Genomic DNA, 461373 nt, shown 5'->3' on the forward strand with positions numbered 1-461373 from the left:
CCTCAATTTCCCGAAAAGAACCCGCCGATTTAAACGCCCACTCAAATTCACATCAAAAACCGAAAACAGACGAAAATAAAATCGATGAATTTATGGCAAATTGTCCGGGTGCTTGGCTACCCGTACCCTTATATTCTCACGCCGAGATTTGGGGAAGTCTGAGTTTAGTCATGCAAAATCCGGGACACAGTTGGCAAGAATCGGATTTAAATTTAATTTACAGTTTTGCCAATCAACTCTCAGTCGCCATCAATCAAGCCTCACTCTATCAGCAACTCGAAGAAGCCAAAAAGAAACTCAAATACTTATCAGGAATTGATAGCTTAACTCAACTGCTCAATCGCCAAAGTTTCAACGAATATCTGTACAAAAAATGGGAACATCTCACCCAAGAATGCTCGCCGCTATCAATGGTATTGTGCGATCTAAACTACTATCCCTTCTATAGAGAAACCTATGGAGAATACGCAGCCGGACAATTCCTAAAACAAGTGGCTCAAGCCATTAACGCTGCGGTCAAAAATCCTCATCATCTGGTCACTCGCTATGATGAAACGGAGTTCGCCGTGTTGTTACCCAAAGCCAACTCCGCCCAAGCTATCCAACTGGTTGAAACGATTCAAACCAAAGTTGAGAAAATTAAATTAACGCCCGAATCTAGATGCGAGGGACAATACTTGTCGATGAGTTTTGGCATCGCCAGCACCATTCCCAAAGCGGATCGTTCACCCGAACAACTCCCGCAAGCCGCCGAACAAGCACTCGATCGCGGCGCCTCTCAACTGTGTAAGTGTTTGCTCTCCAAAAAACTGGGGTAAATAAAATAAAGGAGCAGTTTCTCAGAAAAAGCCAGACATCAAGATTGAACCTTTAAGAACATCTGTGAGTCTCTAATGAGTAGACCAGAAAGGGTACTGCAAAAAAGGAGAATTCGCAGGTGTTCGTTCAGGATACCACCAATATGCTAACTGATGACTGCTCTGATGCCTTTTTGGTACAACAGTGTCAGAAGGGCGATCGCCAATGCTTTCGCTACCTCTACCAACGTTATCACCGAAAAGTGAGGTCAACCCTCTATCAACTCTGCGGCTCTGAGTCCCTTGATGATTTGGTGCAGGATGTGTTCTTGCGGGTGTGGAAAGGCTTACCCTTACTCAAGCAACCGGCAACCTTTTCGACTTGGCTCTATCGGATCACCTGGAATGTGGCCACCGATCGCCGCCGAACCCTGGCGAGAAATAATACCTTTCAGTCCAAACTCAAAACCATCGATCCCACCGGTGATGGTGAGATGGTTTCATCTGGGGCTAATTCTCCTGATTTGATGCACCTGCATTATCAAGATTTGGTACAACGGGGATTAGAGCATCTAACCTTTCAACATCGCACCGTGATTGTACTGCACGATCTAGAGGAAATCCCTCAAAAAGAAATCGCCGAAATCTTAGATATCCCTTTAGGAACCGTGAAGTCCCGTTTATTTCATGCTAGAGCCGCTCTGCGGAAATTTTTGCAACGTGAAGGAGTCAACCTATGAGTGAGTTGCCAACTAACGATCGAGCGTTGATTAATTTTCTCAAGCAACATCGTCCCCCAGTTCCCGAGGCGACACCCGATTTAGAAGAAAAAATTCTCGCGGCTCTCGATAGCCAGGAGGATTCATTACAACCGTCAATGTCTACCCCGACCCCCGTCTCAACCGGAACTTTGCGATCGCTGCGATCGATTTTCTCATGGATTGCCGCCGGTTTGACTTTGGTGTCGATGGGTTATCGGCTCGTCAATACTTCCTCCCTGACTCCGAGCGAACAAGCTCAGTTAGAAGGTTTCATTGAAAGTAATTGGTATGGAGCAATGGAAGAAACTCAAGAAACCAATTGGTTAACGATATCAGACGGCTCCCCAGATTAAAATTTTTAACAAATAGGTGACATTATTAAAGGTATGTTGAGATCTTGGGTTTTTGGGTTAACGCTGTTATTATTGGCGAACACAGGAGCGATCGCCAATGCTGTCACTTGGCAACTGAGCAACCCGCAAATACTGGCTCAAGGGAAAATGTATGCTGGAGAACCAGACGATACAGAACATTTGCTGGAACGGTTAAATGCCACACCCGAGCAGAAACAGAAAATGCAAAAGATTCACGCTCAGTATAAAGATCGCATCTCCCAACACAAACAACTTGTCCGTCAAGCTCAACAACAACTGCAACAACTCCTATCGAGCAGCGCCAGCCAAAGTGAAATACGTCAGCAGTACGATGAATTGCTCCGCCTCAAGCAGGAGATGAGCAAATTACAGTTTGAGATTATTCTCGAAGTTCGGGAGGTGCTGAGTCCCGAACAACGCCGTCAGTTTGCCGACATCATGGAACAAAGACGGCGAAACCGCCCTCGCTAAAGCCCCCAGTCCCGCTCGATTCTCAGAAATTTATGAAGTTTTGTTAAAAAATGAGAGATCTTCTGATACGATCTTAAGTTAAGTTTAAGTTTAATATCGATCTATTCATGACTATATTAATCGTGGGTGCTACTGGCACTCTAGGTAGACAGATAGCTCGTCGGGCGTTGGATGAAGGCTATCAGGTTCGTTGCTTGGTCCGCAGTTACGGCCGTTCGGCGTTTCTCAAAGAATGGGGAGCCGAACTGGTCCCCGGAGATCTCTGCAAACCGGAAACCCTCAAACCCGCCCTGGAAGGGGTAACTGCGGTCATTGACGCCGCCACCTCCCGACCGACAGATTCTTTAAGCATAAAAGATGTCGATTGGAAGGGTAAACTGTCGCTGATCCAAGCAACCCAAGCCGCAGGGATCGAACGTTATATCTTTATCTCCTTCCTCGATGCGGAAAAATACAAACAAGTCCCGCTCCTTGATATCAAACACTGCACGGAGCTATTTTTAGCCGAGTCCGGTTTAAAATACACCATTTTAAAACCCTGTGGATTTTTACAAGGCTTGATCGGTCAGTATGCCATCCCCATTCTAGAAGGTCAATCGGCTTGGGTTCCGGGGGTGAGTTCTCCGATCGCCTATATGGATACCCAAGATATCGCCAAATTTGCCATTCGCGCCCTCTCGGTTGCGGAAACCGAAAACAAAAGCTTCCCCGTCGTCGGTTCCCGGGCTTGGTCGGCCGACGAAATTATCCGCCTGTGCGAGCGACTCTCCGGCAAAGATGCCAAAATTACCCGCACCCCCACCAGCGTGTTAAGATTTGTCCGCAGTCTGACCCGTTGGTTCCAGTGGACGTTAAACATCTCCGATCGCCTCGCCTTTGCCGAAGTCACCGCCACCGGTCAACCCCTGAAAGCCTCTATGGAAGAAACCTACGGCGTCTTCGGTTTCGATCCGGCCGAGATGACCACTCTCGAAGACTACCTCCAAGATTACTACGGCCGGATTATGAAGAAAATTAAAGAAGTCGAATACGAACGGGAAAAACAGAAAAAACGGAAACAAAAAAGAACGCCCTTTAAGAAAACTTAATCCCGACCGCACCGACCGCGATCGTCCCAACCGTTTAATCTTGTCGTCGAGGTGGGGTTAAATGTTGGTTTGGGGGAACTCAAATTATGGTAGAATTCAGTTTAAGTTATGGGGGAAGCAGCACAGAAGACAGCCCCGCGATGTTCAATCCGGGGTACAAAAGCGATCGCGTGTGAACTTTAACCCGATCGCCATGCGGCTCAAACCCTGAGCGACTTACTGTTAATTTCGATTAATTTCGATCGAAAACCCTGAATTAACTCGGGGGAATCAAAATTTAAAAGCTGATTTCAAGCTTTTTGTTGAATTACATTTTTTTTAAACCTAAGTTAAGTTAATTGGCGTGCCCAAAGCTGGGATTATTTATAACGATGCTAAATCAGCAGCTTGTCGAATTGCTGCCGAGTTGAAAGACAAGCTGACTTCTAATGGCTGGCAAGTCCAGATGGCAACCGGGGTGGGAGGTTTACTCGGCTATTCTAATCCGGATCGCCCCCTCTGTCGTACCCCCGTCGATCAACTTGCACCGACCGGGTTCGATGAGGAGATGACGTTTGCCATTGTTCTCGGTGGAGATGGCACGGTATTATCGGCCTCTCGCCAAGTTGCCCCCAAAGGCATTCCCATGCTGACCATCAATACAGGTCACATGGGATTTTTGACCGAAACTTACATCAACCAGTTGCCAACCGTTGTCGAACAGGTGATGGCCGGAGATTACACCCTCGAAGAACGGGCGATGCTTTCTGTGGAGATTTATCAAGACGATAAGTTACTCTGGGAAGCCCTCTGTCTCAATGAAATGGTCTTGCATCGCGAACCGATGACCTGTATGTGCCATTTTGAGGTGGAAATTGGCCGGCACGCTCCGGTTGATATAGCCGCCGATGGGGTGATCATCTCTACCCCAACCGGTTCGACGGCCTATTCTCTGTCGGCAGGCGGTGCCGTTGTTACACCCGATGTGGGGGTTTTGCAACTGCTGCCCATTTGTCCCCATTCTCTGGCCTCGAGAGCCTTAATTTATGCCGAAAAAGAACCCGTGACCATTTATGCGGCCAGTCCGAACCGTTTGGTGATGGTCGTTGATGGCAATGGCGGCTGTTATGTTTTACCCGATTATCGGGTCAGAGTAACGCGATCGCCCCATTCGGCCCATTTTATTCGGCTGAAGTCGCCGGAATTTTTCCAAGTCTTGCGAGAAAAGTTGGGTTGGGGACTGCCCCATATTGCCAAACCGACTTCTGTTGAACTGCCTTGATCGCAAAGACCAAATTCCCATTGTTTTATTAACCCCGATAACGTGGTAAAACGGGTAATATTACGGTGGGGATTTGTCAATGAGTTTAATTGCTGGTGAGCATCATCCTTCAATTTTAGTGATCGAATCCGACGAACTCTTAGCCCAACACGTCAGCTTAGATTTACAAGAATCGGGCTATTATCCCGTTGTGGCTTCTAATGTGGCTCTGGGGTTGCACCGAGCCACTGAAATCCAACCGGCTTTGATCGTCGTCGATCGAATGTTGGGGGGAGAGTCGGGATTAACCCTGTGTCGTCATCTGAGAAATCAGGGAAACCGCACCCCGATGTTGGTGTTTATGGCGCGAGATACCGTAGAAGATCGGGTGGCTTGTTTAGAATCCGGTGCCGATGATTACTTCCTCAAACCCTATCGCACGGAATCCTTTTTACAGTTGGTGCGTCTCTACCTGCAACCGACCGATCGCAATACCGATCAACTGCGCTTTGGCGAATTAGTATTAGATTTGGGGAGTCGATGCGCTTTTCGCAACGGTCGAACGATTGAATTAACCATGAAAGAATTTGACCTGCTGCGATATTTAATGGAACATCCGCGAGAAGTTTTAACCCGCGAACAAATCCTCGAAAATGTTTGGGGTTATGATTTTCTCGGGGAATCGAATGTGATTGAAGTTTATATTCGTTATCTTCGTCTTAAAATAGAAGTCGAAGGGGAAAAACGTCTGATTCAAACCGTTCGAGGTGTGGGCTATGTTTTGCGAGAGTCTTAATGAAATCGGGAACAAATTCACCCGGCTTTACAACTAAATGAATGACTTTGTATTTGCCGGATTTTTTCTCCGGTTTCTCCGGTTTCTCCAAAATATTTTATGAGCAAATTGCTTTTCTATTTACTCCCCATCGGACTGGGAGCGGTATTAAGCGGCGTCATCTTTCCCGCACAAACCGCTTCCACCCTGGAGTTTTTTTTCTCTGGTGATTTTCTCGCTCAAGTTTCATCCCCATCCCAACAAAATTTAGGTCAAATGTTACCTGTAACCGCCCAAACAACCATAGGAGGCGAGGTGATTGAACTCGAAGTCGCCCGCACTCCCACTCAACAACAACTGGGGTTGATGTATCGGACTTCTTTACCCGATAACCGGGGAATGTTGTTTTCTTTTTCTCCCCCTCGGGTTGTCGGCTTTTGGATGAAAAATTGTAAAATTTCTTTAGATATGATCTTTATTCGCGATGGGGTTGTCCAAGCGATTCAAGTGAGTGCGCCGCCCTGCACTTCAGAACCCTGTCCGACCTACGGCCCATCGGTTCCGGTAGACCAAGTAATTGAACTGCGGGGAGGACGCGCCCAAGAGTTGGGCCTCAAACCCGGCGATCGCATTGAGATCGAGTTTCTCAACTCCCTGCGTCCTGAGAATCAACCGTAAATCAGAGGGAATATTTTTTTCACAGAATCTTTACAAAGTTTCACGCTATTTGATAAAAATTTAATAATAAAGTCTACCCAGGAGTCAAAAAATTTGCTACGCTATCATTTCTAACGTCTAAAATTTACCTGGCTTGAAGTGAGCGATTGGCATTGAATTGATTAAGGTGTGAGAGACGAGTGAAAGCCTGAGCGCAACAGGCATCCGAGGAAGTTCAGCATTCGCTTTTTCAAGCGATGTTCGCTTCATTATGGGGATTGAAGTCCAGTCAAAGTTGGCTCAAGACCCATAACTTAACGGAGCTAGTATTGAGGTTCTGTCAACAGACAGATTCAAACCTTTTGAGAAACTGCTGTAGTAGTTAATAGCGAAATTTTTCTGGATTCAGCCTATAACTACGCATGGCTCAATGACTAACTTAAATGGGTGACTCTTGAGTTGCTGATCATCGGCAACCGTGAGGAGTGCATAAGTAGAAAAGAGTTCGGAATTTGATCAACAGAGAATGTAGATCGAAAAGCAGTGAAAGCGTACAACTCAAACCAGTCAGACTTTTTAATTCTGACCTTGCGGGTAGACAGAAAACAAACTGGCTCAGTGTTGTTTTGAAAAAAAACTATCTAGATACACAATGGTGTTAATAAAAGGGGAGGTGAAAACAAAAATGACGCCAAACACCTACTCTCGGTTTGTCCGATTTTTACAAGAAGAGTTATGTGTTTCTCCAGCTTCTATCGCTTTTGCGGAGAAAGCTCAAGCCACGTCTAACGATAAACAAAGATATCGCGATCCGAATCCGTTGTCCATGACTCTTTTGCAGTATGGACTGGTGACTTTAGAACAACTCGATAAAATCTTTGATTGGTTAGAAACTGCCTATTAATGAAGTCAGTGGTCTGCTGGGGTTTGTTGTTAGAACCAAACCGATAAAGGTTTAGCACAAACACTCAACAATTCCCCCTCAACACTTGACCACTGACTGCCCATTTATACGCCCAATAACAGAGGATAAAGGGTTAGGATTCCGCTAAAACCCGAGTCGCCGCAGCCATGCCCGCACCCGGTGTAAAGCCTTCAAAACCCAACTCTCGCAGTGCCACTTCGATCGCAGAAACCGCAGTTAAAATATCGCGATCGCTGACAAATCCCAAGTGACCAATGCGGAAGATTTTCCCTTTGAGATGATCTTGTCCGCCGGCGAGGGCAATATCAAACTGTTTCTTGACCACCGAACGAACCTTTTCGGCATCGACCGCTTCGGGAGGCATAACCGCCGTTACCGCCGTACTCGTTGCATCATCCGGTGCCAACAGGGGCAAATTTAAGCCTTTCATCGCCGCCCGAGTGATTTTCGTCAAACGCTGGTGGCGGGCAAAAATCTGTTCCAAACCTTCGGCTTTCATCATCCTCAACGTCGCCTGCAACGCAAAGAACAAATTCACCGGAGGCGTGAACGGAGTCGTATCTTTGGCCGCCGACTTGCGGTAAGGCCCCAAATCTAAATAATAGCGGGGTAAATTACAGGTTTTATACGCTTCCCAGGCTTTCGCACTTACGGAAACAAATCCCAACCCGGGCGGTATCATGTAACCTTTTTGAGAACCGCTGGCTACCACATCCAAACCCCATTCGTCGATGGGAATATTCACCGCCCCCAAACTGGTCACGGCGTCAACAATAATCAACGCTTCCCCGTGAGCCTTAACATAACGGTTAATCGTTTCCAAATCATTAAGTACGCCGGTTGAGGTTTCGCTGTGGGTCATAATTACCGCCCGAATTTGTTTTTCGGTATCGGCTTCTAACTTTTCGCGGAACTGTTCAGTATCCAAGGGTTTACCCCATTCGGCGGAAATGACATCCACTTCCAAACCGTAGGCTTGGGCAACTTCCGCCCACCGTTCCCCAAATTTACCATTACTTCCGCACAAAACGCGATCGCCGCGACTTAAGAAGTTAATCATTCCGGCTTCCATCGCCCCGGTACCGCTGGCGGTCAAGACCAGCAGATCATTTTGGGTTTGGTGCAACCACTTGAGGTTTTCCGTCACTTCCGCCATGATCTTGCTAAAGTCCCCACTGCGGTGTCCGATGGGGTGTTTAGCCATCGCCAGAAGCGCCTGTTCGGGAACGGGGGTCGGCCCCGGAATCATCAGCATTAATTTGTCATCCATAGCGTTAATCTCTGTGTCTATGTCTATCAGTTGATTATCAGGGTATTAGCTCTTATTTGCCTCTGGGTTAATCTCATTTAAAGACCAACAGGACTCAACGGGCAAATTCGCGTGCAGACAGCTTTGCTCTAACTGCTTTTGTAGGGCGAGCGCTTTGCGAAGGGTGATAATTAGTTGATTGACCTGTTCATACTGTCGAGAATTGTGGTAAAGGGCGACTCGGGTTTTGCGTTCTAGCAGTTGCAGCAGAAGCTCGTAATGAATGTAAGAGGGTAAAGGAATCGGTTCCATGTAGTTAGATTAGAAGCTAATATTGTGGAACCTCAAAGCTAACATCTGATCAGCTTATTATACTACCGGATAGCATTAACTTTTGACTAGCCCTTAGCAATCAGTTGTTGTAATGCCTCTCCCGGATCGGGTTGTTTGACCAAAGACTCCCCGATCAAAACCGCATTCGCCCCCGCATTTTTCACGAAGTTCAGGTCATCTTGAGTATACAAACCCGACTCGCTCACAATCAAGATCTCTCGGGATTTAATTTCTTCGGCTTTGGCTTCTAACAGTTGGCGAGTTGTATCGAGATCGACAGAAAAATCTTCTAAATTACGATTATTAATCCCGATTAAACTCACGCCCTGCAAACTCAAAACCCGTTCGAGTTCATCAAAGGTATGAACTTCAATTAACGGAATCATTCCCAAAGACTTGACAATTTTCAAGAAATATTGTAAATCTTGGTCGGATAAAATCGCCGCAATCAACAAAACCGCATCCGCCCCATAAATTCGAGCCAGATAAATTTGATAAGGATAGATCACAAACTCCTTACACAACAGCGGTAAATCAACGGCAGAGCGAATTTTTCCCAAGTTTTCAAAGCTTCCTTGAAAGAACTTTTCATCCGTCAACACCGAAATACAACGGGCGCCATTTTCTTGATAAGCTTGGGCAATTTTAACCGGATCGAAATCTTCTCGAATTACCCCTTTACTCGGAGACGCCTTTTTCACCTCTGCAATAATAGCAGGTTGGGTCGGACTATTTTTTAACGCCCCTAAAAAATCTTTTGTCGGCGGTAAACCTTCAAGCTGACGCCGCAACTCCAAGAGCGGTAAACGTTCCCGTTTTCTATCAATTTCTCGTTCTTTTTCCCAGACAATTTCTTCTAGGATATTTTGCGGTTTATCATCCGGTACTGCAACTTTATAGCGTAAACTAGCAACATCAACAGCGGGGTTAGGAGGACGACGACGAATTTGCATTATTAGAAATTAGGGAATAGGGTTTACAGTCACCAGTGTTGTAGGGGCGGGTTCTGCGTCAAATTATCTGACTCAGAAATAAGTTAGATAAACCCGCCTTTTTTCACCTCACCACCTCAGCAGTTACCAGTGTTGTAGGGGCGGGTTCTGCGTCAAATTATCTAACTCAGAAATAAGTTAGATAAACCCGCCCCCAACCACCGAACCCGTCACTTTCGTTCTACTGGTATTCAATTATTAATCTGGGTAGATTGAGAAGATTGATTTATTCTCAACCCACCCGATATTTTACAGCCTAATGGTAACTTTTGCCTCGAATTAATGCGCCGCACTCAAAGCCCGTTTGTAAGCTTCATCCAACACCTCAGAAAGCGTCGGATGCGTATGAACAGAAAACGCCAACGTATGCACCGACTCGCGTTTCATAATTGCATTCGCCGCCTCTTGAATTAAATCAGCAGCGTGGAACCCAAAAATATGAACGCCCAAAATTTCTCCCGTATCTTTGCGGTAAATGACTTTAGCAATTCCGTCCGTTTCTCCCTCAGCAATTGCCTTAGAATTACCCTTAAAATAGCTCTTAACTGTCGCAACTTCAAAGCCTTCTTTTTCGCCCAATTCCTTCGCCGCAGGTTCAGTTAAACCCACATAACTAATTTCGGGATGGGTAAACGCCGCAGCCGGAATACTGCGATAATCTACCTGGCGGTGGCGATCGCAAATCGTTTCTACAACAGCAATTCCTTGGGCAGATGCCGTATGCGCCAACATCATTTTACCCGTTACATCGCCAATTGCCCACAAATTCGCAATCGGTTCGCCGTTAGAAGTTACCGCCAAATCATCATTAACCGGAATAAAACCGCGTCGGTCTGTTTCCACCCCAACCGATTCTAACCCCAAATTTTTACTAAAAGGAATGCGACCCGTTGCCACCAAACAAGCATCAACTTCTAACACTTCTTCTACTTCTTTGGTTTTGGCATCGGCTAACTCAATAACTACCGGAGAACCAGGAGTTACTTTCACCGCCAATTTCCCGACCCGAGTTTCAATATCTCGCGGCGAAATTAACACCCGTTGGGCTAATTTAGCAATATCCGGATCGAAAGTTGGCATCAATTGATCCAACGCTTCAATCATGGTAATTTCGCACCCCAAAGCCGTATAAATATCGGAAAATTCCAAACCGATATAACCGCTGCCAATAATCGCGATCCACTGGGGTAACGATAGTAATTTTAGCGCCTCATCGCTGGTAAAAACCGTTTTGTGATCCACTTCAATTCCGGGGGGAACAAACGGGATAGAACCCGGCGCCAAAATAATATCTTTCGCCGTAATTGTTTTGTCACCTTTGGAGGTTTCAACCGTTACCTTTTGCGGGGCGACCAATTTTCCCCAACCTTGAATGACATCAATTCCCAAACGTTTTAAGCTGTTGGTCATGTCGCCGCGAATTTTCGTAACAATATTTTCCGCGTGACCCGCAATGGTTCCCCGGTCAAAGCTAACCTGTCCCAGTTGAATTCCTAGCGTTTGTAGATGATGAGTATTGCGTAACTCTCGCACCCGTCCAGCAGCAGCTAACAAGGCTTTTGATGGGATACAGCCTCGGTTAACGCAGGTTCCGCCCATTTCTGCAACTTCCACGATAGCAGTTTTCAAGCCGCAGCTAACGGCGTGGAGGGCGGCACCGTGTCCACCGACCCCTGCGCCAATTATCACTAAATCGTAGTCAAAATCACTCACTCTACCTCTCCTGGTGCGATCCTTTATGTTCATTGTGAACCACAGAGGGGACAGTAGACAAGGGTTAATTCGTCTGAGGTTGAAATTCTACCCAATTCTGTAGGGGCTGATGGCATCAGGCGTAAACCCATTGTCATTAAAGTTGTAGTTAAAAAAGTTCGTAGTTGCGCTTGAGCGCACCAAACCTCGGGCGGTCGCAACAACGGCTAACTGAATAATAATAATTTTACAGCAATCAGTCAAGGTAAGGGAAGTCAATCGAGGATTCAAATCTTACAACAACCGATTACCTTTTCTATCAATTGGTGAATGAAGAATAGGAATTACAGCAATTTACAGCAATTTCAAGTTAGCGATCGCTTATTTTCCCCGACTTTCCCCAATCTATAGCGTTTTTAAATCCGTTCTAAAAAACGGTTAACTTGAAACAAAGATCTAGCAAGCGAGACGCTTGCACTGCCTAAAAAATTGTTAGAAATTCTGAAAAATACCGTTGAGGAATTACCCTGTTAATTTAGTTTTCCGAATAATTCTCAGAAATGAGATTTGATGTATAAATTCTTTTCGTACATTTTTATACAAAATTTAACTTGATTGCCCTAGACAAAGCAAGGGTTTACAAGTGAAACTTAAAAAGTATTAAACATCAAATTATATTAAACCCCAATTTCAATGATTTTCAATAGTCCTTTAATTGTATCTTCTATTTCTTTAAGTCTGATCACTATTACTCTCAGTCCGCATGAAATGATGGGAAAAACTTCTCAAACAATGGATTTGAGGTTTAATATCGCTCAAGTTCTCAATCCTATCACTCCATCTTTAAATCGCCCAGATTCTGATCTCGGGGTCGATCAATGGTTGGTGAGAGAAAGAATTGTAATCATCACAGGAGAAATAACACCTGAATCAGCACAAAGAATTGTATTTCAGTTAATGTATCTAGATAGGAAAGCACCGGGTACAGATATTTATTTATACATTAACTCCGAAGGTGGTCATATAACATCGGGTTTAGCAATATACGACACGATACGATCTCTTCAATCTGATGTGGTGACGGTTAGTTTGGGAGAATCGAGTTCAATGGCAAGTTTTTTATTAGCTAGCGGTACTAAAGGAAAACGCTTTGCTCTACCTAACTCCCGAATTATGATTCATCAACCTGTATGGGGTGTTTTCGGACAAGCAAGTGAAGTTGAAATTGCAGCTAAAGAAATCTTGTATTTAAAAAATTTACTTAACCGCTTGCTCGCCGAACTAACTGGTCAATCACTAAGACAAATTGAGATTGATACTGATCGAGATTTTTTCATGTCCGCTCAGGAAGCTAAAATATATGGAATAGTTGACAAGGTAGTTAATCAACTCCCCTCAGCTTCTCGTCCATTAAATGAGTAACTCAAATTAACATTGTAGATTGGGTTGACGCCAGGAAACCCAACATATGTTTTTAATTACAATCCAAAAATTGAACCGATAGCCCTAAAAAACAGTGATCCCTTTCTGAACGCTCATCAACTGAGTTTCATCGTAAAGATATGGTTTCTCTGTAGTGTGATGATGATTGGGTGAAATCGCCAATTTAAGGCTATAATAAATATGTTTTAACCTAACTATCAGTTATGCTGCGAGAACAATTGAAACAGCAAATAGACAGACTCAATGAAGACCAGCTTCAAAAAATAGCCGATTTCATCAACTTAATTCAATCTCAATCCGAGCAATTGACATCATATAAAATTCCATTTTGGCAAACAGCAACACCCGCAGAACGAGCCAGGGAGTTTCGCAATTGGGTTTCTCAACTTCCTAGAACCAGTGTGAGTTTATCTGATGAAGCATTTAGCCGCGATCGCATTTACGAAGAATGACAAAATATCTACTAGATACCAATGTTATTCTGCGTTTTTGTAATCCTTCTGACCAGCAAAATCATCTCGCTACAGAAGCAATATTTTGTTTGCTAAACCGAGGGGATGAATGTTTTCTTGCAACACAAGTATTGATTGAGCTTTGGGTAGTTGCAACCCGACCCGTTGAAGTGAATGGCTTGGGATGGACTACAGAAAAAACGCGAAACATAATAGACCAGCTTATTATTCGCTTCCCATTACTAGAAGAATCCTTACAGATTTTTCCCCATTGGTTAGACTTAGTTACAACTAATAAAATTATGGGTAAACGGACTCACGATGCCCGTCTGATTGCCGCTATGTTTGCCAATGGAGTTACACATCTTCTGACGTTCAATCCCACTGATTTTTCAATCACATCAAGTATTACAGTTGTACATCCGCAGCAATTAGTGACACCTGAAATTAATGATTGAACCGAGTGCGATCGCGTAGCTATGCGATCGCATTGTATTATTTTAACTGTTAATTATCGCCACATCTCAAATTGATCTTCAGAACATCCATTGATATAGCGATTATTTACCCAACCAAAAAACGGAGTAAACTTTTCATTGGGAGGAAATCCATCAACCAAAGCAACAATTTTTACCCAATCTCCCCGACGAGAAACCGCCCGCACGCCGTCACCCCGTTTGAGTTGTAAAACCACTTCACTTTTTAAGTCGGGATTTTGACGAATATTGACTTTACTATTAACTTGGTTGGTGACAATAAACGAACAAGAGGTATTATCAACTAACTCCTGATAATAATCGGGGTTAGACTGGGCGATAGGAGTCATTTTTTGAGACAGCAACACCTTCTTTTTCGGGTCAAAAACTTTTAAAGTATATTGGCTTGTATTGCCTTCGGGAATCATACTATAAGTATAACCCTTGCGTTCCCAGGCGTAACGTCCTTGAGTATAATTAGAAGTGCTAGGAATATGAACACAACGTTCTTTCGCGTCGCAACCCAGGTAAGAAGCAGAACTTCCTGAACCCTTAATAGTAACGGTAAAATTACCGCCTGTGAAGGTGTCAGCCAAAGCAGGAGTTGCTAAAAATGCACTGGCGATCGCAACGAATGTTAGAGTTTTTAGAATAGATGTAATTTTCAGTTTCATGGTGATGGTTCCCGGTTAAATCAATTGAACTGATTCTGTTTTCGCCCGAGATATCCGTTGATTTTAGGGTTGATAGACACAAACTCAATTGTCTACAAGCAAAATAGCCACGAGTGCCTAAATTCTCAATTTTGGATAGGATCGCAAAGGGACAGTTCGACTTCTGTCTATTTTTAAGCTTCAGCTTGTTTGTCTGGTGAGTTGAGAAGATTTGCAGAATTTAGCTAAAATGGCGTCGCACAAATACAGTATAATAGACTTGACATTAACACCTTCATTGATATAAATTTGATATTGTTATTCATCGTTTATTGTTGAGCTTGCTTCGGGAAAATACCAGGAACGTTATCAACAGCAATCTATCTAAAGTTCAGTTCAGTTTTACTTAAGTATCGTTGTTTTTATTGTTGAGTTTTGTTAACGGCAACTGGCGGCAAAGTTATTAACGGTAATCTATCAAAAGTTCAGCAAGCGTTAATTGAAAACTTACATCTAGAGATAGACTCTATACTGTTTCAGAGTTGATAACTTATAAAGAAGTAAATATGTTTTGAAAAAAGGAGAAAATCAAATGTCTACTGAAGATCGTGGATTTGCTTCAATGGATGAAGATAAACAACGTGAAATAGCCAGTAAAGGCGGTAAAGCCGCCCATGAAAAAGGAACCGCTCACGAGTTTACTTCTGAAGAAGCTCGCGAAGCGGGTAAAAAAGGCGGACAAACAACCAGTCAAGACCGCGAATTCATGTCGGAAATTGGTAAAAAAGGCGGCCAAAACAGCCACTAATTAACTGATTTTCGATTTGAATAATCAAGGATTAACGGATCATTTTCCCGCTCTAAACAAGGGAGTTTAGCATTGGTGAACGGGTAAAGTTTTGAACGAAATTTTCCGATCAATCAATAGACTAAAACTCCCTTGAAAACTTTACATTCGTGTGAGTACAGAAACCTTACTAATCTTCTCAGCATCTAAACCTTTCAGTTCATCAAGATGCAACCATCCCTCTTTTACTAACTGAGCAAAGGTAAAAATCAACAGAGAATCTCTACTATCATACTTACCATCAATATCATGTCTTCTGGCACTTAAAAAATCGTGTAGAAGCCAAATATCATCAAGCTTTGTAATCTCACCTGCTTGTTCTCGAACAACTTTGATTAAAGCCGTAATTTCTCGCTGATAAGCTTTTTCAAACGCCAGCCGAGCAATTTCTTTCTCGGCGGTAGACCACTCAATATCATTCACGGGTATTGTCAAACCTAAAATATCTGCAATCATCTATGTTAACCGATTCTACGGTTAGCCTCCAAATAAAAGAGCGCCCTTTGCACTCAGACGCTCATCCAAAATTAAACAGTATTTTTGCTTAATTTTTCTCTAACGAGCTAAGTTTAATAGCTCTTTGGGAGAGGCTAACAAATCAATTGCAACGAAGAAAATCTTGTTTTCAGCATTCAGTAAAAACCGCCAAGCAATATTCATACCCACACCGGCACCGAACCAGGGAGTTTGTACTTTACCCGTTACTTTTATTTGAGTATAACCATCGTCGGCCGGTTCAGAAACGCCTCGCTCTGGGATTAATTTAAGATTCTGACATTCTTCTTGGAAAAACCGCAGAACCGCTTCTTTCCCTACAATGGGTCTGCGAAAAGGAGGTTGCAACGCCCCATCGGGTGCAAATAACTCAATCAACGCATTGAAGTCATTGGCATTCAAATTATTCATGTATTCCAACACGGTGGAATTGGTAACGCCTTCAATTTTGACCTGAGTGCGCTTTGCCATGTCCGTCGGAGGCGCGACAGGTTCGGAAACACGGGTGTAACTCCCTAATTTGCTGGTGTCAAACCCCATATCCACAACCGAATTCCGCAAAACGGTAATTTGTTGACCCGACTCTAAATCACGAATAGCTTGTAATACCGCCGCCGCATTTGCAGAAAGCTGATAGCCCTCGGGAATTGGAGCCACAAGTCCCTGATCCATCCATTGGCCCAGTTGATACCAAAAACCGAGCTTAATATTCGGAGACCAAGTTGCATAGGTTCGGCAAAGGGGCGTATCTGAACGGTTTGCCAAGTCGCACATCACCTGGGACTGCTCTTGAGCCTTCATGGCTCGAATTTCGTTGAGTGTAATCTCAGCAAACTGCATATTCGCCGCTCCGGGCGCCGCAATGGTAATGGTTTTACCCATTTCAAGATAAGCAAACCAAATCAAAGCCAGTTGGTCTTCTGCACTAAGCTGAGTAAACCGAGCAATAGTAGCAGGAACGGCATCAGCCGCTAAGGTATTTGGGAAGATGTTGCGGGCTGAATCGATTGTAAATGGCATAAATTACCTTTTCAATGTCCAAGGAAGGTTTAACTCAATGCTTCTTATCGCAAGTGTTATCAAACCCACCTCTACAATAGGGGAATATGGTACACCCAAATATAAAGAATTCAAATTGGGGGTTAAGCATTTTTTATGGCAATCCGTCTTTATGCGTTGGCCCTTCTTTCTGACTGATTTTGATTTGTTAATAACGAAAAAGTAAGGGGTTTCAGTGTGGGGGCTTCCGGTCATTTTCAAAAATGTTTTAACCAATTATTATAACACATCTCTATGCGGGGATAAGATTACTTAGAAGAATTAATTTACAGTCGGCGACAAAAAGCGATCGCGATCGCCATAGATGCAGTGAGCGGGTTTTCGCACCTCAGAAGCAGTTAGCCGAAGCATTGGGAGTTACTGAAACGACAATTAGAAATTGGGAAGTGAGACGTTCAGTTCCGAAGTTAACCCCTGTTCAATATAACAAATCCTTAGAAGTTCTGGAAATTACCGTTGAGAAATTGCCTGATAATTTTGGCTTTCCCAATGACTAAAATCAGCAAATTCATAAATTCTCATTAAGAGGTTGTAATACTAATAAGACTCAGATACCCGTCACTAAGAAACTCAGTTTCTTAGGAAGATGGGGGCTGCGTCAGTTCCAACAAAACATAATCTCCAACATAATATCTAATATGAGACTCAAACTTAAGTGGCAGAGAGTCCTAATTTTCCTACTCTCATTTTTGCTGAGTTTCGCTCCGATGCTAATGGCTGTCGGACAAGAAAACTATCCATTTTATTGGGAATTTCTCAATGTGAACATTGACGTTCAAGAAAATGGAGATATGCTCGTCAGTGAAACCCACAAATATGTTTTCACCCAACCTCACACCCAAGAACGATCTCGATACATTCCTTTAGACAAGGTAGATAATATTAAGGATGTTGCCGTTTTTGAAAATAATCAAAAAATTCCTGCTAAAATTGAAGTTGAAAATCATCAACTTTGGATTAAATGGCAACATCAACTTAATCCTCCCGAAGCGCATACTTTTGTATTAAAATATCGTGTGATTGGAGGTTTACAAGTTAGTGAAGATGAAGCTCGGGTTTACTGGAAAGCCATATTTTCCGGTCGAAATGCTCCAATTCAAAATGCAAAAGTTGTAGTAAGATTTCCTGAAGTTTTATCGGGAAAAATTACCGAATATACCAGTTATGGTATTTTAACCCAAATTCGTCAAATCAATCCCTACACGTTTCAATTTATCGGTCAAAAGCCAGTGCTTCCGGGACAGGAAATAGAAGTTTTTGTTGCTTTTCCCCGTAATCTTCTCAATGTCTCTACACCCAATTTTCAGCCTGTATCTTTCTTAAACTCTCCGAAAACTGATTCATTTTCTGATGTTTTTGAAGATATTAAAGTGGTAATTTTTATCATTTTTGGCTTTATTTTTAGCTTGCTGGTGTTGATCATGTTTATCAAATGGTGTAAACAAGTTTCACGCCGTCCTAACCGAAGTCGTTCTACAAAAAGTACCCCAAACCGTAGCCGAAATACGGGTGGATACAGTGGCGGTAGTCAATCCACCAGTAGCACTGTGGATTCTAGTAGCAGTGCTAATTATAATAGCAGTGCCAATTCTAGTAGCAGTGCCAATTATAATAGCAGCAGTAGCGATTGTAGTAGCAGTTCTGGATACAGTAGCGGAGGAGACTGCGGAGGATCTATAAGTAACGTGGGTGACTGTGGTGGCGGTGGCGGTGGCGCTTACTAATATTACCGCTTTGAGAAAACCGCTTTCAAGACTTGCTACCTTGACCGCACAAATTAACCAATTTTTCCTTTGTTATATGATATCCGGTTGATTAATGCGTGTTATGGGGTGGGGCGGGTTTATGTCAATCTCGGAGTAGTCGTAAACATCACGGTCGAACCCGCCCCGACGTTTAGGATTATTATATGACTGCAAAACTCCCATAAATTAACCCTCGATCGCATCTTCCAAAAGATAACAATCGAGGGGATTTTAAATACAATTAAAAGGTTGTAGGCTGCATCAAATTCTCAAAGCTTTCGGTTCGGTAAGAATAGCAAGAAAATTGATACACCTTACCCTAAAAACTAAAGCTGTTTGATTTCAGAAACCAACTTAGCAACCGCATCTTTAGCACTGCCAAAGAGCATCATGGTTTTATCCTTGTAAAACAGATCATTGTCTACACCTGCAAAGCCAGTATTGAGACTGCGCTTAATTACGATGGTGTGTTTAGCCCGATCAACCTCTAGAATAGGCATTCCAAAGATGGGGCTTTTTTGGTCTTCCCGTGCTGCGGGGTTAACCACATCATTGGCGCCAATAACCAAAGCCACATCAGTCTGTTCAAACTGAGGGTTAATGTCATCCATGTCATATAACTGAGGATAAGGAACATTCGCCTCAGCCAACAACACGTTCATGTGTCCGGGCATCCGTCCGGCTACGGGGTGAATAGCATACTTGACATCAACACCCAAACCCTCTAACATATCGACTAATTCTTTAACCGAATGTTGGGCTTGAGCAACAGCCATCCCGTAACCGGGAACAATCACCACAGAGCGAGCATAACCCAACATCATCGCCCCTTCTTCGGGGTCAATAGTACGAACGGACTTATCGGTTGTACCACTGCCACTGGCAACCGCAGCACCCGTATCGCCCGTACCAAATCCGGCAAACAGAACGTTTGTTAGCGGACGGTTCATGGCCTTACACATGATGATGGTCAGGATAATACCGGACGCACCCACCAACGCACCCGCAATAATTAGCAGGTTGTTCATCACCACAAAACCAGCCGCACTCGCCGCCAAACCCGAGAACGAGTTCAACAGAGAGATGACAACGGGCATATCGCCGCCCCCAATGGGGATAACGAATAAAACCCCTAAAATCAGGGAAATGCCAACAATACCCAAAAATACGGGCAAATTGAACGGCGAGAAGCAGATATAAACGCTACCGGCAACAAACGCGATCAATAACGCCAAGTTAAAGGGCTGTTGCAAGGGGAAAATAATCGGAGAACCGCTCATAATCCCTTTGAGTTTGGCAAAGGCAATTAAAGAACCGGTAAAGGTTACACCCCCAATTAACACGCCCAATACTGCGGTAATGGTTGTAGGGAGAGGAGGCGTTTGGGCAGCCGATAAATAGCGCCAAAATTCACCGACGGCAATTAAGGCCGATGCAGCACCCCCCAAACCGTTGAATAGACCGACCATTTCCGGCATTGCGGTCATTTCAACCTTGTAGGCGGCGATCGCACCGATCACCGATCCGATCACAATCCCCACTAAAATCATTTCATAGTTGAGGACTTCTTCATTCAGTAGAGTGGCAACAATGGCGATAAACATCCCCACCGCCGCCCAGAGGTTTCCACTGCGGGCCGTTGCAGGTGAACCCAACTTCTTCAAACCAAAGAAAAATAGGGTAACAGCAACCAAGTAGCTTAACTGTATACCGGTTGGTAAAAACTCGCTCATGCTTTAGCCTCCTTTTTCTTGAACATTTCCAACATCCGATCTGTTACCAAGAAACCGCCAACGACGTTAATCGTCGCCAGCACAACGGCAATCAAACCTAAAATTACAGTTACGTTCCAATCCCGTTCTCCGGCGATAATTAATGCCCCCAAAACGGCAATACCGGAAATTGCATTAGCACCGGACATCAGCGGCGTGTGCAATGTCGGTGGGACTTTAGTAATCACCTCAAACCCGGCAAATGTTGCCAGGACAAACACAAATAATGCGGAAATTAGCGTTTCTGCTGTCATAATCTTTCTAGAAATTAGCGGTTAGTCATTGCGCGAAAAGCCCAATTGTTAGGAGTCAGAAGTTCAGAAATCAGAAGTCAGAAGTCAGAAGTCAGAAGTTCAGGAAAAACTGATCGCTGATAACTCTAAAAACTGGTGACTGGTGAGGCAGTGCTGACTTGGCGGTTTCCGTATCGGAGCGCTTGCCTTGCGGCCCGGCGCGGAATAGTCGCGAAGCGCTTGCCTTGCGGCGGGCGCGGAATAGTCGAGAGCGCGTTCCTTGCGACGGGCGCGGAATGGTCGCGAGCGAAGTAAGCCGCTTTGCGGCAGGCTACGCCAACGCGCATAGAGCAAAGTTCGCGCATAGAGCAAAGTTTGCGATCTTCCGCAACGGACGTTCCCGCATATGGTGACTGGTGACTGGTGACTGAAAAACTGGTGACTGGTGACTGGTGACTGGTGACTGATAATTCCCTTTTTACTGAGTCACAGCAACCCCGAGGGCATCTTTAACCCGTTGAGAGCGAATTTCGCCGTTGTGAGTCACACAGGCGCCGTCGATGATATCATCCTCAAAGTTGAGGGTGAGTTCACCTTCAGTGGTGGCCATCAGCTTTAATAGGGCTGAGAGGTTCTTGGCGTAGACTTCGCTAGCGTGAACCGGCATCGAAGACGGTAAATTGATCGGGCCAACGATGGTCACACCATGTTTCAGCACGTCTTTTCCGGCTTCGGTACATTCGCAGTTCCCGCCTTGAGAAGCAGCCAAATCAACCACCACTGCTCCCGGCTTCATTTGAGTGACCATTTCCTCAGTCACCAAAATTGGAGCTTTTCTACCCGGAACCTGAGCCGTAGTAATTACGACATCAGAAGCAGCAACGTGAGCCGTCAAAACTTCCCGGGTGTGTTGTTTGGCTTTTTCTGAGAGTTCTTTAGCGTAGCCGCCTTCGGCAACCGTATCTTCTTCGAGGGTGACATCAACGAACTTCGCGCCCAAACTTTGGACTTGTTCCTTAACTTCGGGGCGAATGTCAAAAGCTTCAACCACAGCACCCAAACGGCGGGCGGTAGCAATCGCCTGTAAACCCGCTACACCTGCCCCCATGACTAACACTTTCGCCGGACGAATGGTTCCGGCTGCGGTGGTTAACATCGGGAAATATTTTGGCAGGGTGGCGGCGGCAATTAATACCGACTTGTAACCGGCCAGGTTAGCCTGAGAAGACAAGGCATCCATGCTTTGGGCGCGACTGGTCCGAGGAATCATTTCCATGCTGAAAGCGGTCACTTTCCGCTCACTCAGCTTTTGGACCAAGCCCGGATCGCCCAAGGGGTTTAAGAAGGCAATTAAAATACTGCCTTCGCGCAGTTTGTCCACTTCGGACTCTTCAAAATTGCCCACTTTCAGGACAATATCGGCATCGCGCCAAAGAGTCGCCGTATCCCCGATGACTTTGACACCCACTTCCTCATAAGTGGCATCGGAGAAAAAGGCCCGTTCACCGGCGCCGGCCTCTACCCAAACTTCGATTCCTTGTTTAACGAGTTTGGCGGCAACCTCCGGCACCAGGGCAACCCGACGTTCATCGACTTGAATTTCTTTTGCGATCGCTATCTTCATGTCATAAACTCTCCTTATGCAGATGTGTTTTTCAGTTAACAGTTATCCAGGATCGCAGCTACCAGGGGTCTGAGTTAACAGTTACCGATTTCTTTACTGTTTACTGTTCACTGTTGACTGTTCACTGTGATAGCTGTTTACTGGCACTGATTTAACGGCAGTCGCCTGTTTGAGGGCGTTTTGTAGCTGATTTAGTTTCCATGCCCAATATTGTCGAACTTAACCTCCAATGGACACAACTCGACACCACCCTCTTAGTTGTGTCACAATTACTTTCTATCTTGCATCGTAAATCGGATATCGCCTGAGTATTTCGTATCTTTAACTTGTTTTTATCTAGTTCAGGGTTTTCCTATAAAATTTCACTTTAATTAGAGGAGTGTGTATGCGCCGTTTTTTTTCCAGTCTTGCTCTGACGGGTGTCTTGCTTGGGGGTCTTCCCGTTCTCAGTTTAGCCCAAGGGCTGCCGGGAATTACCCTGTTTGGGGGACCGGAACAGGCGAACCTGCTGAATTTCTATCTGCAAAGCGGTGAAGCCGGACGTTGGGATCGTTATAAACTCAGAATTCCGGCAAATAAGCTCAATTTGGCCGTCGCTTTGATCTCGATTACCTATCCCGAGTATTATGAAGGCAAGTTTGACCCCGATCGGATTGAAGTGCGGATCGAAGGAGAATCGATTCCTCTAGAGGAAGTGGTTTGGGATGCTGAAAATCATTTTATTGAAATTTATCCCACCGAACCCATCCCCGCCGGTAACAAGCTGGAAATTGTACTATCAAACGTGAAAAATCCCACTTTTGGCGGGATGTATCATTTTAATGCCAATATCCGCACCCCCGGAGATGTTCCCCTCCTGCGATATATCGGAACTTGGGTTTTGAGTATTGATTAATAAATAGGGAACAGGAGTCGGGAGTCGGGAGGATGGGGAGGTGGGGAGATAGGGAGATAGGGAGGTGGGGAGATAGGGAGGTGGGGAGATAGGGAGATGGGGAGATAGGGAGATGGGGAGATAGGGAGATGGGGAGATCTTGCCTCTTGCCTCTTGCCTCTTGCCTCTTGCCTCTTGCCTCTTGCCTTCTGCCTCTTGCCTTCTGCCTTTTGCCTGATCCGTCGTTCCCTGATCCGTCGTTCCCTGTTCACTGGTGACTTGATAACTGCCTATTGCCTCTTCACTGGTGACGGGTTCGCGACTCGCGGTCTTGGGGTCCCCCCAAGTGAAGCGACTGCCGTTCGCGCAGCGTCTCCGAAGGAGATACCCGAAGGGTGACTGGTGACTGGTGACTGATAACTGCCTGTTCCCTTATTCTACTTTTTGCGTGAAGGTAGATATGCTAAGATTAGCGATTGGGACTTTTTTGGAAAGCTAAAAATCAAGAACAATGGCTCAACAAACCTTAAAGGGAACGAACCGCAAGAAAAAAAGAGTATCGGGGTTTAGAGTTCGGATGCGAACAAAAAACGGTAAAGCGGTGATCAAGGCTCGTCGCAAAAAAGGACGCGCTCGTTTGTCGGTGTAGTCCTTGGCTTTAGCCGGACCGGGGTTAAGCACCGATTTTACTGTGGAAATTCTAGGGCGATGTTACCCAAAGTTCATAGACTCTGGCATCCGCATGATTTTAAAGCCGTTTATGCTCGTGGAGTGCATCGCAAGACTTCTCACTTAACCCTGAGAGCATTACGATGTTCTCCTGATCCCGATGATTTAACGGCAGACGGCGATCGAACCAAGCGTTCAACCCGGATTGGGATTTCGATCAGTCAAAAAGTCAGCAAACGGGCTGTGATTCGCAACCGAATTAAACGACAAATTCGAGCCGCATTTCGTCAACTGTTGCCGAAGCTGTCGGAGGGTTGGGATATCGTCGTTGTGGTCAAACCAACAGCGTTAGAGTGCAATTATGCCGAATTTCTGCAAGAATTAGAACAGTTGTTGGTACAAGCAGAGGTAATCCATGAGTATTCGGGAGGAAACATTGTATGAAGGTGGCCCTCATGTCGGAGACCTGATTCTCAATTTGTTAATCGGACTGACGATTATCGGACTGCCCTTGGCTGTTGGTGCTGTGGTCAGAGCTTTGTGGTTGCGCTACCGGATTACAAACCGTCGGGTTTCTGTGACCGGAGGCTGGATGGGACGCGATCGCACCGATATCGTTTACTCGGAAATTGTGAAAATCGCTAAAGTTCCCCGAGGATTGGGACTGTGGGGAGACATGGTACTCACCCTCAGAAATGGGAGTCGCTTAGAACTCCGCGCCCTGCCCCGCTTTCGAGAAATTTACGAATTTATTGAAGAAAAAATTGCTTTAAAAGCAAATGCGTCCCGTAAAAATTAGGGCAAGAATTGATTGGGGTTAAAATCAACAAAATTAAATCGCGAATTTCGTCCCCAATTTCAGGACGTTTTCAAAAATTAGGATCGGGAAACTGTCAATCCTTTCCAGGAGTGGAAAGAGATTGTGTAAATTAGTGATTAGAGACTGGTAAGCAGATAGATTATCTCATAATAAGACGAATGGACTTTGGTATTGGGTTTCTCTCAAATAACATCATGCTGCCGATCCTGGACTTTTTCTACGGGATCGTGCCGAGCTATGGTTTAGCGATCGTATCCTTAACGCTCGTCATCCGCTTTGCTCTTTATCCTCTAAATGCCGGCTCAATTCGCAATATGCGCCGCATGAGAGTGACTCAGCCATTGATGAAAGAGCGAGTCGAGAAGATTCAGCAACAGTACAAGGATGACCCGGTTAAACAACGCGAAGAAATGAGCCGAGTTTACAAAGAACTGGGAAACCCCCTGGCTGGATGCTTTCCGCTGTTGCTTCAGATGCCGATATTATTCGCGCTATTTGCCACGTTGCGAGGATCGCCCTTTTCGGATGTTAACTACACTGTAGACGTGGAAATTTTTCCTCGCGAACAGATGGAACTGATTCAACCCAAAGCCTACACGACAAAACCGCAAAACGTGTATGTCGCCGATGGGGTTCACTTTTCGACCGTCGCCCTGTTACCGGGGGGAAATCGAATGGTTGTTGGGGAAAAAACCGAGGTCGAACTTGAAACCGCCCAAGGTGAACCGTTAGAAGCTAAACTGGCTAATTATCCGGAGACCAAGCTGACTCCGACTTGGACGATCACCAAGGGAGAAGATAAAGTCAAGATAGACGACCAAGGAAACATTGTCGCCCTCGCTCCCGGACAAGCGACCATCCAAGGAACGCTCAAAGGAATTGCAGCCGATAAAGGCTTTTTGTTCATCGATGCTTTGGGACGAGTCGGCGCCTTCGATGAAGATGGCGTAATTCACTGGGACATCGTGGGCATGATTTTAACCTTTGGGATCAGCCTGTATGTAAACCAAGTTCTCTCGGGACAAAGTGGCAGTGCAAATAGTGGAAATCCTCAACAGGAAACCATTAACAAAATAACTCCGGTTCTGTTTACGGGAATGTTTTTCTTCTTTCCCCTTCCGGCTGGCGTGTTGTTATATATGCTAATTGCCAACATTTTCCAGACGGTACAATCGTTTATTTTGTCGCGGGAACCCTTACCGGAAAATCTTCAAAAAATCGTCGAAGAAGCCAACACAAAAACTGCAAAAACCGTCCCTGCATCGGGTGGGGGAACTGGAAAACGATCCGCACTTCCTTTTGAACCCGGAAGTTCTAAAAAGAAAACATGATGCAAGCAATGGACGAAGATCAAATGCAAGAGGGCAAAGAATGGCTGGAAGAACTCTTAAAAGTGGGAGCGCTTTCTTCGGCCGTTCAAATCTCTCCACAAGAGGACTCTTGCTGGTTAACCATTAACGAAATTAACCTCTCCCCTCATCAAATTTCCGCCCTCACAGGCACCGGTGGAGAGGTTTTGGATGCCCTCCAATACTTAATTAACACCGTCGTTAATTTGGGTCGAGAAGAAGAGGAAAAAGCCGCCTACACGGTGGAATTAAACGGATATCGAGAACGTCGTTATCAAGAACTGAGCGCTTTGGCCGAAAATGCAGCCAAACAAGTTCGTCAAACCGGAGTAGAACTAGAAATCAAGTCTCTCTCCTCGGTGGAACGTCGTTTGATCCATAACCTCTTGAAAGACAGCCAAGATATCGAAACCTACAGTCGAGGACAAGAACCCGATCGCCGGCTGGTGATCAAGGTCAAAAGTTAGAACGTCTGAGGATTCCAAAAACCGATAGGGACCAAAAAAACGGATTCACTCAATACAACAGACAAACATCTATGCTTCCGTAAGCGCCCACTTGATCCGTTCTTGCCGCCCACATAGTCTGTTTCTTATTTAACGTGTCAATCCCCAGTTTTGGGAGTAGCAGCCCTATGGATGCCATCTACATCCCTCATCTGTTAAAAGCACCTCAACGCAGTCAAGAGTTTCAGTTTGAGGAGTTTCTTCCCTCACTCGAAACTCTGACCCCCGTTCGAGGGACCTTGAAGGTGACTCATAAAAGCACTTACATCGAAGTCACCGCTCAAGCCGAAACCATCGTTACCCTCACCTGTCATCGCTGTCTCAAACAGTATAACCATCGCTTGAAAGTCGAGACATCCGAAATGATCTGGTTGGATGCTTCGGCTCATCAAGCTCATCTCAATTCCCTCGATGTGGAAATCAATGTCGAAGACTTGGTAGAAAGCCTTTCCCCTCAAGGTTATTTTGATCCGGCCGATTGGTTATATCAACAACTGTGCTTGCAAACCCCCTGGCGACAACTGTGTGATGGGCCTTGCGAACCGCCCCAAAGCACACAAACCGGACAAGACAGGGCGATCGATAGCCGATGGGCGGCTTTAGAAGCCCTCAAACACCAACTCGGCTAAGTTGACGCCCAAACCCCAAAATTGCTGAAGTTGAACAAGCCACCATCAAAACCTGATGAGCAAATTTAGCGAGGAGCTAGAATTACTCCTGCGAGCGCGATACTCCTTAATCTACATTCCCACTCTCGAAGAAGAGCGGATAGAACTGGCGATCAAACAATCAGCCAAACAGCAAGGAAATCGACCGGTTTACATTTGGGATTTTGTTGAAGGCTATCAAGAAGGAAATCCCAATGATCTAGGATTTGGTCGCCGCAATCCTCTACAAGCCCTAGAATTTGTGGAGAAAATCGGCGATTCTAGTCCGGCAGTTTTCATTTTACGGGATTTTCACCGCTTTCTTGATGATCTTGCCATTTCTCGGAAACTTCGCAATCTCGCCCGACGCCTGAAGTCTCAGCCGAAAAACATTATTCTCCTTTCACCCCAGATCGCCATTCCCCCCGATCTCAGCGAAGTTTTAACCGTTCTGGAGTTCCCCTTACCCGAACGAGCCGAAATTCAAGCGGAGGTGCAACGCTTACTCGCAGCGACGGGATACTCGGGAGATGTCAGTCAACTCGATGAAATGGTGCGGTCTTTTCAAGGCTTATCCATTGAACGCATTCGCCGGATTTTAGCCAAAGCGATCGCCACGCACGGAGAAGTCCGTTTCGATGATGTCGATCTGATTTTAGAAGAAAAACGACAAACCATCCGCCAAACCCAAATTCTCGACTTTTACCCCGCCCAAGAAAACATTTCCGATATTGGCGGCTTGGATAACCTCAAAGACTGGTTGCTGCGGCGAGGCGGCGCTTTTTCCGAACAGGCGCGACAATACGGTTTACCCTATCCGCGAGGACTCCTACTGGTCGGAATTCAAGGCACCGGAAAATCCTTAACCGCCAAAGCGATCGCCCACCACTGGCACCTTCCCCTGTTGCGCTTGGATGTGGGGCGTTTATTCGGCGGTTTGGTGGGAGAATCGGAATCGAGAACCCGCCAAATGATTCAACTTTCCGAAGCGCTCGCCCCCTGCGTGCTGTGGATCGATGAGATTGATAAAGCCTTTTCTGGAATTGGCAGCCAGGGGGACGCGGGAACCGCAAATCGGGTGTTTGGAACGTTTATCACCTGGCTGGCGGAAAAAACCTCGCCGGTGTTTGTGGTGGCGACGGCGAATAATATTCAATCCTTACCCCCGGAAATCTTGCGGAAAGGGCGGTTTGATGAAATCTTTTTTGTGGGTTTACCCTCCCAGGAGGAACGTCAAGCGATTTTTGAGGTGCATCTATCCAAATTGCGGCCTCACGGGATCAAAAATTATGATATGAACCGTTTAGCCTACGAAACCCCCGATTTCTCGGGGGCGGAAATTGAACAAATTCTGATTGAAGCGATGCACCTCGGGTTTAGTCAAAATCGCGACTTTACCACCGAAGATATTTTAGAAGCCGCCAGTCAAATTGTACCTCTGGCTCGTACCGCCAAAGAACAAATTCAATTTTTGCAACAGTGGGCGGCGGCGGGAAAAGCTCGTCTGGCTTCTCGCAACAGCAATTTGAGTCCTCGCTTTCAAGGGGAAGATTTTAAGGTATAGTTAACGTTTGAACTTCTCTTATGCCCCCAAATGTCTCACCGCTCATCCCTGACCATTTCTCATTCTCCTATGAGCTTGTATAATATTTTCAAGTTTTTAGTCGGGTTTGTTTTAGCCTTTGTCATTCTTGCAGGTGCTAGCGTTGCGGCGGCTCTCTATTTTGCGGCTCGGCTGACTGAACTTCCCGATCGCCCCACTTTTGCTAACGATAATCCCCCAACCGCAACGGCGAGCAACCCACCGAAACCGAATCCCAATCCAACCCCGACCCCGGCTCCGACTCCTGCGGCTCCGAAATTACCAGAGGGCGCTTATCGAGCGGTGGTGGTACAGCCGATTGGTTTAATTTTACGGGAGAGTCCGAATTATGAAGCGACTCGAATTGGCGGTGTGGGTTATGAGGAAAAGGTGATTGTTTTAGAAGAAAGTGAAGATAAAAATTGGCAGCGCGTACAGGCAGAAGAAGATAGTAATCGGGTCGGTTGGGTGAAAGGGGGTAACACTGAACCTTTGGAATAATTCAGGTTTTTTTTAAGGTTTGATTCAATTGAATCATATAAATTCCAGTTGAGGCACGACAAAATCGTGTCTTTTATCATATTAAAATGAAGAAGCGGCGAATTCTTTATTATATAGCGCTACTTGAATCGGGAACAGGGAACACCGGAACACCGGATCAGTAGACTGTGAAAGGGTTTTAGGATCTAGAAATGTCCTAACCAAATTTTGTACTGCTATATTTTAATAATATCAAGTCCGGTTGAATACCCATCATAAAAGTGTGGAGAGATCAAGAGATTTTTACTAACCGATGATCTGAACTTCATGTAGAGTTTCAATCCAAACCTTCGCACCACAACGGAGAGGTTTATCGGGACGATAGACAACACGACATCCTCCCGGTATTTCGACAATATGCCCATAAGTATTGGTGTTGCGCGTTTTGACCGTAATCACGGGAAGTTGTTCCTGGTGTTTTTGATTTTGGCGAATTCTGTGAGAATTAACGTGAATAATCGTTGTTGCAGGCTTTTTGAGATTACACCAACGGGGAGCAGGGCCTCTTGTACCTCGCTCAATTATGGGTTCGCCCTTAACGAGGGGAATGAGCCACATTTTCCCGGTCTTATAGGCACCTTGGACTCGGCCTGCGCTCAGGAGAACTCGCAGTCGAGCGGTGGAGATTTTTAAAATACGGGCTGCTTCTGTAGTACCGACAATCATTGGACTAATAGTGAATCGCAATAGTTTTGAAACTGTATATCTAGATTATAAATGATCGGCCGATCAATGGTCAAGGATCTGGCTATTCGGTGGCGCGGAGTAGCGCGGTTCGACCGAAGCCTGTTCAGGGTCGGTGGTACGGGTCAGATGTCTGTTATTCGTTGATTGTACAACCGGATTTGATAGAATTATTGAAATTTTTGTTGAGTAGAGGAGCAATTCTGTTAAGAAATTTAGACAAAAATAAATCTTAGTTGCAATAGTTACCGGAGCGCTTCCAGATACAGAGTCCTAGTGTTACCGTTATTAAACGCATGGCAAACCATTTCATAAAAAACTTAATTCTGGAAGAAACAAATGTACAAAAAAGATTCAAAAGGCGATCCGTTAGTTGCTGTTGTAACTGCCGCCTTGGGCGCCGGGGTCGCAACTTCCTTTGCGGTTAGTCAAGGTCAAAGTCCCTTCGTTGCTTTAGGAATAACAATATTCGCTGCAATTGCTGCTTTTGTGATTGATCGCTCGGGTTTGGTGTAAATTCAAACGACCTGAGAATAGACGGCTAATATAGAATAGAACCAACCATGAGTCAAAGGCTGATAGTCTTTGACTTGTTGTTTCCATAAATTTTTTAGCACCTGAATTATGATGGACTCTTATGCTTATCTACATTTAGCCGCAGTCTACGAAGACCCTTCTGAGTTTCAATTAACACCCTCTGCAAGTATTAACCGGAACACATTTTCATCTCGGACTTACCCCTATTTTTTATCTCTGGCCTTCCTCGCCACAGCCTTAACTTTACCCGAGTCCGCCTCTGCTCAGTTAATTACCCAAGGCGATCGCGGAGCGGAAGTGAGTGCGATACAAAGCGCCTTACAGTCTCTCGGTTATTTTAATGCAAATGTGACCGGATTTTACGGGCCAATTACTCGGGATGCGGTGATTCGCTTTCAGCAAGACTCCGGACTAAATGCCGATGGTGTTGTTGGCCCCAATACTTTAGCCGCTTTAGGACTGGCCGGCACTCCCAATCCCCCGACCCAACCCCTGAACCGGGGCGTTATCGGTTTGGGCGAAGGGGATAGCGGCCCTGGAGTCCGGGACCTACAAATTCGTTTGCGTCAGTTGGGTTACTTTAACACCGAACCCACAGGTACCTTTGGAACCATTACCCGTGATGCGGTCATTAGCTTCCAACAAGCCAACTTCATTCCCGCCACCGGTTTAGTTAGCGAAGAAACGCTAGTTTTTCTCAATAACAGAATTCCCACCCGTCCAGACGGGCCAAATCCTCTCCCCTCAGGCGTACTGAAACAGGGCGATACCGGGCCTGCTGTCGGCGTCCTCCAACAACGACTGTTCAGGTTAGGCTTTTATAACGGAGAAATCACCAACTACTTTGATGCTCCCACAGAACAGGCTGTAATTGCTTTTCAGCGAGCTTACGGCATTCAAACCACCGGACAAGTCGGGCCGACAACCGTCAGTTTTTTAATCCGGGCGACGGGAGAACCCATTCCCTCGTTTCCCACCGTTCCGGTTGCCAATCCCCCCCTTCCCCTCAGATTTGGCGATCGCGGAACATCGGTCAGTCAAGTGCAGCAACGATTGCGGGTATTGGGCTATTATAGCGGCCCGGTGAACGGGATTTTTGACTTAACCACTCGGCGGGCGGTAATTGCCTTTCAGCGAGATTATGGAATTACTCAAACCGGAGTTGTGGGGGCGACAACTCAATCTTATTTAATCAGTGCGGTTCCCCAGTTTCAACCTGTACTGTCGGATTTCCTTGTTCCCCAGGGACAGCCTTTCAATCCGGTTCCGGTTGCTCCGGTCTCCCAGGGACAGCCTTTCAATCCGGTTGCGGTTGCTCCGGTCTCTCAAGGACGGCCTTTAAATCCGGTTCCGGTGGCTCCGGTCTCTCAAGGACGGCCTTTAAATCCGGTTCCGGTGGCTCCGGTCTCTCAAGGACGGCCTTTAAATCCGGTTCCCGTCGCTCCTCTACCTCAAGGACGGCCTTTGAACCCTTCTCCCCTAACTCCTATTCAACCGGTCGCGACTTATCGCAGTTTTGTCAGCGTGGGAGATACCGGCTTTGAAGTCCGAAAAGTTCAACAACGCCTGCGGGAGTTAAACTACTATCGAGGGCCGATTAACGGGTTTTTTGACCGGACGACTCAAGATGCAGTGGTTCGCTTTCAACGGGCTTATGGAATTAGTACAACGGGTGTAGTGGGTCCTACAACCCGCATTTATATGTTTAATAGCGCTCAGTCTTCCGGGTCTACTTCGACGGCTGATGCTGGTACTGCTTCTAGTCCCGAGAGGATTGAAACGGCTCAAATTCCCCCCCAGACAGCAACAACCGTCGCGCCTGAAAATTCTCGCCTCGGTACTGCTAGCGTCCAAGCGTTACAAAAACGACTGCAAGTTCAAGGGCTTTATCAAGGGCCGATTGACGGGGTTTACAATACTCAAACTGAAGCGGCGGTCAATAAAGCACAGGAAGTCTACGGAAGCAGTGCTAATGATGTGTTATTCGGGGGTTTACAGTTGCAATCGGATTGATTTTTTCGAGTGAGTTCATAAAAATTATTGCGGGGAGAGGAACTTATTTTCCCCGCTTTCGTCTTTAGTCAATGCCATCGGATTCGTCGTCGGAGTCGGATTCGCTTAAGCAGTGTTCGGCTTGTTCGGCGATGGATTGGGAGCAAGACCATTCACTGGGAATTAACGAGGGCCATCCCATTCTCAGGGCTTCGTAGCAAACCGTATGGATTGTCAATTGACAGTCTAATAAATGCAGTCCCGATTTTTCGGCTTGCTTCATCCCGATTTTTGAAATAGAATCATTTTTGAACTCGATTGTTTTGTTGCACTGGACGCAGACTAAATGATGGTGATGGTGGGGATAGGGTTGGTTGATTTCGTAGTGTTTATGGCCTTCGGCGAGTTCGAGTTCTCGTAAAATCCCCAGTCGTGCCATTAGTTTCAGGGTGCGGTATATTGTTGATAAACTGATGGGTTCGCCTCGGCTTTTGAGAAGATTGTACAGATCTTCGGCGCTTAAATGGTTTCCTTTGGGAAGATTTTGAAAGACGTGCAGAATCGTTTCCCGTTGGGGAGTCAGACGCCAGCCCTTATTATTCAGTTCAGATTTGAACGAGGAAGATGTGTATAAAGGCATAATTTTGTTATCAATAAAGCTTTCATACTGAAAATGATACACAACAAATCTCTCTATTGTCAAAAAAGCTGCTTATTGAGAATAACTAGCTATAACAACGACTAGAGACTCCTATATCCCGTTATTCTCGGTTTGGCTTTTTCTCCCCTGGCTTTGTTGGGGGTTGGGTGCGGTGTTGGGGTGGGTTTGGGTTAATTTTTTATTGCCTACAAACAACTCTTGTTAACTCGCCCCGATGATGGAATTTAGAGATCTAACAGCTTGCTCATTTTATAGATTCTTTGACCTTGATTGTGTCCTGGCTAAAAACGGTTTGTAACTTCCAATTGATTGGGGGTTTGAATTGCTTTTCTTCAAGCTTCATCGCCCTTTTGATTTTTATATTCGTATTTCTAACCAGATTTTATCATAACACTTTTTTCGACGATTGACAAGATAATTTTGCCAAAAGTTTCGGGGTTCGGGACGGGTTTCGGCTTGATGTATTTTTTGGCTATATTTTTCTAGAAATCAGTTACAAAAACCCGCCCGGACTGGAGTTGATAGCGGCGAAACCTTGAAAGTTCAGATGACTGTTTTGGGAGGATTGTTTTACCGCTTTTAATGAATTTAGGGAGATTGAAGCAGTTTTAATTTAACCCGAATGGTATCGTTAATTTCGGCGGGAAATTGCCACATTTCTAGGGATTTACGAAGGCGATCAACCACAATCACTTCCTCGGTTTGACTGGGAACGGTTAACTGGGAATTAATATCATCCCAAATAATTCGTTCTACATTTCCCTGACTAACAACCAGTTCAAACACCAGTTCGCCCCGCAGATTTTCCGGTAAGTTTACCCCTTGTAAATATCGGTTGAGTTCGCCAATTTGAGCGGGATTTAATCCCTCAATTTCTATCACTTCAACCCGTGAACTAGAGCGCCGAGAAACCGGACTAGACACAGACGGAGGTGCGGGAGGAGGCGCTATCTCCGACAAACGAACCCCTCCACTTCTCCCGCTCATCTGGGGACGGGGAACCGGTGCGAAACTGCCAACCGCACTCGGAGAACCGCTGACCGGAGGCTCTGACCCATAAATTCCCTCATAACTTACCCCTTCTGGTAATTCTACTGGAATTTGGACTGTGCGGCGGGTTCCATCGGGATCGACTCGGACTTCTTCACTAACGGCGACAAATGCCGTATACTGAGATAACAATTGGTATTCTAGGGCGGTCTGTGTCACGGCGTCAACACCGGATCGGGTTTCACCGCCAAACATTTGATTCATTAAGTGTTTAATTTTTGCTCGTCCCCACAGTTGAGCGATCGCAGAATTCCCAAAATTACTGTTAATTTTGTCCGGCGAAGTTGATTCGTCAAGATTAACATTTGTCGTTCGGTTAAAGTTAATGGGAACGACTTGTTCATAGCGATCGCCATTGGCTGCCGTGCCTCTAATTTTAAGTTTACCACTTTGGCGATCGCTTTTTCGTCCAAAAATAACCAAAGGTTGATTATCAAATAAATCAGAAACTCTCACGGGGTAAATTTCAACCGCTTCTCCCCCTCCCTCCCAACTGACTTGAATATTAGTCAAAACTGGATTATTGATTTGACTTAAAAACAATTCTACCACATCTTCGGTCGGTTCATCGGGTCGAGTCACTTGGGAAGTTCCCCGTCCAATTTCCGCCAAACGGTTCAACAAAAAACGATTAACCGAACTTCCCACCCCAAAACTATAAAGACGATTTCCCGATTTTAGCTGAGTTTTGACCGCAGCGAGAACTTCATTTTCATTGCCAATATAACCATCGGTAATTAACACGATACTCCGCAACCGTCCGGGAGGAGGAGAGGGAAAATTCATCACGGTTTCTATTCCGTTTAATAACTCCGTTCCCCCGTTGGCTTCCAGTTGATTAATATAAGCAATTGCTTTTTGTTGGTTGGCGACGGTATTGGTTAAAGGCGTTGCAGAAAGGGCGGTTGTGGTATCAGAAAAATCGATAATTGTAAACGTATCCTCCGGGTTTAACGCTTGAATAAATCGACGCATCAGTTGTTTGGATTTTGCCAGAGGTTCGCCCCGCTGTGAACCGGAAGTATCGATTAAAAAAATAACGTCTTTGGCGACAATTTCATCTTGTTTGTACTGCAAAGCCGGAATCAAATAAGTGGCAAAATGTCCGCCCCGTTCGTCGGCTTGGGTCAGGGTGGTCACTTTTGTATTTTCTCCCGAAACCTGATAGCGGACAATTAAATCTTTATTGGGGATTGTATCGGATTCTGCCAAACTGACTTCTACTTTATCCCCCTGTTTTTGAGTTAAAATCATATGAGAAGGGGAAGTAATTTTTTCACCCAAAACATCCGCATCAATTTCTAACTTGACATTGATCTCATGTCCCGAACGAGTCGCCGGAGGAAGGACGGGCGGAGTAATTCGAGACGCATCGGGAACCCGATCTGTATTGGGTTCTTGTCCGTTATTGCGAGTACCCGGAATATAACGGGGACCAACAACCATCGGGAAAACAAATTCATAGTTTCCCCCTCGAAACTTTAAACTTTCTGTATAGCGAATTTTCACCTCAATTTGTTCGCCCGGTTTAATATTAGCCACAGATTGAGTAAAAATATTATCTCGTTCTTGTTCGAGTAAAGCCGCTGTATTTCCGTCCGCTTTAGCGCGTTCATAAATAGCTTGGGCTTCTTCTCGTTTTTTCAAGATAGACTTAATTGTGCGGTCGCCAATTTTGATTTCAAAAGCATCAACAGCCGCCTCATCCGGTAAGGGAAAAACATAAACCGCTTCTAACGGTTCATCAAAAGGATTTTCAAACCGTTGAATCACTTCTATTTGGGAAAGATTCCCCGATATTTTCCCCGAAACCTCCGTTTTCTTCAAAGGAAAAACAGAAGAAATATCCGTTTGTTCTGAAACATACAACCCCCCAACCTGACAATTTGAACCACAATCATAATTAGTCCGAGGGGAAGGACGAGTTTGAGCAAGTTCGCCCGGATGAGAAGCAGAAAAAAGCGGTTGAGAAGACGTCGCAGCGATAGCAGCATTAACCGAAAGCTGAGTTAAGAAAAAAAAGCCGAGGGAAACTCGCACCACTCGCACTAAAACTGTTAAACTAGAAGAAAATAGCATATTCACTCCTGAAGTAGACAATTAGCAAAGTTGTCGAACAATACCAGCAGCCGAGAAAAGTGAAAAAAGTTAAATAAATCCGGTAAACTAGAACTCAAATCAAGATCGGGATTTAGAATCAAGTTGGAATCAACATCAACTTTGTCAACTTGTGTAAATACAGTTATCAAGTCCGAAGCCGTTTGATTTGATTGAACAATCCAATGTTAAATAGTTTCTAGGTAAACGCCAAAAAACCCGGTAAATTTACTAAAATAGAGCGGTGAGACTCAACAAAAAATCAAAGAAAATTTTGAACAATTAAAGATCGTGAATGTAGGTCAATACCCCCTGTTCTAGAGAGGGAATTAAAAATGTCAAATCGAAAAGATTTTGTGGCACAATACAAACTAGGCCTCACGAATAGAGTTGAGATGGGTAAATTTTATGAGTAAGTTTGTTTTTATTACGGGTGGAGTCGTTTCGAGTATTGGTAAAGGAATAGTTGCCGCCAGTTTGGGACGTTTGCTAAAATCGCGAGACTATTCAGTATCAATTTTGAAGTTAGATCCCTATATCAACGTCGATCCCGGAACCATGAGTCCCTTTCAACACGGGGAAGTATTTGTCACCCAAGACGGTGCCGAAACCGACTTAGATCTGGGTCACTACGAACGATTTACAGACACCTCCATGTCCCGTCTCAACAGCGTTACAGCAGGATCGATCTACCAAGCGGTGATCAACAAAGAACGGCGAGGGGATTATCAAGGGGGAACCGTCCAAGTCATCCCCCACATCACCCACGAATGCAAAGAACGCATTCTCCGAGTCGCCCGAGATACCAATCCCGATGTCGTGATCACCGAAGTCGGGGGAACCGTCGGCGATATCGAATCCTTACCCTTTTTAGAAGCCATTCGTCAGTTTCGCAAAGACGTCGGACGTCAAAACGTCATCTATGTTCACGTCACCCTAGTTCCCTACATTTCATCGGCCGGGGAAATGAAAACCAAACCGACGCAGCATTCGGTCAAAGAATTGCGATCAATCGGAATTCAACCCGATATTTTAGTCTGTCGCTGCGATCGCCCGCTAGCCAAAGGAATGAAAGAAAAAGTCTCTGAATTCTGCGATGTCGAAGTCGAATCCGTCATTATGGCACAAGACGCCGACAGTATATATGAAGTTCCACTCATTTTAGAACGAGAAGGACTCGCCCAACAAACAATAGAATTATTACACCTCGAACCCCGCAAACCCGATCTTAGAGCGTGGCAAACCCTAGTAGATCGGCTGTATCATCGAGATAGCGATAAATTAGGCACCAAACCCCCCACCGTCGAAATTGCCATAGTCGGAAAATACATTCAACTCAGCGACGCCTATCTGTCCGTCGTCGAAGCCCTGCGCCATGCGGCGATTGAAATCGGGGTAGAATTAAATATTCGTTGGGTAAACTCCGAAGAAGTCGAAAAAAATAGCATCACCTCCTATTTAGAGAATATTAATGGCATAATCGTTCCCGGAGGGTTTGGAATTCGAGGAATCGATGGTAAAATCGCTGCGATTCAATATGCTCGCGAACAGAAAATCCCATTTTTGGGCCTGTGTTTGGGAATGCAATGTAGTGTGATTGAATGGGCGCGTCATATTGCTAAACTGGAAAGAGCCGACAGCGCAGAATTTGACCCCGAAACACCTAATCCAGTCATCAACCTCTTACCCGAACAGCAAGATGTCGTAGATTTGGGCGGTACCATGCGCTTGGGTTTATATCCCTGTCGCGTGCAACGAGATACCTTAGCGTATCAACTTTATCAGCAAGAGGTGGTATACGAACGCCATCGCCATCGTTATGAATTTAACAACGCCTACCGCAACCTGTTTATCGAATCCGGCTATCAAATTAGTGGGACGTCGCCCGATGGACGTTTGGTGGAAATGGTCGAACTCCCCAGTCATCCTTTCTTTATTGCAGCCCAATTTCACCCCGAGTTTCAATCTCGACCCAATACCCCCCATCCCCTGTTTCGAGGGTTAGTGAAAGCCGCAAGCTGCGAACGAGGACATTTAAACGTTTCCCCTTCTCGACAGCCAAACGCCATCCCGTCTTCGGAGAATCCTCAGGATTCCAACCGGAAGCAGTCCCCCGCTGAGGTGTCCTAATTTCAGCAAACGGGTTTTCTTGAATGTCGGGTAACTAAAATTATTGATCGCGCATTGATTCAGAGGTTTGAGGTACTCCTGTGGCTTACTGGATTAAAATTTCAGAGGATAGAAAACAGTATATTGTCAATCTAGAACGGATTGGTGCATTTTGTGCTGAAGCCAACCTGCGGATCAAGTTTTGGTTACCCGATAGCGGTCAACCTGTGGTCGTTAACGGACAAGCCAACCCCGATGTTTATCAGATGATTTGGAATTATATTGATAAAATTATTACTCAGGTCACTCCCAGTTATTGGATTCGGATTGAGTATGAGCGCAAGCAATATTTAATTAATCTCCATCGAATTAATGCTTTTACTTGCGATAGCGGAAATCGAATTACATTTTGGCTACCCGATAGCCTCGAACCCATTATTCTCAATCCCCAGAGTTATCCCGAGATTTATCATCAGGTTCAAGACTATATTCGCACCACAACGGGTTATTCCCTTCCTTGAGAGCAAACCCTAAAAAAATCTTAATAAATCTTAATTTTTCGTTGCAAGACTGTAACCTAGAAAAGTGGCTAAGTATGTATACTTAGAATCTTTCTCTCGTTTCAGAGAACTGATTTTAGGTCTAAGAAATAGTTAATATTTTCAAGATGCACAGAATAAGTGTAGCGGATTTACTGTCTCAATATGCACAAGGAAGGCGCGATTTTAGTGGCATCACCATAGAAAACGTTGACTTATTTGAGGCGAATTTAGAAGGAATCAATTTAGCAGATAGCCAACTCAATCAGGCTTATATGCCCTATGCTAACCTCAGTTATGCTAACTTACAAAATAGCGAAATTGTAGAAGCCGAACTGGGAGATATTCGACTCTATCAAGCCAACCTTTATCAGGCTAATTTAGAACGCACCAACCTGTCAAGAGCCAACTTACGTTATGCCAATTTGCAAGGCGCCAACCTATCCAACGTTAACCTACAAGGCGCCGATTTATATAATGCGAATTTAAGCGATGCCAATTTGCGCTATGCTGATTTAAGTGGGGCCAATTTAGAACAAGCAAAACTCAACAATAGCGAACTGTCTGGCTGTAACTTGTTTCGCTCTAAAATGGCCGATCTTTCTGAGGCAAAATGCGATCGCACAACTATAGGCCCCGAGGGATATTAACACATGATTGAACACCGATTATGAGAATTTTACTCGTTGAGGACGATCAACGCATTGCCAAAGCCTTATCGAGATCATTTCAAACCCAAAACTATGTGATCGATGTGGCTTTTGATGGCGAAGCCGGTTGGGAATTTGTCGAGGCTTTCGAGTACGATTTGATTATACTCGATGTGATGTTACCCAAACTCAATGGTATCAACTTGTGTCAACGTTTGCGTCAAGCAGGTTATACTATGCCCGTACTCATGCTGACCGCAAAAGATACCAGTAACGACAAAGTAATGGGTTTGGATGCCGGCGCCGATGACTACGTTGTAAAACCCTTTGATTTACCCGAATTAGCCGCAAGAATTCGAGCCTTACTCCGCCGGGGAAACTCTATTTTACCCCCGGTTTTAGAATGGGAAAAACTCAGGCTAAATCCCAATACCTGCGAAGTAACTTACAACCATATTCCCCTGCATCTTACCCCCAAAGAATACGGTTTGTTAGAATTATTTTTACACAATCCCCAACGGGTTTTTAGTCGCAGCAATATTTTAGAACATCTCTGGTCTTTTGAAGATCCGCCGAGCGAAGAAGCCGTTAAAGTTCATATCAAAGATATTCGCCGCAAACTCAAAAACTTAGGCGCCCCTCCCGATCTCATTGAAACCGTTTACGGAATAGGATATCGCCTCAAACGCAGTTAATAAAAAGATGCTTCTAGCAACAAGTAATAGGCAATAGGTAAAATTTTCAAAAACCCGGTTTCTTTAATAATACACATCGCCGATTTTTATCGCTCGCTAGAAGAAACCGGGTTTTTCAGTCTCTACTGTACTTCATTCAACTGAAAACCCCTAGAAATTATATAAACTCGCCCCAAATTTGGGTGTCGAAAAATGGTAATAGGTTGAAGGGCGGGTTGATAGAAGTTATTTAGAAAAAAACAGAGATTTATTCCGAACCCGCCCCTACAAAACTTTTTACAATTGTCTGACTATGAAACCAAAGCTTAAAACCAAAAACTCCGTTAGTCCTCAATTTCAAGCCCTACGCTGGCGGTTACTCGGATCGTACCTAATAATTATGGTTGCTATTCGGCTAATTTCCGATTTATTAGTTTATCATTTTTTTACCCACAGTCTCTATCAACAACTCGACAACCGACTCCTCAACCTCGCTCAAGCAGCCGCTCATAGTTTAGTTGCGATCAAAAAAGACTCCAACGCCGTTAATAATACCCCTTATCGTCCCCTCGATGGCGATGGAGATCTCGATATTCCCTGGCAAAATCTTCGTAAACCCAATCAAAGTGTAGAATGGTTTACAGCCCATCAAAAACGTCTGGCGTTTTCGGGAATATTATTTTCTGACTTACCTTTACAACCCGGTTTTAATACATTTTCAAGGGGAACAATTCGCAGTTTAATGATTCCGGCTTACAGTTATAATCAACAACAAACCCAACAACTTGAAGGTTATGTTCGTGTTAGCGAGTCTACCGAGTCTGTAGAAGGAGTTCTGTCAAAATTACGTTGGGGTTTAACCTTAGGCGGTTGCGTCGGGTTTGGATTAATTGGAGTGGGGGGAATGTGGCTGACTCAACAATCTATTCGACCCATAGAACAGAGTTTTAATCAATTAAAACAGTTTACCGCAGATGCTTCTCACGAATTGCGTTCGCCCCTAACTGTTATTAAAACTTCGGTTCAAGTTTTAGAAACTCATGTCAATTATATTTATGCTGAAGATCGGGAACAATTTCAGGCAATTATTAGCGCGACAAATCAAATGAGTCATTTGGTTGAAGATTTGCTTTTACTCGCCCGTAGCGATCAATTTAATCAGATATCAACTCAACCTTTTAGTTTAATCGATCTCAACGAATTGTTAGCAGAAGTTGTCGAACTTTTAGACTTAAGTGCAGAATCTAAAAATATAACGATTCAATTTAATATACAAACCGATATTAAAGTTAAAGGCGATGCTTCTCAGTTGTTTCGTCTGTTTCGCAATTTAATTGAAAATGCTCTACAATATACGTCTTCGGGGGGAACCGTTACCCTTTCAACCCACAAAGAAGATAAACTGGTGCGGGTAGATGTTAAAGATACGGGGATAGGTATTTCTCCCGAACATTTACCATTTATTTTTGATCGGCTTTGGCGAGGGGATACCGCACGAACTTATCGCGAAGACGGTTCCGGGTTGGGGTTGGCTATTGTTCAAGCCATTACTCGCCGTCACGGAGGAGAAATTACCGTTAAAAGTCAAGTTGGGGTGGGGAGTTGCTTTCAGGTGCGTCTCCCCGTAGCCTAGATAACGGTTGATGAAACTCTTGACCAAACTGATGTTTTAATTTTAGCTTGTGTGGTGTGTTTTTATGTGCAATTTTTCCGATAAAATTATCGAACAGACAATTGAATATATGATGGATTTTTTAGAACAGCCTCATCCGGTTTTTGGCGGTTTACCGGTTTGTCCGTATACTCGAAAAGCCCGTTTAAGCAATAAAATTCTCTATAAAGTTGATGATTTTTATATGAACTCTAGTCTCAATTTTGATTCTAACTTTATTCAAACGATTCAAGAGTTTAGTCAAAGTCAAAAGTATGAAGTTTTGCTTGTTCTTCATCCCGAACCGCAAGCCATGACACCGGAACAAACCCAAGAATTTGTTAAGGGTTTAAATTCGATTATTTCTGCTTGGGGTTTAATTGCGTTTGGCGGACATCCCGATGAATCTTTTAATATTCAAGGGGTTTATACTCGCAGATTGCCTTATATTAATTTGACGGTTCAAGCTGAAGACTTATTAACAAAAGCTTCTGACACTTTACTTCAAACCAAATATTATCACAATTGGACACCCGAAAACCTTAAAGATGTCGGGTTTCCCCGTCAGGGGGCGGGTTTATAATAGTTATTTGTGGGAATTAAAGCTTAAGTTAGAACCCGCCCATACAGGAAATTTTGGCGGGTTTATAATTGTTATTTGTGGGAATTAAAGCTTAAGTTAGAACCCACCCCTACAAGAAATTTTGGCGGGTTTGTAATAGTTATTTGTGGGAATTAAAGCTTAAGTTAGAACCCACCCCTACAGGAAACTTGGGCGGGTTTATACGTGTTATTTTTAGGAAAATAGAGGCAATTTCGGAGGCGCACCCTACTCAATTCCTGGTGCTTTCAGACAAATTTTTCCATCCTCCCGAGTTCTTTACTTTTTCGATCTACAGTAAAAACTGTCAACGCCAGACCGGACTTTGCAGGATTCAAACTCTGATGCAAACTCGTTGAAAGGGAGGAACCAACTCTGATGCGAATTTTCCGAAAATATCACCGCTTAATCGCAGTTACAGCGAGTTTACCCTTATTATTAACGGTGATTACCGGAGTTGGTTACACCATCTTTGATGAATGGTTGCATCTAGATAAAATTGGGGGATTTCTGATGCAATTACATACCCTAAAAATCTTGGGACTTGATGAAATTTATCCGGTTTTAAATGGAATCGCTCTCATTGGTTTACTCGTAACGGGTTTAAGTATGACCAGTTTATTTAAACAACGCCCTCAACCGAAATATGTTGGCGATCGCTAATTATTTTAACCCGGAATTCCGCTCAAAAATTATTTCTAAACACACTCACTCTACCTCAGGAGAATTGTACCATGATGTTTCGTTATTTGAATCAAAAAACCGTTGCTGTTCTGGTTGCCGTTAGCTTAGTCAGTTTATTCGGTTGTTCTCAACAGCAACCCTCGGCTAAAGTTGAACCGACTGCTGAAAGTCCGAAACCCGTTGTTAGCGATCCGAAAGCCGAAACCTTAAAAAATCTACAGGCGGCTTATAATGGTGAATCTAACGCCCATGTGATGTATTTAGAATTTGCGAACAAAGCCGATGAAGAAGGTTACGGAGAAGTTGGTCGTTTATTTCGTGCGGCCGCCCGTGCCGAAGAAATTCACCGAGATAACCATGCTAAAGTAATAGAATCGATGGGCGCAACTCCTGAAAATGATATTGCAACTCCTCAAGTCAGTTCAACCGCAGAAAACCTAGAAAAAGCAATTAAAGGGGAATCTTACGAACGGGATACCATGTATCCTAAGTTTATTTCCCAAGCGAAAACCGCAGGAAATGAAGCGGCTGTTCAAAGCTTTACTTACGCCACCGAAGCCGAAGCCCAACACGCCGAATTATACACTCAAGCGATGAACAATCTTGAGAATTGGAAAGAAGCAACTCAGCCGATTTATGTTTGTGAAGCTTCCGGACATACGACAATTAATGTCGATGAAACTGCAACTTGTCCTCCGAGTAATAGTTCACAACAATACGAAGAAATTCTCTAACTTGGCTTAAAGAATTCTTGAAGTTGGGGTGAAAAAGACAAACCCAGATTAAAACCCGGTTTCGCGGTTAGTTACCGGGTTTTTAAGGTTTGCTTTTCCGAAAGTGTAGATTGTCCTGTTTGAACGTGTAGAATTTTAGTTTATGAAACGTCGAGAGTTTATGACTTGGGTGGGAATTGGTGGATTAGCGAGTTATTTACCCGTCGCCTTAGCCGCTTGTTCTCCTCAAAAAACACAATCCCAATCAACAGCAAATTCAGTAGATTCCGAGGGATATCAATCGATAGGAACCCTCGAACAATTAACCGAAAAAGGTGAACTTTTGAGTAAAGAATTGGCGATGGGTTCGGTGTTAGTGATTCAAAAACCGGATAATCCTCAAGAAATTATCGCCGTTAACCCGACTTGTCCCCACGCCGGATGTTCGGTAAATTGGAAAGCCGATCAAAAAGCGTTTCTCTGTCCCTGCCATGATTCCAAATTTGCAGCCGATGGTCAACTGTTAGAAGGGCCAGCAGAAGAACCCCTAAAACGCTACCAAGCCAAGCTAGAAGGACAAACAATCCTTGTCAAAGCCGAATAATTCTCAACTCTTTACACCTCACACCCGAAACCCGCCCTGAGGGTTTATATAGGTTATCGGCGAGATACAAACAAAAGTATGGAACCCGCCCCTACACGGATAACGGGTGAGGGTTGACTGTCTTAGGGGGCGACATTGGCACAAAATCTCGGTAAATTGGGATAAGGAGATCGATCAGTTTAATTTATATACGATTAAATTGGCCGATCGCAGTTGAATCTGAGAAGATCGATGGAGAATGATCCACACGATCAGTCCAGGGTTCAGATATTAGATCGAATCACAATTTACTGAACAGACAAGGGTTGAGGAAGTCAATATGAAAGCCATGATTCTGGCCGCTGGCAAGGGGACACGTGTTCGTCCGATTACCTATACTATCCCCAAACCGATGATTCCCATCCTACAAAAACCCGTGATGGAGTTTTTGGTGGAATTGCTTCGCAAACATGGGTTTGACCAAATTATGGTGAATGTCAGCCACCTTGCTGATGAAATTGAAAACTATTTTCGCGATGGTCAAAGGTTCGGAGTTCAACTTTCCTACTCCTTTGAAGGAAGTATCGAAGACGGAAAATTGCTCGGAAAAGCCCTGGGTTCAGCAGGTGGAATGAAAAAAATTCAGGACTTCTACCCCTTCTTTGATGATACCTTTATCGTCTTGTGCGGGGATGCTCTGATTGATTTGGACCTGACGGCCGCCGTACAGCAACACAAACAAAAAGGAGCATTAGCCACTATTGTAACGAAATCCGTTCCTCGCGATCGCGTGTCTAGTTACGGAGTGGTGGTAACAGATGATAAGGGTCGCATTAAAGCATTTCAAGAAAAACCCGCCGTCGAAGAAGCCCTCAGTACCAATATCAACACGGGGATTTATATTTTTGAACCGGAAATTTTCCAGCATATTCCCTCGGGTTGCGAATTTGATCTCGGAGGCGACTTGTTCCCCAAACTGGTGGAAATGGGCGCTCCCTTTTACGGGATTACGATGGATTTTGAATGGGTCGATATTGGTAAAGTTCCCGACTACTGGCAAGCCGTCAGGGGTGTATTATCGGGAGAAGTCAAAAATATCTCCATTCCCGGTCAACAAGTTAAACCCGGAATTTATACCGGCTTGAATGTTGCCGTTAATTGGGATAAAGTCAAAGTTCGCGGTCCGGTTTATATTGGCGGTATGACTCGCATTGAAGACGGCGCCGAAATTGTTGGCCCGACGATGATCGGTCAAAACTGTTGGGTTTGCAGCGATGCCTACGTTAGCAATAGCGTTATCTTTGAATACTCTCGCTTAGGCCCGAGCGTGCGTTTGGTTGATAAACTGGTGTTTGGACGCTATTGTGTAGACAAAACCGGAGCATCCATTGACGTTCAAGCGGCCGCTTTGGATTGGTTGATTACCGACGCCCGTCAAATGTTATCCGATCCCCCCGCAGAACGCCATGCGATCGCCGATATTCTTAGCGGAAGCTAATTAACTGATGGTGGGGGCTTGGGGGAGGCGATAAGTCCCGCGCCATAATCTCTGATTTGGCCTCGGGATACATGGACATCCCCCAAGCTATTTTTAGGTACGTTGAGTACCATAAAAATAGCATTTACCATTAACTTATGTCTGTGGTAGAATAGCCTCATGATTCTAAATTATGTCTATAAAATCTATCCTGATGCCAAGCAAGTTGAGCTACTCAACGAGTGGCTTGAAACTTGCCGTGTCAGCTACAACTATGCACTTAGAGAACTCAAAGACTGGATTGCTTCTCGTAAGTGTCAGATAGATAGATGTAGTTTGGAATCAGAATATATCATGGCAGCCGATTATCCATTTCCAAGCTACCACCAACAGCAAAACAACCTTCCCAAAGCCAAAAAAGAATATCCCCGACTCAAAGCAGTACCTTCTCAGGTTCTTCAAACTAACATCAGAAGACTGCACGATGCCTGGGACTTTTTTCGGAATCGGGGCTATGGCTTCCCCAGATTCAAGAAGTTTGGACAGATGAAATCTTTATTGTTTCCTCAGTTCAAAACTAATCCGATAACTGGATGGCAAATCAAGTTGCCCAAACTGGGTCTGATTCCCATCAATTTGCACAGACCTATTCCTGATGGGTTTGTAGTCAAACAAGTACGAGTCCTCAAGAAAGCTGTAGGTTGGTTTGTAGTAATAGCTATTGAATCGGATATATCAATTCCTGAACCCGTACCTCACGGTCACTGTATCGGAGTTGATATCGGCTTGTTATTCTACTGCTCTACCAGTGATGGTTTTGTCGAGCCTAAACGTAAGTTCTTCAAGGGTCTGTATCGTCGGCTGAAAGTGCTACAACGTAGACTCTCGAAAAAGCAAAAACGTTTTTGTAACTATGAGAAAGCAAGGCTAAAGGTAGAGCGTCTACATAATCATATTGCCTTCAAACGTAAAGATTACCAGTTCAAGTTGGCGCACCAACTCTGCGACATGGCAGGAACTATCTTCATTGAAGATATTGATTTCCGGATCATGGCAAAGGGTTTCCTTGGTAAACAGACTGTCGATGCTGCATTTGGTCAGTTTAGAAGCATCTTGTTCTACGTTGGCAAACAGCGAGGTGTCTATGTCGCCGAAGTAGACCACAAAGGAACCTCTCAAACCTGCCCAAACTGCCGTATTGAGGTGAGGAAAGAGCTTTTTGATAGATGGCATAGTTGCCCAGAATGCAAATATGAGGTAGCTCGCGACATAGCCTCGGCACAGGAAATCTGTAACCGAGGCTATGAAATGCTTAGTACCCAGGGACTCTGGGGGAAAGAAATTGGCTGTCAAGTCGGGCTGTCGGGGGCAATGAGCCTAGATAAGTGGCGCAGGGCAGCAATGTCTAACAGCGATGTTGGAAGCCCGCGCTGTAATCTTTGATTCAGCGCCGGGAGGATGTCACATTATTCCCCAATCCGGCTAAACTCGCAAACGATCTGCTCTTTAACCGATAATCACAATGTTCACAATTACTTTTGATCAATCTCCTCTGAAAGTTGCTGAAGCAGGTGCATCCTACAATACCAATTCTTCTTCAGATAATTCTTTCAAGGAGATCCGTTTGATCGAAGTTTTGGTGGACATTCCAGCCGGACAGTTCAAGTCTCAAGATCGCGACGAACCCCAACTTTTTACCTACTCCATTCCAACTCATATCAATGTTGAACCTGGAGATATTTTGAGTGTACCTTTTGGAGCGATGTATCTGGGTGCTATCGCCATTCGCCCCACCACTCAAATACCTCCGGGTTTGACTTTAGAGCAAATTAAACCTGTTGATGAGGTTGTTTCTAAGGGTTTATTTCCGCCCTATTACTGGCAATTATTACAACAGATCGCGACTTATTACCAAACCCCTTTAATTCAAGTTATTCGTACCGCTTTACCTCCCGGATTATTGCGTCGAAGTCAACGGCGAGTGCGGTTGTGTGTCGATAAAATTCCCCCGTCGGGTGTTGAAAATTTTCTCCATCCTCCGGCTTTAAAAATCTTACAGCTATTACAAGCCAACAAGTCAAAAGATATGAGTTGGGCGGAACTGAAGAAAAAAGTCGGGGGAGATTATTGGACAAGAAAAGGATATCAAGATTTACTTGATCGCGGTTGGGCAGAAAGTTATTTAGATACGCCCAAAACCGTCCAAGCCAAGCAGCAACTCGCCGTCATTTTAATCGCCGATCCGCACTCAGCCGTTGATGTGACCAAACGTCAGCAGGAAGTTCTACAAATCCTTAAAAGTTGTGGCGGCGAGGCGTGGCTGAGTGAATTTTTGCGCCTCTGTAAAACAAGTTCTTCGACTGTAAAAACTTTAGCACAAAAGGGTTATGTTCTCCTCGAAGAACGGGAAATGCTTCGACTCGCCCAAGGCATCGAACAAACACCCGACCGACCCAAAACCCTAACTCCCCACCAAACTAACGCGCTCAATATTATTAATCAATTATCCGGTTTTGCCGAAATTTTACTACACGGCGTTACCGGTTCGGGGAAAACAGAAGTTTATTTACAAGCGATCGCCCCCATTTTAGAACAGGGAAAATCCGCTTTAGTATTAGTTCCCGAAATTGGTCTAACACCCCAACTCACCGATCGCTTTCGCGCCCGTTTTGGCGAAAAAGTTTGCGTTTATCACAGCGGACTATCCGAGGGCGAACGTTACGACACCTGGCGAAATATGACCCGCCAACAGCCTCAAATCATCATCGGTACCCGTTCGGCTATTTTTGCCCCGCTCTCGCCTCTAGGCTTAATTATCTTGGATGAAGAACACGATAGCAGCTTCAAACAAGATCGGCCCGCTCCCTGTTATCATGCTCGCAATGTGGCACTTTGGCGGGCGCAAATGGAAAACTGCCCCCTAATTTTAGGTTCAGCCACGCCCTCGCTAGAGAGTTGGGTCGCCGTTCGGGGGCAGCAAGGCAGAGGAACACCAAAGCATCAAAATATTGAACGTTTTGATCCTATAAGTCCAGAGCCTAATTCTAAATCGCTAATCAACGATTGCTATTATCTCTCGTTACCGGAAAGAATTCAATCTAGGCCCCTGCCCCCGGTCGAAGTTGTAGATATGCGTCAGGAGTTGCGCCAGAAAAATCGCTCTATTTTTAGTTCTCGCTTGCAACGGGCGCTACAACAGTTACAAGAACGGGGTCAGCAGGGGATATTATTTATTCACCGTCGCGGACACAGCACGTTTGTTTCTTGTCGCAGTTGCGGCTACGTGATGGAATGCCCCGATTGTGATGTTTCTTTGTCTTATCATCATATCGTCGAAGATGCGCTGCAAACTTCCCGTCAGGTTGTCCCGACGCTGCGCTGTCATTACTGCAACTACGGCGAACTTTATCCCCAACGCTGTCCCCAGTGCGATTCTCCCTATTTTAAACATTTTGGTAGCGGTACTCAGCGAGTTGTAGAAGAATTGGGGCGGTTGTTCCCGGAATTACGGTTAATTCGGTTTGATAGCGACACGACTCGCACCAAAGACGCTCACCGCATTTTGTTAACTCGGTTTGCTCAACGAGAAGCAGATTTATTGGTGGGAACTCAAATGTTAACCAAGGGTTTGGACCTGGCGGGGGTGAGTTTGGTGGGGGTGGTTTCCGCCGATGGTTTATTGCATTTATCCGATTATCGCGCCAGCGAACGGGCGTTTCAAACGTTATTACAAGTGGCGGGTCGAGCGGGTCGGGGTCAAGACCCGGGGCGGGTGATTATTCAAACTTACACCCCCGAACATCCGGTCATTCAAGCGGTACAACATTATCAATATCAGCCCTTTGTTGAGCGGGAGTTACAAGAGCGACAGGAGTTAAATTATCCGCCTTTTGGTCAATTAATTGCCTTGAAATTGAGCGGTTTAAATCAAGCAGAAGTTGAACAAACCGCCGAACAATTCGCAGAAGTTCTATTTTCAATTGCCGATGAAATCCCAGAACTGGAAGTTGTGGGACCTGCTCCGGCGCCTATTTTGCGAGTAGCAAATCGATATCGTTGGCAGATTTTATTGAAGTTATTACCGGGTACTTTTATTGATCCTACCCGTTTAGAACAGTTGCAGGAAGTCTGTCCCCGTTCAATCCGTCTAATGATTGATGTTGATCCTCTACACTTAGGTTAAAACAGAATTATACTCCTTTTGAGTTACGTTTTGGGTTTTGATTATCTTCCTATGGTTCAAGTTTCAAGCTTGATTTGGGGAGAGATTGAGCTTATTTTTATTTTTTCCTGGAAGCCAAGCCGTTGTTTTGAATAAGGGGTTAAAAGAGGGCTTTGGATACTTGGAAAAAATCAGGGAGTTGGGTCAGGAAAAAAACCGATCAATTCTTTATTTTTTCCCTAAGGTTTTCCTTTGGTTTCCTCAACCGCCGACCTTCGATGGCCAATCAATCAAAGCTCTTTGGTAGCGGAGAGGATGTCTCGGAAAGCAGGTATCCTGTGTTACAACATCGGCTATAGTATTTGCTATGTTAGTGATATAAGCCTTTTTTCGAGGAAATACTGGTCAATTTGTCAAACTTTTGTTACCTTTTGTAATAATAGGATAAACGAGATCCGATTTCGGGCATCGTCCTTCTGATACCAACAAAGACAAAGTGACAAATTCCTGTCAACTCCATCAGGAGTAAGCGTCTTCCAGTCCGATTAGAAGTAGGAGAATCCTTATGAACCAGCCCAGTGAACTCTCTTTGGAACAGCAGTTCAATTTATCTTCGTTCAAAATGCAGGTTAATCAAATGAGTCGAGAACAGGCCCAGGAGTTCCTGGTTAACCTGTACGAACAAATGATGATGCGGGAGAATATGTACCAGCAGTTTCTCAAGCATCAGTGGGGAATAGAACCCAGTCCAGGAGAACAGTAGAGTCTGATGTTTGCCGTAGGCAACCTCTATCTCTTACTTTTTTCTACTGTAGAAACGAGTTGGGGGTACTGGGGTGTCAACTGGCATATTATTTCAGATTCAGACCGGCTTGAGAATTGAGTTGAACTGAAACCCTGTAACGGCGAAATTAATATCAATATAGTATCTTTTTATTTAACAATATTTAATAGCTTCAATATCTTTAATTGATAATAGGCAATCTTGCAAAAATGTTGTAGGGGCGGGTTCTACGATATCTTTGATTACAACGCAGACAACATCACAGATGGGGGCGGGTTTACATGGGCTGTTTGTAGGAAATGATCAATTTAGACGGAATCGGCCCCTACAATAGACATGGGGCGGGTTTATATAGGCTGTCTGTGGGAATGATCAATTTAGACGGAATCGGCCCCTACAATAGACATGGGGCGGGTTTATATAGGCTGTCTGTGGGAAATGATCAATTTAGACGGAACCGGCCCCTACAGGAATATCTGATACCCGACACCCAACTAGGGTTTACGTTCTAAAACGGTTTCCATGACACTCATCAGGTTGAGGTGATGACCGCCCATGATTCCACTTGAGTAATAATATCGGTTTGAGTTGATCTGGCGCAAAGTATCAAAACCGCTGCGTCGTGTTGCGGCATCTCCCAACACCCAATAGCGCTGTACAATCGATTCGGGGCCGATCAAACCTTCACCCTCAACATTGCCCAATTCGCTATGTTGTAAAACAAAAGTATATTGGCGTTCATTAGCATCGAGTCGTCCCCGATACTGTAGGATGATATCATCGCGATCGCTACCGGGAAAAACCAGTTTTGTAACCATACTAAACCATTCGGTTTGATTCCAAGCGACCAAAGTTTTTCCTTTGACAGTGATGGGAAGTTGACCGCGATCGATCCAACTGCCTTCAAGCATCCACTGACCCGGTTGGAGGAGAAATGTGTGAACCACGATGCTATCCTCTACTGCTGGCAAGGGTTTTAGCATTCCAGCCGACCAAGAGCGATCGCGGGTGGATCTTTAATGTTCGGCTATCCTTGCGCCTCTATCGTATCATGGGAACTACCGTAAAAACTAAACTGTAGAAAAGCGTTGTTTAGTTTTTCTCACTGGATTAACCAGTAACGGCTGTACGGCACAGCACACTATTCCCTCGACGGTGAACGCCTCTGGAAAATACTTTCTAATGATCTGGAGGCTACCATTTACATCAGCATTGATAACTTGGCTACAAGACGATTTGAACAGACCACGATGAACTCGTCTACCTTTATAGGTTTCGTGCTTACAAGGTGTTTCTAAATCCAGTGCCGAAGTTTTACTGGTGTAACTTTCCTCAGTTTCAATCACTTCGATTCCTACCAATTGGCATTTATAAGTTAGCTGTTTAACTAACTTTGAATGTGGAATCTGGGTAAATTGTTGATTGTTTCTCTTACCTATATTGACCCTCTGCTTCCAATTCTCATTCTTGCCAATCACCAAAGTCTTAATATTGTGTTCAACCAAGTAGTCAACAACGATTCGACTGGTTTGGTGTAGATAATTGTCTACAAAACGGTTGCGATAATAGGTGAAAGATGCAATCTTTTTGGTCGTTCTACACAGGCCAGTTAAATAACTTTGAGACTTCGCTTTAAGTTTGTTGTAATGTTGATTGACACTTTTCAGTGGTTTCCCGTTAATCAGCAAAGGTCTAACACCTGGCTTATTTGTTGATAGAGCAACCAATCGGTCAATACCTAAATCAACACCGGCGATGTAGTTAGAGTTTACAGATTGCTGTTCAGGTTTTTCATAGACAATCTCAACGAAGTAACAAGCGGTTGCCGGAACAATTCTAACCTCGACGACTTTTTGAATTTTTGTTGGGATTTGAATGTTAGACATTGACAAATGACAAATCCCTCGTTTGAGAGCAGGTTTGTAAACTGACTCGTGAGAGTAGATTACAACGTTACGTCCTTTCTGCTTGTCCTTATATTTGGGGATTTTCGGTTCTGCAAAAAACTTTTCTGGGGACTTTCGCCATTCTTTATGACCTTGAAAATATCCTCTCCAAGTGGACGTAACTCGTTTGATGATTTGTTTAGAAACCTTTGTAGGCAGGGCTAAGTAAGCATCACTACTCTTGGTTACGTGGTAAAGGTCGGTGAGTGACAACGATGAACCTGTTTCAAAGAATCGTTGGCGACAATAATAGTTAGACAAGTTGTACAAGTTCTTAGACTTGAACGCTAACTCGTCTATTTCTTTCCAGTATTTATTACTGGATTTAATGAGATGACGCTCAACGACTCTCATTCCCTGTCCCCTCCCACTACACCCAAATGATGGTTTTTACGCCGTTGGCTGCTTCGTTTCCCATAAATCTTTGCCGAAAACGAAGCCATCAAAGAAACAATATCCTCAACTAATTCAGCTTCGTAAGATTTGGGCAAGACTTCTTCAATCAGTTCGATTTGAACACCATAGCTACTAAAGAAACAATCAAGAAAATTGTAGTTAAAGCGGGTAAGCCTATCCTTGTTTTCTACGATTACACGGTTGATTAAACCTAACCTTACCAGGTGAAATAACTGCTTTAATTTCGCTCGATTGTCATTCATCCCTGAACCCACTTCAGATAGTACGTGTTCTACTTTGTAATTTTGCTTTGCACAGTATTCAAGAGTTCTAGCTTTTTGTCTATCTAAGTCTCCTTTTTGCTTTTGCTCGTGTGAACTAACTCGACAATATACAGCAACAACATCAAGGTTTACAGGTGCATCAGAGGATTCAACTTTCATCAGTGCGTTTAGTTCAGATTTTTTAAATCGTCTATGCCCTCCAGTTGTCCGAATTGGGTTGAGAACACCTGATTTTTCCCACTTCTGTAATGTCCACCGAGTTACATTTAAGAGGTCACAAACCTCAGCCGTAGTTAGAAGCTTTTCCGCCATTTCCAAAACTCAGGATATTCTTCCAGTGATCATAGAATTCTTGAAATTCCGAAGCAGTGGGAATCTCATCAGGCTCTAACGGGAGTGGATGTTCATAAATCCTCCCGTCACTCAACTCGAACTCAGTTGCCGTCACCCTAATGACCTTTACTGTGTCCTCGTTCATTCGCCAATATTCCTAAAACTGTGACCACTTCAAATTATATCGCTTCTCTACGACTTTCAACAATTTTCTACAGTTTACGCTTAACTGTCGTCAACCCCAGTTGTGTGTGCATCTCACCCAACATAACGGCCCTGTTAGCGCCGGTGACTTCGGGTAAATTCCCCACTTGACCTTGCGATCGCCAATAAGCTAAAACTGCAAAAGCAATAGCTTCTTTAAAATCGGCATCCAAACCCACCTCGGAAGTCGTCATCACCGCAATGGGATCTAACCGGTTTTGCAGACTCTGTTTGAGGTACAAATTATGACTTCCTCCGCCACAGAGTAACACTTGATCCGGCATTTGGGGTAAAAACTGGCGATAACTGTGTTCTATCGATGCGCTGGTTAATTCTGTTAAAGTGGCTAACAGATCGGCTGAACTTAAATTGTAGGGTTGAGCGTCTGTTAAGCACTGTTGGAAATAAGTTTCACCAAACAGTTCTCGTCCGGTAGACTTCGGGGGCGGTTGCTGAAAAAAGTCTTGTTTGAGCCAATCTTCCACTAAACTCATGCAAGGGTTTCCCGAAGCCGCCCAAGCCCCGGAGCGATCGTAAGTCTGGGTGCCGTTAGAAAAATATTGTACCGCTAAATCGAGTAAGCTATTTGCGGGTCCTGTATCCCAACCGATGATTTTCTCAGGGGAATTTAACCCCCCTGGTGGGAGGTAGGTGACATTTGCGATACCGCCCAAATTTTGAACGCAGCGGCGATCGCTCGGATGGCTGAGGATGTAGGCATCCACCCGAGAAACCAGGGGCGCTCCTTGACCTCCTGCGGCCAGATCTGCGACTCGAAAATTGCTGACTGTGGTAATATTTGTTAGCTGGTTAATTACCGCTCCCCGACCCAACTGAAGGCTGTAGCCCAGTTTGACATCGGGATGTTGTGAAGTATCATTGAGTTCGGGAGGGCGATGATAAACCGTCTGACCGTGAGATCCGATTAATGTAGCCGGTTCAACTCCATTTTGAATCGCCAGTGCCGCAGTTGCAAATTCTAGGGCGATCGCATCATCGAGTTGGGCCAATTGAGCCATAGAGATCGACTCACCCCCACAAAGCCGGAGAATTTGCGATCGCAACTCGGAGGGATAGGGATAAGTTTGGGCGGCGATCAGTTCGACCTGCAAGCCGGTTGAAGACTCTTGAATGTCTACAAAAGCCGCATCTATTCCATCGACGGAGGTACCACTGATCAGACCAATTACACCAACCATAGCGATCGCGTCTCACTCACGAATTGTTAATCTCTGTTGAAGCGGGTTCTACAGAAATGACAATCACAGTAATGTTATCTCGTCCTTCCCGTTGTTTGGCTTCCTTGATCAAAATATTGGCTATCTGTTCGCAGGTTTGAGCCAATTTGAGTTGTTGGCCAATCAGATCGTCGGCGAGTTCTTCTGTTAACCCATCACTACACAACAATAAGCGATCGCCCGGTTTAATCTCAATCGTTTCGATCTCGACAAAAGATAAATCTTCTCGTCCGAGACACTGAGATAGGACGTGACGCCAGGGATGAATGCGAGCTTCATCATTGGTTAACACTTGACGCTTCACCGCTTGAGCGACCCAGGTTTGATCTTCTGTAACTTGTTTGAGATCTTCTCCCCGCAGGTGATAAATCCGAGAATCTCCCACATTAGCACACCAATGTTCACCCTCCTCGCGAAACAAAGCCACCACAGCGGTTGTTCCCATATCGGAGCGTTCTGGATGATCGTGCTGATCGCGTAAAATCGCCTCATTTGCAGCCAGATATGCTTTTTTCAACAAACCTGCGGCATCTGGATCATCCCAATGAGCAACGAGATAGTCTTTTATCGTTTGAGCGGCGATCTGACTGGCTTCTTGTCCTCCGGCGTGTCCGCCCATACCATCAGCCACGATAAAAAATCGTCCCTGAGGATCGATATAAAACGCATCCTGGTTAACGGCACGAACATTTCCTGTATCCGTCAGACCCGCAAAATCGAGTTTCATAAACGAACAGCTTAACTGCTTTAGCTCCCTTAATGTATTAATTTTAACCTAATTTCAGGATAATACAGATGCAGACTCCTGAGTAAAGAACACGTGAGCGGTTAGGCAAGCCAGAGAAAGCCCAACCGTCTTGACCGCAGATTTGCCATCAACTTTTTCTATTATGGTATCACTTTTCACCCAGATTTTTAGTTCTAGGTTCCCGATTTTAGACCGAACAACGGTTTTCAGCGTGGCGAGTGTTTCTCAGCACGTCTATAACATTCGGTCAAAGCGATCGATACGTCTTAACAAACGTAAGAAAGCAAAGCCCATAATCACAGCCAAGACAACCAAAACCAACGCCAGCCTAAACTGACCATCAATAAACAACAGAGTGGCCGATACGGTAAAAGCGCCCGTTAACAGAGCATAATTGGTTCCCATCTGAACATTGCTCACCCGTCGCAAAATCCGATCGGTTTCTGTGGCCCGAACCCGCATCCGCAGATCGCCCTGATCGAGTCGCTCGAGGGTATCTTCAATGCGTCGGGGTAAGCCCAAAGCCGTAGAACTGACTTGAGCGGCTTGACGTCCGAACTCATTAAAAATACTATTGGTGGTTTCCGAAAGATTGGTTTCTGACATAAGTTGCATCGCAAACGGTTGTGCGACCTCCATAAAATTAAACTCTGGGTCTAAGCCTTTACCCACCCCTTCGAGGGTCGAAAAGGCTCGCATCACAAAGGTAAAGGTCGCCGGAAAGCGAAAAGGCTGATCGTAAGCAATCTCATACAAGTCATCGCTGATCGCCGCCACCGACTGTTCTTCAAAGGGCTTATCCATGAAATTATCCAGCATATACTGGATCGAACGCCGTACCGGACCCATATCCCCGGTTGGCGTCAAAGCCCCCAGATCGATTAAAGACTTCACCAAGCGATCGGCATCTTTTTGAGCAATACTAAACAAAGTCTCCATCAGCTTTTCGCGCAGATTGGAGGTAATTTGTCCCATCATCCCGAAGTCATAAAAAATCAACTTCCCTTCAGGACTAACGGCAATATTACCCGGATGAGGATCGGCGTGAAAAAAGCCATCGTTGAGAAGCTGACGTAAATAAGCTTCAGCCCCCATATTTGCCAACTTCCGGCGATCCAACCCGGAAGCTTCGATCGCTTCATAATTGCTAATTTTGATCCCCGGAACATATTCTAAAGTCAAGACCCGGGGCGAGGAATATTGCCAGTGAACGCGCGGCACCTTCACCCAATCACAGGAGCGAAAATTGCGCCGAAAAGTATCGGCATTGCGACCTTCGTTGAGATAATCAATTTCTAGCCACAAAATCCGACAACATTCATCATAGATACCTAACCAATCTCGACCTCTACCCCATTTCGGATGATTTTGGAAGTAACGAGCAATACCTTTGAGAATCGCTAAATCAATTTCAAACAGCTTTTTGAGTCCGGGGCGCTGAACTTTCACCACCACCTCATCACCCGATCGCAGTTGGGCTTTGTGAACCTGACCCAAACTCGCCGCAGCCAGAGGAATGGGGTCAAAATTGCGAAACAGTTGGTCAACAGTTTTCCCAAAATCTTGTTCAATGATTTCTTGGCACTGTTCGTAACTGAACGCCGGCACTTTATCCTGTAGCTTTGAGAGTTCTTCAACGTATTCGACGGGAAATAAATCCGCCCGAGTTGAAAATAGTTGTCCCAACTTAATAAAGGTCGGTCCCAAATCTAAGAACGTTTCTCGGACCCAGATCGCTTGAGCGCGACGGCGAGCATTTTTCTTTTCATCGGATACTCCTCCCAAGTAGCTCCACTGTTGGTTATTGAGCCACAACCAAGTTAACCAAGTCAGGACAAAGGTCCAGATGTCAACAAAACGCCGTTGACGGGAGTAATTTTTGCGATTCCAACGATAGGCTTTACCTCCAGGTAACTTCCGACTGGTTGCTCCAACGGAAGACGCAGCAACACCTTCGGCGTGTCGCTTGGGGTAAGTCGAGTTATCAAGAGGAACAGACACTCGAGTTTCCAAGTTTTGTTTCCGGTAATTTTCGTGTTTGATCAGTCGTTTCAATTCAGTCAGTCTACAATAGACCTACTGATTGCGATTGCGATAACGTTGCAGTTCCGATCGCAGTTCGGCGATTTCTGCCCGCAATTCATCGATGGTAGCTTGCAAATCAATTGATTGAGAGTTCGCTCGGCTACTTCCGACAGAAGAAAATCCCTGATTGGTCGTTTGAGCTTCTAGATCGGCTCGCTCTAGGACTTGTTCTGTAAATTGTCGCAGACGTTCTCTTTGTTCTGCATCAAATTTACCGAGTTCGCTCAGAGCATTGGTAAAAAGGTTTTCTAATTGTTCGTAGAGGCCTTCTGCTACTGCTCGGCCTACGAAAAAGGCGTCAACGGCTGGCTTACTCATAAAAAAGTTTTACTAACTTCCGTAACAAATTATAACGTGCTTGCTCCCGGAAGGGGAGACAATCAACAACAGACCCATCGAGTTAATTTTTCAGGGGATCGATCGCCAGCCCAAAAGCTGACCGGACAATTCCTCAAGACCCATTACTTAATTATTGATCTGGGTCGGGCGACATCTATCGACCCCATAGAAATGCTGACAATTGCCGATCGCGAAACCTTACAAAAATTTAATTTTATATTGAACCGGATGCGGTCCACTGCGTTTGCGAGTCCGAGGGGGGAAGTTCCGATTGAGCGTCAAATTTGGGGATCGAACCGGAATCGCCCGGAAATTTATATTCTATCTCAGTTTCCAAATAAGGATCGGAACTCGATCTCGACGGAACCGACTCACTTTCCCATTGCGATCGATCCGAGGGGGAAAATTCTGGTCTAGAATCGGTTTCGAGGGATGGATCAACCTCAGGTACATCAGAGTAACTGGGAGAATAATATTCATTCGACTGATTCGACTCCAGCGAGGACGGATAAGAACTAGAGTCTGTCGTCGGGTTGGGAGAATACTCCGATGAATAACTCGGCGAGTCTAAAGTCGCGGGAGCGGGATAATCATTAGAAGTGCTTCTTGTCGGAGTCGAATTAGAGTAGGATGGATTGGAATAATCCGGCGTCGAATATTCCGACGAATTCGAGGGATAAGAACTCGAATAGTTATCCTCTGAGGAATACTCCGAATAATAGCGATCGTCAGAATAAGAATAATCCGACGAATAGGAATCAGTCGTTGAAATTTCTGACTCGGAATAATAACCATCAATAGAACCCGGATCAGATTCTACCATCTGATAATCGGATGATTCCATTTCCCAGTCGCTACTCACATAATTTGGATCTTCTATCCAGGCTTTTTCTGAAGCCATTTGAGATTCAGATTCCTTTCCGTTCAAGACATCTGAGTTTCGGTAATCAAAATCTCGATCATCCGATCCATACATCGAATTCGTCATCAATTTACTCTCAACCGAAGGATGTTGAAACACAGGCTTCGAGGGGTCATAATCGGGAAATTGCTGGTCGAAAGATTCCTCGGATTGGAAAACCGTTGTTTGGGAGTAAACCCCACCATAAACTCGGGTTAAATAAAATCCGATCGCCCCCGATAAAATTGCGGTGATCGCAAACACTAAAGGAACAAATCCCGGAATTGATGACAATCTCCCCATCTGTTCACTTTCAATGCGATCGCCAGACCACGACTCCGATAATATTTCTGAAGACTCTCGATCAAAACCCGACTCAGATTTTTTCCCCGAATTCGACGCAACTACCGCATAATCTTCTAATTCTGGGAGAAAACCCAACCACTGATCTAAATTTTGAGGTCGATGTTGTTGTTCTAACTCCAATCCCCACAAAATCACTCGCTCTAATGTCGGACTGAGATCGGGTCGTAATTCTCTTAAACTGGGTTTAGAAGGACTCAGCAACGTTTCCGTCACTTGAGACAAACACAACGGCGCTTCTAAGGGAGCCGTACCGGTTAATAGATAATGTAAAATTGCAGCCAAACTGTAGATATCGGTGGCTGTTGTTAACTGTTCGTGAGGTAAATATTGTTCTAAAGCCGCATATCCTCCCGAAAGGTTACGACTTCCCAAATAAGGTTGAGCGATCCGAGTGAGTCCATTCTCACCCCTCCCATCTGTAAACCGACTGGCAATTCCAAAATCGGTTAAAATCACCTGGTTCGTCTGGGGATGTCGGACAATCACTTTCGGAGTGAGATTACAGTGAATAATGCCCTGTTGATGAACCTCCGTTAAAGCTGCGGCGATTTGATTGATATATTCAATCGCTTGAGTAACCGGCAATTTTGAACCGGGTGCAAGGGATTCTATCAAAGGCTGACCCGGAATATAGTTCATCACCATAAACGGTAAGCCCCGATCTTCAAACACTTCCCACACCTTCACCAAGTTTGGATGCTGACATTGCGCCAGACGTCGGGCGACCGCCTTGAAATGATGCTGAAACTGTGCAAACTCTGGATGATGGCGCAAATTGGGGTTCACCGTTTTGATCGCGACCACTTGTTGACGACGAACATCAAAGGCTTGATAGGTGATCCCATACTCCCCTCGACCCAATACACGTTCAATCTTGTACTGGCCATTGTTCAGGATAGTTTCAGCTTTTGAACTCATTTGCTTAAATGCCAATTTTCCCCCTTATACTACCGTCTCGAGGTGATTTGAGTGTGTGAGTTGTGAGGTCGCCGTACATAGTCTACATCAGTTCCAAGGATTCTAACGCAACCCGATTGAAAAAAGGAGATGGGGAGATGGGGAGGTGGGGAGATGGGGAGATGGGGAGATGGCGAGGTTACTGAAAACTGACAACTGAAAACACTGTTGCCTGATCCGGTGTCCCCTGTAAAACTGGTGACTGGTGAGGCAGTGCGGACTTGGCGGAATAGTCGAACGCGCGTGCGTCTCCGCTACTGAGATGGAGCAACTGCCGTTCGCGCAGCGTCTCCGAAGGAGATACCCGCATATGGTGACTGGTGACTGTAAAGACTGGTGACTGTAAAGACTGTTCCCTAATCATGCGATCGCTTTTTTTTGTTCCTAAAATCGTCAATTTTCCTGAAAAAATTCCCCAAAATTTCCCCGATTTTCGATTGACAAATCCTCCGACTTGACCTATTCTAGAAGAATGGAAATCTGTGCCGACCTATAACCTACTTTTTCCACCCCGCTTCACGACAATTTAGGCTTAAATTTAGGCTTTTTAAAACTCCTCAATGAATTAACTTGCAACTCTCAACCTTGCACTCAACTGTCGCCTCAAAACCATAAGTTTTTCTAATCAAAATCACGAATTCGGTTTAATAAACAAAAGATTTTGCGGAAAATCGAAATTTTTACTGAGAAAAATTTTCAAAAAGTTGACGAAAATATAGGGGTTCTGGTAGGCTATAAAAAACACCACCCAAGGGGTTACTGTGTCCACACGTAAAAATCGAAGCTAAAACCCCTATTCTCTCGTTAAAAATCAGAAGATTCTGACAAAAAAATAGCAACCCCGACGCACGAATTTTCAAAGTCCAAAGCCAAACCCAAAATAGACATCTTGACAAAACAGAGAATTTATGAATGGAGTTGGGAGTCGGGAGTTGGGAGTTGGGAGTCGGGAGTTACGGAAAACTGACAACTGTAAAAACTCTATGCGCGAACTTCGCTCTATGCGCGTTGGCGTAGCCTGCCGCAAAGCGGCTTACTTTGCTCTCGACTATTGGGCGCCCGTCGCAAGGAGCGCGCTCTCGACTATTCCGCCTCTCTTGGTCGGCATTCGCGATTCGCCCGCAGGTGGCGCGGTGAACCAGTGCGTTGGGCGGGTTCCCCGACTTAAAGCAACTGGTGAACCCGAAGGGGGTCCGACCGCAAGTCGCGAGTTCGCGCTGGTGACTGGTGACAGGTGTTGCAGCGCGGTCTTGGGGGTTTCCCCCATGAGCGCGAACTCGCGGCCCGGCGGTTTCCGCCGAGAGCGAAGTTCGCTCATAGAGCGACTGCTGAACCCGAAGGGTGACTGGTGACTGTAAAGACTGGTGACTGTAAAGACCGGTGACTGTAAAGACCGGTGACTGTTATTGTTCCCCTGTATTTCGGACGTTAATTATTTTTTTGAGTAAATCAAACCAGAAAGATGCTCCCATAGAAATGGCGATCGCAGTGAGTATCCATCCGAGTATAGCTTGAGCAATTTCAAAACTAATTTCCCCGGCTTTAAGTTCTCCTGTCGTCGGAGTGAACTCCTGTTTTAAATCAAATTGTTCGTTTAAATTTTCCCGAGACCATCCCAGAGGTAAGGATGAAAAATTAACAATTAATCGACTTAAATCTTGAGTCGGACCCGAGGAAAATTGTTGTTCGGAGGGTTCTACAGATTCATCGGAAGATGGGGAAGTTTGACCTTGATAAAATTGATTGATTTCTTGAACCAACTGAACTTGTAAAAACGGTTCTTTGTATAAACGGGTGGCAATATTTAAAGTATCCGCATTTAAAACCACAGCAAAAAGAAACCCTAAAAATAATGTCTTCCGTTTCACCTGACGTTTATAAACCCCAGACGTTCTATCCATCGCTTGAGAAAACCAACTCATTATTTCGGCTTCCAACGCTTCTAAATAACTGCTAAACCCATTTTGTTTTAACTCCGCTCTCACCGATAAAACCTTAAACAATTTAATCACCTCTAACGGTAATATTTGTTGAATTGGAGATGAATTCAAGGCTTCAATAAACTGTTCCGACTGTAAATTCGCAATATTGGAGTTAACAGAAGATTGTTCGAGAATATTATCAATTAAAGCAATTGCAAAAATATTATTGGGAATATACGAAGGGCCGATAAAGTTCTTTCCCCGTTCGACTTTATAATCTTTCAAAGACTTAATCAAAGGATGAGTATATAAAAACTCCGCCATCTTTTCGCCTAAAATAGAACAAATCGAACCGTACAAACTTTTAGCCCGACTATCCCAAAACAAAGTGGATAACAGTTCTTGAATATCCGAAACAAACAAACTCAAAAGCAAATAAACAAAAAACAAACCGAGAGCAATATTTAAAACCGCAGGTAAACTCATATTTTGTCTAAAAATTAGAATGAGGAGGCATCTGAAAACAGCACCTCCACTTTATCATTCAACTTCAATTTTAAAAACCACGATAAATACTTAAAGTTTCTGACGAACCCGTTCAGTTAATTCCCCCAACGCCTCCGAAACTTCCACCTGAAAAGAAATCGGATTTTCTAAACGTCGAATTTCGGGAGAAAGACTCGCCACAGAAGCCGCAGTTCGTTTAGCAATAGTCTCCAACGGTTCAGGAGAAAGCATCCGTTCGCCCTGTTTAACCACAAGCTGCATTAATTCCACCTGAGAAACAGAGTGACCATTTCCCGACTCTATCTCCGGTCTTTCTTCATCCATCAAAACCAAACAGTCGCTTTGAACTTCCCCCTGTTTAAACGTGCGAATAATTTGTTTTCGACCCGGATAAGTTCCCTTACCGCTCGATTTTTTCATCACCGGATGACCGTCAACTTCCACCAACTTATAAACCCCATTAACCGGACTTCCGCTCACCAGTTTTGTTCCCAGTCCATAACCATCAATTTCCGCATTTTCAGCCTTCAGTCGGGCAATTTCATATTCATCAATATCTCCGCTGGCGAAAATAGAAACCCCCGGTAAAAGCGATCGCACTTCTTTAGATAATTTAGCTAAATCTCCCGAATCTAATCGTACACCTTTTACATTCATTTCTCCCTGTTGAATTTTCTCCGCCAACCGACGCGCCGCTTCTACGGTATTATAAGTATCAATTAACAGTGTAGAACCGGGAAAATGCCGATTAAACGCCGCAAACGCTTCATCTTCTCCCCCTTCTAAAGCGCCCAACGCCATCACCAACGAATGCGCCATTGTTCCCACCGGTTCGCGTCCCAATTTTAACGCCGCCAACACGTTGGAGGTCGAGTCGAGTCCCGCAGCCAGAGCCGCTCTCACCGCCCAGACTGACGCTTGAGGGCTAAAGGCTCGTCGGGTGCCAAATTCTAATAAATTCACGTTTGACCCGGCTACATCGCGCAGACGCGCCGCACGAGTGGCAATTAGAGTCTGATAGTTGAGAGTATTGAGGAGAAAGGTTTCTACGATTTGAGCTTGCCACAACGGGGCTTCTACCCGCAAGAAGGGTTCATTCGGGAAAATGGCGGTTCCTTCGGGGACAGCCCAAACGTTTCCGGTAAATTTGGCATTTTCTAACAGCGACCAAAACTTTTCGGGGGCGTTTGCGAAGATTTTCAGCGATCGCAATGCTTGTATTTGATCGCCCGTGAAATGGAAATTCTCTAAATAGTCTAAGGCTTGGGCGAGTCCCATTGCAATTAAATAGCCGTAGTTTTCGGGAAGTCTGCGGGTAAACAGTTCAAAACTGGCCCACTGTTGATCGAGTTGTTCCCCTGCATAACAGGCGGCCATTGTCAACTCGTACAGGTCGGTTAACAGGTTGTAGTCTTCGGAGGTGAGGGCGAGTTGTTGGTCTTCGTTGAGGGCTTCCGGGGAGGTTGAGGACGGACGTTCGGGCTTGGTTCTCATGGGATGACTCCTTGGTTCAATCTTGAGTTAATTATAGTAATATTTACCAAATATGTCTAGTTTTTCTCCCGGTAAATCAACAAAAATACGCGAACAAACGGGCTTATATCGAAAAAATACCCTGATTTCGGGTCTGAGCTTTGTTTTATTTATGGTGAGTTTAACTTAAATTTATCTCCCGTGAGGGACAGCAACCGGAGAATTTTTCTGTTGTCAGATAGAGGTCCATTTTAGAGATTTGCCTTAAACTTACCAGAAGCTTAGGGGCGAGTTCATTTCAGTCACCCGTGAAGGTAGGGGCGGGTTCCGCAAAAATCTATGTATCCCATTAACAACCTATATAAACCCGCCCCGGAGTCGGGGAAAAACTGTTCATAGGTTCGGGCGGGGGGTAAGTTCGGGGCTGGTTTATAAAAGTTATTTCTGAGAAAACAGACATCTGGGGGAACCCGCCCCTACGTGACACCTCACACCGCCAAGGTACTAAAGCACAACTACGAACTTGCGAGGTTAATTTTTGTGTTATATTAAACGTAGTCGGAATGAGTACGACTTAGTAACTGGGTTTTGGACAATATTATGGTAAAAATTGTAGGAATTGGCGGGAGTCTGCGTTCAGAGTCCTATAGTCAGCAAGCGTTAAGAAATGCAGCGCAACGGGTGGAAGCTTTGGGTGCGGAAGTGGAAATATTAGACTTGCGGCAGATGCGGCTTCCGTTTTGTGACGGGGGGAAAGAATATCCCGACTATCCCGACGTCGAGAAATTGCGGGAAACCGTTAAACAAGCCGATGGGTTAATCTTAGCAACACCAGAATATCACGGAAGCGTGAGCGGTGTGATTAAAAATGCGTTAGATTTAATGAGTTTTGAACATTTAGAAGATAAAGTAGCGGGTTTAATTAGCGTGTTGGGAGGTCAGGCGAATAGTAATGCTTTAAATGACCTGAGATTAATTATGCGATGGGTTCACGGTTGGGTTATTCCCGAACAAATTGCCATTGGTCAAGCTTGGAGTGCTTTTAACGAAGAAGGAAAGTTACTCGATGAAAAGTTATCCGAACGCTTCGATAAATTCGCCCAAAGTTTGGTGGAAAATACCGCAAAATTGCGGAAAAATTAGTTAAAAATTACCAAGTTCGTAGTTGGGCTTTAGCCCTCTTGGTTTGGCGATGAATCGCAACAACGAACGATTCAATAATTGATAATTAATAATGGATAATGGATAAGGAGAGGTCTTCAACCTGATTAATTAATTATCAATTGTCAATTGTTAATTATCCATTGATAATCATCTATTTTGTTCTGGGGCTTTAGCCCTCTTGGTTTGGCGCTGAACCGCAACAACAAACGAATAATAATCGATTTTTTTCTAGGGCTTTAGCCCTTTTTTTAGCGATAAATCGCAACTACAAACAAGCTGTTTTTACCGTGTCCCCCAAATGAGTGACACACAAAAAAGCGAATTGCTATTTAACGACAATTTATTAAAATGAGACATAAATCTTTTGTGTCCTAATTAAAAAATAGTCAATGCTAAAAAATATCAGTCACGCCGGGGGAGTCAACCCACAAGCAAAAGATAAAAGGGAAGAACCCGAAGAAATTCTATTCAGTACCCCGTTTGGTTATATGTTCCCCGACTTGGTAATTGGGGAAAATACAGAGGAAAATAAATTACCCGTAGCCGACAGTACAATTCCCGCTTTAAAAATGCTTGGGGATGCAATGGCTGATTTGGGAGAACCCGGTCAAGAAATCAATAAATTCAACTCTAATATTCCTTCTGTTTTTACCTATTTGGGTCAATTTATCGACCACGATATTACCGCTCGAACGGATCGGGAAACAGAGATTAGTATAATCAATAATGGCGATGATGTCAACAGTTCGCTCCTACCAACCGACCCGCAAGTTATTATTAATAAGCTCAAAAATGGGCGACGTCCTCAACTTGATCTCGATAGTGTTTATGGTGACGGGCCAGCATTAATACCGGGGGGAAAAGTTGGAGCAAATACAGAAGCTCAGTTTCTTTATGAGGACGAAAGCTTACTGTTAAAAGTTCAAGAAATTGATAATTTTGTAGATTTGCCTCGGGTTGGTCGCACGGCAAAAATTGCGGATATGCGTAATGATGAAAACGTCATTATTAGCCAACTCCACGCGGCATTTTTGAAATTTCATAATGTCATTGCTTCAAGTTTACCGAAACATTTGTCTCCTCAAAGTCGGTATATTTATACTCGTCAGCTTGTCCGTTGGTGTTATCAATATGTGGTGGTCAACGACTATCTCCGAGCCGTTTGTGAACCAAATATTGTCGATGATATTTTGTTGAACGGCCCGCGTTTTTATCGTCCTGGGTTTAGTGGAAATTCGGTATTTATGCCTTTAGAATTTTCCGTCGCGGGATTTCGATTTGGTCACTCGATGATTCGCCCATTTTATCAACTCAATCGTCAATCTCAAGTTAAAATTATGAACCTCTTGGGGGTTTCAAGGGAGAGACATCCAGAGTCAGATTTGTTGGAAAAGAACGGTGAGAATTACCAACTGAAAAAACAGTTTAGTATTGACTGGCAAAATTTTGTTCAATTTGCACCAAATGAACCGATTCCTAACTTTGCTCGTAAAATCGATCCTCAAATTTCTAAAGGGTTATTCGACCTTCAACTCGATGGAGCGAGGGCGAATACTTTCATGTCTCATTTAGCTCAACGAAACCTAGTTAGAGGTTATTCATTGAGTTTACCCACCGGACAAAAAGCCGCCAAAGCCTTTGGTTTTCAACCGCTAACAACAGAAGATTTAATCGATAAAGAACCCAATCAAAAATTGAAGCAAGCGCTCGAATATGGCGGGTTTGGAAACAGAACACCGTTATGGTATTATATTCTCAAAGAAGCGGCATTACAAACTGGGGGAAATACGTTGGGAGCTTTGGGGAGTAGTATTGTTGCGGAGACGATTATTGGTTTAGTTAAACAAGACCCCAACAGCTATTTAAACCATCTGCACAACCCCGCAATACAACCCAACGGAATTCGTATTCCTCGGCTCTACGGTCGCAGTTCAATTATTAACTCAATTGGAGATATTCTCGCCTGTGCGGGAATTCAATAAGAGCCAATTAAAATCGGTTAAAGTTAGAGTTTTAACTGATTGAATTTTAAGGGTTTTTCCGAGTCGTCTGGATGAGAAAATCAAAGGTTGTAACAATCTTTGTCTCATTCAGATGATCTGATCAAATAGGATTAATGCTTACTGTGGGAAACAATAAATGATAGAGATTAGTAAAGTTCAAGACAATCTAATATAGGATTATCTATAAACTATTGAATAGTTTCAGCCCCAGATCGAAGAATGGCTTCGACATTACTCGTTGATGTATTTCCACACCGTAACCAAATCACTTTCGGAGGAGAACCGTAAAGACGACTTCGTTCAGCAAAGTCAGCATCTTGAGTTAGAATACAAAAACCTTGAGTTGTAGCAAATTCCCAAATCTCGCTATCATTTGCTTCTGAAAGACTTTGAAACTGAACATGACTGGAGTCGGGAAAGATATCAGCCAGACGACTCACTAACTTTCGGCTTAAGTTTTGGTCAAACAGTAATTTCAAGGTTTACTCACCACAACCGTTAAACGACGTTCTCGATCCGCAGCAAACTCCAAACACGCTCTGATATCTTCTTCTGTTAATTCGGGAAAATCATCTAAAATTTCACCGTGAGACATTCCCGATGCTAGCCAACCCAAAACATCGTAAACAGTGATACGCATTCGTCTAATACAGGGTTTCCCGCCCCGCTTACCTGGCTCAATGGTAATGATGTCGCGATAGCTCATAAATAAAAGAGTATACTGTCTTTGTTCTCAGTTTAACCTAGTTTGGGGATTTAAACCCGTTAAGAATACAATAAAATTACAGTAGATCGCATTTGTCTGAAAACTCTGCGTATTTTTACTGAGACTGAACGGATTTTAAGCACTTCAAAAAATTATTAAATATCAGTAATTACACGCTGTTCAATCTTGGATTTTCCACTTAAGCTAGATGTAGAGATTTGAAAAATTTAACACGTTATACATTTAGGAGATAACATGGGTTTATTTGGTAAAGCACGTTCATCCGGCGCTATCAAAACAGATGTTACTATGAGTCCGGCGGAAGCATTTGCAGGTATTGCATTAGCAGTTGTTGCTGCTGACGGCTATCTTGCAGACTCGGAATTAGATGTATTAATAACTTTGCTGGGTCGGATGCAACTTTTCCGTAGCTATCCGTCTGAAGTAATGAGACGTATGTTTGATAAACTTTTCGGTATTATCAAGCGTCAGGGAGTTGAAGCACTGGTTAATCAAGCTATTCAAACCCTTCCCCATGAATTACAGGAGACAATGTTTGCTGTTGCCACCGACTTAATTTTAGCAGATGGTGAAGTTACTGAAGAAGAAGAAAGTCTATTAAATGATCTCTGCAATGCGTTTGAAATTTCTCAAGAAACGACCAATGAAATTATTCGGGTGATGTTGATTAAAAATAAAGGATAGAGTTTTCAAATTTTTCTAGATAAAATCCCCGGTTGTTTGAAGAAGCCGGGGATTTAAACCCGTTAGGATTTCAAAAAGCCGTTAAAAACATCGCTAAAACTATCGGATATATTTTTTAAGTGACTTACCGTAGGGGCGGGTTCAAATTGATTTATTCATCCCAGAAACAAGTTTAATAAACCCGCCCCGTTAATTTGAGTCGGAGTGGGGCGGGTTTAGAGAGGTTATCGGTGAAAAACATCAATCTTTGCCGAACCCGCCCCTACATAATGATGAATTTTTTGTAGGGGCGGGTTCAAATTGATTTATTCATCCCAGAAACAAGTTTAATAAACCCGCCCCGTTAATTTGAGTCGGAGTGGGGCGGGTTTAGAGAGGTTATCGGTGAAAAACATCAATCTTTGCCGAACCCGCCCCTACATAATGATGAATTTTTTGTAGGGGCGGGTTCAAATTGATTTATTCATCCCAGAAACAAGTTTAATAAACCCGCCCCGTTAATTTGAGTCGGAGTGGGGCGGGTTTAGAGAGGTTATCGGTGAAAAACATCAATCTTTGCCGAACCCGCCCCTACATAATGATGAATTTTTTGTAGGGGCGGGTTCAAATTGATTTGTTTATCCCAGAAACAAGTTTAATAAACCCGCCCCGTTAATTTGAATTGATTACCGAGGTAAGTTTCTAACAGATTATTTGTCGGAGTGGGGCGGGTTTAGAGAGGTTATCGGTGAAAAACATCAATCTTTGCCGAACCCGCCCCTACACAATGATGAATTTTTTGTAGGGGCGGCTTCAAATTAATTTGTTCATCTTTGGGCAACTCCGAACACCCTGATTTTTAGAGTTAGTGTGATGGATAATAAAAATATCTCAAATTTTAGGGATACTGTTGCTATGACTGAACTACTTGAACGGGCGATCGCCCAGTTAAAAGCTTTACCTGCGGATGAACAGGATGCGATCGCTTCTCGACTTCTTCGCGAGTTGGAAGATGAACGGACATGGAAAGCCAAGTTTGCGGCGACCACCGATGAACAATGGGATAACATAGCCGAGAGGGTAAGACAAGAAATTGCTGGCGGTGAGATTACTCCTCTCGATGAGGTTTTTCCTTCCGAACCATGAAGTCAAGTGTTACCAAAGCGTTTCGCAAAAAGCTGGCTGAACTTCCCCCGTCGGTTCAACAGCAAGCTGCTAAAGCCTATGCTCTTTGGCGTTCAGACCCTTATCATAACAGTCTTCAGTTCAAAAGGGTCAGCGAACGACAACCCATTTATTCGGCCCGTATCAGTTTAGACTATCGAGCGCTTGGCTTGCTGGAGAACGATCAAATATACTGGTTCTGGATCGGTACACATACCGAATACGATCAATTGCTTCAACGCTTGTAGGATGAATTCATAAGAAAATAAATTAAACCTAAGATCTGGCTCTGGGGTCTTGAAGCGGACGGGAGAATGCGCTATCTTAGGAAACTTAGCATCTCATCGAGGAGTCCCTATGCGTCAATCATCCTCTCCTAGCACGGCCAGTGATACCCAAACCTCAAGTATTCTCTCTCTCAACATCGCACCAGCCCAAGTGCTGCGGGGAACTCACGCCATCGCAGAAGCAGGAGAGGCGATCGCAAAGTTGGGAAAACGTCCTTTACTCGTCGGGGGCGATCGCAGTCTCAGCGTAGCCCAAACGACCCTAGAACCCGTTTTAAAACAGCATCACCTCAAATTAGCCTCGGCCAGCTACGCGCCCGACTGTAGCGAAGCCAGCCTGGGGAAATTGCAGGAAAAAGTAACCCACCATCAAGCCGACTTCATTATCGGAATCGGAGGTGGAAAAGCCCTCGATACCGCCAAACTCCTCGCCCATACCTGTGAACTTCCGATCGCAACAATTCCCACATCCGGGGCGACCTGTGCGGCTTGGACGGCGCTTTCCAACGTCTACTCAAACGAAGGCGCCTTCTTGTACGATGTTCCTCTGGCCAAATGCCCCGATCTGCTCATCCTCGACTACAGCTTAATCCAAACCGCCCCCCAACGCACCCTAGTCGCCGGAATTGGAGATGCGATCGCCAAATGGTACGAAGCCTCGGTTAGTAGCGGACACTCCGAACAAACGTTATTAATCGCCGCAGTTCAACAGGCGAGAGTCCTCCGCGATATTTTACTCCAAAAATCCGTCAGCGCCCTACAAGAACCCGGAGGCGAAACTTGGCGGGAAGTCGTAGACGCCACCGTATTGCTCGCCGGAGTGATTGGCGGAATCGGCGGCGCCCAATGTCGCACCGTCGCCGCCCACGCGGTTCACAACGGGTTAACTCATGTGAGCGCCAGTCATGGTACACTGCACGGAGAGAAAGTCGCTTTTGGTATTTTGGTACAACTGCGCCTGGAAGAAATGCTGCAAGGCAACCAACTCGCAGCCGCCGCCAGACAGCAATTGCTCAAGTTCTACGGCGACATCGGTTTACCGCAAACTTTAAACCATTTGGGCTTAGAAAATGTCACGTTAACTGAGTTAAAACGGGCGGCTGAAGTGGCTTGTAATGAACGTTCTGATATTCATAGACTACCCTTTCATGTCGTTGTTGAACAGTTAATGGCGGCGATGGTTTCCACAACCGCACCCATTGGGGAAGCTAAAATCAAAGCCTAAAAATTTATCGCCCCGTCTTCGCCACCTCCCTTATTAAGGGGGGATAAAGGGGGATAAAGGGGGATAGAAATTTCGTAATAATTCCTCACTTAAAACCTCACTCAATACCTGTAAAATTAACCGATGACTTTGGACTGGATAAACCCCGCAGATCGGGTCATGCAACTACCGCCTTATGTGTTTGCGCGATTGGATGAATTGAAACTTCGCGCCCGTGAACAAGGCTTAGATTTGATTGATTTGGGAATGGGAAATCCCGGCGGTCCCGCCCCGGAACCGGTGATCGAAGCCGCCAAACAAGCCTTACATATTTCTGATCATCACGGTTATCCGCCTTTTGAGGGAACGGCGAATTTTCGCAAAGCAATTACTCAGTGGTATTTGCGGCGCTACGATGTTAAACTCGACCCCAATAGTGAGGCTTTACCGCTGTTGGGTTCAAAGGAAGGATTGACCCATTTAGCCTTAGCTTATGTTAATCCCGGCGATGTCGTATTGGCACCAAATCCCGCTTATCCGGCACATTTTAGAGGGCCGTTAATTGCCGGGGGAAAAATTCATAGTATACTGTTAAAACCGGATAATAATTGGTTAATTGATTTATCAACCATTCCCGATTCGGTTGCGGAACAGGCGAAAGTTCTCTTTTTTAATTATCCGAGTAATCCAACCGGCGCAACCGCACCGAGAGAATTTTTTGAAGAAATTGTTGCGTTTGCTCACAAATATCAGATTCTTTTAGTTCACGATTTATGTTATGCTGAACTCGCCTTTGATGGCTATCAACCCACCAGTTTGTTAGAAATTCCAGGCGGAAAAGAAATCGGCGTCGAGTTTCATACCCTTTCAAAAACCTATAACATGGCGGGTTGGCGGGTTGGATTTGTAGTCGGAAATTCAACCATTATTCAGGGGTTGAGAACGTTAAAAACCAACCTGGATTATGGGTTATTTGCCGCTTTACAAACCGCAGCGGAAACCGCTTTAAATTTGCCCGATTCTTATATTACCGAAGTTCAAAATCGCTATCAAAAACGGCGAGATTTCCTGATAGATGGGTTGGCGGAATTGGGGTGGACGGTTCCCAAACCTTTGGCAACAATGTATCTTTGGGTTCCCTGTCCGCCCGGAATGAGTTCGACGGATTTCGCCCTAACCGTTTTACAACAAACCGGGGTGGTGGTCACGCCCGGAAATGCCTTTGGAAGCGGCGGAGAGGGCTATGTAAGGGTGAGTTTGATTGCAGATTGCGATCGCTTGGGCGAAGCGTTGCGTCGGTTAAAAGAGGCAAATATTCGTTATCAACCGGAAGCCGTTGCCGCACCAATCCGATAATTTTTGACTAAAAATAAGCTTGATTGGTTAATATCAACTCCGTCAAAAAAGCGCATATTTTCTAAGTCAAAAAAGCAATTTTCGTAATTTTGAGAAACTTGATCGCGATCGCCCGACTCTCAAAGCTTCTCGGAAAAGTGCCAAGGCGACTAATCGTTAAGAGCGCATTATTAATAGTGTACATCAAGCTGGTGTGGGATATGAAAGCGAAGCCGGCTATTGGGCTTGATTCGTATCCCGCTTTTATTTTAGCCGCAGAAGATCTACAATCTCAGGTATTCTCAATAATTAAGCTCAATTACCCGACTCAGGAGACAACGATATGGAAGGTTGTACAGTAACAGACTTAAAAGTTCATAGCAAGCAAAACTGCTTTGTCCTCGATGCGGCGACCATGCAACGCATCCAAGAAGAAACCTCGGTTTCGACAACACTCGAACCCGGAACCTATGTGGTGAGAATTCGCAGCGGTGCATTTAACTATCGCGGTGAGGTGGCCCATTCCGGCGAACCTCTGGTCATGTTGTGGATTTATGGTGGCCGATTTATTAATAAAAAAACCAACATCGAAATAGAAGCCACTTGGTCAACTTTGAACGGAGATGACGATACACTCACCCTAGAAGTTCTACAAACCTGTAATCTCTGCGCTTTCTTCTTCGATACCTACCTCGAAGACAACGAAGGAGAAGTGACCATTTCGGTGGTGAAAATTTAACCCCAAACCCACGCCAAGAGTATCATCAAAAGTTCCTTTGCTGAATAACTCCATCAAAATCAATAGAAACGAGAAAAACCAAAAGATGAAAAATCTTTCGGTCAATCAAAAGAAAATCCGGTTAACCTTGGTATTTTCTTTCTCGCTTCTTCAGCGCTAAATCTGGGGTAGGAGTGTTGCAACTGGGGCGGGCTTTAAAATAGAAGTTCTCCATAACGCTCCGCTGAAATCTCAAATATTTTATCTTTACATTGACAGTTGTTAATCTATAACTCGGAAAAACAATGTCTCGCACTCGCAAAACATTATTTCAAATACCAGTGGTGCTACTGGCTTTAGCATCCACTCCCGGACTGTTCACGGTTTCTCTAGCATCATTTCTCAATCAAGCCGCTTTTGCCCAAACCTCCCAGGCGGAACCGTCAGAATCAGAAACAGAGCGAACCCTCACTCTACCAGAAACCTTCGATAATGATAACCCAACCTTCACCGTTCCCAAATCCTTAGCTGAGGATACATCCGTGACGGTGAACGGTTCGAGTAGCATGAGCGAAATTAACAAAGCCCTTCAAAAACGCTTTGTTGAACGCTTCCCCGATGCCCAAGTCGAACTCGCCGCCAGCGGCACCAACGAAGCCTTAGAAGCTTTAAAAGAAGGAAAACTGGATTTAGCCGCAGTCGGACGTCCGCTAACCGAAGAAGAAAAAGCCGCAGGGTTGGTTGCGGTTCCCATCGGTCGGGAGAAATTGGCAATTATCACCGGACCAAATAATTCCTTTAACGGCGATCTCACCTTTGAACAATTTGCGCGAATGTTTCGGGGTGAAATCACCAACTGGTCGGAGGTTGGCGGTTCCGACGGTGAAATTCGCTTCATCGATAGGCCCGGTGACAGCGATACCCGTCGCGCCCTGAGTACCTACGACGTGTTTGAAACCGCTGCTTTTACTAGCGGACCGAATACTATTCAAGCCTCAGAAGACCAAACCGACGCCGTTGTTGCCGAATTGGGTGATAATGGCATCGGTTATGCGATCGCCGACCAAGTGTTAAACCGGGATGATGTGAAAATTATCCCCATGCACAAAACCTTACCGGACGATCCGCGTTATCCCTATTCTCAGTATCGCAGCTACGTTTACAACGAAAACAACAAATCCCCCAAAGTTCTGGCATTTCTAGCCTTTGCCACTACCGCACCCGGTCAAGAAATTCTCGCCGAAACCGAAACCGAACAACCCGTTGGAGGGACCGCACCGGCTGCTGTGGTTCCGGCGGCACCCCAACAAACCGCCCAAGTTCCCCCTGCCGTCGAAGAACAAGCAGAAGAAGAAGAAACGGCAGGTTTTCCCTGGTGGATACTCTTATTGCTGGCAATTCCCCTGTTAGGCGGGTTAATTTGGTTGTTGTTTAAGGGGGGTCAAGGAGAACCCGTTGACGACAGCAGCGCCGCACCACCGACCGCTACAGGCACCGGAACAACACCTACCCCAACGACTCCAACAACTCCTCCCGCGACCGCTACAGGCACCGCAACAACACCCACCCCAACGACTCCAACAACTCCTCCCGTGACCGGAACCGAAACCGGAGTTACACCGACCGCTACAGGTGCAACGCCAGTCGCTCCCGGCACCGATATCAACTTTGTCACTCCCGGAAGCCCTAGCGGAACCTCCGTCGCTTCTGGAAATGTGGGTGTAACGCCTCCAGGTCTGGGAATTGGAGTGGTTGCAGGTGGACTCGCCGCCGGTGCCGCATGGTGGGCGGGACGCACGCCAAGCAGTCGGATTACATTCGCACTCGGCGACGATCAAAACGCCTATGCTTATTGGGTTGTACCCGATGGCGACAAGGATTTTGCCAAAGAACACGGCGGACAAAACCTGCAACTGCGAGTTTACGATGTCACAGATATTGACGAGCCGGAGGAGCAAGCGCCTCACGGGGTTCAAGTCTATGATTGTGAGGAGTCCAGCCAGGAACAACCGGTTTTGAACCTCGAAGGCAACCGAGAGTATATCGCAGAAATGGGTTATGTCACCCCCGATCATCAGTGGTTGATGTTGGCTCGTTCTAACCGAGTACAGATTCCGCTCACCGAGACCCCAACCGATGAAGCGACACCTAATCTGGGGTTGGCGGCCAGCGGAATGGATGCGGGAAGCGTTACCAATCTGATTCCGGTGTTAACGGCTTTTGGAAGTCATATGACTTTGAGAGTTGCAGATCATCATAGCGCCGATGCCGATTGGGAAGTTCCCGAGGGCGGAAAAACCGCAGCCAAAGAATATGGGGGACGATATCCCCAACTGCGAATTTATGATGTCACCGATATTGACGATCTCGATGCCGAAGCGCCTCACGATATTCGGGTTTATGATTGGGATGAATCGACTCAAACCCAACAATTTGCCGACTTAGATAGCGATCGCATTTATTTAGCAGAAATTGGTTACGCCACTGAAGACGATCGGTGGTTGAGGTTGGCCCGTTCCAACCGAGTTCGCATTCCGGTAGCCCAGACGATAACCGATGGAGCGATACCCGGTGGGTTAGTGGTTCCGGGGTTGATCGGTTTGGGAGGTGCGGCGCTGATTCCGATGTTAACCGCTTTTGGGAGTCATATTACCCTGAGGTTAACAGATAATCGTACTCTAGAGGCCGATTGGGAAGTTCCCGAAAATGCGAAAAATGCGGCCAAAGAATATGGCGGACGATATCCCCAACTGCGAATTTGTGATGTCACCGATCTTGACGATCTCGATCGCCAATCCCCTCACGATATTCGGGTTTATGATTGGGATGAATGGACTCAAACCCAACAATTTGCAGAGTTAGAAAGCGATCGCGTTTATTTAGCAGAAATTGGTTACGCCAGCGAAGACGACGGGTGGTTGAGGTTGGCCCGTTCTAATCGAGTTCGCATCCCGGTAGCGCCGACTTCCCTAGAGGAAATTATCCCCAATGCGGGGTTAGTTGTGACCGGATTGGATACCGGAACGGTTAGCGATGTGATTGGGCGGTTAACGGCTTTTGGAAGTCATATGACCCTGAGGTTAACAGATAATCGTACCCTAGAGGCCGATTGGGAAGTTCCCGAAAATGCTAAAACTGGAGCGATTGAATATGGGGGACGATATCCCCAACTGCGAATTTGTGATGTCACCGATATTGACGATCTCGATCGCGTTGCGCCTCACGATATTCGGGTTTATGATTGGGATGAATCGACTCAAACCCAACAATTTGCAGAGTTAGAAAGCGATCGCGTTTATTTAGCAGAAATTGGTTACGCCAGCGAAGACGACGGGTGGTTGAGGTTGGCCCGTTCTAATCGAGTTCGCATCCCGGTAGCGCCGACTTCCCTAGAAGAAATTATCCCCAATGCGGGGTTAGTTGTGACCGGATTGGATACCGGAACAGTTACCGATGTGATGGGGCGGTTAACGGCTTTTGGAAGTCATATTACCCTGAGGTTAACAGATAATCGTACCCTAGAGGCCGATTGGGAAGTTCCCGAAAATGCTAAAACCGGAGCGATTGAATATGGCGGACGATATCCCCAACTGCGAATTTGTGATGTCACCGATATTGACGATCTCGATCGCGAAGTGCCTCATAATATTCAAGTCTATGATTGGGATGAATGGAGTCAATCTCAACAATTTGCAGAGTTAGAAAGCGATCGCCTGTATTTAATTGAAATTGGTTACGCCACCGAAGACGATCAGTGGTTGAGGTTGGCTCGTTCCAACCGAGTCCGGCTTCCGGTAACGCAGACAACAACCGAAGAAGTCAGACCCGATACGGATGCGATCAGCGAATTAATGAGTGTCGGAGGTGCGGCGGCGCTGATTCCATTTTTAACCGCTTTTGGCAGTCATATCACGCTGTGGCTCAGTGATAGTCAGACGGCAGATTCGGAGTGGGAAGTTCCCGAAAATGCGAAAAATGCGGCGATCGAATATGGCGGACGATATCCCCAATTGCGACTTTGTGATGTCACCGATCTTGACGATCTCGATCGCCAACCCCCTCACAGTATACAGGTTTACGAATGGGATGAGTCGAGTCAATCCCAACAATTCCCCAACCTGGAAAGCCAACACATTTATCTCGTAGAAATTGGTTATGGAACCGAAGATAATCAATGGTTGAGGTTGGCTCGTTCTAACCGAGTCGTCACCCCTGCGGTTGAGACGTCTAACGGTGAAACTGCAACCCCCAGTCTGGGGTCAGTTGTCCCGACGGGGGTTGTCACTGGGGCGGCGGCGGGTTTAATTCCCCTATTGACGGAGTTGGGAAGCCAGATTACCTTCAATTTGGACCCGGAAGACGAGCAAACCGCAAATGTCGCTTGGGAAGTCCCGGATACGGCGCTCAGGGCGGCTCAGGAACGGGGCGGACGGCAAATGCAACTGCGAATTTATGATGTGACCGATGTGGTTGATTTAGACCGTCAAAGCCCTAACCGGGTGCGAAGATATGACTGTGAAGCATCGACAACCGAACGACGGGTTCCGCTTTTAGACCGAAATTGTGAGTATCTCGCCGAAATTGGTTATCTCACCGATGATGGTCAATGGTTGATGTTGGCTCGTTCTAACCGGGTGCGAGTTCCCGAAGTTCAGCCGGATGTGAGTGTAGCGGATACATCCTCCTCGGAGGCGGTTAACGTTCCCCTCAGTTCGCGGTTTCCCAGTTCAATGACTTTAATCCCGACCGGTTCGGGAACAGCCGATGTTCGTTGGGATATTGGAGAGGACGCCAAACAAGCGGCTAAACGCCAGGGCGGACGGAAGTTGCAATTGCGAGTTTATGATGTGACCGACATCAACGACTCCGAACCGGGTACGACGGTTGTTGAAACTTGTGAGTGCGATGAATCTGTTTTTGAATGGGAACTCGAACAGATCGGCGAACGGGATTATTTGACCGAAATCGGTTATGTTACCGATGATGGGGAATGGTTGATGTTGGCTCGTTCCAACCGGGTCCGAGTTGCTGACGCCAGTTCAACAGAGCAAGGCGTGGGCGGGAATTTGGGGCTAACGGGTGCGGGTTTAATCGGCGCCGGAGTTCTCAAGGGTAGCACCCTGATTCGCCGTCGGGGTGAGGCGAGAACCAGTTCGGTGACTATCATCCCGAGCGATAATCAAGCGGCTAATGTCTATTGGGAAGTTCCCGATGCGGTAGCCGAAGATGTTCAACAGCGGGGCGGACGTCAGTTTCAACTGCATCTTTACGATGTGACCGATATTCCGCCCGACTCGCTGGCAACCAACAGCGTTCAACAGTACAATTTTGAGCCGGTGATTTCCGAGCCGGTGGTTCTGGAGTTGGAAGGCAACCACGATTATATTGCAGAAATTGGCTACTTGACCGCTGACGGGGAATGGTTAATGTTGGCTCGTTCTTATCGGGTTCGCATTCCGGCTTCTACAAGTGTCGCTCCCGTTGAACCGACTCCAACCCGTCCGGAAATTGCCCTCCCCCAACCGGAAGTGGTTCCGACTCTCGACTCTAACCGCTGTCGGGTGAGTTTGATTCCCTGTGATAATGAGGCGGTTAATGTTTATTGGGAAGTTCCCGATGCGGCAGCCGAAGACATTCAACAGCGGGGCGGACGTCAGTTTCAACTGCATCTTTACGATGTCACCGATATTCGGCCCGACTCGGTAGCTACCAATAGCGTTCAACAGTACGATTTTGATGTTTCTCTGCCTCATCCGGAACTGTTACATCTCGAAGGCAACCACGACTATATTGCAGAAATTGGTTACTTGACGGAGGGCGGTCAATGGTTGGTTTTGGCTCGTTCTTATCGGGTTCGGGTTCCGGCGTCTACCAGTTCGGGTTTACCCGATGTCGGATTAATTGCAGCCGGCGCTACCCCGTCGGATTTGGCTTCTATTCCTTGTCGGATTGTTCTGACTCCGGGCGTTGAAGGGGCTATTGATGCTGAGTGGGATGTGCCGAATGCGGCGAAACAACTGGCGAAACAGCGGGGCGGCTATCAGTTTCAACTGCGGGCTTATGATGTGACTAATAGCCCGGTTGATATTTCGGCCAGTTCTTTGGTCGAACAATGTTCGATTGCTGAATCGATTTCTAGTTGGCAGTTTGAATTGGCTTTCCAACGGGAATATGTGGTAGAAGTCGGTTATCTGACGGAGGAGGGACTGTGGTTGCTGTTGGCTCGGTCTAACCGTCTGTATGTTCCTGTTGAGGAGGTCTCCGACGAAGAAGCGGGTTCGACTGCTGTGGCTTTCATCGCCGGGGCGAATTCTTTCGAGAGTTATATTACTTTGAGTCTCGGTGATCATGAGTTGGTTGATGCTCGTTGGGAAGTACCAAATGGGGCGAAAGAATGGGCCAAACAGCAGGGCGGTCAGAAGTTTCAACTGCACGTTTATGAGGTGACGGGTATTGATGTGGAAACTCAGTCGCCTCGCACTGTTCAACGGTACAATTGCAATGAGTTAATTAAACAGTGGCAGGTTCCTAATCTCAATGTTGATTGTGAGTATATGGTTGAGATTGGTTATGCCACGGATGCGGGCGAGTGGTTGATGTTGGCTCGTTCTAACTGCCTGCGGGTTCCGGCGACTTCCGGGGCGGTGAGCGATGTGACGGGGGTTTCTCCCCAGGTGGCGATTTCTGCTCGGATTACGTTGACGCTGAGTGATAATTCTAGTGCGGATGCTCACTGGGAACTCCCTCGGGCGGCGGTTAAAGCATCGATTGCCCAAGGCGGACAGAAGTTTCAATTGCGGATTTATGATGTCACCGGGATTGATTTGCAAACCCAGTCGGCGGAGAATGTACGGCGATACAATTGCCACGAGTTGATTCAACAGTTGCAAATTCCGAATTTAGAGGCTAATCGCGAGTATTTTGCCGAAATTGGTTATGTGACATCGGATGAGCAGTGGTTGATGTTGGCTCGTTCTAATTCGGTGCGGGTGTCGGGGTCGGATTTGATTAATCAGACGACGTTGGGAACGACGGTTCCCAGTATTAGCACGGTTTCTCAGGTGGTTAGTCAGGGAATGATTCCCGCTGTCGCCACCACGCCCCAAGCTGTGACTCCGGGTAATTGTGCGATTGAACATTTGACGGTTCACAGTCGCCGCAATTGTCATTTGCTCGATGAAGAACGGATGAGACGGCTTCAGGAAACGGCGGTTTCTCAAACTTTAGAACCGGGTCTTTATGTGATTCGGATTAAAAGCGGTGGGTTTGGTTATGGTTCTGAGGTTTCTCCTGTCGGTGAACCGATGGTGATTTTCTGGATTTATGGCGGGACGGTCATTAATAAGAAAACTCGGGTTCCGGTGGCGGCTACTTGGTCCACGTTGAATGGTTTTCACGATTCGTTAACCTTGGAGGTTCGGGAAACGGCTACTTTATGTGCGTTTTTCTTTGATACTTATCCTGAGGATAATCAGGGTGAAGTGACGGTTTCTGTGGCTCGATTGTACGATTTTGACTAGATTTTAGCTGAAATTTAAACCTTTTTCTCCCGTTTTGAGAAACCTATCTAAGCGGGAGATTTTTTTCGTCTGGCCGACCGGTTTTGCGATCGCTTTTTCCGGTTTCTAAACTTGACTTATCAAATTTTATTGAAAAACAAAAGAAGGTTAAACTCGGAAAAAATTAAACCAAAATTTAATCTGATCTGCTCGAAAAATTAGAGAGAAAATCTCTCTCAACTAGAAAAACTGTGATAAAATTATGAATTAAAACAACGATCAGTTCAAACCGAGTCATTAGCATCTATTCTATATTAACAATCACAAGGCAAAAATCTCATGCGATTTTTAGTCGTAGAAAATGATGAAGCACAAGCTCATCAAATCAAAAAGGCATTGGTAGAACAGGGCTATGTCGTCGATGTGGTTATAGATGGCGAACAGGGGTGGGCTTATGTGGAAGCTTTCACCTACGATCTGTTGCTGATCGATTCTAGCTTACCCGAACTTGACGGAATCGATCTGTGTCGGCGTATTCGCCAACAAGCCTACACCGTTCCCATTCTGCTTTTAACCGTTCAAGACAGCAGTACCGATCAAGTGGCCTGTTTGGAAGCGGGGGTTGACGACAGGCTCGTTAAACCTTTTACGAAAGCGGAACTGTTTGCACGGATTCGGGCTTTGTTGCGTTCTCCTCGCAAAGCAAATACTCCGTTGCTCAAATGGCAGGATCTACGGCTCGATCCGGTGTCTCGGGAAGTCACCTACGAACAAGAACCTCTATCGCTTTCCCCGAAAGAATACAGCCTGTTAGAACTGTTTCTTCGCAACCCCAAACGAGTTTTAACCCAAAGTACCATTTTAGAACACCTGTGGTCTTTTGAAACTCAGCCCAATGAAGACACGGTGCGAGCGCATATCAAACGCTTACGACGCAAACTCAAAAAAGTGAATGCTGAAAAAATGATCGATACCGTTTATGGAGTCGGCTATCGTCTCAAACCCCTGGCGGAAAATCCTTCTCAACCCCAGAGCGCCCTCGCTAAACAGACCGACTCAAACCCTCCTCAAAAAGATTTATCTATCGATAGCGCTTTTGAAGGGACTTCTGTCTCTGCAAAAGTCGATCTGGCTGACTCTTGGGAACGATTTAAGACGCTGATTTTAAATCGGATTAATACTTTAGAACAAACCATCACCTCTGCACAAACCCCGACTTTAACGCCTCAATTGTGTCAAGATGCAGAACTGCAAGCCCATAAACTGGCGGGTTCGTTGGGAATGTTTGGGTTTAAATCCGGATATCGACTCGCCCAACAAATCGAACAGTGGTTCATTAACGCTCGCGAACATCCTGACATTCCGACTGAGATTGAAACGGTAAAAACCTTAATCGCTCAACTCCATCAAGAACTGCAACAACCTCTAGATTGGTTAGAAGAAAAAACTCCATCTCATCTGCATGAAAATTTAATTTCGACCTTGCAAAGTGCCACCAATTCGCCGACTCAATATCGAATTTTAGTGGTTGATGACGATCTGGAACTGAGCGAACAATTACAGCGGGCGGCGATCAATTGGAACATTCAACTGGATGTCACCTCAAAACTGGAAAAAGCCCGTCTAATTTTGCAGGAAAATTCCCCTCCCGATTTGGTTTTGTTGGATCTAGTTTTTCCCAATCATCGAGAGGGGGGATTTATATTACTCCAAGAATTGAAAGATCAATTTCCCGAGTTACCCGTATTAGTCTGGACTGTACGGGATGATATCACCGGCCGCGCCGCTGTCGCCCGTTTGGGGGGAAATGCTTTTTTATCGAAGTCGGTGCCTTGCGATCAAGTTTTAGAAACGATTAAAGATATTCTGCAATCGACGCCAACGGCTTCAACTCAAATTTTGGCTGTCGATGACGATCCGATTACCCTGAATCATTTGTTGCAATTGTTGCCGTCTTATGGTTTGGAAGTCACCCCTTTAGCCGATGCGCGTTTATTTTGGGAAACGCTGGAAAAAACGACGCCGGATCTGGTAATTTTGGATTTAGAAATGCCTCATTTTAATGGGGTTGAACTTTGTAAAACGGTTCGGACCGATCCGAGTTGGAATGCTTTGCCGATTTTGTTTCTTTCGGCCAGAAAAGATCCGAAAACCGTTCAAAATATTTATCAAGCTGGCGCCGATGATTATATTTCTAAACCTTTTGCTGAAGCGGAATTAATTACTCGTATTTTTAACCGTCTCGATCGCATTCATTTGTTGCGGAGTTTGGCGGAAACAGATCCGATTACGGGTTTGGTGAACCGTCGCCGTTCTACTCACGATTTGAATCGATATTTACATCTGTCTCAGCGTCATTGTCAGCCTTTTTCTTTGGCTTTAATTGCTCTCGATCGCTTTCAATCGATTAATAATCAGTACGGCTACGGCGTGGGAGAAAATGTGATGAGACAGTTTGGACAGGTTTTACTGCATCAGTTCCGAGATGAGGACATTATCGCTCACTGGGGAGGTGAAGAATTTTTAGTCGGGTTGTATGCCAGCCACAAAGCCGACGGTTACAAGCGAATTGCTCAATTGTTAGAGTTGATCGAAAGAACGGTGTTTCCGGTGGCCGATCACGTACAGATCCAGATGACGGCTAGTGCGGGAATTGCCACTTATCCCGAGGATGGAACTGATTTGTCGAGTCTCTATACCGCTTCTAATGCGGCGCTGTATCAAGCGAAGGCGGCGGGGGGAAACTGCTGTTCAACCATGTCTGGCTTTTCTCAGTCAGAGTTGGGCTAACACGGGTGGAAGTGGAAAAGCATTTTTTTTTGACATTACTCAAAAATCAAGTGTATATTTTCAACGATTTTTTCGGTACAACTTTACTGGGCCGATCGCGATTCAATTGTGACAAACCTGTGAAAGTTTGGGGATTCTGTAATTCTTGATTTAACTTGATGATAGAGAATGAAAATCGCAATTTTATTGGAAAATAGAACAGAAAATGATCACCAGTCAATTGATCGCAATGAAACGACGAATCTTAGTCATTGATGACGAGGAAGATATTCGGGAACTGCTGCAATTGAGTATAGAAATGAGTAGTAGTTGGGAAGTTTTTACGGCAGGTTCCGGTCAAGAGGGTATAGAAATGGCTCTGACTTATCAGCCAGATGCGATTATCTTAGATGTGATTATGCCCGATATGGATGGGCCAACTACTTTCCAATTGTTGCAAGAAAATCCTGAAACTCGAAATATTCCCGTGATTCTGCTGACGGCTAAAGTGCAAACGGATGAAGAAGCCCCCTATGGCGATCTCGGCGTTAAGGCGGTTCTGTCTAAATTGATTAATCCTTTGCATTTTGCTGAACAATTAGCGGCGGTTTTGGGGTGGTGAGCGGGATGGGAAAAGCAATTGCTACCGATGATAATTTCAGGTGATTGTTCTTCAGTTTCTCGACGATCGCGATCGCCAGACCATCCCCAAGCGATGGCGTCCAGATGGGGGATAGAATTAAGCGTTAACCGGGTATAATCAAGTCAAATCTCGACAAGTTCTCGGATTGAATTGGTATTGAATGGACTGGGTGTATCAATTAGAGGAAAACTGCTGGCTGAGTAATGAAGTGGCGGTTTGACTGTCTACGGGACGGGAAAATAAATAGCCTTGAGAATAGGGACAGCCCAACTGCTGGAGTTGAAGCCAATGTTGTTGTGTTTCCACTCCTTCTGCAATCACTTCAACGTTTAAGCTGTGAGCAAGCATTAGAATTGCTTCGATCATTTTCCATTTTCCGCTTCTGACAAAAGAATTATCAATTTTTAAGACATCAATCGGCCAGTCTTGCAGGCGGGCGAGACTGGAGTAGCCGGTGCCAAAATCATCAATGTGTAACCGTACCCCTTGCTGTTTTAAGTTCTCTAAGTTGGCGATCGCGGTGGGAGAATTGTCTAAAAAGGCGCTTTCGGTAATCTCCAGTTGTAAGAAATGGGGATTGAGGTGAGTGTCTTGGAGAATTTGCTGGACCCGTTGACTCAGTTGAGGATCGGATAGCTGTAGGGTTGACACATTGACGCTCATGTTTAATGATGAATCTAGGTCAAATTGATTTTGCCAGATTTCTAATTGCTGACAGGCTTCTTGGAGGACCCAATCTCCGATGACTTGAATCAGTCCGGTTTCTTCTGCTACAGGTATAAATTCTACGGGTGCAACCCAACCCCTGCGGGGATGTCGCCAGCGAATTAAGGCTTCAAATCCCGCGATCCGGGTGCTGGTGTTACAGATGATCGGTTGATAAAATAAGATAAATTCTTGTTGTTTTAAGCCTTTGTGGAGTTCTTTTTCCAAACGAAAGCGTTCGATCACTTCCACTGATGAGATTGGAGAGTTTAGGGGTTGATTTTCTAGCACTTGAGACAGGCGAAGCAGGCGATTGGTATTGTTGAGCGCAATTTCTAACAAACGCTGCCCTTTCCCGGATAAGGCGCCAAGCTGTCCGGTTTCTAGGAGTCGCAATGCGGCTTGAATTGAGGTGATTGGTGTCCGCAGTTCGTGACTAATTAATTGATTGATGTTCTCTAAGGAGTCTGTCGAGGTTTCTTCTAAGTTTGGATCTACTGTTGATTGTGTTGCCGGGGTAATTTTAATCAAGGTCATTGAGGTTCTCCAAATTTTAATCCGAGTTTTTTGAGCTTAAAACTCTTTTCTTATAGGTTGTTATAAAGCAGTTGATAGGGTATCGATCGCCTGGTTTTTAACGGCTACTCGTTTTAAGTATAACCTGGAAATAGGTGTCGGGTGAATTCTTCGTTTTTGGGGACAGAAAGAAATTTTTTATACATTTAATAGTTTTTTTAAGTGCAAAGGAATCTCTTTCAGTATAAAAGAGTTTTCTGGAATGGTTTTATTCTGAATCTAAATTTAATGTAAAATAAAATGTGGCTCCTTGCCCTTTCACCGATTCGGCCCAGATTGTCCCTTGATGGCGATGAATAATCCGTTGGACGGTTGCCAAACCAATTCCCGTCCCCGGAAACTCTCCCGAGGAATCTAACCTTTGAAAAGGTCTAAATAGTTTATCGGCTTGAGACATATCAAAACCGACGCCATTATCTTGAACGAAGTAAATGGGAGAAATCCGAGGGGGAGAAGAAAGATTTTCTGAGGTTGAACTTCCTTCTTTGCTGTGAGAGTTTACCGGCGTTCGATTGCCAAATAAAATCCCAAATTCGATTTGAGTCACTTTTTGTTTGGCGGTATATTTCCAAGCGTTAGACATTAAATTTCCCAAGGCAATCTTTAAAAGTTGCTTATCTCCTTTCACCCGGAGATTTGGCTTGATTTTAAACTCGACTTTCCGCCGTGAATCTTGCTGGCTTAACTCCTCAGCAATTCCTCTGATGAGATGGCTTAAATCGACCGGGGTAATACAAATCTCATTTTGTTGAACCCTCGATAATTCCAGCAAATTCTCTATTAATTTATCCATGCGTTTAACGGCTTTCCGAATCCGTTTAATATAAGAGATTCCTTGGGGACTCAGTTGTTCGCCGCATTCTTTTTCGAGAAAAAAACTAAAGCCATCAATGCTTAATAATGGGGAACGTAAATCGTGAGAAACGGTATAACTAAACGCTTCTAATTCGTGGTTCAAGCTTTCTAACTGTTTCGTGCGTTTTTCGAGTTCGGCGTTGGTGATTTCTAGCTGAATTTTTTGTTGTTCAAGTTCTTCTTGAGTGCGCTTGCGTTCTATGGCATAACAGAGCGAATAAATCAATAGTTCTCCAATTGCTAATTCTTTTTTAAGATAGTCTTGGGCGCCGAGTCGCACGGCTTGAATCGCCATTTTTTCATCGTTCAGTCCGGTTAAGACTACAATGGGTAAATGATTGGCTTTCGACAAAATATCTGTAAACGTGTCCAGTCCTTGACTATCCGGCAAAAATAAATCGAGTAAAATAATGTCAAACCTATTTTGTTCTAAACAAGAAAAAGCATCGGTTAATCGTTCCACAACCGTCACTTTAAAGTTCATTTTATGACGTTTTTTTAGGCTTTCTTGAATCAGAAAGGCATCGCCGGGATTGTCTTCTACTAATAGAACTTTAATTAATTCCTGATACATCAAGGGTTCTCCGATGAGGTCAATAGAGGGTTAATTATATGAGGGCGAGGCAGGGTAAAATAAAATGTTGAGCCTTGTTGACTATGGGAATCAACCCAGATGCTGCCCTGATCTAACTCAACTATTCTTTTGGCGATCGCGAGTCCCATTCCAATACCGGGATAATTTTGGCGGGGGTGAAGACGCTGGAAAATGTCAAAAATAGCCTGATGATATTTGCTGTCAATACCGATGCCATTATCCTGAACAGAAAAAACCCACATTTCGGTTTGAGGTTGAACAGCAATTTCAATTTGAGGAGGGCGATCGCTGCAATATTTGATGGCATTTTCAATTAAAATAGAAAACAACTGAGTCAGTTGTTGGGGATTTGCCATCACCTCGGGTAGAGGGGTTGTCTGAATTTGAGCTTGGGTTTGGACGATGAGCGATTCTAAGTCCATTATCGCCTGTTTGAGACAAATTTGAGCATCAGTGGCTTGAGGGGGTTGATAGTGGGTTTTCAAGCGACAATAGACGAGCAAGCTATCGATCATCTGTTGCATTCGGACCCCACCATCAACCGCAAAATGAATCATTTGATGGGCGCCCGAGTCGAGTTCTTTCGAGTACCGTTGGGCGAGTAATTGATTACAATTGACAACCATTCGCAAGGGTTCTTGTAGATCGTGAGCGATGCGATCGAGCAATTTTTGCAGTTCTATTTCTTTTTCGTTTATAACGGTTGGGGGAGGCTCAATATCGCTTTGAGGAGGGATGGAGTTTTTTAGGGTTAATAAGGCACAACATTCTTGACCGGCGATCGCAGAAACAGGAGTCAGAGACACTTGGACGAGGGGTGACTGTTTTTGTGGAGAGTCGGCGCTATTGGGCTGCCATTGGTGAGACAATAGTGTAAAGTGTACTTCCCTTTTTTGCTGAAAGACTTGATGCCAGCAAGATTGAAACGGCTCGGGGTTTAAGTGAGAAAAATGAGCAAATAATGAAGTTCCGACAATTTCCGGCTTGGAAATTTCGGTGTATTGTTCTAAGTAACGGTTCCAAAATAGAACAGTCCAGTCGGAGCGGAGCAAACACAAACCCACCGCAACACCATCCAAAATTTTATACTGTCGGGTAATGTGTTCGAGTTGATCATACATAGTCAATAAACAGATGTTTAAACATTAACTTGATCGGCTTGCAAGGATTAAATCACTTTTGAGGAGTTCGGCACTCCTCCCGGTAAATTTTTTACACTTGAGCCAGAGATTTTGCTAGATTTGCAGTTGGTTAGATCTATATTATATGTAACACCAGATTTTTAAAATCAACAAAAGGAAACTGCATATGAATTATAACTCTTGTCAGGCGACTCTCGAAATTCTTATTGTAGAGGATAATCCCGGTGATATCTTTCTGACTCAGGAAACCCTAAAAAATTTAAAAATTCCGAATCGCATACACGTTGTTCGCGATGGAGAAGAAGCCCTAGCATTTCTCCATCAGCAGGGTGAATATCAAACGGCTCCCCGCCCTGATATTATTTTACTAGATTTGAATCTTCCCAAACGAAATGGTCGGGAAGTTTTAGAAGTGATGCAGGGTAACCACACTCTCAAGGAAATTCCCGTGATTGTACTGACGACTTCCCTGGCTGATCGGGAGATTTTCAAAGGTCAAAATCTGCGGGCGAACTGTTACATTCCCAAGCCCTACGATCTGAGTCAATTCGATCAGATTGTTCGTGCAATAGAACACTTGGGTTAATTTACTCTAAAATCCTCTCTGGGTCTATATCTGTTAGGAAGGCAAATTTTCGATGTTTTTTTTCACCGTATTTTTAGCGAGTTTCTCACAATATTTTCTGTCCGCAAGTTCGGCTGCACCCTTAATTATTAGCTGGAAACTTGCTCCATTAACAGATGCTTTAATTGCGATCGCCTTTTATGCTTTACCGTTGGCGATCGCTTTGGGAATACAGCGGCGCAAAAACACACCCTTTCAAAAAGTCTTGTTCCTGTTAAGTTTACTAACCCTTTGCATGGCGACGACTCATGCTGCTGCTATGGCGATGTGGTGGTATCCGCTCAATCAATTCTTAATGCTAATCAAAACCATCACAGCCCTGATGTCTTTTCCCATTGCATTAAAAATTATTTCTCATATTCCCCAAGTTGTAGCCATACCCAGTCCCCGCCAATTAGAAGAAGCGAACCGGGCTTTACAACGAGAAATTATGGAACGTCAACAAGCAGAAGCGGCTTTACGAAACTCAGAAGAACTATTAAGAGCAACCTTTGAACAAGCCGCTATTGGTATTGCTCGTGTTGGACTCGAAGGGGAATGGTTACAAGTCAATCAAACTTTTTGTAATCTGGTTGGATATCATCGGGAAGAACTTCTAAAATTGAAATGTCAAGATCTCACTTGTCGAGAATGTTTAGAGAATAAGAGTGACTCTCTACAACCTCTCTTATCGCAGCAGGTTCCTAGCTATTGTTTAGAAAGATGTTTAGTCCGCAAAGATGGAACTCATGTTTGGGTTCATTTTTCGGTTTCATTGGTACGCGATCGCCACAAAAAACCCGTTTATTTTATTGCGGTGATCGAAGATATTACTCAGCGCAGACAAGCCGAAGCCGAAATCAAAAACTTGAATCAAGAACTTGAAAAACGGGTGGAAAAGCGCACGGCTGAATTACAGGAAATTAATAAAAACTTAGAATCGGAAATCATCAAGTGTAATCTGATTGAACAGCAATTAAATCTCACTCAAGAACGTCTTCAATTTTTACTGAGTTCGAGTCCGGGTGCTATTTATACTAGCACAGCCACAGGAGATTATGGTGCGACCTATATGAGTCAGACCATCGCAACAATTACGGGTTATCAAGCTTACGAATTTGTCGAAAATTCTCAGTTTTGGGCGGAGCGAGTTCATCCCGATGATGTGCGGGAAACTTTTGCTTTATTATCCCAAGTTTTAGACACGGGAACGGAGATTCTTGAATACCGATTTTTACATAAAAATGGTACCTATCGCTGGATACGAGATGAAATTAAATTGCTTTGCGATCAAACCAATCAATCGACTGAAATTATTGGCTATATGATTGATATTACCGAACGCAAACAAATGGAAGAAGCGCTGCGGGAAAGTGAGGAACGTTTTCGGTTAATGGCTAATAGCGCACCCGTGTTAATTTGGATGGCGAATGCTGAGAGAAAATGTACTTTTTTTAATCAAGTTTGGCTCGATTTTACCGGACGAACTTTGGAGGAAGAATTGGGCGAGGGTTGGATGGTAAATGTACACCCTGATGATCTCGATCATCTCCTCAGAAGTTGCCCCTCTCACTCGGGACGACAACCCGAACCTTTTATGGTTGAATATCGTCTCAAAAGTTGGGATGGAAAATATCGCTGGATTTTAAATAAAGCGGTTCCTCGCATGACTGCGGATGGCAATGTTTCGGGATATATTGGGTCTTGTATTGATATTACTGAACGCAAACAAGCCGAAGAACAATTGTTTACCCTAAACCGAGAGTTGCTTCAGTCAAACCGCGAACTTGAACAGTTTGCTTATGTCGCCTCTCACGACTTACAAGAACCCCTGCGAATGGTGAGTTTGTTCACTCAGTTGTTGGCTCAAAAATATGAAAATAATCTCGATGAAGATACTCAAACTTATATTAATTATATCCTGGATGCTGCCAGCAGAATGCAGCAGTTGATCAAAGATTTATTAGCCTATTCCCAAGTGGGAACGAGTAAGAGTACAGCCAATTTTAAACGGATTGATTGCAATCAAGTTTTACAAAAAGCTTTGCAAAATCTACAATTGGCGATCGCAGAAAGTAATGCAATTATTGATTCGTCACCCTTACCGACTATAATTGCTGATGAACAACAGCTAGTTATTTTACTGCAAAATCTCATCGGTAATGCGATTAAATATTGTCATCCTGACGTTTTACCCCATGTAGAAATTGCGGTAGAATCTTATTCCAGTGCGGAAAATAAACGGGAATGGTGTTTTAGTATTAAAGATAATGGTATTGGCATTAACCCCCAATATTTTGAGCGAATTTTTAAGATTTTTCAACGTTTACATCACGATCAAGAATATCCGGGGACGGGTATTGGTTTGGCAATTTGTCAAAAAATTGTTGAACGTCATGGCGGACGAATTTGGGTTGAGTCTGAAGCCGATCAAGGTTCTACGTTTTATTTTACCCTTCGCTATTAACAACTGAAGCGCAACGCGGGCGGGAATAGGGAACAGGCAACAGGCAACAGGGAACAGGAAATTAAAAACCTCTCTCAGTAAAGGTTTGAGAGTTTCTCAATTTCATCAATTTGTCCATATACCCGTGCGACCTGTTATCAAACATAAATACACTCCGTTGTTGCGCTTCAGCACTCTAAAAAAGTAAATGTTTTTCACTTCCCAAACTTTAACTTTATGCCAGTAAATTTTGAATTTTTTTTGCGCAAAAGCACAACAACGAGCGCTAATTTTAACGAATTTTATCAAATCAAACAGAAACTCTCTCCCACAGAAAAGCGATCGCCGTATTAAGATAGAATGTCTGGCCTATTAAAAAACTATCCCTTGCGATGAGTCGTCTATTTTTCCCCGTCTCCGTGTTGTCTGTCGCCCTATCTGTGACATTCGCCGCCTGTAGCCCCCAAACGACCCAAAACCAAACCTCAACAGGCGATACAGACACGTTACGCCTGTTATATTGGCAAGCGCCAACCATTTTAAACCCTCACTTGGCGACGGGGTTTAAAGACTTTGACGCCGCCCGTATTGTTTACGAACCTTTAGCCAGTTACGATCAAAATGATCAACTCATTCCGTTTTTAGCCGCAGAAATTCCAACTGTAGAAAATGGCGGAATTGCTAAAGATGGAAAATCGGTGACTTGGAAACTCAAACAAGATGTAAAATGGGCGGATGGTGAACCATTTACGGCCGAAGATGTTGTCTTTACCTATCAGTTTATTACCAACCCCGATGTGGCGTCAGCCAGTATTGAATATTACTCAACCATTGAAAAGGTAGAAGCCCTCGATAATCATACCGTAAAAATTACCTTTAAAGATGTTAATCCCGGTTGGGCGGTGCCGTTTACGGGTCAAAATGGGATGATTTTACCCGAACATATTTTTGCTGAATATAACGGTGCCAATATTAGAGAAGCGCCCGCCAACCAAAAACCCATCGGTACCGGCCCCTATCAAGTGGTTGAATTTAAACCGGGAGATATTATTATTTACGAACCCAATTCTAATTATTGGGATGAAGGAAAACCTTATTTTGAACGAATTGAACTCAAAGGCGGGGGCGATGCGGTTTCGGCGGCGAGGGCGGTGTTACAAACGGGGGATGCTGACTACGCTTATAATTTACAAGTGGAAGCGAATATTTTAAAACAGTTGGAAGGGGCGGGAAAAGGAAAAGTTGTGGCAAATTTTGGGCCGTATGTTGAACGAATTATGATTAATTTTACCGACCCCAACAAAGCCACCGCAGAGGGAGAACGTTCGAGTGTTGAATTTCCCCATCCTTTTTTTAGCGATAAAAAAGTGCGTCAGGCGTTTAATTTGGCGGTGGATCGCGATACCATTTCTAACCAACTCTACGGCCCGACCGGTCGGCCAACGCCTCAACTTTTGGTGGCGCCGCAAACGTATCAATCGGATAAAATTAGTTCAGAATTTAACTTAGAAAAAGCCGCTAGTTTGTTAGATGAAGCGGGATGGAAAGATAGCAATAATAACGGAATTCGCGATAAAAATGGCGTGGAAATGCAGGTAGTTTTTCAAACTTCTGTTAATCCGGTGCGACAAAAAACGCAAGAAATTGTCAAACAAGCGTTAGAATCTATCGGAGTCGGAGTCGAACTTAAAAGTATTGATGCCAGCGTATTCTTTTCGGGAGATCCGGCAAATACGGATACTTTAAATCATTTTTATGCCGATTTACAAATGTTTAATACCGGCAATGATAGCCCCGATCCCCAAGCGCATATGAAATGGTGGACTTGCGAAGAAATTGCTCAAAAATCTAACAATTGGCAAAAACCGAATTATGCTCGCTATTGTAACCCGGAATATGATCAACTATGGCAACAAGCGAGTACGGAACTCGACCCGCAAAAACGGGCGGAATTGTTTAGAAAAATGGATGAATTATTACAGGCAGATTTTGCAGTAATTCCCCTTGTCGATCGCGCAAATACCCAAGGCGTCAGCAACCGTTTAAGCGGGGTTCAACCCTCCCCTTGGGATGCGAACACTTGGGATATTAAAAATTGGCAACGTTCATCCAATTAAAGCAATAGACAATAGTAGAATTCAGATCGTCTCCGATGAATCAATTATGATTATGTTGGGGCGATCCTCATTACAGTTTACAGTTATCAATTCTCAGTATTTTCAACAATCACCTGTTCACTGTTCACTGTTCACTGTTCACTGTAAGGCGCCCCAATAATACGCACGGTTGATCGAGTTTTAAATAATAAAGATACACCCATTAAGGATAGAAACTCAACTTAGGCAGTCCTAAAGTTTCATCCCATCCCATCATTAAATTAAGACATTGTACACCTTGTCCGGCTTGACCTTTAATTAAATTATCAATTACCGACATCACAATGACTCGATTTGTGCGCTGATCGACTTCTACACCCAAATAACAAAGATTCGTTCCGCACGCCCATTTTGTTTGAGGATAAGTTCCACCCGGTAACACTTTTACCCAAGGAGAATTTCGATAAAAAGCGCTGTAGATGGTAATTAAATCTTCCCGCACCAATCCCGGATCTCGCAGCGTTGCATAAACCGTTGCTAAAATTCCCCGCACCATCGGAATTAAATGCGGTGTAAATTGAACTTTAACATCATGTCCGGCAAGATCGCTACAAATTTGTTCAATTTCGGGGGTATGGCGGTGATGTCCGGCGACTCCGTAGGCGGAAATTGCGCTATCGGCTTCTGCGTGTAAAAGATTGGTTTTCGCCTGACGTCCGCCCCCAGAGGTTCCCGATTTTGCATCAACAATGGCGCTATCGGTGGCAATTAATCCCTGTTTTAATAGCGGAGATAAAGCTAATAAACTCGCCGTCACATAACAACCCGGACACCCAATTAATTGAGATTGAGCAATCCGATCGCGGTACAATTCCGGTAAGCCATAAACTGCGGTTGAAGCGATCGCTTTATCATCTCGTTCTCCCCCGTACCATTTTTGATAGGTATCGAGATTAAAAAAGCGATAATCGGCCGAAAGATCGAGAACTTTACATCCCTTTTCTAACAGTTTGGGTGCCATTTTCCAGGCCAAACCATTGGGGAGAGATAAAAACACCACGTCACACTGATTGGCGATGTGATCCAAATCAATTGGCTCGACCATTAAATCAATGCAGTGACTCAAGTGAGGATATAAAGTATAAAAAGGTTTTCCCGCACTGCTATCTCCTCCGAGATAGACAATTTTCACGTTGGGATGATCTTGGAGTAAACGCACCAGTTGAACGCCACCATAACCGGACGCCCCAACTATCCCCACCCTTACTTGTTCTGCATCTCCCATATTTTTGAACTCCTGTGTGATGTGAGACAACAATAACCTAGTTGTTGACGCATTTTAGTATCAAACTGCTATATGATGCCGTATTTTGTTCCCATTTGGCGACTAGAATTGTAAATTACTAATTTACAATATCATCCCAGTTGCTCGACGGTGGCGCTCGTTACAGATGGAATCCGATCTCTTGTAGGGTTTGCCGGAGGCGTTGGGCTTCGATGGGATCGCTTTTTTGGTAGAAGGCGATCGCGGTTTTGAAGGCTTCTAAACCGCTGAGGACTTTACCCGCACTTAAAAGGGCGACACCCAAATTCTGATAGGCTTCTGGATAGTTGGGATCGAGTTGAATGGCTTTTTGATAGGCGGCGATCGCTTCGGGATAGTCTCCCATTGCTCTGAGGGTCATACCCAAGTTATAGTATCCTTGGACGAAATTCGGATCGGTTTTCAAGGTGGTTTCATAGGCGGCTTTTGCTTCGAGTAAATGTCCGGTATCTTTTAACAAATTGCCCAAATTGTTGTAAGCGCCGAGTTTGAGTTGCGGTAAAATATTCGCCTTGATCGCCATTTCATAATGGTGTTTGGCTTCGGCGAGATTTTGTTTTTTTCGATGGGCAATTCCGAGATGATAATGGAGTTCATACAACAGAGAATCATCCGCCTCTCCCGGCTGATATTTGGCATAAATATTCAGTTGGTTGAGTCCTTTGGTTAGCAACTCCAAGCCCTTAGAAAAATCTCCCATTTCTACATATAAGGCACCCAATTTACTGGCGACATAGGGATCGCTCGGTTGTTGGGCGAGATAGCGTTGCATCGCTTGTTTGGCGATTTGTTGTTTATTGCGTCGGGCGATGGTATCGGCTTGATATCCTTCGTGTAAAATAGCAACGTCGGGTAAAGAGCCGATTTTCCAGCGGCATTCTTGTTTTAAAATCTGGCTGACACTATCATCAACCAGAGCATGGTAGGGACGATTAAACTGGATTTGGGGATGGTTTCTAAACAACCTAGAAACTAAGGAATAAGGGGATTGAGAGGCCCTAATTTCTTGTCTGACCAAGTTAATCATCAAACAATTTTCTTGGGCGATCGCTTGTTTAATTTGAGGAACAATGCTAGGAACTAATCGTTCATCTGCATCCAACACTAAAATCCAATTCCCCGTGACATATTTTAAGGCGACATTGCGAGCGGCGGCAAAGTCATCGCACCAGTCAAAATAATAAACTTGCGCCCCCCATTCTTTAGCAATTTCGGCGGTTCTATCGGTTGAACCCGTATCAACGACCACCATCTCATCGACAACACCCTTGACGCTTTGGAGACATTGCGCTAAGTTCTCCTGTTCGTTTTTAACAATCATGCAAAAACTTAAACTCATAGACTCAATTGTTTTTTTACTTCAGTTTTGGACTCAATAGAGAATAGTCTAACCTTTTATCAATCTATCTTTTGACTGAAAACAGCTAGAATATTTTTCCATGAAAAACCCCCACTACTATTAATAACGTAATGGGGTAGCCTTTTATTGAATCATAGATGACAAATCAAAAAATAGAATTCGAGAACCCCAAAAAAACCCCGTTCGCGATCGCTCGCCTGACGGGGTTTTTTTACCTTTTTGATCTAAATCTCTGGCTGAAACTATTCCGGTAGAATCACCTGATCGATCACATGAATCACACCGTTACTCGCCGGAACATCTGCTTTAATGACGTTGGCTTCGTCAACCATCACGCCGGAATCAACTTTAACCGTAACGGCGCTTCCTTGAACGGTTTGCACTTCGCCTGACTGGAGTTCGCCAGAGGTGACGCGACCGGGAACCACATGATAGGTTAAAATCGCAACTAATTTATCTTTATTCTCGGGTTGGAGTAGTTCTTCTAAGGTGCCTTCGGGTAAAGCCTGAAATGCTTCATCTGTGGGAGCAAAGACGGTAAATGGTCCGTCTCCTTTGAGGACATCCACTAAACCTGCGGCTTCTAAAGCTTGGGCTAAAATGGTGAATTGGCCTGCACTGGTGGCGGTTTCAACAATATCTCCGGCTGCGGCTTGGGTTTGTCCGCTTTGAGAGGTTTCGGGACTGGGGCCGCCACCTGCTTTTACAGTTTCGGGTAAACCGATGAGGGTCGTTGCGGCGATCAGACCGACGAAAGCAGCAGATTTGAATCCCTGGAAACCATGAAAAAATGTCATAGGAACTCCCCGACTTTTGTTGTAAATATTTGTGAAAGCAATATTTAAGATTGTTCACAAAATATCAACAAATGTCAAGAGTATTCAGCGAAAATTTTTCCAACTCTTTCTTCGGAGAGAGTTATTGAAAAATCCAAATTTTGCTTTAGACTTTGTTGGGCGTTGTTTGGTTCAAATATGGGGTTTATTACAAGCCAAAAACCCGGTTTCTGTGAGAAACCGGGTTTTTTTAGTCCCTATAAACGCGATTTCTGTGAGAAACCGGGTTTTTTTATCTCAATTAAATTCCAATAGATTCTTTAAGAATTTCCGGGTTCTGTTGTAGAATTTACCGTTGAACCGTTCCCATACTGATAACTCAAAACTCCAATCACCGAACCTTCTGAGGGCAAACTTCCGGGTTGAAAAGTAACCGTATCGCTGGCAATTCTCTGCACGGGAGTTTCCCCCATGACTTGCAGAAAATTATCTAACGGGACCAGATCGCAAGTTGCGGGATCGGCCGCATCGGTTTTATAGTGCATGGGAATCACAACTCTCGGCTTGAGGGTTTGAATGGTTTGTTTGGCTTCTTCGGGGGTGTAAGACTTCGGTCCGCCACCGACGGGAACAAACATCACATCGGGACGGCCAATCAAAATTCGTTCCTCGATATCAATCGGTCCGGCGAGTCCTCCGAGATGTAGAATTTTAATTCCGCCTTGGTTCCACATCCAAGCCACATTTGTTCCGAACCGGCGTCCTTGTTGGCGATCTTTAATTGTGCGAATGCCTTGAATTTGAGTCCCGTTGAACTGATAAACTCCGGGTTCGTAGAGTAACGCCGGATTTCCTGAAAATCCATCAACTGAACCTTCATCGAGTAGGCGACTACTAATTAACACCAAGTCCGTATTTACTTTTGGGTTGCGATATCCGGCGGTACAACCAATTTGACGGAAGGGGTTAATTAAAACTCGTAAACCGCCCCCTGTAAATAAATAACAAGTATGACCGAGCCAGCGTACTGTTAAACCATTGGCGGAATTGGGAGTTTGAGCAATAGCAGACAGCGAGCGGGAAATCCCAATCGTGGTAAAACTTGCTAAGGCACCGGTTTGAACCAGACGGATAAATTTTCGCCGTTTCATAGAAAACGCGGATAAAAAATCAAGGGTAGATCAGATCACTAAGCGCTAAATTTCCTACAGCGATCGCAGAAAATTCTTTAAGAGCAGTTTACCACTGGTGGTTAAAATACTCTCTGGATGAAACTGGACGCCTTGCAGGTGAGGATAGTTCCGATGCTGCACGGCCATGATCGTTCCATCATCTACCCAAGCGGTAATTTCTAACACTTCCGGGCAAGTTTGACGGTCAATCACCAAACTATGATAGCGGGTTGCGGTCAAAGGAGTTTCTAAACCTTCAAAAACCCCCTGTCCGGTATGATGAACTTGAGAAATTTTACCGTGCATGAGTTCGGGTGCCGAGACAATGTTTCCGCCAAAGACTTGACCCAGACTTTGATGACCCAAACAGACGCCCAAAATCGGCATTTGTGGCCCCAAACGTTCGATCAACTCTAGAGAAATTCCCGCATCTTCGGGACGACCCGGCCCCGGAGAAATCACCACACCGTCGGGTTGCATCTCGTTGATTTGCTCAACGGTAATTTCATCGTTGCGATAGACGCGAACATCTTGAGCCACAGGGAATTCTGCACCCAGTTCACCTAAATATTGGACAATGTTGTAGGTGAAGCTGTCATAATTATCAATCACAATAATCAAGACGATACTCCTGCTGTGATTAACCCCAGTTGTACCAGTAGGGGAGGAAGCAACAACACCGTTGCCACCAATAAGGCGGCGAGGGCAAAGATTAACACCGCACCGGCGGCGCAGTCTTTGGCCACTTTTGCCAGTTCGTGGTAGGACTGACCGACGGTTAAATCAACAACGGATTCAATCGCGGTATTTAACAGTTCCATTGCCATCACTGCTCCAATGGTTAAACCGATCACCGCTAATTTTACCGAAGACAGGTGTAAAAAAAAGCCCAAGCCGATGGCGAGGGTGCCGATGACGGTATGAATGCGAAAATTGCGTTGGGTTTTGTAGGCGTAGGTGATGCCCGTCCAGGCATATCGGAAACTCACCAACAGGTTAGAAGCAACGGTCCAAGAAGAACTGGAGCGACTCTGAGTTGAACTTACCGGAGGTTCGGGAGCGCTTGTTACCTTGGCGGAACGATGGTGAGGTACGGAAACCAGTCTGGCTTGCAGGGGTGCTACAGAGCGTTCATTTAGATTCATTCGTAAAATATCCTTCAGTCTGTGCGTTTGAAATATTCAGATCAATAATTTTGCTATTGATGTTTGAAAAAATTTAACACGTTATTTCAAGAAACTTAACAGCTTGTGACAAATTTAACCGGGGTGAGATCGGTGTTTACGGATGGTGTGATATTTTTCTGAGTGCAGGTCTGAGAATTTAAGCTGAGTAATGAGTAAAGGTTTCATTGGGCGAGTTCACTCCTGTTTTACACTGTTTTTACAGGTCTTTTCCTTCCTCTACGGCCACAGTCGGCGAATATTCCGCTAAATTTACGTTTCCGATAATAGCCCCGTTCACCTCTAAACCGGCGGCTTGCAGCAGGATCACCTGTTGGTTTAACATCGCCAGTAGCGCCTTTGGGTCAGGATGATCCCAACCGAGCAGATGCAAAAGTCCGTGAGACGCCAGCCATGCTAACTCTATTTTTAATGAATGCCCTTGTTTTTTGGCTTGTTGGTTGGCTGTTTCGACAGATATGACAATATCACCCAGATAAAGAGATTCTGATGAGAATGCCTCATCCGTTGGCAGGGGAGGGCAATCTACATCCAATGTAGCAAAGGCTAAGACATCTGTCGGTGCATCTAGGGAACGATATTCGGCGTTGAGGCGTTGGATCTCCGTATCATCCGTAAGACGCAGGCTTAACTCGTAACTTGCCGCTTGCGGAATATTCGGATTAAGATTTTCTAACCACTGGGTGAACCATTGTTCCCATGTTTCGGGGGAAATGGGAGACGAACCGGTTTCTGGAGTCCGATGGGTCGGCGGTGACTCCTCGCTCAACCAAAAACAGTCTTGAATATTAACGTACAGTGAAACTTGACTCATGGATGACAAACCGATGCTCACTGATTCCCTCGCAATTATAAGCAATAAAGAGGGGAAAGTTTATAAAAAAATTCTCAAATTCACATTCTAAATTTTTTGCAAAATTTGTGACGTTTTAATCTTTCCCCTCCCTGCCTTCGCGAGAATTTCCCGCTATCGGGTAATATAAGATACGCCGATCAGGAAACCTAACAGGGCGATGGTTGTTAAGGAAAAGTGAAATAAAGATTTACTTCCTTTTCTGACCATATTTCGCATTGCCAGTTTCACATAACTCGGCTGCGGTTCGGCGGGTTTTTGACTCTCGGCAACTTCGGGCGTTTGGGTCGGTGTAGAAGATTGAGAAGATGTTGAACTCATATCAAAATTGATGATTATTTTACTAAAAGGTCTATGGAAAGATTGGATTGGGAGACTAGCAAATATATTAACGATTTTATCCTTTTTTTGCTAGTTCCGGTTTTTTAGTTCGTCGGTGTCGCGATCGCTAAAAATTACTTCTCGGTTTCTACCAACTCAATTGTAATCTCATTGATCGGTTTGCGTTTGAGTTCAACTGACTCCGATCGCGGAAGTAAATTAAAGACTTCCCGAAACTTATCGTCAACTTTTTCAAACGCCACCAAACCCACTTCATCTAATACCACTTCTCCAGATTGATCGATTAAAACGGTTTCCGGTACAAAACCTCTATAATAGTGGGCGGGATCGGTGGGATCTTCTGGAGTTTCGGCGGCGATCGCATCCACATTCACCGGAATAATATCGGCCGCCCTGCCGTAAAATTGTTGTAGGCGTGATACCGTTGTCGCAAATTGTTTGCAGTCGCGACTGTCATCGAGAAAAAAGACCAACAAAGCCGGTTTTGAACGGTTTATAGACTCCGCGAGGGTGACTCGGGGGGGAACCAGAGATCCATTTCCCCCATACAGGGCGAAAATATTGCCATCAAAGCGATCGTCATCGATATTCGCCGAAGCCGGGGAAATACCCATTATAAGCCCCAGACTCAGCGTTAGACAAAAGACAGCCAGACGAGTCCAAAAAATGCGCCCCAGACGGCTTAGAAGCGGTTTGAACATTGGAGAATCAGGGTTGAAAACAATCATCAATTCGTCGATAGCCAGTAGGCAATTGTGAGCTTATACTATTGTTAGGTTTTCTTTGATTCTTGTAAAGGCGCGATCGCATTTTATCCGCCCGGGTTCACTGGACTGTTCTTTTCTTGTCCGTTTTTGGTGAAATCCAGATTTTTACTGTATCTTTTCAACGGCTGTTTTTGTAGCCGTGACAACTTGTTTTTAGCCTTAACATTATTATTCCCCGATCTCTTATGAATGATGCAGAATTTCAACCGAAAAATGAACGGGTAAATCAATACCAAGAACAACTCGAACAACTTAAACTCGAACTTCAAAATCAATATCAAGAACAACTTAAACAGCGAGAAGCCGAACTTTCACGTCAACATCAAGAACAACTTGAAAAATATGAAAAACAGTTAAAAAACCAACATCAAAAACAGTTAAAACAGCGGGAAGCCGAACTACACAGTCAATATCAAGAACAAATTCAAAAAATAAAAAATAAACTAAGTCCCGAAGAACTCGAACGACTTCAAGAACAAATTGGCGAGTTAGAAAGTCCAATCAATCCAACCGAAATCAAACCGGATACAGATTTAAAAAATAATTCAGAGAAACAGACAACAAAAAATTCCGGCTCAAAATTAATAATTTCGTTAATCCTGCTAATTCCATTACTGATTACCATTGTTTTTGATATTATAAATCAACAACCCCGCAGCTTCAGAGAACGCGGCGAACTGACGAAAAAAGACAACATAAAATCGGCTCAAAAATTAGCAGAAGAAGCGGGTGAGATGATCGATAATCCCCCACATCCGCTCACAGTTTTGCAAACGGCACAAGAGAAATTGAAAACAGCAATTCAATTATTAGAAGAGGTTGATCACAAGCAAAAAAACTCGGAAGAAATCGAAGAAAAACTTAAAATATATCGAACCGACTACAACACAGTTTCTCAAAAAATTGCCCAAGAACAAAAAGCAGTTAACAACTTAGAAGCGGCTCAAAAATTAGCATTAGAAGCCTCGGCAATGGTAAAAAATCCTCCCTATCCCCTAACAGTTTGGCAAACCGCACAAGACAAATGGGAAACAGCAGTTAATCTTTTAGAAACCATACCAGAAGATTCTTTTATTGCATCAGAAGCACAAGAAAAATTGGAGATTTATAAAGCCAATTTGGAAATCATAAGCGAACGAGTTAAAACAGAATCCTCCCAATAAATTATCTGTAGGTTGACATGAACGAAGTCAAACCCAACAGTTAAAGAAAGTGAAACCAAACAATTATCTTTTAATGTTGGGTTTCGTACCTCAAGCCAACCTATAGAATTGATAACTTTTCAGGAGGGATTGCTGACACAAGAATTTCACATTTCAGTTGAACAGATAAAAAAAATTTTATCTTTAAGATGGCATTTAGCGATGAATTTATGATATTGTATAAGTAATCGTTCTTCCGAGCAATTTTTACCGTACTTTGTAGATAGAAAAGTACGACCGCATTTGATTCTCCTCGGTTCGTTGGGGTGTTCTCTGTGTCTCAGTTTTCAGTGTAGGTTGGGTTGAACGACGTGAAACCCAAAAGTTAGTTTTTGACCACACACTTTCAGTAAAAGTTTGTGAATTTCTAACCACTTTTTTGACAATTAACCCCTTCGGACTAAACTTTATGAACACTGCAACCATTCTGCACATCAAAGGTGAATTTCAAAGTTTGTTGGACTCGATGAAAACCTTCTGCGAACAACCCCATGCTGTTGAACCGCAGACTATCGAACAAATTAAAGCATTTTATAATAAGCTAATTTGTGTTAACAATCCCCTTGAAAATGAACGAAGAAATCATCAAGCTTGGGGTGAATTGGATAAACTGGAGTTGATGTTTGCTAATGAATCCGATCAAAATACTTGGTATCAGCGTCGAGAGAAGCTAGAGAAACTGATGGATGGAATGATCGAAAATAGTTCGCTGTTGATGCAGCTTTGGCAAATAATTCAGTCCAATCATTCTCAAAAAATCTTTGATTTAGTTCTGCAATTTATTCGCGAGATTATTTCGTTTATCCAGAAATAACTTGCAAGTTTTGAAAACGAAGATAGTCATTTAAACTACTCAATTAAAGATTTTCAGCGTTTAGAAGCATCTCTGAACAAATTTGTCAGTCAACTCGATCAAGTTCAAGGAGAACAAGCGGTAAAATTAATTGATGAACTCAAAACTAAGGTTGAGTCTTATCAGTTATTAACTCAAGAACAATCTCAAAAATTCGCGACTCAAGAAGCCGAGGTTAAACCCGAAAAAGAATTGGAAGTACAACGCCAGCAAGCCGAAGAAATTCAACAGCAAATCACCGAATTAAAACGTCAACATCAAGAAAAACTTCAAAACCGAGAAAATGAACTTCAACATCACATTAACGAACTACAAAAACAAATTACCGAACTAAAACGTCAACATCAAGAAAAACTTCAAAACCGAGAAGCCGAACTTAACACCCAAATTAATGAACTGCAAAAACAAATCACCGAATTAAAACGTCAACATCAAGAAAAACTTCAAAACCGAGAAAATGAACTTCAACATCACATTAACGAACTGCAAAAACAAATCACCGAACTCAAACGTCAACATCAAGAAAAACTCCAAAACCGAGAAAATGAACTTCAACATCACATTAACGAACTGCAAAAACAAATAACCCAATTAAAAAGCCAGCAAACCGAAAAAAATGAGGAACAAACAGCCCAACTTGTAACTCAAATTAACCAACTTCAACAGCAAATAGCTGAGGTACAGGGTCAACACCAAGAACAAACTCGTCAAAAACAAGAGGAATATACACTAAAAATTAACCAACTTCAACAACATATCACCAAATTAAAAACTCAGGAAGCCGAAAAAATCAAGCAAACCGAAGCCGAACTTTTACGTATACATCAAGAACAACTTCAGCAACGAGAAGCCGAACTTCACAGTCAATTTCAAGAACAACTTGAAAACCGAGAAGCCCAACTTTCAGTTAAATATCAAGAACAACTTGAAAAGTCGGAAAGTCAGTTCAAACTCCAACATCAAGAACAACTTGAAAACCGAGAAGCCGAACTTTTAGACCAAATTAACGAACTGCAAAAACAAATAACCCAATTAAAAAGCCAGCAAACCGAAAAAAATGAGGAACAAACAGCCCAACTTGTAACTGAAATTAACCAACTTCAACAGCAAATAGCTGAGGTACAGGGTCAACACCAAGAACAAACTCGTCAAAAACAAGAGGAATATACACTAAAAATTAACCAACTTCAACAACATATCGCCCAATTAAAAACTCAGGAAGCCGAAAAAATCAAGCAAACCGAAGCCGAACTTTCAGTTAAATATCAAGAACAACTTGAAAAGTCTGAAAGTCAGTTAAAACTCCAACATCAAGAACAACTTGAAAACCGAGAAGCCGAACTTTTAGACCAAATTAACCAACTGCAAAAACAAATTACCGAATTAAAAATTCAGGAAGCCGAAAAAAATGAGGAACAAACAGCCCAACTTGTAACTCAAATTAACCAACTTCAACAGCAAATAGCTGAGGTACAGGGTCAACACCAAGAACAAACTCGTCAAAAACAAGAGGAATATACACTAAAAATTAACCAACTTCAACAACATATCACCAAATTAAAAACTCAGGAAGCCGAAAAAATCAAGCAAACCGAAGCCGAACTTTCAGTTAAATATCAAGAACAACTTGAAAAGTCTGAAAGTCAGTTAAAACTCCAACATCAAGAACAACTTGAAAACCGAGAAGCCGAACTTCACAGTCAATTTCAAGAACAACTTGAAAACCGAGAAGCCCAACTTTCAGTTAAATATCAAGAACAACTTGAAAAGTCGGAAAGTCAGTTCAAACTCCAACATCAAGAACAACTTCAGCAACGAGAAGCCCAACTTTCAGACCAAATTAACCAACTGCAAAAACAAATCACCGAATTAAAACATCAACATCAAGAACAACTTGAAAACCGAGAAGCCGAACTTTCGGTTAAATATCAAGAACAACTTGAAAAGTCTGAAACTCAATTCAAACTTCAACATCAAGAACAACTTAAAAACCGAGAAACTGAACTTCACAGTCAATTTCAAGAACAACTTCAGCAACGAGAAGCCGAACTTCACAGTCAATTTCAAGAACAACTTAAACGGCGAGAAGCGGAACTAAGACAGGAAGAAAAAGAACGAATTAAAAAACAAATCGATGAGTTAGAAAGTCAAATCAAAGAACAAGAAGAAAAAACCAACAACAAGAAAAAACCGGACAGCATCAAACAGACTTTCACTTTACCCCTTGTGTTAATTTTGCTGGTTCCCCTATTCGGAATAGTTGGTTTTGCATCTCAAAATACGTTCAAAAGTAAACCCGAACAAAACACGGCGAATCGTGTTGAAAAAGTTATCGTAGCAGACAATATAAAATTGGCTGAAAAATTAGCTTTAGAAGCGGGAGAGATGATAAAAAATTCACCCCATCCGCTTACAGTTTGGCAAACTGCACAAGATAAATGGCGAAAAGCGATTCAATTATTAGAAGCTGTTTCTAACGATACAGCCAATTCTGAACAAATTGAAAAGCAACTGGAAACTTATCGAACCGACTACAACTCAGTTACTCAAAAAATTGCCCAAGAACAAAAAGCAGTTAACAACTTAGAAGCGGCTCAAAAATTAGCATTAGAAGCGTCTGTAATGGTAAAGAATCCTCCCTATGCCCTGAAGATTTGGCAAACCGCAGAAAACCAATGGCAAAAATCAGTTAACCTTTTAGAAAGTATACCCGAAGATGCTTTTATTGCACCGGAAGCACAAGAAAAATTAGACATTTATCGAACTAATTTGGAAATGATTCGTCAACGAGTCAAAACAGAATCTCTCAACTCATAAATCACCTGTAGGTTGGGTTGAACAAAGTGAAACTCAACAGTTAAAGAAAATGAAACCAAACAATTATCTTTTAATGTTGGGTTTCGTACCTCAACCCAACCTACAGAGATTTTTAAGGGATACAAAGGAGTTCAAGGAAGTCTAAGCCAACCGAAAGGATGAGTTGAAAATTTTTATAACATTTTGGCTAAACCGTTGATTCTATGGCAAACTAAAGTATTACCGTTCGCTTGATAGAGTTCAATGAGGTGCAGCGATGAATACAGAGGTACTGCTTCAGCTTAAACGAGAATTTCAGATTGTAGTTGAACAGATGAAAATTGTCTTCTGTCCTCAGGATGGTATTCAGCGACGCGCCTATGATATTCTACAATTCAAACTTCCCCTAAAAAATCTTCAGAGTCGTTTGGAAACCGAAAAAGAAAATCATGGTAAATTTGGAGATTTGGATAAATTAGAAATTCTCTGGGCGGATGAACAAACCAAACAAAAATGGTATCAAAAACGAGAACAACAAGAACAACTCTTAGAACGGTTACTCATCCATAATAATCTGCTTTTGTGCTTTGGTGACTTTATTCGATACAACTCCTACAAAGAGACTTTCAATTTTACATCGCTTTTACATCATTTACTCGAATTTATTGCTATTGATATTCGCCGTTATACACATTTTCCCTATTTAAGCATCGCCTACGAAGGAATAGAAACCTTAACCTTTGAAATTAGCAAGTTCATAAAAGCACTCAGAAAACAACTCCCGACAGAAAACCTCAAACGAAAACATAAACGATTTTATTCTATTCTTTTAGAGTTAGAAGAATATCAATCAATTGTTCAACCCCAAACCGAACTCTTTGCCAAAGAAAAAGCCGAGTTTGAACAACAAAAGCAACAGTGGTATCAACAACAAGAAGAACTCAAACGTCAACAAGAAGCTTGGTTAGAAGAACAAAAAGCAGAACTTCGCCAACAGCAAGCCCGCTTAGAAGAACAAAAAACAGCACTCCGCCGACAACAGCCAACCTTACTCCAGCCCAACATAGAATCTTTTTCTCCGGTAAAATCCGATGCAATAACTGACAGAAAAACCGCTAAAAATCGTCAGCGTTTCGGTTGGAGTCCCCTGCTGTTATTGGCGGTTGTGATTGGGATTTTAGGCGGCGTTCAGTTCATCCCCAAAGCCTCGGTCAACTCTCGAAAACAAATTAGTGCATTGGCAGAAAATCAACCGTTAGAACTGCGATTAAAGTCCGCTCAATCCCTAGCAATGGAAGCAAACGAAGCCGTAGATAATCAACCTTTATCCTTAACCGCTTGGAGAGAAGCGCAAGGAAAATGGCAAGATGCGATCGCCGAATTACAAGAATTACCCGCTTCTGAAAAGCAATCAGAACCCGTTCAAAAACAGTTGGCAATTTATCAAGAAGATTATAACAGAGCCAATCAAAAATTAATCCAAGAACAAACTGCGATCGCCAATTTTAACTCGGCGAAAAAACTCGCATTAGAAGCCTCAGTTCTTGTTAAAAATCCGCCCTATCCCTTAGAAGTTTGGCAACAGGCAGAAAACAAATGGCAAGCCGCAATTAGCTTACTTGAAACCATTCCCAGTGATACTTTAATTGCACCCCAAGTTCAAGAAAAATTAACCCTTTATCGCCTCAATTCTCAAGAAATAGAAAAAAGAATTATGATGAAAAAGCGAACAAAAACCCTTTCGTAGGGGCGGGTTCCGAGTTGATGTATATCTTCTCAAAAACAACCTCTGTAAACCCGCCCCGCCCCGGTTTGTGATCTAATATGCGGTTGATTAATTTTGTAATGGGGGAGGGGCGGGTTTATGTAAGTTATTTCCGCCGAAAACATAGATTTAGTCAGAACCCGCCCCTACAGAACCGACACCCGGCACCCGACACCCGACACCTACCCTTGAATGAGAGGGAATGTAAAAAAATATTACGAGACTACTAATATTGTGAACGTAATGCCTCAAAATACATCCGGTAGGAGGTAAAAAAGATCGGGCAATGTCCCGGCTGACTACCGACTGACCGTCAAGCAGAGAATGTAACTTTATGTTGCGGCCCGAGTAGAGTCGCAATCGGGTTAAAAAGCTGTAAGACGGGACAAATCAGCACTCGTTGAGTGTAAAACAGCTACGGCTAGTCCTCTTGACAGGACGGCACTTAACAAGGTTTGATTCGGGTTGACCCCAAAAAATGATCGACCCCGACAACAGATTCATAAAATTTCTGGCCAGTCGAGGGTAAAATCAGGAACACGTTAGCTAAAACTCTTTGGTAAAAAATGAGTATCGTCACTAGATCCATTGTGAATGCAGATGCTGAGGCTCGTTATCTCAGCCCGGGTGAGTTAGATCGAATCAAAGCATTTGTTGTTACAGGTGAGCGTCGTCTTCGCGTTGCTGAAACCATGACATCGGCTCGTGAGCGCATCATCAAAGAAGCAGGAAACCAACTGTTCCAGAAGCGTCCTGATGTGGTTTCTCCCGGTGGAAACGCTTATGGTGAAGAAATGACCGCAACTTGCTTGCGTGACCTAGACTACTACCTCCGTCTGATCACCTACGGAATTGTAGCAGGCGACGTTACTCCCATCGAAGAAATCGGCATCGTTGGCGTCCGTGAAATGTACAAGTCTCTCGGTACTCCCATCGAAGCAGTTGCAGAAGGTGTTCGCGCCATGAAGAGCGTTGCAACCTCCTTGCTGTCTGGTGAAGATGCTGCTGAAGCCTCAGCATACTTCGACTACGTTATCGGTAGAATGTCATAGGATCATCGTTGATCTTTGTGACCCAAAACTTAAGAATCTTAGATTCAGCAGCAACACTTTAAGGAATATTAGAGTCAATCATGCAAGACGCAATTACCGCCGTAATCAATTCCTCTGACGTTCAAGGAAAATACCTTGATTCCAGCGCTCTCGATAAGCTCAAAGCTTATTTCTCGACTGGTGAACTGCGCGTTCGGGCTGCAAGCACAATCAGCGCTAACGCCGCTTCTATCGTTAAAGAAGCAGTAGCCAAGTCTCTCTTGTATTCTGATGTTACCCGCCCGGGCGGAAATATGTACACGACTCGTCGTTATGCAGCTTGCATCCGCGACTTAGACTATTACCTCCGCTATGCTACCTACGCCATGTTAGCAGGCGATCCTTCTATCTTGGATGAGCGTGTACTCAACGGTTTAAAAGAAACTTACAACTCTCTGGGTGTACCCATCGGTTCGACTGTACAAGCCATTCAAGCCATGAAAGAAGTCACTGCTGGTTTAGTTGGTGCTGACGCCGGTAAAGAAATGGGCGTTTACTTCGACTACATCTGCTCTGGCTTAAGCTAGAACTTTTGCTCATACGAACCAATTCAACAAAGATTTAAGAATTAAAAAAGCAATTCTCTCCTTTGTTGTTTGTGGCTCAATCGTCTCAACCAAGGCTAGGGAAGTCGGTCGTGAGTGCTAGAACGCTAAAGGCTTGTCTGTTGTCAAATGATGAGTTTTCGTGAGCTAGTATTGACTTGGTGACTCCCTGCCTTCAATTTAAAAATAACTGGAAAAACTGGGAATTTGATTTCGGGAGAATCATTACCATGAGAATGTTTAAAGTGACGGCTTGTGTTCCGAGCCAAACTCGGATTCGGACTCAGCGGGAATTACAAAATACTTACTTTACCAAATTAGTTCCTTACGATAACTGGTTCCGCGAACAGCAACGGATTATGAAAATGGGCGGAAAAATCGTTAAGGTGGAGTTGGCGACCGGAAAGCCTGGAATGAATACAGGTTTGATGTAATGGTGTTCCCACGCCATAACCGCTCTGAAAAACCTACTCAAACCTATCCAAAATTACCCAAATCTAGGCAGAGTTGGATGGGTTTGATGTTTTCTTCCTACTTCATCTCGGAAGTGTCGGCACTGTCCGATCCATAGGCTGACACGGGCAAGCTGCCCGCCAATGCCGCTAAATTTCTAGCAGCATTTAGATCGCGATCGCATTGAAAACCGCATTTTTGGCAGTGATAAACCCGTGCTTGTAACGGCATCATCTCTTTGAGATGACCGCAGTTAGAGCATCTTTTTGTTGAAGGTTCCCAACGAGAAACAACAATCAACTCCGAGCCGTACAGTTCACATTTGTATTCGAGTTGGCGGCGAAATTCGTAAAAACCCATATCGCAAATTGCTTTGGCTAACTTTCGGTTTGCCATCAATCCCTTCACGTTTAAGTTTTCAATCACTATCCGGCTGTGGTTTTTGGCTAGATATGTAGTAAGTTTGTGCAACGTATCTTTGCGGATATTAGCGATCTTCTGGTGCAGTTTGGCTATCTTGAGTTGGGCTTTTTTCCAATTAGCAGAACCCATCAACTTGCGACGATTCAACCATTGCAAGCGCGACAGTTTTGATTCGAGTTTGCGGTAAGATTTGGCTCCCTCAAAGACTTCTGAAGTTGACAAGGTAGCCAGGGATTTTACACCCAGGTCTACGCCAACAACATCGACGGTTTTCGGCGTAAGATCGGGTGAGGTTTCAAAACTCAAACTGACAAACCACCTATCCGCCTTTCGAGAGACTGTGACCGACTTGGGTTTGATATTGTGGGGTAGTCGTTCAAAAGTTCTCACCCAACCGATGCGGGGAAGTTTAACCCTAAAAGGTTCTAGTTTGATTGAACCGTCGAGAGTGAAACTGTCATCTCTACCCTTCTTTTTAAACCGGGGCTGTTTTGAGATTTTTTTGAAGCACCGCCGCCATGCAAGTGCCAGATTTCTCAGCGCATTTTGAGGGGCGGATTTTGATGATTCGTAATACCACTGATTTTCCGGTTTGACCAACGCCACTAACCACTTGTGCAAGTCAATTCCGGTGGGGAATTTGATTTTGTTATCCGGATTGGTTTTGTTATGTTCTAGAATACCCAGGGTAATACCTAGCCCCCAATTCCACGCATGGCGAGCGATGCCTGCATGACGGGCGAATGAGGAACGCTGTCTATTGTTTGGATTGAGTTCGGTCTTAAATCCTATTCTCATTTGAGGGAACGTTCAACTTCTGATCCCAATACAAATCTATTCAGACGACAATAATATCATGCTTGATGAGTAGACTTGAAAAGGTTCAATTAGATTTTAACGCTCTGTAACATTCCCCCTGTGGGTTTGGCGAGGGATGGGAAATGGGAAACTCTCAATTCTAATTTCTTTTGTGATTTCTTTTTGAGTTCCTCTCGTCAGCTATTATAAATGGGTGTAGCAGAACTAGGGCGGGAGATGGAGATGAAAAATTGGGAATTTCTGCTTCAAAGAGAAGGAGATACAACTTGGCTACCTTTGGAAACTCCAGATGTGGAAATTCTAGAAGGACGTTATCGGGTTGTGGCTCGTTCCGGTTATCCGAACGCCAAAATCGAAGTTCGCATTACCCATCACGCTCTGGAGGAAACTCCCCCCGTTCGCCGCGTGCAAACTCGCACGACCAATACTTCGGGCGAAGGGTTAATGGTTGTCATTCCCTACACTCGCCTCAAGCCGGGAATTTGGGAACTGTCCTGTTCACCTCATCTTCAGGCGGCTCTCGTTAACAAGTCTTCTGAGAATTTGGTAAAGTTGCGGGTTCTCTCCAGTGACTCCGAACCGTTAGAAGAACCCTCAGATTTTAATCCGCCTCAGAGTTCCGACTCAGATGTGGAAACGGTTTCAGACTCCGACACCGAAGACGCGGTGACGATTTATGATGCTGACGATCGCGATTTGGATGAAAATCAACACCCCGAGACAGCGACAACAGAAAAATCCATTGTTGAAATTATAGACGAACGCAACAGCACTTCACAAACTCCACCCCCAGACGCTCAACCCGAACCCGAACCGGAATTAATCGTTATTGACTCGACTCAAACCGAGGAAACTGAACCCCCAGAGGAGTCACAGGAGTCATCATCTTCAGAAATTGCGATCGCGATTGATCAAAGTGAAACTCAACCCGAACCGGAATTAATCGATATAGACTCGACTCAAACCGAAGAAACTGAACCTTCAGAGTCATCATCTCCAGAAATTGCGATCGCCGACGAACAGATCAAAGAACCTTCAGTTGAGATAGAATCCCTCAATGGAGATTCACCCCAACCCGTTACATCCGAGTCCCCCTCAGATGATCTCAGTGTTAATGTAGATGATATTCAACTCAAACTGCAACAAGATTCCTACGTCGCCAAACTCGGACAAGCCTTATTAATATCCGGACAGATCGAACCGGCGGAATCTTTAGAAGAATTAGAAGGTCAATCTCTAAAATCGAGTTTAGATCAACCTCAATTAAAAGTATACCTGCGCGATCCGCATAACTTCAATACTTTATTACAAGTTCAGCAAAAAATTTCCCTCGATACTCTCCCGACGCCTTTTTCATGTATCATTTATATACCCTTTCAATGCCAAACCCGCCTAATTTTGGGAGAAATCGTTATTTCCAGCGGGGGAGAATCCATTACAAACCATTCCTTTACCATCGCCACTCAAGTTGAACATCTTCTCACCGCCATTGGAGGAGAATTCACCAGCTTTGAGGAAATCGACATCAGCATCGAAGACGATCAACCCGACGAGGAAATCGAACCGAAAAATCGCTTAAAATTAATCGATCCTAACGCCCCACCCTCGCCAGAACCCCCGCCATCGGAACCCTATACACGCCGTCCCACCGTTCCCGTTACTCAAGCTAACCCTCAAACTGCCAAAAAAGAAACAGCTTCGCCCCCATCATCCCTCGAACTCCCGAGTTTTGGTCATTTTATCTCAGACAATAGCACCCGACCCGTTGAGGAAGCAAAACCCACCCCAGAACAACCAACATCCGCTTCTGGAGAGGCGACAGATGCCGAAATTCTCACCCCAACCGATGAAACCTCACAAGAACCCGTAAACTCTCAAACGGACCCCGACGACAGCGGAGAAGCCCAGTTAGTCCCGGTTACGCCAGTCGATCCGGCTTTTCGAGCGTTGAACCTAGAAAATCGCTTTTGGTCCCGCTTAAACGCTTTAGCTCAAGATCAGGATTTGTCCCAATGGATGAAAAAAGCCAAACCCACACCTTTCCCCGACACCTCTTTTGTTCAAACTCGCCCCGATGACTCGCCCAAACCATCCGCTCCCCCCCCACAAACCGAAGCCGAACCCCTATTTCCCCCTCTCGAAGAAGATTGGGAGTCTCAAGAAATTGTCGTCGATGATGAACCGCAACCCGAGACAACCCCATCCTCTGCTAGTTCACAACCGAGCTTGCGATTATTAAGCTCTAATCCCAGATTATCTCCTTCTGAAGCCGCCAGCGCCCTATCAGAAGATGAACCGATCCCTCCTCCCATTTTAGAAGTGATCGATTCCGAAATAATTGCCGGTCGAACCGTAAAAGTTCGCGTGTGTATGAGCGACAATTTACCGCGAATTTATGTAAAAATATGGGTGTACGATCGCCAGTCTCGCAGTATTGTAGACGGGCCACGCTGGTTAACCGAGTTTTCACCAAACGGTTTAAACCAGATTGAAACCACAGTGAACTTAGAGATTGCTTACGGCAGTTTAGAGGTTCAATTTGAGGCGATCGCCGTTGAGATGCAGACTCAACGAGAAAGTCATAAAGTGATTGTCGAACGTTCTGTAGTTCCTCCTGCGGCTCCCACTTTGCCTTTAGATGAGGAATGAGTCGATCAAAAGACATTGACAATTCCTAATTGATATAGACAGAAATTCTTATGGGTTTAGCCAGAGATATTTCTGTCAAATCGTAAGAGAGTTTTAACTTGATAAACTCTCAGGGTTTTGTTATTGATCGGACTCAACCTCATGGGGATTTTCAAAAGGGGTTTCTAGTAGAGGTTTTCCGCGCATTTTGATGGGCGGAGGTCAGGGTTTTTTAGACAAAGTTACTTGAATGTCTTTCTCATCTGCTTGAGTCATTTCAAGGAGAGAACGGACTAAAATTGAACTGAAATTAATTTTAATCAATCTCACTTTTGCAGTTAACATTGAACTTTTTTGAGGAGTTTAAAAATCATGGTACTCACCCACTATCAATCCTTTCAAGACCTAGAAAATATTGATCGTCAGGTCGATCAAGTATTTAATGAAGCCGAACTTGGAGGAAATAGTAATTTTCAAAGTCCGGCGATTCAGTTGCAGGAAACAGAAGATGAGATTGTGATCAAAGCAATTTTACCGACTTTAGAAGAAAACAGTTTAGAAATGCAAGTTACCCGAGAATCCATTGTACTTTCGGGAAACTTATATTATCCTAAACAAACAATAGAATCGCCCCCTGAGACTGCAAAATTCCAAAAATTTCGGAAAGTGATCGCCCTTCCCCAAGCGATCGTTCGTCAAGGTATAACCTCCAACTACTTTAATGGAATTTTGACCTTGATTTTACCAAAAGCGGTTGAATCTGCCAACAATTCTCAATCCTATAGCGGTGTCAATTAAATTGCATCAACGTCTAGATATATAACCGTTAAAACCATCAAAAATTAGCTGTAATCCCGTTAAGTTCGTTAACGGGATTTTTTTTAATTATATGCGTTGGCGATCGCCTTCAAAAGTTCAATATTTGCAGAAGAAGCCGATCGGGGGAGCGGGGGAAACGGAAGAAGCAAAAGAAATCAGAAAAATGTCCAGATGATTATTTTTGGACTTTTATAAAAAAATACTCTATGAACAACCACTTGATCATTTTAACCGGATCTCGAACAGACTTTCTGTATTAGAGAGTGGACACACTCATACGGATACAGTTATGCGCTTCTACACTTTCATCTTATTATTCAGTTTCCTTTCATTTCTGGCGACTGATGCAATAAAAAGTATCAAAGCCGCATCATTTTTGCTCGTTCAAGAAACCGGTGAGGTTAGCTGCACGAACAATTGTAACGATCCTAATCGCGGGAGTGGACGCTAATCTTCAACTGTGTTAATAAAATTCAGCCAAGAGAGGTTTGTTGGAGCGGATCGAGGAACAAATTTTCAGATATTTCCTGATCAAACAACGAAGTAACTGAACTCAGAAGTGACCCCCTTAGCCCAGGTTAAACCATGCTAAAACCCCTGTTACTCTCTGTTTTTAGCTTGCTATATTCCGGCTTATTCACTTCTTCGTCACTGTTGGAAAACAATCTTTCTGCTCAGTTGAACTTCAGCAACCAACTTCAAACGCTTCAAGCTCAATCCGAGTTTTCGGGGTTGATATTCTTAAACGGCGACGAACAAAATACAGAAGATGGTGAATCTGATGCCAGTCGAGGTGATACTCGTCGAACTTCATCCTAGTTTTTATAGAAACGAGGCGTATTTGTTCAATCACCTGTACTTAACCTCTCAACCTACCAACACACAATACCAGTCAAATAAACATTACCCGGAATTCCTCGGTAGGAATTCCGATATTTTTTTCAGACGGATCAAATACCTATCAAAAAGCCATTAAGAAACTTCCCCCCCAACAACCACATTGCGAATTCTCAAACTCGGCCCCCCGCAACCCACAGGTAAACCATTTTGTCCGCCTTTTCCACAACCGCCCGACTCATCCCAATAAAAATCATTCCCAATCCCTTCAATATCGGCTAAAGTCGTAAACACATTCCCCGATAACGTCACATCTCGCACCGGTTCGGCCAGCTTTCCATTGCGAATCATCCAAGCCTCCCCCGCACTAAACGTAAACATTTCCCCGTTGGTCATTCCCCCCAACCAATTTCGCGCATAAACCCCTTCCTTAATTTCACTAAATAAATCCTCAACCGCAGTCTCTCCCCGTTCGATCCAGGTATTCGTCATCCGCACCAAAGGGGGATAATGATAATTCAAACAGCGAGCATTTCCGGTGGGAGTTTCTCCTAACTTCCCTGCGGTTTCCCGAGAGTGCAGACGCCCGACTAACGCCCCATCTTGAATTAACTGCGTTGTGGTTGCGGGTGTTCCTTCATCATCGTAGAAATAACTTCCCCGATGTCCAACCGGCGCCGCACCATCAAAAATTTGCAGGTTTTTCGGCCCAAACTGACGCCCGATGGTCATTACTTCCAATAAATCAGGATTTTCATAGGTCATATCCGCTTCCGAAAGATGACCAAAGGCTTCGTGAACAAACAAACCGGTTAAAATCGGATCGATCACCACCGTGTAGGTATTTCCCTTAACCGGAGGCAAATCGAGGGAATTAACCGCCCGTTGCGCCGCACTGCGAACTTGATCGTCGAGGTTCGTTAAATCTTCGTAGGCGCTGCGCGATCCGGTGGTTTCCCGTCCCGTTTGTACGGTTTCCCCGTTGCGGGCGGTGGCGGCGAAGCGCATTTCCATATCTACCCAACCTTGTTCGAGTAAAGTCCCTTCAGAAGTCGCTAAAAGAATGCGTTGGGTGCTGTCGCTGTAACGAACCGAAATTGTGGTAATTCGGGGGTCAACACTCCGCAAAATATGACCGTAGCGATCGCAAAGTTCTTTTTTGTCCGCCAGGGGAACTTGACGCGGATCGGTTCCGGTTAACGGTAAAATCCGAGTTTCCTGTACAATGGGAATCGGCGCGAGTAGGGTTTCTTCTTCTCCGATCAGTTTCGCCGCAGTGATCGCTTCACGAATGCGTTCTTCTAGCCCTGTGAGCCGGTTAAAACTGGCAAAACCCCAACCGCCTTTGTGACAGGCGCGAACTTGTCCGCCAATAGAAAGGCCTTCGCTGAGGGTTTCAATGCGATCGCCTCTGAGTAAAATATCGGTTTCTTCGGCTTCTTCGACTCGAATTGCTAAATAATCAACTTGTGAACGGTAGCGCTCGATTAAATCAGCCAGTAAGTTTTTCAGGTCCGTGAGCAAGGTTGGCATAAATATTATTTTGCTGCAACGTTAACAGTATCTCTCTACTATTTTGTATCAGACTATGAGGGATAGAAGTTCAGCAGACAGTGACCTGTGACCTGTGACCTGTGACCTGTGACCTGTGACCAGTATCATGCTACGGATAACTGATAACTGATAACTGCCTATTGCCTATTGCAAGAAGCGCCTATTGCCTCTTAACTGGTCACTGGTCACTGTTAACTGTTCACTGTAAAAGCGGTGATTGCGACTAATTGGTTCGGTTCTACGAATCTCAAAGCCGTCAAGATCTCGGTATCCTAAGAGTCAGAGAGGATGCTAAAAATATTGAAAAATAGCGTCAAAGGTTCAGTCTTCCAACTTCTATATTAAAAGTTTATATCGGGTAGGCTGGAACTGAGTTAAGTTAACGATGAAGTTTTTACAGTTTTGAGGTGAAAGGCGGAAAATGACCGTGAACCAGCTTCTACCAAAAATTAGTGAAATATTAGCCCGTCAGGGGTTAGAGAGTTCCCTAGATTTCTATGCCCATACCAGAGCGGCTTCGGAATCTAATCCTTACACGGTTTATTATGCCAGTAAACAACGACTTAAGGCCGAACGGGAGTGGTGGGGCGCGATCAAAGCGGTTAATCAACTCCTTAGAGATCTTATTATACAACAGGGTCGCCAGCGATCGCCGAGTTATTATTCGGGGTCTGAAGTTAGGAAAAAAGAGTTGACTCACGCCACCGGACGAGAGACGCTAACCGAGGATAGACCCCCACCTGAAGTTCAAAAATCTCAAGTTCAAAAATCTCAAGCCGCATACCCTTCGACTTGTCAGGGGTTAGTGCTTTCGGGTCCCACTCCGATTTTAATTCATCCGGCTTTGGCGTTGAATTTTGCGACTCAAGTTTTTCTTCCCCAGATACCGGGTTGGGAGGGGTTTTCTGTACCGACCCGACAAACTTTGCCTTTGCTTCCGGTGTCTGAGGCTTGTAACGCTTCTATTCCCCCAACTTTTGCCTTTCCTTTATTGCGGGAAGATCCCCAAGCGACCGAACCGTTTTGTATTGTATTAACTTCTCGGTTTAGTTTGGTGATGGTTTTGGGAGAAGATGCCAAGGGTTGTCCGGCGTTTCAATTTTCTTTTGATCCGGATGTTGTTGAAGAAGCGTTAGAATTATTGCGACAAAGAACTCAGCAAATTAACAATCAAAATGAGTTTAAATCTTCTGAGGCAATGATCGATCCGGTGGCGGTGGTTGAGAGTTGGATCGAACAATTTCCCGTTGTCGATCCTCACTACAAAACGGTGATGCAGTTTTCTCGTTTATTGTTGGAGAATTTACCTCTAGACTCCGAAAAACCCCGCGAAACGATGAGAATGCTTAACCCCGCTTCTCAAGAAGCTTCTCAGTCTCAGGAAGTGTTTGTTAATGTTTCTAACCCGACCCCTTGTAACGGTCATGTTCCCAATACTCACACATCTACTGAGGCAAGTTTTGACGCTTCTCAGGTTGAGTTAATTCAAGCGATCGCCCACGAAGTCAGAACGCCGCTCGCAACGATTCGCACGTTAACCCGATTATTATTAAAGCGGAAAACTTTCGATCCCGATATTGTTCGCAAGCGGTTAGAGATGATCGATCATGAGTGTAGCACACAAATCGATCGCTTTAACCTGATTTTTAGAGCGGTTGAGTTAGAACTTTCTCAAGCTAAACAAGCGTCTGAAAATAAAACTCAAAATCCCTCGGTTCAACTCACACCTATGTCGCTCGGAGATATCTTTCAAAGTAGTCTCCCCCGTTGGCAAAAACAAGCGACTCAGCGCAATCACACCTTAGAAGTTAGTTTACCTCAAAAGTTGCCCCATGTGGTCAGCGATCCGACGATGTTGGATCAAGTTTTGACGGGTGTTATCGAGAATTTTACTCGCAGTTTACCCTCGGGAAGTCATATTCAAGTTGAAGTTCGTCTGGCCGGACATCAGTTAAAATTACAATTAGAATCTCACTGTCAGTCTCAACATTCTTCTCCGTTTGAAGCCGCTGCTAAGTCTTCTCTGAAGTCTATCGGGCGGTTGTTAATGTTCCAACCGGAAACGGGGGCGTTGAGTTTAAATCTGACGGTAACGAAGAATCTTTTTGAAGCGCTTGGCGGTAAATTGGTTGTGCGACAACGCTCTCAACAGGGTAAAACCATGACGATTTTCTTGCCGTTAAAATGTTAAATATCAGAGGGTAATTCCAGAGAAACCCGGTTTCTTTGAGAAACCGGGTTTCTGAAAGTTATTAAGTTTACTGACCGTCTGATTTACTTGATTCAGTAATCAGATCTATACTGTTCTAAGTCCACATCGGAAATTTCTTGAGCAGTAACCAGTTTATAGTGCTTTTCTTCGACTATTCTAACCTCCGAATCATTTATAGTTAACTCAAACATTGAGATCAGATTATTATCAATAAACTGAGCGGATACCGGACGACAAACCAACTCGGGAAAATGATCTGTACAGTATGCAACATCTTGTTTGGTTTGAACAACGCTAATTTGATCGTTTCCACTTTTAGCTTGAACAGGTACAATAAACTGAGATCCCCTTTGATTCAAACCTACATAAACCTCATCTATTTCTATCTGACCAATCTCACGAACAGTTGTTCTCAAATGATTTTGCAAAGAATAAGCGGTAATCCCTAAAAAGATATCAATTAATCTATTGTATCTAATCTTTGCAAGGAGAGCCTGTTCATCACCAGATGAATATTTTTCAACGATTTCAGGAGTTGAATCGGGAATTTTGATTTCAACTAAACTCATATTGGGTACGATACGATTGACTCGTTCTAAGCTAAATCGGTAGACTCCTCGACCTGCTAATTCTATTATCCATTCCAAATCAGGAGGTTGAGTCTCTCTGATTTCTTGAGGTAAAGGTCTACGAAATCGGTAACTATAAATTACATCACCGCAGTTTTTCGCACTTAGACCCATATTTCTTCCGATATCTACAATTTCTTCCCGACTAAATTCAAATTGATTAAGTTCGGGTTGATAGTACCGAAAGAAAATTTATAGGATAATAGAACTATAGATTCTCGACTTTTCTGGTCTGCTCATATCCCAACTATAATTAAGATTTTTTTTTACGATTTCTGGGTGCAATCACATCAGAATTTACACCATAATATTTTGCTGCTTGCGACATATCAAACCGCAGAAATGCTTCATCTCCAAGTTCAATTTTACCCTCGGGTTTCTCGGGTTTAACGTTCAACAATTTAACAATTTCACCGGCGACAGCTTGGGCGAGTAAAGGCGGAACGGAGTTTCCAATTTGGCGAAAACCGTGCCATTTTGTGGCGTGAAATCTAAACCAATCCGGGTAAGAATGCAGTCTGGCGGCTTCTCTAACGGTAATACATCTGGGCGTAAATGGATGAATAGGACGGGGAGAAGTATAAGCGCCTCTACTACTCGGTGTTCCCGCCCTCAAGGTATTACATAAACCGTCGGGATTGAGTTTATGAAAGCGGCTAATGGGTTCTGTTTTTCCGGGGGGGGTTTGGGCGAATCTTTCGATAGATTCTTGGGTGTGTTCGGTTCTTAAACTGGAAGTGAGTAGTTGAGAATTGTATTGGCGAGGATAAGAATAGTTATCGGATTTTTTGACAATTCCCCTCAACATTTTACCATAAAAACTCGGCCGGTGGAAATCAACATCCGCCCAATCTTGTTGACATAATTCGGGATAATTTTCGATTTCGGGTAAATCTTGTAAGGCTTCTCGAACTGTGGGCGTTGAAGGAAGATGAGAATAACATTTGGTGACTTTTGAAAGGGGCGGTTTAAAGGTCGGTTCGGGATAATTTGGCAAGGGTAAATCTTCCCGACATCCCAATAAAAATAACCGCTCGCGATTTTGAGGAACGCCATAATAAGCGGCGTTTAACACTTGATAGGGTTGGCGAACTTTATACCCATAATAGCCAAATTTATGAATGAGTTCTTGAATAAAGGTTTGGTGTTGTCCTGAAACCATTCCTTTAACGTTTTCAAAGACAAAATATTTCGGTTGGAGTTCGGAAACAATTCGCACAAAATGAAACACCAACAAATTTCGCGGATCTTCTAACAACCGTTTGCCAATTAAAGAAAATCCCTGGCAGGGCGGGCCGCCAAAAACTAAGTCTATTTCCCGTTTTTTTATGCTAGAATGATATCGGATAAACTCGCCCGATATTGTAGTAATATCTTGGCAAAAAACCGACCAAAGCGGAAAGTTATAGTCGTGAACGATGCAATGAATCGGATCGATTTCTACAGCCGCGAGAACGTCAAAACCCGCCTGTTCAAAGCCGAGTGTCATTCCACCTGCACCCGCAAATAAATCTACAGCAATGGGTCTTTTGGATTGAATCGTGTTTGGCTGATCTGGCATTTTTGCAATTAATAATCTGGATTTTAGGATTCGGATTGATTATAACATCATAAAACGCTAAAATCTCAAAAATAGAAGGATTTCTGATTGAGAGATTAACCGATGAAAAAGCACAGCGAGAATCAAAAAGCCGGGGAATTTGTTCGTCAAATGAGTTTGGATCGTCGTCAAAAGGCGATGGGTTTTTATGGAATTGGGTTGTTGTTTTTAGTCGGGGTTGGGTTAATATTTTTCGTTTTTAAAACCTCCGGTATTGGGTTGTTATTGGCTGTAGCTGGAGGAGTTGCGGCTTATTATTATTGGAAAAAAGGCGAATATTGGATGAGACGTTCCGAACAAGCTTTAAAAGGTGCAGAAGCGGAACAGGAAGTCGCGGTTATTTTGCGGCTTTTAAATATTAAAAATTGGCAAATTGAATATAATCTTCCCTTGAAACGTGGGGGCGATGCGGATGTTGTTTTATGTTCTCCTCGGGGAAATTGGTATGTGATTGATGTCAAGTCTCACCGGGGGAGAATCCTTAGAGAAAATAATCGGTTAAAACGGGCTAAGGGTAATAAAGTTTATGATTTTTCTGAGGGTGATTTATTAAGCAAGGTGAGGGGCCAAGCGTCGGAGGTGGCGCGACTCAAACAAGTAAAATGGGTGGTTCCTCTGTTATGTTTTACTCGGGCGAAAGTTGTATTTTCTAAAAATAATATCAATGGGGTTTATGTGGTTGAGAAAACGGATTTGATTCGGATGTTGGAAAAATTAGAGGGTTAATTTTGGCGATATTCGCCTCAATCTTGACCCGGCAGCATTTCAGAACAGTCTAATTTAATCTGTCTCATTAGTAACAATCGTTAGAATGATCAGATGAAGTTCTGTAACTTTACCTGTATTTTACTTTCACAAGTTTAAAATAAATTGACTTAAACTGTCAGCGCTACTCTGAAATCAACGCTAAGATCAATTGTAGCATCGGTACATTGAAGAGATGAGTAAATTTGATTATAATGTCGGAATATGCCGCGAACTTAAATGCTAAAATACCACGTTCCAATAACGGGGTTACGCTACAAGGTTCAGCAAAGCCAACCTCAAAAGGGAGGATTTTCCAATGAACTTACAGACTGCAACTTATCCGACGGCAGAGAATTTAACGAAAATGGATGATGCGGTGGGCGCATTATTCAAAGGAATGGCTCGTTATCCTCTTTTGAAAGCAAATGAGGAAATCGAACTAGCTCGACAGATCAAAAGATTTGTACTGCTTGAGGAGTTACAACACCAATTACATCATCAACTGGGAAGATGTGCGAACCCGTCAGAATTAGCTGATGCGGCGGGATTGAGTGAAGCCGAAGTGAATCATCAGTTTCACCAAGGGAGAATCGCCAAACAAAAAATGATCAGTTCAAATTTGCGCTTGGTGGTTTCGATTGCCAAACGTTATATTAACAGAGGCGTTCCGTTTTTAGATTTGATTCAAGAAGGCGCACTGGGGTTAAACCGAGCCACCGAAAAATTTGATCCCGATAAAGGATATAAATTTTCCACCTACGCCTATTGGTGGATACGCCAGGGAATTACCCGGACTATAGCCAACCAAGGACGAACGGTTCGCCTTCCGGTTCATGTCGTCGAACAACTCAATAAATTACAAGGAATTCATCAAGATTTAAGACGGGAACTCCGTCGCAAACCCACAGAAGAGGAACTCGCCGAAGCCTTATCAATTTCCACTCAACAACTGCGTCTTCTCGAACAAGTCCGCCGCAAATCTCTGTCTTTAAATCATCGGATTGGTTCCGAGGAAAATTCAGAATTAATGGATTTGTTAGAAGATTATGAAACCCTCTCCCCCGAGTCGCAAATTAACGAATTGATGATGCGACAAGAATTGCTAGAAGTATTGCGTTCGGTTTTAAATGAACGAGAGCAAGATATTTTATCTCTGCGCTATGGTTTAACCACCGGAGTTCCCCATACTTTGGAGGAAGTGAGCGGAATTTGTAGCCTGTCTCGGGAACGGGTTCGTCAAATTCAAGCCAAAGCCATGCGAAAATTACGCCGTCCTCATGTAGCCGAACGCTTAAAAGGATGGATTAAGTAAGTAAAATTCAGGATAGGGGAGAGGGTTAGAAACAGACAAAAACCCGATTTTTCGATTCCACTGAGATCTTGCACTCCAGTCAAAAACCCGGTTTCTGGGAACTTGGCTGACCTAAAAACCTCTATTTTTCGTTATCGAACCGGGTCGATCAGATTGGGCGCAAAAAGGGTACAAGATTTCAGATTCAATCGACTCGCAGACCAATCCATTTCTATGTTTTCTCTGGGGGGAAATACCCGTTTTGGTGGCGTTCACGTGCAGATTCTTCAAAGTGAGTCGTTTTGAATTATGATCGGATAACTCGCGATTGGCAAGCAGAGATTTATCTGTTTGCTGGCATCTATCCTCCTCCTTTTGACTTTTATGGCTTTAGATTTTATTTTGCGTTTCGCCGTACCCGATGATCTTCCGGCTATCTTTGATCTGATTAAAGCTTTAGCCGAGTATGAAAAATTATCCCATCAGGTTACGGGTAGTGTGGAGGAATTAAAGGGTCATCTATTTGGCGAGCATCCCTATGCTGAAGTCGTTTTGGCTTCTGTTGAGGAAAAAATAGTTGGTTTTGCTTTATTTTTCCATAATTATTCTACCTTTTTAACTCAACCGGGCATTTACTTAGAGGATTTGTTTGTTTTACCGGAATATCGGGGTCAGGGAATTGGTAAGGCTTTAATTGTTTATGTCGCTCAGTTAGCCGTGTTGAGAGGGTGTGGACGCTTTGAATGGAGTGTTTTAGACTGGAATCAACCGGCTATTGATTTTTATAAGTATATGGGTGCATCTGTTTTAGAAGAATGGCGCATCTGTCGGGTTACGGGTGAAGCGCTCACTCGCATGGTTGAGAGTCATCGACCGAAAATTAATGAATTACGATAATTGATTTGATCAGCTTGTTCTATCGTTTCTCGGATTTCCGGCTGACCTTTTTACCCAAAACCGGATATCTCATTGACGGAGATTTTCGGTTTCTGCGCGATCGCCATTGACTTCAATTTGATAGTTTTTTCCATGAGATCTATTAAGAGTTAGAATCGGGAGAATTTCAAGTCATTTCTGAGATCTTCAGCCCATCCGGTTTTTCGGCTTCCGAGAGTCGATCCGTTGTCGGTAACGGCTATTATCGACCGGTTCAGGATGCCTACCGATTTGATTATACAATCTAATTGGCTTTCGGCGATCGCAAGCAGGGTGAATTGAATTTCTAGGGAAGCCTTGTCGGTTAAAATCAATTAAGTTTTTGATGAGAAAGACTTCACAAAAACATGAAAAGCGCTCAAACAGACAGATGATTCTATAAAATTTAAATTTTTGCATTGGCGGACTGCTCTTTTGAGATCTTGTTGAAATTAAGTTTAAATTTTTTAATAGATCTTCTAATAGGGCTAAAAATCTGGTAAATTGGAGTCAGGAGTTATGTGCTTTTCTCTTGCTGACTCGAGTCAGAGCGAGCGGAAATCCGCGAAAATCAGATGAGTGAACCCTTCCCTCATCCTTTATTCAAACTGAATCCCCGACCGTATTCCATTTAATTGGAATCATTTTTTATATTATAATAGTTTTTGAAACTTAGATTATTTTGAGAATGTAGAAAAAATTTAACAAGCGCTCGGATGGGAATAAGTTTAATAAAATTTTATAAATTATGAAAAAAAATAGCTGGTTTTTAAAATCTATAAAAAAAGAAAGAGTTCACCAAAATAAAATCCAAAAATTGACTTCAAAATTGATGTTGGAGTTGAGAGGAAAATCGCGATCGCCAGAATTGCGAGAAGTGAAAGCCAGACATCAACAGATTTTGACTAAGATGTTTGCGCCTCAAGAAAACCTCATCGCCCCGGAAAATCCCGTTCAAAAATCTCAACAAAAATATGATTCATTCGTTGAGAGTCTCAACGGTTTAGTTTGGGAATTTGACTTATCGAGTCAACAAGTCTGTTTTGTCAGTCAAAAAGCCGAACAAATCTTAGGATACCCGATAAAACGTTGGTTAACAGAAGCCAATTTTTGGGAAAACCACATTCATCCCGACGACCGCGAATGGGTACTGAAAAATCATCAGCAAATGATCGAATCTCAGCAGGATAGCCAAGTCGAATATCGGATGATCGCAGCCGATGGGCGGATCGTTTGGCTACAAGATTTAACCCGGGTAGTTTTAGACAGGGAAAAAGGGATTAAACTTGGCAAGTTGATGATAGATATTAGTCAGCGTCAAGCCGCTTTAGAAGAAATTGAAGAACGTTTTCAGGCGTTTATGAATCATAATCCTACCGCCACTTGGATCGCCGATTCGGAGGGAAAATTAATCTACGTTAATCCCACCTGTTTGCAGATTCTTCAATTACCCACAGAAGCCGTAATTGGCAAAAGCTTATCGGAAGTTTTCCCCGGGAAATTAACCTCAAAACCCGATAAAAATCCCCTCTGGATTACCGAAAATAATGAAATCATTGAGTTGGTCGAATCAAACTCACCGTCGAAAGATTCATCCAGGCATTTTTTAGTTTATAAATTCCCAATTTCTCAGCCCGAAAAACCCACAATTACCGGGGGAATTGCGGTGGATATTAGCGAATATATGAAAGTCGAAAAAGCGCTCAGAAAAAGTGAAGCCCGCTTGAAAGCCGCCATACAAGCCTTAGAAGATCAAGCCGAACAAGAACAATTAATTATGGCGATCACGAACCGCATTCGTCAATCCTTAGATCTTCAAGAAATTTTGGATACTACCGTCGTTGAAGTGCGGGAATTTATTAAGAGTAATCGGGTGATTATTTATCAGTTTAATCCCGACTCTCGGGTAACGGTAATCGCCGAATCCGTTGAAAAAAATTGGATGTCAATGCTCGGTCAAGTGATTGATGATGACCAGTTTAAAGAAATTTATATTCAACTGTATAAAACCGAAGGAGTGCAAGCGATTTCTGATATTTATATCTCCGAACTCACGGCTAAAGAAATAGACTTTTTCGCCGAATTTCAAGTGAGAGCAAATTTGGCGGTTCCTATCGTTCAAGATAACAAACTTTGGGGATTATTAGTCGCCCAACACTGTAAAATTCCCCGCCAGTGGCAATCTTTAGAAATTAATTTACTCAAGCAACTGGCTACCCAAGTCGCCATCGCCATTCAACAGTCCGAACTTTACCAACAAGCCCAACTGGAAATTAGCCAACGCAAACAAGTAGAAGCCACTTTACAACAGAAAATTCAACGAGAAAAACTATTAGCCGCAACCGCCCAACGAATTCGTCAATCCCTGGAATTAGATGAAATTCTCAATACAACCGTGATGGAAGTTCGACAGCTTTTGCAAGCGGATAGAACGGTTATTTTTCGCTTTGAACCCGACGGTCACGGTGTGGTTTCCGTCGAGTCTGTGGTGACGCCGGAACTGTCAATTTTAAATACAAATATCTACGATCCCTGTTTTTCAAAAACTTATATTGAGCAGTATAAACAGGGGAGAATTAGAGCCGTAGAAGATATTTATCAAGCGAATTTAACGCCCTGTTATGTCAATTTACTCTCTCAATTTAAAGTCCGATCAAATCTCGTGGTTCCGATTTTACAAGGGGAACATTTATGGGGATTATTAATCGCTCATCAATGCACGGAACCCCGACAGTGGCAACCCCACGAAACCGAATTGTTAGAACAAATCGCCACCCAAGTCGGAATTGCGATCGGACAAAGCCAACTTTATCAACAACTCGAACGATTGGCAACTTTAGATGGTTTAACTCAAATTGCCAACCGTCGATATTTTGATAATTATTTAGATCAGGAATGGAAGCGATCGCAGCGAGAACAATATCCTTTATCTTTACTGTTATTAGATGTGGATCATTTTAAACTGTATAACGATACTTACGGACATCAAGCCGGAGATGAATGTTTACAAAAAGTAGCCAAAGCCATTCAGCAAACCCTCAAACGAGGGGGTGATTTAGTCGCCCGTTACGGGGGTGAGGAATTTGTCATTTTGTTACCGAATACCAAAGCAGACGGGGCGATACAAATCGCTCAAGATATTCATCATGCGATCCAACAGCTAGCCATCGAACATTCTTGCTCATCTGTGAGTCAATTTGTCACCGTCAGTATTGGAATTTCTACCACAATTCCCACCCTCAACGGTCGTTTTGAAGGATTGGTCAGTCGGGCGGATAAAGCCCTCTATGAAGCCAAACAGCAGCGCAATACTCACCGCTTACATCGTTTAGCTTCTTAATCGATTTGTTTCCTCAATGAGGTTTAAGTCAAAAACCCGGTTTCTTGAACAACAGCGAGCGCGAAGAAGTCCCTGCGCTGCGCGAAGAAACCCGGTTTTTTAGTTTATACTGTACTGGGAAATATTCCGGTAAAACTGAACTTGATTTCCATTAAAAATTAAACTTATTTCGTTCTTGTTGAGTTTGAATGAGTTTCCCTTCTAAGGTTTGCCAATCTTCTTGTTCTATGATGTCAATAAATTCATCTAAACGACTGCGATAAGCCCGTAGCGATCGCAATAAAGCCGCCCGATTATATCGCGCCATCATCACCCCCAACTCCGGATTTCCACCCCCTACACGACTGGTATCGCGAAAACCGGAACTGGCTAATTTTTGGGCGAGTTCTCTAACGTTAACATCTTCTTCTGCGGTTAAAGCAGCAATTAAACTCGCACTAACGCTAACGGGTAAATGAGAAATCCAAGCCACAGCCCGGTCGTGATCTTCGGGCGAACATTGATAAACTTTTGCTTGCAACAACTCGGCAATTTGGGTAACAATTTGTATTTCTAGATTTGATGTTTTTTCCGTTGGAGTAATCACATAAGGTTTCCCCAAAAACAAATTTTTTTGAGCCGCTTCTATACCACTGTCAGCCGTTCCCGCCATCGGATGTCCACCGACAAAACGGGGCCAAACTTGAGAAAGCATTTCCACAATCGGTTGCTTCACCGAACCCACATCGGTTATAATTGCTGTAGGTTTGAGATCAGGAATTAACTGCTCAAGGGTAGAAGCGATCGCCGCAATTGGGGTACAAATAAACACAACATCTGCACTCGCCATCAAAGATAAATCAACACTCGCCTCATCGACAACGCCCATAGCAAGGGCTTTTTCACAAGTGCTTTGACGGCGACTCACGCCCAAAACGCGATAGGTTTCGCGACTTGAGGAAGAATTATCTGCGGGCAAATGTATCAATCTCGGTTGAATTGAACACAAATCCAACCCCATAGAACCGCCAATTAAACCCAAGCCAACCAGACCAATATTCATGGGAGACTGTTCAAATTTACTACGACTTTATATGTTTAAATTTAACTCATGTTTAAACAAAATAAACAGCAGAGAATTTAAAATTTTAGTTCCTCCGGAGGCGGGTCAAAAAATTTGATATAATAGCGAATTGAATACACCTGTTTTTTACTCGGAAAACTTTCAGGCATGAATGCCGAAGAACTCATTCAAAACTATCAATCCGGGGCGAGAGATTTTAGTGCGATCCTGCTTTGCGAAGCCAATCTCAGTCGTGCAGATCTCTGTGGAGCCAACTTTTCACAAGCTGTCCTCAGCATCACCAATTTTAGCGGCGCCCATTTGTGCGGGGCGAACCTCAGCGGTGCCAAACTGAATGTTGCCAAACTCAGCGGCGCCGACCTGAGCAAAGCCAACCTCAACGGCGCCATTCTCAATGTCGCCAACCTGATTCGCACCGATCTGAGCGAAGCCAGCTTGATCAACGCCTCTCTGATTCGTTCCGAGTTAATCCGCGCCGATCTCAGCCATGCCATTTTAACCGCCGCCAACCTCAGCGAAGCCGATCTGCGAGAAGCCACCCTGCGACAAGTCGATCTGCGACAGGCGAACCTCAAAAGCGCCAATCTCCGAGACGCGGTGTTGATCGCCAGCAACCTCGAAGGCACCAGCTTTCACGGGGCGGATCTGACCCGGGCCGATCTGCGAGGGGCCAATCTCGTCAACGCCGAACTCCGCCAAGTCAACCTCTCCCAGGCGAATTTGAGCGGTGCCAATCTCAAAGGGGCGAATTTGCGGTGGGCCGACTTAAACGGTGCCGATTTGCGGGGGGCCAACCTCGAACAAGCCCGATTGAGCGGGGCCAGTTTGTACGGTGCGGATCTGACTCACGCCAGCTTGCTGTATACCAACTTAATTCATGCCGATCTCACCCAAGCCAACCTGACCGGCGCCGACTGGACTGGGGCCGATCTCACCGGTGCCGCGTTGACGGGAGCCAAACTCTATGACGTCTCTCGATTTGAAGTCAAAGCCGACGAGATCACCTGCGATTGGGTCGATGTTAGCCCAAACGGGGATGGGAGTAAAGTGTTACGCTTTAGCGCCCAAGAAGCCTACCAATTTTTTAACGCTACTTCTCCCCTAGTTGAAATTACCATAGATAGGGCGATCGATGCGGACGCTCACTGCGCCTTAGCCGATGTTTACCGTGAGATCATCCGCCAGACCCCGATCATTAATCGTCCACCGAGTATCGAGGTGAGTTCTCGCCGAACAACTTTATCGTTTAGGATAGAAAGGGACGAACTCCTGTTTCCCACCGCTTATGTTGTAATTCTTCCGTTTAATGATGCAGTTCCTACTCAACAAACAATTTGTAATCTTGTGCAAATGCTCGGATCGGAGAATTTCATCGGCTTAAGCGTTCGGCACTCCAGTCAAATCGAAAAATTAGCCAAGGAAATTAAGCAAAACCTGCAAGAGATTACCGACTTAAAATTCAGCCAAAAATCCAAAACCAAACCCGAAAGCAGCCAAGCTTTCTTTGCATCTCCCACTCGGACAACGCTGAGAAATTTTCATAATCGAACCCTTAAAATTTATAGCCATCCTCAATTTGGAAGAAGCTTACTCAATGTGCCCTGAACTCATAAACTCCTCGGGATATTCCTCAGAGAAATACTTTGAGATGATGGCTCCCTCGTTAGAAAATCTCGCCGACTTTCTGATCGTTTAAAATAAAATAGAAATGTAACGATCGCCAGTCCGCAGAGAAACCCTAATGAGATTAACACTTCAATCTTTTTAGTAATTTAGTAATTGATGATGGGGTGGCTATGGCACAGGAACTCGTAAAAATCTACAATTTGGTCAAAAAATACAAGGAAGGGGAACGGAATTTTACGGGTATTAATCTCAATGAAGCCAATTTGAGTCGGATTAACCTCAGTCAAGCCAATTTAAGCGATGCGTCCCTGTGCGTGACCAATTTGAGCGGAGCCGATCTCAGCGGGATTAATTTAAGTCGTGCGAATCTCAATGTGGGTCGGTTGAGTCAAGCCAACCTCAGCGGGGCCAATCTCAGTCGGGCGACTTTGAATGTGGCCAATTTGGTTCGAGCCGATCTCAGCGATGCGATTTTGGTGGAAACTTTAGCGATTCGTTCGGAATTGATTCGATCGAGACTCAATAATGCCAATCTCACCAAAGCCAACCTCAACGGGGCGGATTTGCGAGAAGCCCGAGTCGGACAGGCGAACTTTTGTCAAGCCAATCTCAACGGGGCGAACCTCCGGGGCGTGTCGGGGGCGTCGGCCAATTTTGAAAGCGCCGACTTGCGACGGGCGAATTTGGTGAAAGCCAATTTACCCAAAGCCGATTTTAGTCACGCCGAGATGCGACAAACTAACCTGACTTACGCCGATTTGCGACAAGCTAACCTCAACGGCGCCAATTTACGATGGGCCGATCTGCGGGGGGCGAATTTGTCGGGGGCGGATTTATCGGGGGCCAATTTGTCCGGGGCCAATTTGTCCGGGGCGAATTTGCATCGGGCTACTTTAGCAAAAGCCAGTTTGGTTCATGTTGATTTAACTCAAGCCAATTTAATTAAAGCCGATTGGATGGGGGCCGATATTTCCGGGGCGACGTTAACCGGTGCAAAACTTTATGAAGTTCTGCGATTTAATTTAAAAGCCGAAGATGTCACCTGCGAATGGGTCGATCTCAGTCCCAACGGCGATCACAGCGAGGTTTATCAATTTACACCCGAAACCCTCAAGAAGTTTTTTAATCAAGTTCTTCCGACGGTACAAGTGATTGTGGATGCTCCCCTCGATCTCGAAGCGAATTTAGTTCTGGCTGAAACTTACCATCACATCGCCCAAGAATATCCCCTGCTGAAATATCCTCCCAGTATTGACACCGATATCCGGCGCACGGTTATTACTTTTCGCATCGATCGCGAAGAATATTTATTTTCGATGGGATGCTTGGCTATTTTTCCCTTTGATGATGCCAGTAAAACTCAAAAAAATATTGTCAATTTGGTTCGCAATTTGCAAGAACGCAGCGAAAAAAATAAAAACCAACTGCGCGTTTTAGCGGCGATGGGTGAAGTGATTTCTAAAGCTCAGGATCTAAAACAGGTGGTGCGATCGATTCGCTCCGAACAAATGCCCGAGTTTTTTCACCGTCCCACCCAAACCATCTTAACCAATACCAGTCAAAAAAAGTTAACCGTTCACACCCATTCGGATTTCGGCAAGCGCTTTAAACCTTCTCTTGTCGATCGAGAACGGGATAATCATTATAGCAAATTCGTTGAACCTTTGTTATTCGATCCCGAACAAGTGATTGATTTTGTCGATAGTTTTGATTATCTTAGTTAGAAGTCCGAGGCTCCTATCAGTTATCCTATATCTTGTTGTTAATTTCCTAAGGCTTTATTCTCTTGATCGAGGTAGAAGCTCATAACTTACTGCAAAGCTTTCTGCGATCGCGGCGTGTTTCCGTTGAAACCTCGCCCGGTAAAGCCTCATGGCCTCACTATTTAACAATGGCCCGGTTGGTAGCCCGAGCCTTGCGACTCGGACGGAGCGCTTTAATTCAAACGGGTGTGGCGCCGGTGAGTCACCATCATTCCTATCGCTTCAGTTATCTGATTCCGGTTTTAATTTGGTCCGAACCCGCTTTAATTGTTGCCCCCCAGTGGCTCTTAACGGAGCTACAACAGGAAGAAATTCCCCAATTGTTTGATTCCCAAGCGCTCGACTCTCACCTCGATAAATCGATTATTCGGGGGGAAGTCTGGCCGGCTGAATCGAACTTTGACGGGGTGTTACTGACGACTCCCGAAGAATGGTTGAGCGATCGCCTCGGAGGAGAAGGACGGTTTCCGGCTAATATTCCCACCATTATCGATGGAGTTGATGATTTAGAAGCCTGGACGCGCCAACAATTAACCGCCTGTATTCAACCCCAAGATTGGACACAACTCCTACAACAGCTTCCCCAACACACGGACATCATCCGGTCCGCGAAAATTCTCCTGACTCAAGCTATTTTTCAACGTCCGGCCAATCCCTACCACTGTCATTTACTCGATCAACACGAACAGGGGATTTTAGAGCAATTCTACCACGATTTATTTGAGGTTGAAGCCTCCGCGATCGCCGGGGTTAACGATTCCCTCACGCCCGAATATCGGGAACGTTGGAGTCAATTTTGGCATCAATGGCAAGCAGAGGAACAATTACGATGGGTTAAAGTCAATCGGCACCAAGGCACGTTTTCGCTCTATTGTAGTCCGGCAAACGTCAGTTCATCTTTGAGTGAGATTTGGCCCCATCAACCGGTGGTGTTAATTGGCGGCGCCTTGGACTTGGAGAAAACCGCCCCGACTTACCGTCAGTTGGTGGGACTTGAGGAAATTACTTGTGTGAAGTTTTCACCCGATCGCAATTCTCAACTGATTCAACTGTATCTCCCCTCTGGCCTGCCTTTACCGAATACCCCCAAATTTCAAGGGGCTTTAATTGAGGAAATTCGCGGTTTACTCTCGATCGGTGCAAGCATTGAGGGGTTGACGGTGTTATTAATTGAGGATACACCCTTAAGAACTCAGATCGGGGCTGTGTTTGCGGGGGAGTTGGGTTCGCGGGTTCAGGTGGAAACGACTAAAGTGGACGGACGGGGTATTTTAGTCGCGGGTTGGGAATTTTGGCGACAACATCAAGGTATACTTCCCCCGCCTCATTTGTTGGCGATCGCCACTTTGCCTTTACCGTCGTTAGAACATCCTCTGGTTGCGGGGCGAGTCGGCTATTATAAACAAAATCATCTTGACTGGTTTCGGCTTTATTTGTTACCTACGGCTTTGAATGAGTTACAGCGGGCGGTTGCACCTGTAAGAGACTCTCAAGGAATTGTCGCATTGTTTGATAGTCGGGTTTTGCATCGCAGTTATGGTGAACAGGTGTTGGCGGCGTTGAGTCCAATGGCGAGGATTGATTATTTAGATACTACTTGGTTGAGTCGCTAAAAAAAACAGTTTTGTAGGGGCGGGTTCTAGAATAATTTATCTAACCTAAAAATAACTTAAATAAACCCACGCTCTTTCTGTATTCATTTTTGTAGGGGCGGGTTCTAGAATAATTTATCTAGCCCAAAAGTAACTTCAATAAACCCGCCCCAACCTCCAGGGCGGGTTTAGATTAGTTATCTGTGGGAAATCAACAATTTATTCGGAACCCGCCCCTACAAATCAATTAACTGTGTTTAATGGGAATGATAATTCTGAACTCGGTTCCTTCTCCGGGTTGAGAGTTGCATTCTAAGATTCCGCGATGTTTTTCGACAACAATTTGATAACTAATAGACAATCCTAAACCGGTTCCTTTACCGACGGGTTTAGTCGTGAAAAATGGATCGAAAATCTTGGCTTGAACTTCCGAGGTCATTCCTCCCGCATTATCTTGAATGGAAATCATTACCCAATTTTTTGCTGAATTTTCTGTTTTTTGAATGAATGCAGTTTGAATGGTAATTGTGGGTGAAAATGAAACCTCTGATGAGTTTTGGGCGAATTCAAAGGCATCGATTGCATTGCTCAAAATATTCATAAAAACCTGATTCAGTTGAGCCGCATAACATTCAACTTTCGGAAGTTTACCATATTTTTTAATAATTTGAATTGCGGTGCGTTCGGGTTTGGCTTTTAAGCGGTGATGTAAAATTAATAAGGTACTTTCAATTCCTTCATGCAGATCGACTCCTTTGACTTCCGCTTCATCCAAACGGGAGAAATTCCGCAAGGATAAGACAAGCTGACGAATTCGTTCGGCACCCAAACGCATGGAAGATAAAATTTTGGGTAAATCGTCTATGAGATATTCTAAATCAATTTCTTCTATTTTTTCGGCAAGAATAGGCGTGGGTTGAGGATATTCTTGTTGATAAAGTTGAACCAAATCGAGTAAATCTTGAGTATAATCGGTGGCGGGGTCGAGATTTCCATAAATAAAGTTGACTGGGTTGTTGATTTCGTGAGCGATTCCGGCGACTAAATGACCCAGACTCGACATTTTTTCCGTTTGGACTAATTGTATTTGAGCTTGTTTTAAATGGTCTGCTAAAGCTTTAGTTTCGGCTAAAAGTTCGGCTTGTTTTAAAGCGACTCCCAGTTGAATAGAAATCTGGGATAATAATTGTAATTCTTCATCTTTCCAGCGACGGGTTGTAGCGTTTTGATAAGCGGCGAGTAATCCCCATAAATTGTTACCTTGAAGAATAGGAACGACGATATAAGCTCTTGCAGAAAACAGTTCTAACAGTTTAAGTTGACAGCTAGAATATCCGGCTTGATAAATATCTTCAACGGCTAAAATTTCTCCCCGTCGAAAGCGTCCCCCTTGGGTTGTTTGCATACAAGTATCTGCGATTGTGGGAATGATATCAATTAAAGGTTCCCAATCGGAAGAAACGGACTCGGCGACAAAATAACCCGACCAATCTGGGTTAAAGCGATAAACAACAGCGCGATCGCTTTTGAGAAACCGCCTAACTTCTTGAGTAGCCGTATCAAAAATGGTTTGTAAATCGAGAGATTGACGAATTCGATTCACAATTTCAAATAAAATTTTTTGTCGTTTAGCTTCTTTTTGGCGTTCGTCAAATAGGGTAAGTTTTTTGGCTTTTGATTGAACTTGATCCAGATATTCTACCTGTTGCAAAGCCACATCTAAATGGTGGGCAATTTGGGTAACAAATTCAATATCATCTTCTGACCAATTGCGCGGCGAACCGCATTGATGAATGCACAAACCTCCCCATAATTTCTCGTTTTTGAGAAGGGGAACAAACAAATTCGCCCGCACTTGAAATTGGCTGAGGAGTTGAATATGACAATCGCTTAAACCCGCCGTATAAATATCAGAAATGGCGTTAATTTTTCCCTGTTGATATTGGGGTGAAAAATGTTCGCCGAAGCAATGATCGTGGAGACGAGCGCTTAAAACCGACTCAAATTGTGGATTAACATCTTCGGAAATAAATTCACCATCATCATAATTGGAATTCGGATCAAAACGAAACACCGCAACTCGATCTGCGTTTAATAATTGTCTGACTTCTATTGCTGTGGCTTTAAATATTGTGTTAAGCTGTAACGATTCTCGAATGCGACTAATCACTCGAAATAATGCTTTATAGCGTTCTATGGGATTGACATCCGCTTCTACGTTAACAGAAGGAGAGAACCCATCGGGATTTGATTGAGTGGGTACGGGTTGAACACTCAAAATTTGTTGAAGTTGTTCAAAAGCAGCTTCATTTGTACAGCACTCTCGTAATTGTTTCCATTGATGAGCGTTAAGCATCATAAGTTCATAGTTAGATCAAGGACGACACACTCCAGTAGGCTTTAAAGAAAGACAAAATGATGAGGCAGCAACACAAGAGCTATTAATATCCTCTATATTGAGTATAGTCTAAAATGAACAAGGTTGGAGAGAAAATTTACTCTCAACTGAGAGAAACTTATGACTGGTAAATGGGAATAGAGATGATAAACTCTGTGGTCTTTTCGGGTTGAGAAATACATTGGAGAGTTCCGCGATGCTTCTCGACAATTATTTGATAGCTAATTGACAGCCCCAAACCCGTCCCTTGACCGATGGGTTTTGTGGTAAAAAAGGGATCAAAAATGTGAGGAAGATATTCGGCTTTAATTCCCAATCCATTATCAATAATAGAAATTTCCGCTCTTTTGTCGGCAGAAGAATTTTCTCCAATAACAGAAGTTTTAATCGAAATTTTAGGAGAATAAACTGTATTTTGTGAACGTTTTTTCTTGAATTGATTATAACTTTCTTCTACAGCATCAATTCCGTTAGCGATAATATTCATAAAAACTTGATTGAGTAAGCCTGCGTAGCATTCAACTAACGGTAAGTCTCCGTAGTTTTTAATCACTTGGATTTCGGGAGAAGATGAACTTCCTCTCAAGCGATGTTGCAAAATCATTAATGTATTGTCAATTCCTTCGTGGATATCAACCGCTTTAATCTCAGCTTCATCCAGTCGAGAAAAGTTCCGTAACGATAAGACTAACTGACGAATTCTGTCGGCTCCCATTCGCATCGAAGAAACAATTTTCGGCAAATCGGAAACCAGAAAATCCAACTCAATAGATTCAGCATACTCCTGAATTTCATCCGCAGGTTGAGGATAATATTTCTGATAAAGTTCGAGCAATTGCAGTAAATTGTCACTGTATTCGCGAGTATAAGCTAAATTCCCGTAAATAAAACTTACAGGATTATTAATTTCGTGAGCAATTCCCGCAACTAATCGCCCCAATCCCGACATTTTCTCAGTTTGAATCAGTTGGGTTTGTGTCTGACGCAATTCCTCTAAAGTTTGAGAAAGTTGTTCGGCTTTTGCCTTTTCATTCTCGGCTGCAATGCAAGCTTTTTCATAAAGTTCTGCTTGGGTAATTGCAATGGCTACTTGGTCAGCAAGCTGACTAATTAAATCGATTTCTTCCCGGTCCCAATATCGGGGTTTATTACATTCGTGAGCAATTAATAACCCCCAGAGTTCATCATTAGTTCCAATGGGAACCACGAGATTTGCTCGAACTTGAATACTTTCTAAAAACTCTTGATAACAAGCGGGTAAGTTGGCTTCATAAATATCGTTAATCAACCCAAAATTACCTTCTCGATATCGATTGGCGGAGCCATTGGGAAAACATCCGCTCGGCGTTTTAATACCCAAAACTGAGGAAATATCTTCGCCCACCGCTTCGACAATGACTTCTCCTTCTTCTTCATTAATTAACTTATAAATTAAGACGCGATCTGTTTTCATTAACGCTCTCACTTCTCGGACAATGGTGAGCATTGTTGTTCTCAAATCTAACGTGCTACGGATTTGATCTGTCACCCGTTCTAAAGCTTTGGAAAAGTCGAGAGTTCGTTGCAGTTGACTGGTGCGTTCTTGAACTTGTTGTTCTAAATTTGTATTGAGATCTTGAACTTCTTTATACAGCAAATATTGTTGAATTGCCATTCCCAACTGTATTCCTAAACCTTGAGCCAATGAAATTTCCGCTTCTGTCCAAGATTGAGCTTGACCTTTTTTTAATTCTCGCCAAGCTTCAAAAGATTGTCTCGGTAAAACTTGTTTGAGGTTGGACTCAAAACGTCCCGCCCATAAAATTTCGGTGTCAATTTCATTTCTAAAAATCGTCAAAGTCGCTAATATTCTCTGACGATACTGAACGGGTAAAATCAGTATACCTCGAATTTTAGTATTTTGAAATCCCGGCGTTAACACTCGAAACAAGGGTTCTTTATAGAAATCGGAAATCGCCCAAATTTCGGGATCGGTCGGAAAGTTTTCTCTCGATGTTTTCGGCCGATTAAATCCGCTTTTAATCCATTGCTGCCAGAGGGGATGTTCTTCTAAAATCGGACTGGATTCCCATTCGGGCATTGTGGGTTGTTCCCCATAAGTCGAGATTTCACAGGGGGATGCACTCCCACAAATATACAGTCTTCCTCCGACGCCCTCCAACGCCTCAACGGTGGCTTCTAAAGCGGCTTGGAGTTGAATTGTCGGTTGTTGATGTAATAAAGAGGCAACTTTGTTAATGGTGGCTTCTCGGCTTGCTTGTTGGCGGGTATAAGTGAGTAATGTAGACTGTTTAATCGCCACAGAAAGCTGATCGACTATCATCTGAACCCGTTGTAATTGAGATGAGGAAATCTCCCAAGGTTCGGCATGATGAGAAACTAATAATCCCCACAATTGACGATTTGATTCTGAATTGTCTTGAGAGAAAATTGGGATGACAAAAGAAGATTGCACCCCCATTGCTTTTAGATAGGCAATATGGCAGGGATCAACGGCACGATAGTTAATTTCTTCGGCAATAGAAAAGTCTTCGGTTTCCTCGGTTTTAACTGGACTCCAACCAATTTGTCCGGTGGCGACGTTAACAATACTGCGTTGGCTGAGGGTGCAGAACATTTCTCGGGCGTGGGATGGAATATCATCGGCCGGAAAATGTAATCCTTTCAGGGAAGGTAAATGATTTTCATAAATTGATTCTGCCATGACTTCTCCACTCCCATCGGCACCAAACTGATAAATCATCACGCGATCCGTTTCCAAAAAAGCTCGAACTTCAGCAACGGTTGCTGTTAAAATTTCTTCGAGTTCTAAAGATTGACTAATCCGCTTTGTAATTCGGTATAGTAAATGTTGTTCATCAATTTTTTTAATAGAACCGTGTGAATTTTCTCCGGGTTTCATATAATCTCCTGTATAACCTCGTAATCAGTGTATCGACGCAATTTTAACTCGATTGACTACAATTATATATTTCTGTAAAGCTCTCAGGTTTGAAGCTGAGAGTCAGGTTTTTTTAAAAAAACTTAATAATTGGCCGGGCGGATTTCAAGGAGATCTGTTTAAAGTTGGATCGGGTTCTAATTGAGTATTCCCCCCTGTGAAAATTAAATTTTAGGTGAAATTTCGGATTAAATTTTAGCAGTTTTCAATTTTTATCAGCACTGTTCGATGAAAAACCCGATTTATACTGAGAAACCGGGTTTTTGGGATGTATAGCACTACTTGAATCGGGAATAGGCAACAGCTGATCTGGCAACAGTAGACTGTGAAAGGGTTTTAGGACTTAGGAATGTCCTAATATCAAATCCGGTTGTATAATCAACCAATAACAGACACCTTCGCAGTACCACCGACCGTGAACAGGCTTCGGTCGAACCGTGACTCCCAACACCGAATAGCCAGATCATTGATTATTGATCCGCAGATCGTTTATAATTTGGCTATAAAGCTTTAAAACTATTACTATACCTTTCTAGTTCAATGATTGTCGGTACTACAGAAGCAGCCCGTATTTTAAAAATCTCTACCGCTCGACTGCGAGTTCTCCTAATCGCCGGCCGAGTCGAAGGTGCCTATAAGACCGGGAAGATGTGGCTAATTCCCCTGGTTGACGGCGAACCCACTATTAAGCGAGGTACAAGAGGCCCGGCTCCGCGTTGGCGTAATCTCAAAAAGCCTGCAAAAACGATTGTTCACGTTAATTCTCAAAGAATTCGGCAAAATCAAAAACACCAGGAACAACTTCCCGTGATTACCGTCAAAACGCGCAACACCAATACTTATGGGCATATTGTCGAAATACCGGGAGGATGTCGTGTTGTCTATAGTCCCGATAAACCTCTCCGTTGTGGTGCCAGGGTTTGGATTGAAACTCTACATGAAGTCAGGATTATCTGTTAGTCAAAATCTCTTGATCTCCCCACACTTTTATCATGGGTATTCAAGTGGACTTGATATAATGTATTCGCGTAGTGCTATATAGCGCTACCCATAAAGGTTAGAAGATGGTATAAAAGTCCAACAAAAAGGGTAAGCAAACGTTACTACTGGTGTTTACCTACCCTGAGATTGCCGATTAAGGTTAATTAAAAGGGTGACAGACTCTTTTTGGCTTTGTCGATCACATCGGCATAGCGGAGTTCACCGCAAAGAATCTTACTCATCAGTTGAGTGGCTACGGGAACTTTGACCCCGACTTTGTAGCCGATACCGGGGAAACGGTAAAATAGACCCGCCAAATTTCCCGCCCAAACCATATCGGCGCCCCACTGTTGTTGCATGACTTTAGTGTAGTTTTCCAGGGCATTACTCGCGCCGCCCAGGGCTTGATCGATGGCTTCTGCGGCTTTAACTCCGCTCAAAATTGAGGGACGGATGCCTTCTCCCGAGAGGGGATCGCTTAAACTGGCGGCATCGCCGGCTAAGAGGGCGTTTTGGGTATGCAGTGTTTTGTCCCCATCCCACAAACACAGGGGATGCTCGGCGATGGAACTGCTGGCCCCAAAGCCCATTTTATTGGCATACTGCATTAATTCTTTGCTGAGATCCTTGGGTTCGCCGCCTCGGAAAGTGGCAATACTCACCGAGTAGCTGTCGGCTTTGGGAAAGCCCCAAATACTGCCATTTTTGACCATGCCAAATTCAAAACTGGGGAGTTGACCCGCGACTGGAAATTCTGCGACCATACTCTGACGGAGTTTGGACTGTTTCAACCCCAACCATTGAGCCATCGGGCCTTTTGCCCCATCTGCGGCAATTAAATATTTGGCTTCTTGGGGGCCTTGGTTGGTATTGACTTGCCAGCGATCGCTGTTAAACTTAATCCCGGTGACTGAGGTTTGAGTTTGCAGTTGTGCGCCTTGGTCGATAGCTTGCTGCATCAAGTATTGATCGAAGATATCCCGACGCACCATCCACATGGGTTTAACGATCTCGGTTTCTACGGGATCGCCCATTTTAAAGGTGTAGCGTATTTTCTCTACGGTTGTGGAAATCGCCGGTGTAAAATCAAAGTCAAACCATTGAGCGATCGCGGGTGATACTCCTCCACCGCAGGGTTTTTGGCGAGGCCAAGCGTCTTTTTCGATCACCAATACGGAATGTCCCCGTTTGGCAAGATGATAAGCGGCGGCGCCGCCCGCCGGACCAGCACCAACAATAATGCAGTCAAACATGGTCGTCATAAGTTAATGATCTGTTCTTGTTGTTTAGTCGTATTCGTTAAAAAATTAATTCTCAACCCCGGCTGCAAATCATTGCCTTTTAAGGATTAAAACTGCACCCCTTTAAATCAGGTCAAATGCCTTGATTTCGAGCAATTTTTCCCTTTAGGCTCATAATAATTGCTCTGTTTATAGTTTAACACGCATTATCTGTCGGTTGCCAAGTCTAGTTTTTATCTTTTTCTAGATTTTGATGATTTCTCAAACAATACTGGCTGAATTTTCTAGAATAAATCTTAGATATTTGCTATCAAATACGAAAAAGAATACTGGACATTTCCCCACCTCCGAGGCGGGTTGATTTCACTAATTTTTGGGAAAACATATATCAAGGTCGAGGCGCGCCCCTACGCCAGTTCTGACCTCACGACCTCGCGCTTTTTGAGTTGTCAATCTCCATCTTTTGATCGATCATTTAAAATTTAGATCGCAAAAAGATGAGGCAGAAAACAGCAGCATTTTTTCACCAAACCCGGCTAATTTTTTGGTGGTGTACTGCTGCCCGCACTTCGGCTTTTCTGGGGAAAGATTGAGGGGTTTCACCTCTACCTTTTGCCCCAGTTTTGCAGAATTTAAACGGTTTGAATATCTTTTTCTTTCGCCTCTAGCAGGTCGTCAATTTTGGCGGTGTATTTATCCGTCAGCTTTTGAATTTGGTCTTGTAAATCTCGGGCTTCATCTTCGGATATGTCTTTATTTTTTTCTTGTTTGCGAACGGAATCGACCGCATCCCGACGAACATTTCGCACCGAAACTTTACCCTCTTCTGCGTACTTAGAGGCTAACTTGACAAATTCTTGACGACGTTCGCTGGTCAGAGGAGGAATATTCAACCGAATAATCGATCCATCGTTGTTGGGAGTCAGTCCCACATCCGATAAAGAAATGGCTTTTTCAATCAGATCGACGGTCTTCGGGTCAAAGGGTTGAATGGTAATTGTGGATGCGTCCGGGGTGTTGATAGTGGCGAGAGACTTCAAAGGAGTGGGACTGCCATAATATTCCACCATCACCCGATCGAGTAAAGAAGTATTGGCGCGTCCGGTGCGGATGGTATTAAATGAGCGTTGAGTAGACTCAACCGCCTTTTTCATTGAACTTTCGACTTCAGCTAACTTCACACAAACCTCCTACAAATGTTCCAACTGGGTCTCCACTGACAGCGCGAGCGATATTTCCATGTACGGTCAAATCAAAGACAATAATGGGAATATTATTTTCTTTGCACAGGGCGATCGCGGTACTGTCCATCACCCGTAGGTCTTGGGTTAGCACATGACCATAGGTGAGGGTTTTATAGCGGCGGGCGTTGGGGTTTTGGTGGGGATCGCTGTCATATATCCCATCGACTTTTGTTGCTTTAAAAATCACCTCAGCGTCGATTTCAGCGGCTCGCAATGCTGCTGTGGTATCGGTGGTAAAGAAGGGATTGCCAGAACCGGCTCCAAAAATCACCACGCGGTTGAGTTCGAGATGACGAATGGCTTTGCGACGGATATAAGGTTCGGCGACTTCCTGCATGGCGATCGCGGTTTGTACGCGAGTCGGGACTCCGATTTGTTCGAGGGCGTCTTGTAAGGTAATGGCATTCATCACCGTTGCAATCATCCCCACATAATCGGCGGTTGCCCGATCCATTCCCGCAGAGGCCGCTTTTACCCCTCGGAAGATGTTACCACCCCCCACGACAATTGCCACCTGAATTCCTTTGGCCACGACCTCGGCGACTTCTTGGGCGATCCCCTGTACGACAGCGGGATCGATACCGTAGCCCAAACTGCCCATTAACGCTTCACCGCTTAGTTTCAGTAAAATGCGCTTATATGCTGTTCCCATTTATAACCCCCAATAGTTTCCGCTCAATCGATTGACATGGGCAGCGATCGCCACTACTGATCCAGCGGGTCTGCGCCGACTGATGAATCGCACTGGTGTAGACATTGGGGTGATCATAAGTAATTGTGAGTTATAGTAACAAGCTGTGAGATGCTAAAACATCCCTAAAAAGGATGATGATTTCATTTGGGCGAGCATTGCCTTCACAATAAGATAGCAGAAAGCGGACTCTCTGCTTTCAGCTTTTTTTTGAGCGAGCGAAAAAGTCACTCAAACTTCGCACGCGCCCCTTTACATCTGTGCAGATTCGATTCACCCGTCGGGATTCTCATCGCCACTGAAGGGCGTCTCCAACGGCTTCGGTAGTTGAAGGTTGGATGACTTCTCCCTGAAGCAATTGAGCGATCGCAACTTTGAGATAGGGCCTACTGACGGACTCGGCTGAGTTGGGGTTGTCATCAATTTGGCCGCGATAACGGATTATTCCCTGTTGATCCAGTAAGAAAACTTCTGGAATCACTTTCGCCCCAAAGCAATGAGCAACATCTTGAGTTACGTCCCGAATATAGGGAAAATTCAGGTGATTGCTTTGTGCAAATTCCTTCATGTTCTCAAAGCTATCTTCTGGAGATCGGATCGCATCGTTAGCGTTTATCCCAATCAGGGTAACGCCGACATCGGCATACTCCTGTTGAAGCTGTTTGAGACGCTCTAGATACAGATGTACATTAGAGCATTGATTCGACATGAAAATCACAGCAACTGCCCTATACCGTTCTAAATATCGCGCTAAATGATGCACCTCGCCATCTATTCCGGGCAGTTCAAAATCGGGAGCATAACTATTAATTGCAGTACCCTTCATGTTTAGACGTATTGCCAAATCTCTATCACGAAATGTTGCCGGGAGCGCGGAAGCCGCCAAATTCTATTTGGTAGACCAAGCGCGACCCGTGCGGTTAAAACCGCCGCCCCTAAAAGGGGAGGGGGTATGGTTGCCCCCAGTCTCCATTTCTGGAGTAAAGTTAGCCTCGCCAAAGTTATCGGTCGGTACTATCGCTCATAGCACGGTCTTACCCCTCGTAGGACTGTTTAACTACTTGCTTCTAGAGCATGGGACTGGCTTACGCATCCCAAGGTAGGAACTTTTACTCTTACCGATAACGTAGTCCTCAAAGGACTTAGGCTGGTCAGCTACCGCACATAGAGAGGGATTCTTTGCCCCGTCTATGCGCGAGCGGGGTGCTGACAACAATAAACTAGCCGCATTCGCTTCAGTAGACCGATGCTCTCACCCCTAATTTAACTCACAATCTGAAAATTCCCTAATTCTTAGCGGGGGATGGGGGATTAAAAGTCTTTAGGACAGTAAACCTGTGGCCAGGGCATGATATCCGATTAATTTGTAAGTCAGTTTGGCGGCGGTAAACTCGGAAACCACACAATCAGCGACGGGGGCCAATTCCATCACGTCGCAACCGATAACCGTGTGAGTGGTAAATAAACGGCGCAAAAAGGCTAACAAACCGTACCAATTCAATCCTCCGGGTTCGGGCGTTCCGACTCCGGGCATGGAACTGGGGTCTATCCCGTCTAAATCGATCGTCAAAAAGACCCGTTTTGTGGGGATGGCGGCGATCGCTTTTTCGATCCAGTCGGGTTGAGTGGCTATCTCTCGCGCCCAAAATACGGGTAATTGTTTTTCTTTGATCAAATGGGCTTCTTCGATGCACAAACTGCGAATTCCCACCTGTACCGTTGGCAGTCCCATTTCTACCACTCGCCGCATGACGCAAGCATGATTGTGAATTGTCCCTTCATATTCGTAGCGCAAATCCCCGTGAGCGTCAATTTGAACGACGGTAAAGGGTTCATCGGATAGCTGTTGATAGCCGGCGACGACTCCTGCGGTAATGCTGTGTTCCCCGCCTAAGGCGATCACAAATTTACCGGACTTTGCCAAATCGTAAACGGTTTGTTGGGTAACTCGCAGCATTTCTTCGGAGGAGACGGCTTGGCTGCGGGTATCGGCGATGGGAGGATGGGTGTAAATTCCCACCGCAAAACAGACTTCTCGATCCAACTCGTCGTCGTAGCATTCTAGCTGATGAGAGGCATCTAACAGGGCTTCTGGGCCTTTTTGACAGCCTTTTCGATAGCTGGTTGTTGCTTCAAAGGGAATCGGTAAAATGGCGATCTGGGCGGTTTCGGCGTCGGGTACGATTTCTGAGCCTAAAAAATCAACAAGGGAAGTTGAGGTTAGGGTTGATGTCATTTGAGCGTTCTAAGGGATGAGTGATGGTTAAATAACACAATGCCATCCTAAATTTTGACACATTTATTCCCGGCTTGAAGACGAATTTAGAACTATCAATAAAATTAAATCCGTTTTCCGATAGAATGTTGTACAAATGTATTGCTAAAGGTTTTCTGCTTGTATTCTTGTTCGCAGGGATGAGGCTGTTCGATGAACCAATGTTCGCATCGCTCTGAAGATAGAGAAGAAATTTGACTTCCGGTGGTTTCAAATCCGCCGTGCATACAAATATTGCCTTTATGATCGCGTAAAATGGCTTGGGCGGTGTCGAGTGTAAATTCACCTTCGTTGAGTTGACACAAGAGTTTTACCCGTCCTTCTCGCGAGTCGTGGGAGGGAATCTGTAGCCCGCCTTCGGAAAATATCTCGGCAAAATCAAAATCTTTTTCGCTGTGACACCATCCCATTTCTATGGCGTAAGGAATCAGTTGGGGATGTCGTAAATCGCCTTGATTGCGAATACTTAAATCGTTAGAAATTGAACGTGTTCCGCTGGTAATCTGTTCGGCTATCCAATATTTTCCGGCGGTTTCTAAGACCCAAGCTTCTCTCGGATCGGCAATAATAAATGAGTTGTGATAATTAAAGGTAAAATGTTCGGCACAGTTTCCCCCTTGTCCGTATTGTTCTAGTAATTCTACAAGACAATCGAGGGCTAAACGGGCTGTATGTGAACGTTCTAGGGCGAGTCGCAATAAATCCATCCCCAACAAACCCGTACTTGAATAGGCTTCTGTTGTCCAAACGGCTTCGTTACCGATGACGACTCCGCACTCATTTGCACCCATTTCTGCGCCCCACATCCAACGAGGTTTTGATAAAATTACGCCCAATGTTCGCTGAACTTGGGGAATAGAAAGATAGGTACAATTTACTAATTCCCCTAGAGAATAATTCCGGGCTGGAATTGTCACCACATCTTGAATTTCTCCCTGAGGACGATCGCTATTTTTTCCAAAAATAACATCCCCATTCAGTGTAGCATCGGGTAAGGCAACGAAGGTATCGCACATTGCAACAAAATCCCCTGAATTTACTTGTTTCTATTTTGTCTTGCTGACTTGGCGATCTACAGTCCCAAATATTAATGTTTTCTTTAAATTTTTGGCCGGACTTCAAGACTGCTGATTTTTGATTCATTTCATAATGACTTTACTCCCGTTTTAATGAATTCAGAGAATCATCACAAATTGTCAAAATCTTGCCAATCCTGAAAACTTGTTTGAATCCGCTCGAGTGAATTTTGCAGTTCTTTTAACAAACTGTCTATTTTCTCAATAACTGCTTTTTCTTCGGAGTTTAACTGTCCGGTTTCAGCCTTATTTTCTAATTGGGACTTGGAAAGGATAAAGCCAATTAAGAACTCAAGATTATTGAGGTTTTCTCCCTGCAAACTCTGAATATTATTCCAAATATTTTCTTGGAGAGTTTCCCAGTTTAAATCGCCATATAAATCAGTATCATCGCTAGAATTATTGCTATTGTTAATGCGGCTTGAGTGGTTGTTTTTTTTTGTTTGGACAGAGCGGAGCTAGAAGTTGGAGAGGCTAACAATTGATTGTTAGGGGGAATAATTTCCCATTCTTCATTATCTATTCTATCGGATAAACCCCGCCAAACTCCGGACAAACTTAAAGCAGATTTGGCTTTTAAGGTGGTGATAATTATCAAAAAACCCTCTCTTGAGGGGAGAGAATAGTTTTGCAATTCTTCGGCTAAATTTTGTCGCAATTTTGGGCAGTTTTTACCCAGTTTACAAACAGTTTCTGCCGGATGAGATTCTAGATATTCGGGTGTGGCTAACTGTTCAATTGCGTCTTTGTCAACTTCAAAACCGTATTCTCCGCCGATGCTAATCGCCCGATCAATTTCTGATTCTAGTTCATTTTTTAATGCCCGAATAGCGAGAGAACGTAATTTTTTTTCGGCTTCTTCTGAGTGATAATCAACCCAAGCGATAGAATTTCTAACCGAACGCCCCATAAAATCTGCACGTTCTTCTCTGGCTTTTAATCCGGTTACAAGTAAGAGTATATTAGAACCTTTACGGGCGAGAATAATTGAAGGTTTTTGATGATCGATAACGGTTTCAACACGTATTTCTGTAAAAAGGGGTGGAGTTTCGCGGATTAGACTCTCTGTTTTGATTTTAAACCAAGAATAATCTTGATCTTCTTTTTGACCTCGACTCAAAATGTAAATAGTCATCGTTAGTTCCTCTAAATTTCAAAGTCTGTTTAAATCGATTTTAAATCTTTAACCATTGTTCACCTTTTAAGACCACAAAACCTTCGCTGGTTTTACAGCTATTGGCAAATTGTTTAACTGCGGTTCTCAGGTAAGCATCCAGACCAAACCAGTCCCGCAAAAAGTTAAAAATTCCCCAACTTTTTGAGCGGGAATCATAATGTAATTTTAGCAAAAATCGCAAAAGATATCTCAGGGGCTGTTCGCTATCTTTCGGACTATATTGAGCATCGTGTCTGGTTTTCCGAAAGTAGAAATGAGGATTTTTATATTGATCGTATTCAACCCGAGAAAAGATCACACTCCCCACCGTTTGAACCGGGGTAATAACACTCGCTATCCAAGGGCTAACTTTTTCAGAATCAAAAAATTGAATTAAATTTTCATAGCTTTTTTTAACCCGTTCTATTAACTCTTTTGACTGTTTTTCATCTTTTAAATATTTCTCGCATTTTACGGGAGCAAAAATCACCAATCGGGGCGAGTCAAGGTCTTGATAAGCCGCATTGAATAAGTCTTTAATTTGTTGAGGTCGATTCACTTTTTCGTTTAAAATCCCTTTTGGATCTTCCATCAACGCCGGAGCATCTATCGCAATTAAAACCGCTACAGATTCTCGCAACAGTGTTCTAACAAATTCTCTTTCTTCTTTGGAGGCTTTGCTTCCCAAATAGCCGCCCGGATAATCTCTAAACCGCAATTGTAAGGAAGGTTTCTCTCCTTTTCGACCCAAACCAAAGGTAAAAGAACGCAAAGAATCGGGGCCAGAAATGGCTTCTGTTCCTTGAATTCCCATTCTTCCTCTCGGTTCAAATATATCCAGTAAACTCTTGAGATCGACTAAGTTATCTTGCAAAATTGCCGAGCTTTCATCGTCGGGAGTTAGCTGTAAATCCGTCGAACCGATATTACTCTCAAACTGCTCATACATGGCGGTGAGAAGTGTTGTTTTGCCCACTCCACTGGGGCCGAGCATTGTAATTTGAAGTTCCTTCATTTTTATTTTAAATTACTCCAAAAACGTCATTAAATTTAATGGGTTGGCTGCCGTTGCCCGTTCAACAGAATCCATCCATTCTCGTCGAGTTCGCGTCCGTTCTCCCAACTGTTCAAATTCGTTAGGCCAGACATCGTGACGAATTTCTTCTAAGAAAATACGCCATTCGTTTTTTACTTCTTTTGCTCGCAAGACTCGATCCATAAATTCTTCTACGATAGCAAATCCGGCTTGGCTCGGTTCGGCCAATAAATCATCCAAGGCTCGTTCGCATTTATAAACGGCTTCAGCTTGCAAAGATTTGAGACAGTTTAAGACTTCTTGAGCGTTGGGAGAAGGAGAAAGTTGCAGGGAGGTTTCATCGGGGGTTAAATCATCCAGATGTTGGCGAATTCGGTGTTGAATTAAGCCCCGATAGGAGAGTTCAAATTCGGCTAATATTTTAAAGCCCCGCCACAATTCACTGGGTTTATTTTCGACGATTTCTTCGGGAATGAGTTCGGCAATTGTTTTCAGGAATTCTACCCCGGTACTCTCGGTTAAACCGCCCAAACGACCCCGCTCTATTAACACTTGAGCCACCTGAGATTTTACCCGATCTAATCCTCGTTTTAACCCTTCATCTAGGGATAAAAAATGTTGGGATAAATGGGAGCGAACTTCGTTGAGATATTCATAATAAGCGTTGGGATAGCCGCCCACACTATCACGCTTGCGATTAATTTCGGCTTCGGTGGGAAGACCCGCATCTTCCCGACAGGCTTTAATGGTGTTTTCGACTTGTTGCTTGAAGTCGGCATCTTGTACATCCCGCTGTTCTCTGAGTTCTCGTAAAAGGGCTTCTAAACCCGTTGTTAAATCTTCCCAAAGCCGATCAAATAAGGTCACAAATAAGGGAAACCAATTGTCACGTCCGCTGGCTCGTTCTAGGGCTTTTTCCGCTTTTTCGAGTTCGGAAGAAACGGTCTTTTGCAGTTGAATTAAACGGTCTTGAGTTGAGGAGGCGTATTCGGCATCTAAAGCCGACATTTTACTCGCCAAATAGTTGAGAATTCGCTCTAGAATTTGTTGGTTAACGGTTTCTACATCCGCACAGTTGGCAATAATATGATCGACCACATCTAAATGCTTTTCTTGGCGGGTATTTGCCAGGTCTTGACAGTAGAGGGAGTTGTCTCCAATTAAAGAGTTATTATCGGTACGATTGAGAACAAGAAATGACCAAAGTTTTAGGGGAAGTTCCGTGAGTGCAGAACTGGCAATATCATACAGTTTAACATCAACATCCGCCCAATATTCTCTCGGAGGTCGGGGCATTCTCACGAATAAAACAATATCCACATCTTGTCCGACGGTTTTGATTAATCGTTCTTCATCTCCGAGTCCGGTATCGCCCAATCCCGGCATATCAATTAGGGCAATTTGTCCGACATCGGAGTTGGGAAAAGTACAAACAATTTTGGCTTCTCGAACGGCTAAATAATTGACATGAATGCGGTTTCCACTGGGATCATCTTGAGCAATATATTCTCGAATTTGAGACTTTGGAATGCGACGGGGCGAAGGTTCGTGAAACAAATGACGGTATTTTTCGAGGTTTGTATGGTAGCGACGCAAATGTTCGTACATCGCCCCACATTCTGCCTGTTTGGAGAGGTTTATCGATAAATCTGGAAGCGGTTGGGTGGCAAATTCTTCTAAACTTAAAGGTTTGGCTCCCAAGTAAAGTTTATCGTAATAAGGGGCAATGATTTCTTGTAAAAAACTTCGCTCGGTATGAAACCAAACTTCTCCGTAAGTATCAACGCTAGGATTATGATAAATTGTACTGCGAACTCCGGTACAATGTTGGCGATCGCCTGTGGGAATTTCTGAGGTTGTTAGACCGGATAAACTTTGTAATAAACGGCTTTTTCCTTGTCCGGCCCGTCCGACTACACCAATATTAAGAGTCTGGCGAGAAAAACGGGATTTGAGTTTATTTAAAGCCAACAATTCGGATTCAATACTTCTGAGAATTAACGAGCAATCAATTTCCTTTAAATGTCCGCTTACATAGGAATCATCAACTGTTGTCAGAAGGTGATTTCGGTGTTCTTGAAGATGATTTAATTGACCGGAAAGTGACCTGAGATTTTTCTCAACTTTTTCGATTCTCAAGGCGAGAGGCTGACGTTGGTTAATAATGCTGGCAATCTGGGCAGATCTATTCATAGGGATAGCTTTCTGATTCCAGGATGATGCAATTGATCATAACTTAAATTTGGCAAACTTGTGTATGTTCTCGTAAAATTTATTGATCTTGCGCTTGATTTATATTCATGTTAATCAGCCAACCTGTATAATATCTATCCATTAAAGCAATAAACGAGGTGTCTCTCTTGAGTTCATTTAGCGAGTATAAACCCAGAGCTTCTCAGTATATCACATTCATGGATTCTGAGTTTTATCCTGACTATCTTGATGAAGCAAATACTATCTATGGCAGTGTTATAGAAGAGTTTGCAAACTTAGTTAACAAAGCTAGCAACTCTGCAAATTTACTGATAAGTATTACTGAAGTTCCCAATCCATCTAGAACACAATTACTGCGCGTCTTCCGTAAATATGTATCGCCAGATACTTCGGTTGAGATGTTAAAGGTCAAAAGAAGAATTTCCAGCATCATTGAAGACTATGGCCATCGATTTAGAGAGCTAGAAGAAGTCAGAGAAAAATTAGCAAGCCGTCCTAATCCTGATGAAGCATTAATGGCTATTTTAATGGAATATAAAAGCCGGGGACAGAAAGGATATGAATTAACAGAAGCATTTTTCCTGTGGTTTGAAAAAAACTTTGGAGCGGAGTATATAATTCAAGGCCCTCTAGGTGCAGGAAGAGATATAATGCTGAATGAAGTATTAGAAAATTGGGCAATAAAAACACCAGCAGACATTCTAATTTCTCGTACTGATAAAACTCCTTTGGTTATTGGATTTGCACGCTACGATTCAGATCGAGGGGGAGCGCAGGAAGATGATCGCATTGGTGGCAATAGAGATAAGGTAACAGATATTCTCCAGTACGCAAATACTCATGATCTTCCTCTAAAAGTGTTCTTTTTAAATGATGGCCCCGGATTAACTCTTGGATCAATGTGGAATGATTATGCCTCCCTAGAAGATTATGGACAAGGAAAAGTTCTGGTTTGTACTCTGAAAATGTTAGATGAAAGATTTACCAGAGATTGGCTTGATAGTTAAGTTGTTTATCCCAATCTTCAATCAGAGTTTCTGGAATTTCCTCAAGATCTGATGCGATCTCCAAATATAAATCAAGCCCCCGTCGCAAAATTCTATTCGTATTGAACAGAGACTCTTGTTTGGGTTGATTACCATTATTATTAACAAAGTCACCCATTGCTTTAGTTCCTTGAATCAACCGATTAATTGTTGTTTTTATTGCCAAAAGCGAATTATCTATCCCTACCCATTGTCTTTCTAATTCTTCCGCAACCGCCCCTGTTGTTCCACTTCCCAAGAAAGCATCTAATATCAGATCTCCTGGATTAGAAGAAGCCAAAAGAATTCGCTTAATTAAATCAGGATTCTTTTCGGTTGGATAACCTGTAATCTTAATATTTTGATTGTGAGCATCCTTGAATTCAAGCCATAGATCTTGAACGGCAATACCCTTACTCTTATCAAGATATATTTTCCTTCTAGGATTACCTGTTGGAGACCAATAAATTTCACCTCTTTTATCCATCTCATCTAAAACTTCAGGAGGATATTGCCAATGTTTACCCGGTGGCGGAAGCATTCCTTTCCAAGCTTGACCTGTTGCACCTTTTCTTTCACCTGGAGCATGAATAGGAACTTTTTTGTACCGTCTTCCTGTCTCTTCTTCTATATACTGATATTCTTTTTTCGCTTTGGCATCTGTCCAGGATTCAAAGGGTTGGTTCCAGACATAATCATCACTTTTTGTATAGAAAAGGATATAATCTGATATATTTCCATACTGTTTGCGGGTGAAGTTTTTTGGGTTACATTTTTTGCGAGTAATCCAATTTCTAAAATTATTGGCTCCAAAAATCTCGTCCATTAAGATTTTGACCGGAAAAGCCATCTTTTCATCGAGATGAACATATATAGACCCATGATTTGCTAAGATTTCTCGTAGTAAAATCAATCGTTGACGTATAAACTCTAAATAATCTGCTCCATCAATTAAATCGTTGTAAGCATGGGTTTGATTTCTAGACTCAAAGCCAAATCCAGTAGCATAGGGAGGATCGATATAAATTAATCCTACTTTCCCTACAATATTAGGATAATCTAATAAAGTTCTAAGCACTCTTAGATTTTCCCCATATACTAAGTAACTTTTCGGTTGTTTTTCCACGCTAGCAACACAACGTAACTGAGCGGGAGGCGTTTGAAATATATCTTCAGTAGAAACTTTTCCTTCATACTCCAAGCGGAAGGATAACTTACTGCTATTTTTTAAACCATGTTTAGATGGATTTGAATGAGGTATACCTGTTGCCATTGTAATTAAGAGTTGTACCCAAATTTTTGTTGTTTTTGTTTGCTTTAAAGTTGACCAACAAGAAAGCTATGACAAGGATCACTATATCATTAAATTTTATGTTTTGCAAATTTTAGCGGCGATAAAAAAGTGATAAAAAACCAATAAAGTGAAGTTAAATCGTAAAAAAGTAATGCTTTAAATTAAACTTGAATTCTGGCCATAAAGACTTGATAGTGTTGAAAAATTGTTTTTTAAGTTCCGGTTTAACTTTCCGATCTTCCCTAGATAGAATATTTAAAATGTGTAACAGTAGAATGAAAACAAAGATTCAACACGGGAGAATTGCAGATGACAACAACCACACCCTCACCGACTGCAAAAACCTTTCAACAGCTTCCGATGGTCAAAAGTCCCGACTGGTGGCAAACTTTACGAGCGCTTTTCAATCATTTAGACTATCTCGAAGAAAGTCGGGGGCGTTACGGAGATAATTTTGGCGGATCATCAACTGGTTTCCCCGATTATGCCATATTTAGCGATCCCAAAGCAATAGAACAGATTTTTACCGCCAACCCAAATTGTTTTGATTCGGGTGTTGGAAACAAAAGTCTTCGACCCTTATTAGGTGATTTTTCGGTCATTCTTTTGGATGGTCATTCTCATCAACAACAGCGCAAACTGTTGATGCCTCCTTTTCATGGGGAACGAATGAAAGCCTACGGTCAAACCATGTCTGAAGTGACTCAGCGGGTGATGCAAAGCTGGCTGAAAGATAAGCCGTTTGAGATGCGAAATAGTACCCAAGAAATCACGCTGCGAGTTATTTTAAATACGGTTTTTGGTTTGGATCGGGGCGAACGCTTTGAACAACTAAGAAAATTAATGGGCGAATGGTTGGATACTTTTAATTCTCCGTTTAAAGCCAGTTTTTTGTTTTTTCCGAAATTACAAAAAGATTTGGGGGCTTGGAGTCCTTGGGGGCGGTTTGTGCGAATCAGAAATCAAATAGATGAACTGCTTTATGCAGAAATTAACGAGCGCAAAAATAAGCCGTTGAGCGAAGATATTTTGAGTTTGATGATGGCGGCGCGAGATGAAAATGGCGAACCGATGAGCGATCAAGAACTGCGAGATGAGTTGATGGGGCTGCTATTTGCAGGACATGAAACAACGGCTTCTGCATTGGCTTGGGCGTTTTATTGGGTTCATTCTCAACCCGAAATTTTAGATAAATTGTTGGACGAACTCCAGCAATGTGACCTCGAAAATGATCCCAGTGCGGTGATTAAATTACCCTATTTGAATGCAGTTTGTTCGGAAACGTTGCGAATTTATCCGATTGCAATTTTTACGTTTGTTCGGAAGTTGAAAGTTCCGATGGAAATTTTAGACTATCAGTTTAAAGCCGGAACTCAACTGATTCCCTGTATTTATTTGGTGCATCATCGGGAGGATATTTATCCCAATTCTAAACAGTTTCGCCCGGAACGTTTCCTCGAACGTCAATTTTCGCCCTACGAATTTTTACCGTTTGGCGGTGGAAATCGTCGCTGTTTGGGTTATGCGTTTGCGCTGTTTGAAATGAAGTTAGTTTTAGCAACGGTATTGACTCAAACCAAACTGGAATTAACAGAAAATCGCCCTATTAAACCCGTGCGTCGGGGGTTAACGTTTACACCAGAAAAGGGGGTTCCGATGAGGGTTAAAGCTTAGAAAAGGGGCGAGAAAAATGGTTAATCTAGTTCGTCTAAATCCCGAACAAAAAATTGTGGTTTCTAGTGCGGTAGTGGCGTTAGTGTTTTCGACAACATTTGTGACTGTTGCTTATCACTTCTTTCCTCTTAATTTTCTGGGTTTAGAGACTCCTGTTGAACGGTTAATTTTTGCATTACGTTGGCAAATTATACCCGCATTGATGTTATTTGCTGGAGTCGCAACTGTGGGAAATTATCGATTTGTGAGTCCGGCGATTAATCCCTTAGCCAAGGCGGAATCTGAACAAATGCAGGTTCATCTTCGTTATCTGAGTAATACTTTAGAACAAGTGATTTTGTTTGCGATCGCGAGTTTGATTTGTGCTACATTTTTAGATGGGGAGACAATTAAACTGATTCCGATTTTATCGGTGTTATTTGGTGCGGGTCGAATTCTCTTTTGGTTGGGTTATTTGCAGCAACCGATGTATCGCGCTTTGGGAATGGGGATAACACTTTATCCAACGGCTTTGATGCTGTTTTGGGATGCTTATCAAGTGTTTACTCACTAAAGAGTTACCTATTGTTTTGAAGTGATGGGTTATCCTCGCGCTAACCCATCCTCAAGTCTGAAAAGTTAATTAATTAACCGCCAATTCCCAAACGACTGGCAAGAGCAGGAGTCAAAGGAAATAAGGTGGCAATCATCAAAAATAGGGCTAACAAACCCAAAGCGGCGCGAGTGTCATCCGGTTCAGTTAATTCGTTCAAACTGGGGCGTTCGAGATTGCGTTGTAAGATTAAAATAACCACCGCCCAATACAACGCCAGAGAATTCACTAACGAAGCAATTGCTAAAACAATAAACGTCGCCAAAGTCGCACGTCCGGCAATTTTTCGCCCATAAATCGCTTGCATAATTCGTCCCCCATCCAGTTGTCCAGCCGGCATCAAATTAATCGCCGTAATCACCAAACCCAACCAACCCATAATCGTCAGAGGATGAACATCAACAATGGATTCTTGCAGCGCCGAACCCAACACCGCTCTCGCTAAAGTTCCGACTAAAACTGACCCTTGAAAAAATTGGGTGGGAACTTGAAATAAACTGCCGGGATGAGATAAAACCAACCCAACTAACAGCATGGCTAAAGACAGCAATCCGCCGGCAGCAGGTCCGGCTAAAGCGACATCAAATAAAACAGTTCGGTTGGGAAGAATCGACTCAAAACGGTTAAACGCCCCAAAAGTACCCACTTGAATTGTTGGAATAAAAAACGGCCAGCTAAATCTAACTTGATGACGTTTTGCCATCACTTGATGAGCAATTTCATGGCTGGCAAGAATCGAAAATAAACCCAAGGCAATCGGGATAATTTCAGGATAACGATTCGGTTCGGTAAAAAAGTCAAACCCCAGTAATAAACTTCCCGCTTCAAAAGTAGTGAAGATACTAACAACCAGTAAAATAATTGCTAATATTTTTTGCGGAATGGTCATCGGTTGGGGATCATTTTTGCGGGGAAGTACAATCACCACAGGTTTTCCCTCGGGGTTTTCGACTAAAAATAATCGAAAGCGCTCGCCCATCTGTTGCTGCAAATTTTCCGATAAACGAGAATAGGCAATATCTGCATCCGTTCGCAGGTTTCCTTTAAAAATTACCCCTTCTTGATAGGGTAAAGTTTCGGTGGCAAAAAAGGTATCAATACCAAAAATATTTTGAATAATTTTGAGATCTTCTTGGGGAATGGGTGTCGGTTTGTCTTCAGTGTCGGTGGAAGGGGTTGCAGATGGCGAGGGAGTTTCTACAGACTCGACGGTGGTTTTTTCTTCAGTTTCGCTCGGTTTCTCGCCCGGTTGAACGGAAAAGTCAGCTTGAGACTGGGAGGGTTTTTGTTCATCTTCTGCGGCTATTTCTCGCAATTTTCGACCGAAAATAATGTACAATCCTGTTGAAGCGAGGAATAAAAACAGAATACTGGCGAGGTTGAGATAAATTCCAGCGGCCGCCAGTGCAAAAAAGAGCAACCAAGGAGCCATTAAAACGACGGACTGCAACCAGGATAAAATCCCCGGTTTACCGTAGGGTTGAGCGCGATAAAAGCCCCAACCTACGATTCCCAGAGCAATTAATAAGATGAAAATAGTTGTATTATCAAATGCAGTAAACATTCTAGACCTTAAACCTAAGAGCAGCAACGCCTGAAGCAATCAAGCATCCCTCTAGTTTAGAATAACGCCTCCCCGAAACGGTGAAAAGCTTTTACGCCTGACTGGATGAGGGATTAAAAACCCGGTAACTTCTAGGCGCACCGGGTTTTTCAGGTGTCGCCCGACACCCAACACCCAACACCCGACCCCTGTTGTGGTGACTAGGGAGTAACGATCGCCCGATTATGAGCGCTATGATTGGAGTCGGCTAGGGAGGCTTCAGCGTTTCCCTCAGCGGTCAAGGAGGCTTTGGCTTCGGCCATATCCCGTCGGGTGGCTTCTCGCAGTTGTTCCCGCAGGGCAGGCATGACGGCCAGCGCCCTTGTCCAGTCGGGAACTTGAACGTTAGCGGGGTTGTTCAGGTAGTCTTGGCCCGCTTCGGTGATCACTTGTTCAAACAGTTCGACGGTGATTTCTTCTTGATGGCGATCGTACTCTAAATTATTAAAACGAGCATCAACAAAGTATTGGCGAGTATAGTCTTGGGCTTCGCGACGAAACTTGACTCGCAAGGTGCGAATTTCATCCATTGTTAAGACCACTCGTTCCATTTCGGTTAACGTTCGGAGAATGGATCGGAGAATATCTCGACACATTTTTCGCAGTCCTTCGTGGGTGGAATTGCCAATGGGTTGATGTTTGTGATCGAAGATTCCGAGATCAATTTGAGCGATGCGTTTTTCGGCGACATTGCGATAAACTTCCGCCAGCAAACCAATTTCTAGACCCCAATTTCCGGGAATGCGAATGTTTAGGGCTAAGTCATTTGTCAGGGCGCATTCTCCCGACAGAGGATAACGATATGCTCCCAAGTAACGCAGATAGTTATGGTAGCCCAACATATCGGTTAAAGCGGTGAGCAAAGGCATCACAAATAAACGCACAACTCGCCCATGAAACCGGATCGGTTCACCCCCTATTCGGGCATAATAAGCCTTGTTAAAGCCGATCCCCAACTCTTTTTCGACCAGGGGAAAAAGTAATTTTAGGGGATAACTTTTGTCGTAGGTGATAATATCCGCATCGTGCAATGCGATCGCTTCGGCTTGTAAAGATGCCACACCCAGTCCCAACCAAACCGCCTGACCTTTGCCTTTAAAGCTTAATAAATCTAAGCCTTTATCTCGCAATTTTTCCAAAAGTTTAGTCACCCGAGGGCCGTTTTCCCAAATCACAAAGGTGGGTTGGGGAAGTATACTAAAAAAATCCACCGCTTTCGCATATTCTTCTGCGGTTTGAGCGCAAAGACAAATAACAACTGTATTGACGAATTTACACTCTTTTAATTGGTCTCGAATTAAGGTTAAAGCGGGTCTTTGAAGTTCATCATATAATGCCGGAATTAATACCGCAGTTGGACAGGTTTCACTCAGTTGAGTTAATCGTGCTTCTAGGAGTTCTAGATCGCATCCAAAATCATGTATCGTCGTAATTAATTCTTGTTTGTAGTCCATATAAATACCCAACTCCTAATAGTACACGTTATACTGTTTTGTCTATTTTACCCTTTTAGGTAAAACAAAGAGAATCAAAATATTTTGATCTCAAGATATTTCAACAAATTTTGTTTTGGGAGGAAGTTAAGCCGATTATTGAGACAAAGTAAACTCCAATCCGGGTCATTTTCTTAAAAAAATGCTAAATTCGCTTTCATCGATCGGTTTTTATCGGTCCTCCATCCTGAATTTTGAAATGGTCTTTTGTGAATTGTCGAGCGATTGCCCGACTTCTAAATGTTCATTATTTACTTAATTTCTGAGAAAAAAAGCTGTTCAATAAATTTTTGAATTCTATCATAAATAACGAAGAATTAAGAAGCCAATTTAATTCGTTCTATTCCCGAATAAACATTAAATCGCCGACCTCGTAAAAAACCAATTAACGTTACATTAAACGCCTGCGCCATCTCCACCGCCAAGCTACTGGGAGCAGACACCGCGCAAACAATGGGAACGCCTGCAACAATGCACTTTTGCAAAATCTCAAAACTAGAGCGTCCGCTCACCATCACGATATGATGCGCTAGAGGTAGCTCATCTGTCAAGACTGAAGTGCCAATTAACTTGTCTACAGCATTATGACGACCCACATCTTCTCGAAGTTTCAAGAGTTTTCCCCTTTCATCAAACAACGCTGCTGCGTGTAACCCACCCGTCGCCGAAAATAATCCTTGAGCTAATTTTAGTTGTTCACTTAAATTATAAATAATTTCCGGCTTAACGTTAAAATCCGAGGAAATTGGCGGAATTTCCCGCATTTTTAAAGACTCAATACTTGCTTTCCCACACACCCCGCAGGCGCTCGTCATATAAAAATGGCGTTCGAGTCGTTTGAAATCATAATTCAATCCCGCTTTCAGAGCCACATTAATAATATTTTGTCGCTGTTCGCCATCAACATCAGGATCGACACAATAACTCATTTTAGCAATATCTTCTCGGCTTTTAATCACCCCTTCGCCGTACAAAAAACCCGCCACTAAATCAAAATCCGCTCCCGGTGTTCGCATGGTAACGGCGAGAGTTTGTTCGGGAGAAACTAATCTAATTTCTAAAGGTTCCTCGCTGGTAATATAATCCAAACGGGAGCGGGTTTGACTTTCTTCTATTGTCCAGATTTTAGACTTGATTTTGCTTTTGGTAGCGCTCATGGGTTGATTTTTTAGTTGATTTAATTTAAGTTTCATCTCATGTTCGACTCATCAATAATCCCCTTCGTAGGGGCGGGTTCAGCCAAAATCTTTACTACTACTCCGAGATTGAGGTAAACCCGCCCCACCCCATCACAGAATTATTAATCAACCGGACATGATATCAGTAAGTTCGTTGTTGCGATGCACGCCCATTAATTTGAGGACTAAAGTCCAACAACTAGCCCAACAACTAGCCCAACTACAAATGTTATAACTCTCAACCAATTTTTTCCAAACAAACTAAAGCGTTATAGTCGGGAACCCCTTCGTCAGAACGCTTATTTTTATCCAATAAAACATTCCCCTCCGGCCAATGAACTTGAAGATTTCGAGGTGTCATCGGAGCCGTATAAATTCGCCCTTGATATTCGCCCCAATCATTTTTTAACAGGACTTTATCCCCATCTTTTAAGTTTAACTTTTCCGCATCAATCGGATTGATTAATACCGCTTCTCTCAATGCTCCGGTAATGGCATCTTTGCGTTCTTGAACCATGCTATTAAACTGTTTTCCCCGACGAGTTGCTACGAAGAAATAACCCGGAGGTAATTCATCAAAACTCGGCGATAAAACCGAGAAATGAGCCTTACCATCGGTTGTCGGAAACTTCCAACCAAAACAAAGATGTGAACCGCCATACTGAAACTGATCGCCCTGTTCTTTTAGATGTTGAATTCCGGCATATTGCGGGATGACTTTTGCAATTTCTTGACGCATTTCTGCGGTACTTTCAAAGTGCAATTTATCCGATAATTCGGGATGAACTCGCCGTGCTAATTCCATCAACACTTCCCACTCGGGGCGGGCTTCTCCGACTCTTGGTCCGGGAATTTCGGGGCTAAAGATTACCCGTCTTTCGGTGCTAGTTTCTGTCACGCCTCCGGGGACTTCATAGCGGGTGGTTGCGGGTAATATGATCACCGTTTCCGTCGGTTCTAACAACATTTGATTTGAACAAACAATATCCATGTGAACCCGCAAGGGAATATTTTTCAAAGCGGTTTCTACATAGTCGGGATCGGGCATGACTTCCAGAAAATTACCGCCAATTGAGAACAACACATCAAGTTGATTTTCCGCCGCAGCCTCAATCATTTCTGAGGTGATTAAACCCGTTTTGGGAGAAACGTTAAATCCCCAATATTCGCTCATTAATTGGGCATTTTCTTCGTTAATTTTTCGCCCTCCGGGAAATACCGTAGAATAACATCCCATTTCCGCCCCGCCCTGCACGCCAGAATGTCCGCGAATGGGCATTAAACCGCACCCCTCGCGCCCGACAAAACCTTTAGTTAGGGCGAGGTTTATAATGGCTTTAACGTTTTCTTCGCCGCATTCGTGTTGAGTAATTCCCATACTCCAAACAAACACCGCTTTTTGTGCTTTTCCAACCATCTCAGCAAAAGCATACATTTCCTCGCGACTCGCCCCGGAAATCTGTTCTAAATCTTCCCAGGTTTGGCGGTCTAATTCGACTTTAAGTTGTTCAAAGTTTGCGGTATAATTGTTAATAAAATTGGAGTCAATCCAGTTGTTAGCAATCAGGTGTTTAATGACGCCGTTGATAAAAGCTTGATCGCCGTTGAGATTGACTAAAAAGAAATCTTCGGCGAATTTAGTCCCAAATATTGCACTTTCAGGAATTGAAGGCACCCAGTAGCGTTCCATTCCGGGTTCTCGATAGGTATTCACGCAAACAATGCGAGTCCCGGCTTTTTTTGCCCAGTGCAAATATTTAACGGTAACGGGTTGATTGTTGGCAACATTTGAACCAAAAAACACTAATAAATCCGTTCCAATCCAATCTTTATAAGAACAAGTTGTTGCAGCCGCCCCAATGGTTGTTTTTAACGCGCCGGTACTGGGAGAGTGACAAATTCTCGCCGCATTATCAACATTATTACTCCCCATAGAACGCACGGCTTTTTGAACCGCATAATAGGTTTCGTTCACCGTTCCCCGACTGGTAACATAGAACCCCAAACGTTCGGGAGTTGAGGCTTTAATGCGTTCTGAAATGCAGTCTAAAGCTTCATCCCAACTGATGCGTCGAAATCCTTGATCGCCTTTATCCCGTCTCATCGGATAAGGAACTCGTCCCATTTCTCGCAATTCGGAACTTCTTTTTCCTTGCAATAAACTGACATCCGCTAATAGTTTGGGATCGAATTCGGACATGGTATTGAGTCGCAAAAGTCGCATCCGCACGTTACACAAATGAAAGCCTTCTAACGTCCAGTCTTTCATTCCCGTTGTTCCCAAAGAACAGCCATCACAAACACCATGATTGAGAATATCCCAAGCGTAGGATAGGCGATCGCGATTTTCCCAAACCGCCCTCACGCCTTCCCAATAGTTATTCGGATATTGTTCACCAATTCCAAAGGGCTTCCAACTCGCCCACAGGGAGGGATTCCAAATTTTCTTCGGTTTGTGCAACATGGGTCGATTTTAAATGATGTCTTTTATTAGTTTATTATAAAAAAAGACGTTTGGCGCATTGATCCCCCCTAGCCCCCCTTAAAAAGGCAGGGCCGTTTCATTCTAACAAAATCCAAAGCCTAGACCACCTGTTATTAAGCCATCTTTGACCCTCTGTAATTGACACAAAGCCTAAAAGTCTAAAAAGATTAATTGCAATAGTTTGAAGAATCGATAAATTCGTTCGTGCTTGAAAGTGAGCTATAGAAGAATCATCTTCTTTGAAGATCACATCCTTGACCCAATGCAAGCGATTTTCAATTTGCCAATGACCTTTTATTTTTTCAGAAAAATAATCGGCTTTTTCCCAAACGCTACTGATGTAGTAAGCGACTTGATGATAGTCCTTTTTACCTCTTTTACCCCATCTTTCAACTCGGATTAAGCTTTTAATTTCATACCAACTAGATTTCAGGGAATCTATACTCTTGAAGACAGCTACTTGGCGTTGAATTTGGCGACCATGACTTTTATCTTGCTCTATCTTGATACTCAAAGGCTCTTGATTGTGGGCGACAGACTCTAGAGCTTGATACAATTTTTTTTGATTCTTTTTGACGGTGATTAAGTAGTGATTTTTTGATTCAATAATTTTTTTAACGGTTTGCTTTTGGCAGTGCAAAGCATCCAGAGTAAATACTTGATTCTTCAGGGGAAAATCTTCGATGATTTCTTGGACTTGCTTAATTTCTGAACAGCGTTTGTTCTCAAAGCAATTTAATCCCAATACAACTTGATATTCTTGACTGTACAAGGAAACAAATGAAACAAAGTTTTGATGAGAGTTGCCAAAATTGTCTACAGTGCTGCCTAAGCTTTTGCCATCAATACAGACCCAATCCCTCAAATCATCAGATTCACATAGACTACTAGACCATTGATTAAAAATGTCCTGAAGATTTGACCAGTCTACTCCCATCAGAACTCGTCTTATGGTTGATGAAGATGGAACTTTTGGGGATGAAATCTTAAATTTTTTAACAATTAGCTGTTGATTGGCTTTGGCAAAATCTCCCATCGCTCTATACCCTAAGTATCCCTGCATCGCTGCCAAAATTACTATCAATAGCACCAACCATAATGGATGCCTTCTGCCCTGGCGGCGGCGAAAGTCCTTGACTTTTTTAAGTTCTTTAATTAGACTATCCATAGATAAAATTTAAGAAAAAACTGGCGATTGCTATCATTTTACATCCGGCGCGATCGCCAGTTTTATTGTTCAATTCCCGCCTTTAAGAATCAGAGTGGAACAAGCCGTTTGAGTCAGGCGATCGCTATGTTTTTCTAAGATTTTAGGTGTTCTGAAGAAAAAAGGGGTGAAACTGCTTCCAATTTTAGCTCCTCGCGATCGCAAAATTTTAGAATGAAACAGCCCTGCCCTTTTTAAGGGGGGCAGGGGGGATCTACAATGACGAAACTCAATACCAGTGACTTTCATTTGACAATTGCCTAAAATTGTTCTATCTTAAAAATTAAAAGTATTTTCGCAATAACAAACAGTAACCTCAAAAAATAACCCCCCTTTTTAAGGGGGCAGGGGGGATCTACAATGACGAAACTCAATACCAGTGACTTTCATTTGACAATTGCCTAAAATTGTTCTATCTTAAAAATTAAAAGTATTTTCGCAATAACAAACAGTAACCTCAAAAAATAACCCCCCTTTTTAAGGGGGCAGGGGGGATCTATAATGACTAAACTCAATACCAGTGACTTTCATTTGACAATTGCCTAAAATTGTTCTATCTTAAAAATTAAAAGTATTTTCGCAATAACAAACAGTAACCTCAAAAAATCACCCCCCTTTTTAAGGGCAGGGCTGTTTCATTCTAGCAAAATCCAAAGCTTGAACCAGCGATTATTAAGCCATCTTTGACCTTCTGTAATTGAGAGAAATCCTAACAGTCGAAACAGATTCATTGCCATAGTTTGGAGAATTGATAGATTCGTTCGAGCTTGAAAGTGATGTATAGGAGAATTATCCTCTTTAAAGATTACATCTTTTACCCAATGCAACTGATTTTCTATTAACCAATGTCCTTTTATTTTCGTGGCAAAAACTTCGGCTTTCTCTGATAAACTACTAATGTAGTAAGCCACTTGATGATAATCCTTGTTTCCTCTTTTACCCCATCTTTCAACTCGGATTAAGCTTTCAATTCCACACCAAGTCAATGGCAGAGAGTCTAAGCTCTTAAAAACCGAGACTTGGCGTTGAATTTGGCGACCATGACTTTCCTCTTTTTTCAGATTTACACTGAGTGGTACTTGATTACGTGTGATAGATTCGAGAGCTTGATACAACTTTTTTTGATTCTTTTTCACCGCAACTAGATAATGATTTCCAGAAGCTATAATTTCTCGAACTGTTTGTTTTTGGCAATGTAAGGCATCGAGAGTAAAAACTTTATTTTTTAAGGAGCAATGCCGGAGTAGGTCTTGAACTGACTTGATTTCTGAACACTTTTTGTTCTCCAAACGATTGCATCCGAAAACTAACCCATTATCTTGACTATATAAAGAAACGAAGGAGACAAAATTTTGATAAGACTTGTCATAATTATCAACAGTACTGTTCAAGCTTTTGCCATCTATACAGACCCAATCTCTCAAATTACTCAACTCACTTAGTTGACCAGACCATTGATTAAAAATATCCTGAAGATTTGACCAATCTACCCCGACTAGCACTCGTCTTATTGTTGATGAAGATGGAACTTTTTTGGAGAAAATATTAAATTTTTTCACGATTAATTGTTGATTGGCTTTCGCAAAGTCTCCCAATGCTCGATACCCTAAATATCCCTGCATCGTTCCTAGAATTACTATTAATAAAACCAACCATAAAGGATGTCTTCTCCCTTGGCTGCGGCGAAAGTCCTTGATTTTTTTAAGTGCTTCAATTAGACTATTCATATCTAGAATTTTTTCACAAAAAGCTGGCGATCGCTATCATCTTACATCAAGCGCGATCGCCAGTTTCATTATTAAAGGACCGATTGACCGATGAGAGTCAAAGGTGATGTTTTAGTTTGGCGATCGCTGTTTTTTTCTAAGATTAAAGATTTTCCGAAGAAAAAAGGGCTAAAATTACTGCCAATTTTGGGTCTCAGCGATCGCCAAATTTTAGAACGAAACGGCCCTGCCCTTTTTAAGGGGGGCAGGGGGGATCTACAATGACGAAACTCAATACCAGTGACTTTCATTTGACAATTGCCTAAAATTGTTCTATCTTAAAAATTAAAAGTATTTTCGCAATAACAAACAGTAACCTCAAAAAATCACCCCCCTTTTTAAGGGGGGCAGGGGGGATCTATAATGACGAAACTCAATACCAGTGACTTTCATTTGCCCTACGATCGCAACTTAGTAGCAAGAGCAAAAGAACTGCGAAAAAACATGACCGCAGCCGAAAAAAAGCTTTGGTATGGATACTTAAGAACGTTTAAATTTAGAGTATTACGACAACGACCAATCGCTCATTTTATTGTTGATTTTTATTGTCATTATCTCAAGCTGGTGATTGAAATTGATGGCGAAAGTCATTTTACTAAGGAGGGAAAAGATTATGACAGCGAAAGAACTTCTATATTAAAAGGCTATGGGTTGAGGGTTATTCGCTTTACAAATCAACAGGTTTTGTTTGAGTTTGAGGGTGTTTGTGAAGTGATTGACGGTTTGATCCCCCCTAGCCCCCCTTAAAAAGGGGGGAATGGAAAAAAAGGGAGAGATAATTCCCTGAAATTGTTCTATCTTACAAATTACAACCATTTTCACAATAACAAACAGTAATATGATATCCGACTAATCAATAACCCAAAGCGTAGGGGCGGGTTCTACAATATCTTTAACGACTACTCCAAGATTGAGATAAACCCGCCCCACCCCATAACACGCATTAATCAACCGGATATCATATAACTTCAAAAAATCACCCCCCTTTTTAAGGCAGGGCTGTTTCATTCTAAAATTTTGCGATCGCGAGGAGCTAAAATTGGAAGCAGTTTCACCCCTTTTTTCTTCAGAACACCTAAAATCTTAGAAAAACATAGCGATCGCCTGACTCAAACGGCTTGTTCCACTCTGATTCTTAAAGGCGGGAATTGAACAATAAAACTGGCGATCGCGCCGGATGTAAAATGATAGCAATCGCCAGTTTTTTCTTAAATTTTATCTATGGATAGTCTAATTAAAGAACTTAAAAAAGTCAAGGACTTTCGCCGCCGCCAGGGCAGAAGGCATCCATTATGGTTGGTGCTATTGATAGTAATTTTGGCAGCGATGCAGGGATACTTAGGGTATAGAGCGATGGGAGATTTTGCCAAAGCCAATCAACAGCTAATTGTTAAAAAATTTAAGATTTCATCCCCAAAAGTTCCATCTTCATCAACCATAAGACGAGTTCTGATGGGAGTAGACTGGTCAAATCTTCAGGACATTTTTAATCAATGGTCTAGTAGTCTATGTGAATCTGATGATTTGAGGGATTGGGTCTGTATTGATGGCAAAAGCTTAGGCAGCACTGTAGACAATTTTGGCAACTCTCATCAAAACTTTGTTTCATTTGTTTCCTTGTACAGTCAAGAATATCAAGTTGTATTGGGATTAAATTGCTTTGAGAACAAACGCTGTTCAGAAATTAAGCAAGTCCAAGAAATCATCGAAGATTTTCCCCTGAAGAATCAAGTATTTACTCTGGATGCTTTGCACTGCCAAAAGCAAACCGTTAAAAAAATTATTGAATCAAAAAATCACTACTTAATCACCGTCAAAAAGAATCAAAAAAAATTGTATCAAGCTCTAGAGTCTGTCGCCCACAATCAAGAGCCTTTGAGTATCAAGATAGAGCAAGATAAAAGTCATGGTCGCCAAATTCAACGCCAAGTAGCTGTCTTCAAGAGTATAGATTCCCTGAAATCTAGTTGGTATGAAATTAAAAGCTTAATCCGAGTTGAAAGATGGGGTAAAAGAGGTAAAAAGGACTATCATCAAGTCGCTTACTACATCAGTAGCGTTTGGGAAAAAGCCGATTATTTTTCTGAAAAAATAAAAGGTCATTGGCAAATTGAAAATCGCTTGCATTGGGTCAAGGATGTGATCTTCAAAGAAGATGATTCTTCTATAGCTCACTTTCAAGCACGAACGAATTTATCGATTCTTCAAACTATTGCAATTAATCTTTTTAGACTTTTAGGCTTTGTGTCAATTACAGAGGGTCAAAGATGGCTTAATAACAGGTGGTCTAGGCTTTGGATTTTGTTAGAATGAAACGGCCCTGCCCTTTTTAAGGGGGGCAGGGGGGATCTATAATGATGATCAATTGTTGTATTTTACAGGTTACAATTTCCGACGCGAGAAAATAATCGACCAAACCGATCAGCGTAAAATTTTCCCTCCCATAAACATTCCCGCAGGGGGAAATGTCCTCGGGGAACAAAAGAAGTATTGCTCAGATTATTATAAGATAACCACTGTTTATTTTGTCTCCATCCTACTTCGTCCCCAAAATGTTCAAAGGCTTTTTGGTTGTATTCTCCTAGCTTGTTTCCCGTATTCAAATAAATCTGTTTCTGAACAGTCAAGCCAAAACGTCCATCGCTATATTTAATCCAAAGGTTGTTAATAATGCCAAGGTCTTCGCAGGGTAAGTAGTCAAAATCTGAACGGTGCAAATTTCGATTTTTTCCAGCAGCATCCCGCAACCGTTTTGCTGTTTCTTCGTCGGCATATTCCCACTGTTTTTGACTCAACAAATATTCTAGGAAAGTATAATCTACCCCTCTGGCTGAAACTACTTTTATTAACGATTTTGGGGGTGGAGGTGGAGGCGCTGCAATTACTTTTGTTAACGATGTTGGGGGTGGTGGAGGCGGAGGTATAAGAACGGTTTTGGAAGGTGCAGCTTGAGATGAAATTGCATTCACAAGTTCCCCAACAGACTGATAGCGTTTTTTCATCGCCTGCTGCAACATCTTATCTAAAACTACGCCCAATTTTTGATTAATAGGAGCGGTTAAATAATCCCGCCAAACCCATTCACCCTCGCTCACATCGTACAGTTGAAAGGGTTCAATTTGGGTTAACAAATGAATACAAGTCACACCCAAACTATAAATATCGCTGCTAAAATTTGCTTTTCCCAAAGCTTGTTCTGGCGCCACATATCCAGCAGAACCGATGGTTGTTCCGGTGACGGCTAAGGCGGTACGGGTGGCAAATTTCGCCGCTCCGAAATCTACTAAAAACAGTTGGTTATCGGAAGCTCGACGAATCAGATTTTCTGGCTTTACATCCCGATGAATGACTTGATTTTTGTGAACAAAATATAAGACAGGAAGTAATTTTTTCAGGAGTTGTAAAATTTGAGTCTCGTTAAAGATTTCCGACTCCTCTAACTCTTGTTGCAGGTTTTTTCCTTGAATATATTCTTGAACTAAATACTGACGGTTATCTTGGGTAAAATAGGCGTAAAGTTCGGGAATTTGCGGATGTTTTCCCAACTCATCCAAACGAACCGCTTCCTGTTCAAAAAGTAGTTTGGCTTTCTCTACGGTTTCTGTTCCCTGTGCTTGCGGAAAAAACTGTTTGATCACACAAAAGGGTTTTGAGGGTTTGAACTCGTCTATCGCTTTGAAGGTGCGACCAAACCCGCCTTGACCGATAATTTCTAGCGCTCGATAACGTTCGGCTAACAGTAATTTTACACCACAACGTTGACAAAATAGAGTGTTTGGCAGGTTATTCAACAAACAGTCAGGATTCAAACATTGGCTCATCCATGTCGACTCCAAGCAGTTATATCTGTTTATTTTAGATCGGTTTTGGCTTGGAATTAAAATTTTTTTTGGGTATAAAAATTAAATAATTTTTGCTAATTTTACCGTAAATTTTCTGATGCGCCCAATTTTAATATGAAATATGTCGGGTGCATCAGATCGAAGGAATTACTATTAATTTTACCGTAAATTTTCTGATGCGCCCAATTTTAATATGAAATATGTAGGGTGCATCAGACCGAAGGAATTACTATTAATTTTACAGTTCATTTTCTGATGCACCCTACCCGGAGTTTTGGTGCATTTTTCTGGTGCATCAGACCGAAGGAATTACTATTAATTTTACAGTTCATTTTCTGATGCACCCTACTTTTAGGGTTTGGAGGTTGAAACCCCAACGGGAACTTTAGAAATCGTCTTTTTTTGAGTTTGAGAAGTTGACTGTAACAAAGCTGATTTGATTCGATCTGATAACTGTTGTAAAAACGTTAACGCTACGGGTTCGAGTTGACGCTTAGAAATCGGTTCGATAAACTTATCCCAAGGATTGAAATCGACAATATTTTTACCAATTTTAACGCCGACGGGTTCTAGGTGTTTTCCGGGTATTTCTTGATGAATTAAATTTTGGTCTTTGAGTTGCTGAATAAACCAGTAAACCCCTTTTTGTTTATTACTCTCATTTCCGGCAATATCATCGGATTTAAACGAAATTAAACCCGTAATATTAAACAGTTTACTCCGATGAATCATACATTCGGTTTGACTGCGACTCGGTAACACGCCCAACCCAATTTCATCAATAAAATCAGCCAGAAATTTAATCGGAATGGCGCTATCCGTATCGCTAATATCGGGCGCAATTAACAGCGAAGGTTGATTGAAAATTGTCTTTTTATCATCTAACCGACGGCGAATTTTATCAAGTTGTTCTTGGGAGATACAATCTTGAAGGTAGGTTAACCCATTTTTGTCGCTCAAAAGTTCTAGCAAAGCGATATATTTGCAGCCCAAACTGTGACCAACCCAGAAGTAATTAGAATTATCTAAATAGAATTCTCCGTCATAACCTGCGGCTTTTGCTTTTTCAACGAGTAAATTTTGTAACTCGTTTTGTTCTTCTAATAAACTCAGTGAAACAGACCAATGACGAAAGGTAAATCGAAAGGGAATTGCAACGAGAGTATAACCGGATTCAAATAATGTCTCTAAAAAATAGCGATAAGATAAGGTTGGGAATGAACCAAAAAAAGCGCCGCCAATAAATCGAATGATTCCTTTGGGTTGGGGATGGAAAGCAACCCAGCTAAAGCCTATCGGTTCAAAGCGAAGTTGAGTAGACATAATTAAATCCGAGTGTGATTAAAAGCAAATTGATTAACCTATCTCTAACTTAACGTTTGTTCTAGGGTGATGAACAGTCGCTTTTTTGCAGTAACTCAGATGAGTGACACTCATTTGTGCTTTCAATCTTTCCCAAAAACCCGGTTTTTATTCAAAACTTTTTCAATTCTGTAGGGGCGGGTTCTACAAGTTCTGTAATACCCCTCGACAATTGAACTAAACCCGCCCTACTAATAACTATAAAAAAAGGGCAAGTATTTTAATACTCACCCCCTATTTTAACAAATTCAACAACAGAAAAGAATCGAGTCAACTGCTATTAACTTTGAGTTACCGTTTCCTTTTCCTGGGAGGCTAAAAACTTCTCCAACTCGGTTAACGCATCCGCATCAACTTTGGTTTGCATCGGACAGAATTTCGGCCCGCACATCGAACAAAATTCGGCTGTTTTGTAGATATCCGCCGGTAAAGTTTCATCGTGATATTCACGGGCGCGATCCGGGTCGAGAGCGAGTTCAAATTGACGGTTCCAGTCGAAGTTATAACGGGCTTGAGACAGTTGATCATCGCGATCGCGGGCGCCCGGACGGTGACGGGCAATATCGGCGGCGTGAGCGGCAATTTTATAGGCAATTAAACCATTGCGAACGTCTTCCGCATCGGGCAAACCGAGGTGTTCTTTTGGCGTCACATAACATAACATTGCGGTACCGTACCAACCGGCCATCGCCGCCCCAATTGCTGAGGTAATATGGTCATATCCGGGCGCAATATCTGTTACTAACGGCCCCAAAACATAGAAGGGTGCTTCTGAACATTCCTCCATTTGTTTTTTAACATTAAATTCAATTTGATCCATCGGCACGTGACCCGGCCCTTCTACCATGACTTGTACATCATGTTCCCAGGCGCGACGGGTTAATTGTCCGAGGGTTTTCAATTCGGCTAACTGCGCTTCATCGGAGGCATCATGCTGACAACCCGGACGCAAAGAATCCCCTAAACTAAACGAAACATCGTATTTTTTGAAGATTTCGATAATCTCATCAAAGTGAGTATAAAGGGGATTTTGTTTGTGATGGTGCAGCATCCAACGGGCAATAATTCCGCCACCCCGAGATACAATTCCGGTAATTCGACTGCGAACTAACGGCAAATGTTCAATTAAAATTCCCGCATGAATCGTCATATAATCCACACCTTGTTGGGCGTGTTTTTCGATAATATGCAGGAAATCTTCGGCCGTTAATTTTTCAATGCTACCGTGAACACTTTCTAGGGCTTGATAAATGGGAACCGTACCAATTGGCACCGGAGAAGCCTTAATAATTGCCGTGCGAATTACATCTAAATCACCGCCACCGGTAGACAGATCCATCACGGTATCTGCCCCGTATTTTACGGCGAGATTGAGTTTTTCGACTTCTTTGTTAATATCAGAAGAATTCGGCGAAGCCCCAAGATTTGCATTAACCTTACATTTAGAGGCAATGCCTATACACATCGGCTCCAAATTGGTATGATTAATATTAGCCGGAATAATCATCCGACCTCGGGCAACTTCGTCGCGAATCAACTCAACCGGGAGATTTTCCCGCTTGGCGACATAGTGCATTTCTTCTGTGAAAACACCCTGACGGGCGTAGTGCATTTGTGAAACATTTGCTTGACCACGCCGGCGATTAACCCATTCTGTTCGCATTTTCAATTTCCCTCTTGTGATAGCTTCCCTACGCCGGTACTAACCGGACTCAGGTTCCAAGGGTGTCGTCTCAGCCTGGACTTCGCAGGCACCCCTAGCTTATTAGGTGTTGATGGTATCACAAATCGGGGGATTTTGCAGGGGGTTAAGCCGAACAAATGTAAAAAAGTATGGCTGGATGCAATCTGTATTAAAATCTGTTGTAATAATTGACAGATTTGACGATAAATTGCGTCAAAGTCTTTGCAGTGTTAGATAGACTTTATTGGTTAGAGTAGAAAGCATGGAATTTCGAGTTATAGACACACCTCGCATTGATTGGACGGGAGATACCCTGGCAATTGGTATATTTGAACATGAAGTAGAATTACCGGGTGATTTAGCCCAACTCGACGAAAAACTCGCAGGCACCTTGAAAGAGTTGATCGAAGAAACACAATTTGATGGTAAACCCAGCAGCAACGCTTCAACTCGTGTCGGTAGTAATAGCCCCATCCGCAAAGTTATTTTACTCGGTTTGGGTTCATCGGACAAGTTGACGTTAGATACTTTACGTTTAGCCGCAGCAACCGCCGGACGACTGGCAAAAAATATTAAATGCAAAACTCTCGGTTTGAGTTTACCCGTTTGTGAAACACCCGATGCAACCACTCAAGCCTTAGTAGAAGGGATTGAATTGGCATTGTATCAAGATAACCGTTTTAAGTCGGAACCGCAAGAAAAAGGTCCCGCAATTGAACGGGTTGAATTGTTGGGTTTGGCGGGAACAGAAGCGGCAATTACTCGCGCTCAAAATATTTGTTCTGGGGTGTTTTTAGCCCGAGAATTAGTTGCGGCACCCGCCAACGAAGTTAACCCGATTACGATGGCAGAAATGGCGGAAGCCTTGGCATCAGAATACGGGTTTGATATCGAAATCTTGGAAAAAGAAGACTGCGAAAAGTTGGGAATGGGTGCATTTTTAGGCGTTGCCCAAGCCTCCGATATGCCGCCAAAATTCATTCATTTAACTTACAAACCCGAAGGAACTCCGAAGCGCAAATTGGCGATTATTGGTAAAGGTTTAACCTTTGATTCGGGCGGACTCAACCTAAAAGTTGGGGCGAGTAGTATTGAAATGATGAAAACCGACATGGGCGGTGCCGCAGCAACCTTTGGGGCGGCGAAAGCAATTGGTTTGTTAAAACCCGATGTGGAAGTGCATTTTATTAGCGCCGTTACTGAGAATATGATTAGCGGTCACGCTATGCACCCCGGAGACTTTTTAAGGGCGTCAAATGGCAAAACAATAGAAGTCAATAATACCGATGCGGAAGGCCGTTTAACGCTGGCTGATGCGTTGGTTTTTGCGGATAAATTAGGTGTCGATGCGATGGTTGATTTGGCAACCTTAACGGGCGCCTGTGTGATTGCGTTGGGTAACGATATTGCCGGGTTGTGGAGTCCGAATGATGACTTGGCAAATCAGTTAGAAACCGCCTCAAAAGCAACCGGTGAAAAACTCTGGCGGATGCCGATTGAGGAGAAGTATTTTGAAGGGTTAAAAGCCGTTCATGCGGACATGAAAAATACCGGGCCAAGACCTGGCGGTTCAATTACTGCAACTCTGTTTTTAAAGCAGTTTGTTGAGAAAACAGCCTGGGCGCATTTGGATGTTGCTGGACCTGTTTGGACGGACAAAGATAACGGTTATAGCGGCGCTGGCGCGACCGGGTTCGGCGTCCGACTGTTGGTAAATTGGGTACTGCAATAGTTCCAGTTTTACCGCTGAAAATTTGGGCTGAACTTACTTAATTTTAGAAGTAAATTTGGCCCAAAAATAGCTCACACTTTCCAAAATATGAAAAAATTAATCAACCATAAACGATGAATTACACCTGGTAAAATGCGTATTCTATTAGTAGAAGATGAACCTGGAATCGCCCAGTTTATTACTCAAGGATTGCGAGAAGCAGGCTACGTGATTGATGTCGCTCACGATGGTCAAGAAGGGTGGGATTATGCTTCTACCTTGGAGTATGATATTATGATTCTTGATGTGTTGCTTCCGAGCATAGATGGTTTTCAACTGTTAGAAAAAATTCGCACTCGAAAAATACTTACACCCGTTTTACTTTTAACCGCTTGTGATACCGTAGAAAATCGGGTTCGAGGATTAGATTGCGGCGCCGATGACTACTTAGTTAAACCCTTCGCTTTTTCGGAATTATTAGCCCGTTTGCGAGCGTTACAACGCCGTCCACCCCTGCAAATTAATACGGTTTTACAAATTTCCGATTTGACAATGGATATCGCCAAACGAGAAGTCCGACGAGGGGGACGTTTAATTGATTTAACTCCCCTAGAATTTAAACTTTTAGAATACCTTATCCGCCATCCAAATAAAGTTCTTAGCCGCACTCAAATCTTAGAACAGGTTTGGGATTTAGATTTTTATAATGATTCTAATGTTGTTGATGTTTATGTCGGTTATTTGAGGCGAAAAATCGAGCGGGATTTTGACCAAACGCTGTTACATACCGTTCGAGGTGTGGGCTATTGCTTGCGAACAGAGGAAGAAAATGATTAAAAAACTCCCTTGGAAAATTAACTCTCTGCGAGTTCGTCTAACGGCTTGGTATATTTTTTTGTTAGCCCTAACCCTGACGTTATTTAGCAGCTATCTTTATATCCAACTCGAAAAAAGTTTACTCGCTCAACTCGATACGAATTTACAACTCACCAGCACCCAAACCGTCACGAATCTGATTAATAGTAATGGTCATTTAGCTTTTAGAAAAACCGTTGATTCTCAAGCCATGACCCAACACTTATTAGAGGCGGGTTTTGCCATTCGATTAATCGATGAAAAGGGTCAAATTTTGGATGGTTTGGGGCGTTATGAAGCCATACCGATAACATTACCCATTCAAACCAGTTTTTCTAATCTCAAAACCTCCACAACAACTTGGCGAGTTTACAGCCAAATTCTCCCCGACACCAACAACAAAGGGGAATGGTTACAAGTTGCAGAATCCCTAGAACCCATCTACGAAGCCTCAGAACACCTGTTAACCTTGATGGTGTTGGGATTTCCTTTGGTTCTGGTGATTGCGGAGTTTGGGGGGCTATTTTTGGCCGACCGCGCCCTGCGTCCCATCGAACGCATTATCCGCACCGCCGGGAGTATTGGCGTCAATGACTTTACCCAACGCATCGGCTACCAAGGTTCAACCGATGAAGTCAGGCGGTTGGCCAAAACTTTAGATCGAATGTTGGATCGTTTGCAATTGGGTTTTGAACACGAACGGCGATTTACCGCAGACGCCGCCCACGAATTACGCACACCGTTAACGGTAATTAAAGGACGAATTGGCGTCACCCTCAGCCGTCCCCGCACGGTGGAGGAATACGAACAAACTTTACAGAATTTGGAACAAGAAACTGATCGCTTAATTCGTTTAACTCACGGTTTATTATTTTTAGCAAGATTGGATTTGCGATCCATGCACCCGACGCTGTTACAGCCGGTAGATTTGAGCAATCTTTTAAGCACTTTAGTTGAACAGATGCAACCTTTAGCCTCAACCCAACACATTCAAATTATAGCACAAATTTCGCCACAATTATTCATTCGGGGAAATGCAGATTATTTAACAAATTTATTTTTAAATTTAATCGATAACGCCCTCAAATATACGCCCAGTGGCGGCACGGTGACGGTCAAAGCGACTCAAAAATATCAAGTTGTAGAAGTGCAAGTTCAAGATACGGGAGCGGGGATAGAAGCCAAACATCTTCCCTTTTTATTTGATCGCTTTTATCGAGTTGAAGAAGCCCGTACCCGTCGCACGGGAGGAGCGGGTTTGGGGTTGGCGATCGCGAATGAAATTACCCGTTTACATAATGGCAAATTAACCGTAGAAAGTCAAGTGAATCAAGGCACAACATTCAGCTTTACAGTCACCAGTCACCAGTCACCAGTCACCAGTGTTTTCAGTTAACAGTAATCCATAGGGGCGGGTTCAGAATCAATCTATCTTTGGCAGAAATAAGTTATATAAACCCGCCCTTTTTTGTAGGGGCGGGTTCAGAATCAATCTATCTTTGGCAGAAATAAGTTATATAAACCCGCCCTTTTTTGTAGGGGCGGGTTCAGAATCAATCTATCTTTGGCAGAAACAAGTTATATAAACCCGCCCTTTTTGGTAGGGGCAAATAAAAACCCGGTAACTTTCTCGCGCACTGGGTTTTTGGGGTGTTTAGTCTGGGGTTCCGGCGAAGTTAAGAAAATTCTTAGACATTTCTCACCATCCTCTTAACGTTTTTTATTTAAGCTGGACTGAGATTTTTACAAGCGGTAAACCCCTGTATGGATGGAAGCCTGATTCTGTTTAATATTCTCAACCCCCCGGTGCTGTTTTTTTTCTTAGGGATGTTGGCTGTTTTTCTAAAATCAGACTTAGAAATTCCTCAACCTCTCCCGAAGTTATTCTCACTTTATCTCCTCTTAGCCATTGGATTTAAAGGCGGATACGAATTAGAAGAAAGCGGAATTGACGCTCAAATTGCCATAACACTAATTGCAGCGATTGTTATGGCTTGTATTGTACCGGTTTACACCTTCTTTATTTTAAGATTAAAACTGGATGCTTACAACTCAGCCGCCATCGCCGCAACATACGGTTCCATCAGTGCAGTCACGTTTATCACCGCCAGTTCTTTTCTGGAAAAACTCAGTATTCCCTACGGCGGACACATGGTAGCAGCCTTAGCATTAATGGAATCACCCGCCATTATTGTGGGGATTATTTTGGTGCGGTTCTTCGCTCAAAAAGAGTCGGACGAAGGCGAGTTTTCTTGGGGTAAAATTCTGCACGAATCTTTTCTCAATGGTTCGGTATTTCTGCTAATCGGAAGCGTTGTAATTGGTGCGTTAACAGGTGAAAAAGGTTGGGAAAAATTGCAGCCTTTTACTCAGGGAATTTTCTACGGTGCTTTAACGTTCTTCCTCCTCGATATGGGATTAGTTGCAGCCAGACGCATCAAAGAACTGAGAAAAACAGGCTCTTTTCTGATTGGTTTTTCTGTGTTTATTCCGGTTGCTAATGCCTTAATTGGGATTGTTGTAGGTAAGGTTTTAGGGTTTGGCGAAGGAAACACGTTGTTATTCTCAATTTTGTGTGCCAGTGCATCCTATATTGCCGTACCTGCGGCGATGCGAATGACCGTACCCGAAGCCAATCCTAGCCTGTACGTTTCTATGGCTTTAGCGTTAACTTTTCCCTTCAATATTATTGTCGGAATTCCTCTGTACTTGGAAATTATTAAACATCTCGGAATTTAAACTATGCAAGCAGTTAAAAAGGTCGAAATAATCGTTAGTTCGTTGGAAATTCAGGAAGTTCTAGAGGTTTTAACCCAGGCTAATGTTTCCGGATACACCGTAATGAATAATACATCCGGAAAAGGAGATCGGGGTGTGGCAAATGATGATCTAGGAACGGTTTTAAGTAACAGTTATATTATGACCGTTTGCACCAATGAAAAGCAACTCAATCAAGTTGTAGATGAGGTCACACCTATCCTCAAAAGAGTGGGTGGAGTCTGTCTGGTTACGGATGCAAACTGGGTCTTACATTAACTGATTTTTCAGTTGCATAAAACGTTCTCCTTGTCCTCTTTTAGATTGAGATTGAACCCATGCCAATCAACCGAATTATCGCAGGTTTAAATGACTTTCAAGAAAACTACTTCAAAGCACATCAAGACCTGTTTGAGCGGCTTTCTCACGGTCAGACACCCGAGATATTATTTATTACTTGTTCTGACTCCCGTATCGATCCAAATCTTCTCACCCAAACCCTACCCGGAGAACTGTTTATTATTCGTAATTTGGGGAATATTATCCCTCCCTACGGTTCACTTAATAGCGAAGGAGCAGGAATTGAGTATGCTATTCAAGCCTTAGATATTAAGGAAATTATTGTCTGCGGTCACTCCCATTGTGGGAGCATGAAAGGTCTGCTAAAACTCAAGAGTTTATCCGATGAAATGCCGTTAGTTTATGACTGGCTCAAACATTTTGCAGAAGCAACCCGCCTCATTATTCGAGATAATTATCACGGATATTCTGACGAAGAATTGCTCAAAATTGCCGTTCAAACTAACGTTCTAACCCAGATTGAGAACCTAGAAACCTATCCCGCTATTCGGACTCGACTACACGCGGGTAAACTTCATCTTCATGCTTGGGTTTATGAAATAGAAAGCGGACAAATTACCGCCTATGACGCGAGTAAAGGTCAATTTGTTCCGTTGATACAAGAATCTTTTCCTGTTCCCGACCCCCTGGCGGTAATGAACCCAGTTTAGGGTATTTGGAGCCGTTTAAACTTGTGATTTTATCTTTTTAATACGGCTCCTATTTTTTGACATCATTGTGTATTTACAAAGCCATGAACAGTGCAATTATTAAATCAAATTATCATCAAAGCAATCGATTTCAACAATCCTTAGAAAGCGGTAAGTCTTGGTTTTTCCAAACCGCAGAAAGAGCCTTAGAACAAGCTTATCAAGCCGCACTGAGAATTAAAACTATAGAAGAAGATCATTTTGGAGGACAACAGGTTTCCGCGAAAACTTCAATTTATACTCAAAATGTATTAAATTACTTTGTTGATGATGTTAAGAAGAATCTGCGAGTGATTCGTTTGAGAGTTACGGAGTTTAAATGGAGTCGTTCTCTGGGGACATCATCCAATCTTGAAATCTTAGAAAAACTCCGATTTATTGATGAAATTTTAGAGCGATATAAAAAAGCCAATTTTTTTCAAAAAGACGAACTGACTATTGATGCAACTTTCAAACCCATTAAACCGGAAAATAAACCCAAAATGTCTTCTAAACATAAACTTTCACCCGCAGATTTTTACACCGTAGAACAGAAAGAAAACATCAACAAACCCGCAGGAGTTTTACCTCGTTCTATCGGACGAACCGTTGAAAAAATCAAAATGGGTCTGAATGAAGACTCTGAAGAAGAATTAATGAAAAATTTCAGAGCCAATAAAAAACAGACCAAAACGGCGATCAATTTTTTAATCTTATTAATCTGTCTTCCCTTATTAATGCAGCTTACGTCTAAACATTTTATTTTTTATCCCTTGGTTCAACAGTATCGCAACAGTCATGCTGTGGATATTTTTATTAACCCCGAAATGAAAGCCGAAGCCATTCACGAACTCGAAGAATTTGAAGAAAGCTTAAAATTTGAACATTTACTTTATAACTCTCCCGAAATTTCCCCAACAGTCTCCGAAGAAAAAATTCATCACAAAGCCGAGGAAGTCGCAGAAGAATTTAGCAATAAAAGCAGCGAAGCCATTAGTAATATTTTTGCGGATTTAATGGGACTCGCAACTTTTGCTTTAGTTATGATTTTTAACCAACGGGGGTTGAACGCTTTTAAAGCTTTTCTCGGAAATGTTATCTATGATTTGAGCGATAGTGCGAAAGCATTTATCCTAATTTTATTCACCGATATTTTTGTCGGCTTTCACTCGCCGCACGGTTGGGAAGTGCTATTAGAAGGAGCGGCGAATCACTTTGGTATTGCGGCGAACCATAACTTTATTTTTCTGTTTATTGCCACATTTCCCGTGATTTTAGACACTATTTTTAAATATTGGATTTTCCGCTATCTCAATCAAATTTCACCCTCGGCTGTGGCGACGCTCAAAAATATGAACGAATAAGTCAAACCGGCGATAGAATACTTGAAGTTTTATGAGGAAATCAAAAATACAAATGTCAGGCGATCGCAAAAATGCTATAGTGCATTAAACAGCAACAATCGGAGAAATTGTACCAATGGCAATTATTCATCCGAATGAACTCGGTATTACTTCACTTCCTGATCATACTCAATTACCGGAGTCTGATGGTACATTTGTGAAAAATTTCCAAGAACATCCCCAGAGTATTCTATTAACCGATTCTATCCGATCTACCCTAGATCAACTTCATCCTGACGGACGATATGCCATTGGTCAAGATTGTGGCATTTATTGGCGACTAACAGAACCGCCAGAGCGAGGCGCCGAAGCACCCGACTGGTTTTATGTTCCCAATGTTAAGCCGTTAGTTAATGGAGAAGTGCGACGTTCTTATGTATTGTGGCACGAATATGTTGCCCCTTTAATTGTATTAGAATTTGTTACCCCCCTCGTTCCCCCCTACAGGAGGGAAGATAAGGAAAAGTATTTGTTAAACAACGGTTCGGAAGAACGGGATAAAACCCCACCCGCCTCTTTAGTTAATGGGGATGGAAAAGCGGGGAAATTTTGGGTCTATGAACAAGCTATCCGAGTCCCTTTTTATGGCATTTACGAAGTCAAAAAAGCCTCGATAGAAATGTATCATTTAGTCGAAAACCATTATGAACAGTTAGAACCCAACGAACGCAATCATTATCCTATCTCTCAAATGGGTGTAGAATTAGGAATTTGGCAGGGACGTTATGCTAATATGGATTTACCCTGGTTGCGGTGGTGGGATAGCGAAGGGAATTTGTTATTAACCGGAGAAGAACGAGCCGAAGTTGAACGACAACGCGCCGAAAACGAACGACAACGCGCCGAAGTTGAACGACAACGCGCCGACAGACTAGCCGAAAAATTGCGAGAAATGGGAATTAATCCCGATGAATTATAGCCGCAGAGTAATCTTAAATGAGTAAAGGTTTGGGGGATAATTTAACCGATGGTAAACTTATTGCTAAAATCTCTAACAATTCTGCCCGTTTTGGGCATATTTTCATCCGCAGCAACGGCGCAGGTTATCCCGGACCAAACCTTACCGAATAATACTACAGTCACCCCAGAAGGTAATATTTTTAGAGTCGAAGGCGGAACCCAAGCCGGCGGAAATTTATTTCACAGTTTCCAAGACTTTTCTATCCAAACCGGGAGCGGTGTTTTCTTCAACAATGCCGTTGATATTCAAAACATTATCAGTCGGGTAACGGGAGGAAATCTATCATTAATCGACGGATTAATTCAAGCCAACGGCGCCGCCAACTTATTTTTAATCAACCCCAACGGAATAATTTTCGGCCCAAATGCCCAACTCAATATCGGCGGTTCATTTGTTAGCAGTACCGCCAACAGTTTAATCTTCAACGACGGACAAGTTTTCAGCGCCATTAATCCCCAAAACCCGCCTTTACTCAGCGTAAATGTTCCCATTGGTTTACAATTCGGTTCAACTCCGAGCGCCATTACCAACCGTTCCCAAGCCATCGGAATTGGTCTAGATAGAAATCCCGCCCCCACCGGTTTACAAGTTCAACCCGGACAAAATATTACATTAGTCGGGGGAAATATTAACTTAGAAGGCGGAAATCTGACCGCTTTTGGAGGTACAATAGAATTGGGAACCGTGAACAATGGCTTTTGGCAGTTGGGAAACGGAACTTCTTTCAATTCTGCCGCTTCCGGACAGATTTTATTATCAGAAAATAGCCAAGTCACAACCAACGGTTTAAGTGGCGGCGCCATCAACTTACAAAGTGGAAAGATTACCCTAACAAACGGTTCGGGACTCGCCGCAAACACCTTAGGAGATTTTGACGGTCAAGGCATTAATATTCAAGGTTTTGAGGTCAATATTCAAAATCAAGCCTTTGTCTCCGCTTCCGCTTTGCAAGGTCGGGGTGCGGGTGGGGGAATTAATATTAACGCAGACAAAGTAACCCTAACCGGAACCGTTCCCTTTCAACTGGTTTCTCAACTGTTAGCTTTCGCCGACCCCCAACAAGCCGAGTCCGTCACATTTGACCCGTTAAAACCCCCGGATGGTTTGTATAGCCTCAGCGGAGGAGAAGGGAAGGCGGGAAATGTTACAATAAACGCAAATCAGTTAATTGTCCGCAACGGCGCCGGAATTTTGACCACCGCTTTTGGTCCGGGGAGAGGCGGAAATATTACCCTCAACGTTCAGTCCGCCGAACTCAGCAACGGTTCTCTCATTGTTACCGGAACCGTCGGCGCCGGTGACGCGGGTGATTTAGAAATCAACGCCAACCAACTGCGAGTTATCGAAGGAACATCACTCAGTACAACCCCCAACAGTGCCACAGAAGAAGGTGCGGGCGGAGACGTTACTGTTAACGCCGATTTTGTCGAACTCAGCGGCACCCCCGCAGGCGCTTTAGTTCCCGCCGGCATTTTTACGGCGACATTGGGGTTGGGGAATGCGGGAAATTTAACCATCAACGCCCGACAACTGCGAGTGACAGACGGCGCCCAAGTTTCCAGTTCCGCATCCGGCGCCGGAGAAGGGGGAGACCTGACCGTCAACGCCACAGAGATTGAATTAAGCGGAATTGCGCCCGATGGTCAGTTTGTTACCGGTTTGTTAACGTCTTCGTCGCTGTTGACCGTTCAAGGACAGCAAGGAATGGCTTCTGCTGGCGATTTAACCGTTAATACGAGTCGGTTGGTGGTCCGTGATGGCGCTCAAATTTCGGCGGCTACAGGGGGCGAGGGAACCGCCGGAAATTTAACGATTAACGCTTCTGAATCGATAGAGGTGATTGGGATAGCCACGAATGCAGACCCCATTGTGGAATCGGTTTCTTTTGGGGTGGTTGGGGATGGGATTCTTCCCAGTGCGATTGATTCTAATACCAGCGGGGAGGGGAATGCAGGCAATTTAAACTTGGCCACAAATCGTTTAACGATACGGGATGGGGCGGAAGTCGGCGTGCGGGGAACCCGTCAGGGGTCGGCGGGGAACTTAAATATTACCGCAAATTCGATTATATTGGATAATCAAGGGGCGATTAGCGCTTCGACGGTTTCGGGGAGTCTGGGAAATATTACCCTGCAAACCGATACCTTAGAGTTGCGGGGAGAAAGTCGGATTACCACCAATTCGGGAACGGCCGACGGGGGTAATATTAATATTAATACTCGGACGTTAATTGCGGTTGAAAATAGCGATATTACCGCGAATGCTCAACAGGGACGGGGGGGCGCCGTTCGGATTAATGCTGAAGGCGTCTTCGGGACTGAGTTTCGCCAACAGACGACTCCGAAAAGTGATATTACCGCAACTAGCGAGTTGGGGGCGGAATTTAGCGGCGTGGTTGAGATTAATCGCCCGGAAACCGATGCAAATTCGGCTTTGGCAGAGTTGCCGACAACGATTATTGATCCTAGCACGTTGGTGGTCGCCGGTTGTGCGAGTTTTGCTGACAGCGAGTTTATTGTTACCGGACGGGGGGGTTTACCTCCGAGTCCGAGTGATTCTCTCAGCAGCGATGCGGTGATTGTCGATTGGATAGATGCGGTGATTCGCCCCGATTTGAATCCAAAATCCCCGAGAAATAACCGCCAACGCTCCTTAGAAGTTACTCCTGATTCAACGACTCGCCAAACAACCCTGGTTGAAGCCCAAGGTTGGGTTGTTCGTCCCAATGGCAGCGTTGAACTGGTCGCCGTTCCTCCTGATACTACACCCCATCGTTCCGGATTGCAACCCGTTCGGTGTCAGGGTTTCTTGAAATCTCCTCCATCCAACTCCCCAGAGGGATAGAATTTACAGCCATTTTTGTCTATGATAAAGCAGTCTAACTGCTGGGGATGTTTATCAATTATTGAATTCATCTTTTCAGCGTTATGCGTCTGATATTAGTTTTTTTTCTGGGGTTTTGCTTTTTTTGCTGTGGTTGGATTGGGAGACATCTTGAATAGTTTTTCTGAGACTAAAACGATTACAATTTTACAAACCAGCGACCTACACGGTTATCTCATGCCTTGGGATTATTATACCCATCAACCGGCCGAGTTGGGAGTCGCGAAAATTGCCACTTTGATTGAACAAGAACGGGCTGAACATCCCGATTTAATTTTAATTGATAATGGGGATACAATTCAAGGAACGCCCCTGGCTTATTATTACAATACCATCGAGACTCAATCTCCTCATCCGATAGCATTGGCGTTTAATACTTTGGGGTTTGATGCGGTCTCTCTGGGAAATCACGATTTTGATTTTGGAATGGAGGTGTTGTCTCGTTGGATTCATCAATTAGATGCGCCCGTTGTTTGTGCTAATCTGATTACACCCGATGGGATTCCCGCTTTTAAACCTTATCTTCTCAAAACAGTAGACGGGGTAAAAGTGGGCATTTTGGGCTTGACCACTCCCGCCGTTAAAAATTGGCTTCCTCCCGAAAATTTTGGCGAACTTTCGTTGATTGACCCGCTGAAAACCGCTCATAAATATGTGCCGGAAATGCGACAGCAAGGCGCTGATATTGTGATTGTTGCTCAACATACCGGTTGGACGAAAACCCCCCAAGATTATCGTTCAAATCCCGAGGCTTGGTTAAATCCTATTGAAACTTGGAAAAATACGGGCGCAACGGTTAATGAAAATATCACGATAGAATTGGCTGAAAAAGTGCCGGACATTGATATTATTCTCGCCGGACACTCTCATGTTAATGTGCCGAAAGCTGTTATTAATGATGTGGTCATTGCCGAACCCTATTACTGGGGAAAGGCTCTTAGTAAATATACGGTTAAACTGGGACTTCAAAACAAAAAATGGCGGGTTATTGATAAAGATGCAACCAATTTATCAGTGAAAGATATTCAGCCCTCGCCCTCTTTTGTTCGGCTTTTGCAGCCCTATCACCAGCAAGTTTTAAATTATCTCAATCAACCCATTGGCGAAGCAAAATCCGATTTTGTCGGCGGAATCGCAGCCCGTTTTCACGGGAGCGCTTTGGCTCATTTTATTAATACCATACAGCGGTCTGCGGCCGAGTCTATGGGCTATTCTGTGGATTTATCTTTGACTTCTATTTTTACCGATACCGGTCGGATAAACGCCGGAGAAATTACGCTCCGAGATGCTTACAGTATTTATGTTTATGATAATCGTTTATTTATTCTTGAAATAACCGGGGAGATTTTGCGGCGGGCGCTCGAAAAAAATGCGGCTTATTTTAAACAAGTGAATCCCGATGCTTTACCGGAGAATCCTGAAGAATTGATTGCCGAAAATAAAGCCGATTACAATTGGGATATTTATCACGGAATCGATTATACTATTGATATTACTAAACCTGTGGGTCAACGGATTACTCGCCTTCTCCTCCGGGGTAAACCGATTTCACCTGACCAAGTTTTGCTTCTGGCGCTTAACAATTATCGTGGACTTGGGGGCGGTGATTATCGAATGTTTCAAGAAGCAAAGGTTCTTGAAAAATCTACTTTCGAGATTCGAGATTTGATTGCTGAATATATAATCAGACAAGAAACAATTCATCCTCAAGACTTTGAAATGGATAATCTAGAAATTATCCCGAATCTCTACAATTACTACTTTGGATAGATGTCAATTTTAGAAGAAATGTCCAAGCTCGCACTGGGTTTGCTATTCACACCAATTATAGCCGAAATTATACAAAAGAAACATCGGGTTTTTTAGGGTTATCTATTGACAAAAAATAAAAAGGTCTATACAATAAGAATAAGCAGAGTAAATCCTGTTTTTAAAAACTGAGTTCAACCTGGACGAACGATGCTTAGATTTGCTTGCGTAGTCTCGCTGTCTTTAGGTTGGGCTTTTATGCTAGAACTAGCTTATGGAGGAACTTTGATGGAACAAAACCGGAAGTTTTTGTATCCTCGCTACAAATACAGAGGTGAAGCCACCCCAGAAAATATCGCATTTGATGGTCAACTGCAAGAATTTGCCGCTCAGGTCAATATGATCGCAGGTTTACACACAGGAGGAAAGTTATCTTCTCAAGAATCTTACCAGCGCCTCAAACAGTATTGGAAACAGGTAAAAACGGCTCGTCAACAGTGGGGAATTGGCAGTCACTAAAATTATCCCTACAGCCAGTAACAATAATAAACACGATAAGAGCGGTTCGCCGCTCTTATTTGCTTAAGGAGTTTTTCGGCCGAACAATAAAAGGGGAGAAGTTGAGGATAGATATTCATCCTCAAAAAACAGTTGACGGGAGGGATTGCAGAGAGTAAGCTGAAAGCGATTGATCTGTCAACTCCCACACTCAATCTTGAAAACAGCCCAAAGATAGCCTTTGTTATATAAAGCGCAAAAACAAATATGTAAAAATTTGATGAAGCTGGCCCTCAACAGTAGTTTTGCAGACAGAGGCTAGGTTAAACTAGGTGAGGCAAACCTTGTGAACTCCGAGTTTTCACCGAAGATTGCCAGATAGAGGAAGCGATCTACATCCTAAGTACACCAACTGGCTGAAGAAAGCATAGCCCATGCAAAACAAGGAAACAATGCAAAATAGATATCAATTCCATTCCTCATTGTTTTTAACTTTCAGTATTCGGTTTGGCGATTTTCAAGATGAAAACAGTATTGAAAACCGTAACCAAACACTGTCGATGCCAACTTCAGAATTGATATCCCCTTGGTAGATCTGATTTAGCCCTCTCTAACCCACTTGTTATGTCCTCAGTTAAAAAGCAGGCTGTTAAAGGCACAATCTGGACAGTAGTTGGTTACGGTGGAAGTCAAGCCCTGCGTTTGGGCAGTAACCTGATTCTCACCCGCCTCCTGGTTCCGGAATTGTTTGGTCTGATGGCTCTGGTGTATACATTCATTACGGGTGTAGCCTTGTTTTCAGACATTGGGATTCGTCCCAGTATTATCCGCAGTCCTCGTTGGACCGATCGCGTTTTTCTCAACACCGCCTGGACGCTACAAGTCATCCGAGCCTGTTGGATTTGGATCGGATGTGTGATTCTCGCATGGCCCGTCTCTCAATTCTACAACGATTCCCGGTTGCTGTGGTTGCTTCCCGTTGCGGCTTTCACCGTTTTTATTAATGGATTTAGTTCCACCTCAATGGCGACACTCAGTCGCAAACTCGAGATTGGAAAAATCACCCGGTTGGAGATGACTACCCAGATTATCTCCCTGGCGGTTACGATTATCTGGGCTTACATCAGTCCAACGGTTTGGGCGTTAGTCGGCGGAAATATTGTTTCTAGTCTCATTAAAACCCTGTGGAGTCATCGCTTAGAACCCGAGACATCTAACTGGTTTGCTTGGGATAAAGACTCGATTAAAGAAATCATGTCTTTTGGGACCTGGGTTTTTGTCTCGACCATGATGACTTTTTTGGCTTCCCAGGCGGACCGATTAATTTTAGGAAGACTGTTTACCCTTCAATTATTGGGAATTTATACCGTTGCTTTTACCTTTGCAGATTTGCCCAGACAGGTGGTTCACCGCATTAGCCAACAGGTAATGTTTCCGGTGATCTCCAAATATGCCGACCTAGAGCGATCGAGCTTGCGAGCTAAAATCTTACAAAAGCGCAAGTTTCTGTTAATAGGATTGGCTGTTTTAGTCACCATTCTTGCCAGTTTTGGAGATCTCATCATTGAAACGCTCTACGATGAGCGATATCAGCAAGCGGGATGGATGTTACCCATTCTCGCCGTTGGACTGTGGCCGTTATTATTATCCGCAACTATCGATCGCGCCCTGTATGCCATTGGAAACCCCAAACCCGTAGCATTCGGTCACTTTCTCAAATTCTTCTACATGATCACACTACTGCCGGCCGGATATAAAATTTTTGGGATTCCCGGTGCGATCACCGTTATTGCTTTTAACGACCTCCCCAGTTATTGTGCGGTCAATTATGGATTGTGGCGAGAAAAACTCACCTGTATTTCCCAAGATTTGCAAGCCACAATACTGTTGTTAGGTTTACTTTTTGCCGTGTGTTTTACTCGCTATTCCTTAGGGTTTGGCTTGCCGATCGATAGTCTGTTACAATCGCCGTGATCGAGCTAAAACGCTTGACACCCCCACTTCAACCCAACCAGTCCTTCTCATTTCTATCGATTCTTCAGCAATACCCATCGATCGCCCACTCCGATGAATTACACCCCCAAACACCCCATGATGATCGAGTCAATGCCTGAGATTTGATCCCGATTGAATCCATCAGCCTCCAACAGTCCAATTGAGAAAACTAAAATAAAGTTATCTGAAGTCGAATTATCGAGAGTAGCGAATGACTCCCCAAGCTCAACTTGTACTCCGAATCTGGTTGCCGATCGTCCTAGCTTTGTTTAAGTTTCTTCCGGCTCGCAAAGCAGTAGTCAGTAGCTTTATCGTTTCCTGGTTATTTTTGCCTCAAAGAGTTTTATTTATGTTCCCCGGTCTTCCGGACTATAACAGAACATCTGCCACTTGCTACAGTATCTTGCTCGCTACTTTTATTTTCGATTCTAAACGTTTGAATTCATTCAAATTTGGCTGGCTCGATATTCCCATGTTGGTTTGGTGTATCTGTCCGTTTATTTCATCGATGACCAATAGTTTAGGGGCTTACGATGGGATAGCAGGACTTTTGGATCGAACCATGCAGTATGGAGTTCCTTACTTTCTTGGCCGCATTTACCTCAATGACCTAGTGGGAATGCGCCAACTGGCGATGGGGATTTTTGTCAGCGGGTTGATCTACGCGCCCCTGTGTTTGATTGAAAGTGTGATCAGCCCCCAGTTGCACCGCATCGTTTACGGTTATCACGGGATTCACGAATTTGGTCAATCTGTTCGTTTAGGAGGCTACCGACCCAATGTTTTTATGATACACGGTTTGAGTGTCGGGGTGTGGATGATGGCGGCTTTGCTGGTGTCAATTTGGCTGTGGCAGTCGGGCGTCCTTCAAAGTTTTTGGAATGTTCCCATGAACTTGCTCGTTGGCTTTCTGTTTGTGACTCATCTTTTGGTTCGATCAACCGGCGCTTATCTTTATACAGTCTACGGCATTGTGATTTTGTTGGTCGCTAAGTTTTTGAGAATTTCACTTCCTTTATTGGCATTGGTTTCTGCTTTATCTTTTTACCTGTTTTTGGGAGCAACCGGAAACTTTACCGGTGATAAAGCCGATACAATTATTTCGGTGGCTACCGATATTGCCGGGGAAGAACGCGCCCAGTCCCTAGAATTTAGATTTGATAATGAAGAATTACTCGTCGAAAAAGGTCTAGAACGAATCGTTTTTGGATGGGGTGGCTGGGGAAGAAATCGCGTATTTGATTATAACTGGGCCGGGGAACTCGAAGATATTTCTGTTACCGATAGTTTATGGATTATTGCCTACGGTGTTAATGGAGTTGTCGGTTTGAGCGCCGTTTTTGGATCGATATTTTTGCCCGCTCTCGCCTTTGCATTCCGTTATCCGGCTACCACTTGGTTAACGCCCAAGGTGGGGCCTGCTGCTGTTATTGTTGTGATTACGGTTTTATATGCCCTTGATTGTACCTTAAATAATCAGTTTAATCCGGTTTTTACTTTGGCGACTGGCGGTATAGCCGGGTTGTGTTTGAGGAAGCCCGAACCTGCACGGCGACCTTTAAAATCAGCCAAACCAACCCCCCGAAAACTTCCAGAGTCCCGCTCTGAAAGTTTAAATTTAAGATAATGGTTTTAGTGATTGAGTTCAATAGATTTCAACGGCAATCTTTTAGATTTTTCCCATGAAAACCTCACCGTTCAAACTCAAAAATTATTTCATCTTTTTTAGCGTTGGAATTGTTTTGTTTTCGAGTCTATTGCCCGGATTATATAATCGGGTCAACGCTTGGTTATTTCCCCATTTACCGGAGATTACCCTGAGCCAAAACTCCAACTCAAATCCCAATAACGATGATTCTCCCCTCGGGATTAATTTAAGCGGAATTGCCCCTTGGTCTTCCCAATTGCCCTTTTTAAATTACTTTAAATCTTCTCAAGCCTGGATTACTCAGTGTACCAATTCCGATCCGGGTTGTCAAGGAGAATGGAATACCAAAGAACAAGATATTTTAGACTTAGATGAACAGGGTTGGGTCAAGTCTTTACCCGCTCCCGAAGATTCTCCCAAATATACTCGGGTGAGTTCGTTGTTGTTGCGAGGAATACCCAACCATTTTCCCTCGGGTCAATATCTTGTTTTGTACGACGGAGAGGGAACAATAGAATATAGTTTATCCGCCAAAAAGGATGAAGACGCATCAACTCCCGGTCGAGATGTGATTAATGTCGATGCTTCTCAATCCGGCGGGGTTTTGGTGACAATTACCGCAACCGACCCCAACAAAACCGGGAATTATCTCCGCAATATTAGGGTGATTTACGCCGAAGATGAACCTTTATATCGCAGCGGGGAACTTTTTAATACGGCTTTTCTGGAAAGAATTAAAAACTTTAGATCTTTGCGTTTTATGGATTGGATGGGAACCAATCATTCCAAACAAAAAGAATGGAAAAATCGACCGACGCCGGACATGGCTTCTTACGGGGTCAAAGGGGTTCCTCTCGAAGTCATGGTGGCTTTGACGAATAAGGTTCAAGCCGATCCTTGGTTTAATATGCCTCACATGGCGACCGATGAGTATATGAGGAATTTTGCTCGATCAGTTAAGGAAAGTCTCGACCGGGATCTGAAGATTTATGTTGAGTTTTCTAATGAAGTTTGGAATTGGCAGTTTAAACAAACTCATTATGCTCTCGAAGAAGGTCAGAAGCGTTGGGGAAAGGATAAAAAAGATGCTTTTCGACAATGGTATGGAATGCGAACCGCTCAAATGTGCGATATTTGGAAAGATGTTTTTGCCGATCAAAAAGATCGGGTGACTTGTGTGGTGGCGACTCAAGTCGGTTGGAAAGGCTCCGAAAAAGATATTTTAGATTGTCCCTATTGGGTGGCGGAAGGAAATAAGGCTTGTTATCAACATCAGATCGGGGCTTATGCGATCGCCGGATATTTTGGGGCTTCTTTAGGTCATCCCGAAAATGTTAGTAAAGTTGAGTCTTGGTTAAAAGAAGGTGATGGCGGTTTTCAAAAGGCTTTTCAACAGTTGAAAACTGGAAAATTATTGTCTGAGGGAAGACCGGATAGTTTACCTCAGGTGAAAGAATTGTTTTCTTATCATGCTGAGGTGGCTAAAGAAAAAGGCTTGAAGTTAATGGCTTATGAAGGGGGACAGCATATCGTTGGCCGCAAAGATGTGGTGAATAATGAACAGTTGACCGAGTTTTTTATCGAACTGAATCGTCGTCCCGAAATGTATGAACTTTACAGCCAGTTATTTCAAGATTGGAAAGCGGTGGGGGGAACAATGTTTATGCACTTTGTTGATGTTGCCAAACCCACCAAGTGGGGAAGTTGGGGAGCGTTGGAGTATGTGGATCAATCCGAGTCTCCGAAATATGATGCTTTGATGGACTTTATGACCGAAAACTCTTGCTGGTGGGAGGGATGCTAACTTTGTAAAAATTTAATAAAATCCAAAAAACAATGATAAACTAGAAAAAGAATTTTCAGAGAAAGAAATAGTGTTCAATTACACTATTTTAAAAGGGGTTTGTCTCCCGAAAACTTCCCATGCAGAGGCAATAGATTAATGCAGGACAATTCTCATTGGATTTCTGAACCTACCTTTCTTGTGGGCGCTGAACGCTCAGGTACAACTGTTTTAAGATTGATGTTAGGGCATCATCCCAAAATAGCCTGGTGTAATGAGTTTGAATATGCTGTAGATTTATTGTCAGATCAAGGGCAATGTCCCGACTTAAATCAATATTATGAGTGGTTAGAAACTCATCGCATCTTTCGAGCGACCGGGTTTGAAATTGACCGCAGCCTGAATTATCCCGAACTGATCAATAGTTTTCTGGTTCAACAACGGGATTTAGAAGGGAAAAGTATTGTTGGGGCTACGGTTCACCGCCACTTTGATCGCGTGTTGCACATTTGGCCCGATGCCCGTTACATTCACATTATTCGAGATGCTCGAGATGTGGCTCGTTCCTGTATCGGTATGGGTTGGGTGGGTAACGTTTGGTATGGTGTAGAACGTTGGCGCCAAGCCGAACAATTATGGAATCAAGTCAAACAAATTGTTCCCGAAAATAGACGGTGTGAACTCAGTTATGAAGAATTAATTGCCGAACCGGTTTTAACCTTGACCAGGGTTTGTGAGTTTCTGGGCGTGGGTTACGATGAGGAAATGTTCGATTATACTAAAAACAGTAGATATGAATTTCCTGACCCGAAATATATAGCCCAATGGAAACGGAAAATGTCGGAACGAGATGTACAGTTAGTTGAGAAAAAAATCGGCAATTTATTAGTCGAACGGGGCTATGAACTGAGCGGATATCCGCCGATTAACGTCACACCAATGATGGAGAAACAACTGAAAATCGAAAATTGGTGGGGAAGACTGCAAGGCCGGGTAGAACGCTTGGGATGGCCTTTGGTTATCGAATATTATATAGCCCGAAAGTTGGGTTCCAAGGAGTGGCAAAAGAAAGTTAAACTGCAAATTAATGCGGTTTATCAAAGCCGACTGAAGTAGGGAAGACCATTTTAAATATTCCCCAAAATTCAGACTTTTTTCTCAAATGCTGAAGCTTGTAAACCTTGTAATTGATAAAGCTAATGTCTCTGGCGATTATTATTCTGAATTACCGGACACCGAAGCTGGTTATTGATTGTTTAGCTTCTCTTGAAACGGAAGTTAAAATTGATCGCGATACCGTTATTGTTGTCGATAATGCCTCCGGCGATAACTCTGTCGAAATGATTGAAGCCGCGATCGCCGAAAAAAACTGGAGCAACTGGGCGCGAGTTTTAGCCTCTCCGGTGAATGGGGGATTTTCTGCGGGAAATAATGTCGGAATTAAATCAGTAGAAGCGGATGCTTATCTGCTATTAAATAGTGATACAATTGTAAGGAAGGGCGCGATTGATTCACTGTTAAAGGCAAGGTCAGCCTATCCGGAAGCGGGGTTAATTAGCCCCCGTTTGGAATGGCCAGATGCCAAACCTCAAATCAGTTGTTTTCGTTACCATTCTCCCTGGAGTGAACTCATTGCATCGGCCGCAACCGCACCCGTCACCCAACTTTTGAAAAAATACGATGTCCCCATCCCCGTCTCCAACGTTCCCTTTGAACCTCAGTGGACAAGTTTTGCTTGTGTATTAGTTCGTCGGGAAGTGATCGAGCAAGTGGGATTAATGGATGAAGGATATTTCATGTATTACGACGACGTAGACTATTGTCGTCGAGCCAGAAATGCGGGTTGGAAAATTCTTCACTGGCCCGAAGCGAGAGTCGTTCATCTGCGAGGGGGAAGTGGTTCTGTCAAATCAGAAGTTGCGGCGCGAAAACGACCCCGACCTTATTTGTATGCGTCGAGATCGCGATACTTTGCCAAATTCTACGGATTTTTAGGTTTAGGTTTAGCTAACTTTTGTTGGTTAGTCGGTCGAACGATTTCCCTCGCTCGCGAGTTAGCCCAACATAAACCCCCCCATATCTGCGAGTACCAAGCTCAAGATATTTGGATGAATTGGCAAAACCCAATGAAACCCCCACTATTACCCGAAAAACAACAATGAGCAAATATCCAGACTTCATCATCATTGGTGCAATGAAATGTGCAACTAGCACCTTGCATAAGCAACTCGCTTTGCAACCGGGTCTCTGTATGAGCGAACCAAAAGAACCCTATTTCTTCAGTAATGATGAAGTATATGCTAAGGGAATAGAATGGTATCTTTCTCTGTTTAAAGGTGCCGGGGAAAATGACCTTTGCGGCGAGTCCAGTACCCACTATACGAAGTTACCGACCTATCCTGAAACCATTAAACGTTTAAACCAACATTGTCCGAATGCCAAGTTTATTTATGTGATGCGTCATCCGATTGATCGGTTGATTTCTCAATACATCCACGAATGGACAATGCGAGTGATTTCGGTTGATATTAACTCGGCAGTCGATCAACATCAAGAACTGATTGATTATAGCCGATATACGATGCAATTAGAGCCATATTTTGAAACCTTTGGCTCCGATCGCGTTCTTCCCCTGTTCTTTGAAAGGATGTTAAGCTCTCCCCAAGAAGAATTAGAAAGAGTCTGTAAATTTATCGGTTATTCGGGTCAACCGCAATGGGATTTTGAACTCGATGCGAAAAATGTTTCGACCCAACGTTTGCGTAACAGTGTTTGGCGGGACTTTTTAACCGAAACTCCCGGTTTGCGAGAATTGCGCCGTTGGTTGGTACCTAAAGAAGTTCGGGACAAGGTGAAAGACTTCTGGACGATGAAGGAAAAACCCAAGTTAGCACCGGAAAAAATAGAACAATTGGAGGCAATTTTTGATCGGGATTTGGCCGAACTCGGCTCTTGGTTGGGAATAGAATTGAATTGCAAAAACTTTAAAGGAATGGTCAAAGAAACGGAAAGAAATTGGGTTGCTGTTCCCCAGAAATCCTTATCCAAGTCCGCTTAAGTGCCGGTAGATTTTTCCAAACTAAAACTGTTGCATCATCATTTAAAAAGAAGGACAAAAAAATGATTAAAGGTTTGATCAAAAATGTTGCCTATCCCCTGATAAAATCTTACCCCGATTTTTTAGTCATTGGAGCGCAAAAAGCCGGAACAACTTCCCTGTATAACTATTTAATTCAGCATCCTCAAGTGATCGGAAATGAATCTTGGAAAGAGATTCGTTATTTTGACTTACAGGAAAATTACAGTCAGGGGTTGGGTTGGTATTTGGGAAATTTTCCCTCGAAACGAGAAAAGGGAGACCGACTCACCTTTGATGCTTCGCCAAGCTATCTCTATTTTGATTATATTCCCGAATTAATTAAAAAGGATTTGGGCAATATTAAAATGATTGCCATCCTCAGAAACCCCGTAGATCGGGCCTATTCTGCTTGGCAAATGTATCATAGCTTTGCCGATAATTCTCACGATCATCTCCGCAATATTGCCGATGAAAGAAGCTTTAAACAAGCCGTAGACGACGAGTTAAACGGTTTATCGGCGAAATATCCTTTCGATTATATTAATCGAGGAAAATATGCTCACCAACTGCAAAACTACTACAAGCATTTTAACAAAGAAAACTTGCTGGTCTTGAACTTTAGTCAGTTTAAAGAAGATGTAGAAACCTTACTCAATAGCACCTGCGACTTTTTGGGGATAGCACGTTTTAGCCCTGAAAAACTGCAAGAATTCAAACAGACAAAATACAATGCAGGAAAATACAAAGTCGAGAAAAGCGAGTCCGATCGGGAGGTCATCGCGCAATTAAAAGAATATTTTGTTCCCTACAACGAAGAACTTTATACTTTGTTGGGACAGCGTTACACCTGGTCATAAATTTCGGATATTCGGCTAATTTTTGCGGCATCTTATCGAGTTGAAAAGCGATAATCATGGTTAAAAAACGTGTTAAGGAGGTGATTTATTCCACTTACCCGATCTGGAAGTCAAAACCCGATTTTATAATTATAGGCGCTCAAAGATCGGGAGTAACTTCACTGTATCGTTACCTGGCTCAACATCCTGAAAGTTTGATTACATGGACATGGAGAGAAACCTATTATTTCGATGTCCATGAAAACTATAACAAAGGTTTGGGCTGGTATCTCAAACATTTTCCCTCCAAACTTCGCAAAGGAAAAAAACTCACCTTTGAAGCCGCACCGAGTTATCTTTATCCTCAATATATTCCTCCAAGAATTCAACAGGATTTAGGTAATATTAAGATGATTGCCATTCTGAGAAACCCCGCCGATCGCGCTTATTCAGCATGGCAAATGTTTCAAGAATATTCTAAAAATCCCGATCCCTATCTAAGAGGAATTGCCGATCAGAGAACCTTTGCAGAAGCGATCGCCCAGGAATTAGACCCCAATTCGACTCCGCCGAAATATCCTTATCAATATATTGAGAAAGGAAAATACGCGAACTACCTAAAAAACTACTACCAATATTTTGACAAACAAAATATTTTAGTCGTCAACTTTGAACAATTTCGCGATCGGTTAAGTGAAGTGTTAGAGAACGTCTGTAATTTTTTAGAAATTCAACCCTTTTCTACCGAACAAATTAAACAGTTAAAAACTCAAAAATATGCGGCGGCTAACTATGTAATAAATCCTGGCGATCCGGAGATTATAGAGCAACTAAAAGCTTATTTTAGTCCTGAAAATCAAAAGTTGTATGAGCTTTTAAATGTTCATTTCGATTGGTGATTCTTAGCAATCAGGAAGTCGAACTATTGTCCGGAATAAAAAAGTTATTGAAATTAAAACTTTAGCCAACAAGAGGAAATTGATTATGCGTCCAATAAACATTGGTTACTATTCGGCCAAAAACTATTTAGATAAAAATACATTTTCGGGAACGCTTTATCATATGCACAGAGCGTTGAGTAATCAGAATGTCAACCTAATTAACTTAGGACATCCCAGCAAACCTTCTCCTTGGAAAAAACCATTAAACTATCTCAAAAAAGCCAAGAAGTTAGTCAACAAAAAAAATGTCGATCCGAATTTAGCCTACGAACAATTTTATCGCTCCGTTAAGAAAACGCTCAATAAAACCCCGTGCGATGTAATTTTTGCTCCAGTTTCATCGAAAGAATTAACTTATTTAGAAACGGATTTACCGATTATCTACTTATCAGACGCCACTCCGAAACTGATCAAACAAACCTACAAAATCTACTCAAATGAAGAAGAATTTTTACGAGCTTCTGAACAGGAAGTCATTGCTTTAAAAAAATCCACCAAACTGATTTACTCCTCACAATGGGCGGCTCATTCAGCAATTAACGATTATGAAGTCGATGCGAACAAAATTGAAATTGTACCTTTCGGCGCCAATGTAGACACAGTTCCCGAGGCGAGTGAAACGCTCAAAAAATGTGAAATCTCCAAATGTAATCTATTATTCATCGGTAAAGACTGGGAAAGAAAGGGAGGAAATATTGCTTATCAAACCCTTCTTTCTTTACTCGAGATGGGAGTAGATGCTGAACTTCTAATGATTGGCTGTGTTCCCCCCTCGGAATTTAAACACGAAAAGCTCAAAATCATTCCTTTTTTAAATAAAAATATTCCCGAAGAACAAGAACAATTCAGTCAATTACTACTCAACTCTCACTTTCTGGTTTTCCCCACCCGTGCGGACTGTTCACCCATTGTAATTTGTGAAGCAAACGCCTACGGTATTCCGGTAATTACCAGCGATGTTGGTGGAATTCCAACCATTCTTCAACAAGGGAAAAACGGTTATATGCTTCCTTTCTCAGCAGGTGGAGAGGAATATGCAAAACAAATTGCAGATCACTTCACCAACAAAGAAACATATAAACAGCTTGTACAATCTTCTCGACAACAATATGATGATCGCCTAAATTGGAACAAATGGGCTGAGTCTATGTACAACATTATGCTCAATATGATTCAGTAAACTCAATAGAATACATCAACTTAGAACCCCGGTTTCTTTGAGGAATTGGGGTTGGAATTGGGTTCAGCTAGCGCTCGCCAAAAACCCGGTTAATTTTAGAATAAACATCCTCTATTTTCTGAAATTGTAGAAGAAACCGGGTTTTTTCATCTAAACATAGATCGCAAAACCCCGATTTCTTTGAGAAACCGGGGTCTTTAATTTTATTCAGCTAGGAATCGCTTAATTATCTCCCACTCAAAAAGCTGAAGTCATCGCTATCTAAACTGAGGGAAGAACTGCTTTGAATAATAGCAATCAGTTCATCAGTACCCTCACCCGTGATGTGATAGAGAGCGGTTACACCTTCAGCAGGTTGAGTCTCAAGGCGATAATTTTGAGGTTGACCAAACAACTGAATCATGTCCTCATCAGGGTTGAAATCCTCAATCAGTGCATAATCATTCAAACCGGGAGTCGCATTATCAACATCATCATAGTAAACCTGACTTTGATCTCCCAAGACAAAAATATCCGCCTCTGTTCCACCGATAAGAGTATCAACTTCGCCGCGACCGACACCGGAAATATCAGGGTCAACACCGATAAGGATATCACGACCGATATCACCGGTGAGCAAGTCATTACCCGCATCACCAACGAGGGTATCATCATCTTGACCCCCGTAGAGAGTATCACTTCCCTCTCCACCTTCTAGGAAATCTTGACCCTGATTACCATTCATCCAGTCGTTACCATCTTCACCGAATAAGTAATCATTACCGATGTCACCAAACATGACATCCTCACCACTATTACCCCGGAGAGTATCTTCGCCTTTTCCACCAAAAAGGCTGTCATTATCCTCACGTCCGTCTAAGAAATCATTACCCTCATTACCAAACAGCCAATCATTACCTTGAACACCAAAAAGGTTATCGTCTCCTGAAAGACCATACAGGGTGTCATTACCCAATCCACCGTTAATGATGTTACTCTCAGCAGTACCCATCAGAGAATCATCTTGATTGGTTCCGCTCAAAATTGATCTTGAGTCTAGAGTAGAAGTCGGAGTCGGTTCAGAATTGGGTTCTTCTCTGGGAATGGGTTCAGAACTGGGTTCTGGTGTTCTCGGAGTCGGTGAGGGTGTCGGTGTAGAAATGGGTTCCGGTTCTCTGACTGTGGAAATGGGTTGACTAACAGGTTCAGGAGCAGCAACAGGTTCCGGTTCAGGAGCAGCAACAGGTTCCGGTTCAGGAGCAGGAGCAGGTTGGGGAGCAGGAGCAGGAGCGGGTTGGGGAGCAGGAGCGGGTTCAGGAACAGGTTCAGGAGTAGGAGTAGGAACAGGTTGCGGTTCCGGTTGGGGAGCCGGTTGGGGAGCAGGAACAGGTTGCGGTTCCGGTTCAGGAGCAGGAGCAGGTTGGGGAGCAGGAGCAGGAGCGGGTTGGGGAGCAGGAGCGGGTTCAGGAACAGGTTCAGGAGTAGGAGTAGGAACAGGTTGCGGTTCCGGTTCAGGAGCCGGTTGGGGAGTAGGAACAGGTTGCGGTTCCGGTTGGGGAGCCGGTTGGGGAGTAGGAACAGGTTGCGGTTCCGGTTCAGGAGTAGGAACAGGTTCAGGAGTAGGAACAGGTTTGGGTTCCGGTTGAGGTTCCGGTTGGGGAGCCGGTTGGGGTTCCGGTTGAGGTTGAGGTTCCGGTTGAGGTTGAGGAGCCGGTTGGGGTTCCGGTTGAGGTTGAGGTTCCGGTTGAGGTTGAGGAGCCGGTTGAGGTTCCGGTTGGGGAGCCGGTTGGGGTTCCGGTTGAGGTTGAGGTTCCGGTTGAGGTTGAGGAGCCGGTTGGGGTTCCGGTTGAGGTTGAGGTTCCGGTTGAGGTTGAGGAGCCGGTTGGGGTTCCGGTTGAGGTTGGGGTTCCGGTTGAGGTTGAGGTTCCGGTTGGGGTTCCGGTTGGGGTTCCGGTTGAGGTTGGGGTTCCGGTTGAGGTTCGGGTTGAGGTTCCGGTTGAGGTTCGGGTTGAGGTTCCGGTTGAGGTTCGGGTTGAGGTTCGGGTTGAGGTTCCGGTTGAGGTTCCGGTTGAGGTTCCGGTTGAGGTTGCGGTTCCGGTGTGGGAGGCGCTGCTACACTAATACTAACGGTGGCAACATTAGAACTATCTTTCCCATCGTTGGCGGTATAACTGAAGCTGTCGGTTCCGCTAAAACCCGCGTTGGGAGTGTAAGTAAATGAACCGTCCGCCAAAAGTTCCAGGGTGCCGTTTTGTGGTAGAGTGACCAAGCTGGCGGTTAAATTATTCCCATCGGTGTCGGTATCCCCGTTGAGAACACCCGAAGCCGCATTAACAAAGATGGACGATTCAAAATTGGTGGCGTAATTATCGTCATCGGCGACGGGAACAGTGTTGGGAGGCGCTTCTACATTAATGCTAACGGTGGCAACATTAGAACTATCTTTCCCATCGTTGGCGGTATAACTGAAGCTGTCGGTTCCGCTAAAACCCCCGTTGGGAGTGTAGGTAAACGAACCGTCCGCCAAAAATTCCAGGATACCGTTTTGCGGTTGAGTGACCAAGCTGGCGGTTAAATTATCTCCATCGGCGTCGCTATCCCCGTTGAGAACTCCCAAATCGGCATTAACAACCACACTAGATTGAAAACCTGTGTTGTAGCTGTCATTGTCGGCTACTGGGACTGTATTTGGAGGCGCTTCTACATTAATACTAACGGTGGCAACATTAGAACTATCTTCCCCATCGTTGGCGGTATAACTGAAGCTGTCGGTTCCGCTAAAACCCCCGTTGGGAGTGTAGGTAAACGAACCGTCCGCCAAAAATTCCAGAGTACCGTTTTGCGGTTGAGTGACCAAGCTGGCGGTTAAATTATCCCCGTCGGCGTCGGTATCCCCATCGAGAACCCCCAAATCGGCATTAACAACCACACTAGATTGAAAACCGGTATTGTAGCTGTCGTTGTCCGCGACGGGAGGCGTATTTTGAGGGGGAGGTTCTGGCGTTCCAGAATCGAGGGTAATCACCCGCAGAGGGTCAACAGCAGATTGACTGGTAAACGTAACCTCTAAGATGTTATTATTCTCTCCCAGGATTCTGACGGTATCTTGATCGTCTCCAAACTCTGGCCCTTCTAAAGTATTTCCATCTTGTATTACTCTAGCCCGATAACCAACGAGTTGATCATTACCGTTGACAGTTTGTTGGGTGCCGGCATTACCAAACAACTCATCATCAGCCATGAAGCCAATAATTGGGCCGTCAAACTCGAAGGTGGCGGTAAATGTTCTCCGTTGTGATGTTTCTGCATTTTTGAGATAGATGAAATGACTGTCAACAACAGTACCCGCCTCAATTGTTCCTAAATTATTAAGGTCTTCCCAATCTTGGGGATTACTAATTTTAATATCTTCGGAGAGGATGACATTTTGAGCTTCATTAAAAAATAGTAAGTTATTAGCTGACGAAGTAGCCCACCAGCTTGAATACTCAAAGGCTTCATTGCCTGTGGCATCGTCCAACCAAAATTCAGTAATATCAATTTCTTGTGCTTGCCCAGAAATACGAGTAATTGTCATGGTCTCTTAATTCCTCAAATTTAACAGATATGCTTCAAGACTTCAGCCCTAAAGTTTTTTGCCCGATTTAAATCAATTTTTTTGTGCTTTTTTTCGATAAAAACCCTCTATTAATTCTCTTAAGAAAAGATAGAAATAATGATTCTTTTCAATTAAAAACTCAAAAAAATAAGCAAAAAACATCCCCATAAAGTTGTTTTTTTCGGAATAAAACCACAGACTTTATTGATTTAAAACAGTTTTTTACCCCGATTTTATGAATGGCAAAGCATAGAAAATCAGAACGTCAACTTTAGTGACGCTTTACCCCAGCGCAAAATTAATAAAAAACGTTTGACCTGTTGGCCAGTTAATGGCTCTTTTAGACTAACATTTACTTTCCGTAAAAATACAGGTGATTATGTAAAATGTTTTGATAAACTTTGTAATTTTTCTGTAAAGATACTGAGATATGTTCCCCGGAGACATCAAAAAAGCGACAGAGTTAGTCACTTTGTCCGGGCTGGTATTGACCGGTGTACTAACATCTGTCGCTCGTGAAGTACCCAACGCCAACATTTCATTTATGGCGTGGGCTTCCTGCTTCACCCGCCATCGCCTTTTTGTACCAAGTACAAATTGATCTTACACAGCGTCCACAGGCAGACGCCCGTCTTCCACAGGCTAATTTTAGACGCTTTGTTTTCGCGTGTTGTTGGTGTTCCAACAGACTCGATTCATCTTACCACAAATCTTGACTGCGCTTTCATCCCAACACCAACACTTCGTTTTTTGGAGTGGGACTTCCCGCGCAGCGAGTTAACGGTAAAATCCCCTATGGGTCGCGATCGCTTAATTGCACACTCAACTAAGCCTTAACAACCGGTTGATTGGTTCGCAAAGCCAGGGGTTTGCCCTCCATATGTTCGGGAATCGGGGCGCCGATCAAATCTAAAATCGAAGGAGCCAAATCGAGAACATGACCCTCAGACAAAGTAGATCCGGGCGCAATATCGGGGCCTTTAGCGAGAATAAATCCTTCGGAGCGGTGGCTGGCGGCGCGATAGGGAGGCAACGGGCCAAAACGTCCGAATTCAGGACTTTCCACTACATCCGTCGCATATTCTTCCTGCCAAACCACAATCAAATCGGGATCGGGTAATTTCGGATCGCGATCTTCGGCATTTTTGCGGGTGCGAACAATATGACTGACCATCGGAATACCCTTGCGGGCATCTTTGAGGGCGTAAAGCTTCTCACAGAGGTCATCACAAACGGCATCGTACTCAGAAGGATCGACAATTCCGTTGGGTTCGCGACCTTTGAGGTTAATCCGCACGTAACCCTCGGCAAAACTGGGAACCGCAAAAGCTTTCATCTTCGGCCAAAGGGGTTTGTACCACTGAGCCGGGTTCCAAGGCACAACCGTTTCACCCTGGCGCTTGAGTTGGAACGGAGAAATTAAATCGTACTCGCCCCGAGCATCAATATAGCGTTCTATCAGTTTAAAAATCCGAGTGGGAGTTTCTCGTCTGAGGAACCGTCGAATCGGGTTCGGATCGTACTTTTCACCCCACAGATGGCGCTCCCAATAGTTCCACTTCATCTTGGTAATGGGGGGCGGTAACGGTTGGGTGGTTTTGCCATCGCCAATCCCAAATTTTCCGGGGAAACTGTAGCGATAGAGAAACTCCGGTAAGAAAATAAAGCTCGGTAAGTCAATGGTTGCGGCTCCGGTACCGTGATCGGAGAACAGAACCACATGAGCATTTTCTGGAGCTTTGCTTAAAATCTCACCAATGGCTTTATCCATCGCTTGGTAAACCGCGAGCAGGGGGTCGTGGTCTACTTGGGGTCGCAGTTTTTCGTAGAGGGGATGATCCGGTTGGCTGAGGTGCCAGAACACGTGGCCGCCGCCATGAGATTCGCTGAATACCGTTAAGAATAAATCCCAGGGCTGACGTTGCATCAAATCTTGACAAATCGCCGCACGACGCTGAATCCCGGTGACAAACCGCTCCTCAAGCTTCATGGTGGTTTTCACATCCAAGCAAACCGCATAATCGTTATGCAGACCCGGATGGGGGCCGTGTTTGTCAATGATTTCTTGGTATAAGGATTCCGGTATTGAACTGCTCGGAATTTGGGGGGAGTGGGCGCCCCAAGCCCCGATTTGCAGGCCGTTGGTTTGAGGGTTCAGTCGCAGTTGGGGAACGTCAAAGGTGATGACTCGATAATCTTCTCCCAAAGCGGTGAAGGGCTTGTATTCTTTGTAGTCGTAAGCCGCGCGAGTTTCGGTTTCGTAAGTGCCTTCACGGAACCCCATCGCCGCCCAATACCCGGTTTTTTGCGGCCGGCAACCGGTGGAAAAGGTTGTCCAGGCGGTTTCGACGTTGGAGTCTTTGAAGTTCTTTAAACGGCTATAAATGCCTTGTTCGCGTAAACGGCTTAAATTTTTTAAATATCCCTTAGACATCCACTCTTCGAGTAGGGGGGGTTGAGCGGCATCTAATCCAATTGCAATAACAGGATTTCTGGGGTTTTGCATAAAATCAGCCTCGGTTGATTCAATATCGCGCTTTTGTGTACAAGCTTAACCGTAATTTTTCAGCTAAGTCTTGAATTTTCGACAATTCAAGTCTAGTCTACCTGTTTTGTCTGTTTGACAGGATTAATTTTTCAAGACTTGGCTTCACTCTTTACAAAGTCTTGATTGAGTTAACCAGATGGAGAATTAAAACTTCTAAAAAACGTTTTCGGTCCAACCGGAATTCAACTCGCGATCGCTGACGTTTTACTTCGCGGTTTGGTTTGATTTCAAGACCTAATCACTGTTTTCGAGATCGATCAATCAACTCAATCTCTTTACGGGGTTAGCCAGTAAACGCTTCTGCATTTACATGACTTTAATGGTGAGTGTGTCTTTTGATAAGATGCACTCGCTTATTATACTCTACTTTTGTTGTCAACGTCCAGCAACGACTGACCCAACTTGACGGATCTTTAGATCGTCCCCGACCCGAAAGAATAGGCGTTGAAATGGATTACTAAAAATTTCTTGAACTTTTCAGAGAGTATGCTAACCTAATAATGAATAGTGCAACCTGTTAACTCCTCAAAGTCATTAATAATTAGTGAATAGACTGAATCAAGTTGGACTAATTGCGATCGGACGCAATGAAGGCGAACGCTTGCGTCGATGTCTACTTTCAGTGTTCGAGAAAGTAGAGTGTATTGTTTACGTTGATTCCGGCTCGACCGATGGTAGCGTAGAAATGGCGCGATCGCTAGGAGTTGAAGCCATCGAACTGGATCTATCCATTCCCTTTACCGCCGCCCGCGCCCGCAATGCAGGGTTTAAACACCTCCGACAAACTCACCCCCAAATCGAATTTGTGCAATTTGTCGATGGTGACTGCGAAGTGGTCGAGGGGTGGTTGGAAAAAGCGATCCAACAATTAACAGATCAACCGGACGTTGGGGTGGTTTGTGGACGGAGGCGAGAACGGTTTCCCGAATCGACCGTTTATAATAAACTGTGTGATATCGAGTGGAATACTCCCGTCGGGGAAGCCGACGCCTGCGGTGGGGACTCGATGATGCGAGTTGAAGCCTTTGAACAAGCGGGGGGATTCAACGATTTGATTATCGCCGGCGAAGAACCGGAACTCTGTGTGCGGTTACGTCAACAGGGATGGAAAATTCTCCGCCTCGATGCCGAAATGACCCTACACGACGCTCAGATGACCCGTTGGAACCAGTGGTGGAAACGGATGTTGAGATCGGGTCACGCTTACGCAGAAGGCGCTTGGTTGCACGGAAAATCTCCCCAGCGCCATTGGGTCAAAGAAACCAAAAGTATTTGGCTGTGGGGATTGTTTATTCCGTTGTTGGCCCTAACTCTGGCTTTTCCGACCCATGAATTAAGTTTGTTGCTGTTACTGGGTTATCCCTATTTGACTTATCGAATTTATGGTTATTATACCCAACAACGGGGTTATTCGACCGGGGACTCCGCACTGTATGCCTTCTCCTGCGTCCTGGGTAAATTTCCCCAACTTCAAGGTCAAATTCAATTTCATTTGAATCGGTTACTGGGTCGGCGACGAAGCTTGGTAGAATACAAAACATAGCTCAAACTCAAGGGTACATCTATCCCTGAAGACTTCCCCGATTTTTCAGCCAACCGATCCCATTCAACCCCCCTAAATTGATAAAATAGAGTATGGAAAACTCTTTAGAATCTCCGAAAACCCCCCAAAAAATTAAACCGAAAATTTCGGCAACAGAACCCGACTGGAATCGCGAAAAATTGGAGCGTTGGTGGTCTCCGGGCCGACAACTTCTCAAGTCAATTCGTCAATACCAAAAATGGCAAAAACGGGGCGGAATGTTGGGTAAATTGTTTCAAAAAATACACACCCTAGAGCATCGATTTTGGAGTGTGGCATCCGGCGCCGATATTCCCTTAAACTGTCAACTGGGGGGCGGGTTAGTGTTAACTCATCCCAATGGAATTGTCATTCATCCTCAAGCGGTAATCGGTCCCAACTGTCTGATTTTACAACAGGTCACGATTACCCGAGATGTGCAAATTGGCGGTCACGTTGACATCGGAGCGGGAGCTAAAATTCTTAAGAAAGCTAAGATTGGCGCTCATGCTAAAATAGGAGCAAACGCCGTTGTCATCTGCGATATTCCCCCCGGAGCCACAGCAGTGGGTATCCCGGCTCGGATTATTCAACCCAAACATCTTGACAGCCAAGAAGATTCCCGAGAAACAATAGAAGAATCTTCCGATTTCGATTGAGTAGAAGCACCCCTAAAATCATCAATCGAAAGTGAGAAATGGGTTAAATTCACAATCCAAATTTTCGCTTTCGGTTGGGTAAAATCGTCCGCCAGTTGGTTTTAGCCTGAGCAAGTTGCTGTTCAGAAACTAAAGCATGGGTTAAATTCGCCCCGCACAAATTGGCGCCCCGCAGGTTGGCATAACTGAGGTTCGCGTAGGTGAGATTGGCACCTCGCAAATCGGCATTTTCTAAATTAGCATAACTCAAGCGAGCATGGATTAAATTAGAATCCTTTAAAATAGCATGGGTCAAGGTCGCTTTACAAAAATCAACCCGAGACAAATCAGCGCCTTGAAAATTGGTTTGTTGTAAGCGAGATTCCGAAAAATAAGAACCTGACAACTTTTCATTTCGCAAGTCCAAACCCTGAAGATTGCAATCGGTAAAATAGCGATCGCCTCGCAGGTAAGCATCATGTAAACTGTCTTCATCCCAACGATCAGAATTCGATCTCAGTTGGGAATTACTGGCACTAAATACAGTGGTGACATTGGGAGCGCCTTGAGTGGCACTTAAACCGCCATCTAAAGAGGTCAAATTGTCTCCCAACGGGGTGTACTTTTTCTTCTGACGGCGTGCATTTCGCTCTCGAATTTGTTGAGCCTGAGCCGCAAAAGGTCGTAAAGCCGTTGTCTCCTCGTCATTATAAACGGTGACATCATTATTATGATTTTCCAGTGGAGCGTAATCCCTCTGAGGGCGGAGATTTTGTTGTCTAAACCCGGTCGTCTGTCGATCATCATAAACGGTGGTTTGATCGCTTTCAACCGCAGTGGGCGCATCTGAAACCCCAGACATCGGTTGAACCGAAAGTCCCGCAGAAAGATCGCCGTACAACTCGGTTTCGTGATCCAACGCCCCCAAAACTTCTTGGGCCGACTGAAAACGTTGATAAACCGACATTTCCAACATTTTCTGCAAAATCGCCGCAAAAGAATCGCTCACCGAAACCAGCGCGCGCCACAACACTTCCCCGGTCATGGGATTATGATCTAAAGAATTGGGAGATTTTCCGGTCATCAAATAAACACAAGTCATCCCCACCGCATAAATATCGCTGGCATAAACGGGCCGCAGCGCCATCTGTTCGGGGGGAGCAAAACCCGAAGTTCCGATGGCAAAATTGGTAAACGCCGTCTGTCCCGTTCCAAATTCTGTGACTTGTTTGACTTCATCTTTAACCGCTCCAAAATCAATCAAAACCAACCGTTGATCTTGAACACGTCTGAGAATATTAGCAGGTTTAATATCCCGGTGAATCACTTCCTGGGAATGAATATAATCCAGCAGGGGCAGAATTTCCCGTAAAAACTGTTTAATCTCTTGCTCTGTATATAAACCCGATTCCTGAACTTCTTCTTTTAAATTACAACCTTCGACGTATTCCTGAACTAAATAAAATTGCTGTTTTCCTGAAAAATAATCGAGCAGTCGGGGAATTTGAGGATGATCGCCAATTTTCCCCAATGTTTTCGCTTCCCGTTGAAAAAGCTGGCGAGCCATTTCCAAAACTCGGGATGATTTAGCCGCAGGACGAAGTTGCTTAACCACACATTTCGGACGACCCGGTAAAGACAGATCCTCTGCTAAGAACGTAGCACCAAACCCACCTTTACCCAGAGGCTTCATCACTCGATAGCGATTTCGCAACACCAACTTTGACCGACACGTTTGACATTGGGAGGCATCCTCTGGGTTTTCAGGATGGGAACAAGCTGGATTGATACAGTAACTCATAGTCTTCGAGAATGCTTCAACTTAAAGTTTAGCGGAGACAGACAATACAGCCCTTGAGCCGAAATCCTTCGGATGGTCGAGAAACCGATCGTAAGCGACATTAGGTTGAACTTAGCCTGCGGGTATTGTAACAGCCAGCAGATGCACAGATCTTGTGTCAGTAGATAGTTTCCCCTATTTCTATTATTCACCATAGAAATAAGAAATTCCGCAAAACTTAACACATTGGCCAAAACAATCAAGGGGTGCGTTCGGCTCCCTCTTTAGTTGATCTTGATCAAGCCAGAAGACCCACGCCATAAGGCAATTGGCTTCGGCGCGGGAATCGCGACCCCAATCAACAACTTACAAATTTTGTGGTAAGCTGTAAAACATGGTTGAAAAAGCTCTCAAATTTAGGTTCTACCCAACTCCAGAACAGGAAAACCTGTTGAGGAGAACATTGGGATGCGTCCGCCTGGTGTACAACAAAGCACTGGCGGCGCGAACCGAGGCGTGGTATGAACGTTTTGAACGAGTAGGGTATTCTCAAACGTCGTCAATGCTGACGAAGTGGAAAAAAGAGGAAGAATTAGACTTTTTAAATGAGGTCAGTAGTGTTCCACTTCAGCAGAGTTTAAGGCACTTGCAAACTGCATTTACTAACTTTTTTGCGGGTCGAGCCAAATATCCGAACTTTAAGAAAAAACGCAACGGTGGCAGTGCCGAATTCAGCAAATCAGCTTTTAAATGGAGAGATGGTCAAATCTATATTGCCAAATGCTTTGAACCTCTACCAATTCGATGGAGTCGTCAACTGCCAAAGGGGTGTAATCCTTCCACGATCACAGTCAAGCTAGACCCGAGCGGTAGATGGTTTGTATCTCTAAGGATTAACGACCCAACAGACCATAAACTTAAACCAATCGGCAGAAAGGTTGGAATAGATCTCGGCATCAGCAGTCTGTTCACCACGTCCGATGGGGTTAAGATTTCTAATCCCAAACACTTTGATAAGCTATACAAAAAACTCCGACTTGCTCAAAAGTCTTTAAGCCGGAAAATCAAAGGCTCAAAGAATAGGGAGAAAGCCCGAGTCAAAGTAGCTCGAATTCATGTAAAAATAGCTGATGCTCGTCGTGACCATACTCACAAGCTGACAACTCAACTGATTCGTGAAAATCAAACAATTGTAGTTGAGGACTTGGCTGTTAAGAACATGGTCAAAAATCCCAAATTAGCCAGAGCAATCAGCGATGCCAATTGGAGGGAACTCATCCGACAACTCACTTACAAAGCTGAGTGGTACGGACGGGAATTAATCAAGATAGATAGATGGTTTCCCAGTTCAAAGCGATGTTCTAATTGTGGCTATATTGTGGACAACATGGCGTTGAATATTCGGGAGTGGGATTGCCCTCAGTGTAATTCTCACCACGACCGAGATATCAACGCTTCAATTAATATTTTGGCCGCCGGACAGGCGGTGTCAGCCTGTGGAGCGACCGTAAGAGCCGAACAGAGTAAATCTGTTAAGCCAGGTGCGAAATCCTCTTCAAGTAAGAGAAAGAAACAGGAACCCAAATAGTGATGTTTGGGAATCCCACGTCAAAAACGAATGTGTTGGTGTTGGGAGGAGGTGCGCGACCTGAACTGGTCATGTGGAATGGGACACCGAGTCCCCTGGAGATTTTCACCTCCAGCCCTCATAGAAAAGACTCTCTGAGTCCGGCTACTTCCAAAGTAAGTAATGAAATGGAAGGAATGCAAGCCCTAAAAGAAGCCGAAACTGCTAGGGATTAAGCGGTAAGGAGCGAGAAGGAAAGAGATGGAAGGATGAACAAGGTCTAAGTTGCTGATTAAACTGCGTAACCCGACAAACAGCCAAATTATCCCTGATAGGCTGTGACCAAAAGGTAAGTAGGTAGGCTCCGTAACTACATCCTTTACGAAGCGTGAAAACAAAACCCCTACCGCAGAAGAGGCAACCATCCTAACCAACTTGTAAACTCCAGATGACACAACAGGGTAAACCCTACAGAGTCTCACAGACAGGTCGAGTCAGCGAGTAAGTCTGAGGCAACAAAGACCGAACCCTCTGGAGGGCAGAAGATGAGAGAGAAAGCGAATGCTGTCTTGTAATGAGGCAGATAAGGGTTCAAACTTTGCCCTTGAGCGAAAGCAATAGCAGACTTCTCTTGGGTCTTATACGGACGAAACAATGATACAGAAACCAAACGGAAACATAAGTTAGATGTCAAGTGCAAATTTGATAAATGGAGTGGAAGAACAATTAACGGACTGGTCACAGGTTAACTGGAAAAAAGCCCGTAAAATTGTTAGGAATCTACGTCAAAGAATCTTCCGTGCCAGACAACTTGGTCAATGGAAGCAACTTAGAAGGTTGCAGAAATTGTTAATCAAAAGCCGAGCTAACCTATTGCTTAGTGTTAGACAAATCACTCAGGTTAATACCGGAAAGCAAACCGCAGGAATAGATAAGGAGGTAATTAACACCCCTGCACAGCGAGTGAAACTTGTTAACGACTGGGAGATGCCAAAAGCACAACCCACAAAACGGGTATACATACCAAAATCCAACGGCAAGAAACGTCCTCTCGGAATCCCAACCGTCAGAGATAGAGTCGCACAAGCAATAGTCAAAAACGCACTAGAGTCAGAATGGGAATCCCAGTTTGAAGCCAATTCCTATGGTTTCCGACCGGGAAGAAGTTGTCACGATGCCATAGAACAATGCTTCATAAGGTTAAGACCGAGTGGAGATTCGAGGCAAAAAGACACTTGGGTTCTAGACGCTGATATTAAAGGCTTCTTTGATAACGTTGCCCATGAATCCATACTCGAAAGAATTGATTCATTTCCATATAGCGAATTAATTAGAGGATGGTTAAAAGCAGGATTTATCGATAAGGGTAAATTAAACCCAATCGAGACAGGCACTCCTCAAGGCGGTGTCGTAAGCCCATTACTCGCAAATATTGGGCTGCACGGGTTAGAAGAACACATTAAAATAATCAACCCAAAGCTAGGCATCATTCGTTACGCAGACGACTTTATAGTTACTGCGAAAGACAAGGAATCTTTGGAACAAGTGCTTATCCTGATAAAGCAATGGTTGTCAAATAGAGGTTTGGAAATCAGCGAGGAGAAGACAAGGATAGTAAATATAAATGAAGGATTTGACTTCCTGGGGTTCAATTTACGCCATTACAATGGTAAACTACTCATAAAGCCCCAAAAAGAAAAAGTCTTAGCTTTCTGCAAGAAGATAGGTAAAACACTAGCTCAAATGAAAGCAAGGACACAAGAAGAAGTCATCAAAACCCTCAATCCACTTCTCAGAGGTTTTGCTAATTACTACAGAGGAGCAGTTAGTAAAAAAACCTTCGGATACATCCGTAATCGGGTGAGATTATACCTCTTTAGTTGGGCTAAACATCGGCATCCCAACAAATCAAAAACATGGGTGATGAACCGCTACTTCGGTAGCTTCAGAAAGGATAATTGGACGTTCATGTGTAAAGGGACTGGTAGAAAAGGAAAAGAACAGTTATATGTTCTTTATGACATCAGTAGTACACCCATCGTAAGACACGTAAAAGTCAAAGGGAATTCAAGCCCTGATGACCCTTCACTCCGAGAATATTGGGAAAAACGAAGCACAAAAATCGGAAAAAACTATTGGGCAAGAGGTTCCAAATACGAACAAGTTGCCAAGCTCCAGAACTGGAAATGTCCGGTATGTGGTGATAACCTATTCAACGGAGAATTAATAGAAACCCATCACATAGTACCTGTTGCAAAAGGTGGCTCTGATGACCCAGAAAACCTAATGCACCTACACAAAACGTGTCACAAACAGGTACACTCCAAACCCAAGTTGAAAAGCTTGAAGTAAGGCTTGAGCCGTGTGATTGGAAACAGTCACGCACGGTTCTTAGGGGAGGGGAGACCCGCGAGGGTCGAACCTTACCCGATCAAGATGAGAACTGGACAATCCAACCCCCTAAACTGAAGCTAAACACCGATGCTAGACCACTTCATGGGTCTTTCAAATCTGGGCCTTGAGCGATCAGGCCTAAATAACCTCAAACCCTGAACACTGAACACCTAATAAAAGAATGCGTATCTCTTTAAATTGGCTGCGAGAATTAGTAGACATCCAAATGACTCCCCAAGAGTTAGCCGAAACCTTGACTGTAGCCGGCTTTGAAGTTGAAGATCTAGAAGATCGCAGCAGTTGGGCGGATGGCGTTGTTTTAGGAAAAATTTTAGAAGCGACTCCCCACCCCAACGCCGATAAACTCCGAGTCTGTCAAGTCGATATCGGTGAAAGCGAACCCCTCAATATTGTTTGCGGCGCCCCCAATGCGAAAGCGGATTTAATTGTCGCTGTCGCCACTATTGGAACTTATTTACCTAAGGTTGATTTGAAACTGAAAAAAACCAAACTTCGGGGCGTTCCTTCGGAGGGAATGATCTGTTCTTTGGCAGAATTAGGATTAGAAAAAGATTCGGAAGGAATTCACTCGTTTAATCTCGAAAATCCCGAATTGGGAAGCGATGTTAGACCTTTGCTCGGTTTGGATGATGTCATTTTAGATGTTACCGCAACGGCCAACCGAGCCGATGGTTTAAGTATGGTGGGAATTGCTCGGGAAATTGCGGCGTTAACGGGTTCTACGTTAAGAATTCCTGAGGCGACGGGTGTGGTAATTGAAGATAAAAAAGCGTCTTCAAAATTGGCGGTTGATGTCAGCGAATCCCAAGCCTGTCCGATTTATACGGGTACAATTATCGAAGGGATTAAAATTGCCCCTTCTCCCCAATGGCTGAAACAGCGTTTACAAGCAGCCGGTGTTCGACCGATTAATAATGTGGTTGATATTACCAATTATATTATGTTGGAATGGGGTCAACCGCTACACGCTTTTGATTTAGATCGCCTGCAAAAAATTACCGGTTCTCAAGATTTAACGGTTGGGGTCCGGTTTGGAAAATCGGGAGAATCTTTCAAAACGCTTGACAGCCAAACCCGACAATTGAAAGATGAAACTTTGGTGATTACCGCCAACGATAAACCCGTTGCTTTGGCCGGAATTATGGGCGGTGAAGACAGCGAAGTTTATGAACAAACGCAGAATTTAATGTTAGAAGCGGCTGTGTTTAGTTCAGTTGCAATTCGCCGTTCTGCTCGCGGTCAAGGCTTGCGTACAGAGGCTTCTACCCGCTTTGAACGGGGCGTTAATCCGGCAGAATTGGTTCTTGCTTGTTGTCGGGCGATTTCGTTAATTACAGAACTTGCAGGCGGAATTCCCACACAACAAGAGTCGGCGAGTAATATTGTTGATGATGTTACTTCTTCTGAAGTTTCTCTGCGTTTGAGTCGGATTAATGAGATTTTAGGCTCTCTCAAACGCGGCGAAAATACGTTGGTTGAATCGTTTTTACAACCGGAAGAAGTGGAAGGCATTCTAACCGCTTTGGGCTGTGGTTTGGCGCGTGAAACTCAAGCCAAAGACGAAAAAGATGTGGTTTGGACCGTAACGGTTCCGGCTTATCGGGCGCGAGATTTAGAACGGGAAATTGATTTAATTGAAGAAGTCGCCCGTCTCTACGGTTATGATAATTTTTCTGATACTTTACCCGATCAAAGTGTACCGGGTTATTTACCGGAAGATCAGTTGGCTTTGCGACAACTGAGAACCGCATTTAGAGCGGTTGGTTTAACGGAATTAATGCACTATTCTTTGGTAAAACAAGAAGGGGAAAATCAGGTGGTTATTTCTAACCCTTTGTTTGTGGAATATTCCGCTTTGCGAACGGAAATGTTAGCCGGGTTAATTGATGCGTTTGCGTTCAATTTGGAAAACGGAAATGGGGCTTTAAATGGCTTTGAAATTGGCCGCGTTTTCTGGAAAGAGGGAGAGCGTTTTAAAGAAAAAGATGCGATCGCCGGAATTATGGGGGGCGATCCGACTCAGGGACACTGGACGCTAGGTGGACGCGAAAAACCGATGAGTTGGTTTGAAGCAAAAGGTATCCTCGAAGCTATTTTTAAACGGTTGTATTTGTCGGTTGAATACCAACAAGAAACTCAAATTGAACAATTACATCCCGGAAGAACGGCTTCTTTATGGTTAAATGGAAAGCGTTTGGGTGTTTTTGGTCAACTTCATCCTCAAGTTCAAGAAAAGCGAGAATTACCCCAAGAAGTTTATCTGTTTGAGTTGAATTTATCGGTTTTAATTGAAGCGATGACTCAAGCGGATAATTTAACTCGGAAATTTAAACCTTTCTCGACTTTCCCCGCTTCCGATCGCGATATTGCGTTCTTTGTTTCGACGGATGTTTCCGTTGCAAATCTGGAAAAATGTATGACCAAAGCGGCCGGAAATCTGTTAGAATCAGTTAAACTGTTTGATGAATATAAGGGCGAAAATGTTCCCGAAGGTCAGCGCAGTTTGGCGTTTCGTTTGGTTTATCGCGCTGGCGATCGCACGTTAACTGAAGAAGAAGTTCAACCGAAACAGCAAAAAGTTCGCGATGCGTTAGTTAAGGAGTTTAATGTCAATCTCCGCAGTTAATTAGAGTATAAAAAACCGAGTTGCATCGGGAATTAAAAACCCGGTTTCTTCGAGATACCGGGTTTTTGGGGAGAAAATTATAAAAACCCGCCCCACCCCCAGAACACGCATTAATCAACCGGACATGGTATCATCTATTTTAAGTCAAAAAAAATGCCAAAATATGTTTTGTTTGGAACCTACTGCGATAATGTTTTAGAAAAGCGAGAACCTTATCGAAAAGCCCATTTAGAAGGAATCAAAAAACAAAAGGAAGCCGGAATTGTCATTACAATTGGCCCAACTCAAGATTTAACCAAAGTTTTTGGAATTTATGACGCTGAAACAGAGGAAATTGTACGACAACTCATAGAAGCCGATCCCTATTGGAAAAATGGAATTTGGATAGAATACGAGGTCAAAGAATGGATTCAAGTTTTCTAAAATATCGGTTTAAATGTTACTCAATTTCATAGGGGTTAACGCCCAAATCCCTTAATTTTTGAGCCATTTTTTCTCTGAGTTGTTGTTCTTTCTGTAAACGTTCAGTTCCCCAAAGTAACAATTTTCCCGCTTCATCCCACCACCGCAACCAATAACCCATTCGGTTGGTTTTCGTTCCCCGCCAAACACCCAAAAATAATCCAATATTCTCAATCCAATACCGTCCATTTTCATCCGGTTGTTGGAGTTGATAACCCCGAGAAGGATCGAGTTGATAAACTTCCAACCATCCCGCATTCGGTTCAAAAATTACATAAATCGGAACTTGAAGAATCTTTTCATAAAAAAACCATTTTCCGGGCGGATATTTTGATTTTATCGAATATTCCCCGCCTTCTGTTTCCGACAAAAACTCGATCACAATCGCCGGAATTTCTCCTTCTAAATTGGGCGTATAACTGCGACGAGTTTGTTGGGGTGGATTCGTCGGTAAAGCAGAACGTACAAAAAACCAATCGGGCGCTTTAATCACCAGTTTACCATCCATTGTGGCACAAATTCCGAAATTTGTTCCGACTAACATTTCCGGTTGAATACATCCTGCTAATTCCAGACTTTCAGTTAAAGCTGTTGCTAAAAGCGGTTGATTAAGATTATCCACTGGATCATCCGGTAAAGGGTAATCTGGGGGTAATTTTTCCCAGGTAATGACGGGTTGGCTAACAGTTGGAGACATAAAACTGAAAAATGCGACTGCTTTTATTATCTATAACTTTACGGTTTGAGTACAGGAATAATTTAAAAAGCTAAAACCGAATTCTAATAAACATTTTATGTGTGCTTATCCCTTTTAATTATAAATTTTTGCCAGAGAATTTTAGATGAGTACATTTGCTCAACTCTTCTCCAGCCAAATCAAAAAAACTCCAGAATTTTTTTATATCCGAGGGTTATGGCGATCGCGGAACGTTCGCTGCTAGAATAAGTTAAGCAAATCTTAAAAATCTTCATTCTGTTCACGCTGTACATTTTTGTTGATCTTAAGGTTTACTTTAGAAACTTTCTCGGAGAGAATGAAGACAGCAGAGAATGATCTGTGTTGTATTTGACGTTTAAATAAGGATATTGTCAAAATGTTATTCAAATGTGAACTTTGGCCCGGTAGCATCTGTAAATGTGATGTGACCATTCATTGCAAGCCCGATGGGAGTAAAGTGATCACGGTATCAGAGTTACCCTGGAACACCGGAATTAGTATCGGTCGAGCGTTTGAGATTTTATTAGATCAAATTTGTCAAAAATTTTACATCGATCCCGAACGAGTGATATATTTTGAACGCATTCTCGAACGGGGAAGTTTGGTAGATCGTTGGTTTTTAGTTCATTTCGATGTTGTAGACGGTAAAGTTTGTAACCCTCGCTGGCAAAATGTCAATGAAAGCTTTGTTCGCTCGGCGATGACGCTTTCATTATCAACTCAGGATCATCGATATTAAACTTAAAACCCATAAAGCCAGTTGAGCAACTTCATCAGTTGTGATAAAACTTGTATGTCGTGTTGGTAAAACAAGATGGAACTGGTTGAGATTTTGACCCGTCAACTTGGGGTGCAGGAACAGCAAGCCAAAGGAGGAGCCGGACTCCTCTTTCAACTGGCTCAAGAAAAATTACAAGATGAGGAATTTGCTCAAATTGCTCAATATGTTCCGGGTATGGGTGAACTCCTCGGCGCCGCACCTCAAGCGGGGGGAATGGCGAGCGCTTTGGGGGGTTTGGCTTCCGCGATGGGAGCGCCGGCGTCGGTGGGAAGTTTAGCCGCTTTAGCCGGAGGATTTTCTAAACTGGGTTTAAATACGGGTATGATTAATCAGTTTGTGCCGATTATCTTATCTTATATTCAAGGAAAAGGTGGCATCGGAGCGAGTCAGTTACTCGAACAAATTTTAAAATAGATTCTCTGTCAACTGAATATTTTTTACTCTGATTTTATCCCCCCTAGCTCCTTTTTTATCCCCCCTAGCCCCCCTTTTTTATCCCCCCTAGCCCCCCTTAATCCCTCCGCCTACGGCACCTCCCTATGATCCCCCCTTGTCCCCCCTTAAAAAGGGGGGTGGGGAGGCAGGGGATCATAGGGGAGAAATTGAAGTGAAAGTCCCCCGTATAAATCAAAGCGAAGCAACATTTGGCTTCCCCCATCAAAGCCAAAGCGCAGCATCCTCTGGCTTCCCCCTTTCCAAGGGGGACGGGAGGGGGATTGATCAGGGGGACGGGAGGGGGATTGATCAGGGGGACGGGAGGGGGATCAGGGGGAATTTAGGGGGATTTAGGGGGATTTAGGGTAAATAAAGACCACTAAACAAAGCGATCGCCCGCTTCTATCAACGCCGAACGGATACCCGGTTCGCTCATGGAATGACCCGCATCGGGAACAACTATAAATTCGGCTTCCGGCCATGCTTTATGGAGTTCCCAAGCCGTTTTCATCGGGCAAACCACATCATAACGCCCTTGTACAATTGTACCGGGAATATGGCGAATTTTATCAATATTTTTCAAAAGTTGATCTTCGGGTTGAAAAAAACCACCATTAACGAAATAATGACATTCAATTCGTGCAAAAGCGATCGCAAATTCATCTTCGCCGAACCTTTGCTTTAAATTAGAATCAACATATAATTTACTCGTACTCCCTTCCCAAATTGACCAAGCTTTCGCCGCTTCTAAACGAATATTAAAATCCTCGCTGTTAAGACGTTTAGAATAAGCTTGCAAGAAATTATCCCGTTCTTCAACAGGAATAGGTTTAACATATTCTTCCCAAGCGTCGGGGAAAATATGACTTGCTCCTTCTTGATAAAACCAACCAATTTCCGGCGATCGCAATAGAAAAATCCCCCGTAAAATCAAACCGTTACAGCGTTCCGGGTGAGTTTCACTGTAAGCTAAAGACAGGGTACTTCCCCAACTTCCGCCAAAAACCACCCACTGTTCAATACCCAAACAAATTCGTAATTTTTCAATATCCTCAACCAGATCCCAAGTTGTATTTTCCCGCAGTTCCGCATGAGGTTTGCTGCGTCCACAACCCCGCTGATCGAACATAATAATTCGCCATTTTTCGGGATTAAAATATTGACGATATTCGGGTAAACAACCGCCTCCCGGTCCACCATGTAAAACGACGACGGGTTTTCCTTTTGGGTTTCCCGACTGTTCAAAATAAATAGTATGAAGATCGCTAACTTTTAAGGTGCCTTGAATGTAAGGTTCAATGGGGGGATAAAGTTCTCGCATAGAAGTTAGATAAAATAGAGTTTATTGTAGGGGCGCGCCTCCGCTTAGATCTATGTTCTCGCAGAAATAACTTACATAAACCTGCCCCTAACAGGATATCATACTAATCAATAATCATGCTGTAGGGGCGCGCCTCCGCCAAGATATTTACTACTACTGCGAGATTGAGGTAAACCCGCCCCACCCCATCACAGAATTATTAATTAACTGTACATAATATTATTTATGGCTGTGGGGTTGGGGCGGGTTTATTGAGGTTGTTTCTAACAAATATATATTTATTCGGAACCCGCCCCTACAGGTTTTTTTTTGGGGTGGGGGCGAGTTTATTGAGGTTATTTCTAACAAATATATATTTGTTCGGAACCCGCCCCTACAGGTTTTTTTTTGGGGTTGGGGCGGGTTTATTGAGGTTATTTCTAACAAATATATATTTGTTCGGAACCCGCCCCTACATCACTGGTTACTGTTGCCTGTTCCCTGTTGCCTACTCAACTGAATTTAAGCGATCGCGTGCGGCTTTTAAGGCATTTTTAACCTGTTCAAAACCGGTGCCTCCGTAGCTATTTCGGGCGGAAATAACCTGCTTGGGAGCGATCGCATTGTAGATATCATTTTCAAACGCCGGATGCAAACTTTTCCATTCTTCCAAGGTTAAATCTTTGAGAAGTTTTCCGGCATCCAAACAGGTAATAACCACCTTTCCAACCAAGTTATAAGCTTCGCGGAATGGCACCCCTTTTGTTGCCAAATAGTCGGCTACATCTGTCGCATTAGAAAAGTCTTCGTTGACGGCTTCGGTTAAACGTTCGGTTTTAAATTCGATCCCTTCTCTTAACAGAATGGTCATCGCTTCCAGACTGCCTTTAACGGTTTTTACGCTATCAAACAAGCCTTCTTTGTCTTCTTGCAGGTCTTTATTGTACGCCAAAGGTAAAGCCTTCATAATCACCAATAAAGCCTGTAAATGCCCAAAAACTCGCCCGGTTTTTCCCCGAATCAATTCGGGAATATCGGGATTTTTCTTTTGGGGCATAATACTCGAACCGGTCGAACAGTTATCTTTGAGGCTGATAAAACTAAATTCCTGGGACGCCCATAAAATCATCTCCTCCGACAGCCGACTCAGGTGAACCATAATCAAACTCGCCGCCGCCAGAAATTCAATCGCCCAGTCGCGATCGCTAACCCCGTCCAGACTGTTAGCATAAACTTTGCTAAATGTCAAGAGTTCGGCGCTGTAATGGCGATCGATGGGAAAAGTCGTTCCCGCCAACGCCCCGCAACCGAGGGGGGAGATATCAACCCGTTTGTAGACATCTCCGAGGCGTTCCCAGTCGCGCTGAGTCATTTCCACGTAGGCTAACAGGTGATGAGCCAAACTGACGGGTTGGGCGCGTTGTAGGTGCGTATAACCGGGGATAGGCGTTTCCAGGTGAACTTCCGCCAGATCGAGCAAAACCCCTTGAAACTCAAGCAGTTGGGCGCGAATTTGTTGAATTTGGTCGCGGAGATAGAGGCGGGTATCGGTACCGACTTGATCGTTGCGAGACCGTCCGGTATGGAGTTTTTTACCGACATCTCCGGTAATTTCGGTTAACCGGCGTTCAACGGCGAAATGAACATCTTCGGCTTCCACTCCGGGGTGAAAATTGCCCTGGCGATATTCTTGGCGAATTTGTTCCAAACCGGCGACCAATTTTTCGCCTTCATCGGGGGAAATTATCCCGGTTTTTGCCAACATTTTCGCATGAGCAATAGAACCGGTCAAATCATATTCGATCAGTTCAATATCAAAACCAATGCTGGCATTGAAAGCGGCGATCGCCGGATGTAAGGCGGTTTTAAACCGATCGCTCCATGTTTTTGATTGAGTCATCACAAATAACAAATAACAAATAAGAAATAATCAGACTGAGGGTCGAACGAACATCAAGGTAAAATACTCCTGATCCACCAACCGACACCCGCTCCAATCAGCAACGCCCAAAGCTGTCCAGTTTCGATCAAATTATTCCAGATTTTCTGCACGTTCGCCCAAAGATCCAAATTATCTTGTTGGGCGAGTAACGTGTAGTTTGATGAGGATTGGCCTAACAGGTGAGAAACAGCATTCGCACCTGTAATTCCATCAAATCCCCCATCAAGAAACATCATTGCAATTTTCCTCGGGCGAAGATTGAACCTGCATGACAACCAAAGTCATATCATCGACATTGTGGCTACCGGGGCCGACAAAATCCTGAACTTGCTCAAAGATATAATCTAAAATCGCTTGTGAACTATTGTAATTTTGGCAAGCCCATTCAAAGGCTTTTTGCAGATTTTCTTCATCAAAGCGATCGCCTTTTTGATTGGCGGCGTCGGTCAGTCCGTCGGTGTAATAAACGATTGTATCTCCGGGTTGAAGTTGAACTTGTGCTTCAAAATACCGAGTATCGGCATCCAACCCAATCAACATCCCCAAAGTATCGAGTTGTTGAATCGAGCGGGTTGCCGCTTGCCATAACAGTGGCGGATGGTGGGCGGCATTACTGTAAGACAGGATACGAGTTGCCGGATCGTACTCGGAGTAAAATAAGGTAACAAAGCGATTGGAGGTTTCCAGATCGGCGTACATGACGCGGTTGAGGTGTTCGAGAATTTTAGCCGGACTGTGGCGGTTGAGAACTTCGGCCCGCAACATTCCTCTGGTCATGGTCATAATTAACCCCGCCGGGACGCCTTTGCCCATGACATCGCCGATCACAATACTCCAATTTTCGTCGGTTTCCTGGGGAGTCAGACCGTTAGACGCGGCAGTTGGGGGACTTTCCCTTTGATCGAAATTAGAAGGAATAAAATCATAATAGTCGCCGCCGACTCGGTTAGCGGTTTGACAGTGAGCGGCCACATCCACACCGGGAATTTTCGGGCATTTGCGGGGTAACAGACGCACTTGAATTTCGGCCCCAATTTCCAACTCGCGATCGAGGCGTTCTTTTTCCCGCAGAGAAACGGCCAGTTCATCGTTAGCAATGGCGACGGCAGTTTGATCGGCAACCAAACGCATCAATTTTTGGCGGGTGGGTGTCCAGTGATAATTAGGATTGTGGCTGAACACATACAGCCGTCCCCGTTCGACATTATTAACTAAAATTGCCGTCCCGAACACTTGCACCTGAGGGCCTAAAAAGTTGCTGACTTGATAATCCAAATTGGCAATATACGACTTCAGCAGATTTTTAGGCATCCGTTCCATCGAATTGAGGGGTTGGATGCTAACTTGACGGGTGGCCGTTTCCAAAGCTTGACGAATATCTTGGCACTGACGGCCTTCTTGACAGTGTAACCGTTGAAAGCGGACTTGACCGTTGGGTTTAAACAAAACCATTGCACCGCCATCGGCATCTGTGACCCGACTGGCAACGAGGGGAGTCAATTCTAGAAATTGGTTGAGATTCTTAAAACTGCGGAGGGCAAATCCCAGAGAACTCAACAATTCATTTACATTCTGCTGTTCCCGATGTAAACGAGCCACCAGTTCTTTCAACGTCCGCACGGGAGTAATTTCCGTTGGCGTTGACTGACTGGAAAAGGACTCAGCCGTTCCCGGAGTTCCGTTGGAGAATCGATCAGAATGCTGTGGCAAGGGCAGAGCAGTCATATCTGGTTTAGATAATGGGTTAAACAAAAATGGGATATACAGAGTAGCTCGGACTTCACGGGTTGCGACCGCAGCTTTTTAGAGATCATCAATCCTTTACTCGAAAATTTCTGACATCTGGGGTAAGCAAACGGTTTCTACAAACATCTTATATCTCGACAACAAAGCTTATACAATCGATGCGACTCAGCCGCTCAGTAAAGCTTCGATAAACTCGTAGCTCGAAAAGGGTCGTAGGTCTTCGATACTTTCCCCGACTCCTATAAAACGAATCGGCAAACCTAACTGTTGGACAATGGCCAGAGCAACACCACCTTTAGCAGTTCCGTCTAATTTTGTCAAGACTACACCACTTAATTGAGCCGCTTCGGCAAAGACTTCCGCCTGACGCAAACCATTTTGACCCAGAGTCGCGTCTAAGACGAGTAGGGATTCTACGATAGCATCTGGTGCTTTTTTGTCAATCACCCGGCGAACTTTACTGAGTTCTTCCATCAGATTTTTTTTATTTTGCAACCGTCCGGCGGTATCAACTAACAGCAGTTCGGTATTTCTGGCTTTGGCGGCTTCGATCGCATCGAAGACCACAGCGGCCGGGTCGGTATTTTTCCCGGGATTGGCAATCACGTCAACTCCGCTGCGCTGGCCCCAGACTTTCACCTGTTCAACGGCGGCCGCCCGAAAAGTATCTGCTGCGGCAATCAAGCAATTATAATCAGATTTGCGGGCAATGTGACCAATTTTTCCAATGGTTGTGGTTTTTCCGGCTCCGTTAACTCCCGTAATTAGCCATATATTTAAAGTCTCTTTCTCGGGAGCAAAAGCCGGACTGTAGCCATTTTCGTAGGGACGTTCCAGGAGTTCCCGCAGAAGTTGCTTGAGGTAGGCTATTGCTTGTTCGGGGGGGAGAACTTCGGCCCGAATTTTTTCTTGCAGGGCGCTGATAATCGTCTCGGTGGCCTCGATACCCACATCGGCTTGTAAGAGCAAGGATTCAATTTCTTCGACGGCTTCCTGGTTTAAGGGTCCCTGACCGACGATCGCTTTGAGTTGGTTCAGCAAACTCCGACGGGTCCGACCCAACCCCCGCCACAGTTTTTGCAGCCAGGTAATTTCTTCGATCGCCACATCTTCCGGACGCCGGCCTTGATTGGCCAGAACTTCCGCCGACCACATAAACATCTCATCAAAGGCGATCGCCGACTCTTGGGCGATCGCTACTGCCGCCGCCGGGCCGACCGGTTCGGGTTCTTCCTGGGCGGTTTCTTTTAAGCGTTCGATCCGGGCCTGACGATCGGCCTGAGACTGCGCCCAAATCGGCAAGGGGGCGGCGGCGGCGGGTGTTGTGACCTCCCCTACGTCTGAAGCTTCTCCTGCGGTTTCTGGGGCTTCTGGGGCATCTTCCGGGTCACGGACTTCGGTTTCCGGGGTGGGAATTTGTCGCAGAGAAGACTCGGTTTCGGAAACATCGGCCATCGGTTCGCTCACCTCGGGGACATAGCTGGAGGTAAGTTCGGGAGAGTCTTGGGATACCAGCGATCCGATTTCCGGGTCGGCCCAGGTTTCGGCCTCCGTTACCGCTTCGACTCCGGTTGCTTCGGCTTCCGGTGGGGGATTGAGGGCGGTTGTCGGTTCTAACTCGGGTTCGGGAGTGGGCGGCGGTTCAACCTCGTCGGGTTCGGGTTTTTGTTGGGTTTGCAGATTTTGGTAAGCGGTTTTTGCCCATTGAAGATACTCGTCGGCTGAGTTGGTTTGGGTGGGGGCTTTTGCGGTCGATTGTTCCGACTCCGCCGGTTGAGGTTCAGCTTGCTGATCCTCGCTGGGTTTGGTGTCTGCCGATTTTTCTGGTGATTTGGAGGTAGATCCGCTCGTATCAAACTGACGACGAAACCAATTAAAAACCATTGTACTGACTCGCTCGCTTATTTGAGACTATTTCTAAATTATTAATAGTTTGTCAGAAGATTGCCAAATAATGAATCTGTTTTTCAGTCAATTTTAAATCAGACCCGTACCGATGCTCGATCGCCGTGACATTTGTCGTGACTCCGCAGAAATAGAAAACTATGACCCAAGATAGACTCGTGAAAATTGTTCAAAATCCAGATTATGAGTAATTACTCAAAATTATCACCTCCTTTGGATGATAGAAATCACTGAGATTAGATTCAAAACCGTCAACTTGACCAAATCTTTACAGTTTTTACAGGTTTCCTTGAAAAAGCTTCATCAAAAAAAAAGTTAAGGCACATTCAACGGCAAAATCAACCGGCTGATAATTAAACCCTCCTCGACTTGTTGCAATTGAAACTGACCTCCCATCTGTTGAATAATCCGGGCGACAATCAGCAAATGTTGACCGGGCGGACGATCGAGGCTAGAAGGGGTTAGCACATCGGCAGATCGACCGACTTCGAGTTCCCGAATCAGTTGAGGGTTGATAATACCGCGATCGCTAATCACCAATTCTAGATGGTGTTCATCGATCGCTTGAACTTTAATTTCAATAATTCCAATCGGGTGCGATCGATAACAGGCGATCAGCAACAGTTCATATAAGACCAATTCCAGTTTAAGACTGTCAGCAATTAAGGTGAGATTCTTCTGTTGCTGAACTTGTAGCCCCAGTTGGCGATTTTTTAAAATGGGATGAATGCGATCGCGAAGTCGGCGCAATAAATTAGAAACAACGATCAAATCCTTGCGGTTATGAAGCTGCCACTGTTCGTGTTTGAGCAATGATGAAGTCGAAGCCAAAGTTTGACTAATTTGCCTCAAAAGCTGTTGGTAGCGCAAATGGGTTAATTGATTTTTATGTTCGTCCCCATTGGGAAAGGGCGACTGTTCGAGTTCATTGAGTTGTTTAACGCGACTGCCGACTCCGCGATAAAGTTCTTCTAAACGGCGTTGTTTGTACCAATTGAGCCATTGCAATTCTTCTCGCTCTTGAGACAGGCGAGTTTGGACTCTCAAATAACGCCGCATCCAGGCTAACTGCGTCACAAATCCTTCTAAAAGTTTGATGGTTTGTTCGGATTCTTCTTCGATAGGGGAATGACCTAAAATTAATAGACCGGTCGATTGATGGTGAGGATGAGTTCGCAATGCGATCGCCAAAACTTGATCGCAATCCGAGGGAAAATTAAGCCACTGACGGGTAGAAAGGGGGAGGTTGTTGATCGGTTGGGTAAAAATTCCCTGGGTTGCCAAAACGGGTTTGATCAAAGAATCGCGATCGATATCAATCGTTATTTGGGTTTGGGGCCGAATAAGCTGTTGTTGTTCGTAACGCAGAACAATTTCACCCTGTCTGTGGCTTTCTGTCCAAGTCACCAACAGCAACAAACGACTCGATAGGGCTTCAACAATTTCTTGGGTAAAGCAACGTTCTAACTCGCCGAGATCGTCGGTTTCTCGGACAATTTGCCAGCCTTTGGCGTTCATTTGATTGAGTTGATGCTGAACTTGCACCTGATGGTTGAGGTGCCATTGATGCAGGATTAAACCCAATTGTTGAGCGACAATTTTCACCAAGGCTTCCTCGGCTTGAGTCCAGGTGCGAGGACTGCTATGACCGATGACCAGCAGCGAACGGCGATAGGTCATTTGCTGACAGCAGGCCCGACGATCGTCGCTCATCAGACAAACTAACAGCGATCGCAGGCCAATTTCCCGCAGGGGTTCGCTCCAAGCCGACAGGGTGGGGTTGTCTTCCCACTGTTCGAGGGCGATCACTCCGGTTTGTTGCAGTTGGTCTTCCCGGTCGGGGCTGAGGGCGGTTAGAGGGGTGGTGAGTAAGCGATGGTGGGGAAGTGGATTTTGATAGAGGAGATCGAACTGGTGGTTGGTTGGGTTTTCTTCTAACAGAAAAAAGTATTCGATCTTTAAACGCTGGCAGAGTCGCTCGGCGGTACTCGATAATAGAATCGGCCAGTCTTTATCGCTGATCATCGCTCGGGTGATTTCTGCGGTTAAGGCGTGATTGTCCTCTATTTGCTTAATGGTGTCGTTGGTGGCGGCTAGAGGCGCGATTAAACCCAAAAGTTGAGCCATTCCCCGGACAAAGGTTTTATCGCTGGTTTGCCAGATGCGAGGATGTTTCCCTTCTAGGGCTAAAAATCCGAGCAGTTCTTGATTAAAGATAATTGGGGCAGCCAACAGACTTCGCACTCGCATTCTTCGCATTAAGCACCGGGTGACTTCGGCTTTTAGGGTGCTGTGAGATTCACCGATAACCACCAAGCGATCGGCGGCCAAAGCCTGATAAAACTCGGTTAAATCTTGGACGTTAATTCCAGAAGCGGCACGGGTAATCACGGCCTCAAGGGTTTTTTTCAGGTTGCTGCTGCGCCGCCAAAAGTAACGTCCGTCTTGATGGTACCAATAGATGTTGGTGCGGGTGGGTTGAATGAATCGATGGGTTTCTTTGATGACGGCTTCGAGATAGTGATCGAGACGGGCGAAACTGCGAAACTCCGACAACAGTTTTAGCAGGGAAGCATTGGGATGTTTGCTTTGCTGGCGTTGCCATTCGATTTCGATGTGGTAGAGTGCGGTTGCTAATCCTCCCAACACGATGGACAGGTGTTCGGTTTCGTTGGCATCTGTCCGCCCCCCTTTGTGACCCGATCCGAGTAGGACTAGGCCGAAGCAGCGATCTTTGTGGCGCAGGGGATAGAGGAGGGTTGAGTGTATTTTGTAGGTTTGAGCCAGTTTGCACCAGTCCCCGGCTCGCGGTTCGATTTGCAAGTCGGCGATCGCGATCGGTTGCAGTTGGATGATCACTTGTTCGAGTAAATCGCCGGGGGTTAATGTAAATCGTTGTTTGAGAAAACTGCTTTCTTCGTCTAAGCTTTTGGCCGCCTTACCCACTAATTGATGGTCGAGGCGATCGTACAGGCCAATCCAGATCAAACGATAGTTGAATTTCGCTTGGAGATAGGATAAGCTGGTCTGCAATAGGACATCTATGTTGTCCTCTTCTCGAAGCGTTTGGAGGACTCGACTGAGGGTCATCGCTTGCACCGAATTTGCTGAATTGAATTGCTGCCCCATAGGAATTAAACCCTTAAAAAAAGTTTGAAATGGATTAAAATCTCACAGTAGTGAGTTGGGGTTAGACCAATGTTAATCGTTTGGCTCCATAGCGGGAAGGGTTGAGTTGTTGATTTAGATTTTAATGATGCCGTTAACAAGATTTTAGGAGAGATTGTTGGATATTTATCGTTCTGGGATACGACCTGTTTTATTTTCCGGGTTAAACGTCGATCCGGAGTGGGCGCACCATCAAACCCTACAACTATTGAGTTGGCTCGATCGCACTTCTGTTAACCCGGTTTCGAGTTGGATTGAATCAACAATTCGGTCTTCTTTTTCAGGGTTTGATCCCCGTCTGACTCAAACGTTATGGGGTTTGGAGTTTACGAATCCCATCGGTTTGGGAGCGGGATTTGATAAAGATGGAGTCGCCGCCGGCATTTGGCAAAGTTTGGGGTTTGGTTTTGCTGAGTTGGGAACGGTGACTTTTCATCCTCAACCGGGTAATCCTCAACCCCGATTATTTCGTTTGTTGTCTGACCAAGCGGTTTTAAATCGTATGGGGTTTAATAATCTAGGGGCAAAAGCCCTCGCGACTCGTCTACAAAGTCGAGAAACCCGCAGACCGATTTCTATTCCCATTGGAATTAATTTGGGGAAATCAAAAATCACTCCTTTAGAAGAGGCTGAATCCGACTATTTAGGCAGTTTTCGAGAGCTAAAAGGTTGCGGTGACTACTTTGTGGTTAATGTCTCCTCTCCCAATACGCCGGGATTGCGATCGCTACAAGATTCTGAACAACTTAGCAAAATTCTGCACAGTTTGCAACAGGAAAATGAAGGGGAAAAACCCCTACTGGTGAAAATTGCACCGGATTTAGAAAATGAGGCAATTTGTGATATTATAGAATTGGCAGGTACTTATCAATTGGCGGGAATTATTGCCACAAATACCACGATTAGCCGGGAGGGTTTAACCACTCAAAAAATAGCCAAAACCGGAAAATTTGTTAGCGAAGAAGCCGGGGGAATCAGCGGAAAACCCCTACAAAAACGTTCAACCGAAGTGATTCGTTTGATTTGGCAAAAAACTCGGGGACAGTTACCGATTATTGGTGTGGGTGGAATATTTACGGCGCTCGATGCTTGGGAAAAAATTACCGCCGGCGCCAGTTTAGTTCAAGTTTATACCGGTTGGGTGTATGAAGGGCCGGGAATGATTCGCAATCTTTCAACCGGGCTATTACAAAAGTTAGAAGAACAAGGACTCGAATCGATTTCGCAAGCGGTGGGTTTGGCAAACAAAACTGAGGAATTAAAACCCCTAAATTAAAACCCTAAAATTAAAACCCCTAAATTAAAACCCTAAAATCAACAAACCGGTCAGGGTAAATAAAACAATATTAACCCAAGGAATAAAACTAATATAAATCGCCGGCTTGGTGGCGCGAATTTTATACAAACTCCAGGCTAAAGCAATACAAAATGCGGCTACAATCGGAAAAGTCGCCATTGAATAAAACAAAGTTTTGGTGAGAATCGAATGAAAACCCGTCTCAACATTGGCGTTTAACAAGTCTTCCGGTTCGGAAGCCAACTCAAAACCCAAGGAAAAAATAGCCCCCATTAAAGCCGGATAGAGAGCCGCCAAATACACTCCAGCATTGGTAATGATAACGACTTTTGGTTTAAACATAAACGATGTAGCCGTGTGGCCAGCGCAATCACTAAATTAATGTATCATTAATAGGGCGCTTGTTCACTGCTGTTCGCCCCCACAATAAAATTAATCAACCGGAATCAGATGAAAAGGGGAAGTGATTTTTTTAGCCCGAATGGTCAGTCAAACCACTGTAGATGAATAAGACCGCTCAGAAGTAGGATAGAGATGAGTACAAAATCCTTTTTATTTGGGATTATTTTATTAGGGTTGGGTGTGGGAAATCTTGGCTCGACTCTACACAGCAGTTATGCTGATAATACACCTGCGGAGGGATTTATCGCTCTGGGAACGGAACCGTTTTGGAATGTGAAAGTTACTGGGGATGAAATTGTCTTCTCATCACCAACAATCGATGAGCAAAAATACCCCTATAGCGAACCGATGACCGGATTGGGACGTCCAGCAGATGTCGTTCGAGTCTACCCGCTTCAGGGGAACCCGAACGGTTTTTTAATTTTAAAACAGGACAAGAGTTGTAGTGATGGAATGTCTGATAATGTCTACCCCTATAGTGCCACAGTCATTCGCGGAAGTGAGGTGTTAGAAGGGTGTGCGAAAAAAAGATGAGGTCATCGAGTTTAACCCTCGGACGAACAAGTAAAGTTTCTTAAAAATTTACATTAAGAAGACTGCCCCTTAGAATTATAATAATCTAGGGCAGTTTTCAGCTTTTGCTGACCCCAACCTTTCGTTCTTGTTCACCTTTTAACGACTTTGTGTAAATGAAGATTAACTCAACTGAAACATCGTGCAAGTTCAAACCCGGACAGGTGATTTTGCTGAAAAACTTCCAAGATATTGGGGTAATTGAAAATGCGCCGACTTTAAAGATTGATGATGATGTTGAGATTTTGATAACAATTAAGTATATTATTTATACCGAAAGTCATATAGAAATCGGATTTTCATCGGTGGAAGTTTCCTATGTGAGCAATATGCCTTATCTGCTCTTGAAAACGGTTTTTATTGATAATGAAACAGAAAATTGTACGGTAGATTGTGCTTATATTAAAGATTATATTTCCGAAGCTCAAGAGGTGGAATCGGCGATGAAGGTTGATGTTTTTGTGATCGAGTAAATTCTTGATTTCATCAAAGTTCGCGAGTCTTGAATGTTTATTTTAGATCGACTTTTAATCATTCTGTCAACCCAATGATTAAATTTATATCGGTTTTTAATGGGATATCAAGTTATAATGGAAAATTCTATATACTGTTTATTGTTATATATTTTTTCCAAATCTAACAATTTTTATTTTTATCGGGAACCGATAGTTATGCTGGCGTAGTCTAAAAACAAGACCTTGAATAAAAAAATGAACGGCTATGAAATCCCTTAAATATTTGATTTTAGTTTTACTGCTAATGACTGCTAATTCTTGTGCGAGTTTTGCTCAACAACCCGCCAGACAACCCCTTCAAAAACCGAATCCTGTTGCTCAAAATACCAACAACAATCAATTTTCGGGATATTGTTTTAGTTTAGAAAATGATACTTTGTCTTCAGTTGCTCGGATTTATATTGAAAAAGAAAATCAAGTCACGGGTCATGTAAACGCGACTATTCATAACGAACAAGAGGGATATTATAGTTCTTATTTTCAAACCTTAAACGGCACAAAACAAGGTAATAATTTAAAGCTAAATATCACGACAAAAATCGAACTCGATACCCAAAAAACTCAAGAAAATTGGCGCTTAGAAGGTGATTCTCTTAACACCGGGAGAGAGGTTTATCAAAGAGTTCCCTGTCTGGTTTCGAGAATTCGTTTTTCGCGAGGTGCGGACTCGGCGACGGTAGAAAATTCGGTGGTTCGAGGGAGTCGGGATGTTTATTTACTGGATGCAAAAGGGGGTCAAAAAATGGACGTTAATATTAGTTCTTTAGAAAAAAATGCGGTTTTTGATATCATGGCTCCCAACGGAGAAATACTCAATTCTGAAGAAACGCAGTCTAGTTTAACTTTACCCGCAACCGGTCGTTATGAGATTATTGTCGGGGGAACTCGGGGAAATGCGAGTTATAAATTAAATGTGAAAATTAGATAGGATTAGATTTTCAATACCAATCAAAAAAGACAGGTATCAATCCTGTCTTCCTTTGCTATAATATGGAAACTAAGCGAAAATCTTAGTCATTTTGTGCTGGGGTTTAGTAACCGCCAGAACGACCACCTCGACGACCGCCTCCATTAAAAGAACCTCTGCTGTTATTATTATTTTCGCGAGGTTTGGCTTTATTAACTTTGAGGTCGCGTCCCATCCATTCCGCACCGTCGAGTTCTTCGATAGCGGCGGTTTCTTCGGCATCTGTATCCATTTCTACAAACGCAAAGCCGCGAGGACGACCAGTTTCTCGGTCAGTGGGGATATGCACCCGCTTAACCGAACCGTAGTCTGTAAAAACAGACTTGAGATCATCTTCTGTAACCTCGTAGGCAAGATTACCGATATATACTGACATATGTTACCTCCATCAATTCAGAGACTTGTAGAGATAGAACGTTCGGAGGCAAGCTTGGAAAAAATGAAGCAGAACGAAACTGTCAACACTGAAAACAAAAACTGCAACCGATACCTATACTCAACTCTGAGTATAACACAAGTTTCTGATTGATCAAGCGATCGATTTGACTAAATTTAAGGAACTCAATGGCGGTGTGAAAGCAAGCCGAGAGCAATTGTTAAAAATTGTGGACAGGTTGGGGGGATGAGCGGAGCAGAGGACTAAACTAAAAAGTTCAGTTGAACCCGAGAAAGAACACTCTTTACGCCTATGTCGAACTCAACCGTACAAAATACTCAATCTACTGGGAGAGTTACTGATAGCACTCATTACCAAATTGTGATTATTGGGGGAGGTGCCGGAGGGATAACCGTTGCTTCTCAATTACTCAAAAAAGATTCCTCTCTAAACATTGCCATTATTGAACCCTCAGAACAACATTATTATCAACCGGCTTGGACGTTGGTGGGTGCGGGTGCTTTTGCATTAGAAGATACAATCAGAAACGAAAAAGATTGTATTCCTCAAAGTGCGACTTGGATAAAAGCTTATGCAGAAACTTTTGAACCCGAAAATAATATTGTTATCACCCGAGACGGGAAAAGAATTCACTATGATTATCTCGTAGTTTGTCCGGGAATTCAAATTAATTGGCATGAAGTGGAAGGATTACCGGAAGCTTTGGGGAAAGGGGGAGTTACCAGCAATTATTCTAAAGACTATGCGCCTTACACTTGGGAATTGTTGAAAAAGTTTTCGGGGGGAACGGCAATTTTCACCTATCCCGCAACTCCGATTAAATGTGGAGGTGCGCCCCAAAAAATTATGTATTTAGCCGATGATACTTTCCGCAAAAATGGGGTTAGAAATAAATCTAAAGTGATTTACTGTTCGGCGGGTGCTTCGATGTTTCCGGTGGCGGATTATTGCGAATCCCTCGATAAAATTGTAGAGCGACGGGAGATTGATGTCAAGTTTAAACACAATCTCAAACAAATTAAACCGGACAGCAAAGAAGCGATTTTTGAGGTGACAACAGATACGGGTGTGGAACGGGTGAGTTTGAAGTATGATTTTATTCACGTCGCCCCACCAATGAGCGCCCCAGATTTTATTAAAAATAGTCTTTTGGCGGCGAGTTCGGGTTGGGTTGATGTGGATAAAAACACCTTACAACACAATCGCTATCCGAATATTTTTAGTTTGGGCGATGCGTCTTCTTTACCCACTTCTCGCACGGCTGCGGCAATTCGTAAACAGGCGCCGGTTGTAGTCGAAAATCTTTATTCGCTGGTTAGTTCTCAATCCTTAAAAGGTAGTTATGGCGGTTATACTTGTTGTCCTTTGGTAACAGGATATGGTAAAACCATTATGGCAGAATTTGACTATGAAAATAAGCCTAAATCGAGTTTTCCAATGAATCCCGCCGAAGAACGATATAGTATGTGGTTAGTTAAGCGCCATTTGTTACCCTGGTTGTATTGGAACCGGATGTTAAAAGGAGCGAGTTTTGAGGGCGATTTGCTGAAGTTTTTGCAGAAAAAATAAATCCGTTCATGGGAAGTAAAAACCCGGTTTTTTGACCTCTCCCTCTAACCCCCTCTTGATCCCCCCTTGCCCCCCTTAAAAAGGGGGGTGGGGTGAGGGGAAAGTGATAGGAAATAGAAAGCAGGTTTTTTGACCTCTCCGCCTAATATGCGACTAATCAATGATTGTGATGTAGGGGCGGGTTCAGCTAGAATCTTGACTACTACTGCGAGATTTATATAAACCCGCCCCGCCCCCACCAACAGAATTAATCAACCGGACATGATTTGACCTCTCCCCCTAACCCCCTCTTGATCCCCCCTTGCCCCCCTTAAAAAGGGGGGTGGGGTGAGGGGAAAGTGATAGGAAATAGAAAGCAGGTTTTTTGACCTCTCCGCCTAATATGCGACTAATCAATGATTGTGATGTAGGGGCGGGTTCAGCTAGAATCTTGACTACTACTGCGAGATTTATATAAACCCGCCCCGCCCCCACCAACAGAATTAATCAACCGGACATGATTTGACCTCTCCCCCTAACCCCCTCTTGATCCCCCCTTGCCCCCCTTAAAAAGGGGGGTGGGGTGAGGGGAAAGTGATAGGAAATAGAAAGCAGGTTTTTCAGAAAAACCGGGTTTTTGGAGGGTAAGATTAGGTGATAACAGTCGGTTCTTTGCGACCGGTTATTGACTGAATTTGAGCAATTTCATCGGCGATGGAAATCAAATCACTCAACGCCTCTTGGGGATCTAAATCCTGTTTACTTCCATCCGGTTCATAACTTTCTAAATACAGCCGCAAGGTGGCGCCTTTCGTTCCCGTTCCCGACAGGCGGAAAATAATCCGAGAACCGTCGGTAAACCCAATCCGAACCCCTTGATTTTTAGAAACACTATTGTCAACCGGATCGGTATAACTAAAATCGTCCGCATATTCGACCTCATAACGTCCGAAAGTCTTACCTTTCATCTCGCCCAAACCGGAACGCAAACGATCCATTAATGTATTCGCCGGATCGGTTTCGACTTCTTCGTAGTCGTGGCGAGAATAATAGTTTCGTCCGTAAGTTTTCCAGTGTTCTTTAACAATATTCTCAACGGATTCTCCCCGAACTGCGAGAATATTTAACCAGAATAAAACCGCCCACAAACCATCTTTTTCGCGGATATGATTTGAACCGGTTCCGAAGCTTTCTTCGCCGCAAAGTGTCGCTTTTCCAGCATCAAGTAAATTGCCGAAAAACTTCCAACCGGTGGGCGTTTCATAACAATCAATTCCCAGTTTTTCCGCTACGCGATCGGCCGCTTGAGACGTCGGCATCGAACGGGCAACCCCCGCCAAACCGTCTTTATAACCGGGGACTAAATGAGCATTCGCTGTTAATACCGCCAAACTATCGCTCGGAGTAACAAAAAAGTTCCGCCCTAAAATCATATTGCGATCGCCATCGCCGTCGGAAGCCGCCCCAAAATCCGGCGCATTTTCACCAAACAAAACTTCAACTAAATCATGAGCATAAACCAAGTTTGGATCGGGATGTCCGCCGCCAAAATCTTCCAAAGGTTCTCCGTTTTGAACGGTTCCTTCCGGCGCTCCCAAACGCTTCTCAAAAATTGCTTTGGCATAAGGCCCGGTAACGGCATGGAGCGAGTCCATACACATCTTAAAATTGCCGGAAGTTAGCAGTTGGCGAATTTTGTCAAAATCAAATAAAGACTCCATTAATGACCTGTAAGGTTGCACAGAATCCATGACTTCAACCGCCATGCTACCGAGTTTAAAACTGCCCGGACTTTCTAAGTTAATATCGGCAGCTTCTAAGATTTTGTAAGCGTCAATAACTTTGGTGCGTTGATAAATAGCCTCGGTGACTTTTTCCGGTGCCGGCCCGCCATTGCTGGTATTAAATTTAACGCCAAAATCTCCGTTGGGGCCACCCGGGTTGTGACTCGCCGAGAGAATAATCCCCCCCAAGGCGTTATTTTTGCGGATAATACAAGAAGCAGCCGGCGTCGAGAGGATACCCCCACAGCCGACTAATACCTGACCCACGCCGTTAGCGGCGGCCATTTTAAGAATAGTTTGAATGGCTTGACGGTTGTAGTAGCGACCATCTCCCCCAACGACCAGCGTTTGACCTTCTAGGCCTTCTTGCGTGTCGAAGATAGATTGAATAAAGTTTTCTAGATAATGGGGTTTTTGAAAATCAGGAACCGCTTTTCTTAGCCCAGATGTTCCGGGCTTTTGGTCAGAAAAGGGTTGAGTTGAGACCGTGCGTATATTCATACCAATTTTACAGCAGGAACTTCTGCCCACATTGTATCGGTAATATTCCCCTTTTCTTCAACTTTTCTATCTTGGGAGTGATAGGGAAGAGGCAACAGGCAACAGGCAACAGGCAAAAGGCAAGAGGTAGACGAGTGTTTCTAGGAGTGAATTTGAGAGGTTTATTATGGTGTATAACAGAGAGAGTTGAGAATTTTTGAGCTAAGTAATTTTATGAGCATTTATGAGTTCGGTAATTTTCGGTTTCACCAATTTCTGGAAAAAGCGGGTTGTAAACTGAATATCGCCTCTTATTTTAAGCCATAGCGTAGAGAACTTTTGAAAAGTCGCATTTGGCTAAAGCCGAACTTTGGATGTAGAAGAAAAGCGATCCGCTTTCAATTAGTGAAATTTTTAATAGCAGTGTATCAAAGGGATCTTCTTCTTCAGAGAAACCAACACGAGGGTCGTCGGAAAAATAACAACTGTATCCGCCCATTTGCAGAGGACAAAACCATCCATCATTATCCAAAATTTTTAAATAGGCATCGGTAAATTCCTCGTATAAATCCTCCAATTCAAACGGAACGGCTTCACCAATTTGGGGGAGAAGAAGTTTGTAAGCACTGTCATCTTCCAAGCAAATTGGCGCATATTTTTTAGTCCATCGAATCGCGGAACATTTCGTTATCTCTAGTTCTGTCGTCTCAAACCAATATTTTTCGGGCAAAAAATCAAAATCCGTTATCAAGTTTTCTGCGTTTAGATCGGGTTCGGGAAAGTAAATAACCCTCCAGTTTGATTGCGGATAATTCAATTCGCAATAATAATTAGAAAAGCCATAAGAATCATTATCGGCAATGTAAAATTGCAAAATTCCTCGTGTGGGAAAGCCTTCGAGATAGGGAACTTCGGCGAAATTAATTTGTGCGAGTAGAAGCAGATATTCTCCGTCTGAAGTTTGAGGATAATCAAATCCTTTGGGTAGATAAGGAAATCCTCCCGGACTTTTTTCTCGACCTGCAAATTTACTTTGCCACCAAGTTAGATTTTCATCGGGGGTGAGATTGAGGGAAAGGTAGGGTTTAATTGTCGCTTCTATGCGATCGCGATAACGTTCTAAAATCGCCGGCAAATCTTCCTTTATCTTATCATTTGACATAGAAAAATTTCCCTCATTATTTGGTTGTTATTGCTTCATTTTTCGTTTTAATTGTTCTAATTCGTCTTCGGTTTCCCAACGTTTAAATTCTTGTTCTAACGGGTCTGCTGCGGCGCTAAAACTGTTATAATTGGGTGTCTGAGTCCAGGCTTTTGTTTCCCACTGTTGTTGCTCTTTGGCTTGAGTTTGGGCGCGTGCTTTAACGGCTTCTGCGGCTTTGGCGCTCACTTCTTGGCGGCGCTGTTTGATTTGTTGATAAAGTTCTTTAGACTGTTCGATGCGCTGTTTGACGCCCTGCATTTGTCCCCAACGTTGGTTTCCCTGACGCAATAATACCGCTTCTCTTTCTCGGGCGGGTTGGGCGAGGTCTTCTCGGTTGGCGGCTTCGGCTTTGGCGATGCGTTCGTGCCAGCGTTGAATGTCTTGGGCGATGGTTAAAATTTGTTCTTGTAAGCTTTTTTCTTGACGTTGAAGATCGGCAATTAAACGCAATGTATCTTCTTGTTGTTCCCGAAGTTGTTCTTCTAAAGCTTGCAATTCTAGATGAGGATTTGCCCGTAAAAATTCCTCTAATCTTGTTTCTAAAAATCGACTAAAATCATCAAATAAACCCATAACTTTTCATTCCTAATTAAACTTAAAATATCTCTAGGGGCGGGTTTATTAAAATTGTCTACGGGATGAATAAATCTATGTGAACCCGCCCCTACTCACTTCCTCAACCCAACCTACTTTCTAACCCCTCCTTTCAAAGGGGGGCAGGGGGGATAAAAACCCCCCGTTAAAACTGCTGTCCGACATAGATGGTGAGAACTTCACCATTTCGACGGATAACCGCTTCTTGGTTAACCACTTCTACCAACGTCCAACCGCTGGCCGCAATACTTTCGCCGACGTAGACCCGACGGGCGACCCCGTTGACTTCAAACAACGCCGCCGATCGCTCGCCGAGTTCTAAAATACCCACTAATGTATGAATACTTCCCTGAGAAGGGCTTGTAGTGGCTGCTGCGGTTTCACTGGGTTGTTCTTCGGCAACCGGTGCGGGTTCAGCGGGTGCGGGTGCGGGGGCGGGTGCGGGTGCGCTGGCGGGAGTCGGAATGGATACCGAACTCATTGCCTGTTGTTGTGCGGGTTGGGGTTGGGGTTCTTCGGCTTGTTGTGTGGGTGAGGGTTGGGCTTGAGGCTCGGGTTGGGGGGTGGCTTGTGCTTGTTGTGTGGGTTGGGGTGAGGGTTGGGGAGTTTGAGCGGTTTGAGTTGGAGGGGCTGAAAGGGTTCCGGAAGTTTGTCCGCCGGGGGTGGGAGGGCTAACTTGGGGTTGGGCGGCTTGCTGTTGGGCGGCTTGCTGTTGGGCGGCTTGCTGTTGTAACGTCTGCATCACCTGGTTGGACAGCCTCGCCGTGCGATCGGAAGCGTCTTGAATGGACTCCGCCACGCGGTTTATAGCCGCAATTAGATTATTGGTTTCGGCGCCAAGGGGTGTATTGGGTGTATTAGTATTGGGAACGGGAACCGGGGGCAAATTCTCAACCGGAGGCGTCACCGGAAAGGGCGGTAACAGGGGAATAGTTTCCGAGGCGCCCTGTTGTTGAATGGTAGCGAGGGAACGTTCGATGTAGTCGGCGAATTTGATATCGGCTTGGGTTTTGGCGGTTAACGGTTTATCTGCCGGCACTGCGACGGGTGCGGGGGCGAATAACCGATTAATTCCTCCCCGGGTTGCCACCCACAATGATAAGGTAATCAGCAAAGATGCAAAGGCCGTCCCCAGTAAAATGCGATCGAAGGACTGGTCTTTTCCGGCGCTGGCATCCCGCAGTTTAACATCGGTGTCGATCGCCCCATCGTCTGCATCCCGACGCGCCAAGGGGGGTAGAATAATTTGAGGAACTTTTATTGATTTGAGGGAGATGAACTCGGGTTCTACCGGTTCACTGGGCAGTTTAGCGCCTCCATCGAGAACTCGTTCGACGTCCTCAAATAGATCGTCCATCAGTTGATCCGCATAAATTTCTACGGATGCGGGATCTTTCAAGAGTTGCTCATCTGACAGTGCTGGCGTTTTCTGGTTCATTGTTGTTGTGTCTTGAGGCATTAGTCTGCACTCCCCCTCACGTTCGTTTGACCTCTGTTGTTGAAAATTATAAATGATTCGCTATTGATTTTACTAGCAAATTCCTTTACAGTCACGGATTACCCGTTTCCGCCTCACCCGCCAAAAGCCAATTTTGCAATAGATAGTAATATGGCCGCAGATTGGGTCTGCGTCCATACATTGGGGATGAAGAAGTCAGTAGGTAATGGTTCATCCTTAAATTGCCCCTAATTTGTGTTAGGTACGATGTTAACCAATCAGACAAGCGGGGCGATTAATATTCGTTTTCGTAAGGTTCATTTCCTAAACCTTCATTCTCGTAAGACTCATTTCCGAAACCTTCGTCTTGGTAAGGTTCATTTCCTAAACCTTCGTCTTGGTAAGGTTCATTTCCGAAACCTTCGTCTTGGTAAGGTTCATTTCCTAAACCTTCGTCTTGGTAAGGTTCATTTCCGAAACCTTCGTTTTCGTAAGGTTCATTTCCATAACCTTCGTTTTCGTAAGGTTCATTTGCGAAACCTTCGTCTTCGTAATCGGTGTATATCCCGGTTTCTGCATCAAAACTATCGTCTGATTCAAAGATACTTTCGTCGTCCATACTGATGAATGTATCCCAGGTTTCATTGTCAACAATACCATCCGGCGACGACAGACCATAATCGGTTTGAAAGGCTTCTACTGCGTCTTGAGTGGCTGTATCGTAAGTTCCGGTTATGCCATAGCTATTATCGTAATATCCCAGTTCATCTAAGAAGATTTGCAAATCTTGAACAGCCGGACCCGTCGCGCCATAGGTTAGGTTTGGAACTTCATATCCATACTCGTCAAATCGTCCATCAACTACCACCGCCTGTGATCGCGCTGGCGTTCCTAGAAGAAATACCGGAGAAAAAGCGATGACAGTACCTAAAGTTGCCATGCCGGATTTGAAGAATTTCTTAATCATAACTTAAACCTCTGTTCAACAAGATTATCGTTGTTTTTCAGCAATCTATTTGCTTATTTATTATTATTATAGTTACAGAAAATCAAGGGTTTGATATCTTCCTATGGTCATAAAATTGAGTTAACAAAATCAGCAATTAATAGCAAAAATAATCGGGCTGAACTCACCTAGAGTTATAAACCAATCGATATAGACAAGGTTGCCCAAATGTTATAGATTCCAGTTTCAGTATCGACACTAATACTCTCTATTTCCCCAATTTTAACTCGACAATACTGATTCTTTTCCTGACTTCAACGCTTTTGGTAAATTTCAGAATGAGTTAGAATTCTAGCTAAGTTTTCTCAAACATCTGTCTTGTACATCAAATTTAAATTCGTTTTAGATAATGATTACAATTATCAATAATTAAAATAATTTTTTCTTAAGGATTGTCAAAAACACTTTTTTTTGCTAATAATTATGAAATACTATTCATATATTGATAACCGGAGAAACTTGTCAATGAATACCAAGCTAGAATCTCAAGGCTGTTGTAGTTGCCATCACAATCACAGTCACGAACACAACCACAGTCATTCCGAAGCCTTTGACCTCAAAAAAGAACTTCTTCCCATTCTTGCGGTTGTGTTGCTGTTGGTTATCGGGTTAATTTTTCTCGAAGAACTGCAAGCAACACCCTATTCTATTGGCGAGTATCTGGTTTTTATTACCGCCTATTTGTTGAGCGGTTGGACGGTTCTCACCAAGGCGGGGAGAAACATTTTACGGGGTCGAATTTTTGACGAAAACTTCCTAATGACTATCGCTACATTGGGAGCAATTGCGATACATGAACTCCCCGAAGCGGTTGGCGTTATGCTATTTTATCAAGTGGGGGAATTGTTTCAAGATTTAGCGGTTAGTCGTTCCCGACGTTCGATTCAATCTCTGTTAGAAATTCGTCCCGATACCGCCAATTTAAAAGTGAAGGGTTCGGTTCAACAAGTTCGTCCAGAGACCGTTAAAATCGGGGATATTATTCTCGTTAAACCCGGTGAAAAAATACCCTTGGACGGGGAAATTATCGAGGGAAATTCTCAAGTTGATACCTCAGCTTTAACTGGTGAACCCGTACCCCGCAGCGTTAAAGTCGGAGAAACGGTATTAGCGGGAATGATTAACAAAACCGGAGTTTTAACCGTAAAAGTCAGCAAAAACTTTGGTGAATCTTCGATTGCCAAAATTTTGAATTTAGTTGAAAATGCCAGCAGCAAAAAAGCCAAAACGGAGAAATTTATTACTCGGTTTGCTCAATATTATACCCCGGTTGTTGTATTTTTGTCTCTGGCTGTTGCGCTTTTACCGCCTCTATTTATTCCCGGTGCAACATCGGAAGAATGGGTTTATCGGGCTTTAATTTTATTGGTGATTTCTTGTCCTTGCGGGTTGGTGATTAGTATTCCCCTCGGTTATTTTGGCGGAATTGGAGGGGCGGCTAAAAATGGGATTTTGGTGAAAGGGGCGACGTTTTTAGATACGTTAACTGCGGTGAAAACCGTTGTTTTTGATAAAACCGGAACGTTAACCGAAGGGGTATTTAAAGTCAGTGAAATTGTTCCGAAAAATGGTTATAATCAAAGGGAATTGCTCGCGTTAGCGGCTCTAGCCGAATCTCATTCCAATCATCCGGTTGCCCAGTCTATTCGAGAAGCTTATGGTCAAGAAATAGACGATAAAAATGTTAGCGACTATCAAGAAATAGCAGGTCATGGAATTAAAGCAAAAGTCAACAATCAGGTTGTTTTAGCGGGAAATGATCGCCTTTTGCATCGAGAAAATATTAACCATGATACTTGTCAAGTTGCGGGAACGGTGGTTCATTTAGCGGTTGATGGAAACTATTGCGGTTATATTATGATTGCCGATGAAATGAAAGAAGATGCAAATCGGGCAATTTCTAGCTTGAAAAAAATCGGCATTGAACAAACAATAATGCTGACGGGAGATAACAAAAAAGTTGCTCAGTCTGTGGCGGAAAAGTTGGGTTTAGACCGCTATTTTGCCGAACTATTACCGGAAGACAAAGTAGACTCTTTTGAAGAAATTCTCCACAAAACGGGAACAAAAAATAAAGTGGCTTTTGTGGGCGATGGTATTAACGACGCTCCCGTTATCGCGAGGGCGGATGTGGGGATAGCAATGGGCGGACTGGGTTCGGATGCGGCGATAGAAACCGCAGATATTGTAATTATGACCGATGCGCCTTCTAAAGTTGCTGAAGCGATTAAAATTGGCAGAAAAACCCATAAAATTGTTTGGCAAAATATTGGGTTTGCGTTGGGGGTGAAGGGGTTATTTATTCTGTTGGGTATGATTGGAATTGCGACATTGTGGGAAGCGGTTTTTGCAGATGTTGGCGTGGCGTTATTGGCAATTTTAAATGCGAGTCGCGTGTTACGAACTTAACCCAAACTTAAACTCAAAACCCGAAAAACCCGGTTGTTCCTTAACTTCAACTAAAAATCTTAAAAACCCGGTTTCGCAGAAGAAACTGGGTTTTTGATGTCGAGACGGGAACGGTTAACCGTAATCAACACTTATCGAAACGATTTAAAATAATAAAATTAGGAGGAAAGTAAAATTTAGAAAAGGTGCTAAAATATGTCTCAGTTAATCCTGCTGCGTCACGGTCAAAGCCTGTGGAATGCTAGCAATAGATTTACAGGTTGGGTAGATGTTCCCCTCAGCGAAAGAGGACGAGCAGAAGCAACCATAGCCTCTTGTAAACTGAGAAACTATCGCGTGCAGGTTTGTTTTACCAGTATGTTAATGCGGGCGTTAGAAACTGCGGTGATTTGTTTAACCGAATGCGATGAAATTTGTGAGGGTAAAATTCCCATTATCAAACATAACGCAGATGACCCCCAATGGCACGGTTGGGATCAATATGGAGGAGATGCAAATGATGAATTACCCATTATTCCCAGTGCGGCTTTAGATGAACGCTACTATGGAAATTTACAGGGACTCAACAAAGCAGAAACCGCCGAAAAATTTGGTTTAGATAAAGTTTATCTGTGGCGGCGTTCTTTTTCCGAACGCCCTCCGGGTGGAGAAAGTTTAGAAGATACAATGAACCGCACGTTACCCTTTTTTAAAGATAGAATTCTCGCCCATCTCAAAAGCGGAGATCATGTGTTAGTTTCCGCTCACGGGAATTCTTTACGTTCAATTGTCATGTATCTTGATAATCTCGCACCCGAAGACATTCCCGAATTAGAACTGAAAACGGGCGTACCCATTGTTTACGAAATTGATGCAGACGGTCAAGTTCAAAGTAAAGTCATTCTCAACGATTAAAACTTATAGCAGTGTGCGGGATTGATAAACGAAAAGCCAAAAATCCGGTTGATTTAACAATACACATCGCCAAGAGCGAGGAAGCAGTAGAAAAAACCGGGTTTTTTAGTCTCTACTGTACTTCATTCAACGGAAAACTGCTCTGATAAAAACTCCCGATTTTTTAGGAAAAGTGAAACTCGTTTCTCTCGGGGGAATTAGTTAGCCTGTCCCGAAATTGATAAATTATAGGAATGCTGACCCTGTTCGCGATCGCCAACATAAATGTTATAAGTTCCAGAAGGAGCATAGCCCGAAAATTGTAAATTTCCGCCCGCTCCTTCCGGTAATACACAATAACGTCCGGCAGGTCCCTCGATCAACAGAGTCGGCGCCCCAGACGTCTGCACATTGATTCGCAGCAAAGGTAAATCTTCGGCAACATCAATGGTATGATTGGGAGCAGCAGCAACAAAACCACAATCTCCGCTATTGCTTTCTCCGCCCGAAGTTCCCGAAGTCGTGACAGAAGACCCCGGAGAAAGAGATTGTCGGTCAGCAAAGGCGAGATCGGCAGATCCTAAAGTCATAGCGACAGTTAGGCTAACAATGGCAAAATAGCGCAACTTCATGTTTCCGAATGTAAATAGCAACAACAGCCTTAGTTAAAATACAGACAGTAGACAACTTGACTCAGGTAAATTGGCTCTTTGAGGATGACACAGAAGTTCAGAAGATTTATTTTTTTTGACTATTTCCGTCAACAGTCTGTGCCTAAATCTTATAAAATTTTCAACTAGGGGCAGGCTTTCACAGTCACTCATTACCCTCCGGGAACGTCCGTTGCTCTTTGATGGAAACCACCAAGACCGCACTGCCTCACCAGTCAAGAGTGACCAGTGTTGTAGGGGCGGGTTCAGAATTAATTTATGTTTTCTCACAGACAACCTCTGTAAACCCGCCCCTGAGCGAATACTGATATGATATCCGGTTGATTAATGCGTGGACAACCTCTGTAAACCCGCCCCTGAGCGACTGATATGATATCCGGTTGATTAATGCGTGTTATCGGGGAGGGGCGAGTTGAAATCAATCTCGGTGTGGTCGCCCTCGATCGCAGGCGTAACCCGCCCCTACGCTTGGGATTATTGATTAGTCCGATATCATATGATAACTGATAAGCGATCCGGCGATCCGGTGTTCCGGTGTAAACACTGCTAACGGTTTAAAACTCAATTCTTTACAAACTCCTATGAATTACCAACAAGACGACAATCAGGTTAAACGCAGACTCGAGGAACTCGAAGCCGAACTCAAGCAACCTCAACCGGTCAGTAACAACACTTCAACTCCCAATTTTATCGAAACCGTCAAAACCTTCTATAATCAATTTCTGGTCTGGTTTAAAGAACTCCCCAAACTCGGACAAGCCGCAGTGGTTGTGGTTGGTTTGGCTATGGGGTTAACCCTACTGCGAACGCTGGCCGAATTAATTTCTTTGGCGATCTCTCTTGCAGTTATCGGTGTAATCGTGTACATAGGATACCAAATCTTTAAATCATCCAAATTCTCGAAATAGAGATTGCCAGATCCGTTTGAAATCAACAACCCAACTATGACCAGCCCAACAGCAAGCAGAGATGTCAGTCCATCCGATCCGTCTTGGCAAATTCAAGTCAGACAACTCCCCCTGTGGCTTCGTAGGTGTGGGGCTTGGGCTGTCGAAGTTTCCTTAGTCGTCGCCAGTGGAGTCGTCCCCTACAGCATCGGTGCTTTGTCTAACCGCACTGAAGCCGTTCCCCTTCATCCCGTCCTGAGAACCACCGGTCAGGCCATCGGTGCGACGCTAGGCTTACCCGTGCGCGATCGCAACCCCCAAGTCAGTGCGTTAACCAATTTATTTTGGTGGGGGGCGCTGTTGACTCCGACTATCGTGGGAGGATGGCAGGTTTATCTGTTGGCTACCCGGGGACAAACTCTGCCCAAGCGGTGGTTTGCTGTCCAGGTCATTCAAGCCAATTCTGTGGCGCCTCCGGGCTTGCTGCGGGCGTTTTATCGCGAAAGTGTGGGTCGTTGGGGGATTCCTTTGGGAATTGCCTATATTATTTGGCGGGTCACGGGCGCTTTTCCAAATTTGATCATTCTTACCGGTTTGTCCGGTTTGATGATACTGGCCGATGGGTTAATTGCCAAACGCCTGGCGGGTCGCGCCGGACACGATCTGTGGGCGGGAACTCGGGTCAGAGAAGTTCAGCTTCCGACCAACAACCCCTTTACCACCTACGACTGGACGAGCGATCAAGAAGCAGTCCGGGCGATCGTTTTCCGATCTGGAAAAGGCAAATTTGCGATCGATCTCTGGGCTTGGATGCGCCAACATCCGGGAATTACCCTGATCGCCGTTAGCAGCGCGAGTATGGCTGCTGTTTTGGGGACGTTTGTTGGAACTCAAGTTTATATTCAAAATCAAGCCAACCGTCGAGAATTTAAACATCAAGATAATGAAGTTTTTCTGGCGTTGGTGAGTAAATTATCGCCCAGTGCGCCCACCGATCCGGGTCAACGTCGGGGGGCAATTTTGGCTTTGGGAACGTTGAATGATTCTCGGGCTATTCCGTTATTAGTGGATTATTTGGGACAGGAAAGCAACCCTTTATTATTAGATTCCGCTCAACAGGCGCTCGTCAGCACCGGACCGGAAGCGCTGCCCTATTTGCGGCAGTTAAATCAAGCGCTGAAAAATGATTTGGACTCGATGCAATTTGGGGCAAATGCCAAGGATAAACAGTTAGTTTCTCAGCGTTTACAAGCGACTCAAAGGGCGATCGCGAAAATTTTGACCGTTCACGAAGGCAAGATTCATAACATCGATCTCAGTCGCGTTAATTTGGGTCAATCAACCACGCCTCCGACTCAATTCACCTTAATTCTTGACCAAATTGATCTTTCCGGGTTTAATTTTAGAAGTAGTATTCTCAACAATGCCAGCTTCAAAAATACCAGCTTTTACGGCCCCGGAGAAGATGGTCGTTATGAGACGTTTGATGATTGGGTTTCTGACTTGAGCGGTGCCGATTTAACCGAGGCAAATTTCACGGGTGCTTTTCTCAGCAATATTGATATGAAACGCGCCAATCTCCTGAGAGCAACGTTAAATAAAGCCGATTTATCTGAAGCGGATTTAACCGGAACAAACTTCAGCAGTGCAAAATTAATCGGCGCAAATTTAGAGCAAACAAAGCTAAATAATGCTAAATTTACGGGCGCAGATTTAGCCAATGCAGATCTTTCTGAGGCTAATATCAAAAATGCTCGTATGAATGAAATGAATGCTCAAGGTGCTTTGTTTATTGATGCCAATTTAGAAAATAGTCAGTTCCAAAATGCCGACCTTTCAGGAGCGGATTTAAAAGGAGCAAATTTGAGAAATGCTGACCTGAGTTCGACCTTATTAACCGGTGCGAATTTCAGAAATGCTAACCTAATCAATGCCAATTTACAAAATGCCGACTTGACTTTAGTGAGTTTGAGAGGGGCAAATTTAAGGGGCGCAAATTTTCAAGGGGCCGTCTTTTTTGTGAATAAACCCGAGGAAAATAATCAGGACTCATTTATCGAAAATGTGGGAATTGATAATCAATCAAATCGGATGAGAGGGGTTAATTTTTCTAAGGCTAAAAACCTCAGTTTAGAACAAATTAATTATCTCTGTAATCAAGGCGCTATTCATCCCGACTGCAAATAATAAAACACAGAGGTACAAGCCTCAGATCAATGATTGTGATGTAGGGGCGGGTTCTCCATTGATCTTGATGACCACTCCGAGATTGAGTTAAACCCGCCCCAGACCTATAACAGGCATTAATCAACCGGATATCATATCAGATTAAAACAGCGACAGATACCAACTATTGGTAAAATCAAATGTTGGGTTAGTTGTGGAGATGTTCCGAAAGAATATCTGTACAGTTAATCGGTTTATTTTTATGGGTATTGATTTCTAAAAATGGCTACTGCAAGTTGGACTCGTCGCCACATTCTGTCTCTATCTGATTTTACTCAGACGGAATACAACACAATTCTACAAACAGCTTTAAGTTTTCGACAAGTTCTTAATAGCCGTACCAAAAAAGTCCCCGCTTTACAAGGTCAAGTTGTCGCCAATTTATTTTTTGAACCTTCAACCCGCACCCGCAATAGTTTTGAACTCGCCGCCAAACGATTATCAGCCGATACGCTAAATTTTGCACCGGGAACGTCTTCTTTATCGAAGGGAGAAACGATTTTAGATACTGCAAAAACCTATTTAGCAATGGGAACCGATATGATGGTTATTCGCCACCAACAGGCGGGTGTTCCCCATGCTATTGCATCAGAAATGGATCGGTTAAATACAAAGGTTGCTGTTTTAAATGCGGGAGATGGTCAACACGAACACCCCTCACAAGCGTTGTTAGATTTATTTACGATTTGTCGGTTATTAGACCCCGATAATCCCAGAATAGAACTGTTAGAAGGGAAAAAAATTGCCATTGTTGGCGATATTTTGCATTCGAGAGTTGCCAGATCGAATATTTGGAGTTTAACCGGGATTGATGCCGAATTACATTTGGTGAGTTCTCCGACTTTATTACCCCAATATTTTCAATGTTTTGGGGAAAAAAGACCGGGGAAATTGTTCTTACATTGGGAGTTAGAACCGGCGTTAAAAGATGCCGATTTTGTGATGACATTGCGACTGCAACGGGAACGAATGACCCAGCATTTGTTACCCAGTTTAAGAGAATATCATCAATATTATGGCATTACTCGCGATCGCCTCAAACTCTGCAAACCCGATGTAAAAATATTACATCCGGGTCCGGTTAATCGGGGTGTAGAATTGAGTTCAGATTTAATGGATGATCCGCAATTTAGTTTGATTTCCCAACAAGTTACAAGCGGGGTGGCGGTGCGGATGGCGTTGTTATATTTGATTGGGGGCGGAAAACAAGAACAGTGATATCCTCCCCAGTTATAATAACATAATCAAAGTCAAATTTATTTGCACGAATGGTCATGTTTGCTACCTCCCCAACTTATAATATTACCTGGGAAAAGTTGCCCGATGACTTTGTGCTTCCCGATGACCCTGTGGATAATATTAATCAACCCGCTTTGGCTGCGTCTTTAACCGAAAGTTTGCAGTTGGCAAAAAAACTCCCGGAAACGGCTCTTACTCCCACAAACTACGGTATTTGTGCGACAATTAATGGTAGAATTGTTGTTAAGGCTCCAGATTGGGCTTATATTCCCAAAATTACGGTTGAGCGCTCCGAAGTTGTTCGCAGTTATACCCCCAACTTACAGGGCGAAATTCCGGCGCTAGTGCTAGAGTTTTTATCGGATACACCAGGGGGAGAATATTCAATTAAAGAAACCTATCCTCCGGGTAAATTTTACTTTTATGAACAAGTTTTAAAAGTGCCGAATTACGGTATTTTTGAGCCGGAAAATGGCGCGTTAGAATTGTATCGTTTTGGCGATAACGGACGGTATCAGCTTGAGTTGGCGAACGAACAAAATCGCTTTTGGATACCGGAAATGCAGCTTTTTTTAGGAGTATGGGAAGGAAGCCGAGAAAACCGACAGGGTTATTGGTTGCGCTGGTGGGACGAACAGGGTAATTTGTTATTGTGGGGAAGCGAACGAGTTGAACGATTAGCCGCTCAATTGCGTGCTGCGGGAATTGAACCGGAAGTTTAGTAGAAGTGATTAAATTTAAACGAAAAACCCATGAACACGAACATTGAACTCAACGAACAATTACTTAAGGAAGCCTTGGAATTAACTGAATTGACAACCGAAAAAGAAGTAATTGAGTTTGCATTAAAAGAACTCGTTCGCAACCGAAAAAAGCGCAAAAACTTATTAGATTTAAGCGGACAGATTCAATTTAAAAATGATATAGAAAATACAAAACCTTCTTTAAATTTGGCTGCGGCGATTGAGCAACGTTTTGCCCTTTTTGGAGAGTTTGAACTGCCAACTATTCCGAGAGAACCCCTCCGCGAACCTCCTAATTTTTAGAATGGAATATCTTTGGTGTAGTTCCTCTTTATCCCCCCTAGCCCCCCTTTAAAAGGGGGGAGTAAGAAGTTGGAAATCTCTTTTTATAACGGGGAATAAGAAGTTGGAAAGTTTCTCTTTCTAAGAGGGTCAAGAGAAATAAGAAGTAAAAAAGTCCCCCTTTTTAAGGGGGATTTAGGGGGATTTAAGCGATTAACCTGTGAATTAATTCTCAGATGAATCTTCAACCTCCCCAGAACCTTCCGACTTCAACTCCAACAAAAAGAGAAATAGCCCCCCTAGCCCCCCAAAATTGGGGGGAAACTGATTTATAACTTTCTAAAAAATTAAAGATAAATCCATTCAAAGTCCCCCAGAATTGGGGGATTTAGGGGGCATTACCTCCAACAAACGGTCTAAGTTTTTCTGAGTTTGTTTTGTATGAGGATGGTCAACACCGAGAACTGTTTCTCTAATCTCTAAAGCTTCTAGATAGAGGGGTTCAGCTTGTTCGTATTTGCCTTGGGAATAGTAGAGACCTGCCAAATTGTTGAGGCTGGTTGCGACATCGGGATGCTGCTGTCCGAGTAACTGCTGTCTCATCTCCAATGCCTGTTGGTAGAGGGGTTCGGCTTCTTCGTATTTGCCTTGGAAATAGTAGAGACCTGCCAAATTGTTGAGGCTGGTTGCCACAGAGGGATGCTGCTGTCCGAGTAACTGCCGTCTCATCTCCAATGCTTGTTGATAGAGGGGTTCGGCTTCTTCGTATTTGCCTTGGGATTCGTAGAGACCTGCCAAGTTGTTGAGGCTTTCTGCCACATCCCGATGCTGCTGTCCCAAACGATTTTGAGTAATATCAAGACATTTTTGACACCAAGGTTCAGCTTGACTATAAAATCCTTGACCTTCATAAAATCGACCTAAACCGACAAAAGGCCAAGTTAAATCTTCATCGGTCAGGTAATCTGTGAGGTTTTCCGCCACTTCTTCGATATGGGGAATATTCAGTGTAACCTTTAAAATATCATTGTGAATGGGTGTCTTTGGAATCTCTTTGGCGACTGCTACAATTGCCTGACAAATACTTCGTTTCCATTCATCAACTTGGGAAGGAAATTCTTCTAACTTGGTTTTGAGAAATTCTTGAATCAGGGGATGAAATTGATAGATTTTTGGTTCGACTCGTTGTAATAGACTGAGGTTTACCAGTTTAGATTGCCAATCTTCTAAATCTTCTTCATCGGTTTCGGGAAAGCAGGACTCAACCAGCGACCAAGGAATCGGCGCCAAGGCAAATAAACTTAAGCTACAGGCTAATTGTTGTTCTTCGGGTTTGAGTTCTTTCCAGCTTAACTCAAAGGCTGCTTTTACCCCTCGTTTGGCGGTCATTTCTTGGGAGTCTTCGGGATTGAGTGAACGGTGTTCGAGTTTGAGTCTGTCTCGCATTTTAGCTAGAGATAAATCTGACTTGCGGTTTAGATAGCGTCCGATTAACTCCAAGCCTAATGGTAAATATCCTAAATCTTCACAAAGGGTTTTTGCAGTTTCTAATTCGGTTTCTATTCTGTCTCCCACCAATGACGTTAATAACTCCAAGGCTGCGGCTTCATCTAAAACGTTGAGTGCGAGTTCTTGAAAACCTATAAACCCTTGAATTCGAGTCGTGATTAATACTTTAAATCTGGGATTATTCGGCGGGAGATAGGGTTTAATCTTGTCATATTTATCAACATCATCAAAAATAACCAGAACATTTCCTTCTGGGGGTTGCCAGTTCCGCCAACAGTATTGAACTTGTGTTTCTAAATCACTATTATCCGGTGGGTTGAGGTTGAGATAGGCTTTCCCAAAGTTAACTATTTCAATCCCCACATTGGTATCGAGTGCGTTTAACCAACATATTCCGCCTAAATAGGTTTTTTGTTGACAATGATAGAGACTATATTGAAGGGCGAGTTCTGTTTTACCAATTCCTCCCATTCCGGTAATTGAAGTAATGGCAATTCGTTCGGTTTGTTGGAGTTGTTCGTGTAAATTGGTGAGTTCGTTCTGTCGTCCAACAAATTTTATTACTCCACTGTAGGGCAGATTTTGCGGGAAATAAATTGTAGAATTATTTTTTTCTTCTGTATCTGAAACTAGGATAATTTCTGCGGGGTTAATTTGTTCTCGGTGTATGAGTTCGGGAATCTTTGCTTCCGAGATTTGACTAGCCATTAATGCGGCTTTTGCTTGTTTAAAAGCCTGTTCCACTGAACGTCCAGAAGCAATTGCACCGTAAAAAGTCGCCGCAAAATCAATAGCCGCTTGATCGTTAATCGCCGTATTCATTCCGATGACGCAATCAATAGATTCTGCGATTGCTTCAGCTATTATTTTTGAATGACAAGCATTCCAAACAACTACTTTAATATTATCTTGAGTAACGGTCGAAAATAATTCTTTAATTGCCTCTAGATTAACAGCTTGAACTTGATCAGATTTGTCGAGTAATATAATCTCACCCGTGTTGCTTCCGTGACCGCTAAAATGAACAATATGGGGTTTATATTCGTTCAGACGTTGGATGAGTTCATCGAAGCGTACCGCCCAAGCTTGTTTAAATTCCAGAAAGTCTCTATTTTGAGAAGCCTGAATTTTATTCTTAATTTCTCGGATTTCGACGTCTAAAGATAACCGTTCAGTCTGTTTGTGGTTCGAGGCGAGAAACAATATTTTGATGGGGTTCATATTGGCTCGACGTCCCTAGTGGTTGATTTTGTTCTCGATTTAGATAGCTTAATTTGCCACGATTATACCATCTTATATTACGTTAAATCTGAAATTGAAAAAAAGTTAATCGATCTCCCTAAATCCCCCTTAAAAAACGTTAGATCCCCCTAAATCCCCCTAAATCCCCCTTAAAAAACGTTAGATCCCCCTAAATCCCCCTTAAAAAACGTTAGATCCCCCTAAATCCCCCTTAAAAAGGGTTAGATCCCCCTAAATCCCCCTTAAAAAGGGTTAGATCCCCCTAAATCCCCCTTAAAAAGGGGGACTTTAAATACACTTGTAACCTCTCAACCTCCCAAACCTCCTTTTTTAAGGGAGGTGCCGCAGGCGGAGGGATCAAAGCGATCTTTTAATTTGAGAAATCAGTTCATCCCCGGGAACCTAACTGAACCCCTCGCCACAACCCCAACCTCAAAAATTTATAAAAAATACTTATCATATGAGTCTTAGTGCCAAGTAATTCTTTTTTTTATAACGTTATCTAATCTTTTGGGGGTTGAATATTTAGACAAAGAGGTAAATTTGCCGAAGTTATCAGTCTCATAAAAAATTTCTGTTTACATTTCGTTACTAAAAAACACATTACTTTGGGAGGATAGAAGCAAGGACTCGTCAGGAAAATTTATCCCTAAAACTATTACTGTGTATTGGTTTCAGGTGATTTTATTTTTCCGAGATCACCCCCCGAATCAGCTATTTGAAATCATTAGCCTAGTCCCCCGAGTCCCTCTGCCAGGAAAAAATTTTCTTTTCTACAATGTAATTAACAAAACTTCATGTATGATAGATGAAGTGAACGCAATAGGTATTTATTCTCACGGATCATGAGCAGTCAACTTCCCTGGCTAACCACGATTATCTTGTTGCCCCTCCTGGCATCCCTCGCTATTCCTATCCTCCCCGATAAAGAAGGCCGTACTATTCGCTGGTATGCACTCGGAGTCGGGTTATTAGACCTAGTTTTAACAATATTCTGTTTCTGGACTCACTACAACTTAGACAACTCCGGCTTCCAACTGACTGAAACCTACGCCTGGATACCCCAACTGGGACTCAACTGGTCTGTCGCCGTTGATGGCCTGTCAATGCCCCTAATTGCTTTAACAGGTTTCGTCAACACCCTAGCAATACTCGCGTCGTGGAATGTTACTAAAAAGCCACGACTTTTTTATGCGTTGATGTTGGTGTTGTACAGCGCCCAACTCGGAGTATTCGCCGCACAGGACTTGCTGTTGTTCTTCCTGATGTGGGAACTGGAATTAGTACCCGTATATTTATTAATCTCGATTTGGGGCGGACAAAAACGCCTTTACGCTGCAACTAAATTCATCCTTTACACTGCACTCGGTTCTGTTTTCATCCTCGCTGCTGCACTGGCAATGGCGTTTTATGGCGGAAATGTCACCTTCGACATGACCGAACTTTCCCACAAAAATTACCCGATTTTCTTAGAACTTTTACTCTACGCAGGATTCATCATTGCTTACGGTGTAAAACTCCCCATTTTCCCGCTTCACACTTGGCTACCGGATGCCCATAGCGAAGCTTCTGCACCCGTTTCGATGATTTTGGCTGGTGTTTTATTAAAGATGGGCGGTTACGGGTTAATTCGGATGAACATCGAAATGTTGCCGAATGCTCACCTGTATTTTGCACCTGTCCTGGCAGTTTTAGGAGTTGTTAATATCGTCTACGGTGCGTTAAGTGCCTTCGCCCAAACCAACTTAAAACGACGTCTGGCCTACTCGTCTATTTCCCACATGGGTTTTGTTCTCCTCGGTATCGCTTCCTTAACTGAGTTGGGATTAAATGGCGCCGTACTTCAGATGATTTCTCACGGTTTAATTGCGGCGATGTTGTTCTTCCTAACCGGCGTTACCTACGAACGGACTCATACCTTAATGATGGAAAAATTGGGCGGTATGGCCGAGTCAATGCCGAAAGTATTTGCACTGTTTACCGCAGGATCGATGGCATCTTTGGCATTACCGGGAATGAGCGGTTTTGCAGGTGAATTGAGCGTCTTTTTAGGAATTACCACCAGCAACGTTTATAACTCTAACTTCAAAGTCGTGGTTATCGGTTTAGCCGCAGTTGGCTTAATTCTGACTCCGATTTATTTACTCAGCCTATTGCGTCAAGTCTTCTACGGAAAAAATAACTTTGGTTTGGTGATTGAAGATTATCTCGGAGATGCCAAACCTCGCGAAGTTGCGATCGCCGTTTGTTTACTGCTTCCCATTATCGGAATTGGAGTTTATCCGAAGTTAGCAACTCGCACCTACGATGTAAAAACGGTTGAAGTAGCTTCTCAAGTCCGTGAGATCTTCCCAATTTTTGCTCAACAACAACGGGGTTCTGTGTTGTATTCTGGCGGTTATGTTGCACCCAAGATTCCCGAACCCACACAACAAGCGTTGTTTTCTAGCCTTGATGTAAATACCTAATTTTGAACACTGAAATTTAAACTGAAATAACAATCGCAGTTTAAAAAGCAACAAGAAAGTGAACGCTAAGGGTGGGTTTGATCAACTCACCCTTTCCTATATTTGTTCAACAAGCCAAAAATAAAGCCTTCAACGAATTGATGTAGTAAGTCATAAATTCAACCTCTAGAGGCATAAACTTCTAGAGGTTTTTAGTGGGTTTACTAACTTCCTAACTTCAGTTTGGATTGAGTAAAGGGTGAGTCACGTTAGAATAAGGGTTGTAGAGACTATCTTAGATTTGAATCCTTCCGCCCCAGTTTCAAGTTTAGACAAACGGCTCTATAAAATTTGCAAGTTTTTCTGATTCTTGAGCAAGTTTTGAGTCATTGCGGCTAAATTCTCTAATTTTTCTTCGAGTTCTTCAGCGCGTTTTTTGTAAAATATCTTTCGTTGCAAAGCTTGACGAGCTAAATCTTCTCGATTTTGTTTTAACGCTTCGCTGGCGACATTTTGCCAAGTATTCATCTCCTCAACAGCTTGTTTGTACTTCGGATGAACATCATCCCAAGCGGTGCGGATATCGGCTAACGCTTTATCTAATAATAGCGGAGCGTTATCTTTTTTAATCCCGGTTAGCGCTTCTTGAATGGGTCGATATAATTGATCGACATTAATTTGATTGAGAAGCGGTACAAAATCTCTAATTTGACGACTATCATTAACACCGGTCACGCACCAGGTCGCAAAATGTTCGCAGTTATTAAATAATAGATTATATTTGCGCTCTCCCAAACGACTCTCCGCACGTTGAATGACCGTATCGGGAATATAACGCACGGGATAACGTCTGACATAAACTTTACCCCCTCGCGCAAACGTTTCTATAGAAGTCCGTTCTATGACTTCGCTCGGTTTGCGATAATGAATAACGGTACCATCTCCGCAGTCTATACCGTGATGTTCATACACGCCATCTAGATTCAAAAATTCTCGATAAGCATAAACTTGATCGCCTCTAGCCATATTTCCTGTGTTGTTTAACTCTATTTTTCAGTATAAATCCTTTGGGATTATTCATTAGTCAAATATCATATTAGAATGCTTCGCCTTCAAACTTGTTTTTTTTACAGTTAATTAACCTTTCCGGAAGTCTCCTGAAAGAAAAGGAAAATACCCGGTTTTGTCTCGGTAATTCATCTTTTAAGTTACCTCTGACAACCGGGTTATCTATCAGTTAATCACCTATTATAACCCGAATTTGGAGTTATTGAACGTCGGCAGTTTCTAACGCTTCGGGTTGAGAGGTTGCGGTTAAATTAACCTTGACCACACGGTTAACAACTTCCGGCGCTTTCGGTAAAGTCAGAGTTAAAATTCCGTTGGTATAATCGGCTTTAACTTCTGTATTGATAATCGCTTCGGGAAGGACGACAACCCGACGAAATTCACCAACCGGAAACTCGCTGTGCAGGTATTTTTCACCTTCATTCAGTTGGGGACGTGCGGTTTTACCCGAAATTACAACGCCTTTCTTGGTGGCTTGAATATCGAGTTTATCGGTTTCTAAACCGGGAAGAATCGCCCGGACAGTAAAGTGATCGGAATTGTCTTGTAATTCTACTGCGGGAGTCCAGTAATTTGTCATTTTAGCGGTGGTCATTTCTTCAAACATTTTTTCAACTTCGGCGAAGGGGTTGTAACGAGTTACTAACATCATTTGGTTTTCTCTCCGGTTTTTTGTGTGGATGATTTATTGCTTACAGTTTTAATAATGCCGAGAAAAAAAAGGTTTTTAAAGCGTAGAAAACACGAATTTAAAGTGGGGTTTCTACACCGAATATTTAACCGAACCTTTAATACAGAAAACCGAACCTTTTACAGTCACCAGTCTTTACAGTCACCAGTCTTTACAGTCACTCATTACCAGTCACCAGTTGTTACAGTGATCAGTTATCAGTGTTTTCAGTTGTCAGTTTTCAGTAAGTTCTGACTTGTGACTTCTTACCTCCCCATCTCCCCATCTCCCCATCTCCCCATCTCCCCATCTCCCCACCTCCCCATCTCCCCATCTCCCAACTCCCAACTCCCGACTCCCGACACCCGACACCTGAGTTCAAGAAACCAACATCCGAATCGCAATGATGGTAATATTGTCGTGACCGTTGTGTTCGTTCGCCAGATCAATTAATTGATTGACTCCGGTATTGAGATCGGTTTGCGGATCGAGTAGAGGATCGACATGGGTAGCCTGATAAATTTCCAGTAAATTATTGTCTGTTAACCCATCAGATGCTAAAATTAATACAGTATTTTCTTTAACGTCCAAAAACTGTATATCGGGTTTAACAAAATTGCGATCGCGCGGTCCCAAAGCTTGAGTGAGTTGGTAAGCGTCAGGACGAGCATAAGCCACATCCCGACTGACTCCCCGTTGAATTTCTCGCTGTCCGACTTCGTGATCGGTAGTAACTTGTTCAATCCCGTTGGAAGTTAAACGATAAAGCCGACTATCTCCGACATGAGCGATCGCCACTTGATTATCGGCGACAATAGCCATAACCAAAGTTGTTCCCATGCGACCAATCCCAGAACGAACCGCTTGCTGATTGGCTTCATAAATAGTATTATTAGCCTGTACGATCGCATTTTTGATCATCTCTTGGCTTGGCAGTTCGTCGGTCCATTGGGCTTGAAAATATTGTTTGAGGGTATCAACCGCCAACTGACTCGCCACTTCTCCGCTTGCGTGTCCACCCATGCCATCACAAAGAATATACAAGCCTTTCGCTTCTAAAACGCGACCTTGGGGGGTTTGTTGTTCGTGTAGGAGGGTTTGCACACCAAAAGAATCTTCATTCCGCTGACGTCGGCGTCCGATATCCGTTGCACCGGCTGCCTCTAAATGCAACAATGTATTGATCTGGGTCGCCTGCGAGACATTCGCCTCGGTGGGAATATCTGTGGTATCCTCTTCTAAATCTTCCTGAATGCGAGTCGGGGCGGATATCGATGTCGAGTTGGTTTCCCCCATCGAAGAATTAAGCTCAATTTCAACTTGGGCTAACTGATGTTTCAGTTGAGTAATCGTTTCTATTTTACCTTCATTGAGATCGCGCAACAATTGAGTCAAAGAACCAAACAACGTGCGTTGAGACTGTTGAATTAACGTTTTCCAAGCCTTCCCCAAATCAGATAAACAAACATAATTCTCTTTAGATTCAGCATACAACCGTTGCAAACAAATTTTGTGAGGATAATTGGGAGAAACTCGTAAATTCCTTAATTCAAGTATACTTTGACGCTGTTGGGAAGGTTCTAAAATTTCCCATAAATCTGCCATTTGTTGCAACCAAGACAGAATTTGTTGAGGAGAAGTTTCCGGCGAACTAAATTTTTCAAGTAACATGGGGGAGTGGGAGTAATTTTCCAGCAGAATCACCCTGTAAAGATCAGAATCCCAAGCATCTTGAAGTTTGGGAAAATATTCTGGAAACTGAGACTGTAAAATCAAATAAGCTTGCGCCGCAGCAATCACAAAAGTATCCATCTTTTCCGAAGACGACAGTAGAGTAAGTTGGGCTGCTTGCAACGGAGACATCTGAAGCGGCTGAGTATCAAGAACTTCTAACGTTACCGTTTCATCCGGTTTCAAGGCTTTTAAAGGTTCAATCAGTTGATATCGCTGATTTTCATCCAAAAACATTCCCTTATCCAAGCCGGGAATACAGCCATTTGATTCTAACTCAACCGAGTCCTTCGAGTCCTCACGGGTTTGAGACTCCAGAGCATCGCTCGGGGGAATTTGACTCGCATCAAAAACCTCTGAACCCCAAATTTCCCCCTCAGAAACGGTTTCCCACGTCGTTTGAGAAGCCACAGCATCAACTTCTTCTACAGCGTTTTCGGCGGCTGAAGACATTTCATCGGGAGTCAGTTCGAGATCGGATTTTACCCCAGTTGCCGATTCAATTCTATCGGTTACTGTCTCCGTTTTTTCGGAAATTTCAGACTTCGCCCCCCCGAGTCGATCCAATTCTTCTTCGCAAAGGTATTCAGGCTCCGAGACCAAGCTCGAACTCGAAACCACCGCTAACCAAACGGTTCCGGTCCTCGCGCCGCAATCGGGACAATCGAGAACATTGTGAGGTACAGTAGAACCACACTCACCACAAGTCCTCTGCGTTAAACTATAACCGCATTTTTGACAAAACTTGTGATGATTCGGATTTTCAAACTGACATTGGGGACAGACCAGCATAACTCAATCCCCTAGAGCGAGAAAATCGGTAGGGGTTTTGGACTTACAGACTTCCATTCTAAGGCACAATTTACGAGGAATGAGTAACAACTCAGGTTGTCTGCGGAATTAAAATGATGATTTTTCGTCCCTACACTGCTGTTTTAATTGTACCAACGGGAGTTGGAGCCGCCATCGGAGGGTTCGCCGGTGATGCTTTACCGGTGGCTCGCGCAATGGCCAAAGTTTGCGATCGCCTGATCACTCATCCTAACGTTCTCAACGGCGCTCAACTCTATTGGCCCATGCCGAACGTGTTTTATGTCGAAGGCTACGCACTCGATCAATTTGCCAAGGGTTCTTGGGGCTTACAACCCATTCATCAAAACCGGGTGGGGTTATTGCTTGATCGAGCCATTGAACCCGACTTACGCCAACGCCACCTGCAAGTTGCCGATGCCGCACGAGCGACGCTAGGTTTAAGTTTAACCGATTATGCGGTCACGGATGCCCCTTTGGGGGTTGAACTGAGAACGGCGGCTTCTGGAGCCTCCTGGGGGACGATCGAGAACCCCGACAGTTTGCTGCGCGGCGCCGAAGTCTTGATTAAAAAAGCAAAAGCCGAAGCGATCGCAGTTGTTGCTCGGTTTCCCGATAATCAAGACAGTCTCGCCCTCGAACAGTACCGACATGGCCAGGGCGTCGATCCGTTGGCGGGAGCGGAAGCGGTGATCTCTCACTTGATTGTCCGCCAGTTTAGAATCCCCTGCGCCCATGCTCCGGCATTATCTACTTTACCACTCGATCCCGATTTATCGCCCCGTTCGGCGGCCGAAGAATTGGGCTACACGTTTCTTCCCTGTGTGTTGGCGGGGTTGAGTCGGGCGCCCCAGTTGGTTCGTTCCCCTGTTTCATCGGATCTGATCTGGGGAAATGCGGTTGATGCGGTTGTTGTTCCTGCCACAGCTTGCGGAGGGAGTGCTATTCTAAGTTTTAGCAATCGTCAAACTCAGATTATTGCGGTGGAGGAAAACCAAACTCAGATGCAAGTTTGTCCAGAATCACTGGGAATTAAAGCCGTCACGGTGAATTCTTATCTAGAAGCGTTGGGGGTTTTGGTGGCTCATCAAGCCGGAATTGATCCTCATGCTCTGCGTTCAAATCTGTTGCCGATCGCTAAAATAGATTCAACTTCTTTTGTTTAAACTGTTTTTTTGTTTTTGCATTTTATCAAAATATCGTGGTAGAACATAGTCCTAAAAATTCCGAGTTTGAACCGTTAACCCGCACTCAAGTTCTTGTGGCGATGGGAGGAACGGCGACTTTATTATTTGTTGTCGCTAAATTGTGGCTTTCTTTCGGGAAAGTCTCGATGTTACCCGTTCGTTTTACTCCCGTTGATGTGGCTTTAGGCGTAGCCCTTGGGATTGGAATTACGATCGCCAGTTCGATTATTTATCGCTTGTGGCCGGCTTACAGTCGCAGCGCCGATTTATATTTGAAATTGGTACTGACTCCCCTATTATGGCCGGATTTATTGTGGTTGGGTTTGTTACCGGGTTTGAGTGAAGAATTGCTGTTTCGGGGGGTGATGTTGGCTGCGTTTGGCTTGACTCCTGTGGGATTGATTATTTCTAGTATTTGTTTTGGGGTGCTGCATTTTAGCGGTTCTCAACAGTGGCCTTATGTGATTTGGGCGACTGTTGTCGGATTGATTTTGGGATACAGTGCGATCGCCACCGGGAATTTATTTGTGCCGATTTTGGCTCATATTTTTACTAATTTTATTTCCGGTTGTTTGTGGAAGTTAAAATATATTGGACAGGGAACAGAATTATGAATTATAAATTTTGGACGGAGATGATTGCTTATGCAAATCTCATTTGAATCAGAAACTTTATCTTTAGAAATCCCCCGTGAAATTGCTCTCCATGTTACCCCTGAACAGTTTGAAGCACTTGCCATTGTTAACCGGGATTTAAGATTAGAACGCAATTCAGAAGGAGAGTTAATTGTGAATCCCCCCACAGGTGGAGAATCGGGTAAGCGGAATTTTAGTATAATTGGGCAATTTGGGAATTGGGTTGAAGCACATTTAGAATTAGGAGAAGGCTTTGATTATTCTACAGGATTTAGACTTCCTAACGGCGCCAATCGTTCTCCTGATGTGTCTTGGGTGAGTCGAAACCGTTGGGATATGTTAACCGAAAAACAACGAAAAGGTTTTGTTCCTCTCTGTCCTGATTTTGTAGTAGAATTGCGTTCTGAATCGGATCGTTTGTCTAAACTTCAAGCTAAAATGCAGGAATATATGGTTCAATAATTGATAATTAATAATGAATAATGGATAATTACCTCGACCCAAATGAAGAGGATTGATAGAGAGGAAATAATTTTTCTTTTTTCTCCTTGAAAGGAGAGGTCTTAAACCTGATTAATTAATTATCAATTATCCATTGTCAATTATCCATTGATAATGGAGCCAGACTCGGATGGTTAATTGATCCGCAAAATCAACAGGTCGAAATTTATCGAAAAGATCGCGATATCGAAGTTTTAGTTAATCCCACTCATCTATCTGGTGAGGATGTTTTACCCGGTTTTATTTTAGACCTAAACCGAATATTGTAAGGGGGAAGTGATAGGTTAGAATTGCTAATCCCTAACCGTCACACAATTGCGGTTATTCCGTTTAGAACAGTATAGGGCGCCATCGACTCTTTTGATCAGACTTTCCACCGTATCATCGACTCGGTAAGCAGAAACACCAAAACTAGCAGTAATTGTCTTTTCAACGTCTGAAAATTGATGATGTTCAATCTTACTTCGCAACTTCTCCGCCAGGTGAGTCGCGTTGAACAGTCCGGTTTCAGGACAAACGACAATAAACTCCTCTCCGCCCCAACGTCCGACTACATCTGTCTTTCGCAAGTTATTCTTCAGAATAAATGCAACTTCCATCAGAACAGAATCCCCGACATGGTGGCCGTATGTATCATTGATCTGTTTAAAATGATCGACATCCATCAGAACAAGAGAAAATGTTAGATTGTACCGGCTTGCACGAAGAACTTCCTTTTCAATTTCTTCATCAATAATGTGTCTGTTGAATAAGCCCGTTAGCTTGTCGGTTTTATAGAGAACATCCAGCTTTTTATTCGCTTCAATCAGCCTTTTGTTATAGCGGGAAATAATCAAATTTCGATAAAACAGCAAGGACACAAAAATAATAGATACACCCACAATTTCGCCAAACAATACATAGTCAAACCCCTGATCATAACGGACAGATATCCAGTTATAAAATATCTTTTGACGATCTTCATAAGAAATAGTCGCAATGGCTTTGTTGATGATCGATAGCAATATCGGTCTATCATTTCTTACGGCAATTGACACATCATAATCCAAATCAAGCTCGCCCGAAATTTTTAAATTGGGCATTCTATTCGTTTTCAATTGATAGCTAATTGTCGGTAAAGTATCGATATATCCGTACACTTTCTTTTTCCGCACCATTGCCAATCCCGTCCCGGCATCAGGAACTTCTTTTATGGTAATCTCAGGATGTTTTTTGCGGAGTAATTCGATAGCTGCATACCCTTTAATTAGGGCAAAAGTATTATCTGAAACCCGCTCAAAATCAAGAATAAATATTTCCTCTAAATTTGTAGCCACAACCAACGGCAAAAAGATGTAAGGGTCGCTAAAATCCAAATATTCCTTACGCAATGGTGTGGGAACAGCCCCCGGAAGAATATCGCAGCCCCGTTGTCGCGCAACGGACAAAGATTCATCCCAAGAACTTGTTTTTACCACCCGAAATTCTTTTCCGATGCGATCAGAAATAATCTTCATGTAGTCAGCAACCAGACCCAAATATTTTCCCTGTTCATCTACTTTTTCATAAGGCATCCAATCGGGGTCAACGCAAATGGGAATAAAATCGATTTGAGAAAGATATCTTTGTTCTTCCTGATTAAAATTGAGAGTGACTTCGGAAGCGATAGAATTATTTTGTGCGATATTATATTTGGCAGAAGGGGCAATTTTCAACTCATTATTAAGGATGTCTATTGCCTCGTTTTTTTGGGTTTCAAGGGTAATAACGGGCTGCCTTAGAATTAACCCTCGTTCACCGACAACAATCATCCTATTTTCAGCATAGGCATCATCTTTCACTGGCAAAACTGCAAACAGAGCCACGAATAAAATCAGACAAACGACCAATCTACAATATGCTATCACTTTTCAATTACCCAACAATCAGACTAAGTTTTCGGTTTACTCTTGCCACCCTTTCTATAAAATAATTTATTCTACGCCGTTTTCAAGATCTAAATTCTAAAATAACTGTTATCTTAATAATACACTAAAGTTAAGGTTGATAAAAGGTGAAAGATGACACTATCAAGGGTCAAGTGGAGCCTAGAAGACTACCACCACATGATTAAAACGGGGTTACTCGACGATCGCCCTGTAGAGTTGTTATCGGGAGACATTATTCAAATGTCCCCAGAAGGCGAACCTCATGCGTTTTTTAGTTGATCGGCGAGTCAATATCTCACCCGTTTACTGGGCGATCGCGCCCTCGTGAGTCCCGCTAAACCCATTACCCTACCCAACCAGTCGGAACCGGAACCGGATATTGCGATCGTTGAACCTTTGGGGCGAGAATATTTAACTCATCATCCCTATCCTGAAAATATCTTTTGGGTGATTGAATATGCCAATACCAGTTTAGAGAAAGATTCTACTGTAAAATATCACATTTATGCAGAAGCGGGAATTCCTGAATATTGGTTGGTCAATTTGCAAACTGGGGAGTTAATTGTTTACCGTCAACCTAGCGGGCGCGAGTACGGATCTAAAATAACTTTAAAAGACGGGAATGTTTCCCCAGTTGCTTTTCCTGACGTGACAATTCCCGTAGAAGCGATGATTTCCGACTGATCAATTTTAATTCAAAGTTTTAATTCATAATTCTAAGTTCAAAAGGGCAATTCTTCCAAGCTTTGACATTCGATAAATTCCGATTCTTGTTCAAAAGGAATGGTTTTACCTCCTTCGTTTCGATTGATTAAAATAGCTTGAATTCCGGCTGCTTTTGCCCCCTGATAGTCGGCTTTGAAACTGTCTCCAATATGAATCACTTTTTCCGGGGAACATTGATATTTTTCTATCGCAACAGTAAAGATTTTCGGGTCGGGTTTTGCCGCTCCAACTTGAGTCGAAATGGTCACAGAGGTAAAATATTCTGCCAAGTTTAAGGCTTCTAAAACGGGATACAATCTCGAATCAAAGTTGGACAAAACTCCCAGTTCAATTCCTTGATTTTTCCAGCGTTTTAAGGTCGGCTGTACGTCGGGATAAACAAACCAGGGTTTGTCGGTTTCAAAATAGGCGTAAAGGTCTTTGAAAAATAGCGAAAAGTCTTCAAATTTCTCGAATAATTCTACTTGTTTAAAGGTGTTTTGGGCGATGATTTCCCACCATTGAAACTCTAACAGTGGAATTTCTTCGAGTTGTTTTCCCGGAAATGCCATCGCCGGAGCGTTAACAAACTGTTGAAAAAAGGCTTTATTTAAGGTGTGGGGTTCGGCGACAACTCCAAACTGATAGGCGAGTTTTGCGTAAACTTCACCCACGCTATCCCGTACACCAAATAACGTTCCAACAGCATCGAGAAAAATAACTTGAGGTTTTAACATTGGGTAGAATGAAGATGGCAGGGAAAAACTAATTCAAAACTCTCGACTATACAGGAATCTTGAACTTCTGAACTGTTCCCAAGAATTATATCAAATTTGGTTATTTGTGTAGAACCGATCTGAATTTTGTAAAAAAGTTGTCAAACGCGAATAAGATGTGAGAAGATGAGATACTAGCTGAATGTGTCTCTACAGTAGAATCCCAAACAAAACTGTTCAACTCACTTAACATTTCACTCCTAAACACTATGTCTAAATTAATCAAACGGTTAGACATTTCTGCACATCCTCGCCTGGAACAATCTTTAGGTTATCATGCAGAAAATCGCTGGGTTGCTTGGCATTGGGAACCCGATATCGAACAAGCGATCTACAGCGATGGTAAAACAGCCGGAACGTCTAACAGTTTAGCTTGGCAGGTGTTCCTAGAACATCCCCAAGTCAGCTATGATGTACACAATTATCAGTTAGCCGAGTCAGAACATTACTGGTTGTTGCTCGATCGCAAAACTCGCAATTTGTACGTCGGCGAGGGTAAAATTGTTCAAGGTTTGTTAGAACAGCCGGAAGGTTTAGGGTTGTTGGCAACTTTGGATGGAAACAATAACCCCATCCGAGATACTCGCTACGCGATCGCCCAACTGAGTCGTTTTAATCCCCTTCGCAGTTGGCTAAAACTGGTTCCGGTGGGTGTAGGAGCGGCTTTAATTGCAGGTTTTGGACTGGCAACTTGGTCTTCAGTATTATCGCCGAAATTCTCGCCAATCCCCGAACAAAAACAAGCCATTCAACCTGTACCTCTAACTCCGATTTCTCCGACTGCAACCTGTGGGGTAGGGGGTTCGGGGAATTTTTCCGCTTTTGTACCTCCGACTTCCGGGGATAAAGAACTGCATTTGGTGGGAGTGTACGAATCCCATCCTCATCATAGCGGCAATAATCATCCGATGGGAGAAGCACAAGTTAGGGTGACACGTCAAGGTAAACCGATGATTTTGGCGTTATCATCCTACGAACCGGTAAATTGGAAAATTGACATAGCGCCGGGAGTTAAGATTGAGAAAATTATTGTTAATGGATACCACGATCAAAAAGTGACGGGTGTTTCAGGAGTTCCCATTGAAGAATACAGTTACAAAGAGACGGGAAAATTTTTAGGAGATTTTCTGTATGATTGGAATTCCGCAAACAACCAGGGGACTGGGGGTTTAGTCAGTCAACTCAATCAACTGACGGAAACCGAATTAACTTCTTTTCAAGGATGCTATCGGGGAACTCAGTTTGAAATTCGGTAAAAGCTTAAGAAATCATTGAGTTCGGCTTGAAATTGGCAGTTGATAGTAGGATAAGTAAAGCAAGAGGTTTAGATTCTCCTCTGCTCTCTTGTACCCTGCCTTCTCTAGCAGATAGGGTAAGTTTAGTAACTACCCTATCTGGTTTCCCTAAAATCAAAAATTAGGCAGTTGAGTCTTTAGGAATTCATCACTTTTTATAATGTTTGAGTTTAGCGAAACTCGCTACAGGAAAAGCACAGAAGGGTTTCCGATGTCAAATTTTCCAGCTTGAAATCAACCAATTACAGCTTGTTTTTGTTCTACACCAAAACCGGCTAAAACGACGTTTTCTAGGGGTTGATTTTCTAAAGGGCGCTGATAATTTAAGATTTTGCGAATCCGTAACTGGGGGTTAATCAAGGTGATCGAATCCACAGAAACCACACGAGTATACTGAGTAGTCATTAACAGTTCTCGGGTGTGGATATTGTAGCGAAAATGAGCGATCATGGGTTTAGCTTCTTCATAGGCTTTATCTCGCAGATAATCCCCTTCAATGAAGGGAAGTTCAACCTTTTGAGGAACAAACAGAATATTCAACTGCTGGGATACTTGGTCCCCTTTTTCCGAAATCGTCTCAAAGGCGAGTTGATATCCGGGTAACTCCTCCAAGTTGTCTTGGGTTGGACGTTGGTTATCCGCCAAGACTCTAGCCTTAATCTCGGAGTCGATCGGATGGATAATAAACTGCGTATGAGAGCGCTCCACCTCCTGATGAGTCAAGTAGTGATAGGTGCGTTCTGTGGTCCAACTTCCCACGCAGTGGTCAAAAAATTCTTGAAACTGAGCAATAGACATAACAATTTGCTGCTGATGGCCTAAATATTGAAACACTTGTTAACATTTTTTTATCAAAAATCGATCGCCAAATTAAAATCTAAACTAAATTCTTAATATTGACAGATCCTTGTGATTGACCTGGAATGTTTCCCCTATAGCGTTGGCCATGCAGATGAGGGGGTTTGTCTGATGCTACGAATGGGGCCTCATCGAATTTTACTCGATTGTGGCATACAGGATATTTCACCCCTATTGGCATCGACGGAAGGCTCTCAACCTGCTGATTTTGTGTTCTGCACCCATGCTCACGCCGATCATGCGGTCGGTTTGCTGGCACTCCATCAAGCCTTCCCCCAATTACCCATTTATGGGAGTGAAGTCACGGCCCAACTTCTGCCTTTAAATTGGCCAGAATTTTCCCGACAGGAAGTTCCTCAATTTTGTCAGCCTTTACCTTGGAAATCCGAGATTCAACTGCGAAAGGGACTATCTGCCACCTTGTTTCCGGCCGGCCATTTACCGGGGGCGGCGGCGATTCTGCTCAAATATGAGTCTCCCCAACGAACCTATAAGCTGCTGTACACGGGTGATTTCTTTTTATCAAATTCTCGACTGGTCGAAGGATTACCCCTGGGAGACTTGCGGGGGATCAAACCCGATGTGTTGATTTTAGAAGGGTCTTACGGTACCGCCCGTCATCCCCATCGACGTCAGCTAGAAAACCAGTTAGCCGAGCGGATTAGCCAGACGTTGAGCGCCGGCTATTCGGTTTTGTTCCCGACTCCGGCTTTGGGGTTGGGACAGGAATTGTTGATGTTGCTTCGCAGCCACCACTATTTTACCGGTCGCGACATTGAGATTTGGGTTGATAGCCAAGTGGCTCAAGGTTGTGATATTTATCTGGAACTTCTGCCCTATTTTCCCACCAGCGTCCAGAATTTTGCCCAGCATCAACCCTTATTTTGGGATGAACGAATTCGCCCCCGCGTTCGACGGTTAAGCCCCCAACAGCGTCCGCCTTTGAGCGAGTCTCCTTGTGTGGTGATCGCCGAGCGTCAAACCTGTTGGCAGCAATACGCCGATGATCCTAACAAACCCTGGGTTTTGTTTTTGCCGGAAAGACCGGGTATCGGGGTAAAGATGCCCGAAATTCAGTCCCCCTTTGAACGGGTGGAAACTTATTTCCTCTCCGAACACAGCGATGGGGTGGGTATGACTCAACTGATTCATAATGTGCGACCCCAGCACATTATTTTTGTGCATGGATCTCCTTTGTATTTGGCGGATTTGACCAACCTCGATGAGTTACGCAACCGCTACCAACTCCACTATCCGTCTGCGGGGATGTTGGTGGAATTGCCCATCGGTGAAACGTTTATACAGCCGGCTTTACCGGAAAATCATTATGAAGCCGAAGTGAGCGAACTGGCCACTGAGGTTAATATTGCTATTTCTCAGTCGATTACTGCTGACCCTCGCTGGCCAAGTTTTGCGGATACGGGGTTGGTGGAAGTGCGCTGGCAAGGTGAGGAGTTGGTGTTGCGGGGAATCTCACAACGAGAATTGCTCAATCAACCTAGCGATCAGGGTTTACCCTCACAGCTTGAATGTTGCGGCAATTGTCTGTATTATCGCGGCCAACGCTGTTCTAACCCGTCTTCGGCGTTTTACAATTTCAAGGTGACACCAGATGGCTGCTGTCCGGTGTTTGAAGCCAGTCAAGAGTTAGAAGATCTTGATTAACAGTTGAGGGTGAGGCTCGATTGCTGAGAACGCTTGGAACTCAGGGAAAAAATTGGGCGAGCTTCTGGCTTTCGGGTGCTGCCAATCCTCCCGACGGAGGAATCGAATTACTCGGGGTTGGAGTCTGAAGTTGGATTCCGAATTTGTTCGGCTTCCGGACAATCTTCTGCAATTTGCGGATCGAAATATCCTCTCGAAACCGAAGCCAACTTCTGACTGACAGCACCTATGCTTTCTAGGCGCACCATTTCTTCCCAAGAAGAGATTTCGTCGTCTTCTTCTGTTTCATAGCGCAGGGTGACTAGATCCCCCTCGATATCGAGGATGCGGGCTTTCTCGATCCAGCGTTGCTGATCCCGCAAGAAGATACAGACTTCACGACCGTCACAACAAAGTTGATAAATCTTGCGATGTAGCATTTTAAACTTATCCTGAGAAGTGCGCTGACTATGGGAAGTCTCTAACTAACAACTAAGCCAATCATTTGAATAATAATAATTAGCTTACTTAAATTGTACCCGATCCCTTGAGAAAATGGAGAAGTCCGTCGCCGGCTCTCAATGAGAGTCTCCTTCGTCCGAAGTCAGTGGGAGGAATTCAAACTTGAGCGATTTTAACAGACTGGTGTATCCTGGCTCACCCAAACCTGCTAAACTTGGCTTCAAAATAGAAAGAATTCTCTGTCTCGACTCGGGGGAGATCTCGACATTTACCGCCTAAATCGAGGGGAGCTAGGCTTGGTGCGATCGTATCGGTTGAGTTGACCGGAGAACCGGCGATCGCAACTTGGAGGTCAAACCGTAAAATAAATTTGCAGGTTTTGTGGCAATAGAGAATCTGGGGTATCTCTTGCGTTCAATGCTGGTTGTGTTAGGAAGTGCGTGTATATGGTTTATGCCGAAAATTTATCTCAACCGTCTATTTTTGCTTTAGCTCGCTCGGGTGATTTTCAAGCGATTAGTTACTTGATTAACAGTTATCTGCGCCCCCAAGGGATTTACGCTCACGTCGGACTGCAAGGACGGGGACGCTTGCAGGTGTTGGTGGAGTTCCAAACCGAACCGGTCGCCGATCGTATTATTAAATTTATCTGTCATCTGTTGTGGAAGCTGAACTCTCCAACGGTGGAAGGGGTGCAGATTCTCGGGCGCTATACCGGTGAGGGTCCGGTGTTGTGGAAGCAGTCGGTGAGGATTGTTACCCCCGCCAACCAAGTCCGGCGACGCTCTCGCAGCGGAACGCTCGATGGACTCAAGTTCAGAATGTTCCGCACTTTGCTGATGATGGGTTCGGCTCTGAGTGCGTTTATTTTGGGATGTTGGGTGAGCTACTATGAAGTATCGGCTCAACTGCCCCAATCTCCGACGCCGGCTCAACAGAATGTCGTTTCTTCTACTTTACCTCCCAAGCGTCCCGAGCAAGTGCAGGCAGCTTTGGAGGTGGTTCCGGTGGTTCAGCACACCACAATTCAAAAACCCAACGATCCGACTGTAACGCTGATGTTTGGGGGAGATGTGACCCTTTCTGACCATTTTGAAAGGGTTGTCGGTGACGATCATACCTGGGCTTTTGAAAAACTAGATGAATACCGCGAGGTCGATGTGGCTATGGTGAATTTAGAAAATCCCTTAACCCGTTCCACGCTGCGCCGTCCCAACAAGCAGTTTAATTTTAAAGCGGACCCGGAAGCGGTGCAAGTGTTGGCCAGCGGGGGGGTTGATATTGTTAACCTCGCTAATAATCATGCGATGGATTATGAGGGCGAGGGACTGATTGAAACCCTCGAAACTCTCGAAAATGCCGGAATTCACGCGGTTGGGGCGGGTCGGGATCTCACCGAAGCCCGACGTCCGGAGATTCTGGAGGTTAAGGGTCAGCGAATTGCCTATTTTGGCTATTATGATGCGGATTTTCATGCGGCCGGTGAAAAGACTCCCGGCACGAATCCCCGTTATGATGAACGGGTGGCGGCCGATATTCAAGCGGTTCGCGATCAGGTCGATTGGATTATTGTGAATTTTCATTGGGGGGTTGAACTGGCTCAGTATCCCGGCGACTGGCAAATTGAACTGGCTCGATTTACGATTGAGCAGGGGGCGGATTTGGTCGTCGGACATCATCCCCACGTGTTGCAGGGTGCGGAAATTTATAAAGGTCGGCCGATTGTTTATTCTTTGGGTAATTTTATTTTTGGGGGAAATAGCCGCACTGATTATGATACGGCGGTTTTAAAGGTGTCGCTGAAGGCGGATCGGAAAATGAAGGTGGAATTTTTGCCTGTGGAAGTTCGACAATATCAGGCGAAAATTGTTCGGGGTCAAAAGGGGGATGAGATTTTACAAAACGTCGAGCGTCTGTCTCGTATTTTTGAGGAACCGATGACTTCTCCGATTGTTTTGGATGCTCCGAGTTCTTCTGGGGTGCGTTCTGTTGACAGCAAACCGGTTGCTCCGGCTTCTCCCCAACTCCCGAATTTATCTCAACCCACTGAAGCCTCTCAAGAACCCGAGATTTCAGAGGATGTTGTAGACGACTCGGGTGACGCCCAACCCACTGAAACGGTGAATTTACCGCCTCAGTTAGCTCCGGCTTCGGAGGGTTCTGATTCGGTTAAACCCTACATTCACGACCCTTTTATTAAAGATCCGTTTATTTCGGTTCCTCCCGCAACACCACAATCAACATCGACTTCTCGCGGTGACAACGATCAAAGTTGGGGTTCGATCTCTTTTGCTTTGTCTGAGGCTGAGGTTCACGGCGATCGCAAAGGAAGGGTTGAGTTACCTCCGATTGTTTCTGGGGTTCAAGAGCGGGGTTTCAACTTTTGAGCCGGTGTTTCGTTGATGGCTTTGGCTCAATTTTCACGGCGTTCAAATTGCCAAGATCCGCCAAGAAAATTGGCGGATCTTGAATGTTAAAGTTGACTCTCAACGGACTGGCTTTGTGCGACAATGGCGTTGTATTCTTCTGGTGAACCTTTTCGCTTTTTTTGCGGGAAGCCCTTCTTCTAAATGCGGTAATGCTATTTGTAGGATTAAAGCTGTACGGAGATGTTGGTTTTCCCAGGGGAAACGTTAAAATCAAAAAGGTAGCCGACCCACCATGACCAGAGAAAACCGACAGAAAGACCACTCGGGATCTTGGGCTGTTCAGCCGGCCGATTCTCTTGCCTACGGTGAAACTCCAACTCAAATTTAACCCCTTTGGGCGCAGGGGGTCTGCCCGGGTACGGCGCCACGCTGTACGGGAGTGCAGGGGGGAGTCATCCTGCTCAACCTGCAAACGCCGTTTGAGCTAAAAGAGTTTTCCGATTCTCTTGGCTTCGGCGCTATCAACGGGAATCTCACATCTGTTTGGCATTGCCGTCAGTGTGAGTACCTGACGCTCAGTTTTCCATCACTGACGAATCACTGTGTTTGCGATCGCTCTAGAAAAAAAACAATACAAGACTTACTGCTTGTTGGATCATCACTATCAATCTCGCTTGGAGGTTGTACCCGAACGCGGGGGGATGATTACTCGTTGGCAAGTCAAAGGTAAAGAGTTACTGTATCTCGATACAGAACGGTTTGCTAATTCTAATTTGACGGTGCGGGGAGGTATTCCGATTTTGTTTCCCATTTGTGGGAATTTGCCCGAGGATGCCTACCTCTATAATGGTCGGCGCTACACGCTCAAGCAGCATGGTTTCGCTCGCGATTTGCCCTGGACGGTGACAAACCAGGTGGCAACCGATTATGCGGCGATTACCCTGACGTTAACCAGCAATGGGGAGACTCGCGAGGTTTATCCGTTTGATTTTGAGTTGGAGTTCACTTATAAGCTGAAGGGTTCGGATTTGATTATCTTTCAGCGTTTTACGAATCTGTCGGGGACGATGGAGGGTTTACCTCCTCAAGTGATGCCGTTTTCGACGGGGTTGCATCCCTATTTTTGGGTCTCGGATAAGTCTAAACTGCTTTTTGAGATTCCGGCGATGCAATATCGGGACCAGATTACCCAAAAATTACATGATTTTACGGGTCATTTCGATCCGAATGTCGATGAGATTGATGGGATTTTTGGCCCGTTAACGGGGTTGGCGGCGACTGCAACCGATTTGAGTCGGAATCTGAGAATTCTCGTGGGTTATCATTCGGCTTACTCGAATTTGGTGTTTTGGACGGTGAAGGGCAAAAATTATTACTGTCTCGAACCCTGGACAGCCCCCCGCAATGCCCTGAATACGGGAAAATTGTTGACCTATCTCCCTCCTGGAGCCACTTGTGAGATGTTGGTTCATCTCAACGCCACATTTTTTTGAAAATCCCCTTTCTTTTTCCAAAAAGCTGTGCTACAATCATTTATCGTTGACTCAAATTGAATGAACGGGTCGCTAGCTCAGCGGTAGAGCACTCGGCTTTTAACCGATTGGTCCTGGGTTCGAATCCCAGGCGACCCATAAAAAAGAAAGAAGCGATACACGAAGTTGCTCTAGTCGTTTTTCACCAAACCGTAAAGCGATCGCCCGGAACGGAAAGTTCGGCTCGTTCAGCTAATTATATAATAAAATCGCCGTTTGCTTCTTTGAAAACTCGATAGTTCCAACTCACTGTCATAGGTCTTCTGGTTCTCCACAAAGTAAAACCGTGTTATCTTAACGACTTTAATTGTATTTGTTTTTATTGTCTATACGCTCCGATTCTCCAGCTTCTCTAACTGCTTGTTCGCCCATTCTCTTAACTGTTCATCCGAATCATTTTCGGCTCTATCCCGCAACAATGGCAACGTTTGAGGATGATTGAGATAGTTTTTAACAATAGCTTTCAGTGCGATTTCTCTGGGGTTATCTTGCCAGTCTTCCTGGCGTTCAAAAGAATCGTTGAGAGTGCGATTTTGTAGAAATTCAAACATCCAAGGTTCATCTTTCCAGCCTTGGGCGAGTTCTTCCACCGCCGCAACTCGCACAGCCCAAATTTCATCATTCTCAGCCCGGGATTTGAGGATATTCAGCGTATCGGGGTGATTGTTATAACCTTTGGCGAGTTCTTCCACCGCCGCAACTCGCACAGCCGAATGTTTATCATTCTCAGCCCGGGATTTGAGGATATTCAGCGTATCGGGGTGATTGTTATAACCTTTGGCGAGTTCTTCCACCGCCGCACGTCGCACATCCGGATGTTCATCATTCTCAGCCCGGGATTTGAGGAATTTCAGCGTATCGGGGTGATTGTTATAACCTTTGGCGAGTTCTTGCACCGCCGCACGTCGCACAGCCCAATTTTCATCATTCTCAGCCCGGGATTTGAGGAATTTCAGCGTATCGGGGTGATTGTTATAACCTTTGGCGAGTTCTTCCACCGCCGCACGTCGCACAAGCCAATATTCATCATTCTCAGCCCGGGATTTGAGGAATTTCAGCGTATCGGGGTGATTGTTATAACCTTTGGCGAGTTCTTCCACCGCCGCAACTCGCACATCCGAATCTTCATCATTCTCAGCCCGGGATTTGAGGAATTTCAGCGTATCGGGGCGTTCTTTCCAAGTATTAGCAACCGTTTGAACAGCTTTGGTGCGAATCTCTTGAACTAACTTTGTTTCTTCTTGATCACGGTAATCATAGTAATAATGCAAATCGTAGCGGGTTAAATCTTTTATTTTTTCAAAGAGTTGATTAGCAACTGTTATCACCGGATTAAGAGTTCTGACTTCTGCCAAACATTCTGCGGCGAGAAACAAATTCATAAATTTATCCGCTTCTCCATCCAGCGCCATCAAATATTCCAATACTTTCCCGATAAACTTCGCATCCAACATTCCCGCCATTAACCGTAAGACTTCATGCCAAGTTTCCTCCCGCCAATGTTCGGCATAAACTTGAACTAATTCATCTTCGGTTAGCGATCGCTCTTTTTCAAACTGCCAAACAAACTCCCAAGCGCAGAAATATTCTAAAAACGTTCGATGAACAAAGGCATAAAAATCACTTCCTACATAACAGAGAATAAAATTACGAGTTCGCAACTGTTCAATCAAAGCCCGGGCAATTGTACGGGGTTCGCTGACAATATCCCGCAAATATTCTGTTAAAATTAGTTCTAAATTTTCCCGATTAATCAGGTTTCCGGCTAAACCTTGTTCATTTTTTTGCATACAAGACGCGACTCGCCGCAATATTTCCTGTTTATCTTTGTAGTCAATTGCTATCGGGTCAATTTTCTCATCTCGCAATGTTCGTTCAATATCCCATTGATGCAATAATACCCGTGAGGCTTGGTTGTAGAGTTCGGGGCGATCGCGAGGCAGTTCTTGGTTGCGGTTGAGAATAGCCATCATGGTCAATAACAGGGGATTTCCGGCGAGTTCTCGAATGGCTGAGGAGGTAGAAATTCCCTGTTTTAAGCGATCGCGTTTTCGGATTTTATCGGCTTCATCAGTAAAGGTTAATTCGTGCCAATTTTGAATAAAATCTTCGATTTGTTCATCTTCCAAATCTTGTAACATGAAATGCCGGAATTGTGCATCCCTCAACCGTTGGGCTTTGTAACCAATCACGCGAGAAGTTGCGATCGCTCGAATGTTAGGATAATCGTTAGTAAAGCGGTGAATATCGTTGATTATTTCTTCCCGTTGGGCGGGATCGAAGACTTCATCTAACCCGTCAAACATTACCAAAACATCACCCCGTTGTAGTCGAGTATGAAGTTCCTGTTGCGGTAAACGACAAATTACATTACCGTGATGGAAAAATTCTAGAAAATCTTTGCATTTTTTCTCTTGTTTTTCGCGGCTATAGGTTCGCAGTTCAATTAATAAGGGAATGGGATGATCGGGTAATTCTTTTGCGGTCAGTTCTGCCCAGTTTAAAGCGAGATATTGTAGCAGTGTTGATTTTCCCGAACCCGGATCGCCCAGAATTACTAAATATTGATAATCGGGATTGTTAACAACTTCTAGAACTGATTGAATTTGCTGTTGGGAATAGCGGCGACGATGTTGTTCTAAATCTTCTAAATCTTCTTGGGAAAGATTTTCATCGAGTTCTCCCCGTTCTTTGAGTTGTCTAAAATACTCTTTGGGTATCTCATAAACTTGGGGTAAATATTCCTGACATTCCCGCACGTTCTGGGGCATAAAAATTCTCCATAGTTTGAGGGCGTTGTAGGCGTAACCCGTTGTATCGAGGTTTTCTAGCTTCAGATTTCCATACCGTTCTCGGATGCCTTCTTGATGTTTTATCAGGTCAAATTCTGGCTGAACGGGAACAGCATCGGCTAATTTTGCTAAGTTTTGAGAATCAAGAATTTCTCGAAGTTCGGGCGTTTCTTGAATAATCGCTTTAACTTGTCTCTGATATCGTTTGGCGATTTTTTCCCAGTCAAACTCATCGGGTAGAAATTTTTTGCCAACTTCTAATTTTTGCCAACGTTCTTTTAGAAATTTTGCGTTGAGAGAACTTTGATCGATAAAAGTTTCCCCCAATGCTTCCGCAACTTCTTTATCTTTAATAAATTCTTCGACCGATAACTTATATTGTTGAATTTCTATGTATTCTAAATCGGCATCTTCGAGTTCTTGTTGAATTAGTTTCAAAAATTCTGTAATCGCTTTACCTGTCGCAATTTGAAGCGGTTCTTTTTCGGGTAATCGCAATACATTTGATAGACAACTTTTGAAAAAGTCTTTAACGTAATCTTTGGCTGCGTCTTTTGCTAAGTCTTGTAAAATCGGTTTGAAGACAAAGCCAACAGCCTGAGTAACACCCCACAACGCTAACCAATCTATCATCGTTGAGAATTACGAGTATAGGTTCGCTTCTATGATAACCCGCAGGTTGATGATTCGCAGGGTGCATCAGACTAGAAATTAACTATTCGCATCATTAGCTGAAAAATCTGATCCACCCTACAGGCTAACTATATATTCCTATTCTCAAACTTCTCTAACTGCTGGTTCGCCCATTTTCTTAACTGTTCGTCGGAATCATTTTCGGCTCTATCCAGCAACAATGGCAACGTTTGAGGATGATTGGGATAGTTTTTAACAATGGCTTTCAGTGCGATTTCTCTGGGGTTATCTTGCCAGTCTTCCTGGCGTTCAAAAGAATCGTTGAGAGTGCGATTTTGTAGAAATTCAAACATCCAAGGTTCATCTTTCCAGCCTTGGGCGAGTTCTTGCACCGCCGCAATTCGCACACGCCAGTTTTCATCATTCTCAGCCCGGGATTTGAGGATATTCAGCGTATCGGGGTGATCCGGGTAGCCTTGGGCGAGTTCCTCCACCGCCGCTTGTCGCACATACTGATCTTCATCATTCTCAGCGCGAGATTTGAGGATATTCAGCGTATCGGGGTGATCCGGGTAGCCTTGGGCGAGTTCTTCAACCGCTGCGTATCGGACGGACGAACTTTCATCATTTTCAGCCCGAGATTTGAGGATGTTCAGAGTATCGGGGTGATCCGGGTAGCCTTGACCGAGTTCTTCGACCGCCGCACATCGCACGGACGGATTTTGATCATTATTGTAAGCCCAGGTTTTGAGGATACTCAGAGTATCGGGGTGATCCTTGAAGCCTCGGGCGAGTTCCCGCACCGCCGTTTGTCGCACAGCCCAATTTTCATCATTCTCCGCGCGAGATTTGAGGATGTTTAGAGTATCGGGGTGATCCTTGTAGCCTTGGGCGAGTTCCCGCACCGTCCCCCGTCGCACATCCAGATGTTCATCGTTCTCAACCCGAAATTGGACGATTTTCAGCGTATCGGGGTGATCCTTGTAACCTCGGGCGAGTTCCCGCACCGCCGCCATTCGCACGGTCCAGTTTTCATCATTCTCAGCGCAAGATTTGAGGATGTTCAGAGTATCGGGATGATCCTTGTAACCTTGGGCGAGTTCTTCGACCGCCGCACGTCGGACCGCCGGATTTTCATCATTCTCAGCCCGGGATTTGAGGAGACTCAGAGTATCGGAGTGATCCTTTTTCCTAACGCCCCACAACGCTAACCAATCTATCATTGTTGAGAATTTTGAGCAGGGGTTCGCTTCTATGATAGCCTATCATCAACCCGGTTTCTCGGAGATAGAATCCGCGATCGCGGCTTAGTGCTGAAAAATCTGATGCACTCTACTGACTAACCCCTAGTTGAACAAATCGGCAGATCAACACAGCGATCGCCAATGACTGCAATGTGTAACGGTTCTTTACGATCGCGACCGATTCAGCAATATGAGTGATAGGATGCCGTAAAAACCTTACTATAGACCTTCTATGGCAGAACAACTGACTGGAAAACCCCCGATTTTCGGTGGTAGCACCGGTGGCTTACTTTCCAAAGCCGAAATTGAAGAAAAATACGCCATTACCTGGACTAGCCCCAAAGAGCAAGTCTTTGAAATGCCCACAGGTGGTGCCGCTGTAATGAATGAAGGTGAAAACCTGTTATACTTGGCCCGCAAAGAACAATGTCTCGCTTTAGGGACTCAACTGCGGACAAAGTTCAAGCCGAAAATTGAAAATTTTAAAATCTACCGCATTTTTCCAAACGGCGAAATGGAATACCTGCATCCGAAAGATGGGGTATTCCCTGAAAAAGTTAACGAAGGCCGCGATTTCTACGGTAAGATCGACCGTAATATCGGCTCCAATCCCGATCCGGCTAAACTCAAGTTTAGTGGAAAAACAACTTACGAAGTTTAGTGCTTGACCTTTGAGCAAGGCTAAATAGAGTATTGCTACGCTCAATGATGGCAGGATGAAGGTCAAAAAAAGCCTTCATCCTTCACTGTTTAATCCTCTCTAGTCCGCTATGATGTTTCCTGACTTCTCGCAATTTCAAAAATTAGCTACTCTTGGCAATTTTATTCCCGTGTACCAAGAATGGGTAGCGGACTTGGATACTCCCGTTTCAGTGTGGTATCGAGTCTGTGCCGATCAGCCTTACAATTTTCTCTTAGAATCGGTTGAAGGCGGCTTGAAGTTGGGACGCTACAGTATGGTAGGTTGTAACCCGGTTTGGGTTTTAGAAGCGCGAGGAAGACGGACAACTCAAACTTATCGCGATGGCACCACAGAAGAATTTGACGGCGATCCGTTTAAAGTATTACAAAACTGTCTGGCCCCCTATCATCCGGTAAAATTACCGCAGTTACCCCCTGGAATTGGGGGTTTATTTGGGTTTTGGGGATATGAACTGATGCGCTGGATCGAACCCCGTGTTCCGGTGTATGAACCGACAGAAGATCAAATTCCCGATGGTTTGTGGATGCAAGTTGATCATCTGATTATTTTTGATCAGGTTAAACGTAAAATTTGGGCGGTTGCTTATGCCGATACTCGCAATGGCGATCTCAAAACCGCTTATCAAGAAGCTTGCGCGCGCGTTACCCAACTGTTAAATCAATTGGAGTCACCGCTATTTTCACGGGAACGAACGCTGTTAGAATGGACACCGCCAACGACAGATAAACAACAGTTACAGATCGGCGAAATTGACGGTTATCGCAGCAATATTTCCCGAGAACAATTTTGTGCGAATGTCGAAAAAGCCAAAGCCTATATCAAAGCCGGAGATATCTTTCAAGTGGTTTTGTCGCAGCGACTTTCAGCCCCCTACGAAGGCGAACCTTTTGCGTTATACCGTTCTTTGCGCTTAGTTAATCCTTCGCCTTATATGGCTTATTTTAACTTTGGGAATTGGCAGATGATCGGATCGAGTCCCGAAGTGATGGTCAAAGCGGAGAAAACCCCGGAAGGAAAAACCGTCGCCACTGTGCGTCCCATTGCGGGAACTCGCCGCCGGGGACAAACCACCGCCGAAGATGATGCGCTGGCGGCGGAGTTACTCAAAGATCCCAAAGAAATAGCCGAACACGTGATGTTAGTGGACTTGGGGCGAAATGATTTGGGGCGGGTTTGTCGTCACGGTAGCGTCAAGGTTGATGAATTAATGGTGATTGAAAGATACTCTCATGTGATGCACATTGTCAGCAATGTTGTGGGAGAATTGGCCGACGAGAAAACGGCTTGGGATTTGTTAAAAGCTTGTTTTCCGGCCGGTACCGTTAGCGGGGCGCCGAAAATTCGGGCGATGGAAATTATCCACGAGTTAGAAGGTTGTCGTCGCGGGCCTTATTCTGGGGTTTATGGGTATTATGATTTTGAAGGACAGCTAAATAGTGCGATTACGATCCGAACGATGTTAGTTAGTCCTCAAACTGATGGTAAATTTGTGGTGAGTGTTCAGGCGGGGGCGGGTTTGGTTGCCGATTCCGATCCTCAGAAAGAATACGAAGAAACGCTCAATAAAGCGAGGGGTTTATTGGAAGCAATTGGTTGTTTAAAAACTCGCTAAGTTTTAAATTTATTTGGGTGCAAAATGGGGCGGTTTGTAACTAGATTTCTGAACAGGAGTTGGGGAATTTAATTGGCAAATCTACCCGGATTAAAATTTAATGATTTTAAGGATTCTGTTGTCTAATTCATTTTTGGTGAACTAACCATTTACAAACAAAGACGAGCATCATGGATTTTTATATTGTTGATGTTTTTGCGGAAGATAAATATGCAGGGAATCAGTTGGCGGTTGTTTTCGGAGAGGGAGTAAAATCTTTATCAGATGCAGAAATGCAGCAAATCGCCCAAGAGATGAACTATTCGGAAACTTCTTTTATTCCCTCCAGTCAAACTGAAGATGGCGGCTATGATGTGCGAATTTTTACGCCTCAGAAAGAATTGCCTTTTGCGGGTCATCCTACTTTGGGTACTGCATACATTATTCAGCAAGAATTTATTCAAAAACCCGTCGAACAAATTACTTTAAATTTGGGGGTTGGACAGATTCCGGTGACTTGGACTGAGGATGAGGATGGGGATGAAATTTTATGGATGCGACAGAATCAAGCGGAATTTTATCAAACGTTAGCGGTTGATTTGGTGGCGGAAACGTTGGGGTTAGAGGTGAGTGAAATTGATTCTAAATTTCCCATTCAAGAGGTTTCGACTGGAATTCCGTTTATCGTGGTTCCGGTTAAAAATCTCGCGGCTTTGAAGAAAGCACAAGTGAATTTAGAACCGTATTCTAAGCTGATGGAAATGACTCATTCAACTGAGATTTTAGTCTTTTCTCCCGAACCTTATAGCCCGGAAAATCATATTAGCGCGAGAATGTTTGCGCCGGCTTTGGGAATTCCTGAAGACCCCGCAACCGGAAGCGCTAACGGATGTTTGGCGGGATATTTGGTTCAACATTCCTATTTTGATCAAGATGAGATTGAAGTTAAAGTTGAACAGGGTTATGAAATTAATCGCCCTTCTATTTTGTATTTAAAATCTCAAAAAATAGCCGATAAAATTGAAGTCATGGTCGGCGGAAAAGTTGTTAAGGTTGCCAAAGGACAACTGTTTTAAAGCCGTTCGATTTTCCTCAAATCTATCCCTACTATTCTAACAGAAAAAACCTCGATTTGCAACGAACGCCGCTATCGATTTAGTGCATCTATTTTGAGAAAAATAACTAAAATAATCTCTTGATCCAATTTCGTTTTTCTTCTTCGCGGCGCTCCCATTCTTCCCATTCTTCTTGATTAGAAGTTGTGGGATAATTCGGACGATAATTTTCATCAAAACAAGCCACGCCACCGCCTCCCAAAACACAATCAACTTGAGCTTGAGTGCGAGGAACTAGCACAACGGTTTGGGTGTTTTCCCTTGAGGCTGAAGCTTGAAGCGGCGGTGTAATAACTTTCGGTTCTTCGGGGGTTTGAGACTGGGGATATTCTGGAAGGATAGGAATTTTTTCAGTTTGTTCGACGGGTTGATCGTTTGGCGAGATAATTTTTGAGAGGAGAAAACCTCCGATCAAAGTCGTTGCTACAATAACTCCGATAAATTGTAGCTTGCTAAGTTGATTGCCATTTGTTGAATCGGATGCCATTTATATCTCTCCTAAAAATTAGAGTTCAAATGGGGGATGAATTCAAGCGATAGCAATTCTCACAAGTGGTGAGGTACAGGACTTTATGTTTTGGACAAAAGTCAAGAGGAAAGATGAGAAAGGCTACAAATACATTATACCCAAATTTTAGATTGAGTTAAAGAGCGACGCCCAAACGCTCAGACATCAACTCCCCACCCCAAGAGGGTCAAAACCCCCTCGGGACTTTGAAAAATTCCTACATCCGTTTTGTCACCCAATTAATCCGGTAAATTTTTGGGGAAATTAGTTGTTCTCAAATCAACAGAATTACCGGAAAAAGCGATGCAACAACTGTTGAATAATCCAAGGATTATTTTGCTAAAAGAGGTAGGAGTATGTACGAATACATCGTAAAATTTACCAATGAAGAACTCCCCGGTCAACGGATTCGCTCCAATCAATGGCTTGATGTCGGGACTGTGGTGGAAATTAACCAACCTAAAGGAAAGGTCATCGCTTCTGTTGCAGTGGTGACGAAAAAATATTCTCAAGAGTTGCAAGATTATGACGCGGTTTTACACCTGGATTTACTCCAATACCTTGTTAATTTACCAAGTCAGATTAAACGATTTTACCTCCCCGATCTGCGTCAGTTTGAACAGAAAAAATTATTAAATTAACTCAATAGTTTTTCAAGTTTAAGAATCCATTTTGAATATTTGAATAGATGTTTCAATCGGTCTCAATTGCAAAAATAAAGGAGGTGGTTTAAGCGGTTAACCATCTCAATTACATCCTCACGGACTCCCGACACCCGACAGCCCTCAACCGAATTGAGTTGAAATATAAAACAGCTTATTGATGATTGTCTCGATGTCGAAAAGCTGTTGAGGTCAAGTTTACACAATTTTTTAGAAAATCTCAGAAAAAAACAGGGCCAAGTTCAGAAATAGAGATAGGAATTGATTTGAAAGACAGGAGGAAAAATCCAAACCCAGTTACTTAACAAAACTTCAAATTAAAACTCAAAACTAATCTTAGCCTAAAAGTGGCTTTTAGGAAACGGACTGAAAAATGTTTTTTCAGGGGTGTTTTTTTGTTTCCGAATCGGGAACATTGTTTCATTTCTACATAAAAAACATCACAAAACGTTAAAATTTGCCCAAATGACAACGAAAACCTAACAAGATGGGTTAATTTAAAACATCGGCATCTAACTCTTACAGAATATATAAAAAAAAATGAGTATAAATATGGAAACGACAACTTTAATCTTTGTTGATGCTCGGGTTGACAACTCTCAGAGGTTAATAGAAGAAACCGCACCCAACACAGAAGTTATTGTTCTTGATTCTTCTCAAGATAGCATCGAACAAATTACCGAAACGTTAGCCGGACGAACCAATATTGAGAGCGTTCAAATTATTTCTCACGGGAACGACGGACAGTTAAATCTGGGCGCAACAACATTAACTTCTGAAAATATTAATAGCTACTCTCAACAGTTGAGTCAGTGGGGAAATTCGTTAACAGAAAATGGAGATATTTTACTTTTAGGCTGTAATATTGCCGCTTCCGATAGTGGGAAAAATTTCGTACAACAGTTGAGTCAAATCACCGGGGCGGATGTTGCTTCATCGGAGGATTTAACTGGAAATGTAAATCTTGGGGGAGACTGGGTATTAGAATATGCAACCGGGTTAATTGATGCGCCTCTCGCCCTGCAAATTGAAGCGATGGAAGCTTATGATAGCGTGTTAGCAGAGTTTACCGTTGACACCGTTGCCGAATTAAAAGATGCGATTGAAGAAGCTAACAATACACTTGAAAGTGACGAGATTTTTATCGAAGGGGATATAGACTTTTTTAATACGATAAATCTCCCTATCATTGGTGAGATTAACGTACCAATCGAGTCATTGAATATCGACCCAACAAATGGGACAGATGACAGAATTTCTATCTACGGAAACGGTCACACTATTGATGGGGGTAACAGTTCTCAAATCTTTAGTCTTTTTAGCGGAACAGTCCTGATATCTGACCTCACTATTGAGAATAGTCGCGCCAGAGGAGGCGAGGGAACCGATGGCGGTGGCGGAGGTTTGGGGGGCCGGCGGTGCCTTGTATATCGACGGCGGAAACGTCACGGTTGAAAATGTCACCTTCAACAACAACCAAGCCATTGGCGGAAGTTCTCCCGACGGTGCGGGACGGGGAGGCGGTTCGGGAAACAATGGAAACCCAGGAGGCGATGGCGGACAGTTAAATGGTGTCTTGGGAACTCCCGGTGCTGGTGGCCAAGCTGGTGACACAAACGGAGAAAGAAACCGGGCTAACGCTCAACCCAAGCAACTTGGCGGAAATGGGGTCTTTGGAACCGGTGGCGGCGGTGGCGGTGGTGGCGGTGGTGACACCGGGCTAGCGCCCGATGGAGGTCGAAATGGCGGTAACGGTGGCGTTGGCGGCTTTGGGGGCGGCGGTGGCGGTGGCGGTGGCGGTGGCCGAGATGACGGAGAACTGGGCGGCGAAGAACACGGTAACAGAGGAACCGGGGGTCAAGGAGGACAATTCGCAGGTAATGGCGGTGGCGGCGGCGGCGAAGTCCAGGATGGCGCTCAAGGTGGCGGTGGCGCCGGTTTAGGCGGGGCAATTTTTGTTAATTTGGGTGCCTCTTTAAGACTGATTGATGCAACATTTAATAATAATAATGCTCAGGGAGGAACGGGGGCAAATAATGGTCAAGGTCGAGGTGGGGCAATTTTTGTAATGGAGGGTGCCACTGTTAATGAGATTGGTACTAATAACACAAATCCTCCCTCTAATGGTGATAATGATGTCTATGGAGTTATCGGTGATTTAACGCTTCCAACACTAGAGATTTCTAACTTTACGAACCCCTCGGAACCGAGTCAAAATGGTTTAATTGAACTTCAGCTTACTCAAATTTTTGACCACGATATTAAAGTTAATTATAGCATTAGTTCTGATAGCACTGCAACAGAAGCAACAGACTATATTATCCCTGAAACTGGAAGTCTTACTATTCCTTCCGGTCAAATCAGTGTCGAAATTCCAGTTACTATAATAGATGATCCTCGGTTTGATCCGGATGAAACAATTATTTTCACGCTGGAAGAAGGCGACCGTAATTTTTATCAAATAGACTCGGATAGTAGTAGCAGAACACTCACAATTGAGGATGATGAACTTCCCGAAGTTCGGATAACACCCGCAACCATACCGCAAGAACAAGGTGAGGTCAAAGGAACATTTGAAATTGGGCTTTATCAACCCAACTCAGACGAAGAATTACAGCTTGATGCTGACTTAGGAATTTATTATGAGATTCTCGAAACTTCAACTGCTACCCGAGGCGATGATTATAACCTTGAGTTAGAGGGTGAGGAAATTAACCCAAACTTTTTCACAATTCCTGCTGGAAATAGCAATCTCACAATTAATATTATCCCGTTTGATGATGACTTCATTGAAGGGTCTGAAGACATCATATTTACGTTAAAGCCAACTGACCCAGACGGAAATCCAGTCAATTATGATGTTTTTAATACAGCAGGTGAAGCAACATTATCAATTATTGATAACGAAAAACTCCCCATTGTTAAACTTGGAACAATTGGCAATCCTTCGGAAGATGGGCCGACTTCGGGAAGTTTTAGTATCTTTTTATCTGACCCAGACACGGGTGAAGTGTTAGAAAATCCGCCCATTCAAAGCGACGGAGAAGCGTTAGAATTAGAGGTTTTCTTTGAAGTTAGTGGAACGGCTAATAACGGAGAAGATTATTCTTCTATTTTAACATCTTCGATTACCATTCCCGCCGGAAAAACTAGCCAAGCTATCCCAATAGAAACCTTAAATGATTTGATTTATGAAGGGAATGAAACCGTTATAATTACCCTTTCCGATGAAAAGCCAGACGGTGCAATTTATAACATTGATACCGCCCCCGCAACCCTAACGATTACCGATAATGATACCGTTGGAATTACGATTTCTGAAATTAACGGCGATACAAACGAACGGGGAGGAGAAGCGAGTTTTACCGTTAAATTGGATAGCGAACCGGAAGAACCTGTTACGCTGAATTTTACCAGTTCCGAACCAACAGAAGGAGAACTTTTAACCTTTTCTATTACGTTTGATGCTAGCAACTGGAATCAATTCCAAACGGTTAACGTGGCGGGGGTTGATGATAGCGAAAGAGATGGCGATCGCAATTTTACCATTCTAACTAATATTAGCACTGAGGACGCTCAATATAGCGAATTAGACGTTGCAGAAATCGAAGTTAAAAATATCGATGATGAAACCGAAAACGTTTTAATTACTCAGTCAAACGGAAGTACAGAAATCAGCGAAGATGGAACAACAGATAGCTTTGAAGTTGTATTAACGGGTTTTCCCATTGATGACGTTGTTGTTAATATTACCCCAGATTCTCAAGTCGATATCGGGAATGGAATTGGACAGCCCATCGCCCTAAATTTTACGCCAGAAAATGCAAGTACACCGCAAATTGTAACAGTAGAAGCGGTTGACGATGACGCTGTAGAAGGCGAACATCTCAGTAATATTAGCTATATTGCGAATAGCAACGATCCGCTTTATGCGGGTTTGGGAGGAGAAATTAATGTTGATATTGCAGACAATGATAATCCCACCGTTAGCCTAAAATCTGTTGGAAATGGTAGCGAACAAAGTATTATTCCGGGTGTATTTCAACTCGCGTTAGATCATCCCGCATCCAGTCAGGGATTAACCGTTAATTATACCGTTTCCGGGGTCGCGACTGCGGGAACAGATTATACAATTTTTGGCTTGGATACGGTTACAAAATCCGGTTCTGTTTATATCGCACCCGGAGAAACCGGAGTTAACATTAACGTTACCCCAATTCAAGATTTAGTCACAGAACTAGGCGGAGAAACTGTGACCATTGAGTTAGAAACGGGAACCGGATATAACATCGGAACCGTTGACCCCCAGAGTGTAATTATAACCGATGATGATGTACCGGGTGTGCGAGTTCTTGAAACCGGAAACGGTACCCAAGTTGTCGAACAAAACGCCACATCTGTAGACACAAATAAAACAGATCGTTATCAAATTTCTCTGACGAGTTCTCCGGGAATTGGTGAAACTGTTACTATTACTCAGAACTTTAATAATACTAACTTACAACTGCTTGATTCCGATCAAAATCCGATTACCGAAATTAGCTTTGATGAGACAAATTGGAACCAATCCCAAACGGTTACTGTTGTCGGTTTGGATGATAGCCAAGCGGGAACACCCGAACAAATTATTACCCACAGTTCCAGCAGTAGCGATGCAACTTCTCCCTACAATAACGGTCTAGAAATCGATGGGAAACTCCTCCCGGAAGTTACCGTAGAAATTAGCGAACCCACTTTTGATTCCGGGGAAATTGCAGACGGTTTAGAACTGCTTTTAGAACGCATCGCCGAAAGTTTGCGGGAGATGTTTCAAGATACAAACCTCCCGATTATTGGTTCTCTCAGCGGTTCCGAACCGACGTTTATCGAGACGTTAAAAAACAACATTGTTAACGCCATTAAAAGCACCGCAAACCTCACCCAAGACAAGTTAGAAAACTTACTGAAAGAAAAATTAGAGACAATTTTCCCCGATGTTGAGGTGATTTCATCTTCCCTTCCCGAAGAAATTGCTTTTGATATTGATTTGGGTAATCGTTATGAAACCAAAGCAAATTTATCCAAAGATTTTGGTTTACCGGGATTGGGGTTAGAAGTTGATGGAAAAGCCGAAGCGAATTTTAACTATGATTTGGGGTTAAAATTTGGCTATCATCAAGAGTTTGGCTTTTTTGTTGACACCGAAGAAACCCAACTTACAGCCGATGCGTTTGTTGGTTTTGATGACAATTTTAACGCCAAAGCAACGCTAGGTTTCCTAGAATTAAATGTAGAAAATGGGGCGGAAGATACAGAAAATGGCGGAACCAAAAACACCCAAGCCGAACTTAATGCTAAATTTGCATTAGAAGATATTGACCTCGACTCCGAGGGGAATTTAATTGAAGATTCCGGCGATGGAAACCGCCTGACTTTGACCGAATTAAAAGGCTTTAATACACTCCGAAACAACAATAAAGCCAGCCTAGAAAATCTGTTTGAACTGGATATCGAAGCCGATGCACAAGTCGGGTTAAACGCCAAGACAAGCATCTCCGGTAACGCTGCAATTCCCGCTTTTAATTTAGAGTTAGTCGGAGAATTTGATGCGTTAAAAGTAGACGGATTTAAAGTTACTCCTCCCCAAACTCCTAAAATTAGTTTCCAAAATGTTGAGATTGATTTGGGTACTTTTGTTAATAGCTTCTTTAAACCCATTGTCAAACAAGTTGATAAGGTTTTAGACCCCTTCCGACCCCTCGTTGATGTTTTGGTTAAAGATACAAAATTACTCTCAAAAATTGGCTTGGATGGCTTTTTTGATAAAAAGTTACCCACTCCCGATGGTGGCGATGGCGAGGTTGCAACTATCGAACTTGCTGATGTGATTTTGCGAACTTTGGGTAACGAACTTCCCCCGAGTATTTTTAAGTTTTTAGAGACTTTTGTTAAAGTTAGCAACTTTATCGAACAGATTAATAGTTTACCCGCAGGAGAAAATATTGCTATTCCGTTGGGTAATTTTAGTTTACCAAAATTGCAAGATTTAAGCAATTTAAGTTTTAGTGAAGTTGAAAATATTGCTGAAAATATAGCCAGTCTAAAAGACGATTTTGAGCAAATATTCCAAACAACACCCGACGCCGCTAAAAAGCAAGCCGCAGACTTTCTCAATAAATTTACCGACAGTCTAAATTTACCCAATATAGACGATATTCTGAATATCAAACAAAAATTTTCTGTGTTGGAAAATGAATTAAATAATATCCGAGAAAACACCACCGATACCGCCAAACAGAAAGCGGTTCAATATCTCCAGAATTTAATCGAAGATACTTCTTTACCCGACCTCGAAGATATTCCCGAAATTCAGAAAAATATTAACGTTCTCGAAGCCGAATTCAATAATCTCTCACAAACCACCTCTGATAATACTAAAAAGCTAGCAGTTGAATTAATTCAGAGTTTCACGGGAGATATTAGTTTACCGAGTTTACAAGAGATTCTCAGCTTTCAACAAAACGTTGATGTTCTCAAAGACGACCTCGAAAATCTCTTACAAAATACAACAGATACCGCCGAACAACAAGCGATAAAATTTATAATAGACTTCGCAAAACGTCTACCGTTATCGGAATTTGCCGATTTTAGCAATATTGATTTAGACGATATTGAACAACAAGTTACCAACCTACAAACCGAACTGGATAAAATTATCCAAAATCCGGGTAGTTCCAGTCAGAAATCAGTCACAGAATTTACTAAGAGTGTCACCTTTGGAAATGGAAGTGACGAACCGCTTTTTGACTTCCCTTTGCTGAAAAATCCTACGAATGCGATCGCGTTATTTTTGGGTCAAGATGTCTCTTTATTTACCTTCGATGTTCCCGAAGTTGCCTTTGATGTTAGTGTGCGAAAAACCTTCCCCGTTTACGGGCCAATTCGCGGTTTATTAGAAGGAAAATTTGGTGTTGCTGCTGATTTTGCTATTGGAATGGATACCTTTGGTTTGCGTCAGTGGAAAGCAAAAGATTTTGCTTTTGATGAATCTTACCGGGTTTTAGATGGGTTTTATATTAGCGATCGCGAAAATGCAGATGGTACGGGCGATGACGTTGCAGAAGTGAAACTCAATGCAACTATTGCAGCGGGAGCGGGTATAGATATTGTTGCGGCTTCGGGTTATCTAAAAGGCGGAATTGAAGGGTTATTTAACCTTGATTTAGTTGATAGTGGCGAAGCGAATGGAACCGATGATGGTCGCATTCATGCTATCTCTGAAATTGTACCCCGTTTTGATGATTTATTGAGTTTGTTGGGAGAGGTTAACGCTTTTCTGGGTGCGGAAGTTAAAATATTTGGGGGAACCGTTTATGATAAACATTTCGCCACCTTTAACCTCGCAGAATTCAAAATTGGGAACAGCAGTATCGGCAAAGTTCAGGATGGTTATATTGCGGGAGGAACTGTATTTTTAGATGCGAATTTTAACGGCATTCAAGACTACGCCGACCTCAATAATAACGGAGTTCGTGACTTTGAAGATGTCAATAATAACGGTATTCGAGATACCTTTTCCGCACCCGATCTCGACACCGGAGAAACCGTTCAACTTCTCGAACCCTTCAGCGAACCGTTTAGCGAACCTAGCACTTTTACTAATGCCGATGGTAGCTACAATCTCAATATTTTCGATGAATTTGATACCAACGGAAACGGCGTTATCGATGCCGATGAAGGTCGAATTATTGTTGTTAACGGCGTTGATACTTCCACCTTCCTAAACCAAATTGTTCCGCTTACAACCACACCCACCGCTACCATTGCTTCCCCTCTAACTTTAATCGCTTCCCAACCGTTAACCCCCGACTTTGAAGCAGCGAAAACGGAAGTTAAAAATGCTTTCAGTCTCCCCGCAGAATTAGACCTTTTTGCAGATATTCCCATCGATGTAGAGGTTGGAGTTTTGGCGTTACAGGTTCAACTGCAAAACTTGGTTATTGCAGCCACTCGGGAAATTTCCCAAACGCCGTTTATTGGTTTAGAAATTGATTCAGCCGAGGTGAAAAACCAAGCGGGTTTACTTTATCTCGACAGCAACAATAACGGTCAATTTGACACCGAAGAACCCCAAGTTATTAGTAGTCGTGATAACGGTGGCGTTCGTTTTCTTGACCTCAATAGTAACGAAGAATTCGACGAAGGCGAACCGTCTTCACCGCTAACAACGGCAGCCATTGCCAAAGAAGTCTTTCAAACCGTTGCTACTCTCATCGACAGCGGAGAAACGCCAGACTTAACGGATGAAACGGTTGTTCAAACTTTAGTTGAAAATGCTATTTCTAGCTTAACACAAACCGACCAAAATCTCAATCTAGATGGCGAAAACTTAACCGAACTTGTTGCAAAAATTATCGATAAAAATCAAAGCATCGACAGCATTTTAACCAACAGTTCCAACTTCTTGGATGCGGACACCGCACGTCAACAAATGATTCGTCCTTGGGTGTTCTTTGACGCCAATTATAACGGTATTCAAGATGCCAACGAACCCTTTGTATATCAACAAGCAGACGGCACCAATGACCTAGAAATTCCCGTCGAACCATTTGATACTAATACCAACGGAAGACTCGACCCCAACGAAGGAGAAATTGTCGAAGTTTACGCCTTTGAACCCGTAGAATTAGCAACAGGTTACTCGCAACTTGTTAACAATCCTTTTCAAACTTTAGTTCGCTTACTCGCCGAACCCGTTAACCCCGAAGCCGCACAAACTTTAGTTAAAACCGCTTTAAATCTTCCCGATGTTAATCTCTACGAATTTGACGCACTCAAAGAAATCTCCGAAGGAAATACAGACGGTTTAACCGTATTCACAAAACAAGCTCAAATTTATAACACCTTGGTTCAATTGGGTCAGTTTTTCAGCAGTTCAGAAGGCAATATTAACGAAGCAACCAATCGCATTTTAGAAGAAATCCTCGAACAAATTAATCAACCCAACGGCACCTTAAATGTTAGCGATGCGACTCAAATTCAAGCCATAATTATCAGTATTAATCCTGACATTGAAGCCAATGTAGCCGCAGGTGTTGCCAATATTATCGCCGAGGGAAATATTCGCATTGATGAAATTGTTGCGAATGACAATCTAAATTTAGTTGAAAAAGCAACAGAAATCGCTAAAATTCAGCAGGTTGTTCAAGGAGAAACTGCCAACGGTCTGCAACAGGTGGGAGCGGGAACGTTATCCATTGAACAGGCAATTTCTAACCATACAGGCGCAACTTTAACCAGTAAAATAGAAGCTTCAACTGCTGAAGACCCAACCTTTCAACTTGATATTAATAATAACAATCCCGTCGCCGAAGCTGACGAAAATATCACGGTTCTAGAAGATACTGAAACGATCATTAATGTTCTAGAAAATGATCAAGATGAGGATATCGATGACACTCTTACTATCACCGCAGCCAATAGTTTAGAAATCGATGATGAGGGAGAAATTACGGGAATTCTATCTGAAACCACAACTCAAGGTGGAACTGTAAAAATTGGCGAAGATGGTCAAACCATTACCTACACACCCGCTCTAAATTATGTTGGTGAAGATAGTTTCTTCTATCTTATTACGGATAGTAAAGGCAGTGTTGCCAATGCAGAAGTTCAACTAATGGTTGAGTCTGTTAATGATGCACCCGAACTGCTTGAAGAAATTCCCGACCAGTTTAATCTTCAACAAAACCAGACCTTTAATTTAGATATTTCGGGTTATTTTAACGACCCCGATGGCGATGTTTTAACTTATTCGGCGATCGCACTTCCCAACGGCTTGAATATTAATCCGACAACGGGTATAATTAGTGGTATTATCAACATTAATTCTGCTAGTCCGTTGGCGATCGCAGTCTCGGCGACAGATACCAATAACGCCAGTGTTAGCGATCAGTTTGACTTGAGTTTTCAAGCTATTTCTGAACCCACTCCCACCCCTCAACCAACTCCTCAACCCACTCCTCAACCCACTCCTCAACCAACTCCTCAACCAACTCCTCAACCAACTCCTCAACCCACTCCCGAACCTCAACCAACTCCTCAACCGACTCCTCAACCGACTCCTCAACCGACTCCTCAACCAACCCCCGAACCCGAACCTCAACCGAGTCCCGAACCTCAACCGAGTCCCGAACCTCAACCGAGTCCCGAACCTTCTCAACCCCGTTCAGATAGCGATGGAGATGGGGTATTTGATATTTTTGATCCGACTAATTTAATTGCAACGATCGCTTTTCCCGACTTACAACCGCCTAACTTAAATATCTCCACCTCGTCGCAACCTACCGATAACGTCGATGCGATCGTTGCAAGTCCAACCCAGACGGGTATTGTCTTCGGGTTGGAAGGAGGAGATTATATTCAAGGAACAGAAAATAATGACGAAATTAATGGTAACGAAGATAACGACTTTATTGACGCCAAAGATGGAAATGATACCATTTTGGGGGGTAAAAATAACGATCAAATTCGCAGCGGATCGGGAAATGATTTGACTTTTGGAAACTTAGGAAATGATACCCTTTCCGGCGATCGCGATGATGACTGGATCAACGGTAACGAAGACGAAGATCTCATCGATGGCGCCGGGGGAAACGATGAAATTTATGGCGGAAAAAATGACGACAAAGTGCGGGGAGGAACTCAAGATGATACACTCTTTGGTAATCTCGGCGCCGACTTGATGGAAGGAAACGAGGATAACGATATTCTCTTTGGCAACCAAAATAATGATACAATTTCTGGGAACTCCGAGCAAGATTTCATCTACGGGGGTCAGGGAAATGATTTACTTGACGGGAACTCGGGAGATGATGTTTTATTAGGAGACAACGGCGACGATACCCTCGATGGCGGAGAAGGGAATGACTCGCTGATCGGAGGAAATGGAAACGATCTGTTAGTCGGGGCTATTGGCGCTGATACCCTCGCGGGTGGGGACGGAAGCGATCGCTTTGTTTTGGTGGTCGGTTCGGGTACAGATGCGATCGCCGATTTTGTAGACGGTGAGGATATTATTATTCTTGATGGCGGCTTAACCTTCGAGCAATTAACCTTAAGTTCTGTTGAGAATTCTACCGTGATAGAAGTCAATGGAACCCCTGTGGCTATCCTCAACAATATTCAAATTAATTTGCTGACAGCAGAAGACTTTTCTACTGTCATTTAATACTAATTTGACCGAAGGTTAACTCGAACAGCGCCAACTTCAACCCCCTAAGATTTTGGCGTGGTTTGAGCTTTTTTAGCAATCGCTTTATCTTTTTTAGACGCTTTGAGAAATCTCGGGGAATTTTCTATCGGTGGCGCCAATTCTTCAAGAAAACCAAACACATCTCGCTCCGGTAAAAACCTCGCTTTCACCTGTACAAATTGGGGTTTACCTTGCTGTTCTTTATCGAGCTTGGGATTAAATCTAAACGGTTTAACCGGGGAATCTTTCCACAAAATCGGAATATGAGAAGCTTTCATAAATTTAACTTTTCGGTCGGGTTCAGCTTCTTTTATCCAGGCTAACCGTTCGGTTTTAAAGTTGCGAAAAATAGAAATACAAGGCACCCGACAAACGGGGATAAATTGCCACAAGCCACAGAAGCGAAATTCTCCGTCTTTTAACTCGGCTTCTATCCCCGAGTTCGTCTTTTCTTCGCTGACAAAACCCACAAGTTGAAAAGCCACGCCATGAGGTTGATCTCGTTTGGGAAAGTGAAACAGTTTGGGATAAACAATGATCCGTTGCACAGGATTTCCGCTGGTTTCAATCTCTTTTTTTAAAGCATCGTAGGCTTTTTGTCGCCGCCCGGGAATATAAAAAAGTCGGTATTCTTTATCTCCTAATTTAATAGTTGATTGTTCTTCGGTTAAAGTGACTTCTCCTTTGAGAATACCAATTCCCTGAAACTCAACTTGAGAATCATCGCTTTGTTGTTCAACTGGGGGGTCCGAAGCGGGAGAAGCGGATGGGACTTCAGAGGGAGTTGAGGGTTTTGCTTCCGGTTTTGTTGGGGTTTCAGCCTTAGGTTTAACAGGTTTAACCGGTTTAACAGGCTTAACAGGTTTTATCGGTTCAGATGAGGATTGAGTCTGCACTTTTTTCAGTAAAGCCTCATACATGGCTTTTTGCTTGGGGTTGGTTGCTGTTTGGATTAATTTTTGAAGCTTTGCTTCCTGAGGTGTAGTCATTCTGTGTTTTTCTAGCAATACTAATATCTTACTCAGTCAATCCAAGAATTTTCTCTTGAAACAATTTAACCCCCGCCACCCGGACTCCACAGAAACCGCCCAAAACTTGACCATCTCTAACTCAGACGACTTCCTCCCTTTCGCCCAAACGCCCAGACATGGGGGGACACGAAAGCCTCGGGGAAAAAATCCGACTCACAGAGAAACCAGATAGAGGAAATTCCCGTTTAAAATAAGGTAAGGTATTGTAAAACCAAAAAGCTGTAACCGGCTCTTGAGCTTGACGATCTCTTTTATTTGCTTCTATCTACTTTCAAGCCAGCCCCAGACAAATGTTATATCGAATGTAACGGGCTTGGGTTAACCTAAACAACCTCAGTACATGAGTACCGAAAACGTCTTCACTCGACCTGACCTGCTGGCAATTTTGTTGAAATTGAACGGTTGTATCATTGTCCGAGTTTTAGATGGGGAATAACGATTATCAAACTAAAAAAAATTATTTTGGAATTCTTGCTTATCGAGGAGGATCAGGTGTCCAATACATCAAAGTTGGATGAAATTGTTGAAAAATTAGAAAAGGATGTTAATCTCATTCGGATTAAAAAGGTGATGATTTGTGCTTGTCGGGGCAAGTGGGAAAACAATCAAAATAACCTCAACAATTTTGCGATTAAAGATTTGGTTCAGGAATTATATTGGAAAACTCAAACTCCCAATAATCTTTATAATATTCTCGACCGAATTTTGTCAAAAATCAATAAAAAATCAGAATACACCCTGATTATGAATACAATTATTCATCAAATCGGCCCCCTGTATTTAGAAAATCAATCGGAGTCGTTAAACCAAGACGTTACAGAAAATCTTTCTAACTTTACTCAATCTGACCCTTCCCAACCCCTAGAAGAAACGGCAAGCTATCCGAACATCAATTCCGTTTCTAACGTTCCCGACTTATTTGATATCCGATGGAGAATTTTGCAGTATACAAACCCCCTGCGGGTGAAACTTTTACTGTTTTCAACTTTGGAGCGAGAATTTACTTTTAATAATCAAGATTGGTCTCAACTCAAGCTGCACACCTTAGATGATTTACTCCGGCAACTTCTGCGAAATTTTCCCAGTTTTTCGGGTTTAAAAAGTAATCTAACCAAAATGGCAAACTATCTAGAACATCCCGATGAAAATCTGCAAGCGGTAACGATAATCTTAGAAAGTTTAAAAGCCATCTATGCAAAAAAATCCGAAACCAACTCCAGTAATTTGTCAGTAAACATCAATCAAAACACCAATGCGATCAATTCCGAAACCGTCAATCAAATCTCTAAAAACTCTCACCCAAAACCCCCCTCTTCAAACCGCACCCATTTAAACTCATCATTCAATTCACCCAAAACCCTCTCAAACCCGGCGGATAGCTTTCTCAACGAAAAACTATCGCAGACTCAATCTAACCTAATTTCAACCAATCTTAAAACCGAAGAACTTGCCAATCTCAACAGTCAATTAGAATCTCAGGTAAACCAAATCGTCAACAAAAGTATTAAAAAAACAATTTATCCCATAAATCAAACCTGGGACGAATTACAAAACCTTTTAGATCTCTGTTTTAAAAACCTCCCACCGAGCGAACGTTGGGAATTAAAAAAATTTGCTTTACAAGAATTACTCAACGTCATTCGCAGCAAAGTTAACGAATTACAAGACTCATTAAACCAACTGGAAACAACAGAACTCCAATCCTGGTCAACCGTCGATCTTTCTCAACAAAAAACGATGGATCTCGCCCGTCAGGGAAACGCCAAAGCGATCGCCAGCTTAATTAACCAATCCCTAAAATCCAGAGGAATTCACACCCAAGTCAAATCCCAAAATGGTTGTTTGCACGTTGTTCTCACCGCCGAACCCATTCCCGACTCAGAAAGCACCGCCTCTTTCATTCACAACAAATTAATTTTTCTCAAAATCCAATCGATTCAAACTATCAAAATCTATGGCAGAAAAACGGGTACAAAATCAATCGCCTGGACTCAAGAATATAACTACAATTAGCTCACAGATTAAATTCAATGGATCTCACAGAATTGCAAAAGCGATATCAAGCCGGAGAGCGAGATTTTCGAGACATAAACCTCAGAAACGCCAATCTCAACTCAGCCGATTTAATTGACGCCAACTTCAGCCACGCCGACCTACAAGGAAGCGAATTTATTTTAGCCTATCTCAACGGCGTTAACTTCACCCGAGCCAACTTAGCCCGCAGCAAACTCAGCGGCGCCAACCTCAACAAAGCCAACCTCAGCGGCGCCAACCTCAGCGACGCCGATCTTCACGGCGCCATTTTACAAGGAGTCGATTTTCGCAAAGCCAACCTCTCCCTCGCCATCTTACTCGACGCCAACCTCATTCAAGCCGATTTGCGCGGCGTCAACCTCCAAGGTGCCGACTTGCGGGGCGCCTGTTTGCGGGGGGCGAACCTCCGTTACGAGCGCCGCATTTACGAAGGCGTTAACCTGCGGGGCGCCGACTTGCGGGGCGCCGACTTACAAGGCGTTAACCTCACCGGCGCCGACTTAACTCGCGCCAATCTCCGGGGCGCCAATTTGGGAGAAACGGTTTTTCGTGGCGCTATTTTAAAGCAAACAAACCTCACCCAAACTAATTTACAATCGGCATTTTTAACAGAAGCAGATTTATCCGGCGCCCGACTGATCGGAGCGAATTTAAAAAAGGTAAAACTTGAACGAGCAATATTAACTGAAGCTCAACTTCCGGGGGTGGTTTTGTCCGATGCCATGTTACCCGATGCTAAACTGAGTAATGCCAACCTTTCCAACGCCGATTTGAGCCGCACTAACCTAGTACGAGCCGATTTAACTCGCACCGATTTAAGTGGTACTAATTTAACTCAAGCCGATCTCACCGATGCGTCCATCGCCCGAACTAATCTTCGCAATGCCAATTTAAGTTATGCTTATTTAACTCGGGTTGAATTTAGCAGCGCCAACACGATTGGGGTACAATTACATGGGGCAATTATGCCCAATGGCGAAGTTCATCCCTAACATAATTTACACGGTTAAATCTTACTCTTATGGCTCGCAAACGATTAATTATTGAAATGGGAATGGGGATCGATCAACACGGTCAAGAACCCACCGTCGCCGCAGCCCGGGCGGTTCGCAATGCGATCGCTCACAATGCTTTACCCGGAGTTTGGGAGGTGGCCGGTTTGAGTCATCCCAATCAGATGATTGTTGAGGTTCAAGTCGCCGTTCCCTATCCCGAACAAGTCCGATCCGATGAGGTTTTAGCCGTCTTACCTTTTGGTCAAAAAAGTCTCAAACTTGAGTCCGGGGGAATGGTTGTAGAAGGAAGGGCGATCGCCGAACTTAATGATAAAAACGATCAGATGTTAATTGCAGTCGCGGCCGTTACCGTATTTGTTGAAATGGACTAATTCTCAGCAACATCAGTCATAAATGGATGAATGATCAATGATGAATTTTCCCTATTTCTTGAGAACTGGTGAGGTGGTAATGAGTGACTGATAACTTTTCCCCGCGATAATTTTGGGGTCGTTGGGCTAATTTTTGTGATAAAATAGGCAGAGTAATGATAAACTCGACGCCCTTCCCGTATTCGGAAACGACTTCAATTTTTCCTTGATGATTTTCAATAATTTTGTAGGAAATTGCCAGTCCGATTCCCGTTCCCTTGCCAATTTTTTTGGTCGTAAAGAACGGATCGAAAATCTTATGTTTAATTTCGGGAGGAATTCCCAAGCCATTATCTGCAATTCTAACTTGAATTTCTTCCGAGTTAATCTGTTCGGTTTCAATGGTAATTTGGGCGGGTCTGGGCGGTTGCATGACATAGGAAATATGAGTTTGAGCATCTTCTAACGCATCAATACCATTGGCAATAATATTCATAAAAACTTGGTTCAGTTGCGCCGGATAACATTCAATTAACGGAAGATTTCCATAGCGTTTTACCAGTTCAATATTAGACTTGAAACGATGATTGAGAATTAATAGAGTGTTCTCAATTCCAACGTGAATATCCACTTCTTTAATCTCCGCTTCATCCAACCGGGAAAAATTTCGCAACGATAGTACAATCTCCCGAATTCGTTCCGTTCCCATTTTCATCGAAGACAGCAACTTCGGCAAATCTTCCGCAATAAAATGCAACTCAATTTCCGCAATTTTGGCTTCAACTTCGGGAGAAAGATCGCTACAATTTTCTTGATAGAGATGAACTAAATTTAGCAAATCTTGAATCTGCTCGCAAGCGGGGCTAATATTTCCATGAATAAAACTCACCGGATTGTTGATTTCGTGGGCGATTCCTGCTACCATTTGACCCAAACTCGACATTTTCTCCGTTTGAATCAGTTGAGCTTGAGCAGTTTTTAAATCCTTAATCGCTTGTCTCAAATCTTCGGTATATTGTTCTACCCATGCAATTAATTTATTCAGAGAAATCGCTAAAATTCCCACCTCATCGTTTGATGTCACCGGAACTCGCAAACTGAAATTTGATTCTTGTGTCACTCGTTGAGCCACTTTCGTCACCTTTTGCAGGGGAGAAGCAATGGCGCGACTCGTTAAAATCGCGAGAAGGGTTGCAATTGTCGTTGAGAGAATCAAACTTCCAATTATAATCCTAACCCGCAATTTTTGCGCCTTTTGCAGTTGAAGATCCGCCTGTTTTTGTTGAAGTTCGGCTTTCGCATTCAGTTGAGTTAATAATTCAAAAATCCGTTCAAAATCCCGGCTAATTTGACTCGCTTCTTCCCCTTTCAGCGTTTTCCAAATTTGTTGTTGGGCGTCCGGAATTCTGTCTTCTCTTAAACTCCCTGGCTTGATTTGTAGCCGGATCGCTTCCATCAGTTCCACATAGGATTTAATCGTTGTAAAATAAGCTTGGGATAGCTGCTGAACATCGTCCGACTCGACAACAATATCCTCGGAATAGACTTCTGTAAAAACATCCAGTTCGCGAATCCAAGTTTGAATCCGATTTAAGCTATCATAAAACTTGACCACCTCATAATCGGAAGATATACTATCTCCCAAAACAATCATTAACTGTTGAGGGTGAGCCTGTAAGGATTTTAGAGCATTTTCAAGTTGAGTAATAATATTTTGTTGCTGATAGGCGATCGTCAGTTGGGATAGGGCTTTTTGTTGAGCTAAGTCTCCAATGGTTAACCCGACGATGGTTCCCGTGACACCGATCCCAATCGCCAAACCGTATCCATAGGCAATTTTTTTAAGAATACTCAAGTGAGAAAAAATCTGTCTGGACTTATACCATGATAATCGATTCAAAACCGAAGTGAAGGGAATCTTTCCACCGGGCTTAAGATTCTCAGCTTCCTCAACTTCTTGACCAAGCCACATCATACAACTAAGTACAGGAAATCTATATTTATTTTTAAGTTAGCATCACCAGGTTAATAACAGGTTAATCGATCTCGATTCAGAATTTCTTTATCTGTTGAACACATCCGTGTTAATTGATCGGCAAAATAAGCTTAAAACGAAGTTAAAATTTAACTCAATAACAGTCAAACGGTGTTGGGTTTCGCCTGTCGGGTGTTGGAGACTGTCGTTTTTGTAAATTTATCCCTTGATTTTACCGAATTAAGTCACCTTCCCCAATTTCTTCGTATACATCCCGAATAATATCATAATCCGCATCCGTCACCGCAACAAACCGAGAACCTTTATATTTTTGAGTCGTTTCACCCGTAACTAAAGCCTCAATTAACTTGTCTTGATTTCCAATAATGCGCTGTTTATACTCAGCAACAACCTCCGCATCTAATAAATCACTCACCACAAAAAGATCATCCGGGAGAGGAGAAGTTTGTTCAATTTCTCGAAAGCGCTTTCCCGACACTTTATAACTTTCATAATCCGTTTTTGAACCGCCCCAAGCATCCACCTGACCCTCCGCTAAAGCCTGCATCCCTTCCGACGATCCTAACATTTTAACTTGATAATTTTCATTGGGTTTAAGTCCCGCATCCAGCAATAATTTTGTTGGTCCGAGATGACCGCTAGTTGAACCGGGTTTTTTCATCGAAATGGTTTTACCCTGCAATTGATTTAAAGATTCAATCTCGCTTTCTTCGGGAACAACAATGATAGAATAATAATCTTGACGGGCAATTCCAATCAAAGGTTTTGCATCCGTGCGGGCATTAATCACCACATATTCCGAAGGCCCAGTTAACAACAAATCGACTTGATTTGATTGCAAAGCCACCGCAGCAGCAGTATAACTTTCTACGGGAACAAATTCAATCGGGGTCTGTAAAACCTCTTGTAAAGCTTGGCGAAATGTGCCATAATTTTCTGTTAACGCTTCTATCCCTTGTTCGTCAGTGACCGTAAACCGCAAAAGTTCGGGTTTACCCGGTTTTAAGGGATTATTTCCCGTTTGGGTGGCGGTACTACATCCGATTAAAAATAGGAAAGAATATCCTAAAAAATGGCGTCGCTTCATCCAAATTTAACCTCATAATCAAGGTTGTTGATATCCAAAAAAAGATATCATTGTCTAGTTTACAATGTTTCATTCTCAACTGTCCGGTTTACAGGAGTCACCGAGTCACCGAGTCACCGAGTCACCGAGTAAGCGCGTTCGCGCTCGCTGCGCGTACAGAATTGCCTCTTACCCCTTACCCCTTACCCTTTACCCCTTACCCTATTCCCTATTCACAGTTGACGGTCATTTTTCTTACTGACTCGACTTTCCTGTAACGAATTACCAATACCCTGTAAAATCCCCCGACCAATTAACCCAATACCCCGACCCAAAACCTGAGTCAAAACATAAACAACTCCACTCCCCAAAAACGCAATAGTCGCCCGGACTCTGGGGGCGACAGCATCGCGAGTTTCTAACACCAAAGTCACCGCCAATTGTACCCCAGTCAGTTGTTCAAGTTCTACATTTCGAGGCGAATAAATTTCTTTTTTTTGGATTCCCCGTTCTCCAAATACTTTTAAAGTATACAAACTCTCAAAAATCTCTTTGGGTTCATAAAAATATTTATCAACCCGATATTTCCAAGACAAATTATTTCTAAACTTCTCAATTTCTCGCGTAGACAAAAGCCTTCTATCATAAAATTTTTGCTTAATTTCTTCAAAATCCGCAAAATGATTCAGCAAAGGTTGAATCACCCCATTGGCAACTTGAATCACCAAATTTTGTAGAATCGCTTCCGCCCGTTGCATCGCTTCCGGACTTCCCACCGGACAATAAACATTATCCACCATTAAGGGAATTTGAAACAACAAATGAGCCATTAAATCTGTAACCAAAGGAATTTTATCCAGAATAACCGTTTTAACAATCAGCGCATCTCCCAACAGCACAGAAACAACTTCTACCTCTTGATCCCCAACCCTCAACCGGTAATATTTTCCAAAATAATTAACAACCGTAACTTCCCAAACATCGAGTAACATCCTCTGACATTTCTCTGATAATTGCTCAACTTGAACCTCAGAAAATCCAAACTCATCCAACAACTGTTCAAACTGTTGCAAAACCAGATAAATTAATTCTCGCTTTTGAGTTAATCGTAAAATATCAATTTCTAAAGGCGTTCCCGTAAGATTAATTAACCCCGACTCCAACTTAGAAACCGTGACATCAAATAAAACCGATTTCACCTCCATCGCCAGAACTGGAGTTTGATAGGTAACAGACGAATCACCCCGCACCACCAGGGATTCTTCGGGTCTCAGAGGCTCCTTACGGGGACTGTTGGGGGGAGGAGTCGTTTCCTCAATTTCCGGGGCTTGAGGGCGAACCGAAGCGGGTAACAGTTGACTCACGATCCAGCGGGCCGCCAAAAGTTCCCGGCGGTGGCCCGTCACAATTAACCAGTTAACAACGGCCTTCGGTTCTCCCCGTTCCACATCGTAGGGGTTGGGAAGGTGAGCGGTAATTTCAGCTAACGTTTCATCAATTTGGCGCAGTCCCGACTTTCCGACCCGATAACGCCAGCGACCCCATACCGACAACCCGGTTATCCGCGAAACCGGGGAAACCACCTCTAACTCGGTCTTCAGGTCTTCCCAAACCGTCTCACCCGAGGCGACAATGCGAATTGCGGTGATAATTTTTTCAATGGCGACCCCTTTCGGACAATAGCCTTGAACCCCAACCCGTTGGGCGGCTTGCAGTCGGTGGGTCTGTTTGGTAGAAGTCAGGAGCAGAACCGCTAAATTCGGGTAATTGGCGATCAGATGTTGACAAAAGGCGATCGCGCTGTCGGTGGTCGAACTCAGACGCACCAGGGGACTGCTGAGGTTGGCGATCTCCAAATCGACGATCGCCACATCAATTATATTATTCGTTGAGGTGCGAACAGAGAAGTTCTCGTTGGCGATCCGTTGGGGTTCTAAAATCGCGAGTGCGGCTTCTGCGGTTTGGGCTTCTGCGACCACCTCTAAGTCAGGATAGTCTTGACAAGCAACTCGCAAGCCCATCCGAAAAATCGGGTCATCATCAATAAGCAGGAGTCGCACAGTCGGTTGGCTCATGGACAAGTCTGAAAAGAAGAACAGGGTGCTATTTCAGACTCTATCATCTCGTCTCGGTTTTTAGACTTTTGCTGCTACTCCAAAAATAAGTTCGCATCTGGAGGAGTATAGCCACCCCCTCCCGAATAAGACGGTTCGGGTGCCGCAGCCGGTGCCGGTGCCGGTGCCGGTGCCGGTGCCGCTTGATAACCTCCTGAAGTCGCCGCAGGAGAACTACCCGAAGAAGAATAGCCGCTCGACCCGCCAGAATAGCCGCCGGAACTGTAGCCGGAGGAGTATCCGCTACTGTAACCTGAATAGCCGCCAGAATAGCTGCTAGAGCCTGAAGAATAGCCGCCGGAACTGTAGCCGGAGGAATATCCGCTATTGTAACCCGAATAGCCGCCAGAATAGCTGCTAGAGCCTGAAGAATAGCCGCCGGAATTGTAGTCGGAGGAGTATCCGCTATTGTAACCCGAGGAATAGCTGGAGTATCCCGAAGAACTGGAGGACCCGGAAGAATAGCTGGAATAGCCGCTCGTTTGGGAACTGGTCGAACTCGTCGAACTCGTCGAACCCGTCGAACTACTCGTCGAAGATGAAGGGGTCGAACGTTGAGACGCCCAGTAAGCATCCCGTTCGGCCACCCAACGGGCGATCGCATTTTGGGCTTCATAATAGAGGGCGCGACCGTAGCGAATTCTGGACGCTTCGGAAATGGCCGAACTCAGGCTGCCTTTATCGGCAAAACTGTAGGCTTTATCGAGAATAGGCCGATCTTCGGCAATTTGAACTTCCGTCACCCATTCGTTAATTTTGTCGCGGGCTTCGGCATAGAGAGCGCGACCCTGACCGATCTCGGAAGCTTTATCAATGGCGGCGCTCAAGTTTCCTTCTTTGGCCAAAGCCAGCGCTTCGGTTAATAAAGGCTGATCCTCAATAATTTCAATCCGCTTGCTCCACTCGGCGATCAAAGTTTGAGCTTCGATCCGCAGCGGACGCCCGAGAGCCACTTCCGCCGCTTGAGCCACCGCCGCTCTAAACCCATCGACGTCTTCTTGTTCGGCCAGCAGACGGGCCAGAACGATGTGGGGCCGATCTTCGATGCGCTGAACTTCTTTGCGCCAGTGAGCCACTAAGGTTTGGGCGTGTATCCGTCGGGGTCGGTCCGGGGTGATGGTTCCGGCTTGATCCATTGCCAATTTTAAAGCAAAGGGATGACCGGCTTTGGAGAGGGTGTCGGCCACTTCGAGGGCGACGAGATCTTGAATTTGTCCGTCTAGCTGTTCGGTTGGGATGTGGGCTTGTTGATAAAGGCCAGCAGGGATCGATTTTTGCTCCAGAGCCGCTTTTCCTTCCAGCAGGACCACCAATTTTTCGAGAAAGGGTTTGCTGTTGGCTTGGTTGAGGGCGACATCTTGAACTTCGGCCACCAGCAGCAAGTTTTGAGCCTCTTTGTACAGGGGGGAATGTTCGGGAACTCGTTTGGCGATATTAAAGACGTTGTTGTGGTTTTTGGCTTCTAATTCCAGTTTGGCTTGATCGATCAGGCTTTGACTCCAGGTTTTAATCTCTTGGCGGGCTACGGTATGCACGTAGAGTTTGGAACTGACTTGATTGGCCAGTTCGATCGCTTCTTCTAAACTGCTAGGACTGTTTTGTTTGGCAATATTGCGAGCTTCTTCGAGGCGTTGATAGCCTTGGCGTTCGATCGACATTCGATCCACAAGATCGTTGAAGCGTTTTTCTCGCCAGTGGGCGTTATTGAGTTTGGCCAGGGATTGAATATTGCTGAAAGCTTGCGCCCAATTTTGTTTTTTTAACGCCGCGATCGCTTTATCGTAGAGTTGTTGACCTTCATTCCAGTCATTTTTCCAGCCGCCGATCGCCGCTTCGACGTTGGAGTAGGCCGGACTGCTTTTCGGAACAATACTGACCAATTCAAGGGCCGCCTCTAAGTTGCCTTCGTCTATTTTTTGGTCGGCCAGGACGATTAACAGTTTTGTCCATTTTTCCATCATTTTCTGGCCTTGAGACCGAAGGGGATGAGTCTCAGGCCAACTTTCGATCAAATCAAAAGCCGCTTGAATTTCTGTCAGTTCTCCGGACTGGGCCGCTTGATCTGCACAGTAGAGTCGGTCTCCGTCGGCCGATAGCGGGGAAATTTCTTGACAGTTGGGCGGTGGCGGAGTGATCAGCAGCCACAGTAAAGCGCCGGCGCCCATCGTTCCAAACCCGAGCAGAACGGTGAGCCAAAGAAGTTGCCATCCCCAAAAGCCTTTAGGCAACTTCAGACTTCGCCGGCTTGCGGTTTCCGCCGTTGCTTCGGCTGTTTTCTCCTCCAACTCCGACGGGGAAGCCGGAGAGAGTTCCGCCTCTGATGCTGGAGTCAAACGCCTGGATTGGTTAAATTGGGGTGTCGTCATGACTTTACCATTTTCCTATGATTCGTTCTTGGTTTGGCCTGACTCGGCTGGGCGAGTTGGTTCGGTCTTGGGGGTTCCCGAGTTGAACTTGGCTCTCACCGTCGAGTGTTTGGAAGTGAGTCGTGCTTCTGCTGTGATTTTATACAGTTGTGAGTCAGGTTTAACTATTTTGGCTGATCATTTTCCAAAATATAATCAAATGTTTTTAAGTTTTACATCATATTAGCAAGCCTGACAATCGGCCGGTCAAACTGGGGTTTTCTGATCATCTGATTTTTAGCTGAGAACAGCGATCGCAAACCCTAGCTGACGGCGTTATTGTTGGTTCGGCTAGGGTGGGTTGATTTAGGATGCTTTCGGGGTTGAGTCGGTGTTTTCTGCACTGGCGGCCGATTCCGATGAACTGTAGCCAAAAAAGTCAATGCGATAATCGGTAATTTTGATTCCGGTTTGTTTTTCGACTTGTTCGATCACGGCTTGGGGGAGTTCGATATGAACGTCAATAATCCGCTCGCTATCGAGACAGTTGACATGGGAATGGGAATCGCTGATGTGTCCGTACAAACGACCCTCGGAACGTTCGATACACTCGATAATACTCTCTCGGGATAGGGCTTCTAAGTTTTGGTACACTGAGGTGTGACCGATGGCTTTACCCTGTTGGTTGAGTCGATCGTAAATTTCACGGGCTGACAGGTGTTCCTGTGCTTCCCAGAGGAGTTCGAGAATAAAGCGACGCTGACGGCTTAACCGCATTCGGAGCGTCTGACATCGATTGAGTGCATCCTCTAATGAACGGATTGGTTTCACTTCTTACGCCTCTGTTTTTATAAAACTATCTGCTATTTCTGTTGTCAAACGTATGTATACTAACTTACGGCTAGTTTAATTTTATCGTAGCGATTTGCTCACGCTTGTCTGGTGCGACAATGCCTCAATCCTCAATTCAAGGCTTTGAGCAAAAATCTGTCAAAATAGCAACAGGGGAATTTTGGTGCAGTATCAACGAAGGTGTACAGGAGATGACTATCACAATCAAGCTTAATCGTCAATGCCTAGATCAGTTAGACTTGTCACCTGCGATCGCGACCATTGAGAACATACTCACCACCGGGACAATAGCCGCTTGCGAACAAGAGATTTGCTTTGAGATTGACTATCCCCGCGATCCTCAAGACCCCCGCGAACTGTCTGAAGTTCCAGAAATCCGACTGTGGTTTGTTCGCTTGGATGCTCGTTATCCTTGGCTGCCGTTTTTGCTCGACTGGAAAGCCGGTGAACTGGCTCGTTATGTTGCCATGCTGGTTCCTCACCAGTTCCATCGCACCGAGGGAATTCAATATAATCCCGAAGCTTTGGAAATTTTTTTAATGTCTAAAATCTTTATTTTAGCAGATTGGTTGGCCGAACAAAAAATCCCTTCTATCTCTCGACTTAAATCCCTGTCTCAAATGCTCGGTTATGATTTAGATGAGGCTTTATTTGAGTTGATTGCTGATTGTTAAGGGTCAGATTTGTCCACTCCCGGAGTTCGCGTTCAAGTCTCCCGTCGGCCAAAAATTGGGAGAGGAGCTTTACATAGATCTTGTCATTTGTCATCTGTCCAAGTTATGATCTTTGTAGAGTTTTGTAACCCAAGGGTGAGCATCTACTGGGTTGAAAACAACAACCCCATTTTCAGCAACATCAAAGCTAGAGAATTAATCGGGATAACTCTAAATTCTCAACATCCCTGTACTTGGTCTGAGGTGCTATTGAGCGAGCAAGTGTTTTTTAAACTATTTAAGCCATAACTATACTGTTGAAAACAAAGTTATCCGTATTGTTGATACTGGGTGAGGATTCTTCTAAACTAATTAGAAGAGTCTCAGGTACTCTAAGATCTTCACAAAGTATTTTGCTGAACAATTTTTTGGATTTGGGGTCCGAAGTCAGTTAATCGCTGACTCATCTATATAGTATAAACCTGAAAAAATCACACCTAGAGGAATCTTTTAAATAGCTATGAACGGAACTGACAGCCAAAATATGCCATCGATGCGTGTCCTGATGGTCGTTGAAAACATCTCGCGGAAAATGGGAGGTGAAGCTGGTAAAAGTTTCTATTATTTACGACTGTTCCGAGAACGCCATCTAGAAATCAGAGCCGTTTGTCACGGGCGAGTCCGCGAAGAACTGCGCAAAGAATTTGCAGACGATCCCGAACTGTTCCGAAAAATTCATTTTGTCGATGATACTTGGTATCAAGCCCTAGTTTGGCGGATTGGTAAACTATTTCCCTACCGCATTCAAGACCTGATCTTCGGTCAAATCATCCATTGGATCACCCAATATCATATCCGAAAATTGGCTCTCAGACTGATTAAAGTCCACAAAATGGACTTAGTTTTTGAGCCGGCACCGATCACTCCCAAAGGACTCAGTTTCATCTATAACATGGGAGTACCCGTCGTAATCGGACCCCTGTCAGGCGGGTTGGAGTTCCCTCCGGCTTTTCAGTACATGGACTCCAAAATTAGCCGTATGTCGATCAATATTAGTCGTTCTTTCTCGGAAATTCTCCATCGGTTAATTCCGGGAAAATTAAAAGCCGAAGCCTTGATTGTTGCTAACCAACAGACTGAAGAGGCTTTACCGCTCGGTTGTCAGGGGAAAGTCTACCAAGTGATCGAGTCGGGAGTCGATTTAGATCTCTGGCCGCCGAGAGAAGCCCGTCCGACGTTCGGCGACCAACCCGTTCGGTTTATCTACGTCGGACGGCTGGTAGACTGGAAAGGCGCTCAATTTTTGATCGAAGCCTTCGCCTCTGTTGCCCTTAAGACAAACGCCGTCTTGGAGTTAGTTGGTAACGGTCAGTTAGAACAGCAGCTTGAAAACCGAGTTCAAGAGTTAGGTTTAACAGACCGCATCCATTTTCATGGATGGCAGCCAAGAGCCAAAGTTAATCAACTCCTGCGCGAGTGCGATGTGTTTGTGATGCCCTCTTTGCGAGAAGCCGGCGGAAATGCCATCATGGAAGCGATGGCGATCGGATTGCCGACGATCGCGACCAATTGGGCGGGACCTTCTTACATTGTGGACGACAGCACGGGGATTCTCGTAGACCCCAGTTCAACAGAGGAGTTTACACAAGGTTTAGCGAGCGCGATGATTCGTCTAGCTGAAGATCCCGAACTCCGATCGCAAATGGGATTATCCGCGACCCGTCGAGTTCGAGAAGATTATTTTGACTGGCACTCGAAATGCGATCGCATCATAGAGATTTTTGCAGAAACACTCCGTCAAGTCAAGAAAGTTCCCGAACACCAGTCTTCTTCCGTTGAGCAGAACTTCCAAGCCTTGATCGCACCCGAGACCCTCTCTAACTGATATCAAGCTTAGTTCCGAGTTTGAATTCATCTCCATTCCCCCTTTCCTTCTCGGAGAGGGGTTTTACAGTTAACAGTCACCACCTCACCAGTGAATAGGGTAAGGGGTAAGGGGTAAAGGGTAAGGGGTAAGGGGTAAGAGGTAATTCTAAACTTCTGACCTCACGACTTTTGACCTCACGACTTCTCCCCACCTCCCCGCCGATAACCCATCCGTTTCCAAGCACCATTAACCGAAAAAACCCACACTCAACCCATCCGTTACCCATCCGTTTCCAAGCACCATTAACCGAAAAAACCCACACTCAACCCATCCGTTACCCATCCCCGACTCCCGACTCCCGACTCCCGACCCTATACACAAACACTCGATTTTGTCAAGATGCTGATTTGGGGGTTGGGCTTGGGCGTTGAAAATTCGTGTGTTTGGGTTTCGATTTTTTCGTCAGGAGATCCGGATATTTAACGATAGAATCTTGGTTTTAGGCTCTATTTTGACGTGTAGACAGAGTAAGCCCTTGGGTGGTGTTTTTTATAGTGTACCAGAACCCCTAGAATTCCGTCAACTTTTTAAGAAATTTTCTCAATTAAAAATTCGATTTTTCGGCTAAACTTTTATTTTTCAAAACGATTAGCCGATTTTTATTAGAAAAACTTAACTTAACGGCAAATTGGAGTCCGAGTGGGAAGGGATCGGTTAATTGGTGAGGAGAATAAACAGAGATCTCACCCAAGTGAGGATTTTGATTTTGGCAACCTTTGTGAGCATCAACGGGTTGATTGATGTTGCACTGGTTATCTTATACAAATGATGAATTTTTGTATACAACTTGCTCGCCCCTCACCGATAAAACTTGTCAATACTTTGTATAAAAAACTGGGCAAATCGGCACAAATTTCTTCAACAGAAAAAGCATTGTTGAGCCGCTAGTCTCGTAGATTTTCAAGTTTGCTTTGTCATAAATAACCCTATAAACCCTATGAAATGGTGATTTGAGAAGTTAAGATTTTTGAAGATATCAATCAAGTTTTACAGGGATAAATCAACTTTACACAATCTTTATAATTACCCCAATTAAAATTTACAAAAAACGCTTGTCGAGATGCAAAGGAGAGATTTATTATCTGGAAACATACAAGCAAACGCAGACCAATCTAATGACTACCCAAACTACTCCAAAATATCACGTCGTTTTAAGTAGACCCTTTGATTTAGAACAGTTTGCAAAAAACGCCCAACAGGACAAATGTCCTCGCCATACTATGTGGACACTCGCTCAAAAACTAGGAGCAACCGTTCACCAACCGGGACAACATCCCATTTCGCCGGCCGATCGCTTCTTATCCAAGCTGATGGGAGGTAGCCTACCCGAACATTGGGCGATGGCTCGGGCAATGTCTAAGCAAGTGGGCAAGAATGATATAATTTTTTCTATCGGTGAAGATTCCGGTTTTCCGATCGCCACCGTTTGCGGTGCAAAGGTAAACCGACCGAAAATGGCTGTTTTTGTTCACAACGCCGATCGCCCCCGCAGCCGCGTGGCGATGAAGTTGTTCAACTTAGCCAATCGTGTTGATGTGTTTATGACCAATACCCAGGTCAAAGCCGACTTTTTACAAAACTATTTGGGGTTGGCTTCTGAGCGGGTTTATCTCGTCACCGAACAAACCGACACCCAGTTTTTCACCCCGGGTCTTGCTTCTGCGGATAAAAAGCGCCCGATCGTCGGCAGCGGCGGTTTAGAACAGCGAGACTACTGCACCTTAGCGGAAGCGACCCAAGATTTAGATCTCGATGTCAAAATCTGTGCGGTATCTCCCAACGCCAAAGCCATAGCAGATACTTTTCCCCCAGTCCTGCCTAAAAATATGTCGCGGGGATTCTACGACTGGCCGGATTTGCGCCAACTGTACCGAGATTCTGATATTGTCGTGATTAGCCTCAAGCCGCACAACTACCAAGCCGGCTTTACCACCTTGTTTGAGGCGATGTCTTGCGGACGTCCGGTGATTATGACCCGCACACCCGGTTTAGCGGAGGAGTTAGCCGAAGCGGGAATTATTACCGGGGTTAACGCCCAAGATCCTCAAGGAATGCGTCAGGCTATTGTCGATCTGCTGAATAATCCCGAAAAAGCCAAAGCTCAAGCCCAACGGGGGTATGAGTTAGTTCAAGGCAAATACAACAGCGAACAATACGTCGATGGTATTGCCAACCAGTTAATGTCTTTAGAGCCTGAACAAGAACTAATTTTAGCTTATTAGTCCGGTTCTGGCAAGGGGAGACTCTATTTACTCAGGATGAAGTTTGTTGATCTTTTGAAAAACATAGACTTCATCCTGATAGAGTTTTAACTGAAATTGGGGTAAGTTTTCGAGTTGATTAACCAGAGATTGAGCAAATTGGCGGTTACTTTTCCAACCCGGATGTCGGACATTTAATAACACATAATCAAATTGGGTTAGATCCGTTGGCGGTGCATCAACATTCGTAAATTCTACAACCGGGCGATGGGTGAGGTGAGGGGCTAAATTAGCGGTTGTTAGGACTGAACCTTGAGTATTTTGAATTAAATTTACCGCCAAACGGTTCGCAGTCCAAGTATCGATTTCTCGCAAATAAATAGACCAAAAATAGCCGAATTTTGCCAAGCATAAAAATGAAATAAATGACCAAATTAAAATCAGTTTTCGGATAATTTTCTTTTCTTGAATACAGGATAAATTTATGCCTTTACGAGTTTGCCAAACATTTACTACCCATTTTCCCAAATAGTTTTCAGAATGTGCCAAGCTGGAAATCATCGCGACAATGAGAAAGGGTAAAATTGGAATAGAATATTGATGAATTAAATCTCGTTGGGCGTCAATTTCTGATAAAATATTTTTGACTAATGCGGGTAAGGCACTCATAAAAGGCGTTAACTGTCGGGGCGATAACCACCAAAATACCGGCGATAAAAATAAGGTAACATATTCTAAGGTTTTCCACGAAAAAACCCGTTCTAAAACCAGGCGGGGTTTTAAAATTAAATTAACAATAATTTCGACAACCGAGTCACCTAAATAAGTGTAACGTCCAACTCCACCCGGTCCCAAACCCGCTTTAAAATAGGGAATAATTCCTTGCACAACAATAATAAACCAACCCACCCCCGCAAACAATGCGATTATCCCACAAAGCCGCTTTTTTTCACAGAAAAACAGCCAAATACCCATCGCCGCAACCGTTAAAGACATGGCATCTTTACAGCCTAAAATCCAAATAATAGCCAAACAAAACCAAAAGATTTTATTGAGTTTTGCCGCTAAAATTGCCCCCAAAAAGACGGGTAACGCCATGACTTCTGGATGAAAATCAAAGAGATTAATATTAAAAACGACGGGATACAATAAATAAACCACCGCCATCGTTAAAGATAATGACCGGTTTAACCCCGCTTCTCTCGCCAAACCCCAAGTTGGCCAAGCCCCCAACGCCAAAGAAATTGCTTGAATAAAAAGTAACCAATGCACCGAGGGATAAATGCGGTAAAATAAAGCGATGAAATACATGACCCAAGCCGCATGATTTCCCATGTGATGAATATTTAAAAAAGAGGAAATGGGCGGCTTTCCTTGACTCATCAGATAAACAACTTGATCGTAAATTCCCAGTTCAAAAGCAGTTGATTGAAATAAAGCATGACGCAAGCTACTACAAAAAAATAAAAGTATTGATGCAATGACAATCATTCCCGCTAACGGATGTAGTTTGAATGATCTCCCTTGAAAGCGTTTAATTCTCGGGAACGGAAACTTTTTCATCTCATCTGAAAAGTGAAATTATTCATAAATTCTGCTATTTTAATTGAGTTTGACGGGGAGAAGAAGACGCGGTTTTTTGAAAGACGATAACATCATCTTTTTGATAAAGGGTTTGAAACCGAGGATCGTTAGGGAGTTGGTTGGCAATATTTTCCCCTATTTCTTGCGTATCCGGCCAGGGATGACGTAAATTTAAAATAATATAATCAAATTCGGTAAGATCGCTGTCTGCCGAAACTTGACTTAATAATTTTACGACCCGACGGTGGGTAAAATGGGGGGCGAGTCGGTTATCGGTTAACACGTTGGCTTGGGGTTGAACCAAACTTACTGCTTCTCGGCTGGCCTGCCAAGTATCGAGCCGGCTAAAATAAACCCCAAAGCGATCGTAGGTTCCAAACATCAGGAACACAATAAAAGACCAGATGACGATTAATACCGGCAGTTTGTGAGAATGATGAACGCTCACCGATTTTGATGAAGGTTCTGTTTTTCTGAATTTTTGCCCAATTTTAGCGATCAGTCCGGCAAGAGTAGAACCCTGATGTTCTAAACTGGAAATCACGCTCAGTATTAAAAACGGAAGCACCGGAATAGAATATTGAAAGGCGAGACTGCGCTGAAAAGGAACATCTGATAAACTATTAATCAGTATCGTGGGAAGGGCGGCAACTAAAGGGGTTAAATAGCGGGGAGATAGCCACCAAATTACCGGAAAAAACAGTTGATACAGGTAATCTAAAGTTGAAACGGAAATTAATCGTCCCAAAACTAAATCGGGTTTCAAAATAATATTAACGATAATTTCTAAAACCGAGTCGCCCAAATAAGTATAACGCCAAACGCCTTCCACTTCCCGGCCGCTAAAATTGGGAATAATCACCTGAGTCACGATCGCAAACCACGCCACTCCCAAAAAAAGCGCGATCGCCCCGCAGACCCGCCGCTTTTCAAAGATTAACAGCCAAAACCCCAACGCCACTATCGTTAACGACAATACCGCTTTACATCCCAATACCCAAACGATCGCCAAACAAAACCACCAAATTTTTCCCAACCTCGCCGCCAACACCGCAGCCAACAACGCCGCCAGCGCCATCACTTCCGGGTGAAAGTCAAACAGGTTAATATTAAAAACAACCGGATACAGGATATATACCCCCGCGATCGCCAAGGATAACCGTTGATTTAACCCCGCCAGACGTGCTAAACTCCAAGTCGGCCAAATTCCCAGCGCCAAAGCGATCGCCTGTACGAGCAACAGTAAATATACATTGGGATAAATAGCATACAGCAACCCCAAAGGATACACCGACCAAGCCCCATGATTTCCCAGATGATGAAAGCCCAAAATAGAGGAAATAGCCGGCTGTCCCTGTCCGATCAAATAGGTGACTTGATCGTAAATACCCAAATCATAACCGGTTGATTGAAACAGCCAGTGTCGCAGACTGCTACACATCCAAAATAGAGCGATCGCACCCCCGATCATCCACAAAATAGGGTTCGGGGGAAGCCAATGTTTAAATTTTCTTGAAGAAGGTTCGGGCGAGATCTGCATTCCGGTTTAATAAGTCCCTAATTTATGCCACAATGTCGGATTGATCGTACAAGATTACAGACAAAATGTGATCGCTTTTTCTAGTGAAACACTGTAGGGGTGGGTTCCGCTTAGATCTGGGTTTCTCATCAATAACCTTCATAAACCCGCCCCTAGGTCGGGAAAAAACTGTTAACTGAAAACTCTTATCACTGGTGACTGGTGAGGCAGTGCTGACTTGGCGGAATAGTCGCGAAGCAACTGCCGTTCGCGCAGCGTCTCCGAAGGAGATACCCGGAGGGTGACTGGTGAGGCAGTGCTGACTTGGCGGAATAGTCGCGAAGCAACTGCCGTTCGCGCAGCGTCTCCGAAGGAGATACCCGAAGGGTGACTGGTGACTGTAAAAGGGCGGGTTTATCTAGGTTATCTGTGGGAAAACATAAATTTAGACCGAACCCGCCCCTACAAAACTGGTGACTGGTCACTGAAAACACTCTCTTGCAAACTTTGCTACCGACGGAAACCGCCGGGTCGCAAGTTTGCGCTGGTGACTGGTAATGAGTGACTGGTGACTGGTAATGAGTGACTGTAAACCGTGTCTCGCTGTTGAAAAGGACGCCCGAGAGAAGCGATCGCTTCCTGTAAGGTTTCCGGTTCCATACAGGTTCCGCCCACAGCGCCGGCCATCGTGGTAATATGTTCTTCCATGAGCGTACCGCCAATATCGTTACAGCCCCATTTCAGGGCTTCTGTTGCCCCTGCAAGCCCCAGTTTCACCCAACTGGGTTGATGGTTCAAAATCCAATTTCCGAGGAAAATACGGGCAACTGCGGTGAGTAACAGGGTATCTTCGAGGACGGGTTGATCTCTCCCCACCCGTCGCCGCAGGGAAGGGGGTGCTTCTTGACCGACGAAGGGCAAGGCGATAAACTCGGTAATACGAGCCGGATAGTTGTTTGTAATGGCGGTTTGTTGCAGCGATCGCAATTTTTCTAAATGAGTCACCTGCTGTTGCGGGGTTTCGATGTGACCGCAAAGTATGGTGCTGGTTGTGGGAAGCCCCAAGCGGTGGGCGGTTTCGACTATTTCTAGCCAAGTTTCACTGTTAATTTTTTCAGGACAGATCACCCGACGCACGCGATCGTCTAGAACTTCTGCTGCGGTTCCCGGCATCGAGTCCACTCCCGCGTCTCGCAGCGCCCCGATTACACCATCATAGCTGAGATGGTCTTCTCGGGCAATGAATTGAATTTCTTGGGGCGAGAAGGCGTGAAGATGGAGTTGGGGAAAGGTTTGTTTAATTGTGGTAATTAATTTAAGATAATAGGGCAGAGAAGCGCCGTTAATTTTGGCTTTGGGGTTTAGTCCGCCCTGCATACAAATTTCGGTTGCTCCTTTTTCTACGGCTACGGTTGTTTTTTCTAAAATTTGAGCAGTATCTAACCAAAATGCGCCTTCTTCTCCTTCGTCTCGTCGAAACGCACAAAAATTGCAATGCTGTTCACAAATATTTGTAAAGTTGATGTTGCGGTTGATGACGTAGGTGACAGTATCTCCGACTTGTTGATGGCGCAGTTTGTCGCTAAGATCCCTGATTATTGTTCGGATCGCCGGATCGGTTTGTTGGAGTAAGAAAACTGCTTCTGTTGTTGAAATATCTTCTAAAGCAGCAGCACGGTTTAAAATAGCGTCTAGGGTTTGAGTAAGCATGGAGAAAGCCAACGTCTGTAGAATGTTAAATCATCGGAGGCGGTTGGGCGAGAAAACCCTCATCCTGTAATTGGGATGCGAACTGTTTTTTTAGACTCGCCCTTGCTATAAATTATGATAATGATTTTTGGGTTCGATTTGAAGGTTCGATTTAAAATTTCAATTTTTGGGTTCGATTTTGAGTTGAAATTTACCGTTTAATTTTTGCCCTCATTTATTAATTCTTGAAGCCTATGTTGACCAGTGTACCTTCTAATTCTCAATCGGTTAACCAACGTTATCGGATTTTTAACCTGAAATTTTGGATGTTATCAATTCCGGTTTCGAGTTTAACTTTGGTGTTGACTTTGCTCGTTGATGGGACTGTTTCTTTGGGGTTTAGTTCTCGGGTTCTCGCCCAAACTTCTCCTTCTTTCACAACGGAAGAAAGCCCAACTGAGGAGGAGTCTCCCGCTTCGATTAAAGATTCGCTTTTAGAGCGTCTTGAAACTCCGGAAGAACCAGAAGAATCCGATAATCCTTTGGTTCCCAGTCCACCCGAATCTGAAAATAATTCTAACCCCACAGAAGAACTTCGCGATCGCAATGATTCGGTTTCCGATCCCGAACAATTATTTCAAACCGGAGTCGAACAATTTCGACAGGGATTATTTAGTGAGGCTTTAGAAAATTTTCAACAAGTTTTAGAAGTTCGCGAAAAACAGGATAAAAATTCTTTGGATGTGGCGGCGACGCTGAATTATTTGGGCGATGTTTACGCCAATATGGGGGAAAATGCCGAAGCCGAAAAAGTGATTCAAAAAGCTTTAACGATCTACCGAAACCCTGATGCTAACGGCAGTCGAGAAGCACAAATCGGAGTCAGCCGCAGTTTAAATCTGTTGGGATTTGTCTACAGTAACACCGATAAAAATGATGAAGCTTTAAAATTACACGAAGAAGCATTAAAAATTTCTCAATCGGTACAAGATGCCGAACAAATTGGGGAATCTTTGCATAATATTGCTTCAGTTTATACTCGTCAAGGTCAGTTTGAACAGGCGCTTCAATATTACGAACAAGCGAGAACTTACCGGGAACAAGTGGGAGATTTGCGAGATGAAAGCCGCACCTTAAATAACTTGGGAGCGCTCTATTTTAGTCGGGGAGATACGGAAAGAGCGATTGGAATTTATCAACAAGCTTTGGCTTTGCGGCGTAAAATAGGCGATCAAGCAGGCGTCGGGCGGTTGCTGAGTAATATGGGTTATATCTATCAGCAATTAGGAGATAGTTCCCAGGCGTTAGTGCATTTTGAGCAGGCGGTTAGTTTGCTTGAAAGAATAGAAGATCGAGAAAATGCCGCTCGGGTTTATGGCTTGATCGGTGCAATTTATGAAGCCCAGTCTCAGCCGGTTAATGCGCTGACCGCCTATCAAAAAGCGGTAGAATTAGCCAAAGCAGCAGAAGATCGCGAACAACTGGGTCAAGCCTTGGATAAACTGGGAAAAGTCTACTACAAACAAGGTCAATATCAACAGGCTTTACAAACCTATCAACAAGCATTATCCTTGTATCAACAACTCGAAAATCAAGCCAAAACCGGAGCCACCCTCAACAAAATTGGCGAGGCTTACGAAGGTTTGGGCGAATATTCTCAAGCTTTAGAAAGTTTCCGCGAAGCGTTAGTGCTACTGCGAGAAGCCGGAGATACAGAAGGGGAAAAAGCCGCCCGTCAAAGTATCGAGTCTGTCGAACAAAAACAAAGTCAACAAACACCCCAAGAACAACAATCAACACCTTGAGGTGAAAATCCCTTCCTTTCTAGAGAGTTTACCCCGACCCGGAATTTGATAAGATTTGTCTACATCATCTGTTTACATCACTCGCACCTGAACTATTGGAGCAGAAAAGATGACCCCAACTTCCTCAACGACAACGGTTCCCTCAACGGTTGAACTCACACCCAGTTTTATCATCCCGGCCGTACTGCTGTTGACGGGAATTCCGTTAATTTTGGTGCAGAAAGCGCTAGGATTGGTTATCGCCTTACTCGGACTGTTTCTGCTGGTACAAACGGCAACGATTCGCCTTCAGTTTACCGAAACAGCGCTCGATGTCTTGCGTTCGGGTAAGTTACTCCGACATTTTCCCTACGCAGATTGGATCAACTGGGAAATTTACTGGCCCGGTGTACCAATTCTGTTTTATTTTAAAGAAGTCAACAGTATTCACTTTTTACCGATTCTTTTTAATCCAAAACAGTTAACAGCCTGTTTAGAAGCCAATTGCGGTCATCTCAAACCCAACAGCATCAATCAATAGTGAACAGGGAACAGGGAACAGGAGTCAGAAGTCAGAAGTCAGGAGTCAGAAGACAGGAGACAGGAGTAAGCGCGTTCCGTAGTCAGCTTCGCCTACAGAATTACCTCTTGTCCCTTTCCCCTTTCCCCTTTCCCCTTTCCCCCATTCCCTTTTGCCTATTGCCTCTTGCCTCTTACCGCCTGTTAAAATTAACATTCATGGGAAATTATATAATCGAGTTCGACCGGTGTGGAATAAAATAGAAACCATACCCCGTGTTCAATCGCGTTTGTGCATCCCTGGCTTCAGTTTCAGTGTATGTTAACGTCAAACTCGTCTGACCCCAAATGAACCTCTGTTGATTCCATGAATTTAGACGAAACTCCAAATCAAGAGCAAAACGAGCCATCGAAACCCGTATCCGAAGCCGATGAAAACCCCGTATCGGAGGAACTTTTCCCACCCACGCAAGCCGAAACCGACTTGCAAACTGTCACCGGTTTAAAAGAGCAAATTCAGCAACTTAGAAAAGAAATCGCCGATTTACAAGCCGCCAAAGCCAAAATGCAACAAGAACAAACGGCTTTGACGGAAACAATGGGGAATTTAGTCACCGAAGCGTTAACCCAACTCGAACAACGCCGACAAGCGCTGCAAATTGAAGTCGAAAAACTCGAACGCCGTCGAGAACGCATTCAACAGGAAATGCGAACCAGTTTTGCAGGAGTTTCCCAAGATTTAGCCATTCGGGTTCAGGGGTTCAAAGATTATCTCGTCGGAAGTTTGCAGGATTTAGTCAGCAGCGCCGAACAGTTAGAACTGATTCCCGAGTCTCCCGAACCCCCAAAAGAGCGAGAACGTCCCCTTCCCCCCGAAGCAGATCTCGAACCGGAGGGGAGTCCCACCCCTCAATTTGGTCAACAAGGCTTTCAGGAAGAATCTCAACAAATTCGTCGCCTTCTCGATCAATACCGCACTTTACCCGACTATTATGGCCCGCCCTGGCAGTTGCGACGCACTTTTGAACCCATCCACGCCAAACGGGTTTCTACCTGGTTTTTTACCCAAGGGGGACGGGGTGCGTTGCGGACGATGGGAAGCCGTTTGCAAAATATATTGATAGCATCGGCGATTATTTCGGTTCTCAGAACCCTCTACGATCGCCGTGTACGCACGTTAATTTTAGCCAATACCCCCGAACGCTTGGGCGAATGGCGGCGCGGCTTACAGGACTGTCTGGGCTTGGATCGGCGAGATTTTAGCCCGGAACGGGGGGTCACGTTGTTTGAAGATGCTAATATTGTTGCACTCAAAGCCGACCGTTTGGTTCAAGACGGAAAATTGCCGTTTATTGTTGTCGATGATAGCGAAGAAAAGATTAATCTGTCTTTGCTGCAATATCCCCTCTGGTTGGCGTTTGCTCCCGAACCCCAATCTCAACAACAACAGCAACCTATCTATCGGGAATTTTAATCGCGATTTTATTTTAGGATAAGAAGCGAGTATGGCGCATTGGGTAGATAAAGATGCTTGAGTGGATTGGATTAAATTTCGGGTTGTTGGTAGCGGGTTATTTGTTGGGTTCTATTCCTACGGGATATCTCGTTGCTCAGGGATTATATAAAATTGATCTCCGACAAGTGGGTTCGGGTTCGACGGGTGCGACAAATGTTTTAAGAAGTTGTGGGAAGTCTCCGGCTTTATTTGTGTTGTCGGTTGATATCCTTAAAGGGGTGGCGGCGATCGCATTGGTTTTTTGGATTTATTCCTTGAATATTACCCCTCAAATTGCCGCTTCTGCCAATATTTCAGATGTTAATACTGTGTTATATTGGATGACGACGGGAGCGGGTTTAATGGCTCTTTTAGGTCATACCAAACCCGTTTGGATTGGCTTTCAAGGCGGAAAAGCGGTGGCGACCAGTTTGGGGATTTTGTTGGCTTTTAATTGGCAATTGGGTTTAGCAACGTTGGGAATTTTTGCGTTATTTTTAGCGATTTCTCGCATTGTTTCTCTGAGTTCAATTGCCGGTGCGGTGGGAATTGCCAGTTTAATGGTGATTACAAATCAACCTTTACCCTATCAAATTTTTGGTATTGTTGGGGGAATTTATGTGATTTTGCGTCATCGCAGCAATATTGAACGGTTATTAAAAGGAACCGAACCCCGCATCGGTCAAACGTTATCGACATCGACCGAAGCTTAAGGTCGAATTAATTTTTAGGAATCCGAACAATTGTAAGATGGAAATTACCCATCAGTCTCGATTAAGGAATGACCAAATATGAGTGTATTGGACGCATTTAAACTCGATGGTCAAGTTGCAATTGTTACGGGTTCCGGTGCGGGAATTGGTCGCGGAATTGCCGAACTTTTTGCAGCAGCGGGGGCGTCAATTGTAATCAGCGATCTCAAACTAGAAAACGCCCAAGAAGTTGCAGAAGACATCAATAGTCGCGGGGGAAAAGCGATCGCCGTCGCCTGCGATGTTACGAATGAGGAGGATTTAGAAAATTTGGTCAAAGATGCGATCGCCGCCTTTGGCAGAATTACCATCCTCGTCAACAATGCGGGTGGCGGTGGCCCCAAGCCGTTTGAGATGCCGATGCACACCTTTATCTGGGCTTACCAACTCAACGTTTTCTCCGTTTTTCGCCTCTGTCAACTTTGCGCCCCTCATATCGAAGCCGCAGGCGGGGGTGCTATTCTTAACATTTCCTCGATGGCCGGCGACAACAAAAACGCGAGAATGGCTTCCTACGGTTCGTCCAAAGCGGCTGAAAGTCATTTAACCCGGAACATTGCCTTTGATCTCGGGCCAAAAAATATTCGCGTTAACGCTATTGCTCCCGGTGCGATCAAAACCGATGCGCTGGCGTCCGTGCTGACTCCCGACATTGAGAAAGCCATGTTAAAGCATACCCCATTGGCGCGTCTCGGTCAACCCAACGATATCGCTTATGCGGCGTTGTTTTTGTGTTCCCCCGCAGCCAGTTGGATAAGCGGACAAGTGCTGACGGTTAGCGGTGGCGGCGTTCAGGAACTCGACTGACGGCTTTTACTGACAGCCGGTTTTAACCTTTTCAAGCCCATTATCGTAGGAGGGGTTAGCGGGACTCGTAACCGATCTGTCAAGAATTAATATCATTAATAATATGAAATTCCCCAAATCATCAATTTTGTAGGGGCGGGTTCCGCGAAGATTTATCTTTTCTCCGAAATAACTTACATAAACCCGCCCCCATCTTAACAGTTTTTTCGGGGCGGCTTTAGATAAATTCTTACTTGGAAATTTGAGATTTTTTTAGAAACTACACCAAATTTAACGGTTTTTTTCGGGGCGGGTTTAGATAAATTTTCGCGGGGAAATTTGAGATTTTTTTAGAAACTACACCAAATTTAACGGTTTTTTTCGGGGCGGGTTTATATAAATTTTCGCGGGGTAATTCTAGATGTTTTCAGAACCCGCCCCTACGTTTGCTAATAAACAATTTAACATCTGTTTTGCGATCGCCCGAACAACGGGAACCGGAACGCTATTACCCGTTTGTTTTCTAATTTCTGCGTGAGATACAACTATTTTAAACGATTCTGGAAACCCTTGCAAACGCAAAAGTTCCCGCGAAGATAACCGTCTAATTCCATTCACCAAAAGATAGTTATAAGAAGCCCCACTTCTCAACGCACAAGAATAGGGAAGAACGGAAATATTACCGGATTTATTTTCGTGCCAAATGGAAGGATAAAAAGGTTTTACTTTTAACTTTTGAAGTCTTTTTTCTTGAATAAACAAGGATGCAAACAAACTTTTATCAACCCGTTCATCGGGTTCTAAAATATCCGATAAACTTGCTTTTTTGGGTGAGGGTTGGGGAAAGTCAAAATGGATTTTATCTAAAAATCCAACAATATAAGTTCGTTCTCGCTTTTGCGGTAAACCAAAATCGAGCGCATTGAGAACTTCTGTATAAATGTGATAACCTATATTTTGCAGGTGTTCGGTAATAACTTTAAAGGTTTTTCCCTTGTCGTGGGTTTTAAGCTGTTTGACATTTTCTAATAAAAATGCTTGGGGTCGTTTTTCCTGTAAAATCATTTCAATATTATAAAACAGAGTCCCTCTGGCTTCGTTAAACCCCTGCATTTTGCCAATAATACTAAACGCCTGACAGGGAAACCCGGCCAATAAAATATCATGGTTGGGGATCGAAGCGGAAGCAATTGTGGTAATATCACCTTGAGGACGTTCCCCAAAATTGGCTTCGTAGGTCTTTTGAGCGGCTTCATCCCATTCGGAGGAAAACACACATTTTCCCCCCAGTTCCTCAAACGGAATGCGAATTCCTCCAATTCCCGCAAATAAATCAATAAAGGTGAAATTGTATTTTTGAAATTGATGGCTCATTAATAAATTGATCAAAAATCAGACTGGGTTTGAACTCTATTTTTGAACGCAGAGAAGGGGTACAAACAAGGGTCTGTCAAGCAAAAAGTGGGTCAAAAATTCAGCTTGGGTAACTGTGTCACTCAAAAAAATATCATTTTCGCCAAAAAGTCTGTTATACTCCGAGCATGGAAAAAAATAGAGACATCACAGATAGATATAACTATCGGAAACCTTTTGTCAACGCCTTGTCCCCGAACCCTAATTGTGATGAGTGAGATGGACTGACTTTTACAAATTCAGTAACCTTCCGAGAACATGACCGAGTAGATTAAATTTCCCCAGATTTCCAACAAATTAGCCAAATTTTATTAAACTGAAAGTAAGATGATGCAAACAAAGCAAGTTCAGAAATTTCAGGAATTAATTGCATTTGCCAAAAATCCCAAACAGAAGGCAATGTATGAAGGTCTGTTGCGAGACTTACAAGCCAAACACCAGGAGAAACACCAGCAGTCAGAAGCTCAAGAAAAACTTGCTCAAAAAGATCAATCTAAGTCACCTTAAACTTTAGCGTAAACCTCAGCTAACGTCCTAACTCTTTGGAACGCTCGCAGGCGGCTTTCACCGCTTCTATTAACGCCGAACGAAAAGCCGCCTGTTCCAGTTTCCCCACCCCCGCTATTGTGGTTCCGCCCGGACTGGTGACGCGATCTTTCAACTCTGCCGGGTGCATACCCGTCTGTTGCAATAACTCTGCGGTACCTAGAACGGTCTGTAAAGCCAGTTTCGAGGCGATTGCACGGGGGAGTCCAGCCGCGACCCCGCCATCGCTCAACGCCTCAACCATCAGGGCAACATAAGCAGGTCCCGAACCCGATAAACCCGTGACCGCATCCAGGAGAGATTCTGGCACTTCTACAACTTCCCCAACCGCCCCCAAAATGTTTTGAGCCCGTTCGAGGTGATCGGGTTTAACGGCTTTACCGGCGGCGATCGCACTAATTCCGGCACCGACGGTAGCGGGAGTATTGGGCATCACCCGAACCACCGGACGATGCAGGAAGGCCGATTCTAACTTACTCAAGGGTACACCGGCTAAAATGGAAATAATCACCGTCTCCGATTCGGGGTTGGGAGTATCGCCCAAACTGAGGGCCGCCAAGTCGGAAATCACCGCGTCTAAAATTTGGGGTTTAACCGCCAACAGCAACACCTCAGACACCTCTGCGGCTTTGCGGTTATCATCTGTAACCTCTACCCCATACTGCTGTTGAAGAACCGCTCTCCGTTGCGCTTGCGGTTCGCTAACGATCGCATCTTGAGGCGAGTAGATTTTCTGAGCAATTAAACGGGACAGGAGAGCCTCTCCCATCACCCCACCGCCAATTAAACCGAACTTGAATTCTGTCATTTGTCGAATGTAACGTGTCAGAGTCAGTCCTCAGCATTTTAACGCTTGATTTCCGATCTCTGACTTGAATAAAGCTACTGTACCGCTTGCTGCACTTTCTCGGTTTGCCACATCGAAGTCATCGGCGAGGGAATGCGAGTGCGTCCTTGGGCGGGCATTTCGTTGACGACGCCGGACTGGGTTCTGACCTGAACACAACTGGGAGTAAACAAGAAAATACTTTCGCCAATGCGTTCTTGATGGCCGTCGAGAGCGTAGGTACCCCCCGCTACAAAGTCCACCGCTCTTTGGGCTTGGTCTGGGTCCATCATCGTCAGATTAAGAACGACAGACTTTCTTTCTTTGAGCGCTCTAATCGCCCCGGGCATTTCTTCAAAGGTGCGGGGTTCCATGACCACCACCTCAGAAATTCCGTTTAACGCTCCTGGCATACCGATCACATTGTTCATGGTTGACCCTAATCCTTCTGATGTTACCGTAGCTGTTGCTGGATTTGTCGCCCCAACGGTGCGTTCTCTAGAACGACGAACATTTCTCCGGTCCTCCTCTGCGGGGGGAGGGGGAGTGAGTTCTTGGTTCGGCTGATAAACATTTTGATATTGATCGCCTTCCATTTCATCGTATTCGTAATCGTACTCAACAGAGTCATTGAGTCCTACAAAATCCCGCAGTTTACCAAAAATTGAGTTCACGGTTTTTTCTCCATAACGACTCTTTGCCCCGATCTCGACACCCATTTTAGGTGAGTCAGTCGGGATTGACTATAAGTCAGTTTTTCTCGAACTCTATATCTTTACAGAAAATATACTATCTTGTCTGGGTTGTTCGCGCACCAAAGATAATTTGTCCGGGGCGAATCATGGTTGCACCGGCTTGGACGGCTAAAGGATAATCCCCGGACATTCCCATTGACAGTTCTTGCATCTGTAAATGTGACCACCCTTGTTGTTGAATTTTATCCGCTAATTGTCGTGTTTGCTCAAATACGCTGATAGTTTCAGATTCATTTAATCCTAACGGGGGAATGGTCATCAGTCCTTTAATTTGAATGTGCCGGCATTGATCGAGTTCGGCTAAATCCTCTAAAAGTTCGGAAACCGTCCAACCGTATTTATTGGGATCGCTTAAAATTTTAACTTGCAGACAAACTTGGGGTTGACAATCGGATTCTTGGGCCAATCTATCCAAGCGTTGGGCCAGTTTGAGGCTATCAACGGAATGAATCCATTGAAAGTGCTGCACGGCTTTAATCGCTTTATTGCTCTGGACGTGGCCAATTAAATGCCAGGTAATATCCGATAAATCTGACAATTGTTGTTGTTTTTCTATTGCTTCAGGAATACGATTTTCGCCAAAATCCCGCACTCCGGCAGCATAGGCGATGCGAATCGCTTCGGCCGATACGGTTTTGGTGACGGCGACTAACCGCACAGAATCGGGAATTTGAGCGCGAATTTCGGCAAGGCGTTCGGCAATGGAATCGGTCATCATAGGGTCAAATCTGTTTGAGCAAGCCGGGGAAATTCTAGATCCCAAAGGGGTTGATTTCTTTGGTCTTTTTCCCCGGTTTTCCGACTCGATGAAACAACAAACAACGGACAGTTCAATGTTATTGAAATGTCCGTTGATGGATAGCTTGCAGCTTTTTGTGTTCTTCAATCTGTCCGGTTCGACGGAGCATTCGCAGGCGGATTTCAACGACCAGTCGCGCATCGGAACGGCTAACGGGTTCAAATTTTAAACCGTTTGGCCCGTGAGTGACTAAAAAAAACAGTCGTTGGGCATAGAGGGTGGTAAACAGTTCTTGATTTTCCTCAACCGGGCAAACTCTAAACAGTAAGCCAAAGTTGGGATGATTCATGTAGGTTTCAGTTGTCATTCAGCCTAAAAATTAGCAAGTAAGCAGTTCTCTAAAACAGTTGATAGAAGTCAGTTTGAGCCAGGTGTTCGGTTGAACTCGACCCTTGATTGACAGTCAGAAAAAACTAGATGTTTATCTTACAGGAGTTCGAGCCACATTGAGAAAATTTTACTCCTGCTCATTCTTTCTCCTGCCATACATTGTCTTGTGTTTCTCTAACTGTCTTTTAGTCGCATTGCAGTAAACTTTGAGATTGAACTGAGCGGATTCTCAGAACATTAAGGGCTTTACTTGAAAACTTAAAAGGCAAGGTTAGATAGGCTTAAAACAATTTTAGTTTGTATCATAACGGGTTGGTTGAAAGTTAATGTAAAGTTTACCTTTATCGATTCTGTTGCCCCATCTCCCCCGAACCGAGTGTTTCGAGAGGATTCAGAAAACCTGTGAATGGGAATTTCCCAGACCAAGCTATCTTAGACCTCTAATTATAAAAGGGCAAGGGGAACTCATCAATCTTAAAAGCGCCTTAAAAGTTAAAGTTTAATGGAAAATTAACTTCGATACAATTGCTTGGACTAAAATTCCTCACCCTTAACCCTAAGCTTGGGTTCCCCAAATCAGGCGGGCCGTCCAGAATACCGTTAAACCAACCAAAGCCAACCCATCGGCCCATCTAATTCGCAGTTGATACCATTTAACATGATGAGTGTTCGGAGTGGTAAACCCCCTCACCGTCATGGCGCTGGCAATTTGTTCGGCTCGCAATAATAAATTCTCTAACAACCGTTCGGCGATCATCAACCACACTTGAGTCGCCCGTCGAAATCCCAGTTTTTTCCAGTTGATCGCTCGGGTTCGCACCGAACGGACTAAATTTTGAATTTCTTCTAAAACCAGGGGAAAAAACCTTAAAGAAAGGGTCAACGTTAAAGCGATTTCTGTAATCGGTAAACCAAACCTTCGTAAAGGTTCCATGACATTTTCAATGGCCGTGGCGATTTCCTCGGAGGCGGTGGTCAGTAAGTATAAGTTGGTACTGTACACCAGCGTAAACAGCAACGTACTGATCCGTATCCCCAAATCTACCGAATAACGAGTAATTCTCAAGGGGCCTTGTTGGACCAATACATAGCGATAGGATGTCGGTTGGGGTAACGCTGGAGAAGTGGTTTCTTCTGTCGGTTCCGGGAGGGCAAAGCTAATTTCATCGGTCGGGAGACGGGGTTGATGTTCGGCAACAATCCCATCGGGCATTATACAACTCACGACAAACAGCAAACTACAAAAAACCAACAGCCAGCCCATTTGTCGTTTCCAAACCCTTAACGGTATTCTCGCACTCAGGGTAATCACAATCAACAACCCCACCAACACCAGACGCCACAGCGCATGAGCTAACAACGGCGCCAACAAAAAACTCATCAACCAAGCTAATTTAACTCGCGCATCTAGCCGGTGCAACCAAGTAACGGGTTCTTCTAAATATAATCCAATCGGAAGCGATCGCAATAAATCCATGATTTTGTGAAAATAGGGAATCAAGAATCGGGAATTGCCGGAACAGAGAAGGTATTCCAAAAACCCGGTTTCTCTTATGAAACCGGGTTTTTTAGCCTCACTCCCGGTGTCGCATCGCCACTATAAGTCAAACCTAACACCTAACACCTAAAACCTAACACCTAACACCTAACACCCAAAACCTAACACCTAACACCTAACACCTGAAACCTAACACCTAATTTAAACTTTTGTCGCTCGGTTGGCGGTGTTGCGTTCGACTTCTCGGGCGGGTTTTCCTCGCCAAATTAACCGAATGGGTGTTCCGATAAAACCCAATTGTTGGCGAAATTGACTTTCCATATAACGGCGATAATTTTCGTTAAACCGTTTGGGATCGTTAACAAATAAAACCAACGTGGGCGGTTGACTCGTCACTTGAGTTCCGTAATAAATTTTTCCCTGTTTTCCCTGGCGAGTTGTGGGCGGAGAATGCCAACTTACGGCTTCTTCGATCACTTCGTTAATGACTGCGGTACTGACTCGGCGTTGATGTTCGCTGGCGGCTTGATCGACCAAATCAATAATTTTTTCCACCCGTTGTCCGGTTAACGCACTGACAAAAATCGTCTTCGCCCAATCCATAAAATAAAGTCTGGATTTAACTTCCCGTTCGTAGTCTAAAATGGTATAAGTATCTTTCTCAATCGTATCCCATTTATTAACAACTATTACACAGGCGCGACCTTCTTCTGAAATGCGATTGGCCAGCTTTAAATCCTGCTCGGTGACGCCATCAATTGCATCGATGACTAACAGCACCACATCCGCCCGCCGAATCGCTTTAAACGCCCGATTTATCCCAAAAAACTCCGCCCCATACTCGACATTTTTTTTGCGGCGAATTCCGGCGGTATCAATTAACCGGTAAGTCTTCTCATTGCGTTCAACAACGGTGTCAATTGCATCGCGAGTGGTTCCCGAAATCGGGCTGACAATCGAGCGATTTTCCCCTAAAAACGCATTCAATAAACTCGATTTTCCCACGTTCGGACGCCCGACAATTGCCACCCGAGTTTCGTTGATTTCTTCGATTTCTTCTGTGGGGGGAAGGTATTGAATTAATTCATCGAGTAACTCGCCGGTACCGCTTCCATGTATGCCGGAAATGGGAAAAGGATTTCCCAAACCGAGTTCCCAAAATTGCGCCGCTTGAATTAATCCTGCTGTCGGAGATTCGCATTTATTGACCGCTAATAAAACCGGTACCGAATGTTCTCGCAACCAGGAGGCGATCGCTTCATCTCCTCCCGTTACCCCCGTCTGTCCATCGACGACAAAAATCGCAACGGTGGCTTCTGCTAAGGCGACCATCACCTGTTCGCGAATTAGGGGTAAAAATTCGGTATCATCATCAAAAATCAAGCCCCCCGTATCGACGACGGAAAACTCCCGATCTTGCCAATAGGCGTGGCGATAGGTGCGATCGCGAGTAATTCCCGGTTGATCGTGAACGATAGAGTCTTTGCTTTCACTGAGGCGGTTCACCAGCGTAGATTTGCCGACGTTTGGGCGTCCAACAATGGCAACAATAGGTAAGGGCATGGGGTTTAGAGCAGCTTGTCACTGACCATCTTTAATCTTGTTTCAATCTTGTATTTTAGCGAATTTTTGAGCAAATTGAAACAAACGAACACCACAAATGTGAGAAAACCCTGAGAAGGGTCTGAGATGAATTTAACCCGTTTTCAGCATTCTCTATTTTACCTATCATCTGTTTCCCAACAAAGCGTTCTATCTTAGTGAATGTTAGGAAATAGGAAACGGAGATTAATTTATGTTTGTCAACGGTTTAAAAACAGTGAGTCTGGCGGGTGTTGTTCTTTTAAATACGGTGATGGTTGAAGTGGCTTTTACCCCGGTTGCGGCTGCGCTTCCCGCTTCTAGTTCCACAGAAATTATTGCTCAAAATAATATTCTCGCTTCCGGTTTATTTATGACCGTTGAGCAGGATCATCCAACGGAAGGAACGGCTCGAATTATCAATGAAAATGGGAAGCGATATTTAGAATTTGATGGCGCGTTTACTACGGCTCAAGGCCCCGATGTTAATGTAATTTTACATCGAAACTCGTCTATTCCGGTTAATCTTAAAGAAGGAGAATACATCACCCTGGCATCTTTACAGAGTTTTGACGGTTCTCAACGGTATCTCCTCCCGGACGATCTCGATATTAGTCAATATAAGTCTGTGGGAATTTGGTGTCGAGAATTTAACGTGACCTTTGGTTATGCGAGTTTATAATTTTTAGAAATTTTATTGATTGGAGTTTTCAGCCTCACAAAAAAAACAAGGGGCGTTCAACCCCTTGTTCAAACTTTGTCTCTCAAGATTAATCTAAATGATTGACCAAAGTTTCAGGATTTTCTACAGCATTTTGAGTATTTTCTTTTAACTTCCGAGCGTTCCGTTTGGTACCGGATGTGATATCTTCGGTAATTTCTTTAGCGGACTCGCTCACATCTTCAGTCAGATTTTTCACCCGTTCATCGAGGGGTGTTCCCTCATTAAAATTCCGGGCAAATTCTTGAGGACTGTTCACTTTGCTGACGTTTTTCTTCGCATTGTTCACCAACTCATCAGCTTTACGTTTGGTGTAATTACTCGGTTCGGTATCCATATCTTCGTAAGGATACATTCCGCCAGATTTATTGCTTTGAACCGGAGCATAAAGCTCTTTACTGGGTGCTTTGCTGCTGTGATATTCTCCCGAACCCGTAATTTTAGGTGACGGGGGATTTGCATTACCGCAAGCAGTCGTAACCACGAGTAAAACCGCTGCTAAAGCAACAGTTAAAATACTTTTCAAAGAGATAGATTTGATAGCGTCTATTAATCTTCTAATCATGCAAACTCTCCTGTATTTCTTTTTGGCTTAGTTTTTTATGCCATTTAAAATTCGCTATTTACTAGCATAAAAAAATCGCTCTTATTTAACCTCTAGCCTGAGAAATAGTTTATAAATTAGAAGTTGAACCGGTTTTATAACTCCAGAGAGAGGAGAACAAAAAAAGAAAATCGATAAAATATTGGTTCTCTAACCTTTGATAGAAACTTTGAAGAATTGCTCAATCTTCTGAGATAATAATCGATCCCAGTTCTATCTGAGTGTAGATTTAGGAAAAGCAATCAATTTTATAAACTCAGATCAATTGTAACAATCGTTTAAGTCGAGTTCGGCTAAATATATCATTGATCTGAGGATAAAACAATGCCTTATCAGCAATTACAAGATTTACCGGAGTCTGTTCGCAGCCATTTACCCAAACACGCTCAAGAAATTTTTCGAGCGGCTTTTAATAACGCCGAAGAAGAATACGAAACTGAAGAACAAGCTTTTAAAGTCGCTTGGAGTGCGGTTAAACAAAAATATGAAAAAGGAGAAGATGGAAATTGGCATTCTAAAGAAGAATAATGTTTATTCGCCTTTCATCTATTTCTGAGGTTAAAGTGTCTCGGGATCAATATTTAATTCCCGCAGTTTAGCGGCTAAATTTTCCCTTTGTTGGCGTTCAACTTCAAGTTGCTGTTGTGCAGTTTCTAATTGTTGTTGTGTATCTTCCCGTTGTTGTCTTTCAGTTTGTGCGGATTCTTCGGGAGTCGGAACTAACTCACCTTCAGGGGTAAAAAACCTCAATTTCTGCTCATAAATTCCTAAAAACAGTTGTAACTGTTTACTCCAAAGCCTACCCTGTTCGTTCGGTTGAATTGGCTCATATTCTCCCCGTATGATTTCAAACCCTTGAAATTCTAATGTATTTGGAGAAAACCAAAAATATTCGGGAGTTCGGAAAATATCTTGATAGATTTCTTTTTTGGTTGTGCGATCAACATTTGCAGTTGAGTTTGATAAAAGTTCAATAATTAGATTTGGATATTTTCCCCCTTCTTCCCACACCACCCAACTTTTGCGAGGTTTGCGTTCTGTATTTAATACCACAAAAAAATCGGGTCCGCGAAAGTTTTGAGTTTTCTGTTGTTCGGGACTATAATAAATGCTGAGATTTCCAAACGCATAAAAGTCTTGACGATGTTGCCAGAGAGATTCTAGCATTTGAATCAGTAATAAAATTTGTCGTAGATGCAGTTCACTTTCCAACGGCGGCTCCTGACTTTCTAAATCACCAGGGGGACATTCAATTTCTTCAAATTCGGGTTCACTTTGGAGAGTTTCTAAATCCTTAGCAATCGTCATTTTATTCTCCCGTTCAATACTTTTATTATAATTCGTCTTTAGATGGTTTACATCGGAGTCACTTCAAACTGACTGACAACAAACGGTTCTGCTGCTAAAATGGGGTCGGGATTGGCTAATAAATCCGCTTCGGTGTAGGGAGGAACGCCGTAGGTTGTTACGGTTAATATTGAAGTTTCGGGAGCAATTTCAAACTCCGTCCAACCGTAAGTATGAGCCGCAATATATTCCCCTTGCAATAAGTTTGCATCAATGGGAGAACCTTCTAAACCAATCGGATCGTAACCGAATAAAGTCTCTGTCCGATAGTCTAACACTTCTCGCACAAATTGATCTTGTTCCGCTCTATCGGTTAGGGCTAAATATTCGGCTTGAGATTTTCCTTGTTCGGCTAATAAACTCTCCGGCGTAAACCCAACAGTCGCCGGACCAAACGGCGCCGCAAATGTCTGATTAAACGGTGCTGGAAGGAAAGGAACAGTTAATTGAATCCCCACCGGACCAACCATAATATCAAATACATTTGTTGGCGTAATTGGCCCGCCCGGAAATTGTTGATTGGTGACATTATTAACAACATTTCCGTGAAAATCTCCGGTAACAAACACCACATTTTCAATATTGTTATTTTCGATAAAATTCAATAAATCTGCTCGTTCTGCGGCAAAACCTTCCCACCTGTCCCCAATTGTAGGAATGCCAAAATTTTGCATCGGTACCGTTGAAAAGACAAATTTCCACGTAATTCCTGCTTCTTGGGCGGCTAACAAATCCTGTTTAAACTGTTCTAATTGCGCTTCACCCAACATCGTTCTATCGGGTTCAAAAGCATCAGTAAACACTTCAATAACATCTTCTGAAGGCGCAGTTTCGCTGAGAAAAGGTAACGGTGCATCCCGAAACGAACGCACGTCTAAAACATAAGTCGCCGCATCACTTCCAAAGGTATTATAACGATAAATTTTTTGTTCGTTGGCGGTGCGGGGATCGCCTGTTTCCCCGTAGAATTCATCCCGCAACGGAAAGTATTCTTGAAAGGCTTGTAACGCCACTTCAAATACAGGTGTATCGTTCACAAACCCGTTTTCTGCCTCTCCGAAAATATCTTGTCTTTGAGGAGAATCTGCGGGGGTTGCACCGCCAGCAAAATCATTGGTAATTTCGTGATCGTCCCAAGTGCCGTATACTGAAGTAGTTGCTCGTAAATCTGCCCAAGTATTCAACCCAAACCGAGGTGAATAAATCTCACTTTGTTTGGTTCTAAATTCAGATAACGTTTTGGCTTGAGTAACGCCCGGTAACGCCTCAGACTCGCTATCGGCTTCCATCATATCTCCCATCTGCACGAAGAAATCTAAATCCCGTTCATCGGCATTTTTTAGGGAAACAAACGGGGCTAATGCGCCTTGTAAATCTCCCGAAACTCCAAAGCGCAAACCTTCGCGAGTTCCCACCTCATTGGCGGTTTTAAATTGACCGATTTGTTCTTCTCCGCTGGCGTTGGTGATGCGATAATAATATTGGGTTCCGGGCGTTAATTGGGTGAGTTCGATTTTGACGGGTGCGTTGGTATCGGTGACATTTACGGTCGAATCGGCTATAATATTTTCAAAGTTGGGATCGGTTGCGGTTTGGATAGAAATCGGCCCTAAAATTAAACTGCGAGTCCATAAAACGGTCGAGGTTTGTGTGGTGTCTCCGCTCGCTAAACCGTTAATAAAGGTTGTATCGGAGAGAGGATTAAGGGTATTTGTAAAATCGGCTTCAGTTAGTTGACTGGGGTTAATTCCCGATAACAAAGCTAAAGTTTCACCGGTTAGACGGTTTTGAATTACAGTTTCGTTTGATTCGCCGGCAATCATCTCTAAATCTGAAAAGTTAATCCCATCTAAACCGATTAAATCTTGATTGTCAATAAAATCGTTAATATTATCTGTGAATTCTGCCGAATTAGAAGTAGAATTGGGTCGGATCACAAAAATATCTTCACCTTCTCCGCCCGTTAATGTATCTGCTCCCAAATCACCAAAGAGAATATCATTTCCGCGATCGCCAACTAGATTATCATTTCCTTGACCGCCCCGAACAATATCATTATCAATATTGCCCGAAACGATATCATTTCCCTCGTTACCGTTGAGGGTATCATTTGCTTCTAAACTGTTAAGAGTATCATCGCCTGCAAAACCAAAAATCTCATCGGCTTCGGAAGTTCCGTTAAGAAGGTTATTGTCCGCATCGCCATTAATAATCGCCATACTGTTGACTTTCCCCCTACACCCAATCTCATCAATATTTCAACAAAATCTGATTTTACAGCAAACGGAGGCGTGACCGTGTTGAGTGTCGGGGAGGTGGGAAGTCGTGAGGTCAAAAGTCAGAAGTCGTGAGGTTACTGAAAACTGACAACTGAAAACACTGGTGACTGGTGACTGGTGACTGGTGACTGTAAAACTGGTGACTGTAAAACTGGTAATGAGTGACTGGTGACTGTAAACACGGTAGGATGTTAGATAATTTTGACATTTCACAGGCCACTGTAAACCAATCCTATGAAAAATTACTTTTCACGCTTGTTGGCTCTTGTATTAGCCGTTGCGCTGTGCTTATATGGTTGCGGTAGTGCTGGCGATGGTTTAAGCGGAAACTATCAACAGGATACCTTAGCGGTCGTTCAAAGCTTGCGAACCGCCATTGAGTTACCCGAAGACTCACCCGAGAAAGCACCCGCCCAAGCCAAAGCCCGTGTGCTGATCAATGAGTTTGCGTCTCGCTATCGTCGCGATCCGGCGATCGCGAAGTTACGCTCATTTACGACCATGCGGACTGCATTAAACGGTTTAGCTGGACATTATAGCTCCTACCCGAACCGTCCTGTACCCGAGAAATTAAAAGAGCGTCTTGAACAGGAATTTGATCAAGTTGAAGCGGCTGTCAAGCGGGGTGCTTGATAGCTTAACGTCCCAGTTTATGTGTCTCCCCGTCTAACATGAGGCGGGGAAAATCATCTTTAGTAGTTTTGGTAATAGGCGAGGCGAAAATCTGGGGGAATAGAAATACTGAAGTCGCGCCATTAGCATGAATAATCTTGTGAAGTGGTTAGATGCAAGTGGTATTGAACCCGATGTCGAATTTGTCCCAAAAATTGATGAATCACTGTTTAAAAGTTGTTCAAAATCCGACAAAATTACAGCGACAGACTCATGGAATTGTCAGTGTTTTTATCAGTTTGCTGATCGGTCCGTTTTTGGATCAGTTACCGAGTTTTGCTCAAGTTTCACCCTATTGTCAACTTTCCCCCGAACAGATTACCTTAAAAGAAAGTATGCGTCTGGCGGCAAGTTCGAGCCAGGAAGCGCAAAAGCAATATGAAGATCTTTTAACCCAACACGCTCAAGCTGTTTTTCAATGTCGCCGTCAAAGCTGGCTGAAAGATCAAGCCATTTGGCTGAGGTTGTATCCTTGCGATGCTCAACCGGGGGCGATAGATAAGATTTTAGATGATATTGTTAATCGAGGTTACAACAAAGTTTATTTGGAAGTGTTCTACGATGGTCAAGTGTTACTTCCCGCCTCAGAAAATAATACCCCTTGGCCGTCTGTATTGCGATCGCCGGGAACCGAAAATATTGATTTATATGGGGAAACGGTTCAAAAAGGAAGAAGACGGGGGTTAGAAGTTTATGCTTGGGCGTTTTTGCTGAATTTTGGTTATACTTACAGCCTGCGCGCGGATCGAGAAGACGTTCTAGCCCGCAACGGAAACGGGGAAACGACAGTTACAGCAATAGCGGGGGGAAGTGATAGCAATGATTATGGCGAAAGTTATACCAATCAAGGTTTTGTCGATCCTTATCACCCCCAAGCCCGTCAAGACTACCAAACCCTGTTAAATGCGATTTTAAGCCGTCGTCCCCAAGGAGTGCTATTTGACTATGTTCGCTATCCAAAGGGCTTAGGAGGGGCTTCTGTGGCGGCTAAGGTGAAAGATTTGTGGATCTATGGGGATGCTTCTCAACGGGAGTTTCTACAACGGGGGAACAATGACAAGGGAAAAGAGTTGATGCGGCGATTTTTGAATCAAGGTTATCTGACGGAAACGGATATTAAACAGGTTAATGCTTTGTATCCCGAAGCCAAAAAGCCGAATTCTGAAACAAAAGAGCCGAATTCTCAAGTTCAAGATCCCAATTCTAAAACCAGCGATCGCGATTCTGAAGTTAAGGATAATCCACTTTGGCAAGATGAAAAAGCTTTAACTCCTCTGGCATCGTTACCGCTCATGGGAGAAAGCCTACAACAGCAGTTATGGCGGTTGAGTGTGGCTCATGCTCAACAGGGAATTTTAGAGTTTTTGGGGTTAGCCAGTCAAACGGTTCAACAGCGTGGCTTGTCTGCGGGGGCGGTATTTTTCCCGGAAGGAAACCGTCGCATTCGTGAACAGGGGTTTGACTCGCGTTTGCAACCTTGGGATCAATTTTCAAGTCGGATAGAATGGCATCCGATGTCCTATGGGGTTTGTGGAAATACTAGCTGTATTGTGTCGCAGGTGCAAACGGTTGTAACTCAAGCGCCCTCGGGGACGGAAATTATTCCGGCGTTAGCGGGAGATTGGGGAAAAGCCTTTAATAATCGTCCGTCGTTGGAGAGTCAGATGCAAGATATTCATAATACACTGCCCCAAATTAACGCGATCAGCCATTATTCTTATGATTGGCAAGATCCGGAATTCACCCGACAGCGCAAGTTTTGTCAACGGTAAAAGGGAGATGGGGAGATAGGGAAGTACATCCCAAAAACCCGGTTTCTCAAAGAAACCGGGTTTTTAATCCCTACAGGGGTGATTGTCTGCCAATCTTCTAAAGCTTTAAGATCTAATAGTAGCGTCAGTTACCGAAAAACTTGGGTCTAAAGCCTCGCCCTTCTAGGGCGACTTTGTGTTAGAGTGTTTTGCGTAGGTTCATCTCACGTAAATGATTGTCTTAGAGTTTAAGGCTAAAGGGAAGACAAGTCAATACAGTGCCATTGATGAGGCGATCAGAACCGCTCAGTTTATCCGCAATAAAGCTATTCGCTTTTGGATCGATAACTCAGGGGTTGGACAAAAAGATTTGTATCGTCTCAGCAAGGCACTTAGAGACGAATTCCCCTTTGCCAAAACCTTAAACTCTAGTGCGTGTCAAGCTTCGATTGAAAGAGCTTATTCTGCTATTGCTAGGTTCTACGATAATTGTAAAAAAGGTATTCCGGGTTTGAAGGGCTACCCTAAATTCAAGAAGAACTGTCGCTCAGTGGAGTACAAAACTTCTGGGTGGAAGCTCTCGGAAACAGTTAAGCAAATCACTTTCACCGATGGCAAAAATATTGGCAAGCTTAAACTCAAAGGAACGTGGGATTTAAATTTCTACCAACCCGAACAAATCAAACGGGTTAGACTGATTCGACGTGCTGATGGCTACTATGTTCAGTTTTTAATCAAAGCAGAAAACAAAGTAGACACACAGCCAACAGGTAAAGCGATTGGATTGGATGTCGGACTCAAAGAGTTTTATACAGATTCAGAGGGTCATACTGAACCTAATCCTAGATTTTATCGAAAGGGCGAGAAACGGCTGAAGTTTAGACAAAAGCGCGTTTCTCGCAAAAATATTGGCTCATCCAACCGGAAGAAAGCCATTAATCGACTAGGACGAGTACACCTCAAGATAAGTAGGCAACGTGAAGAACACGCTAAGAGACTAGCGCGTTGCGTAATCCAATCCAACGATTTGGTAGCCTATGAAGATTTGAGGATTAAAAATTTAGTCAAAAATCATTGTCTCGCCAAGTCGATCAATGATGCTGGTTGGTATCAATTTAGGAAATGGCTGGAGTATTTTGGGGTTAAATTTGGCAAGGTAACGGTTGCCGTCATCGGTGCTTATACCTCCCAGGAATGCTCTAACTGTGGTGCAGTAGTTAAGAAATCTTTGTCAACTCGAACCCATGTTTGTCAGTGTGGGTTCACGCTAGATAGAGATTGGAACGCTGCAATCAACATCCTAAAGTTAGCTTTGAGTACGCTAGGGCATAGCGGAACTTGGGTCAAAGACTCGAACGCTTCAGGAGATTCGACCTCTACTTTAGCTGGAGCAATCCTGTTAGAGCAAGTTGGGTCTATGAATGAAGAATCCACGTCCTTCTAGGGCGTGGAGTGTCAAACTAAATAGGTTTGTGAAAGGTTTGTTGATGGCGATCGGCGATCGCGAATTCTACTCAAACCGTTGTATGAAAAAGGAGTTCCAACATTGAAAAGTGCAGCACCACAGCAGGGGCTACCTGCAATTATCTTAGGGATTATTCTCGCAGGCGCTCTTTTAGTCGGACTCAATTCGTTTGTAATTATCAATCCGGGTCAGGCGGGAGTGTTGAGTATCTTAGGGAAAGCCCAAGATGGCAGTCTATTAGAGGGTCTACATTTTAAGCCCCCTCTGGTTTCAACCGTTGATATTTATGATGTCACGGTACAAAAGTTTGAAGTTCCGGCCCAGAGTTCTACAAAGGATTTACAAGAACTTTCGGCGAGTTTTGCGATTAACTTTCGCCTCGATCCGGTACAGGTGGTGAGAATACGGCGAGAACAGGGAACTCTGCAAAATGTGGTTTCTAAGGTGATCGCGCCTCAAACCCAAGAATCGTTTAAAATTGCAGCCGCAAAACGAACGATTGAAGAAGCGATCACCAAACGGGACGAACTCAAGGCCGACTTTGATGAAGCGCTCAATAGTCGGTTAGATAAGTATGGCATTGTGGTGTTAGATACCAGTGTCGTAGATTTAACGTTTTCGCCCGAGTTTGCCAGAGCGGTTGAAGAAAAACAAATTGCCGAACAACGGGCGCGACGGGCGGTTTATGTGGCCCGAGAAGCCGAACAACAAGCCCAAGCGGATATTAACCGGGCCAAAGGTAGAGCCGAAGCCCAACGTCTGTTAGCGGAAACCTTGAAAAATCAAGGGGGCCAGTTAGTTCTACAAAAAGAAGCGATTGAAGCTTGGAGACAGGGCGGATCGCAGATGCCGAATGTTTTGATTCTCGGTGGAGATTCTAACAGCAGTGTACCGTTTTTGTTTAATTTGAGCGAGTTTTCCGAAGGCGCCATTGCCCGGTAAGTTTGATTGAATGTCAATCCTCGCTAATTATCTCATCCCGGTTTCTCACAGAAATCGGGTTTTTCACTCTAGGAGTTCAGGAGACACCGAGACACCGAGACACCGAGACACCGAGACACCGAGACACCGAGACAGGAGAAACTGTTTACTGTCAACTCTAATAACTCTCTTGCGAACTTCGCTACGATCGCGAACTTCGCTCGCGACCATTCCGCCAAGTCGCGAGTTCGCGCTCGCGACCATTCCGCCAAGTCGCGAGTTCGCGCTGGTGACTGGTGACTGGTAATGAGTGACTGTAAAACTGGTGACTGGTGACTGGTAATGAGTGACTGTATGTGTATCCGGTCGCAAATTCTGAGATGATGATAGGGCTAAGATTATCGATTCTCAATTCAGAAGCTATTTTCTATGCGAATCGCTCTTTTTACGGAAACTTTTTTACCGAAGATAGATGGCATTGTCACGCGGCTGTGTCACACGGTCGATCATTTGCATCGGGCTGGCGACCAAGTTTTGATTGTTTCTCCCGAAGGGGGACTCAAAGAGTACGAGGGATGTGAAATTTTTGGGGTGGAGGGTTTTCCTTTACCCATGTATCCCGAGTTAAAAATTGCCATTCCTCATCCGGGTGTGGGGAGCAAACTTGAGGCGTTTCAACCGGATCTGATTCATGTTGCTAATCCTGCCGTTTTGGGGTTGGGTGGGTTATATTATGCTAAAAAGTTGAATCTGCCTTTGATTGCGTCCTACCATACTCACTTACCTCAATACTTGCATCACTACGGTTTGGGGATGTTGGAAGAGGTTCTTTGGGGACTATTACGTTCGGCTCACAATCAAGCAGATTTGAACCTCTGTACTTCCACGGCAATGGTCGAAGAATTGCGCTCTCATGGTATTGAACGGGTGGATCTCTGGCAACGGGGGGTTGATACGGAACTGTTTCAACCTCACAAAGCTACGGCGAAAATGCGCGATCGCTTAACCGAAGGCCACCCGGATTGTACTTTATTGCTTTATGTCGGACGTTTGGGTGCGGAAAAGGAAATTGATCGGATAAAACCGGTTTTAGAAGCGATTCCGAATGCGCGTCTGGCGTTGGTGGGTGATGGTCCGAACCGTCAAACGTTAGAAGAACATTTTGCTGGAACTCCGACTCATTTTGTGGGGTATTTGCGCGGAGAGGATCTGGCGGATGCTTATGCTTGCGCTGATGCGTTTATTTTCCCGTCTCGTACCGAAACTTTAGGCTTGGTGTTGCTGGAGGCGATGGCCGCAGGAACTCCGGTGGTGGCGGCTCGTTCGGGAGGTATTCCCGATATTGTCTCCGATGGGGTTAATGGTTATCTGTTTGATCCAACCGATGAGGAGGGGGCGATTTCAGCCACTCAACGGTTACTTTCTCATCAGCTTGAACGGGAAACCTTACGCCAAAATGCCCGCCAAGAAGCGGAACGTTGGGGATGGTCTGCGGCGACTCAGCAGTTGCGACGCTACTATCAAGCGGTTTTGAACCGTCATGTTCTGCCATCAGTTGCTTAGTTTGGTCTGGACGCTTAGACTGAAGACAGAGAAAATGGCAGTTGTGAACAGTAGCCCGTTGTCAGCAAACAGGGGTCAGATCTCTGTAACGATTTCCCAATCTCAATTTGTAATATTAGCCGATTTTATCAATCTGACAAATGTTAATTGAATTGAGTACCGATTGAGTTAGGATTTCCTCAACACTTCGGGGTATCGATTTCGGAGTTTTCTGTTTCTGTGTTAACGGGTTTGCTGCTTCCACCCAAGCTAATCTCTGATTTGCCATCTTCGTTGAACAAACATCCCTCCCATGACCTTTTCTAATGCTGGTAGCATTCTCGCTACATTGACTCAAGTCGATCGCATGGGTTTGTTGGCAGATCGTGTCAAGAATATGCCAATTGGGGAGTTCATCTGTATACTGGATTTTATCACCGCAGAGTTTCAACAATTTCTGCGAGCGATTGATTTAATTAATAATGAAGCGCTTGAAATACTCCTCGAACAACTTCTTGATGCGTTCACGCTCAAAATTGGTCAAATTATCCAAGCCGATCGCACGACGATTTTCTTAATTAATCGCAGTAAAAATCAACTGTGGTACAAAACAGTTCAAGAGGAAACCGGGGAAACCCAAGAAGTTCGCTTTCCGATGAATGCGGGAATTATCGGTCATGTGGCGAATACGGGTGAAACGGTGAATGTGGCGGATATTCACGCCAGCCGTTTGTTCGATCCTGAGGTCGATCAACCTCTGAATTATTCGGTTAAAAATCTTCTCTGTATGCCGATTTTTAGCTCTCAAAATCCCGAGGAAATTGTGGCGGTTGTGCGTCTTTTGAATAAATCAGAAGGGCCGTTTAATCAGGAGGATGAACAGCAATTTCGCGCTTTTGCCGATTCGATTGGGATTATTTTAGAGAGTTGCCAATCTTTTTATATTGCGGCTCGAAATCAACGGGGTGTGGCGGCGTTATTGGAAGCAACGAATACTCTGGGTCAAAGTTTAGATTTAGAAGATACGTTGCTGTTGGTAATGGAGCAAGCTCGTCGGTTGATGCACGCCGATCGCAGTACGATATTTTTATATAATAAAGAGAAGAATGAACTCTGGTCAAAAGTTGCCAAAGCTGATGGCCGAACCATGATGGAAATTCGCATTCCCGCCAATCGAGGAATTGCGGGTTTTGTGGCTTCTACGGGTCAAGTTTTAAATATTATCGATGCTTATACCGACCCTCGTTTCGATCCTTCCGTCGATCAACAAACGGGTTACAGAACTCGAAATATTCTCTGTATGCCGGTTTACAATTCGGCGGGGGAATTGATTGGGGTGACGCAATTAATTAATAAACATAAAGGCAGTTTTATTAACTCGGATGAAGCGTTTTTACGGGCGTTTAATGCTCAGGCGGGGATTGCGTTACAAAATGCTCAACTGTTTGAGAATGTGATGGTCGAAAAACAATATCAGAAGGATATTCTGCAAAGTCTTTCTGATGTGGTGATTTCGACGGATATGCAGGGAAAAATTGTCACCATTAATGATGCGGCTTTGGAACTGTTAGGCTGTCCGAGACGCAAAGCCGAAAATCGACCAATTCGGGAGTTTTGGGAAGATAAACTTAAGGGTCGATTAATTTGGGAAGTGGTTCCGATTGAAAATTTAAAGTTGTGGTTGGAAACGAGTTTAAAACACGGTGCGAGACATTTTATTCCCGAACAAACCTTAACGGTTGGTTTGGTTAAACGCCCGGAAAAAGAATGGGAAAATGATGATGAAATTCCGGTTTTAGTGGTTCCTGAACGTCACAACTCTGAGGTTTATTTGGTCTGGGGAGAACCGGAAAATGTTCTCACCACCGATCCCGATCAAATTCAACCTATTGAACGGGGTATTAATTTAACTGTTAATCCTCTAACAAACCCGGAAGGGGGTGTGCGAGGGGGGTTGGTTGTTCTTGAAGATATTAGCCGCGAAAAACGGATGAAAACCACCATGTATCGTTACATGACTCCGGGTGTCGCGGAACGGGTGATGGCGTTGGGTGAAGATGGGTTAATGAAGGGTGAACGCAAGGAGGTTACTATTTTATTTTCGGATATTCGGGGCTATACAACGATTACTGAAAATCTCGATGCGTCGGATGTGGTGGCGTTATTGAATCAATATTTTGAAACGATGGTTGAGGCGGTTTTTTCCCACGAAGGAACCCTCGATAAGTTTATTGGGGATGCGTTGATGGCGGTATTTGGGGCGCCGCTTCCTTTGCGACAAAATCATGCTTGGATGGCGGTAAAATCGGCTTTAGATATGCGTCGGCGTCTGAAAGAGTTTAATCGTTCTCGTCCTAATGAACCGCAAATTAAAATTGGTATTGGGATGAGTTCGGGTGAGGTGGTTTCGGGTAATATTGGTTCGCAAAAACGGATGGATTATACTGTGATTGGCGATGGGGTCAATTTAAGTTCTCGCCTTGAACAATTGACTAAAACTTACGGTTGTGATATTATTTTAAGCGAAATGACTTATCATTTATGTAGCGATAAAATTTGGGTGAGAGAGTTAGATAGAGTGCGGGTAAAAGGAAAAAATCAAGCGGTTAGTATTTATGAATTGATCGATGCCCGTTCGGAGTCTTTGAGTCCGCAAACCGAACGTTTTCTAGAGTATTATAATAGCGGTCGGGAAGCTTATCTAAACCGTGATTTTAAACAGGCGATTCAACATTTTGAAACCGCTCAAGATCTTCGCAAAGCCGACCATGTGGTGCAGATTTATATTATGCGATCGCTTCAATATCTGGAAAATAAACCGCCAGAAGATTGGGATGGAATTCAAACCATGACAACCAAATAGACAAAGTAGAAAAAATATGGCACCATTGTAGGGGCGGGTTCGAGACAATCTTTATTAATTAGTATAAATCTCAGCAAACCCGCCCCGTCCCCACAAAATTAATTAATAATTAAACAATTAATTGAATGGCGATTGTAGGGGCGGGTTCGAGACAATCTTTATTAATGAGTATAAATTGGAATAAACCCGCCCCAAACCTATCAACAATTCCCCTGTAATTTAAGGGATTTAATGGGGATTAGGGGGCGGGTTTAGAAAGATTTATTTCCGGTGACAAATACCAGGGAGAACCCGCCCCTACAATGATCAATTTTTAGGTTTTATGGGGGTTACGGGGCGGGTTTAGAAAGATTTATTTCCGGTGACAAATACCAGGGAGAACCCGCCCCTACAATAATCAATTTTCAGGTTTTATGGGGGTTACAGGGCGGGTTTAGAAAGATTTATTTCCGGTGACAAATACCAGGGAGAACCCGCCCCTACAGTAATCAATTTTTATTTATTCAATTCTGCGAGCGGTCATATTAATCGGACCCGAGGAAGGCTGACCATTATTTGAATTGCGATTATTCTCCCCATTGCGAGGGCGCAACAAACGCTTAACAACCCGTTCCAAATTGCGATCGCTCATGGCTTCTTCTCGATAGCGGGGATTGAGGGAGATCGCCTGTTCTAAATGTTCCATCGCCAAATCAAACTTTCCTTGCAAGGAATAACAATTCGCCAGGTTGTAATAAACATCCGCATATTTCGGTTGCAATTTCATCGCTTGATTTAAACTTTCTACGGCGTCTAAATCCCGCTGTAACTTCATCAACGTATAGCCTTTATAATTCCAAGCTTTCGCGGAATTGGGATCGAATTCTGTGGCTTTCTCAAAGGAAATTGCGGCTTCTTCGTACTGTTCTAAAACCTGTAAAGCCATCCCCCGGTTTAACCAAGCCACCGCATCATCGGGTTTAATTTGTACCGCTCGATCGAACGATTCATAGGCTTGTTGATGTTGCTGTAAAATCCCCAACGCAACGCCCCGATCTATCCAAGCTTGACGATAATTCGGATCAATTTCTATAGCGCGATCGTAGGAACTAATCGCCTCTTGAAAACGCTTCATTCGTCGCAAACTCATTCCCCGATTTAACCAAGCGGTGTGACGGTTGGGTTGAATTTGAACGGCTTTATCAAACATCGCAAAAGCTTCTTCAAATTTTCCTTCTCCAATCAAACTCATTCCTTGATTTTCAACGTCTTCTGCGCTTAAAAATAACTCGGGTTGATTAGATTTGAGACGTTCAAGCTGTTCGGAAAGGGCTTTAATTTTTTCCAACATTTCCGCAACGGCACCTTCTGCAATGGACGCCGGAGAAATCTCGGCTAATTGCTTAAGAATTTTCGCTTTTTCGGCTTCTGCATTGGCTTGTAATTCGGATAATTGTTTGAGAACTTTTTCCTGTTCGGCTTGAATATTTCCTGGCAATTCCGACAGTTGTTGCAGGATTTTGTTTTTCTGGTTTTGGGCGTCGGCTTTGATTTCTTCTACCTGTTGGGCGAGTGTTGTTTCAAAGCGATCTAATCGTTCAAAGGTAGCATCGCGACGGGTGCGAACATCGGATTTAAACGCCGAAAGTTCGCTTTCGAGTTCGTTTCCTGAGGCTTGAAACTGTTTGAGAAGCTGTTCTCGTTCGGCTTGTGTGGTTGATTTTGCTTGGGATAATTCTTCAATAAATTCAGAAGAAGATTGTCGTAAATTCTGAAGTTGTTGTTCTTTTTCGCTTTCAATTCCGGTTTTGGACTGGGAGAGTTGTTCGACAAATTCTGCTGCTAATTGTTTGAAATTCTGAATTTGCTGATCTTTTTGAGTTTCTACGCCGGACTGGGCTTGTTTAACCTGTTCAATCAATTCGGCTTCTAGCTGTTTGAGGGTGTTGTATTTTTCTCGAACTCGCTCTTGAATTTTACCCTGGGCTTCGGTGAGTTGGGCTTCTAATTCGCCGCCATAGTTGTCAAGATTGGCGAGCATTTCATCGGTACGTTGTTTGGCTTTTTGTTCGGCTTGGCTGCGAATTTCTGAGAGTTGGGGTTGAAAATCGGACTCCAACTGACGCAGGTTTTGCAGGATGGAATCCCGCTGACTTTGGGCCGAATTTTGCAGTTCGGATAACTGGGTTGAAAATTCGGTTTCAGCCTGTTCTAAGTTGCGAATTGTTCCGTCTTTTCGGCTTTGAACTTCGCTTTCATAACCGGAGAGTTTCTCGGTCAAATCCATTCCCAACTGATCGATATTTCGGATGACTAAATCTCGTTGTTGTTGGGCGGTTTGTTTGAGTTCGGAGAGTTGGCTGGAGTATTCGCTTTGGGAGGAATTCAAATTCTTCAGCGTTTCGTCTTGGCGGGTTTTGACTTGGTTTTGCAGTTGGGCAAACTCGGAGATCACGCCTTGACTGGATTGTTGTAATTGTTGTATAATCTCATCTTGTTGGTGTCTGGCCTGTTGGTGAAGTTCGCCGAGTTGGGCGGCAAATTTGCTTTCTAACTGTTTGCGTTCTTGGATAGCCTGTTTAATTTGATGTTCTAATTCGGCGATGGTTTGCTGTTGAGAATGAGATAACTGGGAACGCAATTCATCAATTTTTTGCCGTTCTAATTCCAGTTCTTTTTGAAACTCATCCGAATGCTGATAAAGTTCGTTTAAGTGGGTATCGGTATCGCGCAGAACGCTTTGAATTTTACGGTTGGCGGAGGAAATGCGATTTTCTAAATCTCCCAGTTCGTTGAGGTGAGTTTCGACAATTCCGGTGACTTCGTGGATAACGGAACGCCGCAGCACCCACAACGCCGCCAAACCCGCCCCCAACAACACCACCAAAACCCCCAACAGGAGGTTAAACAGCATCATGGTGCGGCTAAAAATGCGGTTGGCTTCGGCTTGGACGCCCTCTTGAATTTCTCGTTCCCGTCGCAACTGTTCGAGTTCTTGTTCGGGGGTGAGGACTTCGGTTTCCGGTTCGGGGTCGCCGGTCGGTGCGGGTGACTGGGAGAACGAGGGGCTGGCGACACCCAATAACAGTAGGATGGTTGAGAGCAAAACACCGCTTCTGTACGCTAAGGTTAACACTGCTTGATTTTGACGGTTCATCGCAACTCCTTTTGCCCGTAATGGATGTGCCAAGGTCGATTTTGCCTCGCCAGTCCCGTTTGATGGCGACTGCAATCTCAATTTTTTCTAGTTTACCGAATCATGGTCGTAAAAAATGCGCTTTGTCGGGGGTAGAATGCCGAACTTCATCCCTCAAACCTCAAGATAAAGGAGTCTTTGGGGTTTTTCAATTGTAGCGGAAATCCCTCAAGATTGTAAATTCTCGTTTAAATTCCCGTGAATGGCTAACCAAATACAAGGGGGGTTGGTACTGGTGTATTCTACTCGATGTTTTTGATGGGCGCGAATCAGTAAATAGTCCCCCGGTTTGAGTTGAATTTGCGAACCATCGGCATAAGAAAGGGTGGCTTCTCCCTGCAAAAGCATGACCCATTCATCCCGTTCTTGATTGTACCACTCGCCCTCGGGGGTGGTTTGTCCGGTGGAAATTATTCGTTCTATTAATAAAGATTGATTTTTAATGATGGGTTCAAATTGTTCGGAGTTGGGAAGGGGTTCGCTTAAAGTGTAGATATTTTTCATGGTATTTATTTTATTTTATAGGATTTTTTGAAGACATGAGGTATATATTTGTGATCTTGCCTCTTGCCTCTTGCATAAAGTTTTGTACCTCACAAAGCGGGAAAACTGCTATCAACTGAGTTATTCGGTTTTGGTTGCCACTCCCATATAGGTGTAACTGCCAACTTTGGGAAAGTTTTCGATGTTGAATTTTTCTAGGGAAATTGAATTAAATTGTTGTTCGACTAACTGCTGAATATTGCGGTTTAAATGACAGCCATCGGCGATGAGTTTTTGCAGGGGAGTCAGGCGATTTTGCCAGACTTGAATGTTGGGTTTGTCGCTGAGTCCGTGTTCGACAAAGAAAAATTTTCCGCCCGGTTTTAGCACTCGATATATTTCTTGTAAGGCTTTTTCAACTTGGGCAATGCTACAGAGTGTCCAGGTGCTAACGACGCTATCAAACGTCGAGTCAGCCATCGGTAAGTTTTCGCTATTGAGTATGCGATTTTCAACTTTAATTGTTGAGGCTTCTATTCGCTTTTGGGCGAGTTTGTTCATGCCGGAGTTGGGGTCTACTGTGGTAATTTTTTCGATATGATGGGGATAATAGGAGAGGTTTAATCCCGTCCCAAAGCCGATTTCTAAAACTTCTCCTTCGACATGGGCTAGGACTTTTTGACGGTATTGAGCAAAAGCTGGATCGGACATTGTACAATCCAGCAAACGAGGTAAAATAACTCGGCTATAAAAACCCATTCTTGCAATCTCCTTACATTGGCATCTGAGATTTTATAACTCAGTTCACCCATTTATTTTACAGAATGGGTAACAAAATTTCAAATTCGGTTCCCCGTCCGACTTGGGAGGTTACATTTAATTGACCCCGGTGTTTGTCGGTAATAATTTGATGGCTGATAGATAAGCCCAAACCCGTTCCTTTTTCCGGGGTTTTTGTGGTAAAAAAGGTTTCAAAAATGCGGTCTAAAATAGCGGGTGGGATTCCAGGGCCGTTATCTGCGATTCGGATTGAAATACAGCAAGGTAAAGAATTGGAGGGTTCGGTTTTGCAGTCACAATTAGAATGGGGTGAACGGGCAGGTTCAAAATAATCAGAATGGTATAATAGGGGGATTTGTGGGGAGTCTGTCTCGATTTTAAGCGTCTGTTTTTCTCCTTCTGAACAGTCTCGAATTTCTGTAGTAATTGTAATTTTCGCGAGGTGGGGATGTTCTTGGCTAATGTCTTCTAGGGCGTCTATTGCGTTGGAAATAATATTTATAAAGACTTGGCTGAGTTGATTGGGATAGCCATAAATTGGCGGTATTTTACCATAGTTTTTAACGAGGTTAAAGCCTTTTTTAATTCGATTTTTTAAAATGAGTAAGGCGTTTTCTAAGCAGTAGTTTAGATCGACTTTTTCCGGTTTTGAACTATCGGTTCGGGAAAACCCTCGCAGACTGTTGACCAGATGAATGAGTCGCTCAGAAGATAGGTTGATGCTGTCTAAAACTTCGGGTAAATCTTGTTGAATCAATCCAAAATCAATTTGTTCTTTATAGTCTTTTATAGAGGGGGAAGCTTGGGGGAATTCTTGTTCATAGGTTTCAAGCAAACCCATTAAATCTTGATAATAATCAGAGAGACACTGAAGATTCCCTATAATACAGGCGACGGGGTTGCGAATTTCGTGAGAAACTCCCGCCAACATTTGACCCAAACTTGCTAATTTTTCGGTTTGAATCAGTTGAGCTTGGGTTTTTTGACGGAGTAATTCTGTCGCGAGTTGATGAATACAAGATTGAGCGATCAGCAGTTGTTGAACGTCTAAAACTTGATATTGATTCGGGGAAATTTGGACGACAATGGGTTCATAAATATGATGGGGAGAACGGCGAATCGCTTGTTGGGCGGCTTCAACAACGGGGGTATTTCCGGGTAATAATAATAGCTCCATTTTCGCAACATTATAGAACACATGAAGCGATCGGCCCAAGAACAATTCTCGCGCATAGGGACGGCTCATCCGTTCAAAAAATCGCCGTTGAGAAATCATCCCGATGAACTGTTTTCCATTCATTAAAATCACACCGGGAATGGTGGAGTCAGACTCAAAAAGTTGAGTTAAAATGATTCCCTTTTGATTGATATCGACTTGCAGATCAAACAGGGAGAGATCTTGTAAACTTGACTCTAGATGAAGATTCTGGGGGGAACGGTTGAACTCGATGATGTTAGAGCGATCGGGGGAATAGGTGTTTAGCATGGGTTGGTTGATCGAAGGCGCGAGATTTTGTTACACTATAGCAGCGCAGATCCACCCTAAATATACAGAAAATCTACAGACTCTCTTTTATTTTAAAGAAAGATCGAAAAGCTTGCATTAAAGGTTTCTAAGATTAATCTAGACTTAACTAAAACTTAAACTTTTACATTAAATTAAGTTCTGTTGCTCGTCGTGGCCCGGTCTGCAATGATGATAGAGCTAGAACGAATAGGAGAGTAATACCATGACACCATCAGGGTATGAGTTTAGCAGCAGTCAGAACGAGTTAATCGGGGATTTAGCCAAAAAAATGAATTTTGTGGCAATTTTGTTGATTGCGTTCGGTACCTTGGGGATTCTTACCGGAGTGATCAATATATTTACGGCCCTTGGGACGGCGGAAACAGCAGGGATTGTTTTAGGTAATATCATTCAAGGTGCTTTCTCGTTGTTGATTGGTATCTGGACGAGAAATGCCGCCCAAGCATTCAAGAAAATTGTCACAACTGCGGGGACAGATATTGAGAATTTAATGATGGCTTTGGGGGAACTTCGCAAGCTTTACACCTTGCAATACTGGTTGGTGATTATTGGTTTGGTATTCATTTTGATTGGACTTGTTATTGCCGTAATTACGGGAATTGCGCTGTCGGTTTAATGTCTGAAAGCCTAAGCCGTTTTAATCGGCAGTTTAATAATGAATTCGGTTCCTTGTCCGAGTTCAGAATAGCAAAGAAGCTTTCCTTTGTGCTTTTCCACAATAATTTGATAACTAATTGATAAACCCAGACCCGTTCCTTTCCCGACTGGTTTGGTGGTGAAAAACGGGTCAAATATTTTTTCTAAGACCTCGGGTTTTATTCCAGAAGCGTTGTCTGCAATCCGAATTTGAATCCTATTATTTACGACGGTTGTACCAATGTAAATTTGAGGATCTATCAGGTTTTCATCAGCTTCTAAAGCATCAATGGCATTGCTGAGAAGATTCATATAAACTTGATTCAGTTGACCGGGATAACAATTGATTAGAGGAAGTTGACCATATTGTTTAATCACTTTAATTTCGGGATGTTGGAATTGAGCTTTCAGGCGGTTTTGTAACAGGCGAAGGGTACTTTCAATCCCTTGATGAATATCAACTTGTTTTTGTTCAGATTCATCAAGTCGAGAGAAATTTCGCAGGGATAAAACAATGTCTTTGATGCGTTCGGCTCCTTCTTTCATCGAATCCAATAATTGCATAAAATCTTCTTGAATAAATGTTAATTCAATGGTTTGGATTTCATCAAGAATTTCAGGATGGGGTTGGGGATAGTATTTTTGATAAAGCTCAATTAAGTTTAACAAATCCTGGGCATATTCATAAGCCGGTTCTACGTTTCCATATATAAAGTTAACGGGATTATTAATTTCATGGGCAACTCCGGCAACTAACTGACCCAAACTCGCCATTTTCTCCTGTTGAACCAGTTTCGTTTGAGTTTGCTTGAGTTTGGTTAATGTGGCTTCTAAATCTTGATTTTTTTTGCGAATTTCTTGAGTTCTTTCCTCAACTTTTTCTTCGAGGCTATGGCTATAATCTTCTAACTGTTGGTAGGATAATCTCAATTGTTCAATCATTTGATTAAACGTATAGGCTAACATCCCGATTTCGTTATGGCTGAGTATAGGTGCCGTTTGATTCAAATCTCCTTTACTGACTAAACGGGCGGTTTCAGCAATGGCTTTAATGGGTCTAACAATTCGACGACCTAACATTAACATTCCCACCGCCATTAAACTTGATAAAACCAAACCGCTGATAAAAATTGAACTGGCTAATTGTTGGGCGGGAGCAAAGGCTTCTGTTTGGGTTTGTTCGGCAATTAAAGCTAAATCTTGTCCGGGCAAAGCATAATAAACTCCCATCACCGATACACCCCGATAATTGCGATAAAGTCCCCGACCATTTTTCCCCTGCATTGCTTCTTGAATTGCCAAACTGTCAATTCCTTCAGAAAACTCTACTAAGTTCGATTCTTGACTGGAAAGAAACACGTAACGACTTGATAAACTACTGCCTACATTCCCAACTAAATAGGTTTCTCCCGTGTCTCCTAAGCCCGTATTTTGACGAATAATTTCATCAATTCGATCTAAGTTTAAATGAGCGGCGAGAATTCCCTGTTGTTTTTTCTCGGAATTCAACAGAGGAATTGCAAAGGTAATTTGAGGTTTTCCGCTCTCGGGCGAACGGTAAAAATTAGAAATAAATCCTTCCGTTGAGTCGGGCGTGACTAAACTATATTGAACCAAAGGTTTATATAAACCGATTTGACTGGGATTTGTTGAGACTAAAACTCGACCCGAACGGGAGAGAAGAAATATTTCTTTTAAACCCGTTTGATGGGTAATAAAAGCGGTAAAATTATCTTGTAAAACCGCTAGACTCTCTCGCTCATCATTGTTCTTTAAAAGCACTTCGGCTTGAGTGCGAATTTCCGGTAACTGAGCTAAAGATAACACCGTTAGACTTTGATCCCTAGCCCAACGATTTAACTCTTGTTCTTTCAGGGATGCGGCTGCACTCAGTCGCTCAAAAACGGATTGCTTTAAAGAGGTTTTCGCTTGAGAAAAGGCAATGAAACCCACCAAAGAAACAATCGCTAATGAAAGCAATAAAAATGAGCTAACAAGCTGTATCAATAGACTATTTTTCCAGGGTTTCATCCTCGCTTTTTCCTTCTGAATCTTTAACGGGTTTTCCATTGAACAAAAATTTCTTTAATCCGCTCAATTGCTTCATCAACTGCCACTTGGGGGGAAACACCATTTACAACGACTTTGCGAATGGCTTCACCCCAAACATTTTCGGCAGAAACTTGACCATAAGCGGGGTTGAATACTTGATACAAAGAACGAGTTTCACCTTCTCGTAATTGTTTCGCTGCTACAAAAACATGAGAATTATTCGGATTATTCCAAAACGGATCGGAAAACAGTTCAGGCATGACTGGAAAATATCGTCCTGCGGCTCCTTTAATATATTCTTCTAAATGATCGGGTTGTACTAAATACGTGAGAAATTCTTGGGCTAAGGTTTGATTTTGACTCTCTGCAAAAATTAAAGCTTGTTTGACTGAAGTCAGGAATTTCATGGGTTCTCCATCGGGTTTATTGGGAAATTCTATCGTTGCCATTTGGTTGAGATAGATGTCTTCATCTTGTTGTTGGGAACCGGGAATTGATAAACTTACATTTAAGGTCATCAAGGTCATTTTATTCAAAAAAGTTGTATTATTATCTGCATTTAACCAGTTAATCGCGTTGGGAGGAATATACCCACTTTTATAAAGATTGGTCAGCCAAGTTAACGCTTCGATTATTCCGGCTCTAACTTGGGGTTGATCGACCAAAAGTTTACCGTCTGAATTCATCAGTTGAACGTTATAAGCTTCGAGAATCTGTTCAAACACCCAATAGGTATCAGAAGAAGCTACAGACATCGGTATTCCGAGAGAATAAATCTTACCTCGTCCTTGTAGTAATAAGGTTTCTTGAGCCTGTTTCCAATAGCTCCAAAACCCCTGCCAATCTTCGGGAATTGACTCGGGTAAACCCATTTTTTGAATTAAATCTTGCCAATAGTGAATATGAAGACTTTGCTGCATCAAAGGAACAGCATAATAAGAAGTTTTTTTGGCGACCTGGTTGGGGAATGAAGCCGATCTTAACGCGACGGGAGTATATCGGGTTTTTACGGATTCAATCACGGGGGAAACATCGGCTAATTTACCTTTTTTTGCCCAGAGAGGAGTTAGAGTATATTCGGCTCTTTCTGAGAATAAAATATCCGGAGGATTACCGTTTTCTAAGGCTTGAATGGCTTTAGAAAGGGTTTCATCTTCGCTAAAAAATAACAATTCTACGGAATTTCCGGTTAGTTGTTGCCAGTCCGCGACAATTTTTTCTATGGCTTCGTCTTGTTGGGGATAATAGCCCCGATTCCACCAAATGGTTAGGGGACGGTTGAGATCAACTGAAGTTCCTGTGGGCGGGGTTTGACCGCTACAAGTGGATAAAATTAAACTGAATAAAAACAGTAAAATGATGATGAATTTATGCCTCATTTTTTTCTCCAGACTTCAACCGTTCCCATTTTGTAAATGTTGTTTTTATTTTTTGAATCACCTCATCGGCTGCGGCTTCTGCTGAGACTCCTTCAACGACTATTTTTTCTATGGCTTGACCCCAAATATTTTCAGCAAAGAGTTGAGCATAAGCGGGATATAACATAGAGTTTATCGGACGAGTTGAAGCAAATTGTTGACGGGCAACCGAAATATGGGGATCGTCTACATTCTTCCAAAAAGGATCGGAAAGCAGTTCAGGTATCACGGGAAAATAACGCCCCGCCGATTGTTTTAAATATTGGTTGATCACTTCAGGTTGAACGAGAAAAGATAGAAAACTTTTAGCCTCCTCTTGATTGGGCGAGGCGTCAAAACTCAAAATCTGTTTAACAGAAACAAGGTATTGGGGCGGATTTCCATCCGGATTTTTAGGAAATTCTACAGTCACAATTTGATCGCGATAAACGGGTTCATCTGAACGTTGAGAAGCGGGAATTGAGAGAGTAGGGTTTAACGTCATTACCAGGCGGCGATTCAGGAAGTTAACGTTATTATCCGCCGGTAGCCAATCAATAGAATCTTCTGGAACATATCCCTTTTTATAGAAGTCTGTATACCACTTTAACACTTCAATTAAATCTTGGCGAACTTCCGGATCTTCAATTTGCAATTGACCATTCTCATCCAATAAATTCACACCGTAGGCGGCTAAAATCTGTTCAAATTCATAAAAAGTATCGTTGGCTTCGGCTGAATAGTTCAAACCGATTCCGTAAATATTCTGTTGTCCTTGTTCCCGCAGTTTATCTTGGACTTGTTGCCAAAATTCCCAGAATCTATCCCATTCTTTGGGAATATCGCTATCTGTAAATCCGGCATCATTTAATAAGTCCCGCCAATAGTGAATGTGCAAGGTTTGTTGATGAATCGGAACGGCATAATACCCCCGATTTTTAGTCAAACTGTTGTACAAAAAAGTCGAACGAATTGCACTCGAACTGTAGCGATTTTTCATCGGTTCTAGAACTTCGGAAACTTCCGATCCTTTTCCTTCCCAAGCTACGCGGGGATTGAGTGCAAATTCTCCTTTTGGATTGTACGCGATATCGGGGGGATTGTCGGTTTCAATGGCCGCTTTAGTTCGTTGAAGATTAACTTCTTCGGCTAAAAAGTTTAGTTCGGCTTTGAAACCGCTTTCATTTTCCCATTGCTGAACGATTTGTTGAATGGCTTCATCTTCTTCGGGATAATATCCGTTCGTCCACCAAATCCTAACAGATGAATCATTATTGTTGATAGGAACGGGTAGGGAACTCTCAGGAATTGACTGGGAACAAGTCACCAAGACTAAACTCAGCAGAAACAAAAAAACAAGAGTTAGTTTGAATTTCATTCTGGAAACAGGTTTTGATGGAGAAGGTCTAACATTACTCTTCCGTTATAACCTGCAATTTTCAATCTGAAACTACTGATTTTATTTTGAGAGTCAAATTAACGGCAATCGTTACCCCACTTAAAATTAGTAAAACCAGGGTCAACCAATCTCCCCAACGAACATACAGCGTTTGGGTTTGTCGGGGTTGAATTGTCCCGATATGCAGTTCATAGGTATCCATTTCCGATATCCAAAGGGTTTTTCCATGCGGATCAACCACCGCAGAATAACCTGTATTTGTCGCCCTGACGGTCCAGCGATCAGTTTCTATCGCCCGCATCACATCTTGGGCGTGGTGTTGAGCTAACATTCCCGCAGAATAATGAGAATTATTGGAAGCCGTTAATATAAATTCTCCCCCGCTTTTGGCTTGGCGGCGAAAATGTCGGGCGAAGGTTGAATCATAACAAATTCCGACAATCGCTTGACCAAAAGGCGTCTTAAACTGTTGATTGGGATCGCCTTTCACCAGATGAGAATCTAAGGGGGATAATCGATTAATAAAACGCCCTAAAAACGATTCAAAAGGAATATATTCCCCCAAAGGAACCAAGTTAACTTTATCATATTGGCTGACCATATTTCCCTCGCCATCTACGGTAAATAAACTATTACTAATCCGATTTCCGACTTGACCATAACTCCCCACCCAAGCGACGACATTTTTCTCTAAAATTGCCTGATAAAATGAACTTTGATAACGGGCGGGAGATTTCCACAAAAAGGGAAGGGCGGTTTCGGGAGTCAGTACCGCATCTACACCCTGATCGGCGAGGGTTTTATATCCGGTTGTGTAGCCTTGTAACGCTTTTCTCCATCCTTCCGAATAGAGTTTAATTTTGTTGGGAATATTCCCTTGAATGATGCCAATTTTTAACGCGGTTTCCGGGTTGGATTCTAAGGGTTGAATGTAGAGATAAAATCCGACCAAATGAGCCAGAGAAAAACACAAAATCGGGAGTAAATATATCGCGATTTTGGTTCGGGTTTCGATTCGGTTTCTTGAGGTGTTAATCAGCCAAGCTTCTGCGATCAATCCATTAACCGCAACTAACGCCGCAGTTACGGTATTTGGGCCGGAAATTTGTCCGAGATGAAGTATCACTAAATTCCCAAAACTTTGAGTGAGTGAGAGGGATGACCACCAGAGAGAACCCAGACTCCAAAACCATTCTAAACTGCACCAAAGGGCGGTTCCAACTAATACCCGAGTTAAGATAGAATTGAGATTTTGTTCGGATATTTTTCGGCTAATTATTGATAAGATTTTCGCCCAAACAACGACCAGTCCCACGCCCCAAAGGGTGATAAAACTCCAACAAAAAAGGGCAATGGCTAAACTCGCCAACCAAGGAACTCCCAACCAGGTCATCGGGTGAATTCCGGTGATCCAAAAGAGAACGGTTCCGTGATACCCTATTCCCCAAGCGATCGCAAACGGTAAAACAGAAGTTTTTTTAATTTTTGACCGAAGAACAACAACCCACAACGGAACTAACGCCACCCATGCTAATAGCCAAAAGCCTGTCGGTTCTGCGGCTAATCCCATTAAGACTCCGGCTAATAAAACCAGTCCGAGTTGATAGTTTTGTTGAAAATAATGTTTAAAATAATTTAAAAGAGATTGTTGAGATCGGGACAATTGCAAACTTGGAGTTGGAGTTTTATTCTTTTCAGTTTTCATGGAAATCAAAATTTATTCTTCAATCAAGATTATAAATCTATTTTTTGAGAAACGGGATCAAAGAGTGCATATTCCGGGCGGTTTTTTCCGGTATGTTTAACCGAATACATCAACCGATCGGCTTGTTCGATTAAGATATCGATAGATGGGGGAAGAGTTAAACAAGTCACCACACCCATGCTAAACCCCACAAAACTGAGTTGATCTCGGTTTAAGCGTAAAAGCTGTTCATAAACGCGATCGAGAGCGGCTTTGGCTTCTTCTAGGTTAGTATGGGGTAAAAGGATAGCAAATTCATCCCCACCTAAACGGGCGACAAGATCGGTAGGACGGAGGGATTTTTGGAGACTATTCGAGATATCTTGTAAAAGCCGATCGCCTATATTGTGTCCAAATTTATCGTTAACTTTTTTAAAATAGTCGATATCTAAATAAGCTAAAGTTATTGAATAATGATATCGTTGGGCGCGTTGAATCTCATTTTCTAGGGTTTCGATAAAGAAACTTCGGTTATAAACGCCGGTCAATCCATCAATTCTCGCTAATTTTTTCTCTCGTTCATAGGCTTTTTTTAAGGAGACAAGTAAATAAATAACAATTGAAAAAAATGCAAGTCTGACTCCAATATTCCAATAGATAAACAAGGAATTTGAATATTGTTTTACATAAAGATCGGCATTAGCCCATAAAATTGTATTGAATACAGCTAACACTAAGCCGCTATACTTTCCAGAAAACCAAGTCGCTAATGTGATGGGAAATAAATAAAAAATGGAGAGGTTTACATCAACTGTAACCCAATAATCAATCCAACCAATAATTAAAGCGAGAATCAGACTCAACCCAACAATCATCAAATCGGATTGACGTTCTAAATAGCCAATAATTCTTTTTTGCATAATAACATATAACCAACTGCCTCCACAGTTCCCCTGAAACGCTTTTAGGATGGATCAATTTTACACGATCTTCCGAGAGTTTGAGAAAAATTGTTTATTAACTTCAAAATCGTTTCGGCAAGTTGAAAGTCTAGAGGGGTTAATCCGCCTTTGTCGTGAGTCGTTAGACTGATTTTTACGGTGTTGTAGGATAGAAAAATATCGGGATGATGACCTAACTTTTCTGCGGGTTCTACTAAACAGTTGATAAAATTAACGGCTTCTATAAAGTTGTTAAACCTATGGGTATAATTCAATAATTGATAATTAATAATGGATAATGGATAAGGAGAGGTCTTCAACCTGATTAATTAATTATCCATTATCCATTATCCATTATCCATTGATAAGAGTTTGATTTTCCCGTTTCCAATTGGGTAGCGCTTGCAAACGTTGGGTTATTTCGGCATCACTTAACCGTCGGCTTCGGTTGGTTTCGGTTTGTTGTGCTAAGACCGGGGGAATATTTTGAATAGATAAAGATTGATTGCTGATGAAACTCGTTGTGATGAATGAAAAAATTTCCATCGTCCTAAATTTCTAAATTAGGAACAGGGAATTGCTGCAAAATTCCCCATTCCGAACTGTTTGATCTATTCTTCTGAATCTTCGACTTTGGCTTCAACTTCGACTTCGGTTTCCGTTTCGGCTTCGACTTCCGCTTCTTCATCAGAAGTGGGAACAATAGCCACCGCAGCGATCGCATCTTCATCATCGAGGCGTTGAACTCGGACTCCAGTTGCACTGCGAGACTGAGTGGGAATCGCATTCACCGTCTGACGAATAATAATACCCCGACTGGTAATTAACATCAACTCATCGTCTTGGTTAACTACCTGCAACCCGACGACTTCATCGCTGGCGAGATGCTGTTTAAACTTGGTGGCGATGATCCCTTTTCCGGCGCGATTTTGTAGTCGGAATTGAGACACGGGAACTCGTTTACCATATCCCCCCGCAGTAATCACCATAATCGCCAATTCTTGGTTATTTTCAACGGTGGTTTCTTCGGTTTCCGTCTCTAAAATTTCCTCGTCTTCTATCTCGGTTTCTTCGCTTTCTGCAATACTTGAAACAATGGCGCTGGGTAAAATATCCATGCTGATCAGTTCATCTTTTTTACCGAGTTTCATGGCTTTTACGCCTCGGGTTGCCCGTCCTAAGGGGCGCAATTGTTTGTGATCGGTTCTAAAGTGAATTGCCATCCCTTGTCGCGAACCAATAATAATGCTGTCGTCTACTTTTGCCAGTCTTACCCAACGCAATTCGTCGCCTTCACCCAAAGAAATGGCAATTAACCCATTTGCCCGAATATTACTAAAAGCAGATAATTCGGTTTTCTTGATGTAGCCGCCTTTGGTTAACATCACCAAATAATCATCATCGCTAAATTCGCTAACGGCGACGATAGATGTAATCCGTTCCTGTTTGGGAATGGGCAACATTTGCACCATCGGAACACCTCTGGCGGTGCGGGAAGCGACCGGAATTTGATAGGCTTTGAGACAGTAAACCACTCCGCGATCGCTAAAGAACAAAATGCTATCGTGATCGCAACAACTCAAGAAGTGATCGATGCCGTCATCTTCTTTCATTTTGGCGCCGGATTTACCGCGAGTTGCCCGGTTTTGAGCGTCGAAGGTATTGACGGGCATTCGTTTAATATAGCCCTGTTCGGTTAACAAAATAATTGCTTTTTCGTTGGCAATTAAATCGGTATCTTCGAGTTCTCCTTCGGTGTGTTCGATTTCTGTTCGTCGGGGCGAACCGTGACGTTCTTTGAGTTCGAGTGCTTCGGTTTCAATGATTTCTAAAATTCGTTCCCGACGGGCTAAAATATCTTGCAAATCGGCAATTACATTTTGCAATTCTTCATGCTCTGCCTGAATTTTATGGGCTTCTAATGCGGTTAAACGCCGCAGTTGCATTTGTAGAATTGCATCGGCTTGAACTTCGGAGAGTTCAAATCTATCGATGAGTTCTTGTTTGGCGGTCGGGGTATCTGCCGCATGACGAATCAGGCTAATAATTGCGTCTAAATTATCGAGGGCAATTAATAATCCTTGCAGGAGATGATCTCGTTCTTGGGCTTTTCTGAGTTCGTATTCGGTGCGTCGCCGAATGGTTTCGACTCGAAATTCGAGGAAAACTTCTAGATATCGTTTTAGGGTGAGGCGTTCGGGTCTGCTATTAACTAACGCCAACATATTCGCCCCAAAATTGGTTTGTAGGGGGGTTTGTTTGTAGAGGTTATTGAGGACAACTCGGGGGTAAGCATCCCGTCTTAATTCCACAACGATTCGCATTCCCTGGCGATCGCTTTCATCGCGAATATCGGAAATTCCTTCGATGCGTTTATCGTTAACCATTTCGGCGATTTTTTCGATCAGCGCCGCTTTGTTGGTTTGATAGGGAAGTTGGGTGATAATAATCGCTTCTCGTTCCGGGCGTCCCCGCTGTTGCAGGGTTTCAATTTGAGCGACGCCCCGCATGGTGATCGAACCCTGGCCGGTTGTGTAGGCTTCGCGAATTCCCGTTCGGCCCAAAATCTTCGCCCCGGTGGGGAAATCCGGCCCCCGGAATGTATTTCATCAGTTCGAGATCGCTGATCTCGGGATTGTGAATCATCGCCACCAACCCGTCTACCAGTTCGCCCAAGTTGTGGGGGGGAATGTTGGTGGCCATCCCGACGGCGATTCCCGAGGAACCGTTGAGCAACAGTTGGGGAATGCGGGCGGGTAAAACCAGGGGTTCTTGCTGCGATCCGTCGAAGTTATCGCCAAAATCAACGGTTTCGGCGTCGATATCGCGCAACATTGCATCGGAGGTGAGCGATTGTAGGCGACATTCGGTGTATCGCATCGCCGCCGGCGGGTCGTTGTCGATCGAACCGAAGTTTCCGTGACCTTCAATTAAGGGCGATCGCATGGAGAAATTTTGGGCCATGCGGACGAGGGCATCATAAACCGCTCCATCGCCGTGAGGGTGGTATTTACCCAGGACTTCCCCGACGACACGGGCGCACTTTCTGAAGGGGCGATCGGGCATTAAACCGAGTTCGTGCATGGCGTAGAGAATGCGACGATGTACGGGTTTGAAACCATCCCTCGCATCTGGCAATGCGCGACCGACAATGACGCTCATTGCATATTCTAAATAGGATTGCTGCATTTCCTCACGCAGATCCCGGGGAACAATGCGCTCCTCTGAAGTGGTCATTTGATAAAAAACTCCCTTAAAATTCTCAATTCACTGTGTTTGAATCGGCAAAAAGTTGATAAAATTTGTTTATCTTTAAGTCATTCCCAAATTAACTTCACTATCTTCTAAAATTATACCATAAACGGGTTTAAGATTGTTGTTTAAGATTGACAGTTAAACAAGCTGATCTATCTTGAGATTTATTGAATTTTATTGACACCAGACAAATGATCACCGTTATCTATTGCGATCAATTCCTCGAACACAAAACCGGTTTGCTTCATCCCGAACGCCCCGAGCGGTTGAGTGCGATTGTCAAGGCGCTGAGATCCGCACCTTGGGCATCAGAAATTGACTGGCAGTTGCCGACGCCGGTTCCGGGGTCTGAAAACAAGCTCAAACCCTTACTCGAAGCGGTTCACACGGCCGATCATCTTCGGCGGGTGGAGGCGATTTCTGTCAAGGGTGGGGGTTATCTCGATGGCGACACGCCGCTTTCGGCCGAAAGTTACGATGTGGCGTTATTGGCGGTGAATGCTTGGTTAGACGGGGTGAACCGGGTTCTGCAAAGCAAGCAACCGGCTTTTGTTTTGGCCCGTCCGCCGGGACATCACGCCGAGTCCGATCGGGGGATGGGATTTTGTTTATTTTCCAATGCGGCGATCGCGGCCCATTATGCTTTACAACAGCCTGAAATCAACAAAGTTGCGATTCTCGATTGGGACGTGCATCACGGCAATGGTACGCAGGCGATTATCGAAAATAATCCCAACCTGGCTTATTGTTCTTTACATCAATCTCCTTGCTATCCCGGCACCGGTTTTGAACGAGAACGGGGGGCTTACAATAATGTTTTAAATATTCCCATGTCTCCGGGAAGTACGGGGGAATTATACCGGGGAGCATTTGAACACAAAGTCATACCTTTTTTTAAAGATTTTCAGCCGGATTTGTTGATTGTGAGTGCGGGTTACGATGCCAACCATGATGATCCGTTGGCGAATATTTCTTTGCGTCCCGAAGACTATGGATTATTCACCGAATATTGTTTAAAATTCACCCGAAAAATTGTCTTTGGATTGGAAGGCGGTTACGATCTGGCGAGTCTGGCGCAGTCGGTGGTGGCGACGATTGAATCCTGTTTGGCTTAAGAAAAGCTTAAAAAAGTTGAGCCGATTGACAAGGAAAATGAAATTAGCGATCGCTCTGACTCGCGGGGGAATTGGGGGGCAATCTCTACCTTTTGACGCTTGACGGGGATCGTTTTCCATCGGTCATAATAGAAATATACTGTTAAGATGAGGTTCTGCTTAGTGAAACATAGAAATCCCAGACCGAAAAAAAATACCACGCCCGTTAATGAAAATATCCATTTTCAGGAAGTCAGAGCAATTGACGAGGATGGTTCTAATTTGGGAATCATGCCCCCCGAAGAAGCGCTATCAATTGCTCAAGACAAAGACTTGGATTTAGTATTGGTGAGTGATACAGCCAAACCACCAGTCTGTCGAATTCTTGACTACGGTAAATACAAATATCAACAGTTAAAAAGTAAAGAAAATCGCCGTCAGTCGAATAAAAGTCAACTCAAAGAGTTGAAGATGCGCTACAAAATTGAAGATCATGATTATTCGGTGCGCGTCAACCATGCCATACGGTTTTTAAAGTCGGGGAACCAAGTGAAAGCAACGGTGACGATGCGAGGACGAGAAAACCTTCATGGTGGACTGGCTAAAGATTTATTAGATCGAATGGCGACGGATCTCGAAGAATTCGCCCAAGTTCAACAATCTCCGAAGCGAGAAGGGGGGCCGCATAACGATGTTGTTAACTCCTAAAAAAGCAGAACAAGAGTAGGAATGATCAAACCTCTCCCACCTGGGACTCGCCGAGGTGGGAGCGGTAACCTTTGTGCAGATTCCCACCTTTACCCATCGTTTTGTGTCGGTTTTATAGGTTCGCATATAAGCTGCTAATTTCTGGACGAAAAAACTACCCTTTCGGCTCAGATTTTCTTGGATAAAGTGCTAATTTTTTGCACATACTAAAACAACAGTAACCTGTAACTGTTTATCGACTACGGGGAGAGGGAAACAATAGGAATTAGAACTTAGATAAAGTTTGTGATGAGACTTCTAACCAAGGTTCTAACTGAGTGAATAAAGGCTGTAATTCGGGTTGGAATTTTGGCCAGAGATTCGCGTCTTTTAGAACTTTGTTGGCTTTTTGTAAACTTTTGGCTGCATAAGTTTTATCGGGTTCGTCTTCCTGAACTGCTTCTTGAGCATTTTCTATGTAGTTCTGAGCTTTTTCCTGATAGGTTGCGGGTAAATCTGTATTCTGAAAAATTGTTTCTATTTTCTGAATTAACGTTACAACTTCTGTAACGGTTAGTTGTTTTTCAGGTTGATCTGAATAAAAGTTTTGAGTTTGAATGTTATCACGCCCTATTATTTGACCCCCAAATTGAGATTTTGATAGATTCCAGGTGGCGTTATCACTAAGGGTTATTGATGGAGATTGAGATTGTTCAGACATAGGTTGAAAAGATGAATCATCTGTGTTTTTTGCTTGCTGAGTTTCCTGAATATCGGAAATATAATGTCGAGGACGATACCGAATTTGTGGAGTATCCGACTCCGGTATTCCTTCTAAATCAATCGAATTGCAAGCAAAGTTGAAACATTTATCATAGGATTTTCCCGCACCCAACGCTTCATAAAACGCCGTCGAAAAGTTAATCGCTGCAACATCTCCAACGGCTTTATTCATCCCCACAACACAATCAATATATTGATGAATGGCTTTGGCTTGTTCTTCGCTGTAGCAAGCATTGAGAACAACACATTGAACTTCTTGTTGAAACTGTTTAAAAAGTTGGGCTAAAGCCTCACTACTGACGAGTTGAGTTTCTCCCGAATCATTTTCTAATATCAGTCCGTTAGTCCCAGAACCATGACCCGAAAAGTGAACAATTGCAGGTTCATATTCTAATAATGCTCGTCGCAAATCTTTCACCCGAACGGCTGACTCACTCTCAACTTGAAATTGTTCTCGATTTTTTGACTGTTTCAATGCTTCTTTGATTTCGCGGATTTCTTCTCCCAAACGCAACTGAACCGAATTTTTGGGATTGGATAATAAAATCAGTATTTTCTTCATAGTTTAATCTCCTTGATGTAATACCATTTCTTTCTAATTATGCAACTTTTGATGTTCGCGTAGAGTGCCGTCAGCCGTATCTCCTTATCCCCCCTGCCCCCCCTTTGAAAGGGGGGTGGCGAAGGCGTTGCCTATCCGAAGGATATAGCCGGGGGGATGGGGTTGGGGGGGATCAATTAGATGCAGCTTCATAAAGAATTGATGTTACAATTTTAGTTAGAAATACTATCAGAATTTAGTGCGGTTCCACACTTGGAACAAAAGTTAAAGTCAGATGAATTTTCATGTTGGCAATTTCCACAAATTTTATTATAAACTGATTCGGGTTCTAACGCTTCAACGGTTTTTAAAGTCTCAAGTTCTTCTGAATTAACCGCATTTATTAGGTCTATTGACTGAGAAACTTGAACTGAATTTTTTGGAATAGTCTCTGGTTCAACTTGGGCAAAATGTTCGAGTAGCATCCGGTGAATAAAGATGTAACCGCCCCCAACTTTTTGCAGGAATATTAGTTCTGTGGCGTAGTCCAGAAAACGAGCATAATTCCAGGGAGCAACACCTTTTTTGTAAAGCATAGAACGTAAAGTGAAGTGTTTAATACAAGCATTCCAGCCTCCGAGAATTAGTCCCAAAACTAGGCAAAATCCTCCTAGACAAATCCAAAAACTATCCTCTACATAATAAAAAAGTTGTGAAGCAAAAAATCCGATTGCTCCTCCCATAACCATGCCGATGCTACCAATAAGTAAAGCGTTAAAAACAGATTTTTTTATTCCTTGATTTGAAACCTTTTTGTTTTCTACTTCTGCCCCTTTTACTCCTTGATTAATACAGTACAATAGTCCAGAACTTAGCCCATAACATAGCCCTCCAATTGGCTGAAAAATTACTCCAAAAGTTACCCATCCAAGCCCTCCCAAAATCAGCCCTTTCTTCAGACTGTTTTGAAATTCTTTACCCGACCATTTTAAGCTTTCGACGGTTTTTATTTCTCCTTCATATAGTCCTACAATCAGCCCTAAGATCAGCCCAGAAATTGCTCCTAAAAGCTGTCCTAAAATCGGCGCAGAACTTGGCCCATAGTCTCCCCCAGAAATCTGCTTATAAATAGGTCCAAAAATTAGCCCAAAAATTACCGCAAAAATTACCCCAGAAGTTAATCCACTGGTAATCCGATAAAAGATACGTTCTGCTTTTATTTCCAACCAAGAAGGTTGTATTTTTTCGATGAGAAATACAGTTTGAGATTCCTGCACCATCCGAGTCGCTAACCAAGTCAGCCAATGTTTGGTTTGCTCTGGGGTATATTTCATCCTCATAGCACGTCCATGACGCTGAAACATTTGCTCAATATATGTTTCAAAAAGATGGTGACGACGTTCTTCAATCGAACCGAATTGCTGTAAATTTTCAACAGAGATATCTTTGTAAGCCATGCTGACAATACTGAGAGTCAGGGGAGATTTCATCATCTCTTGCATCGCTGTATCTTGTTGCAATAGGGTTTTGACTCCCTGAAGTTGTTCCCCAGCATTGTTTAGATACTGATTAATATGTTCTGATGTCAGAGGTTGAACGCAGATAGCACCCCGCACTTGTAGGCGATTTGAGAGGGCTTGATAGTCTTTAATTCGGCTACAGACCACCATCTCCGTTACTCCATAGTCTTTCATAAATTGATTGATTTCTTCTACACAATCTTCTCGATGTTTGGCTCGCACCTCATCCAAACCATCCAGTAGAAGTAACAATTGTTGATCTTTTACCCATGCTTTACCCAGAGACTTGGAAACGCCATAGTTGCTCTCAAGTTCATCGACTAACCAATCGGCTATTTTTTGCTGTTTTTTAGCCCACGAAGATAAGTTAAAAACCACAGGTATGGGTCGATTCAAATCCTCACCAGTTTTGGTGATTAAATCCCGTGCCAATTTCAACAACATAGTCGTTTTTCCGGCGCCGGGTTCACCCAAAATTAGCAGCGTTCGCCCCTCTCCCATCTGATTAAATGCAGTGGTGATTCCTCGACTTGTAGATAAAGGTTTTTGTGATTGTTCTGGGGAGATTTGAACATTACTGAAACGACGCTCTACCAAATCGGGTCGTTCTTCCAGTCCGAGTTCAATTATCGCTAGATTATGCAGTGACCTTTCTAAAACATTCTCTACCCAAAACTCTTGAACTTGGCTCAATAGTTTTTGTCGGAAGCGATATTCTTGTTGGGTTGGGGGTTTAACTTCTCGACGAAATAAACCTGAAAAATTTACATTCTCATAGATAGTCATGCTCTGAATTACATCCCGTCCAGGCCGCTTGACTAACTTGAGAACGACCAATGGACAGCGATGCTTGACCATCCATATTGAGCCTCGGGTTTAGATTGGGTTGTTCGCTCATAAATACCTGATCACAAACTTAATTCCTAATTCAACTGTGACTCTAATCTAGCCAATACTTTAAGTATCTCCAAATTAATTCCAAGGGTAAAGTCACACAAATATGGGACATATTAACTTGATCCGAAATTGGCCTTGACCCCCCAAACCCTCTTGACTGGTAGCCAATAACCGAGGGCCGAAATGGCCTCACTCCCCCTTTTTGATGGCCAGGGGTAGAAAAGGGGGTTGGGGGGATTTTTGGACGGAAATTAGAGACTTTCTTTAACCACCAATTTAACCTGTTCTGTTGTCCATTCATCACTCGCAAAAACTGCACGAGTTACATTCTTTTCACTGGAATCGTCGTTGGCGATCGCCGAGAATAATTCTTCTAGCGGATTACTCGCTGATTTACCCGTTATTTCAATTTTTGGCTGATCTAATGCGGGTAATTGTAACCAATCAAAACTCGTTCCTGTGACTGTTGCAAAGACTTTAAGAATGTCATCCCCTTCTGTATAACCTTCTGGAAGACTGGTATTGAAACGAAGAGGTAATTCTTTTCCACCTTCTAAAATTTCATAGCCTGAACCACTAGGATGAAGCTGAACAATACTCCAGTCTGGCTGAATTGCAAGTACAGTAATATTCAGAGTTTGAGAAGACTCATTGCGAATGCGAATATACGCATATTCATCGACATCAACAGTCGGAATATTACCGGGTTCATCGAAAGGTATAAGTTCGCGTCCAACTCCAGCTTTACACAATTCGACTTTGATTTTTCCGGCTAAAGTTGATGCGGGATCGTTGTTGTTAAGCTGCAAAATTGTCTGATATTTAGCCAGATGAACTAAACGTTTCATCAGAGTTTCTGCGGCTTCCGGTTCATCGACTTTTAAAGCGGGTCGAATGTTAGAAATCGGTTCTCCCACTTTATTGAGGATTTCATACTCGCCGCTTTCATTCACACGAACTTGATAGGCAAAATCATCGCCAACGCGATCGCCGGATACAAACTCAATATAATGATGACCTTGAACGGTTGATTTGATATTTTCCAGTTCGGAAAAGTCCGAATCTGTCAGTAATAAACGAACTTTACGAACCAGTTTAACGCCGGGATTCAGAAGTAATGAACTGGCTCCTTTTTCGATGTTTTCAAACGTATTTTCTTCGAGTAACTGTTTAATTTCTGCCCAAGAATCGACCGCACAGACTTCTGTGATTTGCACAACGGCGACTCGTTTATCCGTTTGACTCAAATCGCTAATTCCGGGTGAATAAATCACAAATTCTGCACCTTTGGATACACCCGTTGCTTCCCCAACTTTTAACTGTACTCGGTTTTTTGCAGCATCGATATTCATCACCGGAACCGCCAATTGATAGGATGTTCCCTCACTATTCAAAAATAAGCGATCGCCTTCACCATGCAACATCGGAGTTTGCTTATTATTATCGCTGTTAATATTAGCGAGTAAGCGATTGTGAAGGGATTGATAGGTGATTTGCGAACCCAATTTTTTGAGGGAATTAATCAGCCAGTAGGTCATCGCTCCGTGACGTTGACCTTCAAAAGTTGTCTCGTAAGCAGATTCATTATCCTGACAAGCTGCTAACAGCGTATAACCTTTGGGTTGAGGTAGCAAACCTGCTGCTGTAACGTTGCGTCCTCCTGCTGTTAAATTATCCCAAGTTTGCATTAATTTGTCGGGAGAAGCAACTAAACTTTCTGTGGGTCGGGGGGTGGTGTCAATAATATCTAAACCCCGAACATAATAACCGCTTTTTTCTTCATCTCGGCTTGCTCCCCCCGAATGACAACTATCCAATACAACGGTAACAATTAATCCTTTTTTGACCATATTTTGCAGCAATTGAGCTAACTCTAAATCCCGCAAATGTTGCCCATCATTTGTACCCAAATCATTTGGAACTAAGGTTTCATCAACTCCCTGATCACCTTTTAAATCAGGGTAATTTGTCGGTGTGCGTCCGCCATGACCGGAATAGTGAATATAAACTCGGTCATTCGGTCGAGCCATTTCGGTGATTTGTTTGAATTTGGCGACCATGTTTTTATAACTTGGCCATAGGCTCGAATCTTCTAAGGGTTGGTTGGGATTATTGGGATCATTGGTCGAGGTTAATTTTAATAAATGTTCGTCTTTGAGGTTGTAGCTTTTCTTGAGATATTCCTCAACTAACGTAATATCTCGGACGCAACCTCTTAAACTTTTCTCCTTACTCCCCTCGCCTTACCCCCCACCCCCCTTTTTAAGGGCAGGGCTGTTTCATTCTAAAATTTTGCGATCGCGAGGAGCTAAAATTGGAAGCAGTTTCACCCCTTTTTTCTTCAGAACACCTAAAATCTTAGAAAAACATAGCGATCGCCTGACTCAAACGGCTTGTTCCACTCTGATTCTTAAAGGCGGGAATTGAACAATAAAACTGGCGATCGCGCCGGATGTAAAATGATAGCAATCGCCAGTTTTTTCTTAAATTTTATCTATGGATAGTCTAATTAAAGAACTTAAAAAAGTCAAGGACTTTCGCCGCCGCCAGGGCAGAAGGCATCCATTATGGTTGGTGCTATTGATAGTAATTTTGGCAGCGATGCAGGGATACTTAGGGTATAGAGCGATGGGAGATTTTGCCAAAGCCAATCAACAGCTAATTGTTAAAAAATTTAAGATTTCATCCCCAAAAGTTCCATCTTCATCAACCATAAGACGAGTTCTGATGGGAGTAGACTGGTCAAATCTTCAGGACATTTTTAATCAATGGTCTAGTAGTCTATGTGAATCTGATGATTTGAGGGATTGGGTCTGTATTGATGGCAAAAGCTTAGGCAGCACTGTAGACAATTTTGGCAACTCTCATCAAAACTTTGTTTCATTTGTTTCCTTGTACAGTCAAGAATATCAAGTTGTATTGGGATTAAATTGCTTTGAGAACAAACGCTGTTCAGAAATTAAGCAAGTCCAAGAAATCATCGAAGATTTTCCCCTGAAGAATCAAGTATTTACTCTGGATGCTTTGCACTGCCAAAAGCAAACCGTTAAAAAAATTATTGAATCAAAAAATCACTACTTAATCACCGTCAAAAAGAATCAAAAAAAATTGTATCAAGCTCTAGAGTCTGTCGCCCACAATCAAGAGCCTTTGAGTATCAAGATAGAGCAAGATAAAAGTCATGGTCGCCAAATTCAACGCCAAGTAGCTGTCTTCAAGAGTATAGATTCCCTGAAATCTAGTTGGTATGAAATTAAAAGCTTAATCCGAGTTGAAAGATGGGGTAAAAGAGGTAAAAAGGACTATCATCAAGTCGCTTACTACATCAGTAGCGTTTGGGAAAAAGCCGATTATTTTTCTGAAAAAATAAAAGGTCATTGGCAAATTGAAAATCGCTTGCATTGGGTCAAGGATGTGATCTTCAAAGAAGATGATTCTTCTATAGCTCACTTTCAAGCACGAACGAATTTATCGATTCTTCAAACTATTGCAATTAATCTTTTTAGACTTTTAGGCTTTGTGTCAATTACAGAGGGTCAAAGATGGCTTAATAACAGGTGGTCTAGGCTTTGGATTTTGTTAGAATGAAACGGCCCTGCCTTTTTAAGGGGGGATCAAGGGGGGATTGGAGAGGGGTTGGGGGAGAGGTCAAGATTTAACTAAAAGTTGCAAAGTAGGAGAGGGGTTGGGGGAGAGGTCAAGATTTAAGCAAAACTTACAAGCAATTTTGCCCAAGTTGCGGGGCCAACAACACCGTCAACAGTTAAGTTTTTTTCTTGTTGAAATTGCTTAACAGCATCGCCCGTTTTTTTGTCAAATTCTCCGTTTTTGTCTATCAAGTAACCCAGATTTTTCAATGCAGTTTGCACTTGAAGAACATCAGACCCTTTTGTGAACGGTTCGGCGAGACGTAACACCCGAGGAACGGGAAAATGACACCAAATTCCGCCGCCAATATGACAAACTTCGCGAACGTTATCGTAGCGATAACGAACATTTTCGCCGCTAACATTTTTATCGTATCCGCCTTGATATCCCAACCATTTTCCGTTCGGATCGTTACAAATCCATTCGCGAGTTGTCTCGTCATAACCTTTGACAACAATAATGTGACCAAAGTTCGTAAAGTAACCATGAATAACGACCGGATTTCCCGAAGCAATGTGCTGTTTCATGTCGTTTTCAGACGCGAATTCTTTGAAATGGGAATTTTGTAATGCACCTTGACCATATTTTTGTCCCCACTCCCGCAACAATCGCATCAAAAATGTGGGTTGATGACGGGCTTGAGAACCCCCAGTAAATCCATTTTCCTCATCCCATTGAGTTGTTTTAAGATAAAGAACATCTTCGAGTTGAACATCGCGTTCAATATCATCTGGAGTGCGAGAATCAACCCCGTAATATTTCAAGATCATGGCGATACAAGTTACATTACAAGCGCCGCTAGGATTCTGTTGATTGTTGTGTTGGGTGTGGAAAGGAACCTCTAAATTAACTTTGGGTGGAAGGGTTGGCGGAAATTGTTGAGCATCACGACTTCCGCGAGCAGCTTCTGCGTTAAAGATTTCGATTTCACCCGCCAAACAATAGTATTGTTTCTCGATATCTTCGAGAGAAACTGAACGGACATCAACATTTTCTAAAATGACCCGGATGTGATTTCCTTGTAAGTTCGGCGTGTAGTCGCTGATGGATATTTCATCACCCGCTTTATAGAATAGGAGATATTCGGGTGAGACTTTTTCGGGAGCAAAAGGAAAGCGTTTCAGGTAGGAATCGGTTTTGAAATGTAGGATGTATTGCATGGTTTTTGCTGTGATTATTGTATACAATTTGAACAGATGAGTCGGTTTTACAAGCCCAATGCGGTGACGGTGATCGGCCCTATTAAGCCGTCCGGAACAAAGCCTTTTTGTCTTTGAAGTTCCTTGATAGCGGTATCGGTTTCCCGATCAAAAATGCCATTGGCTTGAACATCAAATCCCGCTTTTTGCAGTCCATTCTGAATATAACGAACGTATTCACTTTGAATTTTTGGTTGGGTCAAATGAAGCAGTTCATACTCTAGAAAAGGTTGCCAAGGTCTGCCCAAAAATAAGGCTCGTTCCGCCATGCGTCGGCGTGTTAAACCCAGTAAAGGCTGACCCCCCGCTTTATTCCAGCGAGGAAATTCTTGGCTGGCTTTTTCTAATTTTTCAGCATTGAGTAGTTTTAAAAGAGTTGACTGAAATAACGAACCCGCTCCCAAGTTAAAGCAAAAGGAAACTAAAGCCGAGAATTGATTTTCATTAATCTCAACTTGTACCGCATCTTCAACGGCAATTTCAAATTCTTCGATATCTTGGCGCAATAATTCCTCAGCTTCAGCCCGAGTAATTTTCATTCCCAAAAACACATCTTTTGTATGTCCGTAACCAATGGTCGGCACACCAACAGCGTCGAGATAAGCTTGAAGTTCAACCCCTTCAAAGGCTTTAATCAGATTAATTCCTTCCCTATTAATTTTTCGGCTACTGCTGCGAGGTGGAATCACTTCTCCCCGAGGAATTGAATCAACTTGTTCGATCATAAAACTATCCGCCAACGTGAACTGCAACGCTTTGATTAACAGTTGCACTTTTCCTTGAGTATCTACAACTCGCAGGGGTTGATTTCCTTCAAATTCGCAGACTCGATAATCATCAAAAATCTTCAGTATTCTTTCCATGATGTTAATTCACCCTAATGTTTTCCGTTCCAAGTTCATCGTGTTTAGGTTGGCTCTTTTGACCTCTGCGCTAGCTATAGGTCTAGAATAGAGAGAGAAACTGCACACAAGCCAATTGAGAATCTATAGGGCTGAATTCCCCTTCAGCATTGAGTTTGAGCAGTAGGGGAACTGATTTCACTTCGGGGATTCCCCGAACTTTATTTGGATGTCCAATTGAATCCAACTACAACCGAAGGCTGTTTCGCCCTCAAGTCGTTTCGTATTAAAGAGTTATTTCTGATCGTGACCAGCTAAAAATTGATAAAGTCTAATTTTTCGGTGGACTCATGATGTTTGTCCCAAAATTTTATATAGTTTTGATCAGGACTCGCAGGGTAATAGATCAGTACCCAACTTGGTTTGGAATCTTCAAACTCAAAATATGGCTCCACATGAGTTATGGATTGGTGGACGAATTGCAGAATATTTATCGGATACGGAAGCTCATACTTTTGTCAGGATTGAAGAAATGGTTGAACATCTAAAAAGAATCATTACTGAAGATTTAGAGCTAAACAATAATGATGAATCAGCTAATTCTACAAGTTGAAGTCCCGATGGCTAGTTTTCGTAACTCTCGCGCACGGGAATATTCTAGACACTAATGTTCAGAATTCACTTGCCTTATAATCACAATGTTTTCAGCAAACAGTAAAACAACTACTAGCCGCGAAAACCCTTGTAAAATGGCTTCCATTGCCCAGTTCTGACTCTGAAGCTCCCAGATCGTCACAATAATGTTCACTCCAATCACCAACGAGGATAGGATGACTGATGGATTATTCCGTCTGCGATAGAAGCGGATCGTCGTCTCCCGCCAAAATGGGAAGGTACTGAGAATACAAACAAGGTAGGATACTCCTGCATTGATGAACAGGCTGGTTTGAAGACCCGAAGGCAGATTTGGGTATCCAAGCGCGATCGCCGTTAGACAAACTCCTAGCGCGAGATACAGGAAAGTAAACAAGGTAAATCGTTTCATTCTTTCTTCTCGGGTGAAGCTTATTCTCTGTACCAGACACGCACACATTGAAAGCAATTGATTGCAAGACCCTGACTGATCATCACTGGGTGGAAAGCATTACTGGTCGTCAATCCGTAGTCACCATCACTTGTGCCTTCTATCCGATCGGGTAAAACGACAGTTTCAACATTGATCACCTGTATCGTTGTATTTTCAATCCACTGATTGACAGCACTCACAACCTCAGAGAAAGATTCATAATCGGAAGCTCCGCCGAAGGGTCCCCGTTCAATAATCCGAGGCGCAAAATCTTTGAACTGAATCATTTGATTTACCATCTAAAATTGCAGAGTTGAGCATCAATTCAAGTAGTGGGCATCGCCTACTGTCTTTAAAACCTTTCTTGTTAAAACCTTTCACGGTAAGGCTTTGTGGGCAGTGCTAGCCCTACGAGATCTATTCCAAAACTTAAGCCAACCTTGCCAGTAAACCGCTAAGAACAGAGGTAAAAGCATGAAAGCTGATATGGGCTAACATTGCAGCCTCTAGCGAATATTGCCAAAAGAGCCAGCCAAACGCGATTCCCATAATCCCATTCAGTAACAACGCCCGAATAATCACAACGGTCGTGAGGGGAACGATCGCGGCAGTCGCTGGCAGGTGTAGTAGTCCAAATACCAACGCGGCTAGAACAATCGCACCCTGGTAAATCCCTTGACTTGGCAACGTAACGCCTTGTTTTAGCCCTTTCCACGCGATCCAAACAAGTAGCGACATTAAACCCCAGCGCATCAAAATTTCCTCAGTGATGCCGCCATAGAACATTGCTGTGAGCAAATTCAACCAACTTGGTTCTGTATTATTGGCTGCCTGTAGCGCTTCAGGTAGGAATTGTTGCATCAACCGATCGAGCAACAAGAGAACGATCGCCCCCGCTGCACCCACACCCAAGCTCCACTTCATCTCAACAGCAAAAGATAGAGACTTAGTAGTGTGAAACACCCAATGATCAATCAAATGGGAGCTTAATCCAACACGATAGGCACAACCAATTCCGATCAGAATGCTGATTGCCAGTAGAATTGAATACTGTAGTCCTTGCAGAAGCCGCGATGTTGTTGGCGAAGTGTGCGCCGATCGCAAGCTCGGTGGTGCCGTCGATCATGGATGCGATCAACATATACTTGTTTAGACAAGTCTTTGAGAAACTGAGGAATATCAAGCCCCAAATCATTGGCGTACTCTACAAGATAACCATTTTCTAACTTCTGTTGATGGGCAAACAAAGTGTCGTGCATTGACCAAAACTGTCCCTGAGCGGCGGCGTCCTCGGCTGCTTGGGCTGCCCTATGATAGTTACCTCTTGTTGTGAATGGCTGTGTCACTTTGTCAAAAACTCAATGAGCAATACGTGTAGGAGCCAGCAATAACAAGCGCCTCCTACAACCAGGATGAGTACGATCCTGGTTGCAAAATGGCGGGTTTAGACATTGATATTTGCTGGCTCCTGCACTTAGTTGCGATCGCTGGCACGATCGATCAGTGCGTTTGAGGGCAAGCTCGGATCAAGTACCTTGCGCGCACTGTCAACCCCTACAACGGGCAGTCTACCCGGATCAAGCATACCGAGTTGAACCAATACACTCGCCTGATCCCAGTAGAGATGTTCGTGGGCTAGCTTGTCGTCACGAAACTGAACAATTGCTACCAATGCCACTTCAACCCGTTTAAGAGTCGGAGCAATGCCAGGTAGCATCCAGTCCATCTGGATGGTATGAGTGAACTTAACTAGCATTTCATCGACGAGTTGATTGGTCCCGATTGTGCGCGAGACCGGAGTCAGCTTCATGTCCGGCGGCATCTGTGGAATGAAGTACTTGGAATAAAACTCGCGCAGTGCCGGTTTCCCTACTCCCCCAATCATTACCGGAATGCCGTTAACGTAAGCATCCTCAACCATCGTGGCGAGAGTATCTTCAGTGTTGTGAGCGTCAAACTCAAGCCGCAGATGCTCATCCCAGAGTTCTTGCAAAAACTCCTGGGCTGGTGTCAGGTTGCTAGTTGCCTTTCCATTTGCTTGTTCGTCTACAGATTGCTGTTTGACCATGATTGGATTCTCCTAGTTCTATTTATTTAAAGTGTATTGAGTTCCAAGGCTCGACTTCTTTCAAATTCTTACAATGATTTGTCAGATTCTTGTGGAATTAACGAACCTGCTTTGGTGTCATTCCAGTAATTCGCTTAAACTAAGGATTTGAGCGTTTGCGATCGCCCGCTTCCGTCCCCTTTACATTTCTTTAGAGACAGCCTCTTACCGCTCTCAAGGAGCATGATTTGCCTGATTGGATGCACTTCTATTTGCATAAACTCAATATAGGAGATCGCCTTCAAGCTGTCGTCTATAGCAAGTTAAAATTTTTACAGTATAAATTGATAGAGCAACCATGCCATCGTGGAGTAGAAGGCTGGTTCTAACTCAAGTTAGAATCCCAATTCTATCGAAAGTACGCCTCATAAATTAACAATGCCGCGTTTAACGGCAACAATTACAGCTTGGGTGCGATCGCTCACATCTAACTTATTCAAAATCCGATTCACATGAGATTTAACCGTACCTTCCCCGATACTCAAAGCCGCCGCAATATCAGCATTACTCATTCCCTGTGCCAGCGAGCAGAGCACTTCTAGTTCTCTTTCACTCAGTTCTGGATTGCTGAGGCGCTGTACCAACTTTGCTCCCACATCGGGTGGAATATATTTCTGACCCCGATGAACGGTACGAATGGCATTCAGAAGCTCGTCAGGTTCAGTTTCTTTCAACAGATATCCTTTGGCGCCTGCCTGCAATCCCCGATAAATATCTTCGTCACTATCATACGTGGTCAGTACAATAATCCGAGCAGATTTAACGAGCGCACAAATTGCACCGATGGCGGCAACTCCTTCCACTTCCGGCATTCGCAGATCCATTAGCGTGACATCCGGTTGGTGTTCCCCAAATAGAGCGATCGCTTGTTCCCCATTTTCGGCTTGGGCAATCACCTGCATCTCTGGGTCACGGTTAATAATCGTGGCTAATCCTTGCCGAAAAATGGCATGATCATCTGCAATCAGAACCCGAATTGTTGTGGCTTGGCTCATCGTGATGCTACTCCCGATCGACGGTGACAATAATCTCTGTTCCTTGTCCAGGTTGACTCCGAATCGTGAGTTGTGCGCCGATGCGCTCTGCCCGTTCGCTCATGCCTAATAAACCAAACCCCTCAGAGGATGGAATACTCCCAACTCCAAAGCCCTGTCCATTGTCTTTCACGCGCAAACAAAACTGATTGCGATCGTAGATTAGCTCCACTCGAATTTCATCAGCATTGGCGTGTCTAATCGCATTGGTTAAGGCTTCCTGCCCAATCCGCAGTAGGTTACTCTCGACTTCAGTGGGTAGAGAATACACTGCACCCTCAATCTCATAATATAAAGTGATATCCATTGCGGCACTTCTGATTTGAGCGATGAGACGATGTAGAGCGCTCTGTAAACTGCCCTCCTCCAAAAGCTGAGGACGGAGTGCTACTACCGATCGCCGTGCTTCAGTCAGTCCAGTTCGCGCCAATTCTTTGATCAGGTCTAGGTGTGCCCCAGTTGCTTCTACATCATCCGTTAGCACCTGGTTTGCCGCTCCCACCTGAGCCAGAATACCTGTAAACGCCTGAGCGAGTGTATCGTGAATTTCGCGTGCCATGCGGTTACGCTCTTCTAAAATCGAGGCTGCTTCAGCCCGTTTGCAAGCGGTGATGTCTCGTGCCAGCCAAATCACCTGGTCGTGATTGATTGGGGCAATACGAGCCGAAAACCAGGCTTCTCGTCCATTTAGAAACGCACTGTACTCCACTGTGAGGATTTGTTGGGTTCTCAGCACCTGCTGAATATAACTTAGAAATTCATCGGCTTCTTCCCTTCCGAGTTGAGGCATGGTTTGACCAATCATCTCCTCAAAGGGGTGCCATAGCAGATTTGGTTCCAGGACCATTATTTCAAGGAATCGCCCTTCAGCAGACAGTACAAACAATGGATCGGGAATTGCCTCAATTAGAGTCCGTAGCTTTGTCTCTGAGGCTTGCAATGCTGCTTCTGCCTGTTTGAGATCGCTAATATCCGCAACCACCCCTTCGACGTATCCATCGGCTGCATTCATATAAGAAGAGGTAAGTCCCCAGAAAACTGTCCCATCTCGTTTTCGCAGTTGTGCTTCATAGCTTCGCAGTTCCCCATCCCGCTTCATCAACTCATGGGCTTGTTGGCGATCGCTGGGATTTACAAAATAGTCGATGCTGTGTTCTAGCCCAATGATCTCTTGGGGTGAATCAAAGCCCAACAGGTTGGCAAGGCGTTGGTTGGCATCGAGAATTAAGCCATCACCGATGCGGGTTCGGTAGATGCCAACCTGTGAGTTTTCAAAGATGTTGCGGAACTTGGCTTCACTGCGTTGTAATGCCTCTTCTGCTTGCCTACGCTGGGTGGTGTCGTTGCCCACCGATAAGATTTCAACGACCTCTCCCTGGTCATTGAAGATGGCTTGATTCGACCAGACCATCCAAACTCGCCGACCATCTCGACACAGGTTTTCACCCTCGCCTTGCGGGTACGATTGAGGATTACGAAGTAAATCACGGACAAAGGGTTTGACATCCCGCCCAGAGGTTTCGATGTCTGGAATGATAGTTTCAAATAAGGTTCGCCCTAAAATCTGATGTTCTTCATAGCCAAGAAGTTTTACCCCATAATCGTTGATGTAATGAATCTGTCCTTGCGGATCATAGCGAATGATAACGGAATTCGCGGTTTGTAGCAGATTGCGATAATTTGCTTCACTTTGTCTCAATGCGGCTTCGGTTTGTTGACGTTCAGCGATCTCCTGCTGCAAGGCTTGAGTTTGCTCTTCTACTTTTCGTTCCAGTGTTTCGGCATAATCTGCTAACTGTTTATACAGCCGAGCATTTTCTAGTGAAATTGCCGCAGTCGCCATCAACAGTTTAAGGATTTGTAAGCGATCGCTGGTAAACACTCCGGTACTGAGATTGTTCTCCAGATAAAGGATGCCGATCAGCTGACTTTGCTGGAGAATTGGCATACACAGGAGCGATCGCGTCTGTTGGTGTTGAATATAAGGATCAGTTGAAAAAGACGCTTCGCTGACTGCATCATCAAACACCAGAGTTTCAGATGTGCGTTCTACCGAGTGAATGACCGAGACAGGAATCGTTGCACACTCAGCAACAGCAAGCTTTTCTAGGTCACACTGTCTACTTCCGCTACATTGAGCCATCACAGTAAGTTGATCCTCTTCCAGGAGAACCAGAGCGCCAGTTTCGGCTCCTGCATTTTCTATCACCACCTGCATCAATGTGGCAATCAATTGATTGAGATGGATCATTAAACTCTCTCCGACGAAGGACTGCCAGTCATCTCAATCAAGTATATCGCTTGCCAAAATCTAGAAAATTAAACTTCTGGGTGGATTTTTGAAGGTTTTCCACCAATACAGCATAAAATAGCCAAGTCCCCCCAATCGGTTCTTCAGTATCTAGTATGCTAAAATGATAGTTAATAAAATCAATAAAGACGAAAAATGTATTCAGTAGTGATAGCTGAAGAGCTTGTTCCGGTTGACAATTAAGCGATATGTGCTGTTAACTGAAATCAGAAAAAGAGTAAATCAGTAATAATGGCTTCAAAAAAGGAAATTAAAATGCTCACAGAAATTCTGGAGCTAGAAGGAGTAAAAGTAGTGTCACGTTATCAGCATAAAGGGATTGGAATAATTTTAGAGATAGAGCCAATCCATCAGTAAAGTATTTGCCCTCGTTGTGGGGAAAAAAGTCATAAATTGCATCAAAACCATAGATATATAATTAAAGATATACCTTGGGGAGAATCGCCAGTATTTTTGGAAATAAATAGAAGGCAGTTCAAATGTAAGAAATGTAAAAAGCCGTTTAGTGAGGATTTAGAGTTCGTGGGAAAAAGAAGGACTTATACAAAAAGATTGGCGGATAGAATCCTACAAGAAGTTTTAGAAAAGGACATAAACAGTGTTGCCCAAAAAGGGTTAGTCACAACAGAAGAAATAGAAAGAATGTCATCCGTTCACCGCCGCAGAATCGGCGGGGAATCGCGGATGACTCGATTCCCGAGTTAAAAGACGCATCATCAGAATTAGCCGAGTTAAAACCCGCAGATTTAAAAAAGCTAGGAATTGATGAAATAGCATTGATTAAAGGAAAAGGGAATTATTGTGCAGTTTTCATAGATTTAGAGAAGTCAAAATTAATAGCCCTACTCGCAGGAAGAACAACTGATGAAATCAAAAAAGTATTGATGGGATGGGGGAAAGAAGTGTTAGAAAAGATAGAGGAAGTTAGCATAGCTCTGTGGAAAGGATACAAAAGCTTAGTCTTAAAACTCATGCCAAATGCTCAAGTTGTAGCGGATAGATTTCATGTAATGGTACAAATCAATCAGGAGTTAGATAAGCAAAGGAAACAAGAAAGGCTGAAGGCAGAAAATTTGCTAAAAACGGCTAAGTCGGAATTGGAAAAAGTAAATTCCGAAAAAGTTTTAGCAGGATTGAAGAAGAGTAAATATGCCCTTTTGAAGAATGAAAAAGATTTGAATGAACAACAAAGCCAGAAACTAGCCGAAGTGAAAGAGGTTTCTCCCCTCCTGAAAAGGATGCACGAATTCAAAGAAAAAATTCGTCAAATCTTTGAGGAAACAAATGATTGGTTAGTGGGATTATGGCAATTAGGGAGGTGCTTAGATGAAGCTCAAAAATATTTCCCAAACAGTCAAAAGACAATTATTCGATGGCTAGATGAAATTATTGCTTACTTTGATCATAGAACAACCAGTGGTGTAGTTGAGGGAATTAATAACAAGCTGAAACTGATTAAACGTTCGGCTTATGGATTCAGAAATTTTAAAAACTTTCAATCAAGATGTTTACTGAATTGGAATTTTAACTAAATTTTTAGCATACTAGGTACTGAAGAACCCATATTATTACTGATTTCAATCAAAGATAATTTAACTTCATTGCAAACAAAAGCATTTAATCCAAATAATAATTATACAAAAAAAACCAGGCTTTTTTCATCCTGGTTTCAACCTTCTAAAATTAGCAGCTTATGTGCGAAGATTTTAAACTTATGCGCGAACCGACAACCATTAAATATCTAAATCAACCAGATTTAAACGGGGTGCATTGGTTTCGATAAACTCCCGACGGGGTGCAACGCGATCGCCCATTAATACGGTAAAAACGTTATCGGCTTGGGCGGCATCTTCTACTTCTACTTGCTTGATCATTCGGCTTTCTGGGTTCATTGTCGTATCCCAAAGTTGCTGAGGCATCATTTCACCCAACCCTTTAAACCGTTGAATATTGTAGTTAGCATTAGCGGGAAATTCTGCCAGACGTTGCTGTAATTCTCGCTCATTATAACAGTAGTAATGATTGCGTCCACGTTCAACTTTGTACAGGGGAGGACAAGCAATATAAATGTAACCCTGTTCAACTAATTCTCGTTGATAGCGGTAGAAAAAGGTTAACAGCAAAGTCCGAATATGAGCGCCGTCAACATCCGCGTCTGTCATAATAATAATCTTATGATAACGCAATTGAGACGGGTCGAAATCTTCCCCCCGGATTCCCAATCCTAACGCCGTAATTAGCGATTGAATCTCATTGTTTTTGTAGATTTTAGAATCATCTGTTTTCTCAATATTTAGGATTTTTCCGCGCAGAGGTAATATCGCTTGATTCCGGCGATCGCGTCCTTGTTTTGCACTTCCTCCCGCACTATCCCCCTCAACCAAAAAGATCTCCGATTCGGCGGGAATGCGGGTACTACAATCGGCCAATTTACCGGGCAAGGGCGACGATTCTAACACCGACTTTCGCCGCACCAAATCTCTGGCGCGTCGGGCGGCTTCTGCGGCTTTAAAGGCTTGAATGGCTTTTTCTAAAATCGAATCGGCAACGTTGGGATTAAAATCGAGATACTCGGTTAAAATTTCCCCGACCAAGGAATCAACAATTCCGCGAACTTCTGTATTTCCTAACTTGGTTTTGGTTTGCCCTTCAAATTCCGGGTCGGGAACCTTGACAGAAATCACCGCAGTTAACCCTTCCCGGACGTTCTCGCCGCCCAAATTGGATTCGCTCTCTTTGAGTTTATTTCGCTTGCGAGCAACGTTATTCATAGTCCGGGTTAATACCGCTTTTAACCCTTCTAAATGGGTTCCCCCGTCTATAGTTCTAATATTGTTGGCAAAGCCCAAAATATTATCGCTGTAAGCATCCACACACCACTGCAACGCCACCTCTACCTGTACATCATTTCGCTCTCCCGACACATAAATAATATCTTCGTGGAGGGGTTGCTTTTCCCGGTTCATGTAAGTAACATATTCGCGAATTCCCCCTTCATAACAAAAGCTTTCTGTTTTGGGTTGATCGAGTTTCAGCAGTTCTAAACGGTGGTCGGTTAAAGTAATTCTAACCCCCGCATTTAAGTAGGCTAATTCTCGCAAACGGCTGGCGATTGTGGCATAATCAAACTCAATTCCGGTGGTAAAAATAGTTGTATCCGGTAAGAACCGCACCGCAGTTCCCGTCTGAGTTCCTTTTGCGGGTTTGGACTTGAGTTCATAAGCGGGAACCCCTCGTTCGTAGCGTTGGGTATACTGGGTTTTATCCCGCAGCACTTCAACTTCTACCCATTCCGATAACGCATTGACAACCGAAACACCCACCCCGTGCAAACCGCCCGAAACTTTGTAACCGCCCCCGCCAAATTTTCCGCCGGCGTGGAGTACCGTCATTACGGTTTCTAGGGCCGATTTTCCGGTTTTGGAGTGAACGTCAACGGGAATACCCCGACCATCATCTGTTACCGTTACTGAACCATCGGCATTAAAATCGACTTCAATGTGGGTACAATAGCCTGCGAGCGCCTCATCAATGGAGTTATCCACGACCTCGTACACGAGATGATGAAGTCCGCGTGGCCCCGTTGACCCAATGTACATCCCCGGACGTTTGCGGACGGCTTCTAGACCTTCAAGAACTTGTATTTGTTCGGCGCTGTAACTGCTGGTCATGTGATAACTGCTCCTATTAGGGGCCTGTAGTCCCCAGGACTCCAAAAATGACAAATCTCTCCAAAATTGTAACACAAATGGGTTAGAAACGATTATAAGGGCAATTGGAGCATTGTTTAAATTGGTGATTCAACCCCTTTATCATGGAGACTCGGACGGGATCGATTAAACGGGAAAGGACTTATGGCGATTATTGTGATTTGTGGCGCGACGGCAACGGGAAAGTCGGGACTGGCGATCGCTTTGGCGCAACGGCTGAACACGGTGATTCTCAGTGCTGATTCGCGTCAGGTGTATCGAGAATTTGATATCGGCACGGCTAAACCGACGCTTGATGAGCAGGAAAAAGTTCCCCATTTTCTCATCGATATCTGCGATCCCACCGAGACTCTCACTTTAGCAGAATACCAGGAAAAAGCTCAAGTTTTGATTGCGGTTTCTTCTGCAACTCCTGTGTTGCTCGTCGGGGGGACGGGGTTGTATATTAAGTCTATTGTACGCGGAATGATGATTCCTCGGGTGGCGCCTTCTGCTGAGTTGCGATCGCAGTTTCAAGCTTTGGGTCAAGTTCAGTGTTATGCGATGCTACAACAAGTCGATCCGGTGGCGGCTCAAAAGATTCATCCCAACGATGAATTTCGCACTCATCGAGCCTTAGAAGTCTATTATATTACAGGTTTTCCGATTTCTCAACTTCAAGGTGAAGATCCTCCAGATTATCCTATTTTACAAATTGGTTTAAAGTTAGATCGCGATCGCTTAACTGAACGCATTCAACACCGCACTCACGAAATGATTGAGAGGGGATGGCTTGAAGAAGTGAAAAGACTTGTGGAAAAATACGGTCAAGATTTGCCGTTGTTGCAGACTTTGGGCTATCAGGAAATGTGTCAATATCTCCGGGGAGATTGTTCATTAGATGAGGCGATAACAGCAACGGTTTTACATACTCGTCAATTTGCTAAAAGACAACAAACTTGGTTTAAGGCGGTTGACGAGATCGAATGGTTTGACGCGGAAAATCCCGATTTATTAGAACAAGTTTGGCAGCGGGTTCTAGAGTTTAATTTTGAATTTTAATTGAGAATTCATCCTTGTTCCCTGTTAATTGTTGACCTTGATTTTTGTAAAGTTTCTTGATTCTGTGGAGAACAACCGAGGGACAATCTGGTGTTAGAATAAGCGAGGGGGGTAGGTTTTCCGGAATGAAGGGCTACCCGGTTGAATATCAAGGTGTAGTGACTTGGGGAGTCCACATTTCTTTCCCCAGACGCCACAATTTCCTTGAATGATTGAGTTATGGGTGTTGATTTTTTAGTCTTTAAAGCACGATACTCGGAGAATCAAAATGAGAAATACAGGATTGGCGTATCTACTTTGGTGTAGTTGGTTTTTGGGGTTGGGTGGTGTTCACCGCATCTATTCTGGGAATTATTTTACTGGACTGGTGTGGTTATTTACCTGGGGTTTGTTTGGGTTTGGTCAAGTTTTAGATTTATTTATGATTCCGGGAATGGTCGAACGGAAAAATCTCAGATACCAACTTTACCACCGAGAAAATAATCAAACTCCCATTACTCACGAAGTTATTGTTAATTTAACAGAAGGTCAAAAATACAGCCCGGAAGCGGTGCCTGCGGTTGAGAAAAAGTCCGATATTTATACCATTTTGAAACTCGCCAAAGATAATCCTCAAGGGATTTCGGTTGCTGATTGTGTCATTGCCACCGATAAACCGATTGCTGAAATCAAAGAATTGTTGAATAATTTGTATAAAGAAGGTTTGCTTCATATCGATAACCACGATGAAACGGGAACAATAATTTATCGGATTGTTTAACTTTTTTCGGAGTGGGTTCAGCAATAAATCTACACCCTAAAAACATACCCCAAAAACCCGGTTTCTAACAGAAACCGGGTTTTTATGATCGCTGATAACTGAAAACTGTTAACTGTTTAATCCCCTTGGGGATATTCATCCCATAATGTGGTAATTTGACGCAAACTTTGGAAGTTTCCCTGACCTAAAATTAGATGATCTAAAATGGGAATCGATAAAACTTGGCCGCCTTTTAAGAGTTGACGAGTCAGAGTAATATCTTCTGGACTGGGTTCAACATTTCCCGAAGGATGGTTGTGAGAAATAATCATTCGCGTCGCCCCTTGTCGGATGACTTCTCGAAAAATCTCCCGAGGATGGGCTAAAGTCTCGGTGGCGGTACCAATAGTAATAACTTTTGTACCGAGTAAACGGTTTTTTACATCTAATAATAATACCGCAAAACGTTCTTGAGTTTGCCACATTAAATCTTGGCTTAAAGCGTCGGCTGCGGCTTGGGGCGTTTCGATAATTGCCCGTTCAGAAGGACGGAGTTGAAACACACGTTTTCCGAGTTCTATTGCGGCGATAATTGTGGTGGCTTTTGCGGGTCCTATTCCATGAATTTGGGTAAGTTCTTGTACGGTAATATGTCGCAAAATTGATAACGGGTCGTGTTGATTTTGGCTGAGTTGATTGAGTAAATATTGTCCTAAACCCACCGCTGATAATTTTCCCTTTCCCTGTCCGGTATTGAGTAAAATCGCTATTAATTCTGCATTGGAAAGGGCTTGAGATCCGTGTGCGATCATTCGTTCTCTCGGACGTTCATCGGAGGGTAAATCAGCAATTCTGAGGCTGTAGGTCATACTCAATCCTCACACAACAAGGTTTGAATTTAATATAACCCGATTTTTTGACAATGAATCAATGATTTTCCATATCAATATTTTCTGATTTTTAGTGGGGAAAAACGGTTAATTAAATTGCGTGTAATTACAGATGTTCTAAACATTGAACCGGATCGTTTTGGCGAATGACTCCGGTATTTACAGGGATTAGATTCTGACCAAACATGACACCGCCCGCTTGTCGTCGAAAAGTGGCTAACGTTTTTAAAGGTTCTTTAGATTCATCCCGTTTTCCGGTGAATTGGTCTGTTGTGGTCACAATACAGCGATCGCAAGGTTTAACCACATCAAAATAAACCCCGCCAATTTTAATCAATTTCCAGCGATCTTCAACAAAAGGAAATTCGGATTCAATCACAAGATTGGGACGAAATCGAATCATCGGAACTTCCGAACAATTAACCGAATTATTGAGTGTAATTCTGCGGTTCAATTCTGCCAAAGAAGCCGTATTTGTGAGTAAAAAAGGATAACCATCCGCAAAGCTAACCCGATCTTCCGGTCGCCGTGCATAATTAGGATTAACCGGTCGAATCTGTTGGGGAGATTGTCGCACTAACCGACAAGGTTGTTCGGAAGATAATTTTAAAGCCTTTTGCAACCAATCCGCCACGTCATCCCCCTGATCGATAGCAGTAGTATTATCCCGCCAAATCTTCACCTCTAGAGGGTTCCCGGTGAAATGCGGTTGAAAAGTAAACGCTTCTATCGGTTCACCGGGAACAGATAAAGAAATCATTTCTTCCGAGAGTTGAACCCGAATTTTTGCCATTTGAGGATAGTCTCGCTGAGTCATAAATTTATGATTTTGATCGACAATCATCAATTCTCGGTCCCAAACAAAACCTTTTGGCGTGACCTCCGCTTGTGGGAGTTCAATTCTTTGACAGGACTTAATCGGATGAATAAAAATACCTGTAACATTCATGGGGAAATTTTCTCCTCGGAAGCGATAAAAAAGACTGATGAGTTTGATGAAACGGGGACAATCCGAAATTTACCCCCTGATAGAGCCTTGTCTGAAGAAATTGTAGTATAAAGGAGGTGATATCAAACTAGATTGGCTATATTGGTAAACGACAGAAATTGTCAGTCTTGAGAAACGTTGATTGGGGTATACAGCATGATGAAATCTTTATTTTTCCGAACGGTGTTGGCGACGACAACCACAGTAGCCGTTAGCACCATTGCATCGAGTAGCTATGCGGTGAGTCTGGTTCCCGAGTCGGAAGCGGAAATTGATGTCGGTTTGGGTTGTTTAGACTCGGCTCAGTGTATGATGCCAGACTCGATTTCTTTTGTCGAGAGTATCATGTCGATGACGGACGACACAACTAACTCTAGAAGTCGTTTGTTTATTGACGACTTGACCACTGAGAATGAGTATGGCGATGTGATTCGCTTTTTAACGACGGATGCGGGGACGAATCCTGCTGATGTTTGGTTTCGTCCAGTTGCTTATTTGGAAGGGCTAGATTCTTATCCAGAAGAAGGTCAATTGGAAGTCGGAACTTACACGTTTGAATTTGGTACGGTTTTAAAAGAATTGACCATTGATTATTTTGATACCGAGTCGGAAAATACGACGGGTGTTGTTGCAATTAACGGTAATTCTTTGACAACACCGGATTGGGTTCCTTCTGGATCGAATGGTAACATCTTTACTCAAACTTTTGCCGATGTTAGTTCTTTAACGCTAAAACTGGGGTTATTTGACCCCGATGGAATGACCGTTAAAGCGCCCGGAGATGGTGTCCGTTTTCGGTTAGCTGCGACTCCGACTGCGGTTCCCGAACCGATGACTTTGAGCGGTTTGGCGGTTGTGGGTTTGGCTTTAGCCGGGTCTAAGCTTGCCAATAAGCGTAGTTAGTTTGAATCAATAATTTTTTGGGGTGGAGTGTTTGGGGGTTTTGATGATAAAAACAATCAAGATGGATGGGAAATGAAATCATTAACTCATCCATCTTTTCTGCGTTTTTAGCATTGAAAGAATAGCACCCAGAATCTATCTTGGGGATGATGAGAGTTGCTAAACAGTTGTGTTATTTATTTATAGGTCATCACGGTTCTGACAAAACTCTCGGTTACATCCTGCCAACGAGGATTACAAGCCCGGTCTTTAATAATCTCAAAATGCACCAATGACCACTGTTCCGCTATTCCCGCTTGTTCCCGACGATGTTCGAGGTAAGTCACTCTTTCCGGGTTGAGATAGTAGGTTTCACAGATTTGGTCAAATAAGATTTCAAAAGCACTGCTAATGCTGATTCCTTCCTTCCAGGGTAACTCTGTAACCATTACAACTTGGCTACCGTCAGACTTCGGATGAATTTGCAAGTCGCACTTACAAATGCTTCCGGGCCAAAGTTCACACTTAAACAACATCTCTTAAACGTCCTTGGTTAAAGCGTATCAAAAAGAGGACTGGAGGCGATTGGAATTTCCAGTCCTTGCATTCTTAGAAAGGAATTATAAATTAAATCTTAAGGGATCTGATAGTCCCCCTCTGCAAGCGGGTCAAGGGAAGAGTCGCTCATTTTCTCTGAAATTTATTCCCCGTCTCTAGGGAAAAAATCTCACAAGGCTTGAATTTAGGGTTTTTTGGTTTATTTTCCCGACAAAGAAAATTACCGTTTTCCCCGTGAAAAAGGTCGGATTTCTGAGAGGGGCAGTAACAAAAATTTACACGACCGCCATTGTGATGATTAACTGGGCGATTAACAGGGAGCATTATGTAACAGATAATTCACTTCGCTCGCCAACCATTCTTGAAACAGTTTATTGAGAATTTGTTGAGAACGTTCCTCCGTTAACTCGGCAGAGATAAACTCTTCAACTTTAAATAAATGATAGCCCAGATCGCTTTTGTGGGGGCCGATAATTTGTCCCGGAGTCGCACCAAAAACCAAAGCCGCGATATCCGCTTTCAAATGACTGCGGTTTAGTTTTCCTTCATAACCGCACAATTCCCTGCGTTTGGGTTCAATATCATACAGATGAGCCGCGTGATAAAAGCTGATTTCTTCTTCTTCGATTTGATAGAAAATTTCCCGCGCCAGTCGTTCGTAGGGAACTACAATTTGATAGAGCAGAACTTTTTCATACTCTAACTTATGTTGAGCAAAATATTTTTCCACTTCCGAAGAAAACAGAGCATCGGCTAATTTTTTAGCTAAAAGATGCTGTTTAATTCCGGCTTCCCAATCATCTGGGGTAATCATTTCATCGGTCAGCCAAGCTAAGGTGTCAGAAGCTTTTTCTAAGCGTCTAGCCAAACGATGGCGGTCGGCTTCCGCTTGAATTTCCTCGGGAGTTACGCTGATTTTTCGTTCCCGAACTGCTCGATCAATCGCCCTTTGGGATAAAATCTTTTGACACATCTCCTTGTATTTTATTTGTTCTTTGAGAAAACAAATAATGTCATCATTGCTGACAGTTTTTCCCGACTGATTAACCATAGTCGCTCTCTCTCTCTGTTCAGGCTGAGTAGTTTTCATCCTTAAATCTTATCGCTTTATGTAACAGTAAAGTCTGCAAGGCCTAATTTTTTTGATCTACAGGATTGACCGTTGCCAAAACCACACCCACGCATCCCTTGATTCTGGTTGTAATTCTGTTGAATTGCGGTGATGTCAGTGACACCATTACCATCAGGGTCAAGAAAATTTCAAGCCAGATCCTTTAATGAGATAGCTCAGAAAAGGATATTCTTGTCATCGGCGATCGCGCTTCAAAATCAACGATGACATCAACACTCCCTACACCTTCTAAACTGAGGCTAAATGGGTCTGCTTTTTTTCCCTCCCATCTGGGTATTCCCCAGGTCTCTCCAAAGCCGATGGTTTCCTGCGTCCTCAGTCAGTGAGTCCTTACCCTGGCTTGCTGGAATTGTATCATTTCCCTCTCCACCCTTGAGGGTATAATTACTTACACTTCCTGAAGAAAATCATCACCGCAGCCGCCAGATCAACTATTATTCCCCACCAAACCGAATCAACGATCCGCATGAGAATTTGCTGAATTGGGATCATCATTGTGACTGGCGATGATTATAAATACACCAGGAACAGCCGTTTTTCTCGGTTGGAGAAACTCGTCTAGACCGGAGATAAAATAAGCCATTTTATACTAACTAACCTGATTAATAGTATGTTGCCATTTTGGCATGGTTTCAGAAGGCAACAGGGAAAAGGAGTCACCGAGTCAGGAGTTCAGGAGTAAGCGCGTTCGCGCTCGCTGCGCGTACAGAATTGCCTTTTGCTACAAGCGCCTTTTGCCCCTTACCCCTTACCCCTTACCCCTTACCCCTTACCCTATTGACTGGTGACTGGTGAGGCAGCGCGGTCTTGGGGGTTTCCCCCATGAGCGACTGCCGAACCCGTAAGGGTCACTGGTGACTGATAACTGTAAACCCCGGCCAAATTGGCAACATTCGGCTGGAAATTTGAGATTCAATGAAAAACTACTTCAAGAAGGAATAGAGGGCCATGACAACAGTGACAGAAGCCCTGCGCTTGGCTGCTCAATATCAACAAGCGCATGATTTAGCAAAAGCCGAACACGTTTACCGTCAGATTTTACAAACTCAACCCCGTCAACCGAATGCTTTGTGTGGGTTGGGGGTACTTGCCAGCCAGCAAGGTCAATATCAAGTGGCCGAAAAGTTGATGACCACCGCTTTGCAAATTCAACCGAACTTCGCTCAAGCCTGGTTAAATTTAGGCAACTTACACCAAGTTCAGGGTCGGTTAGCAGAGGCGTTAGAAGCCTATCAGCAGGTGATTGCTCTCAATCCTAATGCGGTTGCCGCCTATAATAATTTAGGGTATACCTTACAATTAAAAGGAGAGTGGGAACAAGCGATCGCCTATTATCAAAAAGCCTGTTCTCTTCAACCCAACAACATTGAAATTAATGTCAATTTAGCCAACGCACTTCACCATCAAGGGAAACTTTCTCCCGAACAACAAATTCACTACGCTGCCATCAATCACGATCTCGGTGTGGCTCGCAAAAAAGCGGGAGATTTGCAAACGGCTATTACTTATTTTCGTCAAGCTATTGCTCTCCAACCCAATCTCGCCTTAGCCCATTATAACTTAGGTGCCGCCCTAAAAGCCAGCGGAAAAATTGCAGCGGCAATCAGCAGTTATCAAACCGCATTAGAGCTTAATTCTAAAGACGAGAATGCTGACAACGCCTTAATTAATCAAGCGTTAAATACACTCAACCGCTTACAACAAAACCAGTCTTCTAAAATTCCGACTTCTAACCGATTAAAAGTTGGATTTGTTTGTCAGCCCTTTGTAATGACCTCTTTTCCGAATCCGGCTGATTCTATTGGCATTTTAACCTATGAATTGGTAAAAATTTTAGCGGACCAGTTTAAGATCACCGTTTATGCAGCCGGCCAACAATCTAGCCAAATGAATCTAGAAGGGGTCAATTATCAGTATATTCCCGTTAGCCAAGATCAATCCTTTCTCAAATCTTTTGAAAAACTCCCCTTTAAAAATCTCCAATCTCCCCGATTTAATCACCGCTTTTATTATCTGGGATATGCGCTGCGAATTGCCCAAAATTTAAGAAAACAACAATTTGATCTCGTTCACATTCACAACTGCTCTCAATTTGTACCCATTATTCGGGCTTTAAATCCCCAAATTAAAATTGTTCTCCATATGCACTGTGAATGGTTGCATCAACTCGACTATAAAACCACCGAACGGCGAATGCGTCAAGTAGATTTAGTTATTACTCCTAGCGACTATATTACAGAAGCCGCTCGCCAACGTTTTCCGCAGTTTTCAGAGCGAATTAAAACCCTGGCCAATGGGGTAGATTTAGAGAAGTTTGTCGATTCATCTCTGGGATATTTAAACAAAAAATCAGCCGCAAAATCTCCAGCCAAACAACTCCTCTATGTCGGGCGAATTTGCCCGGAGAAAGGTTCGCACATTCTCTTAGAAGCCTTTCACAAAGTCCTGGAAAAAGAGCCGGAAACTCAACTCACCTTAGTCGGACCAATGGGAGTGATTCCCTACGAATATTTAGTGGCTTTGAGTGAAGATGCCAAGATTAAAGATTTGGCTGTATTTCATCAGGGAGAGAACTGGAAAGTTTGCTTGAGAAACGCCTTTGAAAAATTGAATCAAATTCGAGAAGATACGGTAACATTAACGGGGTGTTTGCCACCGACAAAGTTACCGCCTTATTATCAAAATGCCGACCTGTTTATCTTTCCCTCCGTCTGTCAAGAAGCCTTTGGAATGCCTGTCGCAGAAGCAATGGTGGCGGGTGTTCCGGTCATTGTTAGCGATGGCGGCGGTTTACCAGAACTGGTTGAAAATGGCAAAAGTGGGTTAGTTGTCGAACGCGGTAATTCTGATGCTTTAGCTGAGGCTATCCTCAAACTTTTAGCAGATGAAACCCTCAGAAAGTCGATGGGTTCATCGGGTCATAAACGCGCCGTTGAACGCTTTTCTTTTGAGAAAATAGCGGGGGATTTACAGCAACACTATTACCAACTCTGCGGTCCAGTTGAACCCCAGTCCAATCTCACAACATTATCGAAGGGCTTTCCCCAAGCGGCTTAATTTATAACCAGAAAAATGATGAAAACCAGCGCTTCTAAATCTCCAATTCGCCAACTTTATCAACGGCTAATATATCAAACTCGGGTTGAATATTCCCCGCCCGATTTACAAAAATCCGCCATTGTTTTTGCACCCCATCAGGACGATGAAACCTTGGGTTGTGGCGGAACGATTATTCAGAAAAAACGGGCGGGAGCCGAGGTCAAAGTTGTTTTTATGACCGATGGTTGTCAATCCCATTCTCACCTGATTTCCCAAGATGAATTAAAATCAATTCGAGCGCAGGAAGCCTTAGCCGCCGCTGAAAAACTCGGCTTGAGTGAGGCGGATGTCCTGTTCCTAGAGGTTCGAGATGGCACCTTGGCACATCATCAAGAAGCGACCATTCAAAAAGTTACTAAAATTTTGCTAAAATATTTGCCGGAAGAAATCTTTGTTCCCTATCATCAAGATGGAATCTCCGATCATAATGCCACAGCTTACATTGCTTTATTCGCCCTGGGACGCTGTGGATTTAATAGCACTATTTATGAATATCCAATTTGGTTTTTCAATCACTGGCCTTGGATTCCCTTTGAAGGAGATTTCAAAAAGTTTTTCCTAACGCTCGGTCAAAACCTAAAATATAGCTGGCGTTTTCTCAAAGAGTTTAAATCCTCGGTTTATATTGGGGAAGTTTTAGAACAGAAACGGGCCGCCCTAGAAGCCCATAAATCCCAAGTGACCCAACTGATTCCCAATCCCCAATGGTTGACGCTGGGGGATGTTTCTCGGGGAGATTTTTTAAACTGCTTTTTTCAAAACTACGAACTCTTTCGTTCATCGGCTCCCAATAAAAAATAACCCGATAACCATGTTAATTGATCGAATCAAAAAAACCAGTTTCCTCCCCCAACGCAAATGCCTTTTAACCGATAAATTGATCCGGTTCTTGAATATTGCACAAGGTTCCCTTGAAGAGTCGCGATATTACTTAATTCTGGCAAATGACCCTTGAATAGGGGGAGACTTCAGAACTGCTACTACATTTTGAAGAAGTAAGTAAATTACTAAACTCTTATGTTGCTGCAATTGAACAACGCAGACAATCTCCTGAGTTCTGACTTCTATGCTTTTTCCCCTCCTAACTCCTGAGTTCTGACTCCTATAATTTGATCAGGTATAAAACAATGAACGTAACATCTCAACAAGTTATTCTCAATCAAGGCATCGGTGCCGGACTGAAGTTTAATCCCGATAATTCAAATCCTGATTATGCAACCGGGACCTATGAACTGCCCATTCAAACCGCGTTGGCAAAATACCTCAAACCCAACAGCGTATTCTACGATATTGGCGCCAATATTGGCTTTTTTACCGTGATTGCGGCTCGGTTAGTCGGAGAATCCGGACAGGTTTATGCCTTTGAACCCGTCCCGGAAAATGCCGACAGAATTCGACAAAATGCCGAGATGAATCAATTTTCTCACGTCACGGTGTTTGAAAAGGCCGTTTATGCCAACCCCGGTACTGCCGAACTGTTACTCGCCCATCATTCGGGCGGTGCAACCCTCTCCAGTGTGGGGACACCGCCGGATTTGCGGGGGAAAATGGATGTAGAATTGGTTTGTATTGATGATTTAATTTTCCGGGGACAGATTAAGCCGCCATCGCTGGTTAAAATTGATGTGGAAGGGGCAGAAATTGAGGTTTTGCAGGGCATGGTTCAAACCTTAAAACAATTTCAGCCTCTCTTGATTTATGAGGTTGATGATGACAATGAAGCCGCATTTCGCACTAAAAATCAGGAGATCGAAGCATTTATTATGTCTGCCGGATATGATATAATACCCCTAGAGGCGGCTTATCAAAATATTGAGTGGAATATCGGACACGCGATCGCCATTCCCAAACAACCGCTTCCATCTACACCTGAAAAAGAGAAAACATCGGTTTCCCCTTTATCTGCGGCACTGCAACGGGCAACTCAATATTTGCGAGCCAATCACTTCAGCCAAGCCGAGCAAGTTTACTGTAAAATTTTACAGCAAAAACCGAATCAACCCGACGCTTTGCAGGGATTGGCGACAGTCGCCCAATACAAAGGTCAGTATCAAACCGCCGAGAAGTTGTTAAAAGTGGCGTTGCACGTTAGACCGGGCGCTGGGGGCTGGTTTAGTTTGGGGAATGTCTTGCAGGTTCAAGGGCGCTTATCGGAAGCGGTAGACTGTTATCAGAAGGTGTTGGCGCTGCAACCGAACTCCGTCGCCGTCCTCAATAATTTGGGCTATACCCTACAACAGCAAGGAAAATGGGAAGAAGCCATCGCTTATTATCAACAAGTCTTGGCGCTTCAACCCAACTGCGTTGAGGCGGAGGTCAATCTGGAAAATACTCTCTATGCTCAAGGGAAACTCTCTCTCGAAAAACAGTCCGACAGCGCCACGAAGAATTATAATTTGGGAGTCGCCCGTCAACAACAAGGGGATTTGACGTCTGCGCTTGCCTATTTCCGCCAAGCCATTGCCATGCAGCCCGATTTGTTGGATGCTCATTATCAGTTAGGCGTGATTCAAGAATCTCTGGGCGAGTTAGAAGCGGCAATTATTTCTTGTCAAAATGCGATCGATCTCAATCCCAACTTTGGGCCTGCTTATCTTCTTCTGGGTAAAATTTATCAAACCCAACTGAAATTAGAAGAAGCTGCATCTGCCTATCGAGAAGGATTAAAACGGGTCAATCCTCGCTACGCCCAGGCGGTTGAGGCTTATACTCCGGTTTCAACTAATCCCAAAGATTATACCACGCCCCAACTGAGTTTGGGGGAAGTCACCGTTGGAAATTATACCTTTCCCGGTACGCCGCCCGTTTCCAAACCCGAAGAAAAGCGACCCTTTTGGACGGTAATTGTTCCGCTATACAACCGCAAAAACTATCTGCTGGAATGTTTGGCGAGTATTCTCGCGCAGTGGCCGGGAGAAGAGGAGATGGAAATTCTGGTGATGGATAATAACAGCACTCCCCCGCTATTTGATTTGGTGAATGCGATCGGTGGCGGTATTGTACGTTATCATTTGAATCCGGAAAATATTGGTCCGCGCCGCAATTTTAATCTGGCGATTGGTTTGAGTCGCGGAGAATGGATTCATCTGATTCCAGAGGATGAATATGTTTTCCCCGAGTATTATCAACGATTGCAGCGGAGTTTGGCAAATTGCCCCGATTCGGTTGGGGCGGCTTTTACCGGCTATCAGAATATTAATGATGACCGTAAGGTGATTTTCACCCAAACTCACGGTTATGGCGACCAACCTCGGATTATTGAAGACTGGCTGGATCGAATTGGGGTTTCTAACGTCTTAAATCCCTGTGCGGTGGTGATTCGTCGTTCTGCTCACGAACGTTTGGGAAGTTACGACCTCAATAATATCTTTACTCACGACTGGGAACTTTACAAGCGGATTGCTTCGTTTTATCATTGGTGGTACGAACCGGGAATTTTAGCCTGTTACCGCCAGCATTCTAATAATATGACCAGCGAACTGGCAAAGGCGGGAGCGCAAGCGGAGTCCTTTCGGATGGGAATAGAGGTTTCCGAGAGTTATCTTCCCGCCGAACGGTGTGCCGAAATTACCGCTAAGGCTCGGCGTCATTTCTTTAAACATTGTCTCGACAGCGCCACAATTCCCATCAAAGCGGGTAATCTCTCGGGGGCGTTTCGTTTGATTCAAGAGGCGCTCAAAATTGATTCTTCCAGCGAAGCGATTGATATGCTGTTTACCTGGCTGACTGAGGAACAAGCGGCGCCCCTGCGTCAGGAAATCGCCTCTAAGTTGCGTTCGATTACTTTGAACCCAACCGAAGAGAGTTTTTTCTTTGCCTATCCTTAAGGATAGATTTGACCGAAATCTGCCACTTTGGCAGCACTCGTCCTTCTAAGCTGATAAGCTATAAAACGATTAACGCTCAAGAGTTGATCGTCACCCACTCAAATGCCGATTAGAAAAAATTGTTCCTTTGCAGCTTGGGTTGCTAACCACCCCCCTTTTTAAGGGGGGCAAGGGGGGATATTTTGTAAGGCTGGGGGTCTATTTCAAAATCTCATCCCTTTATTTCAACTTGTCTGTCACCGTAAATCTAGCTAGTTAATTCTGCTTAGTTCTCGGAATTGGGCAGAGTTTTTAACGTTAAAATCTCAAAAAAAATCCAAATTTGATCTCGAAACTTTTTTGATAAATCTGCCAAAGTGGCAACCCAACGCTTGGAGTTCTGGTTATATTAAAGATGTCAGCGAGGAAGACAAATGAACTCGCTAACAAAAACAAATAACTGCTAAAAGGAGTAAATCCAATGTTAATTAATGATCTGAGCTACTGCGAAGTTGTTGAAGAGAACGTTGTTGGTGGTTTCGGTTTTGTCGTTGCTGGTAAAGACGTTGCTGCTATCTCTGACGTTGACCAAGACTACGATGTAGATGTTAACATCGATATCGACAAAGATATCAACTCTGACATCAAGAGCAAAGTTGATCTCAAAGGTAACTTCGCTTCCGTTACTTTTGATGCAACTGCTATCGGTAGCAACACTTACACTCAAGCTGATGTTTCCGCATTTGCTACTGCTGGACTGAGCGAATCTTCGGGTACTTTAGTTGCTGCTGTTGACTAATTGAAAAAAGTTGCCTGACAAAAGGACAACTTCCATTTAAAACTCTTGTTTAATGTAGGTAGATCAACGAGATCAGCGTTGGTCTACTTACTGTTATTTTTAGATTAACAGGTTCGTTTATCTTTGTCAACCCCCGATCCCCAAAGTCTGAATTTGGAGATTTCTTCTCACCGTCTCAGCAAGTCAGAAATCGGTCTGCGAGAAGATCAAATCGGGTTTTGGTGTTGTTAATCGTTTTACAAATATTTACCTCAATCTGATCCTGTTTTTCCTCAGATGGCCGGACGGCTTAAAACCTGTAAGTTTGTGTTTATTAAGTATCCTGGTGAGGCCCGGGAAAGGGGAACAGAAGTTTTTGGTCAACGTTTTTGATTCAAGCTTCAACTCCCTTGAAAAACATCAAGTTTTATTAAGTTTTTTTTGATTAGATTAATGAGTACCAAAGACATTGCAGAATCTCAACTTAAATCTCTCGTCAAGACGGCAGCACAAAATCATCAACTCGGTCAATTCAAGCCGAGTTTTTCACGTGAAATCAAGTCTCCAAACCCATCCAAATTTGATCTCGAAACTTTTTTGATAAATCTGCCAAAATGGCAACCTAACGCTTGGAGTTCTGGTTATATTAAAGATGTCAGCGAGGAAGACAAATGAACTCGCTAACAAACAACAAATAACTGCTAAAAGGACTAAATCCAATGTTAATTAATGATCTGAGCTACTGCGAAGTTGTTGAAGAGAACGTTGTAGGTGGTTTCGGTTTTGTCGTTGCTGGTAAGAACGTTGCTGCTATCTCTGACGTTGACCAAGACTACGATGTAGATGTTAACATCGATATCGACAAAGATATCAAGTCTGACATCAGCAGCAAGGTTGATCTCAAAGGTAACTTCGCTTCCGTTACTTTTGATGCAACTGCTATCGGCAACAACACTTACACTCAAGCTGATGTTTCCGCATTTGCTACTGCTGGACTGAGCGAATCTTCGGGTACTTTAGTTGCTGCTGTTGACTAATTGAAAAAAGTTGCCTGACAAAAGGACAACTTCCATTTAAAACTCTTGTTTAATGTAGGTAGATCAACGAGATCAGCGTTGGTCTACTTACTGTTATTTTTAGATTAACAGGTTCGTTTATCTTTGTCAACCCCCGATCCCCAAAGTCTGAATTTGGAGATTTCTTCTCACCGTCTCAGCAAGTCAGAAATCGGTCTGCAAGAAGATCAGATCAGGTTTTGGTGTTGTTAATCGTTTTACAAATATTTACCTCAATCTGATGATGTTTTTCCTCGCATTGCTCAACGGCTAAAAACCTGTAAGTTTGTGTTTATGAAGTATCATGGTGATACCCGTGAAAGGGGAACAGAAGTTTTTGGTCAACGTTTTTGATTCAAGCTTCAACTCCATTTAAAAACATCAAGTTTAAAAAATCTTTTCTTGATTAAATTAATGAGTACCAAAGACATTGCAGAATCTCAACTTAAATCTCTCGTCAAGACGGCAGCACAAAATCATCAACTGGGTCAATTAAAAGAGGCTGAATTCGCCTATAAACAGCTTCTGGCACAAATTCAACCTGATTCTGTAGAAGAATCTAGCTTTCTAGCAAAATTTTATCCGGTCATTCTCATGGACTTTGCACTTGTTCTCCAGAAACAAGGGAAGCTAGAAGAATCGCTAGAATTATACCAACAAGCCTTAAGAATAAAACCAGACTTTGCAGATGCTTACTATAACCAGGGTCATCTTTTGTGGACGCAAGGGAAGTTAGAAGCAGCAATTGAATCCTATCAGCAAGCCTTGAAATTTCAACCCAGTTTTGCTCAGGCTTATCACGCTCTAGCTAATATTTTTCAGGAACAACAACAGTTTGAAAAAGCGACTCAATTTTATCAAGAAGCTTTGAAGTTTAATCCAAATTTAGCAGAGGCTTATAATAACTTCGGAAATCTTTTCAAAGCCCAAGGAAATTATAATAAGGCTCTAGAACTTTATCAGCAAGCCATCCGCCTCAAACCCAATTTTGCCCAACCTTATAACAACTTGGGAAATATATTCAAGCAACAGGATAAACTAGAGAAAGCCGCAGATTCTTATCGGCAAGCGATTCGGATCAATCCCAAATTTGCAGAAGCTTATCACAATTTAGCGGGGATATTTTTCCGACGAGGAAACCTAGAAGAATCGATACAACACTATCAACAGGCCGTTCAACTTAATCCCGAGTTTGCCGAGGCAGAGTTTGGGGTTTGTATCGGTCAGCTTCCGATGATTTATACCGATGTAGAAGAAATTAATTTGCGGCGAGAGCGGTATCAAAACTGTCTTCAAAATTTAGTCAATTCTTATCAAAATGCCAGCCCAAAACAGCAAGCCAAGGCATCCAGTGCAGTGGGAACATTACAACCCTTTTTGCTGACCTATCAAGGATTAAATGATCGACCCTTACAACAAACTTATGGAAAACTGATTCATCAGTTGATGTCCGGTCGCTATCCCCAATATAGCCAACCCATTTCTAATATCGAGTTGGCGGAAAACGAAAAAATTAGAGTTGGTTTTGTCTCGGGCTTTTTTCGAGGTCATTCCAATTGGAAAATTCCGATTAAAGGCTGGGTGGAAAATCTCAACCGGGAAAAATTTGAATTATTTGGCTATCATACCGATATTAAACAAGATCAGTTTACACAAGAAGCGAAACAAGCATTTGTTAAATTTGTTCAAGGCCCCTTGACCCTTCAACAATGGTGTGAAACCATTCAACAAGACCGTTTACACGTTCTAATTTTTCCCGAATTTGGCATGGATACGGTTACGCTGCAATTGGGGTGTTTAAGATTAGCTCCGATTCAAATGACTTCTTGGGGACATCCAGAAACCAGCGGACTTCCTACTATCGATTATTACCTCAGTAGTGAGTTAATGGAACCGGAGAATGCCCAAGAACATTATACCGAAAAGTTGGTTCGATTACCCAATCTTTCGATTCATTATCAGCCGTTGGAAATTCTCCCTCACCGTCGCACTAAGTCGGAAATCGGTCTTCGAGAAGATGAGATCATGTTCTGGTGTTGTCAATCGCTTTACAAGTATTTACCTCAGTATGATTGGGTTTTTCCTGAGATAGCCGGACGGCTAAAAACCTGTAAGTTTGTGTTTATTAAGTATCACGGTGATGCCAGTGAAAGGGTAACAAAAGTTTTTGGTCAGCGTTTACGTCATGCTTTTGAACAATGGGGACTTGATTATCAGGATTACTGCATCTTTTTACCTCGTTTACAAGCGGGTCAATTTGCCGGAACAACAGCTTTAGCGGATGTGTTTCTTGATAGTATAGGTTGGTCGGGATGTAATTCAAGTTTGGAAGCGATTGCTTATGATGTTCCGATGGTTACTTTACCGGGAGAATTGATGCGAAGTCGGCACACCTTAGCTTTTTTGAAAAGGATGGGTATTGAAGAAACGATTGCTGCTGACCCCGATGATTATGTTTCAATTGCGGTTCGTTTGGGTGAAGATGCGGAATTTCGTCAATCTATCCGTCAACGAATTGCTGAGAATAAATCTAAGCTTTATGGAGATCTAAAACCTGTTCTTGCTTTAGAGGATTTGATCGTCAATTCAGTGAATACTCTCAAATTTTCCCATCAAAAAAGGAGTGTTAGGCTCTAAAAAATCTAAGGCTTTATGAAAACTATTTAACAGCCTTATGGAGTATAAATCCCCACCGTCTGCACGTCCCAACCCATTGATTCAGACTCCTAACTCCTGACTCCTAATACCATTTCTTTCTAATCATGCAACTTTTTCTGTTCGCGTAGCGTGCCGTCAGGCATCCCCCCGCCTGCGGCTTCCCCCCTTAAAAAGGCAGGGCTGTTTCATTCTCAGTTAAAAATTGCCGGGGGGGATGGGGGGATGGGGTGATGGGGTGGTGGGGAGAGGTCTTTTTTCTGATGAAAAATAACTTTTTATTAATAAAAATTCTCCCAATCTCCCTACCTCCCTACCTCCCCACCTCCCCACAAATCAAGTTTTAGGGCTAGAACGAAACGGCCCTGCCCTTGATCCCCCCTTGATCCCCCCTTAAAAAGGGGGGTGGCGAAGCCGGGGGGATTGGGGGATTAATTAGATGCAGCTTCATAAAGAATTGGTATAACTCCTGTCTCGGTGTCTCGGTGTCTCGGTGTCTCGGTGTCTCGGTGACTCGGTGATTCGGTGACTCCTTCTTCAATTTTCTGCCAATCTGGCAACAAAAAAGCCGAGAATTTTATATCCTAGAAAATCTAATAAAGTATTAATTTCGCTTTCGAGACTTGGGGTATCATTTCCAACTCTTAAGGATATTCATTTAGATTTTTAGACCTTTGAAGGCTTAGAAACCGTTAAGCGCCCATTACTCATTCCAAACCATTTCTCAAGACCATGCAAACTCTCTCTAGTATTCTCCATCCTTATCCAGTTGAAAAGTTTTTAGCCGAAAACTGGACCAAACAAGCCGTTTTTATCCCCTGTGAACAACCGGGGAAGTTTAAGCATTTATTTTCTTGGCAACAGCTTAATCATTTACTCAACTATCACAAGATTCAGTATCCTCATTTACGATTTGTTGTTCGAGGCGATTACCTACCCGAGTGTGACCCGACAGAGTGGGCAAAACGCTGTCGAGAAGGGGCGACTTTAGCAGTAGATCATCTTCACGATCGAATTCCGGCTTTAGCTGATTTGGTCTGGGGACTACAACGAGAAATCGGTCATAGTAAAGCCCATATTAACCTCTACTGTTCTTGGCCGGGTCATCAAGGGTTTGACTGTCACTACGATACCCACGAAGTATTTGTGTTTCAGATTGAAGGAGAAAAAGAATGGTTTGTCTTTGGGGAAACTCAGCAATATCCCCGAGAACGGTGGCGTCCCGGTTCTCAGAAGCCACCAGAAGAATTTCCATACCTCCGATGTGTTCTTAAACCCGGGGATTTTCTTTATATTCCTCGCGGACATTGGCACTATGCGGTCGCCCAAGATCAACCTTCTCTGCATTTGACAATGGGTATGCGTTGTTTTGTCGGAAGCGACTTATTGGATTGGATAGTTGACCAAATTAAAGATGAAGAAATTTGGCGGAAAAATTTACCTTTGATCCCCCAGGGAGATACTGCTCAGATCCAAGAATACAGCCAGAGATTACTCGATCACCTCAGCACAACTTTGAGAGTCAAACAACAGGAGTTGAGTCAAGGTTATGTGCGATTTCAGTCCTTAAAGGGTGGCAGTCGTCATCCCGAAATTTCTCTGCCCAATCAAGTTGGATTTAACTTATTTGAGCAAGAACTCGATACTCGCCTCAGAATCGCAAAGCACCAAAAAGTTCTCGTCGAATTTCTCGATGAAGGAAAGTGTCAGTTAGTGACGGGTACGAAAAAGCTGATGTTTAAAGGGTTAGATCTTGAGATGATCAAAAAGCTGGTGAACAAGCTATTTACAACGGAGACCTTTACAGCCAAAGATGTCGCTGAGTGGTTGCCGGAGGCTGACCTAGAAATCGTTATTTTGCCCTTGCTTGCGTCGTTAATCAAAGAAGGTTTTATCGTCGCCGATTAGAACAATAGTAATGGTTAAGTCTAGGCTTAATCAAAAAAACCCAGTTTCGATCAAAGGGAAGCCTAAATTTTAGCGTTCTTCCCTTGAGAAACTGGGCTGATTAGGTTATAAAATTTCTGAGAGCAAACTAAACAGTCCCGACTTAAAGTGATCGCTATTGATCTGATTGGAACTGACTCCTTCAAACAGAATTTGTCCGCCTCGATCAAGTGTTAGAATTGCACCGGATTCGCTATCCTCGATCGCAGATAAGGGATCAAATCTGCCCAAGCTGAGGAATTGCACTTCATCCTTGCCCGGTTCAAAGTCCAGAATAACATCTAGATCATCATTGCCAAAAATACTTCCGCGATCAAAAACAAAAACATCTTCACCTTCACCGCCGGCTAAGGTGTCGCTACCCCAACCCCCGGCTATGGTATCTTCCCCATCACCGCCATGTATTTTATCGTCGCCGCCATTTCCTCCCAGACGATCCGGGCCACTACCGCCTTCGAGGATGTCATCACCACCCAGACCTACCAGCCGATCTGCGTTGGCGCTACCATAGATTTTGTCACCACGCCAGCCACCAAAAAGTAGTGGATCGTCGTAGATGCTGCCATACTTTACATCTGAACCCAGGTTGTCAATATAAGTATCTCCTAACAACTTGGTGGCAGTGGTATTGGTTTCCACGATGGAGATGCGGATGTCGTTTCTAAAGGTACGGGAATAAGATCCAGAAAGAGCGCTCGCATCGAGGAAATCTTCACCGTTATTGCCATTAATATCTCGATTGACATCGGTTTGAAAAGTAACATGGCGACTGGAATGGGAGTTCGCCGTTGCCACATTCTTAGAGGAGATCAGCCGCCCCTTCATCCCAAAAAAATCGAGAATCTTCGGATTATCCGGATCGGTGGTATCTAAGACTAAAAAAGTGGTTTTAGATTTAGCCCGACTAAATTCAGCATCGGGATTTTCAATTTCTTTAGCGGTTAAAGATATATCGGCCAAGAAGTTAAAGGAAAAGGTTTCATTGGCGGGAATTTCAAAAGTTGCCCGGACTTGAGCTTCACTTTTGTTGTTGACCTCGTATTCGGCTTCTTCTCCTTCGGCAAAGGATTCAGTAAACAAACTGCTGAAGCCGGGATCGTCGATCATCGTTGCATCTGCACTATTAATCGCCTGTGCGACTCCCCCAGTGACTAACTGTTGCAATTCAACCGAAGTCATACTGTTGGAAGCAGGTTGGCTGTAGTTCGTGAATACAGAACTTGCTGTTGCCTCAACGAAATTTGTATCCGTCGTTGAACCCGTCGGCTGTAAGAAAAGAGTTTGTGACATCAGAATAATCTTTGTTTGGTGTTCAGAATTTTATGTTTAGAAAAATAAGCAACAACAACCTGACTGAATTCCGCTTCATCAGATCGGATAATTTGGATAGGCTGGTTAGAAAGTCCTTGCCATTACCGTCATCTATATCAAGCTTGAAAAAGCATTAAGCTAACAGGAAGTCAGCATTACTGAACTGATTGGAACTGACTCCTGAAAATAGAAGTTGTCCGCCTGTATTTAAGGTGAGAATTGCACCCGATCCGGTATCTTCGAGCAGAGATAAGGGATCAAAATTGCCGAAGTTGCGAAATTGCACTTGATCCTGACCGACTTCAAAGTCTTCAATGATATCCAGTTCACGACGACGAAAACTGTTTCCTTCCGCAAATACAAAAACATCTTGACCCTCACCTCCTGCCAAGATGTCGCTGCCCCGACCTCCGATTATCACATCTCGGCCGTCACCACCGTGTATTCGATCATTGCCGCCATTTCCTGCGAGGCGATCTCGGCCACCACCACCTTCGAGGATATCATTGCCACCCTGACCTTGGATGTTATCTCTGTTGGCGCTACCATAGATTTTGTCCGCACCCCCGGTGCCATCGATGTCATCTTGCCAAATGCTGCCATAGATTACATCTGAACCCAGGTTGTCAATATAAGTGTCTCCCAACAACTTGGTGGCAGTGGTATTGGTTTCTACGATCGAGATGCGGGTATCGCTGTTGAAGGTACGCGAATAGTTTCCGGAAAGAATGCTCACATCGAGGAAATCTTCACCATTATTGCCATTAATATCTCGATCAACGCTGGTTGTAAAGCTAATATTGCCACTGGAGCGAGAGTTTGTTGTGGCTACATTTTCAGAGGAGATCAGCTTACCTCGAACACCAAAATAATCGAGAATTTTCGGATTATCCGGATCGGTGGTATCTAAGACTAAAAAAGTTGTTTTAGATCTAGCCCGGCTAAATTCAGCATCCGGATTTTCAATTTCTTTAGCGGTTATAGAAATATCGGCTAAGAAGTCAAAAGAAAAGCTTTCATTGGCGGGAATCTCAAAAGTTGCCGTGACTTGAGCCTGACTTTTGTTCTTGACTTTATATTCCTCCTCTTCTCCTTCGGCAAAAGCTTCTGTAAACAGACTGGTGAAGGCCGGATCGTTGATAAAAGTTGCATCTGCACTGGCAATTGCCTGCGCGACTCCCCCAGTAACTAACGCCTCTAATTCCACCGAAGTTAAACTGCCGGAAGCGGGTTGACTATAGTTGAAGAATAAAGCATCTCCCGAGGCTTCCACAAAGTTGGTGTCGGTCGTTGAACCCGTCGGTTGTAAGAAAAGAGTTTGAGATGACATAAATTCCATTACCCCCACAGAACTTAATAGATTAGGCTTCAAAAAAAAGTTCTAGATTGCCAAATTCTATAGAATCGGCTTGAAATTTTGACTTGGGCAGTTCCTTATACAAAATACAGAAAATCATGCTACAGATCACAATTGTCCTTCAGTTCTCCCGGTCGAAGCAGGCCGGTTTCAAGTTAAACTAAAAATCGATTTTTGGAGAGAGGGGAGGCGCGGGAAATAGGAATAGTGATCGGATTTTTTATTAATAAAAAGGCATTTTTGATCTCAAAAATACCTAACCCAAGCACTCCATCCCCAGTCCTCCCCACGAGCTTAAATCCTCCTTTGATCAGGGTATAAAGGGGGAATGACAGACCCAGAAGTATTTGTAGCAAGTATTTAAGTATTCTATATCAGTGGCCGTTTAGCCAAAATTCTTGAAAGAAAAACAACTCAATTCAGCTTACAATTCTATCTTTATGCAAGCTTCTAACATTACGGAACGCTCAGATTTAGACGAATGAAAAACTAGGGCCACCAGTGACACCAGCATTAACAACTACACCGACTAATTGGGGGGGGTCAGTCAGAGCAAAAATCAATCCATCATTGGGAGTGAAGGCTGGACCGATCTCTAAGGCATAAATATCGGGCGATCCAGCCAATTGAATCGTGTCACCCGGAACAGCATCTATAATAATTGCATAGTCATCTCTGGGAGGATTAACACTGGTATCGGGGCTGAGGTAGAATGCTACACTTCCACCCTCCACTACATCTCCCAAGATAAAGGTATCAGCACCAGGACCCCCTGTTAAGCGATCTCGTTGACCCGGTGAACCGCTACCGAAACCATTAATGATATCGTTGCCACTGCCTCCGTTTATGGTATCTTGATCGCCTTGTCCTAAGAGAGTATCGTTACCAGGTCCGCCGTCAATGGTATCAGCCCCCAGCCCTCCGGCGACTTCATCATTACCTTCGTTAGCAAGTACGTTGTCATTGCCAGAACCTGCACGGATCGTATCATCGCCGTCAGCAACACCAAAGTTATCACCGCCTCCAACAATAAAATCATTACCTGTGGAAGCATTAATTAAATCGTTACCACTCTCGCCAACAATGGTATCATCTCCGGTGCTACCCAGCATGGTATCATCGCCACCGCCACCAAACATGAAGTCGTCACCCGTCCCTCCGAGAACAGAATCAGGACTCGGGTCAAATACAGGGTTGCTCGTAAAGCTGGCACCAGCGTCTATCAGATCATTACCTGCATCGCCGAGTAGTAGGTCTTCTCCACGACCGCCGATTATCTGATCGGTACCGGTCACGCCTGGGACTTGAAGATTAATTTCACTAACAAGATTACCCTCAGCGTCAAATTGTTGGAAGATAACGGAATCTGGGCCTACGGTATTACTACCTCCGAGAACCGTGTCGTTACCGTCGCCCCCCTCGAGAATATCATCTTCACCTCCTCCATCGAGCAGGTCGTTACCGGCTTCTCCCAATAAGGTATCGTTGCCACTACTTCCCAGGATTTGATCGTTGCCATTACCTCCAAAAACCAGATCCGCACCCCGACTCGCAGAAACCACATCATCTCCATCCCGTCCACGGATCAGGTCATCCCCATCCCGTCCCAAGATCTCATCATTTTGGTTTGTACCTTCAAGGGTGTCATTTCGATTGGTCCCTCTAACAATCGTCATTGTATCTTTCTCCTAGAGCTAGCAATTAGGATGAATTACATTTCCTTTCCAAGATCTAAGAGTTTTTTGACAAATGGTTGCCAATTTGGCAGTTTTACTGAATCTTTACCAAAATGCGTAATTCTAGCATGAATTATTTTTTTGAATATACTTTGAATATACAATTGCGATCTGCAATTCCAATTTCTGCCAAACTGGCAACACAGTTATCTAAAAATCCACTTCAATGGAGAAGTCAAAAAATACCTGAGCTTTAGGTTCTGGAATCTTGTCATGCCTGATAACGATTCATCCGCTCTTTCAACTTCCAATGGAGTTAGCACCGTCTCTGGGACTCTCATAGCTGTTGTTGGTGACAATGGGGTGATGGGTAGTAGCGAGGTCAGTGCCACCTCTCCCGCAGGAGAAGCCTACAGTGGTGAAACCATTTCTGGTGAGGGTAACAGTATTAGTCTCGGCGCTTCAGGTCAAGCCTCATCAAACCAGGTAACAGCCGATACTACAGCAGATCTGTCCGATTCGGATACACCGGAAATGAATGAGAGCGATGAGCCAGAACAACAGGAGCAATTTCAATTTCCTATCTCTGAAGATCAAGCTACAGAAGACACAGAGATAGACACCGATCAGATAGATATCGATCAAGAAATAGATTTAGGTGAGTTGGTCGATCAACTCGAAGAAAGTCCACAGGGAGTTGAAGACGAATTTGATGATGATCGCTCTTTTGATCAAGATGTCACCGATGAGAGTTCATCCGATGATCGAGCAGAAGATCAACAAGATGAAATTGATGCGTCTGAAGAAGAAGACCCTTCTTTAGATGAATTAGAACAAGAAATCGATGAATTGGAACAGGAATTAGATGAATCGGAACAAGAAATTGATCGGTCTGAAGAAGAAGATAGTTCTTTAGATGAATCGGAACCAGAAGTTGATGAGTCCGAAGAAGATAGTTCTTTAGATGAATCGGAACCAGAAATTGATGAGTCCGAAGAAGAAGAAGATAATTCCTTAGATGACTCTCAAGATGAGGATGAGGAGAATTCCTCGAACTTCCCAGATCAGGCTAATGATGTAGAGATAGACGATATCGTTGTCGGGGAATCTGGGAGCGATACGCTGTGGGGATTCGATGGCAACGATTTGATCTCGGGTAGGGGAGGCAATGACCTACTCTACGGTAACTCCGACAATGATACCCTCGAAGGGGGCGCAGGAGATGATACAGCCTGGGGCGGTAAAGGCAATGACTCCCTGATCGGATCAACTGGTAATGATTTTCTCTCGGGCGACTTGGGTCGTGATACCCTCGCAGGAGGAGAAGGAAGCGATACCTTTGTTTTGAATGCAGATCCGGGAAATCCAGATTTAATTGTAGATTTCAATTCCGGCCAAGGCGATCGCATCGGGTTAGTAGAGCCACTTTCGATAGAAGATCTTACACTGGAAACCATTGATTTTGATGGCGACGGTGTGCAGGATGCTACGGAAGTGAGTGTAGATAATGTTAGTTTAGCAGTGGTTCTCGGAACGGTTGATCAAGCCGGAACAACGACCCTCACAGAAGCAGACTTCACAACCGTTGAACTCGAAAACGTTGAGGCCTTCACGGAGGAGATTTCTCAACCGACTCCCGATAATGATACTCTTTCCGGCAGCGCCGCCAATGACGATCTCGAAGGTCTAGCAGGTGACGATCAAATTTCTGGCGCCGGCGGTGACGATATTCTGCACGGAAATTCCGATCAGGATCTCCTCAATGGAGATGATGGTAACGATGTTCTCTGGGGTGGAAAAGGAGATGACACCTTAATAGGTGGAACAGGCAATGATGTGATTTCGGGTGATTTGGGCCGGGATGTTTTGAGCGGTGGCCAAGATGCCGATCTGTTTGTCTTAACCGCAGAGGATGTTAATCTGGACAATGACCCGTTGCTCGCCGATCAAGTGATTGATTTTAACTCAGAAGAAGGCGATCTGATTGTGGTTTCTGGTGAAGTTTCCACAGATAATATCATCCTAACTGTTTTTGACTCTAATGGTGACGGAAATTCGGATGCCACCTTAATTCAAATTGGCTCAGAAATTAATAACGGAGGTTCTGTTGTTGGTGTTGTGCTAGACAGCGTTGATCCCACAGGTCAAACCACCTTGACCATAGGTGAAACGGTGTTGACACTGGCTGATTTCTTTGCGATTTGATTCGATGATCCGATTCTCCAACGACATTAACTCAAGGAATGAATTCAAGCGTCATGTAGGGGCGCGCCTCCGCCGAAGATCGAGGGCGACCACTCCGAGATTGAGTTCAACCCGCCCCGGACCCATAACAGGTATTAATCAAGGGGATATCATATCATATAAAAACCCGCTTTCTTTGAGAAAGCGGGTTTGAGAATCGGTGAGAGTTCTAGGTTGAGAATCCCCAGAACCCCTTCATTTTATTGACGGTAAGCCGACGGAAAATGTAAACAGATTTGTTATGAACGGGATATTAAGACCGATGAAAAATTGTGTTTTCAAGAAACTTTCTGTCTGACGCGATCGCATTGACAAGAGGAAGGAGTCTTATTGTTTTCGTCTCGACGATCATGTTCTTTGATTAACCGATTGTAAGTGCGGTAAGGAATATAATGCAAAGGATTGTAACCAGTAAACCGAAGAATCAAGACACAAGCCCAGGAATATTTTCCAGAAAGTATGGCATCGATCACTTGATTAAATTGTTCTTCGTTCATCGCTCTATCTCGTTGATTTCGAGAAGGATTATTGGAATAACTCATGTGAACGCCCCCTATTAATTTTACTTCAAGTTTTACGGAATTTTTGCAGCCCAGATGGAGACGAGTCAGATTAAAATCAAACTCATCAAGCTGAAGAATCAAGAATTAAAGTTTAATACCATCCTTCTTAAACTTTTGGAACGGTTCAAGTATTACATCGGCGATCCGACGCTGACGTATGATAATATCTGCCGTTGCAGTTTGTCCCGGTTTAAATGCTACTTCTTCTTGGTTCTCTAGCACATAATTCTGTTCTAACTCAATTTCAAGCTGATAAACCGGAGGTTGATTGGGTTCAATTTTGGTATCGGGAGAAATCGAGGAAACAGTTCCTTCGATGATGCCATAATCTTGATAAGGATAAGCATCAAACTTCACATTCACCGACATTCCAACCTTGATAAAACCCGCGTCTTTACTGGGCATACTAGCCGATAAAACCAATGGGGTATTTTCCGGCAAAATTTCAGCAATATTTTGTCCGGGTTGCACCACTTCTCCTGTGTTACTCACATTCAACGTGGAAATATAACCATCAACCGGAGCAAAAATAAATCGCTCCTCTCGCTGCATTTTTGCCGCTATCAAAAGACTTTGAGTTTCTTTAAAGGCGGCTTGAAGCCGGATAATTTCCAACTCAATTTGCTGGATTTTCTGATCGGCTTCTATCTCAACTGCTTCGGTTTCCGATTGTTTTTGTTCGAGTTCAACATAGAGGCGATTGACTTCGGCTTGCAGTTGTTGCAATTCTCCTTCATTTTGGGCGATCATCTGCTGACGATCGCGCAACATTTGCTCGGCTTGAAACACCTGTTCTTTGGTGCTATTTTTCTCGGATAATTGAGCGTGAACAATCGCCCGTTCGCGATCGCGTAAAGATTGTTCGGCTTGAAACAATAACTCCTGAGAAATTGCCCCTTCTTCCACCAACGGTTTAAGACGTTCAACCCGTTCTACCGATGCGGCTTTATCTGCATAAAGTTTTTCTAAAAGTTCATCAGCTTGCGTCGGTAAGGGTTCTATATTCTCCAGTCTAGCTTGGGCGCTTTCTGCTTGTAATTTTAGCTGGTTCAGTATCCGTTCACTTCCGCGAATTTGGGTTTTAACCCGTTCTATTTCCGCTTCGTGGGTTTGAATTTGAGCCTGAGCAATAGCAGTGCGACTTTGCTTTTCCAGGCGGGTTCTTTCTAAGAGTCCCTGTTTTTGAGTTTGTTCAATTTGCAAGGAATTAAGTTGCTGTTGGAGCCGTTCAATTTCTGCTACAGCCATTTGACTATCCAATTCCGCAATCACCTGACCGGTTTTGACAGCATCCCCCTCTTTTACCGCTAAAGTGGCAATTTTCCCCATTTCTACGGGATGAACTTTGAAAACATTTCCTTGGGGAATTAACTCGCCTTGTGCATAACCGATTTCTTCGACCGTTCCGAAATGCGCCCAGGTTGCAAATGCCATAAAAAATACCGCGCCCCCCGTAAAGACTCGCATCGGAAATGAGGCGGGCGGTTGATCTAATACCGACTGTAAAGCGGTTGACCAACTTCCCGAGTCGGAGACTGTTTTTTCGGTATCTTTATCTTTGGGGGTGAAGGAATAACCGCTATTGGAAACGGGCGGGGTTAAAGGAAGAGAACCCGTTACTCCACCTCGAATGGAGTGGGCTTCTTCGATTTCTTCTTGCGAGAAGTTCAAATCATATATATAGTCCTGCTTGTTCCCATTCTGGGAATCAGATTCAGCAGTTTGTTTGCTTCGGAAGCGAGGTAGAATGTTGAAGCTCATCGCTTTAAGTATTGTGACAACGTTGGGTTTAGAGTCGGGTCAATTTGGACAGAGCGATCACCCACAAAGGGGTGATTAATCTTTAGATTAAACTCGCCCACGCTAGAGGCATATTAAACCCTAATCCCATTAAAAACAAGGGCGGTTTTTGAGTGATTGTTGTTTGGTGAGTATGCCTCAATTAAGCTGTGAATCGTGAGGGTAGGCAGGCTCAAACTCATATCTGTTCAGATCCTATCTTTATTTTTGACTAAATTCTGCCAATTTGGCATTTTTTACATTTTTTTTTGCAAATCTTAAGTTCAGGTTTTGTAAACTCAATCTTTACTCTAAATTGTTAGATTTTGTTAGATTTTGTTTGATTTTGTTTTTCAATTTTAACCGGATACCCCGATCAAATTGAGACCGAAAGCTTAAAATTTAACAAAAATTTTAGATTTCCAAAAATTAATTCAAAAGTCTTTTGTTAGTTCTTTGAAAAGTCAAGCAAAAACTTGGGGGTTTGACCGTCAAAAAGATTGAGGAGGAAGGATATCCGATACCGATTAGCATTCAAAGTTTGAACGTAACCGAGTATCAGATATCTCGATCCGAATTTTGATGTAATCAAATCGTTAACGAAGATTAAAGATTCAGTTGTTGTTGGGCCAAGTGATAGTAAAGCCCTTGAGTCTCCATCAATTGCTGGTGATTTCCCTTTTCGACCAACACGCCGTGATCAAGTACCAAAATTTGATCGGCATTGCGAACGGTAGAAAGACGATGAGCAATAATAATCGTCGTGCGATCGCGACTCATCTGTTCTAAATTCCGTTGAAAGCGTCGTTCGCTTTCGGTATCCAAAGAACTGGTTGCTTCATCGAGGACCAAAATTCGAGGATCTCCCAACATAGCGCGAGCGATCGCCACCCGTTGACGCTGACCTCCGGACAAACTCGAACCCCGTTCTCCCACTTTAGTGTTATATCCGAGTGGTAGACTTTGGATAAAGCTATGAGCTTCTGCTAACTTGGCGACTTCAATCACCTCTTCCAACGTATAATCGGGTCGATAAATAGTAATATTTTCCAAAATCGTTCCCGAAAACAGATAACACTCCTGCGGCACAACGCCCATCTGAGTTCTGAGAGACTGGACCGAAACATGACGAACATCATGTCCATCGATCCAGATGCGACCGCTGCGGGGATGATACAAAGCTTGTAATAACTTCACCAAGGTACTTTTACCCGAACCGCTGCGGCCAACAACCGCAATCGTTTCTCCCGGTTGAATTTCAAAAGAAAGATTTTCTAAAGTGTTGTTCTCATCCTCACTATAGCGAAACGTCACCTGATCGAACTTAATATGACCTTGCAGGGGAGGCAAAACCAATAAAGGTTTTTGGGGAGTTTCCTCGGGTTCGGTATCAAACACATCATTGAGACGTTCAACCGAAATCAACACTTCTTGCAATTCATCCCACAAACCGGCCAAGGCAAGGATCGGTGCAATCACACGACCCTGCATCATATTAAACGCCATAAATTGACCAATGGTTAATTGATCTTGAATCACCAACATCGCCCCAAACCAGAGTACCGCCGTCCCACCAATCGAGTTAATTAACCCGCTGACAACCCCCAAATTGATCGTGAATTTTTGGGCTTTGAATCTGATATTAAGCTGGTCGGTGAGGCGTTCTTCCCAGCGCCAGCGCAACTCCTGTTCGGCTCCCACCGATTTGACCGTCGAAACCCCGGTAATCATCTCCACCAGGGCCGAACTTTGATCGGCCGACGCATTAAACACTTGGCGAGAGATTTTGCGGAGAAAAGGAGTTGCACCCAAAGTTAACAGGATAATCGGCGGTGCCAAACCCAAAATCAACAGGGTAAGTTGCCAGTTGTAGTACAGCATCAATCCCAAATAGACAAACCCGGTGACAAAATTTAGCCAAGCCAGCAGAATTTGACCAATTAGAAATCGCTGAATTTTTTGGTTTTCCTGAACCCGGGTAATAATGTCGCCGACTCGTCGGGACTCAAAAAATTTCAGGGGGAGTTTGAGGGTGTGTTGGATAAAACCGCTAATCATGGTTAAATCCAGGCGGTTGGACAGATAAGCTAACAAATACTGTCGAATTGAAGATAATCCCAAACCCCAAATCCCAAACAGCAAAGCACCCAAGCAAAAGACGTGTAAGCTGGTGAGGCTTTTGTTGACCAGGACTCGATCAAGAATAATTTGGGTAATCAGAGGCGAAACCAGACCAAAAGCTTGGATCAAAATCGAAACTAAAATGATTTGCAGTCCCAGACTTTTGTACGGCGATAACACCCCGATAAATCGACCCAAAGAACGTTTTTCGTTCTCGACCTGTTCTAGTCGTTCTGTGGGGTCAACCAACAAAGCATAACCGGTCCATCCGTCGAGAAATTCTTGACGAGATAACTGTCGTTTTCCAACGGCGGGGTCAGCAATTAAGACTTTGCGGCGTTTGACCCAACAGACGACAACGTAGTGATCGCCCTGCCAGTGGGCTATCCAGGGATTTTTTTGGTTTTCTAGCCGGCTCAAACTGGCCCGTACAGGTCGGGCTTGAAATCCCAAATCTTCGGCGGCCCGGGCCAATCCTTTGAGCGACGCACCGGAACGTCCCACCCCGGCCAGGTTTCGCAGGCGGTTCAAACCCCAAGTTTTGCCGTAGTATTGTCCGATGGTCGCCAAACAAGCGGCGCCGCAGTCGGAGGAACTTTGCTGTTCGACGCAGGGATAACGCTGCCAAAATGCCCGCCCCCGTCGGCGTTTTCGTGGCTTGGGAAGATCGATGACGACATCGCTACTCGGTGAAGGAACAGCCCTGAGGGGGGGTGATGGTTTTTTAGGGGTGGATGCAACGGAGATGGAGCCACCCGAGACGGCTTTCGGGCTTTTTGTTGGGGTTTCGGAGAGGGTGTGCCAATGTTCGGTGGAGAGGTGATAGACCAACAGCGGCGTTTGGGACACCCAAGCGGGCGGCGTGGCATCCGGATAACCCCAACTTTGTCCCCGTTGCGGTATTGATTCAGTGCCGTCTATTTCACCCTGGTACAGCCAGTAACGCCCATTTGATGCGGGTGTTGCGGTTTGCAGTTGGGTTTGGGCTGGAATTTGACGTGGGTTGAGGTGGGGTAGGAGTTCTCGCAGTTGAGAACTGGTTAATTTTCGCAGTTCGGTTTGGGTTTTGAAGAAGATTAGACGTTGGCGTTCGTGGGTTTGGGTTTGTAGTTCCTGCCGCCATTGCGGAAACCTCTCCAGCCAGGGTTTTAGCTTCTCTCGGGTCAGGCGGGCGACGGTGACGGAACTGGCCGCGATTGCTTGATAGGGTAGGGGTTCGTGAGCGTAGAGCGTGGCATCGCCTCCAAACTGTTCTCCGGCTTCTAGGCGGGAAACGGAAACTTCTCGGTCTTTGCTGGGGTCTCTGGCTAATAGTCTGACGTGACCTTCACATATTAGATAAATGGCATCATCCTGTTCGCCCTGAACAGAATTTACAGACGAATTGAGTTGATAATCGTCTAAATCTGGAAATCGATTGTTCGCTACGATCGCAATCTCATCTCCTAGCTCATAGGTATAAACTTCTGAGTCCTGACTGAGATTAACAGCCAGACTGCTATCAACTTGAAGAAAAGTTAAGAGTTTCTCAAAAGCTGGAATACTCTCGGATGCACCCTTTCTTCGGCTTGGGTTGTCTGTCGGATGCCGAAACTGATAATTTGAGTTGCTCATTGATATTCAGGGAGTTTAACTCCGAATAGAACTTGGGCTATTCCTGTTTCTGAAAAATTTGGCTAGAAATTCGTTTGGCGATTGACCTAACAAAAAAAATTTTTATGACGTTAGGAATTGACGCTGACCGACTTTCTGAACCTAGAAAATCAAGATTTCAGTCCTCGATTTTTTGGGTGAGGGAATTTTCCCGGCTGAATGCTTCATACCGCCTAGATGATTGAGAATTTTAGGCCCTTTTTTCAAAGCGAAAAAGCCAGTTGAAAAATCTTAATTTTGTCTAAAGTCATCAGCTTGTCTCCTCCTTTTCTAAAAGCCTGATTTCAATACCTATCTTTGGATATTAAGCCGCTAAAGTAAACACCACATAGGACTTGGGTCTGGTGTCTGTGCTGGTTTTGTTGAGGATTTTATGAATTTGAAATTCAAACAATAGTGACTGAGTTATATTTCCTCAATTTTGTTTTTGGCCTGGATTTAGACCTCAGAGCAATCCGGCGATCATCGCTCATTACCCACAGCTTAACACTGAGAGTAAATTACTCTAACAGACCTGCTCTCAATTAACCTGCCTTAACTCTTAATGGCCCGAGATGATCTCAGGTTTCACTTTAATTTCACAGCTATATAGAAGATTGCCATATGTTTTATCAAATGTCGAGGATCTGAATCTAGCTTTACAAAATCTTTAAAAATGCTCTGAAGTCGTTCTAAAATTGGATAGAAGATAGATGATTCTGGGCGGATCGACTTTACAGTCTCTTTAAACTCCCAATCTCTCACCCGAGGGATACATGGTATCTATGCCCCTGACTTGACCTATCCCCTCACGTTTCAAAAATTCACAAACGGGGGTACAAATTGGACTAAAGTTGATCGGGGTAAGGCTATACCATAATCAATATCACTCCCGCATCTACCTAAGGGTAAAAATATCCCAACAAACGCTCGGAAATGATCTGGCGGTACCTTGAGGCTAGTGGGCCGATCGCATTAATTTTCTTTATAAAAGTAGTAAACCGGTCCAATCGAGTTGTGACAATCGTATAAGAAACCGTTGCTGAGTAGGCTTAAAAATACCCTAGAGAAACCTTCGTTTCCAATCACTTGGGGGTGAATTTCAATTAAAATTTTTCTAATGTTATTCAAGTTAATTTTCGGGATAAGATTGGCTTCCCCGCCTTCGATATCGATGATTAGGAAGTTGGCGTTTTGACTCTCAATGGCTTGATTGATATTTTGGGTTTTCACTTGGATGGCGGCCGATTCTATTGGGGGTTGGATTGTTGAAGATGCCCAAAAGTCTTCAGTTAAAAAGAATTCTACCTCTCCTTCTTCTTCGCCGTCAAGAATTACATTATAAATCGGAAATTCGCAGTCGTTGAGTTGCTGATTTTTACGAATGATTTCAATCAGGTTAGGATTGGCTTCATAGGATGATATTTGCAGTTGAGGAAATTGTTTTTTAGCGTAAATACTGAGAAATCCAATCCCGCCACCGAGTTCGATAATCTTGTCGGTGGGTTCAATAATTTTCTTGAGAATTTTGATTTCTTCGGTTTCGTATCCGCCCAGCCGAATCACATTTTGAAGATATTCGCTGATGGCGTCGCTGTTAATAAATAGATGAATCCCTTCCAATTCAACAATATCGGTTTTATCCTGTTCTAATAGTCGTTTGATCCATTCGGGGGGATTGGGATCGCAGGAGACGGATATTCGGTAATTCTTTAAGGAATTTTCTCGATCCCCTTTTTGGCTAAAAGCATAACCTAAGGCAATATAGCCACCCGGTTGATCGGGATATAGACTAATCGCTTGTTCCAGAATTTCTATTCCCCGATCAATCTCTCCTTGCTGAATAAATAACTCACCAAACTGACTGTAAAACCATAGGGGTTGCTCGGGATTATCTTCTATGATTGCCTGGTAGAGATGAATAATTTTGTTCGGGTTCGTTTCGTATTGAGCAATTTGAGTGGATTCAGGTTTGGAACTCATACAATCAATTTTAGTTGAAATGGGCGATTAACTTAAGCCGAGCAACCTGATGTCTAGTGATGTGATAGTCAATTTTTTTAATTATAGATCGAAATTCTAAAAAAGGAATTATATTTTTGTTAGAATAGCTAAAGAAACAAATAACTACAGACGTAGTTGTGATAATTCCGGAGAAATTGAGTGTTGCTAATCTCAGAAAGTCAAGGAGAATGTTCTATAGAGTCGGGCCAAAACTTCCCCAAACTCAATCTTAGTTCTGCTTTAAACTGTGACTATGGAATTCATCGCTCGGGATGGTCTTATGTCATCAACAGTTTGAAACCGTTACATCATCCGTCGGGAATCTTTGTCGATGGGTTTATTGAACGGAAGTTTTGTTGGGGGGATAACCCCGGAGAAGCCCAAAATAATCCCACTCCCTATCAAGAACCTTGGGTTGGGTTTATTCATGTTCCGCCACGAGTTCCCAAGTGGTTTCACTACGAACAGGCGCCCCAAAGTATTTTTAAAACTCAGTTATGGCAAGAAAGTTTACCCTACTGTCAGGGTTTATTTTGTTTGTCAGAATATCACAAATTGTGGTTAGAAAAGCGGTTGGACGTGCCGATTATTAGCTTATTTCATCCGACAGAAATTCCGAGCAACAAATTTGATTTTGAGAACTTTTTAGCCAATTCCGATAAAAAAATAGTTCAAATTGGCTGGTGGTTGAGGAAGTTAAATTCTATTTATTGTTTGCCGACGCAGAAGTTGAGAAAGGCAATTTTAATGAAAAATGAGCCGCATTATCGCTATCTTCTGGAAAAAGAACGGGAAATTTTTAATCTTCAGGTAGATGAAGATGCGGTTGAGTTGATGCCTTTTTTATCCAATGAAGATTACGATAAATTATTGACGGAAAATATTATTTACTTGGATCTTTACGATGCCAGCGCCAACAATGTGATTATTGAATGTATGGCCCGACATACACCCCTGTTAGTGAATCCAATTCCGGCGGTGCGGGAGTATTTGGGAGAGGATTATCCGCTATATTTTAGCAGTCGAGAGGAGGCGCGAGAAAAGGGTGAAAATTGGGGGTTAATTCGGGAGGCGAACGAGTATTTAAAGCAGGATTGGATTCGAGAAAGGTTGATGGTAGATTCTTTCAATAATAATCTCATATCACAACTTTTGCAAGGTAAATATGGCAGCGAAAGATAGGTTTCACGAGGCAGTCAAAACAGCACTTCAAAAGGAAGATTGGATGGTTACGGATGATCGATCCACTTAGACTGGAGACAGGAGGGACTAAGTTTGAGATTGACTGGGGTGCAGAACGGTTCTTGGCAGCACAACGAGGTGAAGAAAAAATCGCAGTTGAAATTAAGACTTTTACCAGTGACTCACCTCTGACAGATTATCATGCTGCTTTAGGTCAATTTCTAAATTATCGGCTAGCATTAGAGATGATTGCTCCAGAAAGAACTCTGTATCTGGCTATCCCGATAATGGTTCAGGAATCGTTCTTTCAAAGGGAGTTTGCTCAGAAGTCACTAGAACGTTATCAGGTGAGTCGTATTATCTATAACCCTATTGATGAGGTAATTATGCAATGGATAAAGTAGAACAGTATAGCCAAATTATTCGCCAGCTTTTGACGGCTTATGTGGCCGTACCCATTGCGAATGGAGAGATTGAATCTTACACTGTATTTGATACTCAGCAACATCATTATCAGGTGATGAATGTGGGTTGGGATGGATACAGACGGGTTTATGGTTGTGTGCTGCATCTAGATATTATTAAAAATAAAGTTTGGGTGCAGCAGAATATGACTGAGATGCGGGTGGCTTATGAATTGGTAGATCGAGGAATTCCTAAAGAAGATATTGTTTTGGGATTTCAGTTTCCCGAGTTGAGGGAATATACTGATTTTGCAGTTGTCTAGTTTGAATAATTTTTTGTAAGTTGGCAATCAATAATTGGTTCCTAAGATTGGGACGGGGAAGTGAAAGACTTAAAATTGATAGATAACTCGCACAACTTGGAGGGTCAATATGTTTAGCCAAGAAACAGTAAACACTAATATTACCGAAGAAAAAAACGTTCCATTGATGACTCTAGACGAGTTTCTGGACTGGTATCCCGATGGTTATTATGGTCGATTTGAACTGCATAACGGAGTAGTTATTCAAGTGCAACCAACTGGAACTCACGAACAAGTCGCCGGCTTTCTTGCATCAAAACTGTCTGTTTACATTGAACGCTTGAATTTGCCGTTTTTTATTCCCCGACAAGGGCTGATTAAAGCCATAGATTCGGACAAATCGGCTTATATTCCCGATGTGATGGTCTTGGATTATAATGCTCTGGAAAACGAGTCATTATGGAAAAAGCGATCGACAATTACCCAAGGTAAAAGTATTAAATTAGCCGTAGAAGTCGTCAGTACGAATTGGCAAGATGATTATTTAATGAAGCTCGGAGAATATGAGAAATTAGGAATCGGTGAATATTGGATAGTCGATTATTTGGGGTTGGGAGGTCGGCGTTATATTGGAAACCCCAAACAACCAACAATTTTGGTTTATCATTTGGTCGAGGGAGAATATACGGTCAATTTATTTAGAGGTGAAGATGTGGTGGGTTCGCCTACTTTCCCCGAACTTAATTTGACGGTACAACAAATCTTTGCAGTTGGTCAGTAATTCTCAAAATGCGTTTGCCTGATTAACCGATAGTAACAAACTGATAATAAAAATAATGAAGAGGACAATAAATGAATTGCCCTCTGTGATGTTTATCTATTTATTGAACTGCTAGATCGAGACCAAACCGAATACTTATGCTTTCAATGATTCCGCTCTTTGATAATATTGAGAAGCTTCCACAGACCGACCCAACTTGGTCATTACATCACCCATCAAGCGATGTAAACCGGAAGCAGTTGGGTTGAGGTTAATGGCTTGCTGATAGCTATTAGCCGCTTCTTCAAGCGATCCTTTGGCTTCAAAGGCTTTACCAACCAGTCGGTGATAACTTGCCTGTTCTGGCTTCATTTGGATGGCTTGACGATAGCTGGCGATCGCCAAGTCATAGTATCCTTGGTTTAAGCGAGCATCGCCGAGTTTTTGATGAACTCCAGCATTAATATCCGGCTTAATTTCAATTGCTTTAGAATAAGCAGCAACAGCTTCGTCATATCTTTGTTGGTCCTGACAAGCATCTCCGAGAGCAACATAAACCGATGCGGGAAAGTCTGACTTGAGTTCTACTGCTTTTTGATAAGCGGCGATCGCATCATTCTTTTGAACGGCTTGATTTTCTGGAGTTCCCAGTTGGAGGAGCATATCTCCAAGCTGTTTGTAGTCGAATGGTTTGAGGAGATCGGGTTCGAGTTCTATTGCTTGCTGATAAGCCGCTACTGCCGCATACAATTTATTTTGCTGTTTCAGCGCTTTACCCATTTGTAAGTATGCTCTGGCAGTATCGGGTTTAAAAGCAATAACTTTCTGATAGCAACTGGCGGCATCGCTCCATTTTTCTTGCTGCTCATAAACGCTCGCCAACTGGTTCAGTGCGGCAAGATTTTGAGGTGCAATCTTGAGAGCTTCGTTGTATTGCTCGATAGCTTCATCAAGTTTACTTTCTCCTTTGAGTTGCTGACCACTGGCAATTTTTTCTTTTACAGCAGTCATCTTTTGTGTTTGCTCCGGCATAATAAAAAAATCTCCTGTTTGACTAATTTAACTTCCACAAAACCCTACAAAAATTATAGCATATCTCTTCCAAAAATAGATAAATAATAATAGTTTACCAGTCATTATTTTCTTCATACCCTAGCTTAACAAGTGCGTCCGGATACATTTTTTTAAACAGCTTTTTATGCTCGGAATTGAAGTGCTTTTTCCAATCTCCGGATACACCTTTGCGAAAATGACTTTTCTTGTCTTCTTCACCTCTTTTTCGCCCTGCTCTCTTTTCAAAACCAAGCTGTTCTACAATTTTCATTGCTCTATCTAGCTGCTCGTCATTAAATCCATACTTTTGAAAAACTTTCGTAAATACTCCCACCTCATCCTTTGCCAAATCTTATAGTCTGATCTCCACTATGTTTGGATTGGAGTAATCCCAATTAACCATATTTTTGATCGCATTAGCCATCCGGTTAATTTCTGCCTTAATTCCTTCATCTTTGGAAAGAGAATTTAGAAGCTCTTGATAGCTTTTATTACCATATTCTTGTTTTTTCTTATGACACCATTCTTCTGAACACCAAAGATGGTAAAAGTAACCCGATATAATCATATCTCGCGGATCGCGGATGATATGAGAACCTACATAGGAAGGTAACTGTGAAAAATTAACTTTACTATGTTGCTGGAAGAAGATATCGGTTTCTGAGTGCAATTCCTGCTGCTTACATTTTTGAAAATTCCAGCCATAGTCCTTTGCTACTCTTCTGAGAATGCCTGAAAAGAATGTTGTAGCAACTTTGTGATAGCTACAGTGAACAATCAATTGGTTAGGCTTGGGGTGGTGACCACTTCTTAAATCGACTTGAAAATCAGCACTTACTTGGTCAATAGACTTTATATCAATATTCTGCCGTTTTTGCTTAAGTCCTGAAGAGTCAATAAAAAATTTTGCATAGTCACCTCTCTTCATCTTAAACAATACTTCATAGCCTTGTTTTACTTGTCTAACGCCGATCAACTGATCAATCCAAGGATAGCGTTCCTTTGTAATATAACCTTGATCGTCTCTTAAGTAAATACGAGAGTTTTCTTCCAGTTCAATATAGTATTTGCTGGAATCATTTAGCACATTTAATTCGGTCATGGTGTTACCTCTCACTGCATTAAATTGAAGCTTTGTATTTTTTTTATTCGTTCTAATTAGACCGTATAAACAGATGGTTTTGGCATTTTATTGCCAGCACAACTCTTCTCCTAACAGTTTTTCCAGATCTTCATTATAGGGTTTAAAAAACCTAGAAAGCTGAAGACGTATCTCATCATTCACAGAATTATAAGAACCAGAATTGTTTTTCGTAGGTTTCAGAATCCTGTGTCTCGGTAAATCTAAAAAATTAAAAACTCTGTTCATAACATCTTCAGTATTTTTTGCCAAATCTTCTAATGTTAAAACTAAAATTTGCTCTTTGGGAAAAATATTCATCCACTGTTTAAGAAAATAAACATACAACCCGGCTGAGACAACCCCTCTACATCCATTAATGTCCTGCTCAACATTTTTCATCTGACTAACTTTCTTGATTCCTAAGCTTACAATTTTATCTATACTTGTGCTTAAGCCACGAGACTTTAAATCAAAAAAGTAATGCGAGATGGCTCGATCCACAGGGTTTCTTAAAATAAAAATCAGTTTGATGTTTGGAAATCCCTTTCGTAATCTCTGAGCAACAGTTGAATCAAAGCCATAGAGAGTGCTGGCTTCACCAGTTAAATAAGTTGAGTTTTCAGGAATTGGAGGAAAATTAGCTCGATACCAGTCTAAGCCCAATCCGTATAAATTTTCATTGTTAAAAAACATGATTTCCTTCTGACTTGCAGGCAAGACGTTCGGATGCTGGGCTATGTAGTCATACAGTGAAGTTGTACCGCACTTCATAAAGCCAGCAATAATGAAGTGTGGCTCCCTTTTGTTGGACTCATCCCAATGATTTTTAACAAAATTTGGTTTCAGTCTCACATTATTTTCATAAGCTATTTGTTTACAGAACTTAATTGCCTCTTCCACTTTTCCGAGGGAACTTAAACCGTTAATAACAATAGATTGTGCCTGCTTATTATTCGCACGTTCCTTAAGAACTTCTAGACCAAATTGACTAATCCTTTCAATCTGATTCGGCAGTATATCTGGATGATCAATTAATCTCTTCAGTCGAACATAAGAAACTCCTACTTTAGGATCAATTTGAACAGCCTTTATGTAGCAGTCAATAGACCAATCTAAATTTCCAGAGCTTCTAAACGCATCTCCTAGCTGAATATATGCCTGATGAGATTCGGGCTGAATTTCTATAGCCTTTTTATAGCTACAAATTGCCTCTTCCCATTTACGTTGCTGGGCTTGGATCTGTCCCTGCTGGTAATACTTTTCAAAAATTTCGTTTACCATAACTACCCCTCTCCTCTAAGTGTTTTGCATCTTTACCTTATTTAATAATTGTGATCTCTCTTAAGTTGATCTCTGTATCTTGTAATTGTACACTTAGGTTTAAGGAAGACTCTTGCCTAAATTTTGTAGCTAGCTTTTCGTTGAGTTCATTTCCTTGCTTTTTGAAGCTTGCGCTATCTATAGAAAACTCATGTTCCACTTCAACGTCACAAAATTTGCAAATCTCTTGACAGATTTGATTGGGATTCACCAATATGTCTTCATAGTAAACCTGCAAATAGTCTATCTGATTAATTGCAAAAAAGTCCAGCAGTTTTAAATTTTGCTGCGTCAGGTATTCCATAAAGTGATTAATTTTATCTCGGTCATACTGGACGTCATCCCGACGACTTTTATTCTCTTTTTCTTGGTTCTGTTTCTCGTTCATAGAAGTCCATTCATTGGTTACTCTTGCAATGTACATCGAGACAGCCTGCGCCACTAAATCTCGACGCACTAACCAAATAAACTTACTTGTTTGTAAAAGTTCCTTAACTGCTTCTAACCTTAAAAAAGGTTCTAATTGATCGAACAAAGCCTTCATCCCAAAAACATTATTCTTTGAGGAAAGGCTGTTGACAATATGATCTAAGTAAGTCGTCATGGAAACCTGAGAATTCTGCTCAAATAAACCATTCTTCTCACAATAGGGACGTAGCATTGAGTCTACATTCAAAACTTCTTTCGGATTCCCCATCATCTTTGAGGAAGCCAACAAGTCACAAAGTAGATTGCTCCCCGAACGTGCAGTTGTGCAGATGACGTAAGTTTTCTTGTCCATTTCAGTGTTAACGACTAAACTAATTGTTGATTAATTTCAAATTTTATTGGCAGCTATGAAACAGTTTCTTCGAGCTTTCTCTTAATCTGACTGATTTCTCGCCAAATCCTCGACCACCCCGCATCATTTGCATAAGCCAACTCCGCATTCTGACGGTTTTTTTCCTGCATTTGTGCGAGATACTCCGGTTCGGTTGCCAACCGTCCCAACACCCTCACCAACTCCATTCCCGATGCTGGCTTTAGGTCATCTTCTTGAGGTAAAAGAGAAGCTTTTTGTTGGGGAACAATTCGCGGAATTCCGACTCGCAGTAGGGTTTCTCGATAAATGGCAAACGCCAGATGTTCACAACTCAAATCAACCACAAACCAAGGGGTTCGATCCCAAGCGATGAAACTCTCATACAAATCAGAAACCGAGGCAATTGAGCGAACAAATTGACTATTTTGTTGCCAGGATGCTGAGGCACCATTCGTCTCGTTAAGCGGTTCATCGGACGCCAGAAACACCATTGGTTTTAAACTTTCTGGAAACAGTTTACCGCATAAACTCCAAACCATTTCCGCTAATTCCAAGGATTGAGGAAGCGCCAGAATCATCACCCGTTTATCGTAATCCGGTGTTTTCGGCCAGCGTTCTTTCTCCTCCCAAGGCTGCTGTTTCCAATAAGGAACAACTGCAATTTTAGCATCCGGTATCCAAGATGGCTCGAAATTTGCGGCAGATAAACCACAATTAACGACGGTTAAATTCTTGGAATCTTTCAGGCATTTGATGCGCTGCCAATCTTCCCCGACTGGAGAATAACTCCGCAGTACATCAGTTAACCCGTATATGGGAATATCCTGCATCGAGTCGGGAATTCCGCCCTGAAATTCGGTGGGAATTTCCATCAGCCACAACGCGAGAATTTGTCGCTGAGTACAGAGTTCTTCCAAACTCCAAACCGCACAAGAAATCCCCAGAGATGAACCGTAATCGAGAGATTTATTCTCTTTTAACCCAGATGCTTCTGCTGCCTTCGGAGATAATATCACCCGTCCTTCTCGATCGTACCAGTGCAGTCGCCTTGCTTTTTTTTGATTTAAAGGAGTATCGACATAGTAGATCAGAGGGGCGAGATGTTTGAGATGGTTAATCGTTTGCAGGGTATGGTGATATTCCGGTGAATGTTCCGCGAAGAACCGCTCATTAATAATGATAACAATAAACCCGACATTTTGCAAGATGTAATCCGTCGTTAAATTGATAGCATTCTCCACCTGATTTTTCATCCGAATATAGGCGGTTTGAGTCGCTTCGGCCAAGAGTGAAAGCTTGCTGCGATCGAAAGCCAAATCTAAGCAGCGTTCGCCAATTTCTACTAAGCTATCACAGGTATGACAGGGATGAGTGGAAGGAATTCCTTCAAAGGCGTGACGGTGAGCAATAATGGGTAAAGCGGTTCCCAAAGCTTCCACGGCTTTAATTTTTAATCCCGTACTAAAACTCATGGGAACAATCACCACATCCACCGCTTGATAAAACTCATCAACGGTTTCTACCCGCCCCATTAGTTCAATTCCGGACAGGTTTTCTAAGTCTCGTAAATTCTCACACAGACTTCCGGCAAATTTGATTTTAATCGGCGCTAAGGATTTCAAAAATAGGGGCCGAACTTGTTCAATAAAAGCCCGGGCATTCATGGTATTAATACTGTTTCCCACCCCAATCATACCAATCACCAAGTAGTCTTTATCCTGTTCGGTTTGGACTCTCTCAATGGGCTTTTGGGGTTCAATGTGGGGCATTGTACAAACCGGAGTTTCTGCCAATTTTCGGAAAAAGATCGCTTCTTCTTCTTTAATTGCCCACACTAAATTTGCCCGCTTTAATGCAATGGCTTCTTGGTCTTCGGTGGTGTAGAAAAACTCGGGACGGATGCCTTGACTTTCTAATAATTGTCTGCGTCCGGTGAATTGATCGTGTGTGTCGAGGATGCGACAAACATAAACCGGAGCAAATTCAAAAGCTTTACTTAAGTAAGTATAGTTAACAATAAAGGCATCATAATAATTGTGTTGAAAGAGCCATTTCAAATAATCTTCTAGCCCCTGATCCCACCATTCATCGATGAGATGATCTTCCCCAATTGCGGGGGCTTGTACGGGGCGAGTTGTGGGTACGGTGTGAAACGAATCCCACTGATTCGCCATTTTCTTGTACCATTGACTGGGGATATGAGCGACAATATCTTGAGGATAATGTAGAAAATGAATTCTCGCGCCCCGATTCCGCAATTGTTGACAAACTGAATAGATTCGTTTGCGATTTCCTTGGTTTAAAGGATAAGTTGGTGTCGGGGAAAGAACGAGGATATCTGTTTCTTTCAGGCTTGAATTTGAATTGAGATCAATCATGGTTATTTTCCCGGTTGGCTCTATTTCTCAACACCATTAAACCCAGCTAAAAGCATTGTTGTGAAGGTAGACAGTACCCACAGTTGCTCTCGAAATTGTTTCGGATCGTCGGTGTCGTAAAACAGCCCTCGAATGGTTCGTTCTTTTGGGGGTAATCCAAAGAAATATTCCAGGAGAAAGTTCCATCCAGACCGCGCCATTTCAATGGCTTTTTCCGAGTCCATTTGATAGTCTGAAACGGCTTGCCAAGCTACCCGTTTGCGAAACCAAGCGTGATTTAATCGCTTTTTTTCTACTAAGTGGTCTACCTGAGCTTCCGGAGCATAAATGGTTAGTTTTCCTTTGCTTTTGATTTGGTCGAGAAGATGTATTTCTTCATTACTCATCAGTGATGTTCCTCCTCCGATGCGCCCTAAAGAAACATCAAAACCGCCATTGTCTAAAATGTCTTGAGTTCGGAAAGAAATATTTGCCCCCGCAAACCATTCATCGGGTTTGGCAACTCGCATTTCTCCCCCCCAGTTTACCACCGAAACGTAACTGAGTAAAGTATCATCTAACCAACTGGGACGTTCAATTTCCCACATGGGATCGACTCTCCCCCCCAAAACAGCCGCATCGGTGCCAAATTGATCGAAACCTTGCACGATTTTTTCTAACCACTCGGGACAGGCGATCGCATCATCATCGAGATAGGCAATGAATTCGGTTTCGCAGAGTTTGGCCGCCACATTCCGAGCGTTGGACAACCCCGGAATTCTTTCAATATGGTAAATCAAAAAGGGCGGATCGTGATATTCTTGCTGTACTTTTTTGGCTTTTTCATAATCGGGAGAGTTGTCAATAATCAAAATCTTGTACTGATCTTTGGAAAGGGTTTGATTTCGGACACTCTCAATCGCCTTCGCCAGAACGTTATAGCGATTATATGTACAAATTGTTGCGGCAATTCTTTGCATAAAATCTCAAAATTGTTTGGTTTTTGTGAAGCTGAATTTGAGAATAGAATCACCCTGATGCTAGAAAAAACCCGTTAGATTAATTAAGAAAATATGGGGCTTAGTTCTTTTAAAATTAACCTTAAGAAAGGCACACTAACTATTTTATCTTTTTCGGTTTTCAACGTCAATAGATTGGTTGAATTTAACCGTTCATTTTCCGAAACTGCTATCAAATCAATTCGAGTGTTTTCTGAAGTCTGACTTTCGGGTAATGTCCCCGTAAATATCCCGTAATTTTTATCTTCGCTTGGCCCTCGCTCCAACGGAATAACCCGATCATCGACGACACAATAAACAGTCAGGTTCTCGATGGATTGATTGACAAGCTGAAGTAAGATTTCTCTCGGATAAGTGCGATCGCAAAACAGATCGAATCCAAAAGGTTTTCCGGCTATTGTCCAGCGAAATGGAGTTCCATATCGGTCATAGTCTTGACTGGAGAAACCCTGACTTGGAGTTAGGGGAAACTCGGCATTAATTGTTATCTCTTTTGAAGTCAATTGAGAAGGGGATAACTGAGAGAGTAAACGATCCATCCTCTGAAATTGATGTTCTAACTGCTTGATTTTCCCATTCAAATAGTTGCGACTGTCTTCCGACTCGACAAACTCAACCGCCTCTTGATACATTAAAAGCGCCCGATCCAGTAAGCCCTTTTCTTGCAGAGCATCCCCCAAATTCTGATAGGATAAAGTGTAGCTCGGGTTAACATCAATCGCGTGGCGGTAAGCGGCGATCGCTTCATCCAACTGGTTGTTTGCTCGCAGGCGATCGGCTTGTTCGTGATGGTTCAACCAGGGATCGGGTTCTTCCGAAGGCTGGAAAGAAGGCTCCGAGTCGGTTTTTCGGTATCCTTGACACTGCTGAATGGCAAAGGTTCGCAGGGCTTCTACCTCTTTTGAGTCGGGTTGAAGTTGAAGAAATTGGTCATAAATCGCGATCGCCTCAGACCATCTTTCTAACTCCGATAATGCTTTTCCCAAGTTATGAAAAGACCAAGGATATTGAGAATTTAACTCAATGGCTTGCTGATAGGGACTGACCGCTTCTTTATATTTTCCCTGAAGTAAGAAACTGTCTCCAAGCTGATGGTGATAAAGAAATTGATCCGGTTCTAACTCTATTGCCTTTCTATAGGCATTTACCGCTTCTTCAAAGCGATTTTGCCGGGTGAAAGCATTTCCCAAATTGTAGTAAGCTTCGGCAAGATTGGGTTCGATTTCAATTGTATTTTGTAAATGGGGAATTGCTTCTTCTACTTTTCCTTGATACAAAAGCGACCGCCCCAAATTACAATGAACCCAAGGATCATCCGGTTGCAATTCTATCCCTTGACGATAAACTTTTTCAGCTTCTTCATATTGTCCCTCAAGTAGTAAACTGGCTCCTAAATTCATGTAATTTTTGTCTTCAATTTGCATTTCTACCATTGATTTAACCTCCTTTTTTATTTCCTCTAATTGCTTTCACATTTTTGAGTTTACAGTCGATGAACTCCAACGCTTGATAAACCGATCAATCATTTCTTCAGTATAGAAATGCTGGCAGTATTGAGAAGAATATATATTGGCTAATACACTTTCGGGCAAAGTAATTTCTTCTCTAATTTTTTGATAGGCTTCTCGATAAGCTTTATGTTCAGAATCATTCACTTTTACCATCTCTAATTTATCTTTTAACTCTAAAAAATCTGAGATAATCTCGCCCCAATTTTTGCTATTTTCTAACTGAAGAATTAACACTTTTACTCCCTCGGTCTCCAGAACAGCATAGCCGTCCCTTTTATTAAACTCCTCTTGATATACATCCAAGTTGAGTGCGGGTTTAAACTCGTAATCAAACCAGTTACAGTTTTGCCATTTTGCCCTATTATCGTAATTCAAAACAGACCGAACAACAAAATCTTTAATCGGGTTGAGTTTCCAATTGCCTTCTGCGTCGATAAAATCCGGATGTTCATCTTGAATATTTTGAAAAATTGATGAGATTAATTGACTAACTGGTTCTCTAACGGCTGTAATTACCCTTAACTTTTCGGCACCACCTCTATCTAGATATTCTCTTAAAGCTTGACTATGCTCCATTTGAAGAGTCAGGGGCAAATTTAGAGCCTGACGTTGTTGAATTGATAACTTTAAATTCTCGGGATACAGTACATGAATATGATAAATGTCGTTGGGTATACCTAGCCGCTTTAAGGAAAATACAATGCTCTCAGAACCTACTTTTCCCATTTGATAAACAGCAATAGGACCTTGGTAGGGCTGAGTAGATACAGATAGTTCTTTCATGCTTCTATCGTAGACTAGAACTTTATTGTTGATTCTGATCATAACAATATATCGAGCAAACTTATGTTATTTATCGAAATCTTATTTCCTGTATCAATACACTGACGAACCGTTGATCTTCTGAAGAAAGGGGTTTAACCTCAGAAGCTTCTACTGTCAATAAAAACGGCGTATTTTCAGGGAGTACCCCTGCGGGAACTTCTCCCTCAAACTGCCATTTTCCATCGGGTTGATGTCGAACCGCACCGGGAACTAAATTCCCATTTATCCGCACCCACAAAGTATCGAGTAACCCTTGTTCTACGGCGCTAATTCCGTGAATTTGAACTTGCAGGGATTGACTGGTATCTACCCCTTCCACCATCAGACTCCCAACTTTTTGCATCCAACGAACGGCCACTCCCTGACGTTTCTCGGGCGAAAACCAACCGCTTCCCAGTAAATTTTCATCCATGAAAATCACCCATTCTGGAGGCGTTTCCGGGGGGGTTTCTAGCGCTTGCAAAACCATCCCTTCAACCAACACGCTGGCGCGTCGGAAGTCTTGGGGAGATAACTGCTTGACGTCGGGAGAATGCAACGACAGCACAAAAGGCGCTTGGGGGGTTAATATCCCTGGGGAAACCCGTCCCGACAGTCGCCAACTCCCGTCTTCTCGGGGTTCGAGTTCCCCCGTCAGGGAATTTCCATTCACCTTGAGGGTGAGGTTTTCTAAAAACTCGGGAGCGACAGTGCTTCTTACCCGGACTTCCACCTGCAAAGCTTGGGTAACGTCCATCCCGTCAATAATGACACTCCCCACCCGTTCCATCCACCGGACGGGAACGCCGTTGGCGCTTTCCCAGGGGAACCACCCCGTTCCTTGTAAGGTGCCATCCATTGAAATCACTTTCTCTGTCACTCCCCGTTGGTTTCCGTTGCCAAATTGACGCCAGTTTAAATCAGAGGTAAAGGTAATCTTTTCCACTAAAACCGCCAACTTGCGCTGAGAATCATCTTCGGTAAATTGATGGGTTTTCAGGATAAAAAAGTTCAGTCCCGCTTCCAAAGTCACCGGGAAAGTCAACAGATTTTCCTGTTGAATCTCCGAAGCTTCTACTAAAGTCTTGATAATTAACTTATCCTGACTCCAAACTTCTAAAATTTGCCCCGGATAAACACTGCGATAAGCCAGAATTAAATGTCCCCGCTGTTGCCGTTCCGTTTCGATCACAAACTTGCTTTCAGGCCACAGCGCCCAACGACTGGACCCGAATAAGTTTAAATCGGGATAGGGCGGCTCTAAAGAAGCAAACCCGGCGAATACACTCCCCGAAATTCCTTCGATGATATCATCTTTAACGTGATTTTCTGCCAAATATTTCACGCACAAAGAAGGACTTAGTTGGGGCGGCGTGACGGCAAATTTACTAATCGGAGCAATTTGCAGTTTATCCAACCAATTGACCCGATCTAAAGCAACAACAAAACTCTGATAGGTCGAACGAATAGAAAAATGACTGGCGACAGAAATCGGCGCCGAACAACTTAACCGTTTTAACTGTCGCTCATCCCGATACAATTCCCCGATCATTTTCGCCAAAGCATCAGGAGTTTTCTCCTCAACTAACCGTCCGGTTACTCCATCACAAATCGCCTCTTTTACCCCGCCGGTATCATACCCAACGGCTGGCGTACCGCAGGCTGCGGCTTCTACAAACGTTAATCCCAACGTTTCTTCTAAGCTGGCGCCGACAAACAAATCGGCCGCACTGTAATAGTAAGCGAGTATGTTCCGGTTTTGAATAAATCCGGTATGTAGAATTTCAAAATTTAACCCTTCAACTTCGGGAGAACCGTAACCAAAACCCACCAATAAAATATTGTCTAAGTTGGCAAGCTTTAAGGCTTCAATCAAATATTTTCCGCCCTTGCGTTCATCCTTGAGCGAGGTCGAACCCGTGAGAATAATAAACCGATCTTCGGGCAAACCCAACCGTTTTCTGCACGCTTGTTTATCTCGGGGTTTAAAAATATCGAGGTCAATTCCCAGAGTAATCTTCTGAATTCTTTTTTTGAGTAAATCCGGCTGTTTTCCCGATAAACTCGACCTCAACGCTTGCCTCGCCCAGTTCATCGTCCATTGACTATTTGCCAACACCAACAAATTCTCATTGTTAACTAAAATTTGACGTTTTTGTTCAAAGGTGGGTTGAATTTTTTCCGGTGTCAAAGCCGGATATTGATCGAAAGTCGGACAATGGCGATCGCAAGAGGTTTTATACCGATCACAGTTCCCCGTATAGGCACAACGCCCGGTCAATAACCACTGGTCGTGCATTACAAAAATGGTCGGGTATTTCTGACAAATCCGTTCCAATAATTCCACACTTTCTTGAATATTGTGCAGATTTCCCAATACTACCAAATCCGGTTCTATACAGGAAATTAATTCCATCGCTTTTTCGGCGGAAAATTCAATCGGTTCGGGTTTCCATCCCGAAGCCCCGACAATGGGAATCACTTGATGTCCCGCCGTTGCCAAAGCCCGCCCAATTTGTTCGTGAGCAATACCGGCGCCCCCCGAAAAGCCCAAGTCACTCAATAAAATAACCCGCAGTTGATGGCGTTTGGGCGGGGGTTCCACCGGGGGCGAAGACTGTGGGCTGGAAATCTGTTGATTTTTTAAGAAGCGGGTGCGAAGCCGATCTCGGGTTGCCAGCAGTTCCGGTTTATACTTTTCGGTGGCGCTGGTTTTTTGGGCTTCGTGCATCCGAAACTGGGCAATGGGATGGGTGATGGGATGAATTTTGGCGCCGGCCGCAGCAAATCTTGCCCACATTTCATAATCCATGCTATAATATAGCGATTCATCCACCGAACCCCCGGTTTTTTCCCAGATGGCACGGGTAAACAGCACTTCAGGTTGATGGAAGAATTTCCCGCTCAACCAACTGTTCTCCACATCGAGGATATCTGTTAAAGACATCGTTCCGGGCGGGCAGGAGGTGACGTGATGCAAGACCTCTTGTTGTTGCTGAAAGATCTGACAGACTCCGGCAACCACATCGGCGTCGCTGGTGTAGAAAGCTAATGCTGCGGCATACAGCGCTCCGGGTGCAAAGCGGTCATCGCTGTTCAACCAGGTGACAATTTCCCCGGTTGCCCGTTGAAATCCTTTGTTGAGGGCGTTACTCTGACCTTTATCCGGTTCGCTGACGACGTAACTCAAATATCGGCGATATTGGTTGACGACCGTCATTGTTTCATCGGTGGAACCGCCATCGATGAGAATATATTCCAAATTGGGGTAATTTTGATGAATCACCGATAAAATGGTTTCCTCGATAAATTCTCCTTGGTTGTAAGAGGGGGTAATGACGGAGATTTTTGGCCAGGGACGACCATCGGGTAAGGTCTTCGGGGGAACAAACGGTTGAACGGAAATATAAGGCCATTGATTTTGTTTGTTGACCAGGGGTTCAAGTTGGGAAGCCGTCGGATTAATTCTGGCTTTTGCTAATTCTAAATTGCGGTAAAAAGAAACATTGAGAACCGGATCGATTTCCGTTGCTTTCTGATAACAAATAATCGCTTCCGACCATTGCTGCTGCTGAATTAACGCATCCCCCAACCGACCACAAGCTAAGGCAAAATTGGGTTTAATTTCAATCGCTTTTCGATAGGCTGCAATCGCTTTTTCCCACTGTTGTAAGTTCGAGTGAGCTTCGGCTAAATAATAATGAGACCATTCAAAATTCGGCTCTAATTCTATCGCTTTTTCTAGGGGAATAATCGCCTCTTGCCAACGATTTTGTTGATTGAGGAGTTGACCCAGGTTAAACTGAGACCAAATAAAATCGGGATTTAAACGGGCTGCATTTTGATAAGCATAAATTGCTTTTTCCCACCGTTCAAGCTTTGTATAAACTTCTCCGAGTTTATGATGGGATAAGCCAAAGTCTGGATTGAGTTGAATCGCCTGTTGATAGGTGTTCGCCGCTTCTGTCCATTGCCCGAGTTTGAAGAAAATATCGGCTAAATTGTTGTAAGACCAGCAGAAATCTGGCCGCAATTTAATCGCTTGGCGATAGGCATCAATGGCTTCAGTCCAGTTCTCCAATTGGGAGAAGGCTTCCCCTAAATTATGATAAATTTGGGGCTGATTCGACTCAATTTCTAAGGCTTGACGGTAACAAGCGATCGCTTCTTCGGCCCGTTGCAATTTCAGGAAAATGTTCCCCAACTCTTGACAGGCGGACGGATGTGTGGGATGATTATGTAGGATTTTTTGGTAATAGGGAATGGCTTCGTCAATCCGTCCCTGTTGTACCATCAATCTGGCAAGCTTATAGTGGATCTGCACTGAATTAACATCCGGTTTGAGTTCATAGGAGTTTTTGCCGTCAGAGAAAACTTCTTTCTGAGACTTTCTGATCATTATCTATTGATTGTGTGTTAAATCAGGACAGAGCAAGCTCTGAATCTATGCTTTTGAGATTACTCCGGGCTGATCGCTTAAGCCGGAGCAACAAAATCTCCAAAATCCGAATATTACAACCTAGAGCAAGCGTGGCTCAAAGTCTTTGTATCAAAGTTTATATCGAGTGTTTGAAATGCGCCCTAAACTTGATTATCAACCAGGTAACTACTATCGTCAAGTTTTTTGACTGAAATTAATCACATCTTGATACAACCTTTACCAAAAGCCCATCGTTGTTGCACTCAGCCCCTAGCCCTCCCGCGATCGGAGTATTTACATTTATTGTGAGTCAGGAGGTCACAATCGCGGTAAAGTGATAAAGGGATTCGCCCTGCTGAAAGTCTTAAACCTGCTATGACCGATCTCACCCCCGCATCTACTCAACCGGAAGAATACCCCAACGCTGACTACCGACAACTCGACGCCAGCAAACTGTCGGAAATGATGCAGCGATACATCGAAGTCAAACAACAATACCCCCACGCACTGCTATTTTTTCGGGTGGGCGACTTTTTTGAATGTTTCTTTCAGGATGCGGTGATCATCGCCCGGGAACTTGAACTCATCCAAACCACCAAAGCCGCCGGAAAAGAAGTCGGGCGAGTTCCGATGACGGGCGTTCCCCACGAACACGTTTATCGCTACAGCAGCACCCTCTTAGAAAAAGGCTACGCGGTGGTTATTTGCGATCAGGTTGAAGATGCAGCCATCGCCGCCAAAGAAAAGCGACAGGTGCGACGAGAAGTTACCCGCGTTCTCACTCCCGGCACCCTCACCGATGATAATATGCTCAAAGGTCGCCAAAATAATTATTTGGCATCTGTAGTCATTGCCGGTGAACATTGGGGGCTTGCTTATGCGGATATTTCAACGGGAGAATTTCTCACCACCCAGTCGGAAAATTTAGAACATCTCACCCAAGAATTAATGCGGTTACAACCGTCTGAAGTGTTGTTTCCAGTCAATGCGCCCGATATCAGTAAAATGCTGAAACCGGGGGAAAATGATAACGAACTCCCCAACTGTTTACCCCGCTGTTTTTGCTATTCTTTGCGATCGCAAAAATCCTTTTCTTTGGGCGAAGCCAGACCCAGAATTTTAGAACAATTTCAACTCAAATCTCTAGAAGGAATTGGCTGCGAACATCTTCCCCTGAGCGTGCGGGCCGCAGGAGGTTTATTAGACTATTTAGAAGATACCCAAAAAGATCACTCAATTTCTTTACAGCGTCCCCGAACTTATACCCTGAGCGATTATTTAATTTTAGATCATCAAAGTCGCCGCAACTTAGAAATTACCACAACCGTCCGAGATAATACCCTTTACGGTTCATTATTGTGGGCGTTGGATAAAACAAATACCCCGATGGGAAGTCGGGCGTTAAGGCGGTGGTTATTGCAACCTTTATTAGACCTCAAAGGCATTCGCGCCCGCCATGATACCATAGAAGAATTTATAAATAATCACGAACTTCGACAAGATATTCAACAGCTTCTCCGACAAATTTATGACCTGGAACGCTTAACGGGACGGGTGGGAAATAATACCGCCAACGCCAAAGATTTAGTCTCTTTAGCCGATTCTTTAAGCAAATTACCCCAACTGGCAACTTTAGCCGAACAGGGAAAATCGCCCTATCTCAAAGCCTTACAAAATATTCCTCAATCCCTCGAAAAAATTGCCCAAAAAATTATCAATTCTTTAGAAGAATCTCCGCCCATTGCCCTCAAAGAAGGGGGTTTGATCCGTTCCGGTGTTGATGCTAACCTCGATGAAATGCGAAGTCTGGCAGCCGACGATCAACAGTGGATCGCCAATTTGGAAGTCCAAGAACGGGAACGCACGGGAATTCCCACGTTAAAAGTTGGATTTAATAAAACCTTTGGATATTATATCAGTATTAGTCGCGGCAAAGCAGAACTTGCACCGGATGATTATATCCGCAAACAAACGTTAACCAATGAAGAACGATATATTACGCCGGAATTAAAAGAACGAGAAGTTAGAATTTTAACCGCCCAAGAAGATTTAAACCAAACCGAATATGATATCTTTGTCAAATTGCGATCGGAAGTTTCCGAATATATCGATACCATTCGCAATGTGTCCAAAGCGGTGGCGGCGATTGATGTTTTGTGCGGGTTGGCAGAAGTGGCAATTCGTCAATCTTACTGCCGTCCAGAGATGATAGAAGGGCGCGAATTAAAGATTGTTGAGGGGCGACATCCGGTAGTCGAAAAGTTGCTTCCTCCGGGCTTTTTTGTGCCGAATACCGCCCAGTTGGGAAGTCGAGAAGATCAAAGCGAAAATGATGAATTGACACCCTATTCTTACCCCGATTTAATTATTTTAACGGGTCCGAATGCCAGCGGAAAAAGTTGTTATTTGCGACAAATTGGTTTGATTCAATTAATGGCACAAACGGGAAGTTTTATTCCCGCAACTTCGGCAAAATTAAGCCTTTGCGATCGCATTTTTACGCGGGTGGGGGCGGTGGATGACTTGGCGACGGGTCAATCTACTTTTATGGTCGAAATGAATGAAACCGCAAATATTTTAAATCATGCGAGTAATAAATCTTTGGTTCTTCTCGATGAAATTGGACGGGGAACGGCAACTTTTGACGGGCTTTCTATTGCTTGGTCGGTGGCGGAATATTTGGCTACAGAAATACAAGCCAAGACCATTTTTGCAACCCATTATCACGAATTAAACGAGTTGGCGTCTATTTTAGATAACGTGGCAAATTATCAAGTTACCGTTAAAGAATTGCCCGATAAAATTGTCTTTTTACATCAAGTTCAACCGGGAGGTGCGGACAAATCTTATGGAATAGAAGCGGGACGGTTGGCGGGTTTACCGGATGTTGTGATTCAACGCGCCAGACAAGTGATGCGTCAAATAGAACAGCATAGTAAAATTGCGATCGGACTGAGAAAAGGCATTAAAAAACAGAACAATAAAACGGCTTCAATGGAACAGTTAGATATCTTTGAAACGGGAGAATAATGTTAATAAAAATGTTAATAAAAAAAGGGTTCGCGGCGAGTCAGGGGGCAGGTTTATGTAGATTGTTTGTTAGAAGCATACATTCAGCGTGGAACCCGCCCCTACATTACTGAAAAAACTGGTCACTGTTAACTGTTAACTGTTTCTCCCGCCAACCGGACAAAAATCGGGACAATCAATGGCGTCTTCAGATAAAGCAATTGTCGGTCGTACAGGGCATTTAAGATGATAATCTTTAGTAAAGTATGCACAATCAGCACAAGGGATTTGGTGCATTCGTTGGGCGCGGCGTGTAGTATCAAAAATCGCAGACGCCACACTCCAGACTAACAGAATCGTCAATCCCCAAGCACAGACAAAACACAAGGGAACGATAAAAGGCTGGATGGCTTTAATAATCACATACAACAGTTGTAACACCATAGGCTTGTTATAGATTCAGTTTCGACAACGGCATACTTTATTTTAATCGTCCTCAGACCTTAAAATTATATAAAGATTTTAAAACATCAAAATTCCGGTCGGAAAACCGGGGTATGATGACAACAGAATCACATTCCTCACGAAAAATCACAGGAAATCAGCTATGGCACTGCGATTAGGAGATACGGTACCCAACTTCTCACAAGCCTCCTCAGAAGGCGATATAAACTTTTATGAATGGGCGGGGAATAGCTGGGTTGTTTTATTTTCTCACCCGGCGGACTACACTCCCGTTTGTACCACTGAACTCGGTACCGTTGCGAAACTCAAGCCAGAATTTGACAAACGTAATGTTAAAGTGATCGCCCTGAGTGTCGATGATGTCGAATCTCACAAAGGCTGGATTGGCGATATTAACGAAACCCAAAGCACCAATATTAATTATCCCATTTTGGCGGATGCGGATCGCAAGGTGTCCGATCTTTATGATATGATTCACCCCAACGCCAACGCCTCCGTTACCGTCCGCAGCGTTTTTATTATCGACTCCAACAAAAAACTCCGTTTAACCCTCACCTATCCCCCCAGTACCGGACGCAATTTTGATGAAATTTTGCGGGTAATTGATTCATTACAATTAACCGATAACTATCAAGTGGCGACTCCCGCAGACTGGAAAGATGGAGAAGATTGTGTCATTGTTCCTTCTCTCAAAGATCCCGAAGAATTAAAACAGAAATTTCCCAAAGGATACACCGAAGTTAAGCCCTATTTGCGGATGACTCCTCAACCCGATAAGTAGTTAAATTCGACAAATCTGTAGGGTGGGTCAAACCAATTGCCGTTATTTAATAATAGATTGCGGTCAAAGATTTGACCCACCCAACCCCGAACACTGGGTAAAATCCATTGCTGTTATTAAATAATAGATTGCGGTCAAACATTTGACCCACCCAACCCCGAACACTGGGTAAAATCCATTGCTGTTATTAAATAATAGATTGCGGTCAAACATTTGACCCGGTATTATTCAAGAACAGTAGGGTGGGTCAAACCAATTACCGTTATTTAATAATAGATTGCGGTCAAACATTTGACCCGGTATTATTCAAGAACAGTAGGGTGGGTCAAACCAATTACCGTTATTTAATAATAGATTGCGGTCAAACATTTGACCCACCCAACCCCGAACACTGGGTAAAATCCATTGCTGTTATTAAATAATACATTGCGGTCAAACATTTGACCCACCCGACCTGACCAGTCGGTTCAAACCAATTACCGTTATTTAATAATAGATTGCGGTTGAAAAATTGACCCACCCTACGGTCGTCAGACAACTTAAATTCAATTCAGTATGATGGATATTAAAGATGGTTTTGTCGGAACAGTTGGTAACACTCCCCTGATTCGACTCAATAGTTTTAGTGAAGAAACGGGCTGTGAAATTTTAGGAAAAGCCGAATTTTTAAATCCGGGCGGTTCGGTTAAAGATCGGGCTGCATTTTATATTATTAAAGATGCCGAAGAAAAAGGTTTGCTGAAACCGGGCGGAACCGTTGTAGAAGGAACGGCTGGAAATACGGGTATTGGTTTAGCCCATATTTGTAATGCCAAAGGCTACAAATGTTTGATTATTATACCCGAAACTCAATCTCAAGAAAAAATAGATTTATTAAGAACATTGGGGGCAGAAGTTAGAACAGTTCCGGCTGTTCCCTATCGCGATCCGAACAATTATGTTAAACTTTCGGGTCGGCTTGCATCGGAAATGGAAAATGCAATTTGGGCGAATCAATTTGATAATTTAGCCAATCGTAATGCCCATTATGAAACCACAGGTCCGGAAATTTGGGAACAAACAAACGGTAAAGTTGATGCTTGGGTGGCAGCAACCGGAACCGGGGGAACGTTTGCCGGGGTTTCTTTATTTTTAAAAGAAAAAAATCCGAATATTAAAACCGTTCTCGCTGACCCGATGGGAAGCGGTCTTTACAGTTATGTAAAAACCGGAGAAATTAACACCGAAGGCAGTTCAATTACCGAAGGAATTGGTAACAGTCGCGTTACGGCAAATATGGAAGATGTGCCGGTAGATGATGCGATTAAAATAGATGATGTGGAAGCCGTCCGCGTGGTCTATCAACTGTTAGAAAAAGATGGCTTATTTATGGGCGGTTCGGTCGGTATTAACGTCGGGGCGGCTGTGGCGTTGGCGAAAGAAATGGGGCCGGGTCATACCATTGTTACGGTGTTGTGCGACAGTGGAACTCGCTATCAGTCCAAATTATTTAACCGGGACTGGTTGGCTGAAAGAGGACTTTTACCCAAAAGTTAATTGTTGTTTAATTCTAGCAATAACCCGGTTTCTCAGCCACATCTTGACAACCAGAAATCGGGTTTTTTCATTATTCTTTGCCGCTTGCCCAAAACCCTATATAATAAAATATTTTAGCCTCGGCGCAAATTTTAGCAGGTTTGAGGTATGACAAACAGTTGATCAGACAATTGTTAAGGGAGGATATTGTGAAAGAGTCTGTTATCTATCAGGACATTTTGCAAAAAGGTCGGCAAGAAGGCCGTCAAGAAGGTCTTTTGCAAGGAGAAGCGAGTTTGATTATTCGTCTGTTAACTCGTCGGTTTGGAGAGGTTGACCCTCAGTTACAACAACAAATTCGTAGCTTATCTATCTCTCAATTAGAGACTTTGGGTGAAGCCTTGTTAGATTTTACGACTCTTACCGATGTTACCGCTTACTTAGAACAAATACAGGACTCTGAAAATATCAATTAAAATGGCTAAAACCTTGATCAAAATCTGAGAGCATCACATGAATTTTTCACCGGAATTAATGGCTTTAGCCCGTTATCTGGCCGGGGAGTTTGATAACCAAGCCCAAGCAATGGCTGAACCCGCTTGGTATGTTCATCTCCACCTTTGGCAGCGTCCCTTACCGATACCGCTTTTTAAAGATAGTATTACCCTCTTTGTCGAACAAGCGAACGCTTTAACCCCCGACCAACCCTATCGTCAGCGAATGATGCAACTCTACTCGTCTGCTGAAACCACCGAACGTCTGCACGTTCAGTATTATATGCTTAAAGACTTGAAAGCCGTTCAAGGTGGAGGTCGTCATGCAGAGAAACTGAGACAGCTTACACCCGAACAGCTTGAATTTCTTCCCGGTTGTCGGTTAGATGTGACCTGTGAGCCACTCACTGCCAACACCTATCATTTTAAAGCGAATCTGCCCGAAAATACTCGCTGTTGCTTCACCTATCAAAATCAAACCCTTCAGATTGATTTGGGCTTTGAGGCGATGGCAAATGAATTCTTGAGCTACGATAAAGGAATCAATCCCCAAACAGGACAAGCAACTTGGGGAGCGTTATTAGGTCCATTTCGATTTGTCAAACGGATCGACTTTGCATCTGAACTCTCTATTTAACCCCAATTAGGTGGGGAATCAGGAATTGGGGATTAAAGTCATCAACAACCCGTAGATGCGAGCGATTTAAGTCCCTCGTCCCTAATCCCTAATCCTAACTGGCTCGCACACCTTCCTCAAGTGCCTCTTCTTCGGTTTCAAAGATTTCAAACACAGAATCCATCATGGTGACTTCAAACACCAGTTTGGCTTCTGGATGAACGTTGCAGATGCGGAAACTGCCTTTAACTTTATCCGCATCGCGCATCCCGGCTACCAGCGATGTCAGGCCAGAGCTATCAATAAAGTTAACTTGACCGAGATTAATCACCACATGGCGACTGAGTTTCGAGATGCACTCTTGCAACTTGAGGCGGAATTGCCAAGCCGTCGTGATATCAAGGCGTCCACTGGGAGCCAAGACAATCACCTTTGTTCCATTTTGGGTCGTATGTTCCTTTTGATCGATATGAATCACTGACCGTCCCCTCGGATGTTCGATAGAGCAATGATTGCTGCTTCTGACAGTAGTTTAACTCAGACCTGTTAGTTGGGAGCAGTCCAGTTAGCCCAATCTTGGGGTTTCAAGAACGTTTCATACAGTTCGGCTTCTGGGGTTCCAGGTTGAGGTTGATAACCATATTCCCATCTTACCAAAGGTGGCAGGGACATGAGAATCGACTCGGTGCGCCCGTTGGTCTGTAACCCAAATACAGTACCGCGATCGTAGACCAAATTAAATTCTACATATCTACCGCGCCGATAGAGTTGGAAATTCCGTTCGCGATCGCCATATTCGGTTCCCCGACGGCGCTCAACAATCGGCGTATAAGCCGGTAAAAAGGCGCGTCCGCAGTCCTGTACAAAGGCAAACAGGGCTTCCCAGTCGCGGATGTCGATCGCACCGAGATCGCCGGAATATTTAGCCGCCGCACTTTCGCTATAAGGGCCGCGATAAAGTTCTCCTTGACCATCCTGGTAGTCAAAGAAAATCCCGCCTATTCCTCGGGCTTCTTGACGGTGCTTGATGTGGAAATATTCATCGCACCAATGCTTAAACACCGGATAATATTCGTGATGATGGCGATCGCAAGCTTCTTTAAACGTTTTGTGAAAATGGGCTGCATCTTCAGCAAAAGGGTAATAAGGAGTTAAATCGGCGCCGCCCCCGAACCACCAAACCGGACCCGCTTCAAAATAGCGATAATTCAAATGCACGGTTGGAATGTAGGGATTGCGGGGATGCAACACCATCGAAGTCCCGGTGGCGTAGAATCCGTGACCTTCAGCTTCCGGACGTTGAGCCAAAATCGAAGGCGGTAAAGTTTTACCCCAGACCTCGGAAAAATTCACGCCCCCTTGCTCAAACACATCTCCATCCCGGATGACGCGGGAGCGCCCGCCGCCCCCTTCCGGGCGTTCCCAAGAATCTTCTTGAAACGTGCTTTTCCCATCAAGCTGTTCCAAACCCTGACAAATTTCATCTTGAATCTGCTTCATAAACTGGCTGACCCTCGCTTGGGAGTCTGCCCCTGGCGGATTCGGTGTTGTTGTTTTTTCTGATACTCTCGAAGCTGTCATAACCGCTCCCAAACATTCGTGATTGCCAAACCCTTGCTCGTTGCCAAGGGATTTAATCATCCGGGGTTTAACCCAACTTGCTAGTAGAGGTTAATCCCACAAATTTTTATTTTAACCCCTAACGGCCAACACTTTGAACTTGAAATTGTCTGCGCTTCCAGAGGTTGTATCTTTCCGTTAAAATATTGTCATCTGACGCCTCCGGCGACGGGAGGATGTCAAAAAAACTTAATTATTTCCGACCTGCCCAAAAATAGAGTCAGGCTCAGATCGTCATCGATGCGATCGCAAAGGCTCAATTGACTAGCTGCAATTACAAACAAGATGTCAAATTCTCTTAGTATCAGTTCCGTTTTAGAAATCCTGCGACCGGTACAAGATCCCGAACTTCAGAAAAGCTTAGTGGATCTCAATATGATCCGCAATGTAAAAATCAACGATGGCGAAGTCAGCTTTACGCTGGTTCTAACGACTCCCGCCTGTCCGTTACGAGAATTTATCGTTGAAGATTGCCAAAAAGCGGTACAGCAACTTCCGGGAGTCGAACGAGTTACCGTTGATGTGACGGCTGAAACTCCCCAACAGAAATCGATACCCGACCGCCAGGGTATCGAAGGGGTGAAAAATATTCTGGCGATTTCTAGCGGGAAAGGGGGCGTCGGAAAAAGCACGGTTGCGGTTAACGTGGCTGTTGCTCTGGCCCAAAGTGGAGCGAAAGTGGGGCTGATCGATGCGGATATTTACGGCCCAAACGATCCGACGATGATGGGACTGTCGGACTACCAAGTGATGGTTCGCCAGGGCAAACAGGGCGAAGTCTTAGAACCGGCGTTTAATTACGGCGTGAAGTTGGTTTCTATGGCGTTTTTAATCGATCGCGATCAACCGGTGATCTGGCGCGGCCCGATGCTGAACGGGATTATTCGTCAATTTTTATACCAAGTAGAATGGGGCGATCTCGATTATCTGATTGTGGATATGCCGCCGGGAACGGGAGATGCTCAACTGACGCTGGTGCAGGCGGTGCCGATGTCCGGTGTTGTGATTGTTACCACGCCTCAAACGGTTTCTTTGCTGGACTCCCGCAAAGGTTTACGAATGTTCCAACAACTGGGAGTTTCGGTTTTGGGGATTGTTGAAAATATGAGTTATTTTATCCCGCCGGATCTTCCCGAGAAAAAGTATGATATTTTCGGTTCGGGCGGGGGCGAGAAAACGGCGAAAGAATTGGGTGTTGCGCTGTTGGGAGGAATTCCCCTGGAAATGCCGGTGCGCGAAGGCTGCGATAACGGGGTGCCGATTGTGATTGCCGATCCGGAGTCGGCGGCGGCTAAGGAGTTGACGGCGATCGCGCAACGAATTGCGGCGAAAGTGTCTGTGGCGGCGTTGGCGTAAAGTTGGCTCTTGGAGTTAACGATAATAAAATATCGCTCTCGGGATGATATCGGTTCCGAATGCTGAAAAGTTCTGTAGACTGAATGAATGTAGAGATCGACGAGGATAAAAGAATGATTCTCCCCGGTTCAGCAGTTCGTGTGATTAACGCCAGTGATACCTATTACGGCTTTCAAGGACAGGTGCAACGGATCAGCGATGGTAAGGTTGCGGTGTTGTTTGAAGGGGGAAACTGGGATAAATTAGTCACGTTTCGGCTTTCGGAGATCGAACCCGTCGATGCGACCGCCGGACGGAAAGCCAAGAAAAAATAATCTTGCTTGGGCAGGTTCAAAATGGAGTCAATAGTCCTCTACCTGCCTCTTTTATCAGTTATTAAAGGCAAGAGGCGCTTCTAGCAAGAGGCAAAAGTCTGTGTAGGGGCGGGTTCGGTCTTGATTTATAACCTCCCACAGACAACTGATATAAACCCGCCCCAGAGTCACCGAAAAAACTGGTCACTGTTAACTGTTAACTGTTCACTGTTGACTGGTCACTGTAAAAGTTTGCTTATGCGTCTTCCTTTTCCCCAATTTAGTACAACCAACCGTCATCCCCGTCATATTGGGGAAGTGATTGAGACGGCAACCTGTGAATTTTTAGCCCAATGTCTGGAATCTGCCGATCTGACGTTTCCGATTATGCCTCCGTTTGGCAGTTGGGTAAAATCGACTGATGAGGAGTCGGGAAATCAAATTTATGGGATTGTTTATCATGTAACGACGAGTCCGATTGATTCGGTACATCGAGCGCGAGCGTTAGGATTATCGTTGCAGGAGTTGCGGGAAGAACAGCCGCAGATTTTTGCGATGCTGAAGACAGAATTTAGGTCAGCGATTATTGGGTTTGAGACGCAGGCTGTGGGTAAAAATGGGATTGAACCGCCGCGAGGGACTGTTTATCAATACATTCCGCCCCGTCCCCCGCAAATTCATCAGGCGGTTTACCACTGCGAAACGAGGGATATTATTCACTTTAGCGAGGAATTTGACTTTCTGCGAACGTTACTTGAGGTGAGTCAAGCGCCGGTGGAATCTTTGGTTGCTGCTGCGATACGACACATTTATCAATTGCGAAATTGCGATCGCTCTTGGTTGGTAGAAGCGGGACGAACGTTAAGTATTTTACTGCGAGATGACTACGATCGCCTGCGGATCATTCTCAAGCAAATTCATCCATAAGAGGGAGTCGGTGTAGGGGCGGGTTCCGAGTCAATTTATCATGTCCTACAGATAACTAATATAAACCCGCCCCCTCCTCACCGAGTCACTGATAATTGCCTATTTCCTTCTTTTGACAATAGAGCGCTACAATTGAGAGGTTGTCTAAAATTCGCACATCCTGGGTTTCGGGTGTTTCTGAAGAATAAAGTTCAGAAATCAACCCCCGGATGGAGGATTAACCCGAAAGGAGATCAAAGAATAATGGCTGTAATTAGTCTGGCAGAAATGTTAGAGTCCGGGGTTCACTTCGGACATCAAACCCGGCGTTGGAATCCGAAAATGGCTCCGTATATTTATACCGAGCGGAACGGAGTGCATATTATTGACTTGGTTCAAACGGCTCAACTGATGGAAGGAGCCTACGAGTACATCAGAAGTTCGTCTGAACAAGGGAAGAAATTTTTATTTGTGGGTACGAAACGTCAAGCGGCGGGAATCATTGCCCAAGAAGCCCAACGGTGCGGCGCCTACTTTGTGAACCAACGTTGGTTGGGGGGAATGCTGACGAACTGGACGACGATCAAAACCCGGGTAGATCGACTCAAAGAACTGGAATATCGTCAAGAAAGCGGTCAACTGGATTATCTTCCGAAGAAAGAAGCTTCGACGCTGCGGCGGGAACTGGAGAAGCTGCAAAAATACTTAGGTGGTATTAAGTTGATGCGGCGAATTCCGGATGCGGTGGTGATGATCGACCAACGGCGGGAACATAACGCGGTGATGGAATGCCGCAAGTTGGGAATTCCGATTATTGCGATGTTGGATACCAACTGCGATCCGGATTTGGCTGATATTCATATTCCGGCGAATGATGACGCGATTCGAGCGATCAAGTTAATCGTGGGTAAATTTGCGGATGCGATTTATGAAGGGCGTCACGGTCAGTTAGAGACGGATAGCGATTTTGGCGAAGACTTTGAGGAAGACTACGAAGGGGCTGAAGAAGAGTTTGAGGAAGAAGGGGCTGATTACGAAGACGAAGGCAATGGGGAGGATGAGGACTCCGAGGAGTAAAATCAACGGAGACATCTGAACCGATTTAACCCGCCAAGTGGGGGTGCAAGCCGGGATTGAAGAGGATTTGATTGAGGCTTGCGCCCTTCAACTTGAGAATGGGGGCATGAATTTGTTAATATTTTCTAACAGATGTCAATAGAACAGATGTCTCAGGGCGACTAAAAAAATTCAAGAGAAGGAACTGAGGAAAAGATGGCCGATATATCTGCAAAAGTAGTCAAAGAACTGCGCGAAAAAACGGGCGCAGGTATGATGGACTGCAAAAAAGCACTCAAAGAAACAGATGGCGATATGACCAAGGCCGTCGAGTGGCTGCGACAAAAAGGCATTACCTCGGCCGAGAAAAAAGCGGGTCGTGCGGCGAGTGAAGGACTGGTGGGCAGTTATATTCATACTGGGGGCCGTGTGGGAGTCCTGGTTGAAGTGAACTGCGAAACGGACTTTGTGGCTCGTCGCGAAGAGTTTCAAACGCTGGTGCGGAATGTGGCGATGCAGATTGCTGCTTGTCCGAATGTGGAGTATGTCAGTATCGATGGGATTCCGACGGATATTGTCGAGAAGGAAAAATCGATCGAGATGAAGCGGGACGATCTGGCTGGAAAGCCGGATAATATCAAGGAAAAAATTGTTCAAGGGCGGATTGAAAAGCGCCTGGGCGAATTAGCTTTGATGAATCAACCTTATATTCGCGATCAAAATATTACGGTTGAGGAGTTGGTCAAACAAACGATCGCCCTGTTGGGAGAAAATATTAAAGTGCGTCGTTTTTCTCGGTTTGTTCTCGGCGAAGGCACGGATGCCGAGGAAGAAACGGCGGAATAAGGGCTGTTTTCTCAACTGAATTCCCAGTCTAATCCCGTTATGTTTGCCCCGATCGCGATCGCCAATTCAAGCCGATTGGGGCGGATCATTTCTAAATTTTTTCTAAATTTTCCGATGGACTGCTGACTGTTGATGGTGTTAGTATTTACGTGAAGAAATGAGCGGATCGCTAAGAGACTTGGAGGAGGATATTGCTTCTTTAGAAGAGGCGATTGTCAAATTAGCTCAAGAGTTTAATGATGCTTATGAAAATTATCTGACGGCGTTGGGAAAAGCGGTTCGTCAACAGTTAATTTTGGCGAGTTATCATTTGTGTACTCAGGGCTATCCCGAATCTTTTCTGAAGCTTTCCTATTCGCAACGTCAAAAATTGCAACAGAATTTGCAGGCGGTGGCGTCTAACACTCAAAAGAGTTTGCTGGCTTTGGTTCAACTGTCCTCTGCGTCTCAAGCTTTAGAGGAAAAAGAACCTGAACAGACTCAACCAACTGAAGAGATTGATGAGGATGATTCGGATGAGGATGACGATCCGTTAGAAGCGCTGCTGTGCGAAAATGAATCGCTGGAACTTTCGCCGGATTTACTGTTGCGTGCGCGATCGCCGGAACCTTTGAGTCTTCCCGAACGGTTGGCGAAATGGCAAGAGGATCTGGAAAAATCGATTCATCGCCTTTTGAAAACCCTCTCTCAAGAGAGCAATTTGCTGTTACAAAAGGCGGATCTTTTTCCGATTCATTTCCCGCAGGCGGTTTTAGAAGCGGCGACCGAAGCGCCTGCGGAAACTTCGGTGGCGAGTCCGCCGAATTTACTGAATTTGATGATTCAAGCTGAAAATCCCGAGGATGACCAGCCGGCGACGAATGTGGCTCGTTTGATTGCGGTGCATTTGCGTTTGTCTGAGATTGAGTTTGCGGATGCAACGGTGATGTCTGCACGCCATCACATTCGCCATCTTTCGGCCCAGTTAAATAAGGCCGGACGTAGTTACCAGAAGAAGCAACGGGAGCGGACGGTTTTAGAGGCGGAGGCGGCTTGGCGTGCTTCTTGGTTTGAGGATTACCCCAAGAGTTAAGGGCTAGGGCTAAAACCTCCTCTACTCTTGGTTTTAGGCTTTTGTTTATTAAGTTGAATAATTATTCAAGCGCAGGGGCGAGTTAAACCCAATAAGCTTCAGTTCCTATCTTCTCAAAAAAATCCCGAACTGTCAATTGAAAATCGATTTTTTTTCTGTTGTTCAAAGTTTGAACAATTATTCAAGCGCAGGGGCGAGTTAACCCTAATAAGCTTCAGTTTCAATTGTAGGGAAAAAGTTCCGAACTGTCAATTGAAAATCGATTTTTTTTCAGCTTTTTTATTAAGTTGAACAATTATTCAAGCGCAGGGGCGAGTTAAACCCAATAAGCTTCAGTTTCAATTGTAGGGAAAAAGTTCCGAACTGTCAATTGAAAATCGATTTTTTTTCAGCTTTTTAAAAAAATTGAATAATTATTCAAGCGCAGGGGCGAGTTAACCCTGATAAGCTTCAGTTTCAATTGTAGGGAAAAAGTTCCGAACTGTCAAATTAATGGTGCCGCGCGCGGCAAAGGCTAAATTTTTTTAATTGGGGTTTTCATCTGGGGTTGGCTGAATTTGTCGAACATAGCGAATTTTTTGGGAGTCCTGAGGTGTTAAGGCTGGTACTGAGTCGGTTATTTGAGTTTGGAGTGATTGTCGCGGAGTTGAAGGATAAAGTGTGCTTGGCATGGGTTAGGTCAGCTTGCTGGCAACGGGGGATAAAAAAGTTGTCGGAATCTGGGTTTGCTGAGGCGGGTGGGTTAAGTGAGTGGGTAAGGAGATAACCCGCCAAGTGCCGTATTTTGTAGCTTTTGGGTAGAAATTGAAGTATAATTCAACATACAATACAGGTTTTGGATTTTAGCCTGTAGGCTAATTTTAGCGAAAAATGGGCAAAATGTCAAATTTAACTTGATTTTCTTGATTTTCCAAGTTAAAAACTTCTATACTTTTAGAGGAGAACAGCGCAATTATGCTACTCTATAACAATGAGGTTTAGTTAACCTTGAATTTTTTATTTTGCCTAGTGATTTAGCGGGCTGATTCATACAGTTTTCGATCAAAAGCGAGCTTTTAGATTGAAATCTAAATATCAAGATAAACCTATATTCTTGACTCAACTGAAACAATGAAGAGTAACCAACCCGACTGGGTACGCTTGCATAAAGCCATTGGTGTTGAAGCCGAAAGAGGGTTCACCAATATACAGGGAAAGCATCACCAATTTCACGAATTTTTGTATATTAGCTTAAACGATCTTTTAAGTTACGTTCCCGCAGAAGCCCAACACCGCTGTCAACAAATGGTGGATGCTTTTGGGAACTATTCAGAAAAGAGCTTACAAGAACGAGAAAATCTCCTCGATGATACGAAGCGATTTTTATTGCAGATGGAGCGGCAGATTAGCAGTCGGTCAAAAGTTGAAGGACTAACGGCAAAAAGTCAAACTCCTCGGACTTCTGTTGTTGGTTCTCTTCCGACAAATTCTATTATTCAAACGAAATCGATTGTTGAGAAATCGCCGAATGCTGCGTCTTCTTTAGAACAACCTTTAGATAAAGTTGTCGGGCCTAGAAATGCGGGTCGATTGGCGAAATTAGGTCTGTATACGGTTTATGATTTGTTGTACTATTATCCGCGAGATCATATTGATTACGCCCGTCAAGTTTCCATTCGGGATTTAGTTCCGGGAGAAACGGTTACTTTGGTGGCGAAAGTGAAACGATGCAACTGTTTTAGCAGTCCTAAAAATAAGAAATTAACGATTTTAGATTTAACGTTAACCGACCACACCGGACAATTAAAAATCAGCCGTTTTTTTGCGGGACCGAGATATAGTAACGCCGGATGGCAAAATAAACAAAAATACAATTATCCTCCGGGTACGATTATCGCGGCTTCGGGGTTGGTTAAAACTAATAAATATGGAATGACGTTAGATAATCCGGAATTGGAGGTTTTAGATCAAGAAGGCGGTCAAATTGATTCGATGAAAATTGGTCGGGTGGTGCCGGTTTACCCTTTAAGTGAAGGGGTAGGCGCTGACTTAGTTAGAAAGGCGGTTTTATCGGTTTTACCGACGACCAACCAACTAGAAGATAGTTTACCGAAAGGGTTGCTAAATATGTATCAACTCATTGGGGTACAAGATGCGATTCAAAATATCCATTTTCCTCCGGATCGAGATTGTTTAGCGGCAGCCCGTCGGCGTTTGGTCTTTGATGAGTTTTTCTATTTACAATTGGGTCTGTTACAACGACGCCAATCTCAAAAAAAAGCGACAACCAGCGCTATACTTGCTCCGACGGGAAAACTAATTCAACAGTTTAATGAAATTCTACCGTTTAAATTCACCAACGCCCAAGAACGAGTGATCAAAGAAATCCTGATTGATTTACAATCTTCCGAACCGATGAATCGTTTAGTTCAAGGGGATGTGGGTGCGGGAAAAACGGTGGTTGCTGTTGTGGCAATGTTGGCGGCAATTCAAGCGGGATATCAAGCGGCATTGATGGCGCCGACGGAGGTTTTAGCCGAACAACATTATCGAAAATTGGTGGGTTGGTTTAACTTAATGCACTTATCGGTTGAACTGTTAACGGGTTCAACTAAAACCGCCAAACGCCGAGAAATTCACAAGCAATTAGAGACGGGAGAATTACCGGTTTTGGTGGGAACTCATGCGTTAATTCAAGATACGGTAAATTTTCATCGGTTGGGGTTAGTTGTAATTGATGAACAGCATCGTTTTGGGGTTCAACAGCGAGCAAGACTGCAACAAAAAGGCGAGTCTCCTCACGTTTTAACGATGACGGCCACGCCAATTCCCCGCACATTAGCCCTAACGTTACACGGAGATTTAGATGTCAGCCAACTTGATGAACTTCCTCCCGGACGCCAACCGATTCAAACGACGATTTTAATGGGAAAACAACGCAACGAAGCCTATGATTTATTGCGGCGAGAAATTGTGCAAGGAAGACAGGTTTATGTGGTTTTACCGTTGGTGGAAGAATCAGAAAAGTTGGATGTTCGTTCGGCTGTCGAGGAACATCAAAAACTGCAAAATAAGATTTTCCCGGAATTCCAAATTGGTTTGTTGCACGGTCGTCTCAGCAGTGCGGAAAAAGATCAGGCTATTTCTGACTTTCGCGATCAAAAAACTCAAATTCTGGTGTCAACTACGGTTGTGGAAGTGGGGGTTGATGTTCCCAATGCAACGGTAATGTTAATCGAAAATGCGGAACGGTTTGGTTTATCTCAATTGCATCAATTGCGAGGACGGGTTGGACGGGGCGAACACAAATCTTTTTGTCTGTTAATGGCGGGTAGTTCGACGCCGGACGCGAGAGAAAGACTGGAAGTTTTGGCACAGTCTCAAGATGGTTTTTTTATCGCGGAAATGGATATGCAATTGCGGGGGCCGGGTCAAGTTTTGGGAACTCGTCAGTCGGGTTTGCCTGATTTTGTTTTGGCGAGTTTGGTGGAAGATCGGGAGGTGTTGGAGTTGGCGAGAGATGCGGCACAAAAAGTGATGGAAAAAGATGATTCGTTGAACCGTTGGCCGTTAATGAAGGGGGAGTTGAACCGACGGTTTGAACGAATGTTGGGGGGTTCTATTTTGACTTAAAAAGAAGCAGTTTTAAATAAGGGTGTTGCTTTAAAAAAGGGCGCATTGCCATGCGCCCCTACGGTTTATCATTAATATGAATTTTTGACTTAATCTATGAATGTTAGACCTGCAACTGTAGAGGATGTTTCGCTGATTTTTTCGTTTATTGAGAAGAAGTCGGAGTTTGACCGAAATCTTGGGGCTTTTTCGGGGGTGTTGCGGGTTTCTGAAGATAAAATTCGCAAAACGCTGTTTGGAAAAGTTCCGTTTGCTTACGTGTTGTTTGTGGAAAATAATGGTCGTGAAATTGGCTTTGCGCTGTATGGGTTTAGATATTCTTCGTTTGCGGGTCAACCGAGTATTTGGCTGGATGATTTATTCGTTGAGGAAAATAGTAGAGGTCGGGGTGCGGGATTAATTTTAATGAATTATTTGGCTAAAATAGCGCTAGAATATGATTGTACGCATCTGGCGAGGATCTGCGGATGCTCGAAATGTTCGCGGATTGAATTTTTACTCTCGTTTGGGTGCAGAAATTATGGAAAAACAAGGAAATCGCTGTTTTTTGAAATGGGTTCCATTCTCGAAAATCTGATATCGAAAATCTGAAAATTTAATGCTTTGCTAACTGTTCAACAAAGGCTTGATGTTCAACGCTTTCTAACCCCGTTTGCAAGACCTGTAAAACTTGTTTCATATTTCCAGTTAGTAACTCATTTTCAGCTAACCATAACCCCGGAAAAACACGACTGCGAATAATTCCTGCTTCGTCGGGTTGCAGTTTAATATATTCCCCTTTCTCTAAAACAAACCAATTGAATTGATTTTCATAGGACTGCCAAACGAGATATTCAAGTACCCCATTTCGTCGATAAACTTGTTTTTTATCTCCTAAATCAATAGCTGCACTACTGGCAGCAATTTCAGCAACTAATTCTGGCGCACCTTCGAGATAGTCATCTTCACTTAATCGAGTTTTTCCACCCAAATTTTGATCGATGAATAACACCGCATCGGGTTGAGGTTCGTTATCCCAATCAAGTCGAATGGTTGGATTATCTCCTAACTCAACTCCTGAAGTCATCACTTTATAAAACCCTAGCCAAATCATCAAGTTCCCGTGAGGTTGAGCATGACTTTTGAAACGTAAAGCCGCAGGCATATAAACCACTCCTTCGATTAATTCAGCTTTTTTGAGATGAGTCATTTTGTTGTAACGTCGTTCAAATTCTGGACGAGTTAAGCGATCGCCATTTTCCAGGGGAGGAATTGATGTGGAGAAGTGTTGGGGTTTAACAGGGTTAGCCATCATTAAGCACCTAATTTTATACTGTTGCTTTATTGCTCGTATTATCGTTAAACGCTCTAAATTGATTCTACTTAATATTCTACACCCTCTTGAGCATTTAAGACGCCAACTGTTGAATAAAGATTTTTGGTAATCTCGTTTAAGGTCTGTGGCAGTTGGGCGCTGAGGGTGGGCTTTAGAAATATAGCTGTCTACCCAATAGAATATCGGAAATGCCGATTTTTTTATGTAAGCCATTGTACAAATTTTGAATTATTTTTTTAGTATGGTAATGAATATAAATATCCGGCGTTCGGTTAGAGAAAAGATTATCTGAATAGATTAATGCAACTCAAAAATTTAGCCCATGATGTCCCCCAAATCCCCACAGTTCCCGCCCAGATCGCGGTGGAAGACGATATCAATCCCGCGAGAGAACTTTTAGTCCGAGAACGTCCGTTTTCGGAGAAAGGAACAACCGAAATTTCTATCGGTTTGTATGTGATTGATTTATTCAAAGTTGATGAAGCCCGACAAAGCTTTGAAGCGGATTTTTTTATTGAATTTAGATGGAAAGATCCGCATCTCGTTATGAGCCAGTCTCATTGTTCTATTGCTTCCTGCCGTAAAAATTTAGAAGAAATCTGGCATCCGGCGGCGCGAATTTTCAACCAAAGAAACCTAACCAAAAACTTTGAAACGACTGTGGTTGCTCCCGATGGCACTGTAGTTTGCGGACAAAGATTTCACGGTTTAGTCTCCTCTCCGTTGAACCTGAAACGCTTTCCTTTTGACCAACAAACCCTAAAAATTCAAATTATGTCATTTGTATTTAGTCCGGATGAAGTGCAGTTTATAGTCAATCATCACCTCACCGGATTAGCCGAAGAAATATCGCTTCCCAACTGGTCTACAAACTCTCCGGTTGCTCATACCGGTTCCCGCCATATTGCTCAACTGAATCAAAGTTTTGTGTGCTTTGACTACGAACTGCAAGTCAAACGCTACACCGCCTATTATATTACCCGCGTAATTTTACCCTTAATTTTAATTGTCTTGATGTCTTATGCTGTTTTTTGGTTTCCTCCGGGTCAAATTATGCCCCAAATTACTATCTCCGTCACCGCCATTCTTAGTTTAATTACCTATGAATTTACGCTGCAACAAAGTTTACCGCAAGTTCCTTATTTAACGGTTCTCGATAAGTTTGTCATCGGGGCGATGGTGTTGGTTTTTCTGGCTTTAGTAGAAACGGTAACAACCATTGAACTGGCCGAAGTCAAACTGCAATTTCTGGCGCTAGATCTTGATAGCTGGCTGCGATGGCTGTTTCCCATCTTTCTCAGCGGGTTGGCTGCGGCTGCATTTTGGTTATAATTAAAAAGTTTTGAAAAAGGGCGCTATTTCATTTAATATATTTTGTGTGACTTGTTGTTCCAGTCCCCAAAATCCACTTGCTAAAATTCAAAATGACGATTATACTAACGAACGATGATGGTATTGATGCGCCGGGTATTCGCGCCTTATCGGAGGTGATTAATCATCAAGGAATGTTTGTCGCCCCGCAAGAAGAATTATCGGGTTGCGGTCACAAAGTGACAACAAGATCGCCGATTCCGGTTGAACGTCGTTCGGATACAGAATATGCGGTTGGGGGAACTCCGGCTGACTGTATTCGGTTGGCAATTACCCATTTATCCCCCCAAATTGATTGGGTGCTTTCGGGAATTAATTCCGGGGGAAATTTGGGGGTAGATGTGTATATTTCGGGTACGGTTGCTGCGGTGAGAGAAGCGGCTTTTCATGGAATACGAGGAATTGCTTTATCCCAATACCGAAAAGGGGGAAGACCCGTAAATTGGGAACAAACAAAACGGTGGAGTGAAAGGGTTTTAAAAGAGTTATTTAATCGTCCTTTGGAACCGGGAAGTTTTTGGAATGTGAACTTTCCCTATCTCGAACCGGACGAACCGGAACCGGAAATGGTGTTTTGTAAACCTTCTACAAAACCTTTACCTGTTGACTACAAAATAGACGGAGAAAATTATTTATATATTGGCAATTATAGCCTCCGCGAACGCAGTCGGGAAACGGATGTTGATGTTTGTTTTTCTGGAAAAATAGCGGTAACTCAGATTAAATTAGAATAGACAAATGATGTTTGTTTTGTTATGGCTTGAATTGTGCTAAAATGCTTAAAACCTCCTCCGAATCTATTAGCTTAGAAGCCTTTTTGAACCTCCCCGAAACCAAACCCGCTGCGGAGTATATTAACGGCGAAATTATCCAAAAACCCCTGCCAAAAACTCGCCCTTCTCGACTCCAGGGTAAACTAACGACTGTTATCAATCCTGTGGTAGAATCAGAACGAATTGCTTATGCTTTTCCGGAACTCAGATGTACCTTTGGAGGACGATCAATTGTTCCCGATATTGCTATTTTACGTTGGAGTTAAATTGAGTTTAATGATATTGGAGAACCCCGAGATGATATCTTTGTTGCTCCAGATTGGATGATTGAAATTTTATCCCCTGACCAAACTTCTAACCGAGTAACAGGTAATATTTTGCAAAGTCTAAAATTGGGTTCTCAAATCGCCTGGTTAATTGACCCCGACGATCGCTCAATTTTAATTTTTCAACCGAACCAACAACCGGAACTCTTTCAAGCTGATGATCGCTTAATCATTTTAGAAGATATTCCTCTTGAATTAACTGCCAATCAAATCTTTAATGGGTTAAAAATGAATCTCTGAGAACCCTTTAAAGTTTTGCGATCGCACCCAACCCGACAGAAGCGAGTGTGAAAAGAGCGAAACAGGGACTTCAACCGGGAAAGACTAGGAATGATTGCTTAATCTGTTTTCGTGGCGGGTACGGGAGAAGCGATCGCGAAGGATGGTAAAGTTTAACTGTAGTGGGTTTTTGACCGTCGGGAGGAAATTACAGCCCTTACTCCGTTTTAATTATCCCCCATATCCCCCGTTTGTTGTGACAAATCTTAACATCATTTCTCAGCAAATCAGTTTAAGGTAACAATTTAGGTGGTTTGATAATCGCCCTCTCAGTATAGAGATGTTTGATGTAGAACCAAAGCTTTGGGATATAAGGATTTAGTATGAGCGTTAATTTAGCAACTCAATTGCGAGAAGGCACAAAAAAATCCCACACAATGGCAGAAAATGTGGGTTTTATCAAATGCTTTTTGAAAGGAACCGTTGAGAAAACCTCCTACAGAACATTGGGAGCCAATCTCTACTTTGTCTATTCAGCGATGGAAGAAGAGATGGAACGCCACCGCAACCATCCGATTCTTTCTCGGTTATATTTCCCCGAACTCAACCGCAAACAAAGTCTAGAAAAAGACCTATACTATTTCTACGGTCCCAACTGGCGGGAAGAAGTCGCCCCCACAGAAGCTGCACAAGCTTATGTTGCTCGAATTCGGGAAATTTCCAATACCGAACCGGAATTAATCATTGCTCACCTGTACACTCGCTACATGGGGGATCTGTCCGGTGGCCAAATTCTCAAAGCGATCGCCCAACGGGGGATGAACCTCTCAGAAGGCGAAGGCATTCAATTCTACGAATTTAAGGATATTCCCGACGAGAAGGCGTTCAAAGCCAATTATCGCCAGGTGATGAACGATTTACCCATCGATCAAGCCACCGCCTCCCGCATTGTCGCCGAAGCCAACGCTGCTTTCGGGATGAACATGAAGATGTTTAACGAGTTAGAAGGAAACTTAATCAAAGCCATTGGTTTAATGTTGTTCAACTCCTTAACTCGCAAACGCACCCCCGGATCTACTGAACTCGCACCTGCTGCGGAATAATTGTCCGTTCAAATTGGTTTAAAATTGAAATAAGTCTGCCGACAGGAGAACACTAGGTCCTGGGAGCTTAATGGCTGTAGGTGAAAGCAGTCGTTAGGTTTCCAGGATTTTGACGTTTTGACTTTTTCCCGATGCTATCTTCGGTTTTTCGGTTTTTAACATAATTTTTCAATTCGATCTAAAAAAAAGACAAATTATTTATATTCTGACAACTTTTTTAAAGCAATGATAAAACTTGAATTGCAATCGCTTGAACTCCGTTGACCGAGGGCCAAGTAACTTATGCTATGTACGGTTCCGTACTCTCACTGATGAAAGAATCTGAGAAAGTATTCTATAACAGAATAAGGGACTCAACTCGGAATCAATCACGGAAAATTAACTGGTGCTATGAACAGAACTCAAACGACCATTCTAATTATAGATCATTGTCTGAGAGACTTAGAAACCTATCAGGACTATATAACAAGACATAACAACAAGAATATAAAGAATGTGCAAATCTCGATAGCGGAAACGGTTGAGAAGGGATTAGAGTATTGCCAAAAAAATGAATTTGATGTGATTATCTTAAATCCATTGGTTCCGAATTTAAAGAGGTTAAGGTTTGTCGAAAAATTAGAGAAAATCCAGAAGAATACCCCGATCATTGTGTTAAGCGAATCTCAACAAAAAGACAAAGCGAAACAAACAATAAAACGGGGAGTTCGAGATGACCTAATCAAAGAAAAACTGACATCGGAACAGCTTTTTCAAGCGATTGAGACTGTAATTCCCGAAAATAATCATTTCCAAACTGTAGAATATCTTGAACCCTATAATCGTTTTATAAAAACAGTTAATCGGCGGATTTTTCAAGGAGAAAAATTAGAAACTATCCTGCAAAAAACAGCGGACGATCTTCGGAAAATTCTCGACTGCGACCGCGTTTTATTTTATCAATATTCAAGGGTTAATTTTCCGCAAAAACTCGTTCAATCGGTGAACAATAAAACTCCAAAAATCGATAATTTTAACCCTACAGATTTTGGGATGTATTCCGACAAACAACGGGTGGTTGCCGATATTTACAAGGAAAAATTAACCGCAAATAATATCAAAAATTTAGAAAAAAATAAAGTAAAATCTTATTTAGCTTTTCCGGTTATAATTCCTTCAGAATCTCCTCAAAGCTTGGAAAAATTTGGATTATTAATCGCCCAGGACTGTGAGAAGTTTCGAGACTGGACTCCCAAAGAAATAGACCTGTTTGAACAACTATCTTTGCAAGTCTCAATCGCCATAAAACAAGAACAACTCTCTGAAAAAATCGAAAAACTAAACACCCAACTCGAAACCCAAACCCGAGAAAGCGATCAACAAATTCAAGCCCTTTTAAATAATACCTTTCAATGTACCGGACTGCTCACCCCCGACGGAATATTATTGGATGTCAACCAAACCGCTTTAGACTTGGGAGGCTTAAAACGAGAAGACACCATCAACCGTCCCTTTTGGGAAACCTACTGGTGGACGATTTCCCCAGAAACCCAAAACCAACTGCGTGAAAGTATCGCCAAAGCCGCTTTAGGAGAATCAATTTACTATGAAGTTGATGTGCTAACTGCGGGGGGGAAAGTCGCCACGACAGACTTTGCTTTGCGTCCGTTAACGAATGAAACGGGGGAGATTGTATTATTAATTGCAGAAAGTCGAGATATCAGCGATCGCATCGAAGCCAAACGAGCCTTAGAAGAAAATCAAATTTTACTGCAATCGGTTTTAGATTGTATCCCTCAAGGGGTATTTTGGAAAGATAAACAGGGTAATTTTCTCGGATGTAACTATCAATTTACGGTGGATGCCGGCTTATCTTCTCTCGAAGAAATCATCGGGAAAACCGATTATGATATGCCCTGGAAAGAAGAAGCAAAATTGTATCGAGCCGACGATCATCAAGTCATGCGATCGGGAGAAGCAAAACTAAATATTGAAGAACCGATGACAAAAGTGGGGAAGATTTCACGACTGTTGAGAACCCATAAAATGCCGTTGCGAAATGCGGATCGAGAAATTATCGGAGTGGTGGGAACTTACGAAGATATTACCGAACGCAAACAAGCAGAAATTGCTTTACGCCGCAGTGAAGCCCGCTATCAGATGTTAGTTGATAACTTCCCCAACGGAGCCGTGTTTATGTTCAATCACGAGTTGCGGTATATTCTGGTTGGCGGTTTTGGGCTGGCTGAAGTGGGACTGAGTAAAGAACTACTCGAAGGAAAAACGATTTGGGAAGCCTTACCTTCAGAAACGTATGAACTGATCGAACCCTTATATCGTCGCACTTTAGCGGGGGAACAAATGGTCGAGGAACTTCCCTTTGGCGATCACCTGTATTTAGTCTACTTTTTACCAATTATTGAGCAAGGAACTGTGCAAGCGGGCGTGGTTTTAACTCAAGATATCACCCAACGCAAACAAGCCGAACAAAAACTACAAAAACTCAATCAAGAACTGGAAGCCAGAGTTCAACAACGCACGGCAGATCTAGAAGTAGAAATCGCCCAACGAACTCGCCTTTTAAACATTTTAGAAGCGAGTTTAAACGAAATCTATATCTTTGATGCGGAAACATTAAAATTTCAATATGCAAACCAAGGGGCGTTAAAAAACCTGGGTTACAGCTTAGAAGAACTCCAACAAATTACCGCAATTAACCTCAAACCCCAACTCACCCCGGAACAATTTCAAAAATTAATCGATCCCTTATTAAACCATCAACAAGAGAAAACGATTTTTCGAGCCGCTTATCAACGGGCAAATAAAACGCTATATCCGGTCGAAGTTCACTTTCAACTGATCGAACATCAACAAGAACGTTTATTTTTGGCGGTTGCTCTCGATATTACCGAACGCCAACAAACCGAAGAACGTTTACGACTGGTCGAATTTGCCCTTGATAACGCTCAAGAAAGCGTGTTTATTTTCGATAAAGAAGGTCAGATTGTTTATGTTAACAAAACGGCTTGTGAGAGCTTGGGCTATTCGAGTACGGAACTGTCAAATCTAAAAATTTGGCAAATCGATGAAAACTTAAATTCTCCCCCCCATTGGGAACCGTTTTGCCAGTATCTCAAACGACAAAAATCGCTGTTATTAGAATCTACCCATCACACCCAAAGCGGCGTAGTGATTCCGGTAGAAATTACCCTCACCGAGTTAAACTTTCATGGTGTTCCTTACTTTTGTGAAATTGCTCGGGATATTCGAGAACGGAAACAAGCAGAAATCGCCCTGCAAAAGCGAGATAATTATTTGACTGCATTGGTCGAAGTACAACGTCAACTGTTATCTGCAACGTCTCAAAATAACTTATATGAATTAGTTCTTTCTCTGTTGGGTCAAGCTGCAAATGCGAGTCAGGTTTATGTATTTGAGCATTGTTACGATGAGTTTCAGCGTCCCTATTTGTATTATATGTCTCACTGGTCGGCGCCCGATGCGACTTCAAGACTGAACCGTTCTGTTCTCCAACAGCTTTATGATACCCCTTGTTTTTTACCTTGGATCGAACAAATGAATCAAGGTGAAGCCATCTGTCAGAGTTTAGATGGTATGACTTCCGAACAGCGTGAAATTCTCGAACCTGCTGGAATTTCTACGGTATTATTGTTTCCATTAATTGTCAAAGGTGAATTTTTTGGGTTAATTGGGTTTGATAATGATGAGGACGATCGTCAGTGGGATGAAGCGGAAATTAGTTTATTAGCTGCTGCGGTGAGTGCGATCGCGTTGGCGACGGAACGTCAACTCGCCCAAGAACAACTCAAACGTCAATTAACCGCCATTGAAGCGGCGAGCGAAGGGATTGCTATTACCAACCCAATGGGAGATTATATTTACCTGAATAAAGCCCATTTAGAACTGTTTGGTTATACGGATGCCAGTGAAATCTTAAACCGTCACTGGAAGACGCTTTACGATCCAGAAGAAGCTGATCGCATTGAGCGAGAAGCTATTTCTAAACTGATGGAAAAAGGATATACACTCTGCGAAGCGGTGGCGACTCGCAAAGACGGAAGTACCTATTTACAAGAATTTTCTTTAACCCTGACCAGTAGCGGGGAAATTGTTTGCGTTTGTCGGGATATTACCGAACGTAAACGAGCCGAAGATCAACTGCGCCGCACCAATGCTCAGTTAGAACGAGCCACCCGTTTAAAAGATGAATTTATGGCAAATATGAGCCACGAATTGAGAACGCCGCTGTATTCAATTTTAGGGTTATCTGAAGTGTTGCAACAGGGGGTTTATGGATATCTCAACGCCGAACAATTGCGATCGCTTTCAACGATTGAACAAAGCGGTCAACATTTGTTGGAATTAATTAACGATATTCTGGATTTATCGAAGATCGAATCGGGAAAAATGGAGTTACAGCTTGGGGCGGTTAATATCACTCAATTGTGTAAATCCAGCCTAAACTTTGTCAAACCCCAAGCGGATCAAAAAAATCTGCAATTGCGGTTAATTGCCGAGGAGATTCCGGTGACGCTAGAAATTGATGAACGCCGCATCCGTCAAGTCTTAATTAACCTCCTCAGTAATGCGGTAAAATTCACGCCAGAAGGCGGTAATATTGTGCTGAAGGTGGAAATTGATCGCGAAAAGGCTTGCGTTCATCTGAGCGTTATTGATACGGGGATTGGTATTGCTGCTGAAGATCAAGTTCAATTATTTGAACCGTTTGTACAAATTGACAGCAGTTTGTCCCGACGATATTCGGGTACGGGTTTGGGGTTGGCGCTGGTGCGACAAATTACTCAAATGCACTCGGGAACGGTGTCGCTCGAAAGTGAAGTGGGGAAAGGAAGTACATTTACGGTTACACTTCCTTGGAATACAACTGTTGTGGGGGAGGAAGGGGAGTTATTTTCTTCAACAAATGCGGGGAATGAAGGGATAAAAAATGAACGTTCAACCTGGATTGAACCGACGTTTTTAAACTCATCTTTTGAGGGTTGTCCAACCCTTTTAATTGCAGAAGATAATAAAGCCAATGCGGAGACGGTTGCGGATTATTTAGGAACCCGAGGATATCGAGTTATTTTTGCAGAAAATGGTCTGGAAGCGGTTGAATATGCTCAACAATACCAACCTCAATTGATTGTTATTGATATTTCAATGCCGCTCCTTGATGGTTTAGAAGCCATTCGTCAAATTCGCACTCATCGAGACACGGCTGAGATTCCAATTATTGTGTTAACGGCGTCTGCGGGGTGCAAAGATCGAGATAAATGTTTGCAAGCCGGAGCGAATGATTACATGAGCAAACCGATTAGTTTAAAATTGCTCTCTGATAAAATAAAACAAAGACTCAATCAGCAGTAATCGTCTACAATTGAATAAGTTGTTTAAATTGACTTCGATAAACCCGATTTTTTTGGGAGTTTAGTATTGACGTTAAATCTTAGTGATTCAAGGACAATGACGGGTGAAAAAATTTTAATTGTGGATGATGAACCGAACAATTTTGATATTATCGAGGCTCAATTGTTACGAGAAAAATATGAATTAAGCTATGCGTCTAGCGGGATAAAAGCCCTGCAACGCTTGCCCTTATTTCAGCCGGATGTTATCCTGTTAGATGTAATGATGCCCGATATGGATGGGGTGGAAGTTTGTCAAAAAATCAAATCCGATCCCCTCTGGTCTCACATTCCAATTGTGGCGGTGACGGCTTTGAATTCTAAGCAAGATATGGCGCGATGCTTGGAAGGGGGAGCCGATGATTTTATTAGCAAACCGGTTGGCGGGATAGAATTGCGGGCGAGAATTCGTTCGATGCTGCGAATTAAACAACAATATGATACCTTACAAAAACAGCGGGACGCCCTGGCTGAGATGCTGAAACTGCGGGAAGAAATGTCGCACATGATCGTCCATGATTTGCGAAATCCCATTGCTTGTATTATCTTCGCGGGAGAACTTTTAAAAGAAGAAAACACCCTCTCCGAACTCAATCAAAAAAAGGTGGAACGGATTGTCAATTGCGGACATCGATTGCAAGCTTTAACCAACGATTTGTTAGTGATGGCAAAACTTGAATCGGGACACCTCGTTCTCCATCGCAACACGATTAATTTCTGTCAACTGGCTCATCAAACAATCGTCGATTTTGAACCGATCGCCTCTCAGAAAAAGATCATCTTAGTTCCCGAAATCCCCCTAACCCGAAAAGCCGTAGATCTCGATGCCAACTTATTTCGTCGAGTCCTAGATAACCTACTGTCAAACGCGATCAAATTTTCCCCCAATAACAGTGTCGTTCGCTTGCGGGTTGAGTATCCAAAAAACGGACCCATTCAAGTGAGAGTTCGCATTTCCGACCAAGGTCACGGGGTAAGCAAAGAATTACAAGAAATTATTTTCCAGAAGTATGCTGTGGGGTCTTTAGTCGAAGGAATTGAACAAATTGGTTTGGGTTTAGCTTTTTGTAAAATGATTGTAGAAGCTCACGGGGGTCAAATTTTTGTCGAAGATAATCAACCCAAAGGTGCTACTTTTATTTTAGAAATCTAGCCGGGGTTTGCAGGTGCCGGGGAGATCGCCCGAGCAT

Annotated in this window: 354 protein-coding genes, 1 tRNA gene, 6 pseudogenes and 1 riboswitch (1 of these 362 cut by a window edge); of the genes and pseudogenes, 197 read left to right on the forward strand and 164 right to left on the reverse strand. The window is 43.6% G+C overall.

What is annotated here, in order from left to right; genetic code table 11:
• From ACL6C3_RS10530 to ACL6C3_RS10570, 9 genes are all read left to right on the forward strand, one after another.
• Nucleotides 1–818, forward strand: partial view of a diguanylate cyclase domain-containing protein gene (locus tag ACL6C3_RS10530; RefSeq protein WP_413167123.1) — the 3' portion only. It extends 766 nt beyond the left edge of the window; 818 of the gene's 1584 nt are visible here — the last part of the coding sequence; its start codon lies beyond the left edge, outside the window; the stop codon is at nt 816–818.
• A 143-nt stretch (nt 819–961) separates the two neighbouring features.
• On the forward strand, nt 962–1537 hold the full coding sequence (locus ACL6C3_RS10535) for a sigma-70 family RNA polymerase sigma factor (RefSeq protein ID WP_413168295.1): 576 nt from the start codon (nt 962–964) through the stop codon (nt 1535–1537).
• Nucleotides 1534–1911 carry a hypothetical protein gene (locus tag ACL6C3_RS10540; RefSeq protein WP_413167124.1) on the forward strand — a complete coding sequence of 126 codons (378 nt, stop codon included), beginning with the start codon at nt 1534–1536 and terminating at the stop codon, nt 1909–1911. The genes ACL6C3_RS10535 and ACL6C3_RS10540 overlap by 4 nt, the downstream gene beginning before the upstream one ends.
• 33 nt (nt 1912–1944) lie before the next feature.
• Nucleotides 1945–2403: a Spy/CpxP family protein refolding chaperone gene (locus ACL6C3_RS10545; protein ID WP_413167125.1), complete on the forward strand. Its 459-nt coding sequence runs from the start codon at nt 1945–1947 to the stop codon at nt 2401–2403.
• A 107-nt stretch (nt 2404–2510) separates the two neighbouring features.
• Nucleotides 2511–3491 (forward strand): SDR family oxidoreductase, encoded by a 981-nt coding sequence (locus tag ACL6C3_RS10550; protein ID WP_413167126.1) that lies wholly within the window; start codon nt 2511–2513, stop codon nt 3489–3491.
• Between the two features lie 343 nt (nt 3492–3834).
• Nucleotides 3835–4752, forward strand: coding sequence for an NAD(+) kinase (locus ACL6C3_RS10555; RefSeq protein WP_413167127.1), 918 nt, complete (start codon nt 3835–3837; stop codon nt 4750–4752).
• A 79-nt stretch (nt 4753–4831) separates the two neighbouring features.
• On the forward strand, nt 4832–5527 hold the full coding sequence (gene nblR / locus ACL6C3_RS10560) for a response regulator transcription factor NblR (RefSeq protein WP_413167128.1): 696 nt from the start codon (nt 4832–4834) through the stop codon (nt 5525–5527).
• Between the two features lie 99 nt (nt 5528–5626).
• Nucleotides 5627–6184 carry a DUF192 domain-containing protein gene (locus ACL6C3_RS10565; protein WP_413167129.1) on the forward strand — a complete coding sequence of 186 codons (558 nt, stop codon included), beginning with the start codon at nt 5627–5629 and terminating at the stop codon, nt 6182–6184.
• A gap of 664 nt (nt 6185–6848) precedes the next feature.
• Complete coding sequence (locus tag ACL6C3_RS10570; protein ID WP_413167130.1) at nt 6849–7067, forward strand: DUF2949 domain-containing protein; 219 nt, start codon at nt 6849–6851, stop codon at nt 7065–7067.
• 133 nt (nt 7068–7200) lie between these two features.
• Here the strand turns inward: ACL6C3_RS10570 and ACL6C3_RS10575 are convergent, their stop codons facing one another.
• The 4 genes from ACL6C3_RS10575 to lpdA form a co-directional block, all read right to left on the reverse strand.
• Nucleotides 7201–8358 carry a pyridoxal-phosphate-dependent aminotransferase family protein gene (locus ACL6C3_RS10575; RefSeq protein WP_413167131.1) on the reverse strand — a complete coding sequence of 386 codons (1158 nt, stop codon included), beginning with the start codon at nt 8356–8358 and terminating at the stop codon, nt 7201–7203.
• A 45-nt stretch (nt 8359–8403) separates the two neighbouring features.
• Nucleotides 8404–8649: a DUF5340 domain-containing protein gene (locus ACL6C3_RS10580; RefSeq protein WP_413167132.1), complete on the reverse strand. Its 246-nt coding sequence runs from the start codon at nt 8647–8649 to the stop codon at nt 8404–8406.
• A gap of 86 nt (nt 8650–8735) precedes the next feature.
• The gene (gene trpC / locus ACL6C3_RS10585) at nt 8736–9626 is read right to left on the reverse strand and encodes an indole-3-glycerol phosphate synthase TrpC (protein WP_413168296.1); all 891 of its coding nucleotides are present in this window, start codon (nt 9624–9626) and stop codon (nt 8736–8738) included.
• Nucleotides 9627–9941: 315 nt separating this feature from the next.
• Nucleotides 9942–11408: a dihydrolipoyl dehydrogenase gene (gene lpdA / locus ACL6C3_RS10590; protein WP_413167133.1), complete on the reverse strand. Its 1467-nt coding sequence runs from the start codon at nt 11406–11408 to the stop codon at nt 9942–9944.
• Nucleotides 11409–12047: 639 nt separating this feature from the next.
• Between lpdA and ACL6C3_RS10595 the strand changes: the two genes are divergently transcribed.
• The 3 genes from ACL6C3_RS10595 to ACL6C3_RS10605 all read left to right on the forward strand — a co-directional run bounded on the left by ACL6C3_RS10595 (nt 12048) and on the right by ACL6C3_RS10605 (nt 13707).
• Nucleotides 12048–12776 carry an ATP-dependent Clp protease proteolytic subunit gene (locus tag ACL6C3_RS10595; protein WP_413167134.1) on the forward strand — a complete coding sequence of 243 codons (729 nt, stop codon included), beginning with the start codon at nt 12048–12050 and terminating at the stop codon, nt 12774–12776.
• 224 nt (nt 12777–13000) lie between these two features.
• The gene (locus tag ACL6C3_RS10600) at nt 13001–13249 is read left to right on the forward strand and encodes a hypothetical protein (RefSeq protein WP_413167135.1); all 249 of its coding nucleotides are present in this window, start codon (nt 13001–13003) and stop codon (nt 13247–13249) included.
• A complete protein-coding gene (locus ACL6C3_RS10605) occupies nt 13246–13707 on the forward strand; it encodes a type II toxin-antitoxin system VapC family toxin (RefSeq protein ID WP_023066678.1) in 462 nt (153 codons plus the stop codon). Before ACL6C3_RS10600 ends, ACL6C3_RS10605 begins: the two co-directional genes overlap by 4 nt.
• A gap of 53 nt (nt 13708–13760) precedes the next feature.
• On the opposite strand, the gene ACL6C3_RS10610 is transcribed toward ACL6C3_RS10605, so the two are convergent.
• A complete protein-coding gene (locus tag ACL6C3_RS10610; RefSeq protein ID WP_413167136.1) occupies nt 13761–14399 on the reverse strand; it encodes an SH3 domain-containing protein in 639 nt (212 codons plus the stop codon).
• A gap of 571 nt (nt 14400–14970) precedes the next feature.
• Between ACL6C3_RS10610 and ACL6C3_RS10615 the strand changes: the two genes are divergently transcribed.
• Nucleotides 14971–15186 (forward strand): KGG domain-containing protein, encoded by a 216-nt coding sequence (locus ACL6C3_RS10615; protein ID WP_413167137.1) that lies wholly within the window; start codon nt 14971–14973, stop codon nt 15184–15186.
• Between the two features lie 141 nt (nt 15187–15327).
• On the opposite strand, the gene ACL6C3_RS10620 is transcribed toward ACL6C3_RS10615, so the two are convergent.
• Together ACL6C3_RS10620 and ACL6C3_RS10625 are read right to left on the reverse strand one after the other, a co-directional pair.
• Nucleotides 15328–15681, reverse strand: coding sequence for a hypothetical protein (locus ACL6C3_RS10620; RefSeq protein ID WP_413167138.1), 354 nt, complete (start codon nt 15679–15681; stop codon nt 15328–15330).
• Between the two features lie 99 nt (nt 15682–15780).
• Entirely contained in the window at nt 15781–16740 is a 960-nt protein-coding gene (locus ACL6C3_RS10625; RefSeq protein ID WP_413167139.1) for an orange carotenoid-binding protein, read from the reverse strand.
• Between the two features lie 746 nt (nt 16741–17486).
• Between ACL6C3_RS10625 and ACL6C3_RS10630 the strand changes: the two genes are divergently transcribed.
• Nucleotides 17487–18503 carry a DUF2207 domain-containing protein gene (locus ACL6C3_RS10630; protein WP_413167140.1) on the forward strand — a complete coding sequence of 339 codons (1017 nt, stop codon included), beginning with the start codon at nt 17487–17489 and terminating at the stop codon, nt 18501–18503.
• A 347-nt stretch (nt 18504–18850) separates the two neighbouring features.
• On the opposite strand, the gene ACL6C3_RS10635 is transcribed toward ACL6C3_RS10630, so the two are convergent.
• The 3 genes from ACL6C3_RS10635 to ACL6C3_RS10645 form a co-directional block, all read right to left on the reverse strand.
• Nucleotides 18851–20257, reverse strand: a complete 1407-nt coding sequence (locus tag ACL6C3_RS10635; RefSeq protein ID WP_413167141.1) for an NAD(P)(+) transhydrogenase (Re/Si-specific) subunit beta — start codon at nt 20255–20257, stop codon at nt 18851–18853.
• Entirely contained in the window at nt 20254–20550 is a 297-nt protein-coding gene (locus ACL6C3_RS10640; protein ID WP_413167142.1) for an NAD(P) transhydrogenase subunit alpha, read from the reverse strand. The genes ACL6C3_RS10635 and ACL6C3_RS10640 overlap by 4 nt, the downstream gene beginning before the upstream one ends.
• A gap of 457 nt (nt 20551–21007) precedes the next feature.
• Nucleotides 21008–22153, reverse strand: a complete 1146-nt coding sequence (locus ACL6C3_RS10645; RefSeq protein WP_413167143.1) for a Re/Si-specific NAD(P)(+) transhydrogenase subunit alpha — start codon at nt 22151–22153, stop codon at nt 21008–21010.
• A 385-nt stretch (nt 22154–22538) separates the two neighbouring features.
• On the opposite strand from ACL6C3_RS10645, the gene ACL6C3_RS10650 reads away from it, so the two are divergent.
• From ACL6C3_RS10650 to ACL6C3_RS10690, 9 genes are all read left to right on the forward strand, one after another.
• Entirely contained in the window at nt 22539–23048 is a 510-nt protein-coding gene (locus ACL6C3_RS10650) for a DUF2808 domain-containing protein (protein ID WP_413167144.1), read from the forward strand.
• A 490-nt stretch (nt 23049–23538) separates the two neighbouring features.
• Nucleotides 23539–23676, forward strand: a complete 138-nt coding sequence (rpmH, locus tag ACL6C3_RS10655; protein WP_413167145.1) for a 50S ribosomal protein L34 — start codon at nt 23539–23541, stop codon at nt 23674–23676.
• Nucleotides 23677–23735: 59 nt separating this feature from the next.
• Nucleotides 23736–24140 carry a ribonuclease P protein component gene (gene rnpA, locus ACL6C3_RS10660; RefSeq protein ID WP_413167146.1) on the forward strand — a complete coding sequence of 135 codons (405 nt, stop codon included), beginning with the start codon at nt 23736–23738 and terminating at the stop codon, nt 24138–24140.
• Nucleotides 24112–24495: a PH domain-containing protein gene (locus ACL6C3_RS10665; protein ID WP_413167147.1), complete on the forward strand. Its 384-nt coding sequence runs from the start codon at nt 24112–24114 to the stop codon at nt 24493–24495. The genes rnpA and ACL6C3_RS10665 overlap by 29 nt, the downstream gene beginning before the upstream one ends.
• A gap of 179 nt (nt 24496–24674) precedes the next feature.
• Nucleotides 24675–25847: a membrane protein insertase YidC gene (yidC, locus tag ACL6C3_RS10670; protein ID WP_413167148.1), complete on the forward strand. Its 1173-nt coding sequence runs from the start codon at nt 24675–24677 to the stop codon at nt 25845–25847.
• Complete coding sequence (locus ACL6C3_RS10675; RefSeq protein WP_413167149.1) at nt 25844–26332, forward strand: protein jag; 489 nt, start codon at nt 25844–25846, stop codon at nt 26330–26332. The genes yidC and ACL6C3_RS10675 overlap by 4 nt, the downstream gene beginning before the upstream one ends.
• A gap of 167 nt (nt 26333–26499) precedes the next feature.
• Nucleotides 26500–27000, forward strand: coding sequence for a YceD family protein (locus tag ACL6C3_RS10680; RefSeq protein WP_413167150.1), 501 nt, complete (start codon nt 26500–26502; stop codon nt 26998–27000).
• A 55-nt stretch (nt 27001–27055) separates the two neighbouring features.
• Complete coding sequence (locus tag ACL6C3_RS10685; RefSeq protein WP_413167151.1) at nt 27056–28582, forward strand: AAA family ATPase; 1527 nt, start codon at nt 27056–27058, stop codon at nt 28580–28582.
• A gap of 69 nt (nt 28583–28651) precedes the next feature.
• On the forward strand, nt 28652–29101 hold the full coding sequence (locus ACL6C3_RS10690; RefSeq protein WP_413167152.1) for an SH3 domain-containing protein: 450 nt from the start codon (nt 28652–28654) through the stop codon (nt 29099–29101).
• Between the two features lie 285 nt (nt 29102–29386).
• Here ACL6C3_RS10690 and ACL6C3_RS10695 read toward each other — a convergent pair whose 3' ends face one another.
• Nucleotides 29387–29806 carry a DNA-binding protein gene (locus ACL6C3_RS10695; protein WP_413167153.1) on the reverse strand — a complete coding sequence of 140 codons (420 nt, stop codon included), beginning with the start codon at nt 29804–29806 and terminating at the stop codon, nt 29387–29389.
• A 357-nt stretch (nt 29807–30163) separates the two neighbouring features.
• Between ACL6C3_RS10695 and ACL6C3_RS10700 the strand changes: the two genes are divergently transcribed.
• On the forward strand, nt 30164–30340 hold the full coding sequence (locus ACL6C3_RS10700; protein WP_413167154.1) for a hypothetical protein: 177 nt from the start codon (nt 30164–30166) through the stop codon (nt 30338–30340).
• 108 nt (nt 30341–30448) lie between these two features.
• A complete protein-coding gene (locus tag ACL6C3_RS10705; protein ID WP_413167155.1) occupies nt 30449–32374 on the forward strand; it encodes a peptidoglycan-binding protein in 1926 nt (641 codons plus the stop codon).
• 64 nt (nt 32375–32438) lie between these two features.
• Here ACL6C3_RS10705 and ACL6C3_RS10710 read toward each other — a convergent pair whose 3' ends face one another.
• Together ACL6C3_RS10710 and ACL6C3_RS10715 are read right to left on the reverse strand one after the other, a co-directional pair.
• On the reverse strand, nt 32439–32993 hold the full coding sequence (locus ACL6C3_RS10710) for a transcriptional repressor (RefSeq protein ID WP_413167156.1): 555 nt from the start codon (nt 32991–32993) through the stop codon (nt 32439–32441).
• A gap of 609 nt (nt 32994–33602) precedes the next feature.
• A complete protein-coding gene (locus tag ACL6C3_RS10715) occupies nt 33603–36143 on the reverse strand; it encodes a VIT domain-containing protein (RefSeq protein ID WP_413167157.1) in 2541 nt (846 codons plus the stop codon).
• Nucleotides 36144–36569: 426 nt separating this feature from the next.
• Between ACL6C3_RS10715 and ACL6C3_RS10720 the strand changes: the two genes are divergently transcribed.
• The 13 genes from ACL6C3_RS10720 (at nt 36570) to ACL6C3_RS10780 (ending at nt 50767) form a co-directional block, all read left to right on the forward strand.
• Nucleotides 36570–38291, forward strand: coding sequence for a CTP synthase (locus ACL6C3_RS10720; protein ID WP_413167158.1), 1722 nt, complete (start codon nt 36570–36572; stop codon nt 38289–38291).
• Nucleotides 38292–38371: 80 nt separating this feature from the next.
• Nucleotides 38372–38791 carry a hypothetical protein gene (locus ACL6C3_RS10725; protein WP_413167159.1) on the forward strand — a complete coding sequence of 140 codons (420 nt, stop codon included), beginning with the start codon at nt 38372–38374 and terminating at the stop codon, nt 38789–38791.
• Nucleotides 38792–38937: 146 nt separating this feature from the next.
• Complete coding sequence (locus ACL6C3_RS10730) at nt 38938–39459, forward strand: pentapeptide repeat-containing protein (RefSeq protein ID WP_413167160.1); 522 nt, start codon at nt 38938–38940, stop codon at nt 39457–39459.
• A 20-nt stretch (nt 39460–39479) separates the two neighbouring features.
• Entirely contained in the window at nt 39480–40154 is a 675-nt protein-coding gene (locus ACL6C3_RS10735) for a response regulator transcription factor (RefSeq protein ID WP_413167161.1), read from the forward strand.
• A 292-nt stretch (nt 40155–40446) separates the two neighbouring features.
• A complete protein-coding gene (locus tag ACL6C3_RS10740; RefSeq protein WP_413167162.1) occupies nt 40447–41766 on the forward strand; it encodes a sensor histidine kinase in 1320 nt (439 codons plus the stop codon).
• 64 nt (nt 41767–41830) lie between these two features.
• Complete coding sequence (locus tag ACL6C3_RS10745) at nt 41831–42367, forward strand: hypothetical protein (RefSeq protein ID WP_413167163.1); 537 nt, start codon at nt 41831–41833, stop codon at nt 42365–42367.
• A 396-nt stretch (nt 42368–42763) separates the two neighbouring features.
• The gene (locus ACL6C3_RS10750; RefSeq protein ID WP_413167164.1) at nt 42764–43048 is read left to right on the forward strand and encodes a peptidase; all 285 of its coding nucleotides are present in this window, start codon (nt 42764–42766) and stop codon (nt 43046–43048) included.
• 71 nt (nt 43049–43119) lie between these two features.
• Nucleotides 43120–43803 carry a rubrerythrin family protein gene (locus ACL6C3_RS10755; RefSeq protein ID WP_413167165.1) on the forward strand — a complete coding sequence of 228 codons (684 nt, stop codon included), beginning with the start codon at nt 43120–43122 and terminating at the stop codon, nt 43801–43803.
• Between the two features lie 142 nt (nt 43804–43945).
• Nucleotides 43946–44386 carry a ubiquinol-cytochrome c reductase iron-sulfur subunit gene (locus ACL6C3_RS10760; protein ID WP_413167166.1) on the forward strand — a complete coding sequence of 147 codons (441 nt, stop codon included), beginning with the start codon at nt 43946–43948 and terminating at the stop codon, nt 44384–44386.
• Nucleotides 44387–44705: 319 nt separating this feature from the next.
• Entirely contained in the window at nt 44706–45863 is a 1158-nt protein-coding gene (locus ACL6C3_RS10765) for a sugar phosphate nucleotidyltransferase (RefSeq protein WP_413167167.1), read from the forward strand.
• Between the two features lie 159 nt (nt 45864–46022).
• Entirely contained in the window at nt 46023–47285 is a 1263-nt protein-coding gene (locus tag ACL6C3_RS10770) for an RNA-guided endonuclease InsQ/TnpB family protein (protein ID WP_413167168.1), read from the forward strand.
• 79 nt (nt 47286–47364) lie between these two features.
• Nucleotides 47365–50025: a primosomal protein N' gene (gene priA, locus ACL6C3_RS10775; RefSeq protein WP_413167169.1), complete on the forward strand. Its 2661-nt coding sequence runs from the start codon at nt 47365–47367 to the stop codon at nt 50023–50025.
• A gap of 544 nt (nt 50026–50569) precedes the next feature.
• Nucleotides 50570–50767, forward strand: coding sequence for an NblA/ycf18 family protein (locus tag ACL6C3_RS10780; RefSeq protein WP_413167170.1), 198 nt, complete (start codon nt 50570–50572; stop codon nt 50765–50767).
• A 515-nt stretch (nt 50768–51282) separates the two neighbouring features.
• Here the strand turns inward: ACL6C3_RS10780 and ACL6C3_RS10785 are convergent.
• The 11 genes from ACL6C3_RS10785 to ACL6C3_RS10835 all read right to left on the reverse strand — a co-directional run bounded on the left by ACL6C3_RS10785 (nt 51283) and on the right by ACL6C3_RS10835 (nt 64508).
• Nucleotides 51283–51735 carry a hypothetical protein gene (locus ACL6C3_RS10785; protein WP_413167171.1) on the reverse strand — a complete coding sequence of 151 codons (453 nt, stop codon included), beginning with the start codon at nt 51733–51735 and terminating at the stop codon, nt 51283–51285.
• A gap of 123 nt (nt 51736–51858) precedes the next feature.
• The gene (locus ACL6C3_RS10790; RefSeq protein WP_413167172.1) at nt 51859–53088 is read right to left on the reverse strand and encodes an RNA-guided endonuclease InsQ/TnpB family protein; all 1230 of its coding nucleotides are present in this window, start codon (nt 53086–53088) and stop codon (nt 51859–51861) included.
• Nucleotides 53085–53726 (reverse strand): IS607 family transposase, encoded by a 642-nt coding sequence (locus ACL6C3_RS10795; RefSeq protein ID WP_413167173.1) that lies wholly within the window; start codon nt 53724–53726, stop codon nt 53085–53087. The genes ACL6C3_RS10790 and ACL6C3_RS10795 overlap by 4 nt, the downstream gene beginning before the upstream one ends.
• Nucleotides 53698–53892 (reverse strand): hypothetical protein, encoded by a 195-nt coding sequence (locus ACL6C3_RS10800; protein ID WP_413167174.1) that lies wholly within the window; start codon nt 53890–53892, stop codon nt 53698–53700. The genes ACL6C3_RS10795 and ACL6C3_RS10800 overlap by 29 nt, the downstream gene beginning before the upstream one ends.
• Nucleotides 53893–53959: 67 nt before the next feature.
• On the reverse strand, nt 53960–55150 hold the full coding sequence (locus ACL6C3_RS10805) for an anhydro-N-acetylmuramic acid kinase (RefSeq protein WP_413167175.1): 1191 nt from the start codon (nt 55148–55150) through the stop codon (nt 53960–53962).
• A gap of 16 nt (nt 55151–55166) precedes the next feature.
• Nucleotides 55167–55916 carry a PP2C family protein-serine/threonine phosphatase gene (locus ACL6C3_RS10810; protein WP_413167176.1) on the reverse strand — a complete coding sequence of 250 codons (750 nt, stop codon included), beginning with the start codon at nt 55914–55916 and terminating at the stop codon, nt 55167–55169.
• Between the two features lie 255 nt (nt 55917–56171).
• Nucleotides 56172–57938, reverse strand: a complete 1767-nt coding sequence (locus tag ACL6C3_RS10815; RefSeq protein ID WP_413167177.1) for an ABC1 kinase family protein — start codon at nt 57936–57938, stop codon at nt 56172–56174.
• Nucleotides 57939–58013: 75 nt separating this feature from the next.
• Entirely contained in the window at nt 58014–58340 is a 327-nt protein-coding gene (locus ACL6C3_RS10820; RefSeq protein WP_413167178.1) for a DUF6825 family protein, read from the reverse strand.
• A 235-nt stretch (nt 58341–58575) separates the two neighbouring features.
• Complete coding sequence (locus ACL6C3_RS10825) at nt 58576–60546, reverse strand: serine/threonine protein kinase (protein ID WP_413167179.1); 1971 nt, start codon at nt 60544–60546, stop codon at nt 58576–58578.
• 1442 nt (nt 60547–61988) lie between these two features.
• Nucleotides 61989–62993: a hypothetical protein gene (locus ACL6C3_RS10830; RefSeq protein ID WP_413167180.1), complete on the reverse strand. Its 1005-nt coding sequence runs from the start codon at nt 62991–62993 to the stop codon at nt 61989–61991.
• A gap of 90 nt (nt 62994–63083) precedes the next feature.
• On the reverse strand, nt 63084–64508 hold the full coding sequence (locus ACL6C3_RS10835) for a nicotinate phosphoribosyltransferase (protein ID WP_413167181.1): 1425 nt from the start codon (nt 64506–64508) through the stop codon (nt 63084–63086).
• Nucleotides 64509–65087: 579 nt separating this feature from the next.
• On the opposite strand from ACL6C3_RS10835, the gene ACL6C3_RS10840 reads away from it, so the two are divergent.
• Both ACL6C3_RS10840 and ACL6C3_RS10845 read left to right on the forward strand, forming a co-directional pair.
• Nucleotides 65088–65630 (forward strand): NADPH-dependent FMN reductase, encoded by a 543-nt coding sequence (locus ACL6C3_RS10840; RefSeq protein ID WP_413167182.1) that lies wholly within the window; start codon nt 65088–65090, stop codon nt 65628–65630.
• Nucleotides 65631–66040: 410 nt separating this feature from the next.
• On the forward strand, nt 66041–67633 hold the full coding sequence (locus ACL6C3_RS10845) for a peroxidase family protein (protein ID WP_413167183.1): 1593 nt from the start codon (nt 66041–66043) through the stop codon (nt 67631–67633).
• 209 nt (nt 67634–67842) lie between these two features.
• Here the strand turns inward: ACL6C3_RS10845 and ACL6C3_RS10850 are convergent, their stop codons facing one another.
• Nucleotides 67843–68133, reverse strand: a complete 291-nt coding sequence (locus ACL6C3_RS10850) for a DUF5615 family PIN-like protein (RefSeq protein WP_413167184.1) — start codon at nt 68131–68133, stop codon at nt 67843–67845.
• A complete protein-coding gene (locus tag ACL6C3_RS10855) occupies nt 68130–68360 on the reverse strand; it encodes a DUF433 domain-containing protein (protein WP_413167185.1) in 231 nt (76 codons plus the stop codon). Before ACL6C3_RS10855 ends, ACL6C3_RS10850 begins: the two co-directional genes overlap by 4 nt.
• A 255-nt stretch (nt 68361–68615) precedes the next feature.
• On the opposite strand from ACL6C3_RS10855, the gene ACL6C3_RS10860 reads away from it, so the two are divergent.
• The 9 genes from ACL6C3_RS10860 (at nt 68616) to ACL6C3_RS10900 (ending at nt 84642) form a co-directional block, all read left to right on the forward strand.
• Nucleotides 68616–69065, forward strand: a complete 450-nt coding sequence (locus tag ACL6C3_RS10860; RefSeq protein ID WP_413167186.1) for a tellurite resistance TerB family protein — start codon at nt 68616–68618, stop codon at nt 69063–69065.
• Between the two features lie 894 nt (nt 69066–69959).
• The gene (locus tag ACL6C3_RS10865; protein WP_413167187.1) at nt 69960–70190 is read left to right on the forward strand and encodes a hypothetical protein; all 231 of its coding nucleotides are present in this window, start codon (nt 69960–69962) and stop codon (nt 70188–70190) included.
• Entirely contained in the window at nt 70187–70456 is a 270-nt protein-coding gene (locus ACL6C3_RS10870; protein ID WP_413167188.1) for a type II toxin-antitoxin system RelE family toxin, read from the forward strand. Before ACL6C3_RS10865 ends, ACL6C3_RS10870 begins: the two co-directional genes overlap by 4 nt.
• 109 nt (nt 70457–70565) lie before the next feature.
• Nucleotides 70566–71720, forward strand: a complete 1155-nt coding sequence (locus tag ACL6C3_RS10875; RefSeq protein WP_413167189.1) for an iron-containing alcohol dehydrogenase family protein — start codon at nt 70566–70568, stop codon at nt 71718–71720.
• Between the two features lie 123 nt (nt 71721–71843).
• Nucleotides 71844–73055 carry an aspartate aminotransferase gene (locus ACL6C3_RS10880; protein ID WP_413167190.1) on the forward strand — a complete coding sequence of 404 codons (1212 nt, stop codon included), beginning with the start codon at nt 71844–71846 and terminating at the stop codon, nt 73053–73055.
• Nucleotides 73056–73377: 322 nt separating this feature from the next.
• Nucleotides 73378–73773, forward strand: a complete 396-nt coding sequence (locus ACL6C3_RS10885; protein ID WP_413167191.1) for a hypothetical protein — start codon at nt 73378–73380, stop codon at nt 73771–73773.
• 284 nt (nt 73774–74057) lie between these two features.
• Entirely contained in the window at nt 74058–81272 is a 7215-nt protein-coding gene (locus tag ACL6C3_RS10890) for a DUF4912 domain-containing protein (RefSeq protein ID WP_413167192.1), read from the forward strand.
• A gap of 318 nt (nt 81273–81590) precedes the next feature.
• Nucleotides 81591–84041, forward strand: a complete 2451-nt coding sequence (locus ACL6C3_RS10895) for a response regulator (RefSeq protein WP_413167193.1) — start codon at nt 81591–81593, stop codon at nt 84039–84041.
• Between the two features lie 229 nt (nt 84042–84270).
• Entirely contained in the window at nt 84271–84642 is a 372-nt protein-coding gene (locus tag ACL6C3_RS10900; protein ID WP_413167194.1) for a response regulator, read from the forward strand.
• Between the two features lie 195 nt (nt 84643–84837).
• On the opposite strand, the gene ACL6C3_RS10905 is transcribed toward ACL6C3_RS10900, so the two are convergent.
• The 3 genes from ACL6C3_RS10905 to ACL6C3_RS10915 all read right to left on the reverse strand — a co-directional run bounded on the left by ACL6C3_RS10905 (nt 84838) and on the right by ACL6C3_RS10915 (nt 88515).
• On the reverse strand, nt 84838–85905 hold the full coding sequence (locus tag ACL6C3_RS10905) for an EAL domain-containing protein (protein WP_413167195.1): 1068 nt from the start codon (nt 85903–85905) through the stop codon (nt 84838–84840).
• Nucleotides 85906–86152: 247 nt separating this feature from the next.
• Complete coding sequence (locus tag ACL6C3_RS10910) at nt 86153–87373, reverse strand: sensor histidine kinase (RefSeq protein ID WP_413167196.1); 1221 nt, start codon at nt 87371–87373, stop codon at nt 86153–86155.
• The gene (locus ACL6C3_RS10915) at nt 87373–88515 is read right to left on the reverse strand and encodes an ATP-binding protein (protein ID WP_413167197.1); all 1143 of its coding nucleotides are present in this window, start codon (nt 88513–88515) and stop codon (nt 87373–87375) included. Before ACL6C3_RS10915 ends, ACL6C3_RS10910 begins: the two co-directional genes overlap by 1 nt.
• Before the next feature lie 187 nt (nt 88516–88702).
• Here ACL6C3_RS10915 and ACL6C3_RS10920 point away from each other — a divergent pair, with 187 nt between their 5' ends.
• From ACL6C3_RS10920 to ACL6C3_RS10930, 3 genes are all read left to right on the forward strand, one after another.
• Nucleotides 88703–89122 (forward strand): response regulator, encoded by a 420-nt coding sequence (locus ACL6C3_RS10920; protein ID WP_413167198.1) that lies wholly within the window; start codon nt 88703–88705, stop codon nt 89120–89122.
• 52 nt (nt 89123–89174) lie between these two features.
• The gene (locus tag ACL6C3_RS10925; protein WP_413167199.1) at nt 89175–91607 is read left to right on the forward strand and encodes a PAS domain S-box protein; all 2433 of its coding nucleotides are present in this window, start codon (nt 89175–89177) and stop codon (nt 91605–91607) included.
• Between the two features lie 371 nt (nt 91608–91978).
• The gene (locus ACL6C3_RS10930) at nt 91979–93703 is read left to right on the forward strand and encodes a peptide ABC transporter substrate-binding protein (protein ID WP_413167200.1); all 1725 of its coding nucleotides are present in this window, start codon (nt 91979–91981) and stop codon (nt 93701–93703) included.
• 202 nt (nt 93704–93905) lie between these two features.
• Here the strand turns inward: ACL6C3_RS10930 and argC are convergent, their stop codons facing one another.
• From argC to ACL6C3_RS10975, 9 genes are all read right to left on the reverse strand, one after another.
• A complete protein-coding gene (gene argC, locus ACL6C3_RS10935; protein WP_413167201.1) occupies nt 93906–94967 on the reverse strand; it encodes an N-acetyl-gamma-glutamyl-phosphate reductase in 1062 nt (353 codons plus the stop codon).
• A gap of 160 nt (nt 94968–95127) precedes the next feature.
• Entirely contained in the window at nt 95128–96345 is a 1218-nt protein-coding gene (locus ACL6C3_RS10940) for a tetratricopeptide repeat protein (protein ID WP_413167202.1), read from the reverse strand.
• 263 nt (nt 96346–96608) lie between these two features.
• Nucleotides 96609–97163, reverse strand: a complete 555-nt coding sequence (locus tag ACL6C3_RS10945) for a fasciclin domain-containing protein (RefSeq protein ID WP_413167203.1) — start codon at nt 97161–97163, stop codon at nt 96609–96611.
• A 299-nt stretch (nt 97164–97462) separates the two neighbouring features.
• Nucleotides 97463–98293 (reverse strand): MBL fold metallo-hydrolase, encoded by an 831-nt coding sequence (locus ACL6C3_RS10950; protein ID WP_413167204.1) that lies wholly within the window; start codon nt 98291–98293, stop codon nt 97463–97465.
• A 54-nt stretch (nt 98294–98347) separates the two neighbouring features.
• Nucleotides 98348–98935: an anthranilate synthase component II gene (locus tag ACL6C3_RS10955; protein ID WP_413167205.1), complete on the reverse strand. Its 588-nt coding sequence runs from the start codon at nt 98933–98935 to the stop codon at nt 98348–98350.
• Nucleotides 98932–99459 carry a diacylglycerol kinase family protein gene (locus tag ACL6C3_RS10960; protein ID WP_413167206.1) on the reverse strand — a complete coding sequence of 176 codons (528 nt, stop codon included), beginning with the start codon at nt 99457–99459 and terminating at the stop codon, nt 98932–98934. Before ACL6C3_RS10960 ends, ACL6C3_RS10955 begins: the two co-directional genes overlap by 4 nt.
• Before the next feature lie 238 nt (nt 99460–99697).
• Nucleotides 99698–100312, reverse strand: coding sequence for an rRNA maturation RNase YbeY (gene ybeY / locus ACL6C3_RS10965; RefSeq protein WP_413167207.1), 615 nt, complete (start codon nt 100310–100312; stop codon nt 99698–99700).
• A gap of 153 nt (nt 100313–100465) precedes the next feature.
• Nucleotides 100466–100672, reverse strand: coding sequence for a DUF3285 domain-containing protein (locus tag ACL6C3_RS10970; protein ID WP_413167208.1), 207 nt, complete (start codon nt 100670–100672; stop codon nt 100466–100468).
• Nucleotides 100673–100806: 134 nt separating this feature from the next.
• On the reverse strand, nt 100807–101307 hold the full coding sequence (locus ACL6C3_RS10975; RefSeq protein WP_413167209.1) for a thylakoid membrane photosystem I accumulation factor: 501 nt from the start codon (nt 101305–101307) through the stop codon (nt 100807–100809).
• 338 nt (nt 101308–101645) lie between these two features.
• Here ACL6C3_RS10975 and ACL6C3_RS10980 point away from each other — a divergent pair, with 338 nt between their 5' ends.
• From ACL6C3_RS10980 to ACL6C3_RS11010, 7 genes are all read left to right on the forward strand, one after another.
• Entirely contained in the window at nt 101646–102623 is a 978-nt protein-coding gene (locus ACL6C3_RS10980) for a hypothetical protein (RefSeq protein WP_413167210.1), read from the forward strand.
• A gap of 448 nt (nt 102624–103071) precedes the next feature.
• Nucleotides 103072–103476 (forward strand): hypothetical protein, encoded by a 405-nt coding sequence (locus ACL6C3_RS10985; protein ID WP_413167211.1) that lies wholly within the window; start codon nt 103072–103074, stop codon nt 103474–103476.
• 231 nt (nt 103477–103707) lie between these two features.
• Nucleotides 103708–106332: a hypothetical protein gene (locus tag ACL6C3_RS10990; RefSeq protein WP_413167212.1), complete on the forward strand. Its 2625-nt coding sequence runs from the start codon at nt 103708–103710 to the stop codon at nt 106330–106332.
• 256 nt (nt 106333–106588) lie between these two features.
• A complete protein-coding gene (locus ACL6C3_RS10995; protein WP_413167213.1) occupies nt 106589–108058 on the forward strand; it encodes a hypothetical protein in 1470 nt (489 codons plus the stop codon).
• Nucleotides 108059–108642: 584 nt separating this feature from the next.
• Nucleotides 108643–109128 (forward strand): allophycocyanin subunit alpha, encoded by a 486-nt coding sequence (gene apcA, locus ACL6C3_RS11000; protein ID WP_413167214.1) that lies wholly within the window; start codon nt 108643–108645, stop codon nt 109126–109128.
• An 80-nt stretch (nt 109129–109208) separates the two neighbouring features.
• Nucleotides 109209–109694: an allophycocyanin subunit beta gene (gene apcB / locus ACL6C3_RS11005; protein WP_413167215.1), complete on the forward strand. Its 486-nt coding sequence runs from the start codon at nt 109209–109211 to the stop codon at nt 109692–109694.
• Between the two features lie 248 nt (nt 109695–109942).
• On the forward strand, nt 109943–110146 hold the full coding sequence (locus ACL6C3_RS11010; RefSeq protein WP_009787432.1) for a phycobilisome linker polypeptide: 204 nt from the start codon (nt 109943–109945) through the stop codon (nt 110144–110146).
• Nucleotides 110147–110243: 97 nt separating this feature from the next.
• Here the strand turns inward: ACL6C3_RS11010 and ACL6C3_RS11015 are convergent, their stop codons facing one another.
• A complete protein-coding gene (locus ACL6C3_RS11015) occupies nt 110244–111386 on the reverse strand; it encodes an RNA-guided endonuclease InsQ/TnpB family protein (RefSeq protein ID WP_413167216.1) in 1143 nt (380 codons plus the stop codon).
• Nucleotides 111387–111629: 243 nt separating this feature from the next.
• On the opposite strand from ACL6C3_RS11015, the gene ACL6C3_RS11020 reads away from it, so the two are divergent.
• The 3 genes from ACL6C3_RS11020 (at nt 111630) to ACL6C3_RS11030 (ending at nt 115673) form a co-directional block, all read left to right on the forward strand.
• Complete coding sequence (locus ACL6C3_RS11020; protein ID WP_413167217.1) at nt 111630–114056, forward strand: hypothetical protein; 2427 nt, start codon at nt 111630–111632, stop codon at nt 114054–114056.
• A gap of 351 nt (nt 114057–114407) precedes the next feature.
• On the forward strand, nt 114408–114833 hold the full coding sequence (locus tag ACL6C3_RS11025) for an Hsp20/alpha crystallin family protein (RefSeq protein ID WP_413167218.1): 426 nt from the start codon (nt 114408–114410) through the stop codon (nt 114831–114833).
• Between the two features lie 606 nt (nt 114834–115439).
• Nucleotides 115440–115673 (forward strand): hypothetical protein, encoded by a 234-nt coding sequence (locus tag ACL6C3_RS11030; protein ID WP_413167219.1) that lies wholly within the window; start codon nt 115440–115442, stop codon nt 115671–115673.
• 153 nt (nt 115674–115826) lie between these two features.
• Here the strand turns inward: ACL6C3_RS11030 and ACL6C3_RS11035 are convergent, their stop codons facing one another.
• Nucleotides 115827–117224, reverse strand: a complete 1398-nt coding sequence (locus ACL6C3_RS11035) for a TldD/PmbA family protein (protein WP_413167220.1) — start codon at nt 117222–117224, stop codon at nt 115827–115829.
• 448 nt (nt 117225–117672) lie between these two features.
• Between ACL6C3_RS11035 and ACL6C3_RS11040 the strand changes: the two genes are divergently transcribed.
• The gene (locus tag ACL6C3_RS11040) at nt 117673–119436 is read left to right on the forward strand and encodes a sensor histidine kinase (RefSeq protein ID WP_413167221.1); all 1764 of its coding nucleotides are present in this window, start codon (nt 117673–117675) and stop codon (nt 119434–119436) included.
• Between the two features lie 92 nt (nt 119437–119528).
• On the opposite strand, the gene ACL6C3_RS11045 is transcribed toward ACL6C3_RS11040, so the two are convergent.
• Together ACL6C3_RS11045 and ACL6C3_RS11050 are read right to left on the reverse strand one after the other, a co-directional pair.
• Entirely contained in the window at nt 119529–120026 is a 498-nt protein-coding gene (locus ACL6C3_RS11045) for a hypothetical protein (protein ID WP_413167222.1), read from the reverse strand.
• Between the two features lie 313 nt (nt 120027–120339).
• Complete coding sequence (locus ACL6C3_RS11050; RefSeq protein WP_413167223.1) at nt 120340–121647, reverse strand: DNA cytosine methyltransferase; 1308 nt, start codon at nt 121645–121647, stop codon at nt 120340–120342.
• A gap of 102 nt (nt 121648–121749) precedes the next feature.
• Here ACL6C3_RS11050 and ACL6C3_RS11055 point away from each other — a divergent pair, with 102 nt between their 5' ends.
• The 4 genes from ACL6C3_RS11055 to ACL6C3_RS11070 all read left to right on the forward strand — a co-directional run bounded on the left by ACL6C3_RS11055 (nt 121750) and on the right by ACL6C3_RS11070 (nt 127979).
• Complete coding sequence (locus tag ACL6C3_RS11055) at nt 121750–122412, forward strand: nuclease-related domain-containing protein (RefSeq protein WP_413167224.1); 663 nt, start codon at nt 121750–121752, stop codon at nt 122410–122412.
• Between the two features lie 337 nt (nt 122413–122749).
• Entirely contained in the window at nt 122750–123745 is a 996-nt protein-coding gene (locus ACL6C3_RS11060; protein ID WP_413167225.1) for a sigma-70 family RNA polymerase sigma factor, read from the forward strand.
• A gap of 363 nt (nt 123746–124108) precedes the next feature.
• On the forward strand, nt 124109–124621 hold the full coding sequence (locus tag ACL6C3_RS11065; protein WP_413167226.1) for an N-acetyltransferase family protein: 513 nt from the start codon (nt 124109–124111) through the stop codon (nt 124619–124621).
• Between the two features lie 835 nt (nt 124622–125456).
• Entirely contained in the window at nt 125457–127979 is a 2523-nt protein-coding gene (locus tag ACL6C3_RS11070) for a diguanylate cyclase domain-containing protein (RefSeq protein WP_413167227.1), read from the forward strand.
• A 151-nt stretch (nt 127980–128130) separates the two neighbouring features.
• Here ACL6C3_RS11070 and ACL6C3_RS11075 read toward each other — a convergent pair whose 3' ends face one another.
• A complete protein-coding gene (locus ACL6C3_RS11075; protein ID WP_413167228.1) occupies nt 128131–129021 on the reverse strand; it encodes a prephenate/arogenate dehydrogenase in 891 nt (296 codons plus the stop codon).
• A gap of 168 nt (nt 129022–129189) precedes the next feature.
• Between ACL6C3_RS11075 and ACL6C3_RS11080 the strand changes: the two genes are divergently transcribed.
• The 3 genes from ACL6C3_RS11080 to ACL6C3_RS11090 all read left to right on the forward strand — a co-directional run bounded on the left by ACL6C3_RS11080 (nt 129190) and on the right by ACL6C3_RS11090 (nt 134044).
• Nucleotides 129190–130647 (forward strand): pentapeptide repeat-containing protein, encoded by a 1458-nt coding sequence (locus ACL6C3_RS11080; protein ID WP_413167229.1) that lies wholly within the window; start codon nt 129190–129192, stop codon nt 130645–130647.
• Nucleotides 130648–130838: 191 nt separating this feature from the next.
• Nucleotides 130839–132392: a pentapeptide repeat-containing protein gene (locus ACL6C3_RS11085; protein WP_413167230.1), complete on the forward strand. Its 1554-nt coding sequence runs from the start codon at nt 130839–130841 to the stop codon at nt 132390–132392.
• A 62-nt stretch (nt 132393–132454) separates the two neighbouring features.
• Nucleotides 132455–134044, forward strand: a complete 1590-nt coding sequence (locus tag ACL6C3_RS11090) for an ATP-dependent DNA helicase (RefSeq protein WP_413167231.1) — start codon at nt 132455–132457, stop codon at nt 134042–134044.
• 226 nt (nt 134045–134270) lie between these two features.
• Here the strand turns inward: ACL6C3_RS11090 and ACL6C3_RS11095 are convergent, their stop codons facing one another.
• Together ACL6C3_RS11095 and ACL6C3_RS11100 are read right to left on the reverse strand one after the other, a co-directional pair.
• Nucleotides 134271–136382 (reverse strand): GAF domain-containing protein, encoded by a 2112-nt coding sequence (locus ACL6C3_RS11095; RefSeq protein WP_413167232.1) that lies wholly within the window; start codon nt 136380–136382, stop codon nt 134271–134273.
• 157 nt (nt 136383–136539) lie between these two features.
• Nucleotides 136540–139323 (reverse strand): GAF domain-containing protein, encoded by a 2784-nt coding sequence (locus ACL6C3_RS11100; protein WP_413167233.1) that lies wholly within the window; start codon nt 139321–139323, stop codon nt 136540–136542.
• A gap of 579 nt (nt 139324–139902) precedes the next feature.
• Between ACL6C3_RS11100 and ACL6C3_RS11105 the strand changes: the two genes are divergently transcribed.
• A complete protein-coding gene (locus ACL6C3_RS11105; protein ID WP_413167234.1) occupies nt 139903–140322 on the forward strand; it encodes a DNA-binding protein in 420 nt (139 codons plus the stop codon).
• A gap of 185 nt (nt 140323–140507) precedes the next feature.
• Here ACL6C3_RS11105 and ACL6C3_RS11110 read toward each other — a convergent pair whose 3' ends face one another.
• The 9 genes from ACL6C3_RS11110 to ACL6C3_RS11150 form a co-directional block, all read right to left on the reverse strand.
• Nucleotides 140508–141596: a geranylgeranyl reductase family protein gene (locus ACL6C3_RS11110; RefSeq protein ID WP_413168297.1), complete on the reverse strand. Its 1089-nt coding sequence runs from the start codon at nt 141594–141596 to the stop codon at nt 140508–140510.
• A gap of 620 nt (nt 141597–142216) precedes the next feature.
• Nucleotides 142217–142765 (reverse strand): ribosome recycling factor, encoded by a 549-nt coding sequence (gene frr, locus ACL6C3_RS11115; protein WP_413167235.1) that lies wholly within the window; start codon nt 142763–142765, stop codon nt 142217–142219.
• On the reverse strand, nt 142752–143480 hold the full coding sequence (gene pyrH / locus ACL6C3_RS11120; protein ID WP_413167236.1) for a UMP kinase: 729 nt from the start codon (nt 143478–143480) through the stop codon (nt 142752–142754). Before pyrH ends, frr begins: the two co-directional genes overlap by 14 nt.
• Before the next feature lie 328 nt (nt 143481–143808).
• Nucleotides 143809–144345, reverse strand: coding sequence for a thioredoxin family protein (locus ACL6C3_RS11125; RefSeq protein ID WP_413167237.1), 537 nt, complete (start codon nt 144343–144345; stop codon nt 143809–143811).
• A 495-nt stretch (nt 144346–144840) separates the two neighbouring features.
• The gene (gene speB, locus ACL6C3_RS11130; protein ID WP_413167238.1) at nt 144841–145755 is read right to left on the reverse strand and encodes an agmatinase; all 915 of its coding nucleotides are present in this window, start codon (nt 145753–145755) and stop codon (nt 144841–144843) included.
• A 104-nt stretch (nt 145756–145859) separates the two neighbouring features.
• Entirely contained in the window at nt 145860–146810 is a 951-nt protein-coding gene (locus ACL6C3_RS11135; protein WP_413167239.1) for a C69 family dipeptidase, read from the reverse strand.
• Between the two features lie 424 nt (nt 146811–147234).
• Entirely contained in the window at nt 147235–148005 is a 771-nt protein-coding gene (locus tag ACL6C3_RS11140; RefSeq protein ID WP_413167240.1) for a hypothetical protein, read from the reverse strand.
• A 40-nt stretch (nt 148006–148045) separates the two neighbouring features.
• Nucleotides 148046–149041, reverse strand: a complete 996-nt coding sequence (locus ACL6C3_RS11145) for a hypothetical protein (protein ID WP_413167241.1) — start codon at nt 149039–149041, stop codon at nt 148046–148048.
• A 12-nt stretch (nt 149042–149053) separates the two neighbouring features.
• Nucleotides 149054–151255 carry a hypothetical protein gene (locus ACL6C3_RS11150; RefSeq protein ID WP_413167242.1) on the reverse strand — a complete coding sequence of 734 codons (2202 nt, stop codon included), beginning with the start codon at nt 151253–151255 and terminating at the stop codon, nt 149054–149056.
• Between the two features lie 218 nt (nt 151256–151473).
• On the opposite strand from ACL6C3_RS11150, the gene ACL6C3_RS11155 reads away from it, so the two are divergent.
• Nucleotides 151474–152283 carry a hypothetical protein gene (locus tag ACL6C3_RS11155; protein WP_413167243.1) on the forward strand — a complete coding sequence of 270 codons (810 nt, stop codon included), beginning with the start codon at nt 151474–151476 and terminating at the stop codon, nt 152281–152283.
• Here the strand turns inward: ACL6C3_RS11155 and ACL6C3_RS11160 are convergent.
• The gene (locus ACL6C3_RS11160) at nt 152258–153574 is read right to left on the reverse strand and encodes a site-specific DNA-methyltransferase (protein WP_413167244.1); all 1317 of its coding nucleotides are present in this window, start codon (nt 153572–153574) and stop codon (nt 152258–152260) included. The two genes, ACL6C3_RS11155 and ACL6C3_RS11160, sit on opposite strands and share 26 nt — an antisense overlap.
• Before the next feature lie 330 nt (nt 153575–153904).
• Here ACL6C3_RS11160 and ACL6C3_RS11165 point away from each other — a divergent pair, with 330 nt between their 5' ends.
• Both ACL6C3_RS11165 and ACL6C3_RS11170 read left to right on the forward strand, forming a co-directional pair.
• Nucleotides 153905–155269, forward strand: coding sequence for a cytochrome P450 (locus ACL6C3_RS11165; protein WP_413167245.1), 1365 nt, complete (start codon nt 153905–153907; stop codon nt 155267–155269).
• 16 nt (nt 155270–155285) lie between these two features.
• Entirely contained in the window at nt 155286–155822 is a 537-nt protein-coding gene (locus tag ACL6C3_RS11170) for an MAPEG family protein (RefSeq protein WP_413167246.1), read from the forward strand.
• Nucleotides 155823–155895: 73 nt separating this feature from the next.
• Here the strand turns inward: ACL6C3_RS11170 and ACL6C3_RS11175 are convergent, their stop codons facing one another.
• From ACL6C3_RS11175 to ACL6C3_RS11200, 6 genes are all read right to left on the reverse strand, one after another.
• A complete protein-coding gene (locus tag ACL6C3_RS11175; protein WP_413167247.1) occupies nt 155896–157425 on the reverse strand; it encodes a site-2 protease family protein in 1530 nt (509 codons plus the stop codon).
• Between the two features lie 200 nt (nt 157426–157625).
• Complete coding sequence (locus ACL6C3_RS11180; protein WP_413167248.1) at nt 157626–158918, reverse strand: glucosyl-3-phosphoglycerate synthase; 1293 nt, start codon at nt 158916–158918, stop codon at nt 157626–157628.
• A 356-nt stretch (nt 158919–159274) separates the two neighbouring features.
• Nucleotides 159275–160114, reverse strand: a complete 840-nt coding sequence (gene fdhD / locus ACL6C3_RS11185) for a formate dehydrogenase accessory sulfurtransferase FdhD (RefSeq protein ID WP_413167249.1) — start codon at nt 160112–160114, stop codon at nt 159275–159277.
• Nucleotides 160115–160373: 259 nt separating this feature from the next.
• Nucleotides 160374–162599 carry an FdhF/YdeP family oxidoreductase gene (locus tag ACL6C3_RS11190; protein WP_413167250.1) on the reverse strand — a complete coding sequence of 742 codons (2226 nt, stop codon included), beginning with the start codon at nt 162597–162599 and terminating at the stop codon, nt 160374–160376.
• Nucleotides 162600–162696: 97 nt separating this feature from the next.
• The gene (locus tag ACL6C3_RS11195; protein ID WP_413160293.1) at nt 162697–163788 is read right to left on the reverse strand and encodes an ISAs1 family transposase; all 1092 of its coding nucleotides are present in this window, start codon (nt 163786–163788) and stop codon (nt 162697–162699) included.
• A gap of 674 nt (nt 163789–164462) precedes the next feature.
• Nucleotides 164463–165554 carry an ISAs1 family transposase gene (locus ACL6C3_RS11200; RefSeq protein WP_413162228.1) on the reverse strand — a complete coding sequence of 364 codons (1092 nt, stop codon included), beginning with the start codon at nt 165552–165554 and terminating at the stop codon, nt 164463–164465.
• 402 nt (nt 165555–165956) lie between these two features.
• On the opposite strand from ACL6C3_RS11200, the gene ACL6C3_RS11205 reads away from it, so the two are divergent.
• Together ACL6C3_RS11205 and ACL6C3_RS11210 are read left to right on the forward strand one after the other, a co-directional pair.
• On the forward strand, nt 165957–166340 hold the full coding sequence (locus ACL6C3_RS11205) for an endonuclease domain-containing protein (RefSeq protein WP_413167251.1): 384 nt from the start codon (nt 165957–165959) through the stop codon (nt 166338–166340).
• 474 nt (nt 166341–166814) lie between these two features.
• A complete protein-coding gene (locus tag ACL6C3_RS11210) occupies nt 166815–167906 on the forward strand; it encodes an ISAs1 family transposase (RefSeq protein WP_413160293.1) in 1092 nt (363 codons plus the stop codon).
• Nucleotides 167907–167968: 62 nt separating this feature from the next.
• Here ACL6C3_RS11210 and ACL6C3_RS11215 read toward each other — a convergent pair whose 3' ends face one another.
• From ACL6C3_RS11215 to thiC, 3 genes are all read right to left on the reverse strand, one after another.
• Nucleotides 167969–169414 carry a protein kinase domain-containing protein gene (locus ACL6C3_RS11215; RefSeq protein WP_413167252.1) on the reverse strand — a complete coding sequence of 482 codons (1446 nt, stop codon included), beginning with the start codon at nt 169412–169414 and terminating at the stop codon, nt 167969–167971.
• Nucleotides 169415–169786: 372 nt separating this feature from the next.
• Nucleotides 169787–170758: a DUF1350 family protein gene (locus ACL6C3_RS11220; protein ID WP_413167253.1), complete on the reverse strand. Its 972-nt coding sequence runs from the start codon at nt 170756–170758 to the stop codon at nt 169787–169789.
• A gap of 319 nt (nt 170759–171077) precedes the next feature.
• A complete protein-coding gene (thiC, locus tag ACL6C3_RS11225; protein ID WP_413167254.1) occupies nt 171078–172460 on the reverse strand; it encodes a phosphomethylpyrimidine synthase in 1383 nt (460 codons plus the stop codon).
• A gap of 8 nt (nt 172461–172468) precedes the next feature.
• A riboswitch (TPP riboswitch) is annotated at nt 172469–172566 on the reverse strand.
• Between the two features lie 177 nt (nt 172567–172743).
• Here thiC and ACL6C3_RS11230 point away from each other — a divergent pair.
• The 20 genes from ACL6C3_RS11230 (at nt 172744) to ACL6C3_RS11325 (ending at nt 197788) form a co-directional block, all read left to right on the forward strand.
• The gene (locus tag ACL6C3_RS11230; protein ID WP_413167255.1) at nt 172744–174213 is read left to right on the forward strand and encodes a leucyl aminopeptidase; all 1470 of its coding nucleotides are present in this window, start codon (nt 172744–172746) and stop codon (nt 174211–174213) included.
• Between the two features lie 132 nt (nt 174214–174345).
• The gene (locus ACL6C3_RS11235) at nt 174346–175029 is read left to right on the forward strand and encodes a response regulator (RefSeq protein WP_413167256.1); all 684 of its coding nucleotides are present in this window, start codon (nt 174346–174348) and stop codon (nt 175027–175029) included.
• The gene (locus tag ACL6C3_RS11240) at nt 175022–176443 is read left to right on the forward strand and encodes an ATP-binding protein (protein ID WP_413167257.1); all 1422 of its coding nucleotides are present in this window, start codon (nt 175022–175024) and stop codon (nt 176441–176443) included. Before ACL6C3_RS11235 ends, ACL6C3_RS11240 begins: the two co-directional genes overlap by 8 nt.
• Nucleotides 176444–176811: 368 nt before the next feature.
• Nucleotides 176812–177786, forward strand: a complete 975-nt coding sequence (locus ACL6C3_RS11245) for a sodium-dependent bicarbonate transport family permease (RefSeq protein WP_413167258.1) — start codon at nt 176812–176814, stop codon at nt 177784–177786.
• Nucleotides 177787–177789: 3 nt separating this feature from the next.
• Nucleotides 177790–178083 carry a P-II family nitrogen regulator gene (locus ACL6C3_RS11250; protein WP_413167259.1) on the forward strand — a complete coding sequence of 98 codons (294 nt, stop codon included), beginning with the start codon at nt 177790–177792 and terminating at the stop codon, nt 178081–178083.
• A 59-nt stretch (nt 178084–178142) separates the two neighbouring features.
• Nucleotides 178143–178814: a carbonic anhydrase gene (locus tag ACL6C3_RS11255; RefSeq protein ID WP_413167260.1), complete on the forward strand. Its 672-nt coding sequence runs from the start codon at nt 178143–178145 to the stop codon at nt 178812–178814.
• An 83-nt stretch (nt 178815–178897) separates the two neighbouring features.
• Nucleotides 178898–180196, forward strand: a complete 1299-nt coding sequence (locus ACL6C3_RS11260; protein ID WP_413167261.1) for a proton extrusion protein PcxA — start codon at nt 178898–178900, stop codon at nt 180194–180196.
• 115 nt (nt 180197–180311) lie between these two features.
• Nucleotides 180312–181154 carry a Uma2 family endonuclease gene (locus ACL6C3_RS11265; protein WP_413167262.1) on the forward strand — a complete coding sequence of 281 codons (843 nt, stop codon included), beginning with the start codon at nt 180312–180314 and terminating at the stop codon, nt 181152–181154.
• A gap of 48 nt (nt 181155–181202) precedes the next feature.
• Nucleotides 181203–184040 (forward strand): filamentous hemagglutinin N-terminal domain-containing protein, encoded by a 2838-nt coding sequence (locus ACL6C3_RS11270; protein ID WP_413167263.1) that lies wholly within the window; start codon nt 181203–181205, stop codon nt 184038–184040.
• A gap of 150 nt (nt 184041–184190) precedes the next feature.
• Nucleotides 184191–185849, forward strand: a complete 1659-nt coding sequence (locus ACL6C3_RS11275; protein WP_413167264.1) for a bifunctional metallophosphatase/5'-nucleotidase — start codon at nt 184191–184193, stop codon at nt 185847–185849.
• A 237-nt stretch (nt 185850–186086) separates the two neighbouring features.
• Nucleotides 186087–186347, forward strand: coding sequence for a hypothetical protein (locus ACL6C3_RS11280; protein WP_413167265.1), 261 nt, complete (start codon nt 186087–186089; stop codon nt 186345–186347).
• Nucleotides 186348–186950: 603 nt separating this feature from the next.
• Entirely contained in the window at nt 186951–188300 is a 1350-nt protein-coding gene (locus tag ACL6C3_RS11285) for an oligosaccharide flippase family protein (RefSeq protein WP_413167266.1), read from the forward strand.
• Between the two features lie 232 nt (nt 188301–188532).
• A complete protein-coding gene (locus ACL6C3_RS11290; RefSeq protein WP_413167267.1) occupies nt 188533–189948 on the forward strand; it encodes an O-antigen ligase domain-containing protein in 1416 nt (471 codons plus the stop codon).
• A 55-nt stretch (nt 189949–190003) separates the two neighbouring features.
• On the forward strand, nt 190004–191773 hold the full coding sequence (locus ACL6C3_RS11295) for a cellulose-binding protein (RefSeq protein WP_413167268.1): 1770 nt from the start codon (nt 190004–190006) through the stop codon (nt 191771–191773).
• A 138-nt stretch (nt 191774–191911) separates the two neighbouring features.
• A complete protein-coding gene (locus ACL6C3_RS11300) occupies nt 191912–192868 on the forward strand; it encodes a sulfotransferase family protein (RefSeq protein WP_413167269.1) in 957 nt (318 codons plus the stop codon).
• Between the two features lie 83 nt (nt 192869–192951).
• Nucleotides 192952–193914 carry a glycosyltransferase family 2 protein gene (locus tag ACL6C3_RS11305; RefSeq protein WP_413167270.1) on the forward strand — a complete coding sequence of 321 codons (963 nt, stop codon included), beginning with the start codon at nt 192952–192954 and terminating at the stop codon, nt 193912–193914.
• The gene (locus tag ACL6C3_RS11310) at nt 193911–194810 is read left to right on the forward strand and encodes a sulfotransferase family protein (protein ID WP_413167271.1); all 900 of its coding nucleotides are present in this window, start codon (nt 193911–193913) and stop codon (nt 194808–194810) included. The genes ACL6C3_RS11305 and ACL6C3_RS11310 overlap by 4 nt, the downstream gene beginning before the upstream one ends.
• A 62-nt stretch (nt 194811–194872) precedes the next feature.
• Entirely contained in the window at nt 194873–195688 is an 816-nt protein-coding gene (locus ACL6C3_RS11315; RefSeq protein ID WP_413167272.1) for a sulfotransferase domain-containing protein, read from the forward strand.
• A 56-nt stretch (nt 195689–195744) separates the two neighbouring features.
• A complete protein-coding gene (locus ACL6C3_RS11320; RefSeq protein ID WP_413167273.1) occupies nt 195745–196566 on the forward strand; it encodes a sulfotransferase domain-containing protein in 822 nt (273 codons plus the stop codon).
• An 85-nt stretch (nt 196567–196651) separates the two neighbouring features.
• Nucleotides 196652–197788, forward strand: a complete 1137-nt coding sequence (locus ACL6C3_RS11325) for a glycosyltransferase family 4 protein (RefSeq protein WP_413167274.1) — start codon at nt 196652–196654, stop codon at nt 197786–197788.
• Between the two features lie 226 nt (nt 197789–198014).
• Here the strand turns inward: ACL6C3_RS11325 and ACL6C3_RS11330 are convergent, their stop codons facing one another.
• Both ACL6C3_RS11330 and ACL6C3_RS11335 read right to left on the reverse strand, forming a co-directional pair.
• Nucleotides 198015–201344, reverse strand: a complete 3330-nt coding sequence (locus ACL6C3_RS11330; protein ID WP_413167275.1) for an Ig-like domain-containing protein — start codon at nt 201342–201344, stop codon at nt 198015–198017.
• An 847-nt stretch (nt 201345–202191) separates the two neighbouring features.
• Nucleotides 202192–203871, reverse strand: coding sequence for an alkaline phosphatase family protein (locus ACL6C3_RS11335; protein ID WP_413167276.1), 1680 nt, complete (start codon nt 203869–203871; stop codon nt 202192–202194).
• A gap of 595 nt (nt 203872–204466) precedes the next feature.
• Here ACL6C3_RS11335 and ACL6C3_RS11340 point away from each other — a divergent pair.
• Together ACL6C3_RS11340 and ACL6C3_RS11345 are read left to right on the forward strand one after the other, a co-directional pair.
• A complete protein-coding gene (locus ACL6C3_RS11340) occupies nt 204467–205456 on the forward strand; it encodes a glycosyltransferase (protein WP_413168298.1) in 990 nt (329 codons plus the stop codon).
• 92 nt (nt 205457–205548) lie between these two features.
• Nucleotides 205549–206133 carry a serine acetyltransferase gene (locus ACL6C3_RS11345; RefSeq protein WP_413167277.1) on the forward strand — a complete coding sequence of 195 codons (585 nt, stop codon included), beginning with the start codon at nt 205549–205551 and terminating at the stop codon, nt 206131–206133.
• Between the two features lie 49 nt (nt 206134–206182).
• On the opposite strand, the gene ACL6C3_RS11350 is transcribed toward ACL6C3_RS11345, so the two are convergent.
• Nucleotides 206183–207913 carry a protein kinase domain-containing protein gene (locus tag ACL6C3_RS11350; protein ID WP_413167278.1) on the reverse strand — a complete coding sequence of 577 codons (1731 nt, stop codon included), beginning with the start codon at nt 207911–207913 and terminating at the stop codon, nt 206183–206185.
• A gap of 373 nt (nt 207914–208286) precedes the next feature.
• Between ACL6C3_RS11350 and ACL6C3_RS11355 the strand changes: the two genes are divergently transcribed.
• The 5 genes from ACL6C3_RS11355 (at nt 208287) to ACL6C3_RS11375 (ending at nt 214923) form a co-directional block, all read left to right on the forward strand.
• A complete protein-coding gene (locus ACL6C3_RS11355; protein WP_413167279.1) occupies nt 208287–209480 on the forward strand; it encodes an RNA-guided endonuclease InsQ/TnpB family protein in 1194 nt (397 codons plus the stop codon).
• Nucleotides 209481–209482: 2 nt separating this feature from the next.
• A complete protein-coding gene (locus tag ACL6C3_RS11360) occupies nt 209483–209695 on the forward strand; it encodes a hypothetical protein (RefSeq protein WP_413167280.1) in 213 nt (70 codons plus the stop codon).
• A 451-nt stretch (nt 209696–210146) separates the two neighbouring features.
• Nucleotides 210147–211811, forward strand: coding sequence for a group II intron reverse transcriptase/maturase (gene ltrA / locus ACL6C3_RS11365; protein ID WP_413167281.1), 1665 nt, complete (start codon nt 210147–210149; stop codon nt 211809–211811).
• A gap of 223 nt (nt 211812–212034) precedes the next feature.
• Nucleotides 212035–214500 carry a phenylalanine--tRNA ligase subunit beta gene (gene pheT / locus ACL6C3_RS11370; RefSeq protein ID WP_413167282.1) on the forward strand — a complete coding sequence of 822 codons (2466 nt, stop codon included), beginning with the start codon at nt 212035–212037 and terminating at the stop codon, nt 214498–214500.
• Nucleotides 214501–214653: 153 nt separating this feature from the next.
• The gene (locus tag ACL6C3_RS11375) at nt 214654–214923 is read left to right on the forward strand and encodes a YciI family protein (protein WP_413167283.1); all 270 of its coding nucleotides are present in this window, start codon (nt 214654–214656) and stop codon (nt 214921–214923) included.
• 16 nt (nt 214924–214939) lie between these two features.
• Here the strand turns inward: ACL6C3_RS11375 and ACL6C3_RS11380 are convergent, their stop codons facing one another.
• Nucleotides 214940–215659: a Uma2 family endonuclease gene (locus ACL6C3_RS11380; protein WP_413167284.1), complete on the reverse strand. Its 720-nt coding sequence runs from the start codon at nt 215657–215659 to the stop codon at nt 214940–214942.
• A 397-nt stretch (nt 215660–216056) separates the two neighbouring features.
• On the opposite strand from ACL6C3_RS11380, the gene ACL6C3_RS11385 reads away from it, so the two are divergent.
• Nucleotides 216057–216419: a hypothetical protein gene (locus ACL6C3_RS11385; RefSeq protein ID WP_413167285.1), complete on the forward strand. Its 363-nt coding sequence runs from the start codon at nt 216057–216059 to the stop codon at nt 216417–216419.
• Between the two features lie 75 nt (nt 216420–216494).
• Nucleotides 216495–216875 (forward strand): DUF2780 domain-containing protein, encoded by a 381-nt coding sequence (locus tag ACL6C3_RS11390; RefSeq protein WP_413167286.1) that lies wholly within the window; start codon nt 216495–216497, stop codon nt 216873–216875.
• Nucleotides 216876–217275: 400 nt separating this feature from the next.
• Here the strand turns inward: ACL6C3_RS11390 and pip are convergent, their stop codons facing one another.
• From pip to ACL6C3_RS11420, 6 genes are all read right to left on the reverse strand, one after another.
• Entirely contained in the window at nt 217276–218217 is a 942-nt protein-coding gene (gene pip, locus ACL6C3_RS11395) for a prolyl aminopeptidase (RefSeq protein ID WP_413167287.1), read from the reverse strand.
• A 487-nt stretch (nt 218218–218704) separates the two neighbouring features.
• On the reverse strand, nt 218705–220096 hold the full coding sequence (argH, locus tag ACL6C3_RS11400; RefSeq protein WP_413167288.1) for an argininosuccinate lyase: 1392 nt from the start codon (nt 220094–220096) through the stop codon (nt 218705–218707).
• A gap of 53 nt (nt 220097–220149) precedes the next feature.
• Complete coding sequence (locus ACL6C3_RS11405) at nt 220150–220374, reverse strand: hypothetical protein (protein WP_413167289.1); 225 nt, start codon at nt 220372–220374, stop codon at nt 220150–220152.
• Nucleotides 220361–221863 (reverse strand): GAF domain-containing SpoIIE family protein phosphatase, encoded by a 1503-nt coding sequence (locus tag ACL6C3_RS11410; RefSeq protein WP_413167290.1) that lies wholly within the window; start codon nt 221861–221863, stop codon nt 220361–220363. The genes ACL6C3_RS11405 and ACL6C3_RS11410 overlap by 14 nt, the downstream gene beginning before the upstream one ends.
• Nucleotides 221864–222049: 186 nt before the next feature.
• Nucleotides 222050–223768, reverse strand: a complete 1719-nt coding sequence (gene ftsY / locus ACL6C3_RS11415) for a signal recognition particle-docking protein FtsY (RefSeq protein WP_413167291.1) — start codon at nt 223766–223768, stop codon at nt 222050–222052.
• Between the two features lie 336 nt (nt 223769–224104).
• Nucleotides 224105–226918, reverse strand: coding sequence for a GAF domain-containing protein (locus ACL6C3_RS11420; protein WP_413167292.1), 2814 nt, complete (start codon nt 226916–226918; stop codon nt 224105–224107).
• 157 nt (nt 226919–227075) lie between these two features.
• On the opposite strand from ACL6C3_RS11420, the gene ACL6C3_RS11425 reads away from it, so the two are divergent.
• Nucleotides 227076–228233, forward strand: coding sequence for a quinone-dependent dihydroorotate dehydrogenase (locus ACL6C3_RS11425; protein ID WP_413167293.1), 1158 nt, complete (start codon nt 227076–227078; stop codon nt 228231–228233).
• Between the two features lie 24 nt (nt 228234–228257).
• Here the strand turns inward: ACL6C3_RS11425 and ACL6C3_RS11430 are convergent, their stop codons facing one another.
• Nucleotides 228258–228596 (reverse strand): hypothetical protein, encoded by a 339-nt coding sequence (locus ACL6C3_RS11430; protein ID WP_413167294.1) that lies wholly within the window; start codon nt 228594–228596, stop codon nt 228258–228260.
• Nucleotides 228597–228788: 192 nt separating this feature from the next.
• Between ACL6C3_RS11430 and ACL6C3_RS11435 the strand changes: the two genes are divergently transcribed.
• The 3 genes from ACL6C3_RS11435 to ACL6C3_RS11445 all read left to right on the forward strand — a co-directional run bounded on the left by ACL6C3_RS11435 (nt 228789) and on the right by ACL6C3_RS11445 (nt 230672).
• Nucleotides 228789–229190 (forward strand): COG3650 family protein, encoded by a 402-nt coding sequence (locus tag ACL6C3_RS11435; RefSeq protein WP_413167295.1) that lies wholly within the window; start codon nt 228789–228791, stop codon nt 229188–229190.
• Nucleotides 229191–229345: 155 nt separating this feature from the next.
• Nucleotides 229346–229702 (forward strand): hypothetical protein, encoded by a 357-nt coding sequence (locus tag ACL6C3_RS11440; protein ID WP_413167296.1) that lies wholly within the window; start codon nt 229346–229348, stop codon nt 229700–229702.
• Between the two features lie 247 nt (nt 229703–229949).
• Nucleotides 229950–230672: a hypothetical protein gene (locus ACL6C3_RS11445; protein WP_413167297.1), complete on the forward strand. Its 723-nt coding sequence runs from the start codon at nt 229950–229952 to the stop codon at nt 230670–230672.
• Nucleotides 230673–230775: 103 nt separating this feature from the next.
• Here ACL6C3_RS11445 and ACL6C3_RS11450 read toward each other — a convergent pair whose 3' ends face one another.
• A complete protein-coding gene (locus ACL6C3_RS11450) occupies nt 230776–231087 on the reverse strand; it encodes an RNA recognition motif domain-containing protein (protein WP_413167298.1) in 312 nt (103 codons plus the stop codon).
• 312 nt (nt 231088–231399) lie between these two features.
• Between ACL6C3_RS11450 and ACL6C3_RS11455 the strand changes: the two genes are divergently transcribed.
• A complete protein-coding gene (locus ACL6C3_RS11455; RefSeq protein WP_413167299.1) occupies nt 231400–232677 on the forward strand; it encodes an FAD/NAD(P)-binding oxidoreductase in 1278 nt (425 codons plus the stop codon).
• 629 nt (nt 232678–233306) lie between these two features.
• Here ACL6C3_RS11455 and ACL6C3_RS11460 read toward each other — a convergent pair.
• The 5 genes from ACL6C3_RS11460 to ACL6C3_RS11480 all read right to left on the reverse strand — a co-directional run bounded on the left by ACL6C3_RS11460 (nt 233307) and on the right by ACL6C3_RS11480 (nt 239096).
• Entirely contained in the window at nt 233307–234941 is a 1635-nt protein-coding gene (locus ACL6C3_RS11460; RefSeq protein ID WP_413167300.1) for an alpha-D-glucose phosphate-specific phosphoglucomutase, read from the reverse strand.
• Between the two features lie 295 nt (nt 234942–235236).
• Nucleotides 235237–236082: a YwqG family protein gene (locus ACL6C3_RS11465; RefSeq protein ID WP_413167301.1), complete on the reverse strand. Its 846-nt coding sequence runs from the start codon at nt 236080–236082 to the stop codon at nt 235237–235239.
• A 27-nt stretch (nt 236083–236109) separates the two neighbouring features.
• Nucleotides 236110–236697: a TIGR04376 family protein gene (locus ACL6C3_RS11470; protein ID WP_413167302.1), complete on the reverse strand. Its 588-nt coding sequence runs from the start codon at nt 236695–236697 to the stop codon at nt 236110–236112.
• A gap of 166 nt (nt 236698–236863) precedes the next feature.
• On the reverse strand, nt 236864–238177 hold the full coding sequence (locus ACL6C3_RS11475) for a hypothetical protein (RefSeq protein ID WP_413167303.1): 1314 nt from the start codon (nt 238175–238177) through the stop codon (nt 236864–236866).
• A gap of 274 nt (nt 238178–238451) precedes the next feature.
• The gene (locus ACL6C3_RS11480; protein ID WP_413167304.1) at nt 238452–239096 is read right to left on the reverse strand and encodes a peptidoglycan-binding protein; all 645 of its coding nucleotides are present in this window, start codon (nt 239094–239096) and stop codon (nt 238452–238454) included.
• 531 nt (nt 239097–239627) lie between these two features.
• Between ACL6C3_RS11480 and ACL6C3_RS11485 the strand changes: the two genes are divergently transcribed.
• Together ACL6C3_RS11485 and ACL6C3_RS11490 are read left to right on the forward strand one after the other, a co-directional pair.
• Nucleotides 239628–241571, forward strand: a complete 1944-nt coding sequence (locus ACL6C3_RS11485) for a heavy metal translocating P-type ATPase (RefSeq protein WP_413167305.1) — start codon at nt 239628–239630, stop codon at nt 241569–241571.
• A gap of 195 nt (nt 241572–241766) precedes the next feature.
• A complete protein-coding gene (locus ACL6C3_RS11490; RefSeq protein WP_413167306.1) occupies nt 241767–242465 on the forward strand; it encodes a 2,3-bisphosphoglycerate-dependent phosphoglycerate mutase in 699 nt (232 codons plus the stop codon).
• A gap of 197 nt (nt 242466–242662) precedes the next feature.
• Here the strand turns inward: ACL6C3_RS11490 and ACL6C3_RS11495 are convergent, their stop codons facing one another.
• On the reverse strand, nt 242663–243034 hold the full coding sequence (locus ACL6C3_RS11495) for a hypothetical protein (protein WP_413167307.1): 372 nt from the start codon (nt 243032–243034) through the stop codon (nt 242663–242665).
• A gap of 662 nt (nt 243035–243696) precedes the next feature.
• On the opposite strand from ACL6C3_RS11495, the gene ACL6C3_RS11500 reads away from it, so the two are divergent.
• The 5 genes from ACL6C3_RS11500 (at nt 243697) to ACL6C3_RS11520 (ending at nt 248513) form a co-directional block, all read left to right on the forward strand.
• Nucleotides 243697–244023: a hypothetical protein gene (locus tag ACL6C3_RS11500; protein WP_413167308.1), complete on the forward strand. Its 327-nt coding sequence runs from the start codon at nt 243697–243699 to the stop codon at nt 244021–244023.
• Between the two features lie 36 nt (nt 244024–244059).
• Nucleotides 244060–246189 (forward strand): pentapeptide repeat-containing protein, encoded by a 2130-nt coding sequence (locus tag ACL6C3_RS11505; RefSeq protein WP_413167309.1) that lies wholly within the window; start codon nt 244060–244062, stop codon nt 246187–246189.
• Nucleotides 246190–246450: 261 nt separating this feature from the next.
• Nucleotides 246451–247446, forward strand: coding sequence for an aspartate carbamoyltransferase catalytic subunit (locus ACL6C3_RS11510; protein WP_413167310.1), 996 nt, complete (start codon nt 246451–246453; stop codon nt 247444–247446).
• A 56-nt stretch (nt 247447–247502) separates the two neighbouring features.
• Nucleotides 247503–248189: a Uma2 family endonuclease gene (locus ACL6C3_RS11515; RefSeq protein WP_413167311.1), complete on the forward strand. Its 687-nt coding sequence runs from the start codon at nt 247503–247505 to the stop codon at nt 248187–248189.
• A gap of 30 nt (nt 248190–248219) precedes the next feature.
• Nucleotides 248220–248513 carry a type II toxin-antitoxin system VapB family antitoxin gene (locus ACL6C3_RS11520; RefSeq protein ID WP_413167312.1) on the forward strand — a complete coding sequence of 98 codons (294 nt, stop codon included), beginning with the start codon at nt 248220–248222 and terminating at the stop codon, nt 248511–248513.
• Nucleotides 248514–248855: 342 nt separating this feature from the next.
• Here ACL6C3_RS11520 and ACL6C3_RS11525 read toward each other — a convergent pair whose 3' ends face one another.
• Complete coding sequence (locus ACL6C3_RS11525; protein ID WP_413167313.1) at nt 248856–251222, reverse strand: tetratricopeptide repeat protein; 2367 nt, start codon at nt 251220–251222, stop codon at nt 248856–248858.
• Nucleotides 251223–252088: 866 nt separating this feature from the next.
• Here ACL6C3_RS11525 and ACL6C3_RS11530 point away from each other — a divergent pair.
• The gene (locus ACL6C3_RS11530; RefSeq protein ID WP_413167314.1) at nt 252089–253711 is read left to right on the forward strand and encodes an NAD(P)H-quinone oxidoreductase subunit 4; all 1623 of its coding nucleotides are present in this window, start codon (nt 252089–252091) and stop codon (nt 253709–253711) included.
• A 321-nt stretch (nt 253712–254032) separates the two neighbouring features.
• Here the strand turns inward: ACL6C3_RS11530 and ACL6C3_RS11535 are convergent, their stop codons facing one another.
• The 3 genes from ACL6C3_RS11535 to ACL6C3_RS11545 all read right to left on the reverse strand — a co-directional run bounded on the left by ACL6C3_RS11535 (nt 254033) and on the right by ACL6C3_RS11545 (nt 257951).
• Entirely contained in the window at nt 254033–254716 is a 684-nt protein-coding gene (locus ACL6C3_RS11535) for a lecithin retinol acyltransferase family protein (protein WP_413167315.1), read from the reverse strand.
• Between the two features lie 241 nt (nt 254717–254957).
• The gene (locus ACL6C3_RS11540) at nt 254958–255410 is read right to left on the reverse strand and encodes an Hsp20/alpha crystallin family protein (protein WP_413167316.1); all 453 of its coding nucleotides are present in this window, start codon (nt 255408–255410) and stop codon (nt 254958–254960) included.
• Between the two features lie 396 nt (nt 255411–255806).
• Nucleotides 255807–257951 (reverse strand): serine/threonine phosphatase, encoded by a 2145-nt coding sequence (locus ACL6C3_RS11545; RefSeq protein ID WP_413167317.1) that lies wholly within the window; start codon nt 257949–257951, stop codon nt 255807–255809.
• Between the two features lie 116 nt (nt 257952–258067).
• Here ACL6C3_RS11545 and ACL6C3_RS11550 point away from each other — a divergent pair, with 116 nt between their 5' ends.
• The 4 genes and pseudogenes from ACL6C3_RS11550 (at nt 258068) to ACL6C3_RS11565 (ending at nt 260561) form a co-directional block, all read left to right on the forward strand.
• Entirely contained in the window at nt 258068–259135 is a 1068-nt protein-coding gene (locus ACL6C3_RS11550; RefSeq protein WP_413168299.1) for a DUF3326 domain-containing protein, read from the forward strand.
• Between the two features lie 35 nt (nt 259136–259170).
• Nucleotides 259171–259770 carry a CPBP family intramembrane glutamic endopeptidase gene (locus ACL6C3_RS11555; RefSeq protein WP_413167318.1) on the forward strand — a complete coding sequence of 200 codons (600 nt, stop codon included), beginning with the start codon at nt 259171–259173 and terminating at the stop codon, nt 259768–259770.
• Between the two features lie 30 nt (nt 259771–259800).
• Nucleotides 259801–260244: pseudogene (locus ACL6C3_RS11560) on the forward strand (Uma2 family endonuclease); the annotation flags it as partial.
• 212 nt (nt 260245–260456) lie between these two features.
• Complete coding sequence (locus ACL6C3_RS11565; RefSeq protein WP_413168300.1) at nt 260457–260561, forward strand: hypothetical protein; 105 nt, start codon at nt 260457–260459, stop codon at nt 260559–260561.
• Between the two features lie 24 nt (nt 260562–260585).
• Here ACL6C3_RS11565 and ACL6C3_RS11570 read toward each other — a convergent pair whose 3' ends face one another.
• Nucleotides 260586–262112, reverse strand: coding sequence for a diguanylate cyclase (locus ACL6C3_RS11570; protein WP_413167319.1), 1527 nt, complete (start codon nt 262110–262112; stop codon nt 260586–260588).
• 219 nt (nt 262113–262331) lie between these two features.
• Here ACL6C3_RS11570 and ACL6C3_RS11575 point away from each other — a divergent pair.
• Nucleotides 262332–262883 (forward strand): annotated as a pseudogene (locus ACL6C3_RS11575) (Uma2 family endonuclease).
• A gap of 38 nt (nt 262884–262921) precedes the next feature.
• Here the strand turns inward: ACL6C3_RS11575 and ACL6C3_RS11580 are convergent.
• Entirely contained in the window at nt 262922–263641 is a 720-nt protein-coding gene (locus ACL6C3_RS11580) for an HAD-IA family hydrolase (RefSeq protein ID WP_413167320.1), read from the reverse strand.
• 248 nt (nt 263642–263889) lie between these two features.
• Between ACL6C3_RS11580 and ACL6C3_RS11585 the strand changes: the two genes are divergently transcribed.
• Nucleotides 263890–264936, forward strand: a complete 1047-nt coding sequence (locus ACL6C3_RS11585) for a hypothetical protein (RefSeq protein WP_413167321.1) — start codon at nt 263890–263892, stop codon at nt 264934–264936.
• 273 nt (nt 264937–265209) lie between these two features.
• On the opposite strand, the gene ACL6C3_RS11590 is transcribed toward ACL6C3_RS11585, so the two are convergent.
• On the reverse strand, nt 265210–265773 hold the full coding sequence (locus ACL6C3_RS11590; protein ID WP_413167322.1) for a phycobiliprotein lyase: 564 nt from the start codon (nt 265771–265773) through the stop codon (nt 265210–265212).
• A gap of 171 nt (nt 265774–265944) precedes the next feature.
• Between ACL6C3_RS11590 and ACL6C3_RS11595 the strand changes: the two genes are divergently transcribed.
• Nucleotides 265945–267498, forward strand: coding sequence for an MBL fold metallo-hydrolase (locus ACL6C3_RS11595; RefSeq protein ID WP_413167323.1), 1554 nt, complete (start codon nt 265945–265947; stop codon nt 267496–267498).
• A 107-nt stretch (nt 267499–267605) separates the two neighbouring features.
• On the opposite strand, the gene ACL6C3_RS11600 is transcribed toward ACL6C3_RS11595, so the two are convergent.
• Complete coding sequence (locus tag ACL6C3_RS11600; protein ID WP_413167324.1) at nt 267606–267917, reverse strand: DUF6679 family protein; 312 nt, start codon at nt 267915–267917, stop codon at nt 267606–267608.
• Nucleotides 267918–268385: 468 nt separating this feature from the next.
• Here ACL6C3_RS11600 and ACL6C3_RS11605 point away from each other — a divergent pair, with 468 nt between their 5' ends.
• The 3 genes from ACL6C3_RS11605 to ACL6C3_RS11615 all read left to right on the forward strand — a co-directional run bounded on the left by ACL6C3_RS11605 (nt 268386) and on the right by ACL6C3_RS11615 (nt 271939).
• Nucleotides 268386–270326 carry a CapA family protein gene (locus ACL6C3_RS11605; protein WP_413167325.1) on the forward strand — a complete coding sequence of 647 codons (1941 nt, stop codon included), beginning with the start codon at nt 268386–268388 and terminating at the stop codon, nt 270324–270326.
• A gap of 584 nt (nt 270327–270910) precedes the next feature.
• Complete coding sequence (locus ACL6C3_RS11610; RefSeq protein WP_413167326.1) at nt 270911–271801, forward strand: aldose epimerase; 891 nt, start codon at nt 270911–270913, stop codon at nt 271799–271801.
• Between the two features lie 66 nt (nt 271802–271867).
• A tRNA-Lys gene (locus ACL6C3_RS11615) sits at nt 271868–271939 on the forward strand.
• Between the two features lie 227 nt (nt 271940–272166).
• Here ACL6C3_RS11615 and ACL6C3_RS11620 read toward each other — a convergent pair.
• The gene (locus tag ACL6C3_RS11620) at nt 272167–275265 is read right to left on the reverse strand and encodes an NACHT domain-containing protein (RefSeq protein WP_413167327.1); all 3099 of its coding nucleotides are present in this window, start codon (nt 275263–275265) and stop codon (nt 272167–272169) included.
• A 128-nt stretch (nt 275266–275393) separates the two neighbouring features.
• The gene (locus ACL6C3_RS11625; protein WP_413167328.1) at nt 275394–276488 is read right to left on the reverse strand and encodes a HEAT repeat domain-containing protein; all 1095 of its coding nucleotides are present in this window, start codon (nt 276486–276488) and stop codon (nt 275394–275396) included.
• Between the two features lie 253 nt (nt 276489–276741).
• Between ACL6C3_RS11625 and ACL6C3_RS11630 the strand changes: the two genes are divergently transcribed.
• The 3 genes from ACL6C3_RS11630 to ACL6C3_RS11640 all read left to right on the forward strand — a co-directional run bounded on the left by ACL6C3_RS11630 (nt 276742) and on the right by ACL6C3_RS11640 (nt 279879).
• A complete protein-coding gene (locus ACL6C3_RS11630; RefSeq protein WP_413167329.1) occupies nt 276742–277170 on the forward strand; it encodes a photosystem I reaction center subunit II PsaD in 429 nt (142 codons plus the stop codon).
• Nucleotides 277171–277279: 109 nt separating this feature from the next.
• Nucleotides 277280–278824 carry an anthranilate synthase component I gene (gene trpE, locus ACL6C3_RS11635; RefSeq protein ID WP_413167330.1) on the forward strand — a complete coding sequence of 515 codons (1545 nt, stop codon included), beginning with the start codon at nt 277280–277282 and terminating at the stop codon, nt 278822–278824.
• Between the two features lie 170 nt (nt 278825–278994).
• Entirely contained in the window at nt 278995–279879 is an 885-nt protein-coding gene (locus tag ACL6C3_RS11640) for a PhzF family phenazine biosynthesis protein (protein ID WP_413167331.1), read from the forward strand.
• Between the two features lie 106 nt (nt 279880–279985).
• On the opposite strand, the gene ACL6C3_RS11645 is transcribed toward ACL6C3_RS11640, so the two are convergent.
• A complete protein-coding gene (locus ACL6C3_RS11645; protein WP_413167332.1) occupies nt 279986–280405 on the reverse strand; it encodes a hypothetical protein in 420 nt (139 codons plus the stop codon).
• Nucleotides 280406–280782: 377 nt separating this feature from the next.
• On the opposite strand from ACL6C3_RS11645, the gene ACL6C3_RS11650 reads away from it, so the two are divergent.
• The 3 genes from ACL6C3_RS11650 to ACL6C3_RS11660 all read left to right on the forward strand — a co-directional run bounded on the left by ACL6C3_RS11650 (nt 280783) and on the right by ACL6C3_RS11660 (nt 292294).
• Nucleotides 280783–281067: a hypothetical protein gene (locus tag ACL6C3_RS11650; protein ID WP_413167333.1), complete on the forward strand. Its 285-nt coding sequence runs from the start codon at nt 280783–280785 to the stop codon at nt 281065–281067.
• 573 nt (nt 281068–281640) lie between these two features.
• On the forward strand, nt 281641–282543 hold the full coding sequence (locus ACL6C3_RS11655) for a DUF4347 domain-containing protein (protein WP_413167334.1): 903 nt from the start codon (nt 281641–281643) through the stop codon (nt 282541–282543).
• Nucleotides 282440–292294 carry a Calx-beta domain-containing protein gene (locus tag ACL6C3_RS11660; protein ID WP_413167335.1) on the forward strand — a complete coding sequence of 3285 codons (9855 nt, stop codon included), beginning with the start codon at nt 282440–282442 and terminating at the stop codon, nt 292292–292294. The genes ACL6C3_RS11655 and ACL6C3_RS11660 overlap by 104 nt, the downstream gene beginning before the upstream one ends.
• Before the next feature lie 47 nt (nt 292295–292341).
• Here the strand turns inward: ACL6C3_RS11660 and ACL6C3_RS11665 are convergent, their stop codons facing one another.
• Nucleotides 292342–293307 (reverse strand): hypothetical protein, encoded by a 966-nt coding sequence (locus ACL6C3_RS11665; RefSeq protein ID WP_413167336.1) that lies wholly within the window; start codon nt 293305–293307, stop codon nt 292342–292344.
• Between the two features lie 534 nt (nt 293308–293841).
• On the opposite strand from ACL6C3_RS11665, the gene ACL6C3_RS11670 reads away from it, so the two are divergent.
• Genes ACL6C3_RS11670 through ACL6C3_RS11680 form a run of 3 tightly spaced genes read left to right on the forward strand, consistent with a single transcriptional unit; the run spans nt 293842 to nt 296770 of the window.
• On the forward strand, nt 293842–295362 hold the full coding sequence (locus tag ACL6C3_RS11670) for a hypothetical protein (protein WP_413167337.1): 1521 nt from the start codon (nt 293842–293844) through the stop codon (nt 295360–295362).
• 17 nt (nt 295363–295379) lie between these two features.
• A complete protein-coding gene (locus ACL6C3_RS11675; protein WP_413167338.1) occupies nt 295380–296375 on the forward strand; it encodes a pentapeptide repeat-containing protein in 996 nt (331 codons plus the stop codon).
• 29 nt (nt 296376–296404) lie between these two features.
• Nucleotides 296405–296770, forward strand: coding sequence for a Lin0512 family protein (locus ACL6C3_RS11680; RefSeq protein ID WP_413167339.1), 366 nt, complete (start codon nt 296405–296407; stop codon nt 296768–296770).
• A gap of 34 nt (nt 296771–296804) precedes the next feature.
• On the opposite strand, the gene ACL6C3_RS11685 is transcribed toward ACL6C3_RS11680, so the two are convergent.
• The 4 genes from ACL6C3_RS11685 to ACL6C3_RS11700 all read right to left on the reverse strand — a co-directional run bounded on the left by ACL6C3_RS11685 (nt 296805) and on the right by ACL6C3_RS11700 (nt 304291).
• Nucleotides 296805–298724 carry an ATP-binding protein gene (locus ACL6C3_RS11685; RefSeq protein ID WP_413167340.1) on the reverse strand — a complete coding sequence of 640 codons (1920 nt, stop codon included), beginning with the start codon at nt 298722–298724 and terminating at the stop codon, nt 296805–296807.
• 232 nt (nt 298725–298956) lie between these two features.
• Entirely contained in the window at nt 298957–299832 is an 876-nt protein-coding gene (locus ACL6C3_RS11690; protein WP_413167341.1) for a PhnD/SsuA/transferrin family substrate-binding protein, read from the reverse strand.
• Nucleotides 299833–300044: 212 nt separating this feature from the next.
• On the reverse strand, nt 300045–301886 hold the full coding sequence (locus ACL6C3_RS11695) for a DUF3685 domain-containing protein (protein WP_413167342.1): 1842 nt from the start codon (nt 301884–301886) through the stop codon (nt 300045–300047).
• Nucleotides 301887–301960: 74 nt separating this feature from the next.
• Nucleotides 301961–304291: a hypothetical protein gene (locus tag ACL6C3_RS11700; RefSeq protein ID WP_413167343.1), complete on the reverse strand. Its 2331-nt coding sequence runs from the start codon at nt 304289–304291 to the stop codon at nt 301961–301963.
• Here ACL6C3_RS11700 and ACL6C3_RS11705 point away from each other — a divergent pair.
• Nucleotides 304290–304517, forward strand: coding sequence for a hypothetical protein (locus ACL6C3_RS11705; protein WP_413167344.1), 228 nt, complete (start codon nt 304290–304292; stop codon nt 304515–304517). The genes ACL6C3_RS11700 and ACL6C3_RS11705 overlap by 2 nt on opposite strands.
• Before the next feature lie 119 nt (nt 304518–304636).
• Here ACL6C3_RS11705 and ACL6C3_RS11710 read toward each other — a convergent pair whose 3' ends face one another.
• Nucleotides 304637–305101, reverse strand: coding sequence for a Fur family transcriptional regulator (locus tag ACL6C3_RS11710; RefSeq protein WP_413167345.1), 465 nt, complete (start codon nt 305099–305101; stop codon nt 304637–304639).
• 212 nt (nt 305102–305313) lie between these two features.
• Between ACL6C3_RS11710 and ACL6C3_RS11715 the strand changes: the two genes are divergently transcribed.
• From ACL6C3_RS11715 to ACL6C3_RS11725, 3 genes are all read left to right on the forward strand, one after another.
• A complete protein-coding gene (locus ACL6C3_RS11715) occupies nt 305314–305796 on the forward strand; it encodes a CRR6 family NdhI maturation factor (protein WP_413168302.1) in 483 nt (160 codons plus the stop codon).
• Between the two features lie 499 nt (nt 305797–306295).
• Nucleotides 306296–307660, forward strand: coding sequence for a glycosyltransferase family 4 protein (locus ACL6C3_RS11720; protein WP_413167346.1), 1365 nt, complete (start codon nt 306296–306298; stop codon nt 307658–307660).
• A 1157-nt stretch (nt 307661–308817) separates the two neighbouring features.
• Complete coding sequence (locus ACL6C3_RS11725; RefSeq protein ID WP_413167347.1) at nt 308818–309924, forward strand: glycosyltransferase family 4 protein; 1107 nt, start codon at nt 308818–308820, stop codon at nt 309922–309924.
• Between the two features lie 27 nt (nt 309925–309951).
• On the opposite strand, the gene ACL6C3_RS11730 is transcribed toward ACL6C3_RS11725, so the two are convergent.
• The 3 genes from ACL6C3_RS11730 to cofH all read right to left on the reverse strand — a co-directional run bounded on the left by ACL6C3_RS11730 (nt 309952) and on the right by cofH (nt 314716).
• The gene (locus tag ACL6C3_RS11730) at nt 309952–311466 is read right to left on the reverse strand and encodes a DUF2079 domain-containing protein (RefSeq protein ID WP_413167348.1); all 1515 of its coding nucleotides are present in this window, start codon (nt 311464–311466) and stop codon (nt 309952–309954) included.
• 34 nt (nt 311467–311500) lie between these two features.
• Nucleotides 311501–313027: a DUF2079 domain-containing protein gene (locus ACL6C3_RS11735; RefSeq protein ID WP_413167349.1), complete on the reverse strand. Its 1527-nt coding sequence runs from the start codon at nt 313025–313027 to the stop codon at nt 311501–311503.
• A 489-nt stretch (nt 313028–313516) separates the two neighbouring features.
• Nucleotides 313517–314716, reverse strand: coding sequence for a 7,8-didemethyl-8-hydroxy-5-deazariboflavin synthase subunit CofH (gene cofH, locus ACL6C3_RS11740; protein WP_413167350.1), 1200 nt, complete (start codon nt 314714–314716; stop codon nt 313517–313519).
• 233 nt (nt 314717–314949) lie between these two features.
• Between cofH and ACL6C3_RS11745 the strand changes: the two genes are divergently transcribed.
• From ACL6C3_RS11745 to hdhA, 5 genes are all read left to right on the forward strand, one after another.
• On the forward strand, nt 314950–316500 hold the full coding sequence (locus tag ACL6C3_RS11745) for a tetratricopeptide repeat protein (RefSeq protein ID WP_413167351.1): 1551 nt from the start codon (nt 314950–314952) through the stop codon (nt 316498–316500).
• A 109-nt stretch (nt 316501–316609) separates the two neighbouring features.
• Nucleotides 316610–317020 carry a DUF3119 family protein gene (locus ACL6C3_RS11750; RefSeq protein WP_413167352.1) on the forward strand — a complete coding sequence of 137 codons (411 nt, stop codon included), beginning with the start codon at nt 316610–316612 and terminating at the stop codon, nt 317018–317020.
• A 345-nt stretch (nt 317021–317365) separates the two neighbouring features.
• Nucleotides 317366–318472, forward strand: coding sequence for a DUF3086 domain-containing protein (locus tag ACL6C3_RS11755; RefSeq protein ID WP_413167353.1), 1107 nt, complete (start codon nt 317366–317368; stop codon nt 318470–318472).
• A 53-nt stretch (nt 318473–318525) separates the two neighbouring features.
• Nucleotides 318526–319206, forward strand: coding sequence for a glycerol-3-phosphate 1-O-acyltransferase PlsY (gene plsY / locus ACL6C3_RS11760; protein ID WP_413167354.1), 681 nt, complete (start codon nt 318526–318528; stop codon nt 319204–319206).
• Nucleotides 319207–319284: 78 nt separating this feature from the next.
• The gene (gene hdhA / locus ACL6C3_RS11765; RefSeq protein ID WP_413167355.1) at nt 319285–320052 is read left to right on the forward strand and encodes a 7-alpha-hydroxysteroid dehydrogenase; all 768 of its coding nucleotides are present in this window, start codon (nt 319285–319287) and stop codon (nt 320050–320052) included.
• 396 nt (nt 320053–320448) lie between these two features.
• Here hdhA and ACL6C3_RS11770 read toward each other — a convergent pair whose 3' ends face one another.
• Nucleotides 320449–321405: a DNA cytosine methyltransferase gene (locus ACL6C3_RS11770; protein WP_413167356.1), complete on the reverse strand. Its 957-nt coding sequence runs from the start codon at nt 321403–321405 to the stop codon at nt 320449–320451.
• A 366-nt stretch (nt 321406–321771) separates the two neighbouring features.
• Here ACL6C3_RS11770 and ACL6C3_RS11775 point away from each other — a divergent pair, with 366 nt between their 5' ends.
• On the forward strand, nt 321772–321951 hold the full coding sequence (locus ACL6C3_RS11775) for a hypothetical protein (protein ID WP_413167357.1): 180 nt from the start codon (nt 321772–321774) through the stop codon (nt 321949–321951).
• Between the two features lie 19 nt (nt 321952–321970).
• Here ACL6C3_RS11775 and proC read toward each other — a convergent pair whose 3' ends face one another.
• From proC to der, 6 genes are all read right to left on the reverse strand, one after another.
• Nucleotides 321971–322798, reverse strand: coding sequence for a pyrroline-5-carboxylate reductase (proC, locus tag ACL6C3_RS11780; protein WP_413167358.1), 828 nt, complete (start codon nt 322796–322798; stop codon nt 321971–321973).
• A gap of 74 nt (nt 322799–322872) precedes the next feature.
• Entirely contained in the window at nt 322873–323490 is a 618-nt protein-coding gene (locus ACL6C3_RS11785; RefSeq protein WP_413167359.1) for a cell division protein SepF, read from the reverse strand.
• A 115-nt stretch (nt 323491–323605) separates the two neighbouring features.
• Nucleotides 323606–324286, reverse strand: coding sequence for a YggS family pyridoxal phosphate-dependent enzyme (locus tag ACL6C3_RS11790; RefSeq protein WP_413168303.1), 681 nt, complete (start codon nt 324284–324286; stop codon nt 323606–323608).
• A 121-nt stretch (nt 324287–324407) separates the two neighbouring features.
• Complete coding sequence (gene pipX / locus ACL6C3_RS11795; protein WP_413167360.1) at nt 324408–324677, reverse strand: transcriptional coactivator PipX; 270 nt, start codon at nt 324675–324677, stop codon at nt 324408–324410.
• Between the two features lie 579 nt (nt 324678–325256).
• On the reverse strand, nt 325257–326177 hold the full coding sequence (locus tag ACL6C3_RS11800) for an energy-coupling factor transporter transmembrane component T family protein (RefSeq protein WP_413168304.1): 921 nt from the start codon (nt 326175–326177) through the stop codon (nt 325257–325259).
• 222 nt (nt 326178–326399) lie between these two features.
• Nucleotides 326400–327761 (reverse strand): ribosome biogenesis GTPase Der, encoded by a 1362-nt coding sequence (der, locus tag ACL6C3_RS11805; protein WP_413167361.1) that lies wholly within the window; start codon nt 327759–327761, stop codon nt 326400–326402.
• Nucleotides 327762–327993: 232 nt separating this feature from the next.
• Between der and ACL6C3_RS11810 the strand changes: the two genes are divergently transcribed.
• Nucleotides 327994–328461, forward strand: coding sequence for a DM13 domain-containing protein (locus ACL6C3_RS11810; protein WP_413167362.1), 468 nt, complete (start codon nt 327994–327996; stop codon nt 328459–328461).
• Between the two features lie 88 nt (nt 328462–328549).
• Here the strand turns inward: ACL6C3_RS11810 and ACL6C3_RS11815 are convergent, their stop codons facing one another.
• Nucleotides 328550–329065 (reverse strand): hypothetical protein, encoded by a 516-nt coding sequence (locus ACL6C3_RS11815; protein ID WP_413167363.1) that lies wholly within the window; start codon nt 329063–329065, stop codon nt 328550–328552.
• Nucleotides 329066–329428: 363 nt separating this feature from the next.
• Between ACL6C3_RS11815 and ACL6C3_RS11820 the strand changes: the two genes are divergently transcribed.
• Nucleotides 329429–329632 (forward strand): ChaB family protein, encoded by a 204-nt coding sequence (locus ACL6C3_RS11820; protein ID WP_413167364.1) that lies wholly within the window; start codon nt 329429–329431, stop codon nt 329630–329632.
• 30 nt (nt 329633–329662) lie between these two features.
• Here the strand turns inward: ACL6C3_RS11820 and ACL6C3_RS11825 are convergent, their stop codons facing one another.
• Both ACL6C3_RS11825 and ACL6C3_RS11830 read right to left on the reverse strand, forming a co-directional pair.
• Nucleotides 329663–330412 (reverse strand): Uma2 family endonuclease, encoded by a 750-nt coding sequence (locus ACL6C3_RS11825; RefSeq protein WP_413167365.1) that lies wholly within the window; start codon nt 330410–330412, stop codon nt 329663–329665.
• Between the two features lie 47 nt (nt 330413–330459).
• Nucleotides 330460–332670, reverse strand: coding sequence for an alkaline phosphatase D family protein (locus tag ACL6C3_RS11830; RefSeq protein ID WP_413167366.1), 2211 nt, complete (start codon nt 332668–332670; stop codon nt 330460–330462).
• Nucleotides 332671–332964: 294 nt separating this feature from the next.
• On the opposite strand from ACL6C3_RS11830, the gene psb27 reads away from it, so the two are divergent.
• From psb27 to ACL6C3_RS11860, 6 genes are all read left to right on the forward strand, one after another.
• On the forward strand, nt 332965–333363 hold the full coding sequence (psb27, locus tag ACL6C3_RS11835; protein WP_413167367.1) for a photosystem II protein Psb27: 399 nt from the start codon (nt 332965–332967) through the stop codon (nt 333361–333363).
• Nucleotides 333364–333560: 197 nt separating this feature from the next.
• Nucleotides 333561–335174, forward strand: coding sequence for a hypothetical protein (locus ACL6C3_RS11840; protein ID WP_413167368.1), 1614 nt, complete (start codon nt 333561–333563; stop codon nt 335172–335174).
• Between the two features lie 211 nt (nt 335175–335385).
• Nucleotides 335386–336597: an RNA-guided endonuclease InsQ/TnpB family protein gene (locus ACL6C3_RS11845; RefSeq protein ID WP_413167369.1), complete on the forward strand. Its 1212-nt coding sequence runs from the start codon at nt 335386–335388 to the stop codon at nt 336595–336597.
• A gap of 102 nt (nt 336598–336699) precedes the next feature.
• The gene (locus tag ACL6C3_RS11850) at nt 336700–337560 is read left to right on the forward strand and encodes a prohibitin family protein (RefSeq protein ID WP_413167370.1); all 861 of its coding nucleotides are present in this window, start codon (nt 336700–336702) and stop codon (nt 337558–337560) included.
• 408 nt (nt 337561–337968) lie between these two features.
• On the forward strand, nt 337969–339102 hold the full coding sequence (locus ACL6C3_RS11855; protein WP_413167371.1) for a glycosyltransferase: 1134 nt from the start codon (nt 337969–337971) through the stop codon (nt 339100–339102).
• Between the two features lie 292 nt (nt 339103–339394).
• Nucleotides 339395–341944: a GAF domain-containing protein gene (locus ACL6C3_RS11860; RefSeq protein WP_413167372.1), complete on the forward strand. Its 2550-nt coding sequence runs from the start codon at nt 339395–339397 to the stop codon at nt 341942–341944.
• A 499-nt stretch (nt 341945–342443) separates the two neighbouring features.
• On the opposite strand, the gene ACL6C3_RS11865 is transcribed toward ACL6C3_RS11860, so the two are convergent.
• The 4 genes from ACL6C3_RS11865 to ACL6C3_RS11880 form a co-directional block, all read right to left on the reverse strand.
• Nucleotides 342444–345113 (reverse strand): tetratricopeptide repeat protein, encoded by a 2670-nt coding sequence (locus ACL6C3_RS11865; RefSeq protein WP_413167373.1) that lies wholly within the window; start codon nt 345111–345113, stop codon nt 342444–342446.
• Between the two features lie 174 nt (nt 345114–345287).
• A complete protein-coding gene (locus ACL6C3_RS11870; RefSeq protein WP_413167374.1) occupies nt 345288–345623 on the reverse strand; it encodes a cupin domain-containing protein in 336 nt (111 codons plus the stop codon).
• A 120-nt stretch (nt 345624–345743) separates the two neighbouring features.
• A complete protein-coding gene (locus ACL6C3_RS11875) occupies nt 345744–346361 on the reverse strand; it encodes a class I SAM-dependent methyltransferase (protein ID WP_413167375.1) in 618 nt (205 codons plus the stop codon).
• A 58-nt stretch (nt 346362–346419) separates the two neighbouring features.
• Nucleotides 346420–347868, reverse strand: coding sequence for a sensor histidine kinase (locus ACL6C3_RS11880; RefSeq protein ID WP_413167376.1), 1449 nt, complete (start codon nt 347866–347868; stop codon nt 346420–346422).
• Nucleotides 347869–348112: 244 nt separating this feature from the next.
• On the opposite strand from ACL6C3_RS11880, the gene ACL6C3_RS11885 reads away from it, so the two are divergent.
• Nucleotides 348113–348526 (forward strand): hypothetical protein, encoded by a 414-nt coding sequence (locus ACL6C3_RS11885; protein ID WP_413167377.1) that lies wholly within the window; start codon nt 348113–348115, stop codon nt 348524–348526.
• 11 nt (nt 348527–348537) lie between these two features.
• On the opposite strand, the gene ACL6C3_RS11890 is transcribed toward ACL6C3_RS11885, so the two are convergent.
• The 9 genes and pseudogenes from ACL6C3_RS11890 to ACL6C3_RS11930 form a co-directional block, all read right to left on the reverse strand.
• Entirely contained in the window at nt 348538–350577 is a 2040-nt protein-coding gene (locus ACL6C3_RS11890; protein WP_413167378.1) for an ATP-binding protein, read from the reverse strand.
• Between the two features lie 23 nt (nt 350578–350600).
• Nucleotides 350601–351977, reverse strand: a complete 1377-nt coding sequence (locus ACL6C3_RS11895; protein WP_413167379.1) for an ABC transporter substrate-binding protein — start codon at nt 351975–351977, stop codon at nt 350601–350603.
• Nucleotides 351967–353373: an ABC transporter substrate-binding protein gene (locus ACL6C3_RS11900; RefSeq protein ID WP_413167380.1), complete on the reverse strand. Its 1407-nt coding sequence runs from the start codon at nt 353371–353373 to the stop codon at nt 351967–351969. Before ACL6C3_RS11900 ends, ACL6C3_RS11895 begins: the two co-directional genes overlap by 11 nt.
• A gap of 61 nt (nt 353374–353434) precedes the next feature.
• Nucleotides 353435–354964, reverse strand: a complete 1530-nt coding sequence (gene lnt / locus ACL6C3_RS11905; protein ID WP_413168305.1) for an apolipoprotein N-acyltransferase — start codon at nt 354962–354964, stop codon at nt 353435–353437.
• A 164-nt stretch (nt 354965–355128) separates the two neighbouring features.
• Nucleotides 355129–355998, reverse strand: a complete 870-nt coding sequence (locus ACL6C3_RS11910; protein WP_413167381.1) for a GGDEF domain-containing protein — start codon at nt 355996–355998, stop codon at nt 355129–355131.
• Between the two features lie 44 nt (nt 355999–356042).
• Nucleotides 356043–356276, reverse strand: a pseudogene (locus ACL6C3_RS11915) (4a-hydroxytetrahydrobiopterin dehydratase); the annotation flags it as partial.
• A gap of 97 nt (nt 356277–356373) precedes the next feature.
• Nucleotides 356374–356565, reverse strand: coding sequence for a hypothetical protein (locus ACL6C3_RS11920; RefSeq protein WP_413167382.1), 192 nt, complete (start codon nt 356563–356565; stop codon nt 356374–356376).
• Nucleotides 356566–356630: 65 nt separating this feature from the next.
• On the reverse strand, nt 356631–358583 hold the full coding sequence (locus tag ACL6C3_RS11925) for a DNA gyrase C-terminal beta-propeller domain-containing protein (RefSeq protein WP_413167383.1): 1953 nt from the start codon (nt 358581–358583) through the stop codon (nt 356631–356633).
• A complete protein-coding gene (locus tag ACL6C3_RS11930; protein ID WP_413167384.1) occupies nt 358507–359256 on the reverse strand; it encodes a DNA gyrase subunit A in 750 nt (249 codons plus the stop codon). Before ACL6C3_RS11930 ends, ACL6C3_RS11925 begins: the two co-directional genes overlap by 77 nt.
• 209 nt (nt 359257–359465) lie before the next feature.
• On the opposite strand from ACL6C3_RS11930, the gene ACL6C3_RS11935 reads away from it, so the two are divergent.
• Together ACL6C3_RS11935 and infC are read left to right on the forward strand one after the other, a co-directional pair.
• Nucleotides 359466–360389 (forward strand): histone deacetylase, encoded by a 924-nt coding sequence (locus tag ACL6C3_RS11935; protein ID WP_413167385.1) that lies wholly within the window; start codon nt 359466–359468, stop codon nt 360387–360389.
• Between the two features lie 147 nt (nt 360390–360536).
• A pseudogene (gene infC, locus ACL6C3_RS11940) lies at nt 360537–361095 on the forward strand (translation initiation factor IF-3).
• A gap of 246 nt (nt 361096–361341) precedes the next feature.
• Here the strand turns inward: infC and ACL6C3_RS11945 are convergent.
• The 4 genes from ACL6C3_RS11945 to ACL6C3_RS11960 form a co-directional block, all read right to left on the reverse strand.
• Complete coding sequence (locus ACL6C3_RS11945) at nt 361342–362400, reverse strand: CHAT domain-containing protein (RefSeq protein ID WP_413167386.1); 1059 nt, start codon at nt 362398–362400, stop codon at nt 361342–361344.
• Nucleotides 362401–362612: 212 nt separating this feature from the next.
• Entirely contained in the window at nt 362613–364685 is a 2073-nt protein-coding gene (locus tag ACL6C3_RS11950) for an NACHT domain-containing protein (protein WP_413167387.1), read from the reverse strand.
• A complete protein-coding gene (locus ACL6C3_RS11955) occupies nt 364672–364797 on the reverse strand; it encodes a hypothetical protein (protein WP_413167388.1) in 126 nt (41 codons plus the stop codon). The genes ACL6C3_RS11950 and ACL6C3_RS11955 overlap by 14 nt, the downstream gene beginning before the upstream one ends.
• Nucleotides 364798–365047: 250 nt before the next feature.
• On the reverse strand, nt 365048–366994 hold the full coding sequence (locus ACL6C3_RS11960; RefSeq protein WP_413168307.1) for a caspase family protein: 1947 nt from the start codon (nt 366992–366994) through the stop codon (nt 365048–365050).
• 298 nt (nt 366995–367292) lie between these two features.
• Between ACL6C3_RS11960 and ACL6C3_RS11965 the strand changes: the two genes are divergently transcribed.
• The gene (locus ACL6C3_RS11965) at nt 367293–368384 is read left to right on the forward strand and encodes an ISAs1 family transposase (protein ID WP_413160293.1); all 1092 of its coding nucleotides are present in this window, start codon (nt 367293–367295) and stop codon (nt 368382–368384) included.
• A 116-nt stretch (nt 368385–368500) separates the two neighbouring features.
• Here ACL6C3_RS11965 and ACL6C3_RS11970 read toward each other — a convergent pair whose 3' ends face one another.
• Nucleotides 368501–369604: a C39 family peptidase gene (locus tag ACL6C3_RS11970; protein ID WP_413167389.1), complete on the reverse strand. Its 1104-nt coding sequence runs from the start codon at nt 369602–369604 to the stop codon at nt 368501–368503.
• 47 nt (nt 369605–369651) lie between these two features.
• Complete coding sequence (locus ACL6C3_RS11975; protein ID WP_413167390.1) at nt 369652–370506, reverse strand: glycoside hydrolase family protein; 855 nt, start codon at nt 370504–370506, stop codon at nt 369652–369654.
• A 424-nt stretch (nt 370507–370930) separates the two neighbouring features.
• On the opposite strand from ACL6C3_RS11975, the gene ACL6C3_RS11980 reads away from it, so the two are divergent.
• Nucleotides 370931–371098: a hypothetical protein gene (locus ACL6C3_RS11980; RefSeq protein ID WP_413167391.1), complete on the forward strand. Its 168-nt coding sequence runs from the start codon at nt 370931–370933 to the stop codon at nt 371096–371098.
• 51 nt (nt 371099–371149) lie between these two features.
• Here the strand turns inward: ACL6C3_RS11980 and ACL6C3_RS11985 are convergent, their stop codons facing one another.
• The 7 genes from ACL6C3_RS11985 to ACL6C3_RS12015 form a co-directional block, all read right to left on the reverse strand.
• Nucleotides 371150–371530: a hypothetical protein gene (locus ACL6C3_RS11985; protein WP_413167392.1), complete on the reverse strand. Its 381-nt coding sequence runs from the start codon at nt 371528–371530 to the stop codon at nt 371150–371152.
• Nucleotides 371531–371550: 20 nt separating this feature from the next.
• Nucleotides 371551–371838 carry a hypothetical protein gene (locus tag ACL6C3_RS11990; protein ID WP_413167393.1) on the reverse strand — a complete coding sequence of 96 codons (288 nt, stop codon included), beginning with the start codon at nt 371836–371838 and terminating at the stop codon, nt 371551–371553.
• 142 nt (nt 371839–371980) lie between these two features.
• On the reverse strand, nt 371981–372514 hold the full coding sequence (locus tag ACL6C3_RS11995; RefSeq protein WP_413167394.1) for a CPBP family intramembrane glutamic endopeptidase: 534 nt from the start codon (nt 372512–372514) through the stop codon (nt 371981–371983).
• Nucleotides 372515–372570: 56 nt separating this feature from the next.
• Entirely contained in the window at nt 372571–372897 is a 327-nt protein-coding gene (locus ACL6C3_RS12000; RefSeq protein ID WP_413167395.1) for a DsbA family protein, read from the reverse strand.
• A gap of 128 nt (nt 372898–373025) precedes the next feature.
• Complete coding sequence (locus tag ACL6C3_RS12005; protein ID WP_413167396.1) at nt 373026–373619, reverse strand: hypothetical protein; 594 nt, start codon at nt 373617–373619, stop codon at nt 373026–373028.
• Nucleotides 373620–374023: 404 nt separating this feature from the next.
• Complete coding sequence (locus ACL6C3_RS12010; RefSeq protein WP_413167397.1) at nt 374024–374653, reverse strand: response regulator; 630 nt, start codon at nt 374651–374653, stop codon at nt 374024–374026.
• 7 nt (nt 374654–374660) lie between these two features.
• On the reverse strand, nt 374661–376943 hold the full coding sequence (locus tag ACL6C3_RS12015; RefSeq protein WP_413167398.1) for a PAS domain S-box protein: 2283 nt from the start codon (nt 376941–376943) through the stop codon (nt 374661–374663).
• Between the two features lie 315 nt (nt 376944–377258).
• Here ACL6C3_RS12015 and ACL6C3_RS12020 point away from each other — a divergent pair.
• Nucleotides 377259–378535: pseudogene (locus ACL6C3_RS12020) on the forward strand (ISL3 family transposase).
• Nucleotides 378536–378736: 201 nt separating this feature from the next.
• Here the strand turns inward: ACL6C3_RS12020 and gyrB are convergent.
• Complete coding sequence (gyrB, locus tag ACL6C3_RS12025; RefSeq protein ID WP_413167399.1) at nt 378737–380674, reverse strand: DNA topoisomerase (ATP-hydrolyzing) subunit B; 1938 nt, start codon at nt 380672–380674, stop codon at nt 378737–378739.
• 183 nt (nt 380675–380857) lie between these two features.
• Here gyrB and miaA point away from each other — a divergent pair, with 183 nt between their 5' ends.
• Together miaA and ACL6C3_RS12035 are read left to right on the forward strand one after the other, a co-directional pair.
• On the forward strand, nt 380858–381754 hold the full coding sequence (gene miaA, locus ACL6C3_RS12030) for a tRNA (adenosine(37)-N6)-dimethylallyltransferase MiaA (RefSeq protein WP_413167400.1): 897 nt from the start codon (nt 380858–380860) through the stop codon (nt 381752–381754).
• A gap of 268 nt (nt 381755–382022) precedes the next feature.
• Nucleotides 382023–382514, forward strand: a complete 492-nt coding sequence (locus tag ACL6C3_RS12035; RefSeq protein WP_413167401.1) for an NINE protein — start codon at nt 382023–382025, stop codon at nt 382512–382514.
• A gap of 116 nt (nt 382515–382630) precedes the next feature.
• Here ACL6C3_RS12035 and radC read toward each other — a convergent pair whose 3' ends face one another.
• Together radC and ACL6C3_RS12045 are read right to left on the reverse strand one after the other, a co-directional pair.
• Nucleotides 382631–383362, reverse strand: coding sequence for a RadC family protein (gene radC / locus ACL6C3_RS12040; protein WP_413167402.1), 732 nt, complete (start codon nt 383360–383362; stop codon nt 382631–382633).
• A gap of 127 nt (nt 383363–383489) precedes the next feature.
• Nucleotides 383490–384332: an MOSC domain-containing protein gene (locus ACL6C3_RS12045; RefSeq protein WP_413167403.1), complete on the reverse strand. Its 843-nt coding sequence runs from the start codon at nt 384330–384332 to the stop codon at nt 383490–383492.
• Between the two features lie 195 nt (nt 384333–384527).
• Between ACL6C3_RS12045 and ACL6C3_RS12050 the strand changes: the two genes are divergently transcribed.
• The gene (locus ACL6C3_RS12050) at nt 384528–385274 is read left to right on the forward strand and encodes an LEVG family PEP-CTERM protein (protein WP_413167404.1); all 747 of its coding nucleotides are present in this window, start codon (nt 384528–384530) and stop codon (nt 385272–385274) included.
• Nucleotides 385275–385450: 176 nt separating this feature from the next.
• On the opposite strand, the gene ACL6C3_RS12055 is transcribed toward ACL6C3_RS12050, so the two are convergent.
• Nucleotides 385451–385789, reverse strand: a complete 339-nt coding sequence (locus ACL6C3_RS12055; protein WP_413167405.1) for a hypothetical protein — start codon at nt 385787–385789, stop codon at nt 385451–385453.
• A 332-nt stretch (nt 385790–386121) separates the two neighbouring features.
• Nucleotides 386122–386862 carry a peptidylprolyl isomerase gene (locus ACL6C3_RS12060; RefSeq protein ID WP_413167406.1) on the reverse strand — a complete coding sequence of 247 codons (741 nt, stop codon included), beginning with the start codon at nt 386860–386862 and terminating at the stop codon, nt 386122–386124.
• A 1029-nt stretch (nt 386863–387891) separates the two neighbouring features.
• Here ACL6C3_RS12060 and ACL6C3_RS12065 point away from each other — a divergent pair.
• The 8 genes from ACL6C3_RS12065 (at nt 387892) to ACL6C3_RS12100 (ending at nt 400244) form a co-directional block, all read left to right on the forward strand.
• The gene (locus tag ACL6C3_RS12065) at nt 387892–390000 is read left to right on the forward strand and encodes a glycosyltransferase (protein ID WP_413167407.1); all 2109 of its coding nucleotides are present in this window, start codon (nt 387892–387894) and stop codon (nt 389998–390000) included.
• A gap of 15 nt (nt 390001–390015) precedes the next feature.
• The gene (locus tag ACL6C3_RS12070) at nt 390016–390843 is read left to right on the forward strand and encodes a PIG-L deacetylase family protein (RefSeq protein ID WP_413167408.1); all 828 of its coding nucleotides are present in this window, start codon (nt 390016–390018) and stop codon (nt 390841–390843) included.
• Nucleotides 390844–391169: 326 nt separating this feature from the next.
• Nucleotides 391170–393869 carry an FkbM family methyltransferase gene (locus ACL6C3_RS12075; RefSeq protein ID WP_413167409.1) on the forward strand — a complete coding sequence of 900 codons (2700 nt, stop codon included), beginning with the start codon at nt 391170–391172 and terminating at the stop codon, nt 393867–393869.
• 460 nt (nt 393870–394329) lie between these two features.
• Nucleotides 394330–394647 carry a hypothetical protein gene (locus ACL6C3_RS12080; RefSeq protein ID WP_413167410.1) on the forward strand — a complete coding sequence of 106 codons (318 nt, stop codon included), beginning with the start codon at nt 394330–394332 and terminating at the stop codon, nt 394645–394647.
• A gap of 432 nt (nt 394648–395079) precedes the next feature.
• On the forward strand, nt 395080–395301 hold the full coding sequence (locus ACL6C3_RS12085; protein ID WP_413167411.1) for a hypothetical protein: 222 nt from the start codon (nt 395080–395082) through the stop codon (nt 395299–395301).
• Nucleotides 395302–395345: 44 nt separating this feature from the next.
• A complete protein-coding gene (locus ACL6C3_RS12090) occupies nt 395346–395663 on the forward strand; it encodes a hypothetical protein (protein ID WP_413167412.1) in 318 nt (105 codons plus the stop codon).
• Between the two features lie 432 nt (nt 395664–396095).
• Nucleotides 396096–398318: a tetratricopeptide repeat protein gene (locus ACL6C3_RS12095; RefSeq protein WP_413167413.1), complete on the forward strand. Its 2223-nt coding sequence runs from the start codon at nt 396096–396098 to the stop codon at nt 398316–398318.
• A 750-nt stretch (nt 398319–399068) separates the two neighbouring features.
• Nucleotides 399069–400244, forward strand: coding sequence for a cupin domain-containing protein (locus tag ACL6C3_RS12100; RefSeq protein ID WP_413167414.1), 1176 nt, complete (start codon nt 399069–399071; stop codon nt 400242–400244).
• 105 nt (nt 400245–400349) lie between these two features.
• Here ACL6C3_RS12100 and ACL6C3_RS12105 read toward each other — a convergent pair whose 3' ends face one another.
• The 3 genes from ACL6C3_RS12105 to ACL6C3_RS12115 all read right to left on the reverse strand — a co-directional run bounded on the left by ACL6C3_RS12105 (nt 400350) and on the right by ACL6C3_RS12115 (nt 404627).
• Nucleotides 400350–401573, reverse strand: a complete 1224-nt coding sequence (locus tag ACL6C3_RS12105; RefSeq protein WP_413167415.1) for a calcium-binding protein — start codon at nt 401571–401573, stop codon at nt 400350–400352.
• Between the two features lie 154 nt (nt 401574–401727).
• Nucleotides 401728–402924 (reverse strand): calcium-binding protein, encoded by a 1197-nt coding sequence (locus tag ACL6C3_RS12110; protein ID WP_413167416.1) that lies wholly within the window; start codon nt 402922–402924, stop codon nt 401728–401730.
• Between the two features lie 500 nt (nt 402925–403424).
• On the reverse strand, nt 403425–404627 hold the full coding sequence (locus tag ACL6C3_RS12115; protein ID WP_413167417.1) for a calcium-binding protein: 1203 nt from the start codon (nt 404625–404627) through the stop codon (nt 403425–403427).
• Between the two features lie 273 nt (nt 404628–404900).
• Between ACL6C3_RS12115 and ACL6C3_RS12120 the strand changes: the two genes are divergently transcribed.
• The gene (locus tag ACL6C3_RS12120) at nt 404901–406832 is read left to right on the forward strand and encodes a hypothetical protein (RefSeq protein ID WP_413167418.1); all 1932 of its coding nucleotides are present in this window, start codon (nt 404901–404903) and stop codon (nt 406830–406832) included.
• Between the two features lie 317 nt (nt 406833–407149).
• Here ACL6C3_RS12120 and ACL6C3_RS12125 read toward each other — a convergent pair whose 3' ends face one another.
• From ACL6C3_RS12125 to ACL6C3_RS12140, 4 genes are all read right to left on the reverse strand, one after another.
• Nucleotides 407150–407413 (reverse strand): HetP family heterocyst commitment protein, encoded by a 264-nt coding sequence (locus ACL6C3_RS12125; RefSeq protein WP_413167419.1) that lies wholly within the window; start codon nt 407411–407413, stop codon nt 407150–407152.
• Nucleotides 407414–407518: 105 nt separating this feature from the next.
• Nucleotides 407519–409195 carry an HlyD family efflux transporter periplasmic adaptor subunit gene (locus tag ACL6C3_RS12130; protein WP_413167420.1) on the reverse strand — a complete coding sequence of 559 codons (1677 nt, stop codon included), beginning with the start codon at nt 409193–409195 and terminating at the stop codon, nt 407519–407521.
• 624 nt (nt 409196–409819) lie between these two features.
• Entirely contained in the window at nt 409820–412948 is a 3129-nt protein-coding gene (locus tag ACL6C3_RS12135; RefSeq protein ID WP_413167421.1) for an ABC transporter transmembrane domain-containing protein, read from the reverse strand.
• A 993-nt stretch (nt 412949–413941) separates the two neighbouring features.
• Nucleotides 413942–414949, reverse strand: a complete 1008-nt coding sequence (locus tag ACL6C3_RS12140; RefSeq protein ID WP_413167422.1) for an FkbM family methyltransferase — start codon at nt 414947–414949, stop codon at nt 413942–413944.
• A 180-nt stretch (nt 414950–415129) separates the two neighbouring features.
• On the opposite strand from ACL6C3_RS12140, the gene ACL6C3_RS12145 reads away from it, so the two are divergent.
• The 5 genes from ACL6C3_RS12145 (at nt 415130) to ACL6C3_RS12165 (ending at nt 417639) form a co-directional block, all read left to right on the forward strand.
• Nucleotides 415130–416152, forward strand: a complete 1023-nt coding sequence (locus tag ACL6C3_RS12145) for a hypothetical protein (protein WP_413167423.1) — start codon at nt 415130–415132, stop codon at nt 416150–416152.
• Nucleotides 416136–416222 carry an element excision factor XisH family protein gene (locus ACL6C3_RS12150; RefSeq protein ID WP_413168309.1) on the forward strand — a complete coding sequence of 29 codons (87 nt, stop codon included), beginning with the start codon at nt 416136–416138 and terminating at the stop codon, nt 416220–416222. The genes ACL6C3_RS12145 and ACL6C3_RS12150 overlap by 17 nt, the downstream gene beginning before the upstream one ends.
• A complete protein-coding gene (locus ACL6C3_RS12155) occupies nt 416206–416556 on the forward strand; it encodes an element excision factor XisH family protein (RefSeq protein ID WP_413167424.1) in 351 nt (116 codons plus the stop codon). Before ACL6C3_RS12150 ends, ACL6C3_RS12155 begins: the two co-directional genes overlap by 17 nt.
• On the forward strand, nt 416544–416879 hold the full coding sequence (locus ACL6C3_RS12160; protein ID WP_413167425.1) for a XisI protein: 336 nt from the start codon (nt 416544–416546) through the stop codon (nt 416877–416879). The genes ACL6C3_RS12155 and ACL6C3_RS12160 overlap by 13 nt, the downstream gene beginning before the upstream one ends.
• Nucleotides 416880–416988: 109 nt before the next feature.
• Complete coding sequence (locus tag ACL6C3_RS12165; protein WP_413167426.1) at nt 416989–417639, forward strand: Uma2 family endonuclease; 651 nt, start codon at nt 416989–416991, stop codon at nt 417637–417639.
• Between the two features lie 135 nt (nt 417640–417774).
• Here the strand turns inward: ACL6C3_RS12165 and ACL6C3_RS12170 are convergent, their stop codons facing one another.
• The 10 genes from ACL6C3_RS12170 to ACL6C3_RS12215 all read right to left on the reverse strand — a co-directional run bounded on the left by ACL6C3_RS12170 (nt 417775) and on the right by ACL6C3_RS12215 (nt 432006).
• Complete coding sequence (locus tag ACL6C3_RS12170) at nt 417775–418650, reverse strand: tetratricopeptide repeat protein (protein WP_413167427.1); 876 nt, start codon at nt 418648–418650, stop codon at nt 417775–417777.
• A 94-nt stretch (nt 418651–418744) separates the two neighbouring features.
• Entirely contained in the window at nt 418745–419020 is a 276-nt protein-coding gene (locus ACL6C3_RS12175; RefSeq protein ID WP_413167428.1) for a sulfotransferase domain-containing protein, read from the reverse strand.
• Nucleotides 419021–419023: 3 nt separating this feature from the next.
• On the reverse strand, nt 419024–419773 hold the full coding sequence (locus tag ACL6C3_RS12180; protein ID WP_413167429.1) for a sulfotransferase family 2 domain-containing protein: 750 nt from the start codon (nt 419771–419773) through the stop codon (nt 419024–419026).
• A gap of 87 nt (nt 419774–419860) precedes the next feature.
• On the reverse strand, nt 419861–421075 hold the full coding sequence (locus ACL6C3_RS12185; protein ID WP_413167430.1) for a sulfotransferase domain-containing protein: 1215 nt from the start codon (nt 421073–421075) through the stop codon (nt 419861–419863).
• A gap of 37 nt (nt 421076–421112) precedes the next feature.
• On the reverse strand, nt 421113–421895 hold the full coding sequence (locus ACL6C3_RS12190) for a Stf0 family sulfotransferase (protein ID WP_413167431.1): 783 nt from the start codon (nt 421893–421895) through the stop codon (nt 421113–421115).
• A 53-nt stretch (nt 421896–421948) separates the two neighbouring features.
• Nucleotides 421949–424294, reverse strand: coding sequence for a glycosyltransferase (locus ACL6C3_RS12195; protein WP_413167432.1), 2346 nt, complete (start codon nt 424292–424294; stop codon nt 421949–421951).
• 20 nt (nt 424295–424314) lie between these two features.
• Nucleotides 424315–425253: a glycosyltransferase gene (locus ACL6C3_RS12200; RefSeq protein ID WP_413167433.1), complete on the reverse strand. Its 939-nt coding sequence runs from the start codon at nt 425251–425253 to the stop codon at nt 424315–424317.
• A gap of 83 nt (nt 425254–425336) precedes the next feature.
• A complete protein-coding gene (locus ACL6C3_RS12205) occupies nt 425337–426725 on the reverse strand; it encodes a tetratricopeptide repeat protein (protein ID WP_413167434.1) in 1389 nt (462 codons plus the stop codon).
• Nucleotides 426726–426761: 36 nt separating this feature from the next.
• Nucleotides 426762–427586, reverse strand: coding sequence for a putative capsular polysaccharide synthesis family protein (locus ACL6C3_RS12210; RefSeq protein WP_413167435.1), 825 nt, complete (start codon nt 427584–427586; stop codon nt 426762–426764).
• A 70-nt stretch (nt 427587–427656) separates the two neighbouring features.
• A complete protein-coding gene (locus ACL6C3_RS12215) occupies nt 427657–432006 on the reverse strand; it encodes a tetratricopeptide repeat protein (protein ID WP_413167436.1) in 4350 nt (1449 codons plus the stop codon).
• Nucleotides 432007–432402: 396 nt separating this feature from the next.
• On the opposite strand from ACL6C3_RS12215, the gene mutS reads away from it, so the two are divergent.
• Nucleotides 432403–435057: a DNA mismatch repair protein MutS gene (gene mutS, locus ACL6C3_RS12220; RefSeq protein WP_413167437.1), complete on the forward strand. Its 2655-nt coding sequence runs from the start codon at nt 432403–432405 to the stop codon at nt 435055–435057.
• 135 nt (nt 435058–435192) lie between these two features.
• On the opposite strand, the gene ACL6C3_RS12225 is transcribed toward mutS, so the two are convergent.
• Nucleotides 435193–435480: a hypothetical protein gene (locus ACL6C3_RS12225; protein WP_413167438.1), complete on the reverse strand. Its 288-nt coding sequence runs from the start codon at nt 435478–435480 to the stop codon at nt 435193–435195.
• 163 nt (nt 435481–435643) lie between these two features.
• Between ACL6C3_RS12225 and ACL6C3_RS12230 the strand changes: the two genes are divergently transcribed.
• From ACL6C3_RS12230 to ACL6C3_RS12245, 4 genes are all read left to right on the forward strand, one after another.
• Nucleotides 435644–436282 carry a peroxiredoxin gene (locus ACL6C3_RS12230; protein ID WP_413167439.1) on the forward strand — a complete coding sequence of 213 codons (639 nt, stop codon included), beginning with the start codon at nt 435644–435646 and terminating at the stop codon, nt 436280–436282.
• 558 nt (nt 436283–436840) lie between these two features.
• Nucleotides 436841–437818 carry a cysteine synthase A gene (locus ACL6C3_RS12235; protein WP_413168310.1) on the forward strand — a complete coding sequence of 326 codons (978 nt, stop codon included), beginning with the start codon at nt 436841–436843 and terminating at the stop codon, nt 437816–437818.
• Nucleotides 437819–438006: 188 nt separating this feature from the next.
• Nucleotides 438007–438273, forward strand: coding sequence for a DUF4351 domain-containing protein (locus tag ACL6C3_RS12240; protein ID WP_413167440.1), 267 nt, complete (start codon nt 438007–438009; stop codon nt 438271–438273).
• A gap of 37 nt (nt 438274–438310) precedes the next feature.
• Nucleotides 438311–438928, forward strand: coding sequence for a chromophore lyase CpcT/CpeT (locus tag ACL6C3_RS12245; RefSeq protein WP_413167441.1), 618 nt, complete (start codon nt 438311–438313; stop codon nt 438926–438928).
• Between the two features lie 94 nt (nt 438929–439022).
• On the opposite strand, the gene ACL6C3_RS12250 is transcribed toward ACL6C3_RS12245, so the two are convergent.
• Nucleotides 439023–439385 carry an STAS domain-containing protein gene (locus ACL6C3_RS12250; protein WP_413167442.1) on the reverse strand — a complete coding sequence of 121 codons (363 nt, stop codon included), beginning with the start codon at nt 439383–439385 and terminating at the stop codon, nt 439023–439025.
• 68 nt (nt 439386–439453) lie between these two features.
• Nucleotides 439454–440488 (reverse strand): oxygen-dependent coproporphyrinogen oxidase, encoded by a 1035-nt coding sequence (gene hemF / locus ACL6C3_RS12255; protein WP_413168311.1) that lies wholly within the window; start codon nt 440486–440488, stop codon nt 439454–439456.
• A gap of 324 nt (nt 440489–440812) precedes the next feature.
• Here hemF and ACL6C3_RS12260 point away from each other — a divergent pair, with 324 nt between their 5' ends.
• The 8 genes from ACL6C3_RS12260 (at nt 440813) to ACL6C3_RS12295 (ending at nt 450259) form a co-directional block, all read left to right on the forward strand.
• A complete protein-coding gene (locus ACL6C3_RS12260) occupies nt 440813–441883 on the forward strand; it encodes an Mrp/NBP35 family ATP-binding protein (RefSeq protein ID WP_413167443.1) in 1071 nt (356 codons plus the stop codon).
• Nucleotides 441884–441996: 113 nt separating this feature from the next.
• Entirely contained in the window at nt 441997–442197 is a 201-nt protein-coding gene (locus tag ACL6C3_RS12265; protein ID WP_413168312.1) for an NAD(P)H dehydrogenase subunit NdhS, read from the forward strand.
• Nucleotides 442198–442434: 237 nt separating this feature from the next.
• Nucleotides 442435–443103 carry an HAS-barrel domain-containing protein gene (locus tag ACL6C3_RS12270; RefSeq protein WP_413167444.1) on the forward strand — a complete coding sequence of 223 codons (669 nt, stop codon included), beginning with the start codon at nt 442435–442437 and terminating at the stop codon, nt 443101–443103.
• Nucleotides 443104–443346: 243 nt separating this feature from the next.
• Entirely contained in the window at nt 443347–444159 is an 813-nt protein-coding gene (gene rpsB / locus ACL6C3_RS12275; protein WP_413167445.1) for a 30S ribosomal protein S2, read from the forward strand.
• A gap of 195 nt (nt 444160–444354) precedes the next feature.
• The gene (gene tsf / locus ACL6C3_RS12280) at nt 444355–444984 is read left to right on the forward strand and encodes a translation elongation factor Ts (protein WP_413167446.1); all 630 of its coding nucleotides are present in this window, start codon (nt 444355–444357) and stop codon (nt 444982–444984) included.
• 157 nt (nt 444985–445141) lie between these two features.
• A complete protein-coding gene (locus ACL6C3_RS12285) occupies nt 445142–446056 on the forward strand; it encodes a hypothetical protein (protein ID WP_413167447.1) in 915 nt (304 codons plus the stop codon).
• A gap of 1110 nt (nt 446057–447166) precedes the next feature.
• A complete protein-coding gene (gene recG / locus ACL6C3_RS12290; protein WP_413167448.1) occupies nt 447167–449668 on the forward strand; it encodes an ATP-dependent DNA helicase RecG in 2502 nt (833 codons plus the stop codon).
• Between the two features lie 96 nt (nt 449669–449764).
• Nucleotides 449765–450259, forward strand: a complete 495-nt coding sequence (locus ACL6C3_RS12295) for an N-acetyltransferase family protein (protein ID WP_413167449.1) — start codon at nt 449765–449767, stop codon at nt 450257–450259.
• 4 nt (nt 450260–450263) lie between these two features.
• Here ACL6C3_RS12295 and ACL6C3_RS12300 read toward each other — a convergent pair whose 3' ends face one another.
• Entirely contained in the window at nt 450264–450962 is a 699-nt protein-coding gene (locus ACL6C3_RS12300; RefSeq protein WP_413167450.1) for a Uma2 family endonuclease, read from the reverse strand.
• Nucleotides 450963–451283: 321 nt separating this feature from the next.
• Here ACL6C3_RS12300 and ACL6C3_RS12305 point away from each other — a divergent pair, with 321 nt between their 5' ends.
• From ACL6C3_RS12305 to ACL6C3_RS12330, 6 genes and pseudogenes are all read left to right on the forward strand, one after another.
• On the forward strand, nt 451284–452315 hold the full coding sequence (locus ACL6C3_RS12305; RefSeq protein WP_413167451.1) for a hypothetical protein: 1032 nt from the start codon (nt 451284–451286) through the stop codon (nt 452313–452315).
• A 92-nt stretch (nt 452316–452407) separates the two neighbouring features.
• A complete protein-coding gene (gene surE / locus ACL6C3_RS12310) occupies nt 452408–453088 on the forward strand; it encodes a 5'/3'-nucleotidase SurE (protein ID WP_413167452.1) in 681 nt (226 codons plus the stop codon).
• A 41-nt stretch (nt 453089–453129) separates the two neighbouring features.
• Nucleotides 453130–453693, forward strand: a pseudogene (locus ACL6C3_RS12315) (Uma2 family endonuclease).
• Nucleotides 453694–454055: 362 nt separating this feature from the next.
• Entirely contained in the window at nt 454056–454775 is a 720-nt protein-coding gene (locus ACL6C3_RS12320) for a heme oxygenase (biliverdin-producing) (RefSeq protein ID WP_413167453.1), read from the forward strand.
• 495 nt (nt 454776–455270) lie between these two features.
• Nucleotides 455271–460145, forward strand: coding sequence for a PAS domain S-box protein (locus tag ACL6C3_RS12325; RefSeq protein WP_413167454.1), 4875 nt, complete (start codon nt 455271–455273; stop codon nt 460143–460145).
• 96 nt (nt 460146–460241) lie between these two features.
• Nucleotides 460242–461336, forward strand: coding sequence for a response regulator (locus ACL6C3_RS12330; protein ID WP_413167455.1), 1095 nt, complete (start codon nt 460242–460244; stop codon nt 461334–461336).
• Nucleotides 461337–461373 lie beyond the last annotated feature (37 nt).

This window comes from Capilliphycus salinus ALCB114379, assembly GCF_047276495.1.
GTDB classification, from domain to species: domain Bacteria; phylum Cyanobacteriota; class Cyanobacteriia; order Cyanobacteriales; family Microcoleaceae; genus Capilliphycus; species Capilliphycus salinus.

What these genes read in the sequence shown, in the direction of transcription:
- ACL6C3_RS10535 (WP_413168295.1), top strand. Translation starts at nt 962, where the DNA reads ATGCTAACTGATGACTGCTCTGATGCCTTTTTGGTACAACAGTGTCAG.
- ACL6C3_RS10540 (WP_413167124.1), top strand. Translation starts at nt 1,534, where the DNA reads ATGAGTGAGTTGCCAACTAACGATCGAGCGTTGATTAATTTTCTCAAG.
- ACL6C3_RS10545 (WP_413167125.1), top strand. Translation starts at nt 1,945, where the DNA reads ATGTTGAGATCTTGGGTTTTTGGGTTAACGCTGTTATTATTGGCGAAC.
- ACL6C3_RS10550 (WP_413167126.1), top strand. Translation starts at nt 2,511, where the DNA reads ATGACTATATTAATCGTGGGTGCTACTGGCACTCTAGGTAGACAGATA.
- nblR (WP_413167128.1), top strand. Translation starts at nt 4,832, where the DNA reads ATGAGTTTAATTGCTGGTGAGCATCATCCTTCAATTTTAGTGATCGAA.
- ACL6C3_RS10565 (WP_413167129.1), top strand. Translation starts at nt 5,627, where the DNA reads ATGAGCAAATTGCTTTTCTATTTACTCCCCATCGGACTGGGAGCGGTA.
- ACL6C3_RS10570 (WP_413167130.1), top strand. Translation starts at nt 6,849, where the DNA reads ATGACGCCAAACACCTACTCTCGGTTTGTCCGATTTTTACAAGAAGAG.
- ACL6C3_RS10575 (WP_413167131.1), bottom strand. Translation starts at nt 8,358, where the DNA reads ATGGATGACAAATTAATGCTGATGATTCCGGGGCCGACCCCCGTTCCC.
- ACL6C3_RS10580 (WP_413167132.1), bottom strand. Translation starts at nt 8,649, where the DNA reads ATGGAACCGATTCCTTTACCCTCTTACATTCATTACGAGCTTCTGCTG.
- lpdA (WP_413167133.1), bottom strand. Translation starts at nt 11,408, where the DNA reads ATGAACATAAAGGATCGCACCAGGAGAGGTAGAGTGAGTGATTTTGAC.
- ACL6C3_RS10595 (WP_413167134.1), top strand. Translation starts at nt 12,048, where the DNA reads ATGATTTTCAATAGTCCTTTAATTGTATCTTCTATTTCTTTAAGTCTG.
- ACL6C3_RS10600 (WP_413167135.1), top strand. Translation starts at nt 13,001, where the DNA reads ATGCTGCGAGAACAATTGAAACAGCAAATAGACAGACTCAATGAAGAC.
- ACL6C3_RS10605 (WP_023066678.1), top strand. Translation starts at nt 13,246, where the DNA reads ATGACAAAATATCTACTAGATACCAATGTTATTCTGCGTTTTTGTAAT.
- ACL6C3_RS10610 (WP_413167136.1), bottom strand. Translation starts at nt 14,399, where the DNA reads ATGAAACTGAAAATTACATCTATTCTAAAAACTCTAACATTCGTTGCG.
- ACL6C3_RS10615 (WP_413167137.1), top strand. Translation starts at nt 14,971, where the DNA reads ATGTCTACTGAAGATCGTGGATTTGCTTCAATGGATGAAGATAAACAA.
- ACL6C3_RS10620 (WP_413167138.1), bottom strand. Translation starts at nt 15,681, where the DNA reads ATGATTGCAGATATTTTAGGTTTGACAATACCCGTGAATGATATTGAG.
- ACL6C3_RS10625 (WP_413167139.1), bottom strand. Translation starts at nt 16,740, where the DNA reads ATGCCATTTACAATCGATTCAGCCCGCAACATCTTCCCAAATACCTTA.
- ACL6C3_RS10630 (WP_413167140.1), top strand. Translation starts at nt 17,487, where the DNA reads ATGCTAATGGCTGTCGGACAAGAAAACTATCCATTTTATTGGGAATTT.
- ACL6C3_RS10635 (WP_413167141.1), bottom strand. Translation starts at nt 20,257, where the DNA reads ATGAGCGAGTTTTTACCAACCGGTATACAGTTAAGCTACTTGGTTGCT.
- ACL6C3_RS10640 (WP_413167142.1), bottom strand. Translation starts at nt 20,550, where the DNA reads ATGACAGCAGAAACGCTAATTTCCGCATTATTTGTGTTTGTCCTGGCA.
- ACL6C3_RS10645 (WP_413167143.1), bottom strand. Translation starts at nt 22,153, where the DNA reads ATGAAGATAGCGATCGCAAAAGAAATTCAAGTCGATGAACGTCGGGTT.
- ACL6C3_RS10650 (WP_413167144.1), top strand. Translation starts at nt 22,539, where the DNA reads ATGCGCCGTTTTTTTTCCAGTCTTGCTCTGACGGGTGTCTTGCTTGGG.
- rpmH (WP_413167145.1), top strand. Translation starts at nt 23,539, where the DNA reads ATGGCTCAACAAACCTTAAAGGGAACGAACCGCAAGAAAAAAAGAGTA.
- rnpA (WP_413167146.1), top strand. Translation starts at nt 23,736, where the DNA reads ATGTTACCCAAAGTTCATAGACTCTGGCATCCGCATGATTTTAAAGCC.
- ACL6C3_RS10665 (WP_413167147.1), top strand. Translation starts at nt 24,112, where the DNA reads ATGAGTATTCGGGAGGAAACATTGTATGAAGGTGGCCCTCATGTCGGA.
- yidC (WP_413167148.1), top strand. Translation starts at nt 24,675, where the DNA reads ATGGACTTTGGTATTGGGTTTCTCTCAAATAACATCATGCTGCCGATC.
- ACL6C3_RS10675 (WP_413167149.1), top strand. Translation starts at nt 25,844, where the DNA reads ATGATGCAAGCAATGGACGAAGATCAAATGCAAGAGGGCAAAGAATGG.
- ACL6C3_RS10680 (WP_413167150.1), top strand. Translation starts at nt 26,500, where the DNA reads ATGGATGCCATCTACATCCCTCATCTGTTAAAAGCACCTCAACGCAGT.
- ACL6C3_RS10685 (WP_413167151.1), top strand. Translation starts at nt 27,056, where the DNA reads ATGAGCAAATTTAGCGAGGAGCTAGAATTACTCCTGCGAGCGCGATAC.
- ACL6C3_RS10690 (WP_413167152.1), top strand. Translation starts at nt 28,652, where the DNA reads ATGAGCTTGTATAATATTTTCAAGTTTTTAGTCGGGTTTGTTTTAGCC.
- ACL6C3_RS10695 (WP_413167153.1), bottom strand. Translation starts at nt 29,806, where the DNA reads ATGATTGTCGGTACTACAGAAGCAGCCCGTATTTTAAAAATCTCCACC.
- ACL6C3_RS10700 (WP_413167154.1), top strand. Translation starts at nt 30,164, where the DNA reads ATGTACAAAAAAGATTCAAAAGGCGATCCGTTAGTTGCTGTTGTAACT.
- ACL6C3_RS10705 (WP_413167155.1), top strand. Translation starts at nt 30,449, where the DNA reads ATGATGGACTCTTATGCTTATCTACATTTAGCCGCAGTCTACGAAGAC.
- ACL6C3_RS10710 (WP_413167156.1), bottom strand. Translation starts at nt 32,993, where the DNA reads ATGCCTTTATACACATCTTCCTCGTTCAAATCTGAACTGAATAATAAG.
- ACL6C3_RS10715 (WP_413167157.1), bottom strand. Translation starts at nt 36,143, where the DNA reads ATGCTATTTTCTTCTAGTTTAACAGTTTTAGTGCGAGTGGTGCGAGTT.
- ACL6C3_RS10720 (WP_413167158.1), top strand. Translation starts at nt 36,570, where the DNA reads ATGAGTAAGTTTGTTTTTATTACGGGTGGAGTCGTTTCGAGTATTGGT.
- ACL6C3_RS10730 (WP_413167160.1), top strand. Translation starts at nt 38,938, where the DNA reads ATGCACAGAATAAGTGTAGCGGATTTACTGTCTCAATATGCACAAGGA.
- ACL6C3_RS10735 (WP_413167161.1), top strand. Translation starts at nt 39,480, where the DNA reads ATGAGAATTTTACTCGTTGAGGACGATCAACGCATTGCCAAAGCCTTA.
- ACL6C3_RS10740 (WP_413167162.1), top strand. Translation starts at nt 40,447, where the DNA reads ATGAAACCAAAGCTTAAAACCAAAAACTCCGTTAGTCCTCAATTTCAA.
- ACL6C3_RS10745 (WP_413167163.1), top strand. Translation starts at nt 41,831, where the DNA reads ATGTGCAATTTTTCCGATAAAATTATCGAACAGACAATTGAATATATG.
- ACL6C3_RS10750 (WP_413167164.1), top strand. Translation starts at nt 42,764, where the DNA reads ATGCGAATTTTCCGAAAATATCACCGCTTAATCGCAGTTACAGCGAGT.
- ACL6C3_RS10755 (WP_413167165.1), top strand. Translation starts at nt 43,120, where the DNA reads ATGATGTTTCGTTATTTGAATCAAAAAACCGTTGCTGTTCTGGTTGCC.
- ACL6C3_RS10760 (WP_413167166.1), top strand. Translation starts at nt 43,946, where the DNA reads ATGAAACGTCGAGAGTTTATGACTTGGGTGGGAATTGGTGGATTAGCG.
- ACL6C3_RS10765 (WP_413167167.1), top strand. Translation starts at nt 44,706, where the DNA reads ATGAAAGCCATGATTCTGGCCGCTGGCAAGGGGACACGTGTTCGTCCG.
- ACL6C3_RS10770 (WP_413167168.1), top strand. Translation starts at nt 46,023, where the DNA reads ATGATTCTAAATTATGTCTATAAAATCTATCCTGATGCCAAGCAAGTT.
- priA (WP_413167169.1), top strand. Translation starts at nt 47,365, where the DNA reads ATGTTCACAATTACTTTTGATCAATCTCCTCTGAAAGTTGCTGAAGCA.
- ACL6C3_RS10780 (WP_413167170.1), top strand. Translation starts at nt 50,570, where the DNA reads ATGAACCAGCCCAGTGAACTCTCTTTGGAACAGCAGTTCAATTTATCT.
- ACL6C3_RS10790 (WP_413167172.1), bottom strand. Translation starts at nt 53,088, where the DNA reads ATGAGAGTCGTTGAGCGTCATCTCATTAAATCCAGTAATAAATACTGG.
- ACL6C3_RS10795 (WP_413167173.1), bottom strand. Translation starts at nt 53,726, where the DNA reads ATGGCGGAAAAGCTTCTAACTACGGCTGAGGTTTGTGACCTCTTAAAT.
- ACL6C3_RS10800 (WP_413167174.1), bottom strand. Translation starts at nt 53,892, where the DNA reads ATGAACGAGGACACAGTAAAGGTCATTAGGGTGACGGCAACTGAGTTC.
- ACL6C3_RS10805 (WP_413167175.1), bottom strand. Translation starts at nt 55,150, where the DNA reads ATGGTTGGTGTAATTGGTCTGATCAGTGGTACCTCCGTCGATGGAATA.
- ACL6C3_RS10810 (WP_413167176.1), bottom strand. Translation starts at nt 55,916, where the DNA reads ATGAAACTCGATTTTGCGGGTCTGACGGATACAGGAAATGTTCGTGCC.
- ACL6C3_RS10820 (WP_413167178.1), bottom strand. Translation starts at nt 58,340, where the DNA reads ATGAGTAAGCCAGCCGTTGACGCCTTTTTCGTAGGCCGAGCAGTAGCA.
- ACL6C3_RS10825 (WP_413167179.1), bottom strand. Translation starts at nt 60,546, where the DNA reads ATGAGTTCAAAAGCTGAAACTATCCTGAACAATGGCCAGTACAAGATT.
- ACL6C3_RS10830 (WP_413167180.1), bottom strand. Translation starts at nt 62,993, where the DNA reads ATGAGTTTACCTGCGGTTTTAAATATTGCTCTCGGTTTGTTTTTTGTT.
- ACL6C3_RS10835 (WP_413167181.1), bottom strand. Translation starts at nt 64,508, where the DNA reads ATGAGAACCAAGCCCGAACGTCCGTCCTCAACCTCCCCGGAAGCCCTC.
- ACL6C3_RS10840 (WP_413167182.1), top strand. Translation starts at nt 65,088, where the DNA reads ATGGTAAAAATTGTAGGAATTGGCGGGAGTCTGCGTTCAGAGTCCTAT.
- ACL6C3_RS10845 (WP_413167183.1), top strand. Translation starts at nt 66,041, where the DNA reads ATGCTAAAAAATATCAGTCACGCCGGGGGAGTCAACCCACAAGCAAAA.
- ACL6C3_RS10855 (WP_413167185.1), bottom strand. Translation starts at nt 68,360, where the DNA reads ATGAGCTATCGCGACATCATTACCATTGAGCCAGGTAAGCGGGGCGGG.
- ACL6C3_RS10860 (WP_413167186.1), top strand. Translation starts at nt 68,616, where the DNA reads ATGGGTTTATTTGGTAAAGCACGTTCATCCGGCGCTATCAAAACAGAT.
- ACL6C3_RS10865 (WP_413167187.1), top strand. Translation starts at nt 69,960, where the DNA reads ATGACTGAACTACTTGAACGGGCGATCGCCCAGTTAAAAGCTTTACCT.
- ACL6C3_RS10870 (WP_413167188.1), top strand. Translation starts at nt 70,187, where the DNA reads ATGAAGTCAAGTGTTACCAAAGCGTTTCGCAAAAAGCTGGCTGAACTT.
- ACL6C3_RS10875 (WP_413167189.1), top strand. Translation starts at nt 70,566, where the DNA reads ATGCGTCAATCATCCTCTCCTAGCACGGCCAGTGATACCCAAACCTCA.
- ACL6C3_RS10880 (WP_413167190.1), top strand. Translation starts at nt 71,844, where the DNA reads ATGACTTTGGACTGGATAAACCCCGCAGATCGGGTCATGCAACTACCG.
- ACL6C3_RS10885 (WP_413167191.1), top strand. Translation starts at nt 73,378, where the DNA reads ATGGAAGGTTGTACAGTAACAGACTTAAAAGTTCATAGCAAGCAAAAC.
- ACL6C3_RS10890 (WP_413167192.1), top strand. Translation starts at nt 74,058, where the DNA reads ATGTCTCGCACTCGCAAAACATTATTTCAAATACCAGTGGTGCTACTG.
- ACL6C3_RS10895 (WP_413167193.1), top strand. Translation starts at nt 81,591, where the DNA reads ATGCGATTTTTAGTCGTAGAAAATGATGAAGCACAAGCTCATCAAATC.
- ACL6C3_RS10900 (WP_413167194.1), top strand. Translation starts at nt 84,271, where the DNA reads ATGAAACGACGAATCTTAGTCATTGATGACGAGGAAGATATTCGGGAA.
- ACL6C3_RS10905 (WP_413167195.1), bottom strand. Translation starts at nt 85,905, where the DNA reads ATGACCTTGATTAAAATTACCCCGGCAACACAATCAACAGTAGATCCA.
- ACL6C3_RS10910 (WP_413167196.1), bottom strand. Translation starts at nt 87,373, where the DNA reads ATGTATCAGGAATTAATTAAAGTTCTATTAGTAGAAGACAATCCCGGC.
- ACL6C3_RS10915 (WP_413167197.1), bottom strand. Translation starts at nt 88,515, where the DNA reads ATGTATGATCAACTCGAACACATTACCCGACAGTATAAAATTTTGGAT.
- ACL6C3_RS10920 (WP_413167198.1), top strand. Translation starts at nt 88,703, where the DNA reads ATGAATTATAACTCTTGTCAGGCGACTCTCGAAATTCTTATTGTAGAG.
- ACL6C3_RS10925 (WP_413167199.1), top strand. Translation starts at nt 89,175, where the DNA reads ATGTTTTTTTTCACCGTATTTTTAGCGAGTTTCTCACAATATTTTCTG.
- ACL6C3_RS10930 (WP_413167200.1), top strand. Translation starts at nt 91,979, where the DNA reads ATGAGTCGTCTATTTTTCCCCGTCTCCGTGTTGTCTGTCGCCCTATCT.
- argC (WP_413167201.1), bottom strand. Translation starts at nt 94,967, where the DNA reads ATGGGAGATGCAGAACAAGTAAGGGTGGGGATAGTTGGGGCGTCCGGT.
- ACL6C3_RS10940 (WP_413167202.1), bottom strand. Translation starts at nt 96,345, where the DNA reads ATGAGTTTAAGTTTTTGCATGATTGTTAAAAACGAACAGGAGAACTTA.
- ACL6C3_RS10945 (WP_413167203.1), bottom strand. Translation starts at nt 97,163, where the DNA reads ATGACATTTTTTCATGGTTTCCAGGGATTCAAATCTGCTGCTTTCGTC.
- ACL6C3_RS10950 (WP_413167204.1), bottom strand. Translation starts at nt 98,293, where the DNA reads ATGAAACGGCGAAAATTTATCCGTCTGGTTCAAACCGGTGCCTTAGCA.
- ACL6C3_RS10960 (WP_413167206.1), bottom strand. Translation starts at nt 99,459, where the DNA reads ATGAATCTAAATGAACGCTCTGTAGCACCCCTGCAAGCCAGACTGGTT.
- ybeY (WP_413167207.1), bottom strand. Translation starts at nt 100,312, where the DNA reads ATGAGTCAAGTTTCACTGTACGTTAATATTCAAGACTGTTTTTGGTTG.
- ACL6C3_RS10970 (WP_413167208.1), bottom strand. Translation starts at nt 100,672, where the DNA reads ATGAGTTCAACATCTTCTCAATCTTCTACACCGACCCAAACGCCCGAA.
- ACL6C3_RS10975 (WP_413167209.1), bottom strand. Translation starts at nt 101,307, where the DNA reads ATGGGTATTTCCCCGGCTTCGGCGAATATCGATGACGATCGCTTTGAT.
- ACL6C3_RS10980 (WP_413167210.1), top strand. Translation starts at nt 101,646, where the DNA reads ATGAATGATGCAGAATTTCAACCGAAAAATGAACGGGTAAATCAATAC.
- ACL6C3_RS10985 (WP_413167211.1), top strand. Translation starts at nt 103,072, where the DNA reads ATGAACACTGCAACCATTCTGCACATCAAAGGTGAATTTCAAAGTTTG.
- ACL6C3_RS10995 (WP_413167213.1), top strand. Translation starts at nt 106,589, where the DNA reads ATGAATACAGAGGTACTGCTTCAGCTTAAACGAGAATTTCAGATTGTA.
- apcA (WP_413167214.1), top strand. Translation starts at nt 108,643, where the DNA reads ATGAGTATCGTCACTAGATCCATTGTGAATGCAGATGCTGAGGCTCGT.
- apcB (WP_413167215.1), top strand. Translation starts at nt 109,209, where the DNA reads ATGCAAGACGCAATTACCGCCGTAATCAATTCCTCTGACGTTCAAGGA.
- ACL6C3_RS11010 (WP_009787432.1), top strand. Translation starts at nt 109,943, where the DNA reads ATGAGAATGTTTAAAGTGACGGCTTGTGTTCCGAGCCAAACTCGGATT.
- ACL6C3_RS11015 (WP_413167216.1), bottom strand. Translation starts at nt 111,386, where the DNA reads ATGAGAATAGGATTTAAGACCGAACTCAATCCAAACAATAGACAGCGT.
- ACL6C3_RS11020 (WP_413167217.1), top strand. Translation starts at nt 111,630, where the DNA reads ATGAAAAATTGGGAATTTCTGCTTCAAAGAGAAGGAGATACAACTTGG.
- ACL6C3_RS11025 (WP_413167218.1), top strand. Translation starts at nt 114,408, where the DNA reads ATGGTACTCACCCACTATCAATCCTTTCAAGACCTAGAAAATATTGAT.
- ACL6C3_RS11030 (WP_413167219.1), top strand. Translation starts at nt 115,440, where the DNA reads ATGCTAAAACCCCTGTTACTCTCTGTTTTTAGCTTGCTATATTCCGGC.
- ACL6C3_RS11035 (WP_413167220.1), bottom strand. Translation starts at nt 117,224, where the DNA reads ATGCCAACCTTGCTCACGGACCTGAAAAACTTACTGGCTGATTTAATC.
- ACL6C3_RS11045 (WP_413167222.1), bottom strand. Translation starts at nt 120,026, where the DNA reads ATGAGTTTAGTTGAAATCAAAATTCCCGATTCAACTCCTGAAATCGTT.
- ACL6C3_RS11050 (WP_413167223.1), bottom strand. Translation starts at nt 121,647, where the DNA reads ATGCCAGATCAGCCAAACACGATTCAATCCAAAAGACCCATTGCTGTA.
- ACL6C3_RS11055 (WP_413167224.1), top strand. Translation starts at nt 121,750, where the DNA reads ATGAAAAAGCACAGCGAGAATCAAAAAGCCGGGGAATTTGTTCGTCAA.
- ACL6C3_RS11060 (WP_413167225.1), top strand. Translation starts at nt 122,750, where the DNA reads ATGAACTTACAGACTGCAACTTATCCGACGGCAGAGAATTTAACGAAA.
- ACL6C3_RS11065 (WP_413167226.1), top strand. Translation starts at nt 124,109, where the DNA reads ATGGCTTTAGATTTTATTTTGCGTTTCGCCGTACCCGATGATCTTCCG.
- ACL6C3_RS11075 (WP_413167228.1), bottom strand. Translation starts at nt 129,021, where the DNA reads ATGAATATTGGTCTGGTTGGCTTGGGTTTAATTGGCGGTTCTATGGGG.
- ACL6C3_RS11080 (WP_413167229.1), top strand. Translation starts at nt 129,190, where the DNA reads ATGAATGCCGAAGAACTCATTCAAAACTATCAATCCGGGGCGAGAGAT.
- ACL6C3_RS11085 (WP_413167230.1), top strand. Translation starts at nt 130,839, where the DNA reads ATGGCACAGGAACTCGTAAAAATCTACAATTTGGTCAAAAAATACAAG.
- ACL6C3_RS11095 (WP_413167232.1), bottom strand. Translation starts at nt 136,382, where the DNA reads ATGATGCTTAACGCTCATCAATGGAAACAATTACGAGAGTGCTGTACA.
- ACL6C3_RS11100 (WP_413167233.1), bottom strand. Translation starts at nt 139,323, where the DNA reads ATGAAACCCGGAGAAAATTCACACGGTTCTATTAAAAAAATTGATGAA.
- ACL6C3_RS11105 (WP_413167234.1), top strand. Translation starts at nt 139,903, where the DNA reads ATGATTGTCGGTACTACAGAAGCAGCCCGTATTTTAAAAATCTCTACC.
- ACL6C3_RS11110 (WP_413168297.1), bottom strand. Translation starts at nt 141,596, where the DNA reads ATGTTTGACTGCATTATTGTTGGTGCTGGTCCGGCGGGCGGCGCCGCC.
- pyrH (WP_413167236.1), bottom strand. Translation starts at nt 143,480, where the DNA reads ATGGGAACAGCATATAAGCGCATTTTACTGAAACTAAGCGGTGAAGCG.
- ACL6C3_RS11125 (WP_413167237.1), bottom strand. Translation starts at nt 144,345, where the DNA reads ATGAAGGGTACTGCAATTAATAGTTATGCTCCCGATTTTGAACTGCCC.
- speB (WP_413167238.1), bottom strand. Translation starts at nt 145,755, where the DNA reads ATGACATCAACCCTAACCTCAACTTCCCTTGTTGATTTTTTAGGCTCA.
- ACL6C3_RS11135 (WP_413167239.1), bottom strand. Translation starts at nt 146,810, where the DNA reads ATGTGCGATACCTTCGTTGCCTTACCCGATGCTACACTGAATGGGGAT.
- ACL6C3_RS11140 (WP_413167240.1), bottom strand. Translation starts at nt 148,005, where the DNA reads ATGACTATTTACATTTTGAGTCGAGGTCAAAAAGAAGATCAAGATTAT.
- ACL6C3_RS11145 (WP_413167241.1), bottom strand. Translation starts at nt 149,041, where the DNA reads ATGAAGGAACTTCAAATTACAATGCTCGGCCCCAGTGGAGTGGGCAAA.
- ACL6C3_RS11150 (WP_413167242.1), bottom strand. Translation starts at nt 151,255, where the DNA reads ATGAATAGATCTGCCCAGATTGCCAGCATTATTAACCAACGTCAGCCT.
- ACL6C3_RS11155 (WP_413167243.1), top strand. Translation starts at nt 151,474, where the DNA reads ATGGATTCTGAGTTTTATCCTGACTATCTTGATGAAGCAAATACTATC.
- ACL6C3_RS11160 (WP_413167244.1), bottom strand. Translation starts at nt 153,574, where the DNA reads ATGGCAACAGGTATACCTCATTCAAATCCATCTAAACATGGTTTAAAA.
- ACL6C3_RS11165 (WP_413167245.1), top strand. Translation starts at nt 153,905, where the DNA reads ATGACAACAACCACACCCTCACCGACTGCAAAAACCTTTCAACAGCTT.
- ACL6C3_RS11170 (WP_413167246.1), top strand. Translation starts at nt 155,286, where the DNA reads ATGGTTAATCTAGTTCGTCTAAATCCCGAACAAAAAATTGTGGTTTCT.
- ACL6C3_RS11175 (WP_413167247.1), bottom strand. Translation starts at nt 157,425, where the DNA reads ATGTTTACTGCATTTGATAATACAACTATTTTCATCTTATTAATTGCT.
- ACL6C3_RS11180 (WP_413167248.1), bottom strand. Translation starts at nt 158,918, where the DNA reads ATGGACTACAAACAAGAATTAATTACGACGATACATGATTTTGGATGC.
- fdhD (WP_413167249.1), bottom strand. Translation starts at nt 160,114, where the DNA reads ATGAGCGCTACCAAAAGCAAAATCAAGTCTAAAATCTGGACAATAGAA.
- ACL6C3_RS11190 (WP_413167250.1), bottom strand. Translation starts at nt 162,599, where the DNA reads ATGTTGCACAAACCGAAGAAAATTTGGAATCCCTCCCTGTGGGCGAGT.
- ACL6C3_RS11195 (WP_413160293.1), bottom strand. Translation starts at nt 163,788, where the DNA reads ATGGATAGTCTAATTAAAGAACTTAAAAAAGTCAAGGACTTTCGCCGC.
- ACL6C3_RS11200 (WP_413162228.1), bottom strand. Translation starts at nt 165,554, where the DNA reads ATGAATAGTCTAATTGAAGCACTTAAAAAAATCAAGGACTTTCGCCGC.
- ACL6C3_RS11205 (WP_413167251.1), top strand. Translation starts at nt 165,957, where the DNA reads ATGACGAAACTCAATACCAGTGACTTTCATTTGCCCTACGATCGCAAC.
- ACL6C3_RS11210 (WP_413160293.1), top strand. Translation starts at nt 166,815, where the DNA reads ATGGATAGTCTAATTAAAGAACTTAAAAAAGTCAAGGACTTTCGCCGC.
- ACL6C3_RS11215 (WP_413167252.1), bottom strand. Translation starts at nt 169,414, where the DNA reads ATGAGCCAATGTTTGAATCCTGACTGTTTGTTGAATAACCTGCCAAAC.
- ACL6C3_RS11220 (WP_413167253.1), bottom strand. Translation starts at nt 170,758, where the DNA reads ATGTCTACTCAACTTCGCTTTGAACCGATAGGCTTTAGCTGGGTTGCT.
- thiC (WP_413167254.1), bottom strand. Translation starts at nt 172,460, where the DNA reads ATGCGAACAGAATGGGTTAATCGCCGGCGTGGTCAAGCAAATGTTTCA.
- ACL6C3_RS11230 (WP_413167255.1), top strand. Translation starts at nt 172,744, where the DNA reads ATGGAATTTCGAGTTATAGACACACCTCGCATTGATTGGACGGGAGAT.
- ACL6C3_RS11235 (WP_413167256.1), top strand. Translation starts at nt 174,346, where the DNA reads ATGCGTATTCTATTAGTAGAAGATGAACCTGGAATCGCCCAGTTTATT.
- ACL6C3_RS11240 (WP_413167257.1), top strand. Translation starts at nt 175,022, where the DNA reads ATGATTAAAAAACTCCCTTGGAAAATTAACTCTCTGCGAGTTCGTCTA.
- ACL6C3_RS11245 (WP_413167258.1), top strand. Translation starts at nt 176,812, where the DNA reads ATGGATGGAAGCCTGATTCTGTTTAATATTCTCAACCCCCCGGTGCTG.
- ACL6C3_RS11250 (WP_413167259.1), top strand. Translation starts at nt 177,790, where the DNA reads ATGCAAGCAGTTAAAAAGGTCGAAATAATCGTTAGTTCGTTGGAAATT.
- ACL6C3_RS11255 (WP_413167260.1), top strand. Translation starts at nt 178,143, where the DNA reads ATGCCAATCAACCGAATTATCGCAGGTTTAAATGACTTTCAAGAAAAC.
- ACL6C3_RS11260 (WP_413167261.1), top strand. Translation starts at nt 178,898, where the DNA reads ATGAACAGTGCAATTATTAAATCAAATTATCATCAAAGCAATCGATTT.
- ACL6C3_RS11265 (WP_413167262.1), top strand. Translation starts at nt 180,312, where the DNA reads ATGGCAATTATTCATCCGAATGAACTCGGTATTACTTCACTTCCTGAT.
- ACL6C3_RS11270 (WP_413167263.1), top strand. Translation starts at nt 181,203, where the DNA reads ATGGTAAACTTATTGCTAAAATCTCTAACAATTCTGCCCGTTTTGGGC.
- ACL6C3_RS11280 (WP_413167265.1), top strand. Translation starts at nt 186,087, where the DNA reads ATGCTAGAACTAGCTTATGGAGGAACTTTGATGGAACAAAACCGGAAG.
- ACL6C3_RS11285 (WP_413167266.1), top strand. Translation starts at nt 186,951, where the DNA reads ATGTCCTCAGTTAAAAAGCAGGCTGTTAAAGGCACAATCTGGACAGTA.
- ACL6C3_RS11290 (WP_413167267.1), top strand. Translation starts at nt 188,533, where the DNA reads ATGACTCCCCAAGCTCAACTTGTACTCCGAATCTGGTTGCCGATCGTC.
- ACL6C3_RS11295 (WP_413167268.1), top strand. Translation starts at nt 190,004, where the DNA reads ATGAAAACCTCACCGTTCAAACTCAAAAATTATTTCATCTTTTTTAGC.
- ACL6C3_RS11300 (WP_413167269.1), top strand. Translation starts at nt 191,912, where the DNA reads ATGCAGGACAATTCTCATTGGATTTCTGAACCTACCTTTCTTGTGGGC.
- ACL6C3_RS11305 (WP_413167270.1), top strand. Translation starts at nt 192,952, where the DNA reads ATGTCTCTGGCGATTATTATTCTGAATTACCGGACACCGAAGCTGGTT.
- ACL6C3_RS11310 (WP_413167271.1), top strand. Translation starts at nt 193,911, where the DNA reads ATGAGCAAATATCCAGACTTCATCATCATTGGTGCAATGAAATGTGCA.
- ACL6C3_RS11315 (WP_413167272.1), top strand. Translation starts at nt 194,873, where the DNA reads ATGATTAAAGGTTTGATCAAAAATGTTGCCTATCCCCTGATAAAATCT.
- ACL6C3_RS11320 (WP_413167273.1), top strand. Translation starts at nt 195,745, where the DNA reads ATGGTTAAAAAACGTGTTAAGGAGGTGATTTATTCCACTTACCCGATC.
- ACL6C3_RS11325 (WP_413167274.1), top strand. Translation starts at nt 196,652, where the DNA reads ATGCGTCCAATAAACATTGGTTACTATTCGGCCAAAAACTATTTAGAT.
- ACL6C3_RS11330 (WP_413167275.1), bottom strand. Translation starts at nt 201,344, where the DNA reads ATGACAATTACTCGTATTTCTGGGCAAGCACAAGAAATTGATATTACT.
- ACL6C3_RS11335 (WP_413167276.1), bottom strand. Translation starts at nt 203,871, where the DNA reads ATGCAAAACCCCAGAAATCCTGTTATTGCAATTGGATTAGATGCCGCT.
- ACL6C3_RS11345 (WP_413167277.1), top strand. Translation starts at nt 205,549, where the DNA reads ATGGAAAACTCTTTAGAATCTCCGAAAACCCCCCAAAAAATTAAACCG.
- ACL6C3_RS11350 (WP_413167278.1), bottom strand. Translation starts at nt 207,913, where the DNA reads ATGAGTTACTGTATCAATCCAGCTTGTTCCCATCCTGAAAACCCAGAG.
- ACL6C3_RS11355 (WP_413167279.1), top strand. Translation starts at nt 208,287, where the DNA reads ATGGTTGAAAAAGCTCTCAAATTTAGGTTCTACCCAACTCCAGAACAG.
- ACL6C3_RS11360 (WP_413167280.1), top strand. Translation starts at nt 209,483, where the DNA reads ATGTTTGGGAATCCCACGTCAAAAACGAATGTGTTGGTGTTGGGAGGA.
- ltrA (WP_413167281.1), top strand. Translation starts at nt 210,147, where the DNA reads ATGTCAAGTGCAAATTTGATAAATGGAGTGGAAGAACAATTAACGGAC.
- pheT (WP_413167282.1), top strand. Translation starts at nt 212,035, where the DNA reads ATGCGTATCTCTTTAAATTGGCTGCGAGAATTAGTAGACATCCAAATG.
- ACL6C3_RS11375 (WP_413167283.1), top strand. Translation starts at nt 214,654, where the DNA reads ATGCCAAAATATGTTTTGTTTGGAACCTACTGCGATAATGTTTTAGAA.
- ACL6C3_RS11380 (WP_413167284.1), bottom strand. Translation starts at nt 215,659, where the DNA reads ATGTCTCCAACTGTTAGCCAACCCGTCATTACCTGGGAAAAATTACCC.
- ACL6C3_RS11385 (WP_413167285.1), top strand. Translation starts at nt 216,057, where the DNA reads ATGTTATTCAAATGTGAACTTTGGCCCGGTAGCATCTGTAAATGTGAT.
- ACL6C3_RS11390 (WP_413167286.1), top strand. Translation starts at nt 216,495, where the DNA reads ATGGAACTGGTTGAGATTTTGACCCGTCAACTTGGGGTGCAGGAACAG.
- pip (WP_413167287.1), bottom strand. Translation starts at nt 218,217, where the DNA reads ATGCGAGAACTTTATCCCCCCATTGAACCTTACATTCAAGGCACCTTA.
- argH (WP_413167288.1), bottom strand. Translation starts at nt 220,096, where the DNA reads ATGACTCAATCAAAAACATGGAGCGATCGGTTTAAAACCGCCTTACAT.
- ACL6C3_RS11405 (WP_413167289.1), bottom strand. Translation starts at nt 220,374, where the DNA reads ATGATGTTTCTTGATGGGGGATTTGATGGAATTACAGGTGCGAATGCT.
- ACL6C3_RS11410 (WP_413167290.1), bottom strand. Translation starts at nt 221,863, where the DNA reads ATGACTGCTCTGCCCTTGCCACAGCATTCTGATCGATTCTCCAACGGA.
- ftsY (WP_413167291.1), bottom strand. Translation starts at nt 223,768, where the DNA reads ATGGTTTTTAATTGGTTTCGTCGTCAGTTTGATACGAGCGGATCTACC.
- ACL6C3_RS11420 (WP_413167292.1), bottom strand. Translation starts at nt 226,918, where the DNA reads ATGGGGCAGCAATTCAATTCAGCAAATTCGGTGCAAGCGATGACCCTC.
- ACL6C3_RS11430 (WP_413167294.1), bottom strand. Translation starts at nt 228,596, where the DNA reads ATGTTTAAACCAAAAGTCGTTATCATTACCAATGCTGGAGTGTATTTG.
- ACL6C3_RS11435 (WP_413167295.1), top strand. Translation starts at nt 228,789, where the DNA reads ATGAGTACAAAATCCTTTTTATTTGGGATTATTTTATTAGGGTTGGGT.
- ACL6C3_RS11440 (WP_413167296.1), top strand. Translation starts at nt 229,346, where the DNA reads ATGAAGATTAACTCAACTGAAACATCGTGCAAGTTCAAACCCGGACAG.
- ACL6C3_RS11445 (WP_413167297.1), top strand. Translation starts at nt 229,950, where the DNA reads ATGAAATCCCTTAAATATTTGATTTTAGTTTTACTGCTAATGACTGCT.
- ACL6C3_RS11450 (WP_413167298.1), bottom strand. Translation starts at nt 231,087, where the DNA reads ATGTCAGTATATATCGGTAATCTTGCCTACGAGGTTACAGAAGATGAT.
- ACL6C3_RS11455 (WP_413167299.1), top strand. Translation starts at nt 231,400, where the DNA reads ATGTCGAACTCAACCGTACAAAATACTCAATCTACTGGGAGAGTTACT.
- ACL6C3_RS11460 (WP_413167300.1), bottom strand. Translation starts at nt 234,941, where the DNA reads ATGAATATACGCACGGTCTCAACTCAACCCTTTTCTGACCAAAAGCCC.
- ACL6C3_RS11465 (WP_413167301.1), bottom strand. Translation starts at nt 236,082, where the DNA reads ATGTCAAATGATAAGATAAAGGAAGATTTGCCGGCGATTTTAGAACGT.
- ACL6C3_RS11470 (WP_413167302.1), bottom strand. Translation starts at nt 236,697, where the DNA reads ATGGGTTTATTTGATGATTTTAGTCGATTTTTAGAAACAAGATTAGAG.
- ACL6C3_RS11475 (WP_413167303.1), bottom strand. Translation starts at nt 238,177, where the DNA reads ATGCCTCAAGACACAACAACAATGAACCAGAAAACGCCAGCACTGTCA.
- ACL6C3_RS11480 (WP_413167304.1), bottom strand. Translation starts at nt 239,096, where the DNA reads ATGGCAACTTTAGGTACTGTCATCGCTTTTTCTCCGGTATTTCTTCTA.
- ACL6C3_RS11485 (WP_413167305.1), top strand. Translation starts at nt 239,628, where the DNA reads ATGAATACCAAGCTAGAATCTCAAGGCTGTTGTAGTTGCCATCACAAT.
- ACL6C3_RS11490 (WP_413167306.1), top strand. Translation starts at nt 241,767, where the DNA reads ATGTCTCAGTTAATCCTGCTGCGTCACGGTCAAAGCCTGTGGAATGCT.
- ACL6C3_RS11495 (WP_413167307.1), bottom strand. Translation starts at nt 243,034, where the DNA reads ATGACTTTAGGATCTGCCGATCTCGCCTTTGCTGACCGACAATCTCTT.
- ACL6C3_RS11500 (WP_413167308.1), top strand. Translation starts at nt 243,697, where the DNA reads ATGAATTACCAACAAGACGACAATCAGGTTAAACGCAGACTCGAGGAA.
- ACL6C3_RS11505 (WP_413167309.1), top strand. Translation starts at nt 244,060, where the DNA reads ATGACCAGCCCAACAGCAAGCAGAGATGTCAGTCCATCCGATCCGTCT.
- ACL6C3_RS11510 (WP_413167310.1), top strand. Translation starts at nt 246,451, where the DNA reads ATGGCTACTGCAAGTTGGACTCGTCGCCACATTCTGTCTCTATCTGAT.
- ACL6C3_RS11515 (WP_413167311.1), top strand. Translation starts at nt 247,503, where the DNA reads ATGTTTGCTACCTCCCCAACTTATAATATTACCTGGGAAAAGTTGCCC.
- ACL6C3_RS11520 (WP_413167312.1), top strand. Translation starts at nt 248,220, where the DNA reads ATGAACACGAACATTGAACTCAACGAACAATTACTTAAGGAAGCCTTG.
- ACL6C3_RS11525 (WP_413167313.1), bottom strand. Translation starts at nt 251,222, where the DNA reads ATGAACCCCATCAAAATATTGTTTCTCGCCTCGAACCACAAACAGACT.
- ACL6C3_RS11530 (WP_413167314.1), top strand. Translation starts at nt 252,089, where the DNA reads ATGAGCAGTCAACTTCCCTGGCTAACCACGATTATCTTGTTGCCCCTC.
- ACL6C3_RS11535 (WP_413167315.1), bottom strand. Translation starts at nt 254,716, where the DNA reads ATGGCTAGAGGCGATCAAGTTTATGCTTATCGAGAATTTTTGAATCTA.
- ACL6C3_RS11540 (WP_413167316.1), bottom strand. Translation starts at nt 255,410, where the DNA reads ATGATGTTAGTAACTCGTTACAACCCCTTCGCCGAAGTTGAAAAAATG.
- ACL6C3_RS11545 (WP_413167317.1), bottom strand. Translation starts at nt 257,951, where the DNA reads ATGCTGGTCTGTCCCCAATGTCAGTTTGAAAATCCGAATCATCACAAG.
- ACL6C3_RS11550 (WP_413168299.1), top strand. Translation starts at nt 258,068, where the DNA reads ATGATTTTTCGTCCCTACACTGCTGTTTTAATTGTACCAACGGGAGTT.
- ACL6C3_RS11580 (WP_413167320.1), bottom strand. Translation starts at nt 263,641, where the DNA reads ATGTTAAAACCTCAAGTTATTTTTCTCGATGCTGTTGGAACGTTATTT.
- ACL6C3_RS11585 (WP_413167321.1), top strand. Translation starts at nt 263,890, where the DNA reads ATGTCTAAATTAATCAAACGGTTAGACATTTCTGCACATCCTCGCCTG.
- ACL6C3_RS11590 (WP_413167322.1), bottom strand. Translation starts at nt 265,773, where the DNA reads ATGTCTATTGCTCAGTTTCAAGAATTTTTTGACCACTGCGTGGGAAGT.
- ACL6C3_RS11595 (WP_413167323.1), top strand. Translation starts at nt 265,945, where the DNA reads ATGCTACGAATGGGGCCTCATCGAATTTTACTCGATTGTGGCATACAG.
- ACL6C3_RS11600 (WP_413167324.1), bottom strand. Translation starts at nt 267,917, where the DNA reads ATGCTACATCGCAAGATTTATCAACTTTGTTGTGACGGTCGTGAAGTC.
- ACL6C3_RS11605 (WP_413167325.1), top strand. Translation starts at nt 268,386, where the DNA reads ATGGTTTATGCCGAAAATTTATCTCAACCGTCTATTTTTGCTTTAGCT.
- ACL6C3_RS11620 (WP_413167327.1), bottom strand. Translation starts at nt 275,265, where the DNA reads ATGATAGATTGGTTAGCGTTGTGGGGTGTTACTCAGGCTGTTGGCTTT.
- ACL6C3_RS11625 (WP_413167328.1), bottom strand. Translation starts at nt 276,488, where the DNA reads ATGATAGATTGGTTAGCGTTGTGGGGCGTTAGGAAAAAGGATCACTCC.
- ACL6C3_RS11630 (WP_413167329.1), top strand. Translation starts at nt 276,742, where the DNA reads ATGGCAGAACAACTGACTGGAAAACCCCCGATTTTCGGTGGTAGCACC.
- trpE (WP_413167330.1), top strand. Translation starts at nt 277,280, where the DNA reads ATGATGTTTCCTGACTTCTCGCAATTTCAAAAATTAGCTACTCTTGGC.
- ACL6C3_RS11640 (WP_413167331.1), top strand. Translation starts at nt 278,995, where the DNA reads ATGGATTTTTATATTGTTGATGTTTTTGCGGAAGATAAATATGCAGGG.
- ACL6C3_RS11645 (WP_413167332.1), bottom strand. Translation starts at nt 280,405, where the DNA reads ATGGCATCCGATTCAACAAATGGCAATCAACTTAGCAAGCTACAATTT.
- ACL6C3_RS11650 (WP_413167333.1), top strand. Translation starts at nt 280,783, where the DNA reads ATGTACGAATACATCGTAAAATTTACCAATGAAGAACTCCCCGGTCAA.
- ACL6C3_RS11655 (WP_413167334.1), top strand. Translation starts at nt 281,641, where the DNA reads ATGGAAACGACAACTTTAATCTTTGTTGATGCTCGGGTTGACAACTCT.
- ACL6C3_RS11665 (WP_413167336.1), bottom strand. Translation starts at nt 293,307, where the DNA reads ATGACTACACCTCAGGAAGCAAAGCTTCAAAAATTAATCCAAACAGCA.
- ACL6C3_RS11675 (WP_413167338.1), top strand. Translation starts at nt 295,380, where the DNA reads ATGGATCTCACAGAATTGCAAAAGCGATATCAAGCCGGAGAGCGAGAT.
- ACL6C3_RS11680 (WP_413167339.1), top strand. Translation starts at nt 296,405, where the DNA reads ATGGCTCGCAAACGATTAATTATTGAAATGGGAATGGGGATCGATCAA.
- ACL6C3_RS11685 (WP_413167340.1), bottom strand. Translation starts at nt 298,724, where the DNA reads ATGATGTGGCTTGGTCAAGAAGTTGAGGAAGCTGAGAATCTTAAGCCC.
- ACL6C3_RS11690 (WP_413167341.1), bottom strand. Translation starts at nt 299,832, where the DNA reads ATGAAGCGACGCCATTTTTTAGGATATTCTTTCCTATTTTTAATCGGA.
- ACL6C3_RS11695 (WP_413167342.1), bottom strand. Translation starts at nt 301,886, where the DNA reads ATGAGCCAACCGACTGTGCGACTCCTGCTTATTGATGATGACCCGATT.
- ACL6C3_RS11705 (WP_413167344.1), top strand. Translation starts at nt 304,290, where the DNA reads ATGACTTTACCATTTTCCTATGATTCGTTCTTGGTTTGGCCTGACTCG.
- ACL6C3_RS11700 (WP_413167343.1), bottom strand. Translation starts at nt 304,291, where the DNA reads ATGACGACACCCCAATTTAACCAATCCAGGCGTTTGACTCCAGCATCA.
- ACL6C3_RS11715 (WP_413168302.1), top strand. Translation starts at nt 305,314, where the DNA reads ATGACTATCACAATCAAGCTTAATCGTCAATGCCTAGATCAGTTAGAC.
- ACL6C3_RS11720 (WP_413167346.1), top strand. Translation starts at nt 306,296, where the DNA reads ATGAACGGAACTGACAGCCAAAATATGCCATCGATGCGTGTCCTGATG.
- ACL6C3_RS11725 (WP_413167347.1), top strand. Translation starts at nt 308,818, where the DNA reads ATGACTACCCAAACTACTCCAAAATATCACGTCGTTTTAAGTAGACCC.
- ACL6C3_RS11730 (WP_413167348.1), bottom strand. Translation starts at nt 311,466, where the DNA reads ATGAAAAAGTTTCCGTTCCCGAGAATTAAACGCTTTCAAGGGAGATCA.
- ACL6C3_RS11735 (WP_413167349.1), bottom strand. Translation starts at nt 313,027, where the DNA reads ATGCAGATCTCGCCCGAACCTTCTTCAAGAAAATTTAAACATTGGCTT.
- cofH (WP_413167350.1), bottom strand. Translation starts at nt 314,716, where the DNA reads ATGCTTACTCAAACCCTAGACGCTATTTTAAACCGTGCTGCTGCTTTA.
- ACL6C3_RS11745 (WP_413167351.1), top strand. Translation starts at nt 314,950, where the DNA reads ATGTTGACCAGTGTACCTTCTAATTCTCAATCGGTTAACCAACGTTAT.
- ACL6C3_RS11750 (WP_413167352.1), top strand. Translation starts at nt 316,610, where the DNA reads ATGACCCCAACTTCCTCAACGACAACGGTTCCCTCAACGGTTGAACTC.
- ACL6C3_RS11755 (WP_413167353.1), top strand. Translation starts at nt 317,366, where the DNA reads ATGAATTTAGACGAAACTCCAAATCAAGAGCAAAACGAGCCATCGAAA.
- plsY (WP_413167354.1), top strand. Translation starts at nt 318,526, where the DNA reads ATGCTTGAGTGGATTGGATTAAATTTCGGGTTGTTGGTAGCGGGTTAT.
- hdhA (WP_413167355.1), top strand. Translation starts at nt 319,285, where the DNA reads ATGAGTGTATTGGACGCATTTAAACTCGATGGTCAAGTTGCAATTGTT.
- ACL6C3_RS11770 (WP_413167356.1), bottom strand. Translation starts at nt 321,405, where the DNA reads ATGAGCCATCAATTTCAAAAATACAATTTCACCTTTATTGATTTATTT.
- ACL6C3_RS11775 (WP_413167357.1), top strand. Translation starts at nt 321,772, where the DNA reads ATGATGCAAACAAAGCAAGTTCAGAAATTTCAGGAATTAATTGCATTT.
- proC (WP_413167358.1), bottom strand. Translation starts at nt 322,798, where the DNA reads ATGACAGAATTCAAGTTCGGTTTAATTGGCGGTGGGGTGATGGGAGAG.
- ACL6C3_RS11790 (WP_413168303.1), bottom strand. Translation starts at nt 324,286, where the DNA reads ATGACCGATTCCATTGCCGAACGCCTTGCCGAAATTCGCGCTCAAATT.
- pipX (WP_413167360.1), bottom strand. Translation starts at nt 324,677, where the DNA reads ATGACAACTGAAACCTACATGAATCATCCCAACTTTGGCTTACTGTTT.
- ACL6C3_RS11800 (WP_413168304.1), bottom strand. Translation starts at nt 326,177, where the DNA reads ATGGATTTATTGCGATCGCTTCCGATTGGATTATATTTAGAAGAACCC.
- der (WP_413167361.1), bottom strand. Translation starts at nt 327,761, where the DNA reads ATGCCCTTACCTATTGTTGCCATTGTTGGACGCCCAAACGTCGGCAAA.
- ACL6C3_RS11810 (WP_413167362.1), top strand. Translation starts at nt 327,994, where the DNA reads ATGTTTGTCAACGGTTTAAAAACAGTGAGTCTGGCGGGTGTTGTTCTT.
- ACL6C3_RS11815 (WP_413167363.1), bottom strand. Translation starts at nt 329,065, where the DNA reads ATGATTAGAAGATTAATAGACGCTATCAAATCTATCTCTTTGAAAAGT.
- ACL6C3_RS11820 (WP_413167364.1), top strand. Translation starts at nt 329,429, where the DNA reads ATGCCTTATCAGCAATTACAAGATTTACCGGAGTCTGTTCGCAGCCAT.
- ACL6C3_RS11825 (WP_413167365.1), bottom strand. Translation starts at nt 330,412, where the DNA reads ATGACGATTGCTAAGGATTTAGAAACTCTCCAAAGTGAACCCGAATTT.
- ACL6C3_RS11830 (WP_413167366.1), bottom strand. Translation starts at nt 332,670, where the DNA reads ATGGCGATTATTAATGGCGATGCGGACAATAACCTTCTTAACGGAACT.
- psb27 (WP_413167367.1), top strand. Translation starts at nt 332,965, where the DNA reads ATGAAAAATTACTTTTCACGCTTGTTGGCTCTTGTATTAGCCGTTGCG.
- ACL6C3_RS11840 (WP_413167368.1), top strand. Translation starts at nt 333,561, where the DNA reads ATGAATCACTGTTTAAAAGTTGTTCAAAATCCGACAAAATTACAGCGA.
- ACL6C3_RS11845 (WP_413167369.1), top strand. Translation starts at nt 335,386, where the DNA reads ATGATTGTCTTAGAGTTTAAGGCTAAAGGGAAGACAAGTCAATACAGT.
- ACL6C3_RS11855 (WP_413167371.1), top strand. Translation starts at nt 337,969, where the DNA reads ATGCGAATCGCTCTTTTTACGGAAACTTTTTTACCGAAGATAGATGGC.
- ACL6C3_RS11860 (WP_413167372.1), top strand. Translation starts at nt 339,395, where the DNA reads ATGACCTTTTCTAATGCTGGTAGCATTCTCGCTACATTGACTCAAGTC.
- ACL6C3_RS11870 (WP_413167374.1), bottom strand. Translation starts at nt 345,623, where the DNA reads ATGAAAAATATCTACACTTTAAGCGAACCCCTTCCCAACTCCGAACAA.
- ACL6C3_RS11875 (WP_413167375.1), bottom strand. Translation starts at nt 346,361, where the DNA reads ATGGGTTTTTATAGCCGAGTTATTTTACCTCGTTTGCTGGATTGTACA.
- ACL6C3_RS11880 (WP_413167376.1), bottom strand. Translation starts at nt 347,868, where the DNA reads ATGCTAAACACCTATTCCCCCGATCGCTCTAACATCATCGAGTTCAAC.
- ACL6C3_RS11885 (WP_413167377.1), top strand. Translation starts at nt 348,113, where the DNA reads ATGACACCATCAGGGTATGAGTTTAGCAGCAGTCAGAACGAGTTAATC.
- ACL6C3_RS11890 (WP_413167378.1), bottom strand. Translation starts at nt 350,577, where the DNA reads ATGAAACCCTGGAAAAATAGTCTATTGATACAGCTTGTTAGCTCATTT.
- ACL6C3_RS11895 (WP_413167379.1), bottom strand. Translation starts at nt 351,977, where the DNA reads ATGAGGCATAAATTCATCATCATTTTACTGTTTTTATTCAGTTTAATT.
- ACL6C3_RS11900 (WP_413167380.1), bottom strand. Translation starts at nt 353,373, where the DNA reads ATGAAATTCAAACTAACTCTTGTTTTTTTGTTTCTGCTGAGTTTAGTC.
- lnt (WP_413168305.1), bottom strand. Translation starts at nt 354,964, where the DNA reads ATGGGATTAGCCGCAGAACCGACAGGCTTTTGGCTATTAGCATGGGTG.
- ACL6C3_RS11910 (WP_413167381.1), bottom strand. Translation starts at nt 355,998, where the DNA reads ATGCAAAAAAGAATTATTGGCTATTTAGAACGTCAATCCGATTTGATG.
- ACL6C3_RS11920 (WP_413167382.1), bottom strand. Translation starts at nt 356,565, where the DNA reads ATGGAAATTTTTTCATTCATCACAACGAGTTTCATCAGCAATCAATCT.
- ACL6C3_RS11930 (WP_413167384.1), bottom strand. Translation starts at nt 359,256, where the DNA reads ATGACCACTTCAGAGGAGCGCATTGTTCCCCGGGATCTGCGTGAGGAA.
- ACL6C3_RS11935 (WP_413167385.1), top strand. Translation starts at nt 359,466, where the DNA reads ATGATCACCGTTATCTATTGCGATCAATTCCTCGAACACAAAACCGGT.
- ACL6C3_RS11945 (WP_413167386.1), bottom strand. Translation starts at nt 362,400, where the DNA reads ATGAAGAAAATACTGATTTTATTATCCAATCCCAAAAATTCGGTTCAG.
- ACL6C3_RS11950 (WP_413167387.1), bottom strand. Translation starts at nt 364,685, where the DNA reads ATGACTATCTATGAGAATGTAAATTTTTCAGGTTTATTTCGTCGAGAA.
- ACL6C3_RS11955 (WP_413167388.1), bottom strand. Translation starts at nt 364,797, where the DNA reads ATGAGCGAACAACCCAATCTAAACCCGAGGCTCAATATGGATGGTCAA.
- ACL6C3_RS11965 (WP_413160293.1), top strand. Translation starts at nt 367,293, where the DNA reads ATGGATAGTCTAATTAAAGAACTTAAAAAAGTCAAGGACTTTCGCCGC.
- ACL6C3_RS11970 (WP_413167389.1), bottom strand. Translation starts at nt 369,604, where the DNA reads ATGCAATACATCCTACATTTCAAAACCGATTCCTACCTGAAACGCTTT.
- ACL6C3_RS11975 (WP_413167390.1), bottom strand. Translation starts at nt 370,506, where the DNA reads ATGGAAAGAATACTGAAGATTTTTGATGATTATCGAGTCTGCGAATTT.
- ACL6C3_RS11980 (WP_413167391.1), top strand. Translation starts at nt 370,931, where the DNA reads ATGGCTCCACATGAGTTATGGATTGGTGGACGAATTGCAGAATATTTA.
- ACL6C3_RS11985 (WP_413167392.1), bottom strand. Translation starts at nt 371,530, where the DNA reads ATGAAACGATTTACCTTGTTTACTTTCCTGTATCTCGCGCTAGGAGTT.
- ACL6C3_RS11990 (WP_413167393.1), bottom strand. Translation starts at nt 371,838, where the DNA reads ATGATTCAGTTCAAAGATTTTGCGCCTCGGATTATTGAACGGGGACCC.
- ACL6C3_RS12005 (WP_413167396.1), bottom strand. Translation starts at nt 373,619, where the DNA reads ATGGTCAAACAGCAATCTGTAGACGAACAAGCAAATGGAAAGGCAACT.
- ACL6C3_RS12010 (WP_413167397.1), bottom strand. Translation starts at nt 374,653, where the DNA reads ATGAGCCAAGCCACAACAATTCGGGTTCTGATTGCAGATGATCATGCC.
- ACL6C3_RS12015 (WP_413167398.1), bottom strand. Translation starts at nt 376,943, where the DNA reads ATGATCCATCTCAATCAATTGATTGCCACATTGATGCAGGTGGTGATA.
- gyrB (WP_413167399.1), bottom strand. Translation starts at nt 380,674, where the DNA reads ATGACCAGCAGTTACAGCGCCGAACAAATACAAGTTCTTGAAGGTCTA.
- miaA (WP_413167400.1), top strand. Translation starts at nt 380,858, where the DNA reads ATGGCGATTATTGTGATTTGTGGCGCGACGGCAACGGGAAAGTCGGGA.
- ACL6C3_RS12035 (WP_413167401.1), top strand. Translation starts at nt 382,023, where the DNA reads ATGAGAAATACAGGATTGGCGTATCTACTTTGGTGTAGTTGGTTTTTG.
- radC (WP_413167402.1), bottom strand. Translation starts at nt 383,362, where the DNA reads ATGACCTACAGCCTCAGAATTGCTGATTTACCCTCCGATGAACGTCCG.
- ACL6C3_RS12045 (WP_413167403.1), bottom strand. Translation starts at nt 384,332, where the DNA reads ATGAATGTTACAGGTATTTTTATTCATCCGATTAAGTCCTGTCAAAGA.
- ACL6C3_RS12050 (WP_413167404.1), top strand. Translation starts at nt 384,528, where the DNA reads ATGATGAAATCTTTATTTTTCCGAACGGTGTTGGCGACGACAACCACA.
- ACL6C3_RS12055 (WP_413167405.1), bottom strand. Translation starts at nt 385,789, where the DNA reads ATGTTGTTTAAGTGTGAACTTTGGCCCGGAAGCATTTGTAAGTGCGAC.
- ACL6C3_RS12060 (WP_413167406.1), bottom strand. Translation starts at nt 386,862, where the DNA reads ATGGTTAATCAGTCGGGAAAAACTGTCAGCAATGATGACATTATTTGT.
- ACL6C3_RS12065 (WP_413167407.1), top strand. Translation starts at nt 387,892, where the DNA reads ATGACAACAGTGACAGAAGCCCTGCGCTTGGCTGCTCAATATCAACAA.
- ACL6C3_RS12070 (WP_413167408.1), top strand. Translation starts at nt 390,016, where the DNA reads ATGATGAAAACCAGCGCTTCTAAATCTCCAATTCGCCAACTTTATCAA.
- ACL6C3_RS12075 (WP_413167409.1), top strand. Translation starts at nt 391,170, where the DNA reads ATGAACGTAACATCTCAACAAGTTATTCTCAATCAAGGCATCGGTGCC.
- ACL6C3_RS12080 (WP_413167410.1), top strand. Translation starts at nt 394,330, where the DNA reads ATGTTAATTAATGATCTGAGCTACTGCGAAGTTGTTGAAGAGAACGTT.
- ACL6C3_RS12085 (WP_413167411.1), top strand. Translation starts at nt 395,080, where the DNA reads ATGAGTACCAAAGACATTGCAGAATCTCAACTTAAATCTCTCGTCAAG.
- ACL6C3_RS12090 (WP_413167412.1), top strand. Translation starts at nt 395,346, where the DNA reads ATGTTAATTAATGATCTGAGCTACTGCGAAGTTGTTGAAGAGAACGTT.
- ACL6C3_RS12095 (WP_413167413.1), top strand. Translation starts at nt 396,096, where the DNA reads ATGAGTACCAAAGACATTGCAGAATCTCAACTTAAATCTCTCGTCAAG.
- ACL6C3_RS12100 (WP_413167414.1), top strand. Translation starts at nt 399,069, where the DNA reads ATGCAAACTCTCTCTAGTATTCTCCATCCTTATCCAGTTGAAAAGTTT.
- ACL6C3_RS12105 (WP_413167415.1), bottom strand. Translation starts at nt 401,573, where the DNA reads ATGTCACAAACTCTTTTCTTACAGCCGACGGGTTCAACGACGGATACA.
- ACL6C3_RS12110 (WP_413167416.1), bottom strand. Translation starts at nt 402,924, where the DNA reads ATGTCATCTCAAACTCTTTTCTTACAACCGACGGGTTCAACGACCGAC.
- ACL6C3_RS12115 (WP_413167417.1), bottom strand. Translation starts at nt 404,627, where the DNA reads ATGACGATTGTTAGAGGGACCAATCGAAATGACACCCTTGAAGGTACA.
- ACL6C3_RS12120 (WP_413167418.1), top strand. Translation starts at nt 404,901, where the DNA reads ATGCCTGATAACGATTCATCCGCTCTTTCAACTTCCAATGGAGTTAGC.
- ACL6C3_RS12125 (WP_413167419.1), bottom strand. Translation starts at nt 407,413, where the DNA reads ATGAGTTATTCCAATAATCCTTCTCGAAATCAACGAGATAGAGCGATG.
- ACL6C3_RS12130 (WP_413167420.1), bottom strand. Translation starts at nt 409,195, where the DNA reads ATGAGCTTCAACATTCTACCTCGCTTCCGAAGCAAACAAACTGCTGAA.
- ACL6C3_RS12135 (WP_413167421.1), bottom strand. Translation starts at nt 412,948, where the DNA reads ATGAGCAACTCAAATTATCAGTTTCGGCATCCGACAGACAACCCAAGC.
- ACL6C3_RS12140 (WP_413167422.1), bottom strand. Translation starts at nt 414,949, where the DNA reads ATGAGTTCCAAACCTGAATCCACTCAAATTGCTCAATACGAAACGAAC.
- ACL6C3_RS12150 (WP_413168309.1), top strand. Translation starts at nt 416,136, where the DNA reads ATGGCAGCGAAAGATAGGTTTCACGAGGCAGTCAAAACAGCACTTCAA.
- ACL6C3_RS12155 (WP_413167424.1), top strand. Translation starts at nt 416,206, where the DNA reads ATGATCGATCCACTTAGACTGGAGACAGGAGGGACTAAGTTTGAGATT.
- ACL6C3_RS12160 (WP_413167425.1), top strand. Translation starts at nt 416,544, where the DNA reads ATGGATAAAGTAGAACAGTATAGCCAAATTATTCGCCAGCTTTTGACG.
- ACL6C3_RS12165 (WP_413167426.1), top strand. Translation starts at nt 416,989, where the DNA reads ATGTTTAGCCAAGAAACAGTAAACACTAATATTACCGAAGAAAAAAAC.
- ACL6C3_RS12170 (WP_413167427.1), bottom strand. Translation starts at nt 418,650, where the DNA reads ATGCCGGAGCAAACACAAAAGATGACTGCTGTAAAAGAAAAAATTGCC.
- ACL6C3_RS12180 (WP_413167429.1), bottom strand. Translation starts at nt 419,773, where the DNA reads ATGACCGAATTAAATGTGCTAAATGATTCCAGCAAATACTATATTGAA.
- ACL6C3_RS12185 (WP_413167430.1), bottom strand. Translation starts at nt 421,075, where the DNA reads ATGGTAAACGAAATTTTTGAAAAGTATTACCAGCAGGGACAGATCCAA.
- ACL6C3_RS12190 (WP_413167431.1), bottom strand. Translation starts at nt 421,895, where the DNA reads ATGGACAAGAAAACTTACGTCATCTGCACAACTGCACGTTCGGGGAGC.
- ACL6C3_RS12195 (WP_413167432.1), bottom strand. Translation starts at nt 424,294, where the DNA reads ATGATTGATCTCAATTCAAATTCAAGCCTGAAAGAAACAGATATCCTC.
- ACL6C3_RS12200 (WP_413167433.1), bottom strand. Translation starts at nt 425,253, where the DNA reads ATGCAAAGAATTGCCGCAACAATTTGTACATATAATCGCTATAACGTT.
- ACL6C3_RS12205 (WP_413167434.1), bottom strand. Translation starts at nt 426,725, where the DNA reads ATGGTAGAAATGCAAATTGAAGACAAAAATTACATGAATTTAGGAGCC.
- ACL6C3_RS12210 (WP_413167435.1), bottom strand. Translation starts at nt 427,586, where the DNA reads ATGAAAGAACTATCTGTATCTACTCAGCCCTACCAAGGTCCTATTGCT.
- ACL6C3_RS12215 (WP_413167436.1), bottom strand. Translation starts at nt 432,006, where the DNA reads ATGATCAGAAAGTCTCAGAAAGAAGTTTTCTCTGACGGCAAAAACTCC.
- mutS (WP_413167437.1), top strand. Translation starts at nt 432,403, where the DNA reads ATGACCGATCTCACCCCCGCATCTACTCAACCGGAAGAATACCCCAAC.
- ACL6C3_RS12225 (WP_413167438.1), bottom strand. Translation starts at nt 435,480, where the DNA reads ATGGTGTTACAACTGTTGTATGTGATTATTAAAGCCATCCAGCCTTTT.
- ACL6C3_RS12230 (WP_413167439.1), top strand. Translation starts at nt 435,644, where the DNA reads ATGGCACTGCGATTAGGAGATACGGTACCCAACTTCTCACAAGCCTCC.
- ACL6C3_RS12235 (WP_413168310.1), top strand. Translation starts at nt 436,841, where the DNA reads ATGGATATTAAAGATGGTTTTGTCGGAACAGTTGGTAACACTCCCCTG.
- ACL6C3_RS12245 (WP_413167441.1), top strand. Translation starts at nt 438,311, where the DNA reads ATGAATTTTTCACCGGAATTAATGGCTTTAGCCCGTTATCTGGCCGGG.
- hemF (WP_413168311.1), bottom strand. Translation starts at nt 440,488, where the DNA reads ATGACAGCTTCGAGAGTATCAGAAAAAACAACAACACCGAATCCGCCA.
- ACL6C3_RS12260 (WP_413167443.1), top strand. Translation starts at nt 440,813, where the DNA reads ATGTCAAATTCTCTTAGTATCAGTTCCGTTTTAGAAATCCTGCGACCG.
- ACL6C3_RS12265 (WP_413168312.1), top strand. Translation starts at nt 441,997, where the DNA reads ATGATTCTCCCCGGTTCAGCAGTTCGTGTGATTAACGCCAGTGATACC.
- ACL6C3_RS12270 (WP_413167444.1), top strand. Translation starts at nt 442,435, where the DNA reads ATGCGTCTTCCTTTTCCCCAATTTAGTACAACCAACCGTCATCCCCGT.
- rpsB (WP_413167445.1), top strand. Translation starts at nt 443,347, where the DNA reads ATGGCTGTAATTAGTCTGGCAGAAATGTTAGAGTCCGGGGTTCACTTC.
- tsf (WP_413167446.1), top strand. Translation starts at nt 444,355, where the DNA reads ATGGCCGATATATCTGCAAAAGTAGTCAAAGAACTGCGCGAAAAAACG.
- ACL6C3_RS12285 (WP_413167447.1), top strand. Translation starts at nt 445,142, where the DNA reads ATGAGCGGATCGCTAAGAGACTTGGAGGAGGATATTGCTTCTTTAGAA.
- recG (WP_413167448.1), top strand. Translation starts at nt 447,167, where the DNA reads ATGAAGAGTAACCAACCCGACTGGGTACGCTTGCATAAAGCCATTGGT.
- ACL6C3_RS12295 (WP_413167449.1), top strand. Translation starts at nt 449,765, where the DNA reads ATGAATGTTAGACCTGCAACTGTAGAGGATGTTTCGCTGATTTTTTCG.
- ACL6C3_RS12300 (WP_413167450.1), bottom strand. Translation starts at nt 450,962, where the DNA reads ATGATGGCTAACCCTGTTAAACCCCAACACTTCTCCACATCAATTCCT.
- ACL6C3_RS12305 (WP_413167451.1), top strand. Translation starts at nt 451,284, where the DNA reads ATGCAACTCAAAAATTTAGCCCATGATGTCCCCCAAATCCCCACAGTT.
- surE (WP_413167452.1), top strand. Translation starts at nt 452,408, where the DNA reads ATGACGATTATACTAACGAACGATGATGGTATTGATGCGCCGGGTATT.
- ACL6C3_RS12320 (WP_413167453.1), top strand. Translation starts at nt 454,056, where the DNA reads ATGAGCGTTAATTTAGCAACTCAATTGCGAGAAGGCACAAAAAAATCC.
- ACL6C3_RS12330 (WP_413167455.1), top strand. Translation starts at nt 460,242, where the DNA reads ATGACGGGTGAAAAAATTTTAATTGTGGATGATGAACCGAACAATTTT.